We start from the raw sequence: 448,523 nt of genomic DNA, 5'->3' as shown, positions 1-448,523 counted from the left end.
TTTGAAGCCGTCCGTCGGGCCGAGGTTGCTGGCAAATCCGCCGTTGGATTTTTCAAAGCCCACCGAGGCTGACACCGACCAGTTTTCGTTCAGCCGACGCCCGACGCCCAAGGAATAGGTAAAGACATCGTTGTCGTAGCTAACAAGGGATGCGCCGCCAGTCGCACCAGCATAGCCCACTGGGGTGATGTCGAATTCCGACCATTCGGCCCAGCGGATGCCCCCAAACAGCAACGTATCCTGCGCGATGCCGGTCCGGAAATCCAGATTGATCGACTGCGGTGTCTCGATCTGTGTGGTCGTGGTCGGAAGCGGGGCGCCACCAAAACTTTCTGTCGTCTCGACGTCGTGTTCGATACCGGAATTATAGGTCAGCGCCACGCGCAACGCGATGTCGGGACGCTCGTACGCCACACCGGCCACATAGCCTACACCAATGTCACGCGCACCATTTACGGCATAGCCGCCAATAAAGGGTATGGCTGCGGTGGCTTCGATGCTTTGAACGCGCACACCACCGTGAACGCTGAAGTTGTTCTGGAATTTGTAGCGCAGCAGGCCGGTGATGGCATGTGCGTCCAGATCGGCCGCAGCACCTGCGGCATAATAGCCTGTTCCAGCCGGATAATCCACGTCGGCGCCAAAGGGCTGATCGTAGATGATCGCATAGGACAGGCGGTCGTTTATGTCCGCCTTGTAGGCAGCACCCAGTTGCAAAAAGCTGGACGTCATGTCGCCCGAACCCGCACCGCCCAAGCCCACCACAGAGGTGCCCGACGTGTCGGGCGAAACCGCGCCAAGGCTGAATTCGGCGTAGCGGCCGGATTCGAACAGCGCCAGAATGGATTGCCCCGAACGGTCGATGCCGCCCGCCTGCGCCGTGCAAGCCGAGCCAAGAAGCGCCGCAATGGCGATGTGTTTAACTGTCATGTCTCTCCTCCCCAGAAGTTGCTTTGCAAGGCGATGCACCGCAAAGCTTAGTTACAAGAGAGTGCGACACCACGTCACGTCAACCGCTGACGCAAAGGAAACTTGCGCGTGTTTACGCTTGGTTATGCGGCGCGCGCGCCTTCTTCCGGTTCCAGATACGCCCATCCAGCACCACCAGTCCCAACGCCAGCAGCGCAAAACCCGCATAGGCCTGTGGCCCCAGCGTTTCGCCGCGCACCCACGCGCCAAGGGTGATGGCCACGGGCGGGATCAGCAGCGTGACGATCATCAGATTGCTGCTGCCCGCCATTTGTAGCACGCGGTAATACAACAGATAGGCACCGGCAGTGGCGACGATGGCGTAATAGCCGATGGCCAGCAGCGTGTCGGGGGCCAGAGCCAGCGTGATCGGCCCCTCGACCGTCCATGCCAGCGGCAGGGTGATCAGGCTCGAGCCTGTCAGCATCCCCGCAGCGGCCAGCAACGGATGCAAGCCGCCCAGATGTTTGCGCGCCCAGACACCGGCCAGCGCATAGCTGGCAGCTCCTGCAAGAACGGCCAGTTGCGCGAGGCTTTGCAGATCAAAGCTGCGCAGGCTGTCGATCCCTATGGCCGTTGCCACACCTGCAAATCCCAGCGCCACGCCCAAGGCGCGTCGCGGGGTCATGCGTTCGTCTGCGAAAAACAGCGATGCGGCCAGAACGCCAAAGATCGCAGTCGCTGCGTTAAAGATCGAGGTCAGACCGCTGGCGATGTGCAACTGCCCCCACGCCATCAGGCCAAAGGGGATCACGTTGTTCAGCAGGCCCATAACCATAAAGGCTCCCCAGATTCGCAGATCGCGCGGCACGGAGATTCCGCGCAGGGCCACCACGCCCCACAGCACCAGCATCGCCCAGCCGGTGCGATGGGCCACCGCAGTCAGCGGCCCGATTTCGTCCAGCGCCACGCGGATCGACAAAAAAGAACCGCCCCAGATCGCGCCCAACAGCAGCATTTCAGCCCATGCACGGCCAGATATGGTTTTTTGATCTGTCATGGCCTTGGTCCTAGCAATACGTCAATGCACAGACGATCCGAAAGCTGCGCAATCAGCGGCGGCGCGTTTCGAACCAAATGTTCATATAGTTGCCCGCAAAGATCACCGCGGCACCAATAAACACCCAGATATCGACGGTTTCCGAATACAACAGCATCCCTACAACCGCGATGGTCGGCAGGCGGATGAAGTCGATGGGCACCACAACTGTGGCAGGTGCAATTTTCAACGCATTGGTCAGGCAGAAATGCGCCAGCAGACCGGCCAACCCGATCAGCACCAGCCACGGCAGAGTGACCGCAGTAGGCAGCATCAGATCGCCGTCATATCCTGCCATCACCAGCCCCATGACCAGCTGCATCGACGTCAGCCAGAACAGGATGCAGGTGATCGTCTGGGTGCGGGTCAGACGTTTGGTAAACATGATGGTCAGCGCGAAAAAGATTGCGGCGCTGGCGGCGGTTACCACACCTGCATTGATCGCGCCCACATCGGGGCGCGCGACGATCAGGATACCGGCAAAACCCATCAGCGCCGCAATCGCGCGCACCAGTGTCAGACGTTCGCCTAATATCAGCGGCGAAAGCACGATCACCCAGATGGGCGAGGTGAACTCGAGCGCAAAGACCTGTGCCAAGGGGATCGCGGTGACCGCATAGAACCACAGGTTCTGTCCCGTAAAATGTGCCACGTTGCGGAAAAGATGGGTGCCCATCTGCTGGGTGTTGACCTGCCGCCATGTGCCGGTCACGCCCGCCACAAGGCAGACGATGATCACGCCTACAAGGCTGCGGTACATCATGATTTCAAAGGTATCGAGTTCGAACGCCACTTCGCGCCCTGCCACAGCCATCGCGGAAAACGAAGCAATAGATCCGCTCATCCAAAGCGCGGCCTTGAGGATGGGATTCATGGCATCAGAGCCTTAGCTGGGATGAGAGTGACAGTCCGGTGTGCGGGGCTGCCGGTGCGGCGGTTATTCCCACTCGATGGTGCCCGGAGGTTTCGAGGTGATGTCATATGTCACCCGGTTGATCCCCGGCACTTCGTTGATGATCCGCGTGGCGGTTTCGCCCAGAAAATCATGGGTAAAGGGATAATAATCGGCGGTCATGCCGTCCACGGATGTCACCGCGCGCAGCGCGCAGGCAAAATCATAGGTACGCCCGTCGCCCATTACGCCCACAGTGCGCACCGGCAGGATTGCGACAAAGGCCTGCCAGATTTCGTCATAAAGCCCGTGTTTGCGGATCTGGTCGATATAGACGGCATCGGCCTCGCGCAGGATATCCAGCTTGGCGCGGGTGATTTCGCCGGGGCAGCGGATTGCAAGACCCGGTCCGGGGAAGGGGTGACGCCCGATAAAGCTGTCGGGCAGGCCCAATTCGCGACCCAAGGCGCGCACTTCGTCCTTGAACAGCTCGCGCAGCGGCTCGACCAGTTTCATGTTCATACGCTCGGGCAGGCCGCCGACGTTGTGGTGCGATTTGATGGTGACCGAGGGGCCGCCCGAGAAGGACACGCTTTCGATCACATCGGGGTAAAGTGTCCCTTGGGCCAGAAAATCCGCGCCGCCAATCTGCTTGGCGTATTTCTCGAAGACGTCGATGAACAGACCGCCGATAATCTTGCGCTTGGTCTCGGGATCGCTGACACCTTCGAGCTTGCCGAGGAACAGTTCGGATTCGTCGGCGTGGATCAGCGGCAGATTGTAGTGTTCGCGGAACATGCCCACGACCTGCTCGCTTTCGTTTTTGCGCATCAAGCCGTGATCGACATAAACGCAGGTCAGCTGTTCGCCGATGGCCTCGTGGATCAGAACGGCGGCAACCGAGCTGTCGACGCCGCCGGAGAGTGCGCAAATCACCTTGCCGTCGCCAACCTGATCGCGGATACGCTGGATGGCTTCCTCGCGGTAGGCGTCCATTGTCCAGTCGCCCTTGAAGCCTGCCAGTTTGACGAAATTCTCGTACAGCGTCTTGCCGTTGGGGGTGTGGTGCACCTCGGGGTGGAATTGCACGGCAAAAAAGTTGCGCTCGGTGTCTGCCGTGATGGCAAAGGGCGCATTGGGCGAGGTGCCGTAAACCTCAAAGCCCGGTGCGAGCGCGCTGACATGATCACCGTGACTCATCCAGACCTGTTCGCGGTCCTCAAGGAACCAGCCGTTCAGCCAGTCCAGTGGCTTGGCCCCCTTGGAGACATAGGCACGCCCGAATTCGGCGGTGCCGTGGCCGCGTTCGACCCTGCCTCCAAGGCAATGCATCATCACCTGTTGGCCATAGCAGATACCGAGAATCGGTACGCCAAGGTCAAAGACGGACATCGGTGGCATTGGCGCGCCTTCGGCAAAGACCGAAGACGGGCCACCCGAAAAGATCACGGCCTTTGGCGCAAAGTCGGCCAGAAAGGCATCGGTCACTGTGTTGAACGGGTGGATTTCGCAATAGACATTCAGTTCGCGTAGGCGACGCGCGATCAGCTGCGTTACCTGGCTGCCGAAGTCGATGATCAAAAGGCGGTCATGGGAGCTTTGTTTCATGCGAACCTGTTAAGGCTGTGGGCTGCCTGTGGCAAGCGTCTGACGGGGCTCTGCCCCGAACCCCGGAGTTTATTTTGCAAGATGAAGGGAGACAGTGGCGGGATATGTCGCTTTTTGCTGCTGTCTGCCGTTCAGGGCGTGCGCTTGGGGGTGGTGCTGGGCTAATCAGCGGGACAATACAGGCACCCGCACAGATGAGGGAATGGAATCATGACGGATACAGCAGCAACTGGTCGGCGTGGACGCGGGGGCGGTGGTGCCGCACGGCGGGCCGAGCGCAGCGCGGTGTCGTTCGAGACAGCAAAGTATATCGAGCGCAATATTCCCAACTTTGAAATTCTGAACGAAGAAGCGTTGCAGATTATTGAAGATAACGCCGAAACGATTCTCGCCGAGATCGGCGTGAATTTCCCGGACAACCCCGCAGCCCTGCAACGGTGGCGCGATGCGGGTGCACAGGTTGATGGCGAGCGTGTGCGCATTCCCAAAGGACTGGCGCGCGAATTGTGCAAGACGGCACCATCCCAATACACCCAGCACGCCCGCAACCCCGAACGCAATGTTGTGGTCGGCGGGCGCAATCTGGTGTTGGCGCCGGTCTATGGCCCGCCGTTTGTGCGCGATGCCGTTGGGGGCCGTCGCTATGCGACGCTGGACGATTTTCAGAAGTTCGTGAAGCTGGCCTATATGTCGAAATGGCTGCACCACTCGGGTGGCACTGTCTGCGAGCCGACGGACATTCCGGTGAACAAACGTCACCTTGATATGCTGTACGCGCACATGACCCTGTCGGACAAACCGTTCATGGGGTCGGTCACCGAACCCAGCCGCGCGCAGGATTCGGTGGATATGTGCGGCGTGCTGTTCGGAGAGGACTTTGTTCAGCAAAATACCGTGATGACATCGCTGATCAACATCAACTCGCCCATGACCTTTGATGATGTGATGATGGGTGCGTTGGAGGTCTATGCCAAAAACAATCAGGCCTGCATCATCTCGCCCTTTATCGTGGGCGGTGCGATGGCGCCTGTTTCGGTGATGGGCACGCTGACGCAGGTTCTGGCCGAAGTGTTGGCGGGCATCGCCTATAGTCAGTTGTGTCGCAAAGGCGCGCCCGTGATCTTTGGCGCGTTCGTAACGTCGATTGACATGAACTCGGGTGCGCCGACCTTTGGCACGCCGGAGGCTGCGCATATCACCTATGGGGCGGGCCAGTTGGCGCGGCGCATGGGGCTGCCGTTCCGCTCGGCGGGGTCGTTCTGCGGCTCGAAACTGCCGGATGCGCAGGCGGCCTATGAAACATCGAACTCGCTGAACATGGGTTTGCTGTCGGGTGTGAACTTCATGCTGCACGCATGCGGATGGCTTGAGGGGGGTCTTGTGTCGTCGTTCGAGAAATTCGTGATGGATGCCGATCAGTTGGGCACCTTGCACCATCTGGCCCAAGGTGTGGCCATTGACGAGAACGCCCAAGCCATGGACGCGATCCGCGAAGTGGGGCCAGGCGGGCATTATCTGGGGTGCGCCCATACGCAAGCGAACTTTAAGTCGGCGTTCTGGAAGTCGGATTTGCTGGACTACAAACCCTTCGAGACATGGCAGGACGACGGCGCGCGCGACACGCAGGCGCTTGCCACTTTACGTGTCGAAAAGATGCTGAACGACTACCAGCAGCCCGCAATTGATCCTGCGGTTGTCGAGGCGCTGGATGCATTTGTGGCCAAACGCAAGGCCGCCGAACCCGATTCGTTCATGTAAACCATAAGCGCATCGCTCTAGACTTGGGCGGTGCGCATCACCCGCGCCTCGGCAACGATGGCGATCAGAACGTCGATGTGTCGGGTCAGGCTATAGGCCGCATCATCGTCCTTGCGCTGGGCATTCAGCGCCGTTTCCATTTCCATCAACTGTATCAGCGCCGCGCCATAGCGGGGCAGCATGCCGTAGCCCAGCAGGCGCGGTAGATGTACCTCGCGGCGGTAATCTTCGGCGCCGAAACGGGCAGCCCGCATCAGCAGACGCGGGCGGTGGATGGCGGATAGCATCGACAGAATATCTTGCATGGCTTGGTTCCTTCGCAATGGCAGAGTTGCTGGCCCTGAACGGCCTGCGGACTTCGACATTGGCACAGCTTGCGCGGGTGTTGCGCAGGGCGTGGCAGCAGCGTTCGGCGTCTTCACATGGGTTTATCTTTTGGAAACAATGATTGTCATATCGGCGATTTGTTAATTAGTAGGTAACTATTTCATCCCTAGGTTGTGGGGGTAAATCTGTGGATAACTATGCCGATAAAGTGTCAGGGAAAAACACATGGGGATGGACCAAGCTTCGGATCAACGATCACTGATGGCGGGTGCGCCCGCTTGGGTGCCAGAGGCAGCACAGGCCTATCTGGCGCATACCGAAGCGGGGCTGACCATTCGGGCGCTTGCCCGTATTGCGGGCTGTCACGCGTCAACCGTTTTGCGGCAGGTCCGGCGACTGGAGAGCCGCCGCGATGACCCGCTGGTGGATGCGGCTTTGTACAATCTGGGCGCGCGGTTCTATCGCGGTGCCCGCGGCGGCGACGCCCATGGCGAGGGCGCTTCAGAACATAAGGACGATCCAGAAATGAACCAACCAGTCAGAAAAAGCGCATTCCCTCAAGAAGATGACCTCGCGCAAGAGGCGTGCCGCGTGTTGCGGCGCATGTGCGAAAAGGGTGCAGTGTTGGCGGTGGCCGGTGACATGCAAAAGGCTGTGGTGGTGCGCGACGGCACCACACGCACGGCGGTGGTGGACCGCGCTGTCGCCGAGGCGATGGCGCTGAAAGACTGGATCGCACCAGAGGGACAGGGGCGCATCATCCGCTACCGTATCACGGCTGCGGGACGTCTGGCGCTGACACAGATGATACGCGACGCGGGCGAAGACGAACCGGTCGATGGCTTTGCTGAAGCGCGGGCGGATTTTGCAGGCCAGCACCGGCAATGGGGTGAAAGGGAAGTTCGCGAAGACGGTGACGGCGGAGCCGTACGCCGGATGCGCTATAACTTGTCGGAATCACCTCTGACGGCGCTGGCGCGGCGGCGCGACAAGGACGGCGAGATGTTTCTGAGCGGTGATCTGGTGCGCGCGGGCGAGCGGCTGCGCGAGGATTTCGAACTGGCCAATATGGGGCCGAATGTCACGCAGAATTGGGACCGGTTCCTGACGGCAGGCGCGCGCGGGGGCCATGCACCGGATGGCGGGTTTGGCACCGGACCGGATGCGGCCCGCGCACGGGTGTCCGGCGCACTGGCCGAACTCGGACCGGGGTTGTCGGATGTGGTCTTGCGCTGCTGTTGCTATCTGGAAGGGTTAGAGACTGCGGAAAAACGGCTGGGCTGGTCGGCACGTTCGGGCAAGATCGTGCTGCGCATCGCGTTGATGCGGCTCAAACGGCATTATGACGAAATTTCTGGCGCCGGTGGTGGGTTGATCGGATAACATCTGCGGATGGCAGCGGGACGGAACCGTTTGAAACCCCAGTTGCATCGCCCGCAGAAAACCTTTGGCTCCGGCACAGCGGGCAAGTATCGCTGGCGTGGGACGGGCGGACAGGTTGCCAGATGCCGAAAGCGGAACTGAAAAAGGGCGCCCCGAAGATGATCCGGCGCGCCCCTTGGATTGGCAGATTGGTGTTTACGCCAGGTCGAAACGATCGGCGTTCATCACCTTGGTCCACGCCGCGACAAAGTCTTTGACAAAGCGCGGTGCAGCGTCGTCCTGACCGTAGATTTCAGCCAGCGCGCGCAGCTGTGCATGCGAGCCAAAGGCCAGATCGGCGCGGGTACCGGTCCAGACCACTTTGCCGCTGTTGGCGTCTGTCCCTTCAAAGGCCGACTGTTCGTCGTTCGATGCGCTCCAGCGGATGTTCATATCCAGCAGGTTGGCAAAGAAGTCGTTGGTCAGCTGTCCGGGGCGGTCTGTCATCACGCCCGCTTTGCTGTCGCCGTAGTTAGCGCCCAGAACCCGCAGGCCACCGATCAGAACGGTCATTTCCGGTGCGGTCAGGTTCAGCAACTGCGTGCGGTCGATCAGCAGCTTTTCCGCCTTCACGGTAATGCCGTCAGCCACATAATTGCGATAGCCGTCGGCCATCGGTTCCAGCAGGTTCATACCGTCAATGTCGGTCTGCTCTTGCGTCGCGTCCACACGGCCCGGCGTGAAGGGCACGTCGATCTTGTGGCCAGCGTCCGTTGCAGCCTTTTCAATGGCGGCAACACCACCCAGCACGATCAGGTCGGCCATCGAAACGCCCTTGTCGCCACTGTTGAATGACGATTGCACGCCTTCCAGCGCGTTCAGCACTTTGGACAGCTGCGCAGGCTCGTTGACGGTCCAGTCTTTTTGGGGCGCCAGACGGATGCGCGCGCCGTTGGCACCGCCACGGTGATCCGATCCGCGATAGGTCGAGGCCGAGGCCCAAGCAACCGACACCAGTTCGGAGATCGAAAGACCGGTGGCCAGAATGTCTGACTTCAGCTTGGTGATGTCCGCATCCCCCAGAGGGGCAAAGGTGGCGGCGGGCAGGGGGTCTTGCCAGATCAGATCCTCGGCAGGAACGTCCGCGCCCAGATAGCGCGCCTTGGGGCCCATATCGCGGTGGGTCAGTTTGAACCACGCGCGGGCAAAGGCGTCGGCGAACAACTCGGGATCGGCGTGAAAGCGGCGCGAGATGGCGGCAAAGCCTTCGTCCATTTTCATCGACATATCAGCCGTGGTCATCATCGGCGGGTGTTTCTTGCTTGGGTCGTGCGCGTCGACGACCATATCGGCCTCTTCGACGTCAATGGGGGTCCATTGATGCGCGCCTGCGGGGCTTTTGGTCAGCTTCCATTCGTATTTGAACAACACGTCAAAGTAACCCATGTCCCATGTGGTCGGGTTCGGCTTCCATGCGCCTTCGATGCCGGAAGTGGTGGCATATGCGCCAACGCCGGTTTCGTTGCTGTTCAACCAGCCCAGACCCATCTGGTGCATGTCGCCAGCTTCGGGTTCAGGACCGACATAGATCGGATCGCCCGCGCCATGTGCCTTGCCAAAGGTGTGACCACCCGCAACCAGTGCGACGGTCTCGTCATCTTCCATGCCCATGCGGCTGAACGTGTCGCGCACGTCGAAACCCGATGCGATAGGATCGGGGTTGCCGTCAGGCCCTTCGGGGTTCACATAAATCAGACCCATCTGCACAGCGGCCAACGGGTTATCCAGCAGCCGGTTTTCGGAGTAGCGGGTGCCGGGTTTATCGGATGTGGCCAGCCATTCAGTTTCTGCACCCCAGTGGATGTCTTCCTCGGGTTCGTAGATGTCGGCACGGCCGCCACCAAAACCAAAGACCTTGCCGCCCATCGATTCGATGGCACAGTTGCCCGCGAGGATCATCAGGTCAGCCCAGGACAGGGCGTTGCCGTATTTCTTCTTGATCGGCCACAGCAGGCGGCGCGCCTTGTCCAGGTTGCCGTTGTCGGGCCACGAGTTCAGCGGCGCGAAACGCTGGTTGCCGGTCGATGCACCGCCACGGCCATCAGCCGAACGGTAGGTGCCTGCACTGTGCCACGCCATGCGGATGAACAGCGGACCATAGTGCCCGTAGTCCGCAGGCCACCACGGTTGGCTGTCGGTCATCAACGCGAACAGGTCCTGCTTGACCGCTTCCAGATCCAGCGTGCCAAAGGCCGCAGCATAGTCGAACTCTTCCCCCAGCGGGTTTACCAAGGCCGAATGCTGGCTCAGCACTTTGAGGTTCAGCGCGTCAGGCCACCAATCGCGGTTGGTCACTTGTTTCTTGCTGTTGAAGGGGCAGGTCATTTCGCCGTCCATGGTGCAGTCTCCGTTATCATGCAATCTTGGTAGGTGTTCTGTGATGCGACCCCGCCAATGGCGTGAGCCTTTCTAGAATCAATCTAAACTAACAGGGCGCAGGGTGAAATACCTCAGACGGAATATCCCACTAAAATAATCGTGTTATTCGTCGAAGCCTTGAAAAAACGGGAAAAATTGCTGAACACGGCGGCGCAATAGTGCACATTGCACGGTATCATAGCTGCCATGCGCGGGCTGGTGTTCATTCCGTAATAGCTTATGTTATAGACAGTTCAACGTTAAACCATCTGACGAAGGCGATGTTTCATGCGCGATCTGAAAATCCCCGAGCAACGCCACCCCGAAAAGGCGCGTCGCCCTGACAATCCGCAGCCGAAAAAACCGGACTGGATCCGCGTCAAGGCACCGGGCGGGCAGGGCTATGCCGACACGCGCAAGATCATGCGCGACAACAACCTGACCACGGTCTGCGAAGAGGCGGGCTGCCCCAATGTGGGCGAATGCTGGTCCCAAGGCCACGCTACCATGATGATCATGGGCGAGGTTTGCACCCGCGCCTGCACGTTCTGCAACATCGCCACCGGCAAACCCCCCGAGGCGCTGGATGCATTCGAGCCGGGCCGCGTGGCCCATGCGGTCGAAAAGCTGGGGCTGAACCATGTGGTTATCACCAGTGTGGACCGTGACGATGTGACCGACGGCGGGGCAGATCACTTTGCCCAGACCATCCGCGCCATCCGTCACCGCAGCCCCGCCACCACCATCGAGATCCTGACGCCGGACTTTATCCGCTGCGATCCTTCTGTGCTCGAGGTCGTGGTTGAAGCGCGCCCCGATGTGTTCAACCACAACCTTGAAACCGTACCCGGCCTCTACCCCGAGGTGCGCCCCGGTGCGCGCTATTTCCACAGTTTGCGTTTGTTGCAGCGGGTCAAGGAACTGGACCCCACGATGTTCACCAAATCGGGCATTATGGTCGGTCTGGGCGAGGACCGCCAATCGGTGATGCAGGTGATGGAAGACATGCGCGCTGCCGACATCGATTTTCTGACCATCGGCCAGTACCTGCAACCCACGCCGAAACACCACCGTGTTGACCGATTTGTGCACCCGGACGAGTTTGCGGGGTATGAAAAGGCCGCATATGGCAAAGGCTTCCTGATGGTCTCGGCCACGCCGCTGACACGCTCGTCCTATCACGCCGGTGACGACTTTGCGCGTCTGCGTGCTGCGCGGCTTGCCAAGTTTGGCTGACAGTGACGGCGATGCCGCGCGCACACGGCTGATCGGTGTTATCTTTGGCCTGTCGGCTGTGGTGATGTGGGCGCTTTATTTTGTCTATGCCCGCGAGGCCGCGCAGACGGGTCTGCTGCCCATCGACGTCATCTTGTTGCGCTATGGCGTGGCGGGGCTGATTCTGTTGCCGTGGCTTGTCCGCAAGGGGCTGGGCAATCTGGGTGGCGTCGGCTGGGGGCGGGGTGTTGTGGTTGCGATCGTTGTCGGCCCGCTGTTCCTGATGTTCGGCGCAGGCGGGTTTCTGTTCGCGCCGCTGGCCCACGGCGCTGTGATACAACCCTCTACCGCAGCCTTGGTGGCCACGGGGGTTGCCATCCTGTTTCTGGGGGAAAAGCTGCATGCGGCGCGTATTGCCGGAATCGCGATGGTTCTGGGGGGCATCGCGCTGATCTCGATGACCGGCACCACCGCCAGTGCGCCTGATGCGTGGAAGGGCCATCTGATGTTCATGGCCGCAGGCGGCTGCTGGGCGGCGTTCACGATCCTGCTGCGTCTGTGGCAACTGGGTGCGATTGCTGCAACGGCGGCGGCCTCGGTACTGTCGGCGGCGGTTGTCGTGCCGGGCGTTCTGATGTTCGGAACGCTCGACCGTCTGGCCGCATTGCCCGTCGACAAGCTGGTGGTGCAAATTGTCGTTCACGGCGGGATGGCGGGCGTGCTGGCGATGGTTGCCTATGCGCGCTCGGTGGCACTCTTGGGTGTGGGGTTGGCGGCGCTGTTTCCCGCCGTGGTGCCCGCTGTGGCGCTGATATTGGGCATTCCGCTGGCAGGTGAGGTGCCAACAGCCCCCGAATGGCTGGGCGCCGTGCTGGCGACCACCGGCCTTGCCGTGGCGCTGGGCGGCATTCCGGGCTTGCGCCGTGTGGGCGCCTGACCTTGACCTTGCCAGATAAACTCCGGGAGAGGCGCGCAAGCGCCGGGGGCCGCACCCCCGCCACGCACTCAGGGCCGCGCGCGCGTTGCCTTGGCCCAGTCGGGCCACCAGCCTATTTTCTCGATGCCCCAGATCATCAAAAGCACGGCGATAATTCCGAACACCAGCCTGATCCGCGCGGTTGATGGCGGATTGCGCGCCCAACGGGCCATGCGCACGAACCAGATCGGGTTCATGTGAACCGCACCTTGCCGATAAAGCCCAGATTGCGGTTGCGCTGGGCAAAGTCGATGCCATATCCCACGACAAATTCGTCCGGAATTTCGAAACCGGTCCAATCCGCCTTCATGTCGATTTCGCGGCGCTCGGGCTTGTCCAGCAGGGCGATGGATTTCAGCCGCGCAGGCTCGCGCGAGCGCAGCAGGTTCATCACATGGTGCAGGGTGTGGCCGGTGTCGACGATATCTTCGACCACCAGCACATCGCGCCCTTCGATGGTGCCGCGCAGGTCTTTGAGGATGCGCACCTCGCGGCTTGATTCCATTCCGTCGCCATAGGACGATGCCTCAAGAAAATCGACCTCGATCGGCAGGTCCAACTCACGCACAAGATCCGCGATAAACACAAACGATCCGCGCAACAGGCCCACAACAACCAGCTTGTCGGTGCCGTTGAATTCGTCCTGTATTTCCGCGCAAAGTTCTTCGATGCGCGCGGCAATCATCTTGGCCGAGATCATCTGATCAATCACATAAGGCCGTTCCGGCATGGTATCCCCCTTGAATTCAGGTGTAATTCGTAACACATGGGCCAGAACCTTTGCCATAACTCATAGCGTGATGCCGACACATTCTGAAACTCGTTTCCTGCCTTACACCGCCCGACAGATGTATGATCTGGTGGCCGACGTCGGCTCTTATCCGCAGTTCCTGCCGTGGTGTTCCGCCGCGCGTGTCAAATCGACGACCGATCAGGGCGACCATTCGGTCATGGAGGCCGATCTGGTGATCAGCTTCAAAGTGTTCCGCGAACGCTTTACCAGCCGCGTGGTGTTGTGGCCCGATATGCACAAGATCGATACCGAATATCTGGACGGGCCATTTCGCTATATGAAGTCGAACTGGGGCTTTACCGATACCGATGGCGGCTGTGACGTGACATTCTTTGTCGATTTCGAGTTTCGCAACCGCATGTTGCAGGGCATCATCGGCGTTGTGTTCAACGAAGCAATGCAGCGGATCGTGCGCGCATTCGAACGGCGGGCCACCGAGCTTTACAGCTGAGCGTCCTGCCACTTGGGAGGAGGCCACCACATGGCAGCGACAGGTATCACGGATCAACTGGTCGGCTTTGCACAGGCCGTGCCGGACCACGATGCGCGCGCGGTAATGGCGCTGTCGGTGCTGGATTGGGCCGCTTGCGGCATCGCCGGCGCCGCCGAGGGCAGCTTTGACGGCTTTGCCACCGTTGCCAATGTGGCGGGTGGATGCGCGCAGTTTGGTGGCGGGCAGGGCGCGCCCGCTGCGGCGGCGCTGATCAACGGCACCCTCAGCCATGCGCTGGATTACGACGACACGCACTTTGCCCACATCGGCCATCCGTCTGTTGCCGTGGTGTCCGCCGCATTCGCGGCAGGGCAGGCAGCGGGGGCGTCTTTGTCCGACATCATCGACGCGGCCCTGATCGGTGCCGAAGTCTCGGTTGCAGTGGGCATCTGGCTGGGGCGCGGGCACTATCAGGTCGGTTATCACCAGACCGCGACGGCGGGGGCATTTGGAGCCACCGTGGCCGCTGGACGGCTGCGGGGGCTGGACGATGTGCAGATGCGCCATGCGCTCGGACTGTGCAGCACGATGGCCTCGGGGTTGAAGTCCCAATTCGGCACGATGGGCAAACCGCTGAATGCAGGGCTCGCGGCGCGCTCTGGCATCGAAGCGGCGGATTGGGCAGCAGCGGGCATGACATCAGCCGATGACGGGCTGGCGGGGCCACTGGGATTTGGCCCGACACACCACGGTGCGGGCGATGCTGTATCTTTGGGAACAGACTGGCGGATGACCCAGGTCAGTCACAAATTTCATGCCTGCTGCCACGGTCTTCACGCCACACTCGAGGCTTTGGCCGATGCAGACCTGACGCCCGACAGCACCATCGAGATCACCACCCACCCGCGCTGGGTGACCGTGTGCAACATTGCCAATCCCCGCACAGGTCTGGAATGCAAGTTCAGCTATGCCCAAGTGGCGGCAATGGCTGCCCACGGGCTAGACACAGGCGACATCACGCAATTCAGCGACGCCACTGCCGCCCGCGCCGATCTGGCGCAGTTCCGCACCCGTGTGCGCATCGACACCGACGACAGCCTGTCCGAGATGCAGGCGCGTGTCGTTGTCGATGGGCAGGCGGCGTTCCATGACCTTGATGCGCCTATTCCGCTGGCCGAGCGGCGGGCCAAGATCATGAAAAAGGCGCACGCCCTTGTGGGGACGCGCGCCGATGATCTGTGGCAGGCCGTGCAAAACGACGACCTTGCCGCTTTTGTGGCCGCACTCTCCAACTAGCTGGTGATGTCGTAAGCGCGTTCGCCATGTACGGCGAGGTCGAGGCCGTTGGTCTCGATCTCGGGGTCCACGCGCAGCGGCGTGATGGCGCGCACCACGACGATCAGCACAATGGTGACGACTGTGGTGTACGCACCCACAATCACCAGCGACCCCAGTTGCGCCACCCATGACCCCGCGCCAAAGACCGCGATCATGATCGTGCCAAAGATGCCGCCAACGCCGTGCACGGCAAAGACATCCAGCGTGTCGTCGATGGCAATCTTGTTGCGGATGAAATTCACCGCTTCCTGACACAGGATACCGGCCACCGCACCAATCACCAGCGCCTCGATCGGGCCGACGAAACCGGACGCAGGTGTGATCGACGCAAGCCCCGCAATGGTGCCGGTAACGATCCCCACAAGCGAGGATTTCCCGAATTTCAGCCGTTCCCACAGCGCCCATGTCAGCGATGCGGTGGCCGCTGAAATATGCGTGACTGTCAGCGCCATCGCAGCACCACCATCAGCGGCCAGTTGCGACCCGCCGTTAAATCCGAACCAACCGACCCAGAGCATCGCCGCACCGATCATCACCAGACCGGGATTGTGCGGCGGTGTGGTGTGGTTCTTGCGCTGGCCCAAAAACACCGCCAGAATCAGCGCCGCCAGTCCCGCCGTTTCATGCACCACGATGCCGCCCGCGAAATCGCGCACGCCCATCTCACCGAAAATACCGCCATCGGAGAGAAAACCGCCGCCCCAGATCCAATGCACCACCGGCGCATAGGACAGCAGCATCCAAAGCCCCGAAAACAGCAGAACAAAGCCAAAGCCGATCCGCTCGACATAGGCCCCGACGATCAGCGCGGGCGTAATAATGGCAAATGTCATCTGAAAGGCAAAGAACAGGATTTCGGGCAGGGTGCCGGATAGGCTGTCGGCGGTGATGCCCAGCAACAGCAATTTGTCCAACCCGCCCCAGATGCCGCTGTCGCCGCCGCCGCCAAAGGCGATCGAGTAGCCGACTACAAACCACAAAATGCTCATCAGGCAGGCGATGGCATAGACGTGCATGAACGCGCTCAGCACGTTGCGGGCGCGCACAAGGCCGCCGTAAAACAGGGCAAGCCCCGGCAAAGTCATGAACAGCACAAGGGCTGTTGCGGTGATGATCCAGGCTGTGTCGGCGGCATTCATTGGGGTCCCCTCCCGATTGGTTTCGGGCGGAGTGCCAAGGCGATCGATTTTGGGAAAGCGAGTTTTTGCATCAGCGCGATGAAAAAGCGGGCGATTTCAGGATTGCGCGAAAAGCGGGCGGATATTTCCGCAATGTGCCCGCAAATTGTGCGTATTGCGAATGTTGGCGCTCAGATGCCTGTCAGTGCCCCCAGCAACAGCCCCAAGGCGTGATCGCGGGCCGAAGCGCGCACATTTGCCCGGCCAACTGCGCCGAACTCGACCGTTTGCGTGGTGACGCCATCCGGCCCTGCCAGTCCGAAACACACACGCCCCTCGGGCTTGTGTTCCGATCCGCCGGGCCCTGCGATGCCGGTGATCGCCACGGCCAGTTGCGCGTGGCTCTGATGCAGCGCCCCTGTGGCCATCTCGGCGGCGATCTGCTCCGACACAGCGCCGTGCGTGTCCAGCGTGGATTGCGCGACGCCCAGCATTTCGACCTTGGCCGCGTTGGTATAGGTGACCATGCCGCGATCAACCACTGCCGACGATCCGGGGATGTCGGTCAGGGCGGCGGCCACCATGCCGCCCGTGCAGCTTTCGGCGGTGGCGATCATCATGCCGCGCGCCTTGGCGGCCTCTAGCACGCTGAAAGGCAGGCTCATCGCATCAACACCCCGTGGGTCAGCCCCGCCAGCAGCACAACGCCGATGGCGGCAAAAATACCGGCAATCACATCGTCCAGCATGACCCCCAACGGATCACCACGCCGGTCGGCGCGGCCCACCAGCCACGGCTTCCAGATGTCGAACAGGCGAAACAGCGCAAAGGCCGCTACCCAGCCCGGCCACATCGCCAGCATCGACACACTGTTGTTCATTGCCCCGATGGACAGCGGTAGCAGCGCGATCCACTGGCCCACAACTTCGTCTGCCACAATTTCCGACGGGTCGTGATCGGTTTTGCCCTTGGTCATCACGCCCGTGGCCCACCATCCGGCGACAAAAATCACCACTATGCCCGCAAGCAACAAGGGCCAGCCACCCGCGACATGCAGTAGCCACGCCCACGGCAGCGCCACCAGTGACCCCCACGTGCCGGATGCGGGGCGGATATAGCCGACGCCCAGAACCGTGCCGATCGCGGTTGCAAGTTTTTGTGTCATGTTTTCACCAATGTGCAGGTTGCCAGCGCTGCGATACCTTCGCCGCGTCCGGTAAATCCCAACTGTTCGGATGTGGTCGCCTTGACTGAAATGCGGTCCTCTACAATTTGTGTAATCTGTGCCATGCGCGTTCGCATCGCATTGCTGTGCGGGCCGATTTTGGGGTATTCGCAGACAATCGTGCAGTCGATGTTGCCGATGGAAAAACCGTTGTCGCGAGCCAGTTCGACCGCATGGCTCAGGAAGATATGGCTTGCGGCACCTTTCCACTGCGGATCGGAGGGCGGAAAATGCCGGCCGATGTCGCCCATTGCCAGCGCACCGTAAATCGCATCGGTTATCGCGTGCATGGCCACATCCGCGTCCGAATGACCCTTAAGGCCATGATCATGGTCGATACGCACACCGCACAGCGTCACATGATCGCCGTCATCAAAGGCATGTACGTCAAAGCCGTTACCCAGTCTGATGTCCATTGCGTCCCTTTAGTATGCGTGCGGCGCGATCAAAGTCGGCCGGATGGGTGATTTTCAGGTTATCCTCGTCCCCCGCAACGATGGCCACGTCAAGCCCTGCGGCGCGTGCAACTTCAACGTCGTCGGCAGCGTTGCCTGCATGGGTGGCGTGGGCGGCGGTGATGGCGGCGCGGTCGAACCCTTGGGGCGTTTGCGCACGGTACAGGCCGCTGCGGTCCTGCGTTCCCGTCACCCGCCCATTCACGCCAGTCCACAGCGCGTCGGTGACGGGCAGGGCGGGGGCGGCACCGGCAGACCCGTCCAGTGCTGCAATCACTTCGCTGATGGTGCGCGCGGTGACACAAGGACGGGCAACATCGTGAATCAGCACGCGGGTGATCGCCGGATTGGCAAGCGCCGCCAGCCCCGCGCGCACCGATGCCGCGCGGTCGGCACCGCCGGTGGTGCAGGTGATCCCGTCAAAATCCGCATCCGCGATGTCATCTTGATGCAGCACCAGTACGATATCGGTGATCTGCGGGTGGCTCAGGAACGCGTCCAACGTGTGGTCGATCACACGCTTGCCGTACAGCGGTTGCCACTGTTTGGCTACAGGGCCACCAGCACGCACGCCACGGCCTGCGGCCACGATGATGGCGGCGCATGTCATGGCAGAAAGCGGAGCGTGTCTATCATGGGTGATGTTTAGGCGTATTGGCGCGGGCTGGCAATTCGGCAGTTTGTGTGCTTAATTATTAGGCGAAGGTCGCGTGGCTGCGTGCAAAACGGTCATACAGGATTGAGGCTGGCCTAAGGGTCAGCTAGGTCGATTACACGCACAAGGATTAGGCATTTGTCCGAACACCACGACCCATTGACCATGATTGCACCGGTGATGCTGGCCCCGATGGCCGGAATCACCGACCTGCCGTTCCGCAGCTTGGTGGCGCGGTTCGGGGCGGGGATGGTTGTCTCGGAGATGGTGGCCAGTGTCGATATGCTCAACGCGCGCCCCGGCACCCGCGAAAAGGCCGAACTTGGTCTGGACCAGCAAGGCACCGCCGTTCAACTTGCGGGGCGCGAAGCAGCGCCTATGGCCGAAGCTGCGCGTATGGTCGAAGGGCAGGGCGCCGCGGTGATCGACATCAACATGGGCTGCCCCGCCAAGAAGGTCACCCAAGGCTATTCCGGTTCGGCGTTGATGAAGACACCCGACCACGCCCTGACCCTGATCGAGGCGGTGGTGAACGCGGTGAATATCCCCGTGACGTTGAAAACGCGGCTGGGCTGGGACGACGCGCTGCTGAACGCGCCGCAAATTGCCGCCCGCGCCGAAGCCGCAGGCATTCGCCAGATTGTCATTCACGGACGCACCCGATGCCAATTCTACAAAGGCCGGGCCGATTGGGCTGCGATACGGGGCGTCAAGGATGCGGTCGGAGTTCCGGTGATTGCCAACGGTGACATCGTGGACGTGGCCAGTGCGCGTCAGGCGCTGGATCAATCAGGCGGCGACGGCGTGATGATCGGACGCGGCGCGCAAGGGCGGCCATGGTTGCTGGCCGAAGTGGCCCATGCGCTTTACGGCACGCCAGCCCCCGCAGTGCCCACTGGGCAGGAGTTCGCAGAGATGGTGATGGGGCATTACACTGAAATGCTGGACTTTTATGGCGTGGTTCTCGGTCTGCGCGTCGCGCGCAAGCATTTGGGCTGGTATATGGACACAGCAGGCACGTCCGCCCCTCTGCGCCGCGCCGTGCTGACCGCCAAAACACCGGCAGAGGCGATACGCCTGTTGCCTAACGCACTGTCGGGCTGGACCGGACAGGTGGCCGCATGAGCCCCGCCGCAGACATCTGGGCATCTCTGCCCGTGCCCGCATTGTTGGTCGACGCAGATGACAGGATTCTGGAAATCAACGCCGCTGCCGAAGGGTTCCTGAATGTCTCGTCCAAATCGGTTGTGGGCGTGCCGCTGTGGGATCAGGTCAATGTGGATTCGCCATTGGAAGAGGCATTTGCCCGCGCCCGCACCTTTGAAACGCCGCTGTTCGTGAATGACGTCGACGTTGGCGGCGGGCAGCGCGCGCCGCTGCAATGCGGGTTGCAGATCGCGCCGCTTCAGGGGGCGCCAGGGCAGATGATCATGTTGATCAGCCCGCGCGAACTGGCTGGTCGCATCACCCAGCATGACAGCGTAAAGTCGGCGGCCAAATCCGCCATCGGCATGGCCGAAATGCTGGCCCACGAGATCAAGAACCCGCTGGCGGGTATCACCGGTGCCGCGCAATTGCTCAGCATGAGTCTGAGCAAGGACGATCTGGAACTGACCGACCTGATCGTCGAGGAAAGCCGTCGCATCGTCAAACTGCTGGAACAGGTCGAACAGTTCGGCAATCTCTCTCCGCCCGATTTCCGCGAAGTGAACATTCACGACGTGCTGGATCGCGCACGCCGTTCGGCTTTGTTGGGCTTTGGCGCGAATATGAAGATCATCGAGGACTATGACCCCTCGCTGCCGATGGCGCAGGGCGATCCTGACCAGTTGCTGCAAGTGGTGCTTAATTTGCTGAAAAACGCCTCGGAAGCGGCTGGCAAGGATGGCGGCACCATCCGTCTGCACAGCTACTTTGAACATTCTTTCCGCCTGCGCCGATCCGACGGTACGGGCCGGTCGCTGCCCCTGCAAATCGAGATCATCGACGACGGTCCCGGTCTGCCCGAAGCGATCAAGGCCGATGTTTTTGATCCTTTCGTTTCGGGCCGCGAAAACGGCACCGGCCTCGGGCTGGCACTGGTCAGCAAGATTATCTCGGACCATGGCGGGTCCATTTCGGTCACATCGGTGCCCGGGCGCACGGTATTCCGGTTGTCGCTGGCCCGCGCCCCCAAAAATAATAAGAGTGAAAAGGAAGTCTAGCTATGGACGGCACGGTTCTGGTCGCGGATGACGATCGCACAATTCGCACGGTTCTGACTCAGGCGTTGACGCGGGCAGGCTGCAAGGTACACGCCACATCTTCGCTGACAACGCTGATGCGCTGGGTGGGCGAAGGCAAAGGCGACGTTGTGATCACCGACGTGATGATGCCGGATGGCAATGGTTTGGAAATGTTGCCAAAAATTGGTCAGGATCGCCCAGGCCTGCCAGTCATTGTCATTTCGGCACAGAACACCATCATGACGGCCATTCAGGCCGCCGACGCCGATGCCTATGACTACCTGCCCAAACCGTTCGATCTGCCCGATTTGATGAAACGCACCGCGCGCGCATTGGAAAGCAAACAAAAGCGCCCGAGAATCCAGACAGCCGAGGATGACCGCCCCGACGATCTGCCGCTGGTGGGGCGCACGCCGGTGATGCAGGCACTGTACCGTGTGGTGGCGCAGGTGATGAACACCGATCTTCCGGTGCTGATCTGGGGCGAAAGCGGCACCGGCAAATCCCTGATTGCCAAGGCCATTCATGACTTCTCTGACCGGCGCACGCAGCCTTTTGTTGCGGTGACCCCTGCCGATCTGGTTGACCTTGAAGGCCCCGCACGGGTGATGGCGCGGGTGCGCGGCGGTACGCTGTTGATCGACGAGATTGGCGATATTCCCGATGAAATTCAGGCCCGCATCGTGCGTATGACCGATGCCACCGGCGACGAGGTGCCGCGCTTTCTGGCCACCAGCCAGACCGATCTGGCCGCCGCGATGGAAAGTGGTGCGGTGCGCAAGGATCTGTATTACCGGCTCAGCGGTGCCACGCTGCATGTGCCGTCGCTGCGCGAGCGGGTCGACGACATCCCGCTGCTGGCGCATCATTTTCTGGCGCGCGGCGAGAAATCCGGTGCCGCCCAGCGGACCCTGTCGGACGAGGCTGCCGAAGTTTTCCGCACCTATTCCTGGCCCGGAAACGTGCGCCAACTTGAAAACACCGTGCGCCGATTGGGGCTGACCAGCCGTCTGCCCGAGATTTCCGCCGCCGAGGTCAAACAGGCCCTTGGCAGCCAGCCCGAGATGGAGCCGCTGCAATCAGTGGGCGACACCGAAAAACTGGGCGCCTCGGTCGCACGTCACCTGCAACGCTATTTCGACCTGCACGGCGACATGTTGCCACCCGCAGGGCTGCATGGCCGAATCCTGCGTGAAGTCGAAGCTCCGCTGATCGAAATTGCGCTGTCTGCCACCGCAGGAAATCAGGCAAAAGCCGCCGAACTTCTGGGGATCAATCGAAATACCCTGCGCAAGAAGATCACAGACCTGGGAATACAGGTGACACGCGGTCGAAAGATGATGTAAAACTGCCACATCAAACCGTGGCCATCCGGACACTTTCGGGTCAGGACCACGATATATGGCGGTAGGTGCTTGCGGGCACCGCATCAACAGGTGGGTGCAGGGTGGCAACCCGGACACGGCAATCACGTTGGGCAACAATGGGGCGTTTGCGCCGCCAAAAGCGTGTGCGCAACGCCGCCACGCTGTCTTTGGTCATTCTTGGTCCGGCTCTGGCGCTGGGGACCTTCCTGATTTTGGGGCCGCTCGATCAGGGCACCAACAACATGTCGCTTCGGCTGATTCTGCTGGCCGACTTTGTTTACATCCTCGTGGTCGCGGCCTTGGTCATGAGCCAGGTCGCCCGTCTGATTGCCGCGCGGCGGGCCAAATCTGCGGGATCGCGCCTGCACCTGCGGCTGACCGGCGTATTTGCGCTGATGGCGTTAATTCCCACGGTGACGGTGGCGGTGTTCGCGGGGCTGACGGTGAACATCGGGCTCGAGGGCTGGTTTTCCGACCGCGTCAGCAATGTGGTGGGATCGTCGCTGGCTGCCGCCCAAGCCTATGAAGCCGAACAGAACGACGATCTGATCGAAGACGCACTTGCGCTGGCTGAATTCATCGACCGCATCCGTCAAACCGAACCGGGTCAAAGCGACATCGAAACCCTTGCTGCCGGTCAGCGCCAGATTCAACGCGGCCTGCGAGAAGCCTATCTGATTGATGGCACAGGAGAAATTAGGGCGCGCGGCGACAGATCCTATCTGTTTGATTTCGAAGAACCCGATCCTGACCAACTGGAACAGGCCCGCACCGACGGTGTGCTGGTGATCGAAGACTGGGCCAACAACGAATTCCGTGCGCTGGTGCCGCTGGCCACTTCGGTTGACCGTTTTCTTTATGTCAGTCGCGACGTCGACGGCGAAATTCTGTCGTTGCTGGATGAAACGCAGGAAACCGTGCGGCTGTACCAACAGCTTGAGGCCGACCGGGGGCGGGTGCTGTTCGAATTCGGCCTGCTCTATCTGGGTTTTGCCGTTATTCTGATCCTTGCCGCGATCTGGCTTGGGCTGTGGTTTGCCGAGCGGCTTTCGGGGCCGGTAGGCCGTCTGACTGGTGCGGCACAGCGTGTGGGGGCGGGAGACATGGATGTCCGCGTGCGCGAGGAAGAAGGCGACGACGAAATCGCCATGCTCGGGCGCTATTTCAACCAGATGACCCTGCAACTCAAGGCGCAGCGCGACACGCTGCTGGACAACACCCGCCAGATCGAACGCCGCCGCCGGCTGTTTGATTCAGTGCTCAGCTCGGTTACCTCGGGTGTGGTTGGGCTGGACCCCGAGGGGCGCGTTGCCTTTGTGAACCGCTCGGCCGAGCGGTTGTTGGACTGGCAGGAGAATAACCAATCAATGGCGCTTACGGTTGCGATTCCAGAGTTTGGTCCGCTTTTCAATGCGTTGAAAGCCAATCTTCAAGAGGTCAACCAAGGCGAGGTCAAGGTCAGCCGCAGTGGCCACCTTGAAAATCTGCTGGTGCGCATGGCCACGCGGCGCACCAATGACGGACGGCTTGAAGGTTATGTTGTGGCTTTTGACGACGTTACCGATCTGGTCAGCGCCCAGCGGATGGCTGCATGGGGTGACGTGGCCCGTCGCATCGCCCACGAGATCAAGAACCCGCTGACGCCGATCCAGCTTAGCGCCGAACGCATCAAGCGCAAGTTCGCCTCGAAAGTTGGCGAAGACAGTGACAGTCTGGAACAGATGACAGATGTAATTGTACGTCAAACCAACGACTTGCGGCGTATTGTTGACGAGTTTTCCAAATTCGCAAGGATGCCCGAGCCCGATCGGCAAAACCACGATCTGGTGCAACTTGTCCGTGATGCGGTTGTTCTGCAACACGCAGGCCAGCCGAACGTGACCATAGATGCCGATTTGCCGGATGCACCAATCAACACCGATCTGGATGCGACAATGATCGGTCAGGCGCTGACAAACCTTATCAAAAACGCCGGAGAAGCAATTGAAACGCTTGCGGAAAATGATCCACCGCAGGGGTTGGAACCGCGTATTCATGTCAGTCTGGAAATCCAGAACGCCCGCGCCATTATTCGGGTTGCCGACAATGGCGTTGGCCTGCCCGAAGACCGCGCGCGTCTGTTCGAACCCTATGTGACCACGCGGTCCAGCGGCACCGGGCTGGGCTTGCCGATCGTCAAGAAAATTATCGAAGAACATGGCGGTACGCTGGTTCTGGAAGACGCGCCCGTATTCGAGGGCCAAACCCATTTCGGCGCGATGGCGGTGATTGCACTGCCACTGACGCCGCAACGGAAAAAAAGTGAGGTAGCATGAGTGACATTCTGATTGTTGATGACGAACGCGATATTCGGGAATTGATTTCCGATATCCTCAAGGATGAAGGTTTTGCCACGCGACTGGCAGGCAATTCCGATGAAGCGATGAGCGCAATCAACACCGAAGCCCCCGCGTTGATGATCCTTGATATCTGGCTGAAAGACAGCCGGATGGACGGCATCGACATTCTCAAATCGGTCAAACGCGACAATCCGGATGTGCCGGTGGTGATTATTTCGGGCCACGGCAACATCGAGATCGCAGTCGCCGCGATCAAACAGGGCGCTTACGATTTTATCGAAAAGCCGTTCAATATTGACCAGTTGCTGGTGGTGATCCGTCGCGCGATGGAAACCTCGCGCTTGCGCCGCGAAAACCAAAGCCTACGCCGTCAGGACACAGGCCCGACCCAGATGATCGGTTCAAGTACGGCTTATAAAGGGTTGATTTCACATCTGGATAAGGTCACAAAATCCAATGGTCGTGTGATGCTGACCGGACCTGCAGGCTCAGGCAAGGAACTGGCCGCGCGTTATATCCACGCCAATTCCAACCGCGCCTCGGCCCCCTTTATCACGGTCAATTGCGCAGGCGTTGCCCCCGATCGCATGGAAGAAGTGCTGTTCGGCCGCGAAAGCGTTGCGCGTGGCGTCGAGCCGGGCTTGCTGGAACAGGCCCACGGCGGCGTGATCTATTTTGACGAGGTTGCGGATATGCCGCTTGGCACCCAGTCCAAGATATTGCGCGTGCTGGTCGACCAGCAATTTACCCGCGTCGGCGGCAACGACAAGGTGCGCGTTGACCTGCGGGTGATCTCCTCCACCAACCGCGATCTGGAACAGGCCATCGCCGCCGAGACCTTTCGGCAGGAATTGTTCCACCGGCTGAACGTGGTCCCCATCGCCGTGCCTTCGCTCGAGGATCGCCGCGAGGATATTCCGGTTCTGGCCGCGCATTTCATCGAAGATTTCAACAGCAGTCAGGGTCTGCCCAAACGCGAGATCAGCGACGAGGCGCAGGCTTTGTTGCAAACGATGGTCTGGCCCGGCAATGTGCGCCAACTCAAGAACCTGATCGAACGGGTGTTGATCCTTGGCGACGGCACCGGCCCGATCGAGGCGCGCGAACTGCCCGGCACCGAGGACACCGACAGCGGCGAAGAGGGGCGCGTTGTGCTATCCGGTGCACTGGCCACTTTGCCCCTCCGCGAGGCGCGCGAGGCCTTCGAACGCGAGTATCTTTTGACCCAGATCAACCGGTTCGGCGGCAACATCAGCCGCACCGCGAACTTTGTCGGCATGGAACGCTCGGCGCTGCACCGCAAACTCAAAAGCCTTGGTGTGGTTACATCAGCCAAGGCTGGCGCGCGGGTTGCGCATGTGGATGACGAGGTTCAAGACTAAGCCTCTTCATTTTGCCAGAAAAACTCCGGGGGAGCGCCGCAAGGCGCGGGGGCAGCGCCCCCGAACCCCGTCACAACGCAACGCCTAGCCCTGATTGACGATCTGGAAGCTGCCGTCGGAATTGCGGATCGCGCAGGATTTTGGCGTCAGCCGGGGCAGGGTGGCCGTCGCTGCCGGTGTTGCGGCCTGTTTTACCCCGTTCGGGCAGGCCGGAATACTGGCGGGCGAATAGCCACGGTCGGCCATGCACTGGTTTTCGACCCTTTTACGCAGGGGCCCGTTCACATCATAGGTGTATACTTCGCCGGGCAGATAATATCCGCCTGTCGTGGTGCACAAACCGGCAGAATTGCAGACGCGGCGTGCCGGAACATAGGTGGGTGGCGTGCGACGTATCTGATTGGCCACGGGCGCATCGCGCAGTGCCTGCACCTGACAGGCGGTCGTGTCGCGCTGGACGGTGGCCACTGGTGCGCCCGCCTTGTAATACAGCGTCAATGGCGCGCAGGCAGGCAGCGCAAGTGTCAGCAAGAGTGTGGCAAATCGCATTTTCATATGCCAAGACTGCCTTAAAACTGTAGGGTTTACAATTGAATTGACCCGGTTTCAGCCATCTGTCATGCAGATGTTTCCGATAACTGTGGTTGCGATTGCCAAAGGGGCAAGGAACGCATGAAGGTCATCATTTGCGGCGCGGGTCAGGTTGGCTGGCAGATCGCACGACACCTCTCGAATGAACGCAACGATGTTACCGTGGTCGACAGCGACCCCGATCTGGTGCGCCGTGCCACCGACACGCTGGATGTTCAGGGGGTTGCGGGCTATGCCAGCTATCCCAATATCCTTGACCGCGCCGGTGCGCGTGACGCCGACATGATCATCGCCGCCACCCATTCGGACGAGGTCAACATGGTCACCTGTCAGGTGGCCCATTCGGTCTTTGGCATCAATCGCAAGATCGCGCGGCTGCGGTCGCAGTCTTATCTGGATGCGATCTATTCCGACCTCTACCGCCGCGATCACATGCCGATCGACGTGGTGATCAGCCCCGAACGCGAGGTCGCCGCAGCGGCGTTGCAACGTCTGCACACCACGGCGGCCTTTGACACCGAACGCTTCATGGACGGCAAGGCGCATCTTCTGGGCATCACCATCGAGGAAGAATGCCCGGTGGTGAACACGCCTTTGCGCCAGTTGACCGATCTGTTCTCGACCCTGCGCGCAGTCGTGGTGGGGGTGCGCCGCGATGGCACATTGTTTACCCCCGAGGCCAAGGACCAGCTTTTTGTCGGTGACGATTGCTATGTCTTTGCCCATGTGGACGACGTGCCCCGCACGATGGAGATTTTTGGCAAGAAGCTGGCCAAGCAGGAGCGCATCATTCTTGTGGGCGGTGGCAATGTCGGTCTTGCCGTAGCCGCGGAACTGGAAAAGCGCACCCACCGTGTGCGCACCAAGATCATCGAGAAAAATCGCAAATGTGCCGAACGCGCGGCTGAAGCACTTGAGCGGACGATCGTGCTGAATGGCGATGGTCTGGATGTCGCCCTGCTGACCGAGGCAGGCGTGTCGCGTGCCGATGCGATGCTGGCCGTAACGGACGACGATAAAACCAACATGCTGGCAGCCGTGCGCGCCAAAACCGAAGGCTGCCCCTATGCCATCGCGCTGATCAACGACCCTACGCTGGTGCCGATGATGGGCCCCTTGGGGATCGACGCCTATATCAACCCGCGTGCAACCACGGTGTCATCCATCCTGCGCCACATCCGCCACGGGCGTGTGCGCTCGGTCTATTCCATCGGTGACGCCGAAGCCGAGGTGATCGAGGCAGAGGTGCTGTCGACCTCGCCGCTGGCAGGGCGCAAGATCGGCGAGATCGAATTTCCAGAAGGTGTGCTGGTGGGGGCCGTGCGCAAAGGCGGTGAAGTGATCCGGCCGGTGTCGTCCACCCGCATCGACGAAGGCGACGTGATTGCGATTTTCAGCCTGGCCAAGGATGTCCCCGAGGTCGAGCGGCTGATGCAAGTGTCCATCGACTTTTTCTGACATGATGCGCCCGTCCGACCTTCAGGACCGTATGTTGCAGCTGCCGCTGTTCTTGCTGATGTTCGGTGCCGCCTCTGCGTTCATGCTGGTGCCGGCGATCCACGGTTCGGTGATCCGTGAACTGGCCACGGCGCGGGCGTTTCTGTATTCCGCCGTGCTGGGCCTATTGTTGTTTGCGCTGATCGCACTGGCCCACGCAGGCCGGTCGCCGCGCCATGGCACGCTGGGCCCGTTGATGAGCCTTTTTGCCGCTTTCACCGTTCTGCCCGCCTTTCTCGCGGTCCCCTTTCACGAAGGTTTGGGCACCACCTCGTTTCTGAACGCTTATATCGAAATGGTCAGCTCGTTCACCACCACTGGCGCCACTCTGTTCGACACGCCGGGACGGCTGAACGACACGTTGAACCTGTGGCGTGCGCAGGTCGGCTGGATGGGCGGGCTGCTGATGTGGATTGCAGCCAGCGCCATTCTGGCCCCCCTCAGCCTTGGCGGTTTCGAGGTGACAGCCCGCGCCGAGCCGGGCCGCTATGATGAACGCAACATGCGCTATCGTCATGTCGAAGGGCGGGCGCGTCTGGTCAAAGTGTTCAAAGCACTGGTGCCGATTTATACGGGTCTGACGATCCTGTTGTGGATTTTGTTGATTGTCGGTGGTGACCGGTCGCTGGTGGCGCTGTGCCACGCGATGTCGGTGATGGCCACCTCGGGCATCTCGCCGGTGGGCGGGGCATCGGGTGCAGGGTCGGGCATAGGCGGCGAAATGGTGATGGCGCTGTTTATGCTGTTTGCCCTGTCGCGCATGACCTTTTCCACTGACACGGTCACATCCGACAGCGGCGGTCTGCTGCAAGACCCCGAGTTTCGCATCGGCATTGCGGTGGTGTTGGGCGTGCCGTTCATCCTGTTCCTGCGTCACTTTCTGGGCGCGATCGACGTGGGCGAACAAAACAGTCTTGTGGCTGCAGGGCAGGCGCTATGGGGGGCGGTTTTCACCGTTCTGTCCTTTTTGTCTACCACAGGCTTTACCAGCGCCTATTGGGAAACCTCGCAAAACTGGTCGGGTCTGGCAACGCCGGGGATGATCCTGATGGGGCTTGCGCTGATCGGTGGCGGCGTGGCCACCACTGCGGGCGGGGTCAAGTTGTTGCGTGTCTTTGCGCTCTATCAGGCCGGTCTGCGCGAGATGGAGAAACTGGTGCACCCGCATTCGGTCAGCAGCGGCAACACGGTCGGGCGTCGGGTGCTCAAGGGGGGCGCGTTTATCGCATGGGTGTTTTTCATGCTGTTCGCAATGAGTCTGGCACTGGTCACCACGGTTCTGGCGGGTCTCGGGGTAGAGTTCGAGGCCGCGATGACGATGGCCGTGGCCGCCCTGTCCACGACCGGCCCACTGCTGGAATGGGCCGGCGACGCGCCCATCCGCCTGCAAGAACTGGGACCGGCGGCAAAGTCGGTTTTTGCAGCAGCAATGGTGCTGGGGCGACTGGAAACGCTGGCGATCATTGCTCTGCTGACCCCTGATCTGTGGCGCAGTTGACGCACTGGGCAGCACCGTCAGCGGTGCCTCGCAGGGGATAATGTTTTTGGGCTGGAAACTCGGGCACTTGGCCTTCATACTCCGGGCAAATGAGGGATGGCTTGGTCCGCAAGCCTAATACAAGAAAAAAGGTAAGAACCGACATGGCTTCGGACAGACAGAACTTGCAGGATGCCTTCCTGAACCACGTGCGCAAAACAAAGGTGCCCGTGACGATTTTCCTGATCAACGGTGTGAAACTGCAAGGCGTGATCACTTGGTTTGACAACTTCTGCGTGCTGTTGCGCCGCGATGGTCAGTCACAACTGGTGTACAAACACGCCATTTCGACGATCATGCCCAGCCAGCCGATCAGCTTGTACGAGGGCGAAGACGCCTCTTGAGCAAACCTTCGTTTCAGGTGGATGACAGCGAAGGCCCCCGTTTCACACGGGCTTTTGTGCTGCACCCCGACATCAAATCCGACCGCGACCGCCGCGGCGCCGAACTGGCGTTGGCCGAAGCTGTGTCATTGGCCCATGCGTTGCCGCATCTGGAGGTGGTGGGCGATCTGGTCGTACCACTGCCCAAGGTGCATGCGGGCATGTTGTTCGGCAAAGGCAAGATCGAAGAACTGCGCGCCCGCTTCGAGGCGGACGAGGTTGAACTGGTGCTGGTCGACGGGCCCGTCACCCCTGTCCAGCAGCGCAACCTTGAAAAGGCATGGGGGGTCAAACTGCTTGACCGTACTGGCCTGATTCTCGAAATTTTCAGCGACCGTGCCGCCACCCGCGAGGGCGTGCTTCAGGTCGAGATGGCGGCGCTGAATTATCAACGCACCCGTCTGGTGCGCGCATGGACCCACCTCGAACGCCAGCGTGGCGGGCTGGGCTTTGTTGGTGGTCCCGGCGAAACCCAGATCGAGGCGGACCGCCGCGCAATCGACCTGCAACTGGTGCGCTTGCGCCGCCAGTTGGAAAAGGTCGTCAAAACCCGCACCCTGCACCGCGCCGCGCGTGCCAAGGTGCCGTTCCCGATTGTGGCACTGGTGGGCTATACCAACGCGGGCAAGTCCACACTGTTCAACCGGCTGACCGGTGCCAACGTGATGGCCGAAGATATGCTCTTTGCCACACTCGACCCGACCATGCGCCGCGTCGAACTGGACAACGGCCCCGAAATCATCCTGTCCGACACGGTGGGCTTTATCTCGGACCTGCCGACCGAACTGGTCGCCGCATTCCGCGCCACTCTCGAAGAGGTGCTGGCCGCCGATATCATTTGCCACGTGCGCGACATCTCGCACCCTGAAACAGAAGATCAGGCCGCAGACGTGCGCGAAATCCTGACCACGCTTGGCGTCGGCAACGAACGCCCGATGTTCGAGATCTGGAACAAGATCGACCTGCTGCCCGAAGCCGAGGCCGAGGCCGCCCAAGCGCGTGCTGCCCGCGATCAGGACATCATCGCCATCTCGGCTCTCAAGGGCACCGGCGTCGAAAGCTTTATGTCGATCATCTCGGACGCGCTTCAGGGTCGCGTCAGCGAAGAAAAACTGCGGCTGAGCTTTGCCCAAGGTAAAAAACGCGCATGGCTGTTCTCTGAAGGTGTGGCCGTGGACGAAGTGCAGGACGAAGACGGCTTTGCCATCACCGTCCGCTGGACACCGAAACAACGCGCCCAGTTCGAACAGGTCTGACACCCGCTTCTTTTGGCCGGAAATATCCCGGGGGAGCGTCGAAGGCGCGGGGGCAGCGCCCCCGGAACCCCTTTTAGACCGTGACGTGACGCCAGGCACCACTCTCCAGTCCGTCCAGCGTCCAGTCCCCGATGCTGGCGCGCACCAGCCGCAGGGTGGGCAGCCCGACATGGGCTGTCATCCGGCGCACCTGACGGTTGCGCCCTTCGGTCAGGGTCAGTTCGATCCAACCGTCCGGCACGGTCTTTCGCACCCGTATCGGCGGCATGCGCGCCCACAGCCCTTGGGGTTCGTCGATCAGATGCGCCTTGGCGGGCAGGGTCGGCCCGTCTTTCAGCGTCACCCCTGCACGCAATTGCGCCATATGGGCTTCGGTCGGCGTGCCTTCGACTTGCACCCAATAGGTTTTGGGCTGCTTGAACTTGGGGTGCGCGATGCGTGCCTGCAACGCGCCGTCCGACGTCAGCACCATCAGCCCTTCGCTGTCGCGGTCCAGCCGTCCTGCGGGATAGACCTTTGGCACATTGATATAGTCCGACAGGGTGGGGCGCGTTGTCGGGCTGCCACGGTCGGTGAACTGCGGCAGCACGCCAAAGGGCTTATTGAACAGCAGGGTTGTCATGGGGTGACGGGTTCCAGTTTGGTGATGCCCACCGAGGCAGCCCGCGCCAGTCCCTGATCCAGTGACATCGGGATATACTCGCCCCGCCGCCACAGCTGCGCCATGTCGTCATAGTGGCGCGACAGGAAATGCCCCGATTGGCCGGTGGCTTCGATAAAAACCGAACTGTCGGGATCGGCAAAGTCATATACGCCCCGATAACCCGCCCCATGTACATTCTCAAACGCATCCGCCCCCGGCCCGCCGCGCGTCAGCCCGCGTTGCAGGGTGTTGTCCCCGCCCGAGGTGCTTTGGCGGATGTTCACGAAATAGCGCAGCACCGGCACGTTGCCCAGCACCGGATGGTCCTGAACTGCCTGATGTGCATCGCCCCAGCGCAGGGACTCCAGCTGCGTGCCATAGGTCTCGCCGATCCAGAGCAGTGCGTCGTCCAGCGCCAGACGCGCCATGTCGGGGCAGGTCTCGACCGGTGCGCTTTGGTGGACGTCACACCACACCGATGCCCCGCCCACATCGCGAAAGGCGCGCTCGATGAACAGCGGCTCAATATGGGTCAACGCGTCTGCCAGCGGGCCGATGTCGTCGCGCACCATCCGGTCTTGCAATGCGCGCAGCCACGCCGCGTAGATCAGAGGCTCGGGCAGGTGTTCGTTCATTTCGCCGTTCCAGTCCGCCAGAAGCGTCAGTGCGCGCTGGCGCTGGCGTTCCACGGTGCCGTCTGCGGCCGCTTCTCCGGTGAACCACAACTCGGCGCCGATCAGAGGCAGAAGCGTGCGCGCGGTGGCGCTGACCGTGTCCAGTTGCGCCTCGATAAAGCTGTCGCGGGTGTGGACCTGCCGCGCCTGCATCAGCCGTTGCCAGCGTTGAACGCGCTGGGTGTCACCCCAGCGATAGCTGATGTGATTGGGAAAAGGCCGCTCGACCATTTTGTTGTTGGTGTTGCCCAGAATGCCGCCCAGCGGCGCGATAAAGCCAGGATTAGAGGCGAATGACATCACGCCCTGCCAGCGGTTCGTGGCCACATATCCCAGCGACGGCATACGCCCCTTGGACTGGTGCGCCGCGTCACGGCGCGGCACAGCACCCACGGTTTTCATCGCGATCGTGTCCTGATCAGCCAGCGTCAGGTTCTGTGCAGGTGCCACGACCAGTTCCGACGCATTGATCGCCTCGGCCACGTTCTGCGCCGACATCAGCCCGATTGCGGCACTCATCGTGGTGTCATTGGGGGTCAGCACCGTCCAGCTAAGCGCGGTCACATGCCCCGTTGGCGTCACTGCCCCGATGTTCTTGAAAGTGCCGGGCAGCACCGGCCCGTTGTCGGTCCAGTGCAGGGTCAGAGTAATCGGGTCGGCATCCTTGATGGTGACGATCGACTTGCGGGTCTCGAACTCTTTCCAGCCGTCCGGTGTGCGGTATTGCATCTGGTTGTCTGGGTTCAGCTCTTCGATGAACAGATCCTGATCGTCCACATAGGCAGAAGTTACCCCCCAGCCCAAAGCGTCGGAACGTCCCGTCAGCACCGTTGGCATGCCGGGGATGGTCGCGCCGATCACGCCGCCTGCTTGCAGGTTCAGCCGCGCCAGATACCAGATACCCGGCGCGCTAAAGCCCAGATGCGGGTCATTGGCCAGCAACGTCCCCCCCGAAGCCGAACGCGAGGCATCCGCAGCCCATGCGTTTGACGCACCGGCGAACACTTCCGGTCCGAAGGGCGACAACGGGTTGATCTGTTGCACAGGCATGGCGGCATAGCGCGGGGCGTTTGGCACCAGCGCCGCATATTCCGGCAGCGCACCCACACCCGCGCCGGGCGCATCGGGCAGGATGTCAATCAGGCGGTCCTGATCGGGCAGCGCCAGCGACATGCGCGCGCGCAATACTTCGGCGTCCAGCTGCCCCGAAAGCCGCAGCGCCATCAGCTTGCCGATGGCTATGCTGTCGGCGGGTTGCCAAGGGGCCAGCGCCATCGGAAAGACAAAGAACTCGGGCGCGCCGCGCCCCAGAGCCTCTTGATTGATCTGCGCAATGCGTGCGTTCACACCGGCCGAGTAAGCTTCGAGCGCAGTGATAGTTTGCGGCGTCTGTACCGAGACGGATTGCACCGCCAGCCGGTAAATATCCAGTCGGCGGATAAAGCTGTCGGTTTCGACCGTGGCGGTGCCGAATACTTCGGATAGCCGCCCCTGTGCCGTGCGGCGCAGCATCATCATCTGCCACAGACGGTCCTGTGCATGAACAAATCCCAAAGCAAAGAAAGCATCCGCATCGTTCTGCGCCAGAATATGCGGCACATTGGCATTGTCGCGTACGATTTCAGTTTCTGCGGCCAGGCCCGAGACTTTCAGCGTCGCGTCATAGTCCGGCAGGGACCGCGACGCGAGATAATAGGTCATCCCGACGCCCAGCACCGCCAACACGATCAGCACGACCGCCAAGCGGACCAGCCACTGAAATACCACAGCCATAGACGGCCTCTCACTTTGCTTGCACAGTTGACCCGATGTGCCTGACTGTTAGGAAAGGCGCAAGCGATAGGCAACATCGACGTAAAAGGAACATCGAATGGCAAAGCTGGCATTTCTGGGATTGGGCGTGATGGGTGCACCGATGGCGGGGCACCTGCAAAAGGCGGGTCACGATGTGATTGTCTATAACCGGACCACGTCCAAGGCGCAGAATTGGGTCGATGAACATGGCGGAGCGATGGCCAAAACGCCGTTCGAGGCGGCCAAGGGTGCCGACTTTGTGATGTCTTGCGTTGGCAATGACGACGACCTGCGGTCTGTCTGTCTGGGCGAAAAGGGAGCGTTCAAGGGGATGACCAGCGGCGCGATCTTTGTGGATCACACTACCGTGTCGGCGCAGGTCACATCCGAGCTTTATGCCGCGGCGGATGCCGCCCAGATTAGCTTTGTCGATGCGCCGATCTCGGGCGGGCAGGCGGGTGCCGAAAACGGTGTGCTGTCGATCATGTGCGGCGGCGATCAGGGCGCGTTCGATCGTGCCTTGCCGGTGATGGAGGTCTATTCCAAAATCTGTCGTCGCATCGGTGAAAGCGGCGCGGGCCAGAAAGCCAAGATGTGCAACCAGATCGCGATTGCGGGGCTGGTACAAGGCCTGTCCGAAGCGCTGCATTTCGCGGAAAAATCGGGACTTGACGGGCACGCCGTGGTCGAGGTGATCAGTCAGGGTGCTGCGGGTTCTTGGCAGATGGCCAACCGCTATGAAACCATGCTGGACGACAAATTCGACCACGGGTTTGCCGTGGACTGGATGCGCAAGGATCTGGGGATTTGTCTGGACACTGCTGATGAAAACGGCGCGTCGCTGCCGGTGACGGCGCTGGTCGACCAGTTCTACAAGGACGTGCAAAAACTGGGGGGCGGCCGCTGGGACACCTCAAGTCTGATCAAACGCCTGCGGGCGGCAGGCTAAGGCTGCGACGGCTCTGGCGGGGCGCTGCCAGAGCCATTTTGATCGTACCACTTAACCAACTGGAAACTTTGCACAGCTAGGCTGGGCGCAGATACCCCCAGTTGAAGGCCGCACCTTGTCCAACGATCATCCCACACGTGACACCGACCGGTTCACATTGGAAAAACTGTTTTTCTCGCGCACCGACACGCGCGCGGTGATTCAGGCGGCCAACAGCGTTTTTGTGCATGTTTCGGGATATGACTGGTCGACGCTGAAAGGGGCCCCGCACAAGATCGTGCGCCATCCCGATATGCCGTCGGGCATGTTCCATCTGATGTGGCAGGAGATTGCGGCGGGGCGCCCTGTCGGTGCCTATGTCAAGAACCTTGCGGCCGATCAAACCCACTACTGGGTGTACGCTGTGGTGCTGCCACTGGAAGACGGCTATTTGTCGATGCGCTTGAAACCCGGCAGTGCGGTGTTTGAAAAGGTACGCGAGATTTATACCGCGCTGCGCAGCGATGAGATTGCAGGCCGTATCACACCAGAGCAATCCCAGGCGGTGTTGCTGCAAAATCTGCGCGAACTTGGCTATCCTGATTATGCGACCTTCATGAGCGTTGCCCTGACCCAAGAGCTTGAGGCGCGCAGCAATGGGTTGCGGCACCGGTTTGACCCAACCTTGCAGGCGATGGGCGCTTTGTCGGAGGCTGTGCAGAAAATGCGCAGCTATGGCGACAAGGTTGACCAGATTTTCCACAGCACCGCGTTGATCCCCAACAACCTGAGTATTCAGGCGCGCAGTCTTGAGGGGGCCAATGGCCCGATCAGCGTTATTTCGAACAATCATCAGGTTATGGCTAAGTCACTGGGGGATATCCTGTCGCGGTTCCGCGCCGCCGTCGACGAGGGCGTGACCCACACCGCAGTGGCACGCTTTAACGCCGGCACGCGGGTGCTGATCGAAGAGGTGGCAGAGCAATTTGGCGACGATGTTGCCGTCGAAGGGATGGATCTTGCCGCAGAATCCGACCGGTTGAGCGTGCTCAAGGCAGAGTGTTTGTTGCATGAACACACATCCATGCTGCGCGTTATCAAGGCTGCATCGGTCTATCGCGGAATGTCCACGGACATGCGCCGGGTGATGTCCGGTCTGGAAATGAGCCGTGTGATGTGCAAAATCGAGCAGTCGAAATATGCCTCGAACGTCGACGGGCTGAACGAAATCGTCAACCGGCTTCACCGTGCCGAACGACAGTTGAGCGAAGTGATCAATTCCATCGAAAGCAGCGTTTTCGTGATCGAAGACCGCACCAACCGCTTGTTGCCGGGACGGGCTGCCTGACACGCTGGCTGCCATCCGGCGGGCGTAAGAAAAAGCACCCGCTTTTGGGGCGGGTGCTTGTGTTATCTTAAATGCGATCTGAATATCTGTCAGACCGCCATTCGTGATCAGGGAATGATCCGGGAATATTTGGTGCCTTCCAGCGTTGCGCCCAGCCGCAGACCCGCGCGTCCAAAGACGGCGGCCAGAACGGGGGCCAGTGCTGTTGTGGTTTCGGCGTTCAGGCTGTCGCCCTGATCCGAAATGACATATTCCAGATCCGCACCCGCAGCCCAGCCGGGCGAGCGTCGGAAACCTGTCAGCGCTTCTTCGGTCATAAAGAATAGAACATGCGCATATTGTTGCGCGCCGATTTGCAGGCCGCCCGACGCTTTGGTCACCGAATAGTAATCCACAGTCACGTTATTGACCCGCAGCGCGCCGCGCCCGTAAGCGCCGCCCAGACCAAGGCCTGCTTCTGTCACCAAGGGCATGACCAACATGCCGTTCGCCTTTTGCGCCAGAGACTGTGTGTTGGGGTAAAGCCGGTACATTTCCGCCAGCGTCGCATCAACGCGCGCGTCAATGGTGGCCGGACCGCGCCCACCGATGCCGTTGCCGCAGGCCGCCAGTGCCACAGTGGAGGAAAGTGCGCCGAGGGTAAAAGCCCGACGTGAGAGAGGGGATAGGGTCATTGTGAACCGCCTGTGATTGTTGCTCGTGTGCCGGTTGTCCGGTCTTGGCCAAAACTATAGGCGCAAGATTGCCACCTGTCACGCAGGAACGCGCCGATGGGCGGTGCTGTGCCTGTTGTTTTTCAGCGCGCTTGCTGCGGGCGGGGCTCTGCCCCCGCGCCATCCGGCGCTCCCCCGGGGTTTGTCAGGCAAGATGAAGCACGCTAACCTTTGGCCAGAAGCCGTGCCGCAGCGGGTGCGAAATAGGTCAGGATTCCGTCGCAGCCCGCGCGTTTGAAGGCGGTCAGGCTTTCCATCATCACGCGGTCGCCGTCAATCCAACCATTTTGCGCGGCGGCTTGTATCATCGCGTACTCGCCTGAAACCTGATAGGCAAAGGTCGGCGCGCCAAAGGTGTCGCGGGCACGGCGGCAGATGTCGAGATAGGGCAGACCGGGTTTGACCATGATCATGTCGGCGCCTTCGGCCAGATCGCGTTCAATCAGGCGCATGGCCTCGTCCGCGTTGCCAGGGTCCATCTGATAGGTGTTCTTGTCGCCGGTCAGCGCCGCCGACGCCCCCACAGCATCCCGAAAGGGCCCGTAAAAGGCGCTGGCGTATTTGGCTGCATAGCTGAGGATCATCACGTTCTGGTGGCCTGCCGCTTCGAAAGCCGCACGCATTGCGCCGATCCGCCCGTCCATCATATCGGATGGGCCAATAATATCCGCCCCCGCGTCGGCCTGCGCCAGCGCCATCTTGACCAGTGCCTCGACCGAACGGTCGTTGACGATCTCGCCATCTTCGACAAAACCGTCGTGGCCGTTGATGTTATAGGTGTCCAGCGCCACATCAGTCATCACCGCAATGTTTGGTACCGCCGCCTTGATCGCGCGAATGGCGCGGTTGGTGTTGTTGTCGGGATCCCATGCGCCAGCGCAATCTTCGGTGCGGTCTTCGATCCCGGTATAGGGAAACAGGCAGATCGCGTTGATCCCCAGATCGGCAGCTTCGCGTGCGGCCTCGACCACCTTGTCGACCGAGCGGCGGAACACGCCCGGCATGGACGGGACCGGCTCCATGATACCGTCGCCCGCGCGCACGAACACCGGCCAGATGAAATCATCCACCGTCAGCGTGTTCTGGCGCACCAGTGCGCGGATCTGGGGTGTCGCGCGGGTGCGGCGCAGGCGGGTTGCGGGATAGGGTGCAAGCGTTGGGCGCATGATGTGTTGCCTTTTTGAAAGTCATTGTTGGGTGCCACGTAAAATTGCACCGTGCAAGGGTAGGAATTGGCGCAGAGCAGCGGTATGAGAAGCGACACCCACGCAAAGGGCAGCGGCTTTGAACTGGCACCAAACGATTTTCGAGCTGATCGATATGCGGTCATTTTCCAACCTCTGGTACTGGATCGCCCTTGCGGTCGTGTGGTCCACGGCCAGTCACTGGGTGCTGGGTGTGCCCTTTGACATGGTTGCACGGGCACGCAAATCCGGCGGCCAGACCGAGGAAGATCTGGAAGATCTGGTGCGGATCAACGTGAACCGGTTTTTGTATATCGCGCGTCTGTCTGGATTGTGGCTGCTGGGGCTGGTCTGTTTTGTGCTGACGGTTCTGGTGCTGTTGGGCTGGGTTTATGACATCGAATTTGCCCAAGCGGTATTTTTGCTGGCCTTTCCGATGTCATTGGTTGGTGCGCTGAACCTGTCCACCGCGCGGTTGATCGAACGCGACCAGCTAAGCGGCGAGGGCCTGCGCCGTCGTTTGACACGACACCGGACCTATACGCAGGCAGTCGGGATGCTGGCGATTTTTGTCACGGCGATGTGGGGAATGTACCAGAACCTGAGCATCGGCGCGTTGGGTGGTTGACAGTTGGGGTGGCTGCCCCACATGAAGCGCGCTGATGACTGACCCTGCACATATCACCGTATCCGGCGCACCCGAAGGGTTTGACGCCACACGTATTCTGGCCGAACTGGCGCGGGGTGTCCCGGTGTGCCATGTGGCGCGCGATGACAAACGGCTGGTGGCGATGCGTGATGCGCTGCGGTTTTTTGCCCCTGATGTGCCTGTGGTGATCTTTCCCGCATGGGATTGTCTGCCCTATGACCGCGTGTCGCCCAATGCCGACATTTCGGCGCAGCGGATGGCAACGCTGGCGGCACTGGCGCACGGGATGCCGGATAAATTCATAGTGCTGACCACATTGAACGCGGCCACGCAAAAGCTGCCTGCGCGCTCTGTGCTGCGCGAGGCTGCGTTTGCGGCGCGGGTGGGCGACCGGATCGACGATGCGGCGTTGCGCGGGTTTCTTGTGCGCATGGGCTTTGTGCAATCGCCGACAGTGACCGAGCCGGGCGATTACGCGGTGCGCGGCGGTATCATCGACATCTACCCGCCGGGCGATCTGGGGCCGGTGCGGCTGGACCTGTTTGGCGATGTGCTGGACGGGGCGCGGCGGTTTGATCCGGCGACCCAACGCACTACGGAAAAGCTGGACGTGGTCGAACTGGCGCCTGTCTCCGAGGTAATTTTGGACGACGCGGCGGTGACGCGGTTTCGCCAGAATTACCGGTTGGAATTTGGCGCGGCGGGCACCGATGATCCGCTCTACGAGGCGATCAGCGCAGGTCGCAAACATCAGGGCGCAGAACATTGGCTGGCGTTTTTCCACGACCATCTGGAGACGCTGTTCGACTATCTGCCCGATGCGTCGATCACGCTGGATGATCAGGTGACACCGACCCGACTGGCGCGTTGGGACACAATCGCCGACCAATACGAGACGCGCAGGCTGGCGATGGTCAACCGCTCGAAGATGGATTCGGTCTATAAACCCGCACCACCGCAGGGGCTGTATCTGGACGATGCTGCGTGGGAAACCGCCGTGGCGGGTCGCCGCGTGGTGCAGTTTCGCGCGCTGGCACAATCCACCGGTCTGGGCGTGGTGGATGCGGGCGGGCGCATCGGGCGCAATTTCTCACCCGAGCGACAACAGGAAAATATCAGTCTTTTCGGGGCTTTGGTGGCCCATATTAAAGCAAAACTGGCAGATGGCCCCGTTGTCGTCGCCAGCTATTCGGCAGGCGCGCGTGAACGGCTGAGCGGTCTGATCGAGGACGAGGGGCTGGCCGAGACAATTCCCGTTACTGACGCGACGCGCATCGGAAAACGTGGGCTGCATCTGGTGGTTTGGGCGCTTGAGCACGGCTTTGAGGGGCCGGTGGACGGCAAACAGCTGACCGTGATTTCCGAACAGGACGTGCTGGGCGACCGGCTGATCCGCCAGCCCAAGCGCAAGCGGCGCGCCGACAACTTCCTGACCGAGGCCACCAGCCTGACGCCGGGCGATCTGATCGTGCATGTCGATCACGGCATTGGCCGCTATCACGGCATGGAGGTGATCACCGCCGCCGGGGCCGCACATGAATGTTTGCTGCTGGAATATGCAGAGAATTCTAAGTTGTACCTGCCGGTCGAGAACATCGAACTGCTGTCGAAATACGGCCACGATGAGGGGCTTCTGGACCGGTTGGGTGGCGGCGCGTGGCAATCGAAAAAGGCCAAGCTGAAAGAGCGCATTCGCGAGATGGCCGACAAGCTGATCCGTATCGCCGCCGAACGCGCCCTGCGCCGCGCGCCTGTGCTGGAACCGCCGCCGGGCATGTGGGACGCGTTCAGCGCGCGGTTCCCCTATGAGGAAACCGACGACCAATTGCGGGCCATTGGCGACGTGATCGGGGATCTGACCAGCGGCGCGCCGATGGACCGTCTGGTGGTCGGCGACGTGGGCTTTGGCAAGACCGAGGTGGCGATGCGCGCGGCCTTTGTGGCGGCGATGGCGGGCGTGCAAGTGGCAGTGATCGCACCCACGACTTTGCTGGCGCGGCAACACTACAAGAGCTTTTCCGAACGGTTCCGCGGCTTTCCCCTCGAGGTGCGCACGCTGAGCAGGTTTGTCAGCACCAAAGAGGCGTCCGACACCCGCGAGGCGATGTCGCGCGGCACCGCCGACATCGTCATCGGCACCCATGCGCTGTTGGCGAAAAACACCCGGTTCAAGGAACTGGGCCTGCTGGTTATCGACGAAGAGCAGCACTTTGGCGTCGGTCACAAGGAACGGCTGAAGCAGATGCGCTCGGATGTGCATGTGCTGACGCTGACCGCCACGCCAATCCCGCGCACGCTGCAACTGTCGCTGACAGGGGTGCGCGATCTGTCGATCATCGGCACGCCGCCCGTCGACCGGTTGGCGATCCGCACCTATGTCAGCGAATTTGATACGGTCACGATCCGCGAGGCACTGCTGCGCGAGCATTATCGCGGTGGGCAGTCATTCTATGTGGTGCCGCGCCTGTCGGACCTGCCTGAAATCGAGGATTTCCTGAAAACGCAGTTGCCCGAGTTGTCTTACGTGGTTGCCCACGGCCAGATGGCGGCGGGCGAGCTGGATGGCCGGATGAATGCCTTTTACGATGGTAAATTCGACATTCTGCTGGCCACGACGATTGTTGAATCCGGTCTGGATATTCCCACCGCCAACACGATGGTGGTGCATCGGGCCGATATGTTCGGTCTGGCGCAACTCTATCAGATTCGCGGACGTGTCGGGCGGTCGAAAACCCGTGCTTATGCCTATCTGACGACGAAACCGCGTGCGAAACTGACGCCGGTGGCCGAAAAACGTCTGCGTGTTCTGGGCTCGCTCGATACGTTGGGCGCAGGCTTTACGCTGGCCAGTCAGGATCTGGACATTCGCGGTGCGGGCAATCTGCTGGGCGAGGAACAATCGGGCCAGATGCGCGATGTGGGGTTCGAACTGTACCAGTCGATGCTGGAAGAGGCGATTGCCAAGATAAAGGCGGGCGAGATGGAAGGCCTGAGCGAGGCCGACGAGCAATGGGCGCCGCAGATCAATCTGGGTGTTCCTGTACTGATTCCCGAGGAATATGTACCGGATCTGGACGTGCGTCTGGGGCTTTACCGTCGTCTCAGTGGTCTGAGCACCAAGGTCGAGCTGGAAGGGTTCGCCGCCGAGTTGATCGACCGTTTCGGCACCCTGCCGCGCGAGGTCAACACGCTGATGCTGGTCGTGCGGATCAAGGCGATGTGCAAACGCGCGGGTATCGCCAAGCTGGACGGCGGGCCGAAGGGGGCTGTGATCCAGTTCCACAACGATAAGTTCGCCTCGCCCGAGGGGCTGGTCACCTTCATTCAGGACCAGCGCGGGCTGGCCAAGGTCAAGGACAACAAGATCGTGGTGCGCCGCGACTGGAAATCCGACGCGGACAAGATCAAGGGGGCTTTTGCCATTGCCCGTGATCTGGCCGAAAAGGTCATCGCCGAGAAGAAAAAGACCAAGAAAAAAGCCTGATTAGTTGATCAGGCGACGTCCCTCGATCCGCCATATCCGCAACATCAACAGATAGCCGCAGGATGCCAACACCAACACGGCCAGTACCAGCGGTTGCGCCGTGCCGTTAGAGAGCAGCGTAATCGGCGAGGCGATGATCGCTGCCGCCACCGTTGAAATCGACCCGATCACCGAGGCGGCCATGCCCGCAATATGTCCCATCGGGTCCATCGCGATTGCGTTCAGGTTGCCCACGGAAAAGCTGGCCGTGCAGAACAGCGAGAATTGCCAGAACAGGAACAGGTAAAACTCGCCCTCGAAATGCCCCGAGGTCAGCAGCAACATCAGCCCCGCCAGCACGATCTGCGACCCCAGTGCCCATGTCACCAATCGGCGCATTCCCAGACGCACCACCACCAGCGCGTTGGTCAGGCTTGCCCCGCCCGAGATCAGCGCCACAAGGCCGAACCAATAGGGAAAGGTATCGCCGCGTCCGTAAACTTCGTCATAGATCGGCTGGATCATGGTTAGCGTGCAAAACAGCAAAGTCATTGTCAGCGTTTGCACGACGATCGACAGGCGCACCGTGGGGTGGGCCATCATCTCGCGCACGGCCCCCAGCATCAGGCGCAACCGCAGCGGGCGGCGTTCGGACGGGGGCAGGGTTTCGGGCAGGCGAAATCCCAGCCACAGCGTGCAAATCAGTGAGAAAATGACAAAAGCTCCAAAAATCCCGCGCCAGCCGGAAAAGCCGATGATCACGGCACCCATCGCCGGCGCAAAGGCCGGAACCAGCGTAAAGATCATCATTGCGATGGACATGATCCGCGCCATTTCGCGGCCTTCATACATATCACGGATAATCGCCAGTGACACCACGCGCGGGCCCGACGCACCAAGGCCCTGAAGGAACCGCGCCAGCAAGACCAGCTCGAAACTGGTTTCCCACCACGCGAAGGCTGCGGAAGAGATGTACAGAACCGCACCTCCATATACGACGGGCTTGCGCCCGAAAGCATCCGACAGCGGCCCCGTGAAAAATGTGCCCAGCCCCATGCCCATCACAAACAGAGTCAGGATCAATGCTGCACGTCCCGGATCACCTTGGGTCAACTCGTCGGCAATTTCGGGCAGGGCGGGCAACATGGCGTCGATGGAAAACGCAATTGTGGCGAACATCATGGCCATCAACGCGATAAATTCGGCACTGCCCATTGGATGTGATTGCTGGGTGGTCATGGCTGTCGGCTCCTGAATTGGCGCGCAACGGCGTCATACACGCGTGGGTTTAAACCAGCGTTTGCAGGATAACAATATTCCGATGCAGAACAGGTGTTTGCCGGATCGCACCATCGCGCCCGGACTTATGCCCCCGCATACAATCGGGTCGCTTCAGGCAGTATTTGCCCGTTGCTGGATGCGCTCTTTCAACTCGGTCGTTGACACATCTTTGGTGCGCGGCAGATAAATCACCCGCGTCAGGTCACGCAGATCGTCAAAGTGTCCGGCCCAATCGTCACCCATCGCAAAAATCGACAGGTTGTAGTTCACGATATCCGAGCGTTTCTGCTCCCAGGTTTCCTCGGGGATTACCCGTGAAACACAGCGGCACGCTTCGAGAATTTCGCGTCGCTGGAAAAACGGCATCACGCAGCGTTTGCCCTTTATGTCGTTGAACTGGTCCGTGGAACATCCGACGATCAGTTCGTCACCCGGTTCAGACAAACGTTGCAACAGGCGGACGTGGCCGTGATGGTATAAATCAAAGGTGCCACAGGTCAGAACGGTGGTTGCGGGGCGGGTGCGACTAATAACCGCCAGCATGATGACGCCCTTCAGCCAATTGATCGACAGCGACCGTCGCTTAAGCTCGTTCAGATCGAAATAATTGGTTCAGTGGTCTAAATTTGTTGATTTTTTGCGATTTCGGCCAGTGCGATTATCCGGATTTCGGATACGTGCAGGGTTCGTGCCTTTGTGGCACTGCCTGTTGTGCTGCCAAATCACCCGCCCAACAGGTAATTGTTTTTGCGGGGGTTTTTGTCCCTCATTGAGGCGAGATTACGGCAAGTCTTCTGGATTTGGAACAATTTTGTTAAAACAGGGGGGCAGGATCGGTCAGCTGTTGCTTTCTTGGGCAGCCAGTTCCGCAATCACTTTTGCCCACAACTCGGGCGGCTGTGCGCCCGGCACCGCGTGTTTGCCGGCAACGATAAATGTGGGCACCGATGTGATGCCCATTTTGCGGCTGTGCGCGTCGCGGTCGATGATCAGCTGTTGGTCGGCATCAGAAGCCAGCAGGCGGCGTATCACGGCGGCGTCCAGTTCGATGCCATCGGCAATATCGGCCAGCGTGTCGGTGTCACCAATATCGCGGCCTTCGACGAAATAGGCTTTGAACAGCGCCGAGACGGCAGCGGTCTGGCGGCCCTCTATACCGGCCCAGTGGATCAGCCGGTGTGCATCCAGCGTATTCGGCGTGCGTTTCATCGCCTCGAAGTCGATTTTCAGACCGGCCTTTTGCGCATGTTCCATCACCGGCGCATAGGCTTTTACCGCGCCCTCCTTGCCGCCGAACTTGTCTTCAAGATAGGCGCGGCGGTCCATGCCTTCGGCGGGCATGTCGGGGTTCAACTGGAAGGGATGCCATTCGATCTGGAACGGATGATCGGGGTTCTGCTCCATCGCGCGGTCCAAATAGCTTTTGCCAATGTAGCACCACGGGCAGATCGGGTCGGACATGATATCGAGCTTGATGGCGGCTGCGGGCATCTGGGTCACCTTGGTTGTTTTTTCGTCACATAGCGCGGTTTGCTTGCAGATACACCCCCAAGCACCTAACGGCCCGTGTCGAAGCTGTCGCGCAACTGGCGGCGCAGGATCTTGTTGTTTGCCCCCGTCGGCAGCGCGTCAACATGCACGTAGAGACGCGGGCGTTTGTATTGGGCAAGACGGGGTTCGGCATAGGCCTTTAGCGCGCCCTGATCCAGCGGCGCGGGGCCGGTGTAAAAGGCGGCAATGACGCGCGTGTCGGCCTTGACCAACACATCTGTTGCGGCGACGGCGGTGATGCCTTCGTGCGACAGCAGCGCCTGTTCGACTTCGATGGGCGATACACGGTAGCCGCCTGCATTCATCATATCATCTGCGCGGCCCAGATAGGTGATCTGATAATCAGCGTCCATTTGCGCCTCGTCACCGGTCAGGAACCATTCGCCTGCGAACTTCTGCGCGGTCTCGTCGGGGGCTCCGATATATTCCAGCATCAGGCCCGGATCGCTGCGGTGCACGGCGATGATGCCGGGCTGGCCGATGGGTTGCGGGGTGCCTGTGTCGTCGACAATGGCGATGTGACGGCCCGGTTGCGGCTGTCCCGACGCGCCCGAAGCGGCGGGATTGGTCGGGCTGGCCGAGATAAAGGTGGAACATTCTGACATGCCGTAGGCCTCGAACACCTGCGTGCCTGTTGCGGCGGTCCATGCGTCGCGGATGCGGTCGGGCAGCTTTTCGCCAGCACTCAGCCCGTGGCGTAGGGCAGGCAGCGGCAGGGTATCGCGCCCCTTGAGCATCTGCCGGTAAACACCAGGTGCTGCGGCAAAGATGGTGGCGCGGTGGCGGGCCAACAATTCGGGCAGAGCGCTGGCGGCTGTGCCGGGGGCCGGGATCAGCGCGGTCGCACCCAGTGTCCACGGGTCCATCAGGCCGGTGCCCAGCGTGTAGGTCCAGTTGAACGCGCCCGCATGGCACAGGCGGTCGTCGGCGCGCAGCCCGTACCAGCCCTGATGCATCATGCCGCGTGCCCAGATGGCGCGGTGCGCATGGGCCACGGCACGCGGTTTTCCGGATGTGCCCGAGGTATAGATGACATAGGCCAGCCGGTCGGGATCACCCGTTGCGGCAGCGGCGGGCGGCAGGTTGCGCATTGCTTGCAACACGTCCAAGGGGATACAGCGCCCGTCATCCGGACAATCCACCGCCGGATCGCGCAGAATTGCCGCAACCGGCAAGTCGGCAAGGATCGCCGCGACTTCAGGTCGGGTCAGCGCCGCCGAGGTCGGGACCGGCACCAGTCCGGCCCAGATCGCGCCCAGATAGGCGATGGGAAAATCCACCGTATTGCCCAGTCGCATCAACACCATCTGGCCCGCTTGCGCGTGCTGCAACAACCCCGTTGCGGTGCCGCGAATGGCGGTCGTTAGCGCGGCATAGCTCCAATCGTCGATGTGATCGTGATGCAGGATGCTCAGCGCCAGATGGTCAGGCCGTGCGAGGCCCGCACGCAAAACGTGGTCGGCCATATTGAACGGGGCGGGGCAGCGGGGATGCACCCCTTGGGCAAAAACAGACAGCATGGCAAACCGGTAGACCGCCCGCGTCGCCGTTGCAAGGTGCAGGACCGCAGCATATAGAAACATCCATGACCGGACAGCCACCCAGAACCCTGATCGAAATCGCCCGCACCAGCGGCGAGGATATGCCCGTCCAGCCGCTTGATCTGGGGGCGCGCGTGCGTGATCTGCGCAAGGCCCGCGACTGGACGCTGGAACAGGCGGCCAGACAGGCGGGTATCGCGCGTTCGACCCTGTCCAAGATCGAAAACGGCCAGATGTCACCCACATATGACGCGCTGAAAAAGCTGGCCGTGGGCCTGCAGATTTCGGTGCCGCAGCTGTTCACCCCGCCACAGGCCGAGCGGGTGAACGGGCGTATGTCAGTCACCAAGGACGGGCAGGGCAACCAGCAGGCCACCGCCACCTATGAACACGAATTGCTGGCCGAAACGCTGGTGAAGAAACAGATGTTGCCCTATCGCGCCCGCGTGCGCGCCCGCAGCATGGACGAATTCGACGGCTGGGTGCGTCACGACGGCGAAGAGTTTCTCTATGTGCTGACCGGTGTGGTGCTGCTTTATACCGAATTCTACGAACCTATCGAGATGCGGCGCGGCGATAGCGCCTATTACGACGCCACTATGGGCCACAACGTCATCAGCACCAGCCCCGAGGATGCGATGATTTTGTGGGTGACGTCACTGACGTGATGTGCAGCCCGCCCGTGCGTCGGGCTGGTGTCGCGCCATGCCGTCAATCTTCCCACCACCAGACCTCGGGCATGTAATTTGGCCCGTCACCATAGATCGGCAGCACTTCGGGGTGCTTCATCTGTTTGACGTGTGCAATGCGCCCTTCGCTGAACTGCCAGAACGGAATGACATAGCTGCCTGCCGTCAACACACGGTCCAGCGCACGGGTTGCAGATACGAACTGCTCTTGCCCCTCGGCCTCCAGCATCGCGTCGATCATCGCGTCGACCGCAGGGCTCGCGATGCCCGGCAGGTTGCGCGACCCTTCGGCACTGGCGGCTTCGCTGCTCCAATAATAGCGCTGCTCGTTGCCGGGTGACAGCGACAGGGCGCGGCGGAAATAGGTCATTTCAAAGTCGAAACTGTTGGTGCGCGCCAGAAACTGGGCATCGTCCACGGTTTCGATCCGTGCGGTGATGCCAAGCCGCGCCAGCGCGCCCACATAGATGTCGGCGATGGCGATGTTTTCGGTGCTGCCCTTGGGCAGAAGGATGTCAAAGGTGAACGCAGAACCGTCGGAGTCGCGCAGGGTGCCTCCTTCGGCGGAAAATCCGGCCTCTTGCAGCAGCTTGGTCGCGACGCGCAGGTTCCGGCGGTTGCGCGCGCTGCCATCCGAGACGGGCAGTGCATACCCCTCCAGAGTGCCCTGCGGCAGATCGGCGGCATAGGGTTTCAGCAAGGCAGCCACTTCAGGCGCCGCAGGGCCGTCCTGCATCGCCAGAACCGAATTCGAGAAATACGAGGTGATGCGTGGCTGTGCGCCCCCTGTCACCGTGTCATTGATATATTCGAAGTTGAACGCATAGATCAGCGCCGCCCGTACCCGCCAGTCGTCAAAAGGCGCGCGGCGGGTGTTCATCGCAAGGCCGGTCATGCCCGACGGCTTGCCATGGGGGATTTCCGTTTGCACCACATCGCCGCTTAGCGCGCGCGGGAAATCGTATTGCGTGGTCCAACGCTCGGCGTTGAACTCGCGGATGGCGGATATTTCGCCCGCTTTGAACCCTTCCAGCAGCACGGTGCTGTCGCCGTAAAAATCAATGCGGATTTTGTCATAGTTGTTGGTGCCGCGCCGCACCGGCACATCCGCACCCCAATAGTCCGGGTCGCGGGTCAGTTGCACGAACCGTCCGCCTTCGTAGGCGCTGACCACATAGGGGCCACTGCCCAGCGGCACATCCGCCAGCGGTGCATTGGCAAAATCACGGCCATCCCACTGCGCCTTGCTGAGGATCGGGCGCATACCGGCCAGCAGGGCCAGTTCTCGGTTGCCCGCCTCGAAGGTCATCTTGACCGCGCGCGGCCCGTCTTGGGTGATAGAGGTGATCTGGTCCCACAGTCCGTGGTATTTGGGGTGTCCTTCGGTGCCCAGTGTCTCATAGCTCCAGATGACATCCTCGACCGTGACGGGCGTGCCGTCAGAAAAGGCGGCCTCGGGGCGCAGCACGAATCGTACCTCGGTCCGATCGTCTGAAACCTCTACCGATTCGGCCAGCAGACCGTACAAAGTGAAGGGTTCGTCCAGTGTGCGACCCATCAAACTTTCGTGCGTGAACACGGCCAGCTGCCACGGCGCGGTGCCTTTTCGCACAAACGGATTGAGGGAATCGAACCCGCCGGTGTTGCCCAAAACGATCGACCCGCCGCGTGGTGCGTCAGCGTTCACATAAGGGAGCGACACAAAATCAGGTGGCAGGGCGGGATCGCCATACATAGCTATGCCATGCCGGGGTTCGGATGCTGCGGCACCGCCCCCGAGAATCAGTGCTGCAATGGCTAGATTTCGAAGACCTGTTTGGAAAATATTGGAGCCCATTTTGGCGACAATTCCCTTCTGCCCTTGTTTTGTTAGACCCAGCGGTATCTGGGCTTTCAGGTGATTTCAAACTTTTAGCTTGGCCCTAGGCCGCAGATTGCTTATAAAGGACTTACTGCTCGATAGGTTTCTTGCCTGTATGAAACCTGCCTCAATAACTTAACGCCAGCTTCGCGCTGGCGTTTTTTTTTGGCCCGCTGTCCTCTGTCCGCGCGGTGCCTGTCTGTAGATCAATACCGCTATGCAGACGGAACCGTGATTTGCGCTTTGCCGTTCCTTTTGCAACTGCAGCATGGCAGAGTTGCTGCAGCACGCCAAACCGCGAAGGAGCATTCCCATGGCCATTACGACTGATCTGTCCGGCAAAACCGCCGTCATCACCGGATCCAACTCGGGTATCGGGCTGGGCATCGCCAAAGAAATGGGCAAGGCGGGGGCCAATCTGGTTCTCAACAGCTTTACCGACACCGAAGAGGACCACGCGCTTGCTGCCGAACTGGCCCGCAGCCTTGGCGTCGATGTGCGCTATATTCAGGCCGATATGTCCAAGGCCGATGACTGCCGCCGTCTGGTTGTGGCCGCGGGGGGCTGCGACATTCTGGTGAACAACGCAGGCATCCAGCACGTCGCCGCGATTCAGGATTTTCCGGTCGATAAATGGAATGCCATCATTGCGATCAACCTCAGCTCGGCCTTTCACACCACGGCCGCCGCTGTCACCGGTATGCGCGAACGCGGCTGGGGCCGTATCATCAACATCGCCTCGGCGCATGGCCTGACCGCATCGCCCTACAAATCGGCCTATGTGGCGGCGAAACATGGCATTGTCGGTCTGACAAAAACGGTCGCACTGGAAACCGCCACCGACCCGATCACCGCCAACGCCATCTGCCCGGGCTATGTGCTGACCCCCATCGTTGAAAAACAGATCCCCGACACGATGAAGGAATACAACATGACCCGTGAAGAGGTGATCCAGAACGTGATGTTAACGCGCCAACCCAGCAAGGAATTCGCCACCACCGAACAGGTCGGCGGCACCGCCGTGTTCTTGTGTTCGGATGCCGCCACGCAAATCACCGGCACCACCATCAGCGTCGATGGTGGCTGGACGGCGCTGTAACTTCATCTTGCCCGTAAACTCCCGCCGGAGGCTCCCGCAGCCTGCGGCGGGCACAAAGGTCCGCAAATGGAACGCAAACGTATCAATCTGGCCCTGCAAGGCGGCGGTGCGCATGGCGCCTTTACCTGGGGTGCCCTTGACCGCCTTCTTGAAGACGACCGTATCGAAATCGCCGCCATTTCGGGCACATCCGCAGGGACGCTGAACGGGGCGGCGCTGAAATCGGGCATGGTTACAGGCGGCGCCGAGGGTGCGCGCGCGGCGCTTGATGCGCTCTGGCACGAGGTTGCGGGGTTGCAGGGCATCGAGGTCGACAGCTGGATGGCGCCCTTTGGTCTGCGCACCGTCAGTCAGGCGATGGAGATGAACCCGCTTTACCTGATGGGCGAAGCGATCACCCGCAGCCTGTCGCCCTATGCGCTGGGGCCGTTTTACACCAATCCGCTGACTTCGATCGTAAAGGCTTTCAACTACGACAAGGTTTGCGCGGACACGGGGCCGGAATTTTTTGTCAACGCCACCCGCGTCCGCAACGGCAAGCTGCGCGTGTTCAAGGCGGAAGAGGTCAACGCCGATGTGATCATGGCCTCGGCCTGTCTGCCGACGCTGTTTCAGGCGGTCGAACTGTTCGACAACCAGACAGGCCGGAAAGAGGCGTTCTGGGACGGCGGTTATACCGGCAATCCGGCGCTGTTCCCGTTTTTCGAAAAGCATCTGCCGCCCGACATCGTGGTGATCAACATCAACCCGCTGGAACGCGACGGCGTGCCCTATACGCCGCAGCAGATCCAGAACCGGATCAACGAGATCAGCTTCAACTCGTCGCTTCTGCGCGAAATGCGGGCAATTGCGCTGGTCCAGCGTTTGCTGGACGATGGCACATTGCCTGAAAAGCGTATGGCGCGGGTGCATATGCACATGATTGCAGATGATGAGCTGATGAACGATCTGTCAGTGGCCACCAAAACTGTGCCCAACGGCTTTGTTCTGGGACGTCTCAAAGAGGCAGGCCGTGCAGCGGCGGGCAATTTTCTGCGGCTGCACTTTGACGATCTGAACCAGCGTTCCAGCATCGACATGCGGGCGATGTACAATTGATCGCTTACGCTGCTGGTGGCAGGGTCGGATCCTTGGCGTTGGGATAAACCAGCCCTGCCGAGATCACCAGTTTCGCCGCGTCTTCCACTGTCATATCCAGTTCGATCACATCTTCTGCGGGAAAGAACAACAAAAATCCCGATGTCGGGTTCGGTGTTGTTGGCAGAAAGATCGACATCAGATCGCCCTGATTGCCCGCGCGCCGCGTGATTTCACCTTTGGCAGTGGTCGACACAAAGCCGATGGCCCAGATGCCCCGACGCGGATATTCGACCAGGCAGGCCTTTTCAAAGCTGCGCTCGGACTGGGCAAAGACGGTTTCGGAGATCTGTTTGATCCCCGAATAGATGGACCGCACCACGGGGGTGCGCTCTACCAGACTTTCGCCAAAGCGCAGGATTGAGCGACCGATCAGCCCCTTGGCCATCCAGCCGATGATGATGGTGAAAATCAAAAAGATGATCACACCGATGCCGCGCACGTTGATTTGCGAATCCCGTGCCAGACCAAAGAAGTCCTGAATCATTCGGTCGGGATGATAGGCGCGCGGCACAAAGGGCAGCACCATACCGTCAATCCAGCCGACCACCGACCAGATCAGCCAGATCGTCAGGCCGACGGGTGCGATCACCACAAGTCCGGTCAGAAAGGAGGCACGCAAACGCGCAAACAGGCTTCCTTTGCGGCGTGGTTCCTCGTCAAAAGGTGTGTTCATCGGGTTCCCGGGAAAAGTGGATTCTGTGATCCAGCGGCAGACAGCTTAAAATAGTAATTTTCCAACGGCCTTCAACACCGAAGGGCCGATTCAATCGACGTCTTTCAGCCCTGTGTGGTCATTTCGACTGCAATTTCGGCTGCCAGCCATGCATTATTGCGCACAAGTGCAATGTTTGCGGTCAACGAGCGGCCTTCGGTCAGCTCGAAGATGCGTTGCAGCAAGAATGGCGTGACCGCTTTGGCGCTGATCCCTTGGGCGTCGGCCTCGGCTTGGGCCTGCGCGATGATCGGGGCCAGCACCTCGGGCGCGATTTCGTCGGATATCGGGATCGGATTGGCCACCAGTTGCCCGCCGGGCAGAGCCAGACGCGCGCGCATCTTGTGGGCGGCTGCAATCTCGGCGGCTGTGTCCATGCGCAGCGGTGCGTCAAAGCCTGCGCTGCGCGACCAAAAGGCGGGCAGGGCGTCCTGACCATAGGCGATGACCGGCACCCCCTGGGTTTCCAGCACTTCCAGTGTCTTGGGAATATCAAGGATCGCTTTGGGGCCTGCGGCCACGACGGTCACGGCGGTTTGGCCCAGTTCCATCAGGTCGGCAGACACGTCAAAGCTTTGGTCCGCGCCCATGTGCACGCCGCCGATGCCACCCGTGGCAAAGACACCGATATTGGCCAGACGCGCGGCGATCATTGTGGCGGCCACGGTTGTGGCCCCTGTGCGTTTTTGGGCCATGCACACGGCCATATCGGCGCGGCTCAGCTTGGCTACATTCCTGGCCTGCGCCAGAGCTTCCAGCTGTGCATCCGACAGGCCCACATGCAAACGGCCCGAAATCACCGCCATCGTGGCAGGCGTGGCACCGGCTTTGCGTACATCATCTTCGACCTGTCGTGCCACTTCAAGGTTTTGCGGATAGGGCATGCCGTGCGTGATGATCGTGCTTTCCAGTGCCACAACGGGCGATCCGCTGGCTTGGGCATCTGCAACTTCGGCGGAACGGGCGTAAGAATGGGTCAATTGGGTGTGTCTCCTGAAACGTAGATGGCGGCCGCTTCCAATGCCTGAGCCAGCGCCGCATGGCGGTTTGCGCCACGGGATTCAGCGGCGATATGGGCGGCCATGAATGTGTCACCTGCACCGGTCACGCGGGTGACCAGAACCTGTGGCGGTGTGGCGTGAATAACGCCGCCTTCTGCATCCCCTTCGGCGGCATCATCGCCCCCGTTGGTGACCAGAACGCGAGCGGCGCCGCGCTCTAACAAGGCTGCGGCGGCCTGGGGGGCGGTGGCAAAGCTGGTCTGGCACAGCAGCCCCGCCTCTTCGCAGTTCACATAAAGCGTGCCGCGGTTGTTGTTCAGAAATGGCGTCAGCCGCTCGGCCTTGCCCGGCGAGGCCGGAGCCACGCGCAGATCGGCCTGTGCCAGCGCGGAGCCGGTGGCGATTTCGGCCAACAGGTCCAGCGTCAGGTTGCCGTCCAGCGCCACCAGTCCGGCATAGGGTGCAGGCAGGGTGCCGTCGGTCAGCGGGCGCAGGATCTTGGCACCGGCCGCCTCGAGCGAATGGGCATCGGCGATGGCTGCGATCAGGCCGTTGGCCCCTTCGACGGCCATATAGCGGTCAGTCGGCAGATCGTCCGAGCGATAGATTGTGTCGGTGATCATGCCCCGCGCTGCACAGGCGGCCAACAGCTCGTCGCCCTCGGCATCGCGGCCAATTGCTGTCAGCAGCGCAGGCGTCAGACCGAAACGCGCCAGTGTCATTGCGATGTTCATCGCCACGCCACCGGGCAGGCGGGTGATCCGCCCCGGCACGTCCGACCCCTGCCGCATGACCGACGCAGACCGCCCGATCACGTCCCACAGGACCGATCCGATACACAAGATGTCAGCTGTCTTTTTCATCCGCGCTTCATGGCCGGAAGCGGTCTGTGATGCAAGCCCTGCAAGGTTTTGGGGCCTTATTCAGGCACCTTGAAGGTCAGCGCTGCCCATAGCGTTTCCCACACCGCATCCTTGTCCCCCGCATAGGGGCGCAACACCACTGCATCCAGCAGATATTCGCTGCCTGGTGTCACCGGAATACTGGCCACGCCGTCGGCGTTGGTGCGGGTCAGGGTCACTTCGACTTCGCCCGTTGGGTCGCGGCGAAAAATCTCTATCTGCGCGTCGGCACGCGGCTGCGACTGGTACAGAAGCTGCACCTGCATGGCGCCATCAAAACCCGCGGAATAGGGGTTGGTCAGTGCGACAAACTCGGTCTCCAGACCCGTGAACACGTCCGTGCCTTCGCCGTTGCCCACACCGACCAGCGATTTGATGAAGCGCGCGTAAACCTCGCGGAAATCCTGCTGTGGCCAGCCTGCGGCGATGTGATCGGCCTCGGCGGTTTTGAAATCCTTATGCGCGGCAAAGGACAGGAATTTTTCCCATTCGCGGTATTTCACCGTCGATTCAGTTGATTGATAAAGCAGCAGCAGCAGCCCGTCGACCGAGGGTGCCTTGGTCTCCAGTGCCGGAATATTGCCCAAACGCCCTTCGACGGGCACGCTGGTGGTGCCCATGATCATGTCAAAACGCACGATGTTGTTTTTGAAGTATGCCAGTGTCGATCCGGCGAAATCCTCGCCGTTTTTCAGGTCGGCGGTCAGATCACCGCCAGTTTCGACTTGATACTGCTGCGGTTCGATCCAAGACTCATGGGCAGAGACCGCTTTGGCGCCCGCAAAAGGGCTGTACAGGACAGCGGCGGCAAACAAAAAATGGGACAGACGCATGATCAAACCTTTTGCTAAGTTAGGCAGCAAGCTGCGCCGTATGGCTGCAATGTCAACCCTTTGGCTGTTGACGGTTGCGTCAGTCGGACACGCGCACGAGATTTTGCCGACCATTGCAGACCTGAGCGATCAGGGCGGCACTGTCACCGTCCAGATGCGCGCCAACGTCGAGGCGTTTCTGGCAGGCATCGACATGGATGTGGTCAGCGACACCGACGAAGCCGCCGAGGCCGAAGATTACGACGCCCTGCGCGCGCGTCCTGCCGAAGAGATCGAAGAGCAGATGACAGGGCTGGTCCAGCAATGGAACAGCCTGCCGCTGCTGCGGGCAGACGGGCAGGCGGTGCCGATGGCTCTGCAAGGTTTTGAGGTCGCCGAAGCCGCCGACCCCGCGCAGCCGCGCCAGTCGTTGCTGACGCTGGTGGGACAACTGCCCGAAGGTGCATCAGAGGTCGTCGTTTCATGGCCGAAGGGGCAGGGATCGCTGGTCTTGCGCCAACAAGGCGTCGATGATCCCTTTACCGGATATGTAGAAAGCGGCAGTGATAGCGGTGCCATTGCCCTGTCGGGTGGCGGTGCGATGACGGGTTGGGGCACGTTCGCAGGCTACATTCCAGTTGGCTTTGATCACATCCTGCCAAAGGGTCTGGACCACATCCTGTTCGTGCTGGGGCTGTTTCTGCTTAGCACCGCGTGGCGGCCATTGCTGTTGCAAATCAGCGCCTTTACCGCTGCGCACACTGTCACGCTGGCGCTGGGAGCCTTGGGCATCGTTACCATTCCGGGCAGCATCGTCGAACCGTTGATCGCCGCCAGCATCGTTTATGTGGCGGTCGAGAACATCTTCTGGCGCAAACTGTCGCCGTGGCGACCCTTTGTGATCTTCGGCTTCGGGCTGTTGCACGGGCTTGGGTTTGCATCGGTGCTGGGCGAGTTTGGCCTGCCTGCGGACCAGTTCGTTCCGGCGCTGCTGGGGTTCAACGTGGGCGTTGAATTGGGGCAGTTGACCGTTGTGGCGCTGGCCGCGATCCTTGTGTTTCTGGCGGTCTCGGCGGCGCGCGCTGTTGAACTGGATGGCGACGAGATTTTTGTGCAGGAGCAAGGCGTGATGTTCCGCGCGGTCTCGATCACGGGGTCACTGATGATCGCGCTGATCGGTGCGTGGTGGGTGGTCGAGCGGGTGTTTTTATAACACCCGCTGCCGTTTGTAGTGCAAGTCTGCCCTCTGGGACGTTATTGAATGTCCGCCAGAAGGGCAGTCAGAGCTGCGGCGGGGTCATCCTCGCCCCAGATTTCCATACCGATGCCGAAAAAGTCGGTGAAAGGCGCCAGCGATGTGATGTGCGCGCGATCAAGATTGCCTTCGGCGATTACGGGCACTTCGATCACTTCTGACCACCACTGAAGCAGTTCTTGTTCGACAAAGACTGACTCGTGCAGCGCATCGGGGCGCACGGGGCCAAAGCTGACGTAATCCGCGCCCGCTTCACCAGCGGACAGGCCATCGTGACGTGAAATACCGCAGAACGCGCCCACAATGGCATCCGCACCCAGCGCCTTGCGGGCATCGCGTACAGAACCGCCAGCCCCCAAATGCACGCCGTCCAGACCCAGCCGTTCGGCCAGCGGTACAAAATCGTTGATCACCAGCGCCACATCGCGCGCATGGGTCACTTCGCGCAGCGCATCGGCGGCACGCGACAGGCGGTCTTCGTCTTTTGTGTCCAACGCCAGACGCACACAGGCGACGGGATGGGCGTCCATCACCCGTGCCAACACGTCGGGAAACTGCGACAGTTCCAGTTCGGGAGGGCTGATGAGGTAAAGTTGCGGCTGCTCGGTCTCGGCCATGATTTTTGGTCCTTTGTCGTCACTGGCAGCGCAGATAGCGGATCGCGCGGCGAAAGGAAACAACAGCCTGCGTGCGCTGGGGGGCTTTTCCACCCGCGCAGGGCGCTGTATGGGGGCGGAATGAGCGATATTCCTTTTTTTGTGCTGGTGCGCCCGCAGATGGGCGAAAACATCGGGTCCGCCGCGCGGGCGATGTGGAACTTTGGGCTGGACCGGATGCGCATTGTCGCACCGCGCGACGGTTGGCCCAATCCGGCCGCTGTGGCGCTGGCCTCAGGGGCGGGGCGGTTGCTGGACGATGCACAGGTGTCGCCCGATCTGCCCGATGCCTTGCAGGACTGTACCTATGTTTATGCGACCACGGCGCGGGCGCGGGATCTGACCAAACCGGTGCTGTCACCCGAAGAGGCAATGCGCGACGCCGCGCTGCGCATTGCGACGGGCCAGAAGGTTGCGGTGATGTTCGGCCCCGAACGGGCCGGGTTGGAGAATGAGGACATCGCGCGCGCCAATGCGATCATCTCGGTGCCGGTGAATCCCAGGTTTGCCTCGCTTAATCTGGCGCAATGCGTGTTGTTGGTGGGCTATGAATGGATGCGCGCCAGCGGCGAGGTCGTGCCGCGCAGTGACGAGATGGCGGGCACCGACTGGGCGCAGGGCGTCGAAGTTGAACATCTGGCTGTGCATTACGAAGATGCGCTGGACGAGGCCGGCTTTTTCTTTCCCGAACATAAATCCGCCAGCATGCGCACCAACCTGCGCAATATGTGGAGCCGTATGCCCCTGACCCGCGCCGATGTGCAGATGTTGCACGGGGTGATGCGGCAGATGGTCCGATGGGCGCAAAAGCGGGGATGAAGGTTCTGGACCATCATGCAGCGCGGCCCTAGGTTGCGCCCAAAGACGAGGACCAGACAATGAGCGGCAAACGTAGCATTTTCGAAGAGGTCGCAAGCCCCGAGGTTGCGGCGCAAAACACACCGGCCAAAGGCGTGATCGACCGTGGACGTGGTGGCGCACGACGGGGCATTCGCATCTGGCTGATGATCCTGTTCGCGCTGGTGTTCATTATGATCGCTGTCGGCGGGCTGACACGGCTGACCGATAGCGGATTGTCGATCACCGAATGGAAACCGTTTACCGGTGCAATGCCGCCTCTGACGCAGGCGCATTGGGAAGAGGAATTTGCCAAATATCAGGCGATTGACCAGTTCCGCATCATGAACCAGTGGATGGACCTGTCGGATTTCAAAGCGATCTATTGGTGGGAGTGGGGCCATCGTCAGCTTGGCCGTGTGATCGGGCTGGTTTGGGCGGTGGGCTTTGGCTATTTCGCGGTGCGCCGTCAGGTGCCCGTGGGGTGGGGTAAACGGCTGTGGCTGGTGGGTCTGCTGGGCGGTGCCCAAGGCGCGATCGGCTGGTGGATGGTCGCCAGCGGTGTGACCCAAGGCGAAGGAGCAACCAGCGTCGCCAGCTACCGGCTTGCCACCCATCTGGGGCTGGCGTTTATCATTCTGGGTTTCCTGACGTGGTACATATTGCTGTTGGGCCGCACCGAGCGCGATCTGATGCAGGCACGCCGCAGCAAGGAGGCCAAGCTGTTCGGTCTGTCCACCGGCCTGCTGCACTTTGCGTTTCTGCAAATCCTGATCGGCGCGCTGGTGGCGGGCATTGACGCGGGCCGCAGTTATACCGATTGGCCGATGATGGGGGGGCAATGGTTTCCGCCCAACGCGTTTCCGGTCGAACCCATGTGGCGCAACATCTTTGAAAGCCCCGGGCTGGTGCAGTTCATCCACCGCATTGCGGGGTATCTTCTGGCTGCGTTTGGCGTGGTTGTATGGCTGCGCGGTCGGCGCAGCGCGCACCGGCGCACACGGTTTGCGTTCAACGCGGTTTTTGCAGCCCTTGCGTTGCAGATCGCCCTTGGCATCATCACCGTATTGTATGGCGCGCCGTGGCAAGTGGCGATCCTGCACCAAGGGCTTGCCGTGATCCTGTGGGTCTTGATCCTGCGGGCGCGATTCCTCACTGCTTACCCTATCCAATCCTCAATCCGTGAAGGCTGATTTACATGACCCTCTATGACGCGCTGATGGCATTCGACCGTGACACACAGGCTTTGGCCCAAGTGGCGGGACGTCTGGGCTGGGATCAGGAAACCATGATGCCACGCGGCGCCGCCGACCAACGGGGTGAGGAAATGGCCGCGATGGAGGCTGTTTTGCACGCACGCCGCACTGCTCCGCAAATGGGGGAATGGCTGGCTGGTATCGACGACAGCGCGCTGGACGCGGTGGGGCAAGCACAGATGCGCCACATCCGCCGCAGCCATGCCCGCGCCACCAAAGTACCCGCTGCATTGGCCACGAAACTGGCGCGGCTGACATCCGTGGCGCAGGGCAAATGGGCCGAAGCACGGGCCGAAAACGATTTTGCTGCCTTCGCTCCGGTGCTGGAAGAGGTCGTGGCCCTCAAGCGTGAGGAGGGCGCGGCACTGGCCGCAGGCGGCGATCTTTATGACGCGATGCTGCAAGACTATGAACCAGGCACCACCGGCGCCGAGATCGAGGCGATCTTTTCGGCCATGCGTCCGGCGCTGACCGATCTGCGCGCCGCTGTGCTGGACGCGGAAAAGCCCGTGGCGCTAAGCGGCACCTATGACGAAGGCGCGCAAATGAAGCTGAGCCGCCATCTGGCGCGCACCTTTGGATATGACATGCAGCGCGGCCGCGTGGACAAGGCGGTGCATCCGTTTAGCTCGGGCAGCGGCAACGATGTGCGCATTACCACACGCACCACGCCCACAGATCCGTTCAACTGCTTTTATTCGACCATCCACGAGGTCGGCCACGCGGCCTATGAACAGAACATCGACCAGGCCTATTTGCTGACACCGCTGGGCAGCGGTGCATCGATGGGCGTGCACGAAAGCCAAAGCCGTATCTACGAGAACCAGATCGGGCGCAGTCGCGCCTTTACAGGTTGGCTGTTCGGCCAGATGAAGGACGCCTTTGGGGATTTTGGCATCGCGGACGAGGATGCGTTTTACGGCTGCGTCAACAGTGTCAACAATGGCTATATCCGCACCGAAGCGGACGAGGTGCAGTATAACCTGCATGTCATGCTGCGGTTTGATCTGGAACGGGCGCTGATGTCGGGCAATCTGGCGGTTGCAGACCTTGAGGCTGCTTGGAACGACCGCTTCAAGGCCGACTTTGGCTATGCGGTCGACAAGGCCAGCAATGGCGTGTTGCAGGATGTGCATTGGTCGGTGGGGCTGTTCGGTTATTTTCCCACCTATTCGCTGGGCAATGTTTATGCGGGGTGTCTGAATCAGGCGTTGCGCACGGCAGTACCCGATCTGGACGACCATCTGGCCCAAGGCAACACCGTACCCGCCACCGACTGGCTGCGCGACAATGTTCAGGTGAACGGCGGCCTTTACGAGCCGCGCGTGACCATCACGATGGCCAGCGGCATGGAGCCGACCGAGGCCCCCTTGCTGGACTATCTCACAGCCAAGTTCAAAGGCATCTACAAGCTCTGAGGGCTTGCCGTCCTAGATCAATGCCATCCTCTCTGACCTTTCGGGGTCGGGGAAGGGGCGGTACAGGCCGAAATCGGCCAGCGCGACATGGTCATGTACCGCGCGATGCAGTGCTGCGACATCCTCGTCTTGCTGGCCGGACAGGCGAAAGGCCTGATCCAGTTGCTGCAAATCACGGACTTCGATTTCGAGCATGAAATCGCGGTGCCCGCCCGATGCAAGGTTCAGTTTGCGCCGCAACAATCGCCAGCCCTGAATCGCACCGGCGTTTTGCAGGTGCACCATCCAGTCATCCAGTGCCTTGGCAAAGGTCAGCGCCTTGGCGTCATGTTTCAGGTCGATCAGGCAGTGATAAAGGTTCATTCCGGTTCCCTTGGTCAATTTGCGGACAGAATGAACCAAACCGATTGCCAGCTGGTTAAGCAGACACCAAAGGCCGGCCACCAAAGCGCTGCGCGTTCTGCCGCAGCCGCCGGAAACGAAAACCGCGGCGGCCCTATTACTAGGCCGCCGCGATTATTAAGTCTTAATCCAGATGCTTATTGAGCGTCTGGCGCATCGTCTGGTGCCGAGGCGTCATCAATGATGTCCGCTGCATCGCCCTGATCGGCGATCCATGCAACGCTGACGACTTCTTCGTTTTTGCCGGTGTTGAACACCCGCACGCCGCCTGCGCTGCGTGACCGGAAGCTGATACCGTCGACCGGCACGCGGATCGACTGGCCCTTGGACGTAGCCAGCATGATCTGGTCGTCCATTTCGACAGGGAACGATGCCACGATCTGGCCGCCGCGCATGGCTTTGTCCATCGCGGTCACGCCCAAGCCGCCACGCCCGCGCACAGGGTAATCGTGGCTCGAGCTTAGTTTGCCCGCGCCTTGCGCCGTGATGGTCAGGATCAGGTTTTCTGCTGCTGACATCTCAACATAACGCTCGTTCGAGAAATTCGGATCGGCGGGGGCGTCTTCCTCGTCGGTTTCCTCATCAACAAGACCGGCCATTGCGCGGCGCATTTTCAGATAGGCGGTGCGTTCTTCCGACGTGGCATCAAAGTGGCGGATGATCGACATGGACACGACCGTGTCGTTCGCCCCCAGTCTGATCCCGCGCACACCGACCGAGGCGCGCGAGTTGAACACTCGTACGTCCGTCGCAGGAAAGCGGATCGCGCGGCCCGAGTTGGTGATCAGCATCACATCGTCGTCGTTCGACGCAATTCGTGCGTTGATCAACGTGGTGCCTTCGTGTTCGCCCTCGAACTTCATCGCGATCTTGCCGTTGCGCATGACGTTGGTGAAATCCGACAGTTTGTTGCGGCGCACGGTGCCTGCCGATGTGGCAAAGACCACCTGCAAATCGTCCCATTCTTTTTCGTCGCGGTCGACGGGCATGATCGCCGCAATCGAAACGCCGACAGGGATCGGCAGGATGTTGACGATCGCCTTGCCCTTGGACGTGCGGCTGCCCTGGGGCAGGCGCCATGTCTTGAGCTTGTAGGACATGCCGTCTGTGGTGAAGAACAGCAATTGCGTGTGGGTGTTGGCCACGAAGAGCGTGGTAATCACGTCCTCTTCCTTGGTCTGCATCCCCGACACGCCCTTGCCGCCGCGTTTCTGGCTGCGGAAATCGGCCAGCGGCGTGCGTTTGATATAGCCGCCCGAAGTGACCGTTACGACCATGTCTTCGCGCTCGATCAGGTCTTCGTCGTCCATATCACCGGACCAGTCGACAATCTCGGTGCGGCGCGGCACGGCGAACAATTCGCGCACCTCGCGCAGTTCGTCCGCGATGATGCCCATGATGCGGTCGCGGCTGCCAAGGATTTCAAGGTATTCCTTGATCTTGCCTGCCAGCTCTTCCAGTTCGTCCGTCACTTCCTTGACGCCGATCTGGGTCAGGCGCTGAAGGCGCAGTTCCAGAATGGCGCGGGCCTGAGTTTCGGACAGGTTATATGTGCCATCATCGTTGGCGGTGTGGGTCGGATCGTCGATCAGCGCGATGTAATCAAGGATCGACGCCGCAGGCCAGCGGCGCGTCATCAGCTTTTCACGCGCTTCGGCGGCATCGGCGGACGACCGGATGGTGGCCACGATTTCGTCGATGTTGGTAACGGCCACGGCCAGACCGCACAGGATATGGCTGCGTTCGCGGGCTTTGCGCAGCAGATACGCGGTGCGGCGGGCAACGACATCTTCGCGGAAATCGATAAAGCAGGTCAGGAACCGGCGCAGGGTCAACTGCTCGGGGCGACCCCCGTTCAGGGCCAGCATGTTGCAGCCGAAATAGACCTGCATGGGGGTAAAGCGGAACAACTGGTTCAGCACCACCTCGGCGGTGGCGTCGCGTTTCAGTTCGACCACGACACGCACACCGTTGCGGTCGGATTCGTCCTGAACATGCGCAATGCCTTCGATCCGCTTTTCGCGAGCGGCCTCGGCGATGCGTTCGATCATCGTCGCCTTGTTCACCTGATAGGGGATCTCGTCGATGACGATGGCAAAGCGGTCTTTGCGGATCTCTTCGACGCGGGTCTTGGCGCGGATCACGACGCTGCCGCGCCCCTCAAGGTATGCCTTGCGTGCGCCGGACCGGCCCAGCATCGTGCCGCCGGTGGGAAAGTCGGGGCCGGGGACATAGTCGATCAGTTGTTCCGACGTCAGGTCGGGGTCTTTGATCAGTGCCAGTGTGGCATCGACGACTTCACCCAGATTGTGCGGCGGGATGTTGGTCGCCATGCCGACGGCAATGCCGCCCGCGCCGTTGACCAGCATGTTGGGGAAACGCGCAGGCAGAACCGTCGGTTCTTTTTGCTTGCCGTCATAGTTGTCCTGATAATCGACGGTATCCTTGTCGATATCCGCCAGCAGATAGGCCGCAGGCTTGTCCATGCGCACTTCGGTATAGCGCATCGCGGCGGCGTTATCGCCGTCCATCGAGCCAAAGTTGCCCTGACCGTCCAGCAGCGGCAGCGACATCGAAAAATCCTGCGCCATCCGTACCAGCGCGTCATAGATCGCGGAATCGCCATGCGGGTGGTACTGGCCCATCACATCGCCCACGGGACGCGCGGATTTGCGATAGGATTTGTCGTGGGTGTTGCCGGTTTCGTGCATCGCAAACAGGATGCGCCGGTGTACCGGTTTCAGCCCGTCGCGCAGATCGGGGATCGCGCGGCTAACGATAACCGACATGGCATAATCCAGATAGGATGTGCGCATCTCGTGTTCGATGGTGACCGTGGGCCCGGAATAGGTGGGCCGCTCTGGCGGCATTTCATCATTGTTCTCAGGTGTTTCTGGCGTGTCGTTCACGTGGCTGCCCGTCTTTTTCTGAGTGTCTATATGTTGTGAGAAACCCTATCAGATGCAGCATATAAGGTGCAATGGCAGCCGGTCCCGCAGCGTTGGCAGCACAGCGAGTAGATTGCCAACACATTGTTTTTATTGAAAAGTAATCTGACTGTGGCAGGATAAAAGAAAAGCAGCATGAAAGGTGCGCAAATGCAGGTCTCGGAAACAGAAATGATGTTGAAGGGCTATGGCCTGACCACGGCCGAATTTTTCTATCACATGCCCGACTATGTCCATGTGCTGAACAGCTATACATGGCAGGATTACGACACAGCGCCCGACCATCCGCGATTGTTCGAATTTGTCGAATTCTGGCAGCGCGAAATCGAGGGGCCGTTACATTCTGTGCGTTTTATCCACCGAAAGCTGATTGCGCCGGGGGAATGGCGCAATCAGGTGGGTGAATTCCGCATTCACTAGCGCGCGGGCCTAGCCCGAGCAGCTGGCCCCGCCCAGAACGCAGAATTTGGCGCAATGGGGGTGGTTCAGCGCCACGGGGACTTCGGCCTGTTGTAACGTGCTGCCCAGTTCGAATTCGGGGGCATATGGCAACAGGGTGCAGGCCAGTACCGCAGGGCGTTCGGCGCCCTTGCGTTTGACCACCATGCGCGACGAGGCGCACATGACCGCGTCGGGGGATTTGTTCAGAATACCCCAGCACGCAGTTGTGATTTCGGGCACTTCGACTGTTTCGTCCATTTCAGGGAAAAGTACAGTCATCGCAGGGTTGTACGCGTCGATATTAAAGCCATAATGCGCGAAGAATCCGGCATAACCTGCGCGCGATGTCGCTTCGTCTTCTTCGAAAATCGACCGGCCCGCAACCGCCATGCGGAACCCGTGGTCGCGCAGCCATTCCATGCCCTTTAGCGTCTTGTCAAAGCTGCCTTTGCCCCGTTCTGCATCGTGCAGATCGGCGCGGTGGTGATCGACCGAAACCCGCAAAGTCAGCTTGTCGGGGTAATCGGCGTTCAGCCGTACCAGCCCGTCCTGCATCTTTTTGCGCATCATCGGGCGCATCGCATTGGTCAGGATCAGCACATTGTAACCGCGTTCCAGCGCGGCCTGCGTGATGTCGATCATCGCGGGGTTCATGAACGGTTCGCCGCCGGTAAAGCCGATTTCTGTCACTGGCCAAGCGCGGTCGGACAATTGGTCGAGATAGTCGCGCACTTCACCGGCAGTGATGTAGACCAGCGCGTCATTGGTGGGGCTGCTTTCGATATAGCAGTTCGCACATTCGATGTTGCACAGGGTGCCGGTGTTGAACCACAGCGTTTCGGGGTGCGACAGGGCGACGGTTGCACGCTCTTCGCCCTTGGCCGTGCGCGCGGGGTTCTGAAATTTACCCGCATTGCCGCCTTGCTGTGCATCTACGATGTCTTTCATCTTGGCGAGTCCTCCGGTCTTTGCCTGTGTTTCATTTGTGGTAGGGTACCCGCAAAGACAAGAACAGCCGCAGCACTTGCCCTGACACTATTGTGATTGGGCGCAAATTGCGTCATGTTTGCGCTAACACAGAGAGAAACAAGGGCTTACAGCATGGTTTCGCGCGTCATTCCGGTCGATACTTTTGATCTGGTCATTTTCGGGGGCACAGGTGATCTGGCCCGTCGCAAGATCCTGCCGGGCCTGTTCCGGCGGTTCTGTGCAGGGCAAATGCCCGAGGATGCGCGGGTGATCGGTGCCGCGCGTGCCGAGATGTCTGCGGACGAATACCGCAGCTTTGTTGCCGATGCGATTCGGGAATTTGGCGGTGGCAAATCCTGTGACGACGGCACGCTTGAAGCGTTTCAGGCGCGGCTGGAATATGTGACGGTTGACGCAATGGGCGATGACGGCTGGCCCGAGATGGTCAAGCTGATGGATGGGCGCGACGTGGTGCGGGCCTATTATTTCTCGGTTGCGCCCAGTCTGTTTGGCGATCTGGCGTCACGGCTGCACAAATGGGAACTGACCAACGATCAGACGCGGATTGTGGTTGAAAAACCCTTTGGTCGCGATTTGGTCACCGCCAAGGCGCTGAACGCGTCGCTGGCCGAACACTTTGACGAAAGCCAGATTTACCGGATTGACCATTATCTGGGCAAAGAGACGGTGCAGAACCTGATGGCCGTGCGCTTTGGCAACATGCTGTTCGAGCCGCTGTGGAATTCGCAATACGTTGATCACATCCAGATCACCGTGGCCGAAACCGTGGGGGTCGGGGGCAGGGGCGATTATTATGACCGCTCGGGTGCGATGCGCGATATGGTGCAAAACCACCTGATGCAGTTGCTGTGCCTGATTGCGATGGAGCCTCCCAGCAAATTCGACCCTGACGCGGTGCGGGATGAAAAACTGAAAGTGATCCGCGCGCTTGATCCGGTGGCCCCGCATCATGTTGTGCGCGGTCAATATGACGCCAGCGGCGATGGTCCAGGCTACCGCGAGGCGGTGGAAGACCCGCGCTCGCGCACTGAAAGCTATGTGGCGATGAAGGTAGGCATTTCCAACTGGCGTTGGGCCGGCACGCCGTTTTACCTGCGCACCGGCAAGCGGCTTGTGACCCGGTCGAGCGAGATTTCGGTTGTGTTCAAAGAGTTGAACCATTCGATCTTTGGCGAGAAGCAGGACCACCGCAACACTCTGTCGATCCGCCTGCAACCGAACGAAGGTATCACCCTGAACGTGACCATCAAGGAACCCGGACCGGGGGGAATGCGACTGGTCGATGTGCCTTTGGACATGACCTTTGCCGAGGCGCTTGGCGAGGACGCCGAGGATCCGCCCGACGCCTATGAGCGGCTGATTATGGATGTGATCCGTGGCAACCAGACGCTGTTCATGCGCGGCGACGAGGTCGAGGCCGCCTGGGCCTGGACCGACCCGATCATCGCAGGCTGGGAGGCGCGCGGTGACGTGCCCAAGCCCTATGAAAGCGGCAGTTCAGGCCCCGGCGACGCGGTGCAGATGCTGGCCCGCGACACCCGTGTCTGGCGCGAGGTAAAACCATGAAGTTCGAAGAATATCTAGACCGTGACATGCTGGCCATCGACGTTGCCAATACAATGGCGGGGGCTTTGGAAAACATCCTGTTTACCCACGAGCGCGCCACGCTGGTGGTGCCGGGCGGCACTTCTCCGGGTCCGATCTTTGACGTGCTGTCCGCGGCACGGCTGGACTGGGACCGCGTCGACGTGACCCTGACCGACGAACGTTGGGTTGACGAAACATCGGACCGCTCGAACGGGGCCTTGTTGCGACGGCGGCTGCTGGTGAACCGCGCGGCGGCAGCCACGTTCAAGCCGCTTTATCGCGAGGGCATGGATGTTGACGCTGGCGCTGCAACCGCGACCGAGGGGCTGACCCCGTATCTGCCGGTATCGGTTCTGCTGTTGGGCATGGGGGCCGATATGCACACCGCATCGCTGTTTCCGGGGGCTGACGGGCTGGAGGCGGCGCTGGCTGCAGATGCCCCTGTGGCCTTGCCGATCCACGCCGAAGGCCAAGAGCCGCGCATCAGCCTGTCGGCGCAAGTGCTGGACAAAGCCATGTCAAAGCATCTGGTGATCTTTGGCGCGGAAAAGCGCGCGGCACTGGAACGTGCCGCCAGCCTGTCACCCCAAGAGGCGCCGATTGCGGCGGTTCTGGACGACCTGACTGTATACTGGGCGGAGTGAGCCATGTGGACTGACCTGAAAACCAAAGCCGCAGCCGTGGCTGATCGCCATATGCTGGAGCTGTTTCAGACTGACCCCGACCGCGCCGATACGTTCAGTGTACAAACGGGTGACATGCGGCTGGACTACTCCAAAACCAATATTGACGCCGAGACTCGCGATCAACTGCTGGCACTGGCAGAGGCATCGACCTGGAAGGCGAAACGCGACGCGATGTTTGCGGGCGCCCCCATCAATGACACCGAAGGCCGCGCGGTGCTGCACACTGCCCTGCGCAATCTGGATGGCGGCGCGGTCGAGGTGGACGGCAATGACGTGATGCCCGGAATTCTGGACACGTTGGCGCGGATGCGTGCCTATGCTGATGCTGTGCGCGGATCGGATGTGACGGACGTCATCAACATAGGTATCGGCGGTTCGGACCTTGGGCCTGCGATGGCTGTCAAGGCGCTGGCGCCCTATCATGACGGGCCTCGGGTTCATTTCGTATCCAACGTGGATGGCGCGCACATCGCCGACACGCTGCGCGGGCTGGATGCCAGGTCGACGCTGGTGATTGTCGCCTCCAAGACTTTTACCACCATCGAAACCATGACCAACGCCCGCACCGCGCGGGCCTGGATGAAGGACCACGGTGGTGATCCGTCGGCGCAATTCGCGGCGCTGTCCACCAATCTGGAGAAAACTGCCGAATTCGGGATTCCGCCTGAACGTGTGTTTGGATTCGAGGATTGGGTCGGTGGACGCTATTCGATGTGGGGGCCGATCGGTCTGGGGGTGATGATCGCCGTGGGTCCGGCGGCCTTTGACGCCTTTCTGCGCGGCGGGCAGGCGATGGACCGGCATTTCTGCGCCGCTGAGGGCGTGGAAAACATGCCGCTGGTGCACGCTCTGGTGGGCATGTGGCACCGGCAGGTTCTGGGCCACGCCACCCGCGCGGTGCTGCCCTATGATCAACGGCTGGCGCTGCTGCCTGCCTATTTCCAGCAACTGGAAATGGAAAGCAACGGTAAGTCGGTTACGATGGACGGCAAGCCCGTTCCGGTCGAGACAGGCCCCGTGGTCTGGGGTGCGGCCGGCACCAACGGGCAACATGCGTTCTATCAGCTGATCCATCAGGGCACCGATGTGATCCCTTGCGAGTTCATGATTGCAGCCCAGGGCCACGAGTCCGAGTTGAAGCACCACCACGATCTGCTGGTGGCCAACTGTCTGGCGCAATCCGAGGCGCTGATGACCGGTCGGTCGCTGGACGCTGCGCGCGCATCGGTTGCACATAAATTCGAGGGCGCCGAGCTGGAGCGGCAGGCGGCGCACCGCGTATTTCCGGGCAACCGGCCTTCGGTGACGCTGGTCTATCCGTTACTCGACCCCGAGACGTTGGGCATGATCGTGGCGCTGTATGAGCACCGTGTGTTTGTCGAGGGCGTGATCTTGGGCATCAACTCTTACGATCAGTGGGGGGTCGAGTTGGGCAAGGAACTGGCCACCGCCTTGCAGCCGGTTGTCGAGGGAACGGTCAGTGCGCAGGACAAGGACGGATCGACGCGCGGGCTGGTTGATTTCATTCACCGGTATCGGGACTGACGCCCGCAACCGCTGCCCTTTGTCGCAAAACCGCAGGCGCGGTTCAGCTTTCCGCGGCTCCGTCTGCAATCAAACGCTGGCGGATGTCCTGCGGGATCGGCATGCGTTTTGCGCCGTCTTGCGTCAGCAACACCATCACACAATTGAAGGTGGCGCGTTTGCGGCCCTCTGCCCAGATCACCTGATCCAGTGTCATCGACGTGGTGCGCAGCGCGCTGCACGTGGTGGTGATGACATAATCGGTGCCCGCGCGGATTTCTTCGACAAAGCGGATCTCGCCCGAGCGGATGACGATGCGCGGGCTGTCGGGGTCATTCAACCTGCCGATGCCATACATTTGCATATGCCGGATGCGCAGCCGCTCGAACCAGACGAAATAGCGGGTGTTGTTGACGTGGTTCAGCGTGTCCAGATCGTCGTGGTGTACGCGGTCGGCAATCGCCAGAGGTGCGGTTTGGGTGATCCCAAGGCTGGCTTGCTGCGGGGCGCTAAGCGGGGTGTGGTATGGGATGGCCATTGACGATGCGTAAATCTGAACGAGCGCGCTTGCAAGCCCCGCAGCAGCTTGGCACAGTTGTTCGCAACGGGAGGATTGCGAACGCGGGACAACAGGTCGGGCGGCGCGCCTCGGTGTGCTATTGAGGAGGTACCGATGCTGGGCCAAATGATGACTTCCCCCTTGACGATTTCTTCGCTGGTTGATCACGCCGCGCGGTATCACGGGGACACCGGAATTTTTTCTGTTCAGACCTCGGGGGGTGTCGAGACGACAACATGGCGCGAGGTGGGCGACAATGCGCACCGGTTGGGCGATGCGCTGACCAAGCTGGGTCTTGACCCGCAGGCGCGGTGCGGCACGATCGCGTGGAACAACCGCCGCCACCTCGAGATTTACTTTGGCGTGTCCGGTGCAGGTTTTGTCTGCCATACGATCAACCCGCGCCTGTTCCCCGAGCAGCTGGTTTATATAATCAACCACGCCGATGATCAGGTGCTGTTTATCGACAAGACATTCGTGCCGCTGGTGGCCGCGATCCGCGACAAATGTCCCAACCTCAAGCATGTGGTGCTGCTGGAAGGCCGCGACGAAGAAGCCGCCGCCGCGCTGGACGGTTTGCAGTTCTATGACGAGTTGATTGCCACCGGCGATGCCGGTTTCGAATGGCCCGATCTGGACGAAAACACCGCCTCGTCGCTGTGCTATACGTCGGGCACCACCGGCAACCCCAAGGGTGTTCTATATTCCCACCGCTCGACCGTGCTGCACAGCCTTGTGGCGGCGCTGCCCGACAGTCTGGACATCTCGGCGACCAAGCGGGTGCTGCCTGTGGTGCCGATGTTCCACGTCAACGCGTGGGGCACGCCCTATGCCTGTGCCTTGACCGGTGCGTCGATGGTGTTGCCGGGTCCGGGGCTGGATGGTGCATCGCTGGTCAAGCTGATCGACGATTACGAGGTGTCGGTTGCTTTGGGCGTGCCGACGATCTGGCTGGGTCTGGTGAACGAGGCGCTGAAATCCGGCAGCAAACTGGCGTCGCTGCAACGCACCGTCATTGGTGGGTCGGCCTGTCCGCCGTCAATGATCACCGCCTTCCGCGAGAACTTTGGCGTGGAGACGATCCACGCATGGGGCATGACCGAAATGTCGCCCTTGGGCTCGATCAACCAGTTGCTGGCGAAACATGACGTGCTGAGCGATGACGAACGGTTCAAGATGCGTGAAAACCAAGGTCGTCCGCCCTTTGGTGTCGAGTTGAAGATTGTCGACGAGAACGGCGAAACGCTGGCCACGGATGGCAAGACACAGGGCGATCTGCACGTGCGCGGGCACTGGATTCTTGACAGCTATTTTGGCCTGTCCACCGACGAGACCCTGACAAATGGCTGGTTCGACACCGGCGATGTGGCCACGCTGGATGCCGATGGTTATCTGAGCATCAAGGACCGGTCCAAGGACATCATCAAGTCGGGGGGCGAGTGGATCAGTTCGGTTGATCTGGAAAACATCGCGATTGCGCACCCCAAGCTGGCCGATGCTGCCGTGATCGGGGCGCGACACGAGAAATGGGACGAACGCCCCGTTCTGGTCGCGGTCAAGGTCGAGGGGCAGGAGCCGTCGGAAGAAGAAGTGCTGGCGATCTTCGACGATAAGATCGCAAAATGGCAAATCCCCGACCGCGTGGTCTTTACCGATGTGCTGCCCCGCAATGCGACGGGCAAGGTTCTGAAACGCAATCTGCGCGAGGAGTTCGGCGATATTCTGATGGGCTGAGGCCGGTCGGACGCGCAATACAATAGGGGCAGCTGCAGGCAGCGCTGCCCCTTTTGCATTTGTGCCGGGGCATTCGTTCTTTGATTGAAATTGGGTGACAGGCCTGCCCCAATGGCTGTCTGATGCCCTGATTGCTTTAGACTGGCTGCGCGCACAGCCTCCGACCCCGGGCCGCATCAGATCAGGGGCCGTACATGTCGTGGAAGCGTAATCCGCCGGAATTCACCATCAACACCGCCACCACAGGCACCAAGGGTCGGGCGAGGTCGCATCCCTGACCGATGGTGCGTTCGGGGTGACATGCGCCCCGCCGCACGAGGGGAGTATGCCCGTCGCTGCGATGCGGCAATGCGGTGGCGCATATCTATGATGCGCAAACGGGCATTGTTTCACCGCAGATCGTGCCAAGCAACTCTGCCTGTCATCCCGACATCTGTGCCCTGCGCAAAAGCGGCTTTGTCGCAGTTACAGGTGGGGGAGGCGCGCTTGGCGGTCCGGGCAACGATGTGCTGATAGCCTTTGATGACGTGACGATTTTGCTGGTCGGGGTCGATCACACCACACTCCGGGCGACGAATTTCGAATTTTGATCGCAAAGGCACGTCTATATAGTGTAAATTCGCCTGCCGTGCTTGATAATGAGACTGGAGCGGGTAACGAGAATCGAACTCGTAACTAAAGCTTGGGAAGCTGCCGTGATACCTTTTCACCATACCCGCCGCAGGCGGGAGAGATAACGGCTGACCCAAGAGGCGTCAATCGGGATTTGCGGGAGGACACAAATGACCGAAGACGTGGCCACCGCGCTGGTTGATGAACTGGTTGAGGGATACCCTGCGGGCAAGCCTGCGTTTTTATATATGCCGGGGATGCGTGATCTGGTGGGGCCGAATGCGTTTTCTACACCTTTTGATAGCACGAAACGGCGGATGAAAACCCTGATAGCGCGGGCCCGCAGAAATTGTGCCGACATGGACGCGCCGTATAATATGGTGCGTGCTGCCATTGCCGAGGAAGAGCGCGTTGTGGCAGGCAGGAACGACTGATCAGACCCGCGCAGTGATCAGATTGATGCGTGCGGGCACCCGAACGCCATCCGGGCTGTCAAAAGCCGTGAATGCCTGAGCGATGCCCTTGTGGATTGCTTTGCAGTCGGCGTCGGTTGCGTTGAATTCGCGCATGATACCCGAGGCAGGTCCGATGTGGCAGCTTTGCTCGGCCAACGCGTCGAGTGTGTCCAATGCGCCCAGACGCAGATCAACCGGCGTCACTGTCACATCCAGGCCGGCAGCGCCCAACAGGCGGGTCACGCGGCCCGCGTCCTCAAAGGCAAAGGGGCCGGGCAGGGTGCGGTCAACTTTTGACGGGGTGCCAAGACGTTCGCGGGCGACGCGGGCGGGCTCCATGAACCACGGGTTCAGATGCGCAGGCCCCCATGCGGCCATGACCATACGTCCGCCGGGGCGCAGCGCGCGGGCAATGTTGGCAAAGGCAACTGTGGTGTCGGCAAAAAACATGACGCCAAAGCGAGAGATCAGCGCATCTGCTTGACCTTGTGCAAAGACATGAACCTGCGCGTCTGTCTCGATCAGCGTGACTTGGGGCAGGTGGGCGGTGCGCGCTGCTGCCAGTTCCAGCAAGACGGGCGAGATATCATAGGCATGCACCGTGCCTTTGGGCCCCACGGCCTGCGCCGCGCGCAAGGTCGCAGCACCGGCGCCACAGCCGATGTCGATCACGGTTTCACCGGTTTGCAGATCGGCGTGTTCCAGTATCACATCCAGAACGGGGCCCATCACCTGATCCAGCCCGTGCTGGTGAGTCACCCATTTGCGCCCCACATCCGAAGACCAGAACGCTGCCTGTTCCGAATTGTCGGTCATTCGCGTCTTCGCCTGCGGCGACCGCCGTCGGATTTGTCGCCACCACCGGTGTTGAAGGTTGCCGTGGGCAGGGTCACGATGGAATTGAGGATCGGGAACGGCTCGACCGAGTTGGGAATGGCGCTGGCGTTTACGAAATGCTCTTGAAAGCGCGGCTCGATCGCGGTTTCAACCTTGTGGATGGCGCGCACGGTTTCCTCGATCTCCATTCGCGCATCGCGGTTCAGCAAGGCGATGCGCGCACCGGTGCCTGCGGCGTTGCCCGCCGAGGTGACTTTGTCCAGCGGTGCATCGGGGATCATGCCCAGAACCATCGCGTGTTTGGGCGAGATATGCGCGCCAAAGGCTCCGGCCAGCACAATGCGGTCCACTTTGTCGACGCCAAATTTGTCCATCAGCAGACGTGCACCGGAATACAGCGCCGCCTTGGCCATCTGGATTTCGCGGATATCGCGGTTGGTTACGGTGATGCGCGGGCCGCCGCGAGCCGTGGCATCATAGACCAGATAGGAATAGGTGCGCCCGTCCAGAAAACAGCGTTCGGTGCCGGTCTGCTCGGGCGTGCCGATCAGTCCGGGGGCGTCGACGATACCGGCCATGCGCATTTCAGCCACCAGTTCGATGATGCCCGAGCCGCAGATGCCGGTGACGCCCGAACCTGCGATGGCTTCGTCAAAGCCGTCTTCGTCAGACCACACATCGCTGCCGATCACGCGAAAGCGCGGTTCTTTGGTGATCGGGTCGATCTCGACCCGCTCGATGGCGCCGGGGGCGGCGCGCTGGCCGCTGCTGATCTGCGCACCTTCAAAGGCGGGGCCGGTGGGCGAAGAACACGCCAGCACCTTTTCGCGGTTGCCCAGCAGGATTTCGGCGTTGGTGCCCACATCAACCACCAGCACAAGGTCTTCGGATTTGTCGGGTGCTTCGGACAGTGCGACGGCGGCGGCATCCGCACCCACATGACCCGCAATGCAGGGCAACAGATAGACCCGCGCCGAAGGATGGATGTTCAGATCCAGATCGTCGGCCCGCAGGCGCAGGCTGTTCGATGTGGCAAGCGCAAAGGGAGCCTGACCCAGTTCGAACGGGTCAATGCCCAGAAACAGGTGGTGCATCACCGGATTACACACAAAGACAGCGTCCACGATCAGTGCCTTGTCGATGGCGGCTTCGGTGCTGATCTGGGTGAACAGTGCATTCATCCCCTCGCGCACGGCGACGGTCATTTCCTGCGCGCCGCCCGCGTTCATCATCGAATAGCTGACGCGGCTCATCAGGTCTTCGCCAAAGCGGATTTGCGGGTTCATGATACCGGACGAGGCCACCACTACACCCGAGTGCAGATCGCACAGGTGCGCCGCGATGGTGGTCGACCCCAGATCGACGGCAAGCCCGTAAACCGAACCTTCGTAATATCCCGGCCAGATGTGCATGATGCGCGGTGCGTTTTCACGATCGCCAAGATGGACCGCGACTGTGACTTTCCAGTCGCCTTTGCGCAGCACCGGTTGCATGGTTTGCAGGATGTGCAGGTCGGCGTGGACGTTGTCCAGTTGCCATTGGTCGCGCAACGCGTCGCGCAGCCGTTCCAGATCGCCCGAGGGATCGTGCATGTCGGGTTGCTGAACCTCGACGTAGAACAATTTTGTCGAGGGGTTCATGACGATATCGCGCGCCTCGGCGCGTTTGCGGACCACCTGCTTGTGGACCTGACTTTCGGGTGGCACATCAACGACCACGTCGCCTTGCACCGTGGCCTGACACCCCAAACGGCGGCCGTCAATCATGCCGCGTTTGGATTTATAGCGTTCTTCGACGCTGTTCCATGCGCTTAGTGCGTCTTCTTGGACGGTGACGCCGTGTTTGGAGAACTGGCCATAGCTGGGGGTTACCTGACATTTGCTGCAAATGCCGCGCCCGCCACAGACGCTGTCCAGATCAACGCCCAGCTGTCGTGCAGCGGTCAGGATCGGGGTGCCTTTGGCAAAGCGTCCGCGCTTGCCCGAGGGGGTAAAAACAACGAGAGGATCTTGGGAGGTATCGGTGCTCATGAACGTGCCTTGCCTGAGTGTTGTCGCGAACATAGGGCACTGGCGGCAAAGCGAAAGGCAAAGAGCGGCACAAACGACACTGATGACGTCATTTGCAGGGGCAGTGCGGTCGGGTTCTAATTGCCCCTTGCGTGGAAAATGAACCCCAGCAGGTTCAACAGCACCTGCGCGGCAAGCACGGTGGTTGATCCTGTGGGGTCATAGTCGGGCGCCACTTCAACCAGATCAATTCCCACCACCTCGTGCGCTTGTGCAACACCCTGTAGCAATTCCAACACTTCGTAATACAGAAATCCACCGTGGCTGGGCGTGCCGGTGCCCGGAGCGATCGACGGGCAAAAGGCGTCGATGTCGATGGTGATATACAGCCGCGCCCCTGCGGGTATCCGTGCTAGCAAGGCCTGCGTGCCCATCTTGCGCGCCTGCCGGACCGAAATAATGTCGGAGCCCATCTGGCACGCATCTGCATAACCTTCGCGTGCTGTGGAAGACACGTTGCGAATGCCGACCTGCGTCAATCCGGTGACAAATGGCTGTTCGGCGGCACGGCGCATCGGGTTGCCGTGGCCGTGGCGCACACCGTGGCGTTCATCGACAAAATCCAGATGCGCGTCGATTTGCAGAACGTGAATGTCGCCCTGACCGTCAAAGGCGCGGATGCACGGAATGTTGACCGAATGATCGCCGCCGATCACCACAGGCAGGGCACCTGCCGCCAGCGCCGCACGCACGCCTGCTTCGATGTTGGCGTGGCTGCTTTCGGTGTCGGTGTGGATGATATCGGCATCGCCCATGTCCACGATCCGCACCGATGCGGGCAGATAGGTGACGTCGTCCTCGTGGTCATAGGCGCCCGCGTGTCCGAAACTGAAAAGCGTAGACGCCTCGCGCACCCCGCGCGGCCCGAACCGCGCACCGGCCCGCCATTGGGTGCCCGCATCAAAGGGTGCGCCCAGAATGGCCACGTCGGCCTCCAGCGCGTACCAGTCCGGCTGGTGGGGGCGCTTGGCAAAGGTCGAGATGCCGACAAAGGGCAGGTTCAGTCGTCCGCTGTCATAGGCATTGGGCATCCGGGCGGTTCCTTTTCAAAGGTGGTGGTCCGAGGATTGCGCAGGCAAAGCTGCCATGCAATCGGCCATTTGCCCTTTTCTTCCCGACCATCCCGTGAAATAGGAAATTGCCAACCGTAACTCCGATGCGAGGTGTGACATGGAGATTCGCGAGGCCCTTACCTTTGATGATGTTTTGCTGGTTCCGGCCGCGTCCAGCGTGCTGCCCAGCACCGCTGATACGCGCACTTGGGTGACCCAGTCTATTGCAATGAATATCCCGCTGCTCAGCTCGGCGATGGACACCGTAACCGAAAGCCGGATGGCCATTGCTATGGCTCAGGCAGGCGGGATTGGCGTTGTGCATCGGAACCTTGATATCGACGCCCAGTCCAAGGAAGTGCGGCGGGTGAAACGCTTTGAAAGCGGTATCGTCTACAACCCGATCACCCTGCGGGCCAATCAGACACTGGCCGATGCGAAGGTGCTGCAAGAACGCTATCGCGTCTCGGGTTTTCCGGTGGTGGACGAAACAGGCCGCGTTGTGGGCATTGTAACCAACCGCGACATGCGCTTTGCCAGCGACGATGCAACGCCGGTGAGCGTCATGATGACTTCGGACAATCTGGCGATCCTGCAAGAACCCGCAGACCGCGACGAAGCCATCAGCCTGATGAAGGCACGTCGCATCGAAAAGCTGCTGGTGACGGATGGAAAGGGTAAGCTGACCGGCCTGCTGACCCTAAAAGACACCGAACAGGCCGTGCTGAACCCGACTGCGTGCAAGGACGAGCTTGGCCGTTTACGGGTGGCCGCGGCGACGACGGTGGGCGATGCGGGCTTTGAACGCTCGCAGGCGTTGGTTGATGCCGGTGCGGACATGATCGTTATCGACACCGCACACGGACACTCCGAAGGTGTGGCCGAGGCGGTCCGTCGCGCCAAGGCGCTGTCGGGCGATTTTCAGGTGGTCGCGGGCAACGTGGCAACCGGGGCTGCCGTGCGTGCGCTGATCGACGCAGGCGCGGACGCGGTCAAGGTGGGCATCGGCCCCGGTTCGATCTGCACCACGCGCATGGTCGCAGGTGTCGGCGTGCCGCAACTGACCGCCATCATGGACTGTGCGGCGGCTGCGGGCGACGTGCCGATCATTGCCGATGGCGGCATCAAGTTCTCGGGCGATTTTGCCAAGGCGATTGCGGCGGGGGCATCCTGCGCGATGGTCGGCAGCATGGTCGCGGGCACCGACGAATCCCCAGGCGAAGTGATCCTGTATCAGGGCCGCAGCTTCAAAGGCTATCGTGGCATGGGCTCTTTGGGGGCGATGGCGCGCGGTTCGGCTGACCGTTATTTTCAGAAAGATGCGGCCAGTGACAAACTGGTGCCCGAAGGCATCGAAGGTCAAGTGCCCTATAAGGGCAGCGCAAATGCCGTGATCCACCAGCTGGTGGGCGGTTTGCGCGCGGCGATGGGCTATACCGGCTGCGCCACCGTGGCCGAGATGCGCAAGAACTGCCAGTTCGTCAAAATTACCAACGCGGGCCTGTCGGAAAGCCATGTGCACGATGTGCAGATTACCCGCGAAAGCCCGAACTACCGCGTCGGCTAAGCCGTCCGATATGCACCGGTCCGAAGATAATTCGGGCCGGTGCGTCTTGTTTGCCTCCTATGCACCGCACCTGATTTACCCGATAGGATATATTTATCATGACCTTGATCACCTCTTCTCACCTGCGGTGCCACCCGTGACCCCCGGTGCGCGGGTTGCCGCGTCGATCGAGATTCTAGACGATATTCTGGCCGGACAGGCCGCCGAACAGGCGCTGACCCGCTGGGCGCGCAACAGCCGCTTTGCTGGCTCCAAAGACCGCGCCGCCGTGCGTGATCTGGTCTTTGCCGCGCTGCGTACATGGCGCAGCGACGCGGTGCTGGGCGGCGGTGCGGATGGTCGGGCGCGGATGATCGGCCGGTTGCGCGCTGAAGGCGCGGACATCGACGCGCATTTTGACAGTGCAGGGCACGCGCCCGCACCGCTGGCGGAAGAAGAACAGCAGGCAGGGGCCGTCCCGACCGAGACAGGCGACCGATGGAACTTGCCCGAATGGCTGTTGCCGCAATGGCAAGCTGCGCTGGGGGATGACGCCGAAGCCGCAGCACTGCTGGCACAAGACCGTGCGCCGATCACCTTGCGCGTCAACACCCGCCAATGTTCGGTGGCCGACGTGCAATCCGCGCTGGAACGCGAACAGGTTCTGACCGAACCGAATGCCCTCAGCCCGACGGCGCTGACCGTGCTTAGCAATCCGCGCCGCGTGCGCCAGTCGCAGGCCTATACCGAGGGCTGGATCGAGATGCAGGACGCGGCCAGTCAGGCCGTTGTTGATGCGATCCCTGATGGCGTCCGTGCGCTGGATTACTGTGCGGGTGGTGGCGGCAAGGCGCTGGCGCTGGCTGCGCGCGGATTTACCGTCTGGGCGCATGACATTGCGCCGGGTCGCATGGCGGACATTCCCGACCGCGCCGAACGCGCCGCGGTGCAGATCCGCGTGGTGGCCCCCGACCAGTTGCCAGCGAAAGAGAAATTTGACGTGGTCCTGTGCGACGCGCCCTGTTCCGGCAGTGGTGCGTGGCGGCGTTCACCCGAGGGAAAATGGGCGCTGACCCAAGACCGTCTGGACGAATTGAACAGCGTTCAGGACGAGATTCTGGACACGGCGATGGCGCATCTGTCTGCAAACGGCACGCTGGTTTACGTCACGTGTTCGGTGCTGACCTGCGAGAACGAGGACCGGATTGCCGCGTTCCTGTCGCGCCATCAGGGTTGGAGCTGCATCTTGGAAAAACGCTGGCCGATCAGCGAGGCAGGCGACGGCTTTTTCACCGCACACTTGACCCGAGGGTAAGACGCTCTTTAGCGTACTACAGGATTTTAGCGGTCTGGCACCTGTTTTTTTATCCAAGCCTGCAACGCGGTTAATCTGTGGTTAATTGTTTTCGCGCGACAAGTAAGAGGACGATTCGAGCAAAGGGTGATGTTTTGCAAGGTACTGCACTGACCACAGGACCGGTGGGCCGCATTTCCGGAATTGGCGCGGCACGTTTGCGGGCCCTGATTATGGCGGCGGTGCTGCTGGGTGTGATGGCGGCGCTGGCGCCCGAAGGATTGGTGCAACTGGGGCTTGTAACCTCAGCGTTCACGGTGTGCGCGCTTTCGGCACTGATGTATGTGATCAGCCGACGCCAAAAAAAGCGACGCGCGATGGTCTTTGCCATTATGTCCGACTTTATCGAAAAAGATGCTGCACCCAGTCTGGTGACTGACGGCGACGGCCAGATCGCGTCGATGAACGCGGCGGCACGCGGGCGGTTCAATGCAGCACCGGGGCATACGCTGGCGGGACTGCTGCGCGATACATTCGCCAATCCGGGCGGCATTATTTACCGCCTGAAAACCGCCGCTGACGTGGATGGCTCCGCCCGCGAGGATATTGCGACCCGCAAGAACCATATCCGTCTGGCCGTGCATCTGATGGGGACCGATGCATATTTGTGGCGCATGGAAACCGTTGCAGACCGCACGGTGGTCAAAGGTCAGGAAGGGCCGGGCCTGCCGATGATCATGATCGGGCGCACCGGTGCCATCTTGTTCATGAATGACGGAGCACGCGCCCTGATCGGCCACCGTGCCAAAACGCTCGATAGGGTGTTTCCAAACGGTGTGCCTGCCTTGGGTCAGGTGTCAGAACTGTCCACGCAGGACGGCACGATGCACTGTTCGGTCACCGAAGTGGACGGAGGTGCAGGGCGGCGTGCGCTGTATATATTGCCCGTGGCGCAGCCGGCATCACAGTCGGCACCTGCGGACAGTTGGAATGCCTTCGAGACCCTGCCTGTGCCGCTGGTTCTGATCACGCCGGATGGCCATGTGAAGGCACATAACCGGTCAGCCGCCGCATTGGTGGGCGACGGAATGGCAAGAAATGTGCATCTGGCCACCCTGATGGAAGGGCTGGGCCGCCCGATCACCGACTGGCTGGCGGAAACCGTGGCAGGGCGCGCCGTACAACAATCGGAATTCCTGCGCCTGAAACGGTCCGACAAAGAGATGTTCGTTCAGGTCAGCCTGAACCGCGTCACCGAAAACGGCGAGGCAAGCGTGATTGCGGTTCTGACCGACGCAACCGAGCTGAAAACATTGGAAGCGCAATTTGTGCAAAGCCAGAAAATGCAGGCCATTGGCCAACTCGCGGGTGGTGTCGCGCATGACTTTAACAATCTGCTGACCGCGATCTCCGGGCATTGCGACCTGCTGCTTTTGCGCCACGATCAAGGCGATGCAGATTATAGCGATCTGGTGCAGATCAACCAGAACGCCAACCGCGCGGCGGCATTGGTGGGGCAGTTGCTGGCGTTCTCGCGCAAACAGACCTTGCGCCCCGAGATGCTGGATATGCGCGACACGCTGTCGGACCTTACGCATCTGCTGAACCGGCTGGTCGGTGAAAAAGTCACGCTGACGCTCAGCCACGATCCGATGCTGCAAGCGATCCGTGCCGACAAACGCCAGTTGGAGCAGGTTTTGATGAACCTTGTTGTCAACGCTCGCGATGCCATGCCGAACGGCGGCGAGATCCGTATTGAAACCGAATGCACGACGTTGAGCGAGCCGATGAAACGCGACCGCGTGACCGTGCCTGAGGGGCAATATGTCACCGTGCGCGTGGTCGATCAGGGCACGGGGATTGCCCCGGACAAGCTGCAAAAGGTGTTCGAGCCTTTCTTTACAACCAAACGCACCGGTGAGGGCACGGGGCTGGGGTTGTCCACGGCTTACGGTATCGTCAAACAGACGGGCGGTTTTATCTTTGTCGACAGTGCGGAAGGGCAGGGCACCTGTTTCTCGCTGTTATTTCCGGTCCTGCACGGCGCCCCCATGTCGGCAAAGGTACCGGCGGCAATTGCCAAGATGCCGTCGCCCAGCCACGGGGACGGTGTGATCCTGCTGGTCGAAGACGAAGCCCCGGTGCGCGCCTTTGCCAGCCGCGCGTTGCGGTTGCGCGGCTATACCGTGCTGGAAGCGGATTGTGCCGAATCCGCATTGAAAACGCTGGAGGATACCGAGCTTAATGTCGATTTGTTCGTAACCGATGTGGTAATGCCAGGCAAAGATGGCCCAAGCTGGGTGCGCGAAGCGCTGAAATCACGACCCGAAGTGCGCGTAGTGTTCGTGTCGGGTTATGCCGAGGACAAGCTGAGCAACGATCAAGCGTCGATTCCCAATTCCGTCTTTCTGCCCAAGCCATTTTCGCTGAACGAGCTTACCGAAACGGTGCACAAACAGTTACACTGACGCGGCTCAGCCGATGCTGTCGTACAGATCGAACTCTTCCGAGAACTTGCGCCGGAATCGTTTTGCAATGTCCGGCGACAGGTTCAGCGGCATTTCGGGCGATACATTCTCGCGGGCCAGATCCAGAGTCACATCCAGACGTTCGCATAGAAATGCCTGCAAACGCGGCTGGTCCTCATAGCGGAACAGGTGGGTCACACCGACGCCATTGGGTTGTGCTTCGAGAAACTTGAACTGGCTGCCCACATCGGCAAACCCCGGTTTCTTGCCTTTCATGTAGGCCAGCACGAACTCATCAAAGCTGATCCCATGCGTTGCATTGGCTTTGCCCGCCATAAAAGGCCGCTGGCGATAGCGCCACCAAGATCCCAACCAGCTGACCGGTTCACGCATCACTGCCACGACCTCCAGCTCGGTATCGCACACTTTCAGAAACATCGGGCGCACAAAGCGGTTGTACCGGTAAACCGGCGCGTGTTTCAGCATCGGCGGTTCCGAAATCACCATGTCGGCGCGCGGACGCAAGGCGCTTTCATAGGCGGTGGTTCCGGTTTTGGGCACCGACAGAAAGACTAGGCGTTCCTTAAAGAAAACAAGCATTTATCCCGACGCCTTCGTAAATATTTGTCCGATTTCAAACTGTTCACCACTCTTTAACAATTATTACGCCAAAGTGGGACAGGAAAAATTAGATTGAAATGTTCTCATTTTGTCCTCATACAGAACACAAGAAGAACATTGAAGCAGCACAGGCAGCGATTGCCGCCCCCTTCGGGGTATGACACTAAGGGATGATAACAATGGCAACGGCAGATCTTTTGACAATGGACAGCAAAAAAAACGCGGACAAGCAAAAGGCGCTGGACAGTGCGCTGGCACAGATCGAACGGCAATTCGGCAAAGGTTCGATCATGAAGCTGGGCGCGGAAGGCGCCGTTCAGGATATCACTGCCAGCTCGACCGGGTCGCTTGGCCTGGACATCGCGCTGGGGATCGGCGGCCTGCCGATGGGCCGCATCATCGAAATCTATGGCCCTGAATCGTCGGGCAAAACCACGCTGACGCTGCACTGCATTGCAGAGCAGCAAAAGGCGGGCGGCGTCTGCGCTTTTGTTGACGCGGAACACGCGCTTGATCCGCAATACGCCAAAAAGCTGGGCGTGGACATCGACGAATTGCTGATCTCGCAACCCGACACCGGCGAACAGGCTTTGGAGATCACCGACACGCTGGTGCGTTCGGGGGCGGTCAATATGGTTGTGGTCGATTCGGTGGCAGCGCTGACCCCGAAATCCGAGCTCGAGGGCGACATGGGCGACAGCAGCGTCGGCGTTCAGGCCCGTTTGATGAGTCAGGCTATGCGCAAACTGACCGGTTCGATCAGCCGCAGCAACTGTATGGTGATCTTCATCAACCAAATCCGGATGAAGATCGGCGTGATGTTCGGCTCGCCGGAAACCACGACGGGAGGCAATGCGCTGAAATTCTACTCTTCCGTGCGGCTGGATATCCGCCGCATCGGCGCACTGAAAGACCGCGACGAGGTTGTCGGCAACGCCACTCGCGTCAAGGTCGTCAAGAACAAGGTCGCCTCGCCCTTCAAACAGGTCGAGTTTGACATCATGTACGGCGAAGGCATCTCGAAAATGGGCGAGTTGCTGGATCTGGGTGTCAAAGCGGGCGTGGTCGAGAAATCCGGCGCATGGTTCAGCTATGGCGACGAACGCATGGGGCAGGGCCGCGAGAACTCCAAACAGTTCCTCAAGGACAACCCTGCCGTCGCCATCGCCATCGAGGACAAGATCCGCGCGGCACATGGGTTGGATTTTGATGCGCCTTCCGGGGGCAAGGACGACGACGTTCTTGAAGGGTGATCATCTCTGTGGTCAGATGATTTTTCACAAGGCGCGCCGATTGGTGCGCCTTGTGTGTTTCACCGCGCCCCTTTGCATGGTGGACAGCGGAGAGATCGGCAGGTATCCCATCGCAAAGCCACTTTCCGCGCCAAAAAAGGCCCACACCACATGCCAACGCTGAACGACATCCGATCCACATTTCTGAACTTTTTTGAAAAGCAGGGGCACCAGATCGTGCCCTCAAGCCCGCTGGTTCCGCGCAACGATCCGACGTTGATGTTCGTGAACTCTGGCATGGTCCAGTTCAAGAACCTGTTCACCGGCGTCGAAACCCGCGACTACAACCGTGCGACCAGTGCGCAAAAATGCGTGCGTGCCGGTGGCAAGCACAACGATCTGGACAACGTCGGCTATACGGCGCGCCATCATACGTTCTTTGAAATGATGGGCAACTTCAGCTTTGGCAACTATTTCAAGGAAGAGGCCATTACCTACGCCTGGGAATTGCTGACCCAAGGGTTCGGAATTCCGGCAGATCGGTTGTTGGTTACTGTCTATCATACCGATGACGAGGCGGCGAACATCTGGAAAAAGGTTGCGGGCCTGTCCGATGACCGCATCATTCGCATCCCCACCGCCGACAATTTCTGGCAGATGGGGCCGACCGGTCCGTGCGGCCCATGCACCGAGATTTTCTATGACCACGGCGATCACATCTGGGGTGGCCCTCCGGGATCGCCCGAGGAAGATGGCGACCGCTTTATCGAGATCTGGAACGTCGTTTTCATGCAGAACGAACAGTTCGAAGACGGCTCGATGACGCCGCTGGACATGCAGTCGATTGATACCGGCATGGGGCTGGAGCGGATTGGGGCGCTGCTGCAAGGCAAGCATGATAACTATGACACCGACCTGATGCGCAGTCTGATCGAAGCCAGCGCCGATGTATCGAGCAGCGATCCCGATGGTCCGGGTAAAACGCACCACCGCGTGATCGCCGATCACTTGCGTTCAACCTCGTTCCTGATTGCAGATGGTGTGATGCCGTCGAATGACGGTCGCGGCTATGTCCTGCGCCGGATCATGCGCCGCGCGATGCGTCATGCGCATCTGTTGGGTGCCAAAGATCCGATGATGTACAAGCTGGTGCCCGCTCTGGTGCGCCAGATGGGTGCGGCCTATCCCGAATTGGGGCAGGCACAGGCGCTGATCACCGAAACGCTTGAGCTGGAAGAAACCCGCTTTAAACAGATGCTTGAGCGTGGATTGAAGTTGCTGGACGACGAATTGACTGGTTTGGCAGAGGGCGCTGCCTTGTCGGGGGCTGCGGCGTTCAAGCTCTACGATACGTTCGGTTTCCCCCTTGATCTGACGCAGGATGCCCTGCGTGAAAAAGGCCGCAGCGTCGATACCGAAGGGTTCGACAGTGCGATGGCCGAACAAAAGGCCAAGGCGCGCGCGGCGTGGTCCGGCTCGGGCGAGGCGGCGGATGCGGCCGTTTGGTTTGATGTGGCCGACACCGGCGGCACTACAGATTTCCTTGGCTATGACACCGAAACCGCCGAGGGGCAGATCGTCGCGCTGGTGCAGGACGGTGCACTGGTTGATGCTGTGGCGACCGGCCAGACCGTTCAGATTGCGCTGAACCAGACGCCGTTCTACGCTGAAAGCGGCGGGCAGGTGGGTGACACCGGCCTGATCCGCACTGAAAGCGGCAGCGCGCGAATCACCGACACGCGCAAGACTGCCGGCGTGTTCACCCACACCGCCACAGTTGAACAAGGCAGCCTGAGCAAAGGCCAATCCGTTGTTCTTGAGGTGGATCATGCGCGACGCACGTCGATCCGGGCCAACCACTCGGCCACGCACTTGCTGCACGAGGCGCTACGCAATGCGCTGGGGGATCACGTGGCGCAACGCGGTTCGCTGAACGCAGCAGACCGTCTGCGGTTCGACTTCAGCCATGCCAAGGCGCTGAGCGCCGAGGAACTGGCACAGGTCGAGGCCGAGGTTAACACCTATATCCGTCAGAACGCCGCTGTCGAAACGCGCATCATGACACCGGACGACGCACGGGCCATTGGCGCGCAAGCGCTCTTTGGCGAGAAATACGGCGACGAGGTGCGCGTGGTTTCGATGGGCCGTGCCGACACCGGCAAAGGTGGCGACGGGCAGACCTATTCGATCGAACTGTGCGGTGGCACCCATGTGCGCCAGACCGGTGACATCGGTGCCTGCGTGATCCTTGGCGACAGTGCCAGCAGCGCGGGTGTGCGCCGCATCGAGGCGCTGACGGGTGCCGAGGCTCTGGCCTATTTGCGCACGCAAGACACGCGTCTTGCGGCTGTAGCCGATACGCTCAAATCGCCTGCCGCCGAAGTGCCGGAACGTGTGCGCGCGCTGATGGACGAACGCAAAGCTCTGACAAACGAGATTGCCCAATTGCGCCGTGAACTGGCGATGTCCGGTGGCGGCAAGACTGAACCACAGGCCGAAGACGTGAATGGCACTGCATTTCTGGCGCAAGTGCTGACCGGCGTGACCGGCAAGGATCTGCCTGCCCTGATCGACGCCCACAAAGAGCGCATCGGCTCGGGTGCGGTTCTGCTGATCGCTGACGATAGCGGCAAGGTTGCCGTTGCCGCCGGTGTGACCAAAGACAAGGTTGAGACCCTCAGCGCGGTTGATCTGGTCAAGGCCGCCGTGGCGGAACTGGGCGGCAAGGGCGGCGGTGGCCGCGCCGACATGGCACAGGGCGGCGCCAAAGATGCCACCAACGCAGATGCAGCAATCAACGCGGCAAAAGCCGTCATCGGAGGATAACATGGGTGCACTCTGGATCGCACATGTGACAGTGACAGACGAAGATGCCTACGCAAAATATGCCAAGCTGGCTGGACCCGCTATCGCGGCCCACGGCGGCGCATTTATCGCACGCGGCGGACGCTTTGTGCAGCTTGAGGGCAAGGAACGCCCCCGCAACGTGGTGGCCCGATTTCCCGACGTTGAAACTGCCGAGAAATGCTACCACTCCGAGGCCTACCAAGAGGCACTTTCGCATGCCCGTGGCGCGTCCGAGCGTGAGCTTCTGATTGTCGAAACCTCGGACTGACGCCCGCTTCTTTTGGCGTTAAATATCTCAGGGGAATTGGCCGCAGGCCAAGGGGGCAGCGCCCCGATTCTGTTACAAACAAAAAAGGCGCCCACGAAAGGGCGCCTTTTTCACATCTTGGTTCAGCCGGATCAGGCCGATTTGGCCATTCGCTTGCGCTCGTGCGGATCCAGATAGCGTTTGCGCAGACGGATCGCATTGGGCGTTACTTCGACCAGTTCGTCATCGTCGATATAGGCAATCGCCTCTTCCAGTGACAGAGTGATCGGCGTGGTCAGACGCACAGCTTCGTCGGTGCCCGATGCGCGCACGTTGGTCAGCTGTTTGCCCTTCAGCGGGTTCACTTCCAGATCGTTTTCGCGGCTGTGCTCACCGATAATCATACCGGTATAGACCGCTTCCTGTGCGCCGATGAAGAACTTGCCACGGTCTTCCAGTTTCCACAGGGCATAGGACACGGATGTGCCGTTTTCCATGGAAATCAGAACGCCGGCACGACGGCCCGGAATGGTGCCTTTGTGCGGTGCCCAGCTGTGGAACACGCGGTTCAACACGCCGGTGCCGCGGGTGTCGGTCAGGAATTCACCGTGATAACCGATCAGGCCGCGCGATGGTACATGGGCCACGATGCGGGTTTTGCCAGCGCCTGCGGGCTTCATCTCGACCAGTTCGCCTTTGCGCGCGCCGGTGATTTTCTCGATCACGGCACCCGAATATTCGTCATCCACGTCGATGGTGGCCTCTTCTATGGGCTCGTGGCGGACGCCGTCGACATCCTGAAACAGAACCTGCGGACGCGAGATCGACAGCTCAAAGCCTTCGCGGCGCATGTTTTCGATCAGAACACCCATCTGCAATTCGCCACGGCCCGCGACTTCGAACGCCTCGCCGCCGGGGGTATCGCTGATTTTGATGGCGACGTTGCTTTCGGCTTCTTTGTGTAGACGGTCACGGATGACGCGGCTTTGCACCTTTTTGCCGTCACGACCTGCCAACGGGCTGTCGTTGATGCCGAATGTAACGGTGATGGTGGGCGGATCGATCGGCTGGGCGGGGATCGCTTCGGTTACGGAGGCATCGGCCAGCGTGTCGGCCACTGTGGCTTTAGTCATGCCTGCGATCGACACGATGTCACCGGCTTCGGCAACGTCGATGGCGGTTTGGTCCAGACCGCGGAACGCAAGGATCTTGGTGCAGCGGAAATTTTCGATCAGCTTGCCGTCGCGCGACATCGCCTTGATGGTCTGGCCCGCTTTGACGGTGCCGGATTCAACGCGGCCTGTCAGCAGGCGGCCCAGAAACGGGTCGCCGCCCAAGGTGGTGGCCAGCATGCTGAAGGGCTGGTCGGCATTTGCGACCTGTGCGGGTGCGGGCACATGGCTCAGGATCAGGTCGAACAGGGCGTCCAGACCGTCGCGTTTACCGTCCAGCTCCATATCTGCCCAGCCATTGCGCCCCGAGGCGTACATGGTGGGAAAGTCCAACTGCTCGTCGGTCGCATCAAGGTTGGCGAACAGGTCAAAACATTCGTCCAGCGCGCGGTCGGGCTCGCCGTCGGCTTTGTCGACCTTGTTGACCACAACGATCGGGCGCAGGCCCAGTTTCAACGCTTTCGAGGTCACAAATTTGGTCTGCGGCATCGGACCTTCTGCGGCGTCCACCAACAGCACAACACCGTCAACCATCGACAGGATGCGTTCGACTTCGCCACCAAAGTCGGCGTGGCCGGGGGTGTCAACGATATTGATCCGCGTGCCTTTCCACTCCACCGACGTGGGTTTGGCAAAGATCGTGATGCCGCGTTCGCGTTCCAGATCGTTGCTGTCCATCGCGCGTTCGGTGGTCGCCTGATTTTCGCGGTAGGTGCCCGATTGTTTCAGCAATTCGTCGACCAATGTTGTTTTTCCGTGGTCAACGTGGGCGATGATTGCGATGTTGCGCAGTTCCATAGGTTCAGCCTTTAAGGGTAAGTTGCCGCGCGCATACCGTGCGGGTGCAGCAAAGGCCAGTGAAAAAGGGTTTTGGCGCCCTTGGCGGTCAACAATTGGCGCAAACCTGCGTCTTGATCAGTGTTGGGCACTGTTCGAGAACAGGTGTATCACCAGAATCCCCGCGATGATCAGAGCCAGCCCTGCGACCGCAGGCAGATCCAGCCTTTGACCGAACAAGACATAGCCGATGCCTGCGATCAGTACGATCCCCAGACCGGACCAGATCGCATAGACAATGCCCACCGGCATCACCTTGAGCGCCAACGCCATGAAATAGAACGACGCACCATAGAACGCCACCACAGCCACCGACGGCCAGAACCGTGAAAACTGCTGCGAGGCTTGCAGCGCCGTGGTGCCGATTGTCTCGGTGACGATGGCGATAAACAGCCAGAGATAATGCAGGGGCAAGGGGTGTTCCTTTTGCGGGCGTCAGAGCGGCAGGGCCGTGCTGTCCTTGATGTCTTCCATCACAAAGCTGGCCGAAATATCCGCCACGGGCAAGCGTGCGATCAGTTGTTGATACAAGCGGTCATAGCCTGCCATGTCCGCCACGCGTGCTCGCACAAGGTAATCCAGATCGCCGGTCATGCGGTAGACGCTGAGGATGCCGGGGATGGTCTTGACGGCGGTGGCAAATCTGGACTGCCAGTCGGGATCGTGGCTGCCGGTGCGGATCTGCATAAAGACCATCAGCGGCAGGCCAATCTTGGCGGGGTCGACCAATGTGACACGAGCGGTGATAATGCCTGCGTCTTCCATCAGGCGGATGCGCCGCCAGCAGGCGTTGCGCGACAGGCCCACCACGTCACTAAGCGAATCCAGCGATTGGCTGGCATCTCGTTGCAGTTCACTCAGAAGGCTGCGGTCGATGTCGTCAAAATTCAACATATATGCTCAATACTGTGGAAGGCATCCCAATGCAACAGCGCATCACCGCTTAATTTGGGACCCGTTCCAAAGTGAAAACTGGCAAGTTGGGCACTCAGAAACAGGAGCAAACCCATGATCGCACGCATTTTCCTCAGCCATCCGCGCACCGTCAATGAAAGCTATTTTGAGCATCTGTTGTTTGCAGGACGTTTTGCGGTGCGGTTGTTTGCGGCGGGCGGTGCGGCGCTGGTCCACGCAGTGATCCCCTGTCTGTTCGAAAAAACCGCCAGCCGGATGATTGCGCAAATGTATGCGCAGACCCACAACCGGGGTCAATAACCGATGTGCCGTTGGGCGGCTTACATCGGTGCGCCGATCTTTATGGACGGGCTGGTCAGCAGCCCCGGCCATTCGCTGGTGCATCAGTCGCGCGCCGCAAGCGAATGCAAGACGGCGCTGAACGGCGACGGTGTGGGCGTTGCGTGGTATGGTGACAGACCCGAGCCGGGACTTTACCGCGATGTCTATCCTGCGTGGTCAGACCCGAACCTGATGGCGCTGTGCCGTACCGTTAAAAGTCATGCGTTTATGGCGCATGTGCGCGCCACGACCGGATCTGCGACCAGCCGCAACAATTGCCATCCTTTTGCCTGCGGCCGCTGGAGCTTTATGCACAACGGGCAGGTCGGTGGCTTTGACCGGTTTCGCAGGCTGGCGGATATGGGGGTCTCGGACGCGCTTTATGCGCAACGGCGTGGTGCAACAGACAGCGAATTGCTGTTCCTTTACGCGATCGAAGAAGGTCTGGACGACGCGCCAGAGGCGGCGATGGTCACGGCCCATGCGCGGTTGGAGGCGATGTCGCGCACCGATGGCACCACGCCACACTTGCGGTCTTCGGCGGCGTGGATGGACGGAAACCGGCTGTTCGTGCTGCGCTATTCGACCGACCACATCGCGCCCACGGTTTACTACCGGCGCAGGCCGGATGATCTGGGCTGGTTCGTGGTATCCGAACCGCCAGAGCCGGGGCAGGCGGGCTGGATCGAACTGCCCGCCGGACATCTGGCCGCGTTTACGGACGCGGGCGTGATCATCACCCCGATGTCGTACGCCGTGGCAGCAGCTGCCTGAAACGCCAAAGGCCGCCTGCGAAGGGCGGCCTTTGGTTCGATGTGCTTACCCGTTCAGGGCCGCGTTCAGGTTCTCGTCGACTTTTTCCAAAAAGCCCATCGTTGTCAGCCAGCCCTGATCGGGGCCGACCAGCAGCGCAAGATCCTTGGTCATAAAGCCGCTTTCGACCGTGTCCACGACGACTTTTTCCAGCGTGTTGGCAAAGTCGGTCAGCGCGGTGTTCCCGTCCAGCTTGCCGCGATGCTTCAGCCCGCCGGTCCACGCAAATATCGACGCAATCGAGTTGGTCGAGGTCTGCTCGCCCTTTTGGTGCTGGCGGTAGTGGCGCGTGACGGTGCCATGTGCCGCCTCTGCCTCGACGATCTTGCCATCCGGGGTCATCAGCAATGATGTCATCAGACCCAAAGAGCCAAAGCCCTGCGCCACTGTGTCGGACTGAACGTCGCCATCGTAATTCTTGCAGGCCCAGACATAGCCGCCCGACCACTTCATTGCCGAGGCAACCATATCGTCGATCAGGCGATGTTCGTACCAGATCTTTGCTGCTTTGAACTGGTCCTCGAACTCTTCCTCATAGACCTCTTGGAAGATATCCTTGAACCGCCCGTCATAGGCCTTGAGAATGGTGTTCTTGGTTGACAGATACACGGGATAGCCGCGGATCAGACCGTAGTTCAGCGATGCGCGGGCAAAGTCATAGATCGACTCGTCCAGATTATACATGCCCATCGCAACGCCCGAGGAGGGGGCGTCGAACACTTCGCGCTCGATAGTCTGGCCGTCTTCACCGACGAATTTCATCGTCAGCTTGCCGGGGCCGGGAAAGCGGAAATCGGTGGCGCGGTACTGGTCGCCAAAGGCGTGGCGGCCCACGACAATCGGTTGCGTCCATCCGGGCACCAGGCGCGGCACGTTCGAGCAGATGATCGGCTCGCGAAAGATGACGCCGCCCAGAATGTTACGAATGGTGCCATTTGGCGAACGGTACATGCGTTTGAGGCCAAATTCCTCGACCCGCGCTTCGTCGGGGGTGATGGTCGCGCATTTGACAGCGACGCCCACTTCCTTGGTTTTTTCGGCGGCATCGACAGTAATCTGGTCGTCGGTCTCGTCGCGCACCTCGATTCCCAGATCGTAGTACAGCAGATCAATGTCCAGATAGGGCAGGATCAGTTTCTTTTTGATGAAATCCCACATGATACGGGTCATTTCATCGCCATCCATCTCGACGATGGGGTTGTCCACCTTGATCTTGCTCATGCGCGTCACCTTTTCAAAGGATGTTTTGGGTTGGCACGGGTCTAGCGCAGAAGCGGGCAGGCGGAAAGGGTGTATACAAATGTATACCGTTTTGTCGCGTCAGGTTTAGCATTGTCCCAGCGGATGCCCACGCGGCGGGCACAGGTGCGGCGTACACGGGCCGTTTTTTAGTGCTGCAGACAGCCAAGCGCCGCCGCCAAGAGGAGGCGACGGCGCTTGGTCTGTCATATGTCCGCGCCTGAGTGGCACGCTAAGGCTTAGCAGCGCATTACTTGGCTGTGATGACCTGCATGACCAGCTTGTCGTCAACTTTGATCGGGCCGTCTTCTTTGGCACCAAGTGTGTATTCGAAAACGCCGGTTTTCATACCACCGGCTTCGCTGTGCACCATCAGCATCAGCATGTCACCCGCAGCGACGTCTTCCTGAAGGATGGCGGCCACGTCCATGTTGTCGCCCTTGCGCAACGGCGCATAGCCGACGACGGGGCCGGGTTTCATGTCGGCATCGGTACGGTGCACAACGAGCCAACCGTTTTCGCCAGCAACAACTTTGTCGGCGGACACAACACCATTATCAATGGCTTGGTCTGCGGCTTCGACGGAAGGTGCCATGGCATGTGCGGCGGCGAACACGCCGGTCGCGGAAACGGAAAGAGCAAGTGCGATCAATGTGGTTTTCATTTTCATAATCCTCATGTTCTGTCGTGCGCAGTCAGACGATCTCTGATCCGCTTGGTGACAGACACGCAGGCGGGGGCAGAGAGTTTCAACAGGAAATGAAAAAATCAGCGTTTCGCGAAAAAGTTGCTCAGTAACGGGTGCAGCCATGCCCACAGCACCGGCGCACCGCGGTTGATGGGCACGCCGACGCGGGTGTCGATCTGGTCCATTGTGACATTGTATTCAATCCACGATCCGCCGCCACTGTGCAGGTTGCCCACGGGCGGTTGGGTGCGGTCGATTGCTTTGGCGAATTGGGCGTCAGGGGTTTTGGCGGCCTCGAATTCGTCCCAGAGCGCGCGGAATGCGCGGGCCTGATCGGCGGGCAGCAGGTTGAACAGACGGTCGGCAGCGGCAGCTTCTTTCAGCTCCATTGCGGCGTGATCCACATGCCCGTGGATCGGCGCGTCGCCTGCGTCGATTTCGACAATGTCGTGAATCAGCAGCATCCGCAGGACGCGGGCTATGTCCACATCCGGCCCTGCATGTTCGGCCAGCACCGCAGCATAAAGCATGATGTGCCACGAATGTTCGGCAGAGTTTTCACGCCGTGATTTATTGATTAGCTTGGTGCCGCGCAGGACGCTCTTGAGCTTGTCCATCTCGCGCAGGAATTCCATCTGCCGGTCCAGACGGATTTGCTGGTCCGGGGTCAGGTCGATCAGAGGTGTGGTTTGGGGCATGACACTTGGTTACACGTCGGCTTGGGATTGGAACTCTTTAAGCTTTTTGACGAGAAAGGCACGGCCCTGCTGTTCGGCAAGCCGCGTGCGCACCGCCGTCAGAAACGCTTCTTCCAGCGTTTGCGACGATGCGCCCAGAACTTCGCCCAGCTTCATAAAAAGCCGATCATCGCCGATCTTGCGTTGGACGGCGATACATTCCTCGGCCAGCTTGTTGGCCATCTCCTGAACAGAAGGATCGGTCATCAGCGGCTGTTTTCGGTCAGGCGTCGTTTCACATAGTCAGTGGTGGTGCCGATCAACGTGTCCAGATGCGGTTCTTCAAAGAAGTGACCGGCACCTTCGACCTCGGTGTGGGTGATGGTGATGCCCTTTTGCTCGTGCAGCTTATTCACCAGCGCCGTTGTATCCGCGGGCGGGGCCACGCGATCAGCCGTACCGTTGATCACCAGACCCGATGCGGGGCAGGGTGCCAGAAACGAAAAATCGTACATGTTGGCAGGCGGCGACACCGAGATAAAGCCGGTGATCTCGGGGCGACGCATCAGCAGTTGCATTCCAATCCATGCACCAAAGGAAAAACCGGCAACCCAGCAGTGCTTTGAATTGTTGTTCATCGACTGAAGGTAATCCAGCGCCGATGCCGCATCGGAAAGCTCGCCAATGCCCTGATCGTATTCGCCTTGCGAACGGCCCACGCCACGGAAGTTGAACCGTAATACGGTAAATCCCATGTTGTAGAAAGCATAGTGCATCCGGTGAACCACCTTGTGATTCATCGTACCGCCAAACTGGGGGTGGGGATGCAGAACGATTGCAATCGGAGCGTCACGTTCTTTTTGCGGGTGGTAGCGGCCTTCGAGGCGGCCTTCGGGTCCGGGAAAAATGACCTCGGGCATGGGCATCCTGTGATTTGGCGTTTCAAGGTCCGGATTTCTTGACGAAATCGCTCAGCTACCTTAGAACGGTTCTAAATGGAGCAACGGGCAACTCTGTCCATTGCGATTCAAAGGGATGTAGGCTCTTGGCGCGCAGAGGTCAATCTGTCACTGCGTTAAGCCTGTCTTGAAGGCAGTTAAGATTGGGAAGTGTGTAACATGAAACTTTCGACAAAAGGTCGTTACGCGATGGTGGCGCTGTCCGACATCGCGCTGCAGCCCGAGGGCACTTTGGTCAACCTTGGTGACATCGCAACCCGCCAGTCGGTCTCGTTGCCGTATCTTGAACAGTTGTTCGTGAAACTGCGCCGCGCCAATCTGGTGGCGTCGGTGCGCGGACCGGGTGGCGGTTATCGTTTGGCGCGGGCGGCTTCGGACATCCGTGTGGTCGACGTACTCGAGGCGGTCGATGAAAAGGTTGACGCGATGCACAAAGGGGCAGGGGCGTCTGGTGGCACCTCTGGCAGCCGTGCGCAGTCGCTGAACAACCGTCTGTGGGAAGGGCTAAGCGCGCATGTCTATGTGTTTCTGCACCAGACCCGGCTGTCGGATGTGATCGACAACGAACTGGCGCCTTGTCCGGCGGTGCCGAACCTGTTTGCTGTGGTGGACGAATAACAGCAGGGCCAGCCCCGCTTCTGCGGGTCTCTTCCAGAACGTTTTTGAACCAAAGAAGGTATGATGCGGGTTTATCTGGATCACAATGCAACCAGCCCTTTGCGGGCTGAGGCGCGCGCGGCGATGATTGCGGCGATGGATGTGTTGGGCAATCCGTCCAGCGTGCACGCCGAAGGGCGCGCGGCCAAATCGCTGATGGAACGCGCACGTATGGACGTGGCCGAGGCGCTGGGGGCGGTGGATGCCGATATTGTGTTCACGTCCGGTGCAACCGAGGCCGCAGGTCTTGCCTGTTCGGGGCGTGATCTGGCGGGTGCCGCGATCGAGCATGACGCTGTGGGGGCTTGGGTGCGGGATGCCCTGAACGTGGATGCGCAAGGGCGTGTAACCGTTGGCGACCCGGCGACATCCGTGCTGCAGCTGGCGAACTCCGAAACCGGCGTGTTTCAGCAGGTGCCCGCAGGCATCGCGGTTTGCGATATGACGCAGGCCTTTGGCAAGCTGCCGTTGGATTTTATGGCCTCGGGTGCGCGTATGGCATTGGTGTCGGCGCACAAGTTGGGAGGACCCAAAGGCATTGGCGCACTGGTCTTGCGTCGCGGGCAAGACGTGCCCGCGCAGATCAAGGGCGGCGGGCAGGAAATGGGCCGCCGGTCGGGCACGGAAAACATCATCGGCATGGCCGGATTTGCCGCCGCCGCCAAGGCTGCGGTGCGCGATGTCACGGACGGGCGCTGGCATCGGGTTGCAGAACTTAGAAATATTCTAGAAAACGGGGTTGAGGCTGCGTCGAAGAAGACTATTTTTGTCGGGAAAGAGTTGGTTGATCTGGACTCCGGTCATATGGATGGGCGATTGCCCAACACCAGCTGTTTTGTGACCCCCGGTTGGAAGGGTGAAACGCAGGTGATGCAGATGGATCTTGCAGGATTTGCCGTATCGGCAGGGTCGGCCTGTTCCAGCGGCAAAGTGCGCGCCAGCCGTGTGCTGACTGCAATGGGCTTTGCGCCCGCCGATGCTGCCAGCGCGCTGCGCGTATCGCTGGGGCTGGAGACGACGGAAGATGACGTGCTGCGGTTCATAGAAGCATGGACCGGCAAGCTGAGAAAACATGAGGCGCGCGCCGCCTAAAGCGCAGCGCCTGAACGGAAGGAAGTCTGGTTTGGACAAAGTATTGGAAAATGACGGCGTAAAAGAAGGCGTCGATCAAGAGACCGTAGACGCAGTCCGCGAAGTGGGCGGTGCGTATAAGCACGGTTGGAACACAGATATCGAAATGGAATATGCCCCCAAAGGGCTGACGCCGGACATCGTAAAGCTGATTTCCGAGAAAAACGAAGAACCGGCGTGGATGACCGAATGGCGGCTCGAGGCGTATGCACGCTGGCTGACCAAGGAAGAGCCCGATTGGGCGATGGTCGAATACCCTGAAATCGACTTTCAGGACCAGTATTACTATGCCCGCCCCAAAAGCATGGAGGTCAAACCCAAGTCATTGGACGATGTCGATCCCAAGCTGTTGGACACGTATGCAAAACTGGGCATTCCGCTGAAAGAGCAGATGATTTTGGCCGGCGTCGAGGGCGCAGAAAACGTGCCTGCCGAAGGCCGCAAGGTCGCTGTGGATGCGGTGTTTGATTCCGTATCGCTGGGCACCACGTTTCAGGCCGAACTGAAAAAGGCCGGCGTGATCTTCTGCTCGATCTCGGAGGCGATCCGCGAACATCCCGAACTGGTCAAAAAATACCTTGGTTCGGTGGTTCCGGTTTCGGACAATTTTTATGCCACGCTGAACTCGGCGGTGTTTTCGGACGGCTCGTTCGTCTATGTGCCGCCGGGCGTGCGCTGCCCGATGGAGCTGTCGACCTATTTCCGCATCAACGCCGAAAACACCGGCCAGTTCGAACGCACGCTGATCATTGCAGACAAGGGCAGCTATGTGTCCTATCTGGAAGGGTGCACCGCACCGGCGCGTGACATCGCACAACTGCACGCCGCCGTGGTCGAGATTATCATCGAAGAAGACGCCGAAGTGAAATACTCGACCGTTCAGAACTGGTATCCCGGCGACGAAAACGGCAAGGGCGGCATCTATAACTTCGTGACCAAGCGCGCCGATTGCCGGGGCGACCGGGCCAAGGTGATGTGGACCCAAGTGGAAACCGGTTCGGCTGTGACGTGGAAATACCCCTCGTGCATCCTGCGCGGTGACGACAGTCAGGGCGAGTTTTATTCGATCGCCATCGCCAACAACATGCAGCAGGCCGACACCGGCACCAAGATGGTGCACCTGGGCAAGCGGACCAAATCGCGCATCGTCTCCAAGGGGATCAGCGCAGGGCGCGCGCAAAACACCTATCGCGGGCTTGTGTCGATGCACCCAAAGGCCAAGGAATCGCGCAACTATACCCAGTGCGACAGCCTGTTGATCGGTGACAAATGCGGGGCGCACACCGTTCCCTATATCGAGGTCAAGAACAACAGCAGCCGCGTTGAACATGAGGCGACCACATCCAAGGTAGACGACGACCAACTGTTCTATTGCCGCAGCCGTGGCATGGACGAGGAAGAGGCTGTGGCGCTGGTGGTCAACGGGTTCTGCAAGGACGTGTTGCAGGCGCTGCCGATGGAATTTGCGATGGAAGCACAAGCACTTGTCGCAATCTCGCTGGAAGGGTCGGTGGGTTGAAGCATGGCTTTGGGTGACGCCATAGGTTTACATTGGTGGAAAGCGGTGCCGAACTTCGGTGACGCGATTTCAGCAATGGTGGCAGCCCATGTGTTCGCCTCGTCATTGCACGGCCTGATCGTCTCTGACGCTTACGGTGTGCCCAAAACTTGGGTCACGCCCACGGGGCAGGATCATCTGAAGCATCACGACTATGCAGCCGGTGTTGGCCGCAGCCTGATTGCACCTGTCGCTTTGGGTGATATTGCAGGTTTTGATCTGGCCACGGCCCAGGCTCCGCAGGCCTATGCACAGGAAGTCGCCCGTGCCCGCGCCGCGCTGAAAACCACATTTCCGGCACCTTGGCGTGCCGCACCGCATATGGCGTCAGCATGACGCCCTGAGACGAAGGAAGAGAAAGATATGTTGAAGATCAATAACTTGCACGTACAACTTGAAGAAGAAGAAAAGCAAATTCTCAAGGGGGTGAACCTTGAGGTTGAACCGGGCACGGTCCACGCGATCATGGGCCCGAACGGTTCGGGTAAATCGACGCTCTCTTATGTTCTGGCGGGCCGCCCCGGATACGAGGTGACCGAAGGCACGGCCCATCTGGGCGACGTCGACTTGCTGGACATCGAACCCGAAGAACGCGCGGCTGCCGGTCTTTTCCTTGCTTTCCAGTATCCCGTGGAAATCCCCGGTGTGGGCAATATGACATTCCTGCGCACCGCTGTGAACGCACAGCGCAAAGCGCGCGGCGAAGAAGAAATGAGCGCCGCCGAGTTCCTCAAGGTGATCCGCGCCAAGGCCAAGACGCTGAAGATCGACGCCGATATGCTGAAACGCCCTGTGAATGTCGGCTTTTCGGGTGGCGAGAAAAAGCGCAATGAAATCCTGCAAATGGCAATGCTGGAGCCCAAGATGTGCATCCTCGACGAGACCGATTCCGGTCTGGACGTTGATGCGATGAAACTGGTGTCCGAAGGTGTGAACGCCCTGCGCGACGAGGGTCGCGGTTTTCTGGTGATTACCCACTACCAACGTCTGCTGGATCACATCAAACCCGACGTTGTGCACATCATGTCCGATGGTCGCATCATCAAAACCGGTGGTCCCGAACTTGCACTTGAAGTCGAACATAACGGCTACGCAGACATCCTGACCGAGGTGGCGTAATGGCAGCCCCCAAACAGATCAACACCACCGAGACCGAGGCACGCATCAGCACGCTGGAGCTGCCGCAAGCCGGTTGGTCGGCAGTGTCGCGCGCCGATGCACTGGCGCGGCTGCGTGCGATGGGCCTGCCGGGGCGTCGTGACGAATACTGGAAATTCACCCGTCCCGACGCATTGGTGCAATCCGGTACACCCGCCGCCGAAGTCTTTGACAACGACGAAGCGCCGCTGATGGACGGCCAGCCCTGCCTGCGGTTGGTCTTTGTCGATGGTGTGTTCGATGCCGATGCTTCGGACGATCTTGCGCTGGAAGGCATTGAAATTAGCCGTCTGGCCGATACCTCTGCGGACATTCACTGGGCGCAATCGCTGCACGGCACGCTGGAAACCGCAGGGCAAACGCCCGTAGCGCGGCCTTTGGCTGCGCTGACAACCGCCTTTGCCACCGACGGTGTGCTGATCCGTGTAACGGGCCAGCCTGCCAAGCCGGTCAACGTGATCTACAACCGCGCCAGCTACAGCGCCGACGTGATGCTGCACCACGTCATCAAGCTGGAGCAGGGCACTTCGCTGACCCTGCTGGAAAGCGGCCCCGCTGCGGCGCGGCTGAACACAGTGATGGAAGTCGATGTGGCCGATACTGCTGCGTTCCACCATATCCGGACGCAAGGGCGCGATCACCAGCGGCTGGCGGCGACCCATCTTTTTGGCCGTCTGGGTGCCGAAAGCACATTCAAATCCTTTACCATGACTGCCAACGGCAAGATGACACGCAACGAGTGCATCCTTGAACTGACTGGCGACGATGCGGTCGCCCACGTGGCCGGTTCCTGCGTTGGTGACGGCGATTTCCACCACGACGACACGGTTTTTATCACCCACGACGCGGTGAACTGCGAAAGCCGTCAGGTGTTCAAAAAGGTGCTGCGCAACGGTGCAACCGGCGTGTTTCAGGGCAAGATTCTGGTCAAGGCAGGCGCACAGAAAACCGATGGCTACCAGATCAGCCAGTCGCTGTTGCTGGACGGCGATAGCCAGTTTCTGGCCAAACCCGAGCTTGAGATCTACGCCGATGACGTGGCCTGTTCACATGGTTCGACCTCGGGGGCGATCGACGAAGAGGGCCTGTTTTACTTACGTTCGCGCGGGGTGCCGGTTGATCAGGCGACCGACCTGCTGACACTGGCATTTCTGGCCGAAGCGGTTCAGGAAATCGAGGACGAGGATCTGCGCGCCGACATCGAAACCCGCATGGCGGGTTGGCTTGAGCGTCACCGCAGCTGATGGCCGTCACAACCGACATCGTGGCCACCTATCGGGGGCCGGCTTCGGTGATCCGCAAGCAGCTTGCTCAGGGCACGCGCGAAGATCGTGCGCTGGTCTATGTGATGGCAGGCTGCCTGATCGTCTTTGTGGCACAACTGCCGCGTCTCTCGCGTGAGGCGCATCTGACAGGGCAGGATTTCCAGATGCTGATGGGCGGTGCGCTGCTGGCGTGGATTTTTATCATGCCGTTGGTGCTTTATGTGCTGGCCTTTTTGGCGCGGTTTTTGGGTCGCCTGCTGGGCGGTCATGGCACGGGCTATGGTGCGCGGCTGGCGTTGTTCTGGGCGCTGTTGGCTGCCAGCCCGTTGATATTGCTGCACGGTCTGGTGGCGGGCTTTATCGGAGCTGGTCCTGCACTGACGACTGTCGGTGTGGTCTGGCTGTCGGTCTTCTGCTGGTTCTGGATCGGCGGCTCCCTCGCTCAGGAAAGGGTTCAAACATGAGCACGCGTGATCTGGATTGGGGTGGGCTGGCAGCGTTGTCCTTGCGCACTCCGCGTGCGGCGGCAGCGGTGCTGATCAACTGGCAATTGCCGCGCAGCGTGATCTGGACGGCTCTTGTGCTGGTCAGCTGCTGCAATGCGATCCTTGCTGGCCTGTCCGAGGTGCTGTTTCCCTCGCCCATCGAAATGCCCGCGATCGTGATGAACCCGCTGATGCTGTTCATTTTGCTGGCCGGTGGGCTGATTGTGTCCTGTCACGCGTTGTTGTGGGGGGGGAAGATAATCGGCGGGCAGGGCAAGCTGGAAGACATCGCCGTGGTGCTGACGTGGTTGCAGGCGCTGCGGGCCGTGGCGCAGGCGATCGTGCTGGTGCTGGCCTTTGTGTCGCCGGCGCTGGCAGGCATGTTTGCGATGGCCGTGATGTTTATCGGGCTTTGGGTGATGGCGAACTTTGTTGCTCAGGCGTTGTTGTTCAATTCGGCCTGGAAGGCATTCGGCCTGATGGTGGGGCTTATGATGGCGTTTATGTTTGCCATCGTCATCGTGTTGATGGTGACCGGTTTGGGAATGTGGGGCATGGATGCCAATGTATGATGTTGCAAAAATACGGGCTGACTTTCCGATTCTCACACGTGACGTGAATGGGAAACCGCTGGTCTACCTCGACAACGGTGCCTCGGCACAAAAGCCGCAGGTGGTGATCGACGCGATCACCAATGCCTATGCCCACGAGTACGCCAATGTACACCGTGGCCTGCATTACCTGTCGAATATGGCCACCGACAAATACGAAGCCGTGCGCGGCACCATCGCGCGGTTCCTCAATGCGGGTTCCGAAGACGACATTATTTTCAATTCAGGCACCACCGAAGGCATCAACATGGTTGCCTACGGCTGGGCCATGCCACGCCTTCAGGCGGGCGACGAGATTATCCTCAGCGTCATGGAACATCACGCCAATATCGTTCCCTGGCACTTCTTGCGGGAACGTCAGGGCGTGGTGTTGAAATGGATCGACGTGGACAGCACCGGCGCACTGGACCCGCAGGCCGTGATCGACGCCATTGGACCCAAAACCAAGCTGGTGGCCGTCACCCATATGTCCAACGTTCTGGGCACCCATGTCGACGTGAAGGCGATCTGCAAAGGGGCCCACGCCAAAGGCGTGCCCGTGCTGGTTGATGGCAGTCAGGCCGCCGTCCACATGCCGGTGGACGTCCAGGAGCTCGGCGTCGATTTCTACGCGATCACCGGCCACAAACTCTATGGCCCCTCCAGTTCGGGCGCGATCTATGTGCATCCCGACCGGATGGTCGAAATGCAGCCTTTCATGGGCGGTGGGGACATGATCCGCGAGGTTTCCAAAGCCACGGTCACCTACAACGATCCCCCCATGAAATTCGAGGCTGGCACTCCGGGCATCGTCCAGATGATCGGCCTTGGGGTTGCTCTGGATTACATGATGGGCCACGGCATGCAGGCCATTGCCAACCACGAGGCGACCCTGCGCGACTATGCGGTGCAACGCCTGGGCGGGCTGAACTGGCTGCAACTTCAGGGCACAACACCTGACAAGGGCGCGATCTTCAGCTTTACTCTCGACGGGGCGGCCCACGCCCATGATGTTTCGACCATTCTGGACAAAAAGGGCGTCGCCGTGCGCGCGGGACATCACTGTGCAGGTCCGCTGATGGAACATCTTGGCGTCACCGCCACCTGCCGCGCGTCTTTCGGAATGTATAACACAACGCAAGAAGTCGATGCCTTGGTCGACGCTTTGGAGCTTGCCCATGAGCTGTTCGCCTGATCCCGCGGTTTCTTTTGGCCACAAATATCCCGGGGGATGCCCGCAGGGCGGGGGGGCTGGCCCCCATCCGTCCTCTCGGTCAAGATCTGCACTCCGCAAGGCATTTAACAATTGCAGGCCAGCGGCCTCAAAGCTATACCGCCCCAAGTGGACCATTAGCTCAGCTGGATAGAGCGCTGCCCTCCGAAGGCAGAGGCCAGAGGTTCGAATCCTCTATGGTCCGCCATTTCCCCAAATCTGTAAGTTCACACCAGTTTTATGCCGCGCGTATCGACGTTCTGACGATTCCCGAAATAACACGCTCTGGATGTGGAACTCTTCCGGCGGACCGGCGTTACACCTATATCTGCGCGACACTGCTGTTCTCATCCCCCGAGTTTCCTTGCAGTCCCCCTCAGCCGCGCAGCAAAAAGGGCGCCACCCGGGCGCCCTTTTTCGCAAACCTGCCGGAAGGTGGCGTTCAGCCACCCCACGTGCGGACTGCACCGCAATCCATATGCACAAAATTCGAACCTGAATAGCGCCCGACGCCGCCACCGTGGCAGGCGGATGCCGCTTTCGCCATCTGACCGACCGTCCGCGACGCCAGTCGCAGGTCGGCGGCCTGTCCGTGCATGTGCAGGGAATTCTTGGCAACGCCGCTGCTGCGCGAACGCAACATGGCGTTGGTCTTGGGCGAACGATAGCCTGACAGCAACATATAGGGTTCGTTGATGTCCATCAGATTGTGCGCTGCGGCCATGATATCAACCGTGCGCAGGTCAATATTCACCACGTCATCGGTGCGCCAGTCGCGCATGAAATGGTTGATTTCCTTGACCGCGTCCTTGATGTAATTACCTTCGATCCAATAGATCATGTCCAGGCGTTCGCCTGTGCGGCCCGAATACATCTTGATGCGGCGGATGTCGCCAGCGCCGCGCAAAAAGCCGGCTGCGTTGGCGAATGTCGGTGCTGCGGTCACTGTGGCTGCAGCAAAGGCGCCCAAAAGAGCGCGGCGGGTCATACCCGTAGAGCGAGTGTCATTCATATGTCTGCGCGTCCCGTAAGTCTGCCTGCCCGTGATGTTACACGGTCAATTTCATCTCATCCCCAGATGTAGGATCTGTATTACATAGCAAGAATCGTTAACCAAGTGCTGAATCCCACAGGTTCCATCTATCAAGAGTTTTAGGCGAATTTTTGCGCATAATTTGGCGTCTGTGTCTTTTTGGCCCTTGAACGATGCAAGCCCGCCGCAGGGGAGAAACTTATCCAAATTCCCTCGTAAATGTGAGTGGACAGCAGACCCTCCGCCGTAGGAAAAGCATCAGCAACAGTTTGAGACCATTCCGGTTGGGGGATTTATGACGCTTTTGAGCAACAGAGTTTGGGCGGTTTTCGCCGTGCTGGCCACGATCTTCACGCTATGGAGCGTACCAACACCCGCCTCTGCGCAGGTCACTGCATTCAAACAGGCTGTCGCCGAAGCCGCTTCCCGCGACAAGGACATCGCGGCCTTTTATCAGGCCAACGGTTACAAAAGCATCTGGACCGGCCGCTCGGGCCGCGAGCGGAAGCGCAGGGCCGAGCTGATCAAGACGCTGAACAGTGCGGGCAATCACGGGCTGCCGGTGTCGCGCTATGATCCCGACGGCTTGGTGGCCAAGATGAAAGCGGCCCAATCTCCCCGTGATCTGGGTCTGGTCGAGGTCGAAATCAGCCGCGTTTTCTTGCAGTATTCGCGCGATGTGCAGACCGGCGTTCTGGTGCCTTCGCGCATTGACCGTGGCATTGTGCGTCAGGTGCCATACCGTGATCGCACGTCCTATCTGGTGAATTTCGTAAAGTCGTCGCCTTCCGGTTTCCTCAAGGCGTTGCCACCCAAAACCCAAGAATACACCGCGCTGATGAAAGAAAAACTGCGAATGGAGCGGTTGCTGGCCAAAGGTGGCTGGGGTCAGAAAGTGCCAACGGGTTCGCTGGAACCCGGTCAGTCGGGCAATGCCGTGGTGATCATGCGCAACCGTCTGATGGCGATGGGTTTTCTCGACCGCTCGGCGGGCCAGACCTATGACGCCAAGATGACAGCCGCCATTCAACAGTTCCAGCTGGCTCACGGGCTGGCCGCTGATGGTGTGGCAGGGCAATCCACCATCGTCGAGTTGAACCGTTCGGTGCAAGAGCGTCTGCAATCGGTCATCGTTGCGATGGAGCGCGAGCGTTGGGTCAATCAGGAACGTGGCCGTCGCCACATTCTGGTGAACATCCCCGATTTCACCGCCAAGGTTTTTGACAATGGCAAGCTGACCTTCGAAACCCGTTCGGTGGTGGGGGCCACAAACTCCGACCGTCCGACGCCCGAGTTTTCCGATGTGATGGAATTCATGGTCATCAACCCCAGCTGGTACGTCCCGCGTTCGATCGTGACCAAGGAGTATCTGCCCGCGCTTCAACGGAACCCCAACGCGGTCAGCCACATTGAGATCACGGACAGCAAGGGCCGCCGCGTCAACCGCGGTGCGGTGAACTTCAGCCAGTACACTGCCAGAACTTTCCCTTTTGCCATGCGCCAGCCGCCAAGCAAGGGCAACGCGCTGGGTCTGGTCAAGTTCATGTTTCCCAACCGCTACAACATCTATCTGCACGACACACCGTCCAAAAACCTGTTCAACCGTGAATCCCGCGCGTTCAGCCATGGCTGTGTGCGTCTGGCCGATCCATTCGACTTTGCCTATACGCTGCTGGCCAAGCAAACGAACGATCCCAAGGGGCTGTTCCAGTCCAAACTGGCCACAGGCGCTGAGCAGACAGTGATGCTGGAACAACCGGTGCCGGTGCATATTGTTTATCGCACTGCGTTCACTACGCCCAAGGGTCACACTCAGTACCGCCGTGACGTCTATGGACGTGACGCCAAGATCTGGAACGCCCTGTCGCAAGCAGGGGTGGCCTTGCGCGCGGTTCAAGGGTAATTCAGTCCCCAAAAGGGGAAATGATATGCCTTATACAGTGAAAGAGATTGCAGCGGCGCTGGGGGCAGAAGCCTTTGGCGCCGTTGACCTTTTGATCTCGGGTGTGAATGAACCTGCTTTGGCCACACCCGACCAGCTGGCAATGGCCACCTCTGCCAAATACACCGAAAGCCTGTCCAAAGGCGGCGCACGCGCCGCTGTGTTGTGGCAGGGTGCCGACTGGCAGGCGTTGGGCCTTGAGGCGGCGATTGTGCCTTTGCGGCCCCGCTTTGCCATGTCGGGGCTGACGCGGATGATGGACCGCGGGCAGGGCTTTGGCAGCGGTATCCACTCCAGTGCAGTGATCGACCACACAGCCGAAATTGCGCAGGACGTCAGCATCGGGCCTTTGTGTGTCGTTATGGCAGGGGCCAAAATCGGTGCGGGCAGCGTGATCGGTCCACAGTGTTTCATCGGCACGCAGGCGGTGCTGGGCGCGGGAGCCTATTTGCGCGAACAGGTCACCATCGGCGCCTATTGCCAGATCGGCGCCCGCTTTATCGCGCAGCCGGGGGGGCGTGTCGGCCCTGACGGGTTCTCTTTTGTCACGCCCGAAGTTTCAGGTGCCGAACAAGCGCGCGCCTCGCTGGGGGCGGACAATGACGCCAAGCCGCAGGCCTATGCGCGCATCCATTCGCTGGGCGCTGTCGTCATCGGTGACGATGTCGAACTGGGTGCAAACTCGACCATCGACAGTGGCACGATCCGCGCCACCCGCATCGGCAATGGCACCAAGATCGACAATCAGGTTCAGGTTGGCCACAACTGCGTTATTGGCAACGATACGCTGCTGTGTGCGGCCTCTGCCGTGGCCGGATCAACCGTGGTGGGCAACAACGTGGTTCTGGGCGGCCAGACCGGCGTGGGCGACAACCTGACCATCGGCGACCGCGTCATTTGTGGCGGCGGCACCAAGGTTCTGTCTTCGGTGCCTGCGGGCCGCGTGATGCTGGGCTATCCGGCGACCAAAATGGAAACCCAGCTAGAGACCTATAAGGCACTGCGCCGCCTGCCGCGCCTGTTCCGCGATGTCGCTGCTTTGCAAAAATCGGTTTTCAAGTCGGACAACAGTGACTAAGTCTTTCGCGAACCGTGGACCAATGGGGGGACGACCATATGAGCGTCAAGGACAAGGTTATCGCAATTATCGCTGAACAGGCTGTGCTTGAGCCATCGGATGTGACGATGGACAGCACGTTGGAAAGTCTGGGAATCGACAGCTTGGGTTTGGTCGAGAGCATTTTCGCCATCGAGGAAGAATTCGACATCTCGGTGCCCTTCAACGCCAACGATCCCAGCGAAAGCGATTTTGACATCTCGACCGTAGCGTCCATTGTCTCTGGCATCGAAAAGCTGATGGCGGAGCAAAAGGACGCCGTATGAAACGCGTGGTCATCACCGGCGCGGGCACTGTCAACGCGCTGGGGCACAACGTGGCCGACACGATGGAGGCCATGCGTGAAGGTCGCTGTGGCATTGGTCCGCTGGAGTTTCAGGACGTGGACCGTCTGGCCATCCGCATCGGCGGGCAGGTGCGCGGTTTCGAGGCCGAGGGTCTTTATAACCGCCAGCAAATGAGCCTGTATGACCGGTTCACCCAATTCACTCTGGCCGCCGCCAAAGAGGCGATCAGCCAGTCCGGTCTGATTTTCAGTGGCGAATTGTCCGCCAAATCCGGCGTGGTGCTGGGCACAGCGGGGGGCGGGGTCAGCACTTGGGATGCCAACTATCGCAGCGTCTACGAAGAGGGCAAGAACCGCGTTCACCCCTTTGTTGTGCCCAAGCTGATGAACAACGCCGCGGCCAGCCACGTCAGCATCGAGCACAACCTCAAGGGGCCGTCGTTTACTGTCTCGACGGCCTGTGCGTCGTCCAATCACGCGATGGCACAAGCGTTCCAGATGGTGCGCACGGGTATGGCACCGGCGATGATCACCGGCGGTTCTGAATCTATGCTGTGCTTTGGCGGGGTCAAGGCGTGGGAAGGTTTGCGCGTGATGTCGCGCGATGCCTGCCGCCCGTTCAGCGCCAACCGTAACGGCATGGTGCAGGGCGAAGGCGCGGGCGTTTTTGTCTTTGAGGATATGGAACACGCCCGTAAACGTGGTGTCGAGATACTGTGCGAAGTGGCTGGTTTTGCCATGTCGTCGGATGCCAGCGACATTGTGATGCCATCCAAGAATGGTGCGGCGCGTGCAATGGCGGGCGCGCTGGCCGATGCACGGGTTAACGCGGACGAGGTGGGGTATATCAACGCCCACGGCACCGGAACTGCGGCGAATGATAAAACCGAATGTGCTGCCGTCGCGGATGTCTTTGGCCCGCACGCGGACAAGCTGATGATTTCGTCCACCAAGTCGATGCACGGCCACCTGATCGGCGGCACCGGCGCGGTAGAGTTGCTGGCCTGCATAATGGCCCTGCGCGACGGCGTCATTGCACCCACCATCGGCTATGAAGAACTGGACCCCGAGTGCGCTCTTGATGTGGTTCCGAACGAAGCCCGAGATGCGTTGGTCGATGTGGCTTTGTCCAATGCCTTTGCCTTTGGCGGCATGAACGCAGTACTGGCCCTGCGCAAGTTCGCCTGAGCAGGGCAAACCCCTACTACCAAATGAAAAAGGCCGCGCCCGATGTGGGGCGCGGCCTTGGCTCATGCCATAAACGGCAGAGTTATTGTTCGATCACCGATGCTTTGTCGAATCCGTCAGTGAAACCCTTCAGCGACAGGTCCAGTTCGACCTTTTGATCGGGGGCCAATGCGGGCACGATTGTGATGGTTGCTTTGGCACCGCGACGGAAAGCCGCCACATCTTGCTCGACCAGACCGATGCGCGCGTAGCAACCAACGGGATTACAGAACGCATAGGGGTAGGTCCGCGCAGGGCCGCCATCCACCGAAATTTTCATCTGTGCGGGCAACGAGGTTTCCAGCGGTACAACAAGGGTCGCCCCAGCAACGGCTTTGCCACCTTCAGGCAAACGGAAAAGCGAGAATTCTGCAACCGGAACACCCTCACCATCGTCCAGCAACTGGTACATCTGGCAGGGGTCTTTTTCTTCTTCTGTCTTGATGCAGCGCATTTCAAACGCACCAACCGTCTCGGCGGTATAGGGTTTGCCCAGTTCGGGATCGGCATCCGCATCAGCGCCAAGGCTCAGCTGCGATTCAATTTCAGAGGCGCTGCCGGATTGGGTTTCGACATTGGGCGTTTCGCCTTCGGTGGTCGTCTCCTGCGCCAGAATAGCCACGGGCGCGCTCATCGCCAGAGCGGCGGTCAGCACCAGTGTTTTGATTGTATATGACATCTTAACTTCCAGACTTGGTTGCTTTGGGATTCAGTTAGCACGCGCGCGCGGCACTGTCAGGGGTGGCTGAAATGAAAAGTAGCGAAATCAGGCAGTTTTCTGCCGTTTTTCAATCACATCGTGACACATAGAAAAGAGGATCCGCAAGGACCCTCTTTTCAAATGATTTCTCCCCGTCGGACTGGCCGACTTATTTTGATCAGAGCCTAGGCAATGACACATAACCGGTCAACCGGAAATCAGCGCAGAAACGCATATTGTAGATGGTTCAACAAAATTTCCCGTCGCGGGCAGGGGATTCGCCTGTTTTTCTATCAAAAAAGGCCGCACCCGAAGGCACGACCAGTCTGACAGGGAGGAAGTTACCCCACACCTGAAGGACATCTTGGTGCGGAATGGAAATCACTATGGCCCTGAAAAGTTAAGTTAGTATGGTCGGTACGACAGGTTTTGCCAGGTGCAGAACCGGCAAGGAACAGGACATACAGATGCAAGACGCAGTATTCGTGGGCGGCGGCGGGCCGGATTATGGCACCAAACAAGGGCTAAGCCTGAAATACGCCAATCGCCACGGGCTGATTGCGGGGGCCACGGGCACCGGCAAAACGGTGACGCTGCAAATTTTGGCCGAAGGATTCTCAGCCGCAGGCGTACCGGTTTTTATGGCTGACGTTAAGGGGGATTTGTCCGGTCTGTCCAAAGCGGGCAGCGCCAATGACAAGCTGCATGTTCCATTTACCGAACGCGCGGCCACGATCGGGTTTGCCGACTATTCCTATACGGCCTTTCCGGTCACATTCTGGGATCTGTTCGGTGAACAGGGCCACCCCGTGCGCACCACCGTATCCGAGATGGGGCCGCTGTTGCTAAGCCAGCTTCTGGAACTGAGCGAGGCACAAGAGGGCATTTTGAACATCGCCTTCCGTCTGGCCGATGAAGAGGGGCTGCCGCTGCTGGATCTTAAGGATTTGCAGGCGTTGCTGGTCTGGATCGGTGAAAACGCCAAAGATTTGTCCTTGCGATATGGCAACGTGTCTACGGCGTCGATCGGGGCCATTCAGCGGCGTTTGCTGGTGTTGGAAAACCAAGGTGGCGCCAAGTTGTTCGGGGAACCGGCGCTGGATCTGGCCGACCTGATGCGCTGCGATGCGGACGGGCGGGGCATGGTGAACATTCTGGCCTCGGACCAACTGATGGGGTCGCCCAAGCTTTATGCGACCTTCCTGCTTTGGCTGCTGAGCGAATTGTTCGAAGAATTGCCTGAGGTCGGCGATCCGGACAAACCCAAGCTGGTGTTTTTCTTTGACGAGGCGCACCTGCTGTTTGACGACGCGCCCAAGGCATTGGTCAACAAGGTCGAACAAGTCGCGCGCCTGATCCGGTCCAAGGGCGTAGGTGTCTATTTTATCACCCAGAACCCTGCGGACGTACCCGACGACATCCTTGGGCAGTTGGGCAACCGCGTGCAACACGCCCTGCGTGCCTTTACCGCCAAGGATCGCAAGGAACTGCGCATGGCCGCAGAGACCTACCGCGAGAACCCCGCCTTTGATACGGAACAGGCCATCCGTGAGGTGGGTGTGGGTGAGGCAGTGACCTCGATGTTGCAGAAAAAGGGTGTGCCGGGGATCGTGGAACGAACGCTGGTTCGTCCGCCCTCGTCGCAACTGGGGCCAATCACACCGGACGAGCGGGCAGGGGTCATGGCCGTCTCGCCGATGGCGGGAAAGTACGATACGCCGCTGGACCGGACATCTGCCTTCGAAATCCTCAAGGAACGCGCAACCAAGGCCGCCGCCGAGGCCGCCAAGGTCGAGGAGCAGGCGGAAGAGGCCGAAGACCCCGCCGTGCGCGACTTTAACGCGGGGCGGCGCTATTCCGGCACGCGGGTCACGCGGTCGACCGCGCGGGCGACGCGCAGCACCACCAGTTTTGGTGATCAAATGACCAGGATGGTGGTCAAGGAACTGACGGGCACAACGGGCCGCCGCATCGTGCGCGGCATCTTGGGCGGGTTGTTCAAGGGGCGGTAGGCGCGGCAATTTTCTTGCCGCGCCACATGATGAATGCGCCCGACAGCACGATCAAACCGGCACCGGCAAAGGTGGCGGTTGTAGGCGTTTCGCCAAAGACAAAGACGCCCAGCCCGATGCCGAACAGCAACCGCGTATAGCGAAAAGGTGTAACGGCTGACACCTCTCCGGTGCGCATGGCGCGCATCAAAAAGGAATAGGCGGTGATACCTGCACCGACAGAGCCCGCAAGCCACAGCATTGTAACCGGATCGGGCCAGATGAACGGCACCGCTTGCCACAGAGAAAATGCCACGCCCGCAACGATCACCGCCAGAAAGCCGTAAAAGCCCAGAACTGCCGTGCCCAGCGATCTGGGGGCCGCGCGGCTGGCAAGATCACGGCCAGCAAAGCCGATCAGGCCGATGATGGCCAGAATCGACAGCGCCGAGAACCCGTCGGTGCCCGGCTGTACGATGATGATTACGCCGATCAGGCCGATGATGATTGCGCTCCATCGGCGCCACCCGACCTGTTCGCCAAAGACCAGCGCCGCACCTGCAACCACCAGCAGCGGTGTCGCCTGCAAGATGACGGTTGCCGACGACAGCGGTGTCAGCGCAATCGCAAGGACATAAAACAGACGGCCCGTCATCTCGAACAGACTGCGGATGCGCATGGTGCGCGACATGGCGGCGCGTGGAAACAGGGGGGCACCGCTGGCAAGGGCCAGAAGTGCAAAACACAGCGCACCGCCCATGCCGAAGATGATCAGAATTTGGCCCACGGGCAGGTTTTGTGCCGCAGCTTTGATAAATGCGTCTTCGACAGCGAAACCACCCATCGATCCGATCATGAAAAGACTGCCGATCAGGTTGTCGCGCTGGGGTGTCTGGATGGGTGTCATTGGATCTTCAGTGTTGTGAGTCCGGCGATCTTTGTCAGCAAAATCAAGCGAAGGCCAGATGTCGGCGATCATGGCAATCCGTTACGATCTCTATCCACGCCATGCCGCCCTTGTGGCGCGTGTTCAAAGCAAAAGGCCCGAACGACAATGTTCGGGCCTTTTGGTGTTGCGGTGCATGTCGCGCCTTACCGTTCGGGGATCAACCCGCGCGGGCTGAACCGCAAGACCAGCAACAGGATCAGACCCATCGTCAACAGCCGCATATGCGCAGCGCTCTCGATCAAATGTTCCTTCAGCGGCGCGCCATCGGCCATGCCGGACGTAATTGCCTGCATCAGCAACAGCCCCATCGGCTCGACCTGCACCCAAAGGAACCAGATCAGGAACCCGCCCAGTACCGCGCCAAGGTTGTTGCCCGACCCACCAACAATCACCATCACCCAGATCAGAAAGGTAAAGCGCAGTGGCTGGTAGGTGCCCGGTGTCAGCTGACCGTCCAGCGTGGTCATCATTGCACCGGCAATGCCGCAGATCGCACTGCCCAGAATGAACACCTGCAAATGTCGCGCAGTCACGTCCTTGCCCATCGCCTCCGAGGCATCTTCGTTGTCGCGGATTGCACGCATCATGCGGCCCCAAGGGCTGTGCAATGCGCGCTGTGCCAAAATGAACAGGATCACCAGAACAACCGTGAACAGGCCCGCATAAACCAGTTTGACCCAAATCGTCGAGGCGGTCACCGGATCCATCCCCAAGCTTGCCGCGCGGTCGAGAAAAGCAGGATTGGTTTGCAACTCGATCTCGTAGGGGGCGGGACGGGGCAGACCGATGACGTTCTTGACGCCACGGCTCAGCCAGTCTTCGTTTTTCAGCACGGCGATGATAATCTCGGCTATGCCCAGCGTTGCAATGGCCAGATAATCGCTGCGCAGGCCAAGTGCCGTTTTGCCGATGATCCACGCAACCCCGGCCGCCAGAACGCCGCCAACGGGCCATGCCAGCAGCGTCATCCAACCCCACGCGGCACCACCGGGGTTGATGCCACCCAAATAACCGGTTGATGCGGGATCAACCGCTTCGATTGCCGCCACGGCAGGATCGAACAGCCAGCGATAGATGAAAAAGCCACCAATCAGCAGCACCAGAACCACAACCGTGCGCACCCAGCCTGCAGGCATCCGTTTGATCACCAATGCGGTCACCACAATCGTCGCTGCGCCCATCAGCAGCGCAACAATCACACTGCCGCCGCCCGCAGCCCACGCTTCGGTGGTGGGCGGCATCGACACCAGCACCGTGGCCAGACCGCCAAGTGCCACAAACCCCATGATGCCCACGTTGAACAGGCCCGCGAACCCCCATTGCAGGTTCACCCCCAAGGCCATGATCGCGCTGATCAGGCCAAAGTTCAGGATGAACAGCGCCGAGTTCCAGCTTTGCAACAATCCGGTTCCGATGATCAGCACTGCGACCAGCGCGAACAGGCCGGTGTTTTTGAGTGTCGCGTTCATACCGATTTCCCCGCAAAAAGTCCGGTAGGCCGGAACAACAGCACAATCAGCAGGATCACAAAGCTGACGGCGAATTTATAGTCGGTGCTCAGAAGTTGGGCCAAACTGTCGGGCGCTAGGCTGTCAGGCAGGGCATAGCCCGCGACCTTTTTCCATGCATAGGTCACCATGACTTCGGAAAAGGCGATGGTAAAACCGCCCGCGATGGCACCCAGCGGGCTGCCCAGCCCCCCCACGATGGCGCTGGCAAAGATCGGCAGCAGCAACTGGAAATAGGTGAAAGGTTTGAACGACTTGTCCAACCCGTACAGCACGCCTGCCACCGTCGCCAATGCGGCAACGATCAGCCATGTAATCATCACCACGCGCTCGGGGTTGATGCCCGACAGCAGCGCCAGATCCTCGTTGTCGGAATAGGCGCGCATGGATTTTCCGGTGCGCGTGCGGTTCAGAAACCAGAACAGAGCTGCCACCACGATCACCGCTGTGATCACCGTGATACCTTGGGTGGTCTTGATCGCCACACCTTCTTCCAGTCCGGTCATCTCTTTGAAAGTGCGCACCGAGACGATGAACCGTTCGCCATCAGAAAACCGTTGGTCGTCCGGCCCGATGATAAAGCGCACCAGACCGTTCATGATGAACATCACGCCAAGTGACACGATCACAAGGATTACCGGCTTGGCCTTTTGTGCGCGGTAGAATTTATACACCACGCGATCGGTGAACAGCAGCAGCGCCATACAGCCCAGAATGCCAAAGGGCAGGGCAAGCAGCGCCGTGGGCAGCGGCCCCAGCGAAACACCCCAGCTTTGGAACAGCCAAGTAAACAGCACCGTCACCATTGTGCCGAATGCCATCGTATCCCCGTGGGCAAAGTTGGAAAACCGCAGGATGCCGTAGATCAGCGTGACCCCCAGCGCACCCAGCGCAAGCTGCGAGCCATAGGCAATCGCGGGGATCAGCACGAAATTGGAAAGCGCCACGAAGGCGTTGAGAAGGTCCATTATGCACAGGCTCCGATCTTGCTGGTGCCCGAGGGGCCATGGGTGGTTTTTGAGAGCAGATACATCACTCAGCCCCCCAAGAACGATTTGCGGACTTCGGGATCGGCCAGAAGTTCTTTGCCAGTGCCCGAGAACGCATTGCGCCCTTGCACTAGAACGTAACCTTTGTCGGCAATCTCAAGCGCTTGTCGGGCGTTCTGTTCAACCATCAGGATCGGGATGCCGGTGCGGGCCACTTCGATGATGCGGTCGAACAGCTCGTCCATGACGATGGGGCTGACACCCGCTGTGGGTTCGTCCAGCATCAGAACCTTTGGGCGCGTCATCAGTGCGCGGCCCACGGCGACTTGTTGACGTTGACCGCCCGACAATTCACCCGCGGCCTGTCGGCGCTTTTCCTTTAGGATGGGAAACAGGTCATAGACCTGTGCCATCGTATCGCGGAAATCGTCACGGCGGATGAAAGCACCCATCTCGAGATTTTCCTCGACCGTCATCGACGTAAAGATGTTTGACGTCTGCGGGACAAAGCCCATGCCCTTGGCCACGCGGTCTTGGGGCGACAGATCGGTGATGTCTTCACCGTCCAGATGGACAGAGCCCTTGCGCACGTTCAACATGCCGAACACGGCCTTCATTGCGGTGGATTTACCAGCACCGTTGGGGCCCACGATCACCGCGATTTCGCCTGCGTCTACGGCTACGGTGCAATCATGCAGAATGTCGGGGCCGTTGCCATAGCCGCCTGTCATGCTGTCACCGATCAAAAAGGCGTTGCGGGTGTTCATCGCAGCGCCCGTACCGGGATGCGCGGTCAACGTGCCAACGCCTTTGGGGTTGGCGATCGACGCGTCCTTGTTGCCGCGCCCGTCGTTGTAGGGATTTCCGCTCATGCGCCCACCTGCTCTTTGTTTTTCAGGCCGGTGCCAAGATAGGCTTCGATCACCTGCTCGTTGGCCTTGATCTCGTCCAGCGTACCTTGGGCCAGCACTTTGCCTTCGGCCATGCAGATCACCGGGTCACAAATCTTGCCTATGAAATCCATGTCGTGTTCGATGACGACAAAGGTGTAGTTGCGTTCCTTGTTCAGCCGCAGGATGGCATCGCCGATGGTGTTCAGCAGCGTGCGGTTCACGCCCGCGCCAACCTCGTCGAGGAACACGATCTTGGCGTCGACCATCATGGTGCGGCCCAGTTCCAGCAGCTTTTTCTGACCGCCCGAGACTTGGCCCGCCTTGTGGTCGGCCAGATGTTCTACGGTCAGGAACTCCAGCACCTCGTCGGCCTTGGCGCGCAGGGCGCGTTCTTCGTCGGCAATGCGCTTGCGGCCAAACCATGTGTTCCACAGCGTTTCGCCCGACTGGTTACCGGGCACCATCATCAGGTTCTCGCGGCAGGTCATCGACGAAAATTCATGCGCGATCTGGAATGTGCGCAGCAGCCCCTTGTGGAACAGCGTGTGCGGCGGCAGGCCGGTTATGTCCTCTCCGTTCATTGTGACACGTCCGGAGGTTGGTTTAAGAACCCCTGCGATCACGTTGAAAAGAGTTGTTTTTCCCGCGCCATTCGGCCCGATCAACCCGGTGATCGACCCCGGAGTGATCGACAGGCTGGCACCGTCAACGGCGTGAAAGCCGCCAAAATGTTTGTGAATGTCGTCTACGACGATCATTGGCGTTCCATCCCCTGTGTATGCGGCCATCTTGAAACGTGGCCTGCTTCATACTTGAAACGGCCCGAAGTCACCTTCGGGCCGTTCAGTTTTGTAGAACGCGGATTAGCGGTATTTGATGGTCGAGTAAACGCCGTCTGCGAATTCGATTTCCTGATAGTTACCAGCCGATTCACCGGGTCCGATCAGTTCAACAGCCGATGCGCCTTCATAGTCGACCTCCTGACCGTTTTTGATCAGTTCCAGAGCCTTGGCCAGTTCACCGGGATAGATTTTCTCACCGGGTGCGTTGGCCACGTCTATGACGTGCTCTTTGAAATCGGCTGAGTCCATCGAACCGGCTGCCTGCATCGACAGCATGATCAGCGCGGCGGCATCATAGCTTTCGGGGGCAAATGCGCCGGTGCCGTCAAAACCGGCCTCTTTGGCCAGTTCGACGAACAGGGCTGCACCTTCGCTGTCGGTGCCGGGATAGGCGCCAAACGAGCCGTTCATTTCCGCGCCGAAGTTTTCGTTCAGCTTTTCACCTACCATGCCGTCCGGCACATAGAATGTGTCGAACGCGCCGGTATCCAGCGCAGCACGAATAACGCCCGAGCCGCCTTGGTCGACATAGCCGGCCACAACCAGAACTTCGCCGCCAGCCGAGGCCAGAGCGCCGACTTCAGCCGAATAGTCGGCTTTGCCGTCTTCGTGCGACGTCGAGATGGTGACAGTGCCGCCAGCTTCTTCGAATGCGGCCTGGAACGCGTCGGCCAGACCTTTGCCGTAGTCGTTGTTGGTGTATGTCAGCGCAACTTCGTTTACGCCGCGATCTTGCAGGATTTCGGTCATGATGACGCCCTGACGCGCATCCGACGGTGCGGTGCGGAAGAACAGGCCGTCATCTTCGGCGGTCGAAAGACCGGGTGATGTGGCCGAAGGCGAAATCATCACGACCCCGTTGGGGCGTGCCGCGTTTTGCAGGATCGCGCCGGTGACGCCCGAGCAGTCGGCGCCCATGATGGCGGAAACCTTGTCGGATGTGATCAGACGTTCGGCGGCGGATGTGGCCGCACCGGCGTCGATGCATGTGCTGTCGCCGCGGATCGACGTAACCTTGGCACCGTCCAGCAGCGCGCCGCTTTCGGAGACTTCGGCCATCGCCAGTTCAGCACCGGCACCCATTGCGGGGGTGATCGATTCCAGCGGGCCGGTAAAGCCAAGGATCACGCCAATTTTGACTTCCTTGGCATGTGCATCAGCAAAGGCCGCGCCGGTCATCAGAGCGGTGGCCGCTGTGGCCATCAGAAACTTTTTCATGTGGTAACTCCCTTATTGGAACTTTGCGTTCTGGATCGAAGCCTAAGCACGTCGCCCTGAAAAGAAAAGCCATTTAAGGTGTGCTTGTTCTTATGCAACGTGTTTGGAAAGTCAGGATTTTCGACCTATCTGTATTTTTTGGAAGATTATTTCGACGCCGGATTAACGGCCAGAGAGGATGCCATGATGCGACTGTTTGTGATTCTGTTATTGGTTTGGGGTCTTGGCCCTGTTTTTTGCCCTCCGCCCGCACAGGCGCAGCAGACCTCGGCGGGGCAGGTCAGCTTTACCGTGCAGGTCGACGGGCTGGACACGCCTTGGGCCTTTGCATTTCTGCCCGATGGTGGCGTTTTGATCACCGAACGCGATGGCAAGCTGTTGCATGTGGCCGCTGATGGTACGCGCAATGCCGTGTCCGGCGTGCCGGATGTGGCCGCAAACGGGCAGGGCGGATTGCTGGACATCACTCTGCCGCGCGACTTTGATATCAGCGGCATGGTGTTTCTGACCTATGCCAAGGCACAGGCGGGTGGCGGTGCTGGCACCGCGCTGGCCTCGGGCACATTGTCTGCGGACGGGCAGTCGCTTGGCGATGTAAAACTGTTGTTCGAGATGAAGCCCGGCAACCGTGGCGGGGTGCATTTCGGCAGCCGCGTAGTTGAGGGGGCGGATGGTACGCTGTTTGTCACGGTGGGCGAACGCGGGCAGCGCCCGCTGGCGCAGGATTTGAACCAGCACAACGGCAAGGTCGTGCGCGTGGGGCGTGACGGGTCGGTGCCTGCGGACAATCCTTTTGTGGGGCAGGCGGGTGCCTTGCCTGAAATCTGGTCCTATGGGCATCGCAACCCGCAGGGTGCCGCATTGGACGCCAAGGGCCGCCTGTGGGTGGTCGAACACGGCGCAAGAGGCGGTGATGAGGTGAACCTGATTGGCAAGGGGGCCAACTATGGCTGGCCTGTGATCAGCTATGGCCGCCATTACAGTGGCGGCAGGATCGGCGAAGGCACGTCCAAAGACGGGATGCAGCAGCCCGCGCATTACTGGGATCCGTCCATCGCACCGTCGGGCATGATGATCTATGATGGCAGTATGTTTCCCGAATGGCAGGGTGATATGTTCGTCGGCGCACTAAAGCTGAACTATATCAGCCGGTTGCAGATCGACAGCAATACCGCGTCAGAAGTGGAGAAAATAACGGCACCGCAAACAGCGCGCGTGCGCGACATCCAGACTGCGCCAGATGGCAGCATCTGGTTTCTGTCAGTGGTGGATGGAGCGCTGTACAGGATGGCGCGGTAGTCAGATGCTCAGACGCGCCGCGTGCGATCCGCGTTCGCGATAGGGCGTGGTGTCATAATGTGCGCGGTAGCATTTCGAAAAATGCGAGGGCGAGGCAAAACCGCAGGCAAGGGCCACGTTGATCACGCTCATATCCGTTTGCATCAACAGGTTCCGCGCCTTTTGCAGGCGCAATTCCATATAGTACCGCTTGGGCGAGCGGCTGAGATAGCGGCGGAACAGACGTTCCAGCTGGCGGGTGGACATGCCTACATCCTTGGCCAGAATAGAGGGGCTGATCGGCTCTTCGATGTGGCTCTCCATGATCTGGATGACTTGGGACAGCTTGGGATGGCGCACGCCGATGCGTGTGGGCACCGAAAGACGCTGGGTGTCTTGATCGGTGCGGATCGACGAATAAATAAGCTGATCGGCAACCGCATTGGCCAGATCCTCACCGTGGCTGTCGGCGATCAGCTTTAGCATCAGGTCGATCGAAGAGGTGCCACCGGCGGTGGTGATGCGCAGGCCATCGACCACAAACACAGATTTGGTCAGGTTAACCTCTTCGAATTCTTCGGCAAAACTGTCCTGATTCTCCCAGTGAATCGTTGCCTTTTTCCCGTCCAGCAACCCCGCACGCGCCAGCGAATAGGCCGCTGTACACAGTCCCGCCACCCGCAACCCTTTGCGCGCCTCGCGGCGCAGCCAGTTCAGCAAACGTTTGGTGGTGGCGTCCTGAACATCAATGCCGCCGCACACCATCACGGTGTCGTCGCGGTTCAACTCGTCCAGATCACCGTCAAGCTTGAAGGCCGTTCCAGCCGAACATACAGCCGTGTCGCCACCTTCGCCAACGATCTTCCACTCGTACAGGTCACGCCCTGCCATCCGGTTGGCAATGCGCAGGCTTTCAACCGCAGCGGAAAAGCACAGCAATGTAAAATTGTTCAGCAGAACAAAGACATATCGCTGTGGCTTGTCCGGCTGGTCGGGCCGGATGGCTGAGGTTCGCGTCTGGGACATTGCGGCGCCCTTTTTATACAGTTTCGACGAAGGCCCGACTTCTGCGAACAGATATCTTATTCACCGGGCCTTTTCCGGCCATGCCGGAAACTTTGCTCACGCATGGGCAGCGACGTCAAGTGGTCGCATTTGACGTATGGCCAGTCATAGCACGCTTTTGTATAAGCGCCTGCACTAGGGTGGCTGGACAGCAGCCAGAAAACGGAGAGACATTATGAGCGAATGGTCGAAATCGGATTGGCGCAACAAGCCCCGGATCCAGATGCCAGACTATACGGATACGGCAGCTTTGCAGGCGGTGACCGCCCAACTGTCGAAATATCCGCCGCTGGTCTTTGCGGGCGAGGCGCGCAAACTCAAGGCGCATCTGGGGGCTGCCAGCCGCGGCGAAGCGTTCTTGTTGCAGGGCGGCGATTGTGCTGAGGCGTTCGACCAGTTCAGCGCCGATGCTATCCGCGACACGTTCAAGGTGATGCTGCAAATGGCGATGGTTCTGACCTTTGGTGCCAAGGTGCCCGTGGTCAAGGTTGGCCGCATGGCAGGCCAGTTCGCCAAGCCCCGCAGCGCCCCGACCGAGGTGATCGACGGTGTGGAACTGCCCAGCTACCGTGGTGACATCATCAACGGTCTGGATTTCACACCCGAATCGCGCATTCCCGACCCCGCCAAAATGCTTCAGGCCTATACGCAGGCGGCGGGCACTCTGAACCTGTTGCGGGCTTTTTCGACCGGTGGTTTTGCCGATATGCACCGCGTTCACGCATGGACGCTGGGCTTTACCGATGGTGAAGATGCCGCGAAATACGCCGAGATTGCCAATCGCATTCAGGACACCATTGATTTCATGGGGGCCGCTGGCATCAACTCGAAGACCACGCATGAATTTTCGACGGTCGAATTCTATACCAGCCACGAAAGCTTGCTGCTTGAATACGAAGAGGCGCTGACACGTCTTGATTCGACATCGGGTAAATGGCTGGCGGGGTCGGGTCACATGATCTGGATCGGTGACCGCACACGCCAGCCCGACGGTGCGCATGTTGAATTTGCCCGTGGCGTGCAGAATCCCATCGGACTGAAATGTGGTCCGACGACCACGGCAGAGGATCTCAAGGTGCTGATGGAAAAACTGAACCCCGAGAACGAAGCGGGCCGTCTGACCCTGATCGCGCGTTTTGGAGCGGGCAGCGTTGGCGACCACCTGCCACGTCTGATCAAGGCCGTACAGGAAGAGGGTGCAAATGTGCTGTGGACCTGTGACGCGATGCACGGCAACACGATCAAGTCGTCCACGGGCTATAAAACCCGTCCGTTTGAAAGCGTGCTGCGCGAAGTGCGTGAATTCTTTGCGGTGCATCAGGCCGAGGGCACAATCCCCGGCGGTGTGCATTTCGAAATGACCGGACAGGACGTGACCGAGTGTACCGGTGGCGTGCGTGCTGTCAGCGAAGAAGACCTGTCCGCGCGCTATCACACCGCCTGTGATCCACGTCTGAACGCCAGCCAGTCGCTGGAACTTGCATTCTTGGTGGCCGAGGAACTGTCGGCTCGTCGCAATAGCCAGAACGGCCAGCAACAAGCTGTCTGAATGCCTTTCGGCAAGGGTTTCATATCTGAAACCCTTGCCGTTTCGGAAAACAGGTAGCTCGTGCAGGATCAGTCGCTTTTGATTAGCCGCAGATAGGGCACATCGCCCGACCGGCGCCTTTTGACAAACGGCTTTGCCGGCTCGGACATGCCGGATTCGCGCATGGCAACGACGGGCTGCGGCTCTTGCGAATTGAACGTACTGGTGGCGGGGGCCACAATGGGCCGTGTGTCGACACCGGTTACGTCAAACCGGCGCGGTTTGCGGCCAATTGTGCCGCGTGCCACGAAGCAGCCCAGCGCACGGCTGACATCGCCCAGATCGCTTTTCATTGGCAACAGGATCATCCGCGCGTCCATCGCCGGTTTGTCAAAACCCGCTGGCGCGCTCAGCCGCACTTCGCAGATCGAGGGACGCTGAAACACATCTTCCAGCGTGTCGCTTAGCTGGCGGCGTCCATCGGGCGAGACCAACGTGGTCAATGACATACCGCGCACCTCCATCCCCATCAGATCGCCCAAATGACTGCCCGCGATGCGTAAACGCGCCATGCCGGGAGCGATGCGTTCCAGAATAAAGGTATATTCCAGTGCGGATTCGATACCGCGCGGATCAATCTCGGCACGGTTGGGCATCAGGCGGTTGCCGCGCAGCGCATCCCAATAGCCTTCGACCTGTGCCAGAGCGGAGAATCCGGTGTCTGCCTGAAAATCTGTCATAGCCACCACGTTGCGCGTGTTGCGATCAAATAAGTCCATTGCATGCATACCCTACATAGATTCTGTCGCGCGGTCTGCCACAGATGTTACGAAACACTTAATAGCTGATCGCGAACGTTCATCGGGCCTAAATCTTAAGAGTTGGTTAACGTATGACAGGCGATTGTCGTTGCGGCGCATCCAGCCGCTTTGGGTTGCCCACCGCACCCCATTGGCCGTATTGCTCTGACATGACACAAACAGCGCAACACCCCGTCCTTCATTCCATGACCGCCTTTGCCGCGTCCGCAGGTGAAAGCGGCGCGTATCGCTGGAGTTGCGAATTGCGCAGCGTCAATGGCAAGGGGTTGGACATCCGAGTGCGTGCCCCCGATTGGGTCGACGGGCTGGAGGTGGCCTTGCGCACGCAGGTGGCCGCGACTGTTGCACGGGGCAATGTCACGCTGAACGTGCGCGTCACCCGCGAGGACGCCGCTGTCACCGTGCAGGTCAACAATGCACAGCTTTCCGCCATGCTGGCCGCCCTGACCGAGATTGAAGCACAAGCGATGGACCTTGGCTTGTCGCTGGCACCCTCCAAAGCTACCGATATCGCCGTGATGCGCGGTGTGTTGGAACAATCCAGCGGCGATCAGGATACCGGCCCGCTCAAGGCAGCGCTCGAGGCTGACATAGCCGCAATGCTGGAAGATTTTGTGCAGATGCGCGCGAATGAGGGGGCGGTACTGGCCAAAGTGCTACACGCGCAACTGGACGAGGTTGCCAAACTAACCGCGCAGGCAGCACAGGTGGCCGAGGCGCGCAAGGACGAGGTGGCGCAGGGCCTGCGTCGCACGCTGGCGCGGATTGTGGAAAACGCCGAAGGTCTGGACGAGGCCCGAATCACGCAAGAGCTGGCGCTGCTGGCTGTTAAGGCCGACATCACCGAGGAAATCGATCGTCTGGGTGCCCATGTCGCCGCCGCACGGGATCTGGTCAACGTCGCAGGCCCCGTGGGCCGCAAGCTGGATTTCCTGATGCAAGAGTTCAACCGCGAGACCAACACTCTGTGTGCCAAGGCGCAAAATACCGAACTGACGCGGGTGGGGCTGGCGCTGAAGGCGCTGATCGACCAAATGCGTGAGCAAGTGCAGAATGTGGAGTAACCGCCAATGACAACCGAACGCCGCAAGAACGACCGCCGGGGCTTGTTGATGATCCTGTCGTCGCCTTCGGGTGCTGGCAAAAGCACGCTGGCCAAACGCCTGCGTGCCTGGGACACCTCGATCAGATTCTCGGTTTCGGCCACCACCCGTGCGCCGCGCGTGGGCGAAGTTGACAAATCCGACTATCATTTCGTATCCGAAGACGAATTCAAGCGGATGGTCACCAACGACGAAATGCTGGAACACGCGCACGTTTTTGGCAACTTCTACGGTTCTCCCACTGGGCCGGTGCGCGACGCCATTGAACAGGGCAACGATGTGTTGTTTGACATCGACTGGCAGGGCGCGCAGCAAATCCGCAACTCGGCTTTGGGCATGCACACGCTGTCAGTGTTTCTGCTGCCCCCCAGTATCACCGAATTGCGCCGCCGTCTGGAAGCACGTGGACAAGACAGCAAAGAGGTCATCGACCAACGCATGAAGAAGTGCTGGGACGAAATCAGCCACTGGGACGGGTATGATTTTGTTCTGGTCAATGACGATCTGGACGAAACCGAAAACAGTCTTAGAAAGATCATCGACGTCGCACGGATGCGACGCAGCCAGCAGCCGAATCTGACAGAACACGTCCGGCAGCTTCAATCCGAGTTTCAGGAGCAACTATGACCATTTTCGCCTTGGGCGCAGACCGCCCCGATATTCACCCTGACACATGGGTGGCGCATGATGCCAATCTAATCGGCAAGGTCGTTTTGGAAGAGGGTTCGAGCGTCTGGTTCGGTGTCACCATCCGCGCCGACCACGAAGAAATCCGGATCGGTCGCGGCAGCAACGTTCAGGAAAACTGCGTGATGCACATCGACGCGGGCTTTCCGCTGACCATAGGCGAAAACTGCACCATCGGTCACAAGGTCATGCTGCATGGCTGCACCATCGGCAACAACAGCCTGATCGGCATGGGGGCCACCGTGCTGAACGGGGCCAAAATCGGCAACAACTGCCTGATCGGGGCAGGGGCGTTGATTACAGAAAACAAGGTGATCCCCGATGGATCACTGGTGATGGGCGCACCGGGCAAAGTGGTGCGCGAACTGGACGTCGCAGCGATCAAGGGCCTTGAGGCCAGCGCGCTGCATTACCAAGACAACATGCGCCGTTATCGTGACGGTATGACCAAGGTCGGTTAATATGCGCAACGAAAAGGGGTCGCTGATCCGGCCCGTACCACTGCCAAACAGCGCCTCGCGTCCGGTGGTTACTCCTCTGTCGCCCTCAGTGGTCTATGCCAGCGACACCCCCGACATGCTGGACCGCCAGTACGAAGGCGAACTGCACGGCTATACCTACAGCCGCGAAGGCCACCCCAACGCAGACGTGGTTGCGGGCCTGCTGGACCGAATGGAAAACGCACCGAACCCAGGTGTTCTGACCTCTAGCGGGATGGCTGCGGTGTCTGCGGTACTGCTGGGACTGCTCAAGGCGGGCGATCACGTGATCGGCGGCAACCAGCTTTACGGCCGGTCGTTGCGGATGATGTCCGAAGACCTGCCGCGTCTGGGCATCGAAACCACGCTGGCCGATCCGGGTGACGTGCAGGCTGTGCGCGCGGCCCTGCGCCCCGAGACGCGGATGATTCTGGTCGAGGTGGTGTCGAACCCGACACTGCGGGTGGCGGATATGGTGGGCCTTGCGGCGCTTGCGAAAGAGACCGGCGTGCTGCTGGTGGTCGACAATACTTTTACCACACCGCGTGCCTATCAACCGTTCGAACACGGCGCCGACATTGTGATCCATTCGGTGACCAAACTGCTGGCGGGCCATTCCGACGTGATGCTGGGCTATGTGGCGGCGCGCGATCCCGCGCTGAACACACGGCTGCGGGTCTTTACAGTCACGGCTGGAATGACGCCCAGCCCGTTTGATTGCTGGCTGGCAGAACGCGGGATGCTCAGCTTTGATCTGCGCTTTGAGCGATGCCAGCAGACTGCCATGAAGCTGGCCGATGCTTTGGGCACGCTAAAGGGCGTCAAACGCGTGATCTATCCGGCACGCAGTGACCACCCCGACCACGCTCGCGCCGCAGAGCTGCTGCAAGCGCGCTGGTGCAATATGGTCAGCTTCGAACTGGATGGCGGCCGCGAGGCGGCCAATGCGTTCACCACCGCCGCCGAAGGGCTCAGCTTTGCGCCGACGTTGGGCGACGTGGGCACCACGCTGTCGCATCCTGCCTCGTCCTCGCACCGCGCGTTGACGGCAGCGCGGCGCAAAGCCTTGGGTATGTCCGAAGGGTTCTTTCGTGTGTCGGTGGGTCTTGAAGACCCCGACATTTTGCTGGCCGTCTTTGAACGTGCCGTCGACGCCGCCGTGAAGGCCTGAGGCCGGTGCCGCAAGACCATGTGATCCGCGCCATGCTTGAGGCGCTACCGATGCCCGGACTGGTGGTCAACCAGTCCGAAGTCATCGTCGGCGCCAACATAGCGGCGCGCAATCTGATTGGTCAGCGGATCGAGGGGCGGCCCTATGTCACCATGCTACGCCAGCCGGCATTGCTGGATGCGGTCGAGGCCTGCCTGCGTCAGGGCAAACCCCGCACCGCCCCATATCTGACCAACGACGGGGCGCAGCACAGCACGTTTTCGGTGCATGTGGCGCAAGTTGTTACTGACGACGCGGCACCGATGGTGCTTTTGACGTTCGAGGATGTGACTCACGTTCAGCAAGCAGGCCAGATGCGTCGCGATTTCGTGGCCAACGTCAGCCATGAATTGCGTACGCCACTGACCGCGCTGATGGGCTTTATCGAAACCCTGCGCGGGCCTGCGCGCAATGATCCTGCAGCACAGGCGCGGTTTCTTGGCATCATGCAGGATCAGGCGGAACGGATGAACCGGTTGGTGGGCGATCTGCTGTCGCTCAGCCGTGTCGAGGGCGACGAGCGGGTGCGGCCCACGGGGCAGGTGAACCTGCGTGAATGTCTGGCCTCGGTGGTGGCGTTGATGACGCCGCTGGCAGACGAGGCGGGGGTGACGCTGGTGGCGGAACTGGGCGATAATCCGGTGACGGTTGCTGCGGACCGCGACCAACTGGTGCAAGTTGTCAGCAACCTGATTGAAAATGCGATTAAGTATGGCGGCAAGGATCGCGCGGTCACCTTGCGGCTGAATGTGAACACCAATCTGCGCGCGCTGCGCGGACCAGGTGCCACAATTGAAGTCATAGATCAGGGCCACGGCATCGATCCAATCCACCTGCCGCGCCTTACCGAACGGTTCTACCGCGCCGATAATCACCGCAGCCGCGAATTGGGCGGCACCGGTCTGGGGCTGGCTATCGTGAAACACATTGTCAGCCGTCACCGTGGCCGGTTGCGCATCGACAGTGTGCTGGGGCAGGGTACCACCGTTCAAGTTGCACTGCCGTGGACACCGCCCGACGAAAGCTAGGGTTGGGTGCATCTGCTCTTTGATGCCAAAGCACTTGGGGTGGTATCATGACTTTGCAGGTATTACTGTTGGTAAAGACGATAATCGCGGCCAGCCTGCGGCGCAGTTTCGTGCGACGTCATTTGAAAAGGGGACACGGACCGATGAAAGATCTGATGGCGAAGAACACCGTGGACATTCAGAACCTGAAAATCAGCGCGCGCAATGTGCAGGTCTATTATGGCGACACACATGCCATCAAAGACGTGAACGTTGACATTGAAGACAAAACGGTCACAGCATTCATTGGGCCTTCGGGGTGCGGAAAATCGACTTTTTTGCGTTGTATCAATCGGATGAATGACACAATTGATGTTTGCCGTGTTCAGGGCGACATCCTGATTGACGGCGAAGATATCTATGACAAGCACGTTGATCCGGTGCAACTGCGGGCGAAAGTGGGCATGGTGTTTCAGAAGCCAAACCCGTTTCCCAAGTCGATCTATGACAACGTGGCCTATGGCCCGCGCATTCACGGTCTGGCCCGAAACAAGGCCGACCTGGACAACATCGTCGAGCGCGCCTTGCGTCGCGGTGCCATCTGGGACGAGGTCAAGGACCGTCTGGACGGGCCCGGCACCGGCCTGTCGGGCGGCCAACAACAGCGCCTGTGCATCGCGCGCGCCGTGGCCACCGAACCCGAAGTGTTGCTGATGGACGAACCATGTTCGGCGCTGGATCCGATTGCCACCGCACAAGTCGAGGAATTGATTGACGAATTGCGCCAGAATTATTCTGTCGTGATCGTCACGCACTCGATGCAACAGGCCGCGCGCGTCAGCCAGAAAACCGCGTTCTTTCACCTCGGAAACCTTGTCGAATACGGCGAGACGGGCACGATCTTTACCAACCCGACCGACGCGCGCACCGAAAGCTATATTACTGGCCGCATCGGCTAAGGAGCATTAATAATGTCGTCAGATCAACATATTGCATCCGTTTTTGACCGTGATTTGGAAACCATTCAGGCGCAGATCATGAAAATGGGCGGGCTGGTAGAAGAAGCTATCCTTGAGGCTGCAACCAGTCTTGAGACCCGCGATGAAGAGCGCGCCGAAGCGGTGCGCAAGGCTGACAAGCGCATCGACGCGCTCGAAGAGACCATCAACGAAGAGGCGGCCCGCGTCATTGCATTGCGCGCGCCAATTGCCGTTGACTTGCGTCTGATCCTGAGCGTGATCAAGATTAGCGCCAACCTGGAACGTATTGGCGATTATGCAAAAAATATGGCCAAGCGCACGGGTGTTCTGGCCACGCTGGCCCCGGTCAGTGACAGCGCAGGCGCGTTGCGTCGCATGGCCCGTGAGGTCGAGCGGATGCTCAAGGACGCGCTTGATTCCTATGTGAACCGCGACGCGGAACTGGCGCAGGACGTGATCGACCGCGATATGGAGGTCGATCAGATGTACAACGCGCTGTTCCGTGAATTCCTGACCTTCATGATGGAAGATCCGCGCAACATCACCGCCTGTATGCATCTGCACTTCATCGCGAAGAACATCGAACGGATGGGCGATCATGTAACCTCGATTGCCGAACAGACCGTTTATTTGGTCACTGGCGCACACGCCGACGAAAACCGCACCAAGGCCGACACCACGTCGGTTCAACCGCTGTAAAGGGGCACGATCATGTCAGCCGATCAACCACGTGTGCTACTGGTCGAGGACGAAGCAGCACAGCGCGAAGTTCTGGCCTATAACTTGTCTGCCGAGGGGTTTGAAGTGGTTTCGGCGGACAATGGTGAAGATGCGATCATGTTGATCGGCGAGGCGCCACCCGACATCATCGTGCTTGACTGGATGATGCCACACCTAAGCGGAATCGAAGTGTGCCGTCGGTTGAAGGTCAGGCCGGAAACCCGTGATATTCCAGTGATAATGCTTTCAGCCCGATCCGAGGAAGTGGACAAGGTGCGCGGGTTGGAAACCGGCGCTGACGACTATGTGGTCAAACCCTATTCGATGGTTGAACTGATGGCGCGCGTGCGCACCCAGTTACGGCGTGTCCGGCCTGCGACGGTGGGTGTGCCGTTGCATTACGAAGATATTATGCTGGACGCCGAAAGCCATCGCGTGACGCGCGGCGAAGTCGAACTGAAGCTGGGACCGACTGAATTCCGGCTGCTCAGCACCTTTATGGAGAAACCGGGCCGTGTCTGGAGCCGCGAAAGTCTGCTGGACCGTGTGTGGGGCCGCGACATCTATGTTGATACACGCACCGTGGACGTCCACATCGGACGTCTGCGCAAGGCCTTGACCCTGACCGGTGGCAGCGATCCGTTACGCACAGTGCGCGGGGCCGGATACGCTTTGGGCTAGCGGCCAAAACGCGCGCCAGAAACGCAGCGATGTCAGGACATGAACTTTATCGGGCAGTACGCTGATAATGCTCGATCAGTATATTACATAATATGGATTATGCGTAAATCTGATACTGCACGGGCACTACCCCCAACGGCGACTCTTGTTAGAAAACAAAATGTTATCTGACGGGTGTAATCGTCGTGGAAGCCGTGAATGTTTGGCGGATGTTGTGTTATGTAAAGATTATTTTCCGGGGTAAACTGTCGAAAATATCAAACGAGAAAGTACCTTCAAGCAGCCTGTCAGGTTTGGACGTCGGGGGCATCGCGCCCTGTGAATGCAGGTAGATCGCTGATGGTCAGTGCTGCTTGGCGAACCGCATCCAGCATCTGATCGACGGCCGCGGCATGGTTACCCTCGCTCACGAATTGTTCAAGATACAGCCGGATCGTCGCCCCTTCGGTGCCGGTGCCTGACAGCCGGAAGACGGCGCGTGCTCCCCCCTCAAAGAAAAGCCGGATGCCCTGGGCGGCGCTGGTCGATCCGTCGACCGGATCGGTATAGGCGAAATCATCAGCCTTGGTCACGGTCAGGCCTGCGTGGCTTTGCCCCGGCAGCCCGTCCAGTTGCGCGCGCAGATGCGCCATCATTTTGTCGGCGCGCGCGGTCTCGACCGCCTCGTAATCGTGGCGCGCATAATAGTTGCGCCCGAACCGCTGCCAGTGATCTGCCTGCACCTCGGCCACAGACATGCCGCGTGCCGCCAGAATGTTCAGCCACAGCAGCACTGCCCACAACCCGTCCTTTTCGCGGACATGATGGGATCCGGTGCCGGCGCTTTCCTCGCCACAGATGGTGACACGGCCTGCATCCAGCAATGTGCCGAAGAATTTCCAGCCTGTGGGTGTCTCGAAACATGGCACGCCAAGGGCATCGGCCACGCGGTCGGCGGCGGCGCTGGTGGGCATGGAACGGGCAATCCCCGTGATGCCATCGCGATAGGCCGGTGCCAGATGCGCATTGGCCGCCAGCATCGCCAGACTGTCCGAGGGGGTAATATACGTTCCCTTGCCCACGATCATGTTGCGGTCGCCGTCGCCGTCGGATGCAGCGCCCATATCGGGGGCGGCGTCCGACATCATCAGGGCCATCAGGTCGCTGGCCCAGATCGGGTTGGGGTCGGGGTGGCCCTTGCCAAAGTCCTCTAAGGGGATGCCGTTGACAACGGTGCCTTTGGCCGCGCCCAGCGTGTCTTCCAGAATGGCATGGGCATAGGGGCCTGTGACCGCATGCATCGCGTCAAACCGCATGGTAAAGCCACCCGTAAACAGCGCACGGATGGCGGCAAAGTCGAACAGGCTGGCCATCAGATCGCTGTAATCGGCCACAGGATCGACCACGTCGATCACCATGTCGCCCATCTGCGTCTGGCCGACGGTGTCCAGATTTATATCGGGCACATCGGCGATGTCATAGCGTTCGATCGTCAGCGTAGCCGCATGTATCCTAGCGGTCAGCGCCTCGGGTGCGGGTCCGCCGTTGGCTGCGTTGAACTTCAGCCCGAAATCCGCGTCGATGCCGCCAGGGTTGTGGCTTGCCGACAGGATAAAGCCGCCGTGGGCCTTGTGACGCCGGATCAGATGCGAGGCCGCGGGCGTTGACAGCAACCCGCCCTGCCCCACAATCATCCGCGCTGCGCCAAGGGCCGCCGCCATTTTCAGGATCGTCTGGATCGCGTCGCGGTTAAAGAATCGACCGTCGCCACCCAACACAAAGGTTTTCCCTGCACCGCCATCAATAGCAGTGAAAGTGGCCGCGACGTAGTTTTCCAGATAATTGGCCATCATGAACGCCCGCGTCTTTTTACGCAGACCCGAAGTGCCAGGTTTTTGGTCATTGAAAGCGGTGGTGGAAATCGTCTTAACTGTCATAACAGGCGGCCTTTTGCGGCGTCATTGAACGGGGCAACTTGTTGCGTGCGCACGCAGGGTTGTCAACGCGACGCATCGGCTGATTTCCCCCCGTTTCCGGTTTTTCTGACCTTACGTCGCAGCGAAACGCAATTCCATTCTGCGGTATTGGCAGTGCGATCTTTTGCCCCTAGGGTTGCCGCTAAGGAACCGGGAAGGAGGACGTCCCGGTCCGTAAAAACGGGAGGATTCACATGGCGAATTCCATGTGCGCGGCGCGCAAGGCGGGTCTGCGATGACGGCTATGACCTATGACGAGGCGGCGGCCCATCTGACCACCACCGATCCGCGGTTCGAACTGGCCAAAGCCAACATTCGCGGCGTGGACTTTACGGTCTATAAGAACGCACCCGGTGACGTGGTGACGATGATGCGCGCCAGCCGCGAGGCCCAGCAGAACGGTGCCGCAGAATATTTGGTGTTCGAAAACGAACGCTGGACCTATGATGAATTTATGGCCGATATCGACCGGCTCGCCCATATTTTAGGCAACCAGTTTGGTGTCAGGCGTGGCACACGGGTGGCACTGGCCATGCGCAACTGCCCCGAACTGTTGCTGGGCATGATGGCGATTGCCTCACTTGGCGGCGTGGTTGTGTTCCTCAACGGCTGGTGGACCACCGAAGAGCTGGACTATGCCCTGCAAGACAGTGCGGCCAAACTGGTGCTGGCAGATGGTGACCGCGCGGCGCGGCTGGTGCCACTGGAAGTGCCCCTTGGACTGACGGTGATCGGCGTGCGCGACGCGCAATTGCCCCACAGCCTTGCGGATCTGATGCAGGGAGTTGGTGATGTGGCGCCCGCACAAGTGACCATCGATACCGATGACGACTTTGCGATCATGTATTCGTCGGGCACAACGGGCAAACCCAAGGGCGTGGTGCAGACCCATCGCGGCGTCGTCAACGCGGTTTATTCGTGGTTGCTGACCTTTGTCATGGGTCCGTTGATCGAGCCGCCCGAAGACCCCGACGCGGTGGCCCCGCGCCCTGCGGTTCTGATTGTCACCCCGTTGTTTCACGTCACGGCCACGCACCCCAGTTTCATGCTCAGCATGCCTGCGGGAGCCAAGATCGTGGTGATGCCAAAGTGGGATGCGCGCAGGGCGGTCGAACTGATCCGCGACGAAGAGGTCACGCGTTTTTTGGGTGTGCCGACCCAATCCGCCGATCTGGTCGTCGCCGCCCGCGAGATGGGCGAAGATTTGCCGTTGCTGACCTATATCGGCAGCGGTGGTGCCAAACGCCCTGCCGCCCAAGTGGCCGAGATTGCGGGAACGTTCAAAAACGCCGCTGTCGCAACCGGTTGGGGCATGACCGAAACCAATGCGATGGGTATCGGGCTTTTGGGCGATGATTACCTCAAACACCCCGGTGCAGCTGGCAGGCTTTATCCCGCAGTGCAGGAATTGCGGTTTCTTGATGATGCGGGCCAGCCTGTGGGCGTGGGCGAAGTGGGTGAAATCACTGTCAAAAGCCCCTGCAACATGCGCGAATACCTGAATAAACCCAAGGCCACCGCGGAAGTGCTGCAGGACGGCTGGCTGCGGTCGGGCGATCTGGGGTTCATCGACGATGAAGGCATCGTGACCATCGTCGATCGCAAGAAAAACATCATCATTCGCGGCGGCGAAAACATCGCCTGTCTGGATGTCGAGGGTGCGTTGCACAGCCATCCGGCTGTGGCCGAGGCCTGTGTATTCAGCGTGCCGCACGACCGTCTGGGTGAAGTGGTGGGGGCTGGTGTGCAGTTGAAACCGGGGCATTCGGTGAATGAGGAAGACCTCAAGGCCTTTTTGCGCGACCATATCGCCAAGTTCAAAGTGCCCGAACATTTCTGGTTCCAGACCGATCCCCTGCCCCGTGGCACCACCGACAAGATTGACCGCCGCGGGCTGCAAGCCACTTGCCTAAATAAGGACAAACTGAATGCCTGAATTCGTCACCAGCGAGACCCGTGGTCCGATCCTGATCGTGACCATGAATCGCCCCGAGGTCTACAACGCCGTGCATCCGCCGATGCATATGGAAATGGATGCGATCTGGAACGACTTCCGCGACAACCCCGATCTGTGGGTCGCGGTGCTGACCGGCGCGGGCGACAAGGCGTTTTCGGCAGGCAACGACCTGAAGCACAGCGCATCCGGCAAGGGCGGCAGTATTCCCGACAGCGGCTTTGCCGGTCTCAGCAAACGCTTTGATCTCGACAAGCCGGTAATCGCCGCCGTGAACGGGTTTGCCATGGGGGGCGGATTTGAAACGGCGCTGGCCTGCGACATTATCATCGGGGCAGACAACTCGACCTATGCCCTACCCGAAGTCAAGGTCGGCTTTTTCGCGGCCACCGGCGGCGTGCAGCGCCTGTCGCGGTTCATGTCGCGCACCAAGGCGAACGAACTGCTATTCACAGGCCGCCACATGGACGCCGCCGAGGCATTGGGCCACGGCATCCTGAACGCGGTGGTGCCACAGGCCGACTTGATGGAGGCCGCCATGAAGATGGCAGAAGAGATCGCTTCGCAATCACCATCGTCCGTGCGGGCAACGAAACGTGTGCTGAACGAAATGGCCCGCGCCGAGGGGCTGAATGACAGTCTGGCCTACAGCTACGAAGTGCTGGGCGAACTGATGAAAACCGAAGATCACCGCGAGGGTGTCACCGCCTTTGTCGAGAAGCGCAAACCCGATTGGGTCAACAGATAAAAATTGAAAGAGAGGGCCTTACATATGGCAAAATCAACGCCGGAAATGAACAATCTGGAAATGTCCGAGGGCAACAAACCGTTGCTGAACGCGGTCATCCGTCACATCCGTGACAACGTCGATCCGATCACCGAAGAATTCTATCGCCTTGGTGAAGGCCGCGCCGACCGCTGGTCCTATGCGCCCGGTCAGCTGGAGCTGCTGGAAGGTGCCAAGCAAAAGGCGCGCGAGGCGGGTCTGTGGAATTTCTTCCTGCCCAATGCCGAAACCGGCGAAGGTCTGTCGAACCTCGACTATGCCTATATCGCGGCAGAGTTGGGCAAAAGCCCGCTGGCACCCGAAACGCTGAACTGCTCGGCGCCGGACACCGGCAACATGGAAGTGTTGGAACGTGTCGGCACCCAAGCGCAAAAAGACAAGTGGCTGAAACCTTTGCTGGCCGGTGAAATCCGTTCTGCCTTTGCCATGACCGAACCCGATGTGGCCTCGTCCGATGCCAAGAACATCTCGACTTCAGCTGTGCTGGAGAACGGTGAATGGGTCATCAACGGCGAGAAATACTATATTTCCGGTGCGGGCGATCCGCGCTGCAAGATCATGATTGTTATGGTCAAAACCTCGCCCGATGCGGAATCTTTCCGCCAGCAAAGCCAGATCCTTGTGCCCGTCGACACTCCCGGCGTTGAAATTCTGGGCCCGATGCACGTTTTCGGCCACGATGACGCGCCGCATGGTCACATGCACATCAAGTTCACAAACGTCCGCGTGCCTGAGGAAAACATCCTGTGGGGCGAAGGCAGGGGCTTTGAAATCAGTCAGGTCCGCTTGGGGCCGGGTCGTATTCACCACTGCATGCGTTCGATCGGTCAGGCCGAAAAGGCGCTGGACCTGCTGATGGACCGCGCGATCAACCGTCAGGCCTTTGGCAAGCGGATCGTGGACCTTGGCAAGAACATGGAAACCATCAGCCGCGCACGGATCGAAATTGAAGCCATGCGTTTGATGGTTCTCAAGGCGGCCAAGGCGATGGACGTTCTGGGCAACAAAGAGGCCCGCATCTGGGTCAGCATGATCAAGGCGATGGTGCCGGAAAAAGTATGCCAGATCATCGACCAGTCGATGCAGGTGCACGGTGCCACAGGTCTGTCGCAATGGTCGCCGCTGTCGAATATGTACACCGGCCAGCGTACGCTGCGCTTTGCCGATGGCCCTGATGAGGTTCACCACCACGTTGTGGCCCGAGCCGAAGTGTCGGAGTTTCAGGCAAGCAACGAACGCCAGCTGGCCGCACATGGCAAAGCGCAGGGCAAGGTGTTTTCGGGCCCATGAGCAAGATGTTTGACCTGACCGGAAAAGTGGCTCTGCTGACGGGCGCGTCCAAGGGCATGGGGCTGGCGATGGCCACCGCATTGGCCGAACATGGCGCGACCGTCGTGATCTCTGCGCGCAAGCAGGATCAACTGGACGCAGCCGCCGCTGACATCAACAAAACTGTGGGCGCGACACGCGCCCACGGCTTGGCCTGCAACGTCGGCTACAAGGACCAGCTTCAGGCGCTTGTCGACCAGACCCGCAAGATTGCAGGCCCTATCGACATCGTTGTCGGCAACGCGGGCGTGAATCCCTATTACGGGAAAACGTCTGAAATTCCAGACGACGCCTATCAAAAGACGATGAACGCCAACGTGCTGTCGAACCAGTGGCTGGCCACGATGGTTGCCCCCGACATGATCGAAAAGGGCGCCGGTTCGATGATGTTCACATCATCCATCGGTGCGTTCAAACCGTCAGAAATGCTGGGCACCTATGGCATGTCCAAACTGGCGCTGATCGGTCTGGTGCGAAACCTGGCGCAGGAATTCGGGCCGCAGGGCATCCGGTTCAACGCGATCTGCCCCGGATTGGTCAAAACCGACTTTGCCCGCGAACTGTGGGACAATCCGGAAGTGGAAAAGCGCATTCAGGGCGAAATTCCGCTGCGCCGTCTGGGCGAGCCGGACGATTTTGGCGGGCTTGCTGTCTATCTTGCGTCGGATGCCAGCAAATACATGACCGGACAGGCGTTGACCGTCTGTGGCGGGTCGAACATGTGGACATAAGCAATGGAATTGAAAGATAAAATTGTTATCGTAACCGGTGCCGCCAGCGGCATCGGGCGCGCCATGTGTGAAGCCTATAGCGCCGAAGGCGCCATCGTGATCTGCGTTGATCGCGATTTCAAAGGGGCCAACCAGACCGCCAACAGCATTGACGGTCTGGCCATCGAAGTTGACGTATCCAGCGAAACGCAGATCGTGGCGATGATCGAGCGTGTTGAGAACGAGGTGGGCCCGATTGATCTGTTCTGCTCGAATGCGGGTATCTCGATCCCCGGCGGTGTCGAGGTGGATAACGACGGCTGGCAGCGTATCTGGGAAATCAACGTGATGTCCCACGTTTGGGCGGCGCGCAAGCTGGTGCCGCTGATGTCGGAACGCGGCGGTGGCTATCTGCTGAATACCTCGTCGGCGGCGGGCCTGCTTAATCAGGTGGGAAGCGCGCCTTATGGCGTTACCAAACACGCCGCTGTGGGACTGGCCGAGTGGCTGGCGATGACCTATGGCGATCAGGGCATCAAGGTCTCTGTTCTCTGTCCTCAAGCCGTGCGCACCGAAATGACACGCGGGCACGAGGATCATGTGGCATCGATCGACGGCATGATGGAGCCGAACGTGGTTGCCCAAGCCTGTGTCGAGACCATCCGAAACGAGACGTTTCTGGTACTGCCGCATCCCGAAGTCATGGGATACATGCGCAACAAGACCGAGAACTATGACCGCTGGATTGGCGGCATGCGCAAGCTGAACCGCAAGTTCGGGCAGTTCAATGACGCCTGACGGCGCATCACGTCAAAGGATAAATATATGATCGGTTACACGACCCTCGGCGTGTCGGACATGGAACGCGCCAAACAGTTCTACGCAGAGCTTTTCGCATCGAAGGGCGCGAAAATCGTCACAGACATGGGGCGCATCGCCTTTATCAGCACAGGGCGCGGCCAGCCGATGCTGGCGGTCTGCGAACCCTATGACAAACAGCCCGCCAGCGCAGGCAACGGAACGATGGTAGCCTTTGTTGCGGATAGCAAGGAAGAGGTCGACGCGATCTATGCGCGCGCGATCGAACTGGGTGCCATAGACGACGGCGCACCGGGCCAGCGCATTCCCGATAGGTTCTATGGCGCCTATGTGCGCGATGCCGACAACAACAAGCTGTGCTTTTTCGTTTTTGGATAAGGACTTGCGGCGCGCATTATGTGCGCCGCTTACACCGCGTCAATCGCGCGGTTTTATCTCGCGCATCAGCCCCTCTTGGGCGGTCGAGGCCACCAGCACACCATCCTGATTGTAGATGCTGCCACGGTTGAACCCGCGCGCACCACCTGTCCACGGGCTGTTCATCGTATACAAATGCCAGTTTTCGAAATGCACCGGCGCGTGGAACCACATGGCGTGATCCAGACTGGCGGTCATCACCTTTCCGTTCATCCACGTCAGACCGTGCGGACGCAGCGACGACCCCAGCAGGTTCATATCCGACGCGTAGGCCAGCATGCAGTGCTGCATTTGCGGACTGGATCCTTTGGCGGCGGACATGCGGAACCACGACTGGTTTTCGTCTGACGTGATTTCCGGCTCGAACATGTCGCGCGGATTGACGTCGTGCAATTCTATGGGACGCGGACGCATAAAGTCGGCACGACGGCTTTCGGGGACGCGGTCCAGTTCATCGGCACGCAGCTTGTTGCGGTCTGGCCAATTCTCTGGCCCCGAGACTTGCGGCATCGGATGCTGGTGATGGCGGCCCGGTTCTTCGACGTGAAAGCTGGCCGACATGTTCAGGATCTGCTTGCCGTGCTGGATCGCCACCACGCGGCGGGTGGTAAAGCTGCCCCCGTCGCGGGCGCGGTCCACCTGATAGATCACCGGAATTTCCGGATCACCGGGCCGGATGAAATAGGCGTGCAGGGAATGGCACAGCCGGTGCGGCACGGTGCCATAGGCCGCAGCCAGCGCCTGACCGATGACCTGCCCGCCGAAAATACGGGTCGAGGTTTCACCACCCTGCCCTGTACCCCGAAACAAATCGACTTCGAGTTGTTCGACTTCGAGCAGGTCCAGAAGGGTCTGGTGGGCATCTGTCATGTGGCACGGGCCTTTGCGTAATCTATGAAAAAGTCGAAGCTGGCGGGGTTGGCCATAGAGTCGCGGTTGACGACATGGACCGGATCACCGCCCAAAAGCAGCTTTTTCACCGGAACTTCAAGTTTTTTCCCTGATAGGGTGCGTGGAATATCGGCCACTTCGATGATTTCATTGGGCACAAAACGCGCCGAAACACCGGTGCGAATGGCGTTGTTGATCTTGTCTTTTAGGGCATCATCCAGCCGTTGCCCCTTGGCGGGAACCACGAACAGCGGCATGAAACTCTCGCGGCCCAGAAACTCCAGATCGACCACAAGGCTATCCATGATTTCGGGCAATCCCTCGACCGCCTGATAGATTTCGGCCGATCCCATGCGCAGCCCCTTGCGGTTGATCGTGGCGTCGGAACGGCCAAAGATCACCGACCCGCCGCGCGCGTTGATCTCGATCCAGTCCCCATGCCGCCAGATGCCGGGATAGGTGTCGAAATAGGCGTCATGCAGACGGCTGCCATCTTCGTCGCCCCAGAAATACAATGGCATCGATGGCAGCGGCTGGGTACATACCAGCTCGCCCACCGCGCTGATCAGCTCGGTGCCCTCTTCATCAAAGGCGCGCACCGCATTGCCAAGCGCACGACATTGCATTTCGCCTGCGCGCACTGGCATGCTGGGATGGCCCAGCACAAAGGCGCCCGCCAGATCGGTGCCACCTGAAATGGGTGCCAGCCAGACGTCCTCCTTTACCTCGGTGTAAATCCAATTGTAGGCGTCTTCGGACAATGGCGATCCGGTCGATCCCAGCGACCGCAACGCTGACAGATCGACATCGGTGCGCGGTGAAATGCCCGCTTTCAGACATCCCGCATAGAAGGCCGCGCCTGCGCCGAAATAGGTCAGCCCCTCGTCCGCGACAAAGCGCCAGACCACACCCATATCGGGATGATGGGGCGCGCCGTCGTACATCGCCAGCATCGCACCCTGCCCCAGAGCCGAAAATTGCGAGTTCCACATGATCCAGCCAGACGAGGTCAGCCAAGCATAGCGGTCTTTCGGCCCCAGATCCTGATGCAGAGACTGTTTGGCCGATTCCAGAACGATGCCGCCATGGCTGTGCACGATGGGCTTGGGGTTGCCGGTGGTGCCGGACGAATAGACAATCCACAGCGGATGCTCGAACGGCACCTGTTTGCTATGCAACGTGGCGTTGCGGTTGATCAGAGTGGCCCAATCGGTCCAACCATCGGGAAGCGCGTGCGCTACGGGCACCATGATGCGGTTGGTTACACTGGGCAGGCCCGCGCTGATCTGTTCGATCACGGCACTGCGATCCACCGGTTTGCCCGCGTGGGTATAGCCGTCTTGCGCGATCAGCACCTTGGGCTCGATCTGGGTAAACCGGTCAAGGATCGCCACATGCCCCATATCAGGCGCACAAAGCGACCAGACAGCCCCCAGCGACGCGGTCGCCAGAAACGCAATCACAGCGGTCTGCGTGTTGGGCAGGATCGCGACCACGCGGTCACCCTGACCCACGCCCATATCCGCCAGATGCGCCGCGACCGAAGCCACCTGCGCCCGTAGTTCGGCCCACGTCAGGCTGGTCCGGTCGAAAGTTTCCGATTGCACAACCACAGCCACATCGTCAGGCCGCATGTCAGCATGGCGCAGCAGATGGTCGACATAGTTCAGCTTGGCCCCAGGCCCCCACTCGGCCCCCGGCATCCGGTTTTTCGCCAAAAATATGGTGGGCGGCACCGATGCGGGCAGGTCAAAGAATTGCCAGATCGCCGACCAGAACCCCTCCAGATCGGTCACCGACCAGTCCCACATCGCGCCGTAATCGGTGAACGTCAAACCGCGCTCGGCTTCTAGCCAGCGTTCGAACCGCGCCATCAAGGTGCCTGCCACGCGCTCGGCACTTGGCGTCCAGAGAATACGGCGGTCGGTCATGACAATGCTCCGTGGATCAGCGCTTTTAACTCGGGGCGTGCCGGATAGCTGCTTGACGGGCTCAGCTGGGTGAAAAACACAACCGACAGGTCATGCACAGGATCAACCCAAAAAAATGTCGATGCCATTCCGCCCCAACTGAAATCGCCCACTGATGACGGCGTGCGGGTGCGTGCAGGGTTCAGAACGGTCGATCCGCCAATGCCAAAGCCCATGCCGGTCATCGGTTGTTCGGCAAAGCTGGAGGGGCCCATGCTGGCAATCTCTCCGGGCAGGTGGTTGGCCATCATGAACCGCAGGGTGGCTGGCGACACAAGCCCCTGCCCGCCTGTGCGCAGCGCCTCGCAAAAGCGCATGTAATCGTCAATGGTTCCCACCAGACCGCCGCCTCCTGACAGGGTGCTGGGCGCACGGAAGGGCGATCTGTCCGCCACATCGACACAGCGCAGCGTGTCCGCGCTCTTGTTTTCGGCGTTGTTCAGCGCCATCGCACCACTGGCCAACGGCGTATACAGCGACGCAAAGCGGTCCAATGCACCGTCGGGCACAGCAAAGCCGGTTTCGGTCATGCCCAGCGGATCGAAAATGCGGGTCTGGAAATACGCGTCAAGCGATTGGCCCGACAGCACCTCGACCACGCGGCCGATCACGTCGATACCAACGGAATATTCCCAGCGTGTGCCGGGTTGAAAGGCCAACGGCAACGTGCCCAAACGCTGGCATACCTCGGCAAGCGACCCCTCCGAGGGACCAAACAGCAGCTTGGCGTCTTCCATCGCTTTGGGCAGCACGCCGGGGTTGAACGGATAGCTGAAGCCGCCGGTGTGCGTCACGGTCTGGTGCAGCGTTGGCACGGGGCAGCGTTCTACCTGATCAATCGAGGTGGCCCCCTTGACCAATGCGTGCATGTCGGCAAATTCCGGCAGCACCGCAGACAGTGGCGCGTCCAGATGAATGCGCCCCTCCTCTACCAGCATCATTAACGCCAGCGAGGTTACGGGTTTGGTCATTGAATATATGCGCGCCACCGTATCACGGGTGAACGGTGCGGCAGTTGCCACATCGCGCAGGCCGGTGTCGTGATAGAATACCTCGGTGCCGCCTTGGTTCACCAGAACGCTGCTTCCTGCAAACTTTCTAGTGTCAACATAGGTTTGCATCCAAGGTTTAATGCGATCCATGCGGGTTTGGTCAACTGTGGGCATGTGGCGTTATCCTATCATCCGCGCCATAGCGGCGGCTGTTTCATCTGTATACCACGGCAGATCCGCTGCTGTTTCTACGGCCACGGCCTGTGCAATGCGGGCGATGGTATCTGCACGCAGTTGCGATTTGACGGCTGCGTAGGCTTGGGGCGGGATCTGCGCAAAGTCGCGTGCCGCGTCCATTGCCGCTTGCGCCAAATCCTCTGACGCGACAATCTCGTCCACCAGTCCTGCGGCCAATGCTGCATGAACATCAATGGGTTGGCCGCGCATCATCATGCGCCGTGTCATGTTCGCATCCAGCATGGCGCGCGCGATACCCAGCGGCCCTGCAGGAAATCCCACGCCAACCCGAACCTCGGCCAGTCCGAACTGGGCGTGTGGCACAGCGATGCGGTGATCCGACGCCAGAACAAAGAACAACCCACCCGCAATCGCAGGTCCGTTGATGGCGCAGATCACCGGTTTGGGGCTGGCAAAAAGCGCCATAAACCCCTGGTTCAACCCGTTAACGATGGCGCGCTGGTCATCCTCGTCAAAATGCCGGGCCTTTTTCAGGTTCAGTCCGGCAGAGAACACCTTGCAGCCTGAAGACAGCACGATAGAGCGCACATTATCATCGGATGATAAGTCATTCATAACATCTTGAAATCCCATCAGGATTTTAGGGTCCAGCGCGTTGACCGGCGCGCGTTCCAGCACCAGTTCCCGAATGCCGTTACCGTGATCTTTTTGCGTGATCCATGACTGATCTGCCATCATTTCCCCCTCTGATTTGCTGCCAATGTGACGGCTATTACAGCGCTGTCAAAGTCCAAATGCGGGGTATGACGTTGCGTTGGGGCATTTACGGTAGTCTTCATCTTGCCGGATAAACTCCGGGGTGGGGTGACGCGCACGTGCCGGGGGGCTAGCCTCCCCCGACACAATCAACCGGTCAGACTTCCAGCCATTCCTTGCGCACGTCGTCGCGTTCTTTCAACTCTTGCGGCGTGCCCTCGAACACGACCTGACCGTGACCCATCACATAGACGCGGTTCGCGATGTCCAAAGCGATCGACAGCTTTTGTTCGACCAACAAGGTGGACACCCCGCGTTTGGCGATCTCTTGCAAAACTGTGGCAACCTTTTGAACCATTTGCGGGCTCAGGCCTTCGGTCGGTTCGTCGATCATCACCAGATCGGGGTCGCCCATCAGCGTGCGGCACATGGTCAGCATCTGCTGTTCGCCGCCCGACATCACCGATGCCTCGACGTCCGCGCGTTCGCTCAGGTTCGAGAACATGTCGAACATGTCCTGCATCGCCCAGCGGCCCGCGCCGTCCTTCTGGCCCGGTTTCAAGCCAAGGATCAGGTTTTGCCGCGTGGTCAGTCCGGGAAAGATATCGCGGTTTTCGGGCACATATCCGATGCCAAGATTGGCAACCTCAAAGGCCTTTTTGCCCGCGATTTCCTGTCCGCGGAACTTGACCGAACCGTGCGGGACAACCTCGCCCATGATCGCCTTGCAGGTGGTGGAACGGCCCACCCCGTTGCGCCCCAGAAGGGCGACGATCTCGCCCTCCTGAATGTTCAGGTTCACCCCTTGCAGGATGTGTGACTTGCCATAATAGGCGTGCAGATCGGTGACTTCGAGCATCAGTGTTCTGCCTCCAGTGCAGCGCCAAGATAGGCTTCTTGAACCTTGGGATCGGCGCGCACGTCTTCGGGGCGGCCGGTGGCAATCAACTCGCCATAGACCAGAACCGAAATCCGGTCGGCCAGTCCAAAGACCACGCCCATGTCGTGTTCGACCATGATCAGGGTTTTGCCTTCGGTCACGATGCGGATCAGATCGACGATATAGTCGGTTTCCGAATGGCTCATGCCAGCGGTAGGTTCGTCCAACATGATCACGTCGGCACCACCTGCGATGGTAATGCCGATTTCCAGTGCGCGCTGCTCTGCATAGGACAATGTGCCCGCCGGTAGATCGCGCCGATTGGTCAGGTTGATCTGTTCCAGGATCTGCTCGGCGCCCTCAGTCAGCGCGCGGCTGCGCCCGACCATGGACCAGAAGTTGTACTTGTAGCCCATTGACCACAGCAGCGAACAACGGACGTTTTCAAACACTGTCATCTTTGGAAAGATGTTGGTGATCTGGAAACTGCGGCTCAGCCCCATGCGGTTGATCTCGAACGGGGCCTTGCCCGCCAGATCGTTGCCATGCAGCCGGATCGCCCCAGAGGTTTGCGGAAACCGCCCCGTGATCAGGTTGAACAGGGTGGATTTGCCCGCCCCGTTCGGCCCGATGATGGCGTGGCGTTCGTTTTCGCCCACGGCCAGATTGACGCCGCGGATAATCTCGGTCTTGCCGAAACTCTTGCGCAGGTCTTGCAGTTCAAGTGCTGCGGTGGTCATGCGGCACCTCCCTTGGTGGATGTGTTGGCTTCGGCCCAAGCGGCACGCAGCGTCGGAAGCATCATGCGCATGACGCCAAAGGCCACCACTGTGACACCGATGGCAATGGCCCACGGCAGCACGTCATGGCTGTCGAAGGTGGTCCAGAAGACGGTCATTTCCTCGTCACCCACCGAAGAATGGCGGGCGTGGAATGTCATCTCGACCAATGCGGACAGGCCCAGAATACCGATCAGCGCAGGTATCAATGTGATGATATAGGGCACCACCAGTTTTGACGCCTTGCCCATCCGGATTGCAGGTACGTGCATCATCAGCAGCCCTGCCAGTCCTCCGGGAAAAAACATCACGGTCGCAAGGAACAGAACGCCGGCATAGAACGCCCACAGGTCTGTTTGCAGCGACAGGACCGTTTGCAGTAGCGTAAAGGCAATCGCGCCGATGATCGGCCCAAAGAAAAAGCCGACGCCACCAAGGAAGGTCACCAGCAGGATCACACCCGACGAGGCGGTGTTCAGGTTCTCTTCGGTCACGATTTCGTAGTTGATTGCGAACAGGCCACCGGCGATGCCGGCGAAAAAGCCCGAGAAGATGAAGCTGTAGTAGCGCACCCAGCGTGACGAATAGCCCAGGAATTCAGCGCGTTCGGGGTTGTCGCGCACCGCGTTCGCCATGCGCCCGATGGGCGTGCGCGAAAACAGGTACATCAATAGCGCCGACAGCATCAACCAGAATGCGATCAGATAGTAGACTTCGATCTGTTGCAGGAATTCGATGCCAAAGAACGGCAAACCATAGGTCCGGTCGCCCGAAACACCCTCTTCACCGCCAAAGAACGCCACGATGATGACCGAACACGCCGCGATCAATTCGCCCACGCCCAGCGAAATCATCGCAAAGACGGTGCCCGCGCTGCGGGTCGAGAAGCTGCCAATGATCATCGCCAGCCCCATACCGAACAGGCCGCCAAAGATTGGCAGTACCGGCAGCGGCAGCATCGAAAAGAAATCGGTGTTGGACATAACGTGCATACACGCGAAACCGCCTACACCCGCATAGACAGCATGGCCAAAGCTGAGCATCCCGCCCTGCCCCAGCAGCATGTTATAGGCCAGCGCAAAGATAATGGTGATCGCCATCTGGTTCATGATGGTGATCGCCGAGTTGTCGGTGAACACATATGGCATCACCAACAAGGCAAGCCCCGCAATCACCCACGGGAACGCCGCAAGCCTCTGCGATCCGGCACGCATCCGCTGGGCGGGCTTGCTGGGATCGGTGGTGATCTGGTCGTCTCTCATTGGATTGTTCATGCGTCACGGTTCCCAAATAGGCCGTATGGGCGGAAAATAAGGATCAGCACCATCAGGATATACGGAAGGATGTCGGCGATTTGCGGGCTGGTGACAGCCCAGATATCCCTGAACATGCTTTCGCTCAGGTTCTCGGGGGTCGAAATGCCGATACCGTTCAGGATGTCTTCCATACGGATGTTGTAGGATTTGGCGAATGTGGTGATCCAACCGATCAGCAGCGACGCCACCAGTGCCCCCCATAGTGATCCCAATCCGCCGATGACGATTGTTACGAAAACGATGGACCCAAGGACAAAGGCCATGCCGGGGAATGTGCCCAGCACAGGGCCCGCAATCACACCGGCCACACCGGCCAGAGCTGTACCCACACCAAAGACACCCATGAAGATCAGCGGCACGTTGTGGCCCAGGGCCTCGACGGTGCGCGGATAGCTCAGGGCGGCCTGAATGATCATACCAACGCGCGTCTTGGTCAGCACATACAGCAGGCCAATAAAGATCGCGATCGAGATGAAGATCATAAAGACCTTATAGGCGGGGATCGAGTTGCCCGAGATGGCGAAGGCAGTAAAATTCAGAACATCCGGAATCTGGTAGGGCATCTGGTTACGAACCCAGATGAATTGCACCAATTCCTCGATCAGCAGCGCCAGACCGAAAGTAAAGATCAGCTCCGGCACGTGGCCATATTGGTGAACGCGGCGCAGACCATAGCGTTCGACTCCGGCGCCAATGACACCGACGATTATGGGCGCAAAGATCAGCCCCATCCAGAACCCCAGCGCAAGGCTGATCTGGTAGGCGAAATAGGCACCCAACATGTAAAAGCTGGCATGAGCGAAGTTCAGCACGCCCATCATCGAGAAAATCAGTGTCAGACCGGCAGACAGCATAAACAACAGCAGTCCGGTCACCAGCCCGTCGATCAAATTGACGAGTACGAGGTCCATCCGGGGTCCCTCCGAAGTAGGATGTGGCGATTTTGGTGTGAAACGGCCCGCCCCCGCAAGAGAGGGAGCGGGCCATCAAGACGTGCCTTACGGACGCTTCATTTCACATGTGGTTGCGATATCCGCCGAAGCGTTTTCAACCGTGAACTGAACTTTCAGACCATAGCCCGAGTTGTCCATGTCATAGGGTGCTTCCACTGGCTGGTGACCAAAGATGTGAATGTCCTGAACCAACTGGTGGTCTTGGGGACGCATATGCATTTCATCTGTGCTCCACAGGCTGTCCTTGAAGGTCATGCCTTCCAGCGCGTTGGCCACTTGGACGACGTCTGTCGCAGTGCCCGCTTCGTTGATCGCCTGTGCCAGCATCTGGATCACATTGGTGATACGGGTCTGGGACATGTTGCCATCTGGGTACTTGGCTTTGAACGCCTGAATGTACTCTTGTGTTTCAGGTTTGGGCGGTGGGTTGTCGTCACCTTCTGCCACCAGATAGAGCGAATCCACACCGCTTTCGCCAAAGGCGGCGGTGATACCGTCAGCAGCCGCATAATATGTGAAGATCGGGCCTTCAAAGCCGTTCTCGAGGATCGACTTGCCAAGGCCCAGCATGTCCGCGCCCCAGTTGCCGGTGATCACCGCATCCGCGCCCGAGGACACAACCTTGCGGGCATAGGGTGTAAAGTCTTTCACCTTGCCGATCGGGTGCAGCTCGTTGCCGACGATTTCAATGTCGGGGCGTTTTTCGGCCAGCATCGACACGGCAGCACTCGCCACGGCTTTACCGAACGAATAGTCCTGACCGATAACATAGACTTTTTTGACGTCCTGGTTCTCGGCGATCATGTCCGTCAGCGCAGCCATTTTCATGTCTGCGTGCGGATCGAAACGGAAGTGCCAGAAGTTACACTTTTCGTTGGTCAGTGCGGGATCAACAGCCGAATAGTTCAGGAACAGAACCTGAGTGTCGGGGTTGCGGCGGTTGTGCTTGTCGATGGCCTCGGTCAGAGCGTTCGCAACGCCCGAGCTGTTGCCCTGAACGATGTAGCGTGCGCCCTGGTCAATCGCGACCTGAAGCTGAATGAGGGATTCCTTGGGGCTGATCTTGTTGTCGAACGGCAGAATTTCGAACATATCGCCGTCCAGAACGCCACCCTTGGCGTTGACCAGCGTTTCGGCAGCAAATTCAAATTGGTGCAGGCCGTTGATGCCAGTGGCAGCAAAGCCGCCGGAGAGCGGATCAATAAAGGCAATTTTCACATTTTCGGCCATTACAGCGGCTGAGCTGACGGACAACGCCAGCGCGGCGCCGAGTCCGAGCTTGATAGATTTACGCATGAGGTTCCTCCCTAGAACATATCCCGACCTGCACTTGCGTGCATTTGCTATGCGTCGGTATGCCAAAATCCTTGCATACTGGTGGGATAAGTCAAGCGTTCGCCACGTCTGGTCGGGCAACTGTGAATATTGTCCCGAAGGTGGTCATACACGCAGCAGCGAACGGATGAGTTGGAACGGTGTTCAGGAGGAGTATTTTGGGCTGTGCTTGCAAGTTAAGTAGCTGAATAATAATAAAAAATAAAGATTACCAGTCCGTCTGTACACCGCTGAATTGTGGCCTGCGACCGCCTGAAAAATCAGCAGGTCAGCTTGTTTTTAAGGCGTGTTTTGCGGTGGGCTCACGAAAAAACCAGCCTCGGCAAGGCACCGTATTCCTTTTGACGCTGCGTCGTATTTTAGGGGTTTGCTTCCGCCCTGCAAAATTCAATTCCACTAAAATGATGATTCTTTGACGCATCGACCAATCGCCAGATCAGCTGCCCGTGCTAAGCCGTGTTGCGGCATCAACCAGCAGTTTGCCATAGGCGCTTTCAAGGTGTTTCTTCTTGACGTGGAACGACGGGCCACCCACGTTCAGCCCGTAAACACCCCGCCCGCTAAGCGCGAAAACAGGGGCTGCGATGCCGTTCACATCGGGCCGCCAGTCGCCGTAACTGCGGCAATATCCAAGGTTTTCATATTCGGCCAATGCCTGATCAAAAGTGGCTTTGCGCGTGGCGTGTCCATCGGGGTCTTTGACATTGGCACGCTCGAACATCATGGCGCGGTCGTCATCATCCATGCCCACCAGCATGGCCCGCCCGATGGCTGAATGAAAAATCGGCAGCCGCGCCCCCACCTGCATGGTCAGCGATACGTTTTCCATCGACTTTTCCACTGCCACATAGACCGCGTCGGTTTTATAGGCTTCGGCAAGGGCCACAGTGATATAGCTGTTGGGGCCGTTGGACAGCGCCCGCATTGTGTCGCGGGCACGTTCGACCATGCCCATAGAAGACAGCACAGAAAAACCCAGCCGCAGCACCCCTGCCCCCAGCCGGTAGGTTCCGGTGCGCGGATCAGCGACAAGGTATTCCAGCACGCACAGCGTATGGGTCAACCGCGACACGGTCGGTTTGGGCAGGCCGGTGCGTGCGGCAAAGTCCTGATTGGTCAGAGCCCCTTCGCCCTCCTTGAAGCAGCGCAGAATATCCAGCCCGCGCGCCAGTGCAGTGATGAAATTGCGGTCTTTGTCTTCCGCAGTATCCATCGCAAGATCGGGATCGTTCATCCCTTTGCCTCCAGTGCATCCAGCCCATGCTGTGCAAACAGCGGCACATATTGCCCCATCTGCAAGGCCCGTTCGGGGTTGGACGCATTGCCATCCAACGCACGTTTCAGCACGCCCTGAATGATCGCAGTCATGCGGAAAAAGCAGAATGCCACGTAAAAGCCGAAGTTGTCGATGGGGCCAATGCCGCGCCGTTCGCAGTATTTGGCGACAAACTCGGCATCCGTGGGCAGACCACGGGCGGTGCGGTCAATCCCGCCCAATCCGCGCCCCTCTGGCGTTGCAGGCATTTGCCATTGCATGATCACCGCAGCAAGATCCGCATAGGGGTGGCCGATTGTGCTCAATTCCCAGTCCAGAACGGCCAGACATTTGGTGCCGTCTTTTTCGAACATCATGTTGTCGATGCGATAGTCGCCATGCACCAGCGTGCGCTGGCCGTCCTCTGCTGGGATCTGCTTGGACAACGCTTCGATCAGCTTGTCCATTGCTGGCACCGTCTCGGTTTCCGAGGCGCGGTATTGCTTGGACCAGCGTCCGATCTGCCGCTCGTAATAGTTGCCCGGAGGGCCGAAGTCGGACAGGCCGACGGCGTTGATGTCCACATCGTGCAGCGCGGCCAGAACACGGTTCATATCGTCCAGCACGGCGGTGCGGTCGGCCTTTTCCAACTCGTCCAGCGAGGGCATGTTGAAGTTGCGTCCATTGACGTGGTCCATGATATAGAAATCTGACCCGATGATCGTGGGATCTTCGCACAACAGGTGCATCTTGGCCACGGGCACATCCGTATCGGCCAGCGCCGATTGCACGCGAAACTCGCGGTCGACGGCATGGGCCGATTTCAGCAACTGGCCGGGCGGCTTGCGGCGCAGCACATAGTTGCGTGCGGGTGTTTTCAACAGGAATGTCGGATTCGATTGGCCAAGCTGGAATTTTTCGGCCTCGATTGGCCCCTCAAAGCCCGGCAGGTTGGCCTTCAGATAGGTTTCTACCGCGTCGAGATCCAGCGTTTGTGTGTCTTGGCTCATCTGTTTGACCCTCAGCTATATGTCAGCAAATCGTGATCGGTGTCGAAATGCGGTGTGGCGTTGAATTGATGCACGAAATGGCGCGTGCCGGAAAAGACGAACTTGGTCACGGCGGTGTTCTTGATCTGAAGGTTCAGCTCCATCATCATCCGCGCCGGCGCTTCCATTGCGCTTGACACCAATTGCCCAATGACCCCGCCGGACGTGACCACCAACACCCGCCGGGCGCCGTCGCGCGTGGCGTGTTCCATAGCAGCCGCTGTTCGGTCAACAAAGGTCTGATAGCTTTCCGAGGCATCGGGCAAACCGCCCGCCTGCCATTCCAGAACAGTGTCGCGCAGCGTGCGAAAGTGGGATTTGCGGTCGCCCCGCACATCGTCGGGCATCTGACCCTGAAACCGCGCCATCAGCAGGTTGTGAAAGTCGTATTCATTGAACCCTGCGTGCTCTTCGGATGCATCGTCATAGCCCATCGCGGTCAGCGTGTCACGCTGCCGCTCTAACGTGCCGGTGACCAGACGGTCGGGTGTCCAGCCGGTGCTGCGCAGCCAGTCGCCCAAGGCTGCCGACTGGGCGTGGCCCTTTTCACTCAGACAGTCATAGTTGTCGGCCCCGAACGAGGCTTGCCCGTGGCGGATCAGGTAAAGCTCGGCCATTGCTCAGTGCCTCACTCTGCAAACTCGGCGGCCAGCCGTTTGCCCGCAGCATGATATTCGTCGGCAATCCGGTCAACGACGCCCGCCGCTGGCCCGACCGATTTGACCGCACCAATGCCCTGCCCCGCGCCCCAGATGGATTTCCATGCCTTTGGCTTGGACGAGCCGTCGCCAAAGTTCATCGACGACGCATCCGCCGACGGCAAGTTGTCGGGGTCCATGCCCGCAGCCTGAATCGAGCCGCGCAGATAGTTGCCCGACACACCTGTGAACAGCGAAGAATAGACGATGTCTTCGGCGCTGCCGTCTGCGATCATCTGTTTGTATTCGGGTTGGGCATTGGCCTCGTCCGTGGCAATAAAGGCAGACCCGGCATAGCCAAGATCGGCCCCCATCGCGCGGGCCGCCAGCAGCGCCTCGCCCGTGGCGATGGCGCCTGACAACAGCAGCGGACCGTCAAACCAGCCGCGGATTTCGCGGACCAGCGCAAAGGGCGATTGCATCCCCGCGTGCCCACCCGCACCGGCAGCCACGGCGACCAGACCATCGGCCCCTTTGCTGATCGCCTTTTTGGCGAACGTGTTGTTGATCACATCGTGCAGCACGATGCCGCCGCACGAATGGGCCGCTTCGTTGACCTCTTCGCGCGCGCCCAGCGAGGTGATCCAGATCGGCACCTTGTGACGCGCACAAATCTCTAGATCGCGCTCCAGACGTGCGTTCGAACGGTGGACGATCTGGTTGACAGCAAAGGGGGCGGCGGGGTTGTCGGGGTTCGCCTGATTGTGGCGGTCCAGCTCTTCGTTGATCTGCGTCAGCCAAGTGTCCAGAAGCGGGTGTTCGCCTTCGGCTTCGCGGGCGTTCAGTGCCGGAAAGCTGCCGATCACACCGGCCTTGCACTGGGCAATGACCAGCTCGGGAACCGAGATGATGAACAAAGGCGATGCCACCAGTGGCACGCGCAGCCCTTGCAGGGCCGTTGGAAGATGGCTGTCGTCACGGGGCATCGGGATATGTCTTTCGGTTTGGGAATGGGGTGGGCTGTGCGCCCACCCGTCTGTTGTAATGGTATAGTCGGCGGCGGTGCCGCCGCGTTTGTTAGAGAACCTCAAACAAGCCTGCCGCACCCATCCCGCCGCCAACACACATGGTGCACACCACGTATTTCGCGCCGCGACGTTTGCCTTCGATCAGCGCGTGGCCGACCATGCGCGCACCCGACATGCCGTAAGGGTGACCGATTGAAATCGCGCCGCCGTCGACGTTCAGTAACTCATCGGGGATACCCAGCTTGTCGCGTGAAGCGATGACCTGACAGGCAAAGGCCTCGTTCAGTTCCCACAGGCCGATGTCTTCGATTTTCAATCCGTGCGCTTCCAGAAGTTTCGGCACGGCATAGATCGGGCCAATACCCATCTCGTCAGGTTCGCAACCAGCAGCCATCACGCCCACATAGCGGCCCAGCGGCTGAAGACCGCGCTTTTCGGCTTCCTTGGCTTCCATCACCACGGCAGCAGATGCGCCATCGGACAATTGCGAGGCATTACCTGCGGTGATAAAATTGCCCTCTTTGAGGTGGATGCCATCCTTGAACACGGGCTTGAGCCCCGCAAGGCTTTCGGCGGTGGTTCCGGGGCGGTTGCCCTCGTCTTTTTCCAGCGTGATCTCGTGTTTGGAAATTTCTTTGGTTTCCTTGTCCTGAATCATCATCGTGGTGGTCATCGCGACTATTTCATCGTCGAAACGGCCCGCTTGCTGCGCCTGATGGGTCAGTTCCTGACTGCGCGCGGCATATTCGTCCTGCGCTTCGCGGCTGACGTTAAAGCGTTCAGCAACGTTCTCGGCTGTTTCCAGCATGGTCATGTAAATCTCGGGCTTGTGCTGCTTCAGCCACGGATCGGCATTGACGCGCATTTCGGGCGTCTGGACCATCGAGATGCTGTCGACGCCGCCACCGATGACAATGTCCATGCCGTCACTGATGACCTGCTTGGCCGCCGTGGCAATCGCCATCATCCCCGAGGCACATTGACGGTCCAACGACATGCCTGCAACGGTGACGGGCAAACCCGCGCGCAGCGCAGCCTGACGGGCGATGTTGCCTGCCTGATGGCCCTGTTGCAGCGCCGACCCGAAAACGCAGTCGGAGATTTCCGACCCGTCAAGGCCTGCGCGTTTCACTGCGTTCTCGATGGCATGTGCCGCCAGAGTTTGCGGTGTGGTTGCATTGAAGGCGCCGCGATAGGCCTTGCCGATCGGGGTGCGGGCGGTGGAAACGATTACTGCGTCACGCATAGAGTGGGTTCCTTGTTGGTTGGACGGGACATTCGGGGCTCTGCCCCGGACCCCGGGATATTTGGGGCCAAAAGAAGTTTACCAGTCGAGTTTGATTCCTTTCGCCTTGGCGGCGGAAAGCGCGAATTTGCGGGTCTGGCCAAACGCGTCGGCCAGCTCTTCCTGACCTTGCGGGGCGGAAATCTGATCCCACTTGGCGGCTACGGCCTCGGGGGTGATGTCGCCTTCGATCAGCGCGCCGGCGGTCTCGTAGACACGGGTGAGGGCAAAGTGCCCTGCCCCTGCGCCCAGAATCTTGCGGCTGGGGCCATCTTCCGAAACCAGATAGAGCACGCCAGGTGTGATGGTTTCAGGCTTGAGGAGCTCCAGCGCCTCGGGGGGCAGCAGGTTTTCCGTCATGCGGGTGGCTGCAGTGGGGGCTAGCGTGTTGACGCGGATGTTGTCGCGCGCACCTTCCAGATGCAGCACGTTCATCAGCCCCATGACACCGGCCTTGGCCGCGCCATAGTTGGACTGGCCGAAATTGCCGTAAAGACCCGAAGCCGATGTGGTCACTACGATGCGCCCGTATTGCGCGGCGCGCATGTGCGGCCAGACCGCATGGCAGCAGTTGGCGGTGCCGATCAGGTGAACATCGACGACCTTGCGAAAGTCATCCATCGTCATCTTGCCGAAGGTCTTGTCGCGCAGGATGCCAGCATTGTTGATCAGAATGTCGATGCGGCCCCATTTTTCCATGGTTTTGACGATCATGTCGTTGACCTGTTCGGCATTCGACACATCAGCGCCGTGGGCGATGGCTTCGCCGCCCAACGCTTCGATTTCGGCCACGACCTTTTGAGCGGCGTCCGATCCGGTGCTGGCGCCGTCGGTGGTGGCACCCAGATCGTTGACCACAACTTTGGCACCGCGCTCGGCCAGACCCAGCGCATGGCAACGGCCAAGGCCGACACCTGCGCCAGTTACGATTGCAACGCGATCATCAAAACGGATCATGGTTCAGCCCTCCAGAGCGGCGCGGAAAAGATTGGGGCCCGACATCACCTGAATGCCGCCCGAGACCGGCAGGATCGCGCCGGTGATATAGCTGCCACCACGGCCACACAGAAACTGCATGCAGCCTGCGATGTCTTCTTCGCGGCCTACGCGACCCAGTGGCACGTCATCACCCACCTTGCTGCGTGTCGTTTCGTCTGCGGTGGCAAATGCGGTCATGCGGCTGACAAAGGGCCCCGGTGCCAGCGCGTTTACCGTGACATGCTGGCTGGCCAGTTCCTTGGCCATGATGCGGGTGATCTGGTGTACCGCAGCTTTGGAAGCTGCATAGCTGTAGGCCCCGTCACCCAGCGGTGCGTCACCCATGACCGACCCCACGTTGACCACACGGGCCGGATCATCGGCGTTGGACGAGGCGATCAGCAGCGGCAGCAACGATTGGGTCAGGCTGAACATGCCCGCGTTGTTCACATTCATTACCTTGGCCCACGCATCAAACGGGAATTCACCCAGTTTTGCGCCCCAAGAGATGCCTGCATTGTTCATCAGAATGTGCAGCTTGTCGGTGCGCTCCTGCACGGCCTTGGCCAACGCCTCGACGCCCTCTTCGGTGCCGACATCGCCTGCGAACCCTTCGACGCTGCCCGGCGCATTCATCTGGTTTAGCTCTTCGGCGACGGCCAGGCAAGCGTCGGCCTTGCGCGACGCGATCAGCACATGGGCGCCCGCCTGCATCAGGCCCGTGGTCGCCATACGGCCAATTCCGGTGGCGCCGCCGGTGACAAAGGCGATCTTGCCCTTCAATGAAAACAGTTCATTCGGTGTCATAGTTCATCCTTTACTTCAAAAGCCGCGCGCGGCGGCGACTTTTGCTGCGTGATAGCCGTAGTCGCCCAGCCATTCGGTGGCAACGCGGGCGCGTTTCATGAAAAACCCCATGTCGAAATCATCGGTCATTCCGATGCCGCCGTGCATCTGCACGCCTTCGATCACCGCAAGCTTGGCGGTCTGGGCCGCGCGGGCCTTGGCCAAAGAGACAGCCAAAGTGGCATTGGCGGGGTCTTCGTCCAGTTTGCGGCCTGCATGACGAACCGCAGACAGCGTAATTTCCGTTTCAGACCAAAGGTGTGCGGCGCGGTGTTGAAGTGCCTGAAACCGACCGATTTCAACGCCGAACTGTTTGCGTTCCTTCAGATAGCCAACGGTCATTGCAAAGGCTCCGGCACTAAGGCCCAGCATTTCGGCAGAGAGTGCAGCCTGACCCGCTTCCAGTGCGGGTTTCAGCACGGTCATTGCATCATCGACCGCGCCCAGCACGTCGTCGCCGGTGGCCTGTACATTGTCAAAGGTAACCGTTGCCGCATCACGGGCGTCAACCAAGCTTTGCACTGTTCGGGTGATCCCGTTGCGGTCTGCGGGCAGATCGAACAGGGTCAGACCGGCACCGGTTCTGGCCAGCACAAGCAGGCGGTCGGCATTGCCGCCATCGACCACGAAGCCTTTGGTGCCGCTCAGACGGAACCCGTTGCCATCGGCGTGCGCCTCAAGCTGCGTACCTTCGGGGTTGTGTTTATGGCCCTCGTCCACCGCAAGGCCGTAGATCACGTCGCCCGCAGCAATCGCACCCAGCGCATCACGCGCGCGGTCCGTGGCCACCTGACGCAGCGCAGTCGCGGCGATCACGGCGGTCGAAATAAACGGCGAGGTCGCCAGCGTCTTGCCCATCTCTCCCGCTAGAACACAGGCCGCGGCGTGGCCCATGTCCGAGCCACCTGCCTCTTCTGGTACCAGCACGCCGGTCCAGCCCATCTGCGCCATCTCTGCCCAGAGTTTTGCATCATGGGTCTGGCCCGCATCGCGCAGCTTGCGAAAGTGCGACACAGGGGCCGCCCCGTCCAGAAAGCCGCGTGCGGCGTCTTGCAACATGGTTTCGTCTTCGGTCAATAAAAGTGTGCTCATGTCGGCAGCCCCAATACGCGGCGGGAAATAATCGACAGCATTACCTCGGATGTGCCGCCTTCGATCGAATTGGCCTTGGTACGCAGCCAGTCGGATGCCAGCCCGCCGTACTTGCCGTCCCATTCCAGCGCATCAGAGCCGCCTGCGGACATCATCAGCTCGTGCCGACGCTTGTTCAGCTCGGTACCTGCGTATTTCAGCATGGCCGATGCATCACCCACGCCACCGCCGCTTTCGGCCTGATCCTTGTAGCGTTCGAGCGTCAGCGCCACGGCCAGCGCGTCAACTTCGCAGCCCATCGCCTCGGCCCGCAGAACCGGATCGGTCAGTCCGCCCTCTTGCTCATTCAGCACAACGCCCAAAGGACGCCCGCCCAGCAAGCCCTGCCCGCCGCCCGAGATCATCTCGCGTTCGTGGGTCAGCAGGTGTTTGGCCACGTCCCAGCCACGGTTCTCGGTGCCGACCACGTTTGCCTTGGGCACGTGCACATCGTCAAAGAAAGTTTCGCAAAACGGTGACTTGCCCGAAATCAGGCGGATCGGTTTGGTGGTCACGCCGGGCGTTTCCATGTCGATCAAAAGGAACGTGATGCCTAGATGTTTGGGCGCGTCGCGGTCGGTGCGCACAAGCGCAAAGATGCAATCTGCCTTGTCCGCATAAGAAGTCCAGATTTTCTGGCCATTGACGATATAGTGGTCGCCGTCGCTGTCTGCTTTGGTCTGGACCGATGCCAGATCAGACCCCGCGCCCGGTTCGGAATAGCCCTGACACCAGCGCACTTCGCCGCGCGCGATGGGCGGCAGGTATTGCAGTTTTTGTTCATGCGAGCCAAAGGCCAGCAGCGCAGGCCCCAGCATCCAGATGCCAAAACTTTGCAGCGGAACACGCGCGCCAATCGCGCGCATCTCTTCGAACAGAATCTTATGATGTGCGCGGTCCAGCCCGCCGCCGCCATATTCCACAGGCCATGTAGGAACAGTCCAGCCCTTGGCGGCCATCCGGTCCAGCCACAGCTTTTGTGCGTCGCTGGTGAATTTCCAGTTGCGTCCGCCCCAGACGATTGCATCCTCGCCCGACGCGCCGTCGCGCATTTCCGGGGGGCAGTTTTCCTCCAGCCATGTCCTGACTTCCGTCCGGAATGTCTCCAGTGCGTCATCGCTCATGCTCATCCTCCCCGATGCAGCAGTGCCGTTACGTTCCGCAATGCAAAATTGCATTTCGCAATTGCGCTGGCAAGGTGTCGCAGGCAGGATCGCCCATGACAAGACGCTGTGGCCAGTCGTGCCGTTGCGTCACAGATTATGGAGGGGAACCCGTTATGAAAGCAATGTTGAGCACCGCCGTGGGCGGACCAGAGACCCTGGAATGGACAGAAATCGCCGATCCCAAGCCCGCCAAGGGCGAGGTGCGAATCGCCGTCAAAGCGGCGGGCGTGAACTTTCCCGACACGTTGATCATTCGCGATCTCTACCAGATGAAGCCGGAACGCCCCTTTGCCCCCGGTGGTGAAGTATCGGGTGTGGTTGAAGAGCTAGGCGAAGGCGTGACTGGTTTTGCCGTGGGCGACAAAGTGATCGCGATGACGGGCTTTGGCGGCTTTGCCACGCAGATGTGCGCGCCCGCCGCGTCCTGTCTGAAAATGCCCGAGGGCATGCCATTTGAAGATGCGGCCTGTCTGGTGCTGACCTATGGCACCTCGCATCACGCGCTGAAAGACCGCGCCAACATCCAGCCGGGCGAGACATTGTTGATTCTCGGTGCCGCTGGCGGTGTTGGTGTGGCCGCGATCGAACTGGGCAAAGCTGCCGGCGCACGCGTGATCGCCGCCGTGTCCTCCGAGGAAAAAGCGCAGTTCTGCCGCGAGGTCGGTGCCGATGATACGCTGGTCTACCCCCGCGAGATGGACAAGGACGCGCAGCGCGCCTTTTCCCAGCAGATCAAGGATCTTGTCGGACCGGGCGGCGTGAACGTGGCCTATGACGCTGTGGGTGGCATGTATGCCGAACCCGTTGTGCGTTCGATGGCATGGGCCGGTCGCTTTCTTGTTGTGGGCTTTCCCGCGGGCATTCCCAAAATTCCGCTGAACCTGACCTTGCTGAAATCCTGCCAGATTGTGGGCGTGTTCTGGGGCGCGTCCACACGCCAAGACCCAAAAGGCCATCTTGAGAACATGCAGGATCTGTTCGCGCTTTACGCCGAAGGCAAGATCAAGCCGCGCATCGGCACGGTTTTCCCGCTGCAAGAGGCAGGCAAGGCGCTGGAATATATTCAAGACCGCAAGGTGCAGGGCAAGGTCGTGTTGAAGGTCGAATGACCTCTGAACTCAGAGGCCATCCAGATGCGAAATATCGTTGAACCCGCGAATGGTCATGCGGTCGCCTTGTATCACAAGACGGCTGATCGACCCGTTCGCGGCGCCCAGAAACGCAAAGGGTTCGGACCGCGCAGCCACGGCCAGCGCGGCCCCGATCACGCCGCCATGCACGAAAACGGCAACCTGTTCGTCGATATGCGCCGACGCGATGTCCAGCAGTCCGCGCCTGACCCGCTCGAAAAAACCGTCGCGGCTTTCTGCATTGGGGATCAGGCCCCAATCCTGCGCCTCCATCGCTTGGCGGTAAACCGGATCGGCCGCTGCGGCCTTGATACGGTACAGGCCGCCATCCCAATCGCCCAGATGCACCTCGTGCAGATCGGGGTTTTGCTGCGGTGTCAGGCCCAGATGTTTAGCCAGCGGGGCCGCCGTCTGCTGCGTGCGTGTCAGTTTGGTGACATAAATCTTTGTGATCGCGTTGTTTTTCAGCCGCTCGCCCACACGCTCGGCCTGTTTGTGCCCTTGGGGATGCAGGTGCGGGTCGCCGTGCCCGTCGATCTGCGCAAAGCTGACACCTTCGCGCGCAGGCGCACTTTCACCATGCCGGATCAACATCAGATCGGCCGCCCCTTTGGGCGGCGCATAGACGGGCTGGCGGAATTCCTGAGACATGACAGACCTTTCTCTTTTTACGTTAGATAACAAGGAACGCTGACAATGAACAACCGACAGATTGTCGTGCAATCGCTGCCTGACGGCACGCTGACCGAAGACCACTTTGCCCTGCAAGAGGCTGAAATGCCCGCCGTAGGCGATGGTGAAGTGCTATTGAAAACCATCCTGATGTCGATTGATGCGGCCAACCGGTCGTGGATGCAGGGCGCTACCTACCGCGACGCGGTCAAGGCGGGCGATGTGATGGCCACCTATTCGATCTGTGAAGTGGTCGAAACCAATTCGCCGCGCGTGGCCGTCGGTGACATCGTCGCCGCCGAAGCGGTCTGGGCCGATTATGTTGTGCGCCCTGCGCATAAGGTCGAAAAGCTGCCAAAGGTCGACCAGCTCAGCCATCTGATCAGCGTTTACGGCATTGCGGGCAAGACTGCCTTTCACGGTCTGGTCAGCGTCGGCAAGCCGATGGCGGGCGAAACCATCGTGGTCTCGGCGGCTGCCGGATCGGTTGGCGGTTTTGTCGGCCAGATCGGCAAGGCGTTGGGCTGCCGCGTTGTGGGAATCGCGGGCGGTGCTGAAAAATGCAAATGGGTGGTGGACGAACTGGGCTTTGACGCCTGCGTCGATTACCGCGACGCGGGCCTTTTCAAAGCACTGCGTGCCGAATGCCCGGATGGCATTGACGTCTATTTTGACAACGTCGGCGGCACCGTTCTTGAAACCGTTTTGGCGTTGATGAACGATAAGGGCCGCATCGCCTGTTGCGGTGCGATCAGCCAGTACGACACCAAGGCCCCCACCGGCCCGCGCAATCTGCCCGGTCTGGTCGTGGTCAAACGGCTGCGTATGGAGGGATTCATCGTAATGGATTTCGCAGACGACGATGCCAAGGCGATCCGCGCGCTTCAGACGTGGGTGCGCAACGGCCAGATCAAAGTAACCGAAGACATCGTCGAGGGGCTGGAAAATGCGCCTAAGGCGCTGATCGGCCTGTTGGCCGGTGACAACAAAGGCAAACGGATGGTGCGCGTCGCCGCGGATCCGTCGTGAACGCAAAGATACAAGGGAGAGAGACCATGACACCTATTGAGACAGAAGTAGCCCGACTTGAGGGGTTGATCGGACAGGAAGTAGGCGTGTCCGACTGGATCACCGTCGATCAGCAGATGATCAACCAGTTTGCCGAGACCACGCTGGACCAGCAGTGGATTCACGTCGATCCCGAACGCGCCGCCCGCGAAACCCCCTTTGGCGGGGCCATCGCGCACGGGTTCCTGACGCTCAGCCTTGCCAGCCGCTTTTCCTACGAATGTTTTTCGATGGCAGAGGGTCAGGTGATGGGCATCAACTACGGCTTTAACAAGCTGCGGTTCCTGAACCCGGTCAAGGCTGGCGCACGGGTGCGGGGTCGCTTTGTGATCAATTCGGTCAAACAGCGCAACGCCACCGATCTGCTGCGCGAGTCCGGTCTGACCATCGAAATCGAAGGCGAAGAGACCCCTGCCCTGATCGCCGATTGGCTGGGTCTGGCCGTATTCGGCCCCGCTGCCTGATTTGAAAACGCGCCGCACTGCGCTGGACACCACGGGTGCGGTGCGGCTAACTAGACGTTGAATTTACAAGAGTGTTGAAATGACGTCGATTCTTGTCCTCAACGGACCGAACCTGAACCTGCTGGGCACACGCCAACCCGAAGTTTACGGGCGTACAACTTTGCAAGATGTCGAAGCGATGTGCGTGGATTGGGGCAAGGCCGCGGGTCTGGACGTGACCTGTGTGCAGTCCAACCACGAGGGCGTGATGATCGACGCGATCCACGCGGCAAAAGGCAAACACGGCGGCATCGTGCTGAACGCGGGTGCCTATACCCATACATCCGTGGCGCTGCGCGATGCCATTGCGTCGGTCGAACTGCCCGTGGTCGAGGTACACCTGTCCAACATCCACGCCCGCGAGACCTTTCGCCATCACAGCCACATTGCCCCCGTCGCACTGGGGCAGATCGCGGGTTTTGGTGCGCAAGGTTATGATCTGGCAATACAGGCGCTGGCCAAACATCTGGAGTCTGCCGGATGACCGATGACGTGCGCAGCTATCTTCACGGGCTTTCCAATTGTCAGACAATGGAAGGGCTGTGGGACGCGCACACCGAAAAGATGGCCAGCTATGGCTTTGACAGGCTGATCTATGGATTCACCCGCTATCGCTACGGCAACAATCTGGGCGACCCTGAAGATTTTATCATCCTGACCAACCATTCCACTGAATACACAGATGTCTTTATGGGCGAACAGCATTATGTGCACGCGCCAATGGTCAGTTGGGCGTTGAACAACGAAGGGGCGGGCAGCTGGCGCATGCTAAGCCAGATGGTCGAGACCAAAACCCTGACCCCTGCCGAGGCGCGGGTGATGGAGTTCAACAAAAAGATGGGCGTCACAGCAGGCTATACCATCAGCTTCAAGTCGGTGTCGGCGCGCTCCAAGGGGGCGATAGCCCTGACCGCGCGCGACGGCATGTCCCAAGACGAAATTGACGCGGTCTGGGACGCGCATGGTCGCGACATCCACCTGATGAATAATGTTGCGCACCTCAAGATTTTGACCCTGCCGTATTCCGGCCCCAACCGCGGTCTGACCAAACGCCAGCGCGAGGCACTGGAATGGGTCGGGGATGGCAAGACGATGCAGGACATTGCGGTGCTGATGGGGCTGACATCCGCCACGGTCGAAAAACACCTCAGACTGGCCCGCGAGGCGCTGGCGGTGGAAACCACGGCGCAGGCGGTGCTGAAAGCGGCCTTTGCCAACCAGATGTTCATTCTGGAAGCCTGAGCCGTTTGGCGGGCTCGGGGCGCCGCTCTTTCACAATCTCTCGACACAATTGGCGATGAACTCCATAATAGTCGGTAAAATCGTCACCGGTGACGCATCATAATCGTCTTTCCCCTTCCCTGAATTGGGCAATAATCTGACCATAGGTAAGGTTTACCTGACTTTCGAAACATCAGGTTAAGCGACACTATCAAGGTGTTCCGTGAGTGGTGGCTTAAGGCCATTGGAGCAGCGGAAGGTAACCCCCGCGATTACGGGGCTCTGCCAACCGGCCGGACTTTCCGGACCCCGGCTCGGGAGATGTATAGTCAGTCTTCCGGGTCGGACCCTATCCTCAGGGTCACGTCTCATCCCCGTGGTCAAGACCCGAGGAACAGGAACGGAGCCGCCCATGCCGGGGGGCTCCGTTTTCTTTTGCACCGGCACCGGCGCGGTTCAGCCTTCTTTGTGGTACCAGTTGCCCATCTTGACCGTGGTGGCATCACCCACTGCGGCGGCAAAAACCTCGGGGTCTTGGGTGCCACCATCACGACCACGGTAATGATAGGGATAGACATAGGTCGGCTTGAACGCGGCCACGGCTTCGGCTGCGGCTTCTGCGTCCATAGTGAAGGGCAGGTTCATGCAGACAAAGGCCAGATCAATATCCGTCAGCGCCATCATCTCGCGCGTGCCCTCGGTGTCACCCGAGATATAGACGTGAAATCCGTCAATGGTCAGCACATAGCCGTTGTCGCGCCCCTCGGGGTGGAAATTCTTGCGCTCTTCGGTGGTATTATAGGCCGGGATCGCGCGAATACTGACGTTGCCCGCCATAGCCTGCTCACCATTGGCCAGAACTGTCGCCCGTGCTTTCAGGTCTTCGGGCAGCATTTCCGCCACAGCCGGATTGACCACGAGGATGGTGGCATCGCCCATAAGGGCCGCCAACGTTTCGGCGTTGTAGTGATCGCCATGCTCGTGCGTGACAAGGATCAGGTCGGCGGCTGGAAAATCCGTATACATCGCCGGATCACCGATGGGATCATTATAGATCGTACCTTCTGGCGTGGTCATCACAAAGGATGCGTGATCAACCGGAAAAACTTCGATCTCGCCATTGGTGGTGGTGAAACTGTCGCCTGCATGGGCAGCAGCCCGTGCGGCATAGGGCAAAAAGGTAATGGCGGCGGCACTGGCGGCCAGAAAGGTTCTGCGCGGTATCATGGAATTCATCCCCAGTTGGTTGCTTTGTGTAAGAACCTAGACCAATCGCGCGCGCCGCCCAGACCACAAAACCGTGAACAAATGTTTCATCTTGCCGGATAAACTCCGGGGGAGTGTCGCAGACACGCGGGGGCAGAGCCCCCTTTTGGACCGCGTGCAAATGCAAACAGGGCACCCAATTGGATGCCCTGCTTGTCTTTGGTGTATTGTCGAACGCCCCGAAAGGCGTCGAAATCAGCCTTTGCCGACTTTGGCCACTTCGGCGGCAAAGTCTTCTTTGACCACTTCGATGCCTTCGCCCACTTCCAGACGCACGAAACCGGTGATTGTGGCACCCGCTTCTTTCGCGGCATCTGCCACGGTCAGGTCGGGGTTCACGACAAACTGCTGGTTCAGCAGGGTCACTTCGGACATGTACTTTTTCATACGGCCCACGATCATCTTTTCGATGACGGCTTCGGGCTTGCCGCTTTCGCGTGCAATGTCCATTTGAACCTGTTTTTCTTTCTCGACCACGGATGCGTCAAGATCGTCTTCGCTCAGCGAGGCAGGGTTCACGGCGGCGATGTGCATCGCAACCTGTTTGCCAAAGGCGTCGTCGCCGCCGGTCATTGCGACCAGAACGCCGATTTTGCCCATGCCGGGTGCGGCTGCGTTGTGCACATAGGACACAACGGTGTCGCCTGTGATGGCCTGCATGCGGCGCACCGACATATTTTCGCCAATGGTCGCAACCTTGTCGGTCACAATTTCGGCTACTGTCTTGCCACCCATCGGGGCGGCGTTCAGTGCGTCGACATTGTCCACTGTGATGGCAACATCGGCGATGCCCGATACCATGCCTTGGAATTCGGCGTTCTTGCCGACAAAGTCGGTTTCCGAGTTCACTTCGACTGCGATGCCTTTGGTGCCGTCAACTTTGACAGCAACCAGACCTTCGGCAGCGGTACGGCCCGATTTTTTGGCCGCTTTGGCCAGACCTTTGGTGCGCAGCCAATCGACCGCTGCTTCCATGTCGCCATCGTTTTCCGTCAGCGCTTTTTTGGCGTCCATCATGCCTGCGCCTGTGCTTTCGCGCAGTTCTTTGACCATAGATGCTGTGATTGCCATCTGCTGGGTCTCCTCAGATTTATTGCGGGTCGGCGGGGTTGCCCCCGCCGCATTGTATCAAAACCGTGTAACAGCCTTAGCTGTCGGCTTTGGCCACTGTTTCTTTGGTGCTTTCGATGTCCAAAGGCGCGTCTTTCGACATTGCGTCGTTGTGCGCGGTCTCTTCCGAGACGTTTCCGGTTTCAACACCGGTCGAGTCTGCCACGGCTTCTTCTGCAGGGGCTTCTTCCATTGCACCGATATCAACGCCGGCTGCACCCAGTTGGGCGCTCATACCGTCAAGGGCTGCGCGGGCGGCCAGATCGCAATACAGCGTGATGGCGCGGGCCGCGTCGTCGTTGCCCGGAATGATATAGTCGATGCCATCGGGCGGGCAGTTGGTGTCAACCACAGCCACAACGGGGATACCCAGTTTGTTGGCTTCGGCGACGGCCAGCGCTTCTTTTTTGACGTCGATCACAAAGATCAGGTCGGGACGGCCGCCCATTTCACGGATACCGCCCAACGAGGCTTCCAGTTTGAACTGGTCACGTTCCATGCCCAGACGTTCTTTTTTGGTGAAGCCTTCGAAGCCCAGCTCGGCCTGTTCGTCGATGGTTTTCAGCCGCTGGATCGATTTGGACACGGTCTGCCAGTTGGTCAGCGTGCCGCCCAGCCAGCGGTGGTTCATGTAATACTGTGCGCATTTCTCTGCGGCATCTGCGATGGGCTGTGCAGCCTGACGCTTGGTGCCGACGAAGAGGATGCTGCCGCCTTTGGCGACGGTGTCACGGATGACTTGCAGTGCCTGATCCAGCATCGGAACAGTCTGTGTCAGGTCCATGATGTGGATGCCGTTGCGCGCGCCGTAGATGTACGGGCCCATGCGGGGGTTCCAGCGCTGTGTCTGGTGACCAAAGTGAACGCCTGCTTCCAGCAGCTGGCGCATGGAGAACTCGGGAAGAGCCATGTCTTATATCCTTTTCCGGTTTTCGCCTTGGCGGGGTATCAGTGCAAATGCACCAACCGGCGGACATCCGAGGATTTCTCCCTCGTGTGCCCAATCCCCACCTGCGGATTGAAGTGTCGCGCGTATAGGCCGGTTTCGCGCGGGGTGCAAGAGCGGTTTGCCACCGTTGTGGCGTGCGGCAGGATCAGTTGCCCGCCGCCAGCACATGCGCGCCGCGCACGGCGGCTTCGGCGGCAGCGGCCAGTGTCTTGCGGTTGGTGAAATCCGCGACATTCAGGGGCGGATGATAGATCACCTCGACCCGTCCCTGACGGCGTGCAGCCAGCGTGCCCAGCAGGTGCGTTCCAAACACCATGTCGCCCCACCAGCCGTAAAACCGCGCATCGGCGCCACGGGGCGCATGATAGATCACAGTAACAGGTTGAACCTGCAACATATCACGCAGCTCGGGTGCAAAGAACGCCTGAAACAGCGTCGGCTTGAACGGCAACACCCGCAGCCCGTCGGTGCTGGTGCCTTCGGGGAAAAACAACAGCTTGTGACCCGCCAGAAGCCGGTCCTGAAACACCTGCGTCTGCTCGGATGCACGTTTCGGATCGCGCACGACAAACACAGTGCCCGTCGACCGCGCCAGCCAGCCGATGCCGGGCCAGCTTGCAACCTCGGACTTGGACACGAAATAGATCCGTTTCGAGGCATTCAGCACAAAAATATCCAGCCATGACGAATGGTTGGCCACCACAGCCCCCTGCCCACGCATTGGCACGCCTGTCACGCTCAATGGCAATCCAATCAATCGCAACGCACCCTTGCACACGCCTACGGTGATAAAAGGTGTGACCGGACGGCGCAGCCCGCACAGCGGACGTTCGACCAGACGCACCAACAACAGCACAATCAACCCGCCAAAGACCAGCGCGCCGACGGTCAGGCCGCGCAGGGCTACCCGCACCCAATCGCCCGCGCCCAGACGGCGCGGCTTTGGCACGTTACCATCGTCCCATGTGGTGGTCATGTGTTGCCCCGTGCCGTGTAAAGACGGCTTTGGCGGGTGTTCATATGGGCCGTGTCCATCACCAGACAGACATCGGTGGTATTGAAGGTCCGGTCGATCCACGCGCCCTCGCCGATCACACCACCAAGGCGGATATAGGCTTTGATCAGCGCAGGCACCTGCAACATGGCGGTGCGGCGGTCCAGCACCTCTTCGGGGATCAGGTTCATGGATTGAAACGACTCCGGACGTGCCCGCACGCGCACATCCGGCGGTGCCAGATGGCGGTGGTGCAACAACGAAAGAGGGGCCGCCAAAGCACTTGTATCGGTGCCATGAAAACTGGCCACGCCGAACAGAATGTCGATGTCATGCTCGGCCACATAGGACGCCAGCGCCGACCACAGGTAATGCATTGCCATGCCACCGCGATAGTCAGGGTGCAGGCATGACCTCCCCAGCTCAAGCAGATTGCGCCCCGATTGCCGCAGGGGGGTCAGATCATATTCGTCTTCGGAATAAAACTGCCCCGCCGCGCGCGCCTGATCACTGCGCAGCATCCGGTAAACGCCGACCACCTGCCCCTGTGCCATGTCGTGCAGCAGCAAATGGTCAAAGAACGGATCAAAGCGATCCTGTTCCAACCCCGCATCGTGGTCCACCATGTCGCCGCCGCCGCCCAGTTCGCGCACAAACACATCATAACGCAGCCGCTGCGCCGCCATCAGATCATTCGCATCGCGTGCCATCGAAATCCGGAACTGCGGAGCGGTCTGTCGTGCGGGGCGGATCATTGGCATTGGTGTCAGTCTATCTTTGGACCGCCAGAATGGGCTGAGCGGAGTTGGCGGGTTTTATCTTAAATTAGCGCACACGGCCATCCGTTAACGTTTCAGCAACAATCATGAGCCATCAAATACGGGTATCAAAGCAATACGGCTGCTGTCGATGACAACTTTACCTTGCTCACGAAAGTTGACAGTGACCCGTTTGTCGATGTTGCTTTGTACCTGACCCACGCCCCAATCCGGGCATTGGGAATGGCGCACGAGCATACCAGGAGCCAGAATGGCGTTTAAATCTTCCATCTGTTACCCTTTACAGGAGGCCGCACATGGGCACCAGTGACGTTAATCTGGCCGCGTTGATCGGCAGCCGCATTTGCCACGACCTGATATCCCCCGTGGGGGCGATCAACAATGGTCTGGAATTGCTTGAAATGACCGGCAGCAGAGACGGGCCGGAAATGCAGCTGATTTCGCAATCTGTCGGCAGTGCCACCGCACGCATCCGGTTTTTTCGCATTGCTTACGGGATGGCGGGGAACCAGCAGATGGGCCGCGCCGAGATTGTGGGCGTATTGCGCGACGTGATGGACGGCGGGCGGTTGGACGTGGCATGGGGCCCGATGGACGGACATCCGCGCGGTGCGGTGCGCATGGCATTTTTAGCGATCCAGTGCCTGGAAACGGCCATGCCCTACGGTGGCCGGATCGAGATAACCTGCGAACGCCAGCGCTGGACGGTGCACGGGCGCGGCGAAAAGTTGAACGTGGACGATGCACTGTGGAAGACACTGGACGGCACAGCCGTGACCGCAGAGATAGAACCTGCCCATGTGCAATTTGCCCTGCTTCCGGCGGTTGTCGCTGACGCGGGCCGAAAGCTGACGGTCACCGGTCAGAGCGGCGACCTGACCATCAGCTTTTAGGCCAGATTTCAGGTGCGTGTCGTCCCGTCGCCACGCACCAGATATTTAAAGCTGGTCAACTGTTCGGCCCCTACCGGACCCCGCGCGTGCATCTTGCCAGTGGCGATGCCAATCTCGGCGCCCATCCCAAATTCGGCCCCGTCAGCAAACTGGGTCGAGGCGTTGTGCATGATGATCGCTGAATCAAGCTGCGCCATAAAGCGTGTCGCGGCCTCTTCGTTTTCGGTGATGATGCACTCGGTGTGCTGCGAGCCATAGGTGCGGATATGCGCGATCGCAGCGTCGATGTCATCGACCACGCGGGCCGCCATGATCATGTCCAGATACTCGCGTCCCCAGTCATCGGCCTGTGCCTCGACCGTGCCATCAATCGCCTTGAGCGTCTCGTCCACGCGCATTTCAACACCTGCATCCATCAGTGCCTTGACCAGGCCCTGACCGATCGTCGCCAGCGCATCGCGGTGGATCAGAAGACATTCCGCCGAACCACAGATACCGGTGCGCCGCGTCTTGGCGTTCAGCACCACGCGCAGCGCTTTTTCGGGGTCGGCGTCTTTGTCCACATAGATGTGAACAATGCCTTCGAGATGGGCAAAAACCGGCACCCGCGCATCACGCTGTACCAGCCCCACCAGACCCTTGCCGCCGCGCGGTACAATCACGTCGATGGTGTCGGTCATGGTCAGCATTTCCGACACGGCAGCGCGGTCGCGGGTCGGAACCAGTTGGATCGCGTCTTCGGGCAAGGCCGCGTCGCGCAGCCCTTGCATCAGGCAGGCATGAATGGCTTTCGAGGAATGAAAACTTTCCGAGCCACCGCGCAAGATCACCGCATTGCCAGCCTTGAGACACAGCGCTCCGGCATCGGCGGTAACGTTCGGGCGCGATTCGTAGATCACGCCGATCACACCCAAAGGTGTGCGCACGCGCGTGATGTGCAGACCGCTGGGCCGGTCCCATTCGGCCATAATGGCGCCCACCGGATCGGCCTGCTCCGCCACACTGCGAAGTCCGTCAACGATGCCCTGAATACGATCCTCGTTCAGGGTCAGGCGGTCCATCATTGCGGGCGACAGGCCCTTGTCGCGGCCAAATTCCAGATCTTTGGCGTTGGCTTTCAGGATTGTCTCGCGCTGTGCCCATACGGCGTCTGCGGCGCTGACCAGCGCGGCGTGTTTACGCTCGGCCGAGGCCACGGCGAGATCGGCAGAGGCCGCCTTGGCGCGTGCGCCAATGTCGGCCATCAGATCGGGAATATTGGCAAAGTTGTTCATCGGTCTGGTCCTTGTGGTCAGTGTCGGCGAAGATTTATGCCTCCGGCGGGGATATTTTCAGCCAGAAGAAGCCTTAGAGCGCCATGTCGTCTCGGTGTACCAGAGCGGCGCGGCCCGGGTAACCCAGCAGGGTTTCAATCCGCGCACTGTGGTGGCCCTGAATGGTGCGGGTTTCTTCGGCGGTATAACGCGCGAGGCCAAGGCCAAGCACATGGCCCGACGGATCTGCGATGGCGACGGGATCGCCCCGTTTGAAATCACCCGCAACGGCGGTGATACCGGCAGGCAGCAGGCTGTTGCCGTTCTCCAGAGCAAGAGTTGCCCCCGCATCCAGCGTCAGGGTGCCGCGCGGTTTCATGGCCGCGATCCAGCGTTTGCGGGCGGTTTGCGGGTCCAACGTGGCCGAGAACCATGTGGCGGGTGCCCCGTTGTGCAGACGTTGCAGCGGGCGCGGATCAAAGCCGTGACAGATCGCCATTGCACAGCCCGCAGCGGTGGCGGTTTTGGCGGCCATCAGCTTGGTTTTCATGCCGCCCTTGCTGAGCCCCGAACCGGCATCGCCGGCCTGGGCCTCGATCTTGGCGGTGATCTCGTCGATGACGTTATAGCGGATGGCGGACGGGTCATCCGAGGGGTTGGCAGAATAAAAGCCGTCGACATCGGACAACAGCACCAGTTGATCCGCGCCGATGGTGGCAGCAATCTGTGCTGCCAAACGGTCGTTGTCCCCAAAGCGGATTTCGTCGGTGGCCACGGTGTCGTTTTCGTTGACAATGGGCAAAGCATCCAGCGCCAGAAGGGTTTCCAACGTCGCGCGCGAATTCAGATAGCGGCGGCGGTCACGGCTGTCTTCCAGTGTCATCAGGACTTGGGCGGTGGTGATGCCGTGCAACGCCATCACGTCTTCGTAGGCACGCGCCAGACGGATCTGGCCAACGGCAGCGGCAGCTTGGGATTGTTCCAGCGGCAGGTCGGTTGCGGGCAGGCCCAGCACACCGCGCCCCAGTGCAATCGAACCCGAGGAGACCAGAACCACCTGCGTGCCCTGCCCCTTAAGCCATTGCACATCCAGCGCCAGTGCGCGCAGCCAGTCGTCACGCAGCGCACCTGTCGCGCGGTCCACCAGCAAGGCCGAGCCGATCTTGACGACCAGCCGCTTGGCATCGGTCAGGGTCGCCACGATTCTTCCTCTTGGGGTTCTTTCTTGCGCAGGCGGTCGTCGTCGATCTGCTTACGCAAGGCGCGCAGCACTTCGGTCACGCCGTCACGGGCGACGCCCGACATCAACATGACGGTGCCGCCACAGGCTTTTTGCAGCGCGGCCTTGGCCTCATTGCGCTCGTCGTCGTCCAGCGCGTCGATCTTGTTCAGCACGGTCACGCGCGGCTTGTCGGCCAGATCGCCGCCATAAGCCTCGAGTTCGGTGATGATGGTCTGATAATCTTCGGCCACAGTGTCCGAGGTGCCGTCGACCAGATGCAACAGCACCGCGCAGCGTTCGACGTGACCCAAAAACAAATCACCCAAGCCGCGCCCTTCGGAGGCGCCTTCGATCAGGCCGGGGATGTCAGCCACGACAAATTCGACGTTGTCCACACCCACAACGCCCAGATTCGGGTGCAGCGTGGTAAACGGATAATCAGCGATCTTGGGGCGTGCGTTCGATGTGGCCGCCAGAAAGGTGGACTTGCCCGCATTGGGCAGACCAAGCAGACCCACATCCGCGATCAGTTTCAGGCGCAGCCAGAGCGTGCGTTCGACGCCCTCCTGGCCCGGATTGGCACGGCGCGGGGCCTGATTGGTGGCGGATTTGAAGTGCAGGTTGCCAAAGCCGCCATTGCCGCCACGCGCCAGTTTCACCCGCTGGCCCACTTCGGTCAGATCAGCGACGACGGTCTCTTCGTCCTCGTCCAGAATTTCGGTGCCAACTGGGACGCGCAGAACGATGTCGTCGCCGTCTTTGCCGGTGCGCTGGCGGCCCATGCCAGGTTGGCCGTTCTTGGCGAAAAAGTGCTGCTGGTAGCGAAAGTCGATCAGGGTGTTCAGACCGTCTACAGCCTCGGCCCAGACGGTGCCGCCTGTGCCGCCGTCACCGCCATCGGGGCCGCCGTATTCAATATACTTTTCGCGCCGGAACGACACACAGCCGCCGCCGCCCGCACCGGACCGGATATAGACCTTGCAGAGATCAAGAAATTTCATAGCGCGGTCCTAGCCTGTGCGGGCCCCTGTGGGCAACCGTTAGAGTTTGCGCGAGTAGGTCCAAGTGGGGACAGTCGCATTGCGGGCAACAGAGAAGCTCTCTGCCTCACCCAGATACTTAAAACCGCAGTGCGTCAACACCTTGGCCGAGGCAGCGTTGTCCTGAAACACAACCGCAAAGAGGGCCTGGTTGCCCATCGGATTGGCGTCGACCAATGCCTGCACCGCTTCGGAGGCAAGACCGGTGTTCCAGAACGCCGGTGCCACCCAATAGCCCAGTTCGGCCTGATTGCGGTCGATCTGCTGCATCGAGATCACGCCCATCAGTTCCGAGCCGCCCTCTTTGCTGGCATCAATGGCCCAGACGTCTTCTTCGCGGGTTTCCGACATGGCGCGGGACACGAATGCCTCGGATGTGCCGGGTGGCAACGGGTGCGGAATTGACGTGGTCATTGTGGCGACCCGTTTGTCGGCGGCGTACATTTCGATCAGGCCGCGGTCGGATTTGCGCAGGGGGCGCAGATCGAACCGTTCGGTTTCGATCATCGGCTGGGTGGCCACTTTGGTCAATTCCATCGGTTTGTTCCTCCTCGAACAGTCCGAATTCAACCCCGCGCACAGATCGCGCAGCGGGTATAGTTCAGATAAGGTGCGACGCCGCGTTTTGCGAGGTCTGTGTGGGGCAGTCACAGCAAGAAAACGCTGCGATATGAAAATGACGCCAGCACCTTAAGATTTTGTTGAGAAATGCAAAAGGGACCGGCGCTTTCGCCGATCCCTTCAAGACTTTTAACCTGTCAGGTTCGGCTTATTCTGCGGCTTCCGCCTGTGGCAGAACCGAAATGAAGGTGCGGTTTTTCAGACCCTTGTGAAAGGTCACGGCGCCATCGACAACGGCGAAGATCGTGTGATCCTTGCCCATGCCAACGCCTTCACCCGGCCAAAATTTGGTCCCGCGCTGACGCACGATGATGTTGCCGGGAATGGCGGCCTGACCGCCGTAGAGTTTCACACCAAGACGACGACCCGCTGAGTCGCGGCCGTTGCGGGATGAACCACCTGCTTTTTTATGTGCCATTTGGTCTCTCCTTAGCCTTTGGTCTTGTCTTTGGCCTGTTCGATCCAGCCTTCACGCTCGATCCGGCCTTTGAAAGACAGTTTCTCGTCCATATCAGCCACGTCCGCTTCCGTCCATGCCGCGATTTGGGCAAAGGTGGTCACACCGGCTTCATTCAGTTTCTTCTCAAGTGCGGGACCAACGCCCGACAGTTGCTTGAGATCGTCCGCGTCCGAAGATGCTTTGGCTTTCGAGGCCTTGGCTTTGGGTGCTTTTTCGGGGGCAGCTTCACCAGCGTCGGCGCGGCGGGCTTTTTCAGCTTGCGCGGTCTTCAGCTTGGCGTTCTGGCCGTCGGCGAAAACAGCCGTATAGCCTGCACCACCCACGGCGGCCATCACGCCCGACATGTCCGCGCCTGTGGCGAGAATGTCGGTGATGCGCACCAGTGTCAGCTGCTGACGGTGGCCCTTGGTCCGTTTGCTCGAGTGCTTACGGCGGCGTTTGACGAAGTTGATTGTCTTGACGCCTTTGATCTGGTCGATGACTTCGGCCTGAACGCCTGCATCTGCAACCAAAGGTGCGCCGACCTTGGGCGTATCGCCCCCGATCATCATCACTTCGTTGAATTGTACTTTATCACCTGCTTTTGCGGCCAGTTTTTCAATGCGCAGCGTATCGCCCGCTTGAACTTTGTACTGCTTGCCGCCGGTTTTGAGAACCGCGAACATATCGTTCTTCCTTACTCTACCGCGTCGTTTGGCACCGGAACTTCCGGATTTCATGCGATTTTCGCGCCACGGACTGCGCATCCCGTCGAGGATGTATATACATATGAGAGGCCAAAAGGCCCCGTTCGAAGCCGCGCAATGCACCACGCACGGCCCAAAGTCAAGCGGTGCGCACCAGTTTTGTCACAGCTCCGGGCCGTCATCCCCCAGCGCTTTGATGTTCAGTGCCAGAACCCGCCCGAGCGCATAGCTCAGATCACTGTAAACCACTCCGAATCCGTCGAACAGTGCCGCGTTCAGCGCATTTGCCTCGGGGGTTTGTGCAAAGGCCACATAAGTCGCGCGGTCATCCGCGTCCAGCGGTTGCACCAGTAGCATCAGATAGCCCATCAGCCACGCTTCGGTGTCGATGCGCAGTGTCTCTTCCTGTGACCAGACTTCGGTCAGGATCTGCTCTTCGGTCATCTGGTAGGCGCCGCCGTCAACCAGCGCGCTGTAAAACTGATAGCTGGCGGTCAGCGCGGTGCTGACGTTACGCTCGACCAGATCACCGGCGTCGATGATGGCGCGGGCGGCCGTCAGGCGCGGATCGTCCGTACCCTGAAGATCGGCAAAGGCGCGCCGCGCGGCCTCTTCGCGGTCTTCGTCCATCATCGCGATGCGGGCGGCCAGCTCCAGATCGGTGATCTGCCGGCCCAGATCGCTGCCCAGAAAAAGGTTCAGCCGCTCCAGCGTGGTGGTTTCGATCGCCTCGATCGCGGGGCGCGCGCCCTCGGTCATGCGGACGACATCATAAATGCTGTCGATCTGGCTGGTCCACAGCGCACCGCCCTGCCCGCCCAGAATGTCGCGATTCAGCGTCTCGGCATGGCGCAACGCTTCTTCGCGGGCAACCTGCATCTGCCCCTCAAGCTGGAGAAGGCGTATAGTGGTATCAGCCTCGGGGCCAGCCAGCGCGACGCTGGCCAGCGCCAGCCAAAGCGCCGTCATCAACCGCACCATTACTTACAGCTCTTGCGAGGGTTGCAAGCCGCGCATCCGTGCCGCCAGCGCCTCGTAGCGGTTGGCCATGATCTCGTATTGGACCGCGTTCATTAGATCATAGACTTTGCGCATATCGGGATCTTCCAGTGCCTCGGCGTATTCCAGAACCTCGGCGTCAGAAAACGCCTGATAGGTATAGGCCGCACCGCTCAGCGCACTTTCCGAGATTGACTGGCGCAGCGCATCCTCGTCCGCGCGCAGGGCTTCGCGCAGGTCCGGCTCTTCCATCTTCAGGTCGATCACCCCTGCGGCAGCGGCCGCGATCAGGAATCGCACCTGCACCTCTTGAATGGCCCGCACGGCGGTGCCTGCACTGTCGCTGGCGGCGTTCATCCGCTGAAGTGCCTCCAGTCGCGACGATCCGATGCGCTTCAACCCTTCGACAATCGCCTGCCCCGCTTCGGATTTGGTTTCGCTGTCATCTTCCATGTGGCTGTCGTTCTCGGCGATAACCAGTCGGCGACCAAGGTCCGAACTGTAGAATGCAGTGGCATGATCCAGTAGGTCATCGTCCAGCGTCTCGCCTAGAATATCCAGCGCCATGTCGTGCATTTTGGCGGTGTCGAATACATCATCCGCCATCACGGTCCACTGCGCGCCAAAGTCATCGGCCTCCAGCCCCAGCATCTGCGGTGCGGAACTGGCCGACAGCCGGATGCTGTCCAGTGCCACGTCAAAGCCGGTGACTTCAAGAAATGTTTCCAGCCGCGCGCGGTCGGCGGCCTGTGCGGCGGTGGCCGTCAGCGCAATGGTCAGGGTAAGGCAAAGAGAGCGTGCAAGAGCGATCATGATGGTCCTTTCGCGTTTCTCCCAACATATGGGTTTTGCGATCACGGGCAATTAAATATCCCGTCATCGGCTATCACAGGCAAAACCCCCCTTGCCACCCCTGCCAAACCTTACTATTGGGACCGCACCAGACCCCCGCGGAGAGGTGCCGGAGTGGTCGAACGGGGCGGTCTCGAAAACCGTTGAGCCTTCACGGGTTCCCAGGGTTCGAATCCCTGTCTCTCCGCCAATCTGCTTCCGGGTCGATTCTTGTTTGATCAGGCCTATTAACAGGTAGCCTTTGGTAAAGTCGCAAATGTTTGCTTTGCACGTTTCTCACGGTCTTTGGCAGTTCTCGGGAATTTTCAGGTTTGCTGGCCAATTCTGAATGCCAAAAGAGCCGTGGTCGAAGGCACAGTTTGAAATGGAATGCTGGCGGCAATGAGTGCGCTTGCGGGGCGAAAAGCAATTCACCAATTTCGGTTCTGATTGGGTGATCAAATTTGGTAAATTAACTTTTTTGACGTAAAATCAGCCGAGTATCGCAAGATTGATGCTTAGTGGCGGTCGGTTTTGGCGATCTACATGTGCTGACCTTACATTTTCGAACCGCTCTCTAAATATCTAAGGACAGAGGGATTGACGCGAGTTGGCGTTCACGTCTTCATGTAAAAGTAGAGTTTGATCGGGATATTTCATGAAATTCTTTCGTAAGTTAGCTGTTGTGGCACTTGGTGGCGCATCGGTTATTTCAGGGTGCGCCGAGCAGGCACAGAACGTTACTGCCACCTATATCCCTAGCATTATTTATCGGGGAGCAACCTGTCAGGAGTTGGCACATGAAAGGCGTGTGCTTGCTGATTATGTGATGAACGTCACATCAGCACAGCGCAATTCAGCGCAATCGGATACCGCGCTTGTTACAGCTTCGCTTTTTATTTTCTGGCCCGCTATTTTTGCACTTCCACTGACGGTTGATCAGTCCGCTCAGTTGGCGACGGCGCGCGGCCACTACGACGCATTGATGAAAGCACAGGTGGAACAGGGGTGCGTGGCAAGCTCGACCGCAGTGGCCGGTTCGAGATATGTACAGTCAGCCCAACACGGTTTCACTGTGCCAACCCCCGATTGGAAACGGCGCCCGGGTCAGTTTCCTCCGCTTTGACTGTGCGATTGATCACTATATCTATCGCTCAGTCGCTTGCGTTTTATACGACGCGCACCATCACACCGTACTGCGCGTAGTCACGATAAAGCTGTTTGAACCGCAACTGCATCCCATGTGCCTGTGCGATTGCCTGCATCTGGTCGTGCAAATCGACGCGGGGGGCCACGTGAAACCGGCCCAGCCACGCCCGAAGCAGGTGTCTGAACCAGCGTGGCAACCGGCTTTGGTCGCCAAAATCCAGCACGTGCAGTTCACCTGCGGGGGCAAGCTGCGCTGCGGCCATGCGCAGGGCACGGTCCCAGTCGGGGATCATCGACAGACTGTAAGACAGCACCACGCGATCAAACCCGCTTGCCCCGAACAGTGCTGTGCCGTCAAAATCGCAGGCGTCGGCACGCACCAGTTCCGCGCGCGCGCCTAGTTTTGCCTTGGCCGAGCGCAGCATCTCTTGCGAGATGTCCAGACCGAACAGCGCGCAGCCCGGATAGGTGTCCGCGATCCGCGCCAGATTGCGCCCTGTCCCGCAACCGATCTCTAACACGCGGCCCCCGTGTGGTGGCGTCAGATCGGTCACCAGCCGGTCGCGACCCAGCAGGTAATAGCGCCGCGTCACGTCATAGATCAGCCGTTGATAGCGGTATGTGCTGTCCATTAGGTCGGCATGTGACAGGGTGTTGGCCATCGTCAAACGCCCCCCAACCGGTAGAGGTGAAAGCCGCCGTAGATCGCTGACCGGTCCTGTGCAAAGCACGCCTGCGAGGTTGCCACGTCATAGGTCCAGCGGTCGAGCAATTCGGACGCCACGCGGCCCGGCAAGATGTCATCCGCGCCGCCGGTTCGGAAAATTACCCGCGCTCCCGGACGTGCCGTGCGTGAAATCTGGTCCCACAGCGCGTTCAGTTGCGCATCGGTCATCCAGTCTTGGGCGTCCAACAGCACATAAGCGTCCAGCGACGCCGCATCACGTTCGGCCAGCAGTTCGGTCATCGATCGGTTCACAAAGGTCACATTCTGCGCGCCCTGTGCCACAGTTTTGAAATTTTGCGCTTCCAGATAGGGCGGCACCGACTGGGGCGTGCCCGGCTGATAACCGCGGCTAAAGGCTTGCCATGCAAAGTAATTGTCGCGGATCGGGAAATCGCAGGCCAGTTTGCGCACCCGCTCTTTCAGCACCGGCAGCACGTCGCCACCGCCATCTGCGGCCAGTTTATCGTATTGCGCGGGCGGAATGCCCAAGCCAAACAGCGACGCGCGCCGCCGTGCCATCCAGCGGACCGGCCCCGCATCCAGTAGCGGCGCGATACGGATGTCGTAAAATTGCGTTTGCGCGTCCAGATCCGGCGCGTTCAGCAGCGGCGTATAGTCCAGACGGGCCAGCCATGACACCGCGTGGACCAGACTCAGAAACCGACCCAGCAGGCCGAATTTATGAAAGCCGCGCGCGAACATCGTAATGCGTCGACGGCCAAGCACCCGCCCCTCCCAAAAGGCGCGGGTCTGGGCGTCAAGCAGCGGTGCAAGCTTTCGGTCATAGATCGCGACATTGTCGATGCTGTCGCCGCGTCCAAAGAGTGCAAAAAATTCGGGTTGGGTCAGACGCGCAGCCGCAGCCACTTTCAAACGACCCAGCGCCACATGGGCAGGCGACAGGTCAACGGCAGTGACCGATCCCGGCTGTGCCGTCAGATAGGACATCGCATTGCACCCGCCCGAGGCGATGCAGAACACATCCTGCCCTGGTTTTAGCGCCAGTGCCGCCATGTCCACCACCGGATCTTCCCAGATCTGCGGATAAACCAGACCCTGAAACAGGCGGGAAAAGATACGCTCCAAGAAACCCGTGGCGTTCAGCGCATCATTCTGGTGAACGGCAGCGCCAAGCCGGTCGGCGATCTGTTGGGAATTGGCCATAGGGCTTATGCCACCTCTTTGTCTTTGGTTAAGGCTGCGGTGCGGCGACCGGCTTTGCGCCGCGCGGGACGTGCGACACCTGTGCGCATATGCTCGGCCCAGTCGATCAGGTGCAGCGAGCCGTCCATATGTTCGACAACGGCGGTGCAGCTTTCGACCCAATCGCCGGTATTGATGTAATCCAGCCCGTCGATCTTGCGGATACAGGCGCTGTGGATATGCCCGCATACGACCCCGTCATAGCCGTTGCGCCGTGCTTCATCGGCCAGCACATGTTCGTATTCACTGATAAAGCTGACCGCTTGTTTGACCTGATGTTTGGCCCATTTCGACAGGGACCAATATTGCCCGCCCCACAGCCGTTTGATCCGGTTCACCCATGTGTTCAGCCAAAGCGCGAACTCATAGGCACGGTCGCCTACATGGGCCAGCCATTTGGCATTGACCACGATGCTGTCGAACTGGTCGCCGTGAGTGACCAGCAGCCGCCTGCCGTCGGCGGTGGTGTGGGGTGCGGTCTCGACCACTTCGACGCCGCCGAAATGCGTGCCCAGATAGTTGCGCAACATCTCGTCGTGGTTGCCGGGAATGTAAAAGATTTTGGCCCCGTCATGGGCACGTGACAGCAGTTCCTGCACCACGTCGTTGTGGCTTTGGGGCCAGAACCATCCACGCCGCAACCGCCATGCGTCAATGATGTCACCAATCAGATAGATCGTGTCGGCCTGATTTTTCGACAGGAAATCCAGCAGTATTTCAGCTTGGCAGCCAAGTGTACCAAGATGGACGTCAGAGATGAATATTGTCCGGTGCCGCACTGAACCGTCCATATGTTGTGTGCCTTTGGGGTGTCATAACGCAGTCACACATCGGAAATGTGACAGTCGAAAACTTTCTGGCGCATCTGGTGCTGCACCGACCCTGCCCCCTTCAAAAGCTGCGAAATCAGGCGTCGACCGGATGTGCGCCTGCCACCCTCAGCGGTGTGTGTCTTGCGGCAACTCGTGGCACCGACGCCAGCAACCGTTGAGTATAGGAATGTTGCGGGTCGTGCAGCACGCGGTCGGTGGGGCCGGTTTCGACAATCTGGCCGTTCAGCATTACCGCGATACGGTGGCTGACCCGTTCGACCACGGCAATGTCGTGGCTGATGAACAGCATCGACACACCGTCGCGCTTCTGGATGTCAGCCATCAGGTCGGTGATCCGGCGCGCGTTCGACACATCCAGCGCCGACACGGCCTCGTCCGCGACGATGATTTGCGGGCGAACAGACAGGGCGCGGGCGATACAGATGCGTTGGCGCTGGCCACCCGAAAACTGGTGTGCGTACCGGTCGACCGCATCGGCAGGCAGGCCGACGCGCGCCAACAGGTCCAGCGCCATCGCTTTGCGGTCCGTGCGGTTGACCATTCCGTGCAAGAATGCAGGCTCTGTCACAACATCGCAGATCGACATGCGCGGATTAAGCGAGGCATAGGGATCCTGAAACACCATCTGGATATGTGACCGGTGCGCTTTGAGTGCGGCACGTGACAGCCCGTCGATCCGGTTGCCCAGCAGCGTGATCTCGCCAGCAGAGGGGGTGACCAGACGCATGATCGACCGAGCAAGGGTGGATTTGCCACAACCGGATTCGCCCACCAGCCCCAGTGTTTCGCCGCGCCCCAGCGTGATCGAAACATCGCGCACGGCCGCCTTTGCGCTGGCACGCGCGAACAGTCCGCCGCCATAGGTGGTGGTCAGACCGTTGACCTGCAAAACCGGCGCGGGATTGTCCAAGGGCACCGGCGCGCCCTCTCCCAGACGCGGGGATGCGGCCATCAACTCCTTGGTATAATCGGCGCGCGGCGATGCGAACAGATCAGCGGTAAAGCCTTCTTCGACCTTCAGCCCGTCTTTCAACACCACAACGCGATCAGCGATTTCCGAAACGACGCCAAGGTCGTGGGTGATGAACAACACCGCCATGCCCATCTCGCGTTGCAGCGACGCGATCAAGCGCAGGATTTCGGCTTGGGTCGTCACGTCCAGCGCGGTTGTGGGTTCGTCCGCGATCAGCACTTCGGGTTCGCAGGTTAGGGCCATTGCAATCATTACACGCTGACGCAGGCCACCGGACAATTCATGCGGGTATTGATTCAGACGCTGCGCAGGCTCGGGCACTTTTACCCGTTCCAGTGCGGCGCGTGCTGCTTCTCGGGCGGCGGCACCGTGCAGGCCGCGATGCAGGCTAAGTGTTTCGCAAATCTGCGCGCCGATGGTCATCACCGGATTGAGCGATGTCATCGGCTCTTGAAACACCATCGCCACGCGGTCACCGCGCAAGGCGCGCAGTTCGGACGCCCGCAACGATGTAATGTTGGCGGGACGTGTCCCGCCCAGCCGGATTGTGCCCCCCGTGATCTGCCCGCCCTCGCGTTCGATCAGACGCAGGATCGACAGCGCCGTGGCACTTTTGCCAGAGCCGCTTTCACCGACCAGCGCCAGCGTTTCGCCACGGTGGATATCAAAAGACAGACCGTGGACTGCCTCGGTTGCACCGAATGCAACGCGCAGGTCGCGAACCGACATGACGGGCGGATTGGGGGGCATCAGTTTCATTCCGCAGCAAGCTTTGAGACAAAGGGTGCCAGCGGCGCCGTCCAGCGCTGGTTCGTCGGGGTCAGGCGCGCCTCGAACGGGTCATCCCCGAACACCTGCCAATGGATTGTATCGCCCAGCTCCAGCATCCCCCAAGCACGGGCGGGTTCACCTGCGGTGGTAAAGCTTTCGGTCAGGCTTTGCTGCGTGATGTGTGGGGTGCCGTTCACGGTGGTCACGGTGTTCCAATGCACATGCCCCGCGATACAGGCCAATGGTACGCGGGCCTGTGCCAGCACGTCGCGCACACGGTCGGCCTGCGGATAGGTCGACAGGCTGGCGTTGCGCTGGAAGTAATAGTTGCCGGTCTGGCTGTGACCCGAGCAGGGCACGTGACTGGCGACCAATGTCGGCTTTTCGGCACGTTGCAGGGTGTGAGACAGCCACAGCAAATCCGGTTCGGGCAGATCAAAGCCCACGCGCGGCGTGTCGCGGTGAATCTTGGCATCGGCACGCCACAGCAACAACTGCCAATCGCCAAGGTCGATCACCTCATGGCCCAGTGCGGTCCCCAGAATCTGTTCGTTTTCGGCCACGCTCAGATGGTCGCGGTCGTGGTTGCCGCAGATATGTTGCACCGGCGCGTCAATCTGCGCGAACACTTCTGCCACTTCGCGTTCCAGCCGCATGTCGGTCTGGGTGTCGATGTCAGAAATCCGGTCGCCTAAATCCAAAACCAGATCGGGCTTTTGTGTATTGGCCCAACCGGCAAACTGGCCCAGCAGGTCCAGTGCGGTGTCGCCCCGTTTGGTATGGGATGGCGCGCCGTGGTGAATGTCGGTGACGATGGCGATCCGTGTCATGGATTGCGCTCCTTTGGGGTGTGGGCCGGGTGCATCACCCGGCCCTGATTGGATCAGCTACCGGCCAGCGTGATGCTGCCCGCGCGGAAATCGAGAACGTAAGGAATGTGACCGGGCATTGGCGCCCAGTTGATCGAGGTTTTCATCCCCCAGCTTTCAAACGGACGATAAAGCGGCAGAACGGCCGGATTTTCTTTCACCCGTTCCATCAGCTCGGCATAGGCCGCCTTGCGCTCCGCGACGTCGGTCGAGAACCGGAAGCGTTCCCATTTCTCGGCGTAATCCGCGTCAGTGTTGAAACGGCCTTCGCTTTGCGACGGACCATCAGGGGCCCACATCACGCCGAACGAACCAAAGGGATCAGCGAAATACATAGGGTTCGACCAATTGCGCGCCATCAGTTCAGGTGCGTTTCCGGTCCATTTGTCACCGACGACGATCTTGCCGTTGATGCCGACCGCAGCCCACATTTCCATGATCGCCTGTGCTGCCAGCACTCCGTTGGTGTAATAGCTGGGCGCGGTGTCATAGGTGATTTCGAACCCGTCATAGCCGGCCTCTTCCAGCAATGCCTTGGCCCGTGCGGGGTCGTATTCGAACGTCACCAGATCGGGCTGATGCAAGGCGCCCATTTCAGCCATTGTATGCGTCGACGGCACGATCGCCTTGCCCAGCCACAGGGCTTCGTTCAGCGCGTCGCGATCAATGGCAAGGCTCATTGCCTGACGGATGCGCGGATCTTCCAGCTTGGGGTGGTTCTGGTTCATGATCATCACATGGAACAGTGCAGTGGCCGAACCCGCTGTTTTCAGCGCGGGGTCATTGTCGATCAGCGACAGCTGGTCGGGTGCGATATTGGTGATGATGTCGGCCTCGCCTGTTTTCAGGGCGGTGACGCGGCTGGCGGTTTCCGAGATTTGCACGACGTTCACACGTTCCAGCGGTGCCTTTTCGCCCCAAAACTCGTCAAAGCGGGTCCAGACCAGTTTTTCGCCCGGCTGGAAGCTTTCGATTTTATAGGGTCCGGTGCCGACAGGTGCGAGTGCGAAAGCCTCGAAATCACTGTCTTCGGCCACGTCCGGATCACCTGTCAGCGCCTTGGTATAGGCTTCGGGGATGATCATGACCTGTTGCAGTGAAATCAGCGTTTCCCACAGCGGCTCTTCGCGGTTGGCATTGATGCGGATCGTGGTCTCGTCCACTTTTTCGGCATTGGGAAAGTTGGCCAGACGGTCCTTGGCGCGCACCACATAGGGCGGGAACGTGGCCTGCATCATCCGGTTCAGCGAGAAGATCACATCGTCGGCGGTCATCGGGTCACCGTTGTGAAACTTGACGCCCTCGCGCAGTTTCAACTCCATCACGGTGGGCGAGACCAGTTCCCATGACGTGGCAAGTGCGGGCACCCATTCGGGTTCCAGCTTGGCGTGGTCACGGTCGATCAGCGTGTCAAAGCTGTTGTAATAGAACTGCGACCCCACGTTCGAATGGTCGCGGCCCGGATCAAGATAGGGGGCCATGTTGGCGGCACCCACTGTGATTTCCTGTGCAGTGACAGCAAGCGGCAGCACAGCAAGGGCGGTGGTCAGCATCAGTCGGAACATCATGTTCTCCGGTGTTTGGTTTCAACGTTTCGTTCAGGTTTGATTGGGCCGCTTGCTGCGGCTCTTTGGATTGTTATCGGTCGCGCAGACGGACATCGGCGCGGTCACGCAGCCAGTCACCAAGGATCTGCACGGAAAAGGTCAGCGCCACGATCAGCGCGGCAGGCACCAGCACGATCCACGGCGCGGTCGGCATATAGTCGCGTCCCAGCCCCACCATCGAACCAAGTGAGGGGTGTGGCGGCTGCACACCCAGCCCCAGAAAGCTGAGCGTGCTTTCAAGGATCACGATATTGGACAGCGCCAGCGTGAACTGCACCACCAGCGGCGCGACCAGATTGGGCAGCACATGGCGCCATGCGATATAGACGGACCCTGCCCCGGCGGTCCAAGCCGCCTCGATAAAGGGCAGCGACGACAGGCGGCGCACTTCGGCGCGCACGATGCGGGCGTATTGTTCCCATCCGGCGATGCCCAGAACCAGCACCAGAACGGTCAGGTTCGACCCCATAAGCGATAGGATCAGCAACGCCACAAGCGTGAAGGGAATGGCGATCTGCATATCGACCAGCGACATGATCACATCCTCGACCCAGCCGCGCCGCAGCCCTGCGACCAATCCCAGCGTGCCGCCAATCGCAAGACCGATCATGGCCCCGGCAAAGGCCAGCACCAGGGTCAGTCGCATTCCGTGCAAAGCGCGCGACAGCACATCGCGGCCCAGCTCATCGGTGCCTGCGTAGTGGCCAATCGCGAACCGCTCAAAGCCCAAGGGGGGGCGCAACCGGCTGAGCAGGCTTTGATCCAGAGGGCCAAACGGCACGATCCAAGGGGCCAACATGGCCAGCGCGAACAGCACCACGGCAATCCCGATGGCGATTTTCTGGATAAAGTTCGTCGTGCCCCGTTGGGCGCGCGGCACGATGGCGGGATCTGCGAGGGATGTCATGCTCTGTCTCCTCAGTTGCGGGCAAGTCGGATGCGCGGATCGGCCAGCGCATAGGACACGTCAGTGATGGCGTTGATGGCGACGACGGCCACGGCGACGGTGATCACGCCGAATTGCAGTACCGGATAATCACGTACGAGGGCTGCGTTCACCAAAAGCTGTCCGATTCCCGGCCAAGAAAAGATGCTTTCGACGACCACGCTGCCCGCCGCAGCCAGTCCCGCCACTTGCAGCCCGATTACCGAGATCACAGTGACGCCGGCATTGCCCAGACCGTGGCGCAGCACCACGCGCGCCTCGCTTAGACCCTTGGCGCGGGCAGTGCGGATAAAATCCTGCCCCAGCACATCCAGCATGGCATTGCGGGTAAAGCGTGTCAGCGCCGCGACCAGCACCCCCGACATGGCGAGGGTCGGCATGATGAAGTGGGCAAAACTGCCGTTGCCCACCACGGGCAGCCAGTTCAGCCAATAGGAAAAGATCAAAATCATCACGATGGCCAAAATAAAGGAAGGCACCGCATATCCGGCAAAGGCCACCATCATCACCGCAGAACCGATCCAGCTTTTGCGGTAAATCGCGCCCAGCACACCCAGCGGGATTGACACCGCAAGGGTCAAGGCCACCGAGCTGAGCAACAACTGGCCCGAGGCCCAAAGTCGGCTGGTCACCACGTCTGTGACGGGGCGGCGATCGACGAAACTCAGGCCAAACTCGCCCGAGACCGCACCGCGTAAAAAGGCAAGGTATTGTTGCCAGAGCGAGGAATCGAGCTGGAAATACCGGATCAATTCGGCGCGCCCCTCCTCCGTCAGCCCGTCGCCCAGAAAGGTGTCGATAGGGTTACCAGACAGGCGGGTGGCGATGAACGTGACCGTTGCGATCGCGAACAATGTTATTACGGATTTGACCGCAATACGTACAAGATACGGGATCATCGCGAGATGCTCCTTTGGATATGAATGAAGGACATGCCAAGGGCGGCCGCGGCGCGCCCGTCGGTCAGGGCGTTGTCGCCCACAAAGATTGCATCGGCCGCGCCCAGACCGCTGCGTGCCAGCGCCATTGTCAGCATCGTCGGATCGGGCTTGCCCAGACTGCGCCAGACCAACGCGGGCCGGATCGCGCGCAACGCAGCCAGCAAGGCACCGGTTTCAGCCACGGGCTGGGTATCATGACCGGGATGTGACAGGTCTTCGTTGGCCACCCACAGCGGCGCGCCCTGCCCGACCAGCGCCAGAATTTGGCCCAAAGTGTCGACGGTCACAGCGGGGTCACGGCACAGCAGGACCGCTTGGGGGACCTCCGCAGCGGGGTCGACCCCCAATGCTTTGGCGCTTTCGATCAGCGCGGCGGGTGCAAACAGGCGCATGTGGCGGATCTGTTCGACGTTGGCCACGTAATCCAGCATGATTTCACCGGCCAGCAGGATACGCTCGGCGGGGACGTGGATGCCAAGGTTTGCCAGACGCAACGACATGTCCGCAGCCGTGGTGTCTGAGGCATTCGAGACGATCCACAGCCGCGCGCCGCAGCCCGCGACAAAATCCGCCGTATCGGCAAAGGCGCGCCCTTCTGCGATCAGGCAACCGTCGAGGTCACATAGAACCAGTTTCGCCTGCGCGACGACACGTGCGTCGAGCTTGGAGTGGCTTTGGGCCAGAGAAATAAGGTTCGACGCAACGTCCAAGGGGCTGTCTCCCGGCATGTGCAGGGCGTTGGCCCCGCTTCTGCCGCGACACATGACGGTGCAGTGTGATGTTCCTGTAACAAAGCAAACCTAGACTATGGGTAAAGCAAAGCCGCCATTTGGATTCTCCGGAAATGACAATCAGCACTTCCCGTTTGAACGCCATCCGCGCCGTGGCCGAGGGCGGCTCTTACGCCGGGGCAGCCCGTCTGTTGGGTGTCACGCAGCCCAATGTTTCGGGGCAAGTGCGCGCATTGGAGGCGGAATTCGGGGTGCGGCTGTTCATGCGGGAATCAGGTCAGCTGGTTCCGACAACGTTGTGTCTGAAGCTGTGCGATCTGGCCGAACGCGCCGCCGAGGCCCGCGACGTGGCCGAACGGTTGCTGCGCAGCCGGTCATCCCTGCGCGAAGGACGGATTGCCATCGGTCTGGGCAATGCAATGCCGGGAATGGCAGTGATCGCCGCCTTTCACCGCGCCTATCCGGGCGTGACACTGGATGTCGAAACCGGCTCGCATCAAAAGATTGCCCGTGCAGTGCTGACCCACGAGTGCGACATCGGGGTTTTACCCGATGTGCCGAACGATCCGCGGTTCCGGCGCGAACAACTGGCCTATTCCGAGGTCATTGCCATTGCCCCCGCAGGCCACCCGCTGGCGCAGGCAACCGAAGTCACGGTGGAAGAGCTTTCGCGCGAACACCTGATCTTTCGCGCCTCTGGATCGTCAACCCAGCGGGCTGTAGAGCGCATGTTTGCCCGCGCCAATCTGACGCCACAGCCCTTTTTGACGCTTGATGCACGCGACGGGCTTTACGAGGCGGTGGTGAATGGACTGGGCGTCGGTTTTATGTGGCGCGCCAGCACCAGCCGCACCGACGGGGTTGCACGGTTGCCGATCGTCGAGATGCGCGGCCTCGCCACGCACGAGACGGTGTTCAGCCTGAAAGAAACGCGCAACCCGATCATCGAGGCGTTTTATACCACGGCACAGGCCTTTGACATGCGTGAGGGCACGCAATGATCCCTAGAAAAATGCCTGCGCGTTCAACCCAAATGTCACGGCCCCGATCAGCGCCCCTGTCGCCGGGTCGGTCAGGCTGACCGATACCTGCGCCTGATAGGTTTGCGTGCTTTCATCAAGCTCGACCTCGCTGACATGTACCGCGCCGGGTCCCACGTCAAAGGTTTGCTGGAACTTGGCCTCGTCGCCCTGCCAGTAATCCGAGGTGACCGCGCTGGCCGCGACATTCAGCCCTTGGGAGTCCATTACGAAAATCTCGGTGATCATGCCCCCCGAGCCTGCGACGTGATCAGCCAGGGATGCCGACAAAGGCGTGTCGAGCACCGACAAAATCAGCGGCTTGTCTGCCTGCCCTACTTGCGCGCGCCAGTCCCTGTCTAGATCGTCGACCTCTTGCACGGTCAGGGCGCCTGTCTGCGCGTTCTTGGCGGTAATCGCCGCAACAACATCATCAGTTTGCAGCCATGCCACCACTTTTTCGGTGACATATTGCGTCATTGCATCTGCGGGCTCGGCGGCGGCCAGCGGGGCGGTGAACATGCCAAGAGCAAAGGCGGCGATTGTCAAATGTTTGATCATCGGAAGTCTCCTGTTGGAAAATGTGACCCATTGGGCCTAGACGCACTGCCTTAATCCCGCGTTAGCCACGACCCTGATCCACCAGAAATATCTTTAGAATTTATCGTGATTTCCCCATTGATGTCCGCTTCATGCCGCGCCGGTGCCGCAAATCTCGCGCACAAACGGTTGCAATCGCGCTGCATAGGCTCGGCGTGTCACAAGGAAACGGCCCATGTCATATATGACCCAGACCATAGAACCACGGCACATGCGGTTGTTCGAACTGTTGCGTCAGAAAAATCGCGCCGATACGACGGTCGCCCGCGTCAAAGGGTTTGCGATCCGGAAAATCAGCGCCGATGAGGCCGAGCAGATCAAATCTATGGCCCAAAGGTCTTTTGCGCGCCCCGACTGATCAGAGCTGCGCCGCATCCAGTTCAAAAACCGCGGCCCCGATCACAGTGCCGCTAACCGGATCTGTCAAACTCAGCGAGATATGGGCGTGATGGGCCACATCATCGGGTGCCTTCCGCGCCGTGCCCACGATCTGCCCGTTCTGGTCCAACACGCTTAACCCCACGATCCGTGCGCGCGTGCCAGCCAGCACCGAACGCAGCTTTTTCAGCAGGCGTATATACGCGGTGTTGCGCTGTCTTGGGGCGGCTGCGGCAGGTTGGCCCATGTGCCACCCTGATTGCAGATTTGCACCGCCGCGATCACATTATGGCAAATCAGACGCCTTGTCAGTATCCGCCGGGCAAATCGTGCCATTGCAGCGTTGTGCCGTGCACTTAGCGCAGGCTGACCCGACCAACTGGCCAGCGTCGGGTCTGAAAGCGGTTTGAACATGGCATGTGTCCTTTGCGGCCCGTGCCCCGTCAGGGGATCGCAGCCATCAGACCATCCACCACTTAAGATTTCGTGTGGCCGCGTCCGGATCAGCCGCGAAAACCGGTGGCGACCACGAATTTTTCGGAACTGTCAGCGCGCGATGCAGGTGGCTTGATGTTGGCGACCTTGTCAAAGCGTTGTTTCAGCAGCTTTTGCAGATCACCTTCGGCACCGCCTGCCAGAACCTTGGCGACAAATGTGCCGCCTACTTCCAGCACGTCAAAGGCGAAATAGGCCGCCGCTTCGCACAGCGCAATGATGCGCAGGTGATCGGTCTGTTTGTGGCCGGAACTGGATGCCGCCATATCCGACATCACCACGTCTGCCTTGCCGCCCAGCCATTCCTTGACCACCAGATCGGCATCGTCTTCCATGAAATCAAGAACATGCAATTCGCAGCCCGCGATCGGGTCCATCTCTTGCAGATCAACGCCCAGAATGGTGCCTACGGATTTGCCTGACCGTTCATTCAGCGCATTGACGCGCTTTACCGCAACCTGACACCACCCGCCCGGAGCAGCCCCCAGATCGACCACGCGCGCGCCGGGCACCAGAAAGCGGTACTTGTCGTCCAGTTCCATGATCTTGAACGCCGCCCGCCCGCGATAGCCCTCGGCCTGCGCGCGTTTGACATAAGGGTCGTTCAACTGGCGCTGCAACCAACGGGTCGAGCTGGTGGTGCGCCCGCGCGCGGTCTTGACCTTGACGGTCAGTTCGCGCTGTCCGCGTCCAGAGGTATTCTTGCCATCAGGTGTTTTTGCCACGGAAATCCGCCTTTCGTTGCCGACCAGATACGCGCTTGGGCGCACCGCTTCAAGCGATGGTACACGATCCCTGTTCTGCGGTTCAAATAATCCTTGGATAGAGTCCGTAGAACACGGGGTATACAATCCCCTAAAGCACCCCGTCGCCCAGCACGCCATCCGCACTCATTTGCGCATAAAGCAGCCCCTCGCGCAGGCCACGGTCGGCCACGCTCAGCCGGTCGGTGGGCCAGCAGCGCATCAACGCCTGCAAGATCGCGGCCCCCGACATGATCAGCGCCTGCCGGTCCTGCCCGATACGCGGATCGGCCCGACGCCCCCCCGGCCCCATGTCCAGATAGCTCCGGATCACCTTGTCGATCTGCTCGGATGACATGCGCAACCCGTCCACCCGCGTGCGATCATAGCGTTTCAGCCCCAGATGCGACGCCGCAACCGTGGTCACGGTGCCAGAGGTGCCGACGATCTGGAATTTCTCGTGTACTTTGGTGTCATGGTAGGGTGCAAAATCCGCAAGGTTCTCTTCAAAAAACCAGCTCATCAGCGCAAAGCGCGCGGCGTCGTCTTCGACATCGTTGAACTGGTCGCGCAATGTGGCCACGCCCAATGGCACGCTGATCCAGTCAACCACGCGAGCCTGTGGTACGTTTTTGACGGCCGCCGTGTTGAAACCGCTGTGCAGCCGCATGATCGCCTGCGGGCGATCGTTCTTGGGTACCTTGGAAATGTCGATCCACACCAACTCGGTCGACCCGCCCCCGATGTCCACCACCAACAGGTTCTGGGTCTTGCGATTGACCAGAGGGGCGCAAGAGATCACGGCCAGCCGCGCTTCTTCCTCGGGCTGGATGATGTCCAGCCGCAATCCGGTCTCACGATGGACCCGCTGGATGAATTCCTGCGCATTTACCGCGCGCCGACAGGCTTCGGTTGCGACCAGTTTCATACGCCGCACCTTGTGCTGGCGCAGCTTTTGCTGGCAGATGCGCAACGCCTGAATGGTGCGCGCCATTGATCCGCGCGACAAACGCCCGGTTCGTTCCAGACCCGCACCCAGCTGGACGGATTTGGAGAAACTGTCGATCACATGAAAGCCCGTTCCCTTGGGTTGGGCAATCAGCATACGACAACTGTTCGTGCCCAGATCGAGCGCGGCATAAAGCTCACGTGATCCGGACTGAGGCACGGGGCTCAGAGCCGGTTGTTCGAGCGCGCCCGCACCTTTGGGACGCTTTGGCGCCATTGTATGCGCCTTTCATAACGAGTTGAATAAACGATAGGCTTTTGACGCACCCCGCGCAAGGCCACCTTTCAGTGGCAAAGGCCTCTCAAGCGGTCTGCGAGGGCGTAAACGCCCTGCCAGTGGTGATGCCGCTTGCTGTCCATTCGTGCGTCGCTGTGCAAAGGGTCGCGGAAAGAGTGCTTTGCGTCGAAAAACGCCACCGGCGATCTGACCGCGTGCCTTAGACAGGGCAAAATCGTGCAAGAGGAATCAGAGATGCCTGATGTGACAATCGTATACTGGAGAGACATTCCTGCGCAGGTGATCGTGGGCAAAGGCCGCAGCGGTTCCAAGCGACAGTTGCCCGAACGGTTCGAACAGGCCATCGACCGCGCCGCGATGAAGGTAAATGCCCGCGACGCCGATGCCTATCTGGCCGAGTGGCGCAAGGCCGTGGCCCACAATATCGAAGGCGACCCCGTCCAGATTGCCGAAGCCGAGGCCACCCGCCTCGACACCGAATACGACACCGCGCGGATTAAGGCGCTGATCGACAACGAAGGTTGGGCCTGAGCCCCGCCACCGCCTGTTCAAAGGGTTTCCCGTCATGGCACTTCTAAACTTTAAAAAATCCTCCGAGGGTCCGGTTGCGGGCCGCATCTCTGCCGAAGTCGAAAGCTTCCTGCAGGGCTATTCGATCGAAGTGATGCCGCGCACCGCCGAAAAGGTCGAGAATTTCCGCGATCTGTTGCCTGCAGGTACCCGCGTCTACATCGCCCACATCGAGGGCACCCCGATTGAGGATATGGTTGCCACGGCGAAACGTCTGAATGCGGACGGTTTTCCGGTTATGCCGCACTTTCCTGCGCGCATCATCCATAACGGTGCCATGCTGGACGACTGGATTGCCCGCTATCAGGGCGAGGCGGACGTGAAACAGGCTCTGCTGCTGGCAGGTGGCGTGACCACGCCGCACGGCGATTTTGACAGTTCGATGCAGTTGCTGGAAACCGGTGCCTTTGACAAGGCGGGGTTCGTGCGCTTGCACGTTGCCGGCCACCCCGAGGGCAACAAGGACATCGACCCCGATGGCCGTGGCATCAACGTGGCCGATGCGCTGCGCTGGAAACAGGATTTTTCGAACCGAACCGATGCGCAAATGGCACTGGCCACCCAGTTCGCCTTCGAGGCGCAGCCGATCATCGAGTGGGCCGACACCATCAAGGCCGCAGGAATCGACCTGCCCATCCACATAGGGATCGCTGGCCCTGCCAAGCTGCAAACCATGATCAAATTTGCCGTCGCTTGCGGTGTGGGCGCATCTTTGCGCGTGCTGCAACGCCGCGCCAAGGACGTGACCAAGCTGCTGCTGCCCTTTGAGCCTGCGGACGTCATTTCGGAACTGGCGGCGCACAAGGCTGCCAATCCCGACTTTAACGTGACAAACGTACACTTCTTCCCGCTGGGCGGTATCAAAACCAACGCCCATTGGGCCATTGAAAACGGCGGCGCTGCTGCCCAACCGGCCAACGCCTGAAGGACCGACACCCATGACACGCACCATCGTTGAATCCAAAACCAAGACCGCGATCATCGGCTTTGACCAACCGTTCTGCGTGATCGGTGAACGCATCAACCCCACCGGCCGCAAGATCCTGGCCGAAGAACTGGAGCGCGATGATTTCAGCCGCGTCGAGGCCGACGCGCTGGCGCAGGTGGCTGCCGGTGCCACCATTCTTGACGTAAACTCGGGCGCTGTGTTCTCGAACAAGATGGCCGAAGACCCCCGCTATGCGGACAACAACTTTGTCGAACCGATGCTGATGAAAGCATTGGTGGAACGGGTGCAGGCCATTGTCGACGTGCCCCTGTGCATCGACAGCTCGGTTCCCGGCGCGCTGGAACAGGGTCTGGCCGCCGCCGAAGGCCGCCCGCTGCTGAATTCGGTCACCGGCGAGGAAGAGCGTTTGGAATTGGTGCTGCCGCTGGTCAAGAAATACAACGTGCCTGTGGTGGCCATTTCTAATGACGACACCGGCATTTCCGAAGACCCCGATGTGCGTTTCGAAGTTGCCAAAAAGATCGTGCAACGTGCGGCCGATTTTGGCATTCCGGCCTATGATATCGTTGTCGATCCGCTGGTCATGCCCATTGGTGCGATGGCTACAGCGGGTTTGCAGGTCTTTACCCTTGTGCGTCGTCTGCGCGAAGAGCTTGGGGTGAACACTACTTGCGGGGCATCCAACATCAGCTTTGGCTTGCCCAACCGTCACGGCATCAACAATGCGTTTTTGCCGATGGCAATGGCCGCAGGTATGACAAGTGCGATCATGAACCCGATCGCCCTGCCCATCGGGCCTGTGCGCATCGCGGAAAAGCGCGCCGAGGTGGCGGCCTCGGGCATCATTCTGCCCGAAGACATGGACGACGAGACCTTTGTGCAGATGTTCGGGCTTGGGTCCACCCTGCCCCGCGCGGGCAAGGAAATGGAGGCCATCCGTGCCGCCAACTTCCTGACCAACAACGACCCGCATGGCACCGACTGGATCCGCTTTAACAAAGTGGCGCCCAAAGTCGGTCAAGAAGGCCGTGGCCGCGAAGGCCGCACAGGTGGCCGCCGCCGCCGCGGCTAAGTTTTCTTAAATAGTCCAGATATAGTCCCGGTGTGCCCTGCGCACCGGGTTTTTTTTGGTGTTGCCTGTTCAGACACGGTGCATTGCCACGGCGGATGCCCCGTCAGGCATAAATCCCCCACATTCCGTAACCGGTTCTTAACGCTGCGTCCGCTAGACAGGCCGCAACCGCTGACGAGGCTTGTCGAGACTGTGAATTTGCGACCCTCCCCCCAAGAAAGGACTGCCGCATGGCTGAACCCATCATCCTGCCGCCAAGGCTGGACCTGTCCAGCGTGCCCGCTGTTCTGGCCAATCTGAAATCGCGGCCCGACGGTGACACGCTGGTGCTTGATGCCGCGCACGTTGGCCATTTTGGCGCATTGGGCCTGCAAATGGTCCTTGCGGCGGCCAAAACTGCGGGCAACCGGCTGCAAATGGTCAATGTGTCCGACAAGGCGCTGGCCCAGCTTCACTGCATGGGCATGACACCGGAAAAAATCTGCGAGGTCGCCAGATGAGCCTGAATATTCTCGCCGTTGATGACAGCCGCACCATGCGCGACATGATCCGGCTGGCGCTGGAGCCTGCGGGTTTTACCGTGACCACCGCCGACGACGGGATTCACGGTGTCGAGGTACTGAACGGCATCGCGCCCGACGCGATCATCACCGACATCAACATGCCTCGCATGGACGGTTTCGGCTTTATCGACGCGGTACGCGGACAGGCCAAACACCGCGCCACGCCCATTCTGGTGCTTACGACCGAAGCCGCACCCGAACTGAAGGCGCGGGCGCGCAATGCAGGGGCCACAGGCTGGATCGTTAAACCCTTTGATCCGGCCAAGCTGATCAAAGCCCTGCAAATGGTCGCTGGATAGGAGAACCAAAAGATGTCCCAACCCGACCCGATGGCCGAAATCAGGGCCTCTTTCTTTATCGAATGCGAAGAGCTGCTAGAGGCATTGCAGGACGGTCTGCAAACTATGGCCGACAACGGCGACGATCTTGAAACCATCAACGTTGTTTTCCGCGCGGTCCATTCGATCAAGGGGGGTGCAGGTGCCTTTGGGCTTGAAGGGTTGGTGCGCTTTGCGCATCGCTACGAAACGGTGCTGGACGGTGTGCGCAGCAACACGCTGGTGGCCGATGGTGACGCGATTAAACTGTTCTTTCGCGCCGCCGATCACCTATCGGATCTGGTGCGGGAGTCGCGCGATGGCGGCGTGCTGCCCGAAGCTGAGGGCAATGCGATCCTGACCGAATTGGATGCGCTGCTGGGCAACAAGGGCGTGGAAGAAGAAGACGAAGCGGAGATCGACTTTCAACCGATGGGCCTCGCACTTGATCTGTGCCTGCCAGACCTGCCACCGTTGCCATCCGCCAGAGCCGGACAGTTCACAATACATTTTGTCCCGCACGCCGAGCTTTATGAAACGGGCAACGAGCCTTTTATGATCCTGCGCGCGCTGACAGATCTTGGCCCCTGCGAGATTATCTGCGTGACCGACAAGGTGCCCCGACTGACAGAGTGCGCGCCCGAAGCGGCCTATCTGGAATGGACCATCGTCCTGACAGCGGACGTGACTGAGGATGAAATTGCCTCGGTCTTCGAATTTGTCGAAGGTCTGTGCGACTTGACGGTTGAAAGCCCACAAGCTACGCAAGCGGTCCCGGCAAGCACAGCCTTGCCTGATCTGCCGCCCCTGCCCGATCTGGTCCCGTCCTTTGCCGCCAAACCCGAACCGGCCGAGTCCGCCCCGGTCAGCGCCCCGCCGTCTCCCGCCGCCAAGGCCAAGACAATACAACCGCCCGCTGCCAAAGCCGTCGTGCGCGTCGATCTGGATCGGATTGAGCGTCTGGTGAACCTTGTGGGCGAATTGGTCATCAATCAGGCGATGTTGTCACAAAGCCTCGAATCTTCCGGCCTGTCGCCCCATTCAGACGCGATGAACGGGCTTGAAGAATTCCAGCGCCTGACCCGCGACATTCAGGACAGCGTGATGATGATCCGCGCCCAGCCCGTCAAATCACTGTTTCAACGTATGTCGCGCATCGTGCGTGAATGTTCCGCAGCGGTGCACAAGGACGTGCGTCTTGTCACCGAAGGCGACACAACCGAGGTCGACAAAACTGTCATCGAACGCTTGTCCGACCCGCTGACCCATATGATCCGCAATGCCGTTGATCACGGTCTGGAAGCCACGCAGGATCGCATCGCCGCAGGCAAGCCGGAACAGGGCACCGTTAAACTGACCGCCGCCCACCGCTCGGGCCGCGTGATCATCGAGGTCTCCGACGACGGCGGCGGCATAAACCGGCACAAAGTCCAGCAGATCGCGACGATCAAGGGTCTGATCGCCCAAGATGCTGTGCTGTCCGACATGGAAATCGACAACCTTCTGTTTTTGCCGGGGTTTTCGACGGCCTCCGAGGTCTCGGACCTGTCCGGACGTGGCGTTGGAATGGATGTTGTGCGCAATGCCATCCAATCACTGGGCGGGCGGATCACCATCACGTCCACGCCGGGCAGCGGCACGACCTTCTCGATTTCGCTGCCGCTGACGCTTGCCGTGCTGGACGGGATGGTTGTGCATGTGGCGGGTGAAACGATGGTCTTGCCGCTTAATCTGGTGATCGAAACACTGACCATTGACCACGACAATCTTGAACAAACCCGCCCCGGTCTGAACGTGGTCCGGGTGCGCGGCGAATTTGTCTCATTGTTCGATCTTGGGGTCGAATTGGGATACCGCAAGGCGCAAGACAGTTATCTGGACTCTGTCGTTCTGCTGATTGCTGACGAGGCAGGCAGCCGGGCCGCCCTGATCGTCGACCAGATTCAGGACCAGCGTCAGGTTGTTATTAAGGGGCTCGACGAAAGCTTTTATCGCGCGCCCGGAATTGCCGCTGCGACAATCCTTGGTGACGGGCAGATTGCCCTGATCCTTGATCCTGCAGACATCATCGCACAGGCCCAGAGCAACACCTCGGCCCTCTCTCCCAAATTGATGGAAATGACGCCATGAATGACATCCCCCCCAGCACCCCCGTAGAGCTTCTGACCTTCCGATTGAGTGATCAGGAATATTCGCTCGATATCATGTGCGTCCGCGAAATTCGCGGCTGGACCCGCACCACGCCACTGCCCCATGCACCCAGCTATATGAAGGGTGTGATCAACCTGCGCGGCACGGTTTTGCCGGTGATGGATCTGGCTGAACGGTTGGGGCTGCCGCCCCGCGAGCATACCGATCGCAACGTGATTATCGTGGTGAAATTCGAAGAGACGATGACCGGCCTGCTGGTCGATGCTGTGTCGGACATCATTGCGCTTACTTCTAACGATCTGCAGCCACCGCCGGATTCGGCCTCGACCGGTGGCGGGGGCATTATCAAGGCGCTGACTTTGCTGGACGATCGGATGATCCGCGTGCTTGAACTGTCCGAAATTGTACCTGCACCTCAAAGTGATGCCGCATGACAGATGTCCGCCAAGACCTTGAAGCCGAGCTGTCGCTGGCGACGCTCGAGGCCTTGCATCAGGTGTCTTACCACGAGGCGGGCCTGATCCTTGCCCCCGAGAAGGTGCGCATGGTGCAATCGCGCCTGCGCCACCGGCTGCGCGAGACAAAGACCGCCACATTTGAAGGTTATCTGGCGTTGATCCGCTCGGACGCTGGCACCGATGAGCGGCGCATGATGATTTCGGCGCTGACGACAAACGTGTCGCAGTTCTTTCGCGAACCGCATCACTTCGACATTCTAGGCGACAAGATCCTGCCACGGGCGCAGGTAAAGCTGAAAGCAGGCGGACGATTCCGCATCTGGTCTGCGGGATGTTCCAACGGGCAGGAAGCGTTTTCGATCGCCATGCATCTGCTGGACCATGATCCTTCACTGCAAGATGCGGATTTCCGGATTCTGGCCACGGATGTTGACCCGAAAGTGATCGCCTTTGCCCGTGACGCCGTTTATCCCGACAGGATGCTTCAGGGCATACCCGATCATCTGCGCAAACGGTTCTTGCAGCCTGTCGACAATGCGGGACAGCCTGCCCATAAAATGACAGATGCGCTGCGCCAGTTAATACGGTTCAAGGAATTGAACCTGCTCAAGCCCTGGCCAATGAACCATGTCTTTGACGCCATATTTTGCCGCAATGTCGTGATTTACTTCGACAGTCCGACACAAGACGCCCTTTGGCCGCGGTTCCATTCGGTTCTGGCCCCCGATGGCGTTTTGTTTCTTGGGCACTCGGAACGAGTGCCCGCGCCCGAAGCCTTGGGGTTTTGTATGTCCGGGCCCACCGCTTATGACAAATCTCCAACCTTTGACACCAACCTACCAGATACGTTCAAGAGACAGGGGAAACTGAATGGCACTTCGTGATCAAATCCGGATCATGGTCGTAGATGATATGTCCACCAGTCGTGGCCTGATCACACAGGCGCTGGACGGTTTTGGCATTCAAACCGTCTATACATCCGATGATGGTGCCGCCGCGTTGGTACAGTTGCAACGCACGCCTGTGCATCTGGTGATTTCCGATTACAACATGCCCAATATGGATGGTCTGACGTTTCTACATCATTTGCGCAGCCAGCCCGAAACACAGAAGATCGGATTTATTTTGATCACCGGACGGGCTGAACAACAGATCATGGATCATGGCCGTAAACTGGGCATGAACAATTACCTGAAAAAACCGTTTGAACCGATTGATTTGCGGCGGTGCATTGAAACCGTGGTGGGGCCGCTATGAATGCGGATATGTCGAAGACCCCGCTGACCACACGCACGGGTGCGCATCTGGCCGAGCTTGCAGCCCAGGTACGGCAGGTCGAACTGTTGATCGGTGCGCATTTCAAGCATCTGGATATGACCGAAGCGGATTTTCTGACCGGCATGCAAAAGCTGGATTATTTGCACCAGTCCTTGATGGATATTTCCGAGTTGGTCAGACAGTTTCGCGAGCCGGATCAGCAGCACGACAGCTTGTGCGACTCGGTGCGGTTGGAAAGCACTCGGCAGTTGATCCACAACGACGGGAGCAATGCCGGTCAAACCGGCACTGCAGGGGCATTGGATCTGTTTTAGGAGGCCGTAAGAGCCGCAATTCAGCATTCGATTTCCGCTTTGGTACGGTCAACGCGGACATCATTGTTTGATCGTAGATGCGGGTTGATCAGACGCGCAATGCAACTGCGACGTCAGGGCGCAACTTGCACCTGCGTAGTGAAGCCTTCGCTTGCGATGATGCAGCAAGAGCACTTGCGCGCGGCGATGCGATACAAGCTGCGCGCGTGCTCTGGCACATTCAGGTCACGCGGTGACCTCAGAAGGTTGGATCGCCTAAGAACAGGACGAATAATGTGATTGAACCGGCATTTTGAAACACCTGCCGAAATGCTATGCGCGAGCAAGCTGCTGACAATCTCTGTCCGGTGGCGTTCTTCGCCGCCAAACTCGTATTTCAAACGTCAGAACTTCTCGTGGATCACCCTTGCCCCATTTGCTGGCACGGCCCCTTCGCCCAACTCCGGCTAGAACAGCTCAAGATCATTGCCCTTGGGTGGGGTCTGAACACTTGTCCGTGGCTCGTCAATAATATCGGTCGAGATGCGTTGCAGCACGCGGCCTGTTGCAGGCCAGAACCGGATGTTGCGGGCATTTGTGCCGCCAAAAGAATGACCGTCGCAGGTGATGCCCTCACGCGCCAGAAAATCTAGCGTGAACTGGGCATTCGCCTCTCCGATGTCTGAAAGACCGTTCACCATGCGGGCACCGCCAAAAGCTTTACCGCGCAGCGACTCCCGCCGGGCGCCGGCTTTGATCAACTCGTTGATCAACACTTCCATCGCGTTGATGCCAATCAAATTGTCGCTCAGGCTGGCATCGCCGCGCACGGTTAACAGCATGTGGTTCATCCCGCCCACCTTTGCGTCGGGATCCCACAGGCAGCAGGCCACGCAAGACCCGAGAAGCGTGGTGATCACCACATCGGGATCGCACGACGCCGCGTGTTGACCTTGAGTGATGTGCATGCGTGTTTCTTTCATGCCGAAGCATCCCTCAAAGGTGCGGGCCCGGAAGGTTTCTCAAGGCAGTGGCACAAGGTGTTCAGCATCCGCAACGTGCAGTCCCAGACAGATTTCAGGCACGATTGCCATTATAAACCTGTTATGACGTCAATGCGTGAACGGGCGCTTAATCTACCTGCTGAGTTTTACCGTATCGCATGGAAACCCGCCAAATCCACGCGATTAAACTTGATTGTGCACGAATGTTTGATATCCATCAATTTCGGGATCGTGGGAGGATCACAGGTCTCGTTAGGGAGGATTATCATGAAGTTTAAAAATATCGCTCGCGTTGCGGCTTTGGCCATTGTCGCGCCCGCAACACTGTTTGCACAAGATACCACATTGCGTTTGTCGCATTGGGTGCCCGAAGGCATCGCGCCCGCGTCCAAAGGTATCACGCCTTGGGCCAAAGACGTCGAAGAGGCCTCGGAAGGGCGCATTGCCATTCAGGTTTTTCCGGCACAACAACTGGGCAAGGCACCTGACCATTACGATATGGTCAAGCAGGGCATCGTCGATTTTGCATGGGTCAACCCCGGCTATACTGCGGGTCGTTTTCCGATTTATGCCCTGACCGAAGTGCCGTTTCTGGTCGACGATTCCGTGCGCGGGGCCAAGGCGATCCACGAATGGTACGCCGAATTTGGCGCCCCTGCGGAAATGCCGGATGTAAAGGTATGCTTTGTGCATCCCCATGCCCCCGGCACGCTGCACTCCAAGGACAAGATCACCGCACCCGAAGGCATCAAGGGCAAAAACATCCGACCTGCACACGCCACGATGGCACGTTTCGTCAGCCTGCTGGGCGGCGGACCGGTTCAGGTGCCAGCACCCGAAGTTCGCGAGGCCCTGTCGCGCGGCACAGCCGAGGCTGTGACATTCCCGTGGGGTGCGATGTACGACTTCAAACTGACCGACGAAGTCCAGCAGCATCTTGATATGCCGTTTTATATGTCGGCACAGATTCTGTTGATGAACCCCGACAGCTATGCGGGCCTGTCTGATGCGGACAAGGCTGTGATCGACAGCCATTGCACGCCCGAGTGGTCTTCGAATGTGGCCCAAGGCTGGTTTGACGATGACATGGCCGCCCGTGAAAAGCTGATCGCTGATTCCGAACAGACGTTGAACGTGCCGACCGAAGAAGAAGTCGCTGCATGGCGCACCGCAGCCGAACCGTTGATCGCCGAATGGCGCGACAACGTTACGGCTGCCGGTGGCGACGCTGATGCGATCTTTGACGGGTTCGTCAAATCGCTTGAAGCGAACGACGCGCGTTACTGATCACGCCTGAAAACAGGCCGCGCGGCACACCCAACAGGTGCCGCGCGGCTCTGAACCCGTGGAAAGGAAGCGGTTTATGTCCACCGAGCGGCGTGGCGACGGCAACCGGATTGTCGGCAAAATTATCCAAAATATCGAACGGGTTGCGGGCATCATGCTGGGCCTTGTCACGGTGCTGATCGTGGTGTCGGCCATCGGGCGTTATGGCTTTGCCCGTCCGGTGCCGGATGTTTTTGACGTCTCGCGGCTGGTACTGGGGATTGCGATTGCATGGGGGCTGGCCAGTCTTGGATTTCACGGCACCCATATCAAGGTTGATTTGCTGGCATTGTCCGTGCCCAAGCCGGTGCAAATTGCGATCAACGGCTTTGCCTGGCTTGTGCTGTTGGGCTTTACCGCGCTGCTGACATGGAAAATCGGTGAACGGGTGATGGATGCGATGGGCGGTGGCGACGTGACGATGGAGTTGCGTCTGGCCCACTGGCCGTTTTTCGCAGCGATCTGGCTGGGGATGGTGGCGGCGCTGTTCACCACCGCAGTGCGGCTGGTGATTATTGTGCGCGATGGCCGTGATCTGGGCGAATTCGACGCCTTTGACGAAACACTTCTGCAGGACAGTGATCAAAAATGAGCGGTGAATGGGTGGCCGGCGGCGGCTTTGTGGTTTTGTTTGCATTGATGATCCTACGTGTGCCGATCGGGGTGGCGATGGGGTTGGTGGGTATTGGCGGCTTTGGCGCGGTGGTGGGCATGAAACCTGCACTGAACCTGCTGGCACAGTCACCGATCAGCACCATCACGGATTTCAACCTGACACTGATACCGTTTTTTGTCCTGATGGGGGTTTTGGCGACCAACTCGGGCATGTCATCCGAGCTGTTTCGCACGGGACGTGCTTGGCTGGGCGGCTTTCGTGGCGGTCTGGGGCTGGCGACGGTTGGCGCTTGTGCAGGCTTTGCCGCGATTTGCGGTTCATCGGTGGCCACAGCCGCCACAATGACCAAGATTGCCTATCCCGAAATGAAGAAGGCCGGCTATCCCGATGATGCCTCGACCGGTATCATCGCGGCAGGCGGCACCTTGGGCATTCTGATCCCGCCCTCTGTGGTGCTGGCGATCTACGGGTTTATCACCGAACAGGACATCGGCACCTTGTTTATTGCAGGCATCGTGCCCGGTATTCTGGCGGTGTTCATGTATATGGCCACCGTGCGCATCTGGTACGCGCGCACCCTGCCCGCCAGCGATACATTCTCGTTCCTCGATGCATTCGCATCGCTGCGCGGAGTCTGGGCCGTGGGTCTGCTGTTCATCGCCGTGATTGTGTCGATCTACTTTGGCATCGTCACCGCAACCGAAGCAGCGGCGGCGGGCGCATTTCTGACCGCGCTGATCGGGTTCGTGCGGCGACGACTGAATTTGGCCAAGCTGCTGGATTGCCTGGTCGAAGCTCTGCGCACATCGGTTGCCATCTATGTGGTGCTGATCGGTGCGACGCTGTTCGGATATTTTCTGGCGATCACGCAGGTGCCCCAGGACCTGACACAATTCCTGTTGGATTTGGGCGCGGGCCGCTATGGCACGCTGCTTTTGATCATGTTGCTGTTTCTGGTACTGGGCTGTTTTCTGGATGCGATGGCCATGATCATTCTGATGGTGCCCATCGTCTTTCCGGTCATCACCGAGCTGGGATTTGATCCGATCTGGTTCGGCATCATCATCGTCATGACGGTCGAACTGGGCCTGATCACGCCGCCCATCGGCATGAACGTCTTTGTGATCAATTCGATCGCCACACGTGTCAGCCTGCCCACGATCTTCAAGGGGGTTCTGCCCTTTGTGTTGGTCGATGTTCTGCGGTTGCTCTTGCTGATTGCCTTTCCGGCCATCGTTCTGTTCCTGCCGGGCAGCATGAACTGATATGTTCCCACTGCCCGAAACCGACACCGCCCTGATCCCGCAAGATTTGCAGGATCGGGTGTCGTTTCGGATACGGCAGTTGCAGATTCTGGCCTATAAACGCTTCGAGAAGGTGATCACAGACTTTGGCAGCGCACCGCGATACTACGGGATGCTCAAGATCATTGCTGCAAACCCCGGCATCGCGCAAATCCGACTGGCCGAAGCGATATTCCTCGATCGGTCCAGTCTGGTTCCGATCATCGAAACACTGACACACGAGGGCTGGCTGGTCCGCAAGCCCGCAGCCGAAGACCGGCGCGTGCGGCGGGTCTATCTGACCGACGAGGGTCTGCGCAGGTTATCCTTGCTCGAGGTCGAAGTGAACCGCCACGAGGCACGAATGACCAAGGGCCTGAGCCCGCAAAGTATGGCGACCCTGCGCGAGGGGTTGGAGCAGATGGCGGTCAATCTGACAGAGCAGGACCAGACCACAAAGGATTGACCAGCCCGCCCCAAGGTCGAAATGATTTTGTGGCCGCTTCCGAAGGCTGATCCTGCTCTTGCCATTGTCCGTTGCTGCGGTTGCATCAAAATCAGGCAGGACAGAGGCCCTGTCCCAAAATCTCGACTTCGGCGCGGACTCTCGTTGCAGAAATAAATTTTGCGGTCTAACATTTGATCAAATTGGTACGGTGCAGTGCTTCAAGCTTGGTAAACCATCGCAATGCAGGTGGTTTGTTTCAGATCAAGCCGGGGGCAACAAGCAAGATCGCACTCAAGCCATAGCTTAGAAAAGGTGAAGTCAACGAACTTCTACCTCAGGGAGAAAACTCACGTGACCGCAGCAATCAGTGTGCGCAACCTTCGCAAAGTTTACCCCGGCTCGCCCGAGGTTGTCGCGTTGGCAGATGCCAGTATCGACATTCAGGACAATGAGTTCTTCACCCTTTTGGGGCCATCGGGCTGTGGCAAAACCACGCTGCTGCGGATGATCGCCGGGTTTGAACACCCCACTTCTGGCAGTCTGAAGATGCACGGCGAAGACCTGTCGAACTTGCCCCCCTACAGGCGCCCCGTGAATACGGTGTTTCAAAGCTATGCGTTGTTTCCGCACCTGACGGTGGCGCAGAATATTGGCTTTGGTCTGGAAATGCTGGGCAAGCCCAAGGACGAGATCAAACAAACTGTCGGCGAGATGATGGAGCTGGTAAAGATGAGCCAGATGGCCGACCGCCAGACCGGCCAGATTTCCGGCGGCCAGCAGCAGCGGGTGGCGTTGGCCCGCGCGCTGGCGCCGCGCCCCAAGGTTTTGCTGCTGGACGAACCGCTAAGCGCCTTGGACTTCAAGCTGCGCAAGGACATGCAGCTGGAGCTTAAACGCCTGCAAATGGAAACTGGCATCACCTTTATCTTTGTCACCCATGATCAGGAAGAAGCGCTGACCATGTCCGACCGCATCGCGGTGATGAGCGCGGGCACCATTCGCCAGATCGGCGGGCCACGTGCCATCTATGACCATCCCGCCGAACGCTTTGTGGCGGATTTCATCGGGGACACGAATTTTGTCCCCGCGCACGTCGCCACGAACAATGGTGCCGAAGCTGATGTGACCCTGTCGTCGGGCAAGACGATCACCGCGCGGATGCCAGAGGGTGAATCCATGCAGGGCAAAGTGACATTGGCCGTGCGCCCCGAACACGCCAGCATTGCAACCGAAGCCGACGGGTTGCTGCCAGGAACGCTGTCCGAGATCGTCTATTTCGGCACTGACACCCATTACCATATCGCTCTGGACGACGGCACAGGCTTTGTTGTGCGCCGCCAGAACCGCCCCGACGAGACCGCCGGCTTTGCCACAGGCGATCGTATTGGCATCCACTTTGCGCCCGGTGTCGGGCAGGTTCTGAGAGACTGATATGACAGATATCTCTCACCCCGCCACGCCGCTTGCCAACGACGTTGAAAAACGCGCCAGCCGCGTGCGCTGGCTGTTGCTGGCTCCGGTGCTTCTGGTGCTGCTCTTTGCCGCCTCTGGTCCGCTGCTGATCACGCTGGTCTATTCGATCCTGACACCGGGTGAATATGGTGGCGTCATCTGGCAGCCCTCTGCGGATGCTTGGTTCAATGTCATCTTGCAGCGCGACATCTTTGACGACACGCTTAGTTGGTCCGACGCGCATCTGTCGATTTTCTGGCGGTCGGTAAAGCTGTCGCTGATGACCACCGTGGGCTGTATCGTTTTTGGCTTTCCCACCGCCTATTTCATCGCGACACGGCCCAAGCACCAACGCGATATGTGGATGTTGCTGATTATCATCCCGTTCTGGACCAACATCCTGATCCGCACCTTTGCCGTCGTCGAACTGATCCGCAACGAAGGCACGCTGAACACGCTGCTGATGTGGACCGGCATCATCGACGAGCCAATCCAGATGCTGTTCACCGAATTTTCCATCCTTGTGGGCATGATCTATGTCTATCTGCCGCTGATGGTTCTGCCGATGTATGCGTCGATGGAACGGCTGGATTTCTCCTTGGTTGAGGCGGGCTATGATCTTTATGCCACGCGGATGCGGGTGTTGAAGCGTATCATCCTGCCGCTGGTCAAACCGGGGGTAATTGCGGGGTCAATTCTGGTCTTTGTGCCTTCGTTGGGTGCCTATGTCACGCCGCGTGTGATGGGTGGCGGCAACCAGTTGATGATCGGTAACCTGATCGAGTTGCAGTTCGGACAGGGCCGCAACTGGCCGCTGGGGGCAGCCTTGTCGATCACGCTGCTTGCAATCGTAATGGTGGCGCTGATGGCTTATGTGCGCACCGCAGGAGACGAGGCCCCCCGACATGGCTAAACGCTTTGATATTCAACATATGCCGGGGTTCAAGACGATCGCGGCGGTCACTTTCGTGCTGCTTTACATGCCGATTTTTCTGCTGGTGATCTATTCGTTCAACTCCGGCACCTCGATCGCGATCTGGGAAGGTTTCTCTTGGCGCTGGTATGTCTCTGCTTGGGACAACCAACAGGTACAAGAGGCCACCGTGCGCAGTCTGGTCATCGCCTTCTGGGCCTCAGGCATTTCAACCACGCTGGCGGTTCTGGCTGCCCTTGCCACCACCCGCACGCGGAAGTTTAAAGGTCAGTCGGTGGTCTTTGCCATGATCAACCAACCACTGATGGTGCCCGAGATTGTAACCGCCGTGGCGCTGTTGATCTTCTTTGCGATGATCAAGGTGGCCACGGGGTACACCGGCCTTTTGTACCTGATCATTGCCCACACCGCGTTCTGCATCCCCTTTGCCTATCTGCCGATCCGTGCGCGGCTGATCGGGATGGATCTGGCGCTGGAACAGGCCGCCGCCGATCTTTATGCGCCGCCTTTCCGTGTCTTTACGCGCATTACCCTGCCGCAACTGTGGCCAGGTATCCTTGCGGGGGCGATGCTGGCATTCGTGATCAGTCTGGACGACGTGGTGATCACGGAGTTTGTAAAATCTGCCGGGCAAGATACGCTTCCCACTTATATGCTGGGGCAATTGCGCCGCGTCGTAACGCCCGAGGTCAACGCGATCTCGACCGTCCTGCTGGGGATTTCGGTGACGATGGTCGTCGCCTTTACCGCGCTCAGCAAACTAAAGACCTGAACCATAAAAACACCAACTGGGAGTCTGAAAATGAAAAAGACACTGACAAGCATCGCCGCCTTGATGGCGATCAGCAGCCCGGCTTTTGCCGAGGGCACGCTGAATATCTACAACTGGGGTAACTACACCAGCCCCGAGATGATCGAGAAGTTTGAAGCCGAAACCGGCATCAAGGTGACGATCACCGATTACGACAGCAACGATACTGCATTGGCCAAGATCAAAGCTGGTGGCCACGGATTTGATATTGTCGTTCCATCAGGAACTTACGTGCCGATCTTCATCAAAGAAGGTCTGCTGATGGAATCCAAACCCAACGAAATGGAAAACTTCAAGAACATGGACCCGCAGTGGGTTGATGTGGAGTTTGACCCCGGCCGCAATTACACCGTGCCGTGGCAATGGGGCACCGTGGGTGTGACTGTGAACACCGCCGTCTATGGTGGCGACATCAACACCGCTGCCGTGATCTTTGATCCGCCCGAAGAGTTGAAAGGCAAGATCAACGTGGTTCCCGAAATGAACGACGTGATGGGCATGGCGATCCACTATGTCGGTGGCGAACAATGTACCGAAGACAAAGAAACGCTGATGAAAGTCCGCGACGTCATGCAAGCGGCCAAGCCGTTCTGGCTGTCGATGGACTATGGCAATATCGAAAAATTCGCCAAGGGCGATCTGTCCGCCGGTGTGAACTGGAACGGCGCGTCGTTCCGTGCACGGGTTGAAAATGCGGACATCGCATTTGGCTATCCGCAAGAAGGTTATCCGGTCTGGATGGACAACGCGGCCATTCTTGCCGACGCCCAGAACGTCGACAACGCCAAGACCTTCCTGAACTTCATCATGGACCCCGAAAACGCGGCCATGTTGTCGACATTTGCACGTTATGCCAACGGCATCGCGGGCTCGGAAGAATTTCTGCCGGCGGACATGAAAACAGCGCCCGAAGTTGTGGTCCCCGAGGAGTTGAAGGGTGCCGCATATATCGCCCGCACTTGCTCGCCCGCAGCGACCAAGCTGTATACAGCGATCTGGACAGAACTTCTGAAATAAGCAAACCCCGCGCGGCCCCTCATAATGGGGGCCGCGTTTTTCTTTTACGAGGCGCACATGACTGCTGACATCATCATCTACAATGGCCACCTGATCACCTTTGACCCCGATCTGCCGCAGGCACAGGCCTTGGCCATTTCCAATGGACGGATCACCGCCATTGGCGATGATGCTATGGTCAAGGGGTTGGGCAATGACGACACCCGTATGATCGACGCCAAAGGCGGCACCGTGCTGCCGGGCTTTATCGACAGTCACGTGCATCTGTTCGGCGGCTCGGTCGAACTGTCGCAACTCAGCCTTTATGGTGTAAATGGCTTGGACGAAATGAAGCAGGCGATCGTGCCCTATGCCGATGCCAATCCTGATGACGCGCTGGTGTTCTGTGTGATGGCTGACTACGGCATCCTTGGCACCGGCCACACGCTGACGCGCCATGATCTTGATACGATCCTGCCCGACCGCCCCTTGGCAATGTTTGCGCCCGATCACCACACCGTCTGGGCCAATACCGCTGCCCTCAAGGCGGCGGGGTTGCTGCAGGGTGGCACTGTCGATGCCGGATCGCAGATCGTGATGGCGGATGACGGACTGGCCAGTGGCGAGCTTCTGGAACCCGGCGCCTATGGTCCGATCCTTGCGATGACGCGCCACGCAGGCCGCGAGATGATGGGGCTGACCACCGGCAAAGATCCGGTGCCTCCCGCCACCAAAGACCAGCGCGAGATGGACAAGGATGTCATCGAGGCCGGCCTGAAACATTGCGCCGAACAGGGCATCACCAGCCTGCATTTGATGGATGGCAATACCTACCAATTGGAACTGCTGAGCGAGCTTGAGACCGAAGGCCGCCTGCTGTGCCGTTGCGAAGTGCCCTTTCACATGAAAGGCACCGACCCGCTTGACCGGATGACCCGCGACGCGCCGGAAATGCGCGCGCGTTTTCAGGGCGATAAACTGCGGTGCAACCGTGTGAAAATGTTTATCGACGGGGTGATCGAAAGCGGCACAGCGCTGATGCTGCGCCCCTATCCCGGCGATCTGGGTGCAGATGGCAACACCGGCGATGAAGTGTTCACCCAAGAGCATTTTGTCGCCTGCGCTGTCGAGGCAGACCGACTGGGTTTCCAGATCGCGGTTCATGCAATCGGTGACGCAGGCGTGCGGCGCACCATCGACGCCTATGAGGCTGCACAAAAGGCCAACGGTGCGCGCGACAGCCGCCACCGCATTGAACACCTTGAGGTCATGCACACCGATGACATCCCGCGTCTGGCCGGGTTGGGCATTGTGGCGTCGATCCAGCCCGGCCATGCGCCGCGCGGTCATATCTTTCCACCCAGCGGCGTGGGGCAATATTTGCACGACGACCAGATCGCCGGCGCCTATGCCTGGCAGGACATCCGCGACACGGGGGCGGCAGTGATCTTTTCGACCGACTGGCCGGTGATCCCGATCAGCGTCATGGACAATATCAAGGCCGCGATCGCACCTATGGATCTGGGGCCGAAGTGGCGCAACCAGACGCAAAGCCTGACCGACACGCTGGCCAGCTATACCCGCGACAACGCATGGGTCGAGTTCAACGAAGATCGCAAGGGCAAGCTCAAGGCAGGCATGATGGCCGATGTGGCAATCCTCAGCCATGATGTGACCACGCTGGACCCCGCCGACATCACACAGGCCCGTGCAGTGATGACTGTCTGCGATGGTCAGGTGACCTTCTACGCCCAGTGAACAACTGGTGGTCATGTGATCTTGCACAGGGCCACCAATCTATCCCTCTGCTGACAAAGGCATTCGCCGTTTGCCCGTGATCAACAACGTGACCGGAAGGTAATCAAAGGGCTGAAGAACGCGCTTTAACCCCGCAATGTATGCCAACCGAATTTTCGATGTGCGGCGGCTTGGCCAGCATAGGGCCGAGCGCTCAAAGCCTTACGCCGCGCGGCAAAAAGGCCGCCAAAGGCGGCCCATTCAAACCCAACAAAAAGGCATGATGGCGGAGCGACAGGGATTCGAACCCTGGAGACGGTCTCCCGCCTACACACTTTCCAGGCGTGCGCCTTCGACCACTCGGCCACCGCTCCGTTCGGGCGACATAGCGTGGGACGGACAGCGTTTGCAAGAGGCAATCGGGCCAGATTGTCAGTTGTCGAGATGAATGTAGATGCGGCGGTTCATCCGGCCCTTTTTCTCGATCTTTCCCAGACGCAATTGGCCGATTTCGCCGGTCCGCGCCACATGGGTGCCTCCACAGGGTTGCACGTCGATGGCAGAAGCTTTGTCCCCGATGCGCACCAACCGCACCCGCCCTGCCCCGCGTGGCGGTTTTACGGCCATTGTCTTGATCAATCTGGGGTTTGCGTCCAGTTCTTTGGCGCTCATCCAGTCTTCGGACACCTGCGCATCTTCCATCACATAATAGTTTAACGCATCTTCGATGGCTGCCCTGTCTTCGGGGGCATCGGCCATGTCGAAATCCAGCCGCCCGTGGTTGGCACTGATCGCCCCGCCAGTGACACCAAAGGGCACGACCACCGACAGCAGATGCAATGCCGTGTGCACGCGCATGTGGCGGTGGCGGCGGTCCCAGTCCAGCGATTGCGTGACATAGGTGCCGATACACGGCAGCGGCTGCGGCTCGGCAGGAACAAGGGCGATCTGGTCGTCTTGTGCCTTGAGCGTGGTGGCAATGGGCACCCGCTGGCCGTCCCACTCCAACACACCGCTGTCACCGGGTTGTCCACCTCCTGTGGGGTAGAAAACCGTGGTGTCCAGCACCACGCCCCCCTCTGGGGTATGGGCCACCACACGTGCGTCTGCGTCCCGCAGATAGGCGTCATCGCGAAACAGCATGTGGGTCATCAGGCACGGTCCGGTGTATCTGGGGCGCCCGCGTCGGGATCTGAATCGTTCAACGTTTCGTCCGGCTGCCCCTTGGGTGTGGCACCGGTTGCCATTTTGACAGGTTCGGATTTGACGGGCTCGGACGATTGCGCGCCACCTTGCAATGCCTCTGGATTGCGCAGCCAGATGTCGCGCTGTGCAAAGGGAATCTCGATGTTTTCCTCTTTGAAGCGTGCAGCGATCTGGTGGTTCATATCGTTGCGCACCGCCAGCACCCAGTTCACATCGCGCAAAATCGCGCGAATTTCGAAATCCAGCGCATCCGCGCCGAACCCCATAAAAAGCACGTTGGGCGCAGGGTTCGCCAAAACCATCGGATGTGCCCCCGCAATCTCGCGCAGGATGTTGTCAACGCGCATGGTGTCGGTGCCATAGGCCACGCCAACCTGCAAAATCAGACGGCCCACGGTGTTGCCGCGGGTGTAGTTTGTCACTGTTCCGCTGACCAGATCGGCGTTGGGCACGATCACATCTGTGCGGTCAAAGGTTTCGATCCGCGTCGAGCGTACGGATATATCGCGGACATAGCCCTGCTGACCGCCAACCTCGATCCAGTCGCCTTCCGAAATCGGGCGTTCGATCAACAGGATGATTCCCGAGACAAAGTTGCTGACGATGTTTTGCAGACCAAAACCGATACCCACGGACAGTGCACCGGCAACGATGGCCAGCGATGACAGATCAATCCCCGCCGAGGTGATCGCCACCAAAGCGGCCAGAAAAATACCGACATAGCCCACACCCGAGACCATTGCGATCTGGCCGCCCGGATCAATCTTGGTCTTGGGCAGAACCGATGTCTTCAACGTACCCTGCAGCGCGCGGGTCAGGAACATGCCGGCCACGAACACCACGATCAGCGTTACAAAAGACCCCGGTGACAGCGTAGTGTCGCCGATGGCGATGCCCGCCCGTGCGCGTGCCCACAGTTCGGTCAGATCGGTCACCCGCGCGCCCCAGATCAGCGCAAACAGCGGCACCGAGGCCAGCAACAGCACAAAGCCGATCAGCGTCGGCATCAGACCGATGGCACCGGTCGGGGACTTGGAGAAGAACGCATAGGCGTTGTTCACCGCTTCTTGCAGCAGGGCGATAGTGGCGAACAGCGCCAGCGACAGGATCGCGGGATAGATCAGCGCCTCGGAGGCGGTGACATAGCCTGCGGCTGCCAGCAGTGGCGCCACGACAGACACCAGCATTGCCGCCTGCCCCAGCAGCGACACCAGCCGGTTGCGATAGGCGTTTTCCTCGGTCAGCGAACTGCCGCCCAAGGCGGCGTCGTGGTGGCGCAACAATTGCCCCACACGAAAGGTCAGCACACTGGCCAGCACGATCAGCGGAAACGACAGGACATTGTCGGCAGCGGCAGTAAAGCGGTCAAAGTCTGACAGGTTCATGACCAGCAGGTTGGCCGCCAGCAGGATGCCCAGCAGCATCGAATAAAGCCGCCCCTCGGTGCGGCGCACGTCGTTCAAACCCAGTGGGCTGTTAACCTCATGGGCTGCGGGAAAGATGCGGCTGCCGATCCAGCGGGCGAAAAAGACGCAAATACCCATCGCAGGCAGCACCTGCAAAAACAACGCGCCGCGCGGGCCATAAAGCTGGGTGGCCCCAAGCGCACGGATCAGCGCATAAATGCCCAGCAGCGGGAAAATAATCTGTCCCAGCGACACGACAAATCCGGCAAATTCGCTGCGCGCCTGTGTGTCACGTCGCGCCAGACGCACGGCAACCTGTTCGCTCCATGTGCGCGAGCGCGCCAAAAGCACAGCCGCCAGCGCCACAAGCACCAACACCAGCGGCAGGTTGTTCTGCGCCTCTTCGCGGCGTGCGGGGGTTGACCACGCTTGATAGGTGCCGCCCCAGACCGCGCGCAGGGACTGGCCCAGATCGCTTAGCGCACTGCCCCACAGGGCCGGATTGACCGGCGCGGGTCCACGGTTGAGCAATTTGTCGGCCTGACGTGTACGCAGGATCGAATCGATCTCGGAAATGATGCCATTGGCACGGCTGAACGCTTCTTCGGCCGAACGGCGCGGCGTGGTCAGTCGTGTCAGCTGTTCGTTCAACTCGGCCCGGCGCTGCGCAATCTCGGGTGCCTCTTCGCCCTCGCCATCGGCGGGTGGCTCGCCCAAGGCTGCCAACTGGTCGCGCAAAGTCGCAATTCGGCTGTCGTTGCCGGACAGTTGCGTCTGAAACTCACCGCGCCAGTCAGCGATTTGCGACCGCAATGTTGTCAGCGCACTGTCCGACGCTTGCGCGGATTCAACGGCCTCTTCAGCCCGTGTGGCAACCACTTCCCATTCGGAATAATCCGGCGCGTTGGCTGCAGTCTGCTGTGCCCAAACAGGTGATACGGCAGCCACAGACCCCAGCGCCAGAAACAACGCTGTCAAGAGAATGGAAAGGGTGCGCATCATCAATCCTCGAAGACGCCGGGAATGCTGGACGGTGCTTGGGTCATCCAGTCGGCAACCGGCAGCCCCTTTTCGCGCAGGAAATCGGGGTTGAACAGTTTGGACTGATAGCGTGTGCCATAATCACACAGAATGGTCACAATGGTATGCCCCGGACCCATCTCGCGGGCCATGCGGATCGCACCGGCCACGTTGATACCGGACGACCCCCCCAGACACAGCCCTTCATGCTCAAGCAGATCAAACACGATGGGCAGTGCTTCGTCATCGTGGATGTTCCATGCAAAATTGGGCGTAAACCCTTCAAGGTTCTTGGTGATGCGCACCTGCCCGATGCCTTCGTTGATGGAAGAGCCGTCGGTCACGCTCAGATTGCCGTGATCGTAGAAATTATAAAGCGCTGCCCCGTCGGGGTCAGCCAGACCGATTTTTACGCCCTTGGGTTGGAGGGATTCGGCAACACCGGCCAAAGTCCCACCAGACCCCACGGCAGCGACAAAACCGTCCACCTTGCCGCCGGTTTGTTCCCATATCTCGGGGCCGGTGGTTTCGACGTGAGCCTGACGGTTTGCCACGTTGTCGAACTGATTGGCCCAGATTGCACCATTTGGTTCGGTTTTGGCGAGTTCGGCAGCCAAACGACCCGAATAGCGCACAAAGTTGTTCGGATTACGATAGGGCGCGGCGGGCACCTGTATCAGCTCTGCCCCAGCCAGACGCAGCATGTCTTTTTTTTCCTGACTCTGCGTTTCGGGGATCACGATGACGGTGCGAAAGCCCAAAGAAGAGCCGACCAGCGCCAGACCGATGCCGGTGTTGCCGGCTGTGCCCTCGACAATGGTGCCGCCCGGACGCAGTTCGCCGCGGGCGATGGCGTCGCGGATGATGAACAGGGCCGCACGATCCTTGACTGATTGGCCGGGGTTCATGAACTCGGCCTTGCCCAGAATGGTACAACCGGTTTCTTCACTGGCCTGACGCAGTTTGATCAGCGGGGTGTTTCCAATGGCCTCGGCCAGATCGTTTGCAATGCGCATGGCAGTTTCCTCGTGCGGTGTCTTTGATTGGATGTAACCCTGCGGGGCCGTATTCTCAAGCGGGCTTGCGCAAGCGATCACGATGGCGTGCCAGCCAGAGGGCTGCGACGACCAGTGGCGCGTTGGCGGCTTGCATAGTGTCAACCATCTGCATCAGCGCGTCAAAACTGATGATGTGGCTGCGAATGTCCTCGGATTCTTCGGCCTTGCCCGACACACCGGTGATGTTGTCAGGCAGATCGGCAAGACCGACATAGATGTAATGAAATTCGGTCGCATTGCCGGGCGAGGCGTAGGTTTCTGCCACAGGCAGCAGACGGGTCAGGGTCAGGTTCGCCTCTTCCTGTGCCTCGCGCAGTGCGGCCTGTTCGGCAGTTTCGCCCGCGTCGATGCGCCCTGCAACAGGTTCCAACTGCCACAGGCTGCGGTCGCCGCGCCCCAGCGGACCCATACGGATTTGTTCAACCAACATCACGCGGTCACGCACCGGATCATAGGGCAGCACAATTGCTGCGTCCGCGGCAATAAAGATGCCGCGTAACAGTGGATCTGTCATGCCGCCCGAGAACTGCTCGTGGCGCAACGTGACCTCGTCAAAGGCGAAGAAGTCCGCGTAAACCCTTGTCCGGTCCAAGATTTCTACTTTGCCCTGTGTGGTCATCACACCATGTTTGGACCGCGCTGCGTTCATCTGTGCCACGGCACGTGAACGGATCATCGGGAACATGCTCGCCACTTCCGACGCATCGCGTTCCCCGAAATATCCCATAACCTCGCGCGCGGCGATCACCGACAAAGCGGCCCAGTCGGCCTGCCATGTGGCCAGCGACCACGGCCCTGTTGTGGTCAACCTGTCGGTCGCAGGAAAGTAAACCCGCGCGCCCTGCCCGTCTGCCAGCGTGACCTGCCGCAGATCAAATGCAAAGCCGCCCTCGTAAAAATCCAGCCGCGCGATCTGCACATCGCTTAGCCCATGCACCAAAATGCCGCTGGCCGCAGCACCAGTCTGCGCCAAGATGGTCGGAAACGGCCCCTCGTCGACAGACATTGCCGCATGATCCGGCAACGTCGCCTGCGAGATGTCCAGATCAGCGGCGGGCATGCCCAGCACAACCTCAAGCAGCGGCAGATGCCGCAGCGAGCCGTAGAAAAACAGGTTATTCATCCGATCAACGCCACTTTCGCCATGCAACTTCTGTTGCCAGTCCTGCCAGAACTGCCCCGACAATCAACGTTGCAATAACCACGGGCACCAAGAGGATCAAACCGAATTTCGCCCCGATTTCAAAGGTGGCTACAATCGCCTCTAACGGGCCGTCAAAGCGGTTGCGCATGGCCAGACGGATCATTTCATTGACGGCCTGAATGAACAGCCCCCACAGCACAAAAACCATCACACCGGTCAGCCCGTTGTTGATCGCCGGTGTCACACCGCGCCCCGCGCGACTGCCCATGACGAACCAGCCGACCAGTGCACCAAGAATGATGTTCACATAAAGAAAGTAACCGAAATCAGTGCTTTCCGGCATCAAGGGCACAATTTGCCCCGAAACGACAAAGGCCAGAATGGCCAGACATATGGCTGCAACCAGCCGTGCTGCGTCGGGCATCAATTTCCCCCGATTTGCCCGCGTTTTGGCGGGGTAAATGCCGGCTCGTTATCAGACGGGCCGTTTGATCGTGATCTGTGTCACGTCGCAGTTGGCACTTTCAAAGGTCGCAGCACAAGAGGTCAGGTAAAAATTCCACATCCGACGAAACCGGTCGTCAAAGCCCATCGCGGCAATCTGGTCCCAGCGTTCATTGAACGTGTCATGCCAGCGGCGCAGGCTGATAGAGTAGCTGGGGCCAAATTCGATCGAGCGTTCAATGCTCAGCCCTGCTTTGACGACCTGCGCGCGCAGCGCCTTGGGGCTGGGCAGCATACCGCCCGGAAAAATGTATTTCTGAATGAAATCCACACCCCGTTTGTAGACCTCCCAGCGGCGGTCCTGCACCGTAATGATCTGCAAGGTGGCATTCTTACCCGGCTTCAGCCGGTCGCGCACGGTGGTGAAGTAGGCAGGCCAGTATTTTTCGCCCACAGCCTCGAACATCTCGATGCTGGCGATGCCGTCATAGGTGCCCTTTTCGTCGCGATAATCCTGCAGCTTGAAGTCGACCATGTCGGAAAGTCCAGCCTTTTCAATGCGGTCGCGGGCATAATTGATCTGTTCTTTGCTGATGGTCAGACCCGTTACACGCAGGCCGCGCTCCTTGGCGGCATATTCGGCAAAGCCACCCCAACCACAGCCGATTTCCAGAATATGATCGCCCGGTTGCGCGCCCATCTGGTCGATCATGCTGGCGTATTTGGCAATTTGCGCGGCCTCGTGGCTTTCCTGTCCGGTGGCGAAAAGCGCCGAGGAATAGGTCATCGTGTCATCCAACCACAGCCTGTAAAATTCGTTACCCAGATCATAGTGATAGCTGATGTTCTTGCGCGCCTGTTTCTTGTGGTTGCGCTGTAGCCAGAACCGGAACTGTTCGGCCATACGCACCAGACCCATGCCCGGAAAACCGTCATAGATGCTGTCGTTGTCGGCGTGAACCAGATCCATAAACGCCTGCAAATCGGGCGTTGACCACCATTCATCCAGATAGGCATCGCAAAAGCCCAAGTCGCCCTCGCGGATCAGGCGGGCGAACAGGTCGTTGTTGTGAATGCGCAGTTCTGCCACAGGTCCGGGGTTCTGCCCTTCGGCCCGAAAGGTTCTGCCATCGGGTAATACAAAGTCTACGCGACCGTTGTTCATGCTTTTGGTCATGGCAAAGACGCGTGCGAAGTAGCGGGGAAGATTGGTTTGGCTTTCGGTTGTGGTCAGGATCATATCGGTGTCCATGTCGTTATTCTAACCGCGCCTTTGTGGCGCGTTGTTATTTATACGTTGAGTTTAGCCGTTTAGTTTCAAAACTCCCTTTTTTCATAGGCTTCCAATGCGCGGTGGCGGCCCTGATCGACCGGCACGACCGGATCGGGATAGCCGTCGTCGGGCGATAGGCCCCAATGACGGGGCATTGCGTCAAAGAACGCCAGCGCGTCGTCATGCGGGTTTGCGCGCCCTTCGGCGATCCAACGGCTGACATATTCGCGGTTTTTGTCGAATTTGTCCAATTGTGTGACCGGATTGAACACACGGAAATAGGGCGTGGCGTCCGGCCCCGACCCTGCGGACCATTGCCAGCCCATCGCATTGCTGGCCGGATCCCAGTCGATCAAGCAGTCTTCGAACCAGTCCAACCCGATGCGCCAATGGGTCATCAGGTGTTTGGTCAGATAGCTGGCCACGATCATTCGCCCGCGGTTGTGCATTCTGCCGGTCACATACAATTCGCGCATGGCCGCATCGACAAAGGGGATACCGGTGCGGCCCATTTTCCATGCCTGAACCTCAGAAGTCCGTGCGTCGTCTTGCCAGGGGAATGCGTCCCAGTCTTCGCGCCAGTTATCGGTCAGGATGCGCGGCGTGTGATGCATCAGGTGATAGGCAAACTCGCGCCAGACCACTTCTTTCAGAAACGTCTCGGCGCCTTGTTTGCCTTCGTGTCGCGCGCGCTGGCCTGCGTGCCAACACTGGTGCGGGGTGATTTCGCCCAAGGCCAGATTTTCACTCAGGTTCGATGTGCCGTCCGCACCGGGAATATCGCGCAAGGCTTTGTAATCCTGAACGATATGGGCGATGAAATGGCCCAGCCGCGCCTGTGCTGCTGCCTCACCCAGCTGAACAAAGGGGCGCACCACGTCGGCCCCGCGGTTCATTGTGGCCCCCATTTGCCAGTCGTCCATGCTGTCGCTGTCAGGCCATACTTCGGGGGCAGGAATGGTCGCGGGTGCGGGCAAAGGCGCTTCGACCTCGCGTGATTTCACGTTGTTCCAGAACGGCGTGTAAACCTTGTAAAACCCGCCCGTGCCGGTCTCGACGGTCCAAGGCTCGAACATCAGATGCCCGCCAAAGGATTTCGCCTCGATGCCGTCGGATTTCAGTGCCTCTTTCACCGCTGTGTCGCGCGCGATGCTGTCGGGATCATAAAGCCGCGACCAATAAACCGCCCCCGCCCCCGTCTCGGCAACCAGTGCGCGCAGCACGTTCAATGCCTTGCCGCGCCGCAGGATCAGGCGGCTGCCCTTGTCCCGCAGCGTATCGGCCAGTTCGGCCACACCCAGACCCAGCCGCCATTTCGGCGCAGCTCCCAGCCCGTCGCTGAGGTCATCGTGGACAAACACCGCAATCACCGGCCCGCCATGCTTGCACGCGGCCGTCAACGCTGCATGATCGCTCAGCCGCAAGTCGCGGCGATACCACAGGATGGTTGGCAAAGTCTTGGTCACGCGCAGTTTTCCCCCGTTGAGATTTCTCAGGGCAATTTAGCCCGTTCCCGACGGCGTCAAGCGTTTACAGCACCGCATCCAGTGCCGTTAGCGCCTGATCTATCTCGGCTTGCGTGGTGTAGTGGGTGAACGACAACCGCAACACGCCTTGGGCGGGGTCAATCCCCATCGCCTCAAGCGCGCGTACGGCATAGAAATCGTCGCCTGCGGTCATGATGCCATGTTTGGCCAGCGCCTGCGCCACGGGTTTGGCTGCACGTCCCAGATCCAACGCCACAGTGGGGGCGCGGCTGGCGGCATCGGTCGGGCCCAGAATACGCAGGTCGTTCCGGCCCCGCAGAGTGTCCAGCATATATTGCAGCAGTTTCGTTTCGTGGTCGCGCATTACGTCATGCACACCGCGCACGTCTGTGTTGTGATGCGCAGCAAAGGCATCGACATAATCGGCCATGCCCGCACAGGCTGCCACCTGGGCGTGATCCGGCCCTGCGGGCGTAAAGCGTTTGTACAAACTATCGCCGTTGAAATAATGCCCCTGATTGGGCAACAACTGCCCCAAAGCGCGGCGCATCACCATCAGCCCCTGATGCGGACCATAGGTTTTATAGGCCGAAAACAGATAGATATCGGGGCCTAGATCGCCCACATCGGCAAAGCCGTGCGGCGCATAAGACACCCCGTCCACGCAGACAAAGGCACCCGCAGCATGGGCGGCGGCAGAAATCTCGACCACAGGGTTGATCTCGCCCACCACGTTCGAACAATGGGGAAAGCAGACCAGACGCACGTTGTCGTCCAGCAGCGCCTCAAGCTTTTCGATCTCCAGCTTGCCGGTCTCGGGGTTGATCTGCCATTCACGCACTTCGATACCCCGTTCGACGAGCCTGCGCCACGGGCCGCTGTTGGCCTCGTGATCCTGATTGGTCACAATGATCGCCTCGCCCGGTTTCATCATCTGGGCAAAGGCCTGCGCCAGCACATAGGTGTTCTGCGTGGTCGACGGGCCGAAACTCAGTTCGTCGGTCTCGACGCCCAGAATGGTGGCCATGCGGCGGCGGGCTTCGTCCATCTCTTCGCCACCCAGACGGCTGGCCTCGAAGGCACCATAGGGCTGGACCTTGCGTTCGGTGTAAAACCGCGTCAGCCGGTCGATCACCGGCTGGCAAGTATAACTGCCACCAGCGTTTTCAAAAAAGGCCTGCCCTTGAAGGGCGGGCTGCGAAAAGGCGGGGAATTGGGCGCGAACCCAGTCTGTATCTATTGTCATATGTGCAAGGTGGTTTCGTCGCGCGAAAAGGTCAAGACAGCAAAAAGCGGGCTCTGGGGGCTTGCTTTACCAGACCGAAAGCGCGCTTTCAGCGTGACGGATGAACGGTAAAGTGGATCAGGGCCGCCCGGATGGGACGGCCCTGTTTTGGCTTTTAGCGCATATTTGCGCGTTCGCTTTGCAATCCTCGGAAGATGCACCAGCACATAACCAACAGTACCACCGTAAACAGCAACCCCGTCGAGATCACCATTGACTGAAGCGCTGCCAGTCCTCCACCAAGCAGCAGCGCGATGGCCACAGCCCCTTCGAAGATGCACCAGAACACCCGTTGCGGCATCGGCGCGTCAACCTTGCCGCCAGCAGTGATCGTGTCGATCACAAGGCTGCCCGAGTCCGACGAGGTGACAAAGAACACCACCACCAGCACGATACCGATAAACGAAGTGATCGAGGCCAGCGGCAACTGGTCCAGCATCCGGAACAGTTGCAATGGCAGATCGGCGTCCTGAGCACCGGTATAGCCGTCGCTCAGCACCTGATGGATCGCGGTGCCACCAAAGATGGACATCCACAGTACACAAACCATTGAAGGGATCAACAGAACGCAAACCACGAATTCACGCACCGTGCGACCGCGGCTGACCCGGGCAATGAACATGCCGACAAAGGGCGACCAGCTGATCCACCATGCCCAATAAAACGCAGTCCAGCCTTGGGAATAGTTCACGTCCGCACGACCGAACGGGTTCGACAGCATCGGCAGATATTCGACATAAGCTTTCAGGCTGTCCCAAAAGAACGAGATCAGAAAGGCCGTCGGTCCGACGATCAGCGTAAAGAGCGCCAGCAAACCGGCCAGCCCCATGTTGATTTCGCTCAGCACCTTCACGCCGCCATCAAGGCCGCGCAGCACCGACACCAGCGCCACGGCGGTGATAACGGTGATCAGTATCACTTCGGTGGTGTTTCCAATCGGCACTCCAAACAGTTCGTTCAGACCGGCGTTGGCCTGCGTTGCGCCAAAGCCCAACGAAGTGGCCAGACCGAACAGCGTTGCAAACACCGCGATGATGTCGATCAGGTGGCCAGGCCAGCCCCAGACACGTTCGCCCAGAATCGGATAAAACGCCGAACGAATCGTCAGCGGCAGACCTTTGTTATAGGTGAACAGCGCCAGCGCCAAAGCAACGGTGGCATAGATCGCCCAAGGGTGCAGCGCCCAGTGATAGATCGTAGCGGCCATGCCCAAGCGGACCGAACCCGGCTCGTCCCCTGTGGCACCACCCAGCGGCGCCCAGTCGGTGCGCAGGCCGTTTTCTGTCGCAGTTTCACCGAATGCGGTCGAAAAATGCGTCAAAGGCTCGGACACGCCATAGAACATCAGGCCGATGCCCATGCCAGCAGCGAACAGCATCGCGAACCAGCCCAAATAGGAGTAATCCGGCTTTGCCTCGGCACCGCCCAACCTGACCGAACCGTAGGGTGTTATGATCAACAGCAGCGCAAAGATCACCACGATGTCGGCAGCGCCAATCAAGAACCAGTCAAAGTTGGTGGTGGTAAAGGAAAACATCGACTGGAACACCGATGCCGCCTGCTCGGGCAGCAACAGCGTATAAAGGACAAAGGCCACGATGGCCGCGCCCGAAATTGCGAATACGGGGTTGTGAATGTCCAGACCAAAGCGGCCGATCTGGGTTTCGAAATTATCTTGTCCGATCTCGTAATCGGTGTCGATGACATCGGCTGTACCATCTGGTGATGGTATGCCGTGATTGTCGGTGTCTGACATTTACTGTGCCCTCCAAATATGACGGGTCACGCAGTTTTTCAGCCACCACATGCCCATTTCTACGTTAGGTTAGTAGACACAAGCATAGGCCCCATCCCCGAAGTGGCAACCAGTCGCTTAAAAAAGTGGCAACTGATTTTCTTCTTGCTGGGATGGTTAAGGGGGCAGCCCCTGTCAAATGGCGTTGGAAATCGCCTTTGCATGGGCTTGGATGGCGTCCATATCGCCCATCTTGCCGGGGGGACGTGTGGCGACACCCTCGTGGCGTGGCAGGATGTGGAAATGCAGATGAAACACCTCTTGCCCGCCTGCGGCCTCATTGAACTGTTGAAGGGTGATGCCGTCGGCGTCAAAGGCCTTCATCGCCGCATTGGCCACTTTGTTCAGCGTCTTCATGCAGACCGCCAGCTGTTCGGGGCTGGCATCCAGCAAGTTGCGGCATGGCGTCTTGGGGATCACCAGACAGTGGCCATCCGTACGCGGCATGATGTCCATAAAGCACAACGTATCGTCGTCCTCGTAGACGGTGACATTCGGAATCTCGCCCCGCAGGATCTTGGCAAAGATGTTCTGGTCGTCATAGTTCATGCGTTCACATCCACCACAACGCGGCCCTTGACCTGACCGTTCAGAATATCGGCGCCCAGCTTGGGCAGGTCAGACAGGGTTGCGGGCTGAACCATCGCTTCAAGCTTGTCCATCGGCAGATCTTTGGCAATCCGGTCCCATGCACGCACGCGGTTGTTATAGGGCTGCATTACAGAGTCGATCCCCAGCAGGTTCACACCACGCAGCAGGAACGGAATGACCGTCGCAGGCAATGCAGCCCCGCCCGCCAGACCAACCGCTGCCACGCTGGCCCCGTATTCCATCTGCCCCAGCACACGCGCCAGCATTGCGCCGCCCACGGCATCCACGCAACCGCCCCAAGTCTCGCCTTCCAGCGGGCGTTTGACGGTTTCGTTTATCTCTTCGCGCGCAACGATCTGCGTGGCACCCAACGATTTCAGATAGTCCGCCGTTTCGGGGCGACCGGTGACACCCGCCACCTGATGACCAAGGTTGGCCAATATCGCCGTGGCAACCGATCCCACGCCACCTGCGGCGCCTGTGACCAGCACGGGGCCTTTCTTGATGCCGTGATCTTCCAGCGCCATCACCGCCAGCATCGCGGTGAACCCTGCGGTGCCTACGGCCATCGCCTGACGGGTGTCCAGGCCCGCGGGCAACGGCACCAGCCAGTCGGCCCTGACCCGCGCTTTTTGTGCATAGCCGCCCCAATGCGCCTCTCCCACGCGCCAGCCGGTCAGCACGACCTTGTCGCCGGGTTTGTAACGGGCGTCATCAGAACTTTCGACTGTGCCAGCAAAGTCGATGCCGGGAATATGCGGATAGTTCCGCACAAGGCCGCCACCCGGACCGATGCACAGACCATCTTTGTAGTTCACTGTCGAATATTCGACCGCAACCACAACGTCGCCATTGGGCAGGTCGTCCAGCCCCAGCTGCGTCACCGCCGCAGATGTCTTGCCGTCCTCGTCTTTGTTCACAACCAATGCGTCAAACATGCCGCTCTGTCCTTCCCGAAGGCTCGTTGCCTTCTCTGGTTCAAAATATCCTGTGGACCAAAAGGGGCTCCCCGCGATCCCGTATTCTCAACGCAAACGCATGTCCCGATCATGCGTTCCGTCGTCTTATGGTCACCTGCCGTTTTGCGTGTTCATTATGAACAGGTCGCTGACAGGTGCCGATTGCCCCGCTGCGGTCAGCATCGCATGTACCTGACCACGGTGATGGGTCTGGTGGTTGAACATATGCACCACGCATTCGGCAAATGGCCGCGTCACTTTGGTCTTAACGCTGCCAGAAAACCACGTCAGCCCGCCCGCAAGGTCAAGATTGTGCAACCCGTCGGCCCAGATTGTCAGTCGCCCGTCCACCTGAAACCGCTCGGCGCCCCAAGCGGCAACGGTCGGTGTCAGTGCCGCACTTTGGGCCAGCGGCAGCTCGGGCGCATCCACATCCGCACCAAAGCGGTTCAGCCATATCCGGTCCCCCCACAGCAGATGGTTCAACGTGCCAAGGATCGAGCCGAAGAACGCACCGCGATCCAGTTCCAGCGCCTCGTGGTCCATATGTGTGACGATGTCGGTCAACTGGCTGTTCTGCCATGCGTTATAGCGCGCCATTGTCGCGACATAGCTTTTGTCGATCACGTTTCGGGGCCCCTCTTGTTGATCGGGCGTGCCTGTCGGCCGCCCGGAATCAGCGTGCGTCAAACGTGCCAGACATACCAGCCCAAGACAAAGAGAATTGCCCCGCCGCGCGCCTGAATTGCCGTTGTGACCTGACGTCGAATTGTGATCGCTTGGTTGGCCCTTCTACAGCCGTACAAAATTTTCAAATTTGATTTGAAACCTTTTCATATTTTGGCGCGTTACAAATATGTTACATTTACCCAGATCCAGCGTGATCCATTTTTCGTGCGCAAGGTTTGAACATCACATGGCAGAAATACCCATAACGGCCCCTTATTCCCGTATTCGTCCCAAGTTGTTTGCAGCGGGTATCGAGTTTTTCGGGTTGTTGGCCCTACTGGTCGCCGTAGTGAGCGTCGTAAATCTGGATGCTGTGGTTTTGGGTGACGGCATTTCCGAGGAGTCTTTTGCCGAGAACCTGCAAAGCTTGCTCGCGCTTGGCACAGGGTTGATCTTTGTCCACGCGGCTGTGCGGTATCCACAGGCCCGAGCCTATCTGGTTCTGGTGGCCACCATGTGCGGGCTGATCGTCATCCGCGAGAATGACTACCTGCTGGATTTTGTCTGGCACGGTTTCTGGAAATGGCCTGCCTTGATGCTGGGACTGGTCGGGGTGATCATCGCACAGCGTCATAGCGGCACGCTGGCTGTGCCGTTTCTTCAGCATTTTCAAACCCGTTCGGGCGCTTATATGTACTGCGGTTTTCTGCTTTTGGTGGTGTTCAGCCGCCTGTTCGGCACCGGTAGTTTGTGGGAGCCGATTATGGGCGAAGCCTATGATTCCAGAATCAAGACAATCGTTCAGGAAGGCCTGGAAACGCTTGGGAGCGCGCTAATTACTTACGGTGCGGTCTTGGCTGTACTGCAACGGTTCGGTCTTGGGACGGAACTACAGCTTTACGGCGAAGTGAGAGATTAACAATCCACTACAGGTATTTGATATGATTGGTGTATTCAACGTGATGGCTGCCCTTGCCACGGTTGCTTTTGGCCTGTTCGGTTTTGTTGCACCACGCTTTACCGCCGACACGCTGGATCTGGCACCGACCACCAGTACAATGGGCCTGAGCGAAATCCGTGCCTCGGTAGGTGGGTTGTTTGTGGTGTCGGGCCTTGCCGCATTGTGGTTGGGGGAACCGCTGGCCTATGTGATGCTGGGCTTTGCCTATGCGGGGGCCGCGTCCGGGCGGGTTCTGTCATTGTTTCTGGACAAGCCGCCGTTGAAAAAACTGATGGTGTTCGGCGGAATCGAGACAGCTTTGGCCGGTTGGTTGATCGTGGCCAACATTGTTTGACTTTGGCACAGTCCAGCAATATCAAATAGATAGGGTGCGTTGTTCGTGTAAACTGTGTCCCCGCGATTCCCCGTCATCCCCCTTGCAAGACCGTGACCCAGGCCCTATATTCAAGGTGTCCTTCGGGACTATGGACATAAACGCGCTCGTAATAAGCGGATCGGACCCGGGGGCGGTACCCGGCGTCTCCACCAAACATCCTTCATTTGGGGATCATGGGGACGAAATAGGATCGACGAACGTCTAAAGGGGTTATGCTTTGTCTCGGCTGTCTGCCACCGTTATCGGCGAAAACTGTACAATTGCAAATGACAATCGTGCTCCGATGGCAGTTGCAGCGTAAGCTGTAACTATACATCGAAACTTAAGTCCTTGCGCCTAGCAGTGTAAGGCGGGGTTCGCAGGCACCTGGCAACAGAAGCCTGCACTTCCCCCCCACGACAAACAACCCTCTGCGCGGCTTGACATCGCGGCCTGATCCATGAACTTTGCCGCTTGCGGGTCTGCGATTGCCCCGACTGTCCAAGAGCCAAGTATCGCATCCTGCACCACTTCAAAGGATGCGTCTTTGTCCACCTCGCCCGAAATTACCACATCCCCAAGCACCCGCCACAAGTCCGCGCCGTCATGGCCCGAGATGTTTCGCATCTTTGGCCGCATCGGTCTGCTGAGTTTTGGCGGCCCCGCAGCACAGATTGCCCTGATGCACTCCGAACTGGTCGAGCGCCACAAATGGCTGAGCGAACAGGATTACCTGCGCGCCTTGTCGCTGTGTATGATGTTGCCCGGCCCCGAGGCGATGCAGCTTGCCACCTATGCAGGCTGGCGCCTGCGCGGCGTGGCCGGTGGGTTGCTGGGCGGGCTGTTGTTCGTGGTGCCGGGGGCTGTGGTGATCATGGCGCTGGCGTTGGGCTATGTGTATTTTGGGACGCTGCCGCTGGTGCAGGCGGCTTTTGTTGGCATCAAGGCTGCGGTGATCGTCGTGGTGGTTCAGGCATTGCTGAGGGTCAGCGCCAAGGCACTGTTAGGCCCCGCCGCGTGGGGGCTGGCGGGGCTGGCGTTTTTGGCGCTGTTTGCCTTTGGTGTGCCCTATCCTTTGGTGATCCTTGGCGCGGGTCTGTTTGGCGCAATACGCGCGCGTGACACCGCAGCACAGCCCTTTCCGCCCGTGACAACCAGCCGCCCGCTGCGTACCATCGCCCTGTGGGGTTCGCTCTGGGTCGCGCCGCTGGCACTGGTCTGGGCGCTGGGGCACAGCTTTTTGCTGCAACTGGGCCTGTTCTTTTCCAAACTCGCGGTGGTCACTTTTGGCGGTGCCTATGCGGTTCTGGCCTATATGACGCAAACAGTGGTGCAGGATTTTGGCTGGATCGACACCGGACAAATGATCGACGCGCTGGGATTGGCCGAAACCACGCCGGGGCCGCTGATTCTGGTAACTGAATTTGTTGCACTGCTGGCGGGCTTTGCCCAAGGCGGGCCGGGCATGGCGATTCTGGCGGGGCTTCTGGCACTATGGGTCACGTTTACGCCCTGTTTTTTGTGGATTTTTCTCGCTGGTCCCTTTCTGGACACGCTGTCGGGACGCCCCAGACTGGCCGCAGCCTTGCAGGCGATCACCGCCGCCGTCGTCGGAGTGATCCTGAACCTGTCAGTCTGGTTTGCCCTGCATGTGCTGTTTGAAACGGTACATGTCATGGGCGTGATGCCCCTGCCCGATCTTGCCACGTTGAACATGACCGCCCTGGCGCTGACCATGCTGGCCGCTGTTTTGCTGCTGTGGATACGGTGCAGCTTGCCCGTCACGCTGGCGCTTACGGCGACGGCGGGTCTGCTTGCAGGTATGATCGTCGGATAATTCTGGACACCCCTTTCGCTTGGTCGCAAAACTTATATGATCGACCTCAACGCAATTCAGAGGCTTAGAGACACGCGCATGGGCCGCAACATTGACTATGGCAATCTGATGCATGACGCGATGCGGGGCTTGATCCGCAAAGTCTTGCAGGACGTGGCAGACAATGGTCTGCCCGGAGCGCATCATTTCTTTATCACCTTCGACACCAGCCACCCTGATGCAGAGCTGGCCGACTGGCTGTCAGACCGCTATCCGGGCGAGATGACAGTGGTGATGCAGCACTGGTATGATAAGCTGGAAGTGACAGATGACGGGTTCTCGATCACGTTGAATTTCGGGGACGCGCCAGAGCCGCTGTATATCCCCTATGACGCGATCAAAACCTTCGTTGACCCATCGGTGGAATTCGGCCTGCGCTTTGAAGTTCAGGATCCGGCAGAAGATGATGATCTGACCGGACAGACAACCGAACAGGACAAACACGAAGTTGTGCCGTCTCCGGTCAAACACACCGATCACACGGACGCCAAGAAAGAGCCGGGCAAGAAAGACGCCGAGGTGGTGTCGCTGGACAGCTTTCGCAAACCCTAAAGCGTTTCGGGCTTAACCCGAGACAAACAGCATCGGAATTCGCGTTCGACCAAAGGGAGAGGCAGCGAATATCCGATTCAGGTTTCATCCGAAGCGCTCTAGGGCTGTGTACTGGCGGTCATCCAAAACACGTTATTGGCGCTGCAAAACCGTGGTGACCGACCGCAGCGGTACACCGTTGCGCAAACGCTGAAACTTCAGCCGCAGTCCCTCATTCACCAAGGTGCGGTCGAACTGCTGGATCTCATAGCCACCCTCATCGGTGACAAACAACGAATAGATCGACAGCGTGTCACCCGACAGCCGCGCCCAGACATAGGGTTCGCCCTGCATCGGGTCCAGTTGCACATCATGACCAAATACATTGCGCCCCATCGCGGCGGAAAACACCCCCGTGCGGTCGCTGGGCACAAAGCGAATGGCATAGGTTTTCGAGTTTTCCGTGCCGTTTTCGCGTCTGCGTGTAGATGTCCAGCGCACCGAGAAACCCTTGTCGTTCCGGGCAATTTCGACGCTCATGTCACGCGTTTGCACGGTGCCGTCAGCAGACAGCACATCGGCGGACCCTTTGTAAGACCCGACAAAGGGACTGATATCGGCACGCACTGGCACAGCCAGCGCCAATAGCACCAGTACCGTCAGCGCAGCCATAAGGTGCAGGCGCGGGGCGGTGGATGTCACAAAGGCAGCGACGGTTCGCGTCATAAGGTATCCTTTCAGAGCCTGCGCGACTTTGCGCGCCCTTTCTGACATATATAGGTGCCGCGCAGGTGGCTGCCACAGGCATTATTGCTTTCGGGTACGGATTTCAGATGCAGATTGCCAGATGTGGAAAATGCCGCTCAAGTCGGACGCTAACACAGGCATTGTCCAATTGCACCAGCGCGGTCATGGCGGTACACCCTGCGTGACATTTCACAAGCCCGGAGCCTATTCATGTCCCAAACCCGCACCGAAACCGACAGCTTCGGCCCTCTCGAAGTTCCTTCGGACAAGTATTGGGGCGCGCAAACGCAACGCTCGATCCTGAACTTTCCCATCGGCTGGGAAAAACAACCCGTTGCCATCGTCCGTGCATTGGGCGTGATCAAGAAGGCCTGCGCTGCCGTTAATCTGGAATTCGGTGATCTGGATGCAGAGCTGGCCCCTGCCATCGACCAAGCCGCGCAAGAGGTGATTGACGGAAAATTCGATGACAACTTTCCATTGGTGGTATGGCAGACCGGATCGGGCACCCAGTCCAACATGAACGCAAACGAAGTCATCTCGAACCGTGCAATCGAGATCATGGGCGGCGAAATGGGATCAAAAACCCCCGTCCACCCCAACGATCATTGTAATATGGGCCAGTCGTCAAACGATACTTTCCCCACGGCAATGCATGTGGCCATTGGCATGGTGGCCCGCGACACGCTATTGCCCGGTCTGCGCAAGCTGCATGACGCACTGGCCGCCAAATCGGACGAATTCAAAGACATCATCAAGATCGGCCGCACCCACACCCAAGACGCCACGCCGCTGACGCTGGGACAGGAATTCGGCGGCTACGCCCATCAGGTCGCCAAAGGCATCGCACGGGTCGAAGCCTGCCTGCCCGATATCTATGAACTGGCGCAGGGCGGCACAGCCGTAGGCACCGGACTGAACACCCGCAAGGGCTTTGCCGAGAAAGTCGCAGGCGAGATCGCCGCGATCACCGGCTTGCCTTTTGTGACCGCGCCCAACAAATTCGAGGCGTTGGCCGCTCATGACGCAATGGTCATGTTCTCGGGGGCGCTCAAGACCGTGGCCGCGTCACTGTTCAAAATTGCCAACGACATGCGGTTGCTGGGCTCCGGCCCGCGTTCGGGCTTGGGCGAACTGATCCTACCGGAAAACGAGCCTGGATCGTCGATTATGCCCGGCAAGGTAAACCCGACGCAGGCCGAGGCGCTGACGATGGTTTGTGCGCATGTGATGGGCAACGATGCAGCCGTGGGCTTTGCAGGGTCACAAGGCCACTTCGAGCTGAATGTCTACAATCCGATGATGAGCTATAATGTGCTTCAATCAATGCAGTTGCTGGGTGACGCGGCAGGCAGCTTTACCGACAATATGGTCGTCGGCACGCAGGCGAACGTCGCGCGGATCGACAAGCTGATGAAGGAATCGCTGATGCTGGTGACGGCACTGGCCCCCACAATCGGCTATGACAACGCCACCAAGGTAGCGAAAACCGCGCACAAGAACGGCACGACGCTGAAAGAAGAAGCGATTGCGCTGGGTTTTGTCGATGCCGAAACCTTTGACCGTGTGGTGCGCCCCGAAAACATGATCGGCCCCAAGTAAGCCGATGGTGACGCCGGTGAACCTGAACAAGGCCCGCAAAGCCAAAGCCCGTGCCGAGAAATCTGCGCAGGCCGACGTGAATGCGGTGAAGTTCGGGCGCACCAAAGCGCAAAAAGACAGCGCGCGCAAAGAGGCCGACAGAGCCCTGCGCGCGCTGCACAACCACAAACGCGATCCATGAGCGGGCGGCCCGTAAAGCGGTCGCTGACCTTGCACGGGCACCGCACATCTGTGTCATTGGAAGATGCGTTCTGGCGGGCATTTCGCGACATTGCCGCGCAACGCGGCCAGCCGATCAATGCGCTGGCTGCCGAGATTGACGATGCACGCGATCCTGATGTGGGTCTGGCCTCGTCCATCCGGCTGTTTGTATTTCAAGAATTAACGGGGCGTTAACCGCGACTTTGCGCTTCTGAAGTGCGGAAATATTCCGCGCGCAATATCCCGTGGCCGGAACACGGGGAAAACAGCGCACCGTTTTCCCCACCCATTTGTCAGATCGACGCGCGATAGATCTTGTCGATATTGCTCCCAAGCGCCGTGTTGAATTCGGCGTCGGACATCGCACGCTGCAACCCTTCGGTCAGCGCACGGCTGAAGCTGGCGATCATCTTGGTGTTCTTACCCAGCTTTTCGCAAGCCTCATCGGTGCTATAGCCACCCGACAGCGCCACGACCCGCACAACACGCGCATGATCCGCCAGATCATCATAAAGCCCTGCGTTACTCGGGATGGTCAGTTTCAGCATCACATCGTCACCTTCGGCCAAAGTGTCCAGATGCTTCAGCAGCGCCGCTTTCAGCATGTCTTCGGCCTGCGCCTTGGTCTCGGAGTGGATGTTCACCTCGGGTTCGATGATCGGCACCAGTCCGGCGGCGACCACCTGACGGGCTACTTCGAATTGCTGGGCCACGACCTTTTCGATCCCGTCCGCATTGGCGATGTTAACGACCGAACGCTCCTTGGTCCCGAAAATGCCGGCCTTGGCGGCGGCTTGCAAAGTGGTGTCCAGCGCGGGCATCGGCTTCATCAGTTGCACGCCGTCCGCCTCGTCCTCCAGACCTTTGTCGATTTTCAGGAACGGCACCACGTTGCAGTTGTCCCAAAGATAGTCGGGCACCTTTTTGCCTTCGATGCTTTCGGTCATGGTGCGTTCAAACAGGATCGCACCAATCACCTTCTTGCCGTTGAAGTCGTCAGCCAGAATGATCCGTTCCCGCATCTTCTGTATTTCGTCGAACATTTCTTCTTCGGTGGCGTAGTCGTTGGCATCCACACCATAAAGCCCCAGCGCCTTTGGCGTCGAGCCGCCCGATTGGTCCAGTGCGGCGATAAAGCCTGCGCCGGTTTGCATCTGCGCGTATTGGTCTGAGGTCTTGGACATGGATATCTCCGGAATTCATTTGATTCTTTGGCATGGTGTTACCGCATATGGACGCGGCTTAGAATGTGATAGCGCAAACAGAATGTCAGCGGCGTGACACCATCAGCGGAATGCCTCTTTCCGAGCGCACAGTCAGGTGTGCCACGGGCATAGGCGGCGGTGCGTCGGTCAGGGTGACGCGGAAGTCGCGCAATATCCGCGACAGGATCAGCGGCCCTTCGACCATCGCAAAACCCGCACCCGTACACACCCGCGCGCCTGCGGAAAACGGCATATAGGCACTGCGCGCGCAGGTCTTGCCATTCTCGGTGTGCCAGCGGTCGGGGTCAAAGTTATCCGGTCTGTCCCACAGCCGTTCGTGCCGGTGCAGGTGCCATGGGCTAAGAACCAACTGGCTGCCCTTGGGCACGTCACGGTTGCGGAAATGTTCGGGGCACGCCGCTTCACGGACCATCATCGGCACCGGTGGATACAGGCGCAGCGTCTCGCGGAACACATCGCGCGACAGGCGCAGTTTGGACATCACCGCAAAATCGGGGGCGTCCAGCGCCTGTGCCTCTGTTGCCAGCCTGTCCTGCCATTCAGGATAAAGTGCCATCAGATACAGCGCCCAAGCCAATGCCGAAGCACTGGTTTCGTGGCCAGCAAGGAAAAAGATCGCCACCTGATCCACCATTTCTTCGGTGTCGAAGGTCTGGCCGGTCTGCGGATCGGCGGTGGTCATGATTTTGGTCGCCAGATCGTCAGGGGCCGTGCCCTCTTGTATCGCCTCCATCCGGCCGCGGGTCAGTTCTGTGATTAGATGGCGGATGCGCGCGGCAAGGTTCAGGATCGGCTGGCTGCGTTGAAAGCTGCGGAATTCGTCGAAAACCTCGGTGGCGACCTCGTGTTCGATGGGAATGGAAAACAGCGTACGAAAGATCACATCGGCGGCGGCATGGCTGGTCTCGGCCTCGATCTCGAGCACCTGCCCCGCGCGCTTGTCCAGCCGCGCCGCCGCGGCGTCGGCGGCGTCCCACATTGCGGCAAAAGTGTCGCGCAACCGTCCGCCTTCAAATGCGGGGTCGATGATGCGGCGCTGGCGTTTCCATATCTCGCCATTGGTCAGGAACACCGAATTGCCCAGCAGCGGCCGCAGCCCTTCGCTGATGCGATTTGATTTGGGGAAATCGTCGGGGCGTTCTTTCAACACCAGATCGACCAGATCGGGCTGGTTCAGCAGGTAGGACCGGAAGAACGGTGTGCGAAACTCGGCCATCCATGCGCGGTACAGCCGCGCCGGTTGCGCCGACAAAAGATCGCGCCGGAACAAGCGCACATAGCGCCAAAGCGAGACTTTGTCTGGACGGTTGGGCGGTTTTGGTGGCTGTATCATGCGGCCACAGAGGTGTGTTTCGACACTGCCGTCACAATGCGTGATTTTGATGGCGCGCGATCGGCATAGCGTTCGGACAGATACCTTGGGCCAGCGGTAATCTGGAAATAGTCATAATCACCGGGCCGGTCAAAGGCGCAAAGATACTGGAAATGCAGCCGGAAAAACCGCCAGCGCAGTTCCTTCCAGCGTTGCGCGCTTAGCGTTTGGGTAAAGGCCGCCGACAGCACCAGCGGCCAGCGTTGCCCTGCAGGTGCCACGCCCGACACTGCCACCGGATCGCACAGGGCAAAGGCGCAACCGTCACCGGGGGCCGTCACGTCGACCCATGTCAGCGCTTCAGCGGTGCTAAGAAATTGTAGGTCGGCCCGCAGCCTGTGTGCGTCGGGCAGGAACGACACCATCGGCACGACCTGTCCCAGCGACAGGAATGCCAGTTGCGGGCCAGTGTCGGGCACCCTGCCTGCGCGGATCAGGTCCGACAGGATCGACACCGCCAGATGCGCCCCCGAAGAATGGCCAACCACCAGTACTTCGTCCACGTCCGACCCAAGCGATGCGGCGATGTTATCGGCAAAGACGGCCATCCGTGCCTCAAGCGCGGGTGGGTTCGCCCCGCGCAACGCGGCGGAAAACGCATAGTCGTGCATCAGGTAATATGCGAAAAACTTGCCATCCAGTTCTTTGAACCAGCGCATCAGCCAGACCGCAGCGCCCAGTGCCAAAGCACCCCACAGGATCAGACGCAGCCCGAACAGCGGCCCTAGCATATGCGGCCCCATCACCGCCTGCATCGCCCAGTCCATGGCCCGAAAACCCCATGTGAACACTGCCAGCGCCACCAGCACAGCCATTGCCAACTGCACCAGCAACATGCCCACCGGATACAGTGCCGCGATGACCGGCCCCTTGCGCAGCTTCATCAGCCGCCCCAGCGCACCGGTCGAGATGTAAACCCAAGCGGTGCGGATCAGTTGCAGATAGGTCGCGGGGATGGATGTCGCCATGCTGTCGCGCACGATGTCGGACCACACCAGCACCTCGACATCCGCATCCACTTTGGTTCCGTCGATCACCGCATCGACATGCCAGCCATAGTTGCCGTTGAATTTTCGCGGTTGCAGCCCGATCTGATAGCCGCTGATTGCGGCCTGCTCTGCGCCCTCTTTGCGGTACAGTTCGCGGTAGCGGCGCGGATGAATCGGGTCGTAACCGGGGATATAGAACACCCGACGTCTGGTGACTGGTTTTTGCTGTCCCTGCATCGGCCTGCGTCCTGCTTTGACCGACACTCTAGACAGGTTTTTCGCGCAGCGTAAGTCGTGCGATTACCCTAAAGTGCTGAGAACCGGAAAGGTTTCCAAAAGCCAGAAGCTGAACCATGTAAACGCCCCCGTGACCAGCGCCAGCCCGACAACAACCAGCAACAGACCCATGATACGTTCGATCAGTTTCATATGGCGTTTGATCCGGTTCATCAGCCCCATCGCGCGTGTGATGAACATTGCGGCCAACAAAAACGGAATACCCAGACCAGCCGCATAAACTCCCAGCAAAACCGTGCCACGCGCCACCGACGCCTCGGAGGCGGCCAGCGACAGGATCGCGCCCAGTTGCGGGCCGATGCAAGGCGTCCAGCCAAAGGCAAAGGCCAACCCCAGCACATAGGCCCCGAATGACGAGCCCCCTTTGTCACCGACATCCAGCCGCGCCTCTTGATCCAGAAACGGGATGCGAAAGACGTTCAGAAAATGCAGACCAAAGATGATCACCACGACGCCTGAAATTCTGGAAAAGACGATCTGGTTTTGTAGAAAAAATGCGCCAAAGGCGGAGGCTGTAAAGCCCAGCAGCAAAAACACCGTGCTCAGCCCCATGACGAAAAACAGCGCGGCAATCACCGCCCGCCTGCGGCCCGCCGCGACGCTGTCCATATCGTTCAGTGTCACCCCGCTCATGTAGGCCAGATAGGGTGGCACAATCGGAAGAACGCAGGGGCTGAGAAAGCTGAACACACCCGCGACAAGTGCGATCAACATAGCAGGCAGCAGGGCTGCATCGATGATGGTCAGTTCATACATGACATCGCTCTTAGGCCAATGATCTTGCGCCGTCACGGGGGCGTTTGGTCACAACCTTGTGGACAGGTTGAAACAACCCGCCTAAATCATGGGCATGACTGATAATCCCAACATGCTGGACGCCACGGGGCTGCTGTGCCCCCTGCCCGTTCTCAAGGCGCGCAAACGCTTGCACCCGCTGGCAGTGGGCGATACCCTGACTGTTCAGGCCGACGACCCCGCCGCCGTGATAGACATGCCGCATTTCTGCGCCGAAGCTGGGCATGATCTGGTATCTGCGGATGTTAGCGGCGCGGTGCAGGTCTATGTCATTCGTAAGGGGCGCTGAGGATCAGGCTGGCACAGCCTGCGGGCGTCGCGTTTTGCGCAGCAGCGTGCTGACAATGATCAGGTTCAACACTCCGGCCACGGCAGCAACCGCATAGGCGGCGGTGTAATTGCCCGTCAGGTCATAGAGCGCACCGCCCTGATAACCGCCAATTGCATGGCCGAACCAGCCGAACATCGTCACGATCCCCAGTGCCGACGCGCGGCGCGATGGCGGCGTTAACACGCGCAGGGACACCAGCACGCCCGTCATCACCCCCGCATATCCAAAGCCGTAGATGATCGCATAGACGTAAAAAGTGCTCAGCCGGTCGATATAGATAAAACCGAATACCAGCAGCGTCATCCACGCGGTTGCTGTCATATAGGCAGGCAAGGCGCCGACCACATCCGCCAGCTTGCCAAAGGCCAGACGACCAAGGATTGCCACCAGAAGCATCACAAAGATGACGCCGCCCGCGTCTTCGGCGGCAAAGCCGCGATCCTGAATCAGGGGCACCAGATGCATCAGCGGCGTCGACATGCAGGTGCAGCACAGGATGATCGCCGCACTCATGGTAACAATCACCGTTTTGGTCGGCACAACGGTGTCTTCCTCGGCGGCACTGGCTTTCAGTTGTGCGGCTCCTGCGACGGGCGGCTGGCGCAGCAACAAGCCAAGCGGCAACAGGGTCACCAGCATGAACACACCCGTGGCTCCGAAGGCGCCGCTGATGCCAAAGGATTTGATCAGAAAGGATGACACGAAAGGCACTCCGCCCTGCCCCAAGGCCTGACCCGCAGAAGCGATGCCGATGGCCATGCCTGCGCCCACAAAGAACCAGTTGCCAACAGCGGCCATGACCGGCGGAAAGATCGCTGCGGCGCCGAAAAAGCCCGCAATAAAGAACAGCAGGTAAAACTGCCAAAGCACTGACATGAACGCCGCCGCCATATAGCACAGCCCCAGTACGGTCACACCGAACATCACCACGGGTCGTGTCCCCTTGCTGTCCGACAGTGGTCCCATCACCAAACCACCCAAGGCCAGCCCCACAATGCCCGCAAAGTTGACCAGCGCAATCTGCCCGCGCGGCCAGCCGAACTGGTCCTGCATCGGAACGATAAAGGCAGACATGCCGTTCACGATCGCCCCCATCGAAACCGCAAGGATCAAGGCCGAAGCAACAACAATCACCCAGCGGTAGCCGGGCTGTGGAAGGGGGGTGGTCATCGGTGCGGTGCCTTTGTCTTGGGGAATGTTTTGAATGGGAGCTAGCATATGCGCGCGGGCCGGCCCAGTCGGTGCTAGCGTTCCGGCGGTGTCCAGTCATCCTGCGGCCCCTGCCTGCGCAGGCGCAGGGCCAGACCGACAGTAACACCGACACCAATGGCCACCGTCAAATCGGCAAAAACCGTCAGCACCAACGTCAGCAGCAACAGCAACCTGTCCGATGGCCGCGACCGCATATAGCCGCGCCACCTGTGTGGCTCGCTCATGTTCCATGCGGTCAGGATCAACAGTCCCGCCAATGCCGGCATCGCCAGATAACCCGCCAAAGGGGCCACCAACAGCATGACCAGCAGGATGGTCAGTGCATGAACGATCCCTGCCACGGGCGTCTTGCCACCGGCACGCACGTTGGTGGCGGTGCGGGCAATCGCCCCTGTTGCGGGCAGCCCCCCGAACAGTGCCGAGCCGATATTGGCAAAGCCCTGCGCCAGAATTTCCGCGTTGGGTCTATGGTGTCCGTCGATCATCCGGTCGGCCACCATCGCTGACAGCAACGATTCAATGCCTGCAAGAAACGCGATGACAAATGCCGATGGCAACAGCTCGATCATGCGCGCGACGCTGATTTCGGGCAGTGCTGGCATCGGCAAGGTGTTTGGCAAAGCGCCAAAGCGCGAAAAAATCGTGTCGACGGGCAAAGCCGTCAGCGCCACCACCGCCGACGTCACCCCCACGGCGACGATCAGCCCGGGAAACTTTGGTGCCAGTCGGCGCAGCCCGACAATCAGGATCATCGTCACGCCCCCAACCGCCAGCGCCCCGACGCTGGTGCTGTCACGCGCTGCCCACAGGGTTTCAATCTTGGCGACGAACTCGGCTGGCACTTGGTCTGTTGTCAGCCCGAACAGATCCTTCAACTGACTGGTGGCGATGATAATCCCGATGCCGATGGTAAAACCGTTGATCACAGGTTCGGGCACATAGGCCACCAAATTGCCCGCCTTGAGGTATCCGGCAATTAACATGATGAATCCGGCCATTAAGGTCGCCAGAACCAACCCGTCATAGCCATGTTCGGCAATCACTCCGAAAACGACAACAATAAACGCCCCCGTCGGCCCGCCAATCTGCACCCGACTGCCACCCAAAGCCGAAATCAGGAACCCCGCGACAATCGCCGTGATCAGCCCCTTTTCCGGGCCCGCGCCGGAAGCAATCGCAATGGCAAGACTGAGCGGCAGCGCAATCATTGCCACCGTTATCCCCGCGATCAGATCAGCGGTGAACTGCTGGCGGTCATAGCTGGCCAGCGTAGTCAGAATTTTAGGTTTCATTGAATGGCCTGACACCTGTGAAACGGCAGATACAAGTCACCATGCGCCGAAACCACTGCTAGTGCCAGTGCCTCAGGCGGCGTCAAGCCGCACGGTCAAGCCTTTGGACTGTGACACATCGTGCAACAGATACTGCGCCTCGTGCATCGTCAGATCCATGTGGCTGGTGTTCTGCGAAATATGGCGCAGGTCGGGAAAAATCTCGAGCAGTTCCGCCATTGCGTCCGCGCCCAGAATGTCCAGCGTGACATTGCCCACAAACAGGGTTTCCGTGGCGATGCCTTCAGAAAACACCAGATCATGGGCATCTAGCATCAGGTGTAAATAATCGGCACGCCGCATTGGCACGCGAACAACCGTCACGTCGTTCACCAGCGCCTTGGCAGGTACCAGAACCTCGCCTTGGCCGAAACTCAGCTCGGCCATGCTGGACCGCAAAAGGATACGGTGATTGGGTGACACATAAAGATCGCGATGATTGTCGAACGCACCCGCCTTAATACAGATGGGGGCCAGCCTGCCCAATCCGCAAACCGAGTTGCGACCGATCCAGCGGATGTCTTGTGCGTCATTTTTCAGCGTTAATACTGACATGCCAACCTTCAGATATTCGATGGCACAGGGTCCATCCGGTGTTTCGATCAAGGTGCCCGCAAGGAAACACACCGGATCGGTGGGAATGGTCAGCGTCTGGCCCGTGCCGTTATAGGTGGAAACGCCCTGAATATACTGCAACGTGGTGCCCGATGGCGGGAACGCCCCGTCAAAGGTGACCCCGACAACTTTGGTCGAATAGCCCTGTGTAATGGACACGCCGACCATGCGATATTCGTTGCCTGCGTCATCGAACAAGGTGACTTCGTATTCGTTCTCGACACTGACGGGGGCCTGCAATCCCCAGCGTACCGTTTCATCGTTGGGGGTATAGGTGGTGCCATCGATTTCGACCGGCTGGGTCAGACGTTGGTCAACGACCGAAAAGCCCGAGTACGGGTCATCACCCAACACACCGTCAGCATCGTCAAAGGTGATGCCCGTGGTGGTCGACGAAAAGGTAAAATTCAGATCATGCGGGTTTTGCCACGAGAACGCATCGCCGTATTTGGCATGGTCAATAATATCAGAGTCCACAGGTCTGTTGCCGTGATCGCGCACAACGCTCACGTTATCGGTGGAAATAATATAGATCGTCCGCTCAGCCATGATGGGCGACCTGCCAGTCCTCTGTTCGTTTTTGTTTTGAAGGATTTCACGGCGGTTCAAGAAACGGCGTAAAACCCAGCTGCTGCTCTTTTCTCGATACTACCTATAAGTGCATTGATGGGCAACAAATAAGCCCTACCCCGAAGTGATCGAGCGCCATTTTTCCTGCGGCAGAATTGACTTGGCACAGGCTGTTTCGACCACCTGAGTTGCATCGGACATAACGAAAAAGGGGCGCGGCCCTGCGGCCGCGCCCCTGTCTCTTGTCATGTGATTGGCCTTAGCCACCCAATGACCACCAACCTTTGCGCTTGGGCTTGGCGGGCGTGTCTTCGTTCGCCGGTTTGGCTTTTTCTGCAACCTTAGGAGCTTGCGTCGGGACCGCTTCGGGTGCTGGCTCCTCTGCCTTCGCCTCGGGCGCTTGCGTCTTGACCTCGGCGGCTGGCGCATCTGCCACGGCGGGCTGAGCTTCCGGTGCTTGGGTTTTTACCTCCGGCGCTACGGCTTGAACCTCTGCGGCGGGGGATTCGGTCTTCGGTGCCGCATTTGCTTCGGCCTCTGCGGCGGCTTTTGCCTCGGCTGCGGCTGCGGCTTTGGACTTGGCCGTGGTCCGCGTGCGCTTGGGCTTTGGCGCGGGCGCATCGGCATCCGAAGTTTCCGCTGCCGCAGCTTTCGCCTTGGTGGATTTAGCCGTTGTGGCCTTTGACGTCGCAGCCTTGGCCGTTGTCGACGACTTCGCGGTGGACGAGGTCGTGCGTGTCGAACGTGTGCGCGTCACCTTAGGCTTGGCTGTCGTATCCGCATCATCTGCGATCATGTCAGTTGCGGCCTCGCCAGTGGGCTCGGTTTTCTTGGTGGAAGAACGCGACCGGCTTCTGGCCGGTTTCGGCTTGTCCTCGGTGGCATCTGCCTCGGCCGGGGTCTCGGGCTTGGATGTGTCACCGGATGTGTCACTATTGGTGTCGTCCTGATCGTCATCGTCGCGACCGTTCTCGCCATTCTGATCCTCACCTGTCGAGGACTTGCTCCGCCGCCGCCGACGACGACGACGCCGTTTGGGTTTGGGTTCGCCATCTTCGCCCAGCTCTGCCGCAGGGTGCGACGGTGCGGACTGCGAAGGCGCAGACTGCAAGGATTTCGCTTCTTGCTCCGCTTCGGCCGCGATCTCGCGCGCCTCGGCGGCCTCGGCTGCTGCTGCGTCCGCTTCGTCGATCTGGTCCATGATGGATGTGTCGACCGACACCACATGCGTCGCAGCCGTCACAACACGCGTGGCGGTCTTGAACTTTTCAAGGTTGAAATCGGGGCTGACCAGCGCCGGATCACCCTCGATCCGTACAGACAGGCCATAGCGCACTTCGATCTGCGCGATATGCTCGCGTTTCTGGTTCATCAGGAAGTTCGCAATGCCAACGGGGCATTTTACCAGCACTTCGCGCGACCGGCGACGGGTGCCCTCTTCCTCGATCTGACGCAAGATCGACAGCGCAAGGTTGTCGTCCGAACGGATCAGACCGGTGCCGTGACAGGCCTGACACGGCTGGGTCGTGGCCTCGATCATGCCGGGGCGCAGACGCTGGCGCGACATTTCCATCAGGCCAAAGCCCGAGATGCGGCCAACCTGAATGCGGGCGCGGTCGGTTTTCAGCTTGTCCTTCATCATCTTTTCGACTGCGGCGTTGTTCTTGCGCTCGTCCATGTCGATAAAGTCGATGACGATCAGACCCGCAAGATCGCGCAGACGCAACTGGCGTGCCACTTCGGCGGCGGCCTCAAGGTTGGTCTTGGTCGCGGTCTGCTCGATCGAGCCTTCTTTGGTGGCACGGCCCGAGTTGACGTCGATGGCCACCAGCGCTTCGGTCACGCCGATCACGATATAGCCGCCCGACGGCAGTTGCACAGTGGGGTTGAACATGCCCGCCAGATAGCTTTCGACCTGATAGCGGGCGAACAGCGGCAAGCTGTCTTCGTAGCGTTTCACGTTTTTGGCATGGGACGGCATGATCATTTTCATGAAGTCCTTGGCGATGCGGTAGCCGCGTTCGCCTTCTACAAACACTTCGTCGATGTCGCGGTTATACAGATCGCGGATCGAGCGTTTGATCAGGTCGCCCTCTTCGTAGATTTTCGCAGGAGCAATCGACTTGAGCGTCAGTTCGCGGATTTGTTCCCACATCCGTTGCAGGTATTCGTAATCGCGTTTGATCTCGGCCTTGGTGCGTTTGGCACCGGCGGTGCGCACGATCAGGCCAGCGCCACGGGGCACTTCGATCTCGTTGGCGATCTCTTTCAGTTTCTTGCGGTCCAGGGCATTGGTGATCTTGCGGCTGATGCCGCCACCGCGGGCCGTGTTCGGCATCAGGACGCAATAGCGACCGGCCAGCGACAAATATGTGGTCAAAGCCGCGCCCTTGTTGCCGCGCTCTTCTTTCACGACCTGCACCAGCAGGATCTGGCGAACCTTGATGACTTCCTGGATCTTATAGCGTTTGGCGCGGGGTTTGCGGACGGGGCGGATGTCTTCGCTGTCGTCTTCGTCGGCCACGGATTCGATGGTGTCATCTTTGTCGGCAGCGTCGGACGATGTGTCTTCATCGTCATGATCGCTATCGTCGTCCGCCGCTGGGGTTTCAACCGGCGTTTCGCGCACGGTTTCCATTGGCGAAGACCCTTCGTCAACGCCATCGGCATCATCGCTGAGGTCGATGGTTTCCATGCCGCCCACGTCATCCGAAGACGTCACGGCGTCATCGCTCGAGGTGTCCTCGGCCTTGGTTGTGGACCGGCTGCGCGAGCGCGACCGCGAAGACCGTTTGGGCTTCTCGTCGTCTTCGTCCTTGGCGCGCTGTGCTTCTGCAAAAGCGCGCTCTTCTTCCATCAGCGCCTCGCGGTCAGCGACAGGAATCTGGTAGTAATCGGGATGGATCTCCGAAAACGCAAGAAAGCCGTGACGGTTGCCGCCGTAATCTACGAACGCCGCCTGAAGCGACGGTTCGACCCGCGTTACCTTGGCGAGATAGATGTTGCCAGCAAGCTGGCGTTTGTTTTCGGATTCAAAATCAAATTCCTCGACCTTGTTTCCGTCGACCACCACAACGCGCGTTTCTTCGGCGTGGGTGGCATCGATAAGCATTTTCTTAGGCATATTGTCCGTTTGCACGTGCGCAGCGACGTCTCACCCGGGGGTGCGGCGGTTCTGGAGACGTGTCTATTTAAGGCGAATAAAGACACGCGGCAGCACCGGGCCCTCGGGCCTGCTGCAAGACTGCTCTTGGCATGTGCGCGCGTCATCGCGGTTCTTCTCCGACACGCAGTAACCTTGAGCCCTGCGCATCCATTCAAAAGCTGCGCATATGATCACCATACCGCCAGCATCTCACAGCCGTTTCCGGCCCAATCGGTCTGTTTCAGGTCGGGGACTTGTGTCCACCAAACGCTGTTACAGCGAAACTCTCATCAGGCTTTGCGTGTGGATAACGTCAAAAGCCTTGCCTTTAGATAATGCGTTTCACAGCACTATTACAATCGCTAACTGCTGTAGGGGCATTGCAATCGTTGTTTCGGGACCAAACGCAATGATGCAGCAGCCATCAAAGCCACTGCACCATATGGTAGAATCCGGTTTGCGCGAAAATGCCGCGTTGCCGATCACGGCGGATCAATTCTGCAAATAATCCGACCGTTGCAATCCGTACTTGGCCATTTTCTCGTTCAGGGTCCGGCGTGGCAGGCACAACTCGTCCATGACCGAGGCAATCGACCCCTTGTGGCGGCGCATGGTGTTGTCGATCAGCATCCGTTCGAACGCCTCGACGTATTCTTTCAGCGGCTTGCCTTCGGTGGTCATCACCGGTTGCATTTCCTCGTGATCGGACATCAGCAGCGAGGCGATGGTGCCGGTGCCGCGCCGTGATTGCAGCACCGCGCGTTCCGCGATGTTGATCAGTTGACGCACGTTGCCGGGCCAAGGGGCTTGCAACAGTTGCGCGGCCTCTTGGGCGCTGACGTTGGGCGCTTCACAGCCGTATTCATCGGCAAATTGCTCGCTCAGGCGGGTGAACAGCGTCAGAATGTCTTCGCCGCGCTGGCGCAGCGGTGGCACGGTGATACGCAGGGCTGCCAGACGATAGAACAGATCGGGACGCAGTGCGTCTTCGCAGGTGCGGCCTGCCTCTTGCATGTTGCAGATCCCGACAATGCGGGTTTCGGCGGGCGTGCCCTGATCGTTGATTGCACTCAGCAAGCGCGCTTGCAGCGGTTCGCTCAGTGCTTCGATGTCTTCCAGAACCAATGTGCCACCGCGTGCCTCTTCGATGGCAGGCAGGTGCGCGTCTTCGGGTTGCATGGGGCCGAACAGGCGCTTGGCCAGCGCGTCTTCTTCCAGTGCCGAGCAGCTGACCAGCACAAATTTCTTGCCCGCACGGCTGCCAACAGCGTGCAGCGCGTGGGCCACCAGCGTTTTGCCGGTGCCGGTTTCACCGTCGATCAACACGTGACCGTCGGCCTGCCCCAGATCAAGTATGTCTTCGCGCAGGCGGTCCATCACCGCGCTTTGGCCGATCAGCTTTTTCATCAGCTGGCTGCCATCCGACAATTCACGGCGCAGGGCGCGGTTGTCCATCACCAGACGGCGCGCGCCGGTGGCCTTTTTGGCAAGCTCGCTCATGCGGTCGGGGTTGAACGGCTTTTCCAGAAAATCGAACGCACCGACGCGCATCGCCTCGACGGCCATTGGCACGTCGCCATGGCCGGTGATCATGATGACCGGCAGCGCGCTGTCGTTGCCCATCAGTTTCTTCAGGAACTGCATCCCACCCATACCGGGCATCTTGATATCCGAGATGACAATGCCGGGATAATCCGGTCCCAGCACCTTCAGCGCGTCTTCGGCGCAGGCAAAGGTTTCGGTGTCATAGCCCGACAGGGCCAGCCACTGGCTGATGGACTGCCGCATGTCCTGTTCGTCATCGACAATCGCGATCTTCATGGCTTGGGTCATTTCTTACTCCGCCGCGTGGCTGTTATTGCTTTCGTCCTCAACGCGCGAGAGGATCGGAAGTTGCATCTCGAATACAGCGCCGCCGCCTTGGCCGTTGCGTGCTGTCAGTCTTCCACCAAGGTCGTTTACGATCCCCGACGAAATAGCAAGGCCAAGCCCTACCCCGTCGCCGGGTTGTTTGGTGGTGTAAAACGGCTCGAACAAGGCGTCCAGATCTTCGATTCCGGGGCCGTTGTCGCGCACCGTCAAAGTGGCCGTCTGACCCGCGGACAGAATGATATCCACCTGCGGGTTCCGTTCTGATCTGGTGGCGTCGATGGCATTGCGCAATAGGTTGACCATAACCTGTTCAATCCGCATCCGGTCTCCCATCACACGCACAGGCTCGTCCGGCAGAATACGGGTGATCTGAACCTGTCGCTGGCGCAACTGCGGTTCCATCATTGACAGGCTAGAAGCCAGCGCATTGCCCATATCCACAGGGGAAAGGGCGTCAGCCCCCTTGCGGGCATAGGATTTCAGTTGCCGCGTAATTGCGCCCATCCGCTCGATCAGATCGTCGATGCGGCCAAAGGACGACAGGGCCTCGTCCTTGCGGTTGCGGGTCAGCAGCAAACGTGCCCCCGCCAGATAGGTTTTCATCGCCGCCAGCGGTTGGTTCAGCTCGTGACTGACGGCTGCCGACATCTCGCCCAAAGCGGCCAGTTTGCTGGATTGTTCCAGCGTCTGTTCGGCCACCGCAAGGGTTTCCTGCACACGCTCGCGTTCGGCAATTTCCCGCTGCAAACGGGCGTTCAATGCGCGAAGCTCTGCCGATTCGCGTTGGAACAGCGCCATCCGAAAGGCCGTGCGGCGCGACAAAAAGTAAAATGCCACGGCCAGCAGAATCGCAAAGCCCATGATTTCCAGCGCAAGAACCCCGTTCACCCGTTCGCGCACCGAGGCATATGTGGTGAACGACGCCATGCGCCAGCCGCGAAACGGAATACGGGTTTCCAGCCGCATCACGCCTTCGCCCTGAATGTAGGCATCGGGTGGCAGGGCTGTCCAATCGGCGGTGGCCTGAATGGCCCGCTGTATGGCGCTTTGCGGGGTTTGGCGCGTCAGCGCTTCGGCTTCGGTTCTGCCCCGCCAGCGCGGTTCGGTGGCCAGAATGATTGCACCGGTGCTGTCGGTCACCAGCACCGCATCGGAAATACCTGCCCATGCGCGTTCGAACTTTTGCAGATCAACCTCGACGGCGATCACGCCCAGCACATCGCCACCCGATTGCACCCGCCGCGAATAGGTAAACGAATAGCCCCCCGCCTCACGCGGGATCACCGCAAAGATCGTACCCGCCGCCCGCATTGCATCGACGAAATACAGCGCATCACCATGTGACGATCCCAGCCGGTTGCGGTCGGTCGCAGCTACGGTGCGCCCGTCCTTGTCCAGCAACATCAAAGAGGCCGCCCCGATCTCTTCCACGAAAGAGATCAGCCGTTGCGTCGATTGCGAATAATCCGATGAATTCAGCGCTCCGATCAGCGTGGGGTCGCGCGCCAGCAATTGCGGCACGATGGCGTTCTGGCGCAATTCCGACAACAGGTTGCCCGAATACAATGCCAGACGCAGTTCGGCGCGGTTGCGGGTGGTCTGGGTAAAACGGTCCGTCAGCAGGCTGTTGGTGAACCACACGGTACACAACGCCAACACAAACAACAGCCCCAAGGCTACGCGAACGCGCCAGCTGATGGCCTTGTTGTTGCTGAAAACGCCCTGAGCCTGCATATCGGCCACCTTAAGCGTATCCGTGCTGCGCGCTCAAGTCATGCAGGTGTCAGCACGCCAGTCAACGCGCGGAAAAGCGCCGTTCCGTCGGTGCCGCCGTGGCCAGCGTCGCAAGCCCGCTCGGGGTGGGGCATCATGCCCAGCACGCGGCGGTTTTCCGACAGGATGCCAGCAATGCCCGCTTTGGCCCCGTTGGGGTTGTCGGTATAGGTAAACGCGATGCGGGCCTGATCGTGCAATACGGCGATGGTGGCGTCGTCGGCATAATAGTTGCCATCATGGTGCGCGATCGGAATGTCGATCACGTCGCCCGCGTTGTAGCCTTGGGTAAAGGCGCTGTTGCTGGTCGCCACTTTCAGACCCACGGTCTTGCAGATGTATTTCAGCCCCGCATTGCGCAGCAACGCACCGGGCAGGATGCCGGTCTCGGCCAGCACCTGAAAGCCGTTACAAATGCCGATGGCATAGCCGCCGCGATCCGTATGCGCCTTGAGAGAGTTGCAGATGGGCGAATTGGCGGCAATTGCCCCGCAACGCAGATAGTCACCGAACGAAAACCCGCCCGGCACGCCAACGATGTCCACGTCGCGGGGCAGTTCGGTATCTTTGTGCCAGACCATTTGCACATCTGCACCTGCAGCCTCGAAGGCGACAGCCAGATCGCGGTCGCAGTTCGATCCGGGGAAAACGATGACAGCAGCTTTCATGGGGACGTTCCTTGTCGCAGCGCGCGCTTATCAGCCAATTTCGACCGAATAGGATTCGATCACTGTGTTTGCCAGCAGTTTTTCACACATGGCAGTCACGTCGGCTTCGGTCGCGCCGTCGGCCAGATCCAGCTCGATCACCTTGCCCTGACGCACGCCGTTCACGCCGTCAAAGCCAAGCGCACCCAATGCGTGACGCACGGCCTCGCCTTGCGGGTCCAGAACCCCGTTTTTCAACATCACATGTACCCGAGCTTTCATCGCGCCGTGGTCCTTTTCGTTTTCGTATCGTTCGCAGGTTCTATTAGTGTCGGAGCCGTCGCCGGCCTCAGTTGATCAGCGTCGGCTTGGTGATGGGCGATGCGTTTTTGGGCAGAACACCCAGACGCCGCGCCACTTCGGTGTAAGCATCTGTCAGGTTGCCCAGATCGCGGCGGAACACATCTTTGTCCAGCTTCTGACCGGTTTCCATATCCCACAGACGGCACGAATCCGGGCTGATTTCGTCGGCAACGATCAGACGTTGGAAATCACCGTCATAGACGCGACCGATCTCGATTTTGAAATCGATCAGCTTGATGCCCACCGCCATCATGACGCCTGACATGAAATCATTGACCCGCAAGGCAAGGCTAAGGATGTCGTCCATGTCCTGCTGGCTGGCCCACCCGAAGGCGGCGATATGTTCCTCTGTTACCAGCGGATCACCCAGCGCGTCGTCTTTATAGCAATATTCGACGATGGGACGCGGCAGTTGAGTGCCCTCTTCGATGCCCAGACGGGTGCTCATCGTCCCTGCGGCATAATTGCGCACAATCACTTCCAGCGGAATAATCTCGCAAGAGCGACACAGCTGCTCGCGCATGTTGATGCGTTTGATGAAATGCGTGGGCACGCCGATCTGCGCAAGACCAGTCATGAAATATTCGCTCAGGCGGTTGTTCAACACGCCCTTGCCTTCGATCACGTCCTTTTTCTGCGCGTTGAACGCGGTGGCATCATCCTTGAAATACTGCACGATTGTGCCCGGCTCGGGGCCTTCATACAGAATTTTGGCTTTGCCTTCGTAGATTTTTTTGCGCCGCGCCATTGACGTTCCCCTTGTGTTGACGGGGCCGAGTCCCCGTCACATTGACGCCCTCTTAGTGCAAGGTGCGCACTGCCGCAAGGAACACGCGCCAATCTGCCGCCAACTGGGGTCTTGTATGGCCAACACACACACAGCATATTCGATGATGACAGTAGCCAATTCCAAAGGACAGGCCATGAGCACATTTGACGACCGCGAGAGAGCTTTTGAAGCGAAATACGCGCATGACGCGGAAATGCAGTTCAAGGCAGAAGCCCGCCGCAACAAGTTGCTGGGTCTTTGGGCGGCTGAGCTGCTGGGCAAAACCGGCGACGAGGCCAATGCCTATGCGGTCGAAGTTGTGAAATCCGACTTTGAAGAGGCGGGCGACGAAGATGTTTACCGCAAGGTGTCGGGCGATCTGGGCGACAAGGCCGACGAGGTCACCGTACGCACCAAGATGATCCAGCTGATGGCCGAGGCCAAGGCGCAGATCATGATCGAAGTGAAGAAATAATTGCTAAGTATAATGGGGTTTTAATCAAACCCGTGCGACATACCCGGCGCGCAGCCCCCGCTGCGCGCCGTTTTCTTGTCTGCCGTTCAGGTCTTGCGCACTCCTGTTGGCATATCCTTTCCGTCAGGGGGCCATCGCCTTCCGCGCGCCTCGCGGCGCGGGTTCATGGTGTTGATGAATATTTTGAGGTAGCCTCGCGCCATACTTCGTGACAAATAGAGCGATCACGCGCGCGCGAGGAAGGCCCGAAAGATGACAAATTTGCTAAGCAAGCTGCTGGAAACACACGATACCCTGCTGGCCGATGGCGCCACGGGCACCAACCTGTTCAACATGGGGCTGATGTCCGGTGACGCGCCCGAAATGTGGAACGAGGAACACCCCGACCGCATTACCAAGCTGTATCGCGGCGCGGTTGATGCCGGTTCTGACATTTTTCTGACCAACTCGTTTGGTGCCAACGCTTCGCGGTTGAAGCTGCACGGTGCCGCCAAACGCGCCCACGCCCTGTCGCGTATCTCAGCCGAGATCGCCCGCGAAGTGGCTGACACTGCAGGCCGCCCCGTTGTCGTGGCAGGCTCGGTCGGCCCGACAGGCGAAATCATGGAACCCGTGGGCACCCTTAGCCATGCTGCCGCCGTCGAGATGTTCCACGAAACTGCGGATGGTCTTAAGGCGGGCGGCGCCGACGTAGGCTGGCTGGAAACCATTTCAGCCCCCGAAGAATATCGCGCCGCCGCCGAAGGTTTTGCACTGGCCGGTCTCGACTGGTGTGGCACTATGAGCTTTGACACCGCAGGGCGCACGATGATGGGCCTGACCAGCGAAGGCATGGTTGAACTGGTGCAGGATCTGGAAAACGCGCCGATGGCTTTTGGCGCGAATTGCGGCACCGGATCGTCCGATTTGCTGCGCACCATTCTGGGCTTTGTCGCCGCAGGGCCAACCCGCCCGATTATCGCCAAAGGCAACGCAGGAATCCCCAAATACCACGAAGGCCACATCCACTATGACGGCACGCCCGAACTGATGGCCGATTATGCTGTGATGGCCCGCAACTGCGGCGCACGGATCATCGGTGGCTGTTGTGGCACTATGCCCGAGCACCTCCGCGCAATGCGTGATGCGCTGGACACGCGGCCCAAGGGCGATGCCCCCCTGCTGGAAGAGATTGTGGCCAAACTGGGTGCGTTTTCGTCCGAAAACGACGGCACCGGCGACCAGTCCGACGCGCCCCAGCGCCGCAGCCGCAACCGCCGCAACCGGACATAAGCCACTAGAACAACGACATCTGCGCCCCCGGCAACACCGGGGGCCGAAACAGATCGCAGCGCATCGGCGACCCTGCTGTCTTCAGCCCCAACCGCTTTACCGCCACATTGAATCGCTGCGCCACCATTTCGGCATATGGGCCGCTGCCCCGCATCCGCTGGCCCCAGCGTGCGTCGTAGTCGGCCCCGCCGTGCATTTCGCGCAGCCGCGCCATAATCCGCCCCGCGCGGTCGGGATAATGTTGCGCCAGCCACTCCTGTACCAGCGGCGACACCTCACGCGGCAGCCGCAACATGATCCAGCTGGCCGTGCGCGCACCTGCGTCCCTGCCAGCGGTCAGTATCGCCTCAAGTTCGGGATCGGTCAGCGCAGGGATCATCGGCGAGGCCATGACCCGCACCGGAATCCCCGCCTGCGCCAGCCGCCGGATAATCTCGATCCGCCGCTTTGGCGCGGGCACCCGCGGCTCCATCAGGCGCGACAGCTTAGCGTCCAGCGTGGTTACCGAAATGCCCACACGCGCCAGCCCGCGTTGCGCCATATCCGACAGAATGTCGATATCGCGTTCGATCAATGTACCTTTGGTCACGATGGCCACAGGATGGCCCGTATCCGACAGCACCTGCAAACAGGCCCGCGTGATGCCGTGATCTTTTTCGATCGGCTGGTAAGGATCGGTGTTCGTCCCCATTGCAATCGGCGCAACCCTGTACCGTTTTGCTGCCAGTTCGCGCTGCAACACCTGCGACGCATCGGGCCGCGCCACCAGCCGCGTTTCAAAGTCCAGCCCCGGTGACAACCCCAGATAAGCATGGCTGGGGCGTGCAAAACAATAGACACAGCCATGTTCGCAGCCGCGATAGGCGTTAATCGACCGGTCAAAGGGCAGATCGGGAGATTTGTTGTACGTGATGATGCGTCGCGGCACCTCAAGGCTGACTTCGGTGCGCAGGGGCGCAAGCGGTTCGCCCGCGTCCCAACCATCGTCTTCTTCGGTCCGGCTGAGACGGTCAAAGCGGCTGACATCGTTGCTGGACGACCCGCGCCCGATGGCCCGCATGGCATAGGTGTGATGTGACATGGCTTCATTATAGAACATTTGAAGAACATTGTGCCAGTGCAAAAGCTCCGATCCGCCGCCCTGCCCGCCACTTTCGGTGATTTCACAACCGCTAAGTCGCACATCGCGCCGCGCATGTCGTAATTTTGCCAGTCCCCCATTGGCTTTCTGTCAAAAGAAGTAAAATTGCGGCGGGCCGCGGACTGGAAATAAAGGATCCCCCATGTCAGACGAAGACGAAATCATCCTGTCGGAACTGGACGACGAAGAACTGGTTCAACAGATGTTCGACGACCTTTATGACGGTCTCAAAGAAGAGATCGAAGAGGCTGTTCAAATCCTGCTGGAACGCGGTTGGGAACCTTACGACATCCTGACCAAAGCGCTGGTGGGCGGCATGACCATCGTCGGTGCCGACTTCCGTGATGGCATCCTGTTCGTACCCGAAGTGCTGCTGGCAGCCAATGCCATGAAGGGTGGTATGTTTATCCTCAAACCGCTGCTCGCAGAAACCGGCGCACCGCGCGTCGGCAAGATGGTGATCGGCACGGTCAAGGGCGACATCCATGACATCGGCAAGAACCTCGTCGGCATGATGATGGAAGGTGCAGGCTTCGAAGTGGTCGATCTGGGCATCAACAATCCGGTCGAAGCCTATCTCGAAGCGTTGGAAAACGAAGGTCCGGACATTTTGGGCATGTCGGCCCTGCTGACCACAACAATGCCTTATATGAAGGTGGTGATCGATACGCTGGTCGAACAGGGCAAACGCGAGGATTACATTGTTCTGGTGGGCGGCGCGCCACTGAACGAAGAGTTCAGCAAAGCTATCGGCGCCGACGCTTATTGCCGCGACGCCGCCGTTGCGGTGGAAACAGCCAAGGATTTCATGGGCCGCAAACACAATCAGGCCTGAGGTCGGTATCTTGACCTGCATCCCAGCCCCGCCCTTACCGGCGGGGCTTTTATTTTGCGTGCCGACACCCCAGATTAGGATCAAAGAGGAGTGACCATGCCACTTGACCGTATTGTCCTGATCATCGTTTGCGTGATCGCCGCCGCCGCTGCGACCATCTGGCTGTCCGTTCTGCTGCTGGCGACGGTCACCGTGCCCTCTGTGGCGCTTGCGCTGATTCCCGTTGCCCTGCTGGCCTATGTGCTGGTCCGCCTTATCCGCGAACGCGTCGGCAACAAGACCGAAGACCATTATGACGGAATGGACCACTGATATGTTGATCTCGACCTCGGAAAACATCGCCCAGCACCAGATCGCCGAGACATTGGGCATCGTACGCGGTGCCACGGTGCGGGCCAAACATGTGGGCACCGATATTGTTGCCGCGCTCAAACAATTGGTGGGGGGCGAGTTGACAGGGTATTCGTCGCTGCTGGCCGGGGCACGTGAACAAGCACTGGACCGGATGATCGAAGACGCCCGCGCCCAAGGGGCGGACGCCGTTGTGGCGGTGCGAATCCAGACGTCGACCATCACGCGCGGCGCATCCGAAATCCTCGCCTATGGCACGGCGGTGCGGCTTAAACCTTTGAGCGACTGAGCCAGACCATCACGGCCACCATGACGATGCCATACAGAACATGCCCCACCAGCGCGACCCATGTGATGCCCGTGAAGTTCAGGAAAAACGGCAACCCCGCAATCGCGGTGATTCCACCAATGGCAAAGACCCACAGACCAAAGCCATAGAGCGTTGCAGGTACAAGCCAATGCACATCGGTACCAATCACACGGTCCCACAGGGGTTTGAACACAAACAACCACCCCACCGGATAGCCAATCAATCCGACCAGATAGAAATGCATGAAATAACCCGCAAAATCGCCATTGGGCAGTCCCAGTGCACCAAACAGGCTTTTGGCCAGTCCGTGCGGCGACAGGTTGGCAAAGCCCAATCCGGGGCTGACCACCTGCCCCCACAGGTCAAAGGCCATCGTGGCGAAACATCCCGAAATGAACATCAGCCCCAGCGTTGCCGTGTTCACTCCCGCTTTTTGTGTGTAAATAGTCATTTCGTCCCATCCTTGTGTGAAATGTCGTATCTGTCCCATGCAGATAAGAGGCATCTGTGCCACAGTGCAATGACACCGACATGGCCCACACGCATTGGTTAGAATTGTGACAGAACGCGCCCGACCCCTGCCGGACCTCGACCAGTTGACCGAATCCGGTCTGCGGGCCAAAGGCGCGGGATCCATCCTGTTGATCGCCTGCGGTGCGCTGGCGCGCGAAATTCTGGACCTGAAAGACGCCAACGGCTGGACCCATCTGGACCTGACGTGCCTACCCGCCAAATACCATCTTTACCCTGACAAGATCACCGCAGCCGTGCGCGAAAGCGTCGCCAAGCATCGCCAGAATTACGACAGCATCTTTGTGGTCTACGCCGACTGCGGCACCGGCGGCCAGCTTCAGGCCGCCTGCGCCGAGATGGGCGTCGAGATGGTCAAAGGTCCACACTGCTACAGTTTTTTCGAAGGAAACGAACGCTTTGCGCGACACAGTGAAAGTGAAATCACAACCTTCTATCTGACCGACTTTCTGGTTCGCCAGTTCGAGGCCTTCATAATCAAACCGATGGGGCTCGACCGCCATCCACAACTGCGCGATATGTATTTCGCCAATTATGAAAAACTGGTCTATCAGGCACAAACCGACGATCCGGCCCTGACCGAAAAAGCGCGCGCCGCCGCCGATCGCCTTGGTCTTGCATTCGAGCGTCGTTTTACAGGCTACGGAGACCTCGCCACACATTTGGCAAAACTCTGAATTTCTTTTGGCCCGAAATATCCCGGGGGTCCGGGGGCTGGCCCCCGCCTAAGCCGCAGCGGCGACCGCGCGAATCCGTTCGATCATCGCACGCAACCCGTTCGAGCGCTGCGCGGACAAATGATCGTTCAGCCCCAAACGCTCCAATTCGGCGCGCGCGTCAACGCCCAGAACCGCGCTGACGGGCATGTCATTGTACAGCTTGCGCAGCACCGCGATCAGACCGCGCACGATCATCGCGTCGCTTTCACCGTCAAAACGGAACACACCGTCGTCGATCTGCGGGTGCAGCCAGACCTGACTGGCACAGCCGTCCACCTTGGTGGCTGGCACCTTCAGCGCGTCGTCCAGCGGGTCCATCGCCTTGCCTTGTTCGATGACATAGCGATAGCGATCTTCCCAATCCTCGAGAAACTCGAAATCTTCTACAATTTCTTCAAAGGCGGCTTGAGCCATGAAAAACACCTCTCTGGTTGCCTCAGGGAGGTAAGACGCCTCTGGCCAAAGGTCCACCCCCCGCGCATGATGCTTTTCAACGCAGCCCCGATGGGCTAACACAAGCCAAACAACAGGCAAACTGATATGCGTCTTACACTTTCCGCCCTTCTGATCTCATCCATGGCCCTTGGAGGCTGTGCCATTGTGCGCGACAGCCGCGTCAATCCGTTCAACTGGTTTGGCAACTCGCGATCCGAGGCGGTCGCGCCCGAGGCCAGCACCAACCCGCTGATTCCAACCGGTGGCGTGGGGCTGTTCCAGCGCAACCGTGCCGAACGTGTGGTTTATAAGGGCGAACCCATCGACACCGTGTCCGATCTGGTGATTGAACGGGTACCTGGGGGGGCAATCATTCGTGCCTCTGGTGTGGCACCGGTTCAGGGCCTGTACGAGGTAAAGCTGACGCCCGAAAACGAAGACGACGAAGCCGTGGATGGCGTGTTGTCCTACCGGCTGGAAGGGCGTCTGCCCGAAAAAGCCCGCGCTGGCGGGTCCGAGTTAACGCGCACCGTGACGGCAGCCCATGCGGTGACCGACCAACAGTTGCGCGGAGTCAAAACCATTCGCGTAGTGGGTGCGCGCAACGCGCGGACGTCACAACGCTAGGTGTCGGTGTAACGGGGGCTCTGCCCCCGCCCTTCGGGCTCCCCCGGGATATTTTCAAGCCAAAGAAACAGAGTTGACCAGCCTGCGCCCGCGCGGCATCAGTCCAGTTCGACAACGCGTACCGTCTGACCTTTGGCCGCAAGGGCAATTTTGCCGTCGCACAGACGCAGGGCGTCCTTGCCAAAGACCTCTTTGCGCCAACCGGACAGTGCCTGCACGTCGCGCAGACCTGCGGCAATGGCATCCAGATCGGCGGCCGGTGCGATCAGCTTGGCCGCGACACCCGCGCTTTCGGTTTTCGCCTTCAGCAAGACACGCAGAAGATCAGCCAACGCCGGGTTCACTTGTAGCTTTTCGCGGCTGTTATCCGGTTTCGGCAGTTTGGACGCATCGGTGTCCACGCCGCGTTTGACAGCCTCAAGGATACCATCTGCAATCTCGCCCCGCCGCGCTTCGCGCAGCAGCAGGCGGGCGCGGTTCAGTTCCTCGAGATTTTGCGGTTTGTTGCTGGCCAGTTCAACCAGCGCGTCGTCTTTATAGACGCGGTTGCGCGGGATGTTGCGCTCTTGGGCATAGATTTCGCGGAAGGCGGCCAGTTCACGCACGATGCCAAGGAACCGCGCACTGTTGGTGCGGGTTTTTACCCGCTTCCACGCCTGATCGGGTGCGACCGTATAGGTTTCGGGTGACAGCAGAATTTTCAGCTCTTCCTCGACCCATGCGCTGCGTCCGGTTTCTTCCAGACGCGCAGCGAGGAATTCGTAGATCTGGCGCAGGTGCGTCACGTCGGCCAGCGCATAGGTTTTCTGTGCGTCAGTCAGCGGGCGGCGCGACCAGTCGGTGAACCGTGAGGTTTTGTCCAGCGGTGCTTTTGCAATCTTGCGTACGAGGGTTTCATAGCCCACCTGTTCGCCAAAACCACAGACCATTGCGGCGACTTGTGTGTCGAACAGCGGCGTCGGAAACACGCCTGCATCGACAAAGAAAATCTCGAGATCCTGACGGGCGGCGTGAAAAACCTTGACGACCGAGGTGTCACGAAACAGCGCGTAGAGCGGTTCAAGCGACAGGCCTTCGACCAGCGGGTCCAGCAGGACCGCGCCCTCGTCATCGGTACCGGGCATCGCCAGTTGAACCAGACACAGTTTCGAATAATAGGTGCGTTCTCGCAGGAATTCGGTATCGACAGTCACATAAGGATGTTTTGCGGCCTCTTCACAATAGGCAGCAAGCTCTTCGGTCGTCGTCAGTGTTCTCATCGTTGGGTCTTAACCTTATGTCCGGACTGCGCGGGTTTTGATTGACTACACCAAAGGCCAGGGCAAGACCAGAGAAGTCAAAGATCGAGCCGCGCGGTGTCACCGGATGCAAACCGGCGCAACACCGCGGGATAGAGACGGTGTTCCTGTTCCAGCACCCGCGCTGCCAGCGCATCGGGCGTGTCACCGGTCAGGATCGGCACGGTCGCCTGACCCAGAACGGGGCCGTCGTCCAGTTCCGGCGTGACCAGATGCACCGTGCAGCCATGCGTGGTATCACCTGCCTCGATCGCGCGGCGGTGGGTGCGCAGACCGCGATACTTGGGCAGCAACGAGGGGTGGATGTTCAGCATCCTGCCCTGCCACGGGCTGACGAAACCGGCTGTCAGAACACGCATAAAACCTGCCAGACAGATGATGTCGGGTGTGTGTTTGGCCAGTGCGGCATCCAATGCGCCCTCAAAGGCTGCACGGTCTTCGCCGTAGGGGCGGTGATCCACAACTTCGGTGGCGATCCCCTGTGCGCTGGCCCAAGCGATGCCGCCGGCATTTTCATTGTTCGACACCACAACCACGGGGCGTGCGGGGTGGTCGCCGGTCATGTCCTCGACCAGTGCGCGCATGTTCGATCCGCCACCCGAGACAAAAATCGCGACGCGCTGCGTCACACCAGCGATCCAGAGTATGTCACTTCGCCTTTACCTGCCACCACATGGCCCAGCGTAAAGACGGTTTCGCCAGCAGCCTCAAGCAGCGGCACCAGCGTTTCGACCGCATCTGCATCTACCACAACGACCATGCCGATGCCCGCGTTAAAGGTTTTCAGCAGTTCGGCCTGCTCCATGCCGCCATTGTCGACAAGCCAGCGAAACACTGGAGGCAGTGCCCATGCGTCAAGGTTCACTTCGCAACCCAGCCCCTCGGGCAGAACGCGCGGCAGGTTTTCGGTCAGACCACCGCCGGTGATATGCGCCAGACCGCGCACACCGCCCGCGCGGATCGCCTCAAGCACCGATGTAACATATAGCCGCGTGGGCATCAGCAGCGCAGCGCCCAGCGTGCCCTCGTCCCACGGGCAGGCATCGTCCCAGCCGAGACCGGACAGTTCGACAATCTTGCGCACCAGCGAAAAGCCGTTGGAATGTACACCCGCCGACGTAAGGCCCAGCAGCACCTGCCCCTCGGCGATGCCTGCGGGCAGTTCGTGGCCCCGTTCCATCGCCCCTACCGAGAAACCGGCAAGGTCGAAATCACCCGCCGGATACATGCCCGGCATTTCTGCGGTCTCGCCGCCGATCAGCGCACAGCCCGAATCCTTGCAACCAGCGGCGATGCCTTCGATGATGCGCGCAGCCTGATCCAGCTCCAGCTTGCCCGTGGCAAAATAATCAAGGAAAAACAGAGGCTCGGCCCCTTGGCAGACCAGATCGTTGACACACATGGCGACCAGATCAATACCCACACCGTCCACGTTGCCGGTGTCGATGGCAATGCGCAACTTGGTGCCCACACCGTCGGTTGCCGCGACCAGAACCGGATCGGTGAAGCCCGCCGCCTTGAGGTCGAACAGGCCGCCAAAGCCGCCCAGTCCCGACATCACGCCGGAACGTTGCGTGCTTTTGGCGGCGGGTTTGATCCGTTCGACAAGCGCATTGCCTGCGTCGATGTCCACGCCGGCTTCGGCATAGGTGATCCCGTTCTTCGGCTCGGTCATGGCAGTGGTCCTTGGCAAATGCGACACTTTGGACGTGGGGTTAGAACATCCCGCGCGCGCGTGCAACGCTCTCTCTTGACGAAGCGCGCGCGGCGACATACCCAAACGCGCAGGCGGGCCTGTAGCTCAATTGGTTAGAGCAGAGCGCTCATAACGCTTTGGTTGCGGGTTCAAGTCCTGCCGGGCCTACCAAAATCAAGATATTTCAATACGTTATGAGTGATTGGCCGCGGTGGTTGGCGTGAAACGCAACCCTGTGCGGAGGTATGCCTGCGGCCTGCCGACTCGTTTTGTCAGTCAGAACCGCACCAAAACCCGACGCGCCTCAGCGCGGGTGGGACAGTACGTTAACCAGTTTCCCCGCCGGATCGCGCAGATAAAACCGGCGCACACCCCACGGTTCGTCAATCAGGTCGTATTCGATGGGGTGCCCAAGACGTTTGGCGCGCGCATAAACAGAATCGACGTCATCCACCTCGACCGAGATATCGGGAACCGCAGTGCCCGACCCGCCTTCGCTGGCGATGCCGATCTGGGTCTGTGCAAATTCGTCAGAGGCCAGAGTGACAATCCAGCCGTGATCCATCACCACTGTCAGGTCGAACAGTTCGGCATAGAACGCGCGGATTTCGTCCACCGACTGCGCAGCGATGTTTGTTACGATACGTTTGACTGTCATGGCTTGCCGCCTCCTAGCGTGCGATTACAATATCCGCCTGCAACCCGCCCAGACGTTCGCTGTTGCCCAGGCGCAGCACGCCGCCGTGGGCGCGGGCGATGTCGGTGGCGATGGCAAGGCCAAGGCCCACGCCGCCGCCCTTATCCTGATTGCGCGCAGGGTCCAGCCGCGTGAACGGGCGCTGCGCATCGGCGCGGCGGTCTTCGGGGATACCAGGGCCGTCGTCCTCGACACGAAAGCGCAGGGATTTTTCGGTCAGAACCACGCTGACCTCGACCTTGGCCCCATAGCGCACTGCGTTGTTGATCAGGTTTTCGACGGCGCGGCGCATGGCGACAGGGCGCAGGTTGATGGTGCCCTCGCCCGTGGCCGTCACCAGTGTGACGGGCCGCCCTGCCCTTTGTTGGTCGTCCACAATGTCGCGTATCAGCGCCAGCGGGTCGATCTTTTCGGGCTCACCTTCCTGTGCGCCTTTGGCAAAGTTCAGGAATTCGTCGATCATACTTTGCATCTGGTCCACGTCCTGTTCCAGTGCCTCGCGGTCCTCGTCATCCAGCATCGACAGCGACAACCGCATCCGCGTCAGGGGCGTGCGCAAGTCATGGCTGACACCCGACAGCATCAAAGTGCGCGTTTCGATCTGCCGTTCGATCCGGTTGCGCATGTCGACAAATGCCGCGCCTGCTGCGCGCACCTCGGTGGCACCGGCGGGTGTATAGGGCACATGTCGCCCACGGCCAAAGGCCTCGGAGGCGCTGGCCAGACGTTTGATCGGGCGCAATTGGTTGCGCAGATAGATCAACGCGATGATGGTTATCAGGACGCTGAAAAATATCATGTTTACAAATAGCTGGTGCGGATTTGCCGCAGAAACGCGACGCCGGTCGAAATCCAGACGTACCAGACCGGTGTCCATCTGCACATAAACATGAACCCGCTTGTCGTTGGTCAGATCAACCGCCACCGCACCCGGCACACGTTCGCGCAACCGCGCAACGACAAAACCACCCGACAGGTCCTGCCAGTCCCAGCTGTCCTGCGCGGGTGCCGTGTCGACGGCTATTGCGTAAATCTCAAGCTGGGGCACATGCGCCTGCACCGTCTGGCTGATCAACGCACGAGATGGCGCGTCGGCCACGGTGTCCAGCACCAGTTCAATCTCGCGTCCGGCGGCATTGGTCATCTGCGCGGTGACCCCTTCGAAATGGCGCTGGGTGAACAGAACCGACACGACAATTTGCACGAAAACCACCGGCAAAAGCAGGATCAGCGCGGCACGGCCATAAAGGCTGCGGGGCATATAGTGTTTGAGCCATTCAAAGGACATGTCTAAACCCTAGCGGTGAACCGAAGCGGATAGAAGAGCCCAGCCATGATGCCACCCGATGATTTTGATCCTGTAATCGGCGTAGCCGAGACGCTGGAACCCGGATTGCGCCGGATCGTGGCGCCCAATCCCTCACCGATGACCTATCGCGGCACCAATACCTATCTTGTGGGCACGCGCAGTTTGGCGGTGATTGACCCCGGCCCCGAGGACGAGGCGCATTTGCAGGCGATTCTGGATGCTGTTGGCCCCGATCAAAGCATCACGCACATCATCGTCACCCACACCCATCTGGACCACTCGCCCCTTGCCCGCCCGCTGGCGCAGCGCACCGGCGCGCCGGTGCTGGCTTTTGGTGATCCCGATGCAGGGCGCAGTGCTGTGATGGCCGAACTGGCCAAGGATGATCTGGTGGGCGGCGGCGAAGGCATCGACACGACGTTCACAGCGGATGTGGTGGTGCCTGACGGCACAGTGATCGACGGCGACGGCTGGGAGCTGGAAGCGATCCACACGCCCGGTCACATCGGCAACCACCTGTGTCTGGCATGGGGTGACCTTTGTCTGACAGCCGATCACGTGATGGGCTGGGCCTCGTCGCTGGTCTCGCCCCCTGATGGTGATCTGACCGACTTCATGGCGTCCTGCGCGCGGCTGCAAGCGCGCGCCTGGCGTGTGTTCTATCCCGGCCACGGCGCGCCTGTGACCGACCCCGCTGCGCGTCTGGACTGGCTGGTTACCCATCGGCTGAGCCGCGAGGCGTCGATCCTGTCCCATCTGGCCCAAGGCCCTGCCACCGCCGCAGATCTGGCCGCCGCAATCTATACCGAAACCCCGCCCGCCCTGCTGGGGGCCGCCACCCGCAACGTGTTGGCACATCTTGTGGATCTGACCGGAAAAGATCGCGCAGCACCACTGGGCCGGCTGTCCGCCAACGCCGCATTCAAAGCGCTTTGATAGCGCAGTCCGGAAAAGTTGATTTTTTCAGTAAAACCCTCTGGACGGCTGAAATCACTGTTGCTATACGGCGCGAACCGTTCCGACGTAGCTCAGCGGTAGAGCAGTTGACTGTTAATCAATTGGTCGTAGGTTCGATCCCTACCGTCGGAGCCAATTAATTCAAGGGCTTAGCGCAGAGCAGCGCTAGGCCCTTTTTCTTTTGGGGAACGAGGTTGTTTTACGATGACCGACGAAAGCCCCGACATCAGCATCCATGAAATTCATCCAGCACCTGATGGCTTTGGTTTTTCGTCGGGTTAGACAATAGCGACGAAGAACCCAGCAGTACTGGGCGGGCGAAGCCGCGTTCCACCTGGGGCCTGTGGTGGACCGGTTAGCCGACTATCTGAAGCAATCTGGAAATCTGTTCATGGATGAAACATCTGCTCCGGTGTTGGAAACGGTCCGCGACAAGGCCAAAACGGGCTACCTGTGGGTGCCGACCCGCAGCGCACCGCTGGTGGCGGCCTTCGGCGATTGGTTGCAGGTCGAAAGACGCAATATCTCCAATAAATCCCGGCTGAGAGAAAAGCTGACCTGCATCCATAGTCACTGGAATGGGCTGCAGACCCTTCCGACTGACGGCCGTGTCGAGACTGACAGCGACCAGGATCGAAAACCTGATCCCACCAATCGCAAGAACACTCTTTTTGCAGGCCATGACGAAGGCGGTATCGTTTGGGGTCGCATCGCCTCGCTGATCGAAACCTGCAAGATCAACGGCGTCAAACCCTTCGCCTACCCAAAGACCAAACGGCAAGCCATTGCCGCCTACCACCCGAAAGCTGCATCGACGATCTGCAGCCGTGAAACTTCGGCCCGTCAAGCTGAACACTCGGTGCCACCCAGCTAATGTTTATCTTGTTTTGGATCATCCATCACAATCTTGCGCTGCATCAGGCGTTGATAGAGCCTCGGCGAGGCGCGCATAATCAACGAAGCAAGCCGCGAAACGCGGCCAACCGGTATAAACTCCCGCCCCGTTTCAGCGCCTTTCAGGATCACTTTGGCGGCTGTTTCCGGTGACATATAATCGATCCCGTCCGCCGCCGAACCGGGACGCACAATCTTGCCATCTGTGCTGTTGGCATTGCCGATATTCGTTGCCACAAAACTGGGCGCCGCGATGAGGCAGCGCACGCCATACGCACGCTCCTCCGAGCGGAGTGATGAGAAAAAGCCCTGCATAGCGTGTTTTGACGCCGCATAGGCAGTGCGACCATGCAAGGGTGCAAAACCGGCGACAGAAGAGATGGCAAGGTGTGTTCCCCTGCTATCACGGATTGGCTTCAAAAATGCGCCCGCCATAGAAACTGCGGCGAAATAGTTGATTTCAAAAATCCGGCGATGGCTTGTGATGTCAGCGTTCGCAAAAGTGCTAATCTGGGACACGCCAGCGTTATAGATCACCATGTCGATCGAAGGCCGCGCAGCAATAATCTGCGACGCTGCCTGATCCAAAGCCTGAATGTCAGTCAGGTCAACGGCGATTGGCGTACAGCTTTCCGATGCATCCAGCCCGCTAATGTCGATGTCCATCAAAACACAGTGCCAGCCCCGATCTTCCAACCCGGCGGCCAGCGCCCGCCCTAACCCGCCGTTTCCGCCAGATATGACAGCGGTCTTCATAGTCCCGCCCCGTCTTTCCACAGATCGAATACCTCGGCGGAGGTCAGTTCGGGGCTATATCCGAACACATGCTTCAGGCGATCATTATCGAGAACGGGCCGATACTGCAGAAACCGGACCTGTTCCGGTCCATACCGTGACAACCCAAGCGGATGCGCGACCGCCAGCGCCGCTTTCAGTGCCCAAGCCGGAAGGCGCAGAACCGGCTTGCCAAGTGCCTTTGCAAGGTCATCGACCGACAACCAGCCATCGCCTGCCACGTTGTAGATACCGGCAGGGCCCGTGGTCGCGGCACGTTCCACGATACGGGCAAGGTCTTGGGTCCAGATGAAAACGAATGGGCTGTCGCTGTTCCTGATCGCCAGCAACCTTTTGCGACGGAAAAGAGCGGTGATCTGGTTGTCGGTACCCGGCCCAAGTACGGTCCCGACACGAAGGATGACTTGGGCAAGATCCGGATGGTCCCGCCGGGCATCCGCCAGCATCTCTTCGACCTGACGCTTGTGATCGGCATAGGCAAATTCCGGGTTGCCACGGCAGGGAGTGTCTTCTGTTATCGGAACAGGGTTGTCGGGGTGATAGCCATAGGCGGCGCCGGAACTGGTGACGACCAAACGCTTGACCCCATGCGCCAGACAGGCCGCCAGAACGTTGCGCGTGCCGGTAACATCGACGGCAAAAGCCTGTTCGCGTGTCATCCCGGACGGCGGGGTCACGATGGAGGCAAGATGGACAACCACGTCGGGCTGTTCCTCTCCGATTACGGTGTCGGGGTCGCTGCCTGTCACATCCATGCGCCGGAATTTCATGCCCTTGGGCACATTCGTACTGGCAAGGTCGGTAACAACGACATCCTCGCAGGCCAAGGCCTTGACCAAAGCGTGCCCAACCATGCCTGCCCCACCAGTGATCAGGATACGGGTCATCGCCGCGCCTCGGTGCGGGACATGATCCAGGCAAGCACCAGTCCTGAAATTGCATGCCAGATGCCCCAGAATGCCGCGACGATCGCCATTCCGCCCAGCCCCCCGAAAAAGCCAAAGATCAAAACCAGTCCAAGTCCGGAATTTTGAATACCGGTTTCGATGGTAACAGCCCTGCGATTGAAGGGGGTCAACCGCGCAAGGGTTGCAAATGCATAGCCACCGCCAAGCCCGATCGCATTATGGGCTATCACCAATCCGGCGATGCCTCCGGCGAAAGCCACGAAGGTGGGCCAGTTCGCAGCAAGAGCCAGCACAACAAAGCCTACGAATATTACCATCGAAATCCACTGTAACGGCCTACGCAACCGTGCGGTCAGGTTGGGATGTCTGGTGTTCAACGTCACCCCAAGGACCAAAGGCAGGATAAGCATAAGGCCAACCGTGATCGCGATGCTCACCGGATCTATTGCCGTGGTGCGCAACAGACCGGCAGACGGTGCATAAAGGCTCCCCCAGAATGCGATGTTCGCAGGGGTCAGCAAGATGGCTCCGACGGTGGAAAAAGCCGTCATCGACACCGACAACGCCGCGTTCCCTCCCGCCCGGTAAGTGATGAAATTTGATATATTCCCGCCCGGACAGGCCGCCACCAGAATAAGCCCCAGCGCGACGGATGCCTGCGGTTGCACCACGATCACCAACAGATACGTCAGGAAAGGCAATAGCAGGAATTGTGAAAGCAACCCGACCACCAATGGCTTGGGCGCCTTGGCAAAAGCCCGAAAGTCGCTCGGTCTAAGATCAATGGCGATCGAGAACATCACCACCGCCAGAATACCGTTAAGCAACATCAACGATCCGGCAGAGAACTCGACAACGGCTTCGTCAATCATGACCGGCCACCGGTCAGCTTTCTGGTCCACTGGGTCACCGCTTTGCGGTATGTGGCTTTGTCAACGTAATAGGCCATGCGCGGCAGCTTGATATAGTTCATGCCACCGGTTGCACGCTCAAAGCCACTCGCCTTGGTTTTTTGCAGCGCTTTCGCAGCGTTGGACCCTTGCCGCAGCCCCTTGATATAGCGCACAACCATCTCGGCCTGTTCGTGTCGCCCCTGCCAACCAAGCCCCGAAGCCTCGACCATCCCCAGCACGAAGATATCATCGCGCTCCGGATGCATGCAGTTAAGGTAGAGATGTGGCGCGTCGCCTTGCCAGTTAAGAAGCGCATTTTCGATAAAAGGATAGTCGAGTTTATACCCCGTTGCAGCAAGTATGATATCGTAGTCCGCGCTGCTGCCATCCTTGAAATGCACAGTGTTGCCGTCAAATTGGTCGATATCGGGTCGGACCGTCAAATCTCCGTGCCCCGCATGGTACAGCACCAGAGAATTCACCACCGGGTGGCTTTCGTAAAGCTTATAATCCGGCTTGGGAAAGCCGTACTTTTGTGGATCTCCGACGAACCATTTCAGAATTGCTCCATCCACCTTCCGCTTGATTGTCATGGGCAGTTTTATAACCCCGCCCATCGTGTCGGCGGGTTTGCCAAAGACGTATTTTGGCACAAAATAATATCCCCGCCGCATCGACAAATCGCATGACACTCCGTGATGGATCGCGTCCACCGCAATGTCACAGCCAGAGTTCCCTGCGCCAATCACCAGCACGCGCTTTCCATCGAACTGGCTGGCGGACCTGTATTGAGATGAATGGATCAGTTCCCCGCTGAACGCACCCTTGAATACGGGCATGTTTGGTGTGCTAAGCGTGCCATTTGCAATCAGCACGCCGGAAAACTCCTCTGCGTGCTCGCCTTGTTCGTCGCGCCATGTCACACACCACCCCTCACCCGGTCCGCCAAGTGGCTCGCAGGACAGAACTTTGGCTTCAAACCGGAAATGTCGGTTCAGGTCAAATTTCTCGGCGAACGCTTCAAAGTAGCGCTTCATTTCCCGGTGCGAAGGGTATTCGGCGGCTTCTTCCCGCATCGGGAAGTCCGCGAATTCGGTCATTTTCTTGGATGAGATCAGATGAGCAGACTCGTACATCGTCGACAGAGGACCGTCGATGTCCCACAGCCCGCCTACCCCGGAATGCAGCTCGAAGCCCTGAAATTCTATGCCATTCTGAGACAGTAGCTTTGCAGCCGCCAAGCCCATTGGTCCCGCCCCGATCAGGGCGAACCGTTCATGTGCGCCTGTCATAAATTCCTCCCATATTACTTTTTAAATTGAACAAATGTTCTAAATAAGGCAACATCAAATAATGAAAGGAAACCAAGGTACTGACACCAAAAGAAAAAGAGCGCCTTCCAAGCGGTCTCTTGCGACACGCGAGCGTGTTCTTGACGCGGCGGAGTCGGTATTTGCCAACCGCGGATTCGATGGGGCAACGATCCGCGATATCGCGACCGAGGCTGGCGAGCCGATCGGCACGATCCACCATCACGGTGGCGGAAAAGAGGCCCTATTTCACCAGACCGTGGCACGCCGCGCAGAAGCCTTGTCGCGCGCGCGTCTGGAGGCGCTCGAACAGGCAAAGCGCACAGGTGTCCCGACCCTGGAACGCGTTCTGGATGCCTTCATGCGGCCCTTTTTCGCGCTGTCTGCAGAAGAAGGACGTTGGCGCAATTATGCACGCCTGATTGCGTTCGTGTCGGTGGATGACCGCTGGCGGGAAATTTCAGCGCAATATTTTGACCCGACCGCAACCGTTTTCATCGGGGAAATCCACGCAAGGCTGCCGCATATGTCCAAACAACAGGTGGCCGAAGGGTTTGTTTTTTCCGTCTCAGCCATGCTTGCACTGCTGACTTCCAGAGATCGTATCTGCGCCTTGGGCGCGAGAAGATCGACAGAGGATGTTCAGTTCGACCACCTTGTTCGCTTTTGCGCTGCTGGATTTGAGAGCTGAAGCTGGCACAATCAAGATCTCTGCGTCGTCTTTCAACATGGCGGAACAAGATTTTTATTGATCCCCATGCCGCTGCGAAAGACAGCTTTCACATTGCGGTTGTGCATCGTGTGGTATTTCTGTTTGAAGAGTGGCAGGGCGGGACGGAACTGGCATTCACGATATAAACACCAAGGCGGCTGCACTTAGAGAGCAGACAGAAATCACGGGCTCTGATCACGCTTGGCGTCATCATACGGCGTTAGAAAAACTCAATATCACATTCTGAAAGTAGGTAACTCCGAAACCCATCGACGATAAACTTCGCCGTTTAACTTTGCCGGGAGAAATGTACTTCTGACTTGCACCGAACTCTATGTCTTTTTTCCAGCCAGCAACGTCCAGATGCGTTTGTAGAGAGTGATAGACCACACCATCAGGCGTTGTTATCGAACAACCATATTCGGACGCCCCGCCTTTGCGTGCATTTGGTGGATCGCTTGCTGTTGTTAGTCCGTTGAACTCTTTTCTTGGCGATATTCCGACTGGAACTTCAAAAAATGAGATGGCTATTCTTTGTGTCTTTCAACACATCAACGCCAATTTCAGCCCCAGACCGGACCTTAGTGGCCAGAACTTTTTCCACGATGCTCTTCATAGCTTGTTCCGTAACTATCCGGCTGACGCTCTCGCTCGGATATTAAGAACAGACTTTCGTACGCCGCGCAGCATCTGTCACCCTAGCCTTCAATTCTGCCATTCACCGCGTGGCGAACCAACGCCCGCCCCGTATCCCTCCGAGGGCAGGTCCATCCCGCCCCCGCCTCATATATCCTGGCTTCAATTCACCGGCGTCAGCAGGTCATTCCCCGCCAGATGCGCCGCCACATTGTCGCGCTGCAGCTTGGCCATTGCCGCGCGGGTTTCATGCGTGGCCGACCCCTGATGCGGTTGCAGCACCACGTTGTCCAGCTTCAGAAAACGCGGGTTCACCTTCGGCTCTCCCACGAACACATCCAGACCGGCACCGGCGATTGCACCGCTTTCCAGCGCGTCCAGCATCGCCTCTTCGTCGATGGTGGTGCCGCGTGAAATGTTGATGATAACACCGCGTTCACCCAGCGCCGCGATCACCTCTTTCGACACATATTTCTCGGTCTCGGGGCCGCCGACCAAGGCAATGAACAGATAATCCACGGCCTGCGCCAGTGCCACCGGATCGGCATGATAGGTCCAGCCCGGCGTGTCTTTTTCCGACCGCGCGTGATAGTGGACTTCGGTCTTGAACGCCGCCAGACGGTCAGCGATGTCGCGGCCGATACGGCCCATGCCCATGATGCCCACAGTGCCGCCGCTGACCTTGCGGTTCAGGGGCGCCGATCCCTTTTCGGCCCACGATCCGTCGCGCACCCATGCCTCGGCCTGTCGCATTTCGCGGGCCTGCATCAGCCACATGGCAATCGCCAGATCGGCCACATCGTCGTTCAGCACGTCGGGCGTGTTGGTCACCTTGATCCCGCGCTCGGACGCGGCACCGACGTCGATCGCGTCGTATCCCACACCAAAATTCGCAACCACGCCAAGGTTCGCGAACCGGTCCATTTCCTCGGCACCAAAGGGCCGGTGCCCCTTATAGGCAATCGCCCTGACCGCAGCACAGGCGGTATCGTCCAGCGCGTCCAGTTCGGCGCGGGTGCCGATAAATGTCGGTTGCAGTTCCGCTTTGAACGCTTCGCGCTCGGCTTCGGTATAGGGCCCGACGGCAAGGATGGCAGACATGGTGGCAACTCCTGAGGTGTAATTTGGTATACCAACGTGTCGCGACAATTCCCGCCCATGTCAACCGCGTGTCACGGCACCCTCAAAGGTATCCAGCGCCGCGGCCAGTTCGGGATGATCCGCCGCATAGGTCCGCACATTGACCCCCTGCGCCTGTGCTGCCGCAGCCTGTCGAAACGCGGCAATTCCCGCCGCAGGGCCATCGGGATGGCTCATGATACCGCCGCCCGCGCACATCAGGAAATCATCATTGCCCAAAGCCTGCGCACTTGGCGCCACCTGCCACGGCGTCTGCCCCGATGAAAACACCGGCAAGGCGCCATGCGCATGGTCCACCGATACCGGAGCCTGAACGCTGCGCGCTGCCTCGATCACCACGGCGTCGGGTTCGGTAAACTTGCTGGCCAATCCGTTCACATGCAAATGATCCGCCCCCGCCAGCCGCCACAGTTTTTGCATCGCAGGAAACGCGATGCCAATATGCGGCGAGCGGGACATCAACCCCCACCCGTTGCGATGCGCGTGGATCGGCAGCGGCGAACGATCCCGCACCGCCCGCAATCCGGCCAGCCCGATCGAATTCAGCGACACCATCGCACAACTCGCGCCCAACCGCTCCAGCATCTCCAGATGCCGCCACATATCGGTGATCTCGTCGGTGATGTTGAACGCATACATCGCCTTGCGCCCCGTCACCTGTGCGGCATCGTCCAGCACCTGCATCACCAGCCGTGCGCGATCCGACAGCGGACAGGCGGGGCCATTGCCCTGCAATTCGTCATCCTTGATGAAATCAATCCCCGCCCGCGCCAGATCACCGGCCAGCGTGGCGGTTTCTTGCGCGCTCAACCCCACGCTCGGCTTGACGATGGTGCCGATCATCGGCCCCGATGCCACCCCCATCAGCGCCCGCGTGCCCGCAACGCCGAACTGCGGGCCCGGACAGGCGGCGGCAATGCTGTCGGGAATGTCCAGCGACAGCAGCCGGATCGCTGAAACCTCGGCCAGTTCGAACAGGTTTCCCGCCACCGTGGCCAGAATATTAGGCAGCGACGGGCCGAAGGTCTCGACCGGCCAGCTGAGCGTGATACGCCCCTGTTCATAGCGGTCCGCCGCAAGCCGACAGGGCAACGCCGGATGGTCGGCAGCGCCGGTGACCTCGACCGCTTCGACCCGCGCGGCAGAGCGTGTGCGCAAATCATCGGTTTCGGACGCCAGCCGGATAAAGGTTCCAGTCGACTGTTCGCCCGCTATCACGCCCGCAGCACGGGCCACGCCCACGGGGCTTTCAATTTCATATGTCGCTTGCAACCGTGTCATCGCGCGCCGCCTCCGTCCCGAACCCATCCAAAATAATCGCGGCTGCCCATCTGCCCGCCCTTCAGCGCCAGATGCAGCCCGTCCATCGCACCCGTCGCATGGGCCCGACAAATCGCGGCCCCCGCAATCGTCGGTGCCACCGCCGTCAGCGCGTCGATGCCTAAAGCGGTGCACACATGCCCCGAGGTGTCACCCCCCGACACCACTGCTCGGCCCAGCCCACCGCGTTCGATCAGCGCGCGCAGAACCCGTCCCAGTGCTGCGCCAATACGGTCGTTGACCGCAGGCAAATCCGGCCCCGCCGCCATGCGCAGGGCCGCAACAGCCGGATCATCCGGCCCCTTGGCCGTATAGATCAACGGCACTTGTCCAGCATCCAAAGCGGCCAGACCCGCATCCACGGCTTCCTGTTCGGCGCGGTCCAACCCGCCGCCACAGGCCGCCAGCACATCAAACGCAATTCCCGCAAAGCCGTTGTCGCAAGCCCATGCAATCTGGTCCGCCGTCGTGGGCGACACCGAACCCGAAACTACAGCCATCCGCGCAACCCGCCCCAGCCCCGCAACCGGCGTGGCCGCAGGCAACCACCCCTGAGCCCGAAAATACGCAACCAGCGCATAGGCCGTGCCCTGCGATCCCACGACAAACCGGTGCGCGCTGCGGTTTTCCCACAACAACCGCCCCACGGCGATCTCATCCGCCGGGCCGATCATATCCACCGTCACACCTTGCCCCGCGACCAAGGCCGCATCGGCCCGCGCCGCATCATACAGCACCTCAAGGTCCAGACAGCCCAGCGGCATATCCGTCTGCGCCGCCAGATGCCGCGCCACGTCGGCCTCGTGCATCGGGGTGACCGGATGGCGCGACATCACCGGATGACGGTCCAGCCGGAATACCCCCGCCTCTGTCCCCGCAAACAACTGGCCAAAGGCCTGATACCGCCGCATCTGCGGTGCCGCGACCACCACCGGAACCGCTCCGCCAAACTGTGCCTGCCCGATCTTCATTGCCCGCCCGATGCTGCCCACATGCGGGGCGGAATCCAGCGTCGAACACACCTTGTACTGTACCAGCGCCGCCCCCGTTGCATCCAGAGCGTCATACAAGGCGGGCAAATGCGCCTCCATCCAGTCAGGCGATTGCGTCCGCGCCATGCTGGCGATCCCGATGCCCTTCAGGTTCGGAAACTGCGCCAGACGCGCCGCATCAGGGGGCGTCAGGAACAGCGTCACCGGCAGCCCCGCAAAAGCCAGAACCTCCATCACTGCCGCGGCACCGGTGAAATCATCCCCCAGCCACGCCAATACCGGACCATCCAGGACTTGACCATTCATCGCTTATCTCATCATACCAGTTGCAGCACCCAGAACACCAAGGCCGCCATGTCCACACCTACACCCACAGACCCGATCCCGCGCCGTAAACTCTCGGATGAAGTGTTCGACCGTCTGCACACGATGATCGTCGAAGGGGCCGTGGCACCGGGCGATCCGATGCCGTCGGAACGTGCGCTGATGGACCGTTTCGGCGTCGGCCGCCCAGTTGTGCGCGAGGCCTTGCAAACGCTCAACACGATGGGGCTGATCACGGTCAGCCACGGCGAACGCAGCCGCGTCAACGCGATCACCCCGCAAAGCGCGCTGGCGCAACTGGACGGTATGGCGCAAACGCTGCTGTCGGTCGCGCCGGAAAACCTGGGCCACCTCAAAGACGCGCGGCGCATGTTCGAACTGGGGCTTGTCCGCGTCGCAGCCCTGCAACGCAGCAGCGAAGACCTGACCGCCCTGCACCATCTGATCGCCATGCAGGCCGCCGCCCGTGACCAACCGGACGACTTTGTCGCCGCCGACATCGCCTTTCACGCGCGCATCATCGCAATTGCGGGCAATCCGGTCATCACGGCGCTGGCCGACGCGATGCTGAAATGGATTTTCCACAACCACGGTGCCTTGTTGCACTGGTCGGGGCATGAGGACACCACGCTGTCCGAACACCGCCAGATTGTCGCCGCCATCGACGCGCAGGACGCGCAGGCGGCGGTGGCCCATATGGCCACACACCTTGACCGCTCTGCCGGATTGAAACAGCGCGACTGACATTCAGGTGATGCGCTGGATGCTGGCGGCAATCTCGTCCGGTTCGAACACCCGCTTCCAGTCGTCACGCATCAGCATCGGCTTGCCGAATGTGATCGCCTTGTTGCAGGCATCCGAAAACACGCCGTCGACCTCGTCAAAGATCACGGCCCCCAGAATGTTCATGTGACCCAACAGAAAATCGCGCGCGGCCTCTTTTGGCACGCCGCGCCGCACGACCTCGTCCATCGCTTCGCGCATCACGTCCAGCAGCGACGCGCAAACGGTTTCCGACAATCCCGGTTCAAGCAGCGCCAACTGGTCCACGGTGACGCGGTGACTGCGGGCCACCGGCGCATAGATCGCGCGCCCGACTTTTTCACCCAGCGCATAGTGCTCTTCCGGCCCCTGCATCAGCGCATTCACAATGCCCTGTTGCGCGGCAATGCCGCCAAAGTAATCCTTGCGGCCGGCGTCGGTCTGTTCGTCATTGTAGATCGGTGGATGGCACGGGTGCGTGACAAAGTAAGTGACATCATCACGCTTGGGCAGATGCCCCGCAAATGGCCCCGCCGCGTCCAGACAGATCACGATCGCACCTGCGGGCACCATGTCGATGATCGACGCGGCCACCGCGCGGATCGCCGTATCGGGCACCGCCAGCAGCACCACATCGGCCCCCTTCAGCGCCTCTTCGACAGGGACACAATCGACGCCGATGGCCTCTTTCAGCCGCGCGCGACCACTTTCGGAAATCTCGACGTGGGCCACGTCAAAATCTGTTTGTAAAAGGTTCGTCGCACTGCGCACGCCCATCTTGCCGCCTGCGCCCATCAACGCGATTTTTTGTGCCATGTGTTCGATCCTCTTGTGCAAAATCCCAACTGGTATGATGAGATGATATATTAACAAGTTGGAGTCAAGCCTGCCCTGCCTGCGGGATGTCTGTAGCCGTCAAAGCCACGCCAGCGTTAGCGCCGCCAGCACCAGATACCGGACACCCTTGGCAAGGGTAACCAGCGCCAGAAACGACCCGAACGGTTCGCGCATCACCCCCGCAACCACCGTCAGCGGATCGCCCACCACCGGCAGCCAACTTCCCAGCAGCGACCAGCGGCCATAGCGGTGATACCAGCCTTGGGCGCGCGCAAGCTGTCTGTCGGATGTGGGAAACCACCGCCTGTCTTTGAACCGCAGCAGATAGCGGCCCAGAACCCAGTTAATGACAGAGCCCGCCACATTGCCGACCGTCGCCATCAGAAGCAGCGCCGCGACGGGATGGTTGCCCGCAACCAACAGCCCCACCAAAACCGCTTCGGATTGCATCGGCAGAATGGTCGCAGCCACCAGTGCGGATGCGAAAAGAACAAGATACGCGGTCATGATCGGGTCATTGCTGTCTGCCTGCCATCGGGTGCCTTTGCCCCTGCTACCCCGACACGGCCCCCACGCGCCAGCGGCCTTTAACACCCCGTCACAGAGGCTTTTCCACCCTGAACCCTTGAAAACTCCGGCTTCTTGGATCACTGAAACACCAAGCAAACCGATCATACACTTCAGGGAGGATACGATGATCAACTTCAACCGCCGCCAGACAATAGGTCTGATCGGGGCAGCCGCCGCCACCGGCCTTGCCGCACCTGCCCTTGCGCAGAACAAAAAAATCGTCGTGGGCGCGCTGCGCTTCACCTCGCATGCCGCCAGCTTTATCGCGGTCGAGCGTGGCTATTTCCAGGAGGCGGGCCTTGATGTGGAACTGCGCTTCTTTCAGGCCGCTCAGCCGATGGCCGTGGCCATTGCCTCGGGCGATGTCGATTATGCCGTGACAGCCGTGTCGGGCGGTCTGATCTCGCTTGCCGACAAGGGCGCGGTCAAGGTGATCGGCGGCGGTCTGACCGAAGAACCGGGCATTGACGGGCAGAAAATTCTGGCCTCGGACGCGGCGTTTCAGGCGGGTCTGACCTCACCTGCGGGTCTCGCGGGCAAGAAGTTCGGCATTTCCACCGCCGGTTCGTCGTTCCACTATATGGGCTCGAAAGTTGCCGCCGCCGAGGGCATCGAGATGTCGTTCACGCCGCTGCAAAAGGTCGGCGCGATCATTGGCGCGCTGAAATCCGGCCAGATCGACGCATGGTCCATCGTGCCCCATATCGCCAAGCCTCTGGCAGGTTCGGGCGCGGTTCACATCATTGGCAATATCTCGGACTATCTGCCGAATTATCAGGTCACCACGGTCTTCACCTCGACCGACAACGCCGACAACCAGCGCGACCAGACCCAAGCGTTCCTGACCGGATTTTCCAAGGGCGTGGCCGACTACAACGCCGCGATGATCGCCAAGGACGGCGGTGAGGACGGGGTGAACCAGATGGTCGATCTGATCCATAAATACGTCTACACCGACCAGCCCCGCGAAAAGGCGGCACCGTCGATCATCAACGGCACAATGCGTCTGAACGAAGGGGCCAAGATGAACGTGGCCTCGCTGACGGACCAGTTGGAATGGTTCCAGTCCGAAGGTCTGGTCGATGCCGCGATCACGCTCGACACCTTTGTCGACACATCCTACGTCGACACCTACGAGGCCTAAGCGCCCCTTGGCGGCGGGCGCGATTGCCCGCCGCCTGCCATTACCCCCAAAGGACAGCCCGCATGGACATCCGCCTTGATGCGATCAGCCACAGCTATGGCGACACCGAAGTGTTGCGCGACATCAGTCTGGACATTCCGGCAGGGCGCATCGTGTGTCTGGTCGGCCCCTCGGGCTGTGGCAAGTCCACGCTGCTGCGCCTGACCGGCGGGCTGGAACGCGCCGATGCGGGCCGCGTGCTGCAACTGGGCACGCCGCCCGCCGACAGCCTGAACCCGCTGACATTTGTGTTTCAGGACTTTGCCCTGCTGCCGTGGCGCACGGTGCACGGGAATATTTCGCTGGTACTTGAGGATCACGGCATTCGCGGCAAGGCCGCAGAGGTGATCATCACCGACGTGCTGGCCCGCACCAAGCTGACCGATTTTGAGCAGGCCTTGCCGCGCCAACTGTCGGGCGGGATGAAACAGCGTGTCGCCATCGCCCGCGCGCTGGCCGTGAACCCCGCCGTGATGTTGATGGACGAACCGCTGTCGGCGCTGGACAGCCAGACCCGCGAATTGCTGATGGATGATCTGGTGGCGCTGTGGGTGCGCCAGCCGTTCACGTCCGTCTATGTCACGCACAATCTGGCTGAAGCCGTGCGGCTGGGCCACAAGATCGTCGTGCTGTCGCGCCGTCCGGGACAGATCTGCGAAGTGGTCGAGATCGACAAACCGCTGGACCAACGCGGCTATGCCGATCCCGAGCTGGAAACCGTGCAAAAGCACCTGTGGACCCTGATGCGCGACGAAGCACGCGCTGCCGATGCGGAGCTGTTGCATGTCTGACACCACCACGACACCCGAACAGGCCACCGAAGTCCGCTTTCGCGGCGGCGGCTTTGCCCCCTCGGCGCGGCGTGGCGTCGGCGTGGCTGTGTTTGTCGTTCTGATCCTGTTGATGGAGTGGGGCACGCGAACCGGCTGGATTTCGGCCCTGACCCTGCCCAAACCGTCGGACGTGGCCGCAACCTTTGTCGAGCTGTGGCAAAGCGGGCTGCTGTTCAAACACCTTGTGCCCTCGCTCAGCCGTCTGGCGGTGGGGGCGACGCTGGGGGCCAGTCTGGGCATAGGCGTCGGTATCCTGATCGGGTTGTTTTCCTATGTCCGCGCGGGGCTGGTGCCGCTGGTGGCGGCGCTGTTCCCGATCCCCAAGATCGCGCTGCTGCCGCTGTTCGTGATCTGGTTCGGCATCGACGAGACATCAAAATACGCACTGATCGCATTCGGAACCTTCACGCCCACGGTTGTTGCGACCTATGGCGCTGTGGACAACGTCGACCGGTCGCTGATCCGGATGGGGCAAAGTTTCGGGCTGTCGTGGCTGTCGATCGTTCGCAAGATCGTATTGCCCGGCGCCATGCCCGGCATCCTGTCGGGGCTGCGGATTTCGCTGGCCATTGCGATCATCCTGCTGGTCGCTGCCGAAATGCTGGGCGCAGAATACGGCATCGGCGCCTATATCCTCGAAGCCGGATCGCTTTACGATCTGGAGCGGTTGTTTGCAGGCGTTCTGATCCTGTCGGTGCTGGGTGTGACACTCAGCACGGTGATCGGGCTGATCGAGAAACGCTTGCTGGCGTGGCGCAGCTAGGCTGACACCGCCACTGCGGGCAGCGACATATCTGAGGCGTAACAAGCGGGCATACGCCAATGCGTGCCTTGATTCCGGGCTGTTTACAAAAGCGTTTCAACCACCGGTTAAACTATTTTCGCCGCAGCGCCGAAACTTTCCCACCTGTCATATAAGTTTCGCAAAACTGAAACAAAACTGAATCCTGCAGCCCGTAGGTCGGCCCCAACATGCCTTGGGGACAAATATGCTGGAAATCACCAACCTGACCAAAACTTTTGGCGCGAACACCGCCGTGGACAATGCCACGCTGTCGTTCCAGCGCTCTGCCATGATCGGAATCATCGGACGGTCGGGAGCCGGTAAATCAACCCTGCTGCGGATGCTGAACCGCCTGACCGACAGTTCTTCGGGCAGCTTCACCGTCGAAGGCCATGACATGACGCATCTGCGCGGTGCCGCCCGTCGCCGCTGGCAATCGCAATGTGCGATGATCTTTCAACAGTTCAATCTGGTCCCTCGCATGGACGTGGTGTCGAACGTGCTGCACGGCACGCTGAACCGCCGCTCGACGATGGCCACTATGTTCAACCTGTACCCCACATCGGACGTACACCGCGCCATCGAAATCCTTGACCGGTTGGGCATTGTCGAACACGCCCCCAAACGCGCCGAGGCGCTGTCAGGTGGTCAGCAACAGCGCGTGGCCATCGCCCGCGCCTTGATGCAAGACCCCAAGATCATTCTCGCGGACGAACCTATCGCCTCGCTCGACCCGATGAACGCACAGGTCGTGATGCAGGCCCTGCGCCGCATCCACGAAGAGGATGGCCGGATGGTCATCGCCAACCTGCACACGCTGGACACCGCGCGCCGCTATTGCGACCGCGTGATCGGCATGCGCGACGGCCGCGTCGTCTTTGACGGCACACCCGAACAACTGACCACCGGCGTCGCACGCGACATCTACGGGGCCGGATCGGACTTTTCCGAAGCCGCAACCTCTACCGCCATCGAAACACTGGACAGCACCGACACGCACGCCGTTCCGGCCTGAGCCAGTTCCCATCCCGCTGCGGCGGGCACCTGCCAAACCAACAAGACCCAATGGAGATACATATGAAAACGACCATCGCACTTGCGCTTGCCGCAACCACCGCCCTCAGCACCGCTGCCTTTGCACAAGACGACGCCATCACCGAATTCCGCATCGGCATCCTGGGCGGTGAAAACGCACAGGACCGCATGACATCGAACGAATGCTACCGTGCCAAGGTCGAAGAACTGCTGGGCGTGCCCACCAAACTGTTCACGCCCGCAGATTATGACGGCGTGATCCAGGGCCTGCTGGGCGGTTCCATCGACATGGCATGGCTGGGCGCATCGGCCTATGCCAAGGCCTATCTGACCGACCCCGAAGCGATCGAACCCATCATGGTCAAAACCAATGTCGATGGCTCCTACGGCTATCACTCCATCGGTTTTGCCCGCAAGGATTCCGGCATCACATCGCTGAAGGACATGGAAGGCAAAGTGTTCGCATTCGGCGATCCGAACTCGACCTCGGGCTACCTTATCCCGTCGATCGAAATCCCCGCCGAGCTTTCGGTGACCATGCAATCCGGTGACTACTTTGGCGAAGTCAAATTTGTCGGTGGCCACGAACAGACGATCGTTGCTGTGGCCAACGGCGACGTGGATGCGGGTGTCACATGGGCCGACGGCATGGGCGACTGGACCGACGGTTACAACTCCGGCGCGCTGCGCAAGGCGTCGGATGCGGGCCTCGTCGACATGAACGAACTGGTCGAAATCTGGAAATCCAAGCCGATCCCCGAAGGCCCCGTCGTGCTGCGCAAGGATTTGCCCGAGCGCGTCAAGATCGACATCACCACGCTGACCGCGTCGCTGCCCTATATGGACCCCGATTGCGCCTATAACTTTATGGCCGGTGACGCGCTGGGTTTCCAGCCGATCAGCCACGAAGGCTATACGTCGATCATCGAGGCACGCAAATCCAAGATGTAAACGGGCTTTGCCCCTTTGGCCGGTCCCCGCGCGGGGCCGGCCATTTTTTTACGATGGCCCTACAGGATACACCGCGATGACCGATACCACCCTCAGCCAGAGTGTCGGGGTGCAACGCACCTCGGAAATACAAGACGCCTATATGGCCATGACGCGCACCAAGCGTATGTACGGCGGCATCATGCTGGTTGTGTTCATCGCCCTGATGGCTTCGGGCTTTATGCTGGCCGACAGCCGCAACGCGGGCGGTTTCTGGGACGGTATCCTGCACATCTTTGCCTTCCCGCGCGAGGTGCTGACCGAAGCGGGCGAAAAGGCCGCACTGATCCCCGCCCTGATGCTGCAATTCCTGCCCTCGATGATCGAGACGATCAACATCGCCGCCGCATCGACGCTTGTGGGCGGGCTGATGGCCATCGTGCTGTCGCTGCTGTCCACCCGCGGTCTGGCGCGTTTTCCAAGGCTGATCGGACTGTTCCGCCGGATGATGGACATCATGCGCGCCATTCCCGAAATCGTCATCGCGCTGGTGCTGATCTTTGTGCTGGGTGGTGGCCCTGTGCCTGCGATGATCGCCATTGCCTTTCACACCGCAGGCGCCCTTGGCAAACTGTTCTCCGAAGTGAACGAAAACGCCAGCCTCAAGCCGCTGGAAGGGCTGCAATCCACCGGCGCAAGCTGGACCCAAGGCATGATGCTGGGCATCATTCCGCAGGTCGCGCCCAACTGGCTCAGCTACGCGCTGCTGCGCTTTGAAATCAACATCCGCGCCTCCGCCATCCTCGGCTTTGTCGGGTCGGGCGGCATCGGCTACGACCTGAAGAACGCTTTCAGCTGGGGTCAGGGCCGCTATGACGAGGTCGCAGCCATCTTCCTGCTGCTGTTCCTGACAATCGTCTTCTTCGACCAACTCTCAAGCCACTATCGCAACAAACTCGCCGGAAAGGTTTGAGCCATGACCGCCACCGCAGACATACTGCCCGCCCAAGGCCACAAACAGGCCGCAACCGCGCTGATCGCCCGCAAACGGTTGTTCGCCTTCGCCGCGCCCGCCGTGATCCTTGCCTATTTCGTCTACCTGTTCTTTGCCTTCGACATTCCCGGCCTGATGGACCGCGCCCGCATGGACAATGCCGCCATTCTGGTCGCCGACAGCTACAGCTATAAAACCCACGTCACCCACGACAACCGCAACGGCGGCATGTCCTATGCCATCGAGGGCGAGAACAAAGGCACCTATCCCGACGGGATGCTGCCCGATTTCGTCACACCCCTGAATGACGACGCCGTCCGCGTCACGCTGGATGCAGGCGAAACCGCCGAAATCGACGGGCCGACCCTGCGCTATACAAGGCCCGACTATGGCACAATCACTGTCACCGTCGATGGCCGTACCATCCGGCTGGACACACCCGACGGACAAGTCCCCGACTGGATCAGCGCCAGCAACGCGCGGGTCAACATCACCGGCGCAGGCGGCCGTGCCACCGTCACCCGCGCCCGCACTGAAGTGTACAACTATGCCCTGGGCTGGGAGCTGTTCTGGTTCACCCTCGACAGCCCGTTCTATGGTAAAACCATCGGTGAACTGGCGTCGCTTGCCCTGTCGTCCGACCGCGTGGTGGCGGGCCAAAGCAACTTGTCCGCGATGGTCTCCGACGTCTGGAACAACAAGATGTGGCGCCACAAGGACGTGATCTGGGCGATCTTTGAAACCGTGCTCATGGCCTTTCTGGGCACGATGGGTGCGGCGCTGGTGGCGCTACCGTTGGCCTTTCTGGCGGCGCGCAACTTTACCCGCCTGATGAGCGTCCGCTTTGGCGTGCGCCGGTTCTTCGACTTTGTGCGCGGCGTCGACGGGCTGATCTGGACGATCATCCTCAGCCGTGCCTTTGGTCCCGGACCGCTGACCGGCGCGCTGGCGATCCTGATCACCGACACCGGCAGCTTTGGCAAAATGTTCTCCGAGGCGCTGGAAAACGTCGACGACAAGCAGATCGAAGGCATCGCCTCGACCGGGGCCAAACCGATGCAACGCTACCGCTTCGGCGTCATCCCACAGGTCACACCGGTGTTGCTGAGCCAGGTGCTATACTATCTGGAATCCAACACCCGCAGCGCCACCGTCATCGGCGCGATCACTGGCGGCGGCATCGGCCTGCTGCTGACACAGGCGATCATCACCCAGAAGGACTGGGAAGAGGTGTCTTACTACATCGTGCTGATCGTGCTGATGGTCATGGCCATGGACACTTTCTCGGGCTGGTTGCGCCGCCGTCTGATCCAAGGCAACGGCGAGGGTGGCCACTGATATGGCCCGCCTGACCGCCGGTGCGCCTTTCGTGCATCCCGATTGCGAGATCACCGACGCCACGTTCGGCGCCTACGTCGAGATCGGACGGGCCAGCCGCGTGGCGCACAGCACCATCGGTGATTATTCCTACTGCGACCGCATGGCGGACATCGCCAATGCCGAAGTCGGCAAGTTTTCCAACATCGCCAGCTGCGTGCGCATCGGGGCGACCGATCATCCGATGGACAAGGCCAGCCTGCACCACTTCCACTACCGCTCCGCCGATTATTTCGACGACGCGGAACACGACACCGCCTGGTTCGACCACCGCCGCACCCGCCGTGCAATCATCGGCCATGACACATGGCTGGGCCACGGCGCACAGGTCCGTCCGCAGGTCAGCATCGGCCACGGTGCCGTCGTCGCAGGCGGCGCCATCGTCACCCGCGACGTGCCGCCCTATATGATCGTGGCGGGCATTCCGGCGCTGCCGCTGCGGGCGCGCTATACCCGCCCCGTGGCCGAGCGGATGATGGTGCTGGCATGGTGGGACTGGCCGCACGACCGCCTGCGTGAAACGCTGGAGGATTTCCGCGCGCTGTCGGCAGAGGCGTTTCTGGAGAAGTACGAATAAGAGCGCCCTTCACAAAGGGCAGCGCCCGCCCGTCGCACCACAGGTTCACCGGTTTTTCACGCACACCTCCGGCGTGACGTGTTGTTGGCAGGTGTTCGCTTTGCGAACACCGAGAGGCTGGCGGCATTACGTGCTTTGATTCCGGGCTTGGTGGGGGTGCAGGTATCAGGGAAAATTGCTGCGTCTATCTGCTGATGATCACATTCCCGAAAAGCTGCGCTCTCGCATATTCCTGCTTTGCGCAGTAGTGAACTTTGCAAAGTCTGTGCCATTTCCCGACAGCGGCCATTCGTGTTGAGTGCGGCGAAGGTCGGCTGTGAGTCCAAGTTGATCAATGCCGCAAAACGCCTCAATGTCGGCTTAGGCTTTGGAGCGAGTGCTAGGTGTCTAGTTGCGGACGAATTCCTTCAAATGCGCAGCGAATGCGAAAGAAGCTCTGTACCAACTCATGATCACTGGAGAGATTCAGGGACTTCAGCCGTCTTTTTCCAAGTCGCTTGTCGAACATACCCAAAGCTCTCAAGACCATTTGATCTGATCCCAAAATTTCTTCGATAGATAAATTCAGATACTCGAAAAGCGTACTATTGAATTCTTCTAGCGGAATGGTGCCATCGTTCCGGAGCCTTTGCTGAACTTCTTCTTGCGCGGCAAGATACCCCTTTATCTGCTGGTCATCACCATAGTCTTGGCAGGCTCGTTCCTGCTGAATCTGGGTGCTTTGTTCATAGTATTTCACCAAGTAAGTCAGAGAACCCATGCTATGGACCTGTATTTTATCAATTGTGATCCAAGCCTCACCTTCTTGATCGTGAGAATTACGATAGCGCGTATTCCAGACCTCTACGCGACCCTTTGCAGACTCGGCGAAGCAATCTTCAATGCGTTGTTTGAGTTTGGTCCATCTCATCCCAGCAACATGCGCACTTCCACGAAAATGGTCAATTACTCTGACGAAGATAGCCGACATTAAACTAAGCGACGCAAACGACAGAAATGTCCGCAGTTTGCCAGTTCGCTGCCTGCGCGGCGAAGGTCAGCTATCGCAGGTTCGAGCCAAGGACTGTGCGGCCGCTAATGGGATGTGCCGGCTGCTTCCCCCAACGTTGGGTTATCTTTAACTGGGATCAACCGCGCAACAAGGAGAAGTAGCCATGTGTGCAAAGAAGACAGGAAGTTTGGAAGACCTTGCCGTCGTCGGGATCGACATCGGGAAGGATACGTTTCACCTGGTCGGATTCGACCGGTCCGGCCAACTGGTCATCCGAAAGCAGATCAAGCGCTTGGCTCTGAATGCCACTTTCGAGCAACTCCCACGCTGCATCGTGGGAATGGAGGCTTGCCTCAGCGCCCATTTTGTCAGCCGAACGCTGCGGAGCATGGGGTTCGAGCCGCGGATCATACCGGCAATTTACGTGAAGCCGTTCAACAAGGGCCAGAAGAACGATTACAACGACGCGGAGGCGATCGCAGAAGCTGCGTTGCGACCCAACCTTCGGACCGTTTCAGAAAAGGACCAAGATCAGCTCGACCTTCAGGCCCTGCACCGGGTCCGGGCACGGCTGGTTTCGCGGCGCACGGCCACCATCAACCAGATCCGGGCCTTCCTGATCGAGCAGGGGATCACCGTCAGGTCGGGGCTGCGGGCGCTGAAGAATTCCTTCGAAACGATCCTCGAACAGCGTCGGGATGAGATCTCACCTCGAATGCGTGGCATCCTGATCGGGCTTTACGGCGACTGGCTCTGGCTGGACAAACGGATCGGGGACGTCTCCGGCGAGATCGAAGAGATCAGCCGCACGGAAGAGAACTGCGCCAACATCATGACGATACCCGGCATCGGGCCAATGATCTCGACGGCGATGGTCGCGGCAGTCGGCAAAGGTGAGGCGTTCGACAGGGGGCGCGATTTTGCAGCCTGGGTTGGTCTGGTGCCCCGACAATTCAGCACCGGCGGGCGAACGATCCTCGGACGGATCACCAAGCGCGGCAGTCGCTACCTGAGGATGCTGTTCGTGCAGGCGGCTAAAGTGATCATGATGCGCCCGCACCGCTGGTCCGACTTCAGCTTTGGCCCGTGGCTGACCGAGGCGGTGGCGCGTATGCCCAGAAACAAGGCGGCCATCGCGCTTGCCAACAAACTCGCACGAACCGCCTGGAGCCTTCTGCGCCACGGCACCCAGTTCGACGCACCAAGAGACGCGGCCATGGAAGCGATCTGACGTCTTCCACGGTCACCAAGGAGTTCGCGAAAGAGAGGACAGCATGGAACGGAGAAAATACGCACCCAGAGTCTGACAGCCCGAATGGTCAAAATCGACCTATCCGCTAATGAGACCACGGCGCGTGCGTAACCCCATCAAGGCCACGGCCCACGAGCCGATCAACAGGCCGTGTGTGGACGCCCCGGTGAATGCAAGAAGTTTTGGCAGGTATGAACATGTGGTCAGGTGCTGTCGTGTGTTCGGCCTCTGAATGTGGCTTTGACACGCCACGGGCCCGTATGGAGATGCGCGGATCAGGTCCAACTCGGATACGCGCGCTCTAAGGCGCACGGCCTAGTGCCTGGTTTTCCTGATCCCGTCTCATTGACCGTTTGTCCTTACTTCACCTCCGACCTTCTCACATGACCGGCAAAAGCCACCCTACTGGGTTAGGCCAAAGCCGGGTTCTTGTAGTTCTCATTCTTCGTCATCAGAGCCCATGCAGTGCGCGCCATCTTGTTGGCCAGTGCGACGGTCACGAGCATCCTTGGTTTACGTGCCAGCATCTGCCCGAGCCAACCACCCTGATCCGCACCCCGTCGAATGGCCCATCGCACGACAGACGCCGCACCGATGATAAGAAGGCGGCGCAGGTCGCGCTGGCCCATTTTCGACGTGGGCCCGATACGTTCTTTGCCGCCCGATGAGAATTGCTTGGGCGTGAGCCCGGTCCAGGCGGCGAAGTCCCGCCCTTTGCGGAAAGTGCTTGGGTCTGGAGAGAGAGCGGTAAGGGCCATGGCCGTGATCGGCCCGATACCTGGGATCGTCATCAAGCGCTTTGCCGCTGGATCCTGCCGGGCACCAGCACGTAGCTCAGCACCCAATTTGTCGATCTTGCATGCAAGCATCTCGATATGATCCAAAAGCAGTTGAGCATGGTCAATGACTGCGGCTGGCAGTTCTGTTTCCGGATCACTGATCGCGGCCTGTAACCGATTGAGATGAACTGTGCCAGAAGGTGCTACCAGCCCGTATTCTGCCAGATGCCCACGCAGCGCGTTAATCGTTTGGGTCTTCTGCCTTACGAGCAGGTCACGGGTTCGCAACGCCATGCCTGATGCCTGTTTCTCCGCACTCTTCACGGTGACAAAACGCATTGTGGGACGAGATGCCGCCTCAGCGATCGCTTCCGCATCATTGGCATCGTTCTTCTGTCGCTTGACGTAAGGCTTCACGTAGATCGGAGGGATCATCTTAACGGTATGCCCAAGCTTTCCGATCTCGCGCCCCCAATGATGAGAACTGGCACACGCCTCCATGGCCACGGTGCAGGTCGGAATGCCAGCCAGTAGAGACAGCAGCTTTGACCGCCGTACCTTCTTGCTGAATACCGGTCTGCCATCGGCTGTCGCTCCGTGAACCTGGAATATGTTTTTGGCCAAATCTACGCCGACTATGCTAATCTTTTCCATGGACGTCTCCTCTTCAACATGGTGATCACACCACCAGTTTGGCACATCGATGCCGTCGGAGGGGCGTCCACCCCATCGGATACATATGAGCGACTTCCGAAATCGTGCCAATTTCTCGATTGCGAATAGCAGCCGGTACATACATTCGGGCTGGCTACAGCCAGTTGCAGCGGTCCTGGGTTCAGGTGCGGCAAATGACCTGGTGCTGCGCTGCCGCAAGACGGCCTAAAGCCCTTCTCCGGCATGGCCATAGAGCTCATTCAGCCTCGGATCGCTCTGATGCAAGTCGCCGCTTCATCTGCTCGATTGCCTCAGGCCCGCCAGCTGCAAGCTTTTCCGCGACGGCTCCCAGTTCAGGATCGGCAGCACGATAGCGGTTCCCCCAGACACCCAAATCCACCAGCATCGGCAGGAGATCGATCCCGGCTTTCGTTAGGCGGTAAACCGCCTTGAGTTTGTGATTGGGGTCGCCGTGGCGCGTCACGATCCCCTCTGCCTGAAGGGTCTGCAACCTGTCAGCGAGAGTGCGCGACGAGACGCCCTCATCCGACTGCAAGAACTCTCGGAAATGTTTTTTTCCAGCGAACATCATGTCGCGAATGATCAACAGTGTCCATCGGTCACCGATCACTTCGAGTGACAGGTTGATGGGGCAGTTCGATTTTTCCTTGCCTGACATTTTTTAGTTCCATTTTTAAATCACTTTACTATTGACATCATTACGACCCAACGTCAATGGTTCCGATTGTAAAGCACTTTCAGCCAATCTGGCTGGTATTGTTTTGAGAAAGGAGAATTTTATGAACCGGTTGAATCCTTTGAGGGGGGAGAAACACGCTCTCGTGAAGGTCGGCGCTACCCCTGAATTTGATGCTGCGGCCTTGATAAATCTAGCCACTTATAGAACTGGAGGATTCCCAGAATGAGAAAACTCGTTCTTCAGATGCAGATGTCGGTCGACGGCTTTGTCGGTGCCGACGGCGACCACGACTGGCAGGTTTGGGGCTGGGGTGACGACAACCGCTGGGACAAGGCGCTCAAGCAGGATTTTAATGCTCATTTCCAGTCCATCGACACCATATTGTTGAGCCGCAAGATGGTGGAGGAAGGTTATCTGTCCCATTGGGGCAATGCGGCGCAGAGATATCCGCAGGACCCGTTCTTTGCCTTCGCGCAGCGTATCATCGATGTGCAAAAGGTGGTGCCGAGCGACAGGCTGGAAAAATCCCGGTGGGAGCGCACGGCGGTCAGAAGCGGAGACCTTTCGCGTGAAGTCGGTGCGTTAAAGGTCGAGGAAGGTGGCAATATCGCTGTTTTCGGTGGTGCGGGTTTTGCCTCGGCATTGATTGCCGCCGGACTGGTGGACGAATTCCAGTTCTACATTAATCCGGCTGCCCTTGGCGGAGGAAGCCGAATCTTTGACCACGCTGACTTCCGCAAGTTTCGCTTGCTTGGCTCGAAGGCCTATGAATGCGGCGTCGTGGTGAATCGCTACGGACCTGCCGGCTAGGACCGGTTCAAATTCGGCTGGAGTGACGGGCCAACTCCTTGGCCGTCTCGGCCTTGGCGACGTCCGCAAAGGCGAACACGTCCGTACAGATACCCAACCCGAATGTCGCAAAAATTCCGCATTGTCGAAATCCAAGTGCCGAAAATGCTGCTAGATGCACGCACGGCAGGAAAGCGAAAGCTGCGATGCAGCGTCACGATGTCTGATAGGCGGCGGGTATGAGCTGCCTGCGGTCCTTAGCTATGTTTCACTCGAACAACGGCTCTGCGCTATTCGCCCTGGTTCCGCTTGGAAGCGATGCCCTGCTTCGGCCCCCACCCCTTACATCCACCCCAACGTCGCCTCCGTATCCCCGTTCGGCTTGTACTCCGCCCCCACGGGCGCGTCCCATCCCAGCCGCTCCAGCACTTCCCAAACATACGGATAGTTCAGCTCGCCATGATCCGGCGCCCCGCGGTCAGGGACCGAGGCCACCTGCACATGGCCAATCACCGGCATCAGGCGTTCCAGCCGGCGCGTCATGTCGCCTTCCATCAGTTGCACATGATAGCAGTCGAACATCAGCTTCAGGTTCGGCGCACCCACTTCGGCGATAATCGCTTCGGCCTGCGCCGTGGTCTTCAGGAAATAGCCCGGTGCGTCGTAGTGGTTCAGCGGCTCGATCAATATCGTGCGATCCGGCGCCGCCGCACAGGCATAGCGCAACGTCTCGACAAAGGCCGCGTGGGCGGCGTCACCACTCGCGAAACCGGCCATCACATGCACCGCGCCTGTATCTGTCGCCTGAGCATAGGCCAACGCCTGATCGACCGCCGCCCGCGCGTCGTCGCCGCGACCGGGCAGTGCCGACAGACCGTTTTCGCCCGTCCGGCCCCGCGCGGTGTTCAGCCCCAGCATCGGCAGGCCGGTCTGATGCAACGCCGCCGCCACGTCCTTCGCAGGCACACCGTAAGGCCAGTGACATTCCACCGCATCGAACCCCGCAGCCGCCGCCGCTCGGATCGCATCGGGCAGCGCCAGTTCGCTCCACAAAAATCCCAGGTTTGCAGAGAACCGCATCACATCACCGCACCGATCTGCCAAGGTACGAATTCGTAGTCGCCCAGGCCCTGCGCCTCGGATTTGCTGGCCTCGCCCGAGGCCATGCGCAACCACATCTCGTAAATCTCGCGCCCCACCTGTTCGACGCTGCTGCCTTCGGACAGGATGGTGCCCGCGTTCACGTCCATATCTTCGTGCAGACGGGCGTACATTTCCGAATTGGTCGCCACCTTCATCGACGGCGACGGCTTTGCCCCGAAGGCCGATCCGCGCCCCGTGGTAAAGCACACCAGAGTACAGCCGCTGGCGATCTGGCCGGTGACCGACGCAGGGTCGTATCCGGGGCTGTCCATAAAGGTAAAGCCGCGCGCGGTCACGGGTTCTGCGTATTTATAGACCCCCATCAAAGGGGTCGTGCCGCCCTTGGCCACAGCGCCCAGCGATTTTTCCAGAATGGTGGTCAGCCCGCCCTGCTTGTTGCCCGGACTGGGGTTATTGTCCATCGAGCCACGGTTGCGGGCGGTGTAATCCTCCCACCAATGGATCAGATCAATCAGCTTGTCGCCCGTGGCGCGGTCATGGGCGCGGGCGGTCAGCAGGTGTTCTGCGCCGTAGACCTCGGGCGTTTCGGCCAGCACGCCGGTGCCCCCCTGCGCCACCAGCAGATCGCAGGCATGGCCCACCGCAGGGTTCGCCGTCACCCCCGACCACGCGTCTGAACCGCCGCATTGCAGCGCCACCATCAACTCGGACGCAGGTGCCGTCTCACGCCGTGCCTTGTTCACCTCGGGCAGCATCGCGGTGATCTTTTGCACGCCCAGTTCGACACAGCGGCGCAGGCCCCCCACGTCCTGAATGTTCATCGTCTGGAACAGAGGCCCTGGCGTCAGGCCATAAGCCTCGATCAGCCAGTCGATCTGCATCATCTCGCACCCCAGACCCGCCAGCAGCACACCGCCAAAATTGGGATTGCGCGCATAGCCCCACAGCGTGCGCTGCAACACCTCGAACCCCGTGCCATCGCCGCCCATCGCACAGCCCGTGCCATGGACAAAGGCCACGACGCCATCGACATTGGGATAATCCGCCAGCTTGTCCGGCGTGAAATGCGCCGCGATCTGGCGCGCAGCGGTGGCCGAACAGTTCACCGAGGTCAGCACCGCGATGTAGTTGCGCGTGCCCACGCGGCCACTGGCGCGATGGTATCCCTGGAACGTGTCCTGCGTCACAGCCGCCGCTACAGGCCGCAGGTTGGTGCCGAATTCGTATTCCATGTCGACCGCGCGAAATTCCAGATTGTGCGTATGCACATGGGCACCCTGCGCGATGTCTTCGGCGGCATAGCCGATCAGGTTGGCGTATTTGCGCACCGCCTCCCCCTTGGCGATGGGCTGCGCCGCCATCTTGTGACCGCGCGGGATCAGCATCGTCGCCCCTTCGTCGCCCACTTGCAGCGGCTGGGTGGCGGTGACGACATTGTCGTCGGCAGACAATCGGACGGTCTTCATGGTCTCACTCCCAATCCACGTCAAAGCGTGTGACGATATCCTGAATTTGCGCCGCACTCAGCGGGCGGCGCGGCATTCCGTGCGTCAGCAACGCCAGCCGCGCGGTGTCTTCCAGTTCTTCGATCGCATGGCAGGCGGCCTCGACATCGCGGCCCGCCACCACCGGCCCGTGGTTGGCCAGCATCACCGCCGAGCGTTTCCCCGCCAGCCCGCGCACCGCCTCGCCCATCGCCGGATCACCGGGCAGGAACACCGGCAGCAGCTTGACCTTGCCCAGTTTCATGATCGCATAAGGCGTCAGCGGCGGCAGGAAATTGTCGGGGTCCACATCTTCCAGCATCGACAGCGCAACGGCGTGACACGAATGCAGATGCACCACCGCACCCGCAGTGCTGCGGGTTTCATAGAACGCGGAATGCAGCGGCATTTCCTTGGTCGGCTGGTCGCCCCCCACATGGGTGCCTCGCGCGTCGAACAGCGACAGCCGCGCAGGGTCCAGACGGCCAAAGCTCGACCCTGTCGGCGTCACCAACAGTCCGCCGCCTTCGGTCCGTGCCGAAATATTGCCAGACGATCCGCCCGTCAGGCCGCGATCATAAAGCGATTTGGCCAGTGTGCAGATCAGCTCGCGCAGGTGGGTATCGGCACTCATTTGTCCAACATCTCCAAAGCTATGGCAAAGAAATCTTCCGTGCCGAAGTTCCCCGACTTCAGCGCCAATGCCACCGTCTGACCGTCGCTGGTTGCCGCACACCACGGCACGCCGGGGGCGATCTCGGGCCCGATGTCCAGCCGCGTCACGCCCAGTGCCTGTGTCACCGCACCCGCGCTTTCGCCGCCCGCCACCACGATCCGCCGCGTCCCGCTGTCACGCGCGGCACAGGCGATCCGACCAAGCGCATCCTCGACAACCGCTCCGGCCTTGTCACGTCCCAATGCGTCCTGCGCGGCGCGCACCACATCCGGCGCGGCAGTCGCGTAAATCAACGGCGCACCGGATTGCCCTGCCAGCCAGTCCAGCACCGGCTGCACCCCGTCACGCGCCAGCGCCAGCGGGTCCAACCGGTAACTCGGGTTGCTGGCCGCATAGCGTGCCACCTGCGCCTGCGTCATCGCGGAACACGAGCCCGACAGGACCAGCGCGGGGCCATCGGGCGCGCGCCAGACCGCCGCCGCACCTGCGTCCTGCAACAGCCCCGACGCGCGGTAGAGATCGGGCAGAGGCATCGCCACCGCACTGCCACCCGTCATCAGCACCGCATCGCGGCAGGCCTCTGCGATCACATTCAGGTCACTGTCGGCCACCGCGTCCACCACCACATGCGGAGCAGCCTGCGCCAGCGCCGCGCGCACTGCATCGACTCCACGGGCTACGGTCAAACGATCCACCAGTCCCGCATCCCGCGTTACCTGTGGCAGCAGCAGCCGCACCAGATTGCTGTCGCGCATCGGTGTCAGCGGATGGTCCTTCATCGGGCTTTCGGCCAGAGGCACCTGCCCGACGAACAGATTGCCCATGAAAACCGTGCGCCCGTTCTCGGGGAACGCGGGGCAATAAATCGTCTGCTGCGCGCCCGTGGCCTGCATCAAAGCCTCGGCCACCGGGCCGATATTGCCCTCTGCGGTGGAATCAAATGTCGAGCAATACTTCCAGAAAAACCGCCTTGCCCCCGCCTGCGCCAACCAGGCCTGCGCCGCGCGCGCCTGCGCCACGGCCTCGGCCACCGGTGCCGTGCGGATTTTCAGCGCGATCACCTCGAACGGGGCGGCATCCTCGACCGGCCCCTCCGGCACGCCAATGCGCAACGATACCCGCGCGCCGCTGCGCGCCAGCAATCCGGCCAGATCCGTGGCACCTGTGAAATCGTCTGCAATCGCGCCAAGGACTGTGCTCATGCGTCCCCCGGCAATGTCAGACCTGCGTTGCGGGCGTAAACCTTGGCCACCGCCGCGTCGTCCTCGCGGCCCAGCCCCGAACCTGAGGCCGCCATCCATTGTTGCAACGCCGCAGCCGTGATCGGCGCACCGAACTTGGCCGATCTGGCGATGTCCATGACGATGCCCAGATCCTTGGGCCAGATGTCCACAGCGCTCAGCGGCGTATAATCCCCGTCGCGCACATGCGGCCCACGGCTTTCCAACGCCCATGACGTGCCCGCGCACTGCGAAATTACATCCATGAACTGATCGGGCGCGACACCTTGGGTCATGCCAAAGGTCATCGCCTCGGCCATCGCTGCGATGTGAATGCCCACCAGCATCTGGTTCACGGCCTTCATGGACGACCCTGCACCGACCTGATCGCCCAGCTCGAACACCTTTTCAGACATGGCGGCCAGCGCCGGCCGCGCACGGGCAAAGGCCGCCTCGGAACCCGACGCAAGGATCGACAAAGTGCCCTGCGCCGCGCGGATCGTGCCGCCCGACACTGGCGCATCAAGGTATTCCAGCCCCAGCGCCGCACAGCGTGCCGCCATGTCCCGGGCAAATTCGGGCGCTACCGTGGCACAGGCCACCACAGCGGTGCCTGCCGCCAGCTTGTCCGCAATGCCGTTCGAGCCGAACAACACGTCCTCGGTCTGCGCCGCGTTGACCACAACAACCACAACCGCATCCAGCGACTTTGCGACCTCTTCCAGCGTGCCATCCGCCCCGCCTGCCGCACGAAACCGCGCCACCGCGTCGGCGTTCACGTCGAACCCGTGCGTCACCAGACCGGCGCGCAACAGCGCCCCCGCCATGCCGCCGCCCATCGCACCAAGGCCGAATATGGCCACTGTCCCTTGTGTCATCCGACCTCTCCCAACGTCATCTTTTTGCAAACCGGCGCCATCAATATGTGGCGCGTCCCCCCGACAGATCGAACACTGCACCCGTAGTAAAGCTGTTCTCAGGCGACACCGCCCAGACAATCATCGCGGCGGCCTCGGACAGTTCCAGAAACCGCCCGCGCGGGATCTTCGACAGCATGTAGTCGATGTGCTCCTGACTCATCTGGTCGAATATCCGCGTGCGCGCAGCGGCGGGCGTGACGCAGTTCACCGCGATATCCATGCCCGCCAGTTCCTTGCCCAATGATTTGGTCAATCCGATCACACCGGCCTTGGACGCGGAATAGGCGGACGCGTTCGGGTTGCCCTCTTTGCCCGCAATCGACGCGATGTTCAGGATGCGGCCATAGCCGCGCTCTTTCATACCCGGAACGCAGACCTTGTTGGTGTAAAAGGTGCCGTTCAGGTTCAAATCAATCACGCGGCACCACGCCTCGGGGTCATAATCCTCAAGCGTGGCGTTCGGGCCAGTGATGCCCGCGCTGTTGATCAAAATGGTGGGCACACCGGTGCCCGCACACGTCTGTTCATAGGCCGCCGTGACCGAGGCCATATCGGCCACATTGCACATCACCGCCACCCCGGGCACAGGCAATGACGCCATCGCCTCGGCGTTGCCTGCGTCGATGTCCCAGCTGACCACGGTCACGCCCTTTTCGGCCAATCCCTGCGCCACAGCAAAACCAATGCCCTGCGCGCCGCCGGTGATGACGGCAATCTGTCCCTGCATCTGCATCAACCGCGTCCAATATAGGGCATGTTCGTCGCCATCACGGTCATGAACTGCACATTCGCATCCAGCGGCAGGCTGGCCATATGCAGCACCGAAGACGCCACATTGGCCACATCCATCACCGGCTCGATCGCGTTCGATCCGTCGGCCTGCGGCACACCTTTGGTCATCTTCGCCGCCATATCCGTCAACGCGTTGCCGATGTCGATCTGCCCGCAAGCAATGTTGAACGGACGCCCGTCCAGCGAGACGGTGCGCGTCAACCCCGTCACCGCATGTTTCGATGCTGTATAAGGCGCAGAGCCCCAACGCGGCACATAGGCGCTGACCGAACCGTTGTTGATGATGCGCCCACCCTGCGGGTTCTGCTTGCGCATCTGGCCAAAGGCCGCGCGCGCCGCGATGAATGCGCCCATGATGTTCACATCCAGCAGGTCGCGAATGTCCGACACCGCCAGCTCGTCCAGTGGCGCACCGCCCAGCGACTTGCCCGCATTATTGAACAACGCGTCAATCCGCCCCCACGTCTGCGCCGCCTTGGCAAAGGCTGCTTCAACCGCATCCTCGTCCGTCACATCACAAGGCAACACCAGTGCACCGCTGTCGCCCGCAGTTTCCTCCAGCGGCTGTGCACGCCGCCCCACCAGCCCCACGTCCCAGCCCGCGCCGATAAAGACCTTCGCCGTGGCGCGTCCTACGCCGCTTCCGGCACCTGTGATGATAATGGATGGCATGTTCTCTCTCTCCCGATCTGCGCACTACTTGCCGCAAGTTGTCAACTTGGTATACCATTTGCAAGCGGAATGCACAGCAAAGGCCATACCAATGAAAACTCTGATCTGCGCGGTAACATTTGCCGCGCTCTGCAGCCCCCTTTGGGGACAAGTCCAAGGGGCCGAGGCCTGCCTTGCCAAAGCCATGCAAAATGGCACCGACCCCACGCTGTGTCTGGATGCCCCGGATGCGGCCTGCATGGACAATGCACAGGAAACGCCCGTCGTCAGCACCTCCTGTTTCGCCGAAAACCGCGCGCAATGGGGGGCGGCCATTGGCAAACGGATGGACATGCTGCCCGACACCACGGACACCACCGTGGCGCGCATCGAAGCCAGATACGATGTTATCGGTGCGATGGTGCAATGCGACCGGATCGAAGCACTGGCCAAGGCTGCATCGGACCTGAGCGGCCCGCAAATTGCCCTGCAAAAAGAACGCTGTCTGGCGCGCGCCAACGCCCTGACCTATGTGCGCCTGTTTGCGCGCACCCACCCTGCCGTTGAGGATTCCCAATGATCCACGAACCACCCCGCCTGACCATCCGCACCGGCTTTGCCCGCCCCACATCCGCGCAGATCCGCGCCTTTCGCGACGTGCCCACGGGGTTCATCTGTGACGCGATGCAAGGACGCAGCGCGCTGGCCACCGAAATCGCACCGCTCAGCCCCAATTTACCCGCTCATGCTGTCGGCACAGCACTGGTGGCCGACAACGGTCCCGAAGAGATTCTGGCCACGATGGGTGCGCTGCATGTCATGCAGGCAGGCGATTTCATCGTCTCGGCGGTGCGCGGATGCACCCAATGCTCGGCGGCGGGGGACCAGTTCATGGGGATGCTGAACAACAAGGGGGCCGCCGGTTTCGTCACCGACGGCGCGATGCGCGACCTTGAAGGGATCGAAGAGGTCGGCCTGCCCGCGTGGTGCGCAGGGCTGAACCCGAATTCGCCCTTCTCGAACGGTCCGGGCTATGTGGGTTTTGGCGCGGTCGTGGGCGGCCAGATGGTCAACAGTGGCGACATTCTGGTGGGCGACAGCAACGGCGTGGTGGTCGTGCCCCATGCGCAAATCGACGCGGTGATCGCCGCACTCGAAGCCGTGAAAGAGGCGGAAATAACGCTTGAAGCCAAGGTTAAGGCAGGCGGCGCAGACATGCCCGCCATCGCACAGATGCTGGCCGACGGCACAGCGGTGATGGTGGACTGACCCCTGACGGGTGCCGTCCTTTTTGCCGATGCACGTTCCGCGCAGCTTGGGCGGATGTCAGGGATGCGGTGCGTAGCGGCCGTATAAAGATTGGCGATTTTGATGTACGCTTACTTCATGCCCAGCTTTGAACCCGCAGAGTCAACGAACGTCAATCAAACCAGTCTCGCTGTCCACGAGGCCGGCGAAGGGGCGCCTGTTGTGTTTGTACATGGTGGAGTCTCGGACCTGCGCACATGGGCCAATCAGGTGGGGCCGTTTGCGGAAACTTTTCGCGCAATCACTTACAGTCGGCGATACCACTGTCCCAACGCCACGATCCCATCTGATGCACCGGACCCGATCCAAACCCATGTCGATGACCTCGCAGCATTGATCAAGGCGCGCGACGCCGACCCGGCGCATATCGTGGGGCATTCTTGGGGCGCACTGATTGCACTTCTTCTAGCGGTCGACCGGCCGACCCTGGTGCGTAGCCTTGTGCTGATAGAGCCGCCGACGGTTTCGATGCATGTCAACGTTCCACCAAAGTTCAGTCAGATGATCGGCCTGCTTTTCCGCTCTCCAAAACTGGCCGTAGCGATAGCCAAGCTTGGCATAGGAGCGCTGGCACCCGCAGAAAAAGCCTTTCGCAATGGGAATGACAAAAAAGCAGTTGAACTCTTCGGTCGGGGAGTTTTGGGCAATCGCAGGTTCGTCTCCCTTTCCGCCGAGCGTTACAAACAGGTCTGGGACAACCGCGGTCCAGATCGTGCAATAGCAATCTACGATGGCTTTCCCGATCTCAGGGCGATCGAATTGGCACAGGTCTCCATGCCCGTTCTCCTCGTGTCTGGTTCCGAGAGCCCCAGAGTTTTTCCCCTATTGATTGATGATCTGTCACAACGCCTTTCCAACGCGCGCAGGCTGGTCGTCCAAGGAGCATCCCACATTATTCATGAGGACGCACCCACAGCCCTGAACGACGCGGTGCTGCACTTTCTGAAGGAGATAGATTAGACCTCCAAGCCGTCATCTGACACTTTTTGTCAGGTTTAACAGGCACCATCCGACCCAAGCGGTGGTTTGCGTTCCCAAAGCCCCTGGAAACAAATCCACCACCAGCCCGACAAAAGCACCTGCAAGTGTTCAGCCTGTGCCCTCAGCCCCGCCCTTTCCGCGCCTCTTGCTCCATGTCCATCCCGTTCAGCGCCGCAACATGGTCGGTGATCTTGGGTACATAATCCTGCCCGTTCCCGCTGGCCTCGACGTGGGCGAAATACTGTTTCGCCGCCGCCGCCATCACCGTCATGATCCCCGCACCGTCCGCCATCGCATGGACATAGCGCAGGTCTTTGGCGGCGTTCGAGATTGTGAATTTGTGCAATTCCTCGCGGTCCACCGCATAGGTCATGAACGTGTCGAAAAACCCGTTCGCCAGACGTGACGACCCGATCACGTCGCGCAGCTTGGCGGGTGGAATGCCAACGCTGGCCCCCAGCACCGTGGCCTCGGCATAAAGCGAAGCATAGCCCATCGAGATGAAATTCATCAGCAGCTTCATCTTGTGGCCTGCCCCCGTGCCGCCGACGTGGGTGATATTGCCCGCCCAGCAGTCCAGCACCGGCTTGATCTTGTCAAACGTGGCCTCGTCACAGCCCACCATCGCGTCCAGCGTGCCGGCTTCGGCCTCTTTGGGCGTGCGGCCCAGCGGCGCATCGACCAGCGTGCCACCGGTCTGGGCCAGTTCTTCGGCCAATACCGCCGTCGATGTCGGATCGGCCGTGGTGGTGTCGATCACGATCAACCCTGCGCGCGCACCTGCCAGAATACCGTCGGGGCCGCGAAACGCCGCCTCGACCTGTTCGGAATTCGACAGGCACAGATGAATCATGTCACAGGTCTGCGCCATCTCGCGCGGGCTTGCGGCCTCGTGCGCGCCCATGCCCACCAGATCCTCCACCGGCGTGCGGTTGCGGTTGCCCTTGACCCACAGCGGATAGCCCTTTTGCAGCAGGTTCTTCGCCATGCCGTGGCCCATAAAGCCGACGCCGATGAAACCGATATTGCTCTTGCTCATGTTTTGGTCCTTTTGTGAAATTACAGACTGGCGGTAATGCCGCCATCTACGAAAATGGTCTGCCCGTTGACGAAGCTCGATGCTTTCGACGACAGGAATATCGCCGCCCCCACCAGTTCTTCAACCCGCCCCCAGCGGCCTGCGGGGGTGCGTTTTTCCAGCCATTCGGTAAAGGCAGGGTCTGCCACCAGCGCCGCGTTCAGCGGTGTTTCGAAATAGCCCGGCGCGATGGCGTTGCAGTTCAGCCCGTGACGCGCCCAGTCGGTCGCCATGCCCTTGGTCAGATTGGCAATCGCGCCCTTGGACGCGGTATAGGGCGCGATGCCCGGCCGCGCCAAAGCGGTCTGCACCGAAGCGATGTTGATGATCCGCCCGTGGCCTTGGGCGATCATGTGCCGCGCCGTGGCTTGCCCCACATAAAACGCCGAATTCACATTGGTGCGCATCAACCGGTCAAAGGCTTCGATCTCGAAGTCCTCCAGCGGGCCACGGTGCTGCATCCCCGCATTGTTCACCAGAATGTCGATCGGTCGCGTCTGCACATAGCCGTCGATCGCCGCGCGCACCGCATCCGCGTCTGTCACGTCAAAGGCCAGCGTGTCCACCGCGTGCCCCGCATCACGCAGCCCTTGCGCCGCCTCCTCCAGCCGTTCGGCGTTGCGTGCGTTCAGCACCACGCGCGCGCCCGCTTCGGCCAGACCGCGCGCCAGCGCCGCCCCGATGCCCATCGAGGCCCCTGTGACCAGCGCCGTACGCCCGCCTAGATCGAACAGTTCCATAATTCCTCCCGTTGATGGCGGTCTGGTGCCATTGACACCCCGCCGGAATCCGCATTTGATGAAATGGTATACCATTCCTGTCCGGTTACAAGAACCCACCGAAAGGCCCGCCATGCCCCAACCCATCTTTGCACAGGCCGCCCGTGATCTGCGGCTGGCCGGAACGCACGCCAAACGGTTGGCGGTGTACGTGCATCCGGTGGCTGACGCATGATCGTCTTTGCACTGGCCGTGTTCTTTTTGCTGATCACCCCCGGCCCCGGTGTGCTGTCCACCGCAGGCATCGGTGCGGGCCACGGCTTTCGCGCGGGGCTCCGCTATCTTTCGGGTCTGTTCATCGGCACCAACATCGTGGCCTTCGGCGTGATCTCGGGGCTGGCGGCGGTGATTTTGGCCGTGCCTGTGGTCCGCTGGGTGCTGATGGGCGCGTCGATCCTGTATCTGCTGTATCTGGCCGCCCGCATCGCCTTTGCGGGCAGCAAGGTCGCCTTTATCGCCGCCGCCACCGCACCGGGCATCGGCGCGGGTATCCTGTTGCAGGCGATCAACCCCAAGGCCTATGCCGTGAACACCACGCTTTTCGCGGGCTTCCCCTATGCGCCCGACAGCCTGCTGTTTGAAACACTGACCAAACTGCTGATCGTCAATGCATTCTGGATACCGATCCATCTGGGATGGCTCTGGGCAGGGGCCAGCCTGCACCGTTTGAACCTGTCCGACACCGCCCAACGTCGCATCAACTATGCGATGGCGGCTGCCATGCTGGGTGTTGTTGCCCTTGCCCTGTTTGCCGGAGAATCCCGATGACCGAAACCCTGACCGCCCCTGCCCTAGCTGCCCTAAGCGCGCTGCTGGGTGACCGTCTGGTCACCTCTCAAGCCGACCGCACCCAGCATGGCCGGAACGAAACCTACTATCCCGACGCGCCCCCCGATGCGGTGGCCTATCCCGAAACCACCGAAGATGTGGCGCAGATCATCCGCATCTGCGCCCAGCATGATTGCCCCGTGGTGGCCGTCGGTGCCGCCACCTCGCTCGAAGGACAGCACCTGCCGGTCCACGGCGGCATCAGCCTTGATATGAACCGGATGAACCGCGTGCTTGACCTGCGCCCCCAAGACCTGAACGTGACCGTCCAGCCGGGCCTGACCCGCATGGGCCTGAACGCGCATCTGCGCGACACCGGCCTGTTTTTTCCCATCGACCCCGGCGCAGATGCGTCGCTGGGCGGCATGACCGCCACCCGCGCCAGCGGCACCACCGCCGTGCGCTATGGTACCATGCGCGACAACGTGCTGGCGCTTGAGGCGGTGATGGCCGATGGTACGATCATCCGCACCGGCACGCAGGCGCGCAAATCCTCGACGGGCTATGACCTGACGCACCTTCTGGTTGGCTCTGAAGGCACGCTGGGCATCATCACCGAATTGACCCTGCGCCTGCACGGCCTGCCCGAAAGCACGCTGGCCGCGATCTGCCGCTTTGACAGTGTGGCCGATGCGGTCAACTGCGTGATCCTGACGATCCAGTCGGGCCTGCCGATGGCGCGGATCGAACTGTTGGACCATATGATGGTGCGCGGTTTCAACCAATATGCCGCCGCAGGCCTACCCGAAAAACCGCACCTGTTTCTGGAATTCCACGGCACCGCCGCAGGCACCGCCGAACAGGCCCAAGGCTTTCGCGACATCGCTGATGAATTCGGCGCTCAGGGCTGGCAACAAGCGACCAGCACCGAAGAACGCACAGCCCTCTGGGCGATGCGTCACAAGGCGCATTACGCCTCGGCGGCATTGGGCAAGGGCAAACACATCTGGCCCACGGACGTCTGCGTGCCGATCTCGCAACTGGCCGAGGCTGTGGTACAGGCGCAGAACGATGCGGTCGCCCTTGGCTTAACCAGCACCATCGTCGGCCATGTCGGCGACGGAAATTTCCACGCGGGCATCAGCGTTGATCCTGACGACGCGGACGAAATGGCGCGCGCGGAAAAATTTACCCGCGCGCTGGCCGAAACCGCCCTGCGACTGGGTGGCACCGTCAGCGGCGAACATGGCGTGGGGCTGGGCAAACAGAAATACATGGCCGCCGAACACGGGCCCGCGCTGGACTGGATGCGCCGGATCAAGATGGCCTTTGACCCCAAGAACATACTGAATCCCGGCAAAATGCTGCCGCAGGACCACTGAGACGAACAGAAAAGAGGCAGAGAGATGAACATTCTTATCATAGGCGGCGGCGGTGTCGTGGGCCAGAAACTGGCGGCACAACTGGCCGCCAAAGGCAGCCTGCGCGGCGCGCCGATCAGCCGCATGGTGCTGGCCGATGTGGTCGACCCGGCCCCCGTCAACGCACCCTTCACAGTGCAAACCACCCGCTGCGACATCGCGGATGCGGCATCGGTGGCGCAGGTCGTGACCAAAGACACCGACGTGATCTATCTGCTGGCGGCCATCGTATCGGCCCACGCCGAAGAGGACTTTGACGCGGGGATGCAGATCAACCTGTTCGGCACCTACAACGTGCTGGAACGCTGCCGCAGCTTGGGCACCAAGCCGGTCGTGGTCTTCACCTCTTCCATCGCGGTCTACGGAGGCGAGGCGCAGAACCCGCTGGGCGATCACACCTATCCCAATCCGCAAACCTCCTACGGCGGACAAAAGGCCATCGGGGAAATCCTGATAAACGACTACTCCCGCAAAGGCTTTGTTGACGGACGCGCCTTCCGTCTGCCGACCATCTCGGTGCGTCCGGGCAAACCGAACCGCGCCGCGTCGTCGTTCATGTCGTCGATCCTGCGTGAACCCCTGAACGGCCAAGAGGCCGTGTGCCCCGTCGACGGTGATTTCCTGCACTACTACCTCAGCCCGCGCAAATGCGCCGAAAATCTGGTAAAGGGCGCAGAACTGGACGCCATCGCCATCGGTGAAAACCGCGCGATGCAAATGCCGGGCAAGGTCTGGTCGATAGATCAGGTGATCGCGGCCATGACCGCCGTCGTCGGCCCCGAACCCGCCAAACTGATCCGCTGGGAGGCGCAACCCGAAGTGCAGGCTATCGTGTCAGGCTGGCGCTGGGACATTCACGCGGACAAGGCCGAAGCCTTGGGGCTGGAGGCCGATGCGTCCTTCGAGGACAACATCCGCTATTATCTGGAAGACGATAAGCCAGCCGCGTAGCCGCAGACAAACCCGCCGCCCGATGGTGACAAACCCCGTCCGGCCTGAAAGGTCGGGCGGGACAAAGCCGGCCTGCCCAGTGCACATCGGGCCGGAAACGGACTTTTGGTGCGATCTATACCAAAATCCGGTTGGCGGGTATGTTTTCAACGGGTCGCTGCAACACTTTAGTCTTTTTGGAAAGATGGAGTGTTAGGCATGAAGTATCGTCAGCGGACATTTTATACGGCTCAACAGAAGTCAGAGGATTCAGTAGCCAAGGGAGCGGCCCCCTTGTCGGCACTTTGACAACGCGTCTCACTCGTACTGCCCGCCATGTTGAGGCAACGCCAAAAAGGAAAAATAGATAGTTCACAAAGACGGCTACAACCAAAGTAGCCATGATAACGAATCCCAAGGATGATACGAGCCTGAGTCCGTCCTCCATGGGCACTTTTTCGTAGAACGGAGGAAAGCTATAACTGACTTGTGGTACTAGTGTAAAATAGACAAAACCACCTTCACCGATCAAGGCAGACACTCCGAGAATGATTGTGGCTACATCGTTCAATTTGGCATTTCAATTTACTGCGAACAGAACCTAGCTGACGTCGGAGCAACGGCCAACATTGGCTCGAACCGGACCGTTGCCGCACCCGCGCCATTCTGGACCGCTTGCTGAACGGCCCTCCAGAGCTTTGTGCAGGTGGTGAAACCAGGTTCTTACCACAACTCAAAATGTTGAAACCTGATTGCTTGGAGCAACGGGGGCAGTCTAACGCCCGATCGCCTCCACTCCACACCATTCGGCAATGAAGAGCGCCATCGCAATTGTCGTGCGCCGTATGGATTCCACACTCACTCTTTCATCGACGCCGTGAATGTTTTCAGAGACCGGTCCATAACAGAGCGACGGTATCTGATTGTAGAGCTGGTAGACCCTGCAATCGAGATACCCCGGTGTCACGAAGCTTTGCAGGTTCTCACCCGTTGCGGCGCGGTGGGCGCGGCCCAAAATCGTCTCGGCATCAGAACCGGGTTCAAGAATGTAGCCTTCGGAGAAGAACCCGTTGAAAGTAACAATTGGCGAGGATTCCGACAGATACGCGTCCTTTGCGGCAAAGGCGCTGATCGTGTCTTTGATCTGGCGCGCGGCATCCACGGCCTTCATGCCCGGATAGATGGCGACACGGCAATCGACACGGCACCATGACGGCACCGAAGACGCCCAGTCCCCGCCTTCGATCTTGCCGATATTGAGGTTGATCGGGTGCTCAACATCCTCGAAAAACCGGTGATCCGCCTTTTCCGCATTCCAGGCGTCTTCAAGGCCCCGCAAGGCGCCAATCACTCGGTAGGCGGCATCAATTGCATTGGCTCCGCTGCCCATCTCACGTACATGGACCGGCATTCCCCGCACCTCGACCTGGAACCAGAGCGTGCCCACATTGGCGCGCACCAACATTTCTTCCTCAGGCTCGGGGATTAGTACCGCATCGGCATCATACCCCCTCAGATAAGTCATAAGCGCGCCATTGCCGGTCGATTCCTCTTCAACGACGGTTTGCAGATGCACCCGGGCAGCGGGGACAAACCCCGCCCGCGAAAGAGCGTCCATCGCGAAGAAAATCTGGGCTTGTCCCGCTTTCATGTCCGCACCGCCACGCCCATAGAGCCAGCCGTCCTTCACATGCGGTTCGAAGGGCGGATGGCTCCACATATCTTCCGGTCCGGAAGGTACCACGTCCACGTGGGATTGCAGGATCAGAGTGCGCCCCACCTCGTGCCGAGGTTGGTGCGTGCCCACCACGATCGGTGCGGTTGAATGTTCAGAGCTGAATTTGCCGCCGCCCTCATGTCCTTCGATCGCTGTACGATCAATGTCGAACTGATCTATTTCATAGCCGCGCTGCACGAGCTCTTCGGTAATGAATTTAACGATCTCGTGCTCGTTCCCGCGGGTCGACGGAAAGCGCACCAGCGTCTTGGTAAATTCAATTTGGTCCGCAAATCCCTTTTCAACTGCATCAATGATGGCATTCTTTACGTTCTCAGAAATGGGCATTTAGGGTTCCTCAACTTGGCTGCGCGACATCGGGTTTTTGAGTGTTCTTGAACAATGTCACGTCTTCAGTGAACCCGGAAGCCGCCATTTGCCGGTTCATCGTACGCGGCTTGGGCCAGCAGAAATCGCAAAATCGGCGCTACGCTGCGGCAAGTCGGTTTCGAGACCGATCCGGTCATTGCCACCTATTTCTCGGGCTCTTCCCTGCTCTGATCGCGGCGGTCATCTGGACGTTCCTGCCGGTTCCACGGGCGCGTTGGCCGCGTGTCGGACTGGCGGCCCTTGTCGCAGCGAGTGCGGGGATCGCCGGTAGTGCGCTGGCAATCGCAGTTCTCGATCTGCAGGTGCCGTCCCTTGACGTTTTCGCACTTCTGGGTGCCAGCGGTACAGTGGCAATGCTCGCTACAGCTATTCCCGGTAACGAAAGAAACTCGCAACCAAGATCCCGCCAATCATCATAATCCTGCGGGGCACCACAAATATTGAGCATCAAGTTCATCGACGAAGACCCGCCCAACATCTTGCCGTGATTAACTGGAATGCACCGGCCGTTCATCTCCGGTTGGAGCGCGCCAACATAACCGTAATCAAAGCGCGGTCGACCATACATTGCCAGAATACCGGCAGGAATCTTGACGCGACGGCCACTTTGCCCGCCATCTGCCTCAACAACGAATACGCGGTTCTCGGGCCTGGCTTGCAGAGTCCGGCAATTCTTCGAGGTCGCCATCGATCAATACAAAGCCCGCCACCAATCGGGCATTGTTGCCGTCGGGGGGGCGGTCACATCATCAACGCCGATCAAATGTATAAAATACACGGCGGGCAACCAGCCCGCCGGATCAAAGGAGATGTGTCATGATCTATGGTTTTATCGAGATCGGCTGCCCAATGCTTTTGCGAGTTTGCCAGAATGATCCACAGTCCGTCATCAAAGACGATAGACAGCATCAGGCGAAAGACCCGGTCGAAGAAGGCAAATCTAACTTCCCGAACTCTTCGGCCAAGGCATTAAGTGCGCAACGAAGGGTGAAGCTGCAGGCTCCCGCATTTTCATGCCCTGCATAAACCTCCTGTTATAAACAACAGGCAACGGTATCAGACCAAGACCCAAGACAGTGACGCTAAAATCTGGTTGCTCTTGAGCAAGTTGAGTTGCTCGAGTTTGCTCGATAGGCTGCAAGTCAACACCTAACAATGGGCTGCTCCCGTGTCCTTCACCATCCGTCAATTGAACTACTTTGTTGCTGTGGCTGAATACGGATCCGTCAGCGCGGCTGCGCATTCGCTCAATATCTCTCAAAGTGCTGTAACCGAGGCGATCAAGTTTCTTGAAGCTGACTTGGGTGTCGCGCTGTTCGACCGCCATTCGCGCGGACTTCGCATTACCCACAGGGGGCATCAGTTCTTGCGGCACGCGACGACGATCCTCGCAGAGGTTTCGGGCGCGCGGCGCGCGTTTGAGGACGAAGGGCAGACTGCAAAAGGCCAGTTGCATCTGGGGCTGACCTCGCTTGTTGCCGGCTATGTCATTTCTGATCTTCTGGCAAAGTACCGGCGGGCCAATCCAAAGGTGGAAATCAGCGCGATCGAGGAATCCAGCGAATATCTTGAACATTTGTTGATTGGCGGTGAGATGGATGTCGCGGTCATGATGACCACGCGGGTGACCGACCGCCATGCATTGCACGCCGAGACACTGGACGTCTCGCCCTACCGGCTTTGGATGCCGATGGGGCATCCGTTGTCCAATCAAGACAGTATCAGGCTGTCCGATTTAAAGGACGAGCCGCTAATTATCCTCAATATCGACGAGATGGAGCAGGAAACCGTCAGCCTGCTGTCGGTTCTTGGAACCCAACCGAAGGTGGCATTCAGAACCCGTTCGGTCGAAGCCGTGCGCTCTTTGGTGGCGACCGGTGCGGGCGTTGCCTTGTTGCCCGATCTTGTTTACCGGCCTTGGTCGCTGGAAGGCGACCGGATCGAGGCGCGTGATGTTTCAGGCTCTTTGCCCGTTGTGCAAGTGGGTCTTGTCTGGCGTAAAGGTTCAAAGTTATCCGCTGCAGCGCGAGAGTTTGTGGCGGTCGCCCAAGCCTATAAACTTGATTAGGGGCCACCCGCGCCCGTTATCGGAAAATCCGATAGGGGATTTCTAAATTTAGAATTTGTGATGGGCGCGGGCCTGCCGCACTCTTTGTGAAAGTTAGGCAAAAAATGCCGGATACGTTCATAGGGGAGATCATCAATGAAAACGGTCTTAAATTCAGGCACAGCAATGGTGCTGGCTCTGACGCTCGCGGGTCAAGCGTCGGCGCAGACAATGTTAACGGAACTGGGCGAAGCCGAAGGTCAGGTCAATATCGTGGCGTGGCCCGGCTATCTTGAGCGCGGCGAAACCAACCCGTCATTTGACTGGATCACCGGTTTTGAAGAAAAGACCGGCTGCAAGGTCAACATCAAGAACGCCAATACCAGCGATGAAATGGTCGCGCTGATGAATGAAGGTGGTTTTGATCTTGTCACCGCCTCGGGTGACGCATCGCTTCGTATGGTGGCGGGCAAACGGGTTCAGCCGATCAATATTGACCTGATCCCAAGCTGGTCCACCGTAGACGACCGCCTGAAAGAAGCGCCATGGCACTTCGTGGACGGCACCCATTACGGCGTGCCCTATATGTGGGGGCCGAACGTACTGATGTATTCGACCGAGGTTTTTGACGAAGCGCCAACCAGTTGGGATGTGGTGTTCAAGCCGATGGACCTGCCGGACGGCAAGCCGAATGAGGGCCGCGTGCAGGCCTATGACGGCCCGATCCATATCGCCGATGCAGCGAACTATCTGATGCACAACCAGCCGGAACTTGGCATTACCTCACCTTACGAGTTGAACGAGGACCAATATGCCGCTGCACTTGATCTGTTGCGCGTGCAGCGCAAGCTGGTGGGCCGTTATTGGCATGACGCCTTTATCCAGATTGACGACTTCAAGAATGAAGGTATGGCGGCGTCGGGCACATGGCCGTTTCAGGTCAATCTGCTGAAGGGCGATAACGCACCGGTGGCATCGACAATCCCTCAGGAAGGCGCGACCGGCTGGGCCGATTCCACGATGATGCACGCAGATGCTGAAAACCCGAACTGCAGCTATATGTGGATGGAGCATTCGCTGGCGTCTAATTTGCAGTCCGACCTTTCCGTCTGGTTCGGGGCAAACCCCGCTGTGCCGACGGCCTGCACTGACGGGCGGGGCATGCAAACTGCCGAGGGTTGCACAATCAACGGCATGGATGATTTCGAACGGATCAAGTTCTGGACCACTCCGGTGTCTTCCTGCGAAAGCCAGGACACTTGTGTGCCCTACTATCGCTGGGTCTCGGATTATATCGGCGTCATCGGCGGCCGTTGAACCCTATACTTATACATCCCGCCACCACTGGTGGCGGGACAGGAACTGGTAATTTCATGACATCTGCAATCGGTTTTTCCGGCGTGTCGCGTCACTATGGTGACGTGAAGGCTGTTGATAATCTCAATCTTGATATCGCCGAAGGCGAATTCTTCGCCATGCTTGGGCCGTCCGGATCTGGCAAGACCACCAGCCTGCGGCTTATCGCAGGATTCGAGCGGCCGACGGCGGGTGAAATACGGATTTTCGGACAGGTCGCGCAGGGCATTCCGCCCTACAAGCGTGCCGTCAACACGGTATTTCAGGACTATGCGTTGTTTCCGCATCTCAACGTGCGCGACAATGTCGCCTATGGCTTGATGATTGCGGGCACGCCGAAACGGCAGCGCCAGAAATCCGCCGATGCGGCCTTGGAAATGGTGGCTCTGGATGGCTACGGTGATCGCAAGCCGTCAGAGCTTTCGGGCGGACAGAGGCAACGTGTGGCCCTTGCCCGCGCACTGGTGAACAAACCAAAGGCGCTTTTGCTGGATGAGCCATTGGGCGCGCTGGACCTGAAGCTGCGCGAACAGATGCAAGAAGAGTTGAAGACGCTCCAGCGCAACCTCGGGATCACCTTCATCTTCGTGACCCACGATCAGGGCGAGGCCCTTTCAATGGCCGATCGGGTGGCAGTTTTCAATGAGGGACAGGTCGTGCAGATTGGCGCGCCGGAGGAGATTTATTACCGGCCCCAGACCCCATTTGTGGCCGACTTTGTAGGCTCCTCCAATGTGTTACCCCCTGAGTTTGTCAACCAACTCGTCGGAAAAAATGCCTATGGCGCTGTCCGGCCAGAGGCGGTGCGGCTGGCCAAGCAAGGACAGAGTGCATTGGTGCGCAGCGCCAGCTTTCTTGGTGCCGCTACCCGCGTGAACATGGATATCGGCACTGTCCCGATGACGATGTTGCTGCCCAAAGGAGCGGCAGTGCCAAAGGCGGGTGAAACGGTGACGGTCGATTGGTCGGCCGACGATCTGCATGTGATGGGACCGGCATGAGCGACACTGTTGACACACGCACCGGCGGGTTTCTGACCGGTTTGTCCGATACGCTTTGGCGCAGGCCAAAATTGCTGGTGTTCCTGCTGATCCTGCCGCCTGCGCTCTGGCTGGGGATTATCTATCTGGGATCCCTTTTTGCGCTGCTTGCGCAGAGCTTTTTCTCGATTGACGAGTTTACGGGCATTATTCAGTACGAATTTACGCTTAAAACCTATGGCGAACTGCTCCGACCCTCCAACTTCGACATCATCATCCGCACGGTGGTGATGTCCGCTGCAGTCACTGTCGGCGCGGCGGTTATCGGCTTTCCAGTCGCTTACTATGCGGCGCGTTATGCGCGGGGCAAATGGAAGGCGATTTTCTATCTGGGGGTGATGATGCCGCTTTGGTCCAGCTATCTGGTCAAGGTTTACTCGTGGAAATTGATCCTTGCCAAAGAAGGTATCCTGAACTGGCTGTTCGAGACATTGCATCTGGGCTGGTTGCTGAATGCCTACCTTTCGATTCCGGTGATCGGGGGCAATTCCCTGTCTGTCAGCACCACCGGAACATTCCTTGTCTTTCTTTATGTATGGCTGCCCTTCATGATTTTGCCCATTCAGGCATCCCTTGAACGGGTGCCGCATTCGATGCTCGAAGCCTCCGGCGATCTTGGCGCACATCCCGCGCAAACCTTTCGCCATGTGCTTTTCCCGCTGGCGCTGCCCGGAGTGATTGCGGGTTCGATCTTTACCTTTTCGCTGACCTTGGGCGACTACATCATTCCCCAGATTGTCGGGACATCACGCCGGTTCATCGGGCAGGCTGTTTATGCCTATCAGGGCACTGCGGGAAACATACCGCTGGCCGCGGCCTTTGCCGTGGTGCCCATCCTGCTCATGGCCGTCTATCTGTGGATGGCAAAGCGTCAGGGGGCCTTTGATGCACTCTGACCGCGCACCTCTCGGGCTCAAGATCGCAGCGGCCTTCGGCTTGGCGTTCATGCATCTGCCGATCTTGCTGATCTTCGTCTATGCCTTCACGACCGAGGACAAATCGTACCAGTGGCCACCCCCCGGCTTTACGCTGAAGTGGTTTGCAGTCACCTGGGAACGGACCGACGTATGGGAAGCGATGCAACTGTCGCTAAAGGTTGCATCGATCTCGACGATCATCGCTTTGGTGCTGGGCACGCTTTGTGCGGCGGCGGTCAGCCGGACCCGTTTCTTCGGGCGCGAGGTGATCTCGCTGCTTGTGATCCTGCCGATTGCCCTTCCGGGTATCATCACCGGTATCTCGCTGCGCTCGGCGTTCAATCTGGCGGATATACCGTTCAGTTTCTGGACCATCGTTCTGGGCCACGCGACCTTTTGTGTTGTTGTTGTCTATAACAACGCGGTGGCGCGGTTCCGGCGGGTGTCCGGCAGCCTTGTCGAGGCTTCGATGGATCTTGGGGCCAACAGTTTCCAGACCTTCAGATATGTCATCCTGCCGAATATCTCGACAGCGTTGCTGGCGGGCGGAATGCTGGCGTTCGCTCTGTCCTTTGACGAGGTGATTGTGACGACATTCACGGCCGGGCAACAGCAGACCCTGCCAATCTGGATGCTTGAGGAACTGGTGCGCCCGCGCGAACGGCCGGTCACGAACGTCGTGGCTATGGTGGTCGTGCTGGTGACATTCCTGCCGATCCTCGGCGCGTATTACCTGACACGCGGCACCGACACGGTTGCCGGTCAGGGCAAGTGAACAAATGGGAGAGAATTGATGGAAACCAACATGTTGATAGGTGGTGCGTTTGAAGCAGGCACCGAAGCCGAAGAAAAAGTTCTGAACCCGCGCACCGGAGAGCTTATTCTTAACCTGCCCGAGGCGAACGCGCGTCAGATCGACCGCGCAGTCGCTGCTGCGCGATCGGCCTTTGGCACATGGTCTCGCACGACACCTTCAGAGCGGTCGGCCAAATTGCTTGCGATTGCAGACGCGATTGACGCGAACCTTGAAGAGCTTGCGCAACTCGAAGCTTTGAATTGCGGCAAGCCGATCAACGAAGTGCGCAACGAGGAAGTTCCGGCAGTTGCAGACTGTTTCCGCTACTTTGCCGGTGCCGTACGCAACATGCACACCTCGGCTGCCGGCGAATACATGGCGGGTCACACCTCAATGGTGCGCCGCGATCCGATCGGGGTCGTGGCATCTATTGCGCCATGGAACTATCCGATGATGATGATGGCATGGAAACTCGCCCCTGCCTTGGCCGGTGGCAACACGGTCGTGCTCAAGCCTTCTGAACAGACGCCGCTGACAGCGATGAAACTTGCCAAGCTGATGGCGGACATTCTGCCCGAGGGGGTCGTGAACGTGGTGGTGGGCCAAGGAGCCAGCGTTGGCAACGCGCTTATCAGTCATCCGGATGTTGATATGGTGTCGATCACAGGCGACGTGGCCACCGGCAAAAAAGTCCTGCAAGCCGCGTCAAAGACTGTCAAGCGCACGCATCTCGAACTTGGTGGCAAGGCCCCGGTCATCGTCTTTGACGACGCTGATCTGGAGCGGGTTGTCGATGGTCTGAAGGCATTCGGGTATTACAATGCCGGACAGGACTGCACCGCCGCCTGCCGTATTTATGCAGGCCCCAAGATTTACGAAAAGCTGGTTGCCGAATTGTCTTCAGCCGTGTCCAGCATCGTTTATGACAACGCCGACGACACGCTGAACGAAATCCCGCCATTGATATCCGTGCGCCAGCGCGACCGCGTCGCGAGCTTTGTCGAGCGCACCCGCGAGCACAAGCACATGGAAGTAACCACAGGCGGCAAGCTTCACGAGGGAAGCGGTTTTTACTATCAACCAACCGTTGTTGCGGGTGCGTTGCAGACCGACGAAATCGTACAACGTGAAGTTTTCGGCCCCGTTGTCTCGGTGACGCGATTTTCCAACGCCGAAGAAGCGATCACATGGGCGAATGACAGCGACTACGGACTGGCATCCTCGATCTGGACGCAGGATGTGGGCCGCGCGATGGAGGTATCAAGCCGCATGCGGTATGGCTGCACATGGGTGAACACGCATTTCATGCTGGTCAACGAAATGCCTCATGGCGGGCTAAAACAGTCCGGCTATGGCAAGGACATGTCGATGTATGCGCTGGAAGACTACACGGCCGTACGGCATGTCATGATTGCTCACTAGGTAGTGACCCCGACGCAATTCATTTGAGCAGGCCCTCGGTCCATCGTTACACTGGCCTCCGGCGCAAGTCGGAGGTCCAAAACAGTTCTGCAGTTAGGATTGTCCTGCCCCCATGGACGGAGGCCCTACCAGATCTCTTAGCTGCGACACCCAAGCCAAACTGCTCTGGATCGCTCAGTGTGTGTCGATAGCTGATTATCAAAGATAATCTTTCACCTCGACCTATTCGGAAATCATCCTTTTGGTGGTCGATGGAACAGTACCGAAACAGTATCACCTCCGTGTCACAAATCGCCAAGATCGCCATCTCCAATTCGTAAAAATAATGTGGAATTAATTACTTACATGGAGCATCTAAAGCTAGCTCCGGCCCCTGCCGCCGGAGCCACAATAAGCTCTGTAAGGTTAGCATTTTAGAGGGCTTTTAGTTTCCGAGCCTGAACATGGTCCGTTTTGGGTCAGACGTTTCACATCTACTAATATCAAACCCCGATGACTTGCGCAGGTGTCGATGGCACTGCGCTGCCCTGCACCCCCGTCAGATAGCAGAACTGTGCGCCATCTGCCCTGCGCGGTAGCGATCGAGGTGACCGGCAATGACCCGAACAAGCGGGGCGAACGCACGTAAGATTTGCATGTTGGTGCCATCGGTACGGCAGGCGGCGGGATAGGCTGCGACCAACTCGGCTACCGCTTGCAAAATGATTGTGCGCTGCTGTGGGAATTCTGCGTCCAATGCGTCGACATCAATGCCAAAACGGCACATTAAATGCTCGATCATCCGTGCTGTCAGACGGTCTTCTGCGCTCAGAACGTGTCCGCGTGCGCCTGCCAGACACCCCTGACCGATTGCTGATGTATAGGCGGCCGTCGCGGACCGGTTTTGCACGTAACCTTGCGGAAACTGCGAAATCGCCGACGCGCCCAGCCCGATCAGAACCGCAGCACGGTCATCGGTGTAGCCCTGAAAGTTACGCCGCAAGCCGCCGCTGTGGCTGGCCAGCGCCAGATTGTCACCGGGGCGTGCAAAGTGGTCGATGCCGATGGGCCTGAACCCGTCCATCACCAACATCCGCTGTGCGGTCTCTGTCAGCGCATATCGTGCCTCGGCCGAGGGCAGCGCCTCGCTGTCGATCATCACCTGACGCTTCGACATCCACGGCACATGGGCATATCCGTAAAGCGCCAGCCGGTCCGGTTGCAACGCCAGAACCTGTTCGAGCGTCGAGACCAAAGTGGTCTGCGTCTGATGCGGCAGACCATACAGCAGGTCCATGTTCAGACTGTGAACCTTGGCACCGCGCAGGATTTCAATGCAGTCGTGGGTCTGTTCATAGGTTTGCACCCGCCCGATTGCTTCCTGTACCTTGGGGTTAAAATCCTGTACCCCGATACTGGCTCGGTTCATGCCATGCGCGGCAAGGGTTTCCAGCAGTTCGGTGGCGGCTTCGGTCGGGTCGATCTCGACCGAAAATTCGAATCCTTCGGCCTTTTGGAACGTATCGAACACCCGCGACAACAGTCGCGTCATGGTTTGCGGTGACAAAATAGTCGGCGTGCCACCACCCAGATGCAAGCGCGCCATGCGCACATCGTCCGGCAGACGCTGGGCCACCAGCGCAATTTCTTGCAGCAGCACGTTCACATAGACATCGACGGGCCACAGTGTCTTGGTGCCTTGTGTCCGGCAGGCGCAGAACCAGCACAGGCGTTTACAGAATGGAATATGAATATAAATCGAGACTTCGGCCCCATACGGCACCGCATGCAGCCATTCGCTTTGGTGTGATGCATCTGTCTCGGCCGCAAAATGGTTCGCAGGCGGATAGCTTGTATAGCGTGGCACCCTTGCGTCAAATAGACCGTAGGCGCGGAGTTGATCAATCTGTTCCATCGCGTTACGGTTACGAGCAAATGTCCTCCCTTTCTTTGATACAGATCAATCTATGAGCATCGTACTTTTAACGCGCGAGAAATGCAGCGAATGCCCGATCCGGCATCGTGCTGTCTGCTCGCGTTGTGACGATGAAGAAATGCAAGAACTTGAGGGGATCAAATCCTACAAGAGCTTTTCAGCAGGCGACCAGATTTTGTGGCGCGGCGACGATCTGACCTATGTGGCCTCGGTGGTCAAAGGGGTGGCGACGCTGAGCAAGACTATGGAGGACGGGCGCATCCAGATGGTGGGCCTGTTGTTGCCCTCCGATTTTATCGGGCGCCCCGACCGGCGCAGCATCGACTTTGACGTGGTGGCGACCAGCGATGTGACGCTGTGCTGTTTTCAGCGCAAACCGTTTGAACGACTGCTGTCCACGGTGCCGCATGTCTCCCAACGGTTGATGGAGATCGCGCTGGACGAACTGGACGCGGCGCGGGACTGGATGGTGCTGCTGGGTCGCAAGACCGCGCGTGAAAAAATAGCCACCTTTGTCGAAATGATGGTACGCCGCCAACATATCGCCGGTCTGGGACTGGATCAGGAACCTTTGATTCTGCCCCTGACCCGCGACGAAATTTCCAATTATCTTGGGCTGACGCTGGAAACGGTCAGCCGCCAGCTCAATGCGCTGAAAAAAGAAGGCGTGTTGCGATTCATCGACCGCCGCCGCTTTGAAGTTATTGATGTAGAAGCGCTTCATACCGCCTCGGGCGACGATTCCGATGGCGGCGTACTTTCTTAACTTCTGACACTAAAACGTGATCTGGATCAAAGCGCGGCACCTGAGGGTGCTGTTTACTTCTTGTCACTCACAAGGAGCTTTGAGCCATGTACAAAAATATTCTGATCCCCGTCGTGCTGGGCGACAGCCGCGACACCCAAGCCTCGTTCAAGGCCGCACAGGCGCTGGCAGACGCGGGCGCACAGATCACATTGTTGCACGTGATTGAAACCGTGCCAGTCTATGTCTCGGAATACTTCCCGCCCGATTTTATCACCACCGCCCGCGACACAGTGCAAACTGCACTGGACGAAATGGTAGCGTCCCTGCCCGGCGCCCGCGCCGCGATCACCGAAGGCAAGGCAGGTCCGCGTATTTGCCGTTGGGCTGATGAAAACGGTTGCGATTGCATCATCGTGGCCTCGCATAAACCCGCGATGTCGGATTTTTTCCTTGGTTCAGTGGCACATCATGTCGTGGGCCATGCTGCGTGTGCGATCCATGTGGTGCGCTAAGCGCGCAAATTTTCAAGAAAAGTTGACTCAGATCAAGGTTCGCCCGTGCGGCTCCGACTACTGAGACTCTGCGAACAGAATCGCGCGCCCGCATTTGCGGGCCGATGCGTACAAGAAGGTGCCAAATGGAATATATCAAGTTGATCGCGCTGGGCCTGGTGGCCCTGATCGCCGCAATGGGTGCGAATTTCGCTCATGACATTGCATATCAGGTGCATGCCGCCCTGATCATGGTTATCGCAGCCGGCATGTTTGTCTGGGTTCTGCGTAGCATCGACGAGCCGCCTGTGGTGCACGACACCACGGGCTATTCGGACGGAGTGATACGCGCGGGCGTGATCGCAACCGCTTTCTGGGGGCTGACCGGGTTTCTGGTGGGCACCTTCATTGCCTTCCAGCTTGCCTTTCCGGTGCTGAACTTTGAGTGGGCACAACCATTTGGCAACTTTGGTCGCTTGCGTCCGCTGCACACCTCGGCGGTTATTTTTGCGTTCGGGGGCAACGCCCTGATCTGCACATCGTTCTATGTGGTGCAACGCACCAGCGCGGCGCGCCTGTTCGGCGGCAATCTGGCATGGTTCGTGTTCTGGGGCTATCAGCTGTTCATCGTGCTGGCCGCCACCGGCTATTTGCTGGGCGCAACACAGTCCAAAGAATACGCCGAGCCCGAATGGTATGTCGACATCTGGCTGACAATCGTCTGGCTGGCCTATCTGGCGGTCTTCCTTGGCACTATCTTCAAGCGCCGCGAAAAGCATATCTACGTGGCCAACTGGTTTTACCTCAGCTTCATCATCACTGTTGCGATGTTGCATGTGGTCAACAACCTGTCGATCCCGGTCAGCTTCTGGGGCAGCAAATCCGTGCAGGTCTTTGCAGGCGTGCAGGATGCGATGACCCAGTGGTGGTACGGCCACAACGCCGTGGGCTTTTTCCTGACCGCGGGTTTTCTGGGCATGATGTACTACTTTGTGCCCAAGCAGGCCGGACGTCCGATCTACAGCTATAAACTGTCGATCATCCACTTCTGGGCGCTGATCTTCCTTTATATCTGGGCGGGTCCGCACCACCTGCATTACACCGCCCTGCCCGACTGGGCTTCGACCCTCGGGATGGTGTTTTCGATTGTGCTGTGGATGCCCAGCTGGGGTGGTATGATCAACGGTCTGATGACGTTGCAAGGTGCTTGGGACAAGCTGCGAACCGATCCGATCATGCGGATGTTCGTGCTCAGCCTTGGTTTCTATGGCATGTCCACCTTCGAGGGACCGATGATGTCGATCCGCGCGGTGAACTCGCTGTCGCACTACACGGACTGGACCATCGGTCACGTTCATTCTGGCGCGCTTGGCTGGAACGGTATGATCACCTTCGCTGCACTTTATTTCCTGACACCACGTCTCTGGGGCCGCGAAAAGATGCACTCGATGGCGGCAATCAACTGGCACTTCTGGTTGGCCACAATCGGCATCGTTTTGTACGCATCCTCGATGTGGGTGACCGGCATCATGGAAGGCCTGATGTGGCGCGAAGTCGATGATCAAGGCTTCCTCGTCAACACCTTCGCCGACACCGTGGCGGCCAAGCTTCCGATGTACGTGGTGCGTGGATTGGGCGGCGTTCTGTACCTGCTGGGCGGAATCCTGATGTGCTGGAATATGTGGATGACCATCCGTAGCGGCGCCAAGAGCGTTGCTGCGGTTGGCGTCCCCGCAGAATAAGAAAGATACGTAGATGGCTGATAATGAAAAAGTAATGGACTCGGACAAAGACCCAAACGTCTCGACCCTGTCCGATCTGCCCGATGAAATTCCCAACGAGCTGCCGCACCAAACTGCCCTGATCAACCGCCACGCGATCCTCGAGAAAAGCCCGACGTTGTTGTTGATCTTTTCGTTGCTGGTCGTCTCCATCGGCGGGATCGTGGAAATCGCGCCGTTGTTCTGGCTGGAAAACACCATCGAGGAGGTCGAAGGTGTGCGCCCCTACTCGCCACTGGAACTGACCGGGCGTGACATTTATGTGCGCGAAGGGTGCTATCTGTGTCACAGCCAGATGATCCGCCCGATGCGCGACGAGGTGGAACGCTATGGCCACTATTCGCTGGCGGCGGAATCGATGTATGATCACCCATTCCAATGGGGGTCAAAACGCACCGGCCCCGATGTGGCGCGTGTGGGCGGGCGGTATTCCGACGCTTGGCACGTCGATCACCTGACCGACCCGCAATCGGTGGTGCCGGAATCGATCATGCCCAAGTACGCGTTCCTGTCGGATACCCCCATCGAGCCCACCCACATCGAAGCGCTGCTCAAGACGCACCGTTTCGTGGGCGTGCCCTATGACGACGATATGATCGCCGCTGCCGCATCGGATTTCCGCGTGCAAGCTGATCCCGACGCCGACTATGACGCTATGCTGGAACGCTATCCCGGCGCGGCTGTCTCGAACTTTGACGGCCAGCCCGAGCTGACCGAAATGGACGCGTTGATCGCCTATTTGCAGGTGCTTGGCACAATGGTCGACTTCTCGACCTTTACCCCCGCCGACAGCCGATAGGAGGCTTTGATGGACACCTATTCCTTCATGCGTGAACTTGCCGACAGTTGGGTGCTTTTGGCGATGTTCGTATTCTTTGTCGCGGTCATTCTGTGGGCCTTCCGGCCCGGCGGGTCCAAGACCTACGACGCAATTGCAAACATTCCGCTGCGCGACGACACGCCCCCGACTGCAAACCGCAGCACCACCAAGAAAGGACCGACCGATGTCTAAGCGCAAGACTGACAAGGTCACCGGCGTCGAAACCACCGGCCACAACTGGGACGGCATCGAAGAGCTGAACAACCCGTTGCCACGCTGGTGGCTGTGGACCCTGTACCTGACCATCATCTGGGCCATCGGCTATACCATCGCCTACCCTGCGTGGCCGATGATTTCCGGTGCCACTTCTGGGGTTATGGGCTGGTCGACCCGCGCCAATGTGGCCGCCGACATTGCTGCCCACGAAAACACAAACGCTGATCTGGTGGCGCAGCTTGTGGCCTCCGATATGCCTGCCCTGCCGGAAGATCCCGACCTGAACCGCTATGCCATCGCGCGCGGTGGCGCGGTGTTCCGCGCCAACTGTTCGCAATGCCACGGCTCGGGGGCGGCTGGTGCCAAAGGCTATCCCAACCTGCTGGACGACGACTGGCTGTGGGGCGGCGACGTGGAGCAGATCATGACAACTGTGCGCCACGGCATCCGCAACACCATCGACGACGACGCGCTTTATTCCGAAATGCCCGCCTTTGAGGATATTCTGGAGCCTGCGGAAATCGACGCGGTGGTCGAGCATGTGGTGTCGCTGTCCAGCACCGAGTTTGACGCGGCGCTGGCCGAACAAGGGGCCGTGGTCTATGCCGACAACTGTTCATCGTGTCACGGTGACGCAGGTCTGGGCATGCGCGACTTGGGTGCACCCAACCTTGCTGACGCCATCTGGCTCTATGGCGGGGACCGTGACACTTTGCGCATCACCGTCGAAAAAGCACGATTTGGTGTTATGCCCCCTTGGGGTCCACGCCTGAAAGAGGCCGATATTCGTGCCGTTTCCGCCTATGTTCACAGTCTTGGAGGAGGTGAATAAGGCGGAAAAGACGCCCTTCGGGGCAGTCGCCCCCGAAGCGGACCTGTTCGCACTTGTACCGCTTCGGGGAAGTTATTGATGCAGATCAAGGCTGATGGGTGCGCCATGCCCTAAACAGGCGATGCGAACAGGATCAGGTGATATGACTTCCCAAACAAACCAACCGCTTTATGCCGCGCGCACGCCGATTTTTCCGCGTCGCGTCAATGGCTTTTTCCGCCGTTTCAAATGGTGGATCATGGCCGTCACCCTTGGCATCTACTATCTCACACCCTGGCTGCGCTGGGACCGTGGCGTCAGCCTGCCCGACCAAGCGGTGCTGATTGATCTGGCCAACCGCCGCTTTTACTTTCTGTGGATCGAGATCTGGCCGCACGAGTTTTATTTTGTCGCAGGCCTGTTGATCATGGCAGGGCTGGGATTGTTCCTGTTCACATCGGCGCTGGGTCGGGTCTGGTGCGGGTACACTTGCCCCCAGACCGTCTGGACCGATCTGTTCTTGCTGGTCGAACGCTGGATCGAGGGTGATCGCAACGCCCGTCTGCGCCTGCACAAGGCCACGTGGGACGTGCGCAAATGGCGGCTGCGGCTGACCAAATGGGCAGTCTGGCTGATGATTGCCGTGGCCACCGGTGGCGCTTGGGTGTTCTATTTCACCGACGCGCCCACTCTGCTGCGCGATCTACTGTCCTTTGACTCGCATCCTGCCGCCTACATTACCATCGCCATCCTAACCGCGACGACCTTTATCTTTGGCGGATTCCTGCGCGAACAGGTGTGCATCTACATGTGTCCTTGGCCGCGTATTCAGGCGGCAATGATGGACCCCGACACCATCACCGTCGCTTACCGCGACTGGCGCGGCGAGCCGCGCGGCAAAGGCAATGTCAAGAACCGCAAAGCCGCCGAGGCGCAAAAGGCCGTGGCCGAGGCACAGGCCGCGGGTGCAGGCGTGGCGCGCTATGCAGGCACGCCCTATCCCGGCAAGGAAGCGCAACCCGCAACACCACCCAAATTGGACATCGCGAACGAGCACGGCGATTGCATCGACTGCATGGCCTGCGTCAATGTCTGCCCGATGGGCATCGATATCCGCAACGGCCAGCAGATGGAGTGCATCACCTGCGCGCTGTGCATTGACGCCTGCGACGACGTGATGGCACGCATTGGTAAACCGCGCGGCCTGATCGACTATCTGGCGCTGTCGGATGAACCGGCCGAACGCGCCGGTGCCGCACCCAAACCGCTGTGGCGGCACATATTACGCCCCCGCACCATCCTGTATACCGTGATGTGGCTGCTGGTGGGTGTCGGCCTGCTTTATGCGCTGTTCATCCGCTCGGACATCGAACTGACCGTCAGCCCCGTGCGCAACCCGACCTTTGTGGTGCTGTCCGACGGCGATGTGCGCAACATTTATGACGTACGTCTGCGCAACAAAGCGGGCGAAGAGCGGGTCTTCCGCCTGAGCCTGAGCAGCGACGCATTGATGCGTATCGCGCTTGAGGGGAGCGACAACCTGAATGTGGCAGTGCCCGCCGACACCACTGTGCTACAACGGGTCTATGTGACCGCACGGGCCGGTGATCCGGCAGCATCGGCCGACTCCACCGCCTTGCGGCTGTGGGTCGAGGATGTGACAGCGCAAATTCGCGCCTCGAAGGCCACAACATTCAACGGAAGGGGCGCCCAATGACACGCGAAATCAAAGGATGGCATGTTTTTACAGGCTTTGTTGCCGCCTTTGGCGTCATCATCGCGGTGAACCTGACGCTGGCCTATCAGGCTGTGGCGACCTTTCCGGGACTTGAGGTGAAAAATTCCTATGTCGCTTCGCAGTCCTTCGATGCGGACCGCGCAGCCCAAGAGGCGCTGGCGTGGACCGTCAACGCCGAAGTCACCGACGACACCCTGCGCCTTTTCATCAGCCACGCGGGCCAGCCCATCGCGCCCGAACTGCAACAGGCCACTTTTGGCCGCGCCACCAGCGTGGCCGCCGACCAGACGCCCGAATTTGTCTTTGACGGCACCGCCTTTGTGGCGCCGGTTGTGGCAGGGCCGGGCAACTGGAACCTGCGGCTGAAGATGCGTGCGCCCGATGGCACCTTGTTCCAACAGCGCGTGATCGTCGCGCATGTGCCGTCATGACCACCCTGTCTGCCTGTCCTGCCTGTGTTGCCGCCCCGCTGGCCGGGCATATCGCGCAGCAAGAGATTGATGCACCGGATATCATCCTGTCTCTGCCCACGATCCACTGTGCCGCCTGTATCGGTTCGGTGGAACGCAGCCTGCGCAGCATGCCGGGGGTGTCGGCGGCTCGGGTGAACCTGTCGCTGAAACGGGTCAGCGTTCAGACCAAAACCCTGAGCGATGCCGCTTTGGTGGCTCGTCTGCGCGATGCGGGCTTTGAAGCGCATCCGATGGACAGCGCGGTTCTGGACAACGGCAAAGACCCCGAGGGGCAGCGTTTGCTGGTCAAACTGGCGGTGGCCGGTTTTGCGATGATGAACGTGATGCTGTTCTCTGTGGCGATCTGGTCGGGCGCTTCGGATTCTACCCGCGAACTGTTTCACATGATTTCAGCAGCCATTTCACTGCCTGCGGTGCTGTTCTGCGGCCAGCCGTTCTTTGCCAGCGCATGGAGCGCGCTGCGGGTACGGCGTCTGAACATGGATGTGCCGATTTCGCTGGCGATCCTGCTGGCGGCGGGGATGTCGTTTTACGAGGTGCTGAACCACGGCTTGCACGCCTATTTCGATGCCGCCCTGTCGCTGACGTTCTTCCTGCTGATTGGCCGCTATCTGGATCACCGCAGCCGCCGTTCCGCGCGTTCGGCGGCACGGGATCTGGCCGCATTGGAGGTACACAGCGCCCAAAAACTGACAGGCGACGGCGCGCGAACCGTGCCGGTCAGCGAACTGGCTGTGGGTGATGCTGTGTTGATCCCCACCGGCGTGCGGGTGCCCGTGGATGGTAGGTTGATCAGCCCTGAGGCCACCACCGACCGCGCCTTTCTGACCGGAGAGAGCGCGCCCGTGCGTTCGATCACCGGCAATACGGTGCAGGCCGGCGAGATCAATCTTGGCGCGCCGTTCAAGGTACAAGCCACCGCCGTGGGGGCCGACACCACCCTGCGCCGCGTCGCCGCGATGGTCGAAATGGCCGAGAACAGCCGCAACAGTTATACCGCACTTGCCGACCGCGCGGCGGCGATCTATGCGCCGGCAGTGCATTTGCTGGCGCTTTTTGCCTTTATCGGTTGGGCCGTCATCGGGGGAGATGTGCGTCAAGCGCTGAATGTGGCCGTTGCCGTGCTGATCATCACCTGCCCCTGTGCGCTGGGGCTTGCGGTGCCTGCTGTGTCCACAGCCGCCATCGCACAGCTTTACAGCAAAGGGTTTTTGGTCAAATCCGGTACTGCACTGGAACGACTGGCGGAAACCAACGTGGTGATGTTCGACAAAACCGGCACGCTGACCATTCCCGCGTCCAGAGCTGTGGTCGATCTGTTGAACCCTGCGCAACAGGCCGTCGCACGGGCCTTGGCCCAAAGCTCGACCCATCCGGTGTCGCGTGCGATTCTGGCCGCCCTGCCCGAAGGAGAGCCTGCCGTGCTGAGCGGCGTGGTCGAAGTGCCGGGCAAAGGTGTTCAGGGACTGAGCGTGGACGGGCTGGTGCAACTGGGCAGCGGCAGCTGGCTGGGTGCGGATTTTGACGGTCCGGGCCTGCGCATCGGCTCTGACCCTGCAATTGCCCTGCCCCTGACCGAGGTGCTGCGTTCGGGTGCGCAAACCGCCGTAGACGGGCTGCGCGCCTTGGGGTTACGTCCGGGTATCATCAGCGGCGATCGTCTATCTGCTGTGACGCCGCTGGCCGATACACTGCACATCGAGGACCGGCAGGCAGGCATCAGCGCCACCCACAAACACGACCAGCTTCAGGCGCTTGCCGATGGCGGTGATCGTGTGATGATGGTGGGCGACGGGTTGAATGATGCGGCGGCGCTGGCGGCGGCCCATGCCTCGGTCGCCCCCTCTTCGGCGCTGGATGCGGCGCGCAATGCTGCCGATATTGTGATCCTGAACGACAGCCTTGCCGATCTGCCGCTGTTGATCTCGGTGGCGAGGGCCGCTACGCATTTGTCGAAACAGAACTTTACCATCGCCGCGGTCTATAACTTCATCGCGGTGCCTGTGGCATTGGCGGGGATGGCGACACCGCTGTTGGCGGCAATCGCAATGTCGGTGTCGTCACTGACTGTTCTGGCAAACGCCATGCGCATCCGGAGGGTTAGATGAACATCCTGCTCATTCTGATACCGGTGTCGATCATCCTTGGTGCCTTGGGGCTGTGTGCCTTTCTGTGGACTGTGCGCAGCGGGCAGTACGACGACGAGGCGGGAACGTCAGCGCGCATATTGCTGGACGATGACGACAACAGCCCTGATCGCCGCTGACAGTCAGCCCAAAGAGCGAAACGAAAACTGCCCGACAGCGCCCGAGCACAATATGGGCGCTGTCATTGCATTTCCCGTTCCCTCAACCTTTGGCCAGCGCCACCTGCTCTGCAATCAGATCCTTGTAAAGCCCGCGAATGCGGTGGAACACTGGCCCCGCCTTGCCGCCACCGATCTCGCGCCCGTCGATCTCGAACACCGGCGTTTGCGCACCAAATGTGCCGGTCAGAAACGCCTCGTCCGCGCCATAGGTGTCCACCAGCGAGAAATTCCGTTCGTATACCGGAATCGCATTCTCGCGGCACAGGTCGATCACCTTCTGGCGGGTGATGCCGTTCATGCAATAATCGCCGGTCGATGTCCAAACCGCCCCCTTGCGCACGATGAAAAAGTTGCAGGCGTTGGTGGTGTTCACAAACCCGAACGGGTCCAGCATCAGCGCCTCGTCCGCGCCTGCACGGATCGCGTGGTTCAAGGCAATGATGCAGTTCAGTTTTGAATGTGAATTCAGCTTGGCGTCTTGCGTCAACGGCAACCCGCGGTGATGGGGCACAGTGTGCAGGCGGATACCGCGCTGCACCATCGTCTCGTCTGGTTTCGAATGTTCAGCAATGATCACGATGGTGCTGCCCCACATGCTTAGATGCGGATGCTGGAACGGTTTGCGCTTGCGCCCGCGCGTGACCATCACCCGCAGGTGTACGTCGGTGTGCATGTCGTTGGCCCGCAACGTGTCGTGAATCGCGGCAGTCAGCTGATCGCCGTCCATGCCGATATCAAGATCAAGATAAAGCGCCGCCTCGTACAGCCGGTCCAGATGCGCATCAAGAAAGCTCAGAACTCCGTCATAAAGCCGCAGCCCCTCCCAGATGCCGTCACCCAGCATGAACCCGCTGTCATAGACCGACACTTTGGCCTCGTCGCGGTGGACGATATTGCCGTCAACATAGATCTTGATGGTGTCATTGCGGACATCCGCAGCGGCGTCATGGGTTGATACGTGGTCAGCGTCGTTCATTCGGGGCATCCTTTATATCCAAGGCCACACAAAGCCATGCAAAGGGTGATGGTCAAGCGCTGATCGCTGCGGCAGAATATGTGCATGACAGCAGATTACCTCGAGATTTCAAACGGCACCTTGCGCGCGCGACTTTTGCCTCAGGGGGCTGCCTTGAACGCATTGTGGCACAGTGCCGTTCCCCGCAGCCTTGTGCTGGGCTGGGTGGATGGTGCGAAAGGCGGCTATATGGGGGCGCTGGTCGGGCCCGTGGCCAACCGGATTGGCGGGGCTGCGGTGACAATTGACGGCACCCGCTGGCAGATACAGCCGAACGAGGGCGTCAATTGCCTGCACAGTGGCGATCAGGGCATCCATACCCGCATCTGGAAGGTGACCGAACACAGCAAAGACAGCGTAACCTTTGCCCTGACCCTGTTGCATGGCGATTGCGGCCTGCCCGGACGGCGCGTGATTACCGCGCGCTATGCGCTGGAGCACGCTGCGCTGCGGCTGGACATTTGTGCCACCACCGACCGCACGACGCTGGTGAATATCGCGCACCACCCCTATTGGAACCTTGCAGGCCAAGGCGACGTGCGCGGCCATCATCTGCTGGTTCATGCCGACAGTTACCTGCCCGTCGGGCCCGACAAGTTGCCGACAGGTGCGCAGGCCAGTGTGGCAGACCTTGGCCTTGTGGCACGCACGTCCACACCCCTGATTGACGCCGCAGCGCTTGATCACAACCTGTGTCTGGCCCCTGCCCGCAGCGACGCCCTGCGCCCTGCCGCACGTTTGACCGGCCCGAATTCCATGCAGCTAAGCATTGCCACCACCGAACCGGGCTTGCAGGTCTATGATGGTGCGGGCCTGCGCGACACCCAGAACAGCGCCAACACGGGCGCGCGTACTGGCCCATACGCGGGAATCGCGCTTGAACCACAGGGCTGGCCCGACGCTCCGCACCACGACGGGTTTCCGTCAATTGCGTTGCGATCCGGTGACAATTACCGCCAGACCACGCTTTACACGCTGGAATTGCTGCAAATTCCTTGATTTCGCCATAATCCGACCTCTGAGGTATCCGTGCGGACGTGCACATTGGTCCGCATCGGTCTTATTGCCTGTCGCCCTTGTCAGGCCGGACACCCCAAGCAAAAGGTACGACAATGTTTCAGCACGCACAAAGCCAGCCAAAACCGCCCGTGTCCGCGCAGGGCAGTCAGCCGGTACCGACCCGTCCACGCCCCCCGATCACCGATTACGCCAGCCTCTGAGGCCGCTCCTCAGGGAACTTTGACGCCGCGATTGTCGTTACCAAGACAACGCAAGCGAACATCGGAGCCCTGACATGGACCTGCTACGCATCTTGATCGCCATCCTTCTGCCGCCCTTGGGCGTCTTCCTTCAAGAAGGTCTTGGCAAACATTTCTGGCTGAATATCTTGCTGACCCTTTTGGGCTATATCCCTGGCATCGTCCACGCGGTCTATATCATTGCCCGTAACCCCACACATGCCTGAACCCGGCCTTGCCGCACGGCTGGACCATCTTGATCGGGTGGCCCATAATATGGACCGCGCGCTGCGCATTCCGCTGATCGGTGTGCGCGTCGGGCTGGACAGTATTTTGGGCCTTGTGCCCGGCGTTGGTGACCTGCTGGCACTGGGCCCTGCGGGCTACATCGTGGTACAGGCACGCCGCATAGGCGCACCGCCAAGCCTTGTTGCGCGTATGGGTGTGAACATCGGCATCGACGCTGTAATCGGGTCGATCCCGCTAGTTGGTGATCTGTTTGACATCGGTTGGAAGGCCAACAGCCGGAACGTGAAATTGCTGCGTGCCCATGTCGAGGCGCAAGAAATGGCTGTGCGGCCGTAAGGTGTAGATGTCAGTCCCAGAGTTCCTTTCAGAATCCGTGTTTCGGGCAAACCAATTATCGCTATGAAAAAATACGGCCGCACCTATCAACGTTCGATCTCGCTTGGTGCAACGTCCGACGACAAAATCCTGTCGTCGCTTGCGGGCGTGCTTGGCAACGATCTGATCATCACTGAAAAGATGGACTGTGAAAACACCACCCGTCACGGGACTGGGTGACGGCCTGTGCGTAGGGATCAGCCCGCAACTGGCGACGTGACCGCGCCGATGATCCCGAACGGGCTGGCGCGTTGATCCCAAGTTTGCGTTCACGCAAGACAGATCACTTTCAAAAGAAAAGGGACGGATGCCCGCGCACCCGCCCCCGATCGTTTCACAACATCAAGGCCGAAGCCCTGTGATGCAGTGGCTTAGCCCACCAGTTCCAGACCCGAGAAGAAATACGCGATTTCCACGGCGGCTGTTTCCGGTGCGTCCGACCCGTGAACCGAGTTTTCGCCAACGCTTTCAGCGAATTCGGCGCGGATGGTGCCGGCGGCTGCGTCTGCGGGGTTGGTGGCGCCCATGACTTCGCGGTTTTTCGCGATGGCACCTTCGCCTTCCAGAACCTGTGCGACGATCGGCGCGGACGCCATGAATTCGCACAGCTCGTCATAAAAAGGACGCTCGGCGTGGACTTTGTAGAACTCGCCCGCTTGCGCCTTGGTCAGGTGAATGCGTTTTTGTGCAACGATGCGCAGGCCAGCTTCTTCGAACTTGGCGTTGATCGCGCCCGTCAGGTTGCGGCGTGTTGCGTCGGGTTTGATGATCGAGAATGTGCGTTCAAGGCCCATGATAGTGCTCCAGATGTTCGGGCACCACACCTGCGGCCCCCGTGAATTGAAATCGCGGCTCCGATAGCATGGGGCTTGACGCTTGAAAAGCGGCGATTGACGCCGCCGCTGCGTTGCGGCACACCGCGCCTATGTTGCGCATATCAGATATATCCTATTCCATCGCGGGCCGTCCTTTGTTCGAAGGTGCCTCCGCTGTCATCCCCGACGGTCACAAAGTGGGCCTGATCGGTGCCAACGGCACGGGCAAGACCACGCTGTTCAAGCTGATCCGCCGCGAGCTGGTCCTTGAGGGCGGAAGCATATCGCTTCCCTCCAAGGCGCGCATCGGCGGTGTGGCCCAAGAGGTGCCTGCCTCGTCGACCTCGCTGCTGGATACGGTTCTGGCCGCCGACACCGAGCGGGCCGAACTGATGGCCGACGACAGCACCGACCCCGCCCGCATCGCCGAAATCCAGACCCGTCTGGCCGACATCGACGCATGGTCCGCCGAGGCGCGTGCTGCAACCATCCTCAAGGGCTTGGGATTTGACGATGCCGAACAGTTGAAACCCTGTTCCGATTTCTCGGGCGGCTGGCGGATGCGCGTGGCGCTGGCTGCTGTGCTGTTTTCTCAGCCCGATCTTTTGCTGTTGGACGAACCGACCAACTATCTCGACCTTGAAGGGGCGCTGTGGCTAGAGGCCTATCTGGCCAAATACCCACACACTGTCATCATCATCAGTCACGACCGTGGCCTGTTGAACCGTGCGGTGGGTGCGATCCTGCATCTGGAAGAACGCCAGCTGACCTATTATTCCGGCCCCTATGACCAGTTCGCCCGCCAGCGCGCCGAACGCCGTGCGGTGCAGGCGGCGATGGCCAAAAAGCAACAGGCTCGCCGCGACCACATGCAAAGCTTTGTGGACCGGTTCAAGGCCAAGGCGTCGAAGGCCAAACAGGCGCAATCGCGTCTGAAGATGATCGAAAAGATGGACATGATATCGGCCCCCGAAGATGCGGCCAAACGTGTGTTCACCTTCCCCGAGCCGGAAGAGCTTTCGCCGCCCATCATCAACATCGAAGGCGGCACCACGGGTTATGGCGACACCATCGTGTTGTCGAAACTGAACCTGCGCATTGATCAGGACGACCGTATTGCGCTGCTGGGCAAGAACGGTCAGGGCAAATCGACCCTGTCGAAACTGCTGTCCGACCGTCTGCCGTTAATGTCAGGCAAGGCGACCCGTTCGACCAAGCTGCGCATCGGTTACTTTGCCCAGCATCAGGTCGACGAGTTGCACATTGACGAAACGCCCCTGCAACACCTGCAAACCATGCGCCCCGGTGTGATGCAGTCGAAACTGCGCGCCACTTTGGCGGGTTTCGGTCTTGGTCCTGATCAGGCCGACACCGCCGTGGGCCGCCTTTCGGGTGGGCAAAAGGCGCGACTGTCGCTGCTGCTGGCCACCATCGACGCGCCGCACCTGCTGATTTTGGATGAGCCGACCAACCACCTTGATATCGAATCCCGCGAGGCGCTGGTCGAGGCGCTGACTGCCTATACCGGTGCCGTGATCCTTGTCAGCCACGACATGCACCTGCTCGGCCTCGTTGCCGATCGTCTGTGGCTGGTGTCGGATGGCACCGTGCGCCCCTATGAAGAAGACCTTGAAGCCTATCGCAAGATGCTGCTTTCGGCTGAAAAACCGGTCAAACCCGCCAAGCTCGAAGCGCCCAAGCCCAAGCGCGCCAGCCGCGAAAAGGTATTGGAACTGCGCGCCGAAGCCCGCAAATCCGAAGCCCGCGTGGACAAGTTGAACGAGATGCGCGACAAATTGGCCAAGAAGCTGGCCGATCCTGCGCTTTATGAAGACACCAAATCAGGCGAGGCGGAAGTCTGGCAGAAGAAATACGCCGAAGTGATGAACGCGCTGGACCGCGCCGAAGCCATGTGGATGGCGTCGCTGGAAAAGCTGGAGAGTGCCGAAACCGTCTGATCCATGTCGTGGTTCAGAACATCACGGGGAAGGCGCTGCAGCGTCGGGGGCATCGCCCAAGCCCCCTCATCCGGAGCCCGATATGATCGACACCGCCTTTCTGATCACCGCCTTTGTCACCATGTTCGTGGTGATCGACCCGCTTGGCATGGCGCCGCTGTTCGTGGCGTTGACCCAAGGCATGACCAGACAGCGCCGCCGCGCCATCGCGGTGCGATCATGTACAACCGGATTTCTGGTGCTGCTGGCCTTTGCCGCTTTTGGCGAGAAACTGCTTGGTTTCGTTGGTATTTCCATGCCTGCCTTCCGTGTGGCGGGTGGTATTTTGCTGTTCATCACTGCCCTTGACATGCTGTTTGAACGTCGCACCAAGCGGCGTGAGGATACGTCGGAAGATCATGGCGATGATCCGTCCATCTTTCCGCTGGCGATCCCGCTGATCGCAGGCCCCGGTGCCATTGCTTCGGTGATCCTGCTGACTGGCCAGCAACCGGGCATTGCCGGATTGGGCATTGTGGCGGCCATCACGTTGGCCGTGCTGCTGGTGGTCCTGATGCTGTTTCTGGCCTCTGGCCTGCTGGAACGCGCCCTTGGCAAAACCGGCATCACCGTGGTCACACGCCTTTTGGGCATGTTGCTGGCGGCCCTGTCGGTGCAGTTCGTTCTGGACGGGCTGCGCGCGTTCAGTTTTTACGAAGGTCTTGGCTAGGCTGCGATCCTGCCTATATTTGCTCTATGGATACGTTTGACACGGGCCGCCTGATCTATCTGGTACTGCTTTTGCTGATGGTCGTCGGCTGGGCCTTTGCAGCAAGGCGCACTTCAATGAACAAGACATTGCAATATGCCGCCGTCTGGGGGCTGATCATTCTGGGTGCGGTTGCCGCAGTGGGCCTGTGGGATGACATCTCGCGTGCCTCGATGCCCTATCGGGCCAACGTGGTGGGCGAGAACACCGTCACGGTCCCGCGCAGCCGCGACGGACATTACTACCTGACCCTAAAAATCAACGATACCGACGTGCGCTTTGTCGTGGACACAGGGGCCACCGACATCGTTTTGACCAAGGCAGACGCGATACGCGCAGGCATCAATGTGGACGCGTTGAACTTTCTCGGACGCGCGAACACCGCAAATGGCGAGGTCGCCACCGCCTCGGTGCGGCTGGATCGCATCGCGCTGGGACCGATCGAGGATCGCAACGTGCGGGCCGTCGTCACGGGCGGCGAGATGTTTAGATCGCTGCTGGGAATGGGGTATCTGCAACATTGGGGCAACATCTCGATTGCCCGCGATACGTTGACCCTGATCCGTTAAGCGGTTCAGGTTTCAGCCTTTTTCTCCCAGTGGCCAGACTCGTCTGACCAATATTGCGCCGTGGCACCTGCGTCTTTCAATGCTTTCCACTGACCGCGCGCGGTGTCCAGTTCCTGCGGGTCGTGGCCGTTGAACAGGATGCACACCCGCTCCATCCTTGCCACTTCCTCGGCACTTACACTGGCACCGTCCACCGCCATGATACAGGTGGCGCCATTGGGGCAATCGGCTTGCGTGGTCAGCAGGATCGGCTGAAGTGTATCATGCGCGCCGCCCGCAACCCCGTGCGGCACGAATCCGTCACTTTGCCACAGCCGGTCATCCAAATGCGCCATGCGTCTGACCTCGCAGCCACGCACGGCCACACGCCAACCCGCGCCGCGCGCCTTGCCCAGCAGCATCGACAAAGTGTCCTCCATCGAACGCTGGGTCAGGTGGTAGAAATAGGCAGCCCCCATGACTTATTTGCCTTCGAACATATCCGACACCAACCGGTTCAGCGCCGCGACACCCCAACCTGTCGCCCCTTTGGGTGCCAGCGCCGTTTCGGACGTGACCGAGGCGACACCGGCAATATCAAGGTGAATCCACGGAGTGTCGTCATTGACGAACCGTTTTAGAAACTGTGCCGCAGTAATTGAACCGGCGGGCCGTCCGCCTACGTTTTTCATATCGGCAATGCGACTTTTCAGTTGATCGTCATAGGCTTTGCCCAGTGGCATCCGCCATGCGCCTTCATTCTCGGATTGCGCAGATTTCAGGAACGCGTTGCACAGCGTGTCATCGTTGGAAAACACGCCCGCGTTTTCATGGCCAAGGCCGATAATGATCGCACCCGTCAGCGTCGCCAGATCAATCATGCCCGCGGGTTTGAACCGCTCTTGCGCGTACCACATCACGTCGCACAGCACGAGACGGCCCTCGGCGTCGGTGTTGATCACCTCGATTGTGTCACCCTTCATCGACGTAACCACGTCACCGGGGCGCACAGCGTTGCCCGAGGGCATGTTCTCGACCAGCCCGACCAGCCCGACAACATTCGCCTTGGCCTTGCGCAGTGCCAGCGCGCGCATCACACCCGCCACAACACCTGCGCCGCCCATATCCATTGTCATATCTTCCATGCCAGCAGCCGGTTTCAGGCTGATGCCGCCAGTGTCAAAGACGACCCCCTTGCCGACCAGCGCCAGCGGTGCGTCATCCTTGGCACCGCCATTCCACTGCATCACAACCACTTTGGACGGGCTGTCAGATCCTTGTCCTACACACAAAAGTGATTTCATTCCAAGACTTGTGAGGTGATCTTCATCTAGAACCTCAACGGACAGGCCCAAGTCTTCCATTGCTTTCAGCCGGCCGGCAAACTCAGTTGTGGTCAACACATTGGCGGGCTCGTTTACCAGATCACGGGTAAAGAACGCGCCTTCGGCTACGGCCATCAGCGGCACCGCCGAGGCCTGTTTTTCTTCGGGTTTTGCGCACATGATACGCACCGAACCTTCTGCGGGCTTGGCGTCGGTCTTGTGTGCGTTGAACCCATAGTCGCGCATCGCCAGGCCAAATCCCAGCTCGGCCGCATATCGCATGTTGCCGGTCAGAACCAACAAGTCCGACTTGCCGCGCACTTTCGCCAGCGCTGCCCCCGCCTTGCGCGCATCCTTGATGGAAGGGCGGCGCGAGAGGCACAAAACGTCGACCGCTTCGGCAGCCATCCCACCGGGCACCGACAGGCTGAGCATGCCACCCTGCTTGAGTTCTCCAAAGGCCTTGCTGGCGGCCAGCCGCGCCAGCGCGCCTTTGGTCAGCTTGTTGATACGACGGCCTGCCGCGTCCATCTTGCCATCGGCGGCCACCACCACGGCGACGCGCCCCTCGGCCTTGGCCAGCGCCTCAATGTCCAGTTCCTCGAAGCTGACTTTGGTCATCGGTGTCGGTCGGGCGGTCATGGCGCATCCTTTCGCGGGGGTGTTGTCGAAATCCGGTTTTGCAACAGTTAGCGCGGGCTCGCAGGCATGGCCAGAGCGACCAGTGCCACAAACGGGCACCAAACTGCCTGCGGCGTAAATATGGTGGAAATACAGGTTCCCCACCGCGAACCCTTGGGGTAAGTTGCTGCCAACTTTGCACAACTATGCGCAACCGGGGGGTTATGTGGCCAGATTCGACAGGTATATGCTGTCGCAGTTCCTGCTGTTATTCGGCTTTTTCGCGCTGGTGCTGGTGGCTGTGTTCTGGATCAACCGCGCTGTGGTGCTGTTCGACCGCTTGATCGGTGACGGGCAAACCGCGCTTGTGTTTCTGGAATTTACCTCGCTGAGCCTGCCCAAGCTGATCGTGACCGTGCTGCCGATCGCCACTTTTGCCGCGTCCGTTTATGTCACCAACCGGCTGTCGGGCGAATCCGAACTGGTGGTGATGCAGGCCACCGGATCGGGTCCGTGGCGGCTGGCGCGGCCTGTGGTAGTTTACGGGCTGATCGTGGCTGCGATGATGACCCTGCTGTCACATGCGCTGGTGCCTGCGGCCCAAGGACAGCTGAGCATCCGCGAGGCCGAGATTTCACGCAATGTCACGTCCCGCTTGCTGACCGAAGGCACGTTCCTGTCGCCTGCGACCCAAGTCACTTTCTATACCCGCGCAATCGGGGAAGACGGCGTGCTGCGAGATGTGTTCCTGTCAGACCGTCGCAATCCGGCGCAGCGGGCGATCTATACCGCTGCAGAAGCCTATCTGGTGCGCAACGATGCAGGCACCACGCTGATCATGGTCGATGGTCTGGCGCAACGGCTGGACGTCGCAGACAACCGTCTTTCGACAGCTAAATTTCAGGACTTTTCCTTTGACATCACCACGCTGGTCAGCAGCAACACCGAGGTTACAGGTTCGATCCGTAACATGAGCACGCTGTCGCTGTTAACCGAGGATTGGGATCGCATCGCCGACGAGACCGGTGCGCGGAACGGCGCCATTTCCGAAGAGGTTCACAGCCGCTTTGCGCAGCCGTTATTTTGCATTGTCGCGGCGCTGATCGGCTTTTCCACGTTGATGGTCGGCGGTTACTCGCGGTTCGGCGTCTGGCGCGAGGCGGTGATCGCCTTTGGTCTGCTGATTGCGATAGACGGGTTGCGCAGCACCTTTTCACGGATGGTGCTGGCCGATGCCAGCCTGTGGCCGACGATGTATCTGCCGTCGCTGCTGGGCGCGGTTCTGGTGACTGGCATGTTGACTTGGGCCACCCGTCCGGCCCTTCTGCGCCGCCGCAGGCCATTGACGGTGGACGCAATATGATCCTGCATTTCTACTTTGCCCGCCGCTTTGCCATTGCCTTTGCAATGCTGACGGCTGTGTTTTTTGCACTGGTGGCGCTGGTCGATCTGATCGAACAAACCCGCCGGTTTTCCGATTATGACGTCAGCCTGCCCCAGCGCATTGGCCTGACGTTGCTGCACACACCGGAAACCATCAACCAGATCCTGCCGCTGATTGTGATCCTTGCCACTGTGGTGCTGTTTATCGGTCTGGCCCGCAGTTCCGAACTGGTGGTGACCCGCGCCGCAGGTCGCTCGGCGCTAAGCGCGCTGGTGGCACCGGTGATGGTGGCGCTGGTGATCGGGTTGCTGGCGGTTACGACACTTGGGCCCATCGTGGCCGCGACCGCCAAACGCTATACCATCCTGTCGGATACCTATCGCAACGGCGGTCAAGCGGCGGTGCTGATGTCGGGCGACGGCGTTTGGCTGCGTCAGGGAGGCGCCGAAGGCCAGACGGTGATCCGTGCCGCACGGTCCAACGCCGATGCCTCGGTGTTTTATGATGTGACATTTCTGGAATATGCCCCGCAGGGCGGCCCGATGCGCCGGATCGAAGCAGGCAGCGCCGCCCTTGGCAATGGCGCATGGGCGCTGCGTGATGCCAAAGTCTGGCCGCTTGCCGCAGATGTGAACCCAGAAGCCAGCGCCCAGACCCACGCATTGCTGCGCGTGCCCTCAACCCTGACACTGGACCGTATCCGCGAAACCCTTGGTACGCTGGGCGGCGTATCGATCTGGGACATGCCCACCTATATCCTTCAGCTGGAACAGGCAGGCTTTTCCGCACGTCACCAGATCGTGTGGTTTCAGACAGAATTGGCACGGCCGCTGTTTTTGATGGCGATGGTTCTTGTTGCCGCTGCCTTCACCATGCGGCATACCCGTTTCGGGGGCACCGGAACGGCGGTGCTGGCAGCAGTGCTTTTGGGGTTCGGTTTGTATTTCATCCGCAGTTTCGCACAGATCCTTGGCGAGAACGGGCAAATTCCCGTGGTTCTGGCCGCATGGGCACCACCTGCCGCCGCGATCTTTCTGGCCCTCGGGCTGCTGTTGCATGCAGAGGACGGCTGAGGTGGCGCGCAGACTGATCCATATCCTTTTGGCAGCGACGCTGCTGGCAACGCCGCTGTCAGCACAAAGCGGCAGTGACCCACAGCAAGGCACCGCGCAAAGCGCAAGCCCCGCGATGCTGGTGGCCGATGATGTCACCGTGACCCGCGATCGCGTTCTGACCGCACGCGGCAACGTCGAGGCTTATCAGGGCACCACCCGCCTGCGCGCCTCTGCCATCACTTATGACGAAAAGACCGGTGCGCTGGTCATCACCGGTCCGATCACCATCGAAGACGGCGAGGACGTGGTCATTGTTGCCGATCAGGCCGAACTGAGCCGCGATTTGCAGAACGGGCTGCTGACAGGCGCGCGCATGGTGCTGAACCAGCAGTTGCAACTGGCCGCTGTCGAGATGAACCGCGTTGGGGGCCGCTATACACAACTGTACAAGACTGCCGTGACGTCGTGCCAGGTCTGCGATGACGGACGCCCGCCCCTGTGGCAGATCCGCGCCCGCCGCGTGGTCCACGACAAACAAGCGCGCCAACTGTATTTCGATGACGCGCAGTTTCGCATCGGCAATGTGCCGGTGTTCTATATGCCGCGCCTGCGTCTGCCCGATCCGACGCTGAAACGCGCTACGGGGTTTCTGATCCCGTCACTGTCCAGCGACTCGCAACTGGGCACGGGCGTGAAAGTCCCCTATTTCATCAAGCTGGGCGATCACCGCGATCTGACGCTGACGCCCTATCTGACCAGCCACACCACCACGATGGAGTTCCGCTATCGTCAGGCGTTCCGCAATGGCCGCATCACGTTCGAGGGGGCCTTGTCCGATGACGACCTGCAACCGGGCGACACGCGCGGTTATCTGTTCGGCTCGGGCCGGTTTGATCTGAAGCGCGATTTTGTCCTGACCTTCAACATCGAGACGACAACCGACACCGCATATCTGACGGATTACAACTATTCCGGCAAAGACCGCCTGGCCAGTGCGATCGAGGTTGCCCGCGTCAAGCGCGACGCGTATGTCAGCTTGCGCTACACCAACTTCCGCAGTTTGCGCGTTTCCGAAGACAACGACACTCTGCCGACCAACGTGCTGGACGCGCGTTTTGAAAAGCGGTTCTTTCCCCGCGCTGTGGGCGGCGAGTTGCGGTTCAGCGGCAGTGCCCATGCCCATTATCGCGAATCTGACGTCGACACCGATGTCAATCTGGACGGTATCGTGGACGGGCGCGACGTGCAGCGGGTCAATCTTGGGGTCGAATGGCTGCGCAGCTGGACCCTGACGGGCGGCGTGCGCGCCGAGGCCAGCTTGGGCGTCGAGGTTGATGCCTTCAGCGTCAGTCAGGATGCCACCTTCCCCGACAACGACGCGAGTGTGACACCGCAGGGCCAACTGACCCTGCGCTATCCGCTGGTGCGCCACAGTGGCGACGGCTCGACGCAGATGCTCGAACCGATCCTTCAAGTGGGCTTTGTCGGGGGCAGCGATCTGGATGTGCCCAACGAAGAAAGCACGCGGGTCGAATTTGACGAGGGCAACCTGTTGTCGCTGTCACGTTTTCCACGTTCCGACCGCCGCGAACGCGGTCAGGCTGCGGCATATGGTGTGAACTGGTCGCGCTTTGATCCTGCCGGATGGGAGGCCCGTCTGACGTTCGGACAGGTGGTGCGCCGCCAAAGCGCGCTGGATTATTCCGAAACCTCGGGCCTGTCGGGCACCACATCCGATTTCCTGCTGGCCGGCCAATGGAAAACCCGCAACGGGCTGGCGTTGACTGGTCGCACCGTGTTCAACGAAAGCTTTGATGTGGCCAAGGCTGAGCTGCGCGGCGACTGGATCGGCAAGCGCACCACGATTGGCGGCAGCTATGTCTGGCTGGGCGAGGACGCGGCCGAAGACCGCGCATTCGCGGTTTCGGAACTGACATTGGCCAGCACTTATGATCTGAACCGCAATTGGACGGCCAGTGCCAATTGGCGCTATGATCTGGTGGATGACCGTGCCGCCTATGCGGGCGCGGGCCTGACTTATAACAACGAATGTGTGTCGGCAAAATTCTCGGTTACCCGCCGGTACAGTTCCTCGATTAGTGTTGAGCCCTCGACCAATCTGGGCTTTACAGTGTCCTTGCGGGGCTTCTCGGTGTCGCAAGGGACGGAAAAATACGTTAGATCATGCGGAAAGCGGGCGAAATGAGCGGGAAAACGATGAAACACTTTGGACTGGCCTTGGCTATGACTGTGGCGACTGCACTGCCTGTTGCGGCGCAAAACCTCTTTGCACCGGTGGCCAAGGTGGACGACAGCGTGATCACCGAATTCGAAGTGCAGCAACGCATTCGGTTCCTTCAGGTGCTTAATTCCACTGGTGCGACCCGCAACAGCGCAATTGAAGCGCTGATTGACGATCGTTTGCGTCTGACAGAAGCAACCGATGTGGGGCTTGAACTGACACCCGAAGGGCTGGATGAAGGTCTGGCCGAATTTGCAGGCCGCGCCAATCTGAGCACTGAGGAGTTCGTCAAGGCGCTGGAAGGTGCAGGTGTCGCGGGCGAGACGTTCCGCGATTTCGTCCGCGTCAATCTGGTATGGCGCGAATTGATCCGCGCCCGCTATGCAAACCGCGTGCAAATCTCCGAGGCCGACATCGACCGTGCTCTAGCCGCTGCGGGGACTGCCGGTGGTATTCGTGTGCTGATCTCGGAAATCATCATTCCCGCCCCGCCCAACGAACAGGCCGCCGCAATGGCCCGCGCCGAACAGGCTGCGGCCAGCACATCCGAGGCAGAATTTTCCAGTTATGCCCGCCAGTATTCCGCGACGCCCTCGCGGGGCAACGGTGGACGGCTGGACTGGGTAGACCTGAACACCCTGCCACCCAGCCTGCGCGGCGTGCTTTTGGGCCTGACGCCGGGCGAAGTGACCGACCCGCTGCCGATCCCCAACGCTGTGGCCCTGTTCCAGTTGCGCGACATTCAGGAAACCGATGCGCCCAGCCCCGATTATGCGGTAATTGAATATGCAGCCTATTACATGGCCGGTGGCCGCAGCCCCGAAACACTCGCACGGGCTGCCAAACTGAAATCACAAGTGGACGTTTGCGACGATCTTTACGGCGTGGCCCAGGGTCAACCCGAAGAGGTTCTGGACCGTGGCAGCCTTGCGCCGTCTGAAATCCCGCAAGACATCGGCTTCGAACTCGCCAAGCTTGACCCCGGCGAAGTGTCCACAACGCTGACCCGCTCGGATGGCAACACACTGGTGTTCCTGATGCTTTGCGGTCGCACCGCCGCGCTGAACGAAAATGCAGACCGTGAAGAGGTTGCGTTGCAACTGCGCCAGCAAATCCTGACCAGCTATTCCGACAGCCTGCTGCAAGAACTGCGCGCCGACGCCCGCATCACCCGCGAATGACCCTTGCAGCCGCGTTGCCGGTTGCGATCAGCTGCGGTGAGCCTGCGGGGATCGGTCCCGAGATAGCGGCCAAGGCATGGGCTGCATTGCGCGGTGACGTGCCGCTGTTCTGGATCGGTGACCCGACCCACCTGCCCGCCGATGTGCCGGTTGTAACCATCGAAGACCCTGCGCAGGCCGCAGCCGCCATGCCACGCGGCCTGCCCGTTCTGCCCCACCGCTTTTCAGCTCCGAATACCGCAGGCATCGCCAATCCCGCCAACGCCCAAGGAGTGATTGACGTGATTGCGCGCGGTGTTGATCTGGTGCGATCGGGTCAGGCCTCGGCACTGTGCACAGCACCGATCCACAAAAAGGCGCTGAAGGACGGCGCGGGTTTTGCCTATCCCGGACATACCGAATACCTGCAAGCACTGGCCGGTGCGGGGCGCGCCGTGATGATGCTGGCATCAGAACAGTTGCGCGTGGTGCCCACCACCATTCACATCGCACTGAAAGATGTGCCCCAGACCCTGACACCCGCGTTGCTAAGCGAAACCATCCGCATCACCGCCGAAGGTCTGCGTGCCCAGTTCGGCATCGCCCGGCCCCGCATTGCCGTTGCAGGGCTGAACCCGCACGCTGGCGAAGGCGGCGCGATGGGCCATGAAGAAACCGACTGGATCGCGCAATTGGTCGACGACATGACCACCGAAGGTTTTGACCTGCGCGGCCCGCTGCCCGCTGATACCATGTTTCACGCCACAGCCCGCGCGGGTTATGATGTGGCTATATGCATGTATCACGATCAGGCGTTGATTCCGATCAAGACGCTGGATTTCGACCGCGGCGTGAATGTCACGCTTGGCCTGCCCTTTATCCGCACCTCGCCCGACCACGGCACCGCCTTTGACATCGCGGGCACCGGCGTTGCCAATCCGTCGTCCATGATCGAAGCCTTGCGCATGGCACACAGGATGGCACAGGGAACCTATCGCACATGAGCGCCATCGACAGCCTTCCGCCCCTGCGCGACGTGATCAACACCCATGACCTGCGCGCGCGCAAATCGCTGGGCCAGAATTTTCTGCTCGACCTGAACCTGACCGCCAAGATCGCGCGACAGGCAGGCGATCTGACAGGTTGTGATGTGCTGGAAATCGGCCCGGGTCCGGGCGGGCTGACGCGCGGTCTGCTTTCCGAAGGGGCGCGCCGTGTGCTGGCCATCGAGAAAGACGCCCGCTGCATGCCCGCGCTGGCCGAAATTGCAGAAGCATATCCGGGCCGCTTGCAGGTGATCGAAGGCGACGCGCTGGAGATCGACCCGCTGCAATATCTGACCCCGCCCATTCGCGTGGCCGCCAATCTGCCCTATAATGTCGGCACCGAACTGCTGGTGCGCTGGCTGACGCCCAAGGACTGGCCGCCCTACTGGCAATCGCTGACGCTGATGTTCCAACGCGAGGTCGCCCAGCGGATCGTGGCCGAACCGGGGTCCAAGGCGTACGGGAGGCTGGCGTTGCTGGCGCAATGGCGGGCCGACGCGCAAATCGTGCTGAACCTGCCGCCCGAAGCTTTCACACCGCCGCCCAAGGTGTCTTCTGCCGTGGTGCATCTGACCGCACTGGCCCAGCCGCGTTTTCCGGCGGATGCCGCCGTGCTGAACCGCGTGGTGGCCGCCGCCTTCAACCAACGCCGCAAAATGCTGCGCGCAGCCCTCAAGGGGGTTGCCCCCGACATCGAAGACCGCCTTGCCACCGCAGGCATCAAACCAACCGAGCGCGCCGAGCAGGTCTCGCTGGAAGGGTTTTGCGCACTGGCCCGTGCCGTGGCCGCGCCATAGGAAATTCAGGCGCTTGACCGAAAACGTACGAGTTTAGCGGTTTATTAGAGATTTCCGTGAATACCTGTCCCTTGAAACCTTGACGCCGCGCGCACGGCCCCCGTGCGCACCGGTTCCAACGCAATGGGCTGTGTATGATCTTTGGTAAACGTAACAAGACTGATGAAACGTCACATCGTGATGCGATGACTGTTTTGAACGCCTTGAACATGGTTCAATCGGTCGTCTGGTTCGACATGGATGGGACCATTCTTGATGCAAACCAGAACTTCCTGTCGACGCTAGGTTATCAATTGGACGAGATAAAGGGCCTGCACCACAGGGTTTTGGTGTCTTCTGACTATGCCAGCAACCCCGACTACCGGACGTTCTGGGACAAGTTGCAAGACGGTACCGTGCGCAGCGGGCGGTTCCAGCGCGTGGCAAAGGATGGCACAACCGTTTGGCTCGAAGCGTCGTATATACCTGTGCTTGACGAGACGGGAAACCCGGTAAAAATCGTCAAGTTTGCCATTGATATCACCCAAGCGCGGCGTAAATCGGCGGAATCCGAGGGGAAAATCGCCGCCATTTCCGCTTCTCAAGCTGTAATCGAATTTGCGCTGGATGGCACCGTTATCACGGCCAACGACAATTTTCTGACGACTTTGGGTTATACGCTGAACGAAATCATCGGCCAGCACCACCGGATGTTCGTTGAAAAATCATTTGCCACCAGCGCGGATTATCAGGCGTTTTGGGAAAAACTTGGCAAGGGCAAGTTTCACGCGGGCGAGTTTTTGCGTATCGGCAAGGGTGGCAGGGAACTCTGGCTTCAAGCCACCTATAATCCGATTCTGAGCCCTGACGGGACACCCGAAAAGGTCGTCAAATACGCCTCGGACATCACCAGGATGAAGCTTGAGGCAGCCGATTCTGCCGGTCAACTTGCAGCAATTTCAAAGTCGCAGGCGGTGATCGAATTCGATCTGGATGGTACGATTCTGACAGCCAACGGCAATTTCCTGACGACTTTGGGTTATACGCTGAACGAAATCATCGGCAAACATCACCGCATCTTTGTCGATCCATCTGAAGCAAACAGCACCGCGTACAAGTCATTTTGGAGCGAGCTGGGCCAAGGACATTTCCAGTCCGCTGAATTCAAACGTATCACCAAGGATGGGCAAGAGGTCTGGATACAAGCCAGCTATAATCCGATCTTCGATCCCAGCGGACGGCCCTATAAAGTGGTCAAATATGCCACGGAAACCACCCATTCGCGGCAGGCGATGGACGCGTTGATCAGCGGACTGGCGGCACTGGCCGATGGCGACCTAACAGCCCGGTTGCCTAACACTCTGGTGGACGAGTTCGAACCGATCAAAACGGCGTTTAATCAAACCTTGGAGCGTCTCGAAGATCTGGTGCGCGGCATATTGGAATCAGCGCAGTCCATCGCGGACGAGACCAACGCGATCGCCAGCATTTCGTCCGATCTGGCAACCCGAGGCGAGCGTCAGGCCGCAAATGTCGAAGAAACCTTTGCTGCAATGGAAGAGATCACCACCGCCGTCCAACGCACTGCTGAAAACGCCAAAGCCGCAACCAAAGACGCTGACTCTGCTTCGAAATACGCCGAAGATGGCCGTAACGTCGTGACCAGAGCGGTCGATGCGATGTCACATATCGAAGAAAGCACACTCCATATCAGCAAGATCGTCGAAGTGCTGGAAGGTATTTCTTTCCAGACCAACCTGCTGGCCCTGAACGCTGGCGTCGAGGCCGCACGGGCGGGTGACGCGGGGCGTGGCTTTGCCGTTGTCGCCTCGGAGGTCAGGGCGTTGGCGCACCGGTCGTCTGAATCAGCGCGCGAAATCACCGCCCTGATCAAACGCAGCAACAAAGAAGTCGCCGAAGGGTCTGAGCTGGTCAGCAGCAGCGGCACCGCCCTGACCAATATCGTATCCGGCGTGAACGCCGTTGTCACCAGCATCCGCGGCATCCTGAACGCCTGCGAAGAGCAGGCCTCGGGCACCACGGAAGTCACCCATGCTGTCTCGGAGATTGATCAGGCGACCCAGCACACCGCAGCACTGGCCGAAGAAAGTGCCGCCGCTGCCACCCAGCTGGCAGAACGCGCGGTCAACCTGCGCGAATTGGTCAGCTTCTTTCGCTATGACCGCAATGTGGCCCTTTCAAATGTGCACCATCTGTCCAAACCGGCCCCCGATCCCTTCGCCAACCGCGCTCCAGGCATCCGTGCCGAACCTGTCAAAAAAGCAAACGTCGCCGGAGCGCCCTTTGTGACCGAGGCAACACCTGTCGACAACAGCGGCTGGAACGAATTCTAAGCCCTGTTTTCAATCTGCAGGCGGCTCGTGTGTCTTGCGAAACGAAAAAGGCCTCGCTGAGTGCGAGGCCTTTGATCATTCACACAGTCGAACGGCTGCTATTCAGCAGCTTCCGGTGCACTTCCACTCTCGCTTTGGCCGCCATTACCGGAGGCAGAGGCGTCGGAGTCTTGCGTTTTATCAACCGGTGGCTTGGGTTTGCGCCGCGACCGCGTCGTTTTGGGTTTTGGTGCGCTTTCCGGTGTCTCGACCAGACCGCTATCGCTTTCGCTCTCGATTACATCGGGTTGCGATTGCGGCTGGGATTGAGGTTCCGGTTGCTGTGGATTGTCCCCATTTCCGCCGGAATGGTTGCCGTTCTGCGACCCGTTCGACTCGCGTTCCTGACGTTCATTGCGTTCGCGGTCACGTTCCGCCTGACGGTCACGCTCGGCTTGACGGTCACGGTTCTGCCGCTCTTGCTCTTCGCGCTTGGCGTCAATCTCGCGTTGGGCCTCACCCAGCAGGCGCAGGTAGTGTTCTGCGTGCTGTTGAAAATTCTCTGTGGCCACGCGATCACCGGACAGTTGCGCATCACGCGCAAGCTGGTTGTATTTGTCGATAATCTGCTGCGGAGTACCGCGCACTTTGCCCTCGGGGCCAGAGCTGTCGAACACACGGTTGACGACGTTGCCGCCACCTCCGCCAGAGTTCGGGCTGCGGTTGCGCGTGTTTTTTGACCGGGACCGGGATCTCGAAGATTTCATGAAATAGCTTAGCCTTGTTATGCCTATCGCTGCGATTCTCGGATTGCGCGACATGCGCCATCAACGTCCGAAGAATGCGATGTGTTGGGCTTGACGCCGAGCGGGACCACCAAAAGGTATCCACCGCTGCAACATCTTTGAATAAACATGGGTGGCCGTGTGGGACAAGCATTAATTGCCCTGCTGCGTCACTTTTCCACGGTTTGTGCGGGTTTATGCCGTTGTTTGGGGTCGTCTGGCGCAAATTACCCGATCACGGCCGCCCATGTCGGGCAGACATATCACCTGTTGCCATCCTGCCTTGCTGAAGATCGCGACCACATCCGCCGCCTGCGTCCAACCAATTTCACAGATCAGCCGCCCGCCCGCCGCCAGATGCGCGGGCCCCATCGCCGCCAGCACGCGGTAGGCGGTCAGCCCGTCCGCCTCGTCCGTCAGCGCCATCCGCGGTTCGTGGTCGCGCAGTTCGGGGGCGACGTCGTCCATTTCATCGGCGGCCAGATAGGGTGGGTTTGACACGATCAGGTCAAATGTCCCCCGCACCGCCCCGAACCAGTCCGATTGGATCACATCCGACCGCGTCTCGACGTTGTGCAGCACCGCATTGGCGCTGGCCTGAAGACAGGCTGCCTCGCTCAGATCGGTGCCGATGCCCACGGCGGTCATACGTTCGGCCAGCAGGGTCACAAGAATGCACCCCGAACCGGTGCCGATGTCCAGCACACTGGCAAATGGTTCCGCCAAGGCAACTTCGATCAGGGTTTCGGTTTCGGGGCGTGGGTCCAGAACATCGCTGCTGACCTTGAACCGGCGACCATAAAAGGCACGTTCACCAATCAGATGGCTGACCGGCACACGCACCGCACGCAGGCTGATCAGCGCTTCGTAGCGTTCGGCAATTTCGGGGGCGATGTCTTCGGGTGCGATCAGGGTAACGCGGGCGGCGTCCACCTGTGCCGCATGGGCCAGCAGCAACCGCGCATCGCGCGCAGGGTCAGGGACGCCAGCCGCGCGCAGCCGTGCCGTTGCTGCGGCCATAGCTTGCGCTGCGGTCATTGTCCCATCTCGGCAAGCATCCGTGCCTGATTGTCGGCGGTCAGCGCGTCGATCACCTCGTCAAGGTCGCCCTGCATCACCGCGTCCAGCTTGTACAGCGTCATGTTGATCCGGTGATCGGTCATGCGCCCCTGGGGAAAGTTATAGGTGCGGATGCGTTCCGACCGGTCGCCGCCACCCACTTGGGCGGCACGATCGGCGCTGCGTGCGCTGTCGATGCGGTTGCGCTCCATGTCATACAGCCGCGCGCGCAGTACCTGCATTGCCTTGTCACGGTTGCGGTGTTGCGATTTCTCGGAGCTGGTCACCACGATACCTGTGGGAATATGCGTAATCCGTACGGCGGAATCGGTGGTGTTAACGTGCTGCCCACCTGCCCCCGACGATCGCATGGTATCGATGCGGATGTCGTTCGCGTCGATGTGAATGTCGACCTCTTCCGCTTCGGGCAGCACCGCGACAGTCGCCGCCGAGGTGTGAATACGCCCACCGCTTTCTGTCGTCGGCACCCGCTGCACACGGTGTACGCCGCTTTCGTATTTCATCCGCGCAAAGACATTGTCACCCTTGATGTGGGCGACAACTTCCTTGATCCCGCCCAGTTCGGTCGCCTGCTCTTCGATGATGTCAAAACCCCAGCCGCGCGCCTCGGCATAGCGCATATACATGCGCAACAGATCGCCGGCAAAAAGGGCCGCCTCGTCGCCGCCTGTGCCCGGTCGGATTTCCAGCATCGCAGGTTTGGCATCGGCTGCATCGCGTGGCAGCAACGCCAGTTGCAATGCGGCTTCGGCTGCGGGCAAAGCCGCCTTCAGGCGGGGCAGTTCTTCGCGGGCCAGATCGGCCATTTCAGGATCGTCCAGCATGTCGCGCGCGTCGGCCATGTCGGTTTGCAACTGGCGGTACAGCGCGATCTGTTCGACCACAGGGCGCAGATCTGAATATTCCTTGGCCAAGGCCGCAATATCCCCTCCGCCCGCAGACATCGCGGCTTCGAGGTATTCGAACCTCTCGGTGATCTGCTGAAGGCGTTCTGACGGGATCATGGGCGTTCCATCTGATATTGAAAGGCTTTGGTCAAGTCCAAGACAGGTGGTAGACTGATGTCATGATACGCGCGACTGCTCTTGTTCTGGCTCTTGCCACACCTGTCTTCGGGGATGTCAAAGCACCGGGGGGCAAGACGATTGACTGCTATTGTACCGACACATCCGGCGCGCGGATCGAACTGGGCGAGACCATCTGTCTGCAGGTGGACGGGCGCATGTTCATGGCCCAATGCCAGATGTCGCTGAACGTACCGATGTGGCGCGAGGTGCAACAGGGGTGCCTCAACTCATCTTTGAACAGTGGCGATCAACCCCTTCAATCTGTTGGCATTTACCCCAAAATCTGACCTGCCAAACCGCGCCCGTGCCAACATGCGCACCTGCCCGTCGGCCTGTTCGATCGTGGTATAGTCGGGAAAGCCGACCGTGGCTGTGCGCGTCACATAGGTAATACGCCCCTCGGCCACCGATCCCGCCAGCACCTGCGTTCGCGGCAAATCCTGCACCGCCGCATCCAGCCGCGCCAGCAGCCCGTCGGTTGCGGGCAGCACCCGCACCGCCCCGTTGTCAAAATCCTTGTCCTGTGCTGCCGTCACTGGCTGATTCCACCGTGAAGGGTCCGAGGGTGCCAGCCGCACATAGGCAACCGCCGCCACAGCCGCGATCACCACCAGCATCAAAATCCAAAATATCACACGCACCCATCCTCTTTTCCGGTTCAAAATTTGGCTCCCGCGACGCGTCCTACCCCGTTAACGATATGCAACGCCCGGCAGAATACACAGTAGTTCGAACAGGATATTCGCCGCTGTCAGCGCTGTATTGCCTGAAGTGTCGTAGGGCGGGCTGACCTCGACCAGATCGCAGCCCACAATGTTCAATCCGCGCAGGCCACGGATCAGTTGCAACGCCTGCGGCGTGGTCAGCCCGCCAATTTCTGGCGTACCGGTGCCGGGCGCATAGGCCGGATCCAGACTGTCGATGTCATAGGTGATATAGACCGGTGCATCACCGATATCGCGGCGGATTTCGGCACCCAACGTGTCCAGCGGGCGGTGCCACAGCTCGGACGCCTGCCATTGCTGAAAGCCCCAGCCTTGCGCCTCGGTAAAGTCGGTGGCCGCATACCCAGTGCCGCGCAGACCCACCTGATAGACCTTCTGCGGGATGATCAGCTCCTCTTCATAGGCGCGGCGGAACACCGTGCCGTGGGTCTCGCGCATTCCGAACATTTCGTCGTTCACATCAGCATGGGCATCCACATGCACCAATGCCACGGGGCCATGACGTTTGGCGATGGCACGCAGGATCGGCAGGGTGATCGAATGATCACCCCCGATGGCTACGGGCATCACGTCATACTTTAGGATCGCGTCGTAACTCTCTGCAATAATACGCAAACTTTCAGACAGAGAAAATGTGTTAATCGCCAGATCACCGATGTCAGCCACTTGCAGGCTGTCAAAAGGCGCAGCACCCGTCTGGATGTTATAGGGTCGGATCATCGCGCTTTCCGATCGCACCTGTTTTGGCCCGAACCGTGTGCCCGACCGCCACGAGGTGCCGATGTCCATCGGCACTCCCAACACGCAGACGTCCAGCCCCTTCAGGTCGTTGACCGAGGGCAGCCGCATAAACGTGTTCGGGCCTGAAAAACGGGCCAGATCATTGCCGCTTACAGGTTGGTTTTTCGCATTCATCAGGCAGTGCCTCCGCTGACCGGTTGCGCAGTCTCGACCAGACGGGCAAAGAACGACGCGCCCACGGGGGCTGCGGCATCGTTAAAGTTGTATTCAGGGTGGTGCAGGCCCGCGCCCTCACCGATCCCCATGAAAAAATAGGCACCAGGACGTGCTTCGAGCATATAGGCGAAATCCTCGGCGCCCATGTTGGCGGGGCTGTCCACATCCACAGCAGCATCGCCCGACACATCGCGCGCGGCACGGGCGGCGCGTTCGACACCGCGTGCATGATTGACCATCGGGGGATAGCCGCGCACGAAATCAACTGTAGCATCAAGACCAAAGCTGGCCGCCTGCCCTGCGACGATCTCTTTCATGCGCCGTTCGGCCAGATCACGTATCTCGGGCGTGAATGTGCGCACTGTGCCGTTCAGATAGGCCGTTTCGGGGATCACGTTGTCGATTGTGCCGGTGTGGATTTGCGTAACCGAGATCACCAATTGCTGGCCTGCGTCGATATTACGGCTGACAATTGTTTGCAGCGCCTGCGTGATCGAGGCTGCACAAACCACCGGATCAACCGAATCCTGCGGCTGTGCCCCGTGGCCGCCGCGCCCTGTCAGATGAATGTGAAACGTATCCGCCGCCGCCAGCAGCGGACCCGTGCGCGCGTGAAAGGTACCCTTGTCAAAGCCGGGCACATTATGGATGCCGTAGACTTCACCGATGTCAAAAGTGTCCATGATCCCTTCTTGCACCATCGCCTCGGCGCCGCCGGTCGCTTCTTCGTCGGGCTGAAAGATCAAAGCGACGCGGCCGGCAAAATTGCGCGTCTCGGCCAGATATTTTGCCGCACCCAACAGCATCGTTGTGTGCCCGTCATGGCCACAGGCGTGCATCCGCCCCTCATGGGTGCTGGCATAGGGCAGCCCCGTCGCCTCGGTGATCGGCAGCCCGTCCATATCGGCACGCAGACCGATGGTCGGCCCCGCGCCCTGACCGTTGATGATCGCCACGATGCCGGTTTCGGCAAAACCTTCGTGAATCTCGTCCACGCCAAACTCGCGCAGCCGGTCCACCACAAAGGCGGCGGTCTTGTGACAGGCGCGCCCCAGTTCGGGAATGGTGTGCAGGTATTGTCTCCATTCGGCCATTTGTGGTGCAAAATCTGCGATACGGTTGACGATGGCCATTGGGTGGACTCCTTGGATAATTTGCGGCTTGGTGCATCTGACACCGAAGTACTGCGGGCTGCAATGGGGGCTGAAATGACCAACGATCTGATCCACGACCAATCTGCGGGGATCGAGCGTTTGCTGGAAATCATGCGCCGCCTGCGCGACCCCGAAACGGGCTGTCCGTGGGACATCGAACAGACCTTTGACAGCATCGCGCCCTATACCATCGAAGAAGCATATGAAGTGGCCGACGCCATTGCGCGGCGCGACTGGCCCGAACTTGAGGGCGAATTGGGCGATCTGCTGCTGCAATCAGTCTATCATACCGCAATGGGCGAAGAAGACGGGCATTTCACCTTTCAAACGGTGGTGCGCAACATCAGCAACAAGATGGTCGCCCGGCATCCGCATGTGTTTGGTGACGAAAGCCGCGACAAATCCGCCGAACAACAGACACAGGACTGGGAGGCGATCAAGGCCGCAGAGCGCGCAGGCAAGGCACAGCGCGGCACGCTGGACGGGGTGGCAATCGGCCTGCCTGCCCTGATGCGGGCGGTCAAGCTGCAAAAACGGGCAGCGCGCGTGGGGTTCGACTGGCCCACGACCGATCAGGTGATCGACAAGATCACCGAAGAGGCGGCAGAACTGGTCGAGGCACGCGAAACGCTGAGCCATGACGAAGTTACCGAAGAATTTGGCGATCTGCTGTTCGTGATGGCCAATCTGGGCCGTCATCTGGGTGTCGATCCGGAAGAAGCGTTAAGGGCGGCAAATGCCAAGTTTACGCGCCGGTTCGAGGGGGTCGAACGTCGGCTGGCCGAGTTGGGCAAATCGCCAGACCAAAGCGATCTGGCGGAAATGGATGCGCTTTGGGATGCCCAAAAGGCTGCCGAAAGGGCACAAAAGCCCTAAGGCTGGCAACTGTCCTCAGGCCAACGTCACCCCGTCCATCGCGTCAATCCGCGACAGATCATCCGCATAGCGCTGGGTCAGCGCCGTCACTTCTGCCTCGGAAAACGCGGCAAAACCATGATCCGTGCGGTCATTCGCATGATCTGCAATCACGGCCTTCCACTGCGCGCGCTCCAATTCCTCGCCCGCGCGATAGCGCCTCTGAAGCGCCACCAGCGCGGCGTCGGTCGCGCTCAGGTTCACCAGTTGCTGCGGCTCTTGCAGGGGCAGATCCGCCAGCCCCGGCACCAGCATCTGCAAGGCTTCGACGCTACTGCCGCGCCGCGCATAGGGCACCACGATCAACTGGGCGGGCTGTAAAATATCGCGCATTGCGCCCACAATCCCGGGCCAACCGCGTTCCATCGCCATAAATTGGGGCCGCAAATCGTTGAAATCATCCACCTTGTTGTCCTCGGCCCGCTTGCGAAACCCCGAGACATACAACTGGTCATAGGGCCGCAAGACGAACAGCACACGCGCCACACGCCCCTTCAGTCCCTCCTTGAGCGCCATCAGGCGCGCCTCGCAGGCGGGGTAAAACTGCGCTTTGGAAAAGTGGAGCATCCGGCCCGGAATATTCTCTTCCGACAGGATCAGAGGGCGGGTTGGGTCCGGGCTGTGCTGGGTCACGGCCTCTTGTACACGCCCCGCAAACCGTTCCGTACCGCCCTGCTTGTGGCGCGGCGCAGGCAGCCGCAAGCCCAGGGTGCCGGTCGGGATACCATCACGCCCAGGATAGGCCAGATCGTAGCCTGCCCCTGTCAACGCATTGCGGTTTTCATGCAGGCACATCTGGAACGACGAGGTGCCGGTCCGGTGCGCCCCAGCATGCAGGAAAAAGGGTTTTTCATCAGCCATATGACAGCGATAAGCTTCCGATGTGCCCTTGCGCAAGGCTCCGCCTGCGCCACTGGACATCGCCGCCCCCAATTGCGACTGTCGCGCAACGCCGCTTGCCGGATATTTTCAAGACCAAGGACCCGAAATGACGCCCCCAAAAACCGGCCCCGATTACACCCCGCGCAAAATCATCATCGACACCGATCCCGGACAAGACGATGCCGTTGCGATCCTGCTGGCACTGGGCAGCCCCGGCGAAATCGAAGTTCTGGGCATCACCGCCGTCGCGGGCAATGTCCCACTTGCGTTGACCCAAAAGAACGCGCGGATCGTCTGCGAACTGGCCGGACGACCCGACATCCCCGTCTATGCGGGCTGCGACCGGCCACTGGGCCGCCCGCTGGTCACTGCCGAGCATGTGCATGGCAAAACAGGTCTGGACGGCCCGTCGCTGCCCGATCCAACCATGCCCCTGCAAGAGCAACATGCGGTCGATTATATGATCGACACCATTCGCGCCCATGATGCGGGCACCATCACCCTGTGCCCGCTTGGCCCGCTGACCAACATCGCCACCGCCCTGCAACGCGCGCCCGGTATTGCGGAAAAGGTCCAGCAGATCGTGCTCATGGGCGGTGCCTATTTCGAAGTGGGCAACATCACCCCCACCGCCGAATTCAACATTTATGTCGATCCACAAGCCGCTGATATTGTGTTTAAATCTGGCATAGATATCGTGATGATGCCGCTGGATGTGACACACAAGGCACTGGTCACCTCGGCGCGCAACGACGCCTTTCGTGCCCTTGGCACACCCGTGGGAATCGCCGTGGCGCAGATGACCGAATTTTTCGAACGCTTCGACAAGGAAAAATATGGCAGCGCCGGTGCTCCCCTGCATGATCCATGCGTGACGGCCTATCTGATCCGCCCTGAACTGTTTTCGGGCCGTCATGTGAACGTCGAAATCGAAACCGCGTCGGAGCTGACCCTTGGCATGACCGTGGCCGACTGGTGGCGCGTGACCGACCGCGCCCCCAATGCCACCTTTATCGGCGATCTGGACGCGGACGGATTCTTTGCCCTGTTGACGGAACGGATTGCCCGACTATGAGCGCCGCCCTCACCCTTGCCACACCCGACCATCTTGCGGCATTGCTGGCGCTGGTCGAGCGTTTTCACGGCGAAGAAGGCATCACCAGCACCGCCGACAGCCGTCAGGCTGGCGTCGCCCCGCTGCTGGATGGCATCCCGCATGGTGCCGCCTATCTGATCGGCCCGCCGCGTGCGCCTATCGGCTATATCATCGTGTGCTTCGGCTGGTCGGTCGAATTCGGCGGGATGGAGGGTTTTGTGGACGAGCTTTACATCCGCCCCGGTGTGCGCGGGCGCGGCGTGGCCACCGAAGTTCTGATGGCCCTGCCCCGCGCATTGGGTGCCGCTGGCCTCAAGGCGCTGCATCTGGAGGTGTCTGCCCAGAACGACACCGCGCAACGGCTTTATAAACGCGCCGCCTTCCAGATGCGCGACGGCTATCACCTGATGACACGGATGCTCTAGAATCCCGGCCAAGACGGCTTATGTAACTCATATGACTTTGCACATTCCCTTCGATAATACCTACGCCACCCTGCCTGCGGGATTTTACACCGCACAGCCGCCCACAGCGGTTAAAGCGCCGGAACTGCTGGCTTTCAACGCGCCTCTCGCGGCCCTGCTGGGCATCAACGCGACCGATCCGGCGGATATTGCGACCGTCTTTGCAGGCAACACTGTCCCCGACGGTGCCGCCCCGCTGGCACAGCTTTATGCGGGTCACCAGTTCGGCAACTTCAATCCGCAGCTTGGCGACGGCCGCGCATTGCTGCTGGGCGAGGTGATCGACCAAAGCGGCACCCGCCGCGACATCCAGCTTAAGGGGTCGGGCCCCACACCCTATTCGCGCATGGGCGACGGGCGCGCGTGGCTTGGCCCCGTGCTGCGTGAATATGTGGTCTCCGAGGCGATGCACGCCCTTGGCATCCCCACCACCCGCGCATTGGCCGCCGTTGCCAGCGGAGAACCGATCTGGCGCGAACAGGGCGCATTGCCCGGCGCGGTGCTGACCCGTGTGGCCGCCAGCCATCTGCGTGTGGGCACCTTTCAGGTCTTTGCCCACCGTGGTCAGGTCGAAGACCTCAAAACGCTCACCGATTACGCCATCGCCCGTCATTACCCGCAGGCAGACGGGCCGATGGGTCTGCTGGCGGCGGTCTGCGCCGCACAGGCCGAACTGGTCGCGGCATGGATGGCCGTGGGCTTTATCCACGGCGTGATGAACACCGACAACTGCGCCATCTCCGGCGAAACCATTGATTACGGCCCCTGCGCGTTCATGGATGCCTATGACGAGGCCCGCGTGTTCTCGTCCATCGACCAACAAGGCCGCTATGCTTTTGGCAACCAGCCGCGCATCGCGGTGTGGAACTGCGCACAGTTGGCCACCGCATTAATCCGCCAGATGGACGACATGGACGCCGCTGTCGAGGACGCTACGGCCATTGTCCACGCAATGCCCGGCCAGCTTCAGGCCGCTTGGTTGAAACGTTTTGGCGCAAAACTGGGGCTGTCGACCCCCACGCCCGAAGACCAACCGCTGATCGAAGACCTGCTGGCGCTGATGCAAACGGATGGAGCGGATTTTACCAACACGTTCGCCGCCCTTGGCACCGACACGGCACAGGACCAGTTCACCGACCGCGCCGCCTTTGCGGCATGGAACGCCCGCTGGCAGGCCCGCACCGCGTCCGAGCCCGAAGCCGGTGCCCTCATGGCGCGCACCAACCAGCGCATCATCCCGCGAAATCACCGGATGGAGCAAATGATCGAAGCGGCTGTGGCCGGTGACATGGCACCCTTCCAGCGCGAGATCGCGGCGCTTGCCACCCCCTTCGATCCTGCATCAGACCCCGATCTGATGCGTCCGCCAACCACACAGGAAATCGTGCCTGCAACCTTTTGCGGCACCTGATCCTTCATCTTGCCAGATAAACTCCGGGGGGCGGCCAAAGGCCGAGGGGCTGGCCCCCGAACCCGACAATCGCATTACTTGCGGTTGATCAGGAATATCCCTGCGGCCACCAGTCCAAGGGCGGCCCAAATCGTCCAGCCCACATGCTCGCCCAGCAACAGCCAGCCCAAAATCACCGCGAACACCGGTGACAGAAAGCTGAACGATGCCACCGAGGACGCGGGGTAAATCGACATCAGCCAGAACCAGGCGAGAAAGCCGAAGCTTGCCACCGCGATGATCTGGAACGCCAGCCCCCACAGGTGGATGGGCTGCACATCTCGCAACAGATCGCCAAAGAACGGCGCTGCCAGCAGCAACAAGGGTGCCGAGATAAGAAGCTGCCACAGCAACTGCTGTTCAGGCGGCACACGAGCAAGCGGGGTCACACGCACACACAGCGCAATCGCCGCCCAGCAGATCGCCGCGAACAGGGCCAGCAAATCGCCCAGTAAAGACGCCTGCCCGTTGCTGCGATCCAGCAGCGCCAGCGCAACCCCCGCCATTGCCAGAACCAGCCCGATCACGCGCACCCCGTTCAGCCGCTCGGCGGGCAACAGAAAATGCGCCGACAGGGCCAACCAAACCGGCATCGAATAGAATATGATCGAAACGCGCCCCACGGTCGTCAGGTCCAGCGCGATGAAAAGGCACATGAATTCAACAGCAAACAACAGCCCCGACGCAGCGCCGCCCAGGATACTGCTGCGCGGCAGGGTAAAGGACACGCCGCGCGCCTTCATCCACGCGACCAACACCACCGCGCCCCCGACTGACCGCAGACCGGCCAGAAAAACCGGATCAAAGCCGCCGTTGGTGACCTTGACCACCACCTGATTAAAGGCCAGATTCAGTGCAAAAAGCACCAGTGCGACCGCACCGAATGTGTCGATATATGTCTTGCGTTCCATGCCCGCCACCAAGGGCTGCGGGCGGCACAAAGTCAATCGTGCCGCTGCGGCGCGAAGGGTCTGTGATCAACCTACGCGTTACCCGCAAAAAAATGTCCGACCCCTCGGGACCGGACATCTTGTTATGTGTTCAGGGCCGGATCAGGCCGCTTGCGACCCACCCGGTTTGCCACCGCCGCCACCGCGACGCCGGCGACGCGGGCCACCGCTTGCAGGTGTGCCGCCGCCGGGGGCACCGCCACCGGGACGACCACCGCCGCCGCCGCGACGACGACCGCCACCGGGTTTCCCGCCGGATTTGCCACCCTTGGCAGGCAGATCGACCGATTCCCATGCGCGGCCCGTTGCGATCGGGATTTTCACACCCATCGTTTTCTGGATGTCGCGCAGTTGGTCAATCTCGTCGGGGGCGCAGAACGCCACCGCAGCGCCGTCCTTGCCCGCGCGCGCGGTCCGGCCGATGCGGTGCACATAGCTGTCGGGCACGTTGGGCAGTTCATAGTTATAGACGTGTTTCACATCCGGAATATCCAGACCACGGGCCGCCACATCTGTGGCCACCAGCACTTTGATCTCGCCCGATTTGAACGCGGCGATGGCGCGGTCGCGCTGGCCCTGACTTTTGTTGCCGTGGATGGCTCCTGCGGCAAAGCCTGCCTTGTCCAGCATCCGGCTGAGTTTTTCCATACCGTGTTTGGTACGGCCAAAAACCAGCGCACGTTCGTCGCGGTGCTTGTCCAGCAGTTCCATCAGGAATTTGGATTTCTCGGCCTTGGCGATAAAGTGGACCTCTTGGGTCACCTTGTCCGCCGCTTTGCCCGGAGGGTTCACTTCGATGCGGATCGGGCTGTTGAGATAGCTGTTGGCGATTTCGTTCATCAGCTTGGGCATGGTGGCCGAGAACAGCATCGTCTGGCGTTCCTTGGGCAGCACCGACGCGATTTTGCGCAGATCGTGGATAAAGCCCATGTCCAGCATCTGGTCGGCTTCGTCCAGCACAAGGAACGTGGTTTCACGCAAATCCACCGCGCGGCGGTCCATCAGGTCCAGCAACCGGCCCGGAGTGGCGACCAGCAGGTCAACACCACGTTCCAGACGCTTGATTTGCGGGTTGATCGACATGCCGCCGACAACCATCTGCGCCTTGAGGGGTGTGCCTTCACAGAAACCTTTGAGGTTTTCCATGATCTGGTTGGCCAGCTCGCGCGTCGGGGCCAACACCAGACCGCGCACGGTGCGCGGGTTCGGGCGGCCCTGCATTTGCAACATCTGCGCCACCAGCGGCACGCCAAAGGCCGCCGTTTTGCCTGTACCGGTCTGGGCCAGACCCATCACGTCGCGCCCGTTCAGGGCATGCGGGATGGCTTGTCTTTGAATCGGCGTCGGGTCTTTCAGACCCATTTCCGCCAGCTTTTTGACCAGCTGTTCAGGCAGGTCCATCATATCGAAATCGCTCATGTCATATCCTTGGCCGCACGCAAAGTGCGCGCGGCATCACATTGAGGTTGAGCAACCGGAAAATCAGCGAACGCAGGCCACATGCCAACGCCCCGTCCGGTCGCGTTGCCCCATGCGTGATATCGGGAACAGATGGGCGTCCGCTGGTCCTGACCTCGCCTTATCCCAAGGTCCGGTCGGCGGGTGTGATCCCGCTCTTTCCTGTCTCTGCTCACGCGGCAGACGGTAACGCCTGATGCGCACATGGACGTTTGTCAGGGATAAGTCAACCTTTGCCTCTGGTCCCTTTGGTCAAACATAGTTAAACCAAGGTCCGAATTGCGCCCATTTCACGCCGCCCAAAGCCCGCACCATCCCGGAGACCACCATGAGCCAGCCGATCATCGCCCGTTGTGAGACAAAAGGCCTGCGGGTGACTGGCCAGCGCCGCGTGATCGCGCAAGTGCTGCAAGACAGCGATGACCATCCTGATGTCGAAGAGCTTTATGCCCGCGCCTCGGCCATTGATGCGGGTATTTCCATTGCCACGGTTTACCGCACGGTCAAACTGTTCGAAGAGGCCGGAATTCTGGACAAGCTGGAGTTTGGCGACGGGCGCGCACGTTATGAAGATGCCGAACGGGATCACCATGACCATCTGATCGACATGCAGTCGGGCGAGGTGATCGAATTTGTCGATGACGAGATCGAAGCCCTGCAAGAGCGGATTGCCGCCAAGCTGGGATATGAACTGCGCGGTCACCGGCTAGAGCTTTACGGCGTACCGCTAAAGAAATAGGCCATGCCTGCACAAGAGATGCCTGCACAGGTGATGTGCCGTTAACTCACAGGCTGCTAGAACACTGCCAGCCACCACGCGAATTGGACCCATTATGCCCGTTGACCGCGACCGCCCGCTTCTTGCCGTGTTGATCGACGCCGACAATGTTCCGGCCAAACACGCCACCGCCATCCTGCGCGAAGTCACATCCATCGGTGAACCCGCCCTGCGCCGCGTTTACGGCGACTGGTCGTCGGGCCGTCTTCGGAACTGGTCAGAGCATGTGTTGTCGCTGGGGCTGGTGGCGCATCAGGAAACTGCGAATACATCCGGCAAGAACGCCAGCGACATCGGTCTGGTAATCGACGCGATGGACATTTTGCACACCCGCCGCTTTGACGGCTTTGTGCTGGTGTCATCCGACAGTGACTTTACCTCGCTGGCCAACCGCCTGCGCGAGGACGGGCTGACCGTCATCGGCATCGGCGAGAAAAAGACACCTGAGGCGCTGCGCAATGTGTGCAACCGGTTCATCTTTATCGAAAACCTTGGCCCCACCAGCGATGGCCCTGCCCCCGCCCTGCGCGAAAAATCGCGCGATGCCCTGCCCCTGATCGAAGCTGCAATGGAAAAGATCGAACGCGAGGACGAATGGTATTCGCTGGGCCAGATCGGGCAAACCATCCAGTCGTCGCACCCCGATTTCGACACGCGCAGCTATGGCCATTCAAAGCTGAGCGCGCTGGTGCGCGAGATCACCGAGATCGAAACACGCAAGGACGGCAACCAACTGATGATCCGTCTTCAGGCCTGAGGGCGCGCGCCACCTGATTGGACAACCACCTGATCGGGATGCCGTCGCGTCCCGATCCTTTCACGGATCAGCGCGAACAATCTGACCCTGGCTTTTTTGCGCCTTGCAACTGCGCCGGAATATCCCCATCCCGACGACAACACAGGAATGGGGTCTGAGGATGGACAATTTACGCGGCGCGTTGATCATGGTTCTGGCGATGCTGGGGTTTGCCATTGAAGACAGCTTTATCAAGCTGTTGTCCGAGGATTTGCCGGTTGGTCAGATTATGGGCTTGCTGGGAATCGGCGGGGCTTCCGTCTTTGCCGTGCTGGTGCGCGCGCAGGAGCGCGAGCTGTTTCCGCGTGCGGCGCTGTCCGGTCCTGTGCTGCTGCGCAATGCGGGCGAATTGCTCGGCACGCTGGGCTTTATCACGGCCATCGCGCTGATCCCGCTGTCAACCGCCTCGGCAATTTTGCAAGCGACCCCGCTGGTGGTCACGCTGGGCGCGGCGCTGTTTCTGGGCGATCCGGTGGGCTGGCGGCGTTGGACCGCGATCCTTGTGGGCTTTGCCGGTGTGATGCTGGTGATCCGTCCGGGGTTGGACGGATTTGACATATTGTCGTTGTTTGCATTGCAGGGGGTTATCGGTCTGGCCATCCGCGATCTGGCAACGCGGCGTGTGCCTGCGACAACCTCGTCCATGCAGTTGAGTTTTCTGGCGTTTCTGACTTTGGTTCCCACCGGCGTGGTCCTGCTGGTGGTCAGCGGCACGCCTTTGGTCCGGCCCGAACCGTTACACTGGCTGCTGATGGGGGGCGCTGTGCTGTTCGGGGTTTTCTCGTACTACGGGATCGTGGCCGCCATGCGCGTGGGCGAGATCAGTTTTGTCACGCCCTTCCGCTATTCGCGGCTGGTTTTTGCATTGATCATCAGCATCTTTGCCTTTTCCGAAAGCGTGGATACGCTGACCTATGTGGGGGCGGCGATTATTGTGGCATCGGGCATCTACACCGTCTGGCGCGAACGCAGGATAGGGCGCAAAACCACAGCGGGGCCGATCACCCCCCTTCCCCTGCGCATCGACCCAAGTTATGACCCTGCCAAGCCCAGCACAAAGGACATTTCCCAATGAGCACCATTATCGACATTCACGCCCGCGAAATCCTCGACAGCCGTGGCAACCCCACCGTCGAAGTCGACGTGATACTGGAAGACGGCACAATGGGCCGCGCAGCCGTGCCATCGGGCGCATCCACTGGCGCCTATGAAGCGGTTGAAAAGCGCGATGGCGACAAGTCGCGCTATATGGGCAAGGGCGTGCTGGAAGCCTGCGCCGCTGTCAACGGCGAGATCGCCGAGGCACTGGTGGGCATTGACGCGACGGAGCAGGTCGAGATCGACGCCATCATGATCGAACTGGACGGCACCGACAACAAAAGCCGTCTGGGCGCCAATGCCATTCTGGGCGTATCGCTGGCTACGGCCAAAGCGGCGGCAGACTATTGTTCGCAGCCTTTGTACCGCTATGTGGGCGGCACCTCGGCGCGGGTTCTGCCGGTGCCGATGATGAACATCATCAACGGCGGCGAACATGCCGACAACCCGATCGACATTCAGGAATTCATGATTATGCCGGTGTCGGCCACCAGCATCCGCGACGCGGTGCGTATGGGGTCCGAAGTGTTCCACACCCTGAAAAAAGAGCTGTCCGCCGTCGGCCTGTCCACCGGCATCGGCGACGAAGGCGGCTTTGCCCCCAACATCAGCTCGTCGCGCGACGCGCTGGATTTCATTCTGAAATCCATTGAGAAAGCAGGCTACAAACCCGGCGAGGATATCTATCTGGCGCTGGATTGTGCCGCGACCGAATATTACTGCGATGGCAAATACGAACTGTCGGGCGAAGGCAAGTCGCTGACATCGGATGAAAATGTGGCCTATCTGGCGGCGCTGGTGAACGACTATCCGATCATCTCGATCGAAGACGGCATGTCCGAAGATGACTGGGACGGCTGGAAAACCCTGACCGAAGTGCTGGGCGACAAGGTGCAGCTGGTTGGCGACGATCTGTTCGTGACCAACCCTGTGCGTTTGGCCGACGGCATCGGGCGCGGCTGCGCCAATTCGATGCTGGTCAAGGTCAACCAGATCGGCACCCTGACCGAAACGCTAAAGGCGGTCGATATGGCACACCGTGCGGGATACACCAACGTGATGTCCCACCGCTCGGGCGAGACCGAGGATGCGACCATTGCTGACCTCGCCGTCGCGACCAACTGCGGCCAGATCAAGACCGGCTCGCTGGCGCGGTCCGACCGGCTGGCGAAATACAACCAGCTGATCCGCATCGAAGAAGCGCTGGGCGAAACCGCAGAATTCGCGGGCCGCAGCATCCTGCGCTGATGCCGCTGACCATCCGCCCCATCCGGTTTCCAGAGGACGCAGAGGCGCTGGCGCGCCTTTGCTGGGGTTATCGCGATCTGCTGGCGGCGCGTTGCGCCGCGACGCCGGCGATTGTGAACGCCTATTATTCCGAAGACAGCTATGCCGCGCTGATCGACGATCTGCCGCGCATCCATGCCCGTCCTGCGGGAGATATACTGCTGGCCGAACTGGATGGCCTGGCTGTGGGATGCGCGATGTACTACCCGTTGGACCTGCCCACCACCTGCGAGATCAAGCGCGTCTTTGTCGAAGACAGCGCGCGCGGGCATGGTGCAGGCAAGGCGCTGATGCGGGACGCAATGCAGCGCGCCCGCGCAGATGGTTACGACCGCATGGTGCTGGACACAATGTATCTGCTGACCGAAGCGATTGCGCTGTACGAGGCGCTTGGCTTTGCACCTTGCCCGCCGTTCTACACGCCCGAACCGGTCTTTGCACCGATCCTGCGCTTTTACGACCACCCGCTTTAGACAGAATAGCTCAGCTTGACGCCATGTGATGCACAGGGATCAAGATCGTAAACGTCGACCCCATGCCCAACTCGCTGACATAGTGGATGCTGCCGCCGTGGCGCAGCATCAGTTGTTTGGAAATGTGCATGCCCAGACCGCTGCCATAGACCTTTTTTGTGTCGGTCGCGTCAACTTGGGTAAAGCGGCCAAACACCGTTTCCTCGGATCCCGGAGGAATGCCCGCGCCCGTGTCCTTTACGACGACATAGGCCATGCCCGCATCGGCATAGAGGTTCACATCGACATAAGCGTTGGCGTGCGAAAACTTCATCGCGTTGGACAGAACATTCACGATCACCTGCCGCAAGCGGTCGGCATCGGCCCAGACCTGTACATCACCCACCTGTTTTTTGTACAGGATCTTGATGTTCTTTTCGGGTTGAAAGGTTTCCATTCCGTCAACCGCGTCCGACACAATTTCTTCCAGATCGCAGGCATCGAATTTCAACTGGAAGTCAGGGCTTTCCAGTCTTTGCGTCTCCAGCAGGTCATTGACCAGCTTGGCCAGTGTCGTCGCGCTCTTGGTGGCAAGCTCGATCAACCGGTCTGCCTGCTCTGCCGAAGTGTTCGCACGGTTGCGCGACAACAGTTGAAGCGACCCGTTGATCACTGTCAGCGGTGTGCGCAATTCGTGGCTGACTGTTGACATGAACTGCGCTTGCATCCGTTCCGAAGTGATCGCCCGCTCTGCCGCAATCTTCTGGATCGTGACATCAACAAAGGACACCGCCCATCCTAGCAGTCTTTGCCCCTTGCCCAAGGAAATCCGGTAGACGCGCGGCACGAAATGGCGCCCGCCGTTTTCCACCTCGAGCGTGTCGGGTAATTCTTGCTGGGAAATCAAGGTGTCGAAAACGCGGCCCAGCCCCGCGATGTCTGACAGAGTGTCCTTGGCAGCCCCCTGATCGCGCATCAGATCTTTTGCGGACTGGTTCGTTTCCATCAGCGTGCCGTTCACATCCAAGACAAAAATCATCTCGCGCGAGTTGTAGTACAGCAAATCCCGCGCGATGGCGTTCATGTCCACCCAACGGTTGTCGATGATGATCCACGCCACCAAGCTGATCGAAAATGCGAAAGACAAAGGCGTGGGATCAACGCCAAAAACCATAAACCCAAAGATATTGTAAGCGATACTGAAGGCAATCGGGATTGCGGTGACAAACAGTATCCTCTTGAAAAAGCCTTTGACCGCAGGATTAGCAGCCCTGACTGCCCGCAGCGAGATCACGCAGCTGGCCAGAATGATCGTGTAAAGGAAAGAGATCGCCACAAAGAAAATCGGGCCGTGATCATAGAGGACAAAAGAAGTGTTTCCCGTGTCCACCAGCCGCGTTTCCGGCCCGTAAAGCAGCCCGTGCACCGGATTGGTAAATGCCACCAACAAGATAAACAGCGGATGGAACACCGTGCCCAATATCATCGTCGCGCGGCCAACCGTTTTGGCCAGCGCATATTCGTACAAAAAGAACGCCCACGCCGTCGGCACCATCACGATGGCAGGCCAAGCCAGTTTTGCCCAAGTCACTTTGCAATGCTCGGTCTGACCAGACAGCTCCATCCCGATCGAGACCAGCCACCACAACATCGCAAGGGTGGTCAGGATAAACCACTTGTGCCCCGGTAATCCGTTGTGACCACGCGCCCACAGGATCACCATGCCCACAACCACAGCTGTCGCACCGACAAGCTGGACAGCGGGCAGGTTCAGACCAACAGTAACACACTGGGAAAATGTGCTAAAAATACCGCGTTCCAATGTCGAATTTCATTAAACCCATCCTTGAAACAGCGCTACCAACCAAGGAGAACTCTCCTGTTTCGTAAATTAATATGGGTGCCCGCACTCTACAACCAATAACTGATTAGAACGCCACAGAATCCCGCGTTAGGAGAAAATCGAGGCAGCTTTCCCTTGGCACCCAAAAGGACCGCTCTTCCCGTTTCTGATCATGGATCAACCATGACACTGCCACTGCGTTCCGACAAAATTATGACCGAAGCTATAGTTGAAACCGCTGTGGCCGGTAGGGTCCGACCAGATCGTTTTGATGGTTGGTCAACGGCTGGTCCAGCACGCCCGCCGCCACCAGTTCCCCCGCCAGCGGGGCCAGTGTGATCCCCGAATGCATCACCGCCATATGTAGCCCCGCAGGCCCGCACGGCCCCATCACCGGCAGCCCGTCTTGCGGCACGGGGCGCATGGCTTGGGTCACTTGTTCCCATCGCAGGGCCACTTCGGGCAGCAGCGCCTGCAATCGCGCCATCGCGGCGTCGGCCAACAGATCGGGGCGTTCGGTGATACGCTCGACGTTGTCGGACTGGTGGTTGGCCGAGGTTGGCGCAATGATGTGGCCCGTGGCATCCTGCCGGAATTCCTGACCGGGGGCCGCCATCACATGCGACAACACAGGAGCCACCGGCGCACTGCGCAGCAACAGGCCGGGCCGCGACAACATCGGCAGCGCCACCCCCACAGTGTCCAGCAATCTCGTGCTGCCGGTGCCACCGCAGACCACCACACGATCTGCCGGAATCACTCCCTGCTCGACGTGTACACCGCTGACCGCGTCGCCCTGCGTCGCGATGCCCAGTACGTTTACGCCCAGCATCACCTGCGCCCCCAATGCCGTGGCCGCATTGATCAGCGCCTGAGCCAGCAGCGCGGTTTCGGCCACGCCTTCGGCGTCAAAGGCCAAGGCACGCTCGGGCGGGTTGGCCACATGCGGCTCGCACGCGGCGAATTCTGCGCGGTCGATGATCTGAACATCGTAGCCCAAAGTCTCGAGGTTCGCCGCCTGTGCCTCAAGCGCGCTGCCTTTCTCTTCCCAACACAAACATCCCGTCCAACGCACCGGCTCCAGATCCATCTGCTCTGCCAGCCGGTGATAGGCTGCCATGCTTTCGGACCGCAGCCGAAAATGCGCCTCATCCGCGTGAAAACTGGCGTTGATCCAGCCAAAAGATCGGCCAGTTGCACCTGCGGCCACACCGACACCATCCAGAACCGTGACCTGTGCACCTCCAAGAGCCAGCCGGTATGCCACCGACGCACCAATCACACCTGCCCCGACAACGATAACTTTCATGGATCACCTCTTGGCCCTGTTCGCCGCGCAACCTAAACAGATAGCATGACACCGCAAGACATCATCGCCCGCCTGAACCTGTTCCCCCACCCCGAAGGCGGCCACTATCGCCAGACATGGGTGGCCGATGGCGCGGGCAGACCCAGTGGCACCTGCATCTATTTCCTGCTGCAAGCTGGCGAGACCAGCCATTGGCACCGGGTCGATGCCACGGAAATCTGGCTGTACCATGCGGGCGCGCCGCTGGAATTGCGCCTGTCAGCAACCGACGAAGGCCCCGCCCTGACACATCTGCTGACGCCGGACCTGAACGCAGGCGCACCGCAAATCATCGTGCCACAAGACCACTGGCAATCGGCGCGCAGCACTGGCGGGCACACGCTGGTGTCCTGCACAGTCTCGCCGGGGTTCCGATTCGAGGGATTCACCCTTGCCCCACCGGAATTCGACATTCCGGACGCGCGCTAGGCCGGAAAACTCAACGTGCCGCCTGCCACCGCTGCGCGCACGCCGGTTGTGCCGGGACAAGAGGTCGGCAACCGCCGCGCCACGCGCACGGCCAGATAGGCAAAAGCCTGTGCTTCCAGCATATCGCCATCAAGGCCGACGTCCTCGACAGGGCGCACCGGACAGTCCAGCGACACAGACAGCATCTGCATCAACACGGGATTCTTGCGCCCGCCACCCGTCACCAGCACCTCGCCGGGTGCTTGCGGGCAGTGATGCATCGCCTCGGCCACACCGGCGGCGGCCATCGCGGTCAGGGTGGCGGCTGCATCGGCATCGGACAGCTCGCCCACCAGCGCGATCATTTCCGAAAAATCGTTCCGGTCCAGAGATTTTGGTGGAATACGCGCAAAATAAGGTTCGGCCAGAAACAGCTCCAACGCACCGCTGGCCACATCGCCTTTGCGGGCAACCTTGCCACCTTCGTCAAAGCTTTGCCCCAGACGCACCTGCATCAGGTCGTTCAGCGGCGCGTTGGCGGGGCCGGTGTCAAAGGCCAGCAAAGCGCCGGGCATATCCGGCGCATCAAAACGCGGATCGACAAAGCTGATGTTGCCAACGCCGCCAAGGTTCAAAAAGGCCACCGGCGCGTCGCGGTTCAGATACTTCGCACAGGCAAAGTGGAAGAACGGCGCCAGCGGTGCGCCCTCGCCGCCCATTTCCACGTCGGCGCTGCGAAAATCCCAAACCACCGGCACGCCCAAAGCCTGTGCCAATGCGCCGCCATCCCCCACTTGCAAGGTGCCGCGTGTACGGGGGGCATGGGCCAGCGTCTGGCCATGAAAGCCCACCAGTTCCACGTCGCTGTAGTCTGCCAATGCTTCGGCATGTGCGGCCTGAATCACCTGCGTCGCCGCCGCGACCTCGGGGCCGTCCCAGCGGCCCAACGCCGCTGCAATCACCCGCTGTTCCGCGTCCGAATAGGGGCGGTATCCGCTTTCGCCAAAGCGCAGGATCGACACGCCATCGGTTTCGATCACCGCCGCATCCACCCCGTCCAGCGAGGTGCCGCTCATCGCTCCAAGTGCCCGTATTGGCACGCCTGCCTGCCTGACCTTGTTCATCGGTCTTTTCCTTTGCCCTTTTGGCCCCTATAGAGTGCCCCGCACAGATGTCATAGGACAAGTCACATGTCGTACAAACCCCGTTCCGAATTTCTCAATGTCATGCAACAGCGCGGCTTTGTCGCCGACTGCACCGACTATCAAGGGCTGGATGATGCTCTGATGAGCGGAACACGCGCCGCATATATCGGGTTTGATGCGACGGCCAAATCGCTGCACGTCGGTTCGCTGATCCAGATCATGATGCTGCGCTGGTTCCAAAAGACCGGTCACCAGCCGATCACGCTGATGGGCGGAGGCACCACCAAAGTGGGTGATCCGTCGTTCCGTGCGGACGAACGTCCGCTGCTGGGGCCAAAGCAGATTGACGAGAACATCGCTGGCATCCGCAAGGTCTTTGCCGCCTACATCGACTATGACAACGGCGCGGATAATACCGCGATGATGTTGAACAATGCCGAATGGCTGGACGGGCTGAACTATCTTGATTTCCTGCGCGACATCGGGCGGCATTTCTCGATCAACCGGATGTTGTCCTTTGAAAGCGTCAAGTCGCGGCTGGACCGCGAGCAATCTCTGTCGTTCCTTGAATTCAACTACATGATCCTGCAAGCCTATGATTTTATGGAACTTCACCGCCGTTACGGTTGCGTTTTGCAAATGGGTGGCAGCGACCAGTGGGGCAATATCGTCAACGGCATCGACCTGACCCGCCGCGTGATCGACGGCGAGGTTTACGGGCTGACATCGCCACTGCTGACCACCAGCGACGGCAAGAAGATGGGCAAAACCGCCGGTGGCGCTGTCTGGCTGAACGGTGACATGCTGTCGCCCTATGAATTCTGGCAGTTCTGGCGCAACACCAACGATGCCGATGTGGGCCGTTTCCTGAAGCTGTACACCGAGCTGCCCGTCGACGAATGCGACCGTCTGGGCGCGCTGGAGGGGGCCGAGATCAATGCCGCCAAAGCGTTGCTGGCGACCGAAGTGACAACCCTGCTGCACGGGACCGAGGCCGCCAAAGCTGCCGCAGACACCGCCCGCGAAGTCTTTGAAAAAGGCGGCGTTGGCGATGACCTGCCCACGCTGACCCTGACGCACGAAGAGCTGGGCGATGGCATGTCCATCGTGCAGTTGATCGTCAAATCGGGCCTTGCGGGATCGGGCAAAGAGGCCAAACGCCTGATTGCGGAAAACGGCGCCCGTCTGGACGACGCGCCACTGACCGATGCGGGCCTGATGATTGACGCGGGCGCGCTTGCGTCACCGATCAAGCTGAGTGCGGGCAAGAAACGGCACGCCTTGGTGCAACTGGGCTAGAACACCAGCGTATCCACGGCGGTCAGAATCACAAAGGTCGGGATCGACAAACCCGCCGCCAGTAAAATGGCGGCGGTGCGTGTCATACGCGGTGCGCTGGCGGTGATACCGTAGACTGATTTTTTCATGACGCTATTAATCACGCCTTAAGTTTCCATGCGGTTAATAGCGGTATGTTTGATTGCACACCGCCCATCGCCCCTGCACCGCTGATCCAAAGTGCCGCGTTCGAGGCCGCCTTGCGCGCCTGTGGCGAGGCGCCTGTGCGGCTGGACTGCGGCACTCTGATGCTGCGCCGCAAGCTGTGGGGCGTGCCAGTTGCGATGCTGCCACGTGCGCCAATGACAGATCCGGCAAGAACGCTGGCGCATGCGCGCGACCTGACCCGTGGCCCGGTGCTGGTATCGCCGCTGACGCCGCTGGCCCTGTCGGTCCACGGTGCGCTGCCAATGGTCAGCCCGGCATCACAGGCGTTAATCTCTTTGCAGACTGACACAGGGGCCATGCGTGCCGCCCTGCACGGGAAATGGCGCAACCGTTTGAAACACGGCGAAAAAGCGGGGCTTCGGGTGCAATGCCACCCGCTGCCACGGCGCAGCGATCATTGGCTTTTGCATGCCGATGCGGCCCAACAACGTGAACGCGGATACCGTTCGGTGCCGGTTCCCCTGACCTTGGGATACGCCGCCACCACACCCCGCGCCGCCATACTCTTCGAGGCGTTTCAGGGGCCCGATCCCGTCGCCGCCCTGCTGATCCTGCGCCACGGCGCAACGGCCACCTATCACATCGGCCATACCACCCATGCGGGGCGCGCTGTCTCTGCCCATACGTTGCTGATGTGGACCGCCATGTGCTGGTGCGCGGATCACGGCCACCACTGGCTGGATCTGGGTTTGATCCAGACCGGAACCGCCGCTGGTCTGGCCCGCTTTAAACTGGGCACCGGCGCGCATGTCAGGTCGCTGGGTGGCACATGGCTGCATTGGCCGCCCTTGCGCGCCCTGCGCGGACTGGCGTGGCTGGACCGTAAAACGATGTTCCCTTGACGTACGACGACACACCTATCAAATACGCGAATGCTTACAGAACGCGAAAAAATGGCTGCGGGCGACTGGTACAGTTGTATTGATGCCGAATTGGAAATCCTGCGCACCGCCGCGTCTGATGCCTGCCACGCCCATAACAACCTGCCCCCGTCCCGCCGCCGCCCGCTCAGCGCGCCCCTGCGCGCGTTGTTCGCAAGTCACGGAGAAGACTGCATGATCGAGGGGCAGTTTCACTGTTCCTACGGGTGCAACATCAGCTTGGGCTCTTACGTCTATCTGAATGTCGGCTGCGTGATTCTTGACAGCGCGCAGGTGCGGATCGGAGATCACACCATGATCGGGCCGAACACGCAGATTCTTTGCGCGGACCATCACCGCAATTTCGAAAAGCGTCGCCAGGCGCTGGAGCGCGCCCTGCCCGTCACCATTGGCGCGGACGTCTGGATTGGGGCGGCGGCGCTGATTCTGCCCGGTGTCACCATCGGCGACGGCGCCATCATCGGCGCAGGCAGTGTGGTCACCCGTGATGTGGCGCCGGGCGCGGTCGTTACCGGAAATCCGGCAAGACCGCATTAGACTTCGGCTTTTTCTTCCAGCGCCAGCCATTCTTCTTCGGCTTCCTGCAGCTTTTCATGCCGCGCCACCAGCGCATCGGTGGCCTTTTGGAACTTCACAGGCTCGCGGGTGAACAAGTCCGGATCGCTCATCAGCTCTTCCAGCTTGGCAATCTCGGCCTCCAGCCGTGCGATTTCCTTGGGCAGAACGTCAAGACGGTGCTTTTCGGTAAAGCTAAGACCGGATTTCGCAGGGGTTGCCGCATCAGTCTGACGCGCCGCCGACTGCTTTGATTTCACAACACTTTCCGCAAAATCATCCTGATCGCGCTGCGCCATGTAATCAGTCCAGCCGCCAGCATAGACCGTGGCCTTGCCCTTGCCTTCCAGCGCGATGGTGGTCACCGCCACACGGTCCAGAAAGTCGCGGTCGTGGCTGACCAGCAGCACGGTGCCGTCATATTGGCCCAGCAAATCCTGCAACAGATCCAGCGTTTCCACGTCCAGGTCATTGGTTGGTTCGTCCAGCACCAGCATGTTGCTGGGCTTGGCCATGATCTTGGCCAGCAAAAGCCGCGCCTTTTCACCTCCCGAAAGCGAACGCACAGGTGCTCGCGCCTGCGCCTCGTCGAACAGGAATTCCTTGAGGTAGCCGACAACGTGTTTTGGCATGCCGCGCACCATGACCTGATCGGCCTTGCCACTGACGCGCATATCGGGGTCGCCGGTCAGCGAATCCCACAGGCTCATGTCAGGGTCCAACTGGGCACGCGCCTGATCGAACAGGGCAATTTCCAGATTGGTCCCCAGCTTGATCGTGCCGCTGTCCGGTGTTTCCTTGCCGATCAGCATGTTCAGCAGGGTGGTCTTGCCCACGCCGTTGGGGCCGACCAGCGCGATCCTGTCGCCGCGCATCACGGTAATATCGAACGGGTTCAAAATGACCTTGTCACCGTAAACCTTTGTAATGCCTTCCGCTTCGATCACCTTGCGGCCGGATTTTGGCCCCGCATCCAGCGCCATTGCCGCGGCACCCTGCCGACCGATTTGCGCCGCCCGCTCGGCGCGCAATTCGCCCAAGGCACGCACGCGGCCCTGATTGCGCTTGCGCCGTGCGCTGATTCCCTCGACCGCCCACCGGGCCTCGGCCTTGATCTTGCGGTTCAGCTTGTGGCGCTGCATGTCCTCGTCTTCCCAGACCTTGTCGCGCCATTCCTCGAAGTGGCCAAAGCCCTTCTCCTGGCGGCGCACAACGCCACGGTCGATCCACATGGTTGCCCGCGTCAACGCGCGCAGAAATGCACGGTCGTGGCTGATGATCATGAAACCGGCGCGGGTTTGCTTCAGCTCGTTTTCCAACCAGCCGATGGCCTCGATGTCCAGATGGTTCGTGGGCTCGTCCAACAGCATCAGTTCGGGTTCTTCAGCCATCAGCCGCGCCAGCGCCGCGCGCCGTCGCTCTCCGCCGGATGCCGTCTCGACGGGGCGTGCCGGATCAAACTTCAGACCTTCGCCTGCGCGCTCGACCTTGTACAGCTCACCTTCGTCCAGCGTTGCAGATGCAAAGTCGCCCAAAGTGGCATAGCCCGACAAATCCGGATCCTGCTCCATATAGCCGACGGTCACACCGGGGCCTGCGATGACTTCGCCCTTGTCGGGTTCCACCAGTCCGCCGGCAACCTTCATCAGTGTCGATTTGCCCGATCCGTTGCGCCCCACCAGCGCCAGACGGTCGCCGGGTTGCACAATCATCGACAGGTTCTCGAACACCGGATCGCCTCCGAAGGTCAGAGAAATTTCATTCAGTTGCAAAAGGGGTATACGTGCCATGGCAGCCAGCTATATCCACGCCGTGTCGCGGTCAACGGGCTGTGCGCGTGGCGCACAAAATAACTGCGCCCTAACTTCATCTTGCGAGATAAACTCCGGGGAGCCCGAGGGGCTGGCCCCTCGGCACGTCCTAACCGGCGACAGACCGCAGCAGTTTTTTCCGCGCCGGTGGAATCGCCCCGATCTCGACACCGGTAAACACATGCAGCGTGTTCATCTGCCGGTCCACCACCGCATGATCGCTGACCCAGCCGCCCATCAGCAGATATGTCTTGAGCAAAGGCGGCATCCGCAGCATCGCCTTTTTCAGGTCCGGTTTACGCCGCAGCTTGGCGGCAAAACGGAACACATCCGGCGCCTTGACCCTTGGCAGCCAGCGTTTCGGCGCCAGGTGCCGCGCCTTCAGCACTGCGAAGGCATCCAGATACTCTTCTGTTTCGGTGCCTGCAAAGGACGAACAGCCAAACAACATCTCTACGCCTTCGCGGTCGACATAGGCCGTCATCGCCCCCCACGCCACGCGCAGCACATCCGGATCGTGGCAGTCGGGATGCACGCAAAAGCGACCCATTTCGACCATCTTGCCTTCAAAGGACGCAAGCCCGCTGAGTTCATAATATTGGGCGGAATAACTGCGCGAAATCTCGGGTCCGGTCAGCGGCAGCATACGAAAACAGGCAACCAACCGGTCGGTTGCGACCTCGTGAATCAGGATGTGGGTACACAATGCGTCAAATGTGTCGGCATCGGCGTCCTTGCCAAAGCAAAGCGCACGCAGGGCTTGCGCCTGCGCAACCGGTGCGTCTCCGGTTGCGGCGCTGGCAGCATATCGGCCACGGTGCAATGAAATCATACAAGCCTCCACATATCGTGGCGGCCTGCCACGGGTCAGCCGCCCAGCCCGGATGGGCCGATACGTCCCAGATTGCCCAGAAGCTGGCGCAGGAACGTTTTGTTCGACACGGCGCTTTCCGTCACGCGACGCGTCAGCGGCACCACCTGCCCGTTCTCGAGGCCGAAGGTTTCGATGTTGCTGACCACGCCCGCACTGTCAAAACTGATTGCCAGCACCTGACGTTCCACCTCGTCCGGCGCTTTAAAGCCAAAAGTGCGTATCCGGCTGCGCACATAGTAATAGCCGCCGCCGTTCGCCACACCGCTGGTTCCGGGAGGTCCGACGGTTTCCTCGACGCTGGCGCGGGTGTCGACGCCAACAACGATCTGGTTCAGCACATCATCTGGCGGTATATATCCGTGATTGCGATAGCTTGGCGTGCAAGCTCCCAAGGTCAGGCACAGCAGGCTGATCCCTGCAATCCGTGTGATGGAACGTATTCCCATTATATGCCCTTCTGTGGCCTTGCGGTTGCGGCTTTGGCTCTGGCTTACTAAATGAACGGCTCCGGTTCAAGAAACGAAAGCGTCTTATCCATATGTCCGCGACACCACCATCCCCCACTGCTCTGCGCGTGTCCAGCCTTCCGCAGAATGCGCCCATGCTGTTCGCGCTGCTGCCCAAGCCGCCGGAGTTGCACGATATTGCGGCCGAGCTGGGGTTGCTGGGCCTGCGCAAATTGCGCTTCGAGGGCCAGATCGAGGCGATGGGCCGCGCCGACTGGCGGCTGACCGGCAAGATCGGTGCGACCGTGGTGCAGGCCTGTGTCGTGACGTTGCAACCGGTGACCACGCGCATTGATGCGCCGGTCGAGCGGATTTTCCAGCACAGCTTTACCACCCCCGAAGGCGAGGTCGAGGTCGAGATGGACGAAGACGACCGCACCGAACCATTGGGGGCGTGGATCGATCCGGCTGCCGTGATGGTCGAAGCGCTCAGCCTGAACCTGCCGCTCTATCCCCGTGCGCCGGACGCCGAACTGGAGCAGACCATCTTTACCGAAGACGGGCTGACACCGATGACCGACGAAGACGCCCGCCCCTTTGCCGGTCTGGCAGCCCTGCGCGGACAGCTTGACGACAGCGCTCAGACAGACGATGACACCCCCGATGAAGACGGCCCCGAAAAGGCCGAATAATGCTTGTAAAGATTCGGCTTGCGCGCACCTCAATTCGCAGTATTTTGCCGCCCTCTTGGAATTTAGGGTTGGACATGGGCTGCGCCGCATTCTAAACGCTGCCAAACGCTGCATGCACCAACGTAACCGACACCCCCTGCACTGCGCAGGGCCGCACAGACAAAAAGGCCGAGCACATGGCTGTTCAACAGAACAAAGTATCGAAATCGCGTCGCAACAACCGCCGCGCCCACGATTCGCTGACGGCAGCGAACCCCAACGAATGCCCCAACTGTGGCGAACTGAAGCGCCCGCACCACATTTGCGCTTCCTGCGGTCACTATGACGACAACGAAATTGTCGCCCTGACCGACGACATCGATCTGGACGAAGACGCAGCCTAATTCAGACATACGGAACAGGCACGCATTATGACGGTCTCTAAGGACCAGAAAAGCTCAGCGGCCAAGTCCACCATTCTGTCTGTTGATGCCATGGGCGGCGATCAGGGCCCGGCAGCCGTTGTTGCCGGGCTTAGTTTGTTCGCCAAGAAAGATCGCGAGACTCGCTTTATCCTGCATGGCCCATCCAAGACGCTGACCGATCTGGTCGCCAAGCGTCGCAATCTGGAAGGCCGCTGCACCATCATCGACGCCAAGGGCGTCGTGACGATGGACGACAAGCCCAGTCAGGTGGTCCGCCACGGCAAAGACACCTCTATGTGGTCCGCCATCGAATCGGTGCGCGACGGCACGGCAGATGTGGCGGTAAGCTGCGGCAACACCGGCGCGCTGATGGCGCTGTCGATGATCCGGCTGCGCAAGCTGCCCGGTGTGAACCGGCCTGCGATTGCGGTGCTGTGGCCCTCGCGCAATCCGCAGGGGTTCAACGTGATGCTGGACGTGGGCGCCGACATTCGCGCCGATGCCGATGACCTGCTACGCTATGCGCTGATGGGCGCATCCTATGCGCGCAACGGCATGAACCTGCCCCGCCCCCGTATCGGTTTGCTGAATGTCGGCACCGAAGACCACAAGGGTCGTCAGGAACTGAAAGACGCCAACGAACTGATCCGCGACTATCAAGGCAATGCCGATTTCGATTATGTGGGATTCGTTGAAGGCGGCGATATTCAGGGCGACATCGCGGATGTGATCGTGACCGACGGCTTTACCGGCAACGTGGCGATCAAGACCGGCGAAGGCACCGCCAAGCTGATCGGCGATCTGCTGAAAGAAGCGTTCAAATACACAATTCTGTCGCGCATCGCCTCGTTGCTGGCGCTGACATCGCTGCGCCGTCTGCAAAAGCGGATCGACCCCCGTGGCAAAAACGGCGGTGTTTTTCTGGGTTTGAACGGCACGGTTGTAAAATCGCACGGCTCCGCCGATGCTTTGGGTGTGGCAGCCGCGATCACGCTGGCGGCGCAACTGTCCCAGTCGCAGTTCAACAGCAAACTCGCAGCACGCGTCGCAGCAGTCCTGCCGCAAGAACACGAGAACATAAAAGGAGACAGCGCATGACCCTCAGAGCCGTGGTCACAGGTGTCGGGCACTATCTGCCCGAGCGGGTGGTGCCGAACTCCGAGTTCGAAAAGACGCTGGACACCACAGACGAATGGATCAGGTCGCGTTCTGGCATCGAAAACCGCCATTTCGCGGGCGAAGATGACAGCACATCGTCGATGGCCGTCGCCGCCGCCGAGGCCGCGCTGGCCGATTCTGGCTGCACGGCGCAGGACGTCGATGCGATCATCGTTGCCACCTCGACCGCCGATCTGACATTTCCATCGACGGCCACGATGGTGCAGGCCGGTCTGGGCATGTCGCACGGTTTTGCCTTTGACGTTCAGGCCGTTTGCGCCGGTTTCGTATATGCGCTGGCCAACGCCAACGCGCTGATCGCATCGGGTCAGGCGCGCCGCGTTCTGGTCATCGGTTCGGAAACCTTTAGCCGTATCATGGACTGGACCGACCGTGGCACCTGTGTGCTGTTCGGTGACGGGGCTGGCGCCCTGCTGCTTGAGGGTCAAGAGGGTCAAGGCACCCCCGCCGATCGCGGTATTCTGGCAACCGACCTGAACTCGGACGGGCGCCACAAGGATTTGCTGTATGTCGATGGTGGGTCCAGCACGGGCACCACCGGCTATCTGCGAATGCAGGGCAATCAGGTGTTCCGCCACGCCATAGAAAAGCTGGCCACCACCGCGCAAACCGCGATGGACCGCGCGGGTGTGACGGCTGCCGATGTCGACTGGATTGTGCCGCATCAGGCCAACATCCGCATCATTCAGGGCACTGCCAAAAAGATGAACATCTCGATGGACCGCGTTGTTGTCACGGTTCAGGACCACGGCAACACCTCGGCGGCCTCGATTCCGCTGGCGCTGTCGGTCGGCCAACAGCGTGGCCAGATCAAACGGGGCGATTTGGTGGTTACCGAAGCCATTGGCGGCGGTCTGGCATGGGGTTCGGTGGTTCTGCGCTGGTAAATGCCTCGAATCCTTGCGATTCTCCGCTTGGCAACGGGGTGCATCAAGTCATTGATATTGACTCGTAAATTCCAAGACCCCTATGGTTGGTCAAAACAAGGGGGACGACATGGCTGACAAAACTTTGACGCGGATGGACCTGAGCGAGGCCGTTTTTCGCGAAGTGGGCCTTTCGCGCAATGAAAGTGCCCAACTGGTAGAAAGCGTTCTGGAACATATGTCCGATGCTTTGGTCGACGGCGAACAGGTGAAAATCTCATCATTCGGCACATTCTCGGTGCGCAGCAAATCTGCCCGCGTGGGCCGCAACCCCAAGACCGGCGAAGAGGTTCCAATCAACCCCCGCCGCGTGCTGACCTTCCGCCCGTCGCATCTGATGAAAGACCGCGTCGCGTCCGGAAACAAGTCCTAAGGCTATGTCAAAGTCGCCTGACGCGTTCCGCACGATTTCGGAAGTGGCCGACTGGCTGGGCGTGCAGGCACATGTGCTGCGGTTCTGGGAAAGCAAGTTTTCACAGGTCAAACCGGTCAAACGCGCAGGCGGTCGGCGCTATTACCGCCCTGTCGACATGCTGCTGCTGGGTGGTATCCGCAAATTGCTGCACGACGACGGGCTAACAATCAAAGGCGTCCAGAAGATTTTGCGCGAACAGGGCATGGCCTATGTGTCCGACCTGTCGCTGCCGCTGGACGACGACACGATGGAGGCCATCGACGCGGCAAGCGCGCAGATCCCTCCGGCCCCCTTTGCCGCACCGCCCCCGCCCGAACCGGAACCGATGGCAGGCGAAGTGGTCGATTTCCCGCCCGTCACCCCGCCAGAGCCTCCCGTCGCGCAGCCTGAAGTCGCGGATGAGGCCAAGACGACAACGCCTGACACACCGGCAGATGCGCCCGACGCTGATTTCGCATCCGAGCCACCCGCAGCCGCCCCGCCGCCGGTTACTCCGGATGAAGTAGTGGACCTGCAAGAGACCGCGCAAAACCCTGATTCTGATTTGACCGCTGAGCCGGAAGACGCACCAACACATGAGGCGGTTGCCGAAGACACAGGCGAACGCGCACAGGCCAACCAAGCAGTTGAGGCGGCAGAGCCTGACATCGCAGCGGCCCCCGCAGAGACAGACCCTGCACCAGAAGACACGCCCGCAGACCAGAATCCGGATCAAAACGCTGTGCCCGCGTTCCTCAGTTCATCGAAAATGACAGCGGACGAAGACACGACAGAGCAAGCAGCCCCGACAACGCCCCCCACACCCAAACCGCGCGTTGTCGATGCCCCCGATCCCCCCGCCGAGGATCAGATCGACGTTTCCGCCAGCCTTCTGGCCACCCTTGCCCGCGTCAAACGCATTGCACCCGAACAGCAAAAATCGCTGCGCCCGCTGCTGGCCCAACTGGCCTCCTTGCGCGACCGGATGGCCGCAGGGAACACGCCACGCAGTAAAGAATAACGCTCTTGCCAATTTACCCTTGCAGCACCCGTCAAATCGGGTATGAACCCCTTCAAGTCGGGCTATGGCGCAGCCTGGTAGCGCGTCCGTCTGGGGGACGGAAGGTCGCAGGTTCGAGTCCTGCTAGCCCGACCAACAACACACCGCCCGACCCTGAATGGGGTTCGGGCGGTTTGTGCATCTGAAGGGCGAAATATGACCGGCGTGATTCCCAATCAACAAATCGAACAGATGATCGCACAGGGCGCCTTGTCGGGCGATCCCGCGATTATCCCCGCCCAGATACAGCCCGCCAGCCTTGATCTGCGCCTGGGCACCGTCGCCTACCGCGTGCGGGCCTCTTTTCTGGCGGGTCACGGTGCGCGCGTTACCGACCGTCTGGAAGAATTCGAAATGCACCGCGTTGACCTGTCCAACGGGGCGGTTCTGGAAAAAGGGGCTGTCTATGTGGTTCCGTTGATGGAGTCACTGGCCTTGCCCGATGGTATTCAGGCTGTGGCCAATGCCAAATCCTCGACCGGTCGGCTGGACCTGCTGACGCGGTTGATCACCGATGGCGGCACCGAATTCGACCGTATCGCGCCGGGTTATACCGGCCCGCTCTATGCCGAGATTTGCCCCCGCTCGTTTTCTGTGCTGGTGCGCCCCGGTATGCGCCTGAACCAGATCCGGTTCCGTGATGGTCAGGCTGTGCTGGACGATGACGCCCTGCGCGCCCTGCACGCTGATCAGGTGCTGGTGGACGGTGAGGCCGTGATTGACGACGGTCTTGGCTTTTCTGTTGATCTTCGCCCCACTGCGGGCACGCTGGTGGGCTATCGTGCCAAGCCGCACACAGGTGTGATTGATCTGGACCTGATCGACCACTATGCGCCCGCCGAATATTGGGAAGAAGTTCACAGCGCCACCGGCCAGATCATTCTGGACCCCGGTGCGTTCTATATTCTGGTCAGTCGCGAAGCTGTACATATTCCACCCGATTGCGCCGCCGAAATGGCCCCCTATCTGGCAATGGTGGGTGAATTCCGCGTGCATTACGCAGGCTTTTTCGACCCCGGATTTGGCCACGACGCAGCGGGGGGGACAGGTTCACGCGGTGTGCTGGAAGTGCGCTGTCACGAAGCGCCCTTTGTACTTGAACACGCCCAGATTGTCGGGCGTCTGGTCTATGAGAAAATGGCCGACGTGCCTACGCAGCTTTACGGCGCGGGCATTGCGTCAAACTATCAGGGTCAGGGTTTGAAACTGTCAAAGCACTTCAAGGCGCCATAAAAGCCCCAGCGCGGGTCACATCTTGCCAGAGCGCTTGGCGATGCGCGCTGCCTGGCGCGCTTGACGCACCTGTTGTTTGCTCATGCCTTGCCCTTGCCCACGGGGTTGCGGGCGTCCGTCCTGCCCGGTGGGCTGGCCATAGTCATCAACTTCATCCTGACCCTGCTTGCGTCGGGCCCCCATGTTGCCGGCACCTTTGATGCCCGCGTCGATGCCTTTGTTGATCGCTTTGCGCATGACCAGTTTAATGACCATGTTGATAATCTGATTGACGTTCATTGCCGTCTCCCCTGCTGCTTTGCCTACTATATAGCAACAATTACGGCAGATTTCAGGTCTGTTCGGCCATAGTCCTTGAAAACTTAGATTCAGTCTTCAAAAAGTTCGCTTTGACCTTCGACGCTTTCGTCTTCTTCGTCATCGTCACGCGGCACGTCACCCCCCGGCGGCGGGCGGTTTTCCAACAGACCCGCAGCCCGCAGTTCCTTTAGACCTGGCAAATCGCGGGCGCTTTCCAGACCGAAATGGTCCAGAAAATCCTGCGTGACCACAAACGTCACCGGTCGTCCCGGTGTCATCTTGCGACGACCAAAGCGGATCCATTCCAGTTCCAACAGTTGATCGACCGTGCCTCGGCTGACGCTGACGCCGCGAATCTCCTCGATCTCTGCCCGGGTGACGGGCTGATGATAGGCGATGATCGCAAGCGTTTCGATCGCCGCACGGCTTAACTTGCGGGTCTCGACCGTTTCCTTTTGCATCAGAAACCCAAGGTCGGGCGCGGTGCGGATGGCCCATGCGTCGCCCACGCGGGTCACACTGACCCCGCGCCCTTCATAGCGTTTGCGCAGGTACACCAGCGCCTCGGCAGGGTCACAGCCATGCGGCAGACGCGCCTCAAGCTCGCGCACGGTGATCGGCTCTGCTGTGGCGAACAAAATGGCTTCGACCATGCGTTCCTGTTCGGCCATCGGGGGCGCTTCAAACAGGCTTTCTTCTTTTTGTTCGATATCTTGCGACATGACCCTAATCCTTTTTGCGCAGTTGGATCGGGGCGAACATTTCAGATTGCCGGATCTCGAGATGCCCCTCTTTGACCAGTTCCAGAGAGGCCGCAAAGGTTGACGCCGTGGCCGAACGGCGCCGCACCGGATCACCGTCCCAGCCCTCGGGCAGATAGGTCGAAATTTCGGTCCAGTTGCCCGCATAGCCGATCAGCCCGCGCATCCGTTCCAGCGCCTGTTCCATCGTGAATACCGACTCGCGATCCATCACGAAGGGGCGAAAATCATCACGGGTGCGAATGCGCGCATAACCCTGCATCAGGTCCAGCAACGTGGCGGAATAGGTCACCTTGCGCACCCGCGTGACCATTTCGGATTGACCGCGCGCAAAGAAATCGCGCCCCAACTGGTCGCGTGCCATCAACCGCGCCGCGGCGTCGCGCATCGCCTGCAACCGCTCCAGTTGGAACGCCAGATGTGCGGCCAGTTCCTCGCCCGATGGGCCCTCTTCCGTCGGGTCCGGCGGCAACAGCAGGCGCGATTTGAGAAAGGCCAACCAGGCGGCCATCACCAGATAATCCGCCGCCAGCTCCAGCCGTAGCGCCTTGGCCTTTTCGACAAAGGCCAGATACTGGTGCGCCAGTTGCAACACGCTGATCTTGCGCAGATCCACCTTTTGGGTGCGGCTGAGGGTCAAAAGCAGGTCAAGCGGCCCTTCAAAGCCGTCGACATCCACGATCAACGCCTCGGCGGCAAGCCGTTCGCTGACGCTGACTTTGTCTTCTTCAAAAAGGTTCTCAGCCATGCGCATTCGCGCCCGTCAGCGCCCTATTTTAACAGGCTCTCAAGTTCGGCGTCAGCGGCGGAAATGTCAATGTCGTCGGGCGCATGACGTGCATCCAATGCCGCATCGGCGCGGCGTTGCGCCTCTGCGCCCATCTCGCCCGCAGCGGCGGCCACTTCCATCCGTTCGGCCAGCGTGCCGTTGCAATGCAGGATCACGTCACAGCCCGCGTCCAGCGCGCCGCGTGACAGGCCGGTCAGCGACCCGCTCAGCGCCTTCATCGAAATATCGTCGGTCATAATCAACCCGTCAAAGCCGATGTCGCTGCGGATCACGTCCATCACCTTGGGCGACAGGGTCGCGGGGGCCGTATCAATCGCGTCATAAACCAGGTGCGCGGTCATCCCCATCGGCAGATCGTTCAACGCCTTAAAGGGGGCAAAATCCTGTGAATCCAGTTCGGCACGGCTGGCGGCAACGGTGGGCAGGTCGAAATGGCTGTCCTGCGTGGCACGGCCATGTCCGGGAATGTGTTTGACCACCGGCAGCACGCCGCCATCCAACATACCCTGCGCGTGCGCACGGCCCAATGTGGCCACTTGGGCCGCGTCAGTTCCATAACAGCGGTTGCGCAAGAACGGGTGGCTGTTCTCGCAGGCCACATCGACCATCGGGGCACAGTTGCTGTCGACCCCGATGGCCCGCAATTCGTGGGCAATCACACGGCCCCGCAGATACATAGCACGCTCGACCTGATCACCCGCAGCGATGACAAAATCCAGCGGCGGCAGCCATTCGCGCCAGTGCGGGGCACGCAGGCGCTGTACGCGCCCGCCCTCCTGATCAATGGTGATCGGACATTCATAACCCAAGGCGTTGCGCATATCGGCGCAAAGTGCGCGCACCTGATCGGGGTTGTCGATATTGCGCGCAAACAGGATAAAACCAAAGGGCAGCACATCGCGGAAAAACGCGATCTCGTCCGAACTCAGACGCAACCCGTCGGCATCCAGAATGGTCGCGCCGAATTTCATCGCGTGACGACCGGAATGCAGTCAGCCCCCTCTGCCACAAGGGCCGAGCAGAAACGACGCGCTTCCGACAGGTCCGCAAACCCGTGCGCGCGCAAACGATAGAACGTGCGCCCGCCGCTTTGCGCCTTTTGGACAATGCGCGCCTTGCCGTTCAGATAATCGCCAAAGCGGCCTTCGATGCGGGTCCATTGTTCGCGGGCAACTTCGGGGCTGTCAAATGCGCCCAGTTGCACCAGACGTGTACCAGCGGCAAGGCTGGTGGCGTCAATTTCGGCTATGGGCGTGTCAACAACCACGTCGGCGCGCGCGGGGATCACCATCGCGGGGGCGTTGGCGGGGCGCACTTTGGGACGCAAGGACAGTTGTGGACCGGGGCCCGAGAACACCGCCTGAACCGGTTCGGGCTGAACAATTTCCTCGGCGTTGACGACGATATTCGCGGCTTCGCCATCCTCGTCGATACGCTCAACGCCGTCGGTCAACCGGTTAACCAGATCGTCCACCGATCCCGATTGCAGTGCGGCGGCCACGTCCGGCACTTGGGCAATCCCGTTTGCTTCCTCCGACAGTTGCGACTGTGGCGCAGATGCCACCCCCGGCACCACCATCGAGGCCAGAACCGGCGTATCTTCGGCAGCAAGCTTCATCGGACGGGGTGCCAGAACAAAGCGGTCAGCAGGGGCCTGCGCCACGCCTTCGGCAGCGACGGCGTTGACTGACAAACCTTGGTTCAGGGCCAACTGGCCACCCGGTTCTTCGGGGCGCACCCGCATGTCGCCGTTGACGGCACGCACCACCGGAATACCGCTGACGTCGCGCACCATCAGCTTGTAGCCCCAGACACCAACGCCCGCGATTAACGCCAAAGACATCACAGCCCCTGCGATATTTGTTATATTTGTCAGAGATTTGGCCGTTGCATGCCCCGTCGCGCCAAACTGCGCGACATAGCTCTCTTCGCCCAAGTCCTGGGTGTCGTAAACGTCTGCCATTTCTGCCTCGCTGCCAGCACGATACGTCGCCGCGCCGATCTACTGTCACATTGCCTGCTCAAAGGCTGCGGCGCTGTTATTTCAGCGCATTTCATCAGCCGGTGTGACACCAAGAATACCAAGGCCAGCCGCAATTACAATCGCAACGGCACGCGCCAGCGCGATTTTTGCAACACTGCCCGCGTGGTCGTCTTCCTGAATGAAGCGCAGGGTGGTTTCATCGTTGCCCTTATTCCACAACCCGTGGAAATCACCGGCCAGCTCATAAAGGTAAAACGCCACCCTGTGCGGCTCGTTGCTGCGTGCAGCCGTCTCGACCAGACGCGGCCATTCGGCCAGCTTGCCCGCCAGCGCCAGCTCGGCGGGATGGTCCAGCAGTGCCAGATCGGGTGTGGCATTTGTGTCGATGCCCGCGTCGGCTGCCTTGCGCAGAACCGAATTCACCCGCGCGTGGGCATATTGCACATAGAATACGGGGTTCTCGCGGCTCTGCTCGACGGCCTTGTCAAAATCAAAATCCAGCGAGGCGTCGTTCTTGCGCGTCAGCATCACAAAGCGGGTCACATCCGGGCCCACCTGATCGACCACATCGCGCAGAGTCACAAATGTCCCTGCCCGTTTGGACATCTTGAACGGTTCGCCATTTTTATACAGTTTCACCAACTGGCACAGCTTGATGTCCAGCGGCACAGTGCCGCCCGACAGCGCCGAAACCGCCGCCTTCATCCGTTTCACATAGCCGCCGTGGTCAGCACCAAAGACATCGATCAACGCGTCAAACCCGCGCTGCACCTTGTCATAATGATAGGCAATGTCAGGCGCAAAATAGGTCCACGCGCCATCCGATTTCATCACCGGACGGTCCACATCGTCACCATGCTCGGTCGAGCGGAACAACGTCTGCTCGCGCGGCTCCCAATCTTCGGGCTTCTTGCCCTTTGGCGGCTCCAGCACGCCTTCATAGATCAGTCCCTTGGACTTCAGATCTTCGATCGCGGCTTCGATCAGACCCGTACCATACAGCGATTTTTCGCTATAAAAAACGTCCATTTCCACGCCCAGCGATTTCAGATCGGAGCGGATCAGATCCATCATCGCATCGGTGGAAAAGTTGCGGATGTCTTCCAGCCAGACGTCTTCGTCCTGACCGACATAGGTGTCGCCCACCTTGTCTTTCAGCGCTTGGCCCACATCAATCAGATAGTCACCGGGATAGGTGCCGTCAGGAAAGGCCACCTCCTGCCCGTGCGCTTCGAGATAGCGCAGATAGACAGACCGTGCCAGCACATCGACCTGCGCGCCCCCGTCATTGATGTAATATTCACGCGTGACCTTGTGGCCTGCAAAATCCAGCAAGGACGCCAGCGCATCGCCAAAAACAGCGCCCCGTGTGTGGCCCACGTGTAGCGGACCCGTGGGATTGGCGCTGACATATTCCACGTTGACCTTGCGGCCCTGCCCCATGTCAGAGCGTCCAAAACCCGTACCCGCCGCCAGCACGTCGCCAACGACGCCCTGCCAAACCACAGGCGCCAGCCGCAGGTTCAAAAACCCCGGACCCGCCACATCCGCGCTGACAATACGGTCATCCGCCACCAACCGTCCGGCCAACGCATCCGCAATATCGCGCGGCTTCAATCCGGCGGGTTTGGCCAGCACCATCGCCGCATTGGTTGCCATGTCACCATGTGCCGCATCGCGCGGCGGTTCGACCGTGACGTTCCCCAGATCCAACCCGTCGGGCAATACGCCCTCGGACTGCATGGCTTCCAGGTTCTGGATCACAAGCGCGCGGATTTCGGCAAAAAGGTTCATCGGTCAGGTCCATGTCTTAGGTTTGCGCGGGTGTAGCACCTTTGCGCATGTGGTCAATCTCTGTGCGTGACTTACGCCTGCCTGTCTTCTTTTGGCAGGCAAATATCCCCGGGGGAAAGGGGGCTGGCCCCCAAACCCGCTATCCGCCAATCAGCCGCGCATGTTCTTGCAATGCAAAGCGGTCGGTCATTCCCGAAATGTAATCGCTGACGATGCGGGCCAGCGCGGTTTCGCTGTCCACCTCGTCCACATCCTTGCGCCATTGCTTGGGCAGATGATCGGTATGCGCCATAAAGAACGGAAACAACTCTTCTACCACCTGCGTTACTTCGGCGCGCATCTTTACCACCGACGGTGCACGGTACATCCGGTCGAACAGAAACGCGCGGATCACCTTGAGATCCCGAAACACCTCGTCCGAAAAGCGGATCACGGTTTGCCCCGCCATCCGCACATCCGTCACCGATTGCGGATCAATCTCGTTCAGACGGGTGCGCGCAAAATTGATTACATCCTCGACCAGCACGCCAAAGAACCGGCGCAGCGCCTCGTGGCGGCGGCGGTAGTAGTTCAGATCGGGATAGAGCGCATCGACAGCGGCAAAGTTGTCTTTGAGAATGGGTAGCTCCGCCAGTTCGTCCGTCGAAAACAGCTCGGCGCGCAGCCCGTCGTGCAGGTCGTGGTGGTTATAGGCCACGTCATCCGCAATCGCGGCCACCTGCGCCTCGGCGCTGGCAAATGTGTGCAACTCCAGATCGTGATCGCGGCAATAGGCCTCCAGCGCCCATGGGATATCACCGGTCACCGGGCCGTTGTGCTTGGCGATGCCTTCCAGCGTTTCCCATGTCAGGTTCAGCCCGTCGAACTCGGCATAGTGCCGTTCCAGATGGGTGACGATACGGATGGCTTGCGCGTTGTGGTCGAAGCCGCCATAGGGGGCCATAAGCACGCCTAGCGCATCCTCTCCGGTGTGGCCAAACGGCGTGTGGCCCAGATCGTGCGCCAATGCAACGGCCTCGGTCAACTCGGCATTCAACCCCAGCGCGCCGGATATGGTGCGCGCCACCTGCGCCACTTCAATCGAATGGGTCAGACGCGTACGATAATAGTCGCCCTCGTGTTCGATGAACACTTGCGTCTTGTGCTTCAGCCGCCGAAAGGCGCTGGCGTGAATGATCCTGTCGCGGTCCCGCTGAAAGCAGGAGCGAAAAGTGCTTTCCTCTTCCTGCACACGCCGTCCCCGGGCGTGGGCAGGATCCGAAGCAAAGGGTGCGCGCATCTGGCTGGTCCTTGTGGCCTGTCCTTAGGGTATCTATATTGGTTACACGCGAACATGACACCCCCTGCTGCGGCGGGAAACCTTGTGAAATACAGGATAGTCCTATGAATTTGCCACCAAAAGTCACCCCCCGCGCCTTTGCCCGCCTTGCCGAGATCGGTGCCGCCGGTCAGGGACAGGCGCTGCGCGTCGCGGTCGAGGGCGGCGGATGCTCGGGATTCCAGTACGAAATCGCGCTGGATGCCCCCAAAGACGACGATCTGGTGCTGGAAAGCGATGGCCAGAAAGTTGTAGTCGATTCCGTGTCGCTGCCGTTTCTGGCCAACGCGGTGATCGACTTTTCCGAAGAGCTGATCGGCGCGCGGTTCGTCATCGACAACCCCAACGCCACCAGCGCCTGCGGCTGCGGCACCTCGTTCTCGATGTGACCCACCTGCTTGCCCCCTGCGGCGGGATCGGCGATAGCTGATCCAACCACCCAACCGACCGGCAGCGCAGAGGGCCAGCAGATGAAAATCGCCACATTCAACATCAACGGCATCAAGGCACGCGCGGCAGCCCTGCCCGACTGGCTGGACGAAGCGCAGCCCGATGTGGTGCTGCTGCAAGAGATCAAATCCGTCGACGAAGGTTTCCCCCGCGAGCTGTTCGAAGAGCGTGGCTATAACGTCGAGGTTCACGGGCAAAAGTCGTTCAACGGCGTCGGCATCCTGTCGAAACTGCCGCTTGAGGATGTCACCCGCGGCCTGCCCGGTGATGACAGCGACGAACAAGCCCGCTGGATCGAAGCGACAGTTGTGGGCGAACATCACGCGGTGCGCCTGTGCGGGCTGTACCTGCCCAATGGTAATCCGGTGCCGGGGCCGAAATACGACTATAAACTGGCATGGATGGCCCGTATGCAGCAACGTGCCGAGGCTTTGCTGGCCGAGGAAATGCCTTTCCTGATGGCGGGCGATTACAACATCATCCCCCAAGCCGAAGACGCCGCGCGGCCCGACGCGTGGCGCGAGGACGCGTTGTTCCGGCTGGAATCGCGCGAGGCCTACCGTCGTATTCTGAACCTTGGCCTGACAGAAGCCTTCCGCACCCGCGATCCGCGCCCCGGTCAGTATTCATTCTGGGACTATCAGGCTGGCGCGTGGAACCGCAACGACGGCATCCGCATCGACCATGTCCTGATGTCGGCAGCGGTGGCGGACATGATGACCGATGCGGGCATCGACCGTGATGTGCGCGGGCGTGAAAAGCCGTCGGATCACGTTCCGGTCTGGGTTGAACTGGCGGCCTAAACGGGGTGCAGCGGGGCTCTGCCCCCTTGGCCTGCGGCCAATTCCCCCGAGATATTTAGAGCCAAAAGAAGTGTCAGGCGGTCACGTCGTGATCGTAAAGCCAGCCTAGACGGTTGAGAAAAGCATTCGGGGCAATTGCGCCCAATGTGCGCAGGCCCGCATGGGCAACACGGCGTTGCAGCCCGCCAAGGTGGTAGTTGCGGGCATTTGCATTGGCGGCATCGATGGCGCGGGTGACGCGCAGGGCGCGCAAGCTCTGGTAGTGCGGCAAGGCCTGTTCCAGTGGTGCCGCGGCGCAGGTGGCGGCCAGTGTCCATGCGTCTTCCAGCGCCAGATTGGCCCCCTGCGCCAGGAACGGCAGCGTCGGGTGTGCGGCATCGCCCAGCAGGGCCAGACGGTCCTTGTACCAGTGGGCAGCAACCGGATGGCGGAACAGCCCCCAGAGTTTGGGCGCCTCAACCTGTGCGATCAGGTGTCGCAGATCGGCCCCTGTGTCGGCAAAGGCCGCTTGCAGGTGCGCGGGGTCGTCCTCGTGGTGCCAGCCTTCGGCGGCCCAATGGCTGCGTTCCTGTACCGCGACCACGTTCAGCAGGCCGTCTTTTAACGGATAGGTCACCACGTGTTTGCCCGGCGCCATCCAGATATTGGCGACGCAAGGCGTATCTGGTGCCGTGATCAGGCCACGCCACGCCACCTGTCCAGTGAAAAACGGCGCGCTTTGCCCGTTCAGCACGGGGCGCGCAACCGAGTGCAGCCCGTCGGCGCCCGCCACCAGATCGTGGGTGTGGCAGCGGTCTGCCGTGGTGACGGTGCCATCCAGAGCGACCGTGCCAACAGGGGTGCCAAGGCGAAAGACAATACCGGATTCCGCACAAGCCGTCGCCAACAGATCAACCAGTGCGGCGCGGTGGAAAAACCGGTAAGGTGGGGTTTGCGCTATTAGATCAAAACGCGCAATCGCCCGCCCTGTCAGCGCATCGCGCGGTTGCACCGCCTCTGCACGCAGGCTGAACCCGTCCAACTGGTCGGACAGGCCAAGCGCGGCCAGAACCCGACAACCATTGGGCGTGATCTGAAGGCCAGCCCCCACTTCGGTCAGCGCTTCGGCCTGCTCATAGACCGTCACAGCCGCCCCGAAACGCGAAAAGGCCAGCGCAGCCGCCAGCCCTCCGATGCCGCCGCCAATCACGGCGACGGATGCGTTTTCAAGATGTGACATCAGTCGTCGCGGTGTACTTTCTCGCGGCGTTCGTGGCGTTCTTGCGCCTCAAGGCTCATTGTGGCGATGGGGCGTGCGTCCAGACGTTTCAGCGAAATCGGCTCGCCGGTGACCGAACAATAGCCGTATTCACCTTCGTCGATGCGGCGCAGGGCGGCATCGATTTTGCTGACCAGTTTGCGCTGGCGATCACGGGTGCGCAGTTCCAGCGCGCGGTCGGTTTCTTCCGAGGCGCGATCGGCAACATCGGGGATGTTGCGCGTGCCGTCCTGAAGCCCCTCGATGGTGTCGCGGCTGCCGGCTTGCAGCTCTGTTTTCCAGTTCAGCAGCTTGCGCCGGAAGTATTCGACCTGCCGGTCGTTCATGAATGGCTCGTCTTCTGCCGGTTGATAATCCTGTGGCAGAAACATTTCCTGTTTCATAGATTTCCCCTCAACTTGGCCGACACTGTTCATGTGAAATTCTACCATTTTACGCGACGCATTGGCCCCCTGCCGCAGCGTCTAATACAGGCGCGGTTGAATGTCACTACACAATGCGGCATGGCTGGGGCAAATTGCTGCGAAACAGCGTTTCGAAATAAGGATACTCCAGATGAAGTTCACCGGCACCAAGAGCTATGTGGCAACCGACGACCTGACAATTGCGGTCAACGCTGCTGTCACATTGGAACGCCCCCTTCTGGTCAAGGGCGAGCCGGGCACTGGCAAAACCGAACTGGCCAAGCAAGTGGCCAATGCGCTGGGGCTGCGGTTGATCGAATGGAACATCAAATCGACCACGCGCGCGCAGCAGGGTCTGTACGAATATGACGCGGTCAGCCGTCTGCGCGACAGCCAGCTGGGCGAGGAAAAGGTGCATGACGTTTCAAACTATATCCGCAAGGGCAAGCTGTGGGAGGCCTTCGAGGCCAAGGAAAAGGTGGTTCTGCTGATCGACGAGATCGACAAGGCCGACATCGAATTTCCCAACGATCTTCTGCAAGAAATTGATAAGATGGAGTTTTTTGTCTACGAAACCGGCGAAACCATTCGCGCCGAAAACCGCCCCATCGTTATCATCACCTCGAACAACGAAAAGGAATTGCCCGACGCGTTCCTGCGCCGGTGCTTCTTCCACTATATCCGGTTTCCCGACATGGACACGCTGCGCACCATCGTCGAAGTTCACCACCCCGGCATCAAGGACCAGTTGCTGACCACGGCGCTGACGCAATTTTTCGAGATCCGCGAACAGGCCGGTCTGAAGAAAAAGCCGTCGACATCAGAAGTGCTGGACTGGCTCAAGCTGCTGCTGGCCGAGGATATGAGCGCCGAAGACCTGAAATCCGACGGTAAATCCGCCCTGCCCAAACTGCACGGCGCATTGTTGAAAAACGAACAGGATGTGCATTTGTTTGAACGTCTGGCGTTTATGGCACGCGGCCAACACCGCTAGGCCCGCACCACGTCACGCGCGCCGCGACGGCGCGCGTGACAAGTGCCTATAATTTCATCGAATCTCCGATTGTCAGCACGATTGCCTCTGACTCCGCCATCCTGTGGCGAACCACAGCGCCGCACAGCAGATTGCTGTCATTTTCGTTTCCCCGCATTGCACCGCTGTTGCGCTTCTGGCAAGGTTGTCACGAATTTGCCTTAATAGCTCCCTACCAAGGTCGGGTTACGGGGCAACTAGACCCACGAACCGCAATATTATCAGGCAGGCTGATCCATGGCAGACAAAACCGCGCTTGTTGTGCGCCCTCTTTTGGCCTCTGATCGCGCCCCTTGGGCCGCGTTGTGGACCAGCTATCTGGAATTTTACGAAACCTCAGTCACCCCCGAGGTTTACGAGACATATTTCGCCCGTCTGCTGGGCGATGATCCGCGCGATTACAATTGTCTGGTGGCTGAACTGGATGGCAAGCTGGTGGGCCTGACCCACTATCTGTTTCACCGTCACGGCTGGAAGATCGAAGACACCTGCTATCTGCAAGACCTGTTCGCCCATCCCGACCAGCGCGGCACAGGTGTGGGCCGCGCGTTGATCGAGGCCGTCTATGCCGCAGCCGACGCCCAAGGTGCACCATCGGTCTACTGGATGACCCAGGATTTTAACCACAACGCCCGCCAACTGTATGACCGGATCGGGACCAAAACCCCCTTTATCAAATACTCGAGAGGCTGATGCGCAAAATACTGCTGCCTTTCGCGCTGTTGCTGAATGCCTGTATGCCCGTGACGCACAATGACACCGCCACGCGTGCCATTGCAGGTGCCGCGCCGCTGCCCGCGATGAAAACCTTTGCAACGCCGCATCCGGTTCAGACGGCGAAATCGAATGCCGATCTGGCGCAGGATTTCCTCGAACTCAGCTTCGAGCTGGAATCGGGCCGTGCGTTGCCTGTCTTTACCCGCTTTGAGGGGCCCATATCGGTGCGGATCATCGGTGCGCCACCCCTGTCGCTGGGCTCCGATCTGAACCGGCTGATCGGACGCCTGCGCACAGAGGCGCAGATCGACATCACCCGCACCACCAGCCCGCAGGCCAACATCACAATTCAGGCGGTGTCACGCCAACAGATCCGCAACACGCTGCCCGATGCGGCCTGTTTTGTGGTGCCGAATGTGACGTCTCTGGATGAATACCGCGCTTTGCGCCGTTCGCCACGTACCAGTTGGACGTCGCTGCAAACCCGTGAACGTCTGGCGATCTTCCTGCCCAATGACGCCAGCCCCCAAGAGGCGCGCGATTGCCTGCACGAAGAGCTGGCACAAGCGATCGGACCGCTGAACGATCTCTACCGTTTGCCCGACTCGGTGTTCAACGATGACAACGTGCATACGGTTCTGACCGGCTTTGATATGATGATCCTGCGCGCCTACTATGCGCCGGACCTGCAATCGGGCATGTCGCGCGCCCAAGTGGCCGCGCGTTTGCCGCAGGTGCTGGCACGGATCAATCCCGACGGTCAGGGTCGCCCGATCCAGCCGGTCTCGCGCACGCCGCGGGCCTGGTCCGATGCGGTGCAAAGCGCGCTTGGCCCCGGTGCCACACCAAACCAGCGCCGAACAGCTGCGGCGGACGCCCTGAACATCGCAAAACAGATGGGCTGGACCGACCACCGCCGCGCCTTTGCGCACTATGCCAACGGGCGGTTGCTGATGGCCACCGATCCCGACGCCGCGCAGTTGCATTTCGCACAGGCCGACCGGTTTTATGCCGCAACTCCGGGGGCGGAGCTGCACCGCGCCTATGTGGCCACGCAACTGGCCGCCTATGCCATCACCCAAGGTGACGGCGACCACGCGCTGCGCCTGATCGAACCGCAACTGGCTCTGGCCACCAGCCACGAGAACGCGGCCCTGCTGTCGACCCTGCTAATGCTGCGCGCCGAAGCACTGGCTCTGACCGGTCAGAGCGCCGAAGCACGTACCGTCAGGGTGGACAGCCTTGGGTGGGCGCGATACGGCTTTGGACCAGACTGGGCTGTGCGGGCCAAAGAACGCGAGATTGCGTCACTGAACCCGCTCAACTGATAAACGGGTACAAGATATGATCGTGATCGCAGCGGCTCTGATCGGAGCCATCATCGGCGGGCAAACCGCACGCCGCCGCAAGGGCAACCGTCTGGACATCGCGCAATATGCCGCCGGATACGGCATCGCCTTTGCCATGGCCGGACTGATTGTCACAGTGTTGATCGACCGGGCCGCCGTCTGATGTTTCTGCGGTTCTTCGAACAGTTGCGCAAGGCCGGCGTGCCGGTGTCACTGCGCGAATTCCTTGCCTTTCTCGAAGGCATGAAAGCAGGCCTTGCGACATATGACGTCGAGGCGTTCTATTACCTTGCCCGCGTGTCGATGGTGAAGGACGAGCGCAACATCGACAAATTCGACCGCGCCTTTGCCGCAACCTTTGACGGGCTCGACCAGATCAGTGTCGAACAGGTGCTGGAAGCGGTGGACATCCCTGCCGACTGGCTGGAAAAGCTGGCCGAAAAGCACCTGAGCGACGAGGAAAAGGCCGAGATCGAGGCCGCGGGCGGGTTCGACAAGCTGATGGAGACGCTGAAGAAGCGGCTCGAAGAGCAAAAGGAACGCCATCAGGGCGGCTCGAAATGGGTCGGCACGGCGGGCACCTCGCCGTTCGGGGCCTACGGCTACAACCCCGAAGGCGTGCGCATCGGTCAGGACAAATCGCGCCACCAGCGCGCGGTCAAGGTTTGGGACAAGCGCGAGTTTCGCAATCTGGACGACACTGTCGAGTTGGGCACGCGCAACATCAAGGTGGCGCTGAAACGTCTGCGCCGCTGGGCGCGTGACGGCGCGCAGGAAGAACTGGACCTGAGCGGCACCATCCGCGCCACCGCCGAACACGGATACCTCGACGTCAAGACCCGCCCCGAGCGGCGCAATGCCGTCAAAGTGCTGTTGTTTCTGGACATCGGCGGGTCGATGGACCCACACGTCAAAGTCATGGAAGAACTGTTTTCGGCCGCCAAATCCGAATTCAAGCACATGGAACATTTCTACTTCCACAACTGCCTGTACGAAGGCGTATGGCGCGACAACCGCCGCCGCTGGGACGCGCAGACGCCCACGCATGAAATCCTGCGCACCTACGGGCCGGATTACAAGTGTATCTTTGTGGGCGATGCGTCGATGTCGCCTTATGAAATTGCCTATCCTGGCGGGGCCAATGAACATTGGAACCCCGAAAGCGGTCAGGTCTGGTTGCAGCGCGTGCGTGATCAATGGGCCAGCACCCTTTGGATCAATCCCATCCCCGAAAAATACTGGGACTATACCCAGTCGATCAAGATGATCCGCGACATCATGGGCCCCGACGCGATGGTGCCGATGACGCTGGAGGGATTGTCGCGCGGGATGAAGGCGCTGACGCGCTAACGGCGCAGCTCATTGGCTGCGGCCGCCCCCAGTTGGCACTACCTTTCCGGTCCCTTTGCGCCGGTTTTCGCAAGTCATGGACCAGCGTATAATTTCTCTTGGCGAAGATCGCGGCACACCGTACCGTGCCGCAATGTCAGACGCACCTGTGACCCATATCAATCTGGCCGACTTCGCCGCCGATCCCTATCCGGTGCTGGCAAGGATGCGTGCCAGAACGCCCGTCACATACGTGCCCGAACTGGGCGCCACGCTGATCACCCGCCGCGACGACGTACACACCCAAGAAAAGCGGACCGATGTGTTTTCTTCGCGCCAACCCGACGGATTGATGACGCGCCTGATGGGCGAAAACATGATGCGCAAGGACGGCGAGGCCCATATGGTCGAGCGCAAGGCGCTGTTTCCCGCCCTCAGCCCGCGCACCGTGCAGGAGCATTGGAAGCCGATCTTTCACGCCGCCGCGCGCCATCACATCAAACGGTTGATCCCGCGCGGGTCGTGCAATCTGGTGACCGATTTCGCCATGCCGGTCGCGGCCTCAGCGCTCAAGGCGATCACGGGGCTCGAGGCGATGACCGATGCCGAGATGGACAGCGTCAGTCAGGCAATGATCGACGGCTGCGCCAATTACGCGGGCGACAAAGGCACCGAGAACCGCTGCAAACGGGCTACGCGGTTCATTGACGATCACATCAGCGATGCGAGACAAGACCCGCCTGCCCGTTCGGCGCTGCACGTCATGACCGACGCAGGCCTGCCCGATGACAGCGTGCGCGCCAATATCAAACTGATCATCTCGGGTGGCCAGAACGAGCCGCGCGATGCGATTGCGGGCACCGTCTGGGCACTGTTGAAACACCCCTCGCAACTGGCAATGATCGAGGACGGGCGTGCCACATGGGCCGATGCCTTTGCCGAATACGCCCGCTGGATTTCGCCCATCGGCATGTCGCCCCGTCGTGTGGCGCGGGCCGACACCGTGCTGGGCGTCACCTTTGAACCGGAGGACCGCGTATTTTTGATGTACGGCTCGGCCAATCGGGACGAAGCGCATTTTACCGTGCCTGACAATTTCGACATCACCCGCAACACCCAGCCCGCGATCAGCTTTGGCGCGGGTCCGCATTTCTGCGCAGGGGCCGCCGCGTCGCGCTGCCTGATCACCGAAGTGGCGCTGCCGCTGGCATTTACACATCTGAAAAACCTGCGTCTGGCGGGCGATGTACCGTTCACCGGCTGGGCCTTTCGCGGCCCTGTCAAAATGCCGGTCAAATGGGATACGTGAACATTGCCCTTGGCCCCTGTCCGCCCCATATCTAGAAGATGTTAAAGTTTACCCCGATCCTGCTGGCGGTTCTGTACGCCCTTGTGATGTACCGGTTTTCGATCTGGCGGCTAAAAGGCGAGCTGGACCGGAAATCGACCGAACTGGCCGACCCGATGCTGCGCACGCTGTGCAACCGGATGGCCGCAGCGCTGGATCTGCCGCGCATTCGGGTCCACATCTACGAAGTCGCCCCGATCAACGGGCTGGCGGCCCCCGACGGGCGCATTTTTATCACACGCGGATTCTACAATGCGTTCCGAGAGGGCAAGGTGTCGGCGGACGAACTGGCCTCGGTCATTGCGCACGAGTTGGGGCATGTGGCACTGGGACATTCACGCCGCAGGATGATCGACTTTTCAGGGCAGAACGCGCTGCGCACGGCAATGGCGATGGTGCTGTCACGGTTCCTGCCCGGCATTGGCGTACTGATCGCCAACGGGCTGACCAGCCTGCTGGCCGCACGCCTGTCGCGGGTGGATGAATACGAGGCCGACGCCTATGCTGCCGCCCTGCTGACCAAGGCGGGCATCGGCATCGCCCCGCAAATCAGCCTGTTCGAAAAGCTGGAGGCATTGACGCAAAGCAATTCGGGCGCAGCACCCGCATGGTTGATGAGTCACCCCAAAACCGCCGAGCGGATCGCGACCCTGCGCACGCTGGACGCCAAATGGGCGCGCGATTAGCCGAGCGCCTTGCCGATCCGTGGCAGTCGCGCCTTTTTCATCAGCGCGCGCATGGTCCAGTCGGTGCCGGACATGGCCCGCGCCTGATCCAGTACATATTTGGCCACATCCTGTACAACTTCGGGCCGGTTCTGCCAGACCTGATGCAAATAGCCGTCGGGATCGATCCGGCCCAACCCCTCTTCGGCCAGAATATTGCGCGGAAAATCCTTGGCGTTCAGGGTCATGATCACATCGGATGATCCGGCAATCGCAGCCCCCAGAACGTGAATGTCATTGGCGTCGGGCAGCCAAAGACGTTGTAGCAATCCCGCTGGCGGGGTGACACTGGCGCGGGGCCATTTGGCCTGCAACACCGCTATCTCGCCACGCGCCTGCGCCTCGCCCTCTGGCCCAAGCCGTGCAGCCGCGCGCGCCCATTCCTCTAGCAGACGCGGCGACCATTGCGGTTCGAACACGCCCGCAGATGCGACGCCCAGCACCATTTCCCGCATCACGGTGGGATAAAGCACACAGGCGTCGATCAGGATTTTCACCGGGGTCCTTCGCCGTTTAAAGTCGGAAAAACAACGCCTTGAGATAGCCGCTTTCGGCCAGCGCAGGCAGCAAGGGGTGGTCCGGTCCGGCAAAACCGGTGTGGATCAGCGACGCATGGCGCCCTGCCCGCCCGATACCACGCACACAGGCAGAACGGAATTGTGTCAGGTCGGCCGCATGCGAACACGAGCACAACACCAAAATACCGTTCTCGGCCACCAGCGGAGCCGCCAGACGCGCCACGCGTTCATAGGCACGCAAACCGGGATCCAGCGCCTTGCGGGACGGGGCAAAGGCGGGCGGATCGCACACGACCACTTCGAACGGGTCAACCTGTCCTTCAAGATCGGCCAGCACTTCGAACGCGTCCCCCTGACGGGTGTCAAATTTGGCAGCAACACCCATCGCGTCGGTACCGGCGCGTGCCAGTTCCAGCGCAGGGGCAGACCCGTCAACCGCCAGCACATGCTCTGCTCCACCAGCCAAAGCCGCAAGGCCAAAGCCGCCGACGTGGCTGAACACATCCAGCACCCGCGCGCCCTTGGACAAACGTTTGGTAAAGGCGTGGTTGGGCCGTTGGTCATAGAACAGACCGGTTTTCTGGCCCGTTGTCAGGTCGGCCATATAGGTTGCGCCGTTCATCGGCACCGCCACGGCGGCGTCAGGCTGGGTGCCCAACAGCACCTCGTTAAGGTCATTCAACCCCTCAAGGCTGCGGGTTCGGCCACCGGCGTTTTTCAGGATGTTGGTGCAGCCCGTGACTTCGGCCACGGCGGCGGTCAGGTCGGCAATCATCATCTCCGCCCATGCGGCGTTGGGCTGGATCACGCATGTATCCCCGAACCGGTCGATGATCACACCGGGCAGCCCGTCGGCTTCGGCGTGGATCAGGCGGTAATAGGGTTCATCGAACAGTTGCGCGCGCAGGATCTGGGCGCGGGCCAGATGTTTGACCAGCCATTCGCGGTTGATCTGTGCGGCAGGATCGCTGTCCAGCATCCGCGCGATGATCTTGCTATCGGGGTTGACGGTGACCACGCCCATCGGCGTGCGGTTCTCGTCCACCAGTTCGGCAATGGTGCCGGGGGTCAGACCACGGGTGCGGCGGTCGGTGACCAGTTCGTTGGCGTAAACCCAAGGAAAGCCGTGCCGGATGGCACGGGCGTTGGCTTTGGGCAAAAGGCGGACCACTGGACGGTCGGATGGACGGTCGGCGGGGGCATCGGAATGCAATGAGGGCGCTGTCATAGCGCCCTCATACATGGATATTGCGGTGAATTGGAAGATCAGAGTTTGTTGACGACCTGCATGAAACCCAGTTTCGGGTTCTCGAAGCCCTCGACGCGGGTCATTTCCTGACGCAGCACTTCGGCAAGGTGGGCGGTGATGCGCACCTTTTGGGTCTGGCCACGGGATTCGGCGTTGATCGCCTGTTGACCGCCAAAGGCCTTGAGGTCGGCTTTGACGTGATGCGGCGCGCCGATCAGCGCACCGGTGGCGGCGTCGCGCAATTGCATGTCAAAGGCGATCGAATGGACGCCGCCCACGGTATAGCGGGCTTTTTCGGTCAGCGCATGAAAGCGCGACACGGTGATGTCCAGCACAACGGGATGGCCACTGCCCATCGTGGCGGCGCCGCGTTGCAAGGCTGTCTCGAAGATGGCTTTGACCTGCGCATGACGGTCCCCGATGGGATCCTCGCGCCACACGATATCGCCAGAGGGGTAATAACGGTTCGCCTCGGAGACTTTCAGCGACTGTGGCACATGCACGTTGATTGCGGTGATGTGCATGGCAGGCGTCATCCCTTGTGGCTGCGCCGCCGGGGGATCAGCCGAAACCAGCGGCACTGTGTCAACCGGCGCGGCCGCAAAGGCCGGTGCGGCCTCGAACGGTGCGTTGCGTGTTGCGGTTTCGATGTTCGCGCAGGCAGACACCATAGCGCCCAGCCCTAGCAAAGTGATCAGTCTCATCAGTTTCATATCTGTCTCCGGTGGCACGTTTCTATGCTCGACCTGTGTGCCTTCGAGATATGATTGCCCTGCAAATCGGGCGAGAATGCGTCTTTAATGAAGAATTGTCGTGAATTGTTAATGGCGACAGGGATTGTTTCGGATGGGGCATATTACCCGCAGCCAAGGCGCGCGCCGACGGGTGTCTAGCCGATCAACACCACGTTCATTTTAGAAAAGGCAGTGTCGTTGATGTCCAGCACTGTCGCCACGGGGATTTCGTTGAACAGGACGGTGGCGATATTGGTGGTGTCATCATGCGTCAGCGTGATATCGGGTGAATCCTCTTCGGCAGAGCGACCGATGAAAATGGTCAGGGCATCCTCGTCAGGGTCAAAGTCCGTGATGGTCACGGCCTCTCCGATCCGGTCTTCTTTCACCCAAAGGTCAAAGTAGTCGGCACCGTTGCCACCCGTGGCTGTGTCGCCGTCGTCGATCAACAGCGTATCGCTACCCCATCCACCGTCGACCGTGTCATTGCCCGGATTTTCACCGTAGTCGCGCGCATCAATAAAATCACGTCCTGTGCCACCGTGCAAAACGTTCGAACCCTGCGAGTCTACAAGCGTGTCCGCACCGGCACCGCCGCTAACGGTATCGTCGCCCGCCATCGGCAGTTGGTCTTCCAAGGTCCAGACGTTCTCGCCGTATTTATCGTCGCCCTCCCCCAGCGAAACGCTGTCGTCGCCTTTCCCACCTGTGACGCTATCGTTTCCGTCACTGGCTTCAACTGTGTCGTCGCCCTGTCCTGCGTCGATCGTGTCGTCGCCGCCGTTTGCCTTGATGATGTCGTCGCCGTCAAAACCGGATATGGTGCTGCCCGCATCGGTGCCAACCATCAATTCGGCGTTTTGCGTCCCTTCAAAGACGCCGCCGCTGGTTTCACTTTCTTCAAGCAGGTCAAGATCGCGTTCAGGAGAGGGTTCGGGGACGTCTTCCGCAGCATCGCCGCTGTCGTCATTTCCGTCCGCGATGAAAAAACCCAAGGCCAGTACGGCAGGAAGAAAAAACAAAGCTAACATTTAACAAATACCTTTTCGGGGATTGGGTCAGGAATCGCCAACCGCGCCGCTGAATTGTGGCAAAAATGTAGCGGCCCCTTCAAGGCTGTGCAAGGGCAACACCGCGTTGCACTGTGCTGCGCTCTAGTCCCGCGCCCTGCTGCGCCAGCCGCCACGGCGGCGCGGTTTGTCCATTGCCGCCAGCCCTTCGGTCATCACCAGCGTCATGGGGTGATCCGGCCTGTTGTCATATTGGATAAGCAGCGCCTGCAATGCGATGCGCGTATCGGCATCCACCGGCAGGCTCAGCGCCCAATCCAGAAAGATGCTGCGACATTCCGAGGCTGTGATTCCGTCGATGCGAAAGGCCTCAAGTATCAGTCCCTTGGGGTCGTTGTGGTCACCCTTTTGCGTCATGGCTCTTTCGCTTCTATCAGGGCCGCGTCTATCACGGCGGCAGCGGCGGCGGTTGTATCCTTGAGTGCACGCGCGAGCGTGGCAAGGTCGGGTTGGTCGGTGATGCGCAGCAAAAACGTGACCCCGCCCTGCCCCAGCGCGTCTGTGTCCAGCGGCGCCTGCGTCAGCAGGCGCACAGCGATTTGCATGTCAAAGCACAACCGGTAGGCGCGCAGCAACGTGTCGGCAGCGGCCCGATCCCACAGGCCACACGCCACGCCACCGGCAACCCCGCTGGTCACGCTGCGCGCCAGACGGTGCGACAGCAAGCCGCCCGCCTGGGCCGCCAGTTCGATGTCCTGCATCCGGCCCTGTCCCAGCTTGGTGTCCCACGGGCCGCCGGGCTGCTTGGCCGCAGCGATCCGCGCGCGCATGTCCGCCACGTCCCGCAGGGTGTCGGCAGTGTCGCGCGGCAGCGCTAAAAGGCTCTGTCGGAAATCCTCGATATCGGCGATCAGATCGGGCGGACCTGCAATCGCGGTGGCGCGGGTCAGCGCCAGATGTTCCCACGTCCACGCCTCTTTTTTCTGGTATTCCTGAAAGCTGGCCCAACTGGTGGCCACAGGCCCCTGATTGCCAGAGGGACGCAGGCGCATGTCGACCTCGTACAGCTTGCCCTGCGCCGTGCTGGTGGTGATCGCGGTGATCAACGCCTGCGTCAGCCGCGCGTAATAGGGCCGCGTGGCCAGCGATTTGGGACCATCCGAGGCATCAGCATCCAGCGGGTCATAGATCACGATCATGTCCAGATCCGACGTGGCGCTTAGCGTTCCGGCCCCCAGCGACCCCATCCCCAACACTGCCGCGCCCCGTCCCGGCGGCGGGCCAAAGCGGCGGGAAAATTCGTCTACCACCACCGGCCAGAGCGCGCGCACGCAGATACGCGCCAAATCGGAATAATGCATGGCCGCAACCTGCGGCGTAATCACCCCGCGCAGCAGATGCACACCGATGCGAAAATGCCATTCCTTGGCCCAGCGGCGCACGATATCCAGCTTGGATTCGTAATCCGCCTCATCTTGCAGCGCGCTTTCCAGATCGCGCTGCCAGTCGTCTGTCTGTGGCCATGCCTCGAAGAACGCGCCGCCAATCACCGCATCAAAGACACCCGCATTCTGGCTGAGGTGACGGGCCAGCGCAGGGGATGTTCCAACGATGTCGATCAGCAGATCAACCAGTTGCGGGTTCGCCTCGAACAGCGAAAACAGCTGCACGCCAGCAGGCAAACCCGCCAGAAACCCGTCCAGCGCGCGCAGCGCCTCGTCGGGCCGTGCCGCCCGCGATAGTTTTTCTAGGAAAACGGGCCGAATTCTTTCAAACACCGCCGCGCCCCGCGCATTGCGCAAGGCAGGGTAAGTGGGCCAGCGGTTGGTGATCGACAGATCAATATCAGGCACGGTGCCTTGGGTCTCGGGCGGTGCAGAGGGCGCGAAAAACCCTTCGGTGTCTTCATGCACGGCCTCAAGGCGGGTGCGCAGGTCGGCTTGCAGGCTGTCAACATCGGTGTCCATCATCGCCGCCAGACGGGCAAAGCCCTTGTCGGTGGCGGGCAGCCGGTGCGTCTGGGCGTCGCGCACCATCTGCAAACGGTGTTCGACCGTGCGGTGGGCACGGTAATGGTCGGTCAGGCGCTCTGCGACTTCGGCAGGAATCCAGCCTTTTTGCGCCAGAACCTCCAGCCCCGACACCGTACCACGCACCCGCAGATCGGCGTCGCGCCCGCCTGCGATCAACTGGCGGGTCTGGGTGAAAAACTCGATCTCGCGAATACCGCCGCGCCCCAGCTTCATGTTGTGGTCGGGCAGCGTGATCGGCCCGCCCAACCCCTTGTGTTCCCTGATCGCCAGACGCATGTCATGGGCGTCCTGAATGGCGGCAAAATCCAGATGCCTGCGCCACACGAAAGGCCGCATCATGGTCAGAAACCTGTTGCCCGCCGCAATGTCGCCCGCTGCCGGCCGCGCCTTGATATAGGCGGCACGCTCCCATGTGCGGCCAAGGCTTTCGTAATATCGCTCGGCGGCCTCCATCGACATGCACACAGGGGTGACAGCCGGATCGGGGCGCAGGCGCAGGTCGGTGCGAAAGACATAGCCTTCGCCGGTGATGTCATTCAGCGCCGCGCTCATCGCGCGCGTGGCACGCACAAAGGCGGCGCGCGCCTCGTGATAGTCAGGCGGATCAAACCGCGTTTCGTCGAACAGGCAGATCAGGTCGATATCCGAGGAATAATTCAGCTCGCCCGCACCCATCTTGCCCATCGCCAGCACCACCATGCCGCCCGCGTCTGCGATGTCATCCACCCCCAGACCCGGCAGCTTGCCACGCTTGATCTGTGTGGCAATGCCCGCACGCAACGCCGTATCGCAAGCCGCATCCGCCAGCGCCGTCAACGCATCGGTTACCTGCTCCAGCGGCCACACGCCGCCCAGATCGGCCAGAGCCGTCAACAGCGCCACCCGCCGCTTGGCCTGCCGCAAACCGCTCATCAGATCGCCCTGCTCTAATGCGGCCACAGTCTTTAATGTATCGGCAAGCGCCACCTCGGGGTCTTGCAACGCGCCGGAAATCCATCCGGCCTCCTTTTCGATCAGCCCCGCCAGATAGGGGCTGCACGCAGCTGAACCCGCCAGCAGGTCGGCCTGTTCGGGTGTCACATCTGTCACCCGCTCGCGCGCCTCGGCGCCACGGTCGGGATCAAAAGCACGCGGTATGCGCAGGGGGATCAGGGGATTGGTCATGGCCCCACTTTGACCGCTGCACCCGCCGCGTCAATGGGGGGCGGGCACGCAATGATTTCAGCCCTTGCACCCTGACGCCCCAATTGCCACTTATACCCCCATGAGCAAAAGCCTGAAACGCGTCCGTGCCGCCCTCGAGGCCGCCGGGCTGACACCGCAGATCACCGAAACCGCCCTTGCCCGCACCGCGCAGGACGCAGCCGACGCTGTGGGCTGTACGGTGGACCAGATCGGCAAGTCGATCGTATTTCAGGGCCAGACCAGCGGGCGTGCGGTCTTGTTCGTCACCGCAGGCGGCAGCCGCGTGGATCCGGCCAAGGCCACAGCACTGGCAGGCGAAGAACTGGGCAAGGCCGACGCCACCCTGATCCGTGCGCAAACTGGCTTTGCCATTGGCGGGGTATCGCCCGTGGGCCACCTGTCACCGATCCAGTCGTTTTTCGACAAACGCCTGCTGGATTTTGACGTGATCTGGGCCGCAGCGGGCACGCCGCACCATGTTTTCGCCGCCGATCCGGCCGAACTTGCCAAAATATGTGACGCACAAATATCTGATTTTACATAAGTATTTCAGATAATGTAAAAAACGTTCACATAGACCCTTGTGTCGTCCGCCAGAATACCCAAATTGATTGATGTGAAAGACATTCACATTCCGGCACACACCAAATCAAACCGGGATTTTACGTTGATGATGAAAGGTTCACATAATGACAACTGTTACTGCACCTGCTTCCTCTGCTTCGAACCCCGGTTGGTTCGCAAAAGCCGAAGGCTGGCTGGATGATCGCGGCAAAGGCGCATGGATCGCCCTTATGGTCCTTGGCTTTGTCTTTTTCTGGCCCGTCGGCCTTGCAACCCTGTTTTACATGATCTGGAGCAAACGTATGTTCAACAAATCCTGTTCGTCCCGCCGCATGTCCCGTTCGTTGAATACCATGCGCTCTACCGGAAACTCGGCGTTCGACAGCTACAAGGCTGACACGCTGCGCCGTCTGGAAGAAGAACAAACCAACTTCGAGGCCTTTCTGGAACGTCTGCGCGACGCCAAGGACAAGGCAGAGTTCGACCAGTTCATGGACGAACGCGCCAAGCCCGGCAGATCCGACGCCGACGCCTGAGCGCCCCTGACACCACGGCTGGCCCTTCTTGCGGGGCCGCCCCACCCCAAGCACAGAAGGCTTGTATGACCTATTCCGCCGATCCGATCACCGACCCGAAGTTTTACCGCGATGTCACGTCAAAACGGTTCATGGCGTGGATCGTCGACACCATCCTTGTGCTGGTGCTGGCGGTGATCATCGTTCCGTTCACCGCCTTTACCGCGTTGTTCTTCTTTCCCATTCTCTATGCCACCATCGACTTTGCCTATCGCACGATCACCATTGCCAACAGCAGCGCAACGCTGGGCATGCGGCTGACAGCGATCGAGCTGCGCACTGATTCAGGCGCGCGTCTGGATCTGGGTCAGGCATTGATCCACACGGTCGGCTATTACCTCAGCTGGGCGATCTTCCCGCTGCAACTTCTGTCGGTGATCTTCATGTGCGCGTCGGCCCGTGGCCAAAGCCTGACCGACATCGCCCTTGGCACGGCAGCAATGAATCGCCGGACTTTGCGCTGATTGTTGTAAACCTTGAATCGAAGTGGCTCTTGTCACACGTTTCTGGGCGGCTATCATCTGCAAAAACCAACGGGATGTTTCATGCGCCACTCGCTGCCTCTTGCTCCGCAGTTCTATGTTACCGCTCCGCAACCCTGCCCCTATCTGGAGGGCAGGATGGAGCGGAAACTGTTTACCGCCCTGCAAGGTGAGAGCGCAGGGCGACTGAACGACAGCCTGTCGCATCAGGGCTTTCGGCGCTCGCAAAATGTGCTGTACCGTCCGTCCTGCACCGATTGCGCTTCGTGTCTTTCGGCGCGCATTAATGTCGCCGCCTTCAAACCCAGCAAAAGCCAAAAGCGCACCCTGCGCCGCAACGCCGACATCAGCCGCCGCGTCACATCGCCGTGGGCCACCGAAGCCCAATATGATCTGTTCCGCCACTATCTTGACAGTCGCCATGCCGATGGCGGCATGGCTGATATGGACGTCTTCGAATTCGCCGCGATGATCGAGGAAACGCCGGTGCGCAGCCGCGTCATCGAATACACCGGCATCGACAACGACCTGATCGGCACCTGTCTGACAGACGTTTTGTCGGACGGGCTCAGCATGGTCTATTCGTTCTACACTCCTGACATGCCCCGCCACAGCCTTGGCACCTATCTGATCCTCGATCACATCGCCATCGCCCGCGAGGCAGGCCTGCCTTATGTCTATCTGGGCTATTGGGTGCCGGGCAGTCAGAAGATGGGCTATAAATCCAACTTTTCGGGGCTTGAAATCTACGTCGGCGGCAAGTGGACCAAGCTGAAAAACCCCGAGGATTACAGCCCGGACACGCATCCGCTGTCCTCGGACCCGATTGCCGAACAGGTCGCCAATATCTCGCTGCCCGACAGTCGCCCGGCCCGCTGATCCATCCGCAGGACATCTCGGCCTTGTACACCCATATCGCTGTGGCCTGCGCTCCCTGAACAAAGAAAGCGACCCCGATGGACCAGCAAAACGCCCCGGACATCCTGACACGTCTCAATATACGCGCCCCGATCATTCAGGCCCCGATGGCGGGTGTATCGACCCCCGCCCTTGCTGCGGCCGTTTCCAACGCCGGGGGCTTGGGCTCCATCGGTGTCGGCGCCACTGATGCCGCTGGCGCGCGCGCGATGATCGACGCCACCCGCGCGCTGACGGACCGCGCCTTTAACGTCAATCTTTTTGTCCACGCCCGCCCTACGCCGGACCCCGCCCGCGAAGCTGCATGGCTGGACGCCCTGCGCCCGCTCTTTGCGGCCTATAATGCCAAGCCGCCCGCTGCGCTGCGCACCATCTACCAAAGCTTTGCCGACGATGACGCCATGTTCGAGATGCTGTGCGACACCGCCCCGCCCGTGGTCAGCTTTCACTTTGGCCTGCCCGACGCGCGGCGTATTACAGCCCTGAAGAACGCGGGTTGCACCCTGCTTGCCACCGCCACCAATCCCGCCGAGGCCCAAGCCATCGCAGATGCCGGTCTTGACGCTATCGTGGCCCAAGGCTTCGAGGCTGGCGGCCACCGCGGCATGTTCGATCCCGAGGCCCCCGACGATATGCTGGGCACATTCGCCCTCACCCGCCTGCTGGTCGAAACCTCCCCCCTGCCGGTGATCGCGGCGGGCGGAATCATGGACGGCGCAGGCATCCGCGCGGCCCTGGACATCGGCGCAATCGCAGCCCAGCTTGGCACCGCCTTCATCGCCTGCCCAGAAAGCAGCGCCGACGCGCCCTACCGCGCAGCGCTGGCCGGCACCGCGGCACAGCACACGATCATGACCCAAGCCATATCCGGTCGTCCCGCCCGCTGCCTTGCCAACCGCTTTACCGCTTGGGGGGCACAAACCACGGCACGAACCCCGGACTACCCCATCGCCTATGACGCTGGCAAAGCGCTCAACGCCGCGGCCAAAGCCGCAGGCGAACACGGCTTTGGCGCGCAATGGGCCGGACAAGGTGCCCCCCTGCACCGCCCCATGCCCGCTGCCGACCTGCTGGCACTGCTGCATCAGGAAGCCGGCTAAGCCCGCTTCTTTTGGCCACAAATATCCCGGAGGTCTGGAGGCAGAGCCTCCAGCGCTTGCCTCACCCACCCACACACGAAAAAGGGTACATCCCGCAGGACGCGCCCTTTGTTCATTTCCATCCGGCCCCGATCAGCTCGGGATCAGATCCGGCACGATGGTCACAATCGCAGGGAAGAACCACAAGATTGCCAGCCCCAGCACTTGGATCAGCACAAAGGGGATGATGCCACGATAGATGTGACCGGTGGTGACCTCTTTGGGGGCCACCCCGCGTAAATAAAACAGCGCAAAGCCGAAGGGCGGCGTCAGGAACGATGTCTGCAGGTTCACCGCAATCATGATCGTCACCCATTTCGGATCAAAGGTGCCGCCATAGATCACCGGCCCCACGATCGGAATGACGATGTAGATGATCTCGAGGAAATCGAGAACAAAGCCCAGAACGAACAGCACCAGCATCACCAGAAGGAACACCTTGATCTCGTTGTCAAAGGACTTGAGGAACATCTGGATGTAGTGTTCGCCGCCAAAGCTGATGACCACAAGGTTCAGAAGCTGGCTGCCGATCAGGATGGTGAACACCATCGAGGTTACTTTGGCCGTCTCGCGTACGATGGGCGTCAGAACACCGGATGTGTACAAGACCCAGCAGCTGAACAGCAGGCCGAACAGCGCATAAAGATAGGCCGCATAGGCCACGATAAAGGCAACCCAGCTTTCGAACGACACGTCGTCGGTGTTGATCCGCAGGTCGAAATTCACACCGACAAGGATGCAGACCAGAATGGCCAGCGTCGACCAGATGATCACCTTGGGGCTGCGATCGACGTCGGTCAGCTTGCGATAGGCCGCCAGCATGATCGCACCGCCCGCCCCCAGCGCCGCTGCGGGCGTCGGGTTGGTGATACCGCCAAGAATCGAGCCCAGCACCGCGACAATCAGAACCAGCGGCGGGAACACCACGCGGATCAGTTCATTTTTGGAACAGCTGATCACCCCGTGATAGCACCCGTAAAGCACTGTGGTGAAGGGGATCGCCATCAGCGCAACATAGGTCCCGGACGAGGTGCGCGGACCGATCAGCAGGATGTCGACCAGCAACACCAGCACCGCACCGATGGCACCAACCACCAGCGGGCGCTTATCCCTCGACGGTGCGACGCCACGCGCTGTGGTCAGGATCAGGCCGGTCAGGATCAACAGGATCGCAGTGCCGGTGCCGATGGGGGCTGCGTTCACGACTTTGGCGTCGACGGCCTCTTGCAGCGCTTCGGGTGTCAGACGCTCGGAGGCTCGCAGGCCACCGGCGGCGTCAATCTCTTGCTGCTGTGCGACGGCTGTATCCCATTTCGACTGGCCGTGCAGGTCGATCATCGACGCTTTGCACTCCGCTGAAACATTGGTCCGCAGCGACGCGCCTTGTTCGATGTCCGAAAAGGACGAGACGGTCATGTTTTGCGATCCGACAATGCCCACGTTGGCCAGCAGGATCGTACCCACCACCATCAGGATCGGCGCGCCCAGGAACCACGTAAAGCCTTCGCTGCGGGTGATCGGCTCGGAGCTGGACGTTCCCATTGGCACAGCGGGGGCTTTTTCGGGGTTCAGCAACGCATAGACAAAGGCATAAAGCGCATACATCAAAGCCAGCAGGATGCCCGGCAGCAAGGCCGCCTGAAACAACGTACCCACGGACAGAACCGCAGGCTTGCCCAGAAAGCTCAGCGCGTCGGTACAGCCCGCAAGCTGGGCGCGTTGCTCTTGTGCGGCCGAATACAGATCGCCCGCCAGCGTGCCCAGCAGAACGATCACGATTGACGGCGGGATGATCTGCCCCAACGTACCCGATGCAGCGATAACACCTGTGGCAATCTCGGGCGAATAGTTATGGCGCAACATGGTCGGCAATGCCAGCAGACCCATTGTCACCACGGTCGCACCCACGATCCCTGTGGACGCGGCCAGAAACGCACCCACAACCACGATCGACACCGCCAGACCACCCGGCAGCGGGCCAAAGACCCGCGCCATCGTCGTCAGCAGATCATTGGCGATCTTAGAGCGTTCCAGCGTAATGCCCATCAGAACGAACATCAGCACCGCCAGCAGCGTTTCAATCGACTGCCCCGCCAGAACCCGTTCATTCATACGGTTCACGATGAACGATACGTTGCGGTCCATCGCGGTTTCCCAACCTTGGGGGAACACCGATTCAGCCATGCGCGGCAAGTCGGGATAGCGGAAAATGCTGATTGAATCCGCCTTGACCCCGCTGTTGACCAGATCGCGGTAGGCCGCGCTGGACTGGTCAATCGCCTGATGGATCAGCAGGCCCGCGCTGTCCAGCGCGGCAATGATCCCGAACGAGATGATACCAGCCCCGCCGATCGCAAAAGCCACCGGAAAGCCCGACAGGATGCCGCCAAACAGGCAGACAAAGACGATGATCAGGCCAATCTCGACGCCATCGAGTCCAAACAACATGATATTCTGTCCCTAATCTTTGCGTGCAGGCCGTGTGCGGCCGTCATTATTGTGTATTGCGATGGGGGCGCACATCAGTGCGTGCCCTCATATGCTTCTTCGCCGGCACCCAGGCTGTCGCGGTCCATGTATTTGCCTTCGGACTCCTCGCCTTCGCGCATCTCGCACCAGCTGCGGTAGAATGTTGCAACCGCCTGCAACATCACCATTGCGCAGAACCCGATCAGCAGGATTTTGAACAGGAAGTAGCCGTTAAAGCCGTTGGGCGAAAAGCCGATGGTCTCGACGTTCCATTTCAGGATGCGTGCCTTGCGCAGCAACAGCTCCAGATTGTCCGAGGCCGAGGGGTTCGGCGTGACAAGGTGGCGCCAAAGAAAAAACCAGCCGTACATCCACGTGATGATCGCAAAGGGCATCATGAAAAAGGCCGCGCCAAACATGTCGATGATCTTTTTGGTGCGGAACTTGGCACCCGCATAAAACAGGTCAACCCGTACGTGCCCGCCCTGAACAAAGGTATAGGCCACACAAAGAGTGACCACCAAAGCATTGTAAAGCTTAAGTTCTTCGCCAAACCACGAGATGTCGAACTGCATCGGAATACCAAAGCCGATCGAAATATCGGGCCGCGTAAAGATACGCTGCATGAAAACAATTACGATCTGTTGCAGCACCATCAACAGACCCGCCCATGCAAAGAAGCGGCCCACCGTGTTGTTGAACCCTTCGATGACGCGCACACAGCCCCACATGAAACCACGGTGCCAGAGACCAACGACTGTGATGATGATCAGCAACAGGAACGCTACAAAAAACAGCTCGACCGATCCGCCGTAGTAGATAAAGCGCATCATCGCCTGCGGGTCAGTCCAGTTCAGCCACATGGCCGGATTCAGCAGGGCCGCAAATACGTTGTAGACCGCCTCAAGCAGGTTGCCAAAAATGAACTGTATCAGTCCGCTGTCCTGAAATTTATCGAGACAGCCAAGCTTTGCGCCCTCTGCCGCCCGGAAAAATCCCTCGCAGGTCACGTCGTTTTCCATTTCATCCCCTCCCCGTATGCGTGCCGGACGTGTCGCCGGATTTGCACAGTTGCCCTATTGGCCTGTTCCGACAAGCCACATGCAGTGCGGGGGCCGCGCATGTCGCACGGCCCCCTTTGGTCTGTTGATCTGTCGCTTAGCCTTGGTTCAGCACGCGCTGGCGCTGTTCAACATAGAAGGCGTCCGATTTTTGCAGCCATTCGGCCGAAGATCTCAGCGACTCTTCAAAGCTGTTGCGGATGTCGGCGAACAGGGTGTCGTCCATGTTCTCGTCCATCACCTCTTTCGAGGCAGCGCCGAATGCGTCCCAGACGTCGTCGGGGAACTGCATGGTTTTCACACCCTGCTGCTGCAAACGTGCCAGCGCCGCACCGTTGTTGGCCAGTGTTTCGGCCAGACCGGTGTGCGTTGTCGCCATCGCGGAATATTCGATGATCTTCTGCTGGGCCGGTGTCAGTTCGTTGAACACGTCCAGATTGACCGATGCGGTCAGACCCGAGCCCGGCTCGTGGAAACCGGCGGTGTAGTAGATTTTCGCAACTTCCTGGAAGCCTGCGCGTTCGTCCGCGAACGGGCCAACCCACTCCAGACCGTCCAGCGCGCCCGAGGACAATGCCTGATACAGCTCGCCACCCGGGATGTTCTGAACCGAGGCGCCCAGTTTGCCCAGCACCTTGCCACCCAGACCGGGCATACGGAATTTCAACCCGTTGAAGTCGGCAGCCGAGTTGATTTCCTTGCGGAACCAGCCACCGGACTGCGAGCCCGAGTTGCCGGCAAGGAACATCTTCATGTTGAAGATTTCACCGATCTGATTGTGCAGTTCGTGGCCGCCACCGTGCAAATACCAGTTGGTCAGCTCTTGGGCGGTGCCGCCAAAGGGCACAGCCGTGAAATAGGCCAGACCGGGGTGCTGGCCGATAAAGTAATAATCAGCCGCGTGATAGATGTCGGCCTGTCCCGAGGACACAGCGTCAAACACTTCGAACGCGCCAACCAGCTCGCCGGGGGCTTTTTTCTCGATGGTCAGAGTGCCATCGGACATCTCGTCAACCATAGTGTTGAAATAGGTTGCCGCATCATCCAGCACGGCAAAACCGCGTGGCCATGAGGTCACCATTGTCAAAGTACGCTTGCCTTGCGCGTAAAGCGGTGCGGCCAGCGTGGTTGCGGCGGCGGCGGTACCGCCAATCGCGGATGTTTTCAGAAATGAACGACGGTCCATTAGAACTCCTCCCAAAGTTTATATGACGACCACTCGGCTATGGGTGCAGGTGGTCGTTTCAGTGGACGTCACACTAAGCAGCCGCGCAACAAATGGAATACCAAGTACTGCGTAGCCAAGTCTTTTGACCTGTCAAAAACCTGTCCCAGCGGTCTTTTTTTGACGTTCAAAGCGCATCGCGGGCCGCGTTCGGTGCCCTGCCCTCTATGATTTCAGCCTCAAACGGCTTATCGAATCACCATGCAGCGTCTTTGGTCCCGTCTCACCTTCAGCTATGCGCAGAAACTGTCGCTGGTCGCGGCGATTCCGTTGGTTCTGGCGATGGCCGTGATTGCCATATTGGTGACGGTGCAGGCGCGCGCGCTGGCCGATCGTGAAATTCTGGCCCTTGAAAACCAGTTGATCCGGGCAAAAAAGGCCGAACTGCGCAACTATGTGACCCAAGCGCGCAACGGATTCTACTTTATCTATGGCAGCGCGGCCCCCGATGACGACGCGGCCAAGAAACGTGTCAAACAGATCCTTGCCGCGATGATCTATGGCCGCGAGGGTTTCTTTTTTGTTTATGACTATGACGGCACAAATCTGGTCAGCCCGCGCCAGACCGACCGGATCGGCCAGAACTGGATGGACGAGACCGACGCCGAAGGCACGCCGGTTGTCAGCGAACTGATCGGCATCGCGCGTCAGGGCGACGGGTATCTGACACATCTGTGGCCCAAGCCGTCAACAGGAGAGGACGCGCGAATGATTTCCTATGTTACCTCCTTTCCCAGCTGGCAGTGGGCCGTGGGCACAGGCGTGTTCATCGACGACGTGCTGGCCACCACCGCCGCCGCCCGTGCCGAGGTGGAAGCGCGGGTACAGCGTACATTTCTTTATATAACCGCGATCACATTGCTGTCGGTGTTGTTGGTGTTCGGATCGGGCATGCTGATCAACATCCGCGAACGCAGGCTGGCAGATGCCAAGCTCAAGCGTCTGACCCAGCGGGTGTTCGACGCGCAGGAAGAAGAACGTGGCCGTGTGGCGCGGGAACTGCACGACAGCATCAGCCAGATCCTTGTGGGTGTCCGCTTTGCCCTTGATGTCGCGCGGCGGCGACTGAAATCCGGTACGGCGGACACGGCAGAAACCTCGCTGGACCGCGGCATCGAAAATCTGGCCACCGCCATTTCGGAAGTGCGCCGCATCAGCCGCGACCTGCGCCCCGCCGTGCTGGACGATCTGGGCCTTGGCCCCGCGCTGAAATCCCTGACCGCCGACTTTCAGACCCGCACCGGCGTCGAAACCACATTCAACACTGTGGTTTTCCGCAACCGGCTGGACCAGAACGCCAAGATCGCACTGTATCGCATTGCCCAAGAGGCATTGACCAACATCGAACGCCATTCGGGTGCCACCCATGTTACCGTGGATCTGCGTGGCCACCGGCGCGGGGCGACGTTGCGCATTGTCGACAACGGCTCTGGCATCCGGCGTGAAACCCGCAGCGACCAGCGCGGTATCGGCTTGCGCAACATGCAAGAGCGTGTCGAACAACTGGATGGCACCTTGCGTATCCTGTCATCGCGGGGCAATGGCGTAGCCGAAGGTGCAACATCCGGCACGGGCACCATTGTCGAGGCCACCGTTCCGCTGACCCACCTGCTGCCACCCGATCCGAAATCGGGCACAGACACCTCCACCGATCCCAAACCGCAAAAGATGCAAGCATGACCGAAGATACTCCACTGCCCCATCCCATCCGCGTTTTGGTGGTCGACGATCACCCGATGGTCGCCCAGGGCATCCAGTCCATTCTGGAAAGCTATGACGACCTGTTGGTGGTTGGCACGTTGGGCAACGGGCGCGAAGTGATCGACCAGATGGACGCGCTGAAACCCGACGTGATCCTGATGGACCTGAACATGCCGGAAATCGGCGGCCTGACCGCCACCGAACTGGTGCTGGAACGCAACCCCGACACCGCCGTTCTGATCCTGTCGATGCACGACAGCCCCGAATACATCGCCTCGGCGCTGGACCACGGCGCGCGCGGCTATGTGCTCAAGGATGTGCCGACGGAAGAAATCAAAGACGCCATTGACGCGGTGATGCGCGGCGAACGCTATCTGTGTACCGGCGCACAAGGCTCGATCGAGCCGAAACCGGGCGACATCCGGTCGGCACTGACGGGGCGCGAGCAGACAATCTTGCTGCAACTGGCCCAAGGAATGACAAACAAGGACGTGGCGCGCGATCTGGATATTTCGGTGCGCACCGTCGAGACCCACCGCAAGAACATCAAGCGCAAACTGGGCATCTCCAGCACCGCCGGTCTGACGCGCTATGCGATGGAGCACGGCGTTCTGCAAGGCACCGGACGTTGATATGACGGCGATTCCCTGCGCCAATTTGCGCTTGTGTCGCGAAATTCCGAAGGCGCGTAATAAAATGTCGCGAAAAACCCGCTGTGCGACACTTTTTTCTACCGTTTGACTGTTGACGGCCTTGGACCCCGCTCATAATGTCCCAAAACGCACTTGAGAGGACCCAAGACATGCTAGATGTCGTCGTCATCGTAGGATCAACGCACATGGGCCGGTAACGGTAGACCAGAATTCGACCCATGTGCCCCCGCCAAAAACGGGGGTTTTTTTATGTGCGCAAGACAGTATGGCGTAACCGGAGTAGAGCTATGACACGTCAAATGAGCGGTGCAAAGATGGTGGTTCAGGCCCTGATTGATCAGGGTGTGGACACGGTATTCGGGTATCCCGGTGGCGCCGTCCTACCGATTTACGACGAGATTTTTCAGCAAAACTCGATCAAGCACGTTCTGGTGCGCCACGAACAAGGTGCCGTGCATGCCGCCGAAGGCTATGCGCGTTCGACCGGCAAGCCGGGTGTGTGTCTTGTGACATCCGGCCCCGGTGCCACCAATGCGGTGACCGGCCTGACCGATGCGTTGCTGGATTCCATCCCGATTATCGTTCTGACCGGACAGGTGCCGACCTTTATGATCGGTTCGGATGCCTTTCAGGAGGCCGACACCGTCGGCATCACCCGCCCCTGCACGAAACACAACTGGCTGGTGAAAGAGACTGAAAAGCTGTCGGGCGTGATCCACGAGGCGTTCCACGTCGCCATCTCGGGCCGTCCCGGGCCGGTTCTGGTGGATATTCCCAAAGACGTGCAATTTGCCTCTGGCACCTATACCGCGCCCAAGCCGTCGCAGTCGCATTATCAACCGGTCGTCAAGGGCAACATGGAAGAGATCACCGAACTGGTGGCCGCCATCGAGGCTGCCAAGCGTCCGGTGTTCTATACCGGCGGCGGCGTCATCAACTCTGGCCCTGCGGCCTCGCAATTGCTGCGCGAACTGGTCGAGGCCACAGGCTTTCCGATCACCAGCACCCTGATGGGTCTGGGCGCCTATCCTGCGTCGGGCGGCAAGTGGCTGGGCATGTTGGGCATGCACGGGCTGTACGAAGCCAACATGGCGATGCACGGCTGCGATCTGATGATCAACATCGGCGCGCGGTTCGACGACCGCATCACCGGCGTGCTGGACGCATTTTCACCTAAGTCGATCAAGGCGCATATCGACATTGATCCATCGTCGATCAACAAGGTGATCAAGGCCGATATTCCCATCGTGGGCGACGTGGCCCATGTGCTGGAAGACATCCTGAAGGTCTGGAAATCGCGCGGTCGCAAGACCAACAGCGAAGGCGTGGCCAAGTGGTGGAAACAGATCAACGAATGGCAAAAGGTCGATTGCCTGAAATTCAAACAAGAAGGCAAGGTGATCAAGCCGCAGCATGCTCTGCAACGGCTTGAGGCGCTGACCAAGGACCACGACCGCTACATCACCACCGAAGTGGGCCAGCACCAGATGTGGGCGGCGCAATACCTGAACTTTGAAGATCCGAACCGCTGGATGACCTCGGGCGGTTTGGGCACGATGGGCTACGGTTTCCCCGCCTCGATCGGCGTGCAGATGGCCCACCCCGAGGCGCTGGTGATCAACGTCGCAGGCGAGGCCAGCTGGCTGATGAACATGCAGGAACTGGGCACCGCGATGCAGTTCAACCTGCCCGTCAAGCAGTTCATCCTGAACAACGAACGCCTGGGCATGGTGCGCCAGTGGCAGGAGCTGCTGCACGGCGAACGCTATTCGCATTCATGGTCCGAAAGCCTGCCTGACTTCGTGAAACTGGCCGATGCGTTCGGCGCCAAGGGCATCCAGTGTTCGGACCCCGACGATCTGGACGATGCGATCATGGAGATGATCAACTATGACGGTCCGGTCGTATTCGATTGCCTGGTCGAAAAGCACGAGAACTGTTTCCCGATGATCCCGTCGGGCAAGGCGCACAACGAAATGCTTCTGGGCGAAGCCGACACCCAAGGCGTGATCGACGCCAAGGGTTCGGTGCTGGTGTAAAGGAATACGGATATGTCAGCTCTAAAAATCAAAAAAGGCGCTACCAGCCATTCGGCCTATAACCTGCGGCCCAACTTTTCCGATGTCGAGGAACGGCACACGCTGGCCGTTCTGGTCGAAAACGAACCGGGTGTTCTGGCGCGGGTCATCGGGTTGTTCTCGGGGCGTGGCTATAACATCGACAGCCTGACCGTGGCCGAGGTGGACCATACCGGTCACCTGAGCCGGATCACCATTGTCACCACCGGAACGCCGCAGGTGATCGAACAGATCAAGGCGCAATTGGGTCGCATCGTACCGGTGCACACTGTCAACGATCTGACCGTCGAGGGTCCATCGGTCGAACGCGAACTGGCGATGTTCAAAGTGTCGGGCGGCGGTGAAAAACGGGTCGAAGCGCTGCGGCTGGCGGATATTTTCCGTGCCAACGTGGTCGACAGCACCCTGACCAGCTTTGTGTTCGAGATCACCGGCGCGCCGGAAAAAATCGACGCTTTTGCCGAACTGATGCGGCCTTTGGGGCTGGTCGATGTGGCGCGCACCGGCGTTGCGGCGCTGTCGCGCGGCGACTGACGCCACCGAACGGGGCCAGCCCCTGCCCTACAAAAAACCCTCGGGTACCGGTTTGCGCTGTTGCGTGACCGGCCCCTACCACAACACTACAAAAGCGTTGCGTTGCAGGTCAGTATCAACACGTCGCGGATCTGGATGTTGCGCCGCGGCACTTCGCGCACATCAAAGAACCCAGCCCCCAAACGCGCTGTCTGTTGATGCAAGCCGCCGGACCGCCCTGCGCGTCGCACCGGATCACGGCAATGCCGCCCATCGCAGCGCGCCACCACACCGATCCGACAAACCCTGCAAAAAAATTGCGCCTGACAACCAGTTTGGCAGCTTTGGATTCAGTTGTGGGGCCAACAACCATTGCATTTTGTATCATCCGGCGTATCGTCTGGCGGCACAACCGCGTCAGGTCTGATGCTAAACGGCGTCAATTCCCACGTCATGCGTGTACCAACTCTACTCCACTACCGTTTTAAGCGCATTCACATAAGGCATCTGGATGACCTATCTCGACCGATCACCCGTCGAATTGCGCAATATGTTCGGCGCAAATCTTCGGATTTTGGCGCAAAGCTTTGCCTCGATCTCGGAACTGTCGCGGCAGTTGGGTGTGAACCGCACGCAATTCAACCGCTATCTGTCGGGAGAGAGCTTTCCGCGCCCCGATGTTCTGGCCCGTATTTGCAACTTTTTTGGTGTCGATGCCCGCGTTTTGCTTGAACCCCTGAACGAAATCGGCCCCGACCGCAAAAGCCTGCATGACCCCTATATCGAGAGTTTCCTGGGGGACGCGGCTGTCGCGGTCCCCGAAACCCTGTTTCCCTCGGGTTTTTACCGGTTTTCACGCCGCAGCTTCATCCAGCAAGAGCGGTTTGTTGTCGGTCTGGTCCATGTCTGCCGCAGAAACGACGCCACCTTTCTGCGCGGGTTCGAGCCGCGCGCGGCGCTGGCCTCTCAGGGTTTGGCGCAGGACAGCATATCGCGCGAGTTTCGCGGGCAGGTGATACGGCAGGATGACGGCGTATCGGCGGTGATCGCGCGTCGGGGTGCTATGACCTGTTCGTTCAACTTTCTGGCGCGTGAAGCGTCCTTCGAGAACAACTTTTGGGTCGGCTACGTCGCCCGCACCATCCGCGAGACCGTTTCAAGCAACCGTATCGAACGTGTCGTCTATGAACATCTTGGCGCCGATTGGCGCAAGGCGCTGGCCTGTGGGCGCACAGCAGGGTTTTGTGACGTCGAAGATCTTTTGCCCTTTCACCAAAGATTGCTGCGCCATACCGAACCGTTCCACTGACGGCGCGTATGTCGCCCGCAGAAAACCCCTGTCGCTGATGCGCATACAGACACGGGCCATTTGGCCTATGACTGTTGCATCAGACCAAGGGAAACTGCCCGATGACCCACACAAACCTCGACGCGGTCCGCCGCCCCTTGGATCAGGCAAACGGCCTGCCCAACGCCCATTATATCGACCAGCGTGTCTTTGACGAAGAGCGCACCGCCGTTCTGTCTTCGGGCTGGGCCGGTCTGGCCGTGGGCGCAGATGTGCCAGAAATCGGGGATGCGGTCCCGTTGACGTTTCTGGGCATGCCACTGCTGGTCGTGCGCGACCGCGCAGCACAGGTACGGGTGTTCCAGAACATCTGCCGCCATCGCGGCATGATCCTTGTCGATGCCCCCCGCAAGATCGAAGGGGCCATTCGCTGCCCCTATCACAGCTGGTGTTACAGCACCGATGGCCGACTGGTCAGCACCCCCCATGTGGGCGGACCGGGGCGCAACACCCACGCGGGCATCGACCGCGCGTTGCTGGGTCTGATCGAAGTGCGCAGCCATGTGTGGATGGACGTGATCTGGATCAACCTTTCAGGTGATGCAGCCCCCTTTGCGGTGCACAACGCCAACCTGCTGGCCCGCTGGGCCGAGTTTGACCAGCCCCTGCACCACGGCGGTGCCGACAGCCGCTTTCAACTGACGGTAAATTGCAACTGGAAGCTGGCAGTCGAAAACTATTGCGAAAGCTACCATTTGCCTTGGGTCCACCCCGGTTTGAACAGCTATTCGCGGCTTGAGGATCATTACCATATCGAAGCACCTGATTCATATTCCGGTCAGGGCACGCTGGTTTACCGCCAGATGTCCGGCGAAGATGGCCAGCGGTTTCCCGATTTCGATGGGTTAAGTGCCAAATGGGACACCGCCGCCGAATATGTCACCGCCTATCCCAACGTGCTGTTGGGCGTACACCGCGACCATACCTTTGCGATCATTCTGCTGCCGGAAAGCACGGAAAAGACAACCGAAAACGTGCATATCTATTATGCCCAAGCTGAAACCGACCCTGCCCTGCGCGCGCGCAATACCGCACAATGGAAACAGGTGTTCGAAGAAGACATTTTTGTTGTCGAAGGCATGCAGCGCGGCCGGCACGCGCCCCAGTTCGACGGCGGCCGGTTCTCGCCTGCGATGGATGGGCCGACGCATATGTTCCACGCATGGGTCGCCGGACAGCTAGAGGCGCATCGCGCGGGGCAAATGGCGGCGGAATGACCGATCTGAACGCCCAACTTCTGGCCGCCCATGCGGCGGGCGACCATCGTGCGCTGGTGGATCTTTATGCGCGTGCGGCTGATGGCGCGCAGAATGTTGACGCCGCCTGTTTCTTTCTCACGCAGGCCTATGTCTTTGCCTTGGAACAGAACACGCCGCAGATCAGCGCCCTGCGCGCGCGACTGGCCGCCGAGGGGCGCGAGCCGCTCTAGCGCCTTTGGCGTCACGTCCCTAGCCCAGATGCGGGCGCCGCGCGTTCGGCCAATCCGTCGCCAGATGCCACGCCTGCGCCACCCGCAACAGCGCTGCATCGGCCCCGCGCTTGCCGATCAGTTGCAGACCCGCAGGCGTGTCATCCGGTCCGCCAAAGCCCACAGGTACATTGACCACCGGCAGACCCAACAGCGACGCCGGCACCACCACCTGCATCCAGCGGTGATAGGTATCCATCTGCACGCCTGCAATCTCGCGCGGATAGTCCCATGTCACATCAAACGGCCAAATCTGTGCCGAAGGCAGCGCCAGAACATCATATGTTTCAAAGGCTTTCACGGCGGTCTTGAACCAGTTGCTGCGCACAACACTGGCCGCGTGAACCTGCATCCCGGACAGCGCCATGCCGCGTGCGATCTCCCAGCGGGCGGTGTCCTTGAGGTATTCGTGCTGGTCGGGATCGGTATAGAGTGCGGCCAGTCCTGTCCCCACCTGCCACGACCTCAGTGTGATCCAGCTGTCCCACATCGCGTCGGAATCAAACAGCGGGGTCTGCTCGGTCACATGTGCGCCCAGCTCTTCCATCTGCTTCAGGGCATGCTGCGAAATGTCCTGAATGCCATGATCCATCGGCAGTGCGCCGCCCCAATTGCCAAGCCATCCGATGCGCACCCCATCCATACCGCCCGCAATCTGCGGCAACGATGCGGCCTGTGCCAGCTCGTGCGGCTGACGCGGGTCCGGCCCTGCCATCGTGTCCAGCAATGCCGCAAGGTCAGAGGGGTTGCGCGCCATCGGGCCGTTGGTGGCCAGTTGGTGCAGGAAATTGTCACCCTCGGGTTCGGACGGGACCAGCCCCCACGTGGGGCGCATCCCGTAGACGTTGTTCCACCCCGCCGGATTGCGCAATGATCCCATCATATCCGACCCGTCGGCCACAGACAGCATCCCGCAGGCCAGCGCCGCCGCCGCCCCGCCAGATGAGCCGCCTGCCGAACGTCCATGCGCATAGGGGTTGTGCGTGGCCCCGTGCACCGGATTGATGGTGTGCGAGCCAAGGCCGAACTCGGGCGTGTTGGTTTTACCGATCACAATGGCACCGGCAGCCCGCAACCGCGCCACCATCACATCATCTTTTGCCGCCACCTGCCCCGCAAACAGCGGCGACCCCATCGACGTGGGCAGCCCTGCGGCGTTGGCCAGATCCTTGATGGCAATAGGCATCCCGTGCAGCCATCCGGTGCGCGGTCCTTCATCGGCGGCCTTTGCTTCGGCCATCAGTGCATCTTCATCGCGCAGCGACACGACGGCATTAACTGTCCCGTTCACGTCCGCGATGCGCTGCACCGTTGCCTGCATCAGATCGGTTGCGGTCATGGCACCCTTGGCAAGTGCACCCGATTGCGCCAAAGCGCCTTGGAAAAGAATATCATCTGTCATGGCTGCAACTTTGCCGCAGCCATGCGCAGGTTCAAGTGGAATACGTAGCCTCAGGCAAGAAACTGGAAATCAGCCGCCCAGCCATCTTCATAGATGCCTGAACGGGCAATCCCACCGGACCAAAACATGGACCCGCACTGAATACTTAGTCGCCTTGCGCTTCCGACCGGCTTTTGCCGCTGACGTTCAGCGCAAGTGTGGCGCCCATCAGACCGTCCAGATCGCCGTCAAGAACGCCTTTGGTGTCCGATGTTTCGTAGTTGGTCCGTAGGTCTTTGACCATCTGGTAGGGCTGCAAAACATAGCTGCGGATCTGGTTGCCCCAGCCTGCGTCGCCCGCGCTTTCGTGAACTTCGTTCACCAACGCCGACCGCTTGTCCAACTCCATCTGGTACAGACGCGATTTCAACGCTTTCATGGCGATGTCGCGGTTCTGGTGTTGGGACTTTTCCGATGACGTCACCACGATCCCTGTGGGGTGGTGGGTGATCCGCACAGCCGAATCCGTTGTGTTGACGTGCTGACCACCGGCGCCCGACGACCGGTAGGTGTCGATGCGAATATCGGAGGGGTTCACTTCGATCTCGATGTTGTCGTCGACCACCGGATAAACTTTGACCGAGGTAAAAGAGGTGTGCCGCTTGGCGGCAGAATCAAAGGGCGAGATACGCACCAGACGGTGAACGCCGCTTTCGGATTTCAGCCAGCCATAGGCGTTGTGGCCGGTGATTTTATAGGTGGCCGACTTAATCCCCGCCTCTTCGCCTGCGCTCTCGGCGTTCAGTTCGACCTTATAGCCCTTTTTCTCGGCCCAACGGACGTACATCCGCGCCAGCATCGACGCCCAATCACAGCTTTCGGTACCGCCCGCGCCCGAGTTGATCTCGAGGAAGGTGTCGTTGCTGTCGGCCTCGCCGTCCAACAGTGCTTCCAATTCTTTTTGCGCGGACTTCACCGCAAGGGTCTTGAGCGCGGATTCGGCGTCGCTGATGACCTCTTCGTCGCCTTCCATCTCGCCCATCTCGATCAACTCGATGTTGTCGGCAAGATCCTGTTTGATGCTTTCGTAGGTGTCGATGGCATCGACCAGCGACTGACGGTCGCGCATCAGCTTTTGTGCGGCTTCGGGGTCGTCCCAAAGGTTTGGATCCTCGACGCGGGCGTTGAATTCTTCCAGCCGGTATTGCGCAGTTTCCACGCCCAGACGCTGCCCCAGCAGCTCCAGTGATTTTTCGATCTCGGCAACGGTATTTTGGGCCTCGGCGCGCATCGGCTCGTGTCCTTCGGGATGGTGTTGAAATGCGGGTGTAAACCAGCGCAGGACAGGCGGCAAGCCGTCGGATGACGACTGCGCCGCTGTGCTGCGTGTTATCGGGCTAGTACAGTCCGCCCGAGCTAAGCGTGCCGAAGTTTGCCTTTGGTCCCACGGTGGCCTTTTTGCCGGTGGATGTGGTCACTTCGCGGCCCGTGGCGCGGCCCACTTCTTCGACCAGCGGCAGATCGGCGCCCATTGCAAAGCCGCCGTCGAACATCAAGCCAAAGAGCGGCTCTTCACCGTCACGGAAATATTCGGCCACCACGCTTTCACCTGACGCATCGTCACTCAGACGTGCGCCGGTAAAGCGGTCGATCTTGATAAAGTGGCCACCGGGGGGCACGTCGAAATCGCCGCCGCCGTATTTCTTGGTGGCCTCAAGCATAAAGCGCTGGAACACGGGGCCGCACATGCCGCCACCCGACGCGCCGCGCCCCATATCGCGGGGCGTGTCAAAGCCGATGTAGCAACCCGCAACGATGTTGCTGGTAAAGCCCACGAACCACACGTCCTTGTTGTCGTTGGTCGTGCCGGTCTTGCCCGCTGTGGGCACCGGCAGGTTCACGGTGCGCGCAGCAGTGCCGCGTTCGACCACGCCGCGCATCATCGACGTCAACTGATAGGCGGTGATCGGGTCCATCACCCGCTCGCGGTTAGAGGCAATGCGCGGGCCATATCCGGGGTCCAGACTGGCCAGTTGGCAATCGGCGCACTGGCGTTCATCGTGACGGTAGACGGTCTTGCCATAGCGGTCCTGCACACGGTCAACCAGCGTGGGTTTGACCCGCTCGCCACCGTTGGCGAACATCGCATAGGCCGCAACCATCTGGTACAATGTAGTTTCTTGCGACCCCAGCGAGTTGGCCAGAAACTTGCCCATCTGGCCGCGGTCGTAGACGCCAAAGCGTTCGGCATAACTGGCCACGGTTTCCATGCCGACCTCTTGGGCCAGACGGATGGTCATCAGGTTTCGCGACCGTTCAATTCCGGTGCGCATGGGGGTCGGGCCGTAATACTGGTTCGATGCGTTCTTGGGGCGCCACATCCCTTGCGGCGTGTTGATCTCGATCGGGGCGTCGACAATGATCGTCGCGGGCGTATAGCCGCTGTCGAGTGCTGCCGCATACACAAAGGGTTTGAACGAAGACCCCGGTTGGCGCTTGGCCTGCGTGGCGCGGTTGAAGACCGAGTTTTGATAGCTGAACCCGCCCTGCATGGCGATCACGCGACCGGTGTTGACGTCCATCGCCACAAAGCCGCCCTGCACCGCAGGCACCTGCCGCAGCGACCAGCCACCGTCGCGCTGGCGCACATGCACAACGTCGCCCACGTCAAAGTTGGCGACAAAATCGCCCTTGAGCCATTTGATATCAGCGCGCGGCACCTCTCCGATGCCCTGCCCTTCGATCCCCAACACAATGCGCTGGTCGCCGACTTCGCGCACCACGGAAGGATACCAACGGCCATTCAGGTCAATGTCACGGGCAACGGTGACGTCGTTCAACGCCTCTTGCCAGCCGTCACCTGTAGCGATCTGCGGGTCGATCTTTTTGCCGGTGCCGCGCCATGTGGATCGGCTACGGTCATAGTTTTCCAGCTCGGTGCGCAGGGAATCGGCGGCAATGGGCTGCATTTCCTGATCAATGGTCGCGCGCACGGTCAGGCCGCCGGTGAAAAACTCGCCTTCGCCGAAGTTCTCGGACAGTTGGCGGCGGATTTCGTCGGTAAAATAGTCGCGCGGGGGCAGCTCTTCCTTGAAGCTTTCAAAGTCGCCGTTCTGCACCGACCGCAGCGGCTGCCCGCGTTCGGAGTCATAGACGGCTTGGGTCAGATAGCCGTTGTCATGCATTTCTTTAAGAACGTAGTTCCGGCGCGCCAGCAGACGGTCCTTGCGGCGCACGGGGTGATAGTCCGATGGCGCCTTGGGAAGTGATGCCAGAAACGCCGCTTCATGTGGGGTCAACTCGCCCAGCGTCTTGTTGAAATAGGTCTGGCTGGCCGCAGCCACACCATAGCTGTTCTGCCCAAGGAAAATCTCGTTCAGGTACAGTTCCAGAATTTTTTCCTTGTCCAACGTCTCTTCGATGCGAGAGGCCAGTATAATTTCCTTGATCTTGCGTTCCGCCTGACGGTCGCCCGACAACAAGAAATTCTTCATCACCTGCTGGGTGATCGTCGAGGCACCGCGCACGTCGCGCCCGCGCGAGCGCACAGCGTCAATCGCCGCCGCCGCAATGCCGCGCAGGTCATAGCCTTCGTGGGTATAGAAATTCTTGTCTTCGGCGCTGATGAATGCCTGTTTGATCAGATCGGGAATGGTGTCCGCAGGGGCAAACAACCGCCGTTCACGGGCAAATTCGTCAATGATCTGACCCTGACCGCTGTAAATACGGCTGATCGTGGGTGGCGTATATTGTGCAAGGCTTTCGTGGCTGGGCAGATCGCGGCCATAAATATAGAAAATCGCGCCGACGCTCAGCGCAATTGCAAGAAGACCCATCGTCAGGGTCGTAAAGATACCGCCGAAAAACGACAGGATAAATCGGAACACGCGGGCGTCCTTTATGAAATCTGCTCAGGGCGCTGTTATAGGGCACGCCCAGCAGCGGGTCAAAACACGTCTGGGTGTCATAATGGCATATTTACGCTTACGCTGCCCTGCCTATTGGCGCACCAAGGGACGCTGAGCCAGATCGGCAGTGCGCCAGGCCAGTATACCATCCGCAATCGCCGATGCCATAACCGCGCGCCAGACCGGATCGCGCAGATTGGCCAAGTCACGTTTCGAACTGAGAAATCCGACCTCGATCAAAATCGACGGCACATCGGCGCTGGTCAGCACGGAAAAGCCTGCCTGCCGTGAGGGGTGTGCGTTCATCGGCCCACCGGCAGCTTGCATCGCGCCGATGATCGTAGCGGCGGCCTGATCGGAACGCGGGGCTGTTTCCTGACGGGCCAGATCCAGCAGCACACCAGCCACTTCGTCGTCGGCCCCGTTCAGATCGGCACCGGCCAGAATGTCCGCGCGGTTGTGCTGGGCGGCCAGTTGCGCGGCGGCCTCGTCGCTGGCGTCATCGGCCAGCGTATAGACAGTGGCACCACTGGCACCGCCCTCGCTGAGAATATCGGCGTGCAGCGAGATGAACAGATCGGCATCCGCCGCATGGGCCACATCCACCCGTCCCGGCAGCGACACGAACTGATCTATGGTGCGCGTCAGAACGACATCCGCCTGCCCGCTGCGGCGCAGCGCCTCGGCCAGCGCTTGCGCCATTTTCAGCATGATATCCTTTTCCTCGATCCCGTCGCGCACCGCGCCGGGATCAACGCCGCCATGACCGGGATCAATCACCACGACAAAGCTGTTGTCGAACTTGGGTAAGACGGGAGGTTGCGCGGCCTGTGTGGCCCAAGCAACATCCTTGGGTGAGCCTGCTCCGGCACCAAAGGCTTCGGGGGCGACACCCTTCAGGGCAACGCTCAAGGTGGCGATACCTGTGCTTTCGTCCACTTTCATTTCGATTTCCGACGGCAACAACGGCTCGGCCATATCCATCACCAGCCGCGACCAGCCGGGACGGAACGGACCAAAGCGCACCGCAGTGATCTTGCCCGCTTCGGGCAACAGGGTTTTGGCGTCGACACCGGACCAGTCGGCCTCGCGGAAGTCGATGACCAGACGCTTGGGATTGTCGAGATGAAACACCCGAAACGGCACGCCCTGACTGAGAGCGATGTTTAATGTGGTGTTGCCGAACCAGCCATCGGAAATGTGGCTGCGCTGGGGGTCAACCCGCGCCAGCGCTGTCAGTTCTTGTGCCCCCGCGCCCGACACACCGGACAGAACCAGCGCACATATCACCATGATCACATACCGCATACTGCCCGTTCCGCCCTTGGTCTTTTCCGGAATGTTTTCCGTGGTGCTTCTGGTCTTGCAAAGACAATATCGCAGCCACCGCGCAGGGGCCATAGTTTACCGCGCGTCCATGAACGCCTTGAGCCGCGTCAGCCCTTCGGCAATGTCCTCGGTGCTGCGGGCATAGGAAAAGCGCAAAGTGTGGCGGCCACGCAGCGGGTCAAAATCCAGCCCTGGTGTTACGGCGACGCCAGCGCGTTCCAGAATTTCGGCAGCAAAGGCACGGCTGTCGTCGGTCAGATCGGACACATCTGCATAGACGTAAAACGCCCCGTCAGGCGGTGCAATCTTGGTGAACCCCGCCTTGGGCAGCCCATCAAGCATCAGCACGCGGTTGGCGCGGTAGACGTCCATATTCACCTGCAACTCATCATCGCAATCCATCGCCGCCAGTGCGGCAACCTGCGCCGCATGGGGTGCGCAGATGAACATATTCTGCGCCAGCCGTTCGACCACGCGCACATGATCCTCGGGCACCACCATCCAGCCCACGCGCCATCCCGTCATCGAGAAATACTTGGAAAACGAATTGATGACATAAGCCTCGTTGGTCAGTTCAAGTGCTGTGACCGCCTTGGCCTCGTATTCGATGCCGTGGTAAATCTCGTCGCTGATGAACGACGCGCCCTTGGCGTGGGTCGCGTCGATCAGCGCACCCATCGCCGCATGATCCAGCATCGTCCCCGTGGGATTGGCGGGCGAGGCCACCATCAGCCCCGCAATGTCCATATCCGCAAAATCCGCTGGCACCGGCTGGTAGCGGTTCTCGGGTGCAGTGGGCAGATCGACCGCCTGCAAATCCAGCGCGCGCAAAATCTGGCGGTAGCTGGGATAACCCGGCGCGCCAATCGCCACGCGGTCGCCAGTGTCGAACAGCGCCGTGAACGCAAGGATAAAGCCCCCTGACGATCCCGATGTTACCACCACACGGGACGGATCAAGATCAACGTTATACCACTCGCCATACATCCGCGCGATGCGCGCGCGCAGCGCAGGCAGCCCCAGCGCCACGGTATAGCCCAGCGGGCCGTCGTTCATCGCCCGCGCCAGCGCATCAGTGGCAGCGCGCGGCGCACCTGTGCCGGGCTGACCGACCTCCATGTGGATGATGTGACGGCCTGCATCCTCGGCGGCGCGGGCGGCCTCCATCACATCCATCACGATAAAGGGATCAACGGCGCTGCGTCTTGAGGTTTTCATCACTTGTCTCCTATGCTGCGCACATGGTGGGTTCGCACGCTTTTCATAGGGCTTTGCCCCTGTCGTCAATGGGGGCAATTGTCCTGACGCTGGTCATGTTGCTGGCGCAGCCTGCCCGTGCGATCGAATTGTTGCGCGATGCGGATGTGGAATACGGGCTGACGCAACTGGCCGCGCCCATCCTGCGGGCTGCGGGCCTTAGCCCGGCGCGGATCAAGATTCTGGTGGTCAATGACGGTGGGCTGAACGCCTTTGTGGTCAGCAATGATGTGATTTTTGTCAACCACGGCCTGATCAACCGCGCCACCTCTGCCGAAATGTTGCAAGCAGTTCTGGCGCATGAGGCCGCGCATATCGCCAACGGCCATATCACCCGCCGTATGGTCAACTACGGCAATGCCCGCACCATCACGGGGCTTGGCCTTGCACTGGCGGCGGTCGCGGCAGCGGCTGGGGGCGGTGAAGGGGCGGTGGGTCTGGCCATCGGTGCGCAATCCTCGACGCAACGCGCATTTTTGAAACACACCCGCGCAGAAGAAGCATCGGCAGACCAGTCCGGCGTGCGGTTTATGCGTGCCGCAGGGGCCGACCCGCGCGGATTTCTGGAAATCATGCAATTGTTTCACGGGCAGGACGTGCTGGCCGAGCGGCGTCAGGATCCATACGTGCGCTCGCACCCGCTGTCGCGCGACCGGTTGCGCGCGATGGAGGCCTATGTGGCGGCCTATGGCACCGATGTTGGACCCAACCCGACCGCAGCCTATTGGTTCGCTCGCGTCAAAGGCAAGATCAGCGCCCACACCCGCGCACCCAAATGGACGCTGCGCCGCACCGGCGAAAGCGGCTATAAAGACGTGGGATATCTGCGCGAGGCGGTGGCGGAAGCGCGCCAGTCGCGCACCAAACAGGCCCTGCGCGCCATCGACAATGCCATCGCCGTGCGCCCTACCGACCCCTTTTTTCATACCGCCAAAGGCGACATCCTGATGGACACCCGTCAGTTTCAGGCGGCTGTGTCTGCCTATGGGCGCGCCGTGAAACTGGCCCCGCGCGACGCACTGGTGCTGGCAGGTTATGGCCGCGCGTTGCTGGCCACGGGCAATATCACATCTGCACGCACGACACTGGAACAGGCACGCAGCATTGATTTTCGCGACGGCATTATGCTGCGCGACCTGTCTGTGGCCTATGCCAAATCCGGCCAGACCGGGATGGCCGCATTGGTCACCGCCGAACGATACGCGCTTTCGGGCCGGATGGAAGATGCAGGAATTCACGCCAAACGTGCCAGCGCGCTGCTGGACACCGGATCTGGCCCTTGGCAACGGGCACAGGATGTGCTGATTGCCAGTGAACGCGCTGAAAAACGCAAAAAACGGAGATAATCCATGACGCTAAACCGCTTTCTTGCCGCTGCTGCGGCCTCTGTCACGCTTGCCATGCCAGCGGCTGCCTTCGACGTCTCGGCCATGACCGACGGCGAACGCAGCGCCTTTGGCGCAGAGGTGCGGGCCTATTTGATGGAAAACCCGCAAGTGATCATTGACGCGGTCAACGTGCTGGAACAACAGCAAGCGATGGCGCAGGTTCAGGCGGATCAGACGATGGTGTCGGACAATGCCGACGCGATCTTTGACGACGGATTTTCATTTGTCGGCGGCAACCCCGACGGCGACATCACACTGGTCGAATTTCTCGATTACAAATGCGGCTATTGCAAACGCGCCCACGGCGAAGTGGCCAAGCTGCTGGAAACAGACGGAAACATCCGCCTGATTGTCAAGGAATTCCCGATCTTGGGTGAACAATCCCTGCTGGCCTCACGCTTTGCCATCTCGACGCTGATGGTCGAAGGCCCCGACGCCTATCACGCGGTGACCGACGCCCTGATGACCATGAACGGCGATTTGAGTGTGCCGGTGATGAGCCGTCTGGCCAATACGCTGGGCTATGATGCCGATGCCATCGCCAAGGGCATGGACGCCGACGAGGTGACCAACCGCATCGCAGCTACACGCGAACTGGCACAGCGTTTGCAAATCACCGGCACGCCCACTTTCGTCATGCACGACGAAATGCTGCGCGGCTATTTGCCCTATGACCAGATGATGCAACTGGTTGACGAAAAACGCGGATAAACCGCAAACTTGATCGCTCGAACAACGATTTCTACCCTCAACGCCGTTTACGCGTTGGGGGTATTTTTATGCGGCGATTTATTCCGACTTCGGCCACCGCATTGTTTATCCTGACGTCGTGGGCGACAGCCGATCCGCTGCCAAAACCACTGGAACGCCAGCGGCAGGCGTCGTGACGCCAAGGCGCGGTTATTCGGCGGCCTGCGCCTCGGCGGCGGCCAGTTCTTCGGCCTTTTTCTCGACCTGCTCGACGATGTGTTCGATCATCTCGGCGTTGGACTGTTTGTGGCTTTGTTTGCCCGCCAGATAGACCATCCCTGCCCCGTTGCCGCCGCCGGTAAAACCAACGTCGGTCATCAGCGCCTCGCCGGGGCCGTTGACCACGCAGCCGATGATGCTGAGGCTCATCGGGGTTTTGATGTGGGCCAGACGGTCTTCCAGAATTTCGACGGTTTTGATCACGTCAAAGCCCTGACGCGCGCAGCTGGGGCAACTGATGATGTTCACGCCACGGTGGCGCAGGCCCAGCGATTTCAGGATTTCATAGCCGACTTTCACCTCTTCCACCGGATCGGCGGACAGGCTGACGCGGATCGTGTCACCGATGCCCATCCACAGCAGATTGCCCAGACCGATGGCCGATTTGATCGTGCCCGACGTCAACCCGCCCGCCTCGGTGATACCAAGGTGGATGGGTGCATCGGTGGCCTCGGCCAGCTTCTGATAGGCGGCAGCAGCCATAAAGACGTCGGACGCTTTGCAGCTGATTTTGAACTCGTGAAAGTCGTTGTCTTGCAGGATCTTGATGTGATCAAGGCCGGATTCCACCATCGCGTCGGGGGTCGGTTCGGCATATTTGTCCAGCAGGTGCTTTTCCAGACTGCCCGCGTTTACGCCAATGCGGATCGAACAATTGTTGTCGCGCGCGGCACGGATTACTTCCTTGACCCGCGCTTCGGACCCGATGTTGCCCGGATTGATACGCAGACAGGCGGCGCCCGCCTCGGCGGCCTCGATGCCGCGTTTATAGTGGAAATGGATGTCCGCGACGATCGGCACCGGCGAATTGGCGCAGATCTCTTTCATCGCGCGGGCGCTGTCTTCGTCGGGGACGGAAACGCGCACGATGTCCGCCCCCGCCTCGGTCGAGGCTTCGATCTGGGCCAGCGTGCCAGCCACGTCGGTGGTCAGCGTGTTGGTCATGGTCTGCACGGTGATCGGTGCACCGCCGCCCACGGGCACATTGCCTACCATGATCTGGCGGCTTTCACGGCGGTAGATATTGCGCCATGGACGGATGTGATTCAGCGACATGTCGCGCCTCTTTCGGCTATCGGTTCAGCGACAGACCTAAGCGCTGCGCACGCTCTGCGCAACCATCAGCCGCAGGCCACACCCGCGACTGTGATTATTTGTCCGAAAGGGTCAGTCAGAAAGAACGGTCGCCGCAGTCGCACTGGCCTCGGCATAGCGCACAAGGCCGGAGTCCGTGGACACATCGACCGGCAAATAGGTTTCCTGCAAGCCCGCGATTTCCAGCGGCAGGTTCGACGTAACCGCGCCATTGGCACCAACGGGCCCGTAAAATTTGCCGTTCATCGCAAAATAAATCGCACCGCTTTCACCGGTGCGCAGCACCGGCGGTTCTTCGGTGGCGGGGGCTGTCCATGTGTCACCGGGTTGCATCACGGTTTCATAGATCACGGTGCCATCGGCCCCGCGCACACGCACCCAAGAGGGGCGCACGGCAACCATTTGCAACACGGGTGCTTCGTTTTCAACCACTTGCGGTACGGCAGGCACCTCGGCCTTCAGCGGCTCGGCCCCTACGACAACGGGCGCTTCCAGCCCCGGTGTCTGGGCAAAGTTGCCGACCGAACGCGGGTCGATCGTGGCAATCGGTGCATCGCGGGCCACCAGCACCGGCACATCCAGCGCCTGCGGGCGATACAGACGGTCCAACGCGTCGATGCGCGGGGTGTCCAGCGTCGAAGGTGAATTTTCCTCCGCACCGTCAAAGCTGGGCTGTTGCACAACGGCACCCTGCAACGGATCAAGATCCGACAAAACAACAGGCGTCTGGTCAACGGGCGAGACCTGAACGCGCTGCACTTCTTGCAAGACCGAATAGCCGCCAAAACCGATGGCGCTGATCAATGCGATCAAAACCAGCGAAGAACCGATGGCACCGGGTTCGATTCGGCTGAAAAACCCCTCGCCCGTGGGCACGAAGGGGGTGTTGGGTGCGGAAAAGATATCTTTGTTGCCACGGTCGCGCGACAGGCGATCCTCGCGGCTGGGCTTTTTGACAACGGACGCCTCGGCAGACATGCCGTGTGCCACGGTAAACCCGCTTTCGGTGCAAAAGGCCGAAAAGGCGCGGTCGGGGTCCATATCCAGATAGCGTGCATAGGAGCGCACATAGCCTGCGATAAAACCGGGTGTATCAAATGCACTGGGATCGGTGTTTTCGATCGCCGCGATATAGCTGGCTTTGATCCGCAGTTCGCGCTGCACGTCCAACAGCGATTTGCCCAGCGTGGCACGTTCGCCGCGCATAACATCGCCAAGGCGCAATTCAAAATCGTCAAAGCCTTTCGGCTCTGCGTTTTGTTCAATGATCTTGGGAGTTTTACGCCCGATCATACCTGTGCCCCGTGTTAACCGTTTCTTGGAACCAATACGCCGCACCCGATTCGACGCAGGTTTGTTGTTAAACACAGCTTAACACATGGCAATCTTAAATTCACCTACTCGTGATATCAGGCTGATAGTTCGGCGCGATTCAGCGCACAATGCGACCACAAGCCGTCCATTGCCCTGACCAGTGCATCCAGTTCACGCGGACCATGCACCGGCGACGGTGTAAAGCGCAAACGCTCGGTTCCACGGGGCACGGTGGGATAATTGATCGGCTGGACATAGATACCGTGATCTTCCAGCAGCATGTCACTGAGCAGTTTGGTGTGTACAGGATTACCCACCATCACCGGCACGATATGGCTGCCATGATCAATGATCGGCAGGCCCAGCCCCTTAAGGCGCATCTTGAGAATACGCGCCTGCAACTGGTGCGCCTCGCGCAGTTCGGGCGCGGTTTTCAGAAAGGCGACCGATGCCGCCGCCCCTGCCGCGACCGCAGGCGGCAGCGACGTGGTAAAGATGAACCCCGGCGCATAAGAGCGGATCGCGTCGCACATACGCGCACTGGCGGCGATATAGCCGCCCATCACGCCATAGGCTTTGGCCAGTGTGCCGTTGATGATGTCCAGACGGTCCATCAGCCCGTCACGCTCGGCCACACCGGCACCGCGTGGGCCGTACATGCCCACCGCGTGTACTTCGTCGATATAGGTCAGCGCCCCGAATTCGTCCGCCAGATCGCAGATCGCTTCGATCGGACCAAAATCGCCATCCATCGAATAGATCGATTCAAATGCGATCAGCTTGGGCGCAGCCGGATCGTCGGCCTCGAGCAGTTCGCGCAGGTGCGCGACATCGTTGTGACGGAAGATACGCTTGGCCCCGCCATTGCGACGCACGCCTTCGATCATGCTGGCGTGGTTCAGCGCGTCGGAATAGATGATCAGACCCGGAAACAGCTTTGGCAATGTGCTTAGCGTGGCGTCATTGGCAATATAGGCGGATGTGAACACCAGCGCCTGTTCCTTACCATGCAGATCGGCCAGTTCGACCTCGAGCCGCTTGTGATAGACAGTGGTGCCGGAAATATTGCGTGTCCCGCCCGACCCCGCGCCAGTGGCCTCGATCGCCTCGTGCATCGCAGTCAGAACAGCGGGGTGCTGGCCCATACCCAGATAATCGTTGCCACACCATACGGTAATGTCCTGTTCGGACCCGTCGGGGCGCGTGCGCACAGCATGCGGGAACTGGCCGTTGCGGCGTTCGATATCGATGAAGGTGCGATAGCGGCCTTCTTCATGCAGGCGGTTCAAAGCAGCATCCAGCTGCGCGCCATAGTCCTTGGTGTGATCCACGAAAGGAAACTCCTGGTCGTCGGGACGGCGATACACTAGGTGATCATGCCCCATAAGTCGGGTATTTGGAACGATTATAGATTACCGCCCCCGGTTTCAACTCATATGCCCTGCGCACGATGTCGCAGCATTGATCCAGATCAAGTTGCATCAATGGCCCGTCAGCGGGCGTAAAAGTAGGGTTTCCCTGACTGTGCGCCAAAACGTGAATAGGCCACCGTGACGGTACGACATTGTTAAAGCATCCTGATTCTCATGCCGGCACGAGCAATTTTCCGCTCTGCAATCAGGGATGCGATGCGCCGCTTTGCGACACGCATCGCAGATCAAGATCCGGCCATACATATTTTTGAAAGTCAGTATTATGAATGCATCCCTTGCCCTTTTTCCTGTCATTTTTTTGATGACAGTGACCGCCGGCGGCTATGCGCTGGCGACAATCGGAATGAAACTCGCCTCTGAAACACCGCCTGCGCTCAGCATTTTGATCATCACACTGGGGCTGGCGGGGGCTGCACTGGCCGAGATAACCTTGCTGCGTCATGCCAGCCTGCCGCTGGTATATCTTGGCATCGTGGTGACCGAAACGCTGCTGGTTCTGGCCTATGCCAGTTGGGCGCAAAGCGGGATCAGTCTGGCCCAAGCAGGCGGTGCCGCCTTGGTACTGGCGGGTTTTGCGCTGGTCTGTCTGGAGCACTAGACACTGCGACGCGGGCTGGTACGGTCGCGGCAAATCCCGCAATTGCAAGGAACCGCCATGTCTGTTGACGCCACGCTCGCCCATATCGACGCAAACCTGACCCAAGCGACCGACCGCTTGCTGGAATTGCTGCGCATCCCGTCGATCTCGACCGATCCGGCCTTTGCCGCCGATTGCGACAGGGCCGCCGACTGGCTGGTGGCCGACCTGCAAAGCATCGGAATCGACGCCACCAAACGCCCCACGCCCGGCCATCCGATGGTGGTGGGCCATGTAGAGGGCGACGGACCGCACCTGCTGTTTTACGGCCACTATGATGTGCAACCGGTCGACCCGCTGGAACTGTGGGACCGTGATCCCTTTGACCCGCAAGTCGAAGACACAGCCAAAGGCAAAGTAATCCGTGGCCGTGGTGCCGCCGATGACAAGGGCCAGCTTATGACCTTTGTCGAGGCCTGCCGCGCATGGAAAGCGGTCAATGGCACGCTGCCCTGCCGCATCACCTTTTTCTTCGAGGGCGAAGAAGAATCAGGCTCGCCTTCGCTGGTGCCCTTCATGAAAGAAAACGCCGACGAACTGTCGGCAGACTTTGCCCTGATCTGCGACACCGGTCTGTTTGAGAGCAAAACCCCCGGCATTGTCACCATGCTGCGCGGGATGATGGGCGACGAGCTGACACTGACCGGCCCTGCCAAAGACCTGCATTCAGGCATGTACGGCGGTGTGTCCATCAACCCGATCCGCGTGCTGACCAAAATCCTTGCCGGACTGCACGACGATCAGGGCCGCGTCACCCTGCCCGGCTTTTATGACGGCGTGCCCGAACTGCCCGACGAATTGCGCGCGCAGTGGCAGGGTCTGTCCTTCGATCATCAGGCGTTTCTGGGTGACGTCGGCCTGTCGGTGCCCGCAGGTGAACAGGACCGCACCCCGATCGAAATGATCTGGTCGCGCCCCACATGCGAGGTCAACGGCATCTGGGGCGGCTACACCGGCGCAGGTTTCAAAACCGTCCTGCCCAGTCAGGCCCACGCCAAAATCTCGTTCCGCCTGGTGGGCGATCAAGACCCCGACGCGATCCGCGAGAGTTTCCGCAAGGTGGTTCAGGACGCGCTGCCCGCCGACTGCACCGTCACATTCAAAGATCACAGCAACGGCAGCGCGTCGGTGTTCGAAACCGACGATCCGACATTCGAAGCCGCGCGGCAGGCGCTGAGCGATGAATGGCAGGTTCCTGCCGCCTATATCGGTTGCGGTGGTTCGATCCCCATTGCGGGTCACTTCCAGAACATTGTGGACACCACGCCCATGCTGATCGGCTTTGGCAAGGACGACGACCAGATCCACTCGCCCAACGAAAAATACGACATGGAGAGCTTTCACAAAGGGATGCGCAGCTGGGTTCGCATACTCGCAGCCCTCAGCACATAAGGCAGGAGCCCCTTCATCTTGCCAGATAAACTCCGGGGGTGCGGGGGCTGGCCCCCGCTCATAACCGCGTGCGGGGCTGGCTCTCGCTTAATGTCCTCAAACGGAAACGCACAGGAAAGGCGACACGATGACATTTGCAGGGTTCTCCAGCGCCACCGCCGAGGTGAACGGCCAGCACATCCACTACACAATGGCAGGCAGCGGCCCGCCACTGCTGTTGCTGCACGGTTTTCCGCAAACCCATGCCATGTGGCACGGTATTGCGCCGAAGTTGTCGCAACATTTCACCACTGTTGCTGCCGATCTGCGCGGCTACGGGGCCAGTTCAAAGCCGAAAGGCACTGAAAACTACAGCTTTCGCGAAATGGCCGCCGATCAGGTGGCGTTGATGGCACATCTGGGGTTCGACAGGTTTCACCTTGTGGGACACGACCGCGGTGCGCGCACCGCCCACCGCGCTGCACTGGACCATCCGGATGCGATCCGGTCCCTGACCCTGATGGACATTGTGCCCACCTATCTGCTGCTCAGCGACCTGCAACAGGAGGTGGCGCGCGCCTACTACCACTGGTTCTTTCTGGCCCAGCCTGCCCCCCTGCCCGAAACGATGATCGGCCACGATCCGGATGCCTATTTCGAATACTGCCTGACCGGTTGGGGCAAAGGCGGACTGGACACTTATGACGCGGATGCGCTGGAACAATACCGCACCGCATGGCGCAACCCCGAGACGATCCGCGCCATGTGCGACGATTACCGCGCGGCAATTGATTATGACATGGCGCTGGACGCCGCCGACATCGGCCGCCGCGTCGCCTGCCCTGCGCTGGTGCTCAGCGGTGCGGACGGCATCATGGCGAAACATTATGATGTCGGCGCCACATGGGTGAACCGCCTGTCGAACATGCAAGCGGACAGCCTGCCGGGCGGGCACTTTTTCCCCGACCAGCGCCCTGCGGAAACGGCTGCGAAGATATTGGAATTCCTGCTGAAAGTGCAGCCCGACGCGGCTTAGAAGATACCGCTGAACCGCTCTGGCAGCACATACTGGCCTTTGTAGTTCGGACGGTCGAACTCGAAATATCCGGTGTCCCCCCGCGCCTTGAAACTGCGGTGCATCTTGCGGCGCACGACGCGCATGTCAAAACCGTCCTGCATCGGCAACTCGGCAAAGGCGTCGAACACCTCGCGATCTTCGCCCCGCGCCTGCGCAAACCAGTGCCGCCCGATGCTGGCCTGTTTATAGTCCACGCCCACCTCGGCGCTGACCGCGTTGCGGCGGTCCATCGCACCGGTATATGCGCCGAAATCGCAGAATTTCAGGTGCATCAGATACAAGTCGTCTGGCGTGTGCAGCTTGGGATATTGCGCGAAATGCCCGCCCCGCGACAGTTTCGCAGGGGTCGAGACGATGCACGGTTTGGAATAATGCGGAGCGATGCGCACATGGCGGCGCGGGCCCAATATCTGCGCTTCGGCGGGTTCGTCCTCAAGGTCGATGCGGTGGATCACTTCCAGCCCGACGGGGGTGTAAATACGGTCGGTCTCGGCCTTTTCCAGCCATTGCAGCAGGTTCACACCGGCGTCCGGGTCGACCACCACCAATTCGTCCACATCGCCCACGATGACGTGTTTGTAATACCGTCGCAAACCGCCAAACAGATTGTTTAGCAGGCTCCAGCGTTTGACGTCAAAGTTCTTGTGCGGATCGCCCGGAATACCAATGATGTTGCAGCCCTTTGCCAGCTCCGCCACCTCTTCGCCATAACCGTGATTGACCACATAGCAATTCTGCCGCCCGAACATTTCTCCATAGTGGCGCAACCACGCCTTTAGGAAAAATGCATCGTCGCGCACCATTGTCACCACAGCCACAGTCTGCATCATGTCACCTTGATCTGGTCATCTGCTCTCAATCTGCCCTCTGTGCAGGGGCAGTGCTTTGCCTCGCACCGTAACCGCTTCGCTGCTACAAGAGAATCGTTAATTGCGCATTTCGCGTGTGATCGAGGGCCTGACCGCTGATACCTGCCAATTTTGCCACATTCGGCCTGCATGTCCGCCGCGCGCCCGACACCGCGATCACCCGCTTTCAAGTGTTGGGAGAGCGGTCTTCGGGCACCAACTTTATCAAACGTCTACTGGGGCGCAACACAACGCTGACCCCAACCGAGGCGCTTGGCTGGAAGCACGGCTTTCCCCATGCGGCGGCCATCCCCCCCGACCTGGCGTTGATCGCCTGTGTGCGCCGTGCGGATGCCTGGGCGCTGTCGATGCACCAAAAACCCTGGCACACCACACCTGCTCTTCAGGCGCTGGAATTCGGTGATTTCATCCGCGCCGAATGGGACACGATCGTGGACCACCCGCGCTATTTCGAAAAGACAGCACCGCTGAGTGCTGTCGGCCAGCCGCTGCAACACGACCGCGACCCGATGACAGGCGCGCGTTTTGCCAATCTGTTTGCCCTGCGTCGCGCCAAGCTGGCGGGATTGCTTAGCTATCTGCAACGCGATTGCACCGTGATCCTGCTGCGGATGGAAGATGCACAAACAGCACCCGAAATGACACTGGACGCCCTGCGCGCCGGTCTGGGCCTGCCGCTGCGAGACACCAATTTTGCTCCGGTTCTCAAACGGTTGGGATCAAAGTTCAAACCCGCCATTGACGCCCGCCCCGCAACCCCCAGGAAGATGGGCGCCCAAGGGTTGAAGTTCATGCGCGCGCAGCTGGATTTGGCGCAAGAGGCCGCTCTGGGCTATATCTACGACTAGGCGCCACATGGTGTCGGTTTTAGTCTGATAGCGTCCGCTGAAACACAAAAGACCCGCCATTTCTGGCGGGTCTTTGTTTACGCAGCAGTGGCGCGGTTGACGGGGCTCGAACCCGCGACCCCCGGCGTGACAGGCCGGTACTCTAACCAACTGAGCTACAACCGCCCGCTGCGTGTGGGGGTATTATGGCCCACAGCGTGGAGCGTCAAGCAGGGTTTTTCGGTTTGCGGCATTTATTTTAAAAAAATGTCACAAGCTTCAAATTCTGCCCCGATCCTGTGGGCCGGATTGGCCGCCTTCAGTCGGGTGCGGGGATAAATTCGGCGTCGTCGCCCGGAGGAAGCTGGAAACGGCCATGCGCCCAGTCGCCTGCACGCCACGCTTCTTTGGCCGCATCAATCCTGTCTTTCGACGACGCCACAAAATTCCACCAAATGTGGCGCGGCCCGTCCATTGTTGCCCCGCCCAGCAACATCACCCGCGCACCTGCATCTCCGGCCCTGGCGCTGATCCGGTCGCCGGGCCGGAACACCAGCATCTGGCCAGCCTCGAAATGCTGTCCAGACACCGACACCGAACCGGTCAGGATATAAAGTCCGCGATCCTCGTGGTTGTCCGGCATCGGGATCGACGCCCCCGCCTCAAGCAGCGCATCGGCATAGAATGTTTCCGAGAACACCTTGACCGGTGCCGTTTCGCCGTAAGCCGATCCAAGGATCAACCGCACCTGCTTGCCCTCGCCTTCCAGCAGCGGCAGCGTCTCTTTCGGGGCATGTTCAAAGACCGCGCCTAAATCCTCATCCTTTTCAGGCAGCGCCACCCACGTTTGAAGGCCCAGCAAACTGTGCGGCGATTTGCGCATATCGCCATCTGCGCGTTCGGAATGGGTGATGCCGTGGCCCGCCACCATCCAGTTGACCGCGCCGGGTTCAATCCACTGATCGGTACCCAGGCTGTCACGGTGGTGAATCTTGCCCTTATAAAGATAAGTGACCGTAGCCAGCCCGATATGGGGATGCGGGCGCACGTCGATGCCTTGCCCCGTCAGAAACTCTGCTGGCCCCATCTGGTCGAAAAAGATGAACGGCCCGACCATCTGCCGCTTGGGCGCAGGCAGCGCGCGGCGCACCTCAAATCCACCCAGATCGCGCGCGCGGGGCACGATGACGGTTTCAATGGCGTCGACAGCGTCGCCGACAGGAATTTCGGGATCAAGTGCGGGGTTCCAGCTCATGTGCTCTCTCCTATGAAGGTTGATAGAAGGATGCCGCCGAGCGGGCTCGCACGCAATAACCAAAAATTAGCACATCCTGTGCGAAAGTGCACAGGCGGACAAGCCATCGTGACCCGACACGTAAATATCACTCAAGGATCAAAATTTGTGGAATGCAAAACCATAAAACCAAAATTAGGTGACCCATCAATTTCCACAAACAGCCGCATCTGCGTGGACAAAAAGGGTAGAATATGTGTCACTATTTCAGAATGTCGCCACAATACTTGATTTAGAACAAAGTTTAGCCCCACACAATCTGTCAGATAGATCCGAACAATTAACCCAAACGGAGCCCCCCGTGCACATATGGACCAACAAAGCAGACAGCGACGTATTCCAACGCCCAGTCCGCACGGAACTATCGCCTGTCTTTAACCAAGGTCATTGGTATGCCTAGAGGATGGTGGATCCTACCCGGTTTGGTGATCAGCGTGTTTTTGTGGTGGCTTATCCTGTCGGCAGTATTCTAGCCAAGAGCGCTAGGGTCCGAAGAACCCGACAACACTGTGCAATACGATGCAGTATGGCATTTAAATGGTGGGTCGTGAGAGGCTCGAACTCCCGACATCTTCGGTGTAAACGAGCAGCCAACCGACCTAGCAACCTGAAATAAAACGATAACCGTTTCCCAACCATTTCCCGTATACACCCTTATTTTACGGGGTAGACATACCGATTTGGGAAACAGTTTTGGATACCACTGACGCGCCTTTCTTGACCAAGTTCTCAACAAGGCTGCAACGTGATAACAGATTTCCCATGTGCAACCTTTACTCCAGCAAGATGCCCCACGAGGCAATGCGGCAGCTGTTCGCCGTGCCGGCCGCGCGAACTGACCTTGGCAACATGCCCGCCCTGCCCGCGATCTATCCCAAATATGAGGCTCCAATCGTCACAGCTGAAGACGGCCAGCGAACACTGGTCAGATCGCACTGGGGATTTCTGACGCCAAACAAGTCGAAGAAGACCGGCAACTGGCTCAAGCCACAGGCGTGGAACAACACCCGCGACGACAAGATCCGGTCGGCATCGCTCTGGAGTGACAGCTTTACCAATCGCTGGTGCCTGATCCCGGCCACCGCATATGCTGAAGCCACAGGTCGCAACCCCGCAACATTCCACTGGTTCAATGTAGCCGGAGCTGAAGGCTTTGCTTGCGCCGGCATCTGGAAGCAACAGCGCGGCACTGTGGGTGATACTGTGATCGACACGCTGGTGTTTTCCATGGTGACCACTTCACCAAACGAATTGGCGGCAAAATATCACAACCGCATGCCGCTGATTCTCGACTCTGATCACTATGACACTTGGTTACACGGCGATCCTGACGACGCATTCGAGCTGCTCGAACCCTACCCCGCCGATCAGATGCAAGTCATTGGCGAAGGTGTCGGGCTGCGCGAAGAGCCCGATTAGACCACTGGACGGGCAACGCGCGTTCTATATATGTTCTACCCCATGCCAGCAGGACGCCCGCCTATCCACCCCCACCCCGGCAAGCCGTTTCGCACTATTGCGGATGCGGCAAATGAGGGCTGCCTGCTGTTGGTCCGTTGCAATCTGTGCCGCCGCTCGATCTATTTCTTAGCGTCGGATTTGCTGACGGTGATAGACCCAAAGCACCCGTTGCATTTACCGCCGTTCCCCTGTTCGCGCTGCAGCAAGATTGAATACGTGGAAATCAAAGAGCGCTGGCCCCGAGCTGACGACTATGGGCACTTGAAAGTAAGAAAGCTGGTTCAAGTCTGGAAAACCGATAAGCTGGGGGAGTCAAGCAGAGAACGAGCACAAAATGCCACCAAGAATACCGGCACCACTGCGTTGCGCAAACTGTGGATGGAAGACCAAACGTCACGTGGAAGACGTAAACAAGCCCTGCCAGAAGTGCGGAGGCTTTATGATTTGGGATAACTTAAGCCCCAACCGAGCAAGATGGGCAGTTCTGATTGTCGTTGCAGCAATATTAGCTATGATCTTTCTTGTCGTAATATGGGAAACTTACGACCCGAGCTTCTATTGAGATCTACCCCAATTCCGCCCTACAACATCCCCGTCTTCCCCTTATACTGAATATATGTTGCCGCCCCCACGTTGCCGCACTTGATACACTTGGCACGTTTGCGGAGCGTGTCCGCAGGAAGGTCAGATCCAAACCGCTCGATCGCTTCATCCCGCGTGAACTGCACTCTCCAATGGCACCGTATGTTCGTGCAGTAGAGGATCAGATCGTGATGGTCGTGCATATCCGCTATGACCATTTGCGCCTCCGTTAAAAACGGAACATAAATAGAACACGCGTGGGGCAATGTCACGAACGTAAAAACCCGACCGCATGAACGGTCGGGCTACAGGGGAGTTTGAAACATAGGCAACAGATAGAGGCCTACAGGTAGGCGTTGAACGATGTCAAGCATCGTGCCGATAGCGATCATGCCAGGTCCTGTGACCAGCGCCGCAAAAACATCAGAAACGGAAGACGTATCCGACAGTGACGTAGCTCGACACGATACTGTCGTGGTCAATCTTTGCAGTCGAGGCAGTGCCAGCAGGATCCAAAAACGTATCCGCCGCATTGACGACGTTAAACAAGCCGCCCACGCCAACCTTGAACGAGAGATATCCGTTTGTCGTCATTTGGTGCTCCAGAGCGACCGAAACGCCCGCGGAAAACGCGGTGCTGTTTCCAGAGGCATCGGCAGCCTGCTCCGTCGCCCCACCGGTGGTCTCGATGTTGCGATAGGCATAGTCGTAGGAGTTTGTCATAACCCCCAAGGTCATCGTTGAGCGCAGCGCCGTCTTTTCGTTCAACGGCACATAATGACTAAGTCCGCCCTGGACACCGAACAGCTGGTTGGACCCTGTAGCGGTCAACGTTCTGCTGGATACAAGTGCAGTGTCAAACGATTCTGCCTGAAACTCTTGAGACACCTGCCCGACCTGTACTCCCGCACTTGCGCGCCAAGTGTCGTTCATAGCCCACTCGCGCCCGGCCTTGAGAAAAGCCATTTCCGTTTTGACGTCGGTGGCAACTGAATATCCGGTTGGCAGTTGGTACCCATCGTCATAAGACCCTGGGAACGTTGCAGCTGGCCCAACGATCAGGATCGTTTCCTCACCGATTGCGCGCATCCCTGCCAGTTCAACGTAAAAGCGTGACGCATCTCCCCAAGGACGGCTGTAGCTGATCTCTGCGCGGCCGCCGGTTCCGAAATCCAGTGAACCGGTCGTCAGAATAGTTGCGCCGCCGCCATTCGGATATGTGAGGGTCTCTTGCAATGAGTTGGCAGGAGCCGCAATGCCCAGGTTAAGCTGAAATACCTGTGCGCCAAAGAGCGGATCCTGCATGGCGTCCTGGGCGTGGGCCACGGGAGCGACAACTCCAATACCCAAGGTTATTGTCAAGCGTTTCAGGATTTGTGCCATGCTATGCTCCCCAAAAGTAATAAATTTCATTCGCAGTTCGTTAATTCCGTACTTTTTCGCACGGTCAGAAATATTTGTTTTCAGCGCGTTATTTCATCCGATCGGTGCAGTATAATGTGTATTGAACACATATCTGAAATGCACATTCCGTTCCTCCAGTAAAACGGAACATAAATAGAATACGCGAAGAGCAATGTCACGAACGTAAAAAAGCCCGACCGCGTGAACGGTCGGGCATGGATTGAGATGCGGCTGCGGTTCGATGGCAGAATATCTACTCCTTCAAGTACCGTTCAACGTCGTCATAACTTAGACGCTCCTGCACTCTTTCTGCTATTTCTTGCTTTAACTCCGCACCTCGGTTTCCGATGGACCTTTGACTGTCTTTTGCCAAACTAAAAACAGCATCCAGATCTTGAAGCTCTGAAGAAATAGCCAGCCGAGCCGTGATGCTGTTGACTGTATGTTCCCGCTCTTCTTTCGAGATAAGGTCTTCATATCTGGCATGAATCTTAGAATTCTCGCTGTGAGCAACGTATCGGAAAACAAGGGAAAGATACTTATCTATCTCGTCTTGAACCACGCGCATCTTGCTGCGCTTCGTTAACCAAGGATACTTCCGTTTATTGGTCAGGATGCGTGCCACATGTGAAGAAATGGCCGCTGCAGGGGAGCGGGTGATCAGCACCATACCCAACTCTTCATCACCAGCCGTTCGACTTCTTTCGTGAATCTCGTGCAAGGAGTGTGATTTATACCCTATTGGTTCAGAGGATTTTATTTCTATCACGCCTGAAGCGTTCGATGCATTCTTGTATATGGGCTTATCCCGCGTCGCCCCAACACAGCCTTCCGTTGGCCTGTTGGAGTGAGCCTCGATTATTGCTCTGACCAGATGGTTGCCGCTTCTAGGATAAGACACGATGTGCCAAGATCGAGGATAGAACAAATTAACTCTCCAATTGCTCTGCATGCTATACTCGCGCCAACCTATGGCACAGGGTTCTTGACCCGCCTTACACCCCAGGACAACAGTGATCCAGAGAACAGTCCCCCATCAAACATCGAGAAATGCCGCATACCCTTAATCCCTTTTCAACGCCAAGGCTTTGCTGCAAGTCGATGGCATTCCAACCTCTTGGTTGTTGCTTTCGAAACCGCTGCCGGGCAATGGTGTGGCACTTTGATTACACCAGCCAGGAGCCTCCAGTTTGTCCGATACCTACAAACGCCGTCGTCGCAATCTCAAAGCTAGCCTCGCGTATTACCTGCAGCCCGGACTTTCCAAGACCCGGATCAAATCCTTTCTCTTCAAACTGATGCCGTACAAAACCGATGTGCCCTTGGTTCGCATCGGCGGTGCAGGCGACGGGGGTTATCTGGTTCCCGACGTGTTGGACGGTCTGGTGGCCTGCTTCTCTCCAGGCGTCAGCGACTCGATGGATTTTGACATGGATATGATGAACCGAGGCGTTCCATCTTTTATGGCCGATGCCTCGGTTGAGGGATTGGTGGAAGACCACCCGCTTGCCACATTCGACAAATTATTCATCGGTCCCGAAACAGATGGCGAATTCATTACGCTTGATGACTGGGTCGCGCGCTACGCTCCGAAGAGCGGTGATATGATATTGCAAATGGACATCGAAGGGGCCGAATTTACGACCTTGCCAACGGTCAGCGACACCACATTGTCTCGATTTCGCATCGTCGTGCTTGAACTGCACAATATGGGACGCGTGTTTCGTGCAGGTAAACTTGCAGAATACGAAGCGATGATGGACAAATTGCTACGTCATTACACTGTCGTCCACACTCATGTGAATAACTGCGCACCACTTGTCACGGCTGCTGGCGTCAACGTACCGCCGGTTCTTGAGCTAACCCTGCTCAGACATGATTTCGTCAAGAACGCGCAACTGCAAACCAACTTGCCGCATCCGTTAGATAAGCCCAACGTACCCGACCGCGAAGATTATACACTGCCTTCGGACTGGGCGGCATTCAAAAGTTGATGGCTATCCGCTTCACCACGCCTCTATATCTGCGACGGGATCAAACTTGCGCAGACGCTGGCGGTGGATGATGCCACTCCAGCCAAGGGCGAATGTGAACTGGCCGTGTTTGATCTGTGTCATCGTGGCCCCTCGCGTTTCGGGTCAGGATTTTGGCCACAGCCGCACGATCTTCGAGCAGACGATCGATCACTGCCCCGCGCTCGGCGTCCTTGTAGGTCACCAATGGCCGCTCCGGCTTCGCAACCGGCTCGGTGCATTGCGTCGGCACCGTGGGGCAGAGATTGGGAACACTGTCGTTTCAAAGGCAGACAGATCACATTCGATTTGGAGAGTTTTACCTGTTTCCCATGTATCAAGGTCGGAGAACAGGTTCTGCAATTCTCGCGCACTGCCTCACGGTCGCCGATGGCCTGAGGCTACCAGTTAGATTGGAGTATTTGCACTGGAACCCTGTCGGCTCGCTTTATCTACGGCATGGTTTCAATGAGATAGGTCGCTCCGAGACACACCCTTTCATGCAACGAAACGCCGCCGTTTAGTAATTTGGTTCAGGGGCGGAAAGTATAAATTCACCGCAAGCGCAAGCCGGTCGGGCTGAATGGCAAAGACCGGATATTCACCGGTTCATCAAAGCCGGTTCTTCTCCTTACTGCCGCAAGTTTGATCCGAGCCGATTCAGGTGACTAGAGGAAAGGAAGAAGGTTTCGAATGTGGGCGGCGAATGCGTCGACGGCTGGCGATCTCTTGGATTCAGCGAAGGAGATTATGACGCCAAGCCTGGGAAGTTGAGGCAGGGGCGCATTGAGTATGAACAGGTCCGGCGGGACGGCTTCCTGAGTCATGACGCTTATAGCCAGCCCCGAGCGCGCGACGGTTATCAATCCGGCAAGGCTGTTGCTCGCAAATGTTATCTTGTACTGCAATTTGGCCCGGGCCATCGCATCGCAGGCAGCCCTGTGGTCCATGGCATTCGATGCCGGAAGGGCCATCGGAACCGTGTCACCGAAACCGTGAAGCTCCAGCGTCGGTTTGCTGCCTACCCACACCAGCGGTTCGGTCCGAACTGCGTTTTGCGTGCTGTCCGCGTCGGGGGTGGAAACAAGCGCCAGATCGATCCGGCGCGCATGCAAAAGCGCGTGTAATTCAACCGTCGGCGCCGAGACGACCTTGATCTCGACGTCGGGATACAGGGTGCCGAAACTTTTCAGGACCTTTGGAAAGAATGCGATCAGATAGTCTTCAGGACATCCGAAGATTATCGAGCCGTGCAGTCCCTTGTCCGAGAGCGTCGAAATAGCCTCGTCGTGAAGCCTGAGAATGCGCTCGGCATACACCAGGAAGCGCTCGCCACTGCCGGTAAGGCGGACCCCGCTGCCACTTCTGTGAAACAGGCTTTGGCCCAGGGCGTCCTCAAGCCGCTGTATCTGCATGGTGACCGTCGATTGCGTGCGTCCGACCTGAACTGCCGTCGCACTCAGGGTTCCGGAGTGGGCCGCACGGACGAATGTCGCCAGCAGCCTGAGATCAAGAAGTGTCGGCATATCAATTCCATCGATATCTGAATCCGATTATTATCAATTTTACCGAATCTCCGCCAGCCGCTAATTTCAAAACAACGTTTCTGGCGAGGTTGTGAAATGTCGAAAAACCGAGATCGCGGCTTCTGGGCGGCGGCAGAAAAGCACCTGATACGGTATGGCGGCGCTTTCGAGCCTGCCATCATCGAGCGCGCTGCCGGGTCGTTCGTCTATGATGCCGACGCCAGACCTATCCTCGATTTCACGTCCGGACAGATGAGCGCGTTGCTCGGGCACGCGCATCCGAAAATCGTTGCGGCGGTGAACCGGCAGGCCGAAACGGTCGCGCATCTCTTCAGCGGGATGCTGTCCCGCCCGGTCGTCGAGCTTGCGGAACGCCTTGCCGGGCTGGCGCCGGGCCTCGACAGAGTCTTGCTGCTGTCGACCGGAGCCGAGTCGAATGAAGCGGCTATACGGATGGCGAAGCTTGTCACGGGCAAGCACGAGATCGTTGCGTTCTCGAAAAGCTGGCACGGGATGACCGCCGCCGCCGCCTCGGCGACATACAGCGCGGGGCGAAAGGGATACGGACCGGCGGCGGTCGGCTCGCTCGCGATTCCGGCTCCCAACAGTTTTCGCCCGCGCTTCAAACATGCCGATGGTTCGTTGGACTGGCGCACCGAGCTGGATGACGCGTTCAACCTGATCGACAGTCAGTCGACGGGCAACCTAGCGGCCTTTGTGGCGGAACCGATCCTGTCCAGTGGCGGCATGCTGGAGCTTCCGGAGGGGTATCTTGCGGCGCTGAAGCAGAAATGCTGTGAACGCGAGATGTTGCTCATCCTCGACGAGGCGCAGACCGGAATCGGACGCACTGGTAACATGTTCGCCTTCCAACGGGATGGCGTGACGCCGGATATCCTTACACTTTCCAAGACCATCGGCGCCGGGCTTCCCCTTTCGGCCGTCATGACGACGCCCGAGATCGAAGAGACGGCGCATGACAGGGGGTTCTTGTTCTACACGACGCATGTTTCCGATCCATTGCCGGCGGCTGTCGGCCTAGCCGTGCTCGATGTCGTGGAAGAGGAGGGCCTCGTCAATCGTGCGTGCGTATTGGGCGATAGGCTGTTCGCCTGCTTGTCCGATCTAAAGCAACGATATGCTTGTATCGGCGATGTGCGCGGCCGTGGGCTCATGCTCGGGGTCGAGATCGTCAGGGAGTGCAGCGACGGTGAACCCGACCACGAACTTGGTGCCCGAATTGCGGAGGAAGCGTTCAGGCGGGGCCTGAGCATGAATATCGTCAAGCTTCCCGCAACGGGCGGGGTTTTCCGCATCGCGCCGCCGCTGACGATTTCCGAAGAGGAACTCGATCTCGGGGTGCGGATCATGTCCGACGCTTTCGATGCTGTGCTTTCCGCAACCGGGCGCCTTGCCGGCGCAGCCGCCGGATGACAGGCGCCCATATGGAGGAGACGCACATGACAGATCAAGCGATGGACAACAGTGATAGCACCGAAGCAGGCGCACCCTGCACCATCCGGGTGCTTGTCGCCAAGCTTGGCCTTGATGGGCACGACCGCGGTGCCAAGGTGGTCGCACGGATACTGAGGGATGCGGGCATGGAGGTTGTCTATACCGGCCTCTACAAGTCGGCGGATGAGGTCGCCAGCGCCGCCATACAGGAAGGCGTGGACGTCATCGGCGTCAGCCTTCTGTCAGGCTCTCACGTTCCGCTGTTCGGGGAATTGGGCCGTTGTCTTCTTGAACAGAAGGCCGAGCACATTTTCGTGGTAGCGGGCGGGGTCATCCCCAAGCAGGACTATACCGCCCTTCGGGACAGCGGCGTCGACGCAATCGTTCCGCAGGAGGCACGGGCCGATTTGATCGTTACGACGATCAGGAATCTGGTTGCCGCCCGTGGCCGTATATGAGCGTATTTTCGTCTACCAGACCGGCAGGACGCGCGGCCTACAGGCCCTCGCGTGAGTTTGTGCCCGACATCCTTGCCGGCAGCGTTCCGGCGATTTCCCGGATGATCACGCGAGCCGAGGCCGGATATCCGGAGGCCGCCGGGGCCCTGTCGGAAATCTACACACATACCGGCAACGCGCATATCGTGGGCATCACCGGCGTGCCTGGCGGAGGAAAATCCACACTTGTCTCTGCCCTGATCAGGGCCTTGGCTTCGGACGGACACAAGGTCGGGGTTATCGCCATCGACCCGAGCAGTCCGTTTTCGGGCGGGGCCATTCTGGGCGACCGGGTGCGCATGAGCGAGGCGGCCACCGTCAGCCAGGCCTTCGTGCGCAGCATGGCGACGCGGGGGCATCTCGGCGGTCTCACCCGGTCGACCCTTCAGGCAGTCGATATTCTCGACGCCGCGGGATACTCGCCGGTCATCATCGAAACCGTCGGCGTCGGCCAGGACGAGGTGGAGATCGCGACCGCGGCCCACACGACCGTGGTTCTCTCCGCCCCCGGGCTTGGCGACGACATACAGGCGATCAAGGCTGGTATCCTGGAAATCGCGGATATCCACGTCGTCAGCAAATGCGACAGGCCCGATGCGGCTGCGCTAGTTTCCGCCCTGAACGGCATGCTGGCCATGGGACCATCCGGAAGAAACCCGGTTTGGCATCCCCCAGTCATTCCGGTCAGTTCGGTTTCGGGCGAGCGCATTGGCGACTTGAAGGACGCGATAGGCCGGCACAGGACTCATCTGAGCGAAAGCGGCGAATTGTCCGGGCGCCTGCGTGCCATCGCCGAAACGCGGATTTTGGGCACTGCGAAACATCTGTTTCAGCAAAAATTCAATCAGACGAGCGACACGCTCGAAAACCACATCCGGGCCGTGGTGGATCGGGAGATGGACCCGTCCTGCGCCGCATACGCGCTACTGGAATGGAAAGACAGGGAGCCAGAGACATGAAACTGTTTTCACAGCAAGCAATCGACGACATCCGCGAAAAACAGGCAAAGTGGGAAGCGAACGAGTTGGCGGCCGCGATCGAGAACAGGCCCGAGGCAAGACCCGTATACGAGACGGAATGCGGCCTTCCCCTGAAACGGATCTACACCGCCGCCGACGTCGCGGACATTCCCGCGGACGAGTTGGGGTTTCCGGGCGCTTACCCGTTCACACGCGGCGCCTATCCCAGCATGTATCGAGCACGTCCCTGGACAATCCGGCAGGTTGCGGGTTTCGGCAATCCCGAAGCAACGAACCAGCGCTACAAATATATGATCCGGACGGGTCAGACCGGACTCTCGACCGATTTCGATCTGCCCACGCTGCTTGGTCTGGATTCCGATGATCCCATGGCTCTCGGTGAAGTGGGGCGTGTCGGGGTCGCGATCGACACGATCGACGATGTGGACCGGCTATTCGATGAGATCGATCTCGAGAAGATCTCGGTTTCGTTAACGATCAACCCCTCGGCCTGGGTGATCTATGCGATGTTCATCGCCGTCGCGGAACAACGTGGTTGCGACCTGCACAAGCTGAGCGGGACGCTGCAGGCCGATCCGTTGAAGGAATATGTTGCCCAGAAGGAATGGATCTACCCGGTGCGCCCCGCCGTCCGGCTACTGCGCGATCTGATCATGTACAGCGCCAAGGCAACCCCAAGGATCAACCCGATCAGCCTTAGCGGCTATCACCTGTCGGATGTCGGCGGAAACGCCTTGCAGGAAATCGCGTTTATCATGTCTTTTACCATCGCCTATTGCGAAGAGGTTATCGAGGCCGGCATGGATATCGACGATTTCGCGCCCAGGCTGTCGTTCTTCTTCATCAGCCATCAGGATTTTTTCGAACAGGTCTGCAAGTTCCGGGCGGCGAGGCGCGTCTATTCAAAAATCATGGCCGAGCGTTTCAAGGCGAAGAAGCCGGAATCCATGCGCCTTCGAGTCCATGTGCAGACCGCGGCGATGAGCCTGACCAAGGTTGAGCACCAGAACAATCTCATGCGGACCGCCATTCAGGCACTCGGCGCGGTGCTGGGCGGATGCCAGAGCATGCACACCAACGGTCTTGACGAGGCATTTGCCATCCCGACAGAAGAGGCGATGAAACTGGCCATCCGCACGCAGCAGATCATTCGCGACGAAACCAATGTCACCTCGGTGGTCGACCCGCTTGGTGGTTCCTATTTCATCGAGCGCCTCACGCGGGACATGGAAAACGAGGTATGGAAGCTGCTGGCTGAGGTGGACGAGCGTGGCGGCGCTATTAAGCTGGTGGAGGAAGGCTGGTTTCAGCAGAAACTTGCGGACTCAGCCTATGCGTCCTTCAAGAAGATCGATAGCGGAGAGAAGGTTTCGGTTGGGGTCAATCGCTATGTGGACGAAACGAGCGACGCGGCCGAGGTGGATACCCACCCCTATGACGAACACTGTACGCAACTTCAGATCGACCGCCTCGATTCGGTGCGGAAAAATCGCGACAGCGCGCAGGTCCGGCAGCTTCTGAACGAACTTGTTCAGCAAGCGCAGTCCGATGACGTCAATCTTCTCCCGAAGACCATAGAGTTGGTGAAAGCCAGGGCCACGCTGGGCGAGATCTGCGGGGCGTTGAAAGATGTCTGGGGCGCTTACGCCGAACCGATGATTGTATGAGGAGGATATCATGACAACCGCAGTCATTTCCGAAAACCACGGAGCCGTTGCCTGGATCAGGTTGAACCGGCCCAAACGACTCAATGCCATGAACCGGCAGCTTGTGGACGAACTCGCGGATGCGCTTGCGGCCGCCGAAGCGGATGATGCCGTCCGTGTCATCATCCTGCATGGAGCGGGGCGTGCCTTCTGCTCCGGGGACGATCTCAAGGATCTCGACGCGCAAACTTACTCCGAGGAGGCGGCGCAATCATGGGTGAAGGCCATTCAGAACATCAGCTTGCTGATCATGCAATCGCAGAAGATTGTCATCGCCGCGGTGCATGGCTGGTGCGTTGGCGGCGCTCTGGAATGGGCGATAAACTGCGATTTCAGGCTGTTCGCGGACAATACGCGCTGGTTCTTTCCAGAGGTTACCTACGGGCTGTTCGTGACTGGCGGCGTGACGGCGTTGCTGACCAAACAGCTCGGGCCGCAGAGTGCCAAGGAACTGATGATCCTGGGAGAACGGCACGACGCCCGAAAGGCGCTCGAGCTCGGCATCGCGTGGAAGCTTGTCCCGGAGGCCGAACTTTTGGGCGCGGCGGAAATGCTGGCGATGGAAATCACCGCGCGCCCTGCCCGGGCGGTTTCGGACATCAAGCGCGCCATCAATGAAGGCTTCCATTCCTCCCTTGAGGACGCCATGGCGTTCGAGACTAGTGCCACAGTGCGCGGCTTTCTGACTCCGGAGTCCCAGGCCCGGGCAAAAGAATTCTGACGGCCCCATGACGATGGTCGATGCCTCTTCACCCCTCTATATCCCGGGCAAGCATGACGGCGATATCGAAAACCGGGTCTTGTCCAAAATCCTGCTGAAGCAGGCCGAACGCTTTGGCAAAAAACAGTTCATCGACCTGTGCGGACAGACCGCCAGTTTCGAGGACATGCTGCTCTTGTCCTGCCGCCTGGCGCGCGGTTTACGCAGACTGGGTGTCGGGAAATCCGATCGCGTTGCGATGCTGCTTCCCAATTGTTTCGAACTTGTCGCGATGTGGTTCGCGATATCGAATGTGGGCGCCATCGAAGTGCCGAACAACCCGGGCCTGAAGGGTGAACTTCTCTGCCACAACCTGAACAATTGCGGCGCTGAAACGCTCATCGCGGACGCGGATGCATTTGCGGAGCTGGCAAAGGTTCAGGAGGACCTGCCGAATCTTCGGACGCTGATTACTGTGGGAGCCGATCCGGAGGAGGCACGCGCCGCCGGCATCAGGATCGACCGGATCGTCGTTTTCGAGGAGTGTATTGAGCCGGAGCCGGATTTCGATCTGGCCAATACGGAGTATTCCGATCCGATGGCCATCCTTTACACCTCGGGGACGACGGGCCCGGCCAAAGGCGTATTGATGTCCCATCATCATTGCTACGCTTGGGCGGCAGCGATGGCATACAACCTGGGCTATACGACCAGCGACAGCTATTTCTCGGCGCTGCCGCTCTTTCACACCGACGCGCAGATGTTCGGGGTCTACCTGCCGCTGATATACGGCACCCCGACAACGCTTGCGGCCGGTTTCAGCGCGTCGGGATTCTGGGATCAACTCCGAACCAGCGGCGCCACGGCGACAAATTTGCTGGGCGCCATGGCCACCATTCTTATGCGTGCGCCAAAGTCCGAGAGCGACGGCGCCAATCCTGCCAGGATCTGTCAATGCATTCCCATGGTTGCCGACAAGAAGGCATTCGAGCACCGCTTCGGCATACAGCTCGTCACCGGGTACGGGCAGACCGAAACCGGCTTTGTCACATTGGACAAGGTGGGAGAAACGCGGGCCGGATCCTGTGGGCGCGCTCACCCGGATTGGGAGGTGGCGATCGTCGACGAAAAGGACCGGCCGCTCCCGGTGGGAGCGGTGGGGGAGATCGTCTCGCGCCCGAAAAGAAGCTGGTGCATGTTCTCCGGCTATTACCGCGCGGAGGGAAAGACGGTGCAGACGCTCAGGAACCTTTGGTATCATTCCGGAGATGCCGGCTTTATGGATGAAGAAGGCTGGCTCTATTTCAAACACCGGCTGAACGAAGCGATCAGGCGGCGTGGCGAGAACATCTCCGCCTATGAAGTGGAGACGGTTGCCAATAAACACCCGGATATCGTTGAAAGCGCCGCGTTTGGAATTCCATCGGAATTCACTGAAGAGGACATCATGCTGGTGGCCCTGCGGCGGGAAGGATCTGCCGTCCAATCGATTGATCTACTGGATCATTTCAGAAAACTGGCGCCACGTCATATGGTTCCACGCTACATCGAGATTACCGATACGCCGCTTCCAAGAACGCCCACGGAAAAAATCGCCCGGAACACCCTAAGGCAACAAGGTGTCAGCAGCGCCACGTTTGATCGCGGCCTCCGTTAGGTGGCGAACTCATTTGCTTCCCGCCTGAATCGATCGGATTTAGTATCACCGACCGAGTGCTGCATGCTACCGCGAGCGCCATAGGCCGTCGGCTGTTACGCCGGATCCCGTGCGGGGAAGCGGGCCGCAATCCATGCCGCAAACGACATTGCTCCGACAGGTCCAGTCCGAGGAGGCGCGACCAAGAGCCGGTCGCCAGCGACATTGCGAAGACCCTCCAATACGACATCTCCATGAAGCTCCGGAAAAGGTCAAGATGCTCTTAGCGCACTTCAAACGCATCCATGGCTTGGGGAGGCTCCGATTACGTGGCCCCTCTCGGGATCATGGCTACGCCATGACCCTGCCGGGCAGCGCATGCGGCACAAATGACGAATTCCTCCTCGCCACAGCTGCCCAAAACCTCCGCAAACTGGCCAGGATATTTCCTGCATCGCAGCAAATGCGCAAAGCCTGACAGGCAAGGCGCGCGCCCCGGATTTGGAACAGTTATTTCTGCGCTCGCGAACGGGTGTTTTTCCACAGAATCGGCGGAAAGAAGACGTATGCGCGTTCTACACCGAGGTCTGCAATGCGCGTGGTTTGATCCAATAGGATACGCGAAGCGTTCCACACATATTTACGATACATCTTGCAAGCGCCAGAATTTGAAAAAACGCTGATGAGCGGTCTTTGCCTTGGTGGGGAGAATTGATTGGATTGGACGCAGCGTGCGTCAATGCCTGCGTTCATCGCTTATTCTCTGAGACCGTACAAACATTCCACCGCTTTGCGATCCACAATTTCTCCCCACTCAGAGGAAATTGAGTAGACCTCGTCATAGCAGTTGCTGTTCTCATGCTGTGTGTGTGGCCAATCGCTGCCCCAAACGACGCGATTGGCGTGCAGCAAGGACATCAATTCATGCGCGTGCGGCTGGACATCGAACGGCACCCGGTAGTGGGCGGCAAACTTGAAATACAGGGCGCTGCATTCGGTCAACTTCCGGACCGCGCGGATCATCGGATCGTTCTTCGGTTGTGGTTCGGATGGCAAGCCAAAATGATCAATTACCAGATTGACCCCTTGATCCGTCAGCGCAGGCAGAAGAGGCGCAAGGCGCGGGCCTTCGAGATGGACTTCAAGGTGCAAACCATTGTCACGGAGTTTGCCAAAGAAGCGTTGAGCTTGATGCGCGCTGAGATCGGGAACCACAGCCCCGCGCACCAGATTCCACCGGACACCACGCATTCCAGACCGAACCAGCCGGTCCAACTCTGCATCGTCCACTTCAAGCGGCACCACGCCAACACCCGCGAAACGACTGGTGTCCAGTTGGGACAGGGCTTCGCACATTTGCGAATTGTCTGCCCCTAAAAAACTGACCTGTACGATCACGCCGCCACGTAAACCATGGGCCGCCTGATGGGCCAGCCAATCGGCAAATGGCGCGGGAGACGCCGGAACATAACGCGCGCCGTCGACGGGTGTTACCGTTTCGTATACATGCGCGTGACAGTCGAACTGTATCATGTGGCCTCCTCGTTAATTCATATATATGACTAGTTGACTGAATGGGTCAACATGTATTAGGAGTCACATCGGGAGGACGAAATGAACAACGGATACGCGACAATTGATTCCAGACTTCCGGCCTATGTTCGCCTGAGAGACACGCTGACAGCGCGCATTGGCACCGGTGACTGGACCCCGGATCAGCCGATCCCATCCGAGGCGCGCCTTGCTGCCGAGTTCGATGTGTCAGTTGGCACGGTTCGCAAAGCGGTTGACGGCCTTGTCGACGAGGGCCTTTTGGAGCGGCGGCAGGGGTCCGGCACTTTTGTACGGGCGCCCTCATTCAATGCGACGCTGTTTCGGTTCTTCGCGATCCGCGAGTCAGACGGCGCGCTGCCTTCGATCCCTTCCAGCAACATGGTGCTGCGCAGCCTTGCCAAAGCCCCTAAAGAGGCAGCAGAGGCACTGGGTACGGAAGACACAATCAAGATTGTTCGCTTGCGCAGCCTGTTGGACCAGCCGGTTCTGTCCGAAGAAATCTATATTCCGGCGTCCAGATTTGCAGGATTCGAGCAACTGCCCGAAGCGGCCTTTGGCCCGCTGCTGTACCCCCTTTATTTCGAACGGTTCGGCGTTTTGGTCAAACGCGCCATCGACGAAGTCTCCTTTGGGCAGGCGTCCGAGGTTATCGCGAAACGGCTTCGCATCAACATCAATGACCCGCTCGCGGTCATCCGCAGAACGGCCTTCGACATCGAGGGCAAACCGGTCGAATGGCGCATTGCAAGCGGCAGCGCAGCCGGGTTCCGATATCGCAGCGACATCAATTAACAAACCAAACCACAGGGAGAGAGATTATGACACTTAAGGCATCTTTGATGGGCCTGATGGCCGCAACGGCCATAGCGGCACCAGCTTTCGCGGAATACCCCGCACGTACGATCGAACTGACCATTCCTGCAGGGGCCGGCGGCGGAACGGATACAAGCGCACGCAAGTTGGCCATTCTGCTTGAGGAAATGCTGGGCACTTCGATCGCCGTTCTGAATGTCGGCGGCGGCGGAGGTTCGGTCGGTGCATCGCAGTTCATGCAGGCCAAACCGGACGGCTATGCGCTGTTCGCCACATGGAACAGCCCGCTGACTACTGTGCCGCAGGTACAAGACGTGGCCTATTCGCTCGACAGTTTCACACCCATCGCGTCGACCTCGGAAACCGCCTATACGCTTTGCGTTAAAACCGATTTCCCCGCGACCACCGGTGCTGAATTTCTGGCCGAGCTCGAAGCCAACCCCGGCAAGTACACCTATGGCAATGACGGAATCGGCGGTACCATGCAGTTGGCAGCCGAACGCATTTTTCAAGCCAAAGATATCGACGCCATTGCCATTCCATTCGGCGGCGCAGGCGAGACCTTGCAGAACTTTTTGGGCGACCATGTGGACATTTATGGCGGGTCGATCTCGACCGTTCTGCCCTATGTCCAGAGCGGTGAGGCCAAATGCCCGATTGTAACATCGGCAGCGGACGTGCCGGCGCTTGAAGGTGCATCCGGGCTTGAAGCTCTTGGACTGGCCGACAAAGAAACCCTGCTGTGGCGTGCGATCCTTGGCCCCAAAGATCTGGACCCGGCGATTGTTGAGAAGCTGGCAAATGTGATTGAAGAGGCGGTCAATGATCCCGGCTATGTCGAATTCCTGGCGACCAAGGGTGAGGTTCCGAACGTCGTAAAAGGCGATGCCCTCGGCGCGCGGCTTCAGTCGGAATACGACGCTCTTGCCGAAGTGTCCAAGGCACTGGGCCTGTAACCAATGGAAAAGCGTCAGGACATCGTGCTTGGGCTGATCTTTGTCAGCATCGGCATTTTCGCGGCCTGGATGGCAACGAACTATAAGGGGGCAAGCGGCATATATCCGATGGTGCTTGGCCTTGTCCTGACGCTTCTTGGCGCGACCGTCGCGATCAAGGCACTGCGGCAACCGACCAACCAGCCGCGCACCCTGATCGACGTACCTGCGAAACTGGTCACCGCCGCGCTGGTTGCGACGATCTATGTGGCGCTGGTCATGCCCTTGGGCTTTTACACCGCATCCTTCCTGCTGGTGTTGACCATGCCACTGGCACTAGGGTTTCGCCGGCTTGCTTATGCGCTTGTCGTAGCGCTTGTCTTCATGCCTGTCGTGTTCCTCGTCTTTTCGGTTCTGCTTGAGAAACCTTTGCCACGCGAAGTGATCCTTTCGCTTATCGCAGTGGGACGCTGACATGGAGTTCTACACCAACGCACTTTCCCACGTCCTGACAGTCGGCCCGCTCACGGCAATGATCGGCGCCACGCTGTTGGGTGTGTTCATTGGCGCGTTACCCGGCTTGAATCCAGTCATGGCCATCGCGCTGCTGCTGCCGTTGACTTATTCAATGGATCCCCTTGTTGCCTTGGCCATGGTCGCGGGGATCTATAACGGGTCTATGTACGGTGGCGCCATCCCAGCAATTCTACTGCGCATTCCCGGAACGCCCGCATCTATCGCCACGACCTTCGATGGCTTCCCCATGGCGGATCGTGGCGAGGCGTCAAAAGCGTTGAAGATCGCATGCTGGTCCTCTGCCATCGGCGGCATCGCAAGCGCCATCGCCCTGATGACCATGGGCCCGATGCTAGCGCGGACAACGCTGTTCTTCGGACCGGCCGAATATTTCTGGATAGCTATTTTTGGCATGGCGTCGGTGGCCGTTATG

General features: G+C 59.8%; 436 protein-coding genes, 8 tRNA genes, 1 other RNA gene and 5 pseudogenes (2 of these 450 running past the window's edge). 234 read left to right on the top strand and 216 right to left on the bottom strand.

Annotation, left to right across the window (positions count from 1 at the left end):
- The 4 genes from SULPSESMR1_RS08185 to guaA all read right to left on the bottom strand — a co-directional run.
- Nucleotides 1-930 carry the 5' portion of an OmpP1/FadL family transporter gene (locus SULPSESMR1_RS08185; RefSeq protein ID WP_089420371.1) on the bottom strand. It extends 171 nt beyond the left edge of the window, so the window shows 930 of its 1,101 coding nt (coding positions 1-930); it begins with the start codon at nt 928-930; its stop codon lies beyond the left edge, outside the window.
- A 112-nt stretch (nt 931-1,042) separates the two neighbouring features.
- Nucleotides 1,043-1,969 (bottom strand): DMT family transporter, encoded by a 927-nt coding sequence (locus tag SULPSESMR1_RS08180; protein ID WP_089420370.1) that lies wholly within the window; start codon nt 1,967-1,969, stop codon nt 1,043-1,045.
- Nucleotides 1,970-2,021: 52 nt separating this feature from the next.
- Nucleotides 2,022-2,882, bottom strand: coding sequence for a DMT family transporter (locus tag SULPSESMR1_RS08175; protein WP_089420369.1), 861 nt, complete (start codon nt 2,880-2,882; stop codon nt 2,022-2,024).
- A 63-nt stretch (nt 2,883-2,945) separates the two neighbouring features.
- Nucleotides 2,946-4,508 (bottom strand): glutamine-hydrolyzing GMP synthase, encoded by a 1,563-nt coding sequence (gene guaA / locus SULPSESMR1_RS08170; RefSeq protein ID WP_089420368.1) that lies wholly within the window; start codon nt 4,506-4,508, stop codon nt 2,946-2,948.
- Between the two features lie 210 nt (nt 4,509-4,718).
- On the opposite strand from guaA, the gene SULPSESMR1_RS08165 reads away from it, so the two are divergent.
- Nucleotides 4,719-6,266, top strand: coding sequence for a trimethylamine methyltransferase family protein (locus tag SULPSESMR1_RS08165; RefSeq protein WP_089420367.1), 1,548 nt, complete (start codon nt 4,719-4,721; stop codon nt 6,264-6,266).
- A 17-nt stretch (nt 6,267-6,283) separates the two neighbouring features.
- On the opposite strand, the gene SULPSESMR1_RS08160 is transcribed toward SULPSESMR1_RS08165, so the two are convergent.
- Complete coding sequence (locus tag SULPSESMR1_RS08160; protein WP_089420366.1) at nt 6,284-6,571, bottom strand: DUF6477 family protein; 288 nt, start codon at nt 6,569-6,571, stop codon at nt 6,284-6,286.
- A gap of 247 nt (nt 6,572-6,818) precedes the next feature.
- On the opposite strand from SULPSESMR1_RS08160, the gene SULPSESMR1_RS08155 reads away from it, so the two are divergent.
- A complete protein-coding gene (locus SULPSESMR1_RS08155) occupies nt 6,819-7,976 on the top strand; it encodes a DUF6456 domain-containing protein (RefSeq protein WP_240311315.1) in 1,158 nt (385 codons plus the stop codon).
- Nucleotides 7,977-8,171: 195 nt separating this feature from the next.
- Here SULPSESMR1_RS08155 and katG read toward each other — a convergent pair whose 3' ends face one another.
- Nucleotides 8,172-10,352: a catalase/peroxidase HPI gene (gene katG, locus SULPSESMR1_RS08150; protein WP_089420365.1), complete on the bottom strand. Its 2,181-nt coding sequence runs from the start codon at nt 10,350-10,352 to the stop codon at nt 8,172-8,174.
- A 309-nt stretch (nt 10,353-10,661) separates the two neighbouring features.
- Here katG and lipA point away from each other — a divergent pair, with 309 nt between their 5' ends.
- Together lipA and SULPSESMR1_RS08140 are read left to right on the top strand one after the other, a co-directional pair.
- Nucleotides 10,662-11,609, top strand: a complete 948-nt coding sequence (gene lipA / locus SULPSESMR1_RS08145) for a lipoyl synthase (RefSeq protein WP_089420364.1) — start codon at nt 10,662-10,664, stop codon at nt 11,607-11,609.
- Nucleotides 11,602-12,525, top strand: coding sequence for a DMT family transporter (locus SULPSESMR1_RS08140; RefSeq protein WP_157728984.1), 924 nt, complete (start codon nt 11,602-11,604; stop codon nt 12,523-12,525). The genes lipA and SULPSESMR1_RS08140 overlap by 8 nt, the downstream gene beginning before the upstream one ends.
- Nucleotides 12,526-12,593: 68 nt before the next feature.
- Here SULPSESMR1_RS08140 and SULPSESMR1_RS25220 read toward each other — a convergent pair whose 3' ends face one another.
- Nucleotides 12,594-12,761 (bottom strand): hypothetical protein, encoded by a 168-nt coding sequence (locus tag SULPSESMR1_RS25220; protein WP_198362864.1) that lies wholly within the window; start codon nt 12,759-12,761, stop codon nt 12,594-12,596.
- Nucleotides 12,758-13,294, bottom strand: coding sequence for a hypoxanthine phosphoribosyltransferase (gene hpt / locus SULPSESMR1_RS08135; RefSeq protein WP_089422228.1), 537 nt, complete (start codon nt 13,292-13,294; stop codon nt 12,758-12,760). Before hpt ends, SULPSESMR1_RS25220 begins: the two co-directional genes overlap by 4 nt.
- 70 nt (nt 13,295-13,364) lie before the next feature.
- Here hpt and SULPSESMR1_RS08130 point away from each other — a divergent pair, with 70 nt between their 5' ends.
- Together SULPSESMR1_RS08130 and SULPSESMR1_RS08125 are read left to right on the top strand one after the other, a co-directional pair.
- Nucleotides 13,365-13,808, top strand: a complete 444-nt coding sequence (locus SULPSESMR1_RS08130; RefSeq protein WP_089420362.1) for a type II toxin-antitoxin system RatA family toxin — start codon at nt 13,365-13,367, stop codon at nt 13,806-13,808.
- Between the two features lie 30 nt (nt 13,809-13,838).
- The gene (locus tag SULPSESMR1_RS08125) at nt 13,839-15,086 is read left to right on the top strand and encodes an MmgE/PrpD family protein (RefSeq protein ID WP_089420361.1); all 1,248 of its coding nucleotides are present in this window, start codon (nt 13,839-13,841) and stop codon (nt 15,084-15,086) included.
- Here the strand turns inward: SULPSESMR1_RS08125 and SULPSESMR1_RS08120 are convergent.
- From SULPSESMR1_RS08120 to SULPSESMR1_RS25405, 4 genes and pseudogenes are all read right to left on the bottom strand, one after another.
- Nucleotides 15,083-16,267 (bottom strand): ammonium transporter, encoded by a 1,185-nt coding sequence (locus SULPSESMR1_RS08120; RefSeq protein ID WP_089420360.1) that lies wholly within the window; start codon nt 16,265-16,267, stop codon nt 15,083-15,085. The genes SULPSESMR1_RS08125 and SULPSESMR1_RS08120 overlap by 4 nt on opposite strands.
- Before the next feature lie 170 nt (nt 16,268-16,437).
- Nucleotides 16,438-16,911: a CinA family protein gene (locus SULPSESMR1_RS08115; RefSeq protein ID WP_089420359.1), complete on the bottom strand. Its 474-nt coding sequence runs from the start codon at nt 16,909-16,911 to the stop codon at nt 16,438-16,440.
- On the bottom strand, nt 16,908-17,411 hold the full coding sequence (locus SULPSESMR1_RS08110; protein WP_089420358.1) for a phosphatidylglycerophosphatase A family protein: 504 nt from the start codon (nt 17,409-17,411) through the stop codon (nt 16,908-16,910). Before SULPSESMR1_RS08110 ends, SULPSESMR1_RS08115 begins: the two co-directional genes overlap by 4 nt.
- A pseudogene (locus SULPSESMR1_RS25405) lies at nt 17,408-18,536 on the bottom strand (bifunctional 2-C-methyl-D-erythritol 4-phosphate cytidylyltransferase/2-C-methyl-D-erythritol 2,4-cyclodiphosphate synthase). The gene SULPSESMR1_RS08110 and the pseudogene SULPSESMR1_RS25405 overlap by 4 nt, the downstream one beginning before the upstream one ends.
- Nucleotides 18,537-18,746: 210 nt before the next feature.
- On the opposite strand from SULPSESMR1_RS25405, the gene dusB reads away from it, so the two are divergent.
- The 5 genes from dusB to SULPSESMR1_RS08075 all read left to right on the top strand — a co-directional run bounded on the left by dusB (nt 18,747) and on the right by SULPSESMR1_RS08075 (nt 25,894).
- Complete coding sequence (gene dusB / locus SULPSESMR1_RS08095) at nt 18,747-19,706, top strand: tRNA dihydrouridine synthase DusB (RefSeq protein WP_089420355.1); 960 nt, start codon at nt 18,747-18,749, stop codon at nt 19,704-19,706.
- A complete protein-coding gene (locus tag SULPSESMR1_RS08090; RefSeq protein ID WP_089420354.1) occupies nt 19,703-20,785 on the top strand; it encodes a two-component system sensor histidine kinase NtrB in 1,083 nt (360 codons plus the stop codon). The genes dusB and SULPSESMR1_RS08090 overlap by 4 nt, the downstream gene beginning before the upstream one ends.
- Nucleotides 20,786-20,787: 2 nt before the next feature.
- Complete coding sequence (locus tag SULPSESMR1_RS08085; RefSeq protein ID WP_089420353.1) at nt 20,788-22,152, top strand: response regulator; 1,365 nt, start codon at nt 20,788-20,790, stop codon at nt 22,150-22,152.
- Between the two features lie 137 nt (nt 22,153-22,289).
- A complete protein-coding gene (locus SULPSESMR1_RS08080; protein WP_089420352.1) occupies nt 22,290-24,488 on the top strand; it encodes a sensor histidine kinase NtrY-like in 2,199 nt (732 codons plus the stop codon).
- A complete protein-coding gene (locus SULPSESMR1_RS08075; RefSeq protein ID WP_089420351.1) occupies nt 24,485-25,894 on the top strand; it encodes a sigma-54-dependent transcriptional regulator in 1,410 nt (469 codons plus the stop codon). The genes SULPSESMR1_RS08080 and SULPSESMR1_RS08075 overlap by 4 nt, the downstream gene beginning before the upstream one ends.
- 84 nt (nt 25,895-25,978) lie before the next feature.
- Here the strand turns inward: SULPSESMR1_RS08075 and SULPSESMR1_RS08070 are convergent, their stop codons facing one another.
- The gene (locus tag SULPSESMR1_RS08070) at nt 25,979-26,449 is read right to left on the bottom strand and encodes a hypothetical protein (RefSeq protein WP_240311314.1); all 471 of its coding nucleotides are present in this window, start codon (nt 26,447-26,449) and stop codon (nt 25,979-25,981) included.
- 117 nt (nt 26,450-26,566) lie between these two features.
- Here SULPSESMR1_RS08070 and trkA point away from each other — a divergent pair, with 117 nt between their 5' ends.
- From trkA to hflX, 4 genes are all read left to right on the top strand, one after another.
- Nucleotides 26,567-27,943 (top strand): Trk system potassium transporter TrkA, encoded by a 1,377-nt coding sequence (trkA, locus tag SULPSESMR1_RS08065; protein ID WP_089420349.1) that lies wholly within the window; start codon nt 26,567-26,569, stop codon nt 27,941-27,943.
- A gap of 1 nt (nt 27,944) precedes the next feature.
- Nucleotides 27,945-29,480, top strand: a complete 1,536-nt coding sequence (locus SULPSESMR1_RS08060; protein ID WP_089420348.1) for a TrkH family potassium uptake protein — start codon at nt 27,945-27,947, stop codon at nt 29,478-29,480.
- Between the two features lie 143 nt (nt 29,481-29,623).
- Nucleotides 29,624-29,863, top strand: coding sequence for an RNA chaperone Hfq (gene hfq, locus SULPSESMR1_RS08055; RefSeq protein ID WP_007119530.1), 240 nt, complete (start codon nt 29,624-29,626; stop codon nt 29,861-29,863).
- Nucleotides 29,860-31,158: a GTPase HflX gene (hflX, locus tag SULPSESMR1_RS08050; protein WP_089420347.1), complete on the top strand. Its 1,299-nt coding sequence runs from the start codon at nt 29,860-29,862 to the stop codon at nt 31,156-31,158. The genes hfq and hflX overlap by 4 nt, the downstream gene beginning before the upstream one ends.
- 73 nt (nt 31,159-31,231) lie before the next feature.
- On the opposite strand, the gene SULPSESMR1_RS08045 is transcribed toward hflX, so the two are convergent.
- Complete coding sequence (locus SULPSESMR1_RS08045) at nt 31,232-31,780, bottom strand: rRNA large subunit pseudouridine synthase E (RefSeq protein WP_089420346.1); 549 nt, start codon at nt 31,778-31,780, stop codon at nt 31,232-31,234.
- Nucleotides 31,777-34,248, bottom strand: coding sequence for a penicillin acylase family protein (locus tag SULPSESMR1_RS08040; RefSeq protein WP_089420345.1), 2,472 nt, complete (start codon nt 34,246-34,248; stop codon nt 31,777-31,779). The genes SULPSESMR1_RS08045 and SULPSESMR1_RS08040 overlap by 4 nt, the downstream gene beginning before the upstream one ends.
- Nucleotides 34,249-34,345: 97 nt before the next feature.
- Here SULPSESMR1_RS08040 and SULPSESMR1_RS08035 point away from each other — a divergent pair, with 97 nt between their 5' ends.
- Nucleotides 34,346-35,218 (top strand): NAD(P)-dependent oxidoreductase, encoded by an 873-nt coding sequence (locus SULPSESMR1_RS08035; protein ID WP_089420344.1) that lies wholly within the window; start codon nt 34,346-34,348, stop codon nt 35,216-35,218.
- 115 nt (nt 35,219-35,333) lie between these two features.
- Nucleotides 35,334-36,545 carry a PAS domain-containing protein gene (locus SULPSESMR1_RS08030; RefSeq protein ID WP_089420343.1) on the top strand — a complete coding sequence of 404 codons (1,212 nt, stop codon included), beginning with the start codon at nt 35,334-35,336 and terminating at the stop codon, nt 36,543-36,545.
- A 107-nt stretch (nt 36,546-36,652) separates the two neighbouring features.
- Here SULPSESMR1_RS08030 and SULPSESMR1_RS08025 read toward each other — a convergent pair whose 3' ends face one another.
- Nucleotides 36,653-37,219 carry a YSC84-related protein gene (locus SULPSESMR1_RS08025; protein ID WP_089420342.1) on the bottom strand — a complete coding sequence of 189 codons (567 nt, stop codon included), beginning with the start codon at nt 37,217-37,219 and terminating at the stop codon, nt 36,653-36,655.
- A 203-nt stretch (nt 37,220-37,422) separates the two neighbouring features.
- The gene (gene hemB, locus SULPSESMR1_RS08020) at nt 37,423-38,424 is read right to left on the bottom strand and encodes a porphobilinogen synthase (protein ID WP_089420341.1); all 1,002 of its coding nucleotides are present in this window, start codon (nt 38,422-38,424) and stop codon (nt 37,423-37,425) included.
- A 118-nt stretch (nt 38,425-38,542) separates the two neighbouring features.
- Here hemB and SULPSESMR1_RS08015 point away from each other — a divergent pair, with 118 nt between their 5' ends.
- On the top strand, nt 38,543-39,070 hold the full coding sequence (locus tag SULPSESMR1_RS08015; RefSeq protein WP_089420340.1) for a component of SufBCD complex: 528 nt from the start codon (nt 38,543-38,545) through the stop codon (nt 39,068-39,070).
- 34 nt (nt 39,071-39,104) lie between these two features.
- The gene (mfd, locus tag SULPSESMR1_RS08010; RefSeq protein ID WP_089420339.1) at nt 39,105-42,575 is read left to right on the top strand and encodes a transcription-repair coupling factor; all 3,471 of its coding nucleotides are present in this window, start codon (nt 39,105-39,107) and stop codon (nt 42,573-42,575) included.
- Here mfd and SULPSESMR1_RS08005 read toward each other — a convergent pair whose 3' ends face one another.
- The 4 genes from SULPSESMR1_RS08005 to SULPSESMR1_RS07990 form a co-directional block, all read right to left on the bottom strand.
- Nucleotides 42,576-43,793 (bottom strand): multidrug effflux MFS transporter, encoded by a 1,218-nt coding sequence (locus SULPSESMR1_RS08005; RefSeq protein WP_240311313.1) that lies wholly within the window; start codon nt 43,791-43,793, stop codon nt 42,576-42,578. It lies immediately after the preceding gene.
- A 153-nt stretch (nt 43,794-43,946) separates the two neighbouring features.
- Nucleotides 43,947-44,378: an adenylyltransferase/cytidyltransferase family protein gene (locus SULPSESMR1_RS08000; protein WP_089420337.1), complete on the bottom strand. Its 432-nt coding sequence runs from the start codon at nt 44,376-44,378 to the stop codon at nt 43,947-43,949.
- 294 nt (nt 44,379-44,672) lie between these two features.
- Nucleotides 44,673-45,326 carry a DsbA family oxidoreductase gene (locus SULPSESMR1_RS07995; RefSeq protein ID WP_089422227.1) on the bottom strand — a complete coding sequence of 218 codons (654 nt, stop codon included), beginning with the start codon at nt 45,324-45,326 and terminating at the stop codon, nt 44,673-44,675.
- A 65-nt stretch (nt 45,327-45,391) separates the two neighbouring features.
- The gene (locus SULPSESMR1_RS07990) at nt 45,392-46,906 is read right to left on the bottom strand and encodes a class I adenylate-forming enzyme family protein (RefSeq protein ID WP_089422226.1); all 1,515 of its coding nucleotides are present in this window, start codon (nt 46,904-46,906) and stop codon (nt 45,392-45,394) included.
- Between the two features lie 65 nt (nt 46,907-46,971).
- Here SULPSESMR1_RS07990 and SULPSESMR1_RS07985 point away from each other — a divergent pair, with 65 nt between their 5' ends.
- Nucleotides 46,972-47,595 (top strand): helix-turn-helix domain-containing protein, encoded by a 624-nt coding sequence (locus tag SULPSESMR1_RS07985; RefSeq protein ID WP_089420336.1) that lies wholly within the window; start codon nt 46,972-46,974, stop codon nt 47,593-47,595.
- Nucleotides 47,596-47,638: 43 nt separating this feature from the next.
- Here SULPSESMR1_RS07985 and SULPSESMR1_RS07980 read toward each other — a convergent pair whose 3' ends face one another.
- A complete protein-coding gene (locus SULPSESMR1_RS07980) occupies nt 47,639-49,351 on the bottom strand; it encodes an extracellular solute-binding protein (protein WP_089420335.1) in 1,713 nt (570 codons plus the stop codon).
- A gap of 439 nt (nt 49,352-49,790) precedes the next feature.
- Here SULPSESMR1_RS07980 and SULPSESMR1_RS07975 point away from each other — a divergent pair, with 439 nt between their 5' ends.
- Both SULPSESMR1_RS07975 and SULPSESMR1_RS07970 read left to right on the top strand, forming a co-directional pair.
- The gene (locus SULPSESMR1_RS07975) at nt 49,791-50,576 is read left to right on the top strand and encodes a 3-hydroxybutyrate dehydrogenase (RefSeq protein ID WP_089420334.1); all 786 of its coding nucleotides are present in this window, start codon (nt 49,791-49,793) and stop codon (nt 50,574-50,576) included.
- A 66-nt stretch (nt 50,577-50,642) separates the two neighbouring features.
- Nucleotides 50,643-51,674: a patatin-like phospholipase family protein gene (locus tag SULPSESMR1_RS07970; protein WP_089420333.1), complete on the top strand. Its 1,032-nt coding sequence runs from the start codon at nt 50,643-50,645 to the stop codon at nt 51,672-51,674.
- 4 nt (nt 51,675-51,678) lie between these two features.
- On the opposite strand, the gene SULPSESMR1_RS07965 is transcribed toward SULPSESMR1_RS07970, so the two are convergent.
- The 4 genes from SULPSESMR1_RS07965 to SULPSESMR1_RS07950 form a co-directional block, all read right to left on the bottom strand.
- Nucleotides 51,679-52,389 carry a DUF502 domain-containing protein gene (locus SULPSESMR1_RS07965; protein WP_089420332.1) on the bottom strand — a complete coding sequence of 237 codons (711 nt, stop codon included), beginning with the start codon at nt 52,387-52,389 and terminating at the stop codon, nt 51,679-51,681.
- A 104-nt stretch (nt 52,390-52,493) separates the two neighbouring features.
- Nucleotides 52,494-53,408 (bottom strand): pseudouridine-5'-phosphate glycosidase, encoded by a 915-nt coding sequence (locus SULPSESMR1_RS07960; protein ID WP_089420331.1) that lies wholly within the window; start codon nt 53,406-53,408, stop codon nt 52,494-52,496.
- Complete coding sequence (locus SULPSESMR1_RS07955; RefSeq protein ID WP_089420330.1) at nt 53,405-54,292, bottom strand: PfkB family carbohydrate kinase; 888 nt, start codon at nt 54,290-54,292, stop codon at nt 53,405-53,407. Before SULPSESMR1_RS07955 ends, SULPSESMR1_RS07960 begins: the two co-directional genes overlap by 4 nt.
- Before the next feature lie 56 nt (nt 54,293-54,348).
- Complete coding sequence (locus SULPSESMR1_RS07950) at nt 54,349-55,164, bottom strand: DUF4198 domain-containing protein (protein WP_089420329.1); 816 nt, start codon at nt 55,162-55,164, stop codon at nt 54,349-54,351.
- Between SULPSESMR1_RS07950 and SULPSESMR1_RS07945 the strand changes: the two genes are divergently transcribed.
- Nucleotides 55,163-56,356, top strand: coding sequence for a HupE/UreJ family protein (locus tag SULPSESMR1_RS07945; RefSeq protein WP_089420328.1), 1,194 nt, complete (start codon nt 55,163-55,165; stop codon nt 56,354-56,356). The genes SULPSESMR1_RS07950 and SULPSESMR1_RS07945 overlap by 2 nt on opposite strands.
- A gap of 41 nt (nt 56,357-56,397) precedes the next feature.
- Here SULPSESMR1_RS07945 and SULPSESMR1_RS07940 read toward each other — a convergent pair whose 3' ends face one another.
- Nucleotides 56,398-57,015 carry a thiamine phosphate synthase gene (locus tag SULPSESMR1_RS07940; protein ID WP_089420327.1) on the bottom strand — a complete coding sequence of 206 codons (618 nt, stop codon included), beginning with the start codon at nt 57,013-57,015 and terminating at the stop codon, nt 56,398-56,400.
- Between the two features lie 120 nt (nt 57,016-57,135).
- Here SULPSESMR1_RS07940 and SULPSESMR1_RS07935 point away from each other — a divergent pair, with 120 nt between their 5' ends.
- Genes SULPSESMR1_RS07935 through SULPSESMR1_RS07925 form a run of 3 tightly spaced genes read left to right on the top strand, consistent with a single transcriptional unit; the run spans nt 57,136 to nt 60,565 of the window.
- Nucleotides 57,136-57,873, top strand: a complete 738-nt coding sequence (locus SULPSESMR1_RS07935) for an RNA methyltransferase (RefSeq protein WP_089420326.1) — start codon at nt 57,136-57,138, stop codon at nt 57,871-57,873.
- Between the two features lie 59 nt (nt 57,874-57,932).
- The gene (ctaA, locus tag SULPSESMR1_RS07930) at nt 57,933-59,084 is read left to right on the top strand and encodes a heme A synthase (RefSeq protein ID WP_089420325.1); all 1,152 of its coding nucleotides are present in this window, start codon (nt 57,933-57,935) and stop codon (nt 59,082-59,084) included.
- Between the two features lie 5 nt (nt 59,085-59,089).
- Nucleotides 59,090-60,565 carry a carboxypeptidase M32 gene (locus SULPSESMR1_RS07925; RefSeq protein WP_089420324.1) on the top strand — a complete coding sequence of 492 codons (1,476 nt, stop codon included), beginning with the start codon at nt 59,090-59,092 and terminating at the stop codon, nt 60,563-60,565.
- 12 nt (nt 60,566-60,577) lie between these two features.
- Here the strand turns inward: SULPSESMR1_RS07925 and SULPSESMR1_RS07920 are convergent, their stop codons facing one another.
- Nucleotides 60,578-60,928 carry a DUF6614 family protein gene (locus SULPSESMR1_RS07920; protein ID WP_089422225.1) on the bottom strand — a complete coding sequence of 117 codons (351 nt, stop codon included), beginning with the start codon at nt 60,926-60,928 and terminating at the stop codon, nt 60,578-60,580.
- 176 nt (nt 60,929-61,104) lie between these two features.
- Nucleotides 61,105-63,837 carry a DNA gyrase subunit A gene (gyrA, locus tag SULPSESMR1_RS07915; RefSeq protein ID WP_240311332.1) on the bottom strand — a complete coding sequence of 911 codons (2,733 nt, stop codon included), beginning with the start codon at nt 63,835-63,837 and terminating at the stop codon, nt 61,105-61,107.
- A 228-nt stretch (nt 63,838-64,065) separates the two neighbouring features.
- Between gyrA and SULPSESMR1_RS07910 the strand changes: the two genes are divergently transcribed.
- A complete protein-coding gene (locus tag SULPSESMR1_RS07910; RefSeq protein WP_089420322.1) occupies nt 64,066-64,335 on the top strand; it encodes an usg protein in 270 nt (89 codons plus the stop codon).
- 9 nt (nt 64,336-64,344) lie between these two features.
- On the opposite strand, the gene SULPSESMR1_RS07905 is transcribed toward SULPSESMR1_RS07910, so the two are convergent.
- Complete coding sequence (locus tag SULPSESMR1_RS07905; RefSeq protein WP_089420321.1) at nt 64,345-65,304, bottom strand: radical SAM protein; 960 nt, start codon at nt 65,302-65,304, stop codon at nt 64,345-64,347.
- Between the two features lie 153 nt (nt 65,305-65,457).
- Between SULPSESMR1_RS07905 and zwf the strand changes: the two genes are divergently transcribed.
- The 3 genes from zwf to pgi are packed head-to-tail and all read left to right on the top strand — an operon-like array spanning nt 65,458 to nt 69,164.
- A complete protein-coding gene (zwf, locus tag SULPSESMR1_RS07900) occupies nt 65,458-66,912 on the top strand; it encodes a glucose-6-phosphate dehydrogenase (protein WP_089420320.1) in 1,455 nt (484 codons plus the stop codon).
- Entirely contained in the window at nt 66,909-67,577 is a 669-nt protein-coding gene (pgl, locus tag SULPSESMR1_RS07895) for a 6-phosphogluconolactonase (RefSeq protein WP_089420319.1), read from the top strand. The genes zwf and pgl overlap by 4 nt, the downstream gene beginning before the upstream one ends.
- Nucleotides 67,578-67,580: 3 nt before the next feature.
- Nucleotides 67,581-69,164 carry a glucose-6-phosphate isomerase gene (gene pgi / locus SULPSESMR1_RS07890; protein WP_089420318.1) on the top strand — a complete coding sequence of 528 codons (1,584 nt, stop codon included), beginning with the start codon at nt 67,581-67,583 and terminating at the stop codon, nt 69,162-69,164.
- A gap of 43 nt (nt 69,165-69,207) precedes the next feature.
- Here pgi and SULPSESMR1_RS07885 read toward each other — a convergent pair whose 3' ends face one another.
- Nucleotides 69,208-69,681, bottom strand: coding sequence for an acyl-CoA thioesterase (locus SULPSESMR1_RS07885; protein WP_089420317.1), 474 nt, complete (start codon nt 69,679-69,681; stop codon nt 69,208-69,210).
- 135 nt (nt 69,682-69,816) lie between these two features.
- On the opposite strand from SULPSESMR1_RS07885, the gene SULPSESMR1_RS07880 reads away from it, so the two are divergent.
- Nucleotides 69,817-71,436, top strand: a complete 1,620-nt coding sequence (locus SULPSESMR1_RS07880; protein ID WP_089420316.1) for a long-chain-fatty-acid--CoA ligase — start codon at nt 69,817-69,819, stop codon at nt 71,434-71,436.
- Between the two features lie 353 nt (nt 71,437-71,789).
- Nucleotides 71,790-72,026: a hypothetical protein gene (locus tag SULPSESMR1_RS07875; RefSeq protein WP_089420315.1), complete on the top strand. Its 237-nt coding sequence runs from the start codon at nt 71,790-71,792 to the stop codon at nt 72,024-72,026.
- A 55-nt stretch (nt 72,027-72,081) separates the two neighbouring features.
- Here the strand turns inward: SULPSESMR1_RS07875 and SULPSESMR1_RS07870 are convergent.
- A tRNA-Gly gene (locus SULPSESMR1_RS07870) sits at nt 72,082-72,155 on the bottom strand.
- A 63-nt stretch (nt 72,156-72,218) separates the two neighbouring features.
- On the opposite strand from SULPSESMR1_RS07870, the gene SULPSESMR1_RS07865 reads away from it, so the two are divergent.
- Nucleotides 72,219-72,482, top strand: a complete 264-nt coding sequence (locus tag SULPSESMR1_RS07865) for a hypothetical protein (protein WP_089420314.1) — start codon at nt 72,219-72,221, stop codon at nt 72,480-72,482.
- Here the strand turns inward: SULPSESMR1_RS07865 and SULPSESMR1_RS07860 are convergent, their stop codons facing one another.
- From SULPSESMR1_RS07860 to speB (SULPSESMR1_RS07850), 3 genes are all read right to left on the bottom strand, one after another.
- Nucleotides 72,483-73,319, bottom strand: coding sequence for a class I SAM-dependent methyltransferase (locus SULPSESMR1_RS07860; RefSeq protein WP_089420313.1), 837 nt, complete (start codon nt 73,317-73,319; stop codon nt 72,483-72,485).
- Nucleotides 73,316-75,370, bottom strand: a complete 2,055-nt coding sequence (locus tag SULPSESMR1_RS07855) for an ASKHA domain-containing protein (protein WP_089420312.1) — start codon at nt 75,368-75,370, stop codon at nt 73,316-73,318. The genes SULPSESMR1_RS07860 and SULPSESMR1_RS07855 overlap by 4 nt, the downstream gene beginning before the upstream one ends.
- Nucleotides 75,371-75,486: 116 nt before the next feature.
- Nucleotides 75,487-76,440, bottom strand: coding sequence for an agmatinase (gene speB / locus SULPSESMR1_RS07850; protein ID WP_089420311.1), 954 nt, complete (start codon nt 76,438-76,440; stop codon nt 75,487-75,489).
- A 139-nt stretch (nt 76,441-76,579) separates the two neighbouring features.
- Here speB (SULPSESMR1_RS07850) and guaB point away from each other — a divergent pair, with 139 nt between their 5' ends.
- The 3 genes from guaB (at nt 76,580) to SULPSESMR1_RS07835 (ending at nt 81,769) form a co-directional block, all read left to right on the top strand.
- Nucleotides 76,580-78,028: an IMP dehydrogenase gene (gene guaB, locus SULPSESMR1_RS07845; RefSeq protein ID WP_089420310.1), complete on the top strand. Its 1,449-nt coding sequence runs from the start codon at nt 76,580-76,582 to the stop codon at nt 78,026-78,028.
- Nucleotides 78,029-78,074: 46 nt separating this feature from the next.
- Nucleotides 78,075-79,322: an RsmB/NOP family class I SAM-dependent RNA methyltransferase gene (locus tag SULPSESMR1_RS07840; protein WP_349813524.1), complete on the top strand. Its 1,248-nt coding sequence runs from the start codon at nt 78,075-78,077 to the stop codon at nt 79,320-79,322.
- 134 nt (nt 79,323-79,456) lie between these two features.
- Entirely contained in the window at nt 79,457-81,769 is a 2,313-nt protein-coding gene (locus tag SULPSESMR1_RS07835) for an ATP-binding protein (RefSeq protein WP_421086497.1), read from the top strand.
- Between the two features lie 6 nt (nt 81,770-81,775).
- Here SULPSESMR1_RS07835 and SULPSESMR1_RS07830 read toward each other — a convergent pair whose 3' ends face one another.
- Nucleotides 81,776-82,369, bottom strand: a complete 594-nt coding sequence (locus SULPSESMR1_RS07830) for a gamma-glutamyl kinase (protein WP_089420309.1) — start codon at nt 82,367-82,369, stop codon at nt 81,776-81,778.
- A 200-nt stretch (nt 82,370-82,569) separates the two neighbouring features.
- On the opposite strand from SULPSESMR1_RS07830, the gene recA reads away from it, so the two are divergent.
- The 3 genes from recA to SULPSESMR1_RS07815 all read left to right on the top strand — a co-directional run bounded on the left by recA (nt 82,570) and on the right by SULPSESMR1_RS07815 (nt 86,737).
- Nucleotides 82,570-83,643, top strand: a complete 1,074-nt coding sequence (gene recA, locus SULPSESMR1_RS07825; RefSeq protein WP_089422222.1) for a recombinase RecA — start codon at nt 82,570-82,572, stop codon at nt 83,641-83,643.
- 150 nt (nt 83,644-83,793) lie between these two features.
- Nucleotides 83,794-86,448, top strand: coding sequence for an alanine--tRNA ligase (gene alaS / locus SULPSESMR1_RS07820; RefSeq protein ID WP_089420308.1), 2,655 nt, complete (start codon nt 83,794-83,796; stop codon nt 86,446-86,448).
- Between the two features lies 1 nt (nt 86,449).
- Nucleotides 86,450-86,737 carry a DUF1330 domain-containing protein gene (locus SULPSESMR1_RS07815; protein WP_089420307.1) on the top strand — a complete coding sequence of 96 codons (288 nt, stop codon included), beginning with the start codon at nt 86,450-86,452 and terminating at the stop codon, nt 86,735-86,737.
- A gap of 131 nt (nt 86,738-86,868) precedes the next feature.
- Here the strand turns inward: SULPSESMR1_RS07815 and typA are convergent, their stop codons facing one another.
- From typA to SULPSESMR1_RS07800, 3 genes are all read right to left on the bottom strand, one after another.
- Nucleotides 86,869-88,686, bottom strand: coding sequence for a translational GTPase TypA (gene typA / locus SULPSESMR1_RS07810; RefSeq protein ID WP_089420306.1), 1,818 nt, complete (start codon nt 88,684-88,686; stop codon nt 86,869-86,871).
- A 117-nt stretch (nt 88,687-88,803) separates the two neighbouring features.
- Nucleotides 88,804-89,133 carry a DMT family transporter gene (locus tag SULPSESMR1_RS07805; protein WP_089422221.1) on the bottom strand — a complete coding sequence of 110 codons (330 nt, stop codon included), beginning with the start codon at nt 89,131-89,133 and terminating at the stop codon, nt 88,804-88,806.
- A 27-nt stretch (nt 89,134-89,160) separates the two neighbouring features.
- Complete coding sequence (locus tag SULPSESMR1_RS07800) at nt 89,161-89,619, bottom strand: Lrp/AsnC family transcriptional regulator (protein ID WP_089420305.1); 459 nt, start codon at nt 89,617-89,619, stop codon at nt 89,161-89,163.
- Nucleotides 89,620-89,733: 114 nt separating this feature from the next.
- On the opposite strand from SULPSESMR1_RS07800, the gene SULPSESMR1_RS07795 reads away from it, so the two are divergent.
- Entirely contained in the window at nt 89,734-89,940 is a 207-nt protein-coding gene (locus SULPSESMR1_RS07795) for a DUF6356 family protein (protein WP_089420304.1), read from the top strand.
- A gap of 3 nt (nt 89,941-89,943) precedes the next feature.
- Nucleotides 89,944-90,735 (top strand): class II glutamine amidotransferase, encoded by a 792-nt coding sequence (locus tag SULPSESMR1_RS07790; protein ID WP_089420303.1) that lies wholly within the window; start codon nt 89,944-89,946, stop codon nt 90,733-90,735.
- Nucleotides 90,736-90,780: 45 nt separating this feature from the next.
- Here the strand turns inward: SULPSESMR1_RS07790 and SULPSESMR1_RS07785 are convergent, their stop codons facing one another.
- The 5 genes from SULPSESMR1_RS07785 to SULPSESMR1_RS07765 form a co-directional block, all read right to left on the bottom strand.
- Nucleotides 90,781-91,995, bottom strand: coding sequence for an NADP-dependent isocitrate dehydrogenase (locus SULPSESMR1_RS07785; RefSeq protein WP_089420302.1), 1,215 nt, complete (start codon nt 91,993-91,995; stop codon nt 90,781-90,783).
- Between the two features lie 268 nt (nt 91,996-92,263).
- On the bottom strand, nt 92,264-92,683 hold the full coding sequence (locus tag SULPSESMR1_RS07780; protein WP_089420301.1) for a DUF7282 domain-containing protein: 420 nt from the start codon (nt 92,681-92,683) through the stop codon (nt 92,264-92,266).
- 98 nt (nt 92,684-92,781) lie between these two features.
- Nucleotides 92,782-93,399: an HD domain-containing protein gene (locus SULPSESMR1_RS07775; protein ID WP_089420300.1), complete on the bottom strand. Its 618-nt coding sequence runs from the start codon at nt 93,397-93,399 to the stop codon at nt 92,782-92,784.
- A gap of 9 nt (nt 93,400-93,408) precedes the next feature.
- Complete coding sequence (locus SULPSESMR1_RS07770; protein WP_089420299.1) at nt 93,409-93,645, bottom strand: hypothetical protein; 237 nt, start codon at nt 93,643-93,645, stop codon at nt 93,409-93,411.
- Nucleotides 93,645-94,298 carry an alpha/beta hydrolase gene (locus tag SULPSESMR1_RS07765; protein WP_089422220.1) on the bottom strand — a complete coding sequence of 218 codons (654 nt, stop codon included), beginning with the start codon at nt 94,296-94,298 and terminating at the stop codon, nt 93,645-93,647. The genes SULPSESMR1_RS07770 and SULPSESMR1_RS07765 overlap by 1 nt, the downstream gene beginning before the upstream one ends.
- A 198-nt stretch (nt 94,299-94,496) precedes the next feature.
- Here SULPSESMR1_RS07765 and SULPSESMR1_RS07760 point away from each other — a divergent pair, with 198 nt between their 5' ends.
- The 10 genes from SULPSESMR1_RS07760 (at nt 94,497) to SULPSESMR1_RS07715 (ending at nt 102,602) form a co-directional block, all read left to right on the top strand.
- Complete coding sequence (locus SULPSESMR1_RS07760) at nt 94,497-94,955, top strand: Rrf2 family transcriptional regulator (RefSeq protein WP_089420298.1); 459 nt, start codon at nt 94,497-94,499, stop codon at nt 94,953-94,955.
- A gap of 60 nt (nt 94,956-95,015) precedes the next feature.
- Nucleotides 95,016-96,086: a cysteine desulfurase family protein gene (locus SULPSESMR1_RS07755; RefSeq protein WP_089420297.1), complete on the top strand. Its 1,071-nt coding sequence runs from the start codon at nt 95,016-95,018 to the stop codon at nt 96,084-96,086.
- Between the two features lie 31 nt (nt 96,087-96,117).
- Nucleotides 96,118-97,644, top strand: coding sequence for a Fe-S cluster assembly protein SufB (sufB, locus tag SULPSESMR1_RS07750; protein ID WP_240311312.1), 1,527 nt, complete (start codon nt 96,118-96,120; stop codon nt 97,642-97,644).
- Between the two features lie 3 nt (nt 97,645-97,647).
- Nucleotides 97,648-98,019 (top strand): hypothetical protein, encoded by a 372-nt coding sequence (locus SULPSESMR1_RS07745; protein ID WP_157728983.1) that lies wholly within the window; start codon nt 97,648-97,650, stop codon nt 98,017-98,019.
- A gap of 27 nt (nt 98,020-98,046) precedes the next feature.
- The gene (gene sufC / locus SULPSESMR1_RS07740; protein ID WP_089420295.1) at nt 98,047-98,802 is read left to right on the top strand and encodes a Fe-S cluster assembly ATPase SufC; all 756 of its coding nucleotides are present in this window, start codon (nt 98,047-98,049) and stop codon (nt 98,800-98,802) included.
- Complete coding sequence (locus tag SULPSESMR1_RS07735) at nt 98,802-100,085, top strand: SufB/SufD family protein (RefSeq protein WP_089420294.1); 1,284 nt, start codon at nt 98,802-98,804, stop codon at nt 100,083-100,085. Before sufC ends, SULPSESMR1_RS07735 begins: the two co-directional genes overlap by 1 nt.
- Nucleotides 100,085-100,570 carry a YIP1 family protein gene (locus SULPSESMR1_RS07730; protein ID WP_089420293.1) on the top strand — a complete coding sequence of 162 codons (486 nt, stop codon included), beginning with the start codon at nt 100,085-100,087 and terminating at the stop codon, nt 100,568-100,570. Before SULPSESMR1_RS07735 ends, SULPSESMR1_RS07730 begins: the two co-directional genes overlap by 1 nt.
- Nucleotides 100,567-101,163, top strand: a complete 597-nt coding sequence (locus SULPSESMR1_RS07725) for a YIP1 family protein (protein WP_089420292.1) — start codon at nt 100,567-100,569, stop codon at nt 101,161-101,163. The genes SULPSESMR1_RS07730 and SULPSESMR1_RS07725 overlap by 4 nt, the downstream gene beginning before the upstream one ends.
- On the top strand, nt 101,156-102,376 hold the full coding sequence (locus SULPSESMR1_RS07720; RefSeq protein ID WP_089420291.1) for a cysteine desulfurase: 1,221 nt from the start codon (nt 101,156-101,158) through the stop codon (nt 102,374-102,376). Before SULPSESMR1_RS07725 ends, SULPSESMR1_RS07720 begins: the two co-directional genes overlap by 8 nt.
- 149 nt (nt 102,377-102,525) lie before the next feature.
- A tRNA-Arg gene (locus SULPSESMR1_RS07715) sits at nt 102,526-102,602 on the top strand.
- 234 nt (nt 102,603-102,836) lie between these two features.
- Here the strand turns inward: SULPSESMR1_RS07715 and SULPSESMR1_RS07710 are convergent.
- Nucleotides 102,837-103,406 carry a YcbK family protein gene (locus tag SULPSESMR1_RS07710; RefSeq protein WP_089420290.1) on the bottom strand — a complete coding sequence of 190 codons (570 nt, stop codon included), beginning with the start codon at nt 103,404-103,406 and terminating at the stop codon, nt 102,837-102,839.
- Nucleotides 103,407-103,722: 316 nt separating this feature from the next.
- Between SULPSESMR1_RS07710 and SULPSESMR1_RS07705 the strand changes: the two genes are divergently transcribed.
- Genes SULPSESMR1_RS07705 through SULPSESMR1_RS07690 form a run of 4 tightly spaced genes read left to right on the top strand, consistent with a single transcriptional unit; the run spans nt 103,723 to nt 107,960 of the window.
- Nucleotides 103,723-105,330 (top strand): L,D-transpeptidase family protein, encoded by a 1,608-nt coding sequence (locus tag SULPSESMR1_RS07705; RefSeq protein WP_089420289.1) that lies wholly within the window; start codon nt 103,723-103,725, stop codon nt 105,328-105,330.
- A gap of 25 nt (nt 105,331-105,355) precedes the next feature.
- Nucleotides 105,356-106,447, top strand: a complete 1,092-nt coding sequence (lpxD, locus tag SULPSESMR1_RS07700) for a UDP-3-O-(3-hydroxymyristoyl)glucosamine N-acyltransferase (RefSeq protein ID WP_089420288.1) — start codon at nt 105,356-105,358, stop codon at nt 106,445-106,447.
- Between the two features lie 38 nt (nt 106,448-106,485).
- On the top strand, nt 106,486-106,752 hold the full coding sequence (locus tag SULPSESMR1_RS07695) for an acyl carrier protein (protein WP_089420287.1): 267 nt from the start codon (nt 106,486-106,488) through the stop codon (nt 106,750-106,752).
- Nucleotides 106,749-107,960 (top strand): beta-ketoacyl-[acyl-carrier-protein] synthase family protein, encoded by a 1,212-nt coding sequence (locus SULPSESMR1_RS07690; RefSeq protein WP_089420286.1) that lies wholly within the window; start codon nt 106,749-106,751, stop codon nt 107,958-107,960. Before SULPSESMR1_RS07695 ends, SULPSESMR1_RS07690 begins: the two co-directional genes overlap by 4 nt.
- An 82-nt stretch (nt 107,961-108,042) precedes the next feature.
- Here the strand turns inward: SULPSESMR1_RS07690 and SULPSESMR1_RS07685 are convergent, their stop codons facing one another.
- On the bottom strand, nt 108,043-108,678 hold the full coding sequence (locus SULPSESMR1_RS07685) for an invasion associated locus B family protein (RefSeq protein WP_089420285.1): 636 nt from the start codon (nt 108,676-108,678) through the stop codon (nt 108,043-108,045).
- A gap of 488 nt (nt 108,679-109,166) precedes the next feature.
- On the opposite strand from SULPSESMR1_RS07685, the gene SULPSESMR1_RS07680 reads away from it, so the two are divergent.
- A complete protein-coding gene (locus SULPSESMR1_RS07680) occupies nt 109,167-110,711 on the top strand; it encodes a helicase HerA-like domain-containing protein (RefSeq protein ID WP_089422217.1) in 1,545 nt (514 codons plus the stop codon).
- Here the strand turns inward: SULPSESMR1_RS07680 and SULPSESMR1_RS07675 are convergent.
- The 6 genes from SULPSESMR1_RS07675 to SULPSESMR1_RS07650 form a co-directional block, all read right to left on the bottom strand.
- Nucleotides 110,698-111,597 carry a DMT family transporter gene (locus SULPSESMR1_RS07675; protein WP_089422218.1) on the bottom strand — a complete coding sequence of 300 codons (900 nt, stop codon included), beginning with the start codon at nt 111,595-111,597 and terminating at the stop codon, nt 110,698-110,700. The two genes, SULPSESMR1_RS07680 and SULPSESMR1_RS07675, sit on opposite strands and share 14 nt — an antisense overlap.
- Before the next feature lie 185 nt (nt 111,598-111,782).
- On the bottom strand, nt 111,783-113,108 hold the full coding sequence (locus SULPSESMR1_RS07670) for a branched-chain amino acid ABC transporter permease (protein WP_089420284.1): 1,326 nt from the start codon (nt 113,106-113,108) through the stop codon (nt 111,783-111,785).
- On the bottom strand, nt 113,105-114,115 hold the full coding sequence (locus SULPSESMR1_RS07665) for a branched-chain amino acid ABC transporter permease (protein ID WP_089420283.1): 1,011 nt from the start codon (nt 114,113-114,115) through the stop codon (nt 113,105-113,107). The genes SULPSESMR1_RS07670 and SULPSESMR1_RS07665 overlap by 4 nt, the downstream gene beginning before the upstream one ends.
- 68 nt (nt 114,116-114,183) lie before the next feature.
- Nucleotides 114,184-115,008 (bottom strand): ABC transporter ATP-binding protein, encoded by an 825-nt coding sequence (locus SULPSESMR1_RS07660; RefSeq protein WP_089420282.1) that lies wholly within the window; start codon nt 115,006-115,008, stop codon nt 114,184-114,186.
- Nucleotides 115,005-115,787 (bottom strand): ABC transporter ATP-binding protein, encoded by a 783-nt coding sequence (locus SULPSESMR1_RS07655; protein WP_089420281.1) that lies wholly within the window; start codon nt 115,785-115,787, stop codon nt 115,005-115,007. The genes SULPSESMR1_RS07660 and SULPSESMR1_RS07655 overlap by 4 nt, the downstream gene beginning before the upstream one ends.
- A 105-nt stretch (nt 115,788-115,892) precedes the next feature.
- A complete protein-coding gene (locus tag SULPSESMR1_RS07650; RefSeq protein ID WP_089420280.1) occupies nt 115,893-117,089 on the bottom strand; it encodes an ABC transporter substrate-binding protein in 1,197 nt (398 codons plus the stop codon).
- 183 nt (nt 117,090-117,272) lie between these two features.
- Between SULPSESMR1_RS07650 and SULPSESMR1_RS07645 the strand changes: the two genes are divergently transcribed.
- Nucleotides 117,273-118,388 (top strand): PQQ-dependent sugar dehydrogenase, encoded by a 1,116-nt coding sequence (locus SULPSESMR1_RS07645; RefSeq protein WP_089422216.1) that lies wholly within the window; start codon nt 117,273-117,275, stop codon nt 118,386-118,388.
- Here SULPSESMR1_RS07645 and SULPSESMR1_RS07640 read toward each other — a convergent pair whose 3' ends face one another.
- The gene (locus SULPSESMR1_RS07640; RefSeq protein ID WP_089420279.1) at nt 118,389-119,393 is read right to left on the bottom strand and encodes a GlxA family transcriptional regulator; all 1,005 of its coding nucleotides are present in this window, start codon (nt 119,391-119,393) and stop codon (nt 118,389-118,391) included.
- A 214-nt stretch (nt 119,394-119,607) separates the two neighbouring features.
- On the opposite strand from SULPSESMR1_RS07640, the gene SULPSESMR1_RS07635 reads away from it, so the two are divergent.
- A complete protein-coding gene (locus tag SULPSESMR1_RS07635) occupies nt 119,608-120,981 on the top strand; it encodes a class II 3-deoxy-7-phosphoheptulonate synthase (RefSeq protein ID WP_089420278.1) in 1,374 nt (457 codons plus the stop codon).
- Nucleotides 120,982-121,049: 68 nt separating this feature from the next.
- Here the strand turns inward: SULPSESMR1_RS07635 and SULPSESMR1_RS07630 are convergent, their stop codons facing one another.
- Nucleotides 121,050-121,739, bottom strand: a complete 690-nt coding sequence (locus tag SULPSESMR1_RS07630) for a PAS domain-containing protein (RefSeq protein WP_089422215.1) — start codon at nt 121,737-121,739, stop codon at nt 121,050-121,052.
- A 191-nt stretch (nt 121,740-121,930) separates the two neighbouring features.
- On the opposite strand from SULPSESMR1_RS07630, the gene SULPSESMR1_RS07625 reads away from it, so the two are divergent.
- From SULPSESMR1_RS07625 to phoB, 8 genes are all read left to right on the top strand, one after another.
- Complete coding sequence (locus SULPSESMR1_RS07625) at nt 121,931-122,845, top strand: YicC/YloC family endoribonuclease (protein ID WP_240311311.1); 915 nt, start codon at nt 121,931-121,933, stop codon at nt 122,843-122,845.
- A 6-nt stretch (nt 122,846-122,851) separates the two neighbouring features.
- On the top strand, nt 122,852-123,511 hold the full coding sequence (gmk, locus tag SULPSESMR1_RS07620) for a guanylate kinase (protein WP_089420276.1): 660 nt from the start codon (nt 122,852-122,854) through the stop codon (nt 123,509-123,511).
- Nucleotides 123,508-124,032, top strand: coding sequence for a gamma carbonic anhydrase family protein (locus tag SULPSESMR1_RS07615; protein WP_089420275.1), 525 nt, complete (start codon nt 123,508-123,510; stop codon nt 124,030-124,032). Before gmk ends, SULPSESMR1_RS07615 begins: the two co-directional genes overlap by 4 nt.
- Before the next feature lies 1 nt (nt 124,033).
- On the top strand, nt 124,034-125,221 hold the full coding sequence (locus SULPSESMR1_RS07610; RefSeq protein WP_089420274.1) for a trans-sulfuration enzyme family protein: 1,188 nt from the start codon (nt 124,034-124,036) through the stop codon (nt 125,219-125,221).
- Nucleotides 125,222-125,253: 32 nt separating this feature from the next.
- Complete coding sequence (locus SULPSESMR1_RS07605; RefSeq protein WP_089422214.1) at nt 125,254-126,288, top strand: ATP-binding protein; 1,035 nt, start codon at nt 125,254-125,256, stop codon at nt 126,286-126,288.
- A gap of 143 nt (nt 126,289-126,431) precedes the next feature.
- The gene (gene pstB, locus SULPSESMR1_RS07600) at nt 126,432-127,226 is read left to right on the top strand and encodes a phosphate ABC transporter ATP-binding protein PstB (protein ID WP_089420273.1); all 795 of its coding nucleotides are present in this window, start codon (nt 126,432-126,434) and stop codon (nt 127,224-127,226) included.
- A 12-nt stretch (nt 127,227-127,238) separates the two neighbouring features.
- Entirely contained in the window at nt 127,239-127,946 is a 708-nt protein-coding gene (gene phoU, locus SULPSESMR1_RS07595) for a phosphate signaling complex protein PhoU (RefSeq protein WP_089420272.1), read from the top strand.
- A 12-nt stretch (nt 127,947-127,958) separates the two neighbouring features.
- Nucleotides 127,959-128,648 carry a phosphate regulon transcriptional regulator PhoB gene (gene phoB, locus SULPSESMR1_RS07590; protein ID WP_089420271.1) on the top strand — a complete coding sequence of 230 codons (690 nt, stop codon included), beginning with the start codon at nt 127,959-127,961 and terminating at the stop codon, nt 128,646-128,648.
- Nucleotides 128,649-128,935: 287 nt separating this feature from the next.
- On the opposite strand, the gene SULPSESMR1_RS07585 is transcribed toward phoB, so the two are convergent.
- Nucleotides 128,936-130,564, bottom strand: coding sequence for an alpha-D-glucose phosphate-specific phosphoglucomutase (locus SULPSESMR1_RS07585; RefSeq protein WP_089420270.1), 1,629 nt, complete (start codon nt 130,562-130,564; stop codon nt 128,936-128,938).
- A 274-nt stretch (nt 130,565-130,838) separates the two neighbouring features.
- On the opposite strand from SULPSESMR1_RS07585, the gene SULPSESMR1_RS07580 reads away from it, so the two are divergent.
- The 6 genes from SULPSESMR1_RS07580 to SULPSESMR1_RS07555 are packed head-to-tail and all read left to right on the top strand — an operon-like array spanning nt 130,839 to nt 136,580.
- Nucleotides 130,839-132,539, top strand: a complete 1,701-nt coding sequence (locus SULPSESMR1_RS07580) for a class I adenylate-forming enzyme family protein (protein ID WP_089422213.1) — start codon at nt 130,839-130,841, stop codon at nt 132,537-132,539.
- On the top strand, nt 132,532-133,305 hold the full coding sequence (locus SULPSESMR1_RS07575; RefSeq protein ID WP_089420269.1) for an enoyl-CoA hydratase-related protein: 774 nt from the start codon (nt 132,532-132,534) through the stop codon (nt 133,303-133,305). Before SULPSESMR1_RS07580 ends, SULPSESMR1_RS07575 begins: the two co-directional genes overlap by 8 nt.
- 45 nt (nt 133,306-133,350) lie before the next feature.
- Nucleotides 133,351-134,634, top strand: coding sequence for an acyl-CoA dehydrogenase family protein (locus tag SULPSESMR1_RS07570; RefSeq protein ID WP_089422212.1), 1,284 nt, complete (start codon nt 133,351-133,353; stop codon nt 134,632-134,634).
- On the top strand, nt 134,631-135,404 hold the full coding sequence (locus SULPSESMR1_RS07565) for an SDR family NAD(P)-dependent oxidoreductase (protein WP_240311310.1): 774 nt from the start codon (nt 134,631-134,633) through the stop codon (nt 135,402-135,404). Before SULPSESMR1_RS07570 ends, SULPSESMR1_RS07565 begins: the two co-directional genes overlap by 4 nt.
- A gap of 3 nt (nt 135,405-135,407) precedes the next feature.
- Nucleotides 135,408-136,181 (top strand): SDR family oxidoreductase, encoded by a 774-nt coding sequence (locus SULPSESMR1_RS07560; protein WP_089420268.1) that lies wholly within the window; start codon nt 135,408-135,410, stop codon nt 136,179-136,181.
- A gap of 27 nt (nt 136,182-136,208) precedes the next feature.
- Entirely contained in the window at nt 136,209-136,580 is a 372-nt protein-coding gene (locus SULPSESMR1_RS07555) for a VOC family protein (protein WP_089420267.1), read from the top strand.
- A gap of 39 nt (nt 136,581-136,619) precedes the next feature.
- On the opposite strand, the gene SULPSESMR1_RS07550 is transcribed toward SULPSESMR1_RS07555, so the two are convergent.
- The 18 genes from SULPSESMR1_RS07550 to SULPSESMR1_RS07465 form a co-directional block, all read right to left on the bottom strand.
- Nucleotides 136,620-137,489 (bottom strand): acyl-CoA thioesterase, encoded by an 870-nt coding sequence (locus SULPSESMR1_RS07550; RefSeq protein ID WP_089420266.1) that lies wholly within the window; start codon nt 137,487-137,489, stop codon nt 136,620-136,622.
- Nucleotides 137,486-139,441, bottom strand: coding sequence for an acetoacetate--CoA ligase (locus SULPSESMR1_RS07545; protein ID WP_089420265.1), 1,956 nt, complete (start codon nt 139,439-139,441; stop codon nt 137,486-137,488). Before SULPSESMR1_RS07545 ends, SULPSESMR1_RS07550 begins: the two co-directional genes overlap by 4 nt.
- Nucleotides 139,438-140,646: a serine hydrolase domain-containing protein gene (locus SULPSESMR1_RS07540; protein WP_240311309.1), complete on the bottom strand. Its 1,209-nt coding sequence runs from the start codon at nt 140,644-140,646 to the stop codon at nt 139,438-139,440. Before SULPSESMR1_RS07540 ends, SULPSESMR1_RS07545 begins: the two co-directional genes overlap by 4 nt.
- Before the next feature lie 6 nt (nt 140,647-140,652).
- The gene (locus tag SULPSESMR1_RS07535) at nt 140,653-141,405 is read right to left on the bottom strand and encodes an enoyl-CoA hydratase/isomerase family protein (protein ID WP_089422209.1); all 753 of its coding nucleotides are present in this window, start codon (nt 141,403-141,405) and stop codon (nt 140,653-140,655) included.
- A 178-nt stretch (nt 141,406-141,583) separates the two neighbouring features.
- Nucleotides 141,584-142,288, bottom strand: a complete 705-nt coding sequence (locus SULPSESMR1_RS07530; RefSeq protein ID WP_089420264.1) for an ATP-binding cassette domain-containing protein — start codon at nt 142,286-142,288, stop codon at nt 141,584-141,586.
- On the bottom strand, nt 142,285-143,046 hold the full coding sequence (locus SULPSESMR1_RS07525) for an ABC transporter ATP-binding protein (protein ID WP_089420263.1): 762 nt from the start codon (nt 143,044-143,046) through the stop codon (nt 142,285-142,287). Before SULPSESMR1_RS07525 ends, SULPSESMR1_RS07530 begins: the two co-directional genes overlap by 4 nt.
- Nucleotides 143,043-144,359: a branched-chain amino acid ABC transporter permease gene (locus SULPSESMR1_RS07520; RefSeq protein ID WP_089420262.1), complete on the bottom strand. Its 1,317-nt coding sequence runs from the start codon at nt 144,357-144,359 to the stop codon at nt 143,043-143,045. The genes SULPSESMR1_RS07525 and SULPSESMR1_RS07520 overlap by 4 nt, the downstream gene beginning before the upstream one ends.
- A complete protein-coding gene (locus SULPSESMR1_RS07515; RefSeq protein ID WP_089420261.1) occupies nt 144,356-145,312 on the bottom strand; it encodes a branched-chain amino acid ABC transporter permease in 957 nt (318 codons plus the stop codon). The genes SULPSESMR1_RS07520 and SULPSESMR1_RS07515 overlap by 4 nt, the downstream gene beginning before the upstream one ends.
- Before the next feature lie 87 nt (nt 145,313-145,399).
- Entirely contained in the window at nt 145,400-146,650 is a 1,251-nt protein-coding gene (locus SULPSESMR1_RS07510; protein ID WP_089420260.1) for a branched-chain amino acid ABC transporter substrate-binding protein, read from the bottom strand.
- 475 nt (nt 146,651-147,125) lie between these two features.
- The gene (locus SULPSESMR1_RS07505) at nt 147,126-147,923 is read right to left on the bottom strand and encodes an IclR family transcriptional regulator (RefSeq protein WP_089420259.1); all 798 of its coding nucleotides are present in this window, start codon (nt 147,921-147,923) and stop codon (nt 147,126-147,128) included.
- The gene (locus tag SULPSESMR1_RS07500) at nt 147,920-148,954 is read right to left on the bottom strand and encodes a phosphotransferase family protein (RefSeq protein ID WP_089420258.1); all 1,035 of its coding nucleotides are present in this window, start codon (nt 148,952-148,954) and stop codon (nt 147,920-147,922) included. The genes SULPSESMR1_RS07505 and SULPSESMR1_RS07500 overlap by 4 nt, the downstream gene beginning before the upstream one ends.
- An 11-nt stretch (nt 148,955-148,965) precedes the next feature.
- Nucleotides 148,966-149,610 carry a histidine phosphatase family protein gene (locus SULPSESMR1_RS07495; RefSeq protein WP_089420257.1) on the bottom strand — a complete coding sequence of 215 codons (645 nt, stop codon included), beginning with the start codon at nt 149,608-149,610 and terminating at the stop codon, nt 148,966-148,968.
- Nucleotides 149,611-149,621: 11 nt separating this feature from the next.
- Entirely contained in the window at nt 149,622-150,617 is a 996-nt protein-coding gene (locus SULPSESMR1_RS07490) for an NAD(P)H-dependent flavin oxidoreductase (protein ID WP_089420256.1), read from the bottom strand.
- Between the two features lie 91 nt (nt 150,618-150,708).
- Nucleotides 150,709-151,905 carry an acetyl-CoA C-acyltransferase gene (locus SULPSESMR1_RS07485; protein WP_089420255.1) on the bottom strand — a complete coding sequence of 399 codons (1,197 nt, stop codon included), beginning with the start codon at nt 151,903-151,905 and terminating at the stop codon, nt 150,709-150,711.
- A 78-nt stretch (nt 151,906-151,983) separates the two neighbouring features.
- Nucleotides 151,984-152,901, bottom strand: coding sequence for an SDR family NAD(P)-dependent oxidoreductase (locus SULPSESMR1_RS07480; protein WP_089420254.1), 918 nt, complete (start codon nt 152,899-152,901; stop codon nt 151,984-151,986).
- A gap of 3 nt (nt 152,902-152,904) precedes the next feature.
- Nucleotides 152,905-153,729 carry an SDR family NAD(P)-dependent oxidoreductase gene (locus SULPSESMR1_RS07475; RefSeq protein ID WP_089420253.1) on the bottom strand — a complete coding sequence of 275 codons (825 nt, stop codon included), beginning with the start codon at nt 153,727-153,729 and terminating at the stop codon, nt 152,905-152,907.
- 15 nt (nt 153,730-153,744) lie between these two features.
- Nucleotides 153,745-154,860 (bottom strand): acyl-CoA dehydrogenase family protein, encoded by a 1,116-nt coding sequence (locus SULPSESMR1_RS07470; protein WP_198362862.1) that lies wholly within the window; start codon nt 154,858-154,860, stop codon nt 153,745-153,747.
- On the bottom strand, nt 154,857-156,029 hold the full coding sequence (locus SULPSESMR1_RS07465) for an acyl-CoA dehydrogenase family protein (protein WP_205387968.1): 1,173 nt from the start codon (nt 156,027-156,029) through the stop codon (nt 154,857-154,859). The genes SULPSESMR1_RS07470 and SULPSESMR1_RS07465 overlap by 4 nt, the downstream gene beginning before the upstream one ends.
- Before the next feature lie 149 nt (nt 156,030-156,178).
- Here SULPSESMR1_RS07465 and SULPSESMR1_RS07460 point away from each other — a divergent pair, with 149 nt between their 5' ends.
- Entirely contained in the window at nt 156,179-157,174 is a 996-nt protein-coding gene (locus SULPSESMR1_RS07460) for an NADPH:quinone oxidoreductase family protein (protein ID WP_089420251.1), read from the top strand.
- Between the two features lie 9 nt (nt 157,175-157,183).
- On the opposite strand, the gene SULPSESMR1_RS07455 is transcribed toward SULPSESMR1_RS07460, so the two are convergent.
- Nucleotides 157,184-157,846, bottom strand: coding sequence for a histidine phosphatase family protein (locus SULPSESMR1_RS07455; RefSeq protein WP_089420250.1), 663 nt, complete (start codon nt 157,844-157,846; stop codon nt 157,184-157,186).
- Nucleotides 157,847-157,891: 45 nt separating this feature from the next.
- Here SULPSESMR1_RS07455 and SULPSESMR1_RS07450 point away from each other — a divergent pair, with 45 nt between their 5' ends.
- The 4 genes from SULPSESMR1_RS07450 to SULPSESMR1_RS07435 all read left to right on the top strand — a co-directional run bounded on the left by SULPSESMR1_RS07450 (nt 157,892) and on the right by SULPSESMR1_RS07435 (nt 160,680).
- The gene (locus SULPSESMR1_RS07450; RefSeq protein ID WP_089420249.1) at nt 157,892-158,896 is read left to right on the top strand and encodes an NADP-dependent oxidoreductase; all 1,005 of its coding nucleotides are present in this window, start codon (nt 157,892-157,894) and stop codon (nt 158,894-158,896) included.
- Between the two features lie 26 nt (nt 158,897-158,922).
- On the top strand, nt 158,923-159,399 hold the full coding sequence (locus SULPSESMR1_RS07445; RefSeq protein WP_089420248.1) for a MaoC family dehydratase: 477 nt from the start codon (nt 158,923-158,925) through the stop codon (nt 159,397-159,399).
- Nucleotides 159,400-159,478: 79 nt separating this feature from the next.
- Nucleotides 159,479-159,922 carry a type II 3-dehydroquinate dehydratase gene (gene aroQ / locus SULPSESMR1_RS07440; protein WP_089420247.1) on the top strand — a complete coding sequence of 148 codons (444 nt, stop codon included), beginning with the start codon at nt 159,479-159,481 and terminating at the stop codon, nt 159,920-159,922.
- Nucleotides 159,919-160,680: a LuxR family transcriptional regulator gene (locus SULPSESMR1_RS07435; RefSeq protein WP_089420246.1), complete on the top strand. Its 762-nt coding sequence runs from the start codon at nt 159,919-159,921 to the stop codon at nt 160,678-160,680. Before aroQ ends, SULPSESMR1_RS07435 begins: the two co-directional genes overlap by 4 nt.
- A 435-nt stretch (nt 160,681-161,115) precedes the next feature.
- Here the strand turns inward: SULPSESMR1_RS07435 and SULPSESMR1_RS07430 are convergent, their stop codons facing one another.
- The 6 genes from SULPSESMR1_RS07430 to SULPSESMR1_RS07405 all read right to left on the bottom strand — a co-directional run bounded on the left by SULPSESMR1_RS07430 (nt 161,116) and on the right by SULPSESMR1_RS07405 (nt 166,027).
- Nucleotides 161,116-161,886, bottom strand: a complete 771-nt coding sequence (locus SULPSESMR1_RS07430; RefSeq protein WP_089422207.1) for an MBL fold metallo-hydrolase — start codon at nt 161,884-161,886, stop codon at nt 161,116-161,118.
- Between the two features lie 234 nt (nt 161,887-162,120).
- Nucleotides 162,121-162,996 (bottom strand): translation elongation factor Ts, encoded by an 876-nt coding sequence (tsf, locus tag SULPSESMR1_RS07425; protein ID WP_089420245.1) that lies wholly within the window; start codon nt 162,994-162,996, stop codon nt 162,121-162,123.
- Nucleotides 162,997-163,072: 76 nt separating this feature from the next.
- Nucleotides 163,073-163,945, bottom strand: a complete 873-nt coding sequence (gene rpsB / locus SULPSESMR1_RS07420) for a 30S ribosomal protein S2 (RefSeq protein WP_089420244.1) — start codon at nt 163,943-163,945, stop codon at nt 163,073-163,075.
- A gap of 184 nt (nt 163,946-164,129) precedes the next feature.
- A complete protein-coding gene (locus tag SULPSESMR1_RS07415; RefSeq protein ID WP_089420243.1) occupies nt 164,130-164,960 on the bottom strand; it encodes a lysophospholipid acyltransferase family protein in 831 nt (276 codons plus the stop codon).
- Nucleotides 164,957-165,688 carry a GNAT family N-acetyltransferase gene (locus SULPSESMR1_RS07410; RefSeq protein WP_240311330.1) on the bottom strand — a complete coding sequence of 244 codons (732 nt, stop codon included), beginning with the start codon at nt 165,686-165,688 and terminating at the stop codon, nt 164,957-164,959. The genes SULPSESMR1_RS07415 and SULPSESMR1_RS07410 overlap by 4 nt, the downstream gene beginning before the upstream one ends.
- A gap of 153 nt (nt 165,689-165,841) precedes the next feature.
- Nucleotides 165,842-166,027 carry a DUF3553 domain-containing protein gene (locus tag SULPSESMR1_RS07405; protein WP_089420241.1) on the bottom strand — a complete coding sequence of 62 codons (186 nt, stop codon included), beginning with the start codon at nt 166,025-166,027 and terminating at the stop codon, nt 165,842-165,844.
- 26 nt (nt 166,028-166,053) lie between these two features.
- Between SULPSESMR1_RS07405 and SULPSESMR1_RS07400 the strand changes: the two genes are divergently transcribed.
- A complete protein-coding gene (locus tag SULPSESMR1_RS07400; RefSeq protein WP_089420240.1) occupies nt 166,054-166,650 on the top strand; it encodes a histidine phosphotransferase family protein in 597 nt (198 codons plus the stop codon).
- 8 nt (nt 166,651-166,658) lie between these two features.
- Here the strand turns inward: SULPSESMR1_RS07400 and SULPSESMR1_RS07395 are convergent, their stop codons facing one another.
- The 8 genes from SULPSESMR1_RS07395 to SULPSESMR1_RS07360 form a co-directional block, all read right to left on the bottom strand.
- Entirely contained in the window at nt 166,659-167,924 is a 1,266-nt protein-coding gene (locus SULPSESMR1_RS07395) for a glutamate-5-semialdehyde dehydrogenase (RefSeq protein ID WP_089420239.1), read from the bottom strand.
- A gap of 73 nt (nt 167,925-167,997) precedes the next feature.
- A complete protein-coding gene (gene proB / locus SULPSESMR1_RS07390; RefSeq protein ID WP_089420238.1) occupies nt 167,998-169,104 on the bottom strand; it encodes a glutamate 5-kinase in 1,107 nt (368 codons plus the stop codon).
- Nucleotides 169,092-170,126 (bottom strand): GTPase ObgE, encoded by a 1,035-nt coding sequence (gene obgE / locus SULPSESMR1_RS07385; protein ID WP_089420237.1) that lies wholly within the window; start codon nt 170,124-170,126, stop codon nt 169,092-169,094. The genes proB and obgE overlap by 13 nt, the downstream gene beginning before the upstream one ends.
- A gap of 39 nt (nt 170,127-170,165) precedes the next feature.
- Nucleotides 170,166-170,702 (bottom strand): GNAT family N-acetyltransferase, encoded by a 537-nt coding sequence (locus SULPSESMR1_RS07380; RefSeq protein WP_089420236.1) that lies wholly within the window; start codon nt 170,700-170,702, stop codon nt 170,166-170,168.
- Between the two features lie 232 nt (nt 170,703-170,934).
- Nucleotides 170,935-171,204 carry a 50S ribosomal protein L27 gene (gene rpmA / locus SULPSESMR1_RS07375; RefSeq protein WP_089420235.1) on the bottom strand — a complete coding sequence of 90 codons (270 nt, stop codon included), beginning with the start codon at nt 171,202-171,204 and terminating at the stop codon, nt 170,935-170,937.
- An 11-nt stretch (nt 171,205-171,215) separates the two neighbouring features.
- Nucleotides 171,216-171,911, bottom strand: coding sequence for a 50S ribosomal protein L21 (locus tag SULPSESMR1_RS07370; protein WP_089420234.1), 696 nt, complete (start codon nt 171,909-171,911; stop codon nt 171,216-171,218).
- Between the two features lie 183 nt (nt 171,912-172,094).
- Complete coding sequence (locus SULPSESMR1_RS07365; RefSeq protein WP_089420233.1) at nt 172,095-172,913, bottom strand: hypothetical protein; 819 nt, start codon at nt 172,911-172,913, stop codon at nt 172,095-172,097.
- A 3-nt stretch (nt 172,914-172,916) separates the two neighbouring features.
- The gene (locus SULPSESMR1_RS07360; protein WP_089420232.1) at nt 172,917-173,744 is read right to left on the bottom strand and encodes a DUF2059 domain-containing protein; all 828 of its coding nucleotides are present in this window, start codon (nt 173,742-173,744) and stop codon (nt 172,917-172,919) included.
- Between the two features lie 139 nt (nt 173,745-173,883).
- Between SULPSESMR1_RS07360 and SULPSESMR1_RS07355 the strand changes: the two genes are divergently transcribed.
- A tRNA-Ser gene (locus SULPSESMR1_RS07355) sits at nt 173,884-173,973 on the top strand.
- A 447-nt stretch (nt 173,974-174,420) separates the two neighbouring features.
- On the top strand, nt 174,421-174,888 hold the full coding sequence (locus SULPSESMR1_RS07350; protein ID WP_157728982.1) for a hypothetical protein: 468 nt from the start codon (nt 174,421-174,423) through the stop codon (nt 174,886-174,888).
- Between the two features lie 43 nt (nt 174,889-174,931).
- Here SULPSESMR1_RS07350 and SULPSESMR1_RS07345 read toward each other — a convergent pair whose 3' ends face one another.
- The 9 genes from SULPSESMR1_RS07345 to SULPSESMR1_RS07305 all read right to left on the bottom strand — a co-directional run bounded on the left by SULPSESMR1_RS07345 (nt 174,932) and on the right by SULPSESMR1_RS07305 (nt 184,491).
- Nucleotides 174,932-175,573 (bottom strand): class I SAM-dependent methyltransferase, encoded by a 642-nt coding sequence (locus tag SULPSESMR1_RS07345; RefSeq protein ID WP_089420230.1) that lies wholly within the window; start codon nt 175,571-175,573, stop codon nt 174,932-174,934.
- A gap of 2 nt (nt 175,574-175,575) precedes the next feature.
- Nucleotides 175,576-176,802 (bottom strand): DUF3419 family protein, encoded by a 1,227-nt coding sequence (locus SULPSESMR1_RS07340; protein WP_089420229.1) that lies wholly within the window; start codon nt 176,800-176,802, stop codon nt 175,576-175,578.
- A 5-nt stretch (nt 176,803-176,807) separates the two neighbouring features.
- Nucleotides 176,808-177,632 (bottom strand): UDP-2,3-diacylglucosamine diphosphatase, encoded by an 825-nt coding sequence (locus tag SULPSESMR1_RS07335; RefSeq protein WP_089420228.1) that lies wholly within the window; start codon nt 177,630-177,632, stop codon nt 176,808-176,810.
- Between the two features lie 115 nt (nt 177,633-177,747).
- Nucleotides 177,748-179,406, bottom strand: a complete 1,659-nt coding sequence (locus SULPSESMR1_RS07330) for an ABC transporter ATP-binding protein (protein WP_089420227.1) — start codon at nt 179,404-179,406, stop codon at nt 177,748-177,750.
- A complete protein-coding gene (locus tag SULPSESMR1_RS07325; protein ID WP_089420226.1) occupies nt 179,403-180,248 on the bottom strand; it encodes a metallophosphoesterase family protein in 846 nt (281 codons plus the stop codon). Before SULPSESMR1_RS07325 ends, SULPSESMR1_RS07330 begins: the two co-directional genes overlap by 4 nt.
- A gap of 53 nt (nt 180,249-180,301) precedes the next feature.
- On the bottom strand, nt 180,302-181,852 hold the full coding sequence (locus tag SULPSESMR1_RS07320) for an ABC transporter substrate-binding protein (RefSeq protein ID WP_089422206.1): 1,551 nt from the start codon (nt 181,850-181,852) through the stop codon (nt 180,302-180,304).
- Nucleotides 181,853-181,925: 73 nt separating this feature from the next.
- Complete coding sequence (locus SULPSESMR1_RS07315) at nt 181,926-182,801, bottom strand: ABC transporter permease (protein WP_089420225.1); 876 nt, start codon at nt 182,799-182,801, stop codon at nt 181,926-181,928.
- Between the two features lie 11 nt (nt 182,802-182,812).
- Nucleotides 182,813-183,739, bottom strand: a complete 927-nt coding sequence (locus SULPSESMR1_RS07310) for an ABC transporter permease (RefSeq protein WP_089420224.1) — start codon at nt 183,737-183,739, stop codon at nt 182,813-182,815.
- A complete protein-coding gene (locus tag SULPSESMR1_RS07305) occupies nt 183,736-184,491 on the bottom strand; it encodes an HAD hydrolase-like protein (RefSeq protein ID WP_157728981.1) in 756 nt (251 codons plus the stop codon). The genes SULPSESMR1_RS07310 and SULPSESMR1_RS07305 overlap by 4 nt, the downstream gene beginning before the upstream one ends.
- 134 nt (nt 184,492-184,625) lie before the next feature.
- Between SULPSESMR1_RS07305 and SULPSESMR1_RS07300 the strand changes: the two genes are divergently transcribed.
- Entirely contained in the window at nt 184,626-185,513 is an 888-nt protein-coding gene (locus tag SULPSESMR1_RS07300; protein ID WP_089420223.1) for a LysR family transcriptional regulator, read from the top strand.
- Nucleotides 185,514-185,516: 3 nt separating this feature from the next.
- On the opposite strand, the gene SULPSESMR1_RS07295 is transcribed toward SULPSESMR1_RS07300, so the two are convergent.
- On the bottom strand, nt 185,517-186,092 hold the full coding sequence (locus tag SULPSESMR1_RS07295) for a hypothetical protein (protein WP_089420222.1): 576 nt from the start codon (nt 186,090-186,092) through the stop codon (nt 185,517-185,519).
- A 214-nt stretch (nt 186,093-186,306) separates the two neighbouring features.
- Here SULPSESMR1_RS07295 and SULPSESMR1_RS07290 point away from each other — a divergent pair, with 214 nt between their 5' ends.
- The gene (locus SULPSESMR1_RS07290) at nt 186,307-186,489 is read left to right on the top strand and encodes a hypothetical protein (RefSeq protein WP_089420221.1); all 183 of its coding nucleotides are present in this window, start codon (nt 186,307-186,309) and stop codon (nt 186,487-186,489) included.
- Here SULPSESMR1_RS07290 and SULPSESMR1_RS07285 read toward each other — a convergent pair whose 3' ends face one another.
- From SULPSESMR1_RS07285 to SULPSESMR1_RS07275, 4 genes are all read right to left on the bottom strand, one after another.
- Nucleotides 186,490-186,756: a hypothetical protein gene (locus tag SULPSESMR1_RS07285; RefSeq protein ID WP_089420220.1), complete on the bottom strand. Its 267-nt coding sequence runs from the start codon at nt 186,754-186,756 to the stop codon at nt 186,490-186,492.
- Nucleotides 186,696-186,923 carry a hypothetical protein gene (locus SULPSESMR1_RS24945; protein ID WP_157728980.1) on the bottom strand — a complete coding sequence of 76 codons (228 nt, stop codon included), beginning with the start codon at nt 186,921-186,923 and terminating at the stop codon, nt 186,696-186,698. The genes SULPSESMR1_RS07285 and SULPSESMR1_RS24945 overlap by 61 nt, the downstream gene beginning before the upstream one ends.
- 89 nt (nt 186,924-187,012) lie before the next feature.
- Nucleotides 187,013-187,729: an RlmE family RNA methyltransferase gene (locus SULPSESMR1_RS07280; RefSeq protein ID WP_089422204.1), complete on the bottom strand. Its 717-nt coding sequence runs from the start codon at nt 187,727-187,729 to the stop codon at nt 187,013-187,015.
- 130 nt (nt 187,730-187,859) lie between these two features.
- Complete coding sequence (locus SULPSESMR1_RS07275) at nt 187,860-188,972, bottom strand: Ppx/GppA phosphatase family protein (protein WP_089420219.1); 1,113 nt, start codon at nt 188,970-188,972, stop codon at nt 187,860-187,862.
- 255 nt (nt 188,973-189,227) lie between these two features.
- Between SULPSESMR1_RS07275 and SULPSESMR1_RS07270 the strand changes: the two genes are divergently transcribed.
- The 10 genes from SULPSESMR1_RS07270 to SULPSESMR1_RS07225 all read left to right on the top strand — a co-directional run bounded on the left by SULPSESMR1_RS07270 (nt 189,228) and on the right by SULPSESMR1_RS07225 (nt 196,665).
- The gene (locus SULPSESMR1_RS07270; protein WP_089422203.1) at nt 189,228-189,524 is read left to right on the top strand and encodes a virulence factor; all 297 of its coding nucleotides are present in this window, start codon (nt 189,228-189,230) and stop codon (nt 189,522-189,524) included.
- Between the two features lie 34 nt (nt 189,525-189,558).
- Nucleotides 189,559-190,488, top strand: coding sequence for a 5,10-methylenetetrahydrofolate reductase (locus SULPSESMR1_RS07265; protein WP_089420218.1), 930 nt, complete (start codon nt 189,559-189,561; stop codon nt 190,486-190,488).
- A gap of 13 nt (nt 190,489-190,501) precedes the next feature.
- Nucleotides 190,502-191,584, top strand: a complete 1,083-nt coding sequence (locus SULPSESMR1_RS07260; protein WP_089420217.1) for a methyltetrahydrofolate cobalamin methyltransferase — start codon at nt 190,502-190,504, stop codon at nt 191,582-191,584.
- 230 nt (nt 191,585-191,814) lie between these two features.
- Entirely contained in the window at nt 191,815-192,084 is a 270-nt protein-coding gene (locus SULPSESMR1_RS07255; RefSeq protein WP_089420216.1) for an STAS domain-containing protein, read from the top strand.
- Nucleotides 192,081-192,446: a response regulator gene (locus SULPSESMR1_RS07250; protein ID WP_089420215.1), complete on the top strand. Its 366-nt coding sequence runs from the start codon at nt 192,081-192,083 to the stop codon at nt 192,444-192,446. The genes SULPSESMR1_RS07255 and SULPSESMR1_RS07250 overlap by 4 nt, the downstream gene beginning before the upstream one ends.
- A 12-nt stretch (nt 192,447-192,458) precedes the next feature.
- Entirely contained in the window at nt 192,459-194,594 is a 2,136-nt protein-coding gene (locus SULPSESMR1_RS07245) for a chemotaxis protein CheA (protein ID WP_240311307.1), read from the top strand.
- Entirely contained in the window at nt 194,591-195,049 is a 459-nt protein-coding gene (locus tag SULPSESMR1_RS07240) for a chemotaxis protein CheW (RefSeq protein ID WP_089420214.1), read from the top strand. Before SULPSESMR1_RS07245 ends, SULPSESMR1_RS07240 begins: the two co-directional genes overlap by 4 nt.
- Nucleotides 195,046-195,957 (top strand): CheR family methyltransferase, encoded by a 912-nt coding sequence (locus SULPSESMR1_RS07235; RefSeq protein ID WP_089420213.1) that lies wholly within the window; start codon nt 195,046-195,048, stop codon nt 195,955-195,957. The genes SULPSESMR1_RS07240 and SULPSESMR1_RS07235 overlap by 4 nt, the downstream gene beginning before the upstream one ends.
- Complete coding sequence (locus SULPSESMR1_RS07230) at nt 195,944-196,330, top strand: response regulator (RefSeq protein ID WP_089420212.1); 387 nt, start codon at nt 195,944-195,946, stop codon at nt 196,328-196,330. The genes SULPSESMR1_RS07235 and SULPSESMR1_RS07230 overlap by 14 nt, the downstream gene beginning before the upstream one ends.
- A gap of 8 nt (nt 196,331-196,338) precedes the next feature.
- Nucleotides 196,339-196,665: a hypothetical protein gene (locus SULPSESMR1_RS07225; protein ID WP_157728979.1), complete on the top strand. Its 327-nt coding sequence runs from the start codon at nt 196,339-196,341 to the stop codon at nt 196,663-196,665.
- 446 nt (nt 196,666-197,111) lie between these two features.
- Here the strand turns inward: SULPSESMR1_RS07225 and SULPSESMR1_RS07220 are convergent, their stop codons facing one another.
- Nucleotides 197,112-197,627 carry a chemotaxis protein CheD gene (locus SULPSESMR1_RS07220; RefSeq protein WP_089420210.1) on the bottom strand — a complete coding sequence of 172 codons (516 nt, stop codon included), beginning with the start codon at nt 197,625-197,627 and terminating at the stop codon, nt 197,112-197,114.
- A 288-nt stretch (nt 197,628-197,915) separates the two neighbouring features.
- On the opposite strand from SULPSESMR1_RS07220, the gene SULPSESMR1_RS07215 reads away from it, so the two are divergent.
- The 9 genes from SULPSESMR1_RS07215 (at nt 197,916) to SULPSESMR1_RS07175 (ending at nt 207,272) form a co-directional block, all read left to right on the top strand.
- Entirely contained in the window at nt 197,916-198,935 is a 1,020-nt protein-coding gene (locus SULPSESMR1_RS07215) for a TRAP transporter substrate-binding protein (RefSeq protein WP_089420209.1), read from the top strand.
- Nucleotides 198,936-199,011: 76 nt separating this feature from the next.
- Nucleotides 199,012-199,566: a TRAP transporter small permease gene (locus SULPSESMR1_RS07210; RefSeq protein ID WP_089420208.1), complete on the top strand. Its 555-nt coding sequence runs from the start codon at nt 199,012-199,014 to the stop codon at nt 199,564-199,566.
- A complete protein-coding gene (locus SULPSESMR1_RS07205; RefSeq protein WP_089420207.1) occupies nt 199,563-200,855 on the top strand; it encodes a TRAP transporter large permease in 1,293 nt (430 codons plus the stop codon). The genes SULPSESMR1_RS07210 and SULPSESMR1_RS07205 overlap by 4 nt, the downstream gene beginning before the upstream one ends.
- A 1-nt stretch (nt 200,856) precedes the next feature.
- Nucleotides 200,857-201,339 carry a MarR family winged helix-turn-helix transcriptional regulator gene (locus tag SULPSESMR1_RS07200; protein ID WP_089420206.1) on the top strand — a complete coding sequence of 161 codons (483 nt, stop codon included), beginning with the start codon at nt 200,857-200,859 and terminating at the stop codon, nt 201,337-201,339.
- A gap of 333 nt (nt 201,340-201,672) precedes the next feature.
- Nucleotides 201,673-202,752, top strand: a complete 1,080-nt coding sequence (locus SULPSESMR1_RS07195) for an ABC transporter ATP-binding protein (RefSeq protein WP_275888350.1) — start codon at nt 201,673-201,675, stop codon at nt 202,750-202,752.
- Nucleotide 202,753: 1 nt separating this feature from the next.
- Nucleotides 202,754-203,686, top strand: a complete 933-nt coding sequence (locus tag SULPSESMR1_RS07190; RefSeq protein WP_089420204.1) for an ABC transporter permease — start codon at nt 202,754-202,756, stop codon at nt 203,684-203,686.
- On the top strand, nt 203,679-204,479 hold the full coding sequence (locus SULPSESMR1_RS07185; RefSeq protein ID WP_089420203.1) for an ABC transporter permease: 801 nt from the start codon (nt 203,679-203,681) through the stop codon (nt 204,477-204,479). The genes SULPSESMR1_RS07190 and SULPSESMR1_RS07185 overlap by 8 nt, the downstream gene beginning before the upstream one ends.
- 30 nt (nt 204,480-204,509) lie before the next feature.
- The gene (locus tag SULPSESMR1_RS07180) at nt 204,510-205,535 is read left to right on the top strand and encodes an extracellular solute-binding protein (protein ID WP_089420202.1); all 1,026 of its coding nucleotides are present in this window, start codon (nt 204,510-204,512) and stop codon (nt 205,533-205,535) included.
- A gap of 57 nt (nt 205,536-205,592) precedes the next feature.
- On the top strand, nt 205,593-207,272 hold the full coding sequence (locus SULPSESMR1_RS07175; protein ID WP_089422201.1) for an amidohydrolase: 1,680 nt from the start codon (nt 205,593-205,595) through the stop codon (nt 207,270-207,272).
- 263 nt (nt 207,273-207,535) lie between these two features.
- Here the strand turns inward: SULPSESMR1_RS07175 and SULPSESMR1_RS07170 are convergent.
- The 13 genes from SULPSESMR1_RS07170 to SULPSESMR1_RS07110 form a co-directional block, all read right to left on the bottom strand.
- Nucleotides 207,536-207,625: transfer RNA gene (locus SULPSESMR1_RS07170), tRNA-Ser, on the bottom strand.
- A gap of 58 nt (nt 207,626-207,683) precedes the next feature.
- Entirely contained in the window at nt 207,684-208,403 is a 720-nt protein-coding gene (locus tag SULPSESMR1_RS07165; protein ID WP_089420201.1) for an alanyl-tRNA editing protein, read from the bottom strand.
- Nucleotides 208,403-210,865, bottom strand: coding sequence for a DUF3772 domain-containing protein (locus tag SULPSESMR1_RS07160; RefSeq protein WP_250161472.1), 2,463 nt, complete (start codon nt 210,863-210,865; stop codon nt 208,403-208,405). The genes SULPSESMR1_RS07165 and SULPSESMR1_RS07160 overlap by 1 nt, the downstream gene beginning before the upstream one ends.
- Nucleotides 210,865-211,899, bottom strand: a complete 1,035-nt coding sequence (locus SULPSESMR1_RS07155; RefSeq protein ID WP_089420200.1) for a cysteine synthase A — start codon at nt 211,897-211,899, stop codon at nt 210,865-210,867. The genes SULPSESMR1_RS07160 and SULPSESMR1_RS07155 overlap by 1 nt, the downstream gene beginning before the upstream one ends.
- 55 nt (nt 211,900-211,954) lie before the next feature.
- On the bottom strand, nt 211,955-213,064 hold the full coding sequence (locus SULPSESMR1_RS07150) for an NUDIX domain-containing protein (protein WP_089420199.1): 1,110 nt from the start codon (nt 213,062-213,064) through the stop codon (nt 211,955-211,957).
- Nucleotides 213,065-213,068: 4 nt separating this feature from the next.
- Entirely contained in the window at nt 213,069-213,509 is a 441-nt protein-coding gene (locus tag SULPSESMR1_RS07145; protein WP_089420198.1) for a TrgA family protein, read from the bottom strand.
- Nucleotides 213,510-213,560: 51 nt separating this feature from the next.
- Entirely contained in the window at nt 213,561-214,769 is a 1,209-nt protein-coding gene (locus SULPSESMR1_RS07140) for an SAM-dependent methyltransferase (RefSeq protein WP_089422199.1), read from the bottom strand.
- A 77-nt stretch (nt 214,770-214,846) separates the two neighbouring features.
- A complete protein-coding gene (locus tag SULPSESMR1_RS07135; protein WP_089420197.1) occupies nt 214,847-216,268 on the bottom strand; it encodes a cryptochrome/photolyase family protein in 1,422 nt (473 codons plus the stop codon).
- Between the two features lie 64 nt (nt 216,269-216,332).
- Nucleotides 216,333-217,535, bottom strand: coding sequence for an aminotransferase class V-fold PLP-dependent enzyme (locus tag SULPSESMR1_RS07130; protein ID WP_089420196.1), 1,203 nt, complete (start codon nt 217,533-217,535; stop codon nt 216,333-216,335).
- 154 nt (nt 217,536-217,689) lie between these two features.
- The gene (locus tag SULPSESMR1_RS07125; protein WP_089420195.1) at nt 217,690-219,330 is read right to left on the bottom strand and encodes a BCCT family transporter; all 1,641 of its coding nucleotides are present in this window, start codon (nt 219,328-219,330) and stop codon (nt 217,690-217,692) included.
- A gap of 174 nt (nt 219,331-219,504) precedes the next feature.
- Nucleotides 219,505-219,918 carry an HIT family protein gene (locus tag SULPSESMR1_RS07120; RefSeq protein WP_089420194.1) on the bottom strand — a complete coding sequence of 138 codons (414 nt, stop codon included), beginning with the start codon at nt 219,916-219,918 and terminating at the stop codon, nt 219,505-219,507.
- Nucleotides 219,915-220,898 (bottom strand): acryloyl-CoA reductase, encoded by a 984-nt coding sequence (gene acuI / locus SULPSESMR1_RS07115; RefSeq protein ID WP_089420193.1) that lies wholly within the window; start codon nt 220,896-220,898, stop codon nt 219,915-219,917. Before acuI ends, SULPSESMR1_RS07120 begins: the two co-directional genes overlap by 4 nt.
- 132 nt (nt 220,899-221,030) lie before the next feature.
- A complete protein-coding gene (locus SULPSESMR1_RS07110; RefSeq protein WP_240311306.1) occupies nt 221,031-221,546 on the bottom strand; it encodes a DinB family protein in 516 nt (171 codons plus the stop codon).
- A 289-nt stretch (nt 221,547-221,835) separates the two neighbouring features.
- Between SULPSESMR1_RS07110 and SULPSESMR1_RS07105 the strand changes: the two genes are divergently transcribed.
- The 5 genes from SULPSESMR1_RS07105 to SULPSESMR1_RS07085 all read left to right on the top strand — a co-directional run bounded on the left by SULPSESMR1_RS07105 (nt 221,836) and on the right by SULPSESMR1_RS07085 (nt 225,332).
- Nucleotides 221,836-222,507 (top strand): hypothetical protein, encoded by a 672-nt coding sequence (locus SULPSESMR1_RS07105; RefSeq protein ID WP_089420192.1) that lies wholly within the window; start codon nt 221,836-221,838, stop codon nt 222,505-222,507.
- Nucleotides 222,508-222,529: 22 nt separating this feature from the next.
- Complete coding sequence (locus tag SULPSESMR1_RS07100; protein ID WP_089420191.1) at nt 222,530-222,883, top strand: DUF4345 family protein; 354 nt, start codon at nt 222,530-222,532, stop codon at nt 222,881-222,883.
- Between the two features lie 78 nt (nt 222,884-222,961).
- Nucleotides 222,962-223,312, top strand: a transfer-messenger RNA (tmRNA) gene (gene ssrA / locus SULPSESMR1_RS07095).
- Nucleotides 223,313-223,520: 208 nt separating this feature from the next.
- Nucleotides 223,521-224,741 carry a chromate efflux transporter gene (gene chrA / locus SULPSESMR1_RS07090; protein ID WP_089422197.1) on the top strand — a complete coding sequence of 407 codons (1,221 nt, stop codon included), beginning with the start codon at nt 223,521-223,523 and terminating at the stop codon, nt 224,739-224,741.
- 78 nt (nt 224,742-224,819) lie between these two features.
- Nucleotides 224,820-225,332, top strand: coding sequence for an SspB family protein (locus SULPSESMR1_RS07085; protein WP_089420190.1), 513 nt, complete (start codon nt 224,820-224,822; stop codon nt 225,330-225,332).
- A 132-nt stretch (nt 225,333-225,464) separates the two neighbouring features.
- Here SULPSESMR1_RS07085 and SULPSESMR1_RS07080 read toward each other — a convergent pair whose 3' ends face one another.
- Nucleotides 225,465-226,037, bottom strand: a complete 573-nt coding sequence (locus SULPSESMR1_RS07080) for a hypothetical protein (RefSeq protein ID WP_240311305.1) — start codon at nt 226,035-226,037, stop codon at nt 225,465-225,467.
- A 231-nt stretch (nt 226,038-226,268) separates the two neighbouring features.
- Between SULPSESMR1_RS07080 and fumC the strand changes: the two genes are divergently transcribed.
- The 3 genes from fumC to SULPSESMR1_RS07065 are packed head-to-tail and all read left to right on the top strand — an operon-like array spanning nt 226,269 to nt 228,056.
- Nucleotides 226,269-227,660, top strand: a complete 1,392-nt coding sequence (gene fumC / locus SULPSESMR1_RS07075; RefSeq protein WP_089420189.1) for a class II fumarate hydratase — start codon at nt 226,269-226,271, stop codon at nt 227,658-227,660.
- 16 nt (nt 227,661-227,676) lie between these two features.
- Nucleotides 227,677-227,841: a DUF4169 family protein gene (locus SULPSESMR1_RS07070; RefSeq protein WP_421086498.1), complete on the top strand. Its 165-nt coding sequence runs from the start codon at nt 227,677-227,679 to the stop codon at nt 227,839-227,841.
- Nucleotides 227,838-228,056: a ribbon-helix-helix domain-containing protein gene (locus SULPSESMR1_RS07065; protein WP_089420187.1), complete on the top strand. Its 219-nt coding sequence runs from the start codon at nt 227,838-227,840 to the stop codon at nt 228,054-228,056. Before SULPSESMR1_RS07070 ends, SULPSESMR1_RS07065 begins: the two co-directional genes overlap by 4 nt.
- Before the next feature lie 98 nt (nt 228,057-228,154).
- Here SULPSESMR1_RS07065 and SULPSESMR1_RS07060 read toward each other — a convergent pair whose 3' ends face one another.
- From SULPSESMR1_RS07060 to SULPSESMR1_RS07045, 4 genes are all read right to left on the bottom strand, one after another.
- The gene (locus tag SULPSESMR1_RS07060; RefSeq protein WP_089420186.1) at nt 228,155-229,045 is read right to left on the bottom strand and encodes a fructose bisphosphate aldolase; all 891 of its coding nucleotides are present in this window, start codon (nt 229,043-229,045) and stop codon (nt 228,155-228,157) included.
- Nucleotides 229,046-229,130: 85 nt separating this feature from the next.
- Nucleotides 229,131-230,420: a cytochrome P450 gene (locus SULPSESMR1_RS07055; protein ID WP_089420185.1), complete on the bottom strand. Its 1,290-nt coding sequence runs from the start codon at nt 230,418-230,420 to the stop codon at nt 229,131-229,133.
- Nucleotides 230,417-231,685 carry a hypothetical protein gene (locus SULPSESMR1_RS07050; RefSeq protein WP_089420184.1) on the bottom strand — a complete coding sequence of 423 codons (1,269 nt, stop codon included), beginning with the start codon at nt 231,683-231,685 and terminating at the stop codon, nt 230,417-230,419. Before SULPSESMR1_RS07050 ends, SULPSESMR1_RS07055 begins: the two co-directional genes overlap by 4 nt.
- A gap of 63 nt (nt 231,686-231,748) precedes the next feature.
- A complete protein-coding gene (locus SULPSESMR1_RS07045; RefSeq protein WP_089420183.1) occupies nt 231,749-232,501 on the bottom strand; it encodes a cytochrome c biogenesis CcdA family protein in 753 nt (250 codons plus the stop codon).
- 94 nt (nt 232,502-232,595) lie between these two features.
- Between SULPSESMR1_RS07045 and SULPSESMR1_RS07040 the strand changes: the two genes are divergently transcribed.
- Nucleotides 232,596-232,829, top strand: a complete 234-nt coding sequence (locus SULPSESMR1_RS07040; protein WP_089422195.1) for a sulfurtransferase TusA family protein — start codon at nt 232,596-232,598, stop codon at nt 232,827-232,829.
- Between the two features lie 3 nt (nt 232,830-232,832).
- On the opposite strand, the gene SULPSESMR1_RS07035 is transcribed toward SULPSESMR1_RS07040, so the two are convergent.
- From SULPSESMR1_RS07035 to purC, 9 genes are all read right to left on the bottom strand, one after another.
- A complete protein-coding gene (locus tag SULPSESMR1_RS07035) occupies nt 232,833-234,041 on the bottom strand; it encodes an MFS transporter (protein WP_089420182.1) in 1,209 nt (402 codons plus the stop codon).
- Between the two features lie 74 nt (nt 234,042-234,115).
- Nucleotides 234,116-235,375, bottom strand: a complete 1,260-nt coding sequence (locus tag SULPSESMR1_RS07030) for a SulP family inorganic anion transporter (RefSeq protein ID WP_089420181.1) — start codon at nt 235,373-235,375, stop codon at nt 234,116-234,118.
- Nucleotides 235,376-235,447: 72 nt separating this feature from the next.
- Nucleotides 235,448-236,578, bottom strand: coding sequence for a Hint domain-containing protein (locus SULPSESMR1_RS07025; RefSeq protein ID WP_089420180.1), 1,131 nt, complete (start codon nt 236,576-236,578; stop codon nt 235,448-235,450).
- Between the two features lie 280 nt (nt 236,579-236,858).
- The gene (locus SULPSESMR1_RS07020; RefSeq protein WP_089420179.1) at nt 236,859-239,723 is read right to left on the bottom strand and encodes an Rne/Rng family ribonuclease; all 2,865 of its coding nucleotides are present in this window, start codon (nt 239,721-239,723) and stop codon (nt 236,859-236,861) included.
- A gap of 513 nt (nt 239,724-240,236) precedes the next feature.
- Nucleotides 240,237-241,577 carry a sigma-54-dependent transcriptional regulator gene (locus SULPSESMR1_RS07015; RefSeq protein ID WP_089420178.1) on the bottom strand — a complete coding sequence of 447 codons (1,341 nt, stop codon included), beginning with the start codon at nt 241,575-241,577 and terminating at the stop codon, nt 240,237-240,239.
- Between the two features lie 3 nt (nt 241,578-241,580).
- Nucleotides 241,581-243,350, bottom strand: a complete 1,770-nt coding sequence (locus SULPSESMR1_RS07010; protein ID WP_089420177.1) for a sensor histidine kinase — start codon at nt 243,348-243,350, stop codon at nt 241,581-241,583.
- Between the two features lie 38 nt (nt 243,351-243,388).
- Nucleotides 243,389-244,057 (bottom strand): phosphoribosylformylglycinamidine synthase subunit PurQ, encoded by a 669-nt coding sequence (gene purQ, locus SULPSESMR1_RS07005; RefSeq protein WP_089420176.1) that lies wholly within the window; start codon nt 244,055-244,057, stop codon nt 243,389-243,391.
- A gap of 30 nt (nt 244,058-244,087) precedes the next feature.
- The gene (purS, locus tag SULPSESMR1_RS07000) at nt 244,088-244,318 is read right to left on the bottom strand and encodes a phosphoribosylformylglycinamidine synthase subunit PurS (RefSeq protein ID WP_089420175.1); all 231 of its coding nucleotides are present in this window, start codon (nt 244,316-244,318) and stop codon (nt 244,088-244,090) included.
- A gap of 67 nt (nt 244,319-244,385) precedes the next feature.
- Complete coding sequence (purC, locus tag SULPSESMR1_RS06995) at nt 244,386-245,147, bottom strand: phosphoribosylaminoimidazolesuccinocarboxamide synthase (RefSeq protein ID WP_089420174.1); 762 nt, start codon at nt 245,145-245,147, stop codon at nt 244,386-244,388.
- Between the two features lie 175 nt (nt 245,148-245,322).
- Between purC and SULPSESMR1_RS06990 the strand changes: the two genes are divergently transcribed.
- Both SULPSESMR1_RS06990 and bmt read left to right on the top strand, forming a co-directional pair.
- Complete coding sequence (locus SULPSESMR1_RS06990) at nt 245,323-245,643, top strand: DUF1476 domain-containing protein (RefSeq protein ID WP_089422194.1); 321 nt, start codon at nt 245,323-245,325, stop codon at nt 245,641-245,643.
- 252 nt (nt 245,644-245,895) lie between these two features.
- Complete coding sequence (gene bmt, locus SULPSESMR1_RS06985) at nt 245,896-246,915, top strand: betaine--homocysteine S-methyltransferase (RefSeq protein WP_089420173.1); 1,020 nt, start codon at nt 245,896-245,898, stop codon at nt 246,913-246,915.
- A 4-nt stretch (nt 246,916-246,919) separates the two neighbouring features.
- On the opposite strand, the gene SULPSESMR1_RS06980 is transcribed toward bmt, so the two are convergent.
- Nucleotides 246,920-247,996 (bottom strand): PA0069 family radical SAM protein, encoded by a 1,077-nt coding sequence (locus tag SULPSESMR1_RS06980; RefSeq protein ID WP_089422193.1) that lies wholly within the window; start codon nt 247,994-247,996, stop codon nt 246,920-246,922.
- Between the two features lie 202 nt (nt 247,997-248,198).
- Between SULPSESMR1_RS06980 and SULPSESMR1_RS06975 the strand changes: the two genes are divergently transcribed.
- From SULPSESMR1_RS06975 to SULPSESMR1_RS06965, 3 genes are all read left to right on the top strand, one after another.
- Nucleotides 248,199-248,891 carry a corrinoid protein gene (locus SULPSESMR1_RS06975; protein WP_089420172.1) on the top strand — a complete coding sequence of 231 codons (693 nt, stop codon included), beginning with the start codon at nt 248,199-248,201 and terminating at the stop codon, nt 248,889-248,891.
- A gap of 96 nt (nt 248,892-248,987) precedes the next feature.
- On the top strand, nt 248,988-249,203 hold the full coding sequence (locus SULPSESMR1_RS06970) for a hypothetical protein (RefSeq protein ID WP_089420171.1): 216 nt from the start codon (nt 248,988-248,990) through the stop codon (nt 249,201-249,203).
- Complete coding sequence (locus SULPSESMR1_RS06965; RefSeq protein WP_250161471.1) at nt 249,184-249,531, top strand: YbjQ family protein; 348 nt, start codon at nt 249,184-249,186, stop codon at nt 249,529-249,531. Before SULPSESMR1_RS06970 ends, SULPSESMR1_RS06965 begins: the two co-directional genes overlap by 20 nt.
- Here the strand turns inward: SULPSESMR1_RS06965 and SULPSESMR1_RS06960 are convergent.
- Nucleotides 249,512-250,003 (bottom strand): hypothetical protein, encoded by a 492-nt coding sequence (locus SULPSESMR1_RS06960; protein ID WP_089420169.1) that lies wholly within the window; start codon nt 250,001-250,003, stop codon nt 249,512-249,514. The genes SULPSESMR1_RS06965 and SULPSESMR1_RS06960 overlap by 20 nt on opposite strands.
- A gap of 106 nt (nt 250,004-250,109) precedes the next feature.
- Here SULPSESMR1_RS06960 and SULPSESMR1_RS06955 point away from each other — a divergent pair, with 106 nt between their 5' ends.
- Entirely contained in the window at nt 250,110-250,760 is a 651-nt protein-coding gene (locus SULPSESMR1_RS06955; protein WP_421086499.1) for a DUF1638 domain-containing protein, read from the top strand.
- Nucleotides 250,761-250,808: 48 nt separating this feature from the next.
- Here SULPSESMR1_RS06955 and SULPSESMR1_RS06950 read toward each other — a convergent pair whose 3' ends face one another.
- Nucleotides 250,809-251,216, bottom strand: a complete 408-nt coding sequence (locus SULPSESMR1_RS06950) for a SufE family protein (protein ID WP_089422191.1) — start codon at nt 251,214-251,216, stop codon at nt 250,809-250,811.
- A 126-nt stretch (nt 251,217-251,342) separates the two neighbouring features.
- On the opposite strand from SULPSESMR1_RS06950, the gene SULPSESMR1_RS06945 reads away from it, so the two are divergent.
- Nucleotides 251,343-251,864: a hypothetical protein gene (locus SULPSESMR1_RS06945; protein WP_089420168.1), complete on the top strand. Its 522-nt coding sequence runs from the start codon at nt 251,343-251,345 to the stop codon at nt 251,862-251,864.
- Between the two features lie 98 nt (nt 251,865-251,962).
- Here the strand turns inward: SULPSESMR1_RS06945 and rnd are convergent, their stop codons facing one another.
- From rnd to purM, 3 genes are all read right to left on the bottom strand, one after another.
- Nucleotides 251,963-253,123, bottom strand: a complete 1,161-nt coding sequence (gene rnd / locus SULPSESMR1_RS06940; protein ID WP_089420167.1) for a ribonuclease D — start codon at nt 253,121-253,123, stop codon at nt 251,963-251,965.
- Nucleotides 253,124-253,200: 77 nt separating this feature from the next.
- Nucleotides 253,201-253,791: a phosphoribosylglycinamide formyltransferase gene (gene purN, locus SULPSESMR1_RS06935; RefSeq protein ID WP_089420166.1), complete on the bottom strand. Its 591-nt coding sequence runs from the start codon at nt 253,789-253,791 to the stop codon at nt 253,201-253,203.
- On the bottom strand, nt 253,788-254,837 hold the full coding sequence (gene purM / locus SULPSESMR1_RS06930; RefSeq protein WP_089420165.1) for a phosphoribosylformylglycinamidine cyclo-ligase: 1,050 nt from the start codon (nt 254,835-254,837) through the stop codon (nt 253,788-253,790). Before purM ends, purN begins: the two co-directional genes overlap by 4 nt.
- Nucleotides 254,838-254,952: 115 nt before the next feature.
- Between purM and SULPSESMR1_RS06925 the strand changes: the two genes are divergently transcribed.
- A tRNA-Ile gene (locus SULPSESMR1_RS06925) sits at nt 254,953-255,029 on the top strand.
- A 133-nt stretch (nt 255,030-255,162) separates the two neighbouring features.
- Here SULPSESMR1_RS06925 and SULPSESMR1_RS06920 read toward each other — a convergent pair.
- A complete protein-coding gene (locus SULPSESMR1_RS06920; protein WP_089420164.1) occupies nt 255,163-255,516 on the bottom strand; it encodes a VOC family protein in 354 nt (117 codons plus the stop codon).
- 13 nt (nt 255,517-255,529) lie between these two features.
- The gene (locus tag SULPSESMR1_RS06915) at nt 255,530-256,843 is read right to left on the bottom strand and encodes an ATP-binding protein (RefSeq protein ID WP_089420163.1); all 1,314 of its coding nucleotides are present in this window, start codon (nt 256,841-256,843) and stop codon (nt 255,530-255,532) included.
- Between the two features lie 45 nt (nt 256,844-256,888).
- Here SULPSESMR1_RS06915 and SULPSESMR1_RS06910 point away from each other — a divergent pair, with 45 nt between their 5' ends.
- From SULPSESMR1_RS06910 to SULPSESMR1_RS06900, 3 genes and pseudogenes are all read left to right on the top strand, one after another.
- On the top strand, nt 256,889-257,800 hold the full coding sequence (locus tag SULPSESMR1_RS06910; RefSeq protein WP_089420162.1) for an MBL fold metallo-hydrolase: 912 nt from the start codon (nt 256,889-256,891) through the stop codon (nt 257,798-257,800).
- An 81-nt stretch (nt 257,801-257,881) separates the two neighbouring features.
- Nucleotides 257,882-257,956 (top strand) — tRNA-Asn (locus SULPSESMR1_RS06905).
- A 157-nt stretch (nt 257,957-258,113) separates the two neighbouring features.
- Nucleotides 258,114-258,652 (top strand): annotated as a pseudogene (locus SULPSESMR1_RS06900) (IS66 family transposase); the annotation flags it as partial.
- Between the two features lie 39 nt (nt 258,653-258,691).
- Here the strand turns inward: SULPSESMR1_RS06900 and SULPSESMR1_RS06895 are convergent.
- Genes SULPSESMR1_RS06895 through SULPSESMR1_RS06880 form a run of 4 tightly spaced genes read right to left on the bottom strand, consistent with a single transcriptional unit; the run spans nt 258,692 to nt 262,558 of the window.
- Nucleotides 258,692-259,471, bottom strand: coding sequence for an SDR family NAD(P)-dependent oxidoreductase (locus SULPSESMR1_RS06895; protein WP_089420161.1), 780 nt, complete (start codon nt 259,469-259,471; stop codon nt 258,692-258,694).
- Nucleotides 259,468-260,397 carry an SDR family oxidoreductase gene (locus SULPSESMR1_RS06890; protein ID WP_089420160.1) on the bottom strand — a complete coding sequence of 310 codons (930 nt, stop codon included), beginning with the start codon at nt 260,395-260,397 and terminating at the stop codon, nt 259,468-259,470. Before SULPSESMR1_RS06890 ends, SULPSESMR1_RS06895 begins: the two co-directional genes overlap by 4 nt.
- Nucleotides 260,394-261,290 (bottom strand): bile acid:sodium symporter family protein, encoded by an 897-nt coding sequence (locus SULPSESMR1_RS06885; protein ID WP_089420159.1) that lies wholly within the window; start codon nt 261,288-261,290, stop codon nt 260,394-260,396. Before SULPSESMR1_RS06885 ends, SULPSESMR1_RS06890 begins: the two co-directional genes overlap by 4 nt.
- Entirely contained in the window at nt 261,287-262,558 is a 1,272-nt protein-coding gene (locus tag SULPSESMR1_RS06880; protein WP_240311303.1) for a flavin-containing monooxygenase, read from the bottom strand. The genes SULPSESMR1_RS06885 and SULPSESMR1_RS06880 overlap by 4 nt, the downstream gene beginning before the upstream one ends.
- 106 nt (nt 262,559-262,664) lie before the next feature.
- On the opposite strand from SULPSESMR1_RS06880, the gene SULPSESMR1_RS06875 reads away from it, so the two are divergent.
- Nucleotides 262,665-263,312 carry a TetR/AcrR family transcriptional regulator gene (locus SULPSESMR1_RS06875; RefSeq protein ID WP_089420157.1) on the top strand — a complete coding sequence of 216 codons (648 nt, stop codon included), beginning with the start codon at nt 262,665-262,667 and terminating at the stop codon, nt 263,310-263,312.
- An 819-nt stretch (nt 263,313-264,131) separates the two neighbouring features.
- Here SULPSESMR1_RS06875 and SULPSESMR1_RS06870 read toward each other — a convergent pair.
- From SULPSESMR1_RS06870 to SULPSESMR1_RS06860, 3 genes are read right to left on the bottom strand one after another with little or no spacing between them, the layout of a single operon-like run.
- Nucleotides 264,132-265,070, bottom strand: coding sequence for a 2-hydroxyacid dehydrogenase (locus SULPSESMR1_RS06870; RefSeq protein ID WP_089420156.1), 939 nt, complete (start codon nt 265,068-265,070; stop codon nt 264,132-264,134).
- Between the two features lie 60 nt (nt 265,071-265,130).
- Nucleotides 265,131-266,390, bottom strand: a complete 1,260-nt coding sequence (locus SULPSESMR1_RS06865; protein ID WP_089420155.1) for a ribulose-bisphosphate carboxylase large subunit family protein — start codon at nt 266,388-266,390, stop codon at nt 265,131-265,133.
- Nucleotides 266,387-267,727, bottom strand: a complete 1,341-nt coding sequence (locus tag SULPSESMR1_RS06860) for a four-carbon acid sugar kinase family protein (protein WP_089420154.1) — start codon at nt 267,725-267,727, stop codon at nt 266,387-266,389. Before SULPSESMR1_RS06860 ends, SULPSESMR1_RS06865 begins: the two co-directional genes overlap by 4 nt.
- Before the next feature lie 48 nt (nt 267,728-267,775).
- Between SULPSESMR1_RS06860 and nanR the strand changes: the two genes are divergently transcribed.
- The gene (gene nanR / locus SULPSESMR1_RS06855) at nt 267,776-268,489 is read left to right on the top strand and encodes a transcriptional regulator NanR (protein ID WP_089420153.1); all 714 of its coding nucleotides are present in this window, start codon (nt 267,776-267,778) and stop codon (nt 268,487-268,489) included.
- 3 nt (nt 268,490-268,492) lie between these two features.
- On the opposite strand, the gene SULPSESMR1_RS06850 is transcribed toward nanR, so the two are convergent.
- Together SULPSESMR1_RS06850 and SULPSESMR1_RS06845 are read right to left on the bottom strand one after the other, a co-directional pair.
- Complete coding sequence (locus SULPSESMR1_RS06850; RefSeq protein ID WP_089420152.1) at nt 268,493-269,323, bottom strand: phosphogluconate dehydrogenase C-terminal domain-containing protein; 831 nt, start codon at nt 269,321-269,323, stop codon at nt 268,493-268,495.
- A 99-nt stretch (nt 269,324-269,422) separates the two neighbouring features.
- Nucleotides 269,423-269,851, bottom strand: a complete 429-nt coding sequence (locus SULPSESMR1_RS06845; protein ID WP_089420151.1) for a YqaA family protein — start codon at nt 269,849-269,851, stop codon at nt 269,423-269,425.
- Between the two features lie 187 nt (nt 269,852-270,038).
- On the opposite strand from SULPSESMR1_RS06845, the gene SULPSESMR1_RS06840 reads away from it, so the two are divergent.
- The 8 genes from SULPSESMR1_RS06840 to SULPSESMR1_RS06805 all read left to right on the top strand — a co-directional run bounded on the left by SULPSESMR1_RS06840 (nt 270,039) and on the right by SULPSESMR1_RS06805 (nt 277,627).
- Complete coding sequence (locus SULPSESMR1_RS06840) at nt 270,039-271,058, top strand: ABC transporter substrate-binding protein (protein ID WP_089420150.1); 1,020 nt, start codon at nt 270,039-270,041, stop codon at nt 271,056-271,058.
- Nucleotides 271,059-271,120: 62 nt separating this feature from the next.
- On the top strand, nt 271,121-271,888 hold the full coding sequence (locus SULPSESMR1_RS06835; RefSeq protein ID WP_089420149.1) for an ABC transporter ATP-binding protein: 768 nt from the start codon (nt 271,121-271,123) through the stop codon (nt 271,886-271,888).
- Nucleotides 271,881-272,693 (top strand): ABC transporter permease, encoded by an 813-nt coding sequence (locus tag SULPSESMR1_RS06830; RefSeq protein ID WP_089420148.1) that lies wholly within the window; start codon nt 271,881-271,883, stop codon nt 272,691-272,693. The genes SULPSESMR1_RS06835 and SULPSESMR1_RS06830 overlap by 8 nt, the downstream gene beginning before the upstream one ends.
- Before the next feature lie 226 nt (nt 272,694-272,919).
- Nucleotides 272,920-273,729: a phosphonate ABC transporter ATP-binding protein gene (gene phnC / locus SULPSESMR1_RS06825; protein WP_089420147.1), complete on the top strand. Its 810-nt coding sequence runs from the start codon at nt 272,920-272,922 to the stop codon at nt 273,727-273,729.
- A 62-nt stretch (nt 273,730-273,791) separates the two neighbouring features.
- Entirely contained in the window at nt 273,792-274,700 is a 909-nt protein-coding gene (gene phnD / locus SULPSESMR1_RS06820) for a phosphonate ABC transporter substrate-binding protein (protein ID WP_089420146.1), read from the top strand.
- A gap of 76 nt (nt 274,701-274,776) precedes the next feature.
- Nucleotides 274,777-275,652: a phosphonate ABC transporter, permease protein PhnE gene (gene phnE / locus SULPSESMR1_RS06815; RefSeq protein ID WP_089420145.1), complete on the top strand. Its 876-nt coding sequence runs from the start codon at nt 274,777-274,779 to the stop codon at nt 275,650-275,652.
- Nucleotides 275,653-275,655: 3 nt separating this feature from the next.
- Entirely contained in the window at nt 275,656-277,011 is a 1,356-nt protein-coding gene (gene phnE / locus SULPSESMR1_RS06810) for a phosphonate ABC transporter, permease protein PhnE (protein ID WP_089420144.1), read from the top strand.
- A gap of 1 nt (nt 277,012) precedes the next feature.
- A complete protein-coding gene (locus tag SULPSESMR1_RS06805; protein WP_089420143.1) occupies nt 277,013-277,627 on the top strand; it encodes a chloramphenicol acetyltransferase in 615 nt (204 codons plus the stop codon).
- A 379-nt stretch (nt 277,628-278,006) separates the two neighbouring features.
- On the opposite strand, the gene SULPSESMR1_RS06800 is transcribed toward SULPSESMR1_RS06805, so the two are convergent.
- Nucleotides 278,007-278,537, bottom strand: a complete 531-nt coding sequence (locus tag SULPSESMR1_RS06800) for an SF0329 family protein (protein WP_089420142.1) — start codon at nt 278,535-278,537, stop codon at nt 278,007-278,009.
- A 268-nt stretch (nt 278,538-278,805) separates the two neighbouring features.
- Here SULPSESMR1_RS06800 and SULPSESMR1_RS06795 point away from each other — a divergent pair, with 268 nt between their 5' ends.
- Nucleotides 278,806-279,849 carry an IS110 family transposase gene (locus SULPSESMR1_RS06795; RefSeq protein ID WP_434223015.1) on the top strand — a complete coding sequence of 348 codons (1,044 nt, stop codon included), beginning with the start codon at nt 278,806-278,808 and terminating at the stop codon, nt 279,847-279,849.
- A 431-nt stretch (nt 279,850-280,280) separates the two neighbouring features.
- Here the strand turns inward: SULPSESMR1_RS06795 and SULPSESMR1_RS06790 are convergent, their stop codons facing one another.
- A complete protein-coding gene (locus SULPSESMR1_RS06790; protein ID WP_089420141.1) occupies nt 280,281-281,303 on the bottom strand; it encodes an IS110 family transposase in 1,023 nt (340 codons plus the stop codon).
- A 256-nt stretch (nt 281,304-281,559) separates the two neighbouring features.
- Nucleotides 281,560-281,982, bottom strand: coding sequence for a winged helix-turn-helix transcriptional regulator (locus tag SULPSESMR1_RS06785; RefSeq protein WP_089420140.1), 423 nt, complete (start codon nt 281,980-281,982; stop codon nt 281,560-281,562).
- Nucleotides 281,983-282,225: 243 nt separating this feature from the next.
- Here SULPSESMR1_RS06785 and SULPSESMR1_RS06780 point away from each other — a divergent pair, with 243 nt between their 5' ends.
- Nucleotides 282,226-282,813, top strand: a complete 588-nt coding sequence (locus tag SULPSESMR1_RS06780; RefSeq protein ID WP_089420139.1) for a dihydrofolate reductase family protein — start codon at nt 282,226-282,228, stop codon at nt 282,811-282,813.
- A gap of 321 nt (nt 282,814-283,134) precedes the next feature.
- Here the strand turns inward: SULPSESMR1_RS06780 and SULPSESMR1_RS06775 are convergent, their stop codons facing one another.
- The 7 genes from SULPSESMR1_RS06775 to SULPSESMR1_RS06745 are packed head-to-tail and all read right to left on the bottom strand — an operon-like array spanning nt 283,135 to nt 289,660.
- Entirely contained in the window at nt 283,135-283,872 is a 738-nt protein-coding gene (locus SULPSESMR1_RS06775) for a hydroxypyruvate isomerase family protein (protein ID WP_089420138.1), read from the bottom strand.
- Nucleotides 283,872-285,362 carry a UxaA family hydrolase gene (locus SULPSESMR1_RS06770; RefSeq protein WP_089420137.1) on the bottom strand — a complete coding sequence of 497 codons (1,491 nt, stop codon included), beginning with the start codon at nt 285,360-285,362 and terminating at the stop codon, nt 283,872-283,874. The genes SULPSESMR1_RS06775 and SULPSESMR1_RS06770 overlap by 1 nt, the downstream gene beginning before the upstream one ends.
- A gap of 4 nt (nt 285,363-285,366) precedes the next feature.
- A complete protein-coding gene (locus tag SULPSESMR1_RS06765; RefSeq protein ID WP_089420136.1) occupies nt 285,367-286,014 on the bottom strand; it encodes an aldolase in 648 nt (215 codons plus the stop codon).
- Nucleotides 286,011-287,258 (bottom strand): 3-oxo-tetronate kinase, encoded by a 1,248-nt coding sequence (gene otnK, locus SULPSESMR1_RS06760; RefSeq protein WP_089420135.1) that lies wholly within the window; start codon nt 287,256-287,258, stop codon nt 286,011-286,013. Before otnK ends, SULPSESMR1_RS06765 begins: the two co-directional genes overlap by 4 nt.
- The gene (ltnD, locus tag SULPSESMR1_RS06755) at nt 287,255-288,154 is read right to left on the bottom strand and encodes an L-threonate dehydrogenase (RefSeq protein ID WP_089420134.1); all 900 of its coding nucleotides are present in this window, start codon (nt 288,152-288,154) and stop codon (nt 287,255-287,257) included. Before ltnD ends, otnK begins: the two co-directional genes overlap by 4 nt.
- Before the next feature lie 40 nt (nt 288,155-288,194).
- Complete coding sequence (locus SULPSESMR1_RS06750) at nt 288,195-288,929, bottom strand: SDR family NAD(P)-dependent oxidoreductase (protein ID WP_089420133.1); 735 nt, start codon at nt 288,927-288,929, stop codon at nt 288,195-288,197.
- Nucleotides 288,929-289,660 carry an SDR family oxidoreductase gene (locus tag SULPSESMR1_RS06745; protein ID WP_089420132.1) on the bottom strand — a complete coding sequence of 244 codons (732 nt, stop codon included), beginning with the start codon at nt 289,658-289,660 and terminating at the stop codon, nt 288,929-288,931. The genes SULPSESMR1_RS06750 and SULPSESMR1_RS06745 overlap by 1 nt, the downstream gene beginning before the upstream one ends.
- Nucleotides 289,661-289,751: 91 nt before the next feature.
- Between SULPSESMR1_RS06745 and SULPSESMR1_RS06740 the strand changes: the two genes are divergently transcribed.
- From SULPSESMR1_RS06740 to SULPSESMR1_RS06730, 3 genes are all read left to right on the top strand, one after another.
- Complete coding sequence (locus tag SULPSESMR1_RS06740; protein WP_089420131.1) at nt 289,752-290,219, top strand: hypothetical protein; 468 nt, start codon at nt 289,752-289,754, stop codon at nt 290,217-290,219.
- Nucleotides 290,216-290,908, top strand: a complete 693-nt coding sequence (locus SULPSESMR1_RS06735; protein WP_089420130.1) for an RraA family protein — start codon at nt 290,216-290,218, stop codon at nt 290,906-290,908. The genes SULPSESMR1_RS06740 and SULPSESMR1_RS06735 overlap by 4 nt, the downstream gene beginning before the upstream one ends.
- A 102-nt stretch (nt 290,909-291,010) precedes the next feature.
- Nucleotides 291,011-291,907 (top strand): alpha/beta fold hydrolase, encoded by an 897-nt coding sequence (locus SULPSESMR1_RS06730; RefSeq protein WP_089420129.1) that lies wholly within the window; start codon nt 291,011-291,013, stop codon nt 291,905-291,907.
- A 142-nt stretch (nt 291,908-292,049) separates the two neighbouring features.
- Here SULPSESMR1_RS06730 and SULPSESMR1_RS06725 read toward each other — a convergent pair whose 3' ends face one another.
- Nucleotides 292,050-292,967, bottom strand: a complete 918-nt coding sequence (locus SULPSESMR1_RS06725) for an NAD(P)-dependent oxidoreductase (RefSeq protein ID WP_089420128.1) — start codon at nt 292,965-292,967, stop codon at nt 292,050-292,052.
- A 20-nt stretch (nt 292,968-292,987) separates the two neighbouring features.
- Entirely contained in the window at nt 292,988-293,746 is a 759-nt protein-coding gene (locus tag SULPSESMR1_RS06720) for an SDR family oxidoreductase (RefSeq protein ID WP_089420127.1), read from the bottom strand.
- A 210-nt stretch (nt 293,747-293,956) separates the two neighbouring features.
- On the opposite strand from SULPSESMR1_RS06720, the gene SULPSESMR1_RS06715 reads away from it, so the two are divergent.
- From SULPSESMR1_RS06715 to denD, 3 genes are read left to right on the top strand one after another with little or no spacing between them, the layout of a single operon-like run.
- Complete coding sequence (locus SULPSESMR1_RS06715; RefSeq protein ID WP_089420126.1) at nt 293,957-294,553, top strand: LysE family translocator; 597 nt, start codon at nt 293,957-293,959, stop codon at nt 294,551-294,553.
- The gene (locus SULPSESMR1_RS06710) at nt 294,550-295,935 is read left to right on the top strand and encodes an FAD-binding oxidoreductase (protein WP_089420125.1); all 1,386 of its coding nucleotides are present in this window, start codon (nt 294,550-294,552) and stop codon (nt 295,933-295,935) included. The genes SULPSESMR1_RS06715 and SULPSESMR1_RS06710 overlap by 4 nt, the downstream gene beginning before the upstream one ends.
- Nucleotides 295,936-295,959: 24 nt before the next feature.
- Nucleotides 295,960-296,925, top strand: coding sequence for a D-erythronate dehydrogenase (gene denD / locus SULPSESMR1_RS06705; RefSeq protein WP_089420124.1), 966 nt, complete (start codon nt 295,960-295,962; stop codon nt 296,923-296,925).
- A 754-nt stretch (nt 296,926-297,679) separates the two neighbouring features.
- Here the strand turns inward: denD and SULPSESMR1_RS06700 are convergent.
- Together SULPSESMR1_RS06700 and SULPSESMR1_RS25810 are read right to left on the bottom strand one after the other, a co-directional pair.
- Nucleotides 297,680-298,969: an ArgE/DapE family deacylase gene (locus SULPSESMR1_RS06700; RefSeq protein WP_089420123.1), complete on the bottom strand. Its 1,290-nt coding sequence runs from the start codon at nt 298,967-298,969 to the stop codon at nt 297,680-297,682.
- 175 nt (nt 298,970-299,144) lie between these two features.
- Complete coding sequence (locus SULPSESMR1_RS25810; RefSeq protein ID WP_349813526.1) at nt 299,145-299,489, bottom strand: hypothetical protein; 345 nt, start codon at nt 299,487-299,489, stop codon at nt 299,145-299,147.
- 338 nt (nt 299,490-299,827) lie between these two features.
- Between SULPSESMR1_RS25810 and SULPSESMR1_RS06690 the strand changes: the two genes are divergently transcribed.
- The 7 genes from SULPSESMR1_RS06690 to SULPSESMR1_RS06660 all read left to right on the top strand — a co-directional run bounded on the left by SULPSESMR1_RS06690 (nt 299,828) and on the right by SULPSESMR1_RS06660 (nt 306,589).
- Nucleotides 299,828-300,037: a hypothetical protein gene (locus SULPSESMR1_RS06690; RefSeq protein WP_089420121.1), complete on the top strand. Its 210-nt coding sequence runs from the start codon at nt 299,828-299,830 to the stop codon at nt 300,035-300,037.
- 142 nt (nt 300,038-300,179) lie between these two features.
- Nucleotides 300,180-301,079 carry a LysR family transcriptional regulator gene (locus SULPSESMR1_RS06685; protein WP_089420120.1) on the top strand — a complete coding sequence of 300 codons (900 nt, stop codon included), beginning with the start codon at nt 300,180-300,182 and terminating at the stop codon, nt 301,077-301,079.
- Between the two features lie 135 nt (nt 301,080-301,214).
- Nucleotides 301,215-302,375, top strand: a complete 1,161-nt coding sequence (locus SULPSESMR1_RS06680) for an ABC transporter substrate-binding protein (RefSeq protein ID WP_089420119.1) — start codon at nt 301,215-301,217, stop codon at nt 302,373-302,375.
- Nucleotides 302,376-302,431: 56 nt separating this feature from the next.
- On the top strand, nt 302,432-303,415 hold the full coding sequence (locus SULPSESMR1_RS06675) for an ABC transporter ATP-binding protein (RefSeq protein ID WP_089420118.1): 984 nt from the start codon (nt 302,432-302,434) through the stop codon (nt 303,413-303,415).
- Nucleotides 303,412-304,350, top strand: a complete 939-nt coding sequence (locus SULPSESMR1_RS06670; protein WP_089420117.1) for an ABC transporter permease — start codon at nt 303,412-303,414, stop codon at nt 304,348-304,350. Before SULPSESMR1_RS06675 ends, SULPSESMR1_RS06670 begins: the two co-directional genes overlap by 4 nt.
- Nucleotides 304,340-305,146, top strand: a complete 807-nt coding sequence (locus SULPSESMR1_RS06665) for an ABC transporter permease (protein WP_089420116.1) — start codon at nt 304,340-304,342, stop codon at nt 305,144-305,146. The genes SULPSESMR1_RS06670 and SULPSESMR1_RS06665 overlap by 11 nt, the downstream gene beginning before the upstream one ends.
- Nucleotides 305,147-305,164: 18 nt before the next feature.
- Nucleotides 305,165-306,589 carry a gamma-aminobutyraldehyde dehydrogenase gene (locus SULPSESMR1_RS06660; RefSeq protein WP_089420115.1) on the top strand — a complete coding sequence of 475 codons (1,425 nt, stop codon included), beginning with the start codon at nt 305,165-305,167 and terminating at the stop codon, nt 306,587-306,589.
- 538 nt (nt 306,590-307,127) lie between these two features.
- Here the strand turns inward: SULPSESMR1_RS06660 and hemN are convergent.
- Entirely contained in the window at nt 307,128-308,435 is a 1,308-nt protein-coding gene (gene hemN / locus SULPSESMR1_RS06655; protein WP_345889495.1) for an oxygen-independent coproporphyrinogen III oxidase, read from the bottom strand.
- A 100-nt stretch (nt 308,436-308,535) separates the two neighbouring features.
- On the opposite strand from hemN, the gene fnrL reads away from it, so the two are divergent.
- From fnrL to ccoS, 10 genes are all read left to right on the top strand, one after another.
- On the top strand, nt 308,536-309,270 hold the full coding sequence (gene fnrL, locus SULPSESMR1_RS06650; RefSeq protein WP_089420113.1) for a transcriptional regulator FnrL: 735 nt from the start codon (nt 308,536-308,538) through the stop codon (nt 309,268-309,270).
- Nucleotides 309,271-309,356: 86 nt separating this feature from the next.
- Nucleotides 309,357-309,764: a universal stress protein gene (locus SULPSESMR1_RS06645; protein ID WP_089420112.1), complete on the top strand. Its 408-nt coding sequence runs from the start codon at nt 309,357-309,359 to the stop codon at nt 309,762-309,764.
- Nucleotides 309,765-309,889: 125 nt separating this feature from the next.
- The gene (ccoN, locus tag SULPSESMR1_RS06640) at nt 309,890-311,485 is read left to right on the top strand and encodes a cytochrome-c oxidase, cbb3-type subunit I (RefSeq protein ID WP_089420111.1); all 1,596 of its coding nucleotides are present in this window, start codon (nt 309,890-309,892) and stop codon (nt 311,483-311,485) included.
- A 13-nt stretch (nt 311,486-311,498) separates the two neighbouring features.
- A complete protein-coding gene (gene ccoO / locus SULPSESMR1_RS06635) occupies nt 311,499-312,323 on the top strand; it encodes a cytochrome-c oxidase, cbb3-type subunit II (RefSeq protein ID WP_198362861.1) in 825 nt (274 codons plus the stop codon).
- 9 nt (nt 312,324-312,332) lie between these two features.
- A complete protein-coding gene (locus SULPSESMR1_RS06630; protein ID WP_089420109.1) occupies nt 312,333-312,536 on the top strand; it encodes a cbb3-type cytochrome c oxidase subunit 3 in 204 nt (67 codons plus the stop codon).
- Nucleotides 312,529-313,392 carry a cytochrome-c oxidase, cbb3-type subunit III gene (ccoP, locus tag SULPSESMR1_RS06625; protein ID WP_089420108.1) on the top strand — a complete coding sequence of 288 codons (864 nt, stop codon included), beginning with the start codon at nt 312,529-312,531 and terminating at the stop codon, nt 313,390-313,392. Before SULPSESMR1_RS06630 ends, ccoP begins: the two co-directional genes overlap by 8 nt.
- Before the next feature lie 142 nt (nt 313,393-313,534).
- Nucleotides 313,535-315,088 (top strand): cytochrome c oxidase accessory protein CcoG, encoded by a 1,554-nt coding sequence (gene ccoG, locus SULPSESMR1_RS06620; RefSeq protein WP_089420107.1) that lies wholly within the window; start codon nt 313,535-313,537, stop codon nt 315,086-315,088.
- On the top strand, nt 315,085-315,540 hold the full coding sequence (locus SULPSESMR1_RS06615; protein ID WP_089420106.1) for a FixH family protein: 456 nt from the start codon (nt 315,085-315,087) through the stop codon (nt 315,538-315,540). The genes ccoG and SULPSESMR1_RS06615 overlap by 4 nt, the downstream gene beginning before the upstream one ends.
- Nucleotides 315,537-317,690 carry a heavy metal translocating P-type ATPase gene (locus SULPSESMR1_RS06610; protein WP_089420105.1) on the top strand — a complete coding sequence of 718 codons (2,154 nt, stop codon included), beginning with the start codon at nt 315,537-315,539 and terminating at the stop codon, nt 317,688-317,690. The genes SULPSESMR1_RS06615 and SULPSESMR1_RS06610 overlap by 4 nt, the downstream gene beginning before the upstream one ends.
- Entirely contained in the window at nt 317,687-317,848 is a 162-nt protein-coding gene (ccoS, locus tag SULPSESMR1_RS06605) for a cbb3-type cytochrome oxidase assembly protein CcoS (RefSeq protein WP_089420104.1), read from the top strand. Before SULPSESMR1_RS06610 ends, ccoS begins: the two co-directional genes overlap by 4 nt.
- A gap of 82 nt (nt 317,849-317,930) precedes the next feature.
- Here ccoS and SULPSESMR1_RS06600 read toward each other — a convergent pair whose 3' ends face one another.
- Nucleotides 317,931-318,866 carry an aminotransferase class IV gene (locus tag SULPSESMR1_RS06600; RefSeq protein ID WP_089420103.1) on the bottom strand — a complete coding sequence of 312 codons (936 nt, stop codon included), beginning with the start codon at nt 318,864-318,866 and terminating at the stop codon, nt 317,931-317,933.
- A gap of 84 nt (nt 318,867-318,950) precedes the next feature.
- Here SULPSESMR1_RS06600 and SULPSESMR1_RS06595 point away from each other — a divergent pair, with 84 nt between their 5' ends.
- The 4 genes from SULPSESMR1_RS06595 to SULPSESMR1_RS24940 all read left to right on the top strand — a co-directional run bounded on the left by SULPSESMR1_RS06595 (nt 318,951) and on the right by SULPSESMR1_RS24940 (nt 320,947).
- Nucleotides 318,951-319,904: an aldose epimerase family protein gene (locus tag SULPSESMR1_RS06595; RefSeq protein ID WP_157728978.1), complete on the top strand. Its 954-nt coding sequence runs from the start codon at nt 318,951-318,953 to the stop codon at nt 319,902-319,904.
- Between the two features lie 295 nt (nt 319,905-320,199).
- Nucleotides 320,200-320,370 (top strand): YqaE/Pmp3 family membrane protein, encoded by a 171-nt coding sequence (locus tag SULPSESMR1_RS06590; RefSeq protein ID WP_089420101.1) that lies wholly within the window; start codon nt 320,200-320,202, stop codon nt 320,368-320,370.
- Nucleotides 320,363-320,728 carry a DUF4112 domain-containing protein gene (locus SULPSESMR1_RS06585; RefSeq protein ID WP_089420100.1) on the top strand — a complete coding sequence of 122 codons (366 nt, stop codon included), beginning with the start codon at nt 320,363-320,365 and terminating at the stop codon, nt 320,726-320,728. The genes SULPSESMR1_RS06590 and SULPSESMR1_RS06585 overlap by 8 nt, the downstream gene beginning before the upstream one ends.
- Before the next feature lie 63 nt (nt 320,729-320,791).
- Entirely contained in the window at nt 320,792-320,947 is a 156-nt protein-coding gene (locus tag SULPSESMR1_RS24940) for a hypothetical protein (protein ID WP_157728977.1), read from the top strand.
- Nucleotides 320,948-321,138: 191 nt separating this feature from the next.
- On the opposite strand, the gene ndk is transcribed toward SULPSESMR1_RS24940, so the two are convergent.
- A complete protein-coding gene (gene ndk, locus SULPSESMR1_RS06580; protein WP_089420099.1) occupies nt 321,139-321,561 on the bottom strand; it encodes a nucleoside-diphosphate kinase in 423 nt (140 codons plus the stop codon).
- Between the two features lie 131 nt (nt 321,562-321,692).
- Between ndk and SULPSESMR1_RS06575 the strand changes: the two genes are divergently transcribed.
- The 3 genes from SULPSESMR1_RS06575 to SULPSESMR1_RS06565 all read left to right on the top strand — a co-directional run bounded on the left by SULPSESMR1_RS06575 (nt 321,693) and on the right by SULPSESMR1_RS06565 (nt 324,857).
- A complete protein-coding gene (locus SULPSESMR1_RS06575; protein ID WP_089420098.1) occupies nt 321,693-323,540 on the top strand; it encodes an ABC-F family ATP-binding cassette domain-containing protein in 1,848 nt (615 codons plus the stop codon).
- Nucleotides 323,541-323,622: 82 nt separating this feature from the next.
- Entirely contained in the window at nt 323,623-324,249 is a 627-nt protein-coding gene (locus SULPSESMR1_RS06570) for a MarC family protein (RefSeq protein ID WP_089420097.1), read from the top strand.
- A gap of 26 nt (nt 324,250-324,275) precedes the next feature.
- Complete coding sequence (locus SULPSESMR1_RS06565) at nt 324,276-324,857, top strand: retropepsin-like aspartic protease family protein (RefSeq protein ID WP_089420096.1); 582 nt, start codon at nt 324,276-324,278, stop codon at nt 324,855-324,857.
- A 5-nt stretch (nt 324,858-324,862) separates the two neighbouring features.
- Here the strand turns inward: SULPSESMR1_RS06565 and SULPSESMR1_RS06560 are convergent, their stop codons facing one another.
- Together SULPSESMR1_RS06560 and SULPSESMR1_RS06555 are read right to left on the bottom strand one after the other, a co-directional pair.
- The gene (locus tag SULPSESMR1_RS06560) at nt 324,863-325,315 is read right to left on the bottom strand and encodes a DNA polymerase III subunit chi (RefSeq protein ID WP_089420095.1); all 453 of its coding nucleotides are present in this window, start codon (nt 325,313-325,315) and stop codon (nt 324,863-324,865) included.
- A 3-nt stretch (nt 325,316-325,318) separates the two neighbouring features.
- Entirely contained in the window at nt 325,319-326,803 is a 1,485-nt protein-coding gene (locus SULPSESMR1_RS06555; RefSeq protein ID WP_089420094.1) for a leucyl aminopeptidase, read from the bottom strand.
- A 205-nt stretch (nt 326,804-327,008) separates the two neighbouring features.
- Here SULPSESMR1_RS06555 and lptF point away from each other — a divergent pair, with 205 nt between their 5' ends.
- The 7 genes from lptF to SULPSESMR1_RS06520 all read left to right on the top strand — a co-directional run bounded on the left by lptF (nt 327,009) and on the right by SULPSESMR1_RS06520 (nt 336,799).
- Complete coding sequence (lptF, locus tag SULPSESMR1_RS06550; protein WP_089422190.1) at nt 327,009-328,145, top strand: LPS export ABC transporter permease LptF; 1,137 nt, start codon at nt 327,009-327,011, stop codon at nt 328,143-328,145.
- Nucleotides 328,142-329,239 (top strand): LPS export ABC transporter permease LptG, encoded by a 1,098-nt coding sequence (gene lptG / locus SULPSESMR1_RS06545; RefSeq protein ID WP_089420093.1) that lies wholly within the window; start codon nt 328,142-328,144, stop codon nt 329,237-329,239. Before lptF ends, lptG begins: the two co-directional genes overlap by 4 nt.
- 1 nt (nt 329,240) lies before the next feature.
- On the top strand, nt 329,241-331,427 hold the full coding sequence (locus tag SULPSESMR1_RS06540; protein WP_240311231.1) for an LPS-assembly protein LptD: 2,187 nt from the start codon (nt 329,241-329,243) through the stop codon (nt 331,425-331,427).
- Nucleotides 331,424-332,644 (top strand): peptidylprolyl isomerase, encoded by a 1,221-nt coding sequence (locus SULPSESMR1_RS06535; RefSeq protein WP_240311230.1) that lies wholly within the window; start codon nt 331,424-331,426, stop codon nt 332,642-332,644. The genes SULPSESMR1_RS06540 and SULPSESMR1_RS06535 overlap by 4 nt, the downstream gene beginning before the upstream one ends.
- On the top strand, nt 332,641-333,627 hold the full coding sequence (pdxA, locus tag SULPSESMR1_RS06530) for a 4-hydroxythreonine-4-phosphate dehydrogenase PdxA (protein ID WP_089420090.1): 987 nt from the start codon (nt 332,641-332,643) through the stop codon (nt 333,625-333,627). The genes SULPSESMR1_RS06535 and pdxA overlap by 4 nt, the downstream gene beginning before the upstream one ends.
- Nucleotides 333,624-334,466: a 16S rRNA (adenine(1518)-N(6)/adenine(1519)-N(6))-dimethyltransferase RsmA gene (rsmA, locus tag SULPSESMR1_RS06525; protein ID WP_089420089.1), complete on the top strand. Its 843-nt coding sequence runs from the start codon at nt 333,624-333,626 to the stop codon at nt 334,464-334,466. Before pdxA ends, rsmA begins: the two co-directional genes overlap by 4 nt.
- A gap of 134 nt (nt 334,467-334,600) precedes the next feature.
- The gene (locus SULPSESMR1_RS06520) at nt 334,601-336,799 is read left to right on the top strand and encodes a methyl-accepting chemotaxis protein (RefSeq protein WP_089420088.1); all 2,199 of its coding nucleotides are present in this window, start codon (nt 334,601-334,603) and stop codon (nt 336,797-336,799) included.
- A 98-nt stretch (nt 336,800-336,897) separates the two neighbouring features.
- Here SULPSESMR1_RS06520 and SULPSESMR1_RS06515 read toward each other — a convergent pair whose 3' ends face one another.
- The 3 genes from SULPSESMR1_RS06515 to prfA all read right to left on the bottom strand — a co-directional run bounded on the left by SULPSESMR1_RS06515 (nt 336,898) and on the right by prfA (nt 339,647).
- On the bottom strand, nt 336,898-337,545 hold the full coding sequence (locus SULPSESMR1_RS06515; protein WP_089420087.1) for a DUF4167 domain-containing protein: 648 nt from the start codon (nt 337,543-337,545) through the stop codon (nt 336,898-336,900).
- A gap of 213 nt (nt 337,546-337,758) precedes the next feature.
- Nucleotides 337,759-338,601 (bottom strand): peptide chain release factor N(5)-glutamine methyltransferase, encoded by an 843-nt coding sequence (gene prmC / locus SULPSESMR1_RS06510; RefSeq protein WP_240311229.1) that lies wholly within the window; start codon nt 338,599-338,601, stop codon nt 337,759-337,761.
- Nucleotides 338,598-339,647 carry a peptide chain release factor 1 gene (prfA, locus tag SULPSESMR1_RS06505; RefSeq protein WP_089420086.1) on the bottom strand — a complete coding sequence of 350 codons (1,050 nt, stop codon included), beginning with the start codon at nt 339,645-339,647 and terminating at the stop codon, nt 338,598-338,600. The genes prmC and prfA overlap by 4 nt, the downstream gene beginning before the upstream one ends.
- 62 nt (nt 339,648-339,709) lie before the next feature.
- Here prfA and SULPSESMR1_RS25215 point away from each other — a divergent pair, with 62 nt between their 5' ends.
- Entirely contained in the window at nt 339,710-339,997 is a 288-nt protein-coding gene (locus tag SULPSESMR1_RS25215) for a hypothetical protein (protein ID WP_089420085.1), read from the top strand.
- Here SULPSESMR1_RS25215 and SULPSESMR1_RS06495 read toward each other — a convergent pair.
- The 3 genes from SULPSESMR1_RS06495 to SULPSESMR1_RS06485 are packed head-to-tail and all read right to left on the bottom strand — an operon-like array spanning nt 339,938 to nt 342,525.
- Nucleotides 339,938-340,345 carry a DUF1499 domain-containing protein gene (locus tag SULPSESMR1_RS06495; protein WP_345889494.1) on the bottom strand — a complete coding sequence of 136 codons (408 nt, stop codon included), beginning with the start codon at nt 340,343-340,345 and terminating at the stop codon, nt 339,938-339,940. The genes SULPSESMR1_RS25215 and SULPSESMR1_RS06495 overlap by 60 nt on opposite strands.
- Before the next feature lie 57 nt (nt 340,346-340,402).
- Nucleotides 340,403-341,350, bottom strand: coding sequence for an agmatinase (gene speB, locus SULPSESMR1_RS06490; RefSeq protein WP_089420084.1), 948 nt, complete (start codon nt 341,348-341,350; stop codon nt 340,403-340,405).
- Nucleotides 341,350-342,525 carry a M20 aminoacylase family protein gene (locus tag SULPSESMR1_RS06485; protein ID WP_089420083.1) on the bottom strand — a complete coding sequence of 392 codons (1,176 nt, stop codon included), beginning with the start codon at nt 342,523-342,525 and terminating at the stop codon, nt 341,350-341,352. Before SULPSESMR1_RS06485 ends, speB (SULPSESMR1_RS06490) begins: the two co-directional genes overlap by 1 nt.
- 75 nt (nt 342,526-342,600) lie before the next feature.
- On the opposite strand from SULPSESMR1_RS06485, the gene mazG reads away from it, so the two are divergent.
- Complete coding sequence (mazG, locus tag SULPSESMR1_RS06480) at nt 342,601-343,422, top strand: nucleoside triphosphate pyrophosphohydrolase (RefSeq protein WP_089422187.1); 822 nt, start codon at nt 342,601-342,603, stop codon at nt 343,420-343,422.
- Nucleotides 343,423-343,437: 15 nt separating this feature from the next.
- Here mazG and SULPSESMR1_RS06475 read toward each other — a convergent pair whose 3' ends face one another.
- Complete coding sequence (locus tag SULPSESMR1_RS06475) at nt 343,438-344,382, bottom strand: hypothetical protein (RefSeq protein ID WP_157728976.1); 945 nt, start codon at nt 344,380-344,382, stop codon at nt 343,438-343,440.
- A 67-nt stretch (nt 344,383-344,449) separates the two neighbouring features.
- Between SULPSESMR1_RS06475 and SULPSESMR1_RS06470 the strand changes: the two genes are divergently transcribed.
- Genes SULPSESMR1_RS06470 through SULPSESMR1_RS06460 form a run of 3 tightly spaced genes read left to right on the top strand, consistent with a single transcriptional unit; the run spans nt 344,450 to nt 347,314 of the window.
- A complete protein-coding gene (locus SULPSESMR1_RS06470) occupies nt 344,450-345,418 on the top strand; it encodes a nucleoside hydrolase (RefSeq protein WP_089422186.1) in 969 nt (322 codons plus the stop codon).
- Nucleotides 345,415-345,864, top strand: coding sequence for a GNAT family N-acetyltransferase (locus SULPSESMR1_RS06465; RefSeq protein ID WP_089420081.1), 450 nt, complete (start codon nt 345,415-345,417; stop codon nt 345,862-345,864). The genes SULPSESMR1_RS06470 and SULPSESMR1_RS06465 overlap by 4 nt, the downstream gene beginning before the upstream one ends.
- A gap of 31 nt (nt 345,865-345,895) precedes the next feature.
- Nucleotides 345,896-347,314 carry a protein adenylyltransferase SelO gene (locus SULPSESMR1_RS06460; RefSeq protein WP_089420080.1) on the top strand — a complete coding sequence of 473 codons (1,419 nt, stop codon included), beginning with the start codon at nt 345,896-345,898 and terminating at the stop codon, nt 347,312-347,314.
- Between the two features lie 74 nt (nt 347,315-347,388).
- On the opposite strand, the gene SULPSESMR1_RS06455 is transcribed toward SULPSESMR1_RS06460, so the two are convergent.
- Both SULPSESMR1_RS06455 and SULPSESMR1_RS06450 read right to left on the bottom strand, forming a co-directional pair.
- Nucleotides 347,389-348,264, bottom strand: a complete 876-nt coding sequence (locus SULPSESMR1_RS06455; RefSeq protein WP_089420079.1) for a DMT family transporter — start codon at nt 348,262-348,264, stop codon at nt 347,389-347,391.
- Between the two features lie 141 nt (nt 348,265-348,405).
- Complete coding sequence (locus tag SULPSESMR1_RS06450; protein WP_089420078.1) at nt 348,406-349,722, bottom strand: DEAD/DEAH box helicase; 1,317 nt, start codon at nt 349,720-349,722, stop codon at nt 348,406-348,408.
- A 367-nt stretch (nt 349,723-350,089) separates the two neighbouring features.
- On the opposite strand from SULPSESMR1_RS06450, the gene SULPSESMR1_RS06445 reads away from it, so the two are divergent.
- From SULPSESMR1_RS06445 to SULPSESMR1_RS06425, 5 genes are all read left to right on the top strand, one after another.
- Nucleotides 350,090-350,500, top strand: coding sequence for a Fur family transcriptional regulator (locus SULPSESMR1_RS06445; protein WP_089420077.1), 411 nt, complete (start codon nt 350,090-350,092; stop codon nt 350,498-350,500).
- A gap of 94 nt (nt 350,501-350,594) precedes the next feature.
- Nucleotides 350,595-351,296: an NYN domain-containing protein gene (locus SULPSESMR1_RS06440; RefSeq protein WP_089420076.1), complete on the top strand. Its 702-nt coding sequence runs from the start codon at nt 350,595-350,597 to the stop codon at nt 351,294-351,296.
- Nucleotides 351,297-351,456: 160 nt separating this feature from the next.
- Complete coding sequence (locus tag SULPSESMR1_RS06435; protein ID WP_089420075.1) at nt 351,457-352,410, top strand: DMT family transporter; 954 nt, start codon at nt 351,457-351,459, stop codon at nt 352,408-352,410.
- Nucleotides 352,407-353,681, top strand: coding sequence for a phosphopyruvate hydratase (gene eno, locus SULPSESMR1_RS06430; protein ID WP_089420074.1), 1,275 nt, complete (start codon nt 352,407-352,409; stop codon nt 353,679-353,681). The genes SULPSESMR1_RS06435 and eno overlap by 4 nt, the downstream gene beginning before the upstream one ends.
- Nucleotides 353,681-354,193, top strand: coding sequence for a GNAT family N-acetyltransferase (locus tag SULPSESMR1_RS06425; protein WP_089420073.1), 513 nt, complete (start codon nt 353,681-353,683; stop codon nt 354,191-354,193). The genes eno and SULPSESMR1_RS06425 overlap by 1 nt, the downstream gene beginning before the upstream one ends.
- A 10-nt stretch (nt 354,194-354,203) precedes the next feature.
- Here the strand turns inward: SULPSESMR1_RS06425 and SULPSESMR1_RS06420 are convergent, their stop codons facing one another.
- Together SULPSESMR1_RS06420 and SULPSESMR1_RS06415 are read right to left on the bottom strand one after the other, a co-directional pair.
- Entirely contained in the window at nt 354,204-355,994 is a 1,791-nt protein-coding gene (locus SULPSESMR1_RS06420) for a sensor histidine kinase (protein WP_089420072.1), read from the bottom strand.
- Between the two features lie 244 nt (nt 355,995-356,238).
- Entirely contained in the window at nt 356,239-357,324 is a 1,086-nt protein-coding gene (locus SULPSESMR1_RS06415) for an NAD(P)/FAD-dependent oxidoreductase (protein WP_089420071.1), read from the bottom strand.
- Between the two features lie 45 nt (nt 357,325-357,369).
- On the opposite strand from SULPSESMR1_RS06415, the gene SULPSESMR1_RS06410 reads away from it, so the two are divergent.
- Nucleotides 357,370-357,792, top strand: coding sequence for a cupin domain-containing protein (locus SULPSESMR1_RS06410; RefSeq protein WP_089420070.1), 423 nt, complete (start codon nt 357,370-357,372; stop codon nt 357,790-357,792).
- Here SULPSESMR1_RS06410 and SULPSESMR1_RS06405 read toward each other — a convergent pair.
- On the bottom strand, nt 357,789-358,895 hold the full coding sequence (locus SULPSESMR1_RS06405) for an anhydro-N-acetylmuramic acid kinase (RefSeq protein WP_089420069.1): 1,107 nt from the start codon (nt 358,893-358,895) through the stop codon (nt 357,789-357,791). The two genes, SULPSESMR1_RS06410 and SULPSESMR1_RS06405, sit on opposite strands and share 4 nt — an antisense overlap.
- Before the next feature lie 66 nt (nt 358,896-358,961).
- On the opposite strand from SULPSESMR1_RS06405, the gene tyrS reads away from it, so the two are divergent.
- Nucleotides 358,962-360,215 carry a tyrosine--tRNA ligase gene (gene tyrS / locus SULPSESMR1_RS06400; protein ID WP_089420068.1) on the top strand — a complete coding sequence of 418 codons (1,254 nt, stop codon included), beginning with the start codon at nt 358,962-358,964 and terminating at the stop codon, nt 360,213-360,215.
- Here tyrS and SULPSESMR1_RS25715 read toward each other — a convergent pair.
- Nucleotides 360,212-360,343, bottom strand: a complete 132-nt coding sequence (locus SULPSESMR1_RS25715; RefSeq protein ID WP_275888345.1) for a hypothetical protein — start codon at nt 360,341-360,343, stop codon at nt 360,212-360,214. The genes tyrS and SULPSESMR1_RS25715 overlap by 4 nt on opposite strands.
- 45 nt (nt 360,344-360,388) lie before the next feature.
- On the opposite strand from SULPSESMR1_RS25715, the gene SULPSESMR1_RS06395 reads away from it, so the two are divergent.
- From SULPSESMR1_RS06395 to SULPSESMR1_RS25945, 3 genes and pseudogenes are all read left to right on the top strand, one after another.
- A complete protein-coding gene (locus tag SULPSESMR1_RS06395; RefSeq protein ID WP_089420067.1) occupies nt 360,389-361,264 on the top strand; it encodes a GNAT family N-acetyltransferase in 876 nt (291 codons plus the stop codon).
- A gap of 30 nt (nt 361,265-361,294) precedes the next feature.
- A pseudogene (locus SULPSESMR1_RS25950) lies at nt 361,295-361,408 on the top strand (maltose acetyltransferase domain-containing protein); the annotation flags it as partial.
- A 282-nt stretch (nt 361,409-361,690) separates the two neighbouring features.
- Nucleotides 361,691-361,831, top strand: a pseudogene (locus tag SULPSESMR1_RS25945) (DapH/DapD/GlmU-related protein); the annotation flags it as partial.
- A 5-nt stretch (nt 361,832-361,836) separates the two neighbouring features.
- On the opposite strand, the gene SULPSESMR1_RS06385 reads toward SULPSESMR1_RS25945, so the two are convergent.
- The 3 genes from SULPSESMR1_RS06385 to SULPSESMR1_RS06375 form a co-directional block, all read right to left on the bottom strand.
- The gene (locus SULPSESMR1_RS06385; protein ID WP_089420065.1) at nt 361,837-363,648 is read right to left on the bottom strand and encodes an ABC-F family ATP-binding cassette domain-containing protein; all 1,812 of its coding nucleotides are present in this window, start codon (nt 363,646-363,648) and stop codon (nt 361,837-361,839) included.
- Between the two features lie 130 nt (nt 363,649-363,778).
- Nucleotides 363,779-364,501: a GNAT family N-acetyltransferase gene (locus SULPSESMR1_RS06380; RefSeq protein ID WP_089420064.1), complete on the bottom strand. Its 723-nt coding sequence runs from the start codon at nt 364,499-364,501 to the stop codon at nt 363,779-363,781.
- A gap of 35 nt (nt 364,502-364,536) precedes the next feature.
- Nucleotides 364,537-364,989, bottom strand: a complete 453-nt coding sequence (locus tag SULPSESMR1_RS06375) for an outer membrane protein assembly factor BamE (protein WP_089420063.1) — start codon at nt 364,987-364,989, stop codon at nt 364,537-364,539.
- Between the two features lie 92 nt (nt 364,990-365,081).
- On the opposite strand from SULPSESMR1_RS06375, the gene SULPSESMR1_RS06370 reads away from it, so the two are divergent.
- From SULPSESMR1_RS06370 to SULPSESMR1_RS06335, 8 genes are all read left to right on the top strand, one after another.
- Complete coding sequence (locus SULPSESMR1_RS06370; protein WP_089420062.1) at nt 365,082-365,681, top strand: YceD family protein; 600 nt, start codon at nt 365,082-365,084, stop codon at nt 365,679-365,681.
- Nucleotides 365,682-365,857: 176 nt separating this feature from the next.
- The gene (gene rpmF / locus SULPSESMR1_RS06365) at nt 365,858-366,064 is read left to right on the top strand and encodes a 50S ribosomal protein L32 (protein ID WP_089420061.1); all 207 of its coding nucleotides are present in this window, start codon (nt 365,858-365,860) and stop codon (nt 366,062-366,064) included.
- A 27-nt stretch (nt 366,065-366,091) separates the two neighbouring features.
- The gene (plsX, locus tag SULPSESMR1_RS06360; RefSeq protein ID WP_089420060.1) at nt 366,092-367,183 is read left to right on the top strand and encodes a phosphate acyltransferase PlsX; all 1,092 of its coding nucleotides are present in this window, start codon (nt 366,092-366,094) and stop codon (nt 367,181-367,183) included.
- Complete coding sequence (locus SULPSESMR1_RS06355) at nt 367,180-368,151, top strand: beta-ketoacyl-ACP synthase III (protein WP_089420059.1); 972 nt, start codon at nt 367,180-367,182, stop codon at nt 368,149-368,151. The genes plsX and SULPSESMR1_RS06355 overlap by 4 nt, the downstream gene beginning before the upstream one ends.
- Nucleotides 368,152-368,260: 109 nt before the next feature.
- Nucleotides 368,261-368,563 carry an integration host factor subunit alpha gene (ihfA, locus tag SULPSESMR1_RS06350; RefSeq protein WP_089422185.1) on the top strand — a complete coding sequence of 101 codons (303 nt, stop codon included), beginning with the start codon at nt 368,261-368,263 and terminating at the stop codon, nt 368,561-368,563.
- Nucleotides 368,564-368,567: 4 nt separating this feature from the next.
- A complete protein-coding gene (locus SULPSESMR1_RS06345) occupies nt 368,568-369,605 on the top strand; it encodes a MerR family transcriptional regulator (RefSeq protein WP_089420058.1) in 1,038 nt (345 codons plus the stop codon).
- A 58-nt stretch (nt 369,606-369,663) separates the two neighbouring features.
- Nucleotides 369,664-369,740: transfer RNA gene (locus SULPSESMR1_RS06340), tRNA-Pro, on the top strand.
- 60 nt (nt 369,741-369,800) lie between these two features.
- Nucleotides 369,801-370,877 carry a 2'-deoxycytidine 5'-triphosphate deaminase gene (locus SULPSESMR1_RS06335; RefSeq protein ID WP_089420057.1) on the top strand — a complete coding sequence of 359 codons (1,077 nt, stop codon included), beginning with the start codon at nt 369,801-369,803 and terminating at the stop codon, nt 370,875-370,877.
- Nucleotides 370,878-370,892: 15 nt separating this feature from the next.
- Here SULPSESMR1_RS06335 and SULPSESMR1_RS06330 read toward each other — a convergent pair whose 3' ends face one another.
- The 7 genes from SULPSESMR1_RS06330 to SULPSESMR1_RS06300 form a co-directional block, all read right to left on the bottom strand.
- On the bottom strand, nt 370,893-371,156 hold the full coding sequence (locus SULPSESMR1_RS06330; protein ID WP_089420056.1) for a hypothetical protein: 264 nt from the start codon (nt 371,154-371,156) through the stop codon (nt 370,893-370,895).
- Between the two features lie 89 nt (nt 371,157-371,245).
- A complete protein-coding gene (scpB, locus tag SULPSESMR1_RS06325) occupies nt 371,246-371,899 on the bottom strand; it encodes an SMC-Scp complex subunit ScpB (protein ID WP_089420055.1) in 654 nt (217 codons plus the stop codon).
- A 4-nt stretch (nt 371,900-371,903) separates the two neighbouring features.
- The gene (locus SULPSESMR1_RS06320) at nt 371,904-372,686 is read right to left on the bottom strand and encodes a segregation and condensation protein A (protein WP_089422184.1); all 783 of its coding nucleotides are present in this window, start codon (nt 372,684-372,686) and stop codon (nt 371,904-371,906) included.
- A 23-nt stretch (nt 372,687-372,709) separates the two neighbouring features.
- Nucleotides 372,710-373,699: a beta-N-acetylhexosaminidase gene (nagZ, locus tag SULPSESMR1_RS06315; RefSeq protein WP_089420054.1), complete on the bottom strand. Its 990-nt coding sequence runs from the start codon at nt 373,697-373,699 to the stop codon at nt 372,710-372,712.
- Nucleotides 373,696-374,691, bottom strand: a complete 996-nt coding sequence (locus SULPSESMR1_RS06310; protein WP_240311227.1) for an SPOR domain-containing protein — start codon at nt 374,689-374,691, stop codon at nt 373,696-373,698. The genes nagZ and SULPSESMR1_RS06310 overlap by 4 nt, the downstream gene beginning before the upstream one ends.
- A gap of 81 nt (nt 374,692-374,772) precedes the next feature.
- Nucleotides 374,773-376,506 carry an arginine--tRNA ligase gene (gene argS / locus SULPSESMR1_RS06305; protein WP_089420053.1) on the bottom strand — a complete coding sequence of 578 codons (1,734 nt, stop codon included), beginning with the start codon at nt 376,504-376,506 and terminating at the stop codon, nt 374,773-374,775.
- Nucleotides 376,507-376,645: 139 nt separating this feature from the next.
- A complete protein-coding gene (locus tag SULPSESMR1_RS06300) occupies nt 376,646-377,785 on the bottom strand; it encodes a deoxyguanosinetriphosphate triphosphohydrolase (protein WP_089420052.1) in 1,140 nt (379 codons plus the stop codon).
- Nucleotides 377,786-377,889: 104 nt separating this feature from the next.
- On the opposite strand from SULPSESMR1_RS06300, the gene SULPSESMR1_RS06295 reads away from it, so the two are divergent.
- Complete coding sequence (locus tag SULPSESMR1_RS06295; RefSeq protein ID WP_089420051.1) at nt 377,890-378,213, top strand: HesB/IscA family protein; 324 nt, start codon at nt 377,890-377,892, stop codon at nt 378,211-378,213.
- An 81-nt stretch (nt 378,214-378,294) separates the two neighbouring features.
- Nucleotides 378,295-379,077, top strand: coding sequence for an exodeoxyribonuclease III (xth, locus tag SULPSESMR1_RS06290; protein WP_089420050.1), 783 nt, complete (start codon nt 378,295-378,297; stop codon nt 379,075-379,077).
- A 73-nt stretch (nt 379,078-379,150) separates the two neighbouring features.
- On the opposite strand, the gene SULPSESMR1_RS06285 is transcribed toward xth, so the two are convergent.
- Together SULPSESMR1_RS06285 and dksA are read right to left on the bottom strand one after the other, a co-directional pair.
- Nucleotides 379,151-380,296: an FAD-dependent monooxygenase gene (locus SULPSESMR1_RS06285; RefSeq protein WP_089420049.1), complete on the bottom strand. Its 1,146-nt coding sequence runs from the start codon at nt 380,294-380,296 to the stop codon at nt 379,151-379,153.
- Entirely contained in the window at nt 380,296-380,718 is a 423-nt protein-coding gene (gene dksA / locus SULPSESMR1_RS06280; RefSeq protein WP_089420048.1) for an RNA polymerase-binding protein DksA, read from the bottom strand. Before dksA ends, SULPSESMR1_RS06285 begins: the two co-directional genes overlap by 1 nt.
- Before the next feature lie 172 nt (nt 380,719-380,890).
- Here dksA and SULPSESMR1_RS06275 point away from each other — a divergent pair, with 172 nt between their 5' ends.
- From SULPSESMR1_RS06275 to SULPSESMR1_RS06245, 7 genes are all read left to right on the top strand, one after another.
- Nucleotides 380,891-381,733, top strand: coding sequence for an AAA family ATPase (locus SULPSESMR1_RS06275; RefSeq protein ID WP_089420047.1), 843 nt, complete (start codon nt 380,891-380,893; stop codon nt 381,731-381,733).
- Between the two features lie 276 nt (nt 381,734-382,009).
- Entirely contained in the window at nt 382,010-382,465 is a 456-nt protein-coding gene (locus SULPSESMR1_RS06270; RefSeq protein WP_089420046.1) for a GNAT family N-acetyltransferase, read from the top strand.
- The gene (locus tag SULPSESMR1_RS06265) at nt 382,465-383,817 is read left to right on the top strand and encodes a DUF2927 domain-containing protein (RefSeq protein WP_089420045.1); all 1,353 of its coding nucleotides are present in this window, start codon (nt 382,465-382,467) and stop codon (nt 383,815-383,817) included. Before SULPSESMR1_RS06270 ends, SULPSESMR1_RS06265 begins: the two co-directional genes overlap by 1 nt.
- 16 nt (nt 383,818-383,833) lie before the next feature.
- The gene (locus SULPSESMR1_RS06260; RefSeq protein ID WP_089420044.1) at nt 383,834-384,001 is read left to right on the top strand and encodes an apolipoprotein acyltransferase; all 168 of its coding nucleotides are present in this window, start codon (nt 383,834-383,836) and stop codon (nt 383,999-384,001) included.
- Complete coding sequence (locus SULPSESMR1_RS06255) at nt 384,001-385,188, top strand: vWA domain-containing protein (protein ID WP_089420043.1); 1,188 nt, start codon at nt 384,001-384,003, stop codon at nt 385,186-385,188. The genes SULPSESMR1_RS06260 and SULPSESMR1_RS06255 overlap by 1 nt, the downstream gene beginning before the upstream one ends.
- A 76-nt stretch (nt 385,189-385,264) precedes the next feature.
- Complete coding sequence (locus tag SULPSESMR1_RS06250) at nt 385,265-386,476, top strand: cytochrome P450 (RefSeq protein WP_240311226.1); 1,212 nt, start codon at nt 385,265-385,267, stop codon at nt 386,474-386,476.
- 38 nt (nt 386,477-386,514) lie between these two features.
- On the top strand, nt 386,515-387,201 hold the full coding sequence (locus tag SULPSESMR1_RS06245; protein ID WP_089420041.1) for a M48 family metalloprotease: 687 nt from the start codon (nt 386,515-386,517) through the stop codon (nt 387,199-387,201).
- Here SULPSESMR1_RS06245 and SULPSESMR1_RS06240 read toward each other — a convergent pair.
- The 6 genes from SULPSESMR1_RS06240 to SULPSESMR1_RS06215 form a co-directional block, all read right to left on the bottom strand.
- Nucleotides 387,198-387,737, bottom strand: coding sequence for an RSP_2648 family PIN domain-containing protein (locus tag SULPSESMR1_RS06240; protein WP_089420040.1), 540 nt, complete (start codon nt 387,735-387,737; stop codon nt 387,198-387,200). The genes SULPSESMR1_RS06245 and SULPSESMR1_RS06240 overlap by 4 nt on opposite strands.
- A gap of 16 nt (nt 387,738-387,753) precedes the next feature.
- Nucleotides 387,754-388,986 carry an RSP_2647 family RNA methyltransferase gene (locus SULPSESMR1_RS06235; RefSeq protein WP_089420039.1) on the bottom strand — a complete coding sequence of 411 codons (1,233 nt, stop codon included), beginning with the start codon at nt 388,984-388,986 and terminating at the stop codon, nt 387,754-387,756.
- A gap of 38 nt (nt 388,987-389,024) precedes the next feature.
- Entirely contained in the window at nt 389,025-389,720 is a 696-nt protein-coding gene (locus tag SULPSESMR1_RS06230; RefSeq protein ID WP_089420038.1) for a DUF6778 family protein, read from the bottom strand.
- A 176-nt stretch (nt 389,721-389,896) separates the two neighbouring features.
- Entirely contained in the window at nt 389,897-390,772 is an 876-nt protein-coding gene (locus SULPSESMR1_RS06225) for a calcium-binding protein (RefSeq protein ID WP_089420037.1), read from the bottom strand.
- Nucleotides 390,773-390,895: 123 nt separating this feature from the next.
- Nucleotides 390,896-391,168, bottom strand: coding sequence for a hypothetical protein (locus tag SULPSESMR1_RS06220; protein WP_089420036.1), 273 nt, complete (start codon nt 391,166-391,168; stop codon nt 390,896-390,898).
- Entirely contained in the window at nt 391,165-393,948 is a 2,784-nt protein-coding gene (locus SULPSESMR1_RS06215; protein ID WP_089420035.1) for a glutamine-synthetase adenylyltransferase, read from the bottom strand. The genes SULPSESMR1_RS06220 and SULPSESMR1_RS06215 overlap by 4 nt, the downstream gene beginning before the upstream one ends.
- 100 nt (nt 393,949-394,048) lie before the next feature.
- Here SULPSESMR1_RS06215 and SULPSESMR1_RS06210 point away from each other — a divergent pair, with 100 nt between their 5' ends.
- The 5 genes from SULPSESMR1_RS06210 (at nt 394,049) to SULPSESMR1_RS06190 (ending at nt 397,608) form a co-directional block, all read left to right on the top strand.
- On the top strand, nt 394,049-394,513 hold the full coding sequence (locus SULPSESMR1_RS06210; protein ID WP_089420034.1) for a YbaK/EbsC family protein: 465 nt from the start codon (nt 394,049-394,051) through the stop codon (nt 394,511-394,513).
- A gap of 145 nt (nt 394,514-394,658) precedes the next feature.
- Complete coding sequence (locus tag SULPSESMR1_RS06205; protein ID WP_089420033.1) at nt 394,659-395,069, top strand: DUF2852 domain-containing protein; 411 nt, start codon at nt 394,659-394,661, stop codon at nt 395,067-395,069.
- 65 nt (nt 395,070-395,134) lie between these two features.
- Complete coding sequence (locus tag SULPSESMR1_RS06200) at nt 395,135-395,572, top strand: RDD family protein (RefSeq protein ID WP_089420032.1); 438 nt, start codon at nt 395,135-395,137, stop codon at nt 395,570-395,572.
- A gap of 81 nt (nt 395,573-395,653) precedes the next feature.
- Nucleotides 395,654-396,469: an arginyltransferase gene (locus tag SULPSESMR1_RS06195; RefSeq protein WP_089420031.1), complete on the top strand. Its 816-nt coding sequence runs from the start codon at nt 395,654-395,656 to the stop codon at nt 396,467-396,469.
- A gap of 77 nt (nt 396,470-396,546) precedes the next feature.
- Nucleotides 396,547-397,608 carry an NAD(P)H-dependent flavin oxidoreductase gene (locus SULPSESMR1_RS06190; RefSeq protein ID WP_089420030.1) on the top strand — a complete coding sequence of 354 codons (1,062 nt, stop codon included), beginning with the start codon at nt 396,547-396,549 and terminating at the stop codon, nt 397,606-397,608.
- A 132-nt stretch (nt 397,609-397,740) separates the two neighbouring features.
- On the opposite strand, the gene SULPSESMR1_RS06185 is transcribed toward SULPSESMR1_RS06190, so the two are convergent.
- From SULPSESMR1_RS06185 to SULPSESMR1_RS06175, 3 genes are all read right to left on the bottom strand, one after another.
- Nucleotides 397,741-400,095, bottom strand: coding sequence for a TRAP transporter large permease (locus tag SULPSESMR1_RS06185; protein WP_089420029.1), 2,355 nt, complete (start codon nt 400,093-400,095; stop codon nt 397,741-397,743).
- A gap of 74 nt (nt 400,096-400,169) precedes the next feature.
- Nucleotides 400,170-401,138, bottom strand: coding sequence for a TRAP transporter small permease subunit (locus SULPSESMR1_RS06180; protein ID WP_089420028.1), 969 nt, complete (start codon nt 401,136-401,138; stop codon nt 400,170-400,172).
- Between the two features lie 136 nt (nt 401,139-401,274).
- Nucleotides 401,275-402,363, bottom strand: a complete 1,089-nt coding sequence (locus tag SULPSESMR1_RS06175; protein ID WP_089420027.1) for a TRAP transporter substrate-binding protein — start codon at nt 402,361-402,363, stop codon at nt 401,275-401,277.
- Between the two features lie 240 nt (nt 402,364-402,603).
- Here SULPSESMR1_RS06175 and SULPSESMR1_RS06170 point away from each other — a divergent pair, with 240 nt between their 5' ends.
- From SULPSESMR1_RS06170 to ilvN, 4 genes are all read left to right on the top strand, one after another.
- The gene (locus SULPSESMR1_RS06170) at nt 402,604-404,082 is read left to right on the top strand and encodes a cache domain-containing protein (RefSeq protein ID WP_089420026.1); all 1,479 of its coding nucleotides are present in this window, start codon (nt 402,604-402,606) and stop codon (nt 404,080-404,082) included.
- A complete protein-coding gene (locus SULPSESMR1_RS06165) occupies nt 404,079-404,735 on the top strand; it encodes a response regulator transcription factor (protein ID WP_089420025.1) in 657 nt (218 codons plus the stop codon). Before SULPSESMR1_RS06170 ends, SULPSESMR1_RS06165 begins: the two co-directional genes overlap by 4 nt.
- A 308-nt stretch (nt 404,736-405,043) precedes the next feature.
- The gene (locus tag SULPSESMR1_RS06160) at nt 405,044-406,795 is read left to right on the top strand and encodes an acetolactate synthase 3 large subunit (RefSeq protein ID WP_089420024.1); all 1,752 of its coding nucleotides are present in this window, start codon (nt 405,044-405,046) and stop codon (nt 406,793-406,795) included.
- Nucleotides 406,796-406,807: 12 nt separating this feature from the next.
- Nucleotides 406,808-407,368 carry an acetolactate synthase small subunit gene (gene ilvN / locus SULPSESMR1_RS06155; protein ID WP_089420023.1) on the top strand — a complete coding sequence of 187 codons (561 nt, stop codon included), beginning with the start codon at nt 406,808-406,810 and terminating at the stop codon, nt 407,366-407,368.
- Nucleotides 407,369-407,454: 86 nt separating this feature from the next.
- Here the strand turns inward: ilvN and SULPSESMR1_RS24935 are convergent, their stop codons facing one another.
- A complete protein-coding gene (locus SULPSESMR1_RS24935) occupies nt 407,455-407,634 on the bottom strand; it encodes a hypothetical protein (RefSeq protein WP_157728975.1) in 180 nt (59 codons plus the stop codon).
- 224 nt (nt 407,635-407,858) lie between these two features.
- Here SULPSESMR1_RS24935 and SULPSESMR1_RS06145 point away from each other — a divergent pair, with 224 nt between their 5' ends.
- The 3 genes from SULPSESMR1_RS06145 to SULPSESMR1_RS06135 all read left to right on the top strand — a co-directional run bounded on the left by SULPSESMR1_RS06145 (nt 407,859) and on the right by SULPSESMR1_RS06135 (nt 410,124).
- The gene (locus SULPSESMR1_RS06145) at nt 407,859-408,656 is read left to right on the top strand and encodes a helix-turn-helix domain-containing protein (protein WP_089420021.1); all 798 of its coding nucleotides are present in this window, start codon (nt 407,859-407,861) and stop codon (nt 408,654-408,656) included.
- Between the two features lie 101 nt (nt 408,657-408,757).
- On the top strand, nt 408,758-409,912 hold the full coding sequence (locus SULPSESMR1_RS06140) for an aromatic ring-hydroxylating oxygenase subunit alpha (protein ID WP_089420020.1): 1,155 nt from the start codon (nt 408,758-408,760) through the stop codon (nt 409,910-409,912).
- Nucleotides 409,909-410,124 carry a hypothetical protein gene (locus SULPSESMR1_RS06135; RefSeq protein ID WP_089420019.1) on the top strand — a complete coding sequence of 72 codons (216 nt, stop codon included), beginning with the start codon at nt 409,909-409,911 and terminating at the stop codon, nt 410,122-410,124. The genes SULPSESMR1_RS06140 and SULPSESMR1_RS06135 overlap by 4 nt, the downstream gene beginning before the upstream one ends.
- 19 nt (nt 410,125-410,143) lie before the next feature.
- On the opposite strand, the gene SULPSESMR1_RS06130 is transcribed toward SULPSESMR1_RS06135, so the two are convergent.
- The 5 genes from SULPSESMR1_RS06130 to SULPSESMR1_RS06110 all read right to left on the bottom strand — a co-directional run bounded on the left by SULPSESMR1_RS06130 (nt 410,144) and on the right by SULPSESMR1_RS06110 (nt 417,999).
- On the bottom strand, nt 410,144-411,565 hold the full coding sequence (locus SULPSESMR1_RS06130; RefSeq protein ID WP_089420018.1) for an amidase: 1,422 nt from the start codon (nt 411,563-411,565) through the stop codon (nt 410,144-410,146).
- Between the two features lie 145 nt (nt 411,566-411,710).
- Nucleotides 411,711-412,835, bottom strand: a complete 1,125-nt coding sequence (gene prfB / locus SULPSESMR1_RS06125) for a peptide chain release factor 2 (protein WP_089420017.1) — start codon at nt 412,833-412,835, stop codon at nt 411,711-411,713.
- A 106-nt stretch (nt 412,836-412,941) separates the two neighbouring features.
- The gene (locus SULPSESMR1_RS06120) at nt 412,942-415,431 is read right to left on the bottom strand and encodes a penicillin-binding protein 1A (protein ID WP_089420016.1); all 2,490 of its coding nucleotides are present in this window, start codon (nt 415,429-415,431) and stop codon (nt 412,942-412,944) included.
- Nucleotides 415,432-415,542: 111 nt separating this feature from the next.
- Nucleotides 415,543-416,760 carry an N-acetylmuramoyl-L-alanine amidase gene (locus SULPSESMR1_RS06115; protein WP_089422182.1) on the bottom strand — a complete coding sequence of 406 codons (1,218 nt, stop codon included), beginning with the start codon at nt 416,758-416,760 and terminating at the stop codon, nt 415,543-415,545.
- A 96-nt stretch (nt 416,761-416,856) separates the two neighbouring features.
- Nucleotides 416,857-417,999, bottom strand: a complete 1,143-nt coding sequence (locus tag SULPSESMR1_RS06110) for a pyridoxal phosphate-dependent aminotransferase (RefSeq protein WP_089420015.1) — start codon at nt 417,997-417,999, stop codon at nt 416,857-416,859.
- A 68-nt stretch (nt 418,000-418,067) separates the two neighbouring features.
- On the opposite strand from SULPSESMR1_RS06110, the gene SULPSESMR1_RS06105 reads away from it, so the two are divergent.
- Together SULPSESMR1_RS06105 and SULPSESMR1_RS06100 are read left to right on the top strand one after the other, a co-directional pair.
- Nucleotides 418,068-419,384 (top strand): M48 family metalloprotease, encoded by a 1,317-nt coding sequence (locus SULPSESMR1_RS06105; RefSeq protein WP_240311225.1) that lies wholly within the window; start codon nt 418,068-418,070, stop codon nt 419,382-419,384.
- Between the two features lie 3 nt (nt 419,385-419,387).
- The gene (locus SULPSESMR1_RS06100) at nt 419,388-420,137 is read left to right on the top strand and encodes a DsbA family protein (protein ID WP_089420013.1); all 750 of its coding nucleotides are present in this window, start codon (nt 419,388-419,390) and stop codon (nt 420,135-420,137) included.
- A 189-nt stretch (nt 420,138-420,326) separates the two neighbouring features.
- Here SULPSESMR1_RS06100 and ispG read toward each other — a convergent pair whose 3' ends face one another.
- From ispG to hemA, 3 genes are all read right to left on the bottom strand, one after another.
- A complete protein-coding gene (ispG, locus tag SULPSESMR1_RS06095; RefSeq protein WP_089420012.1) occupies nt 420,327-421,451 on the bottom strand; it encodes a flavodoxin-dependent (E)-4-hydroxy-3-methylbut-2-enyl-diphosphate synthase in 1,125 nt (374 codons plus the stop codon).
- Nucleotides 421,452-421,562: 111 nt separating this feature from the next.
- Nucleotides 421,563-422,783 carry a helix-turn-helix domain-containing protein gene (locus SULPSESMR1_RS06090; protein WP_089420011.1) on the bottom strand — a complete coding sequence of 407 codons (1,221 nt, stop codon included), beginning with the start codon at nt 422,781-422,783 and terminating at the stop codon, nt 421,563-421,565.
- Nucleotides 422,784-422,899: 116 nt separating this feature from the next.
- Nucleotides 422,900-424,135, bottom strand: coding sequence for a 5-aminolevulinate synthase (hemA, locus tag SULPSESMR1_RS06085; RefSeq protein ID WP_089422181.1), 1,236 nt, complete (start codon nt 424,133-424,135; stop codon nt 422,900-422,902).
- Between the two features lie 403 nt (nt 424,136-424,538).
- Between hemA and SULPSESMR1_RS06080 the strand changes: the two genes are divergently transcribed.
- The 3 genes from SULPSESMR1_RS06080 (at nt 424,539) to SULPSESMR1_RS06070 (ending at nt 427,281) form a co-directional block, all read left to right on the top strand.
- Nucleotides 424,539-424,835 carry a 5-aminolevulinate synthase gene (locus SULPSESMR1_RS06080; protein ID WP_240311224.1) on the top strand — a complete coding sequence of 99 codons (297 nt, stop codon included), beginning with the start codon at nt 424,539-424,541 and terminating at the stop codon, nt 424,833-424,835.
- Between the two features lie 57 nt (nt 424,836-424,892).
- Nucleotides 424,893-426,266, top strand: coding sequence for a M20/M25/M40 family metallo-hydrolase (locus SULPSESMR1_RS06075; RefSeq protein WP_089420009.1), 1,374 nt, complete (start codon nt 424,893-424,895; stop codon nt 426,264-426,266).
- 127 nt (nt 426,267-426,393) lie between these two features.
- Nucleotides 426,394-427,281, top strand: coding sequence for an alpha/beta fold hydrolase (locus SULPSESMR1_RS06070; protein ID WP_089420008.1), 888 nt, complete (start codon nt 426,394-426,396; stop codon nt 427,279-427,281).
- On the opposite strand, the gene SULPSESMR1_RS06065 is transcribed toward SULPSESMR1_RS06070, so the two are convergent.
- Nucleotides 427,278-428,153, bottom strand: a complete 876-nt coding sequence (locus SULPSESMR1_RS06065; RefSeq protein WP_089420007.1) for a glycosyltransferase family 2 protein — start codon at nt 428,151-428,153, stop codon at nt 427,278-427,280. The genes SULPSESMR1_RS06070 and SULPSESMR1_RS06065 overlap by 4 nt on opposite strands.
- Nucleotides 428,154-428,362: 209 nt before the next feature.
- Here SULPSESMR1_RS06065 and SULPSESMR1_RS06060 point away from each other — a divergent pair, with 209 nt between their 5' ends.
- Nucleotides 428,363-429,040 carry a hypothetical protein gene (locus SULPSESMR1_RS06060; RefSeq protein WP_240311223.1) on the top strand — a complete coding sequence of 226 codons (678 nt, stop codon included), beginning with the start codon at nt 428,363-428,365 and terminating at the stop codon, nt 429,038-429,040.
- Between the two features lie 88 nt (nt 429,041-429,128).
- Here the strand turns inward: SULPSESMR1_RS06060 and SULPSESMR1_RS06055 are convergent.
- Nucleotides 429,129-429,205: transfer RNA gene (locus tag SULPSESMR1_RS06055), tRNA-Asp, on the bottom strand.
- Nucleotides 429,206-429,338: 133 nt separating this feature from the next.
- On the bottom strand, nt 429,339-430,274 hold the full coding sequence (locus SULPSESMR1_RS06050; protein ID WP_089420005.1) for a pirin family protein: 936 nt from the start codon (nt 430,272-430,274) through the stop codon (nt 429,339-429,341).
- A gap of 732 nt (nt 430,275-431,006) precedes the next feature.
- Between SULPSESMR1_RS06050 and SULPSESMR1_RS06040 the strand changes: the two genes are divergently transcribed.
- A complete protein-coding gene (locus SULPSESMR1_RS06040) occupies nt 431,007-431,732 on the top strand; it encodes an SOS response-associated peptidase (RefSeq protein WP_240311222.1) in 726 nt (241 codons plus the stop codon).
- A 30-nt stretch (nt 431,733-431,762) separates the two neighbouring features.
- A complete protein-coding gene (locus SULPSESMR1_RS24930; RefSeq protein ID WP_157728974.1) occupies nt 431,763-432,227 on the top strand; it encodes a hypothetical protein in 465 nt (154 codons plus the stop codon).
- A gap of 552 nt (nt 432,228-432,779) precedes the next feature.
- On the opposite strand, the gene SULPSESMR1_RS06030 is transcribed toward SULPSESMR1_RS24930, so the two are convergent.
- Nucleotides 432,780-433,739, bottom strand: coding sequence for a hypothetical protein (locus SULPSESMR1_RS06030; protein WP_089420002.1), 960 nt, complete (start codon nt 433,737-433,739; stop codon nt 432,780-432,782).
- 274 nt (nt 433,740-434,013) lie between these two features.
- On the bottom strand, nt 434,014-434,430 hold the full coding sequence (locus tag SULPSESMR1_RS06025; protein WP_089420001.1) for a hypothetical protein: 417 nt from the start codon (nt 434,428-434,430) through the stop codon (nt 434,014-434,016).
- Between the two features lie 520 nt (nt 434,431-434,950).
- Between SULPSESMR1_RS06025 and SULPSESMR1_RS06020 the strand changes: the two genes are divergently transcribed.
- On the top strand, nt 434,951-435,754 hold the full coding sequence (locus tag SULPSESMR1_RS06020) for an FkbM family methyltransferase (RefSeq protein ID WP_089420000.1): 804 nt from the start codon (nt 434,951-434,953) through the stop codon (nt 435,752-435,754).
- Nucleotides 435,755-436,440: 686 nt separating this feature from the next.
- On the opposite strand, the gene SULPSESMR1_RS06010 is transcribed toward SULPSESMR1_RS06020, so the two are convergent.
- A complete protein-coding gene (locus SULPSESMR1_RS06010; RefSeq protein ID WP_089419999.1) occupies nt 436,441-437,298 on the bottom strand; it encodes a LysR family transcriptional regulator in 858 nt (285 codons plus the stop codon).
- Between the two features lie 96 nt (nt 437,299-437,394).
- Here SULPSESMR1_RS06010 and SULPSESMR1_RS06005 point away from each other — a divergent pair, with 96 nt between their 5' ends.
- From SULPSESMR1_RS06005 to SULPSESMR1_RS05975, 7 genes and pseudogenes are all read left to right on the top strand, one after another.
- Nucleotides 437,395-438,732 (top strand): aspartate aminotransferase family protein, encoded by a 1,338-nt coding sequence (locus tag SULPSESMR1_RS06005; RefSeq protein ID WP_089419998.1) that lies wholly within the window; start codon nt 437,395-437,397, stop codon nt 438,730-438,732.
- Between the two features lie 26 nt (nt 438,733-438,758).
- Nucleotides 438,759-439,211, top strand: coding sequence for a cobalamin B12-binding domain-containing protein (locus SULPSESMR1_RS06000; RefSeq protein ID WP_198362860.1), 453 nt, complete (start codon nt 438,759-438,761; stop codon nt 439,209-439,211).
- A 59-nt stretch (nt 439,212-439,270) separates the two neighbouring features.
- On the top strand, nt 439,271-440,209 hold the full coding sequence (meaB, locus tag SULPSESMR1_RS05995) for a methylmalonyl Co-A mutase-associated GTPase MeaB (RefSeq protein WP_240311459.1): 939 nt from the start codon (nt 439,271-439,273) through the stop codon (nt 440,207-440,209).
- Complete coding sequence (locus SULPSESMR1_RS05990; RefSeq protein WP_089419995.1) at nt 440,206-441,897, top strand: methylmalonyl-CoA mutase family protein; 1,692 nt, start codon at nt 440,206-440,208, stop codon at nt 441,895-441,897. Before meaB ends, SULPSESMR1_RS05990 begins: the two co-directional genes overlap by 4 nt.
- Before the next feature lie 10 nt (nt 441,898-441,907).
- On the top strand, nt 441,908-442,657 hold the full coding sequence (locus SULPSESMR1_RS05985) for an enoyl-CoA hydratase/isomerase family protein (protein ID WP_089422180.1): 750 nt from the start codon (nt 441,908-441,910) through the stop codon (nt 442,655-442,657).
- Between the two features lie 7 nt (nt 442,658-442,664).
- Entirely contained in the window at nt 442,665-444,293 is a 1,629-nt protein-coding gene (locus SULPSESMR1_RS05980; RefSeq protein WP_089419994.1) for an AMP-binding protein, read from the top strand.
- A gap of 179 nt (nt 444,294-444,472) precedes the next feature.
- Nucleotides 444,473-444,750: pseudogene (locus SULPSESMR1_RS05975) on the top strand (hypothetical protein); the annotation flags it as partial.
- A 278-nt stretch (nt 444,751-445,028) separates the two neighbouring features.
- Here the strand turns inward: SULPSESMR1_RS05975 and SULPSESMR1_RS05970 are convergent.
- Complete coding sequence (locus SULPSESMR1_RS05970) at nt 445,029-445,805, bottom strand: amidohydrolase family protein (RefSeq protein WP_089419993.1); 777 nt, start codon at nt 445,803-445,805, stop codon at nt 445,029-445,031.
- An 81-nt stretch (nt 445,806-445,886) separates the two neighbouring features.
- On the opposite strand from SULPSESMR1_RS05970, the gene SULPSESMR1_RS05965 reads away from it, so the two are divergent.
- The 4 genes in view from SULPSESMR1_RS05965 to SULPSESMR1_RS05950 are tightly spaced (at most 26 nt apart) and all read left to right on the top strand, a layout consistent with a single transcriptional unit that may run on beyond the window.
- The gene (locus SULPSESMR1_RS05965) at nt 445,887-446,618 is read left to right on the top strand and encodes a GntR family transcriptional regulator (protein WP_089419992.1); all 732 of its coding nucleotides are present in this window, start codon (nt 445,887-445,889) and stop codon (nt 446,616-446,618) included.
- Between the two features lie 26 nt (nt 446,619-446,644).
- Nucleotides 446,645-447,595 (top strand): tripartite tricarboxylate transporter substrate binding protein, encoded by a 951-nt coding sequence (locus SULPSESMR1_RS05960; protein WP_089419991.1) that lies wholly within the window; start codon nt 446,645-446,647, stop codon nt 447,593-447,595.
- A 3-nt stretch (nt 447,596-447,598) separates the two neighbouring features.
- Nucleotides 447,599-448,048 (top strand): tripartite tricarboxylate transporter TctB family protein, encoded by a 450-nt coding sequence (locus tag SULPSESMR1_RS05955; protein ID WP_089419990.1) that lies wholly within the window; start codon nt 447,599-447,601, stop codon nt 448,046-448,048.
- A gap of 1 nt (nt 448,049) precedes the next feature.
- Nucleotides 448,050-448,523, top strand: the start of a protein-coding gene (locus tag SULPSESMR1_RS05950) for a tripartite tricarboxylate transporter permease (protein ID WP_089419989.1). It continues 1,017 nt past the right edge of the window; only the first 474 of its 1,491 coding nucleotides appear in the window; the start codon lies at nt 448,050-448,052; its stop codon lies beyond the right edge, outside the window.

It is taken from the genome of Pseudosulfitobacter pseudonitzschiae (assembly GCF_002222635.1).
Taxonomy (GTDB): Bacteria; Pseudomonadota; Alphaproteobacteria; order Rhodobacterales; family Rhodobacteraceae; genus Pseudosulfitobacter; species Pseudosulfitobacter pseudonitzschiae_A.
The sequence above is the reverse complement of the archived record's forward strand: the minus strand, read 5'-3'. Positions and strand labels throughout refer to the sequence as shown.

Bases quoted from the DNA above. Each gene is read 5' to 3' on its own strand.
- SULPSESMR1_RS08110 (WP_089420358.1), bottom strand. From the start codon at position 17,411: ATGACACAAAAACTTGCAACCGCGATCGGCACGGTTCTGGGCGTCGGC.
- rpsB (WP_089420244.1), bottom strand. From the start codon at position 163,945: ATGGCTCTTCCCGAGTTCTCCATGCGCCAGCTGCTGGAAGCAGGCGTT.
- SULPSESMR1_RS07125 (WP_089420195.1), bottom strand. From the start codon at position 219,330: ATGTCAGACACCGACAATCACGGCATACCATCACCAGATGGTACAGCC.
- SULPSESMR1_RS06260 (WP_089420044.1), top strand. From the start codon at position 383,834: ATGATCGTGATCGCAGCGGCTCTGATCGGAGCCATCATCGGCGGGCAA.
- SULPSESMR1_RS06070 (WP_089420008.1), top strand. From the start codon at position 426,394: ATGACATTTGCAGGGTTCTCCAGCGCCACCGCCGAGGTGAACGGCCAG.
- SULPSESMR1_RS07920 (WP_089422225.1), bottom strand. From the start codon at position 60,928: ATGAACCTTTATCACTGCCTGATCGACCTGAAACATGACGCCAAGGCG.
- SULPSESMR1_RS06590 (WP_089420101.1), top strand. From the start codon at position 320,200: ATGGACCTGCTACGCATCTTGATCGCCATCCTTCTGCCGCCCTTGGGC.
- SULPSESMR1_RS07980 (WP_089420335.1), bottom strand. From the start codon at position 49,351: ATGTATGGCGATCCCGCCCTGCCACCTGATTTTGTGTCGCTCCCTTAT.
- SULPSESMR1_RS07100 (WP_089420191.1), top strand. From the start codon at position 222,530: ATGATTGGTGTATTCAACGTGATGGCTGCCCTTGCCACGGTTGCTTTT.
- SULPSESMR1_RS07310 (WP_089420224.1), bottom strand. From the start codon at position 183,739: ATGATCCCGTATCTTGTACGTATTGCGGTCAAATCCGTAATAACATTG.
- SULPSESMR1_RS07525 (WP_089420263.1), bottom strand. From the start codon at position 143,046: ATGACCACCGCAGCACTTGAACTGCAAGACCTGCGCAAGAGTTTCGGC.
- SULPSESMR1_RS06465 (WP_089420081.1), top strand. From the start codon at position 345,415: ATGAGCGCCGCCCTCACCCTTGCCACACCCGACCATCTTGCGGCATTG.
- SULPSESMR1_RS06165 (WP_089420025.1), top strand. From the start codon at position 404,079: ATGACCGAAGATACTCCACTGCCCCATCCCATCCGCGTTTTGGTGGTC.
- SULPSESMR1_RS06895 (WP_089420161.1), bottom strand. From the start codon at position 259,471: ATGAAGACCGCTGTCATATCTGGCGGAAACGGCGGGTTAGGGCGGGCG.
- aroQ (WP_089420247.1), top strand. From the start codon at position 159,479: ATGACGTCGATTCTTGTCCTCAACGGACCGAACCTGAACCTGCTGGGC.
- SULPSESMR1_RS07655 (WP_089420281.1), bottom strand. From the start codon at position 115,787: ATGATCGTCGTAGACGACATTCACAAACATTTTGGCGGCTTTCACGCC.
- SULPSESMR1_RS08070 (WP_240311314.1), bottom strand. From the start codon at position 26,449: ATGAAAATGCGATTTGCCACACTCTTGCTGACACTTGCGCTGCCTGCC.
- SULPSESMR1_RS07210 (WP_089420208.1), top strand. From the start codon at position 199,012: ATGTCCACCGAGCGGCGTGGCGACGGCAACCGGATTGTCGGCAAAATT.
- SULPSESMR1_RS07550 (WP_089420266.1), bottom strand. From the start codon at position 137,489: ATGACAGATGCCCACCAGACCCTTCTGGACCTGCTCGAAGTCGAACAA.
- SULPSESMR1_RS07065 (WP_089420187.1), top strand. From the start codon at position 227,838: ATGAGCGGGCGGCCCGTAAAGCGGTCGCTGACCTTGCACGGGCACCGC.
- SULPSESMR1_RS06450 (WP_089420078.1), bottom strand. From the start codon at position 349,722: ATGAGCGATTTCGATATGATGGACCTGCCTGAACAGCTGGTCAAAAAG.
- tsf (WP_089420245.1), bottom strand. From the start codon at position 162,996: ATGGCAATCACAGCATCTATGGTCAAAGAACTGCGCGAAAGCACAGGC.
- SULPSESMR1_RS07010 (WP_089420177.1), bottom strand. From the start codon at position 243,350: ATGCAGGCTCAGGGCGTTTTCAGCAACAACAAGGCCATCAGCTGGCGC.
- SULPSESMR1_RS06560 (WP_089420095.1), bottom strand. From the start codon at position 325,315: ATGGGGGCTGCCTATTTCTACCACCTGACCCAGCGTTCGATGGAGGAC.
- obgE (WP_089420237.1), bottom strand. From the start codon at position 170,126: ATGAAATTTCTTGATCTCTGCAAGGTCTATATCCGGTCCGGTGCGGGC.
- SULPSESMR1_RS06835 (WP_089420149.1), top strand. From the start codon at position 271,121: ATGGACATCCGCCTTGATGCGATCAGCCACAGCTATGGCGACACCGAA.
- SULPSESMR1_RS06775 (WP_089420138.1), bottom strand. From the start codon at position 283,872: ATGCGGTTCTCTGCAAACCTGGGATTTTTGTGGAGCGAACTGGCGCTG.
- phoB (WP_089420271.1), top strand. From the start codon at position 127,959: ATGTCAGCCGATCAACCACGTGTGCTACTGGTCGAGGACGAAGCAGCA.
- SULPSESMR1_RS05960 (WP_089419991.1), top strand. From the start codon at position 446,645: ATGACACTTAAGGCATCTTTGATGGGCCTGATGGCCGCAACGGCCATA.
- SULPSESMR1_RS06300 (WP_089420052.1), bottom strand. From the start codon at position 377,785: ATGCGCGCACCCTTTGCTTCGGATCCTGCCCACGCCCGGGGACGGCGT.
- SULPSESMR1_RS07860 (WP_089420313.1), bottom strand. From the start codon at position 73,319: ATGACCGACAATTCGGAACAGGCAGCGTTCTGGTCTTCGGATGTGGGG.
- SULPSESMR1_RS06880 (WP_240311303.1), bottom strand. From the start codon at position 262,558: ATGGGCTTGGCGGCTGCAAAGCTACTGTCTCAGAATGGCATAGAATTT.
- pstB (WP_089420273.1), top strand. From the start codon at position 126,432: ATGAAAGATCTGATGGCGAAGAACACCGTGGACATTCAGAACCTGAAA.
- SULPSESMR1_RS06275 (WP_089420047.1), top strand. From the start codon at position 380,891: ATGAAGTTCACCGGCACCAAGAGCTATGTGGCAACCGACGACCTGACA.
- SULPSESMR1_RS06065 (WP_089420007.1), bottom strand. From the start codon at position 428,153: ATGATGCAGACTGTGGCTGTGGTGACAATGGTGCGCGACGATGCATTT.
- SULPSESMR1_RS07775 (WP_089420300.1), bottom strand. From the start codon at position 93,399: ATGCCCCAAACCACACCTCTGATCGACCTGACCCCGGACCAGCAAATC.
- SULPSESMR1_RS06575 (WP_089420098.1), top strand. From the start codon at position 321,693: ATGTTGCGCATATCAGATATATCCTATTCCATCGCGGGCCGTCCTTTG.
- SULPSESMR1_RS06750 (WP_089420133.1), bottom strand. From the start codon at position 288,929: ATGCAGATGCAGGGACAGATTGCCGTCATCACCGGCGGCGCGCAGGGC.
- SULPSESMR1_RS07575 (WP_089420269.1), top strand. From the start codon at position 132,532: ATGCCTGAATTCGTCACCAGCGAGACCCGTGGTCCGATCCTGATCGTG.
- SULPSESMR1_RS07995 (WP_089422227.1), bottom strand. From the start codon at position 45,326: ATGCCCGCAGCCGCCATCAAGCTCGATATCATGTCCGACCCGATCTGC.
- SULPSESMR1_RS06910 (WP_089420162.1), top strand. From the start codon at position 256,889: ATGATGCCACCCGATGATTTTGATCCTGTAATCGGCGTAGCCGAGACG.
- SULPSESMR1_RS07765 (WP_089422220.1), bottom strand. From the start codon at position 94,298: ATGCCCGAGGTCATTTTTCCCGGACCCGAAGGCCGCCTCGAAGGCCGC.
- SULPSESMR1_RS06475 (WP_157728976.1), bottom strand. From the start codon at position 344,382: ATGTCCAGTGGCGCAGGCGGAGCCTTGCGCAAGGGCACATCGGAAGCT.
- speB (WP_089420084.1), bottom strand. From the start codon at position 341,350: ATGAATGCGAAAAACCAACCTGTAAGCGGCAATGATCTGGCCCGTTTT.
- SULPSESMR1_RS06730 (WP_089420129.1), top strand. From the start codon at position 291,011: ATGTACGCTTACTTCATGCCCAGCTTTGAACCCGCAGAGTCAACGAAC.
- SULPSESMR1_RS06840 (WP_089420150.1), top strand. From the start codon at position 270,039: ATGATCAACTTCAACCGCCGCCAGACAATAGGTCTGATCGGGGCAGCC.
- SULPSESMR1_RS07780 (WP_089420301.1), bottom strand. From the start codon at position 92,683: ATGAAAATGAAAACCACATTGATCGCACTTGCTCTTTCCGTTTCCGCG.
- SULPSESMR1_RS07445 (WP_089420248.1), top strand. From the start codon at position 158,923: ATGACACCTATTGAGACAGAAGTAGCCCGACTTGAGGGGTTGATCGGA.
- SULPSESMR1_RS07080 (WP_240311305.1), bottom strand. From the start codon at position 226,037: ATGACGCGAACCGTCGCTGCCTTTGTGACATCCACCGCCCCGCGCCTG.
- SULPSESMR1_RS07130 (WP_089420196.1), bottom strand. From the start codon at position 217,535: ATGACAATAGATACAGACTGGGTTCGCGCCCAATTCCCCGCCTTTTCG.
- SULPSESMR1_RS07015 (WP_089420178.1), bottom strand. From the start codon at position 241,577: ATGACCCAAGCCATGAAGATCGCGATTGTCGATGACGAACAGGACATG.
- SULPSESMR1_RS07800 (WP_089420305.1), bottom strand. From the start codon at position 89,619: ATGTTGAATTTTGACGACATCGACCGCAGCCTTCTGAGTGAACTGCAA.
- SULPSESMR1_RS06235 (WP_089420039.1), bottom strand. From the start codon at position 388,986: ATGACAGCGCCCTCATTGCATTCCGATGCCCCCGCCGACCGTCCATCC.
- SULPSESMR1_RS06195 (WP_089420031.1), top strand. From the start codon at position 395,654: ATGCGCCACTCGCTGCCTCTTGCTCCGCAGTTCTATGTTACCGCTCCG.
- acuI (WP_089420193.1), bottom strand. From the start codon at position 220,898: ATGTTTGACGCATTGGTTGTGAACAAAGACGAGGACGGCAAGACATCT.
- SULPSESMR1_RS06470 (WP_089422186.1), top strand. From the start codon at position 344,450: ATGACGCCCCCAAAAACCGGCCCCGATTACACCCCGCGCAAAATCATC.
- SULPSESMR1_RS06610 (WP_089420105.1), top strand. From the start codon at position 315,537: ATGACCACCCTGTCTGCCTGTCCTGCCTGTGTTGCCGCCCCGCTGGCC.
- SULPSESMR1_RS06265 (WP_089420045.1), top strand. From the start codon at position 382,465: ATGCGCAAAATACTGCTGCCTTTCGCGCTGTTGCTGAATGCCTGTATG.
- phnE (WP_089420144.1), top strand. From the start codon at position 275,656: ATGACCGCCACCGCAGACATACTGCCCGCCCAAGGCCACAAACAGGCC.
- SULPSESMR1_RS06515 (WP_089420087.1), bottom strand. From the start codon at position 337,545: ATGAAATCTTCGAGATCCCGGTCCCGGTCAAAAAACACGCGCAACCGC.
- SULPSESMR1_RS08040 (WP_089420345.1), bottom strand. From the start codon at position 34,248: ATGGCTGTGGTATTTCAGTGGCTGGTCCGCTTGGCGGTCGTGCTGATC.
- guaB (WP_089420310.1), top strand. From the start codon at position 76,580: ATGGAGATTCGCGAGGCCCTTACCTTTGATGATGTTTTGCTGGTTCCG.
- SULPSESMR1_RS08175 (WP_089420369.1), bottom strand. From the start codon at position 2,882: ATGAATCCCATCCTCAAGGCCGCGCTTTGGATGAGCGGATCTATTGCT.
- SULPSESMR1_RS06205 (WP_089420033.1), top strand. From the start codon at position 394,659: ATGACAACTGTTACTGCACCTGCTTCCTCTGCTTCGAACCCCGGTTGG.
- SULPSESMR1_RS07430 (WP_089422207.1), bottom strand. From the start codon at position 161,886: ATGATACCGCGCAGAACCTTTCTGGCCGCCAGTGCCGCCGCCATTACC.
- SULPSESMR1_RS08045 (WP_089420346.1), bottom strand. From the start codon at position 31,780: ATGACAACCCTGCTGTTCAATAAGCCCTTTGGCGTGCTGCCGCAGTTC.
- SULPSESMR1_RS06735 (WP_089420130.1), top strand. From the start codon at position 290,216: ATGATCCACGAACCACCCCGCCTGACCATCCGCACCGGCTTTGCCCGC.
- SULPSESMR1_RS07830 (WP_089420309.1), bottom strand. From the start codon at position 82,369: ATGCTTGTTTTCTTTAAGGAACGCCTAGTCTTTCTGTCGGTGCCCAAA.
- SULPSESMR1_RS07705 (WP_089420289.1), top strand. From the start codon at position 103,723: ATGACGCTTTTGAGCAACAGAGTTTGGGCGGTTTTCGCCGTGCTGGCC.
- SULPSESMR1_RS05970 (WP_089419993.1), bottom strand. From the start codon at position 445,805: ATGATACAGTTCGACTGTCACGCGCATGTATACGAAACGGTAACACCC.
- SULPSESMR1_RS06010 (WP_089419999.1), bottom strand. From the start codon at position 437,298: ATGCCGACACTTCTTGATCTCAGGCTGCTGGCGACATTCGTCCGTGCG.
- SULPSESMR1_RS06460 (WP_089420080.1), top strand. From the start codon at position 345,896: ATGACTTTGCACATTCCCTTCGATAATACCTACGCCACCCTGCCTGCG.
- SULPSESMR1_RS06225 (WP_089420037.1), bottom strand. From the start codon at position 390,772: ATGTTAGCTTTGTTTTTTCTTCCTGCCGTACTGGCCTTGGGTTTTTTC.
- rpmF (WP_089420061.1), top strand. From the start codon at position 365,858: ATGGCTGTTCAACAGAACAAAGTATCGAAATCGCGTCGCAACAACCGC.
- SULPSESMR1_RS07455 (WP_089420250.1), bottom strand. From the start codon at position 157,846: ATGTCTCAGGAATTCCGCCAGCCCGTCTATGCGCCGCCCAAAGGGGCG.
- ndk (WP_089420099.1), bottom strand. From the start codon at position 321,561: ATGGGCCTTGAACGCACATTCTCGATCATCAAACCCGACGCAACACGC.
- phnC (WP_089420147.1), top strand. From the start codon at position 272,920: ATGCTGGAAATCACCAACCTGACCAAAACTTTTGGCGCGAACACCGCC.
- SULPSESMR1_RS07880 (WP_089420316.1), top strand. From the start codon at position 69,817: ATGCTGGGCCAAATGATGACTTCCCCCTTGACGATTTCTTCGCTGGTT.
- SULPSESMR1_RS06355 (WP_089420059.1), top strand. From the start codon at position 367,180: ATGACCCTCAGAGCCGTGGTCACAGGTGTCGGGCACTATCTGCCCGAG.
- SULPSESMR1_RS06100 (WP_089420013.1), top strand. From the start codon at position 419,388: ATGACGCTAAACCGCTTTCTTGCCGCTGCTGCGGCCTCTGTCACGCTT.
- SULPSESMR1_RS07050 (WP_089420184.1), bottom strand. From the start codon at position 231,685: ATGCAGGGACAGCAAAAACCAGTCACCAGACGTCGGGTGTTCTATATC.
- SULPSESMR1_RS07465 (WP_205387968.1), bottom strand. From the start codon at position 156,029: ATGAGCATGAGCGATGACGCACTGGAGACATTCCGGACGGAAGTCAGG.
- SULPSESMR1_RS06660 (WP_089420115.1), top strand. From the start codon at position 305,165: ATGGAAACCAACATGTTGATAGGTGGTGCGTTTGAAGCAGGCACCGAA.
- SULPSESMR1_RS07520 (WP_089420262.1), bottom strand. From the start codon at position 144,359: ATGAACAATCCAATGAGAGACGACCAGATCACCACCGATCCCAGCAAG.
- SULPSESMR1_RS25715 (WP_275888345.1), bottom strand. From the start codon at position 360,343: ATGAAAAAATCAGTCTACGGTATCACCGCCAGCGCACCGCGTATGACA.
- plsX (WP_089420060.1), top strand. From the start codon at position 366,092: ATGACGGTCTCTAAGGACCAGAAAAGCTCAGCGGCCAAGTCCACCATT.
- SULPSESMR1_RS07490 (WP_089420256.1), bottom strand. From the start codon at position 150,617: ATGCCCCGTGACGACAGCCATCTTCCAACGGCCCTGCAAGGGCTGCGC.
- SULPSESMR1_RS07725 (WP_089420292.1), top strand. From the start codon at position 100,567: ATGAGCACGCGTGATCTGGATTGGGGTGGGCTGGCAGCGTTGTCCTTG.
- SULPSESMR1_RS06615 (WP_089420106.1), top strand. From the start codon at position 315,085: ATGACACGCGAAATCAAAGGATGGCATGTTTTTACAGGCTTTGTTGCC.
- SULPSESMR1_RS07690 (WP_089420286.1), top strand. From the start codon at position 106,749: ATGAAACGCGTGGTCATCACCGGCGCGGGCACTGTCAACGCGCTGGGG.
- xth (WP_089420050.1), top strand. From the start codon at position 378,295: ATGAAAATCGCCACATTCAACATCAACGGCATCAAGGCACGCGCGGCA.
- typA (WP_089420306.1), bottom strand. From the start codon at position 88,686: ATGGAACTGCGCAACATCGCAATCATCGCCCACGTTGACCACGGAAAA.
- SULPSESMR1_RS07645 (WP_089422216.1), top strand. From the start codon at position 117,273: ATGATGCGACTGTTTGTGATTCTGTTATTGGTTTGGGGTCTTGGCCCT.
- SULPSESMR1_RS05990 (WP_089419995.1), top strand. From the start codon at position 440,206: ATGAAACTGTTTTCACAGCAAGCAATCGACGACATCCGCGAAAAACAG.
- hpt (WP_089422228.1), bottom strand. From the start codon at position 13,294: ATGCCGGAACGGCCTTATGTGATTGATCAGATGATCTCGGCCAAGATG.
- ctaA (WP_089420325.1), top strand. From the start codon at position 57,933: ATGAGCGGCAAACGTAGCATTTTCGAAGAGGTCGCAAGCCCCGAGGTT.
- SULPSESMR1_RS07565 (WP_240311310.1), top strand. From the start codon at position 134,631: ATGAGCAAGATGTTTGACCTGACCGGAAAAGTGGCTCTGCTGACGGGC.
- SULPSESMR1_RS07760 (WP_089420298.1), top strand. From the start codon at position 94,497: ATGAAACTTTCGACAAAAGGTCGTTACGCGATGGTGGCGCTGTCCGAC.
- SULPSESMR1_RS07320 (WP_089422206.1), bottom strand. From the start codon at position 181,852: ATGTTCCGACTGATGCTGACCACCGCCCTTGCTGTGCTGCCGCTTGCT.
- SULPSESMR1_RS07975 (WP_089420334.1), top strand. From the start codon at position 49,791: ATGGCCATTACGACTGATCTGTCCGGCAAAACCGCCGTCATCACCGGA.
- pgl (WP_089420319.1), top strand. From the start codon at position 66,909: ATGAAGTTCGAAGAATATCTAGACCGTGACATGCTGGCCATCGACGTT.
- SULPSESMR1_RS06395 (WP_089420067.1), top strand. From the start codon at position 360,389: ATGTTTGATTGCACACCGCCCATCGCCCCTGCACCGCTGATCCAAAGT.
- SULPSESMR1_RS06295 (WP_089420051.1), top strand. From the start codon at position 377,890: ATGAATTTGCCACCAAAAGTCACCCCCCGCGCCTTTGCCCGCCTTGCC.
- SULPSESMR1_RS06535 (WP_240311230.1), top strand. From the start codon at position 331,424: ATGAGCGGGAAAACGATGAAACACTTTGGACTGGCCTTGGCTATGACT.
- phoU (WP_089420272.1), top strand. From the start codon at position 127,239: ATGTCGTCAGATCAACATATTGCATCCGTTTTTGACCGTGATTTGGAA.
- SULPSESMR1_RS06175 (WP_089420027.1), bottom strand. From the start codon at position 402,363: ATGGACCGTCGTTCATTTCTGAAAACATCCGCGATTGGCGGTACCGCC.
- SULPSESMR1_RS07970 (WP_089420333.1), top strand. From the start codon at position 50,643: ATGGAACGCAAACGTATCAATCTGGCCCTGCAAGGCGGCGGTGCGCAT.
- SULPSESMR1_RS06690 (WP_089420121.1), top strand. From the start codon at position 299,828: ATGATCTATGGTTTTATCGAGATCGGCTGCCCAATGCTTTTGCGAGTT.
- SULPSESMR1_RS07040 (WP_089422195.1), top strand. From the start codon at position 232,596: ATGACTGATAATCCCAACATGCTGGACGCCACGGGGCTGCTGTGCCCC.
- otnK (WP_089420135.1), bottom strand. From the start codon at position 287,258: ATGAGCACAGTCCTTGGCGCGATTGCAGACGATTTCACAGGTGCCACG.
- SULPSESMR1_RS07650 (WP_089420280.1), bottom strand. From the start codon at position 117,089: ATGAAAAAGTTTCTGATGGCCACAGCGGCCACCGCTCTGATGACCGGC.
- SULPSESMR1_RS06960 (WP_089420169.1), bottom strand. From the start codon at position 250,003: ATGACTATTTACACACAAAAAGCGGGAGTGAACACGGCAACGCTGGGG.
- phnD (WP_089420146.1), top strand. From the start codon at position 273,792: ATGAAAACGACCATCGCACTTGCGCTTGCCGCAACCACCGCCCTCAGC.
- SULPSESMR1_RS07345 (WP_089420230.1), bottom strand. From the start codon at position 175,573: ATGGCCAACACCCTGTCACATGCCGACCTAATGGACAGCACATACCGC.
- SULPSESMR1_RS06630 (WP_089420109.1), top strand. From the start codon at position 312,333: ATGGACACCTATTCCTTCATGCGTGAACTTGCCGACAGTTGGGTGCTT.
- lpxD (WP_089420288.1), top strand. From the start codon at position 105,356: ATGCCTTATACAGTGAAAGAGATTGCAGCGGCGCTGGGGGCAGAAGCC.
- chrA (WP_089422197.1), top strand. From the start codon at position 223,521: ATGTTTCGCATCTTTGGCCGCATCGGTCTGCTGAGTTTTGGCGGCCCC.
- nanR (WP_089420153.1), top strand. From the start codon at position 267,776: ATGTCCACACCTACACCCACAGACCCGATCCCGCGCCGTAAACTCTCG.
- SULPSESMR1_RS06405 (WP_089420069.1), bottom strand. From the start codon at position 358,895: ATGAACAAGGTCAGGCAGGCAGGCGTGCCAATACGGGCACTTGGAGCG.
- SULPSESMR1_RS07360 (WP_089420232.1), bottom strand. From the start codon at position 173,744: ATGATCGCTCTTGCACGCTCTCTTTGCCTTACCCTGACCATTGCGCTG.
- SULPSESMR1_RS06785 (WP_089420140.1), bottom strand. From the start codon at position 281,982: ATGTCAGGCAAGGAAAAATCGAACTGCCCCATCAACCTGTCACTCGAA.
- SULPSESMR1_RS07935 (WP_089420326.1), top strand. From the start codon at position 57,136: ATGAGCGATATTCCTTTTTTTGTGCTGGTGCGCCCGCAGATGGGCGAA.
- purC (WP_089420174.1), bottom strand. From the start codon at position 245,147: ATGGCGCGGCGCAAAAAAATCTACGAAGGCAAAGCCAAAATTCTGTAT.
- SULPSESMR1_RS07480 (WP_089420254.1), bottom strand. From the start codon at position 152,901: ATGATCCGTTTTGATGATCGCGTTGCAATCGTAACTGGCGCAGGTGTC.
- ccoN (WP_089420111.1), top strand. From the start codon at position 309,890: ATGGAATATATCAAGTTGATCGCGCTGGGCCTGGTGGCCCTGATCGCC.
- SULPSESMR1_RS06565 (WP_089420096.1), top strand. From the start codon at position 324,276: ATGGATACGTTTGACACGGGCCGCCTGATCTATCTGGTACTGCTTTTG.
- ccoS (WP_089420104.1), top strand. From the start codon at position 317,687: ATGAACATCCTGCTCATTCTGATACCGGTGTCGATCATCCTTGGTGCC.
- SULPSESMR1_RS06710 (WP_089420125.1), top strand. From the start codon at position 294,550: ATGACCGAAACCCTGACCGCCCCTGCCCTAGCTGCCCTAAGCGCGCTG.
- rnd (WP_089420167.1), bottom strand. From the start codon at position 253,123: ATGAGAACACTGACGACGACCGAAGAGCTTGCTGCCTATTGTGAAGAG.
- SULPSESMR1_RS06435 (WP_089420075.1), top strand. From the start codon at position 351,457: ATGGACAATTTACGCGGCGCGTTGATCATGGTTCTGGCGATGCTGGGG.
- SULPSESMR1_RS07340 (WP_089420229.1), bottom strand. From the start codon at position 176,802: ATGGCCAATTCCCAACAGATCGCCGACCGGCTTGGCGCTGCCGTTCAC.
- SULPSESMR1_RS08155 (WP_240311315.1), top strand. From the start codon at position 6,819: ATGGGGATGGACCAAGCTTCGGATCAACGATCACTGATGGCGGGTGCG.
- SULPSESMR1_RS06110 (WP_089420015.1), bottom strand. From the start codon at position 417,999: ATGAAAACCTCAAGACGCAGCGCCGTTGATCCCTTTATCGTGATGGAT.
- SULPSESMR1_RS07660 (WP_089420282.1), bottom strand. From the start codon at position 115,008: ATGAGCGGAAATCCCTACAACGACGGGCGCGGCAACAAGGACGCGTCG.
- SULPSESMR1_RS07510 (WP_089420260.1), bottom strand. From the start codon at position 146,650: ATGCGTAAATCTATCAAGCTCGGACTCGGCGCCGCGCTGGCGTTGTCC.
- SULPSESMR1_RS07300 (WP_089420223.1), top strand. From the start codon at position 184,626: ATGACAATCAGCACTTCCCGTTTGAACGCCATCCGCGCCGTGGCCGAG.
- SULPSESMR1_RS06140 (WP_089420020.1), top strand. From the start codon at position 408,758: ATGACCCACACAAACCTCGACGCGGTCCGCCGCCCCTTGGATCAGGCA.
- SULPSESMR1_RS06185 (WP_089420029.1), bottom strand. From the start codon at position 400,095: ATGTTGTTTGGACTCGATGGCGTCGAGATTGGCCTGATCATCGTCTTT.
- SULPSESMR1_RS05955 (WP_089419990.1), top strand. From the start codon at position 447,599: ATGGAAAAGCGTCAGGACATCGTGCTTGGGCTGATCTTTGTCAGCATC.
- SULPSESMR1_RS25220 (WP_198362864.1), bottom strand. From the start codon at position 12,761: ATGAACCCGATCTGGTTCGTGCGCATGGCCCGTTGGGCGCGCAATCCG.
- sufC (WP_089420295.1), top strand. From the start codon at position 98,047: ATGTTGAAGATCAATAACTTGCACGTACAACTTGAAGAAGAAGAAAAG.
- argS (WP_089420053.1), bottom strand. From the start codon at position 376,506: ATGAACCTTTTTGCCGAAATCCGCGCGCTTGTGATCCAGAACCTGGAA.
- SULPSESMR1_RS06595 (WP_157728978.1), top strand. From the start codon at position 318,951: ATGACAGCAGATTACCTCGAGATTTCAAACGGCACCTTGCGCGCGCGA.
- SULPSESMR1_RS06385 (WP_089420065.1), bottom strand. From the start codon at position 363,648: ATGGCACGTATACCCCTTTTGCAACTGAATGAAATTTCTCTGACCTTC.
- SULPSESMR1_RS07295 (WP_089420222.1), bottom strand. From the start codon at position 186,092: ATGATCAAACATTTGACAATCGCCGCCTTTGCTCTTGGCATGTTCACC.
- SULPSESMR1_RS07990 (WP_089422226.1), bottom strand. From the start codon at position 46,906: ATGCTGTCTGTTTTTGCCCAAGGGGTGCATCCCCGCTGCCCCGCCCCG.
- SULPSESMR1_RS06770 (WP_089420137.1), bottom strand. From the start codon at position 285,362: ATGAAGACCGTCCGATTGTCTGCCGACGACAATGTCGTCACCGCCACC.
- SULPSESMR1_RS07120 (WP_089420194.1), bottom strand. From the start codon at position 219,918: ATGAACTATGACGACCAGAACATCTTTGCCAAGATCCTGCGGGGCGAG.
- SULPSESMR1_RS07180 (WP_089420202.1), top strand. From the start codon at position 204,510: ATGAAAAAGACACTGACAAGCATCGCCGCCTTGATGGCGATCAGCAGC.
- recA (WP_089422222.1), top strand. From the start codon at position 82,570: ATGGCAACGGCAGATCTTTTGACAATGGACAGCAAAAAAAACGCGGAC.
- SULPSESMR1_RS07540 (WP_240311309.1), bottom strand. From the start codon at position 140,646: ATGCCCACAGTTGACCAAACCCGCATGGATCGCATTAAACCTTGGATG.
- SULPSESMR1_RS07985 (WP_089420336.1), top strand. From the start codon at position 46,972: ATGACCGGACAGCCACCCAGAACCCTGATCGAAATCGCCCGCACCAGC.
- SULPSESMR1_RS07230 (WP_089420212.1), top strand. From the start codon at position 195,944: ATGGCACTTCGTGATCAAATCCGGATCATGGTCGTAGATGATATGTCC.
- SULPSESMR1_RS06255 (WP_089420043.1), top strand. From the start codon at position 384,001: ATGTTTCTGCGGTTCTTCGAACAGTTGCGCAAGGCCGGCGTGCCGGTG.
- SULPSESMR1_RS07910 (WP_089420322.1), top strand. From the start codon at position 64,066: ATGCAGGTCTCGGAAACAGAAATGATGTTGAAGGGCTATGGCCTGACC.
- SULPSESMR1_RS07380 (WP_089420236.1), bottom strand. From the start codon at position 170,702: ATGGAATTGACCAAAGTGGCCACCCAGCCGATGATCGAAACCGAACGG.
- hemB (WP_089420341.1), bottom strand. From the start codon at position 38,424: ATGCGCCCAACGCTTGCACCCTATCCCGCAACCCGCCTGCGCCGCACC.
- SULPSESMR1_RS07225 (WP_157728979.1), top strand. From the start codon at position 196,339: ATGTCGAAGACCCCGCTGACCACACGCACGGGTGCGCATCTGGCCGAG.
- mazG (WP_089422187.1), top strand. From the start codon at position 342,601: ATGACCAACGATCTGATCCACGACCAATCTGCGGGGATCGAGCGTTTG.
- SULPSESMR1_RS07695 (WP_089420287.1), top strand. From the start codon at position 106,486: ATGAGCGTCAAGGACAAGGTTATCGCAATTATCGCTGAACAGGCTGTG.
- SULPSESMR1_RS07140 (WP_089422199.1), bottom strand. From the start codon at position 214,769: ATGATCCTGACCACAACCGAAAGCCAAACCAATCTTCCCCGCTACTTC.
- eno (WP_089420074.1), top strand. From the start codon at position 352,407: ATGAGCACCATTATCGACATTCACGCCCGCGAAATCCTCGACAGCCGT.
- SULPSESMR1_RS07585 (WP_089420270.1), bottom strand. From the start codon at position 130,564: ATGACAGTTAAGACGATTTCCACCACCGCTTTCAATGACCAAAAACCT.
- SULPSESMR1_RS06740 (WP_089420131.1), top strand. From the start codon at position 289,752: ATGAAAACTCTGATCTGCGCGGTAACATTTGCCGCGCTCTGCAGCCCC.
- SULPSESMR1_RS06845 (WP_089420151.1), bottom strand. From the start codon at position 269,851: ATGACCGCGTATCTTGTTCTTTTCGCATCCGCACTGGTGGCTGCGACC.
- SULPSESMR1_RS24940 (WP_157728977.1), top strand. From the start codon at position 320,792: ATGAAAAAATACGGCCGCACCTATCAACGTTCGATCTCGCTTGGTGCA.
- SULPSESMR1_RS07570 (WP_089422212.1), top strand. From the start codon at position 133,351: ATGAACAATCTGGAAATGTCCGAGGGCAACAAACCGTTGCTGAACGCG.
- SULPSESMR1_RS06335 (WP_089420057.1), top strand. From the start codon at position 369,801: ATGACCGGCGTGATTCCCAATCAACAAATCGAACAGATGATCGCACAG.
- SULPSESMR1_RS06920 (WP_089420164.1), bottom strand. From the start codon at position 255,516: ATGACAGTCAAACGTATCGTAACAAACATCGCTGCGCAGTCGGTGGAC.
- SULPSESMR1_RS05980 (WP_089419994.1), top strand. From the start codon at position 442,665: ATGACGATGGTCGATGCCTCTTCACCCCTCTATATCCCGGGCAAGCAT.
- SULPSESMR1_RS06215 (WP_089420035.1), bottom strand. From the start codon at position 393,948: ATGACCAATCCCCTGATCCCCCTGCGCATACCGCGTGCTTTTGATCCC.
- SULPSESMR1_RS07535 (WP_089422209.1), bottom strand. From the start codon at position 141,405: ATGGCAGATCAGTCATGGATCACGCAAAAAGATCACGGTAACGGCATT.
- SULPSESMR1_RS07685 (WP_089420285.1), bottom strand. From the start codon at position 108,678: ATGTCATATACAATCAAAACACTGGTGCTGACCGCCGCTCTGGCGATG.
- SULPSESMR1_RS07580 (WP_089422213.1), top strand. From the start codon at position 130,839: ATGACGGCTATGACCTATGACGAGGCGGCGGCCCATCTGACCACCACC.
- SULPSESMR1_RS07205 (WP_089420207.1), top strand. From the start codon at position 199,563: ATGAGCGGTGAATGGGTGGCCGGCGGCGGCTTTGTGGTTTTGTTTGCA.
- SULPSESMR1_RS06885 (WP_089420159.1), bottom strand. From the start codon at position 261,290: ATGATTGACGAAGCCGTTGTCGAGTTCTCTGCCGGATCGTTGATGTTG.
- SULPSESMR1_RS07185 (WP_089420203.1), top strand. From the start codon at position 203,679: ATGGCTAAACGCTTTGATATTCAACATATGCCGGGGTTCAAGACGATC.
- ilvN (WP_089420023.1), top strand. From the start codon at position 406,808: ATGTCAGCTCTAAAAATCAAAAAAGGCGCTACCAGCCATTCGGCCTAT.
- SULPSESMR1_RS07615 (WP_089420275.1), top strand. From the start codon at position 123,508: ATGACCATTTTCGCCTTGGGCGCAGACCGCCCCGATATTCACCCTGAC.
- zwf (WP_089420320.1), top strand. From the start codon at position 65,458: ATGGTTTCGCGCGTCATTCCGGTCGATACTTTTGATCTGGTCATTTTC.
- SULPSESMR1_RS25215 (WP_089420085.1), top strand. From the start codon at position 339,710: ATGATACGCGCGACTGCTCTTGTTCTGGCTCTTGCCACACCTGTCTTC.
- SULPSESMR1_RS07190 (WP_089420204.1), top strand. From the start codon at position 202,754: ATGACAGATATCTCTCACCCCGCCACGCCGCTTGCCAACGACGTTGAA.
- SULPSESMR1_RS06645 (WP_089420112.1), top strand. From the start codon at position 309,357: ATGTACAAAAATATTCTGATCCCCGTCGTGCTGGGCGACAGCCGCGAC.
- SULPSESMR1_RS07640 (WP_089420279.1), bottom strand. From the start codon at position 119,393: ATGTCCCAGACGCGAACCTCAGCCATCCGGCCCGACCAGCCGGACAAG.
- denD (WP_089420124.1), top strand. From the start codon at position 295,960: ATGAACATTCTTATCATAGGCGGCGGCGGTGTCGTGGGCCAGAAACTG.
- SULPSESMR1_RS07730 (WP_089420293.1), top strand. From the start codon at position 100,085: ATGGCCGTCACAACCGACATCGTGGCCACCTATCGGGGGCCGGCTTCG.
- SULPSESMR1_RS08035 (WP_089420344.1), top strand. From the start codon at position 34,346: ATGGCAAAGCTGGCATTTCTGGGATTGGGCGTGATGGGTGCACCGATG.
- SULPSESMR1_RS06680 (WP_089420119.1), top strand. From the start codon at position 301,215: ATGAAAACGGTCTTAAATTCAGGCACAGCAATGGTGCTGGCTCTGACG.
- SULPSESMR1_RS06075 (WP_089420009.1), top strand. From the start codon at position 424,893: ATGTCTGTTGACGCCACGCTCGCCCATATCGACGCAAACCTGACCCAA.
- SULPSESMR1_RS06850 (WP_089420152.1), bottom strand. From the start codon at position 269,323: ATGGCACAAAAAATCGCGTTGATGGGCGCAGGCGGCAAGATGGGCGTG.
- SULPSESMR1_RS06230 (WP_089420038.1), bottom strand. From the start codon at position 389,720: ATGAAACTGATGAGACTGATCACTTTGCTAGGGCTGGGCGCTATGGTG.
- SULPSESMR1_RS06965 (WP_250161471.1), top strand. From the start codon at position 249,184: ATGACGGAATGGACCACTGATATGTTGATCTCGACCTCGGAAAACATC.
- SULPSESMR1_RS07925 (WP_089420324.1), top strand. From the start codon at position 59,090: ATGACCCTCTATGACGCGCTGATGGCATTCGACCGTGACACACAGGCT.
- pdxA (WP_089420090.1), top strand. From the start codon at position 332,641: ATGACCCTTGCAGCCGCGTTGCCGGTTGCGATCAGCTGCGGTGAGCCT.
- SULPSESMR1_RS06865 (WP_089420155.1), bottom strand. From the start codon at position 266,390: ATGACACGGTTGCAAGCGACATATGAAATTGAAAGCCCCGTGGGCGTG.
- SULPSESMR1_RS06520 (WP_089420088.1), top strand. From the start codon at position 334,601: ATGATCTTTGGTAAACGTAACAAGACTGATGAAACGTCACATCGTGAT.
- SULPSESMR1_RS06720 (WP_089420127.1), bottom strand. From the start codon at position 293,746: ATGGAACTGTTCGATCTAGGCGGGCGTACGGCGCTGGTCACAGGGGCC.
- SULPSESMR1_RS06415 (WP_089420071.1), bottom strand. From the start codon at position 357,324: ATGAAAGTTATCGTTGTCGGGGCAGGTGTGATTGGTGCGTCGGTGGCA.
- SULPSESMR1_RS06890 (WP_089420160.1), bottom strand. From the start codon at position 260,397: ATGACCCGTATCCTGATCACTGGTGGGGCAGGCATGGTTGGGCACGCT.
- SULPSESMR1_RS07265 (WP_089420218.1), top strand. From the start codon at position 189,559: ATGGCACTTCTAAACTTTAAAAAATCCTCCGAGGGTCCGGTTGCGGGC.
- SULPSESMR1_RS06375 (WP_089420063.1), bottom strand. From the start codon at position 364,989: ATGGGAATACGTTCCATCACACGGATTGCAGGGATCAGCCTGCTGTGC.
- SULPSESMR1_RS06220 (WP_089420036.1), bottom strand. From the start codon at position 391,168: ATGACGCAAAAGGGTGACCACAACGACCCCAAGGGACTGATACTTGAG.
- tyrS (WP_089420068.1), top strand. From the start codon at position 358,962: ATGTCGTACAAACCCCGTTCCGAATTTCTCAATGTCATGCAACAGCGC.
- SULPSESMR1_RS07610 (WP_089420274.1), top strand. From the start codon at position 124,034: ATGCGCAACGAAAAGGGGTCGCTGATCCGGCCCGTACCACTGCCAAAC.
- SULPSESMR1_RS06980 (WP_089422193.1), bottom strand. From the start codon at position 247,996: ATGTCACATCACACCTATGCCATGCGGGCCATCGGGCGCGGGTCGTCC.
- SULPSESMR1_RS07365 (WP_089420233.1), bottom strand. From the start codon at position 172,913: ATGGTGCGGTTGATGACGGCGCTTTGGCTGGCGCTGGCCAGCGTCGCG.
- SULPSESMR1_RS06765 (WP_089420136.1), bottom strand. From the start codon at position 286,014: ATGAGTGCCGATACCCACCTGCGCGAGCTGATCTGCACACTGGCCAAA.
- SULPSESMR1_RS06250 (WP_240311226.1), top strand. From the start codon at position 385,265: ATGGACCAGCGTATAATTTCTCTTGGCGAAGATCGCGGCACACCGTAC.
- SULPSESMR1_RS06170 (WP_089420026.1), top strand. From the start codon at position 402,604: ATGCAGCGTCTTTGGTCCCGTCTCACCTTCAGCTATGCGCAGAAACTG.
- SULPSESMR1_RS07370 (WP_089420234.1), bottom strand. From the start codon at position 171,911: ATGTTCGCGGTTCTCAAAACCGGCGGCAAGCAGTACAAAGTTCAAGCG.
- mfd (WP_089420339.1), top strand. From the start codon at position 39,105: ATGACTGACCCTGCACATATCACCGTATCCGGCGCACCCGAAGGGTTT.
- hfq (WP_007119530.1), top strand. From the start codon at position 29,624: ATGGCTTCGGACAGACAGAACTTGCAGGATGCCTTCCTGAACCACGTG.
- ltnD (WP_089420134.1), bottom strand. From the start codon at position 288,154: ATGACACAAGGGACAGTGGCCATATTCGGCCTTGGTGCGATGGGCGGC.
- SULPSESMR1_RS06330 (WP_089420056.1), bottom strand. From the start codon at position 371,156: ATGAACGTCAATCAGATTATCAACATGGTCATTAAACTGGTCATGCGC.
- SULPSESMR1_RS06455 (WP_089420079.1), bottom strand. From the start codon at position 348,264: ATGGAACGCAAGACATATATCGACACATTCGGTGCGGTCGCACTGGTG.
- SULPSESMR1_RS07270 (WP_089422203.1), top strand. From the start codon at position 189,228: ATGCCTGATGTGACAATCGTATACTGGAGAGACATTCCTGCGCAGGTG.
- ccoP (WP_089420108.1), top strand. From the start codon at position 312,529: ATGTCTAAGCGCAAGACTGACAAGGTCACCGGCGTCGAAACCACCGGC.
- SULPSESMR1_RS07670 (WP_089420284.1), bottom strand. From the start codon at position 113,108: ATGAACGCGACACTCAAAAACACCGGCCTGTTCGCGCTGGTCGCAGTG.
- SULPSESMR1_RS07560 (WP_089420268.1), top strand. From the start codon at position 135,408: ATGGAATTGAAAGATAAAATTGTTATCGTAACCGGTGCCGCCAGCGGC.
- SULPSESMR1_RS07855 (WP_089420312.1), bottom strand. From the start codon at position 75,370: ATGAGCACCGATACCTCCCAAGATCCTCTCGTTGTTTTTACCCCCTCG.
- SULPSESMR1_RS07630 (WP_089422215.1), bottom strand. From the start codon at position 121,739: ATGGACTTATTTGATCGCAACACGCGCAACGTGGTGGCTATGACAGAT.
- SULPSESMR1_RS07405 (WP_089420241.1), bottom strand. From the start codon at position 166,027: ATGGAAGATTTAAACGCCATTCTGGCTCCTGGTATGCTCGTGCGCCAT.
- SULPSESMR1_RS06445 (WP_089420077.1), top strand. From the start codon at position 350,090: ATGAGCCAGCCGATCATCGCCCGTTGTGAGACAAAAGGCCTGCGGGTG.
- SULPSESMR1_RS06945 (WP_089420168.1), top strand. From the start codon at position 251,343: ATGCGTCTTACACTTTCCGCCCTTCTGATCTCATCCATGGCCCTTGGA.
- nagZ (WP_089420054.1), bottom strand. From the start codon at position 373,699: ATGAAATTCGGCGCGACCATTCTGGATGCCGACGGGTTGCGTCTGAGT.
- SULPSESMR1_RS06270 (WP_089420046.1), top strand. From the start codon at position 382,010: ATGGCAGACAAAACCGCGCTTGTTGTGCGCCCTCTTTTGGCCTCTGAT.
- SULPSESMR1_RS07025 (WP_089420180.1), bottom strand. From the start codon at position 236,578: ATGGCTGAGCGGACGATCTATATTATTTCCACCGATAACGTGAGCGTT.
- SULPSESMR1_RS06425 (WP_089420073.1), top strand. From the start codon at position 353,681: ATGCCGCTGACCATCCGCCCCATCCGGTTTCCAGAGGACGCAGAGGCG.
- SULPSESMR1_RS07030 (WP_089420181.1), bottom strand. From the start codon at position 235,375: ATGAAACCTAAAATTCTGACTACGCTGGCCAGCTATGACCGCCAGCAG.
- SULPSESMR1_RS08180 (WP_089420370.1), bottom strand. From the start codon at position 1,969: ATGACAGATCAAAAAACCATATCTGGCCGTGCATGGGCTGAAATGCTG.
- SULPSESMR1_RS07790 (WP_089420303.1), top strand. From the start codon at position 89,944: ATGTGCCGTTGGGCGGCTTACATCGGTGCGCCGATCTTTATGGACGGG.
- SULPSESMR1_RS07285 (WP_089420220.1), bottom strand. From the start codon at position 186,756: ATGGGCCAACCTGCCGCAGCCGCCCCAAGACAGCGCAACACCGCGTAT.
- SULPSESMR1_RS06380 (WP_089420064.1), bottom strand. From the start codon at position 364,501: ATGATTTCATTGCACCGTGGCCGATATGCTGCCAGCGCCGCAACCGGA.
- SULPSESMR1_RS06180 (WP_089420028.1), bottom strand. From the start codon at position 401,138: ATGGAAAACGACGTGACCTGCGAGGGATTTTTCCGGGCGGCAGAGGGC.
- SULPSESMR1_RS07175 (WP_089422201.1), top strand. From the start codon at position 205,593: ATGACTGCTGACATCATCATCTACAATGGCCACCTGATCACCTTTGAC.
- SULPSESMR1_RS07675 (WP_089422218.1), bottom strand. From the start codon at position 111,597: ATGACACCCATCCAGACACCCCAGCGCGACAACCTGATCGGCAGTCTT.
- SULPSESMR1_RS07720 (WP_089420291.1), top strand. From the start codon at position 101,156: ATGTATGATGTTGCAAAAATACGGGCTGACTTTCCGATTCTCACACGT.
- SULPSESMR1_RS07400 (WP_089420240.1), top strand. From the start codon at position 166,054: ATGGGCACCAGTGACGTTAATCTGGCCGCGTTGATCGGCAGCCGCATT.
- SULPSESMR1_RS06025 (WP_089420001.1), bottom strand. From the start codon at position 434,430: ATGGTGCTGATCACCCGCTCCCCTGCAGCGGCCATTTCTTCACATGTG.
- SULPSESMR1_RS06190 (WP_089420030.1), top strand. From the start codon at position 396,547: ATGGACCAGCAAAACGCCCCGGACATCCTGACACGTCTCAATATACGC.
- SULPSESMR1_RS07950 (WP_089420329.1), bottom strand. From the start codon at position 55,164: ATGCGTCTGTCCCATTTTTTGTTTGCCGCCGCTGTCCTGTACAGCCCT.
- SULPSESMR1_RS07450 (WP_089420249.1), top strand. From the start codon at position 157,892: ATGAACAACCGACAGATTGTCGTGCAATCGCTGCCTGACGGCACGCTG.
- SULPSESMR1_RS07635 (WP_089420278.1), top strand. From the start codon at position 119,608: ATGAGCGAATGGTCGAAATCGGATTGGCGCAACAAGCCCCGGATCCAG.
- SULPSESMR1_RS07035 (WP_089420182.1), bottom strand. From the start codon at position 234,041: ATGACCACCCCCCTTCCACAGCCCGGCTACCGCTGGGTGATTGTTGTT.
- SULPSESMR1_RS07905 (WP_089420321.1), bottom strand. From the start codon at position 65,304: ATGAAAGACATCGTAGATGCACAGCAAGGCGGCAATGCGGGTAAATTT.
- SULPSESMR1_RS07785 (WP_089420302.1), bottom strand. From the start codon at position 91,995: ATGAGCAAGATCAAGGTGGACAACCCCATCGTCGAGATGGATGGCGAT.
- SULPSESMR1_RS07815 (WP_089420307.1), top strand. From the start codon at position 86,450: ATGGGTGCACTCTGGATCGCACATGTGACAGTGACAGACGAAGATGCC.
- SULPSESMR1_RS06745 (WP_089420132.1), bottom strand. From the start codon at position 289,660: ATGCCATCCATTATCATCACAGGTGCCGGAAGCGGCGTAGGACGCGCC.
- SULPSESMR1_RS07410 (WP_240311330.1), bottom strand. From the start codon at position 165,688: ATGGCACGCGATGCGAATGATCTGATGGCGGCGCAGCGGCTGCGTTAT.
- SULPSESMR1_RS06090 (WP_089420011.1), bottom strand. From the start codon at position 422,783: ATGATCGGGCGTAAAACTCCCAAGATCATTGAACAAAACGCAGAGCCG.
- SULPSESMR1_RS07475 (WP_089420253.1), bottom strand. From the start codon at position 153,729: ATGACACCGAATGAACTGTTTTCATTGAAGGGCAAGATCGCCTTTGTC.
- SULPSESMR1_RS05985 (WP_089422180.1), top strand. From the start codon at position 441,908: ATGACAACCGCAGTCATTTCCGAAAACCACGGAGCCGTTGCCTGGATC.
- SULPSESMR1_RS07885 (WP_089420317.1), bottom strand. From the start codon at position 69,681: ATGGCCATCCCATACCACACCCCGCTTAGCGCCCCGCAGCAAGCCAGC.
- SULPSESMR1_RS07060 (WP_089420186.1), bottom strand. From the start codon at position 229,045: ATGTCCAAGACCTCAGACCAATACGCGCAGATGCAAACCGGCGCAGGC.
- SULPSESMR1_RS08075 (WP_089420351.1), top strand. From the start codon at position 24,485: ATGAGTGACATTCTGATTGTTGATGACGAACGCGATATTCGGGAATTG.
- ccoG (WP_089420107.1), top strand. From the start codon at position 313,535: ATGACTTCCCAAACAAACCAACCGCTTTATGCCGCGCGCACGCCGATT.
- prfA (WP_089420086.1), bottom strand. From the start codon at position 339,647: ATGATCCCGTCAGAACGCCTTCAGCAGATCACCGAGAGGTTCGAATAC.
- SULPSESMR1_RS06080 (WP_240311224.1), top strand. From the start codon at position 424,539: ATGACAGTGACCGCCGGCGGCTATGCGCTGGCGACAATCGGAATGAAA.
- scpB (WP_089420055.1), bottom strand. From the start codon at position 371,899: ATGTCGCAAGATATCGAACAAAAAGAAGAAAGCCTGTTTGAAGCGCCC.
- SULPSESMR1_RS06975 (WP_089420172.1), top strand. From the start codon at position 248,199: ATGTCAGACGAAGACGAAATCATCCTGTCGGAACTGGACGACGAAGAA.
- SULPSESMR1_RS24945 (WP_157728980.1), bottom strand. From the start codon at position 186,923: ATGTTCAAACCGCTTTCAGACCCGACGCTGGCCAGTTGGTCGGGTCAG.
- SULPSESMR1_RS06050 (WP_089420005.1), bottom strand. From the start codon at position 430,274: ATGAGCTGGAACCCCGCACTTGATCCCGAAATTCCTGTCGGCGACGCT.
- SULPSESMR1_RS07795 (WP_089420304.1), top strand. From the start codon at position 89,734: ATGATCGCACGCATTTTCCTCAGCCATCCGCGCACCGTCAATGAAAGC.
- ispG (WP_089420012.1), bottom strand. From the start codon at position 421,451: ATGTCGCTGAATCACATCCGTCCATGGCGCAATATCTACCGCCGTGAA.
- SULPSESMR1_RS08085 (WP_089420353.1), top strand. From the start codon at position 20,788: ATGGACGGCACGGTTCTGGTCGCGGATGACGATCGCACAATTCGCACG.
- SULPSESMR1_RS07215 (WP_089420209.1), top strand. From the start codon at position 197,916: ATGAAGTTTAAAAATATCGCTCGCGTTGCGGCTTTGGCCATTGTCGCG.
- SULPSESMR1_RS06600 (WP_089420103.1), bottom strand. From the start codon at position 318,866: ATGAACGACGCTGACCACGTATCAACCCATGACGCCGCTGCGGATGTC.
- SULPSESMR1_RS07605 (WP_089422214.1), top strand. From the start codon at position 125,254: ATGCTTGAGGCGCTACCGATGCCCGGACTGGTGGTCAACCAGTCCGAA.
- rsmA (WP_089420089.1), top strand. From the start codon at position 333,624: ATGAGCGCCATCGACAGCCTTCCGCCCCTGCGCGACGTGATCAACACC.
- guaA (WP_089420368.1), bottom strand. From the start codon at position 4,508: ATGAAACAAAGCTCCCATGACCGCCTTTTGATCATCGACTTCGGCAGC.
- SULPSESMR1_RS07250 (WP_089420215.1), top strand. From the start codon at position 192,081: ATGAGCCTGAATATTCTCGCCGTTGATGACAGCCGCACCATGCGCGAC.
- ccoO (WP_198362861.1), top strand. From the start codon at position 311,499: ATGGCTGATAATGAAAAAGTAATGGACTCGGACAAAGACCCAAACGTC.
- SULPSESMR1_RS07485 (WP_089420255.1), bottom strand. From the start codon at position 151,905: ATGCGTGACGCAGTAATCGTTTCCACCGCCCGCACCCCGATCGGCAAG.
- SULPSESMR1_RS06320 (WP_089422184.1), bottom strand. From the start codon at position 372,686: ATGGCTGAGAACCTTTTTGAAGAAGACAAAGTCAGCGTCAGCGAACGG.
- alaS (WP_089420308.1), top strand. From the start codon at position 83,794: ATGCCAACGCTGAACGACATCCGATCCACATTTCTGAACTTTTTTGAA.
- SULPSESMR1_RS06805 (WP_089420143.1), top strand. From the start codon at position 277,013: ATGGCCCGCCTGACCGCCGGTGCGCCTTTCGTGCATCCCGATTGCGAG.
- SULPSESMR1_RS07940 (WP_089420327.1), bottom strand. From the start codon at position 57,015: ATGGCCGAGACCGAGCAGCCGCAACTTTACCTCATCAGCCCTCCCGAA.
- SULPSESMR1_RS07155 (WP_089420200.1), bottom strand. From the start codon at position 211,899: ATGCGCATTGCAAACGATCTGGCCGAGGCCATTGGAAACACCCCGCTG.
- SULPSESMR1_RS07325 (WP_089420226.1), bottom strand. From the start codon at position 180,248: ATGACACGGATCGCCATCGTCACCGACATTCACCACGGCGCGCCATCC.
- katG (WP_089420365.1), bottom strand. From the start codon at position 10,352: ATGGACGGCGAAATGACCTGCCCCTTCAACAGCAAGAAACAAGTGACC.
- SULPSESMR1_RS06570 (WP_089420097.1), top strand. From the start codon at position 323,623: ATGATCGACACCGCCTTTCTGATCACCGCCTTTGTCACCATGTTCGTG.
- fnrL (WP_089420113.1), top strand. From the start codon at position 308,536: ATGAGCATCGTACTTTTAACGCGCGAGAAATGCAGCGAATGCCCGATC.
- SULPSESMR1_RS08000 (WP_089420337.1), bottom strand. From the start codon at position 44,378: ATGCTGGCGGTTATTAGTCGCACCCGCCCCGCAACCACCGTTCTGACC.
- SULPSESMR1_RS07500 (WP_089420258.1), bottom strand. From the start codon at position 148,954: ATGAGCCAAGACACACAAACGCTGGATCTCGACGCGGTAGAAACCTAT.
- purQ (WP_089420176.1), bottom strand. From the start codon at position 244,057: ATGAAAGCTGCTGTCATCGTTTTCCCCGGATCGAACTGCGACCGCGAT.
- SULPSESMR1_RS06725 (WP_089420128.1), bottom strand. From the start codon at position 292,967: ATGAGCAAGAGCAATATCGGTTTCATCGGCGTCGGCTTTATGGGCCAC.
- SULPSESMR1_RS08090 (WP_089420354.1), top strand. From the start codon at position 19,703: ATGAGCCCCGCCGCAGACATCTGGGCATCTCTGCCCGTGCCCGCATTG.
- SULPSESMR1_RS07165 (WP_089420201.1), bottom strand. From the start codon at position 208,403: ATGACCCACATGCTGTTTCGCGATGACGCCTATCTGCGGGACGCAGAC.
- SULPSESMR1_RS07665 (WP_089420283.1), bottom strand. From the start codon at position 114,115: ATGGACCTTCTCAACGCCTTCGTGGCGCTTTCCAATTTCGTGCTGATC.
- SULPSESMR1_RS07865 (WP_089420314.1), top strand. From the start codon at position 72,219: ATGACCGAAGACGTGGCCACCGCGCTGGTTGATGAACTGGTTGAGGGA.
- dksA (WP_089420048.1), bottom strand. From the start codon at position 380,718: ATGAAACAGGAAATGTTTCTGCCACAGGATTATCAACCGGCAGAAGAC.
- SULPSESMR1_RS25810 (WP_349813526.1), bottom strand. From the start codon at position 299,489: ATGTTGGGCGGGTCTTCGTCGATGAACTTGATGCTCAATATTTGTGGT.
- SULPSESMR1_RS06000 (WP_198362860.1), top strand. From the start codon at position 438,759: ATGACAGATCAAGCGATGGACAACAGTGATAGCACCGAAGCAGGCGCA.
- purS (WP_089420175.1), bottom strand. From the start codon at position 244,318: ATGAAAGCTCGGGTACATGTGATGTTGAAAAACGGGGTTCTGGACCCG.
- SULPSESMR1_RS06130 (WP_089420018.1), bottom strand. From the start codon at position 411,565: ATGACAGATGATATTCTTTTCCAAGGCGCTTTGGCGCAATCGGGTGCA.
- SULPSESMR1_RS08125 (WP_089420361.1), top strand. From the start codon at position 13,839: ATGGCAGCGACAGGTATCACGGATCAACTGGTCGGCTTTGCACAGGCC.
- SULPSESMR1_RS08025 (WP_089420342.1), bottom strand. From the start codon at position 37,219: ATGACCCTATCCCCTCTCTCACGTCGGGCTTTTACCCTCGGCGCACTT.
- SULPSESMR1_RS06800 (WP_089420142.1), bottom strand. From the start codon at position 278,537: ATGAGATGGACCAAACTCAAACAACGCATTGAAGATTGCTTCGCCGAG.
- pgi (WP_089420318.1), top strand. From the start codon at position 67,581: ATGTGGACTGACCTGAAAACCAAAGCCGCAGCCGTGGCTGATCGCCAT.
- SULPSESMR1_RS06870 (WP_089420156.1), bottom strand. From the start codon at position 265,070: ATGTCTGCCATCCTTGCCGTCGGGCCCTATACCGAAGCCGAGCGCGAA.
- SULPSESMR1_RS07350 (WP_157728982.1), top strand. From the start codon at position 174,421: ATGAAATTCTTTCGTAAGTTAGCTGTTGTGGCACTTGGTGGCGCATCG.
- SULPSESMR1_RS06105 (WP_240311225.1), top strand. From the start codon at position 418,068: ATGGGGGCAATTGTCCTGACGCTGGTCATGTTGCTGGCGCAGCCTGCC.
- rpmA (WP_089420235.1), bottom strand. From the start codon at position 171,204: ATGGCACATAAAAAAGCAGGTGGTTCATCCCGCAACGGCCGCGACTCA.
- SULPSESMR1_RS07020 (WP_089420179.1), bottom strand. From the start codon at position 239,723: ATGCCTAAGAAAATGCTTATCGATGCCACCCACGCCGAAGAAACGCGC.
- SULPSESMR1_RS07415 (WP_089420243.1), bottom strand. From the start codon at position 164,960: ATGACCACCACATGGGACGATGGTAACGTGCCAAAGCCGCGCCGTCTG.
- SULPSESMR1_RS06990 (WP_089422194.1), top strand. From the start codon at position 245,323: ATGAGCACATTTGACGACCGCGAGAGAGCTTTTGAAGCGAAATACGCG.
- SULPSESMR1_RS06005 (WP_089419998.1), top strand. From the start codon at position 437,395: ATGTCGAAAAACCGAGATCGCGGCTTCTGGGCGGCGGCAGAAAAGCAC.
- SULPSESMR1_RS07680 (WP_089422217.1), top strand. From the start codon at position 109,167: ATGCAAGACGCAGTATTCGTGGGCGGCGGCGGGCCGGATTATGGCACC.
- SULPSESMR1_RS07235 (WP_089420213.1), top strand. From the start codon at position 195,046: ATGACAGATGTCCGCCAAGACCTTGAAGCCGAGCTGTCGCTGGCGACG.
- SULPSESMR1_RS07515 (WP_089420261.1), bottom strand. From the start codon at position 145,312: ATGGACCTCGTACTCGTCAATTTGATCGACGGGCTGGTGACCGGACTG.
- trkA (WP_089420349.1), top strand. From the start codon at position 26,567: ATGAAGGTCATCATTTGCGGCGCGGGTCAGGTTGGCTGGCAGATCGCA.
- SULPSESMR1_RS07105 (WP_089420192.1), top strand. From the start codon at position 221,836: ATGGCAGAAATACCCATAACGGCCCCTTATTCCCGTATTCGTCCCAAG.
- SULPSESMR1_RS07150 (WP_089420199.1), bottom strand. From the start codon at position 213,064: ATGAATAACCTGTTTTTCTACGGCTCGCTGCGGCATCTGCCGCTGCTT.
- SULPSESMR1_RS07710 (WP_089420290.1), bottom strand. From the start codon at position 103,406: ATGAATGACACTCGCTCTACGGGTATGACCCGCCGCGCTCTTTTGGGC.
- SULPSESMR1_RS07945 (WP_089420328.1), top strand. From the start codon at position 55,163: ATGATCAAACCTTTTGCTAAGTTAGGCAGCAAGCTGCGCCGTATGGCT.
- SULPSESMR1_RS06245 (WP_089420041.1), top strand. From the start codon at position 386,515: ATGTTAAAGTTTACCCCGATCCTGCTGGCGGTTCTGTACGCCCTTGTG.
- SULPSESMR1_RS07545 (WP_089420265.1), bottom strand. From the start codon at position 139,441: ATGACCGACCGCCGTATTCTCTGGACGCCAAGTGCCGAGCGCGTGGCA.
- SULPSESMR1_RS07745 (WP_157728983.1), top strand. From the start codon at position 97,648: ATGGCTTTGGGTGACGCCATAGGTTTACATTGGTGGAAAGCGGTGCCG.
- SULPSESMR1_RS07315 (WP_089420225.1), bottom strand. From the start codon at position 182,801: ATGACATCCCTCGCAGATCCCGCCATCGTGCCGCGCGCCCAACGGGGC.
- ihfA (WP_089422185.1), top strand. From the start codon at position 368,261: ATGGCTGACAAAACTTTGACGCGGATGGACCTGAGCGAGGCCGTTTTT.
- SULPSESMR1_RS06830 (WP_089420148.1), top strand. From the start codon at position 271,881: ATGTCTGACACCACCACGACACCCGAACAGGCCACCGAAGTCCGCTTT.
- SULPSESMR1_RS08080 (WP_089420352.1), top strand. From the start codon at position 22,290: ATGGGGCGTTTGCGCCGCCAAAAGCGTGTGCGCAACGCCGCCACGCTG.
- SULPSESMR1_RS07260 (WP_089420217.1), top strand. From the start codon at position 190,502: ATGACACGCACCATCGTTGAATCCAAAACCAAGACCGCGATCATCGGC.
- SULPSESMR1_RS06440 (WP_089420076.1), top strand. From the start codon at position 350,595: ATGCCCGTTGACCGCGACCGCCCGCTTCTTGCCGTGTTGATCGACGCC.
- lipA (WP_089420364.1), top strand. From the start codon at position 10,662: ATGCGCGATCTGAAAATCCCCGAGCAACGCCACCCCGAAAAGGCGCGT.
- SULPSESMR1_RS06135 (WP_089420019.1), top strand. From the start codon at position 409,909: ATGACCGATCTGAACGCCCAACTTCTGGCCGCCCATGCGGCGGGCGAC.
- fumC (WP_089420189.1), top strand. From the start codon at position 226,269: ATGTCCCAAACCCGCACCGAAACCGACAGCTTCGGCCCTCTCGAAGTT.
- SULPSESMR1_RS07470 (WP_198362862.1), bottom strand. From the start codon at position 154,860: ATGAGCACACTTTTATTGACCGAAGACGAAACCATGTTGCAAGACGCC.
- gyrA (WP_240311332.1), bottom strand. From the start codon at position 63,837: ATGCCGCCAGAGCGGCCCACCTATTCCGGGCCCACGGTCACCATCGAA.
- SULPSESMR1_RS07330 (WP_089420227.1), bottom strand. From the start codon at position 179,406: ATGAAACTGATGCCCCCCAATCCGCCCGTCATGTCGGTTCGCGACCTG.
- SULPSESMR1_RS07290 (WP_089420221.1), top strand. From the start codon at position 186,307: ATGTCATATATGACCCAGACCATAGAACCACGGCACATGCGGTTGTTC.
- SULPSESMR1_RS07435 (WP_089420246.1), top strand. From the start codon at position 159,919: ATGACCGATGACGTGCGCAGCTATCTTCACGGGCTTTCCAATTGTCAG.
- SULPSESMR1_RS06030 (WP_089420002.1), bottom strand. From the start codon at position 433,739: ATGGCACAAATCCTGAAACGCTTGACAATAACCTTGGGTATTGGAGTT.
- SULPSESMR1_RS06860 (WP_089420154.1), bottom strand. From the start codon at position 267,727: ATGAATGGTCAAGTCCTGGATGGTCCGGTATTGGCGTGGCTGGGGGAT.
- SULPSESMR1_RS08120 (WP_089420360.1), bottom strand. From the start codon at position 16,267: ATGAATGCCGCCGACACAGCCTGGATCATCACCGCAACAGCCCTTGTG.
- SULPSESMR1_RS08005 (WP_240311313.1), bottom strand. From the start codon at position 43,793: ATGACCACCCAGCAATCACATCCAATGGGCAGTGCCGAATTTATCGCG.
- SULPSESMR1_RS07505 (WP_089420259.1), bottom strand. From the start codon at position 147,923: ATGAACGATCCCGATCTTGCGATGGATACTGCGGAAGACAAAGACCGC.
- SULPSESMR1_RS07220 (WP_089420210.1), bottom strand. From the start codon at position 197,627: ATGAAAGAAACACGCATGCACATCACTCAAGGTCAACACGCGGCGTCG.
- gmk (WP_089420276.1), top strand. From the start codon at position 122,852: ATGACAACCGAACGCCGCAAGAACGACCGCCGGGGCTTGTTGATGATC.
- SULPSESMR1_RS06780 (WP_089420139.1), top strand. From the start codon at position 282,226: ATGAGAAAACTCGTTCTTCAGATGCAGATGTCGGTCGACGGCTTTGTC.
- purM (WP_089420165.1), bottom strand. From the start codon at position 254,837: ATGACCGAGCCGAAGAACGGGATCACCTATGCCGAAGCCGGCGTGGAC.
- SULPSESMR1_RS07495 (WP_089420257.1), bottom strand. From the start codon at position 149,610: ATGGCCGAGCTTTACCTGATCCGCCACGGGCAAGCCTCGTTCGGGGCC.
- SULPSESMR1_RS07160 (WP_250161472.1), bottom strand. From the start codon at position 210,865: ATGATGCGCACCCTTTCCATTCTCTTGACAGCGTTGTTTCTGGCGCTG.
- SULPSESMR1_RS07460 (WP_089420251.1), top strand. From the start codon at position 156,179: ATGAAAGCAATGTTGAGCACCGCCGTGGGCGGACCAGAGACCCTGGAA.
- phnE (WP_089420145.1), top strand. From the start codon at position 274,777: ATGACCGATACCACCCTCAGCCAGAGTGTCGGGGTGCAACGCACCTCG.
- SULPSESMR1_RS06210 (WP_089420034.1), top strand. From the start codon at position 394,049: ATGAGCAAAAGCCTGAAACGCGTCCGTGCCGCCCTCGAGGCCGCCGGG.
- speB (WP_089420311.1), bottom strand. From the start codon at position 76,440: ATGCCCAATGCCTATGACAGCGGACGACTGAACCTGCCCTTTGTCGGC.
- SULPSESMR1_RS06200 (WP_089420032.1), top strand. From the start codon at position 395,135: ATGACCTATTCCGCCGATCCGATCACCGACCCGAAGTTTTACCGCGAT.
- SULPSESMR1_RS06485 (WP_089420083.1), bottom strand. From the start codon at position 342,525: ATGGCCATCGTCAACCGTATCGCAGATTTTGCACCACAAATGGCCGAA.
- SULPSESMR1_RS06115 (WP_089422182.1), bottom strand. From the start codon at position 416,760: ATGCGGTATGTGATCATGGTGATATGTGCGCTGGTTCTGTCCGGTGTG.
- SULPSESMR1_RS06585 (WP_089420100.1), top strand. From the start codon at position 320,363: ATGCCTGAACCCGGCCTTGCCGCACGGCTGGACCATCTTGATCGGGTG.
- SULPSESMR1_RS06915 (WP_089420163.1), bottom strand. From the start codon at position 256,843: ATGTCCTTTGAATGGCTCAAACACTATATGCCCCGCAGCCTTTATGGC.
- SULPSESMR1_RS07335 (WP_089420228.1), bottom strand. From the start codon at position 177,632: ATGGACGGTTCAGTGCGGCACCGGACAATATTCATCTCTGACGTCCAT.
- SULPSESMR1_RS07735 (WP_089420294.1), top strand. From the start codon at position 98,802: ATGGCAGCCCCCAAACAGATCAACACCACCGAGACCGAGGCACGCATC.
- SULPSESMR1_RS06670 (WP_089420117.1), top strand. From the start codon at position 303,412: ATGAGCGACACTGTTGACACACGCACCGGCGGGTTTCTGACCGGTTTG.
- SULPSESMR1_RS06285 (WP_089420049.1), bottom strand. From the start codon at position 380,296: ATGTCACATCTTGAAAACGCATCCGTCGCCGTGATTGGCGGCGGCATC.
- SULPSESMR1_RS07555 (WP_089420267.1), top strand. From the start codon at position 136,209: ATGATCGGTTACACGACCCTCGGCGTGTCGGACATGGAACGCGCCAAA.
- SULPSESMR1_RS06675 (WP_089420118.1), top strand. From the start codon at position 302,432: ATGACATCTGCAATCGGTTTTTCCGGCGTGTCGCGTCACTATGGTGAC.
- SULPSESMR1_RS06160 (WP_089420024.1), top strand. From the start codon at position 405,044: ATGACACGTCAAATGAGCGGTGCAAAGATGGTGGTTCAGGCCCTGATT.
- SULPSESMR1_RS06555 (WP_089420094.1), bottom strand. From the start codon at position 326,803: ATGACCGCCCGACCGACACCGATGACCAAAGTCAGCTTCGAGGAACTG.
- SULPSESMR1_RS07145 (WP_089420198.1), bottom strand. From the start codon at position 213,509: ATGCCCGACGCAGCACGGCTGGTTGCAGCCATATGTCTGGCCATTCTG.
- SULPSESMR1_RS06790 (WP_089420141.1), bottom strand. From the start codon at position 281,303: ATGGAAAAGATTAGCATAGTCGGCGTAGATTTGGCCAAAAACATATTC.
- SULPSESMR1_RS06875 (WP_089420157.1), top strand. From the start codon at position 262,665: ATGAAAGGAAACCAAGGTACTGACACCAAAAGAAAAAGAGCGCCTTCC.
- SULPSESMR1_RS06410 (WP_089420070.1), top strand. From the start codon at position 357,370: ATGACACCGCAAGACATCATCGCCCGCCTGAACCTGTTCCCCCACCCC.
- SULPSESMR1_RS07955 (WP_089420330.1), bottom strand. From the start codon at position 54,292: ATGAAAAAGACAGCTGACATCTTGTGTATCGGATCGGTCCTGTGGGAC.
- SULPSESMR1_RS06145 (WP_089420021.1), top strand. From the start codon at position 407,859: ATGACCTATCTCGACCGATCACCCGTCGAATTGCGCAATATGTTCGGC.
- SULPSESMR1_RS08165 (WP_089420367.1), top strand. From the start codon at position 4,719: ATGACGGATACAGCAGCAACTGGTCGGCGTGGACGCGGGGGCGGTGGT.
- prfB (WP_089420017.1), bottom strand. From the start codon at position 412,835: ATGCGCGCCGAGGCCCAAAATACCGTTGCCGAGATCGAAAAATCACTG.
- SULPSESMR1_RS07275 (WP_089420219.1), bottom strand. From the start codon at position 188,972: ATGGCGCCAAAGCGTCCCAAAGGTGCGGGCGCGCTCGAACAACCGGCT.
- SULPSESMR1_RS07770 (WP_089420299.1), bottom strand. From the start codon at position 93,645: ATGACCGATCCTTCTGTTCAGGAGATGGCCAACAAGCTGGCCGAGGAA.
- SULPSESMR1_RS07255 (WP_089420216.1), top strand. From the start codon at position 191,815: ATGGCTGAACCCATCATCCTGCCGCCAAGGCTGGACCTGTCCAGCGTG.
- lptG (WP_089420093.1), top strand. From the start codon at position 328,142: ATGATCCTGCATTTCTACTTTGCCCGCCGCTTTGCCATTGCCTTTGCA.
- SULPSESMR1_RS08130 (WP_089420362.1), top strand. From the start codon at position 13,365: ATGCCGACACATTCTGAAACTCGTTTCCTGCCTTACACCGCCCGACAG.
- SULPSESMR1_RS07965 (WP_089420332.1), bottom strand. From the start codon at position 52,389: ATGAACACACCTTTTGACGAGGAACCACGCCGCAAAGGAAGCCTGTTT.
- SULPSESMR1_RS08115 (WP_089420359.1), bottom strand. From the start codon at position 16,911: ATGAGCCTGCCTTTCAGCGTGCTAGAGGCCGCCAAGGCGCGCGGCATG.
- prmC (WP_240311229.1), bottom strand. From the start codon at position 338,601: ATGACCGCAGCGCAAGCTATGGCCGCAGCAACGGCACGGCTGCGCGCG.
- SULPSESMR1_RS05965 (WP_089419992.1), top strand. From the start codon at position 445,887: ATGAACAACGGATACGCGACAATTGATTCCAGACTTCCGGCCTATGTT.
- dusB (WP_089420355.1), top strand. From the start codon at position 18,747: ATGATTGCACCGGTGATGCTGGCCCCGATGGCCGGAATCACCGACCTG.
- SULPSESMR1_RS06370 (WP_089420062.1), top strand. From the start codon at position 365,082: ATGTCCGCGACACCACCATCCCCCACTGCTCTGCGCGTGTCCAGCCTT.
- SULPSESMR1_RS24930 (WP_157728974.1), top strand. From the start codon at position 431,763: ATGTTCTACCCCATGCCAGCAGGACGCCCGCCTATCCACCCCCACCCC.
- SULPSESMR1_RS07395 (WP_089420239.1), bottom strand. From the start codon at position 167,924: ATGAACAACTTTGCCAATATTCCCGATCTGATGGCCGACATTGGCGCA.
- SULPSESMR1_RS08160 (WP_089420366.1), bottom strand. From the start codon at position 6,571: ATGCAAGATATTCTGTCGATGCTATCCGCCATCCACCGCCCGCGTCTG.
- SULPSESMR1_RS06345 (WP_089420058.1), top strand. From the start codon at position 368,568: ATGTCAAAGTCGCCTGACGCGTTCCGCACGATTTCGGAAGTGGCCGAC.
- SULPSESMR1_RS07085 (WP_089420190.1), top strand. From the start codon at position 224,820: ATGGGCCGCAACATTGACTATGGCAATCTGATGCATGACGCGATGCGG.
- SULPSESMR1_RS07200 (WP_089420206.1), top strand. From the start codon at position 200,857: ATGTTCCCACTGCCCGAAACCGACACCGCCCTGATCCCGCAAGATTTG.
- SULPSESMR1_RS06665 (WP_089420116.1), top strand. From the start codon at position 304,340: ATGCACTCTGACCGCGCACCTCTCGGGCTCAAGATCGCAGCGGCCTTC.
- SULPSESMR1_RS06950 (WP_089422191.1), bottom strand. From the start codon at position 251,216: ATGGCTCAAGCCGCCTTTGAAGAAATTGTAGAAGATTTCGAGTTTCTC.
- SULPSESMR1_RS07045 (WP_089420183.1), bottom strand. From the start codon at position 232,501: ATGTATGAACTGACCATCATCGATGCAGCCCTGCTGCCTGCTATGTTG.
- SULPSESMR1_RS07625 (WP_240311311.1), top strand. From the start codon at position 121,931: ATGACACAAACAGCGCAACACCCCGTCCTTCATTCCATGACCGCCTTT.
- SULPSESMR1_RS08060 (WP_089420348.1), top strand. From the start codon at position 27,945: ATGATGCGCCCGTCCGACCTTCAGGACCGTATGTTGCAGCTGCCGCTG.
- SULPSESMR1_RS07240 (WP_089420214.1), top strand. From the start codon at position 194,591: ATGAATGACATCCCCCCCAGCACCCCCGTAGAGCTTCTGACCTTCCGA.
- SULPSESMR1_RS06700 (WP_089420123.1), bottom strand. From the start codon at position 298,969: ATGCCCATTTCTGAGAACGTAAAGAATGCCATCATTGATGCAGTTGAA.
- SULPSESMR1_RS07245 (WP_240311307.1), top strand. From the start codon at position 192,459: ATGTCCCAACCCGACCCGATGGCCGAAATCAGGGCCTCTTTCTTTATC.
- SULPSESMR1_RS07755 (WP_089420297.1), top strand. From the start codon at position 95,016: ATGATGCGGGTTTATCTGGATCACAATGCAACCAGCCCTTTGCGGGCT.
- SULPSESMR1_RS06970 (WP_089420171.1), top strand. From the start codon at position 248,988: ATGCCACTTGACCGTATTGTCCTGATCATCGTTTGCGTGATCGCCGCC.
- SULPSESMR1_RS07055 (WP_089420185.1), bottom strand. From the start codon at position 230,420: ATGATACAGCCACCAAAACCGCCCAACCGTCCAGACAAAGTCTCGCTT.
- bmt (WP_089420173.1), top strand. From the start codon at position 245,896: ATGACAAATTTGCTAAGCAAGCTGCTGGAAACACACGATACCCTGCTG.
- SULPSESMR1_RS06310 (WP_240311227.1), bottom strand. From the start codon at position 374,691: ATGGCAGACGTTTACGACACCCAGGACTTGGGCGAAGAGAGCTATGTC.
- SULPSESMR1_RS06715 (WP_089420126.1), top strand. From the start codon at position 293,957: ATGATCGTCTTTGCACTGGCCGTGTTCTTTTTGCTGATCACCCCCGGC.